The 461,373-nt window shown below is 71.0% G+C and carries 353 protein-coding genes, 6 tRNA genes, 3 rRNA genes, 1 other RNA gene and 87 pseudogenes (2 of these 450 cut by a window edge); 126 read left to right on the forward strand and 324 right to left on the reverse strand.

What is annotated here, in order from left to right:
- Positions 1-1,198, forward strand: the 3' portion of a protein-coding gene (locus tag JN350_RS12640) for an SDR family oxidoreductase (protein WP_205462434.1). The gene continues 335 nt to the left of window position 1, outside the view; 1,198 of the gene's 1,533 nt are visible here — the last part of the coding sequence; its start codon lies off the left edge, out of view; the stop codon is at positions 1,196-1,198.
- Positions 1,195-1,779, forward strand: a complete 585-nt coding sequence (locus JN350_RS12645) for a GDSL-type esterase/lipase family protein (protein ID WP_205462435.1) — start codon at positions 1,195-1,197, stop codon at positions 1,777-1,779. Before JN350_RS12640 ends, JN350_RS12645 begins: the two co-directional genes overlap by 4 nt.
- Here the strand turns inward: JN350_RS12645 and JN350_RS19565 are convergent.
- A complete protein-coding gene (locus JN350_RS19565; protein WP_240347308.1) occupies positions 1,745-2,008 on the reverse strand; it encodes a hypothetical protein in 264 nt (87 codons plus the stop codon). The genes JN350_RS12645 and JN350_RS19565 overlap by 35 nt on opposite strands.
- A 33-nt stretch (positions 2,009-2,041) precedes the next feature.
- Here JN350_RS19565 and JN350_RS19570 point away from each other — a divergent pair, with 33 nt between their 5' ends.
- Positions 2,042-2,212, forward strand: coding sequence for a hypothetical protein (locus JN350_RS19570; protein WP_240347309.1), 171 nt, complete (start codon positions 2,042-2,044; stop codon positions 2,210-2,212).
- Between the two features lie 96 nt (positions 2,213-2,308).
- The gene (locus JN350_RS12655) at positions 2,309-3,862 is read left to right on the forward strand and encodes a stealth conserved region 3 domain-containing protein (RefSeq protein ID WP_205462436.1); all 1,554 of its coding nucleotides are present in this window, start codon (positions 2,309-2,311) and stop codon (positions 3,860-3,862) included.
- Positions 3,863-4,442: 580 nt separating this feature from the next.
- Here JN350_RS12655 and JN350_RS12660 read toward each other — a convergent pair.
- The 5 genes and pseudogenes from JN350_RS12660 to ctaE all read right to left on the reverse strand — a co-directional run bounded on the left by JN350_RS12660 (position 4,443) and on the right by ctaE (position 9,818).
- Positions 4,443-5,401 (reverse strand): annotated as a pseudogene (locus tag JN350_RS12660) (phosphodiesterase).
- A gap of 163 nt (positions 5,402-5,564) precedes the next feature.
- Positions 5,565-7,253: a cytochrome bc1 complex cytochrome b subunit gene (gene qcrB / locus JN350_RS12665; protein WP_131880102.1), complete on the reverse strand. Its 1,689-nt coding sequence runs from the start codon at positions 7,251-7,253 to the stop codon at positions 5,565-5,567.
- Positions 7,253-8,241, reverse strand: a pseudogene (gene qcrA / locus JN350_RS12670) (cytochrome bc1 complex Rieske iron-sulfur subunit). Before qcrA ends, qcrB begins: the two are co-directional and overlap by 1 nt.
- Positions 8,242-8,348: 107 nt before the next feature.
- Positions 8,349-9,158, reverse strand: coding sequence for a cytochrome bc1 complex diheme cytochrome c subunit (gene qcrC, locus JN350_RS12675; protein WP_123294420.1), 810 nt, complete (start codon positions 9,156-9,158; stop codon positions 8,349-8,351).
- A gap of 21 nt (positions 9,159-9,179) precedes the next feature.
- Entirely contained in the window at positions 9,180-9,818 is a 639-nt protein-coding gene (gene ctaE / locus JN350_RS12680; protein ID WP_111084027.1) for an aa3-type cytochrome oxidase subunit III, read from the reverse strand.
- 70 nt (positions 9,819-9,888) lie between these two features.
- Here ctaE and trpD point away from each other — a divergent pair, with 70 nt between their 5' ends.
- Positions 9,889-10,944: an anthranilate phosphoribosyltransferase gene (gene trpD / locus JN350_RS12685; RefSeq protein WP_123339635.1), complete on the forward strand. Its 1,056-nt coding sequence runs from the start codon at positions 9,889-9,891 to the stop codon at positions 10,942-10,944.
- Positions 10,945-11,447: 503 nt separating this feature from the next.
- Here trpD and glpK read toward each other — a convergent pair.
- Both glpK and JN350_RS12695 read right to left on the reverse strand, forming a co-directional pair.
- Complete coding sequence (glpK, locus tag JN350_RS12690) at positions 11,448-12,959, reverse strand: glycerol kinase GlpK (RefSeq protein ID WP_205462437.1); 1,512 nt, start codon at positions 12,957-12,959, stop codon at positions 11,448-11,450.
- A gap of 74 nt (positions 12,960-13,033) precedes the next feature.
- Positions 13,034-13,758: pseudogene (locus tag JN350_RS12695) on the reverse strand (MIP/aquaporin family protein).
- Positions 13,759-14,076: 318 nt separating this feature from the next.
- On the opposite strand from JN350_RS12695, the pseudogene dhaK reads away from it, so the two are divergent.
- The 3 genes and pseudogenes from dhaK to dhaM all read left to right on the forward strand — a co-directional run bounded on the left by dhaK (position 14,077) and on the right by dhaM (position 16,513).
- Positions 14,077-15,077 (forward strand): annotated as a pseudogene (dhaK, locus tag JN350_RS12700) (dihydroxyacetone kinase subunit DhaK).
- A gap of 75 nt (positions 15,078-15,152) precedes the next feature.
- Positions 15,153-15,794, forward strand: coding sequence for a dihydroxyacetone kinase subunit DhaL (gene dhaL / locus JN350_RS12705; RefSeq protein ID WP_205462438.1), 642 nt, complete (start codon positions 15,153-15,155; stop codon positions 15,792-15,794).
- Entirely contained in the window at positions 15,791-16,513 is a 723-nt protein-coding gene (gene dhaM / locus JN350_RS12710) for a dihydroxyacetone kinase phosphoryl donor subunit DhaM (RefSeq protein WP_205462439.1), read from the forward strand. Before dhaL ends, dhaM begins: the two co-directional genes overlap by 4 nt.
- Before the next feature lie 24 nt (positions 16,514-16,537).
- Here dhaM and JN350_RS12715 read toward each other — a convergent pair whose 3' ends face one another.
- Complete coding sequence (locus tag JN350_RS12715) at positions 16,538-17,146, reverse strand: TetR/AcrR family transcriptional regulator C-terminal domain-containing protein (RefSeq protein ID WP_205462440.1); 609 nt, start codon at positions 17,144-17,146, stop codon at positions 16,538-16,540.
- A gap of 55 nt (positions 17,147-17,201) precedes the next feature.
- On the opposite strand from JN350_RS12715, the gene JN350_RS12720 reads away from it, so the two are divergent.
- A complete protein-coding gene (locus JN350_RS12720; RefSeq protein WP_205462441.1) occupies positions 17,202-18,422 on the forward strand; it encodes a beta-ketoacyl-[acyl-carrier-protein] synthase family protein in 1,221 nt (406 codons plus the stop codon).
- Between the two features lie 31 nt (positions 18,423-18,453).
- Positions 18,454-20,355 (forward strand): ABC transporter ATP-binding protein, encoded by a 1,902-nt coding sequence (locus tag JN350_RS12725; protein WP_205462442.1) that lies wholly within the window; start codon positions 18,454-18,456, stop codon positions 20,353-20,355.
- A gap of 9 nt (positions 20,356-20,364) precedes the next feature.
- Here JN350_RS12725 and JN350_RS19575 read toward each other — a convergent pair whose 3' ends face one another.
- The gene (locus JN350_RS19575; protein WP_240347310.1) at positions 20,365-20,892 is read right to left on the reverse strand and encodes an MmyB family transcriptional regulator; all 528 of its coding nucleotides are present in this window, start codon (positions 20,890-20,892) and stop codon (positions 20,365-20,367) included.
- Positions 20,796-21,209 carry a helix-turn-helix domain-containing protein gene (locus JN350_RS19580; RefSeq protein WP_461963005.1) on the reverse strand — a complete coding sequence of 138 codons (414 nt, stop codon included), beginning with the start codon at positions 21,207-21,209 and terminating at the stop codon, positions 20,796-20,798. The genes JN350_RS19575 and JN350_RS19580 overlap by 97 nt, the downstream gene beginning before the upstream one ends.
- A gap of 92 nt (positions 21,210-21,301) precedes the next feature.
- Between JN350_RS19580 and JN350_RS12735 the strand changes: the two are divergent.
- Positions 21,302-21,841, forward strand: a pseudogene (locus JN350_RS12735) (SDR family NAD(P)-dependent oxidoreductase); the annotation flags it as partial.
- Positions 21,842-22,015: 174 nt separating this feature from the next.
- Here the strand turns inward: JN350_RS12735 and JN350_RS12740 are convergent.
- Positions 22,016-22,465 carry a GNAT family N-acetyltransferase gene (locus tag JN350_RS12740; RefSeq protein WP_205464454.1) on the reverse strand — a complete coding sequence of 150 codons (450 nt, stop codon included), beginning with the start codon at positions 22,463-22,465 and terminating at the stop codon, positions 22,016-22,018.
- 91 nt (positions 22,466-22,556) lie between these two features.
- Here JN350_RS12740 and JN350_RS12745 point away from each other — a divergent pair, with 91 nt between their 5' ends.
- Positions 22,557-23,570 (forward strand): alcohol dehydrogenase catalytic domain-containing protein, encoded by a 1,014-nt coding sequence (locus JN350_RS12745; protein ID WP_461963007.1) that lies wholly within the window; start codon positions 22,557-22,559, stop codon positions 23,568-23,570.
- A gap of 13 nt (positions 23,571-23,583) precedes the next feature.
- On the opposite strand, the gene JN350_RS12750 is transcribed toward JN350_RS12745, so the two are convergent.
- The 3 genes from JN350_RS12750 to JN350_RS12760 form a co-directional block, all read right to left on the reverse strand.
- Positions 23,584-24,210, reverse strand: coding sequence for a hypothetical protein (locus tag JN350_RS12750; RefSeq protein ID WP_205462443.1), 627 nt, complete (start codon positions 24,208-24,210; stop codon positions 23,584-23,586).
- Positions 24,211-24,667: 457 nt separating this feature from the next.
- On the reverse strand, positions 24,668-25,264 hold the full coding sequence (locus JN350_RS12755) for a dihydrofolate reductase family protein (protein ID WP_205462444.1): 597 nt from the start codon (positions 25,262-25,264) through the stop codon (positions 24,668-24,670).
- A 142-nt stretch (positions 25,265-25,406) separates the two neighbouring features.
- Entirely contained in the window at positions 25,407-25,562 is a 156-nt protein-coding gene (locus JN350_RS12760) for a hypothetical protein (RefSeq protein WP_205462445.1), read from the reverse strand.
- A gap of 133 nt (positions 25,563-25,695) precedes the next feature.
- On the opposite strand from JN350_RS12760, the gene JN350_RS12765 reads away from it, so the two are divergent.
- On the forward strand, positions 25,696-25,821 hold the full coding sequence (locus tag JN350_RS12765) for a hypothetical protein (protein WP_205462446.1): 126 nt from the start codon (positions 25,696-25,698) through the stop codon (positions 25,819-25,821).
- A 112-nt stretch (positions 25,822-25,933) separates the two neighbouring features.
- Here JN350_RS12765 and JN350_RS20245 read toward each other — a convergent pair whose 3' ends face one another.
- The 4 genes and pseudogenes from JN350_RS20245 to JN350_RS12780 all read right to left on the reverse strand — a co-directional run bounded on the left by JN350_RS20245 (position 25,934) and on the right by JN350_RS12780 (position 29,983).
- The gene (locus tag JN350_RS20245) at positions 25,934-26,065 is read right to left on the reverse strand and encodes a hypothetical protein (protein ID WP_275897984.1); all 132 of its coding nucleotides are present in this window, start codon (positions 26,063-26,065) and stop codon (positions 25,934-25,936) included.
- A gap of 40 nt (positions 26,066-26,105) precedes the next feature.
- Positions 26,106-28,496, reverse strand: a pseudogene (locus tag JN350_RS12770) (ATP-binding cassette domain-containing protein).
- Positions 28,497-28,756: 260 nt separating this feature from the next.
- Positions 28,757-29,101, reverse strand: coding sequence for an NUDIX domain-containing protein (locus tag JN350_RS12775; protein WP_240347312.1), 345 nt, complete (start codon positions 29,099-29,101; stop codon positions 28,757-28,759).
- Between the two features lie 120 nt (positions 29,102-29,221).
- Positions 29,222-29,983, reverse strand: a complete 762-nt coding sequence (locus JN350_RS12780) for an SDR family oxidoreductase (RefSeq protein WP_205462447.1) — start codon at positions 29,981-29,983, stop codon at positions 29,222-29,224.
- 623 nt (positions 29,984-30,606) lie between these two features.
- Between JN350_RS12780 and JN350_RS12790 the strand changes: the two genes are divergently transcribed.
- The gene (locus tag JN350_RS12790; protein ID WP_205462448.1) at positions 30,607-31,833 is read left to right on the forward strand and encodes an SPFH domain-containing protein; all 1,227 of its coding nucleotides are present in this window, start codon (positions 30,607-30,609) and stop codon (positions 31,831-31,833) included.
- A 73-nt stretch (positions 31,834-31,906) separates the two neighbouring features.
- Here JN350_RS12790 and JN350_RS20950 read toward each other — a convergent pair whose 3' ends face one another.
- From JN350_RS20950 to JN350_RS12835, 15 genes and pseudogenes are all read right to left on the reverse strand, one after another.
- Positions 31,907-32,110: an RNA polymerase-binding protein RbpA gene (locus JN350_RS20950; protein WP_461963012.1), complete on the reverse strand. Its 204-nt coding sequence runs from the start codon at positions 32,108-32,110 to the stop codon at positions 31,907-31,909.
- A pseudogene (locus JN350_RS20955) lies at positions 32,101-32,256 on the reverse strand (RNA polymerase-binding protein RbpA); the annotation flags it as partial. The pseudogene JN350_RS20955 and the gene JN350_RS20950, both read right to left, overlap by 10 nt.
- Positions 32,257-32,379: 123 nt before the next feature.
- Positions 32,380-32,709, reverse strand: coding sequence for a carbon-nitrogen hydrolase family protein (locus tag JN350_RS19585; RefSeq protein WP_240347313.1), 330 nt, complete (start codon positions 32,707-32,709; stop codon positions 32,380-32,382).
- Complete coding sequence (gene lnt / locus JN350_RS12800) at positions 32,706-33,941, reverse strand: apolipoprotein N-acyltransferase (protein ID WP_240347314.1); 1,236 nt, start codon at positions 33,939-33,941, stop codon at positions 32,706-32,708. Before lnt ends, JN350_RS19585 begins: the two co-directional genes overlap by 4 nt.
- Before the next feature lie 41 nt (positions 33,942-33,982).
- Positions 33,983-36,426 (reverse strand): annotated as a pseudogene (locus JN350_RS12805) (DEAD/DEAH box helicase).
- A complete protein-coding gene (locus tag JN350_RS20250; protein WP_275898040.1) occupies positions 36,423-36,767 on the reverse strand; it encodes a twin-arginine translocase subunit TatC in 345 nt (114 codons plus the stop codon). The pseudogene JN350_RS12805 and the gene JN350_RS20250 overlap by 4 nt, the downstream one beginning before the upstream one ends.
- A 64-nt stretch (positions 36,768-36,831) precedes the next feature.
- Positions 36,832-36,999: pseudogene (locus JN350_RS20255) on the reverse strand (twin-arginine translocase subunit TatC); the annotation flags it as partial.
- Between the two features lie 13 nt (positions 37,000-37,012).
- Positions 37,013-37,246 carry a twin-arginine translocase subunit TatC gene (locus JN350_RS20260; protein WP_275897985.1) on the reverse strand — a complete coding sequence of 78 codons (234 nt, stop codon included), beginning with the start codon at positions 37,244-37,246 and terminating at the stop codon, positions 37,013-37,015.
- Between the two features lie 122 nt (positions 37,247-37,368).
- Entirely contained in the window at positions 37,369-38,340 is a 972-nt protein-coding gene (locus tag JN350_RS12815; RefSeq protein WP_205462449.1) for a helix-turn-helix transcriptional regulator, read from the reverse strand.
- Positions 38,333-38,569 (reverse strand): WCX domain-containing protein, encoded by a 237-nt coding sequence (locus JN350_RS20265; RefSeq protein ID WP_461963015.1) that lies wholly within the window; start codon positions 38,567-38,569, stop codon positions 38,333-38,335. The genes JN350_RS12815 and JN350_RS20265 overlap by 8 nt, the downstream gene beginning before the upstream one ends.
- Positions 38,566-39,363, reverse strand: coding sequence for a WYL domain-containing protein (locus JN350_RS20270; RefSeq protein WP_275897986.1), 798 nt, complete (start codon positions 39,361-39,363; stop codon positions 38,566-38,568). Before JN350_RS20270 ends, JN350_RS20265 begins: the two co-directional genes overlap by 4 nt.
- A gap of 71 nt (positions 39,364-39,434) precedes the next feature.
- Positions 39,435-40,238 carry an FKBP-type peptidyl-prolyl cis-trans isomerase gene (locus tag JN350_RS12825; protein WP_205462450.1) on the reverse strand — a complete coding sequence of 268 codons (804 nt, stop codon included), beginning with the start codon at positions 40,236-40,238 and terminating at the stop codon, positions 39,435-39,437.
- The gene (locus tag JN350_RS20275; protein ID WP_275897987.1) at positions 40,235-40,360 is read right to left on the reverse strand and encodes a hypothetical protein; all 126 of its coding nucleotides are present in this window, start codon (positions 40,358-40,360) and stop codon (positions 40,235-40,237) included. The genes JN350_RS12825 and JN350_RS20275 overlap by 4 nt, the downstream gene beginning before the upstream one ends.
- A gap of 43 nt (positions 40,361-40,403) precedes the next feature.
- The gene (locus JN350_RS12830; protein WP_240347315.1) at positions 40,404-41,510 is read right to left on the reverse strand and encodes a tRNA (adenine-N1)-methyltransferase; all 1,107 of its coding nucleotides are present in this window, start codon (positions 41,508-41,510) and stop codon (positions 40,404-40,406) included.
- Entirely contained in the window at positions 41,507-42,265 is a 759-nt protein-coding gene (locus tag JN350_RS12835) for an HAD family hydrolase (protein WP_240347316.1), read from the reverse strand. Before JN350_RS12835 ends, JN350_RS12830 begins: the two co-directional genes overlap by 4 nt.
- Before the next feature lie 182 nt (positions 42,266-42,447).
- On the opposite strand from JN350_RS12835, the gene JN350_RS12840 reads away from it, so the two are divergent.
- Positions 42,448-43,452, forward strand: coding sequence for a proteasome assembly chaperone family protein (locus JN350_RS12840; protein ID WP_461963019.1), 1,005 nt, complete (start codon positions 42,448-42,450; stop codon positions 43,450-43,452).
- A 246-nt stretch (positions 43,453-43,698) separates the two neighbouring features.
- On the opposite strand, the gene mshC is transcribed toward JN350_RS12840, so the two are convergent.
- The 3 genes and pseudogenes from mshC to JN350_RS12855 form a co-directional block, all read right to left on the reverse strand.
- Positions 43,699-44,943 carry a cysteine--1-D-myo-inosityl 2-amino-2-deoxy-alpha-D-glucopyranoside ligase gene (mshC, locus tag JN350_RS12845; RefSeq protein ID WP_205462451.1) on the reverse strand — a complete coding sequence of 415 codons (1,245 nt, stop codon included), beginning with the start codon at positions 44,941-44,943 and terminating at the stop codon, positions 43,699-43,701.
- Positions 44,940-45,771 (reverse strand): annotated as a pseudogene (locus JN350_RS12850) (undecaprenyl-diphosphate phosphatase). Before JN350_RS12850 ends, mshC begins: the two are co-directional and overlap by 4 nt.
- Positions 45,772-45,830: 59 nt before the next feature.
- Positions 45,831-47,146, reverse strand: a pseudogene (locus JN350_RS12855) (M20/M25/M40 family metallo-hydrolase).
- Between the two features lie 183 nt (positions 47,147-47,329).
- Here JN350_RS12855 and JN350_RS12860 point away from each other — a divergent pair.
- Positions 47,330-47,415: transfer RNA gene (locus JN350_RS12860), tRNA-Leu, on the forward strand.
- 377 nt (positions 47,416-47,792) lie between these two features.
- Here the strand turns inward: JN350_RS12860 and JN350_RS20280 are convergent.
- The 6 genes and pseudogenes from JN350_RS20280 to JN350_RS12885 all read right to left on the reverse strand — a co-directional run bounded on the left by JN350_RS20280 (position 47,793) and on the right by JN350_RS12885 (position 54,020).
- On the reverse strand, positions 47,793-48,512 hold the full coding sequence (locus JN350_RS20280; RefSeq protein WP_461964440.1) for an NAD(P)/FAD-dependent oxidoreductase: 720 nt from the start codon (positions 48,510-48,512) through the stop codon (positions 47,793-47,795).
- Positions 48,410-49,120, reverse strand: a complete 711-nt coding sequence (locus tag JN350_RS20285) for an FAD-dependent oxidoreductase (protein WP_275897988.1) — start codon at positions 49,118-49,120, stop codon at positions 48,410-48,412. The genes JN350_RS20280 and JN350_RS20285 overlap by 103 nt, the downstream gene beginning before the upstream one ends.
- 59 nt (positions 49,121-49,179) lie before the next feature.
- A complete protein-coding gene (locus tag JN350_RS12870) occupies positions 49,180-49,377 on the reverse strand; it encodes a hypothetical protein (protein WP_205462452.1) in 198 nt (65 codons plus the stop codon).
- Between the two features lie 25 nt (positions 49,378-49,402).
- Positions 49,403-51,195: pseudogene (locus JN350_RS12875) on the reverse strand (DEAD/DEAH box helicase).
- 161 nt (positions 51,196-51,356) lie between these two features.
- Positions 51,357-52,601: a DNA polymerase IV gene (gene dinB, locus JN350_RS12880; RefSeq protein WP_123671752.1), complete on the reverse strand. Its 1,245-nt coding sequence runs from the start codon at positions 52,599-52,601 to the stop codon at positions 51,357-51,359.
- A 237-nt stretch (positions 52,602-52,838) separates the two neighbouring features.
- Positions 52,839-54,020 (reverse strand): acyl-CoA dehydrogenase family protein, encoded by a 1,182-nt coding sequence (locus tag JN350_RS12885; protein WP_205462453.1) that lies wholly within the window; start codon positions 54,018-54,020, stop codon positions 52,839-52,841.
- Positions 54,021-54,031: 11 nt separating this feature from the next.
- Here JN350_RS12885 and JN350_RS12890 point away from each other — a divergent pair.
- Positions 54,032-54,837: pseudogene (locus JN350_RS12890) on the forward strand (SGNH/GDSL hydrolase family protein).
- Positions 54,838-54,994: 157 nt separating this feature from the next.
- On the opposite strand, the gene JN350_RS12895 reads toward JN350_RS12890, so the two are convergent.
- From JN350_RS12895 to JN350_RS20960, 3 genes and pseudogenes are all read right to left on the reverse strand, one after another.
- Positions 54,995-56,353, reverse strand: a complete 1,359-nt coding sequence (locus tag JN350_RS12895) for a serine hydrolase domain-containing protein (protein WP_205462454.1) — start codon at positions 56,351-56,353, stop codon at positions 54,995-54,997.
- Positions 56,354-56,403: 50 nt separating this feature from the next.
- A complete protein-coding gene (locus JN350_RS12900; RefSeq protein WP_205462455.1) occupies positions 56,404-56,601 on the reverse strand; it encodes a hypothetical protein in 198 nt (65 codons plus the stop codon).
- 227 nt (positions 56,602-56,828) lie between these two features.
- Positions 56,829-57,764, reverse strand: a pseudogene (locus JN350_RS20960) (D-alanyl-D-alanine carboxypeptidase family protein); the annotation flags it as partial.
- Positions 57,765-58,289: 525 nt separating this feature from the next.
- Between JN350_RS20960 and JN350_RS19600 the strand changes: the two are divergent.
- Positions 58,290-58,802, forward strand: coding sequence for an acetamidase/formamidase family protein (locus JN350_RS19600; RefSeq protein WP_240347319.1), 513 nt, complete (start codon positions 58,290-58,292; stop codon positions 58,800-58,802).
- Positions 58,799-60,364, forward strand: coding sequence for an AtzH-like domain-containing protein (locus tag JN350_RS12915; RefSeq protein ID WP_205462456.1), 1,566 nt, complete (start codon positions 58,799-58,801; stop codon positions 60,362-60,364). Before JN350_RS19600 ends, JN350_RS12915 begins: the two co-directional genes overlap by 4 nt.
- Before the next feature lie 35 nt (positions 60,365-60,399).
- On the opposite strand, the pseudogene JN350_RS12920 reads toward JN350_RS12915, so the two are convergent.
- Positions 60,400-61,217: pseudogene (locus tag JN350_RS12920) on the reverse strand (TrmH family RNA methyltransferase).
- A gap of 152 nt (positions 61,218-61,369) precedes the next feature.
- Here JN350_RS12920 and JN350_RS12925 point away from each other — a divergent pair.
- From JN350_RS12925 to JN350_RS12935, 3 genes are all read left to right on the forward strand, one after another.
- On the forward strand, positions 61,370-62,260 hold the full coding sequence (locus tag JN350_RS12925) for a Sir2 family NAD-dependent protein deacetylase (protein ID WP_205462457.1): 891 nt from the start codon (positions 61,370-61,372) through the stop codon (positions 62,258-62,260).
- A gap of 7 nt (positions 62,261-62,267) precedes the next feature.
- Entirely contained in the window at positions 62,268-62,906 is a 639-nt protein-coding gene (locus JN350_RS12930) for a histidine phosphatase family protein (RefSeq protein ID WP_205462458.1), read from the forward strand.
- 179 nt (positions 62,907-63,085) lie between these two features.
- Positions 63,086-63,826 (forward strand): hypothetical protein, encoded by a 741-nt coding sequence (locus tag JN350_RS12935; protein ID WP_205462459.1) that lies wholly within the window; start codon positions 63,086-63,088, stop codon positions 63,824-63,826.
- A gap of 111 nt (positions 63,827-63,937) precedes the next feature.
- Here JN350_RS12935 and JN350_RS12940 read toward each other — a convergent pair.
- Both JN350_RS12940 and JN350_RS12945 read right to left on the reverse strand, forming a co-directional pair.
- Positions 63,938-65,009: pseudogene (locus tag JN350_RS12940) on the reverse strand (glycosyltransferase family 4 protein).
- Positions 65,010-65,014: 5 nt separating this feature from the next.
- Positions 65,015-66,067: an alpha/beta fold hydrolase gene (locus JN350_RS12945; RefSeq protein ID WP_205462460.1), complete on the reverse strand. Its 1,053-nt coding sequence runs from the start codon at positions 66,065-66,067 to the stop codon at positions 65,015-65,017.
- A 113-nt stretch (positions 66,068-66,180) separates the two neighbouring features.
- On the opposite strand from JN350_RS12945, the gene treS reads away from it, so the two are divergent.
- Together treS and JN350_RS12955 are read left to right on the forward strand one after the other, a co-directional pair.
- The gene (treS, locus tag JN350_RS12950; protein ID WP_111084171.1) at positions 66,181-67,890 is read left to right on the forward strand and encodes a maltose alpha-D-glucosyltransferase; all 1,710 of its coding nucleotides are present in this window, start codon (positions 66,181-66,183) and stop codon (positions 67,888-67,890) included.
- Positions 67,891-67,948: 58 nt separating this feature from the next.
- Positions 67,949-68,691, forward strand: a pseudogene (locus JN350_RS12955) (exonuclease domain-containing protein).
- Positions 68,692-68,767: 76 nt separating this feature from the next.
- On the opposite strand, the gene JN350_RS12960 reads toward JN350_RS12955, so the two are convergent.
- The 3 genes from JN350_RS12960 to glgA all read right to left on the reverse strand — a co-directional run bounded on the left by JN350_RS12960 (position 68,768) and on the right by glgA (position 71,116).
- Positions 68,768-69,016, reverse strand: coding sequence for a type B 50S ribosomal protein L31 (locus tag JN350_RS12960; RefSeq protein WP_017887280.1), 249 nt, complete (start codon positions 69,014-69,016; stop codon positions 68,768-68,770).
- Positions 69,017-69,124: 108 nt separating this feature from the next.
- A complete protein-coding gene (locus JN350_RS12965; RefSeq protein ID WP_111083979.1) occupies positions 69,125-69,907 on the reverse strand; it encodes an ABC transporter ATP-binding protein in 783 nt (260 codons plus the stop codon).
- 9 nt (positions 69,908-69,916) lie between these two features.
- Entirely contained in the window at positions 69,917-71,116 is a 1,200-nt protein-coding gene (gene glgA / locus JN350_RS12970) for a glycogen synthase (protein WP_205462461.1), read from the reverse strand.
- 47 nt (positions 71,117-71,163) lie between these two features.
- Between glgA and glgC the strand changes: the two are divergent.
- Together glgC and serB are read left to right on the forward strand one after the other, a co-directional pair.
- Positions 71,164-72,403, forward strand: a pseudogene (gene glgC, locus JN350_RS12975) (glucose-1-phosphate adenylyltransferase).
- Positions 72,404-72,484: 81 nt separating this feature from the next.
- Complete coding sequence (gene serB, locus JN350_RS12980; protein WP_205462462.1) at positions 72,485-73,123, forward strand: phosphoserine phosphatase SerB; 639 nt, start codon at positions 72,485-72,487, stop codon at positions 73,121-73,123.
- A gap of 127 nt (positions 73,124-73,250) precedes the next feature.
- On the opposite strand, the gene fabG is transcribed toward serB, so the two are convergent.
- A complete protein-coding gene (fabG, locus tag JN350_RS12985; protein WP_240347735.1) occupies positions 73,251-73,943 on the reverse strand; it encodes a 3-oxoacyl-ACP reductase FabG in 693 nt (230 codons plus the stop codon).
- Between the two features lie 185 nt (positions 73,944-74,128).
- On the opposite strand from fabG, the gene JN350_RS12990 reads away from it, so the two are divergent.
- From JN350_RS12990 to JN350_RS13000, 3 genes and pseudogenes are all read left to right on the forward strand, one after another.
- Positions 74,129-74,551, forward strand: coding sequence for a DUF3099 domain-containing protein (locus JN350_RS12990; protein WP_205462463.1), 423 nt, complete (start codon positions 74,129-74,131; stop codon positions 74,549-74,551).
- Entirely contained in the window at positions 74,551-74,859 is a 309-nt protein-coding gene (locus JN350_RS12995) for a hypothetical protein (RefSeq protein WP_461963027.1), read from the forward strand. Before JN350_RS12990 ends, JN350_RS12995 begins: the two co-directional genes overlap by 1 nt.
- Before the next feature lie 215 nt (positions 74,860-75,074).
- Positions 75,075-75,835: pseudogene (locus JN350_RS13000) on the forward strand (SURF1 family cytochrome oxidase biogenesis protein).
- A 329-nt stretch (positions 75,836-76,164) separates the two neighbouring features.
- Here JN350_RS13000 and JN350_RS13005 read toward each other — a convergent pair.
- Positions 76,165-77,763, reverse strand: a pseudogene (locus JN350_RS13005) (ABC-F family ATP-binding cassette domain-containing protein).
- Between the two features lie 115 nt (positions 77,764-77,878).
- On the opposite strand from JN350_RS13005, the gene JN350_RS13010 reads away from it, so the two are divergent.
- Positions 77,879-78,478 (forward strand): biotin transporter BioY, encoded by a 600-nt coding sequence (locus tag JN350_RS13010; RefSeq protein WP_123294377.1) that lies wholly within the window; start codon positions 77,879-77,881, stop codon positions 78,476-78,478.
- 336 nt (positions 78,479-78,814) lie between these two features.
- Here JN350_RS13010 and JN350_RS13015 read toward each other — a convergent pair whose 3' ends face one another.
- The 5 genes and pseudogenes from JN350_RS13015 to sufB all read right to left on the reverse strand — a co-directional run bounded on the left by JN350_RS13015 (position 78,815) and on the right by sufB (position 83,005).
- Positions 78,815-79,144 carry a metal-sulfur cluster assembly factor gene (locus JN350_RS13015; protein ID WP_111083972.1) on the reverse strand — a complete coding sequence of 110 codons (330 nt, stop codon included), beginning with the start codon at positions 79,142-79,144 and terminating at the stop codon, positions 78,815-78,817.
- Positions 79,144-79,926 carry a Fe-S cluster assembly ATPase SufC gene (gene sufC / locus JN350_RS13020; RefSeq protein ID WP_111083971.1) on the reverse strand — a complete coding sequence of 261 codons (783 nt, stop codon included), beginning with the start codon at positions 79,924-79,926 and terminating at the stop codon, positions 79,144-79,146. Before sufC ends, JN350_RS13015 begins: the two co-directional genes overlap by 1 nt.
- Positions 79,927-79,996: 70 nt before the next feature.
- The gene (locus JN350_RS13025; RefSeq protein ID WP_111083970.1) at positions 79,997-80,323 is read right to left on the reverse strand and encodes a non-heme iron oxygenase ferredoxin subunit; all 327 of its coding nucleotides are present in this window, start codon (positions 80,321-80,323) and stop codon (positions 79,997-79,999) included.
- Positions 80,323-81,563 (reverse strand): annotated as a pseudogene (gene sufD, locus JN350_RS13030) (Fe-S cluster assembly protein SufD). The gene JN350_RS13025 and the pseudogene sufD overlap by 1 nt, the downstream one beginning before the upstream one ends.
- Positions 81,564-81,586: 23 nt before the next feature.
- The gene (sufB, locus tag JN350_RS13035; protein ID WP_111083968.1) at positions 81,587-83,005 is read right to left on the reverse strand and encodes a Fe-S cluster assembly protein SufB; all 1,419 of its coding nucleotides are present in this window, start codon (positions 83,003-83,005) and stop codon (positions 81,587-81,589) included.
- Between the two features lie 301 nt (positions 83,006-83,306).
- Between sufB and JN350_RS13040 the strand changes: the two genes are divergently transcribed.
- Positions 83,307-84,233, forward strand: a complete 927-nt coding sequence (locus tag JN350_RS13040) for a COX15/CtaA family protein (protein ID WP_240347320.1) — start codon at positions 83,307-83,309, stop codon at positions 84,231-84,233.
- Between the two features lie 285 nt (positions 84,234-84,518).
- On the opposite strand, the gene JN350_RS13045 is transcribed toward JN350_RS13040, so the two are convergent.
- Positions 84,519-85,445, reverse strand: a complete 927-nt coding sequence (locus tag JN350_RS13045; protein WP_111083966.1) for a heme o synthase — start codon at positions 85,443-85,445, stop codon at positions 84,519-84,521.
- Positions 85,446-85,891: 446 nt separating this feature from the next.
- Here JN350_RS13045 and tkt point away from each other — a divergent pair, with 446 nt between their 5' ends.
- From tkt to pgl, 6 genes and pseudogenes are all read left to right on the forward strand, one after another.
- The gene (gene tkt, locus JN350_RS13050; RefSeq protein WP_205462465.1) at positions 85,892-87,985 is read left to right on the forward strand and encodes a transketolase; all 2,094 of its coding nucleotides are present in this window, start codon (positions 85,892-85,894) and stop codon (positions 87,983-87,985) included.
- A gap of 126 nt (positions 87,986-88,111) precedes the next feature.
- Positions 88,112-89,224, forward strand: a complete 1,113-nt coding sequence (tal, locus tag JN350_RS13055) for a transaldolase (RefSeq protein ID WP_205462466.1) — start codon at positions 88,112-88,114, stop codon at positions 89,222-89,224.
- A pseudogene (locus JN350_RS13060) lies at positions 89,224-90,821 on the forward strand (glucose-6-phosphate isomerase). Before tal ends, JN350_RS13060 begins: the two are co-directional and overlap by 1 nt.
- A gap of 22 nt (positions 90,822-90,843) precedes the next feature.
- A pseudogene (zwf, locus tag JN350_RS13065) lies at positions 90,844-92,380 on the forward strand (glucose-6-phosphate dehydrogenase).
- Positions 92,377-93,321 carry a glucose-6-phosphate dehydrogenase assembly protein OpcA gene (locus JN350_RS13070; RefSeq protein ID WP_205462467.1) on the forward strand — a complete coding sequence of 315 codons (945 nt, stop codon included), beginning with the start codon at positions 92,377-92,379 and terminating at the stop codon, positions 93,319-93,321. Before zwf ends, JN350_RS13070 begins: the two are co-directional and overlap by 4 nt.
- Positions 93,322-93,443: 122 nt before the next feature.
- A pseudogene (gene pgl, locus JN350_RS13075) lies at positions 93,444-94,189 on the forward strand (6-phosphogluconolactonase).
- 786 nt (positions 94,190-94,975) lie between these two features.
- Here the strand turns inward: pgl and JN350_RS13080 are convergent.
- The 11 genes and pseudogenes from JN350_RS13080 to uvrB all read right to left on the reverse strand — a co-directional run bounded on the left by JN350_RS13080 (position 94,976) and on the right by uvrB (position 109,175).
- Complete coding sequence (locus JN350_RS13080) at positions 94,976-95,344, reverse strand: RNA polymerase-binding protein RbpA (RefSeq protein ID WP_027465686.1); 369 nt, start codon at positions 95,342-95,344, stop codon at positions 94,976-94,978.
- 3 nt (positions 95,345-95,347) lie between these two features.
- A complete protein-coding gene (gene secG, locus JN350_RS13085; RefSeq protein WP_017887256.1) occupies positions 95,348-95,599 on the reverse strand; it encodes a preprotein translocase subunit SecG in 252 nt (83 codons plus the stop codon).
- A 108-nt stretch (positions 95,600-95,707) separates the two neighbouring features.
- A complete protein-coding gene (tpiA, locus tag JN350_RS13090) occupies positions 95,708-96,487 on the reverse strand; it encodes a triose-phosphate isomerase (RefSeq protein ID WP_205462468.1) in 780 nt (259 codons plus the stop codon).
- Positions 96,484-97,701 carry a phosphoglycerate kinase gene (locus JN350_RS13095; RefSeq protein ID WP_205462469.1) on the reverse strand — a complete coding sequence of 406 codons (1,218 nt, stop codon included), beginning with the start codon at positions 97,699-97,701 and terminating at the stop codon, positions 96,484-96,486. The genes tpiA and JN350_RS13095 overlap by 4 nt, the downstream gene beginning before the upstream one ends.
- Positions 97,702-97,704: 3 nt before the next feature.
- Entirely contained in the window at positions 97,705-98,709 is a 1,005-nt protein-coding gene (gene gap, locus JN350_RS13100; RefSeq protein ID WP_111083958.1) for a type I glyceraldehyde-3-phosphate dehydrogenase, read from the reverse strand.
- Positions 98,710-98,989: 280 nt separating this feature from the next.
- Positions 98,990-99,969, reverse strand: a pseudogene (whiA, locus tag JN350_RS13105) (DNA-binding protein WhiA).
- Positions 99,970-100,044: 75 nt separating this feature from the next.
- Positions 100,045-100,944 carry an RNase adapter RapZ gene (gene rapZ / locus JN350_RS13110; protein ID WP_205462470.1) on the reverse strand — a complete coding sequence of 300 codons (900 nt, stop codon included), beginning with the start codon at positions 100,942-100,944 and terminating at the stop codon, positions 100,045-100,047.
- Between the two features lie 103 nt (positions 100,945-101,047).
- Positions 101,048-103,105 (reverse strand): excinuclease ABC subunit UvrC, encoded by a 2,058-nt coding sequence (gene uvrC, locus JN350_RS13115; RefSeq protein WP_205462471.1) that lies wholly within the window; start codon positions 103,103-103,105, stop codon positions 101,048-101,050.
- A gap of 17 nt (positions 103,106-103,122) precedes the next feature.
- A pseudogene (uvrA, locus tag JN350_RS13120) lies at positions 103,123-106,068 on the reverse strand (excinuclease ABC subunit UvrA).
- Complete coding sequence (locus tag JN350_RS13125; RefSeq protein WP_205462472.1) at positions 106,065-107,114, reverse strand: SDR family NAD(P)-dependent oxidoreductase; 1,050 nt, start codon at positions 107,112-107,114, stop codon at positions 106,065-106,067. The pseudogene uvrA and the gene JN350_RS13125 overlap by 4 nt, the downstream one beginning before the upstream one ends.
- Positions 107,104-109,175: pseudogene (uvrB, locus tag JN350_RS13130) on the reverse strand (excinuclease ABC subunit UvrB). Before uvrB ends, JN350_RS13125 begins: the two are co-directional and overlap by 11 nt.
- A 280-nt stretch (positions 109,176-109,455) precedes the next feature.
- Here uvrB and JN350_RS20965 point away from each other — a divergent pair.
- Positions 109,456-110,589: pseudogene (locus tag JN350_RS20965) on the forward strand (MFS transporter); the annotation flags it as partial.
- Positions 110,590-110,964: 375 nt separating this feature from the next.
- Here the strand turns inward: JN350_RS20965 and JN350_RS13140 are convergent.
- The 8 genes and pseudogenes from JN350_RS13140 to polA all read right to left on the reverse strand — a co-directional run bounded on the left by JN350_RS13140 (position 110,965) and on the right by polA (position 121,572).
- Positions 110,965-112,188 carry an acyltransferase gene (locus JN350_RS13140; protein ID WP_205462473.1) on the reverse strand — a complete coding sequence of 408 codons (1,224 nt, stop codon included), beginning with the start codon at positions 112,186-112,188 and terminating at the stop codon, positions 110,965-110,967.
- The gene (locus JN350_RS13145; RefSeq protein ID WP_240347324.1) at positions 112,185-112,709 is read right to left on the reverse strand and encodes an AMP-binding enzyme; all 525 of its coding nucleotides are present in this window, start codon (positions 112,707-112,709) and stop codon (positions 112,185-112,187) included. The genes JN350_RS13140 and JN350_RS13145 overlap by 4 nt, the downstream gene beginning before the upstream one ends.
- Positions 112,631-113,743 carry a class I adenylate-forming enzyme family protein gene (locus JN350_RS13150; protein ID WP_205462475.1) on the reverse strand — a complete coding sequence of 371 codons (1,113 nt, stop codon included), beginning with the start codon at positions 113,741-113,743 and terminating at the stop codon, positions 112,631-112,633. The genes JN350_RS13145 and JN350_RS13150 overlap by 79 nt, the downstream gene beginning before the upstream one ends.
- A gap of 32 nt (positions 113,744-113,775) precedes the next feature.
- Positions 113,776-114,600 (reverse strand): BPSS1187 family protein, encoded by an 825-nt coding sequence (locus JN350_RS13155; protein WP_205462476.1) that lies wholly within the window; start codon positions 114,598-114,600, stop codon positions 113,776-113,778.
- A gap of 202 nt (positions 114,601-114,802) precedes the next feature.
- A complete protein-coding gene (coaE, locus tag JN350_RS13160; RefSeq protein WP_205462477.1) occupies positions 114,803-115,405 on the reverse strand; it encodes a dephospho-CoA kinase in 603 nt (200 codons plus the stop codon).
- A gap of 90 nt (positions 115,406-115,495) precedes the next feature.
- Positions 115,496-116,973, reverse strand: a pseudogene (gene rpsA, locus JN350_RS13165) (30S ribosomal protein S1).
- Between the two features lie 160 nt (positions 116,974-117,133).
- Positions 117,134-118,812 (reverse strand): annotated as a pseudogene (locus tag JN350_RS13170) (DUF885 domain-containing protein).
- A 117-nt stretch (positions 118,813-118,929) separates the two neighbouring features.
- Positions 118,930-121,572 carry a DNA polymerase I gene (gene polA / locus JN350_RS13175; RefSeq protein ID WP_240347325.1) on the reverse strand — a complete coding sequence of 881 codons (2,643 nt, stop codon included), beginning with the start codon at positions 121,570-121,572 and terminating at the stop codon, positions 118,930-118,932.
- A gap of 127 nt (positions 121,573-121,699) precedes the next feature.
- Between polA and JN350_RS13180 the strand changes: the two genes are divergently transcribed.
- Entirely contained in the window at positions 121,700-122,068 is a 369-nt protein-coding gene (locus JN350_RS13180) for a PaaI family thioesterase (RefSeq protein WP_131846571.1), read from the forward strand.
- 29 nt (positions 122,069-122,097) lie between these two features.
- On the forward strand, positions 122,098-122,472 hold the full coding sequence (locus tag JN350_RS13185; RefSeq protein ID WP_205462479.1) for a VOC family protein: 375 nt from the start codon (positions 122,098-122,100) through the stop codon (positions 122,470-122,472).
- Between the two features lie 12 nt (positions 122,473-122,484).
- Here JN350_RS13185 and JN350_RS13190 read toward each other — a convergent pair whose 3' ends face one another.
- The 8 genes and pseudogenes from JN350_RS13190 to exaC all read right to left on the reverse strand — a co-directional run bounded on the left by JN350_RS13190 (position 122,485) and on the right by exaC (position 130,166).
- The gene (locus JN350_RS13190; RefSeq protein WP_205462480.1) at positions 122,485-122,955 is read right to left on the reverse strand and encodes a GNAT family N-acetyltransferase; all 471 of its coding nucleotides are present in this window, start codon (positions 122,953-122,955) and stop codon (positions 122,485-122,487) included.
- Positions 122,956-123,230: 275 nt separating this feature from the next.
- The gene (locus JN350_RS13195) at positions 123,231-123,836 is read right to left on the reverse strand and encodes an ANTAR domain-containing response regulator (protein WP_022905562.1); all 606 of its coding nucleotides are present in this window, start codon (positions 123,834-123,836) and stop codon (positions 123,231-123,233) included.
- Positions 123,837-124,004: 168 nt separating this feature from the next.
- Positions 124,005-124,086: transfer RNA gene (locus tag JN350_RS13200), tRNA-Leu, on the reverse strand.
- A 12-nt stretch (positions 124,087-124,098) separates the two neighbouring features.
- Entirely contained in the window at positions 124,099-125,607 is a 1,509-nt protein-coding gene (locus JN350_RS13205) for a HAMP domain-containing sensor histidine kinase (RefSeq protein WP_205462481.1), read from the reverse strand.
- Entirely contained in the window at positions 125,604-126,287 is a 684-nt protein-coding gene (locus JN350_RS13210) for a response regulator transcription factor (RefSeq protein WP_240347326.1), read from the reverse strand. Before JN350_RS13210 ends, JN350_RS13205 begins: the two co-directional genes overlap by 4 nt.
- A 631-nt stretch (positions 126,288-126,918) precedes the next feature.
- A complete protein-coding gene (locus JN350_RS13215) occupies positions 126,919-128,175 on the reverse strand; it encodes a helix-turn-helix domain-containing protein (protein ID WP_205462482.1) in 1,257 nt (418 codons plus the stop codon).
- A gap of 52 nt (positions 128,176-128,227) precedes the next feature.
- Positions 128,228-128,626, reverse strand: a complete 399-nt coding sequence (locus tag JN350_RS13220; protein WP_205462483.1) for a DUF779 domain-containing protein — start codon at positions 128,624-128,626, stop codon at positions 128,228-128,230.
- Positions 128,626-130,166 (reverse strand): annotated as a pseudogene (gene exaC / locus JN350_RS13225) (acetaldehyde dehydrogenase ExaC). The gene JN350_RS13220 and the pseudogene exaC overlap by 1 nt, the downstream one beginning before the upstream one ends.
- A 183-nt stretch (positions 130,167-130,349) precedes the next feature.
- Here exaC and JN350_RS13230 point away from each other — a divergent pair.
- Entirely contained in the window at positions 130,350-130,889 is a 540-nt protein-coding gene (locus tag JN350_RS13230) for an HdeD family acid-resistance protein (protein WP_205462484.1), read from the forward strand.
- A 3-nt stretch (positions 130,890-130,892) separates the two neighbouring features.
- Here JN350_RS13230 and JN350_RS13235 read toward each other — a convergent pair.
- From JN350_RS13235 to JN350_RS13320, 18 genes and pseudogenes are all read right to left on the reverse strand, one after another.
- Positions 130,893-131,986: pseudogene (locus tag JN350_RS13235) on the reverse strand (VIT1/CCC1 transporter family protein).
- A gap of 130 nt (positions 131,987-132,116) precedes the next feature.
- Positions 132,117-133,562, reverse strand: a complete 1,446-nt coding sequence (gene pyk / locus JN350_RS13240) for a pyruvate kinase (protein WP_111083936.1) — start codon at positions 133,560-133,562, stop codon at positions 132,117-132,119.
- 156 nt (positions 133,563-133,718) lie between these two features.
- Positions 133,719-135,176, reverse strand: a complete 1,458-nt coding sequence (locus tag JN350_RS13245) for a glutamate synthase subunit beta (RefSeq protein ID WP_205462485.1) — start codon at positions 135,174-135,176, stop codon at positions 133,719-133,721.
- A gap of 53 nt (positions 135,177-135,229) precedes the next feature.
- Positions 135,230-139,832 (reverse strand): annotated as a pseudogene (gene gltB, locus JN350_RS13250) (glutamate synthase large subunit).
- A gap of 115 nt (positions 139,833-139,947) precedes the next feature.
- Positions 139,948-140,946 (reverse strand): prolipoprotein diacylglyceryl transferase, encoded by a 999-nt coding sequence (gene lgt / locus JN350_RS13255; RefSeq protein WP_205462486.1) that lies wholly within the window; start codon positions 140,944-140,946, stop codon positions 139,948-139,950.
- Between the two features lie 98 nt (positions 140,947-141,044).
- Positions 141,045-141,839, reverse strand: a complete 795-nt coding sequence (gene trpA, locus JN350_RS13260) for a tryptophan synthase subunit alpha (protein WP_123339698.1) — start codon at positions 141,837-141,839, stop codon at positions 141,045-141,047.
- Positions 141,836-143,050, reverse strand: a complete 1,215-nt coding sequence (gene trpB, locus JN350_RS13265) for a tryptophan synthase subunit beta (protein WP_205462487.1) — start codon at positions 143,048-143,050, stop codon at positions 141,836-141,838. The genes trpA and trpB overlap by 4 nt, the downstream gene beginning before the upstream one ends.
- Before the next feature lie 64 nt (positions 143,051-143,114).
- Complete coding sequence (trpC, locus tag JN350_RS13270) at positions 143,115-143,900, reverse strand: indole-3-glycerol phosphate synthase TrpC (RefSeq protein ID WP_205464459.1); 786 nt, start codon at positions 143,898-143,900, stop codon at positions 143,115-143,117.
- A 16-nt stretch (positions 143,901-143,916) separates the two neighbouring features.
- A complete protein-coding gene (locus tag JN350_RS13275; RefSeq protein ID WP_205462488.1) occupies positions 143,917-144,156 on the reverse strand; it encodes an HGxxPAAW family protein in 240 nt (79 codons plus the stop codon).
- Positions 144,153-144,761, reverse strand: coding sequence for a Trp biosynthesis-associated membrane protein (locus tag JN350_RS13280; RefSeq protein ID WP_461964443.1), 609 nt, complete (start codon positions 144,759-144,761; stop codon positions 144,153-144,155). Before JN350_RS13280 ends, JN350_RS13275 begins: the two co-directional genes overlap by 4 nt.
- Before the next feature lie 53 nt (positions 144,762-144,814).
- Positions 144,815-146,358 (reverse strand): annotated as a pseudogene (locus tag JN350_RS13285) (anthranilate synthase component I).
- Positions 146,355-146,801, reverse strand: a complete 447-nt coding sequence (hisI, locus tag JN350_RS13290; RefSeq protein WP_205462490.1) for a phosphoribosyl-AMP cyclohydrolase — start codon at positions 146,799-146,801, stop codon at positions 146,355-146,357. Before hisI ends, JN350_RS13285 begins: the two are co-directional and overlap by 4 nt.
- 43 nt (positions 146,802-146,844) lie before the next feature.
- A complete protein-coding gene (hisF, locus tag JN350_RS13295; protein WP_240347327.1) occupies positions 146,845-147,630 on the reverse strand; it encodes an imidazole glycerol phosphate synthase subunit HisF in 786 nt (261 codons plus the stop codon).
- Complete coding sequence (hisG, locus tag JN350_RS13300) at positions 147,627-148,466, reverse strand: ATP phosphoribosyltransferase (protein ID WP_205462491.1); 840 nt, start codon at positions 148,464-148,466, stop codon at positions 147,627-147,629. The genes hisF and hisG overlap by 4 nt, the downstream gene beginning before the upstream one ends.
- A 69-nt stretch (positions 148,467-148,535) precedes the next feature.
- Positions 148,536-148,799, reverse strand: a complete 264-nt coding sequence (locus JN350_RS13305; protein WP_111084162.1) for a phosphoribosyl-ATP diphosphatase — start codon at positions 148,797-148,799, stop codon at positions 148,536-148,538.
- 59 nt (positions 148,800-148,858) lie between these two features.
- The gene (gene rpe / locus JN350_RS13310; RefSeq protein ID WP_111083925.1) at positions 148,859-149,518 is read right to left on the reverse strand and encodes a ribulose-phosphate 3-epimerase; all 660 of its coding nucleotides are present in this window, start codon (positions 149,516-149,518) and stop codon (positions 148,859-148,861) included.
- Between the two features lie 47 nt (positions 149,519-149,565).
- Complete coding sequence (locus JN350_RS13315) at positions 149,566-149,964, reverse strand: TetR-like C-terminal domain-containing protein (protein ID WP_205462492.1); 399 nt, start codon at positions 149,962-149,964, stop codon at positions 149,566-149,568.
- Positions 149,961-150,167 carry a TetR/AcrR family transcriptional regulator gene (locus JN350_RS13320; RefSeq protein WP_205462493.1) on the reverse strand — a complete coding sequence of 69 codons (207 nt, stop codon included), beginning with the start codon at positions 150,165-150,167 and terminating at the stop codon, positions 149,961-149,963. The genes JN350_RS13315 and JN350_RS13320 overlap by 4 nt, the downstream gene beginning before the upstream one ends.
- Before the next feature lie 62 nt (positions 150,168-150,229).
- Between JN350_RS13320 and JN350_RS13325 the strand changes: the two genes are divergently transcribed.
- Positions 150,230-150,883, forward strand: a complete 654-nt coding sequence (locus JN350_RS13325) for an NAD(P)-dependent oxidoreductase (protein WP_205462494.1) — start codon at positions 150,230-150,232, stop codon at positions 150,881-150,883.
- A gap of 16 nt (positions 150,884-150,899) precedes the next feature.
- Here the strand turns inward: JN350_RS13325 and JN350_RS13330 are convergent.
- Positions 150,900-152,479 (reverse strand): annotated as a pseudogene (locus JN350_RS13330) (RsmB/NOP family class I SAM-dependent RNA methyltransferase).
- Positions 152,476-153,411 carry a methionyl-tRNA formyltransferase gene (locus JN350_RS13335; RefSeq protein ID WP_205462495.1) on the reverse strand — a complete coding sequence of 312 codons (936 nt, stop codon included), beginning with the start codon at positions 153,409-153,411 and terminating at the stop codon, positions 152,476-152,478. Before JN350_RS13335 ends, JN350_RS13330 begins: the two are co-directional and overlap by 4 nt.
- A gap of 96 nt (positions 153,412-153,507) precedes the next feature.
- Here JN350_RS13335 and JN350_RS13340 point away from each other — a divergent pair, with 96 nt between their 5' ends.
- Entirely contained in the window at positions 153,508-153,963 is a 456-nt protein-coding gene (locus JN350_RS13340; protein ID WP_205462496.1) for a DUF4383 domain-containing protein, read from the forward strand.
- Between the two features lie 211 nt (positions 153,964-154,174).
- Here the strand turns inward: JN350_RS13340 and JN350_RS13345 are convergent, their stop codons facing one another.
- From JN350_RS13345 to JN350_RS19620, 14 genes and pseudogenes are all read right to left on the reverse strand, one after another.
- A complete protein-coding gene (locus JN350_RS13345; protein WP_205462497.1) occupies positions 154,175-156,193 on the reverse strand; it encodes a primosomal protein N' family DNA-binding protein in 2,019 nt (672 codons plus the stop codon).
- A gap of 8 nt (positions 156,194-156,201) precedes the next feature.
- Positions 156,202-157,412, reverse strand: a pseudogene (metK, locus tag JN350_RS13350) (methionine adenosyltransferase).
- 5 nt (positions 157,413-157,417) lie between these two features.
- A complete protein-coding gene (gene rpoZ / locus JN350_RS13355; RefSeq protein WP_114849971.1) occupies positions 157,418-157,681 on the reverse strand; it encodes a DNA-directed RNA polymerase subunit omega in 264 nt (87 codons plus the stop codon).
- A gap of 27 nt (positions 157,682-157,708) precedes the next feature.
- Complete coding sequence (gene gmk / locus JN350_RS13360; RefSeq protein WP_205462498.1) at positions 157,709-158,647, reverse strand: guanylate kinase; 939 nt, start codon at positions 158,645-158,647, stop codon at positions 157,709-157,711.
- Positions 158,644-159,528 carry an orotidine-5'-phosphate decarboxylase gene (pyrF, locus tag JN350_RS13365; protein WP_275897990.1) on the reverse strand — a complete coding sequence of 295 codons (885 nt, stop codon included), beginning with the start codon at positions 159,526-159,528 and terminating at the stop codon, positions 158,644-158,646. The genes gmk and pyrF overlap by 4 nt, the downstream gene beginning before the upstream one ends.
- Positions 159,525-162,818: pseudogene (gene carB, locus JN350_RS13370) on the reverse strand (carbamoyl-phosphate synthase large subunit). Before carB ends, pyrF begins: the two are co-directional and overlap by 4 nt.
- Positions 162,818-164,017, reverse strand: coding sequence for a glutamine-hydrolyzing carbamoyl-phosphate synthase small subunit (gene carA / locus JN350_RS13375; RefSeq protein WP_205462499.1), 1,200 nt, complete (start codon positions 164,015-164,017; stop codon positions 162,818-162,820). The pseudogene carB and the gene carA overlap by 1 nt, the downstream one beginning before the upstream one ends.
- Positions 164,014-164,577 (reverse strand): PH-like domain-containing protein, encoded by a 564-nt coding sequence (locus JN350_RS13380; protein WP_205462500.1) that lies wholly within the window; start codon positions 164,575-164,577, stop codon positions 164,014-164,016. Before JN350_RS13380 ends, carA begins: the two co-directional genes overlap by 4 nt.
- Positions 164,574-165,932 carry a dihydroorotase gene (locus JN350_RS13385; RefSeq protein ID WP_205464462.1) on the reverse strand — a complete coding sequence of 453 codons (1,359 nt, stop codon included), beginning with the start codon at positions 165,930-165,932 and terminating at the stop codon, positions 164,574-164,576. Before JN350_RS13385 ends, JN350_RS13380 begins: the two co-directional genes overlap by 4 nt.
- Complete coding sequence (locus JN350_RS13390) at positions 165,929-166,888, reverse strand: aspartate carbamoyltransferase catalytic subunit (RefSeq protein ID WP_205462501.1); 960 nt, start codon at positions 166,886-166,888, stop codon at positions 165,929-165,931. The genes JN350_RS13385 and JN350_RS13390 overlap by 4 nt, the downstream gene beginning before the upstream one ends.
- A gap of 70 nt (positions 166,889-166,958) precedes the next feature.
- A pseudogene (gene pyrR / locus JN350_RS20970) lies at positions 166,959-167,486 on the reverse strand (bifunctional pyr operon transcriptional regulator/uracil phosphoribosyltransferase PyrR); the annotation flags it as partial.
- Between the two features lie 24 nt (positions 167,487-167,510).
- Positions 167,511-167,963: a transcription antitermination factor NusB gene (gene nusB, locus JN350_RS13400; RefSeq protein ID WP_027465744.1), complete on the reverse strand. Its 453-nt coding sequence runs from the start codon at positions 167,961-167,963 to the stop codon at positions 167,511-167,513.
- Positions 167,964-167,974: 11 nt separating this feature from the next.
- Complete coding sequence (gene efp, locus JN350_RS19615; RefSeq protein WP_111083909.1) at positions 167,975-168,538, reverse strand: elongation factor P; 564 nt, start codon at positions 168,536-168,538, stop codon at positions 167,975-167,977.
- A gap of 756 nt (positions 168,539-169,294) precedes the next feature.
- A pseudogene (locus JN350_RS19620) lies at positions 169,295-170,086 on the reverse strand (ABC1 kinase family protein); the annotation flags it as partial.
- A gap of 421 nt (positions 170,087-170,507) precedes the next feature.
- Between JN350_RS19620 and JN350_RS13410 the strand changes: the two are divergent.
- A complete protein-coding gene (locus tag JN350_RS13410) occupies positions 170,508-170,687 on the forward strand; it encodes a hypothetical protein (RefSeq protein WP_205462503.1) in 180 nt (59 codons plus the stop codon).
- Positions 170,688-170,694: 7 nt separating this feature from the next.
- On the opposite strand, the gene JN350_RS13415 is transcribed toward JN350_RS13410, so the two are convergent.
- On the reverse strand, positions 170,695-171,309 hold the full coding sequence (locus tag JN350_RS13415; RefSeq protein ID WP_205462504.1) for a deaminase: 615 nt from the start codon (positions 171,307-171,309) through the stop codon (positions 170,695-170,697).
- A gap of 395 nt (positions 171,310-171,704) precedes the next feature.
- Between JN350_RS13415 and JN350_RS13420 the strand changes: the two genes are divergently transcribed.
- On the forward strand, positions 171,705-173,018 hold the full coding sequence (locus JN350_RS13420) for an LLM class flavin-dependent oxidoreductase (protein WP_205462505.1): 1,314 nt from the start codon (positions 171,705-171,707) through the stop codon (positions 173,016-173,018).
- On the opposite strand, the pseudogene aroB reads toward JN350_RS13420, so the two are convergent.
- The 10 genes and pseudogenes from aroB to JN350_RS13470 form a co-directional block, all read right to left on the reverse strand.
- Positions 173,015-174,111, reverse strand: a pseudogene (gene aroB / locus JN350_RS13425) (3-dehydroquinate synthase). The gene JN350_RS13420 and the pseudogene aroB sit on opposite strands and share 4 nt — an antisense overlap.
- The gene (locus JN350_RS13430) at positions 174,108-174,794 is read right to left on the reverse strand and encodes a shikimate kinase (RefSeq protein ID WP_461963045.1); all 687 of its coding nucleotides are present in this window, start codon (positions 174,792-174,794) and stop codon (positions 174,108-174,110) included. Before JN350_RS13430 ends, aroB begins: the two are co-directional and overlap by 4 nt.
- Positions 174,791-176,011 (reverse strand): chorismate synthase, encoded by a 1,221-nt coding sequence (gene aroC, locus JN350_RS13435; protein WP_123294309.1) that lies wholly within the window; start codon positions 176,009-176,011, stop codon positions 174,791-174,793. Before aroC ends, JN350_RS13430 begins: the two co-directional genes overlap by 4 nt.
- Before the next feature lie 43 nt (positions 176,012-176,054).
- Positions 176,055-177,086, reverse strand: a complete 1,032-nt coding sequence (mltG, locus tag JN350_RS13440; RefSeq protein ID WP_205462506.1) for an endolytic transglycosylase MltG — start codon at positions 177,084-177,086, stop codon at positions 176,055-176,057.
- Positions 177,083-177,616, reverse strand: a complete 534-nt coding sequence (locus tag JN350_RS13445; RefSeq protein ID WP_205462507.1) for a hypothetical protein — start codon at positions 177,614-177,616, stop codon at positions 177,083-177,085. Before JN350_RS13445 ends, mltG begins: the two co-directional genes overlap by 4 nt.
- A gap of 89 nt (positions 177,617-177,705) precedes the next feature.
- Positions 177,706-178,149 carry a Holliday junction resolvase RuvX gene (ruvX, locus tag JN350_RS13450; protein ID WP_205464464.1) on the reverse strand — a complete coding sequence of 148 codons (444 nt, stop codon included), beginning with the start codon at positions 178,147-178,149 and terminating at the stop codon, positions 177,706-177,708.
- 8 nt (positions 178,150-178,157) lie between these two features.
- Positions 178,158-180,814 (reverse strand): annotated as a pseudogene (gene alaS / locus JN350_RS13455) (alanine--tRNA ligase).
- Between the two features lie 80 nt (positions 180,815-180,894).
- Positions 180,895-181,077, reverse strand: a complete 183-nt coding sequence (locus JN350_RS13460) for a hypothetical protein (RefSeq protein WP_205462508.1) — start codon at positions 181,075-181,077, stop codon at positions 180,895-180,897.
- Between the two features lie 132 nt (positions 181,078-181,209).
- Positions 181,210-181,839: a 30S ribosomal protein S4 gene (rpsD, locus tag JN350_RS13465; RefSeq protein ID WP_111083900.1), complete on the reverse strand. Its 630-nt coding sequence runs from the start codon at positions 181,837-181,839 to the stop codon at positions 181,210-181,212.
- Positions 181,840-182,062: 223 nt separating this feature from the next.
- Positions 182,063-183,414, reverse strand: a pseudogene (locus tag JN350_RS13470) (replication-associated recombination protein A).
- Between the two features lie 129 nt (positions 183,415-183,543).
- Here JN350_RS13470 and JN350_RS13475 point away from each other — a divergent pair.
- Both JN350_RS13475 and JN350_RS13480 read left to right on the forward strand, forming a co-directional pair.
- Positions 183,544-184,356 (forward strand): peptidylprolyl isomerase, encoded by an 813-nt coding sequence (locus tag JN350_RS13475; RefSeq protein ID WP_205462509.1) that lies wholly within the window; start codon positions 183,544-183,546, stop codon positions 184,354-184,356.
- Between the two features lie 113 nt (positions 184,357-184,469).
- Positions 184,470-185,702: a DUF349 domain-containing protein gene (locus tag JN350_RS13480; RefSeq protein ID WP_205462510.1), complete on the forward strand. Its 1,233-nt coding sequence runs from the start codon at positions 184,470-184,472 to the stop codon at positions 185,700-185,702.
- Between the two features lie 101 nt (positions 185,703-185,803).
- Here JN350_RS13480 and JN350_RS20975 read toward each other — a convergent pair whose 3' ends face one another.
- The 6 genes and pseudogenes from JN350_RS20975 to JN350_RS13505 form a co-directional block, all read right to left on the reverse strand.
- Positions 185,804-186,136 carry a riboflavin kinase gene (locus JN350_RS20975; RefSeq protein WP_461964446.1) on the reverse strand — a complete coding sequence of 111 codons (333 nt, stop codon included), beginning with the start codon at positions 186,134-186,136 and terminating at the stop codon, positions 185,804-185,806.
- 216 nt (positions 186,137-186,352) lie between these two features.
- Positions 186,353-186,849, reverse strand: a pseudogene (locus JN350_RS20980) (hypothetical protein); the annotation flags it as partial.
- Entirely contained in the window at positions 186,774-187,220 is a 447-nt protein-coding gene (locus JN350_RS13490) for a hypothetical protein (protein WP_123339724.1), read from the reverse strand. The gene JN350_RS13490 and the pseudogene JN350_RS20980, both read right to left, overlap by 76 nt.
- 45 nt (positions 187,221-187,265) lie before the next feature.
- Entirely contained in the window at positions 187,266-187,631 is a 366-nt protein-coding gene (locus JN350_RS13495; RefSeq protein WP_111083896.1) for a hypothetical protein, read from the reverse strand.
- Positions 187,628-188,587 (reverse strand): tRNA pseudouridine(55) synthase TruB, encoded by a 960-nt coding sequence (gene truB, locus JN350_RS13500; protein ID WP_205462511.1) that lies wholly within the window; start codon positions 188,585-188,587, stop codon positions 187,628-187,630. The genes JN350_RS13495 and truB overlap by 4 nt, the downstream gene beginning before the upstream one ends.
- Positions 188,588-188,596: 9 nt before the next feature.
- Positions 188,597-189,055: a hypothetical protein gene (locus tag JN350_RS13505; protein WP_205462512.1), complete on the reverse strand. Its 459-nt coding sequence runs from the start codon at positions 189,053-189,055 to the stop codon at positions 188,597-188,599.
- 52 nt (positions 189,056-189,107) lie between these two features.
- On the opposite strand from JN350_RS13505, the pseudogene JN350_RS13510 reads away from it, so the two are divergent.
- Positions 189,108-189,997 (forward strand): annotated as a pseudogene (locus JN350_RS13510) (HhH-GPD family protein).
- A gap of 72 nt (positions 189,998-190,069) precedes the next feature.
- Here the strand turns inward: JN350_RS13510 and rbfA are convergent.
- The 12 genes and pseudogenes from rbfA to JN350_RS20985 form a co-directional block, all read right to left on the reverse strand.
- On the reverse strand, positions 190,070-190,534 hold the full coding sequence (rbfA, locus tag JN350_RS13515; RefSeq protein ID WP_205462513.1) for a 30S ribosome-binding factor RbfA: 465 nt from the start codon (positions 190,532-190,534) through the stop codon (positions 190,070-190,072).
- Between the two features lie 110 nt (positions 190,535-190,644).
- Positions 190,645-193,495 (reverse strand): annotated as a pseudogene (gene infB, locus JN350_RS13520) (translation initiation factor IF-2).
- A 73-nt stretch (positions 193,496-193,568) separates the two neighbouring features.
- Positions 193,569-193,880 (reverse strand): YlxR family protein, encoded by a 312-nt coding sequence (locus JN350_RS13525; protein ID WP_205462514.1) that lies wholly within the window; start codon positions 193,878-193,880, stop codon positions 193,569-193,571.
- A gap of 66 nt (positions 193,881-193,946) precedes the next feature.
- Positions 193,947-194,942 (reverse strand): transcription termination factor NusA, encoded by a 996-nt coding sequence (gene nusA / locus JN350_RS13530; RefSeq protein WP_111083890.1) that lies wholly within the window; start codon positions 194,940-194,942, stop codon positions 193,947-193,949.
- Positions 194,943-195,116: 174 nt separating this feature from the next.
- Positions 195,117-196,866: pseudogene (locus JN350_RS13535) on the reverse strand (proline--tRNA ligase).
- Between the two features lie 438 nt (positions 196,867-197,304).
- Positions 197,305-198,437: pseudogene (gene ispG / locus JN350_RS13540) on the reverse strand (flavodoxin-dependent (E)-4-hydroxy-3-methylbut-2-enyl-diphosphate synthase).
- 73 nt (positions 198,438-198,510) lie between these two features.
- Positions 198,511-198,924 carry a cysteine hydrolase family protein gene (locus JN350_RS13545; RefSeq protein ID WP_461963052.1) on the reverse strand — a complete coding sequence of 138 codons (414 nt, stop codon included), beginning with the start codon at positions 198,922-198,924 and terminating at the stop codon, positions 198,511-198,513.
- A 142-nt stretch (positions 198,925-199,066) separates the two neighbouring features.
- Entirely contained in the window at positions 199,067-200,539 is a 1,473-nt protein-coding gene (locus JN350_RS13550) for a purine-cytosine permease family protein (RefSeq protein WP_205462515.1), read from the reverse strand.
- 24 nt (positions 200,540-200,563) lie between these two features.
- Positions 200,564-201,898, reverse strand: a complete 1,335-nt coding sequence (locus JN350_RS13555) for a M50 family metallopeptidase (protein ID WP_205462516.1) — start codon at positions 201,896-201,898, stop codon at positions 200,564-200,566.
- A 174-nt stretch (positions 201,899-202,072) separates the two neighbouring features.
- A pseudogene (dxr, locus tag JN350_RS13560) lies at positions 202,073-203,154 on the reverse strand (1-deoxy-D-xylulose-5-phosphate reductoisomerase).
- A gap of 2 nt (positions 203,155-203,156) precedes the next feature.
- Complete coding sequence (locus JN350_RS13565) at positions 203,157-204,128, reverse strand: FKBP-type peptidyl-prolyl cis-trans isomerase (RefSeq protein WP_205462517.1); 972 nt, start codon at positions 204,126-204,128, stop codon at positions 203,157-203,159.
- 6 nt (positions 204,129-204,134) lie between these two features.
- Positions 204,135-204,413, reverse strand: a complete 279-nt coding sequence (locus JN350_RS20985) for an OsmC family protein (RefSeq protein WP_461963055.1) — start codon at positions 204,411-204,413, stop codon at positions 204,135-204,137.
- A 290-nt stretch (positions 204,414-204,703) separates the two neighbouring features.
- Between JN350_RS20985 and JN350_RS13575 the strand changes: the two genes are divergently transcribed.
- Positions 204,704-205,696 carry an asparaginase gene (locus JN350_RS13575; protein ID WP_205462518.1) on the forward strand — a complete coding sequence of 331 codons (993 nt, stop codon included), beginning with the start codon at positions 204,704-204,706 and terminating at the stop codon, positions 205,694-205,696.
- Between the two features lie 5 nt (positions 205,697-205,701).
- Here the strand turns inward: JN350_RS13575 and JN350_RS13580 are convergent, their stop codons facing one another.
- From JN350_RS13580 to JN350_RS21000, 29 genes and pseudogenes are all read right to left on the reverse strand, one after another.
- Positions 205,702-206,352 (reverse strand): hypothetical protein, encoded by a 651-nt coding sequence (locus JN350_RS13580; RefSeq protein ID WP_205462519.1) that lies wholly within the window; start codon positions 206,350-206,352, stop codon positions 205,702-205,704.
- Positions 206,353-206,422: 70 nt separating this feature from the next.
- Positions 206,423-206,611, reverse strand: a complete 189-nt coding sequence (locus JN350_RS13585; protein WP_205462520.1) for an FHA domain-containing protein — start codon at positions 206,609-206,611, stop codon at positions 206,423-206,425.
- A gap of 23 nt (positions 206,612-206,634) precedes the next feature.
- Entirely contained in the window at positions 206,635-207,417 is a 783-nt protein-coding gene (locus JN350_RS13590) for a zinc ribbon domain-containing protein (protein WP_205462521.1), read from the reverse strand.
- Positions 207,418-207,461: 44 nt separating this feature from the next.
- A complete protein-coding gene (locus JN350_RS13595; protein WP_205462522.1) occupies positions 207,462-208,172 on the reverse strand; it encodes a hypothetical protein in 711 nt (236 codons plus the stop codon).
- A 123-nt stretch (positions 208,173-208,295) separates the two neighbouring features.
- A pseudogene (locus JN350_RS20990) lies at positions 208,296-208,364 on the reverse strand (zinc-ribbon domain-containing protein); the annotation flags it as partial.
- Positions 208,361-210,805: a TgpA N-terminal domain-containing protein gene (locus JN350_RS13600; RefSeq protein ID WP_205462523.1), complete on the reverse strand. Its 2,445-nt coding sequence runs from the start codon at positions 210,803-210,805 to the stop codon at positions 208,361-208,363. The gene JN350_RS13600 and the pseudogene JN350_RS20990, both read right to left, overlap by 4 nt.
- An 11-nt stretch (positions 210,806-210,816) precedes the next feature.
- Positions 210,817-211,419, reverse strand: coding sequence for a DUF58 domain-containing protein (locus JN350_RS19625; protein WP_240347328.1), 603 nt, complete (start codon positions 211,417-211,419; stop codon positions 210,817-210,819).
- Entirely contained in the window at positions 211,359-212,228 is an 870-nt protein-coding gene (locus JN350_RS19630) for a DUF58 domain-containing protein (protein WP_240347329.1), read from the reverse strand. The genes JN350_RS19625 and JN350_RS19630 overlap by 61 nt, the downstream gene beginning before the upstream one ends.
- Positions 212,225-213,196: an AAA family ATPase gene (locus JN350_RS13610; protein WP_123294288.1), complete on the reverse strand. Its 972-nt coding sequence runs from the start codon at positions 213,194-213,196 to the stop codon at positions 212,225-212,227. Before JN350_RS13610 ends, JN350_RS19630 begins: the two co-directional genes overlap by 4 nt.
- Positions 213,197-213,267: 71 nt before the next feature.
- The gene (locus JN350_RS13615) at positions 213,268-216,522 is read right to left on the reverse strand and encodes an Ig-like domain-containing protein (RefSeq protein ID WP_205462524.1); all 3,255 of its coding nucleotides are present in this window, start codon (positions 216,520-216,522) and stop codon (positions 213,268-213,270) included.
- Positions 216,459-217,373 (reverse strand): Ig-like domain-containing protein, encoded by a 915-nt coding sequence (locus tag JN350_RS13620; protein WP_205462525.1) that lies wholly within the window; start codon positions 217,371-217,373, stop codon positions 216,459-216,461. Before JN350_RS13620 ends, JN350_RS13615 begins: the two co-directional genes overlap by 64 nt.
- Entirely contained in the window at positions 217,301-219,118 is a 1,818-nt protein-coding gene (locus JN350_RS13625) for an Ig-like domain-containing protein (protein ID WP_205462526.1), read from the reverse strand. The genes JN350_RS13620 and JN350_RS13625 overlap by 73 nt, the downstream gene beginning before the upstream one ends.
- The gene (locus tag JN350_RS13630) at positions 219,115-220,527 is read right to left on the reverse strand and encodes a serine/threonine-protein kinase (protein ID WP_205462527.1); all 1,413 of its coding nucleotides are present in this window, start codon (positions 220,525-220,527) and stop codon (positions 219,115-219,117) included. Before JN350_RS13630 ends, JN350_RS13625 begins: the two co-directional genes overlap by 4 nt.
- A gap of 138 nt (positions 220,528-220,665) precedes the next feature.
- The gene (locus JN350_RS13635; RefSeq protein ID WP_123294286.1) at positions 220,666-221,487 is read right to left on the reverse strand and encodes a PP2C family protein-serine/threonine phosphatase; all 822 of its coding nucleotides are present in this window, start codon (positions 221,485-221,487) and stop codon (positions 220,666-220,668) included.
- Positions 221,488-221,490: 3 nt separating this feature from the next.
- Complete coding sequence (locus JN350_RS13640; protein WP_205462528.1) at positions 221,491-222,228, reverse strand: FHA domain-containing protein; 738 nt, start codon at positions 222,226-222,228, stop codon at positions 221,491-221,493.
- Between the two features lie 52 nt (positions 222,229-222,280).
- Complete coding sequence (locus JN350_RS13645; RefSeq protein ID WP_205462529.1) at positions 222,281-222,859, reverse strand: hypothetical protein; 579 nt, start codon at positions 222,857-222,859, stop codon at positions 222,281-222,283.
- A 104-nt stretch (positions 222,860-222,963) separates the two neighbouring features.
- Complete coding sequence (locus tag JN350_RS19635; protein ID WP_240347330.1) at positions 222,964-223,176, reverse strand: catalase; 213 nt, start codon at positions 223,174-223,176, stop codon at positions 222,964-222,966.
- Positions 223,173-223,733, reverse strand: coding sequence for a YaaA family protein (locus JN350_RS13650; RefSeq protein ID WP_461964448.1), 561 nt, complete (start codon positions 223,731-223,733; stop codon positions 223,173-223,175). The genes JN350_RS19635 and JN350_RS13650 overlap by 4 nt, the downstream gene beginning before the upstream one ends.
- A complete protein-coding gene (locus JN350_RS13655; protein WP_027465776.1) occupies positions 223,730-223,993 on the reverse strand; it encodes a F0F1 ATP synthase subunit epsilon in 264 nt (87 codons plus the stop codon). Before JN350_RS13655 ends, JN350_RS13650 begins: the two co-directional genes overlap by 4 nt.
- Before the next feature lies 1 nt (position 223,994).
- Entirely contained in the window at positions 223,995-225,449 is a 1,455-nt protein-coding gene (gene atpD / locus JN350_RS13660; RefSeq protein WP_065959250.1) for a F0F1 ATP synthase subunit beta, read from the reverse strand.
- 47 nt (positions 225,450-225,496) lie between these two features.
- A complete protein-coding gene (locus JN350_RS13665; protein ID WP_205462530.1) occupies positions 225,497-226,399 on the reverse strand; it encodes a F0F1 ATP synthase subunit gamma in 903 nt (300 codons plus the stop codon).
- Positions 226,400-228,029 (reverse strand): annotated as a pseudogene (gene atpA / locus JN350_RS13670) (F0F1 ATP synthase subunit alpha).
- Positions 228,030-228,136: 107 nt separating this feature from the next.
- Complete coding sequence (locus JN350_RS13675; RefSeq protein WP_205462531.1) at positions 228,137-228,931, reverse strand: F0F1 ATP synthase subunit delta; 795 nt, start codon at positions 228,929-228,931, stop codon at positions 228,137-228,139.
- Between the two features lie 10 nt (positions 228,932-228,941).
- Positions 228,942-229,487: pseudogene (locus JN350_RS13680) on the reverse strand (F0F1 ATP synthase subunit B); the annotation flags it as partial.
- A 9-nt stretch (positions 229,488-229,496) separates the two neighbouring features.
- On the reverse strand, positions 229,497-229,733 hold the full coding sequence (gene atpE, locus JN350_RS13685) for an ATP synthase F0 subunit C (RefSeq protein ID WP_027465781.1): 237 nt from the start codon (positions 229,731-229,733) through the stop codon (positions 229,497-229,499).
- 61 nt (positions 229,734-229,794) lie between these two features.
- Complete coding sequence (gene atpB / locus JN350_RS13690) at positions 229,795-230,655, reverse strand: F0F1 ATP synthase subunit A (protein WP_333925860.1); 861 nt, start codon at positions 230,653-230,655, stop codon at positions 229,795-229,797.
- Position 230,656: 1 nt separating this feature from the next.
- Positions 230,657-231,151 (reverse strand): hypothetical protein, encoded by a 495-nt coding sequence (locus JN350_RS13695; protein ID WP_205462532.1) that lies wholly within the window; start codon positions 231,149-231,151, stop codon positions 230,657-230,659.
- Between the two features lie 97 nt (positions 231,152-231,248).
- Entirely contained in the window at positions 231,249-231,782 is a 534-nt protein-coding gene (locus JN350_RS20995) for a hypothetical protein (RefSeq protein WP_461964491.1), read from the reverse strand.
- 55 nt (positions 231,783-231,837) lie between these two features.
- Positions 231,838-232,320: pseudogene (locus tag JN350_RS21000) on the reverse strand (MraY family glycosyltransferase); the annotation flags it as partial.
- Here JN350_RS21000 and JN350_RS21005 point away from each other — a divergent pair.
- Positions 232,313-232,468, forward strand: a complete 156-nt coding sequence (locus JN350_RS21005) for a hypothetical protein (RefSeq protein ID WP_461964493.1) — start codon at positions 232,313-232,315, stop codon at positions 232,466-232,468. The pseudogene JN350_RS21000 and the gene JN350_RS21005 sit on opposite strands and share 8 nt — an antisense overlap.
- Positions 232,469-232,472: 4 nt before the next feature.
- Here JN350_RS21005 and JN350_RS13705 read toward each other — a convergent pair whose 3' ends face one another.
- Positions 232,473-233,147, reverse strand: a complete 675-nt coding sequence (locus JN350_RS13705) for an L-threonylcarbamoyladenylate synthase (protein WP_205462533.1) — start codon at positions 233,145-233,147, stop codon at positions 232,473-232,475.
- Between the two features lie 37 nt (positions 233,148-233,184).
- On the opposite strand from JN350_RS13705, the gene JN350_RS13710 reads away from it, so the two are divergent.
- On the forward strand, positions 233,185-233,874 hold the full coding sequence (locus JN350_RS13710) for an HAD family hydrolase (protein ID WP_205462534.1): 690 nt from the start codon (positions 233,185-233,187) through the stop codon (positions 233,872-233,874).
- Here the strand turns inward: JN350_RS13710 and prmC are convergent.
- The 9 genes and pseudogenes from prmC to argS form a co-directional block, all read right to left on the reverse strand.
- Positions 233,871-234,758 carry a peptide chain release factor N(5)-glutamine methyltransferase gene (gene prmC / locus JN350_RS13715; RefSeq protein ID WP_205464466.1) on the reverse strand — a complete coding sequence of 296 codons (888 nt, stop codon included), beginning with the start codon at positions 234,756-234,758 and terminating at the stop codon, positions 233,871-233,873. The genes JN350_RS13710 and prmC overlap by 4 nt on opposite strands.
- A 14-nt stretch (positions 234,759-234,772) precedes the next feature.
- The gene (gene prfA / locus JN350_RS13720) at positions 234,773-235,855 is read right to left on the reverse strand and encodes a peptide chain release factor 1 (RefSeq protein ID WP_111083862.1); all 1,083 of its coding nucleotides are present in this window, start codon (positions 235,853-235,855) and stop codon (positions 234,773-234,775) included.
- Positions 235,856-235,858: 3 nt separating this feature from the next.
- Positions 235,859-238,111, reverse strand: coding sequence for a transcription termination factor Rho (gene rho / locus JN350_RS13725; protein WP_205462535.1), 2,253 nt, complete (start codon positions 238,109-238,111; stop codon positions 235,859-235,861).
- Between the two features lie 193 nt (positions 238,112-238,304).
- Positions 238,305-239,243: a homoserine kinase gene (gene thrB, locus JN350_RS13730; protein ID WP_240347331.1), complete on the reverse strand. Its 939-nt coding sequence runs from the start codon at positions 239,241-239,243 to the stop codon at positions 238,305-238,307.
- A gap of 103 nt (positions 239,244-239,346) precedes the next feature.
- Positions 239,347-240,425, reverse strand: a pseudogene (gene thrC / locus JN350_RS13735) (threonine synthase).
- Positions 240,426-240,495: 70 nt separating this feature from the next.
- Positions 240,496-241,802 (reverse strand): annotated as a pseudogene (locus JN350_RS13740) (homoserine dehydrogenase).
- Positions 241,803-241,827: 25 nt separating this feature from the next.
- Positions 241,828-243,263: pseudogene (gene lysA / locus JN350_RS13745) on the reverse strand (diaminopimelate decarboxylase).
- A gap of 47 nt (positions 243,264-243,310) precedes the next feature.
- On the reverse strand, positions 243,311-244,054 hold the full coding sequence (locus tag JN350_RS13750) for an LmeA family phospholipid-binding protein (protein ID WP_205462537.1): 744 nt from the start codon (positions 244,052-244,054) through the stop codon (positions 243,311-243,313).
- Between the two features lie 191 nt (positions 244,055-244,245).
- Positions 244,246-245,917 (reverse strand): annotated as a pseudogene (argS, locus tag JN350_RS13755) (arginine--tRNA ligase).
- 59 nt (positions 245,918-245,976) lie between these two features.
- Between argS and JN350_RS13760 the strand changes: the two are divergent.
- From JN350_RS13760 to JN350_RS13785, 6 genes and pseudogenes are all read left to right on the forward strand, one after another.
- Entirely contained in the window at positions 245,977-246,327 is a 351-nt protein-coding gene (locus JN350_RS13760; RefSeq protein WP_205462538.1) for a hypothetical protein, read from the forward strand.
- Entirely contained in the window at positions 246,285-246,545 is a 261-nt protein-coding gene (locus tag JN350_RS13765) for a hypothetical protein (RefSeq protein ID WP_205462539.1), read from the forward strand. The genes JN350_RS13760 and JN350_RS13765 overlap by 43 nt, the downstream gene beginning before the upstream one ends.
- 404 nt (positions 246,546-246,949) lie before the next feature.
- Positions 246,950-247,024 (forward strand) — tRNA-Arg (locus JN350_RS13770).
- A gap of 283 nt (positions 247,025-247,307) precedes the next feature.
- Positions 247,308-248,165: a Gfo/Idh/MocA family protein gene (locus JN350_RS13775; RefSeq protein ID WP_240347332.1), complete on the forward strand. Its 858-nt coding sequence runs from the start codon at positions 247,308-247,310 to the stop codon at positions 248,163-248,165.
- Between the two features lie 45 nt (positions 248,166-248,210).
- Positions 248,211-252,093: pseudogene (locus JN350_RS13780) on the forward strand (Pls/PosA family non-ribosomal peptide synthetase).
- Positions 252,094-252,119: 26 nt separating this feature from the next.
- Complete coding sequence (locus tag JN350_RS13785; RefSeq protein WP_240347333.1) at positions 252,120-253,448, forward strand: M1 family metallopeptidase; 1,329 nt, start codon at positions 252,120-252,122, stop codon at positions 253,446-253,448.
- Here JN350_RS13785 and JN350_RS13790 read toward each other — a convergent pair.
- Entirely contained in the window at positions 253,445-253,717 is a 273-nt protein-coding gene (locus JN350_RS13790; protein WP_194647881.1) for a helix-turn-helix domain-containing protein, read from the reverse strand. The two genes, JN350_RS13785 and JN350_RS13790, sit on opposite strands and share 4 nt — an antisense overlap.
- A 32-nt stretch (positions 253,718-253,749) precedes the next feature.
- On the opposite strand from JN350_RS13790, the pseudogene map (JN350_RS13795) reads away from it, so the two are divergent.
- Positions 253,750-254,511 (forward strand): annotated as a pseudogene (gene map, locus JN350_RS13795) (type I methionyl aminopeptidase); the annotation flags it as partial.
- 177 nt (positions 254,512-254,688) lie between these two features.
- Here map (JN350_RS13795) and JN350_RS21010 read toward each other — a convergent pair.
- Positions 254,689-255,090: pseudogene (locus JN350_RS21010) on the reverse strand (4'-phosphopantetheinyl transferase family protein); the annotation flags it as partial.
- A 47-nt stretch (positions 255,091-255,137) separates the two neighbouring features.
- Positions 255,138-255,341: a hypothetical protein gene (locus tag JN350_RS13805; protein WP_071255966.1), complete on the reverse strand. Its 204-nt coding sequence runs from the start codon at positions 255,339-255,341 to the stop codon at positions 255,138-255,140.
- A 301-nt stretch (positions 255,342-255,642) separates the two neighbouring features.
- Between JN350_RS13805 and JN350_RS19645 the strand changes: the two are divergent.
- The 5 genes and pseudogenes from JN350_RS19645 to JN350_RS13825 all read left to right on the forward strand — a co-directional run.
- Positions 255,643-256,053, forward strand: a pseudogene (locus JN350_RS19645) (TPM domain-containing protein); the annotation flags it as partial.
- 1,590 nt (positions 256,054-257,643) lie between these two features.
- Entirely contained in the window at positions 257,644-258,369 is a 726-nt protein-coding gene (locus JN350_RS19650; RefSeq protein WP_123294264.1) for a PspA/IM30 family protein, read from the forward strand.
- A gap of 152 nt (positions 258,370-258,521) precedes the next feature.
- The gene (locus JN350_RS13815; RefSeq protein WP_240347334.1) at positions 258,522-259,232 is read left to right on the forward strand and encodes an arginase family protein; all 711 of its coding nucleotides are present in this window, start codon (positions 258,522-258,524) and stop codon (positions 259,230-259,232) included.
- 55 nt (positions 259,233-259,287) lie between these two features.
- Positions 259,288-260,691, forward strand: coding sequence for a dihydrolipoyl dehydrogenase family protein (locus tag JN350_RS13820; protein WP_205462541.1), 1,404 nt, complete (start codon positions 259,288-259,290; stop codon positions 260,689-260,691).
- Positions 260,692-260,731: 40 nt separating this feature from the next.
- The gene (locus JN350_RS13825) at positions 260,732-261,061 is read left to right on the forward strand and encodes a Fe-S oxidoreductase (RefSeq protein WP_205462542.1); all 330 of its coding nucleotides are present in this window, start codon (positions 260,732-260,734) and stop codon (positions 261,059-261,061) included.
- A gap of 458 nt (positions 261,062-261,519) precedes the next feature.
- Here the strand turns inward: JN350_RS13825 and JN350_RS13830 are convergent, their stop codons facing one another.
- A complete protein-coding gene (locus JN350_RS13830) occupies positions 261,520-262,287 on the reverse strand; it encodes an ABC transporter ATP-binding protein (protein ID WP_240347335.1) in 768 nt (255 codons plus the stop codon).
- 56 nt (positions 262,288-262,343) lie between these two features.
- Positions 262,344-263,240, reverse strand: a complete 897-nt coding sequence (locus JN350_RS13835) for a siderophore-interacting protein (RefSeq protein ID WP_240347336.1) — start codon at positions 263,238-263,240, stop codon at positions 262,344-262,346.
- Positions 263,241-263,305: 65 nt separating this feature from the next.
- Here JN350_RS13835 and JN350_RS13840 point away from each other — a divergent pair, with 65 nt between their 5' ends.
- The 6 genes from JN350_RS13840 to JN350_RS13865 are packed head-to-tail and all read left to right on the forward strand — an operon-like array spanning position 263,306 to position 269,325.
- On the forward strand, positions 263,306-264,271 hold the full coding sequence (locus JN350_RS13840) for an alpha/beta fold hydrolase (RefSeq protein WP_205462543.1): 966 nt from the start codon (positions 263,306-263,308) through the stop codon (positions 264,269-264,271).
- A 35-nt stretch (positions 264,272-264,306) separates the two neighbouring features.
- The gene (locus JN350_RS13845) at positions 264,307-265,860 is read left to right on the forward strand and encodes an ABC transporter substrate-binding protein (RefSeq protein WP_205462544.1); all 1,554 of its coding nucleotides are present in this window, start codon (positions 264,307-264,309) and stop codon (positions 265,858-265,860) included.
- A 28-nt stretch (positions 265,861-265,888) separates the two neighbouring features.
- Positions 265,889-266,842 (forward strand): ABC transporter permease, encoded by a 954-nt coding sequence (locus JN350_RS13850; RefSeq protein WP_205462545.1) that lies wholly within the window; start codon positions 265,889-265,891, stop codon positions 266,840-266,842.
- Complete coding sequence (locus tag JN350_RS13855; RefSeq protein ID WP_205462546.1) at positions 266,839-267,726, forward strand: ABC transporter permease; 888 nt, start codon at positions 266,839-266,841, stop codon at positions 267,724-267,726. Before JN350_RS13850 ends, JN350_RS13855 begins: the two co-directional genes overlap by 4 nt.
- Positions 267,723-268,547: an ABC transporter ATP-binding protein gene (locus JN350_RS13860; protein ID WP_205462547.1), complete on the forward strand. Its 825-nt coding sequence runs from the start codon at positions 267,723-267,725 to the stop codon at positions 268,545-268,547. The genes JN350_RS13855 and JN350_RS13860 overlap by 4 nt, the downstream gene beginning before the upstream one ends.
- Positions 268,519-269,325 (forward strand): ABC transporter ATP-binding protein, encoded by an 807-nt coding sequence (locus JN350_RS13865; protein WP_205462548.1) that lies wholly within the window; start codon positions 268,519-268,521, stop codon positions 269,323-269,325. Before JN350_RS13860 ends, JN350_RS13865 begins: the two co-directional genes overlap by 29 nt.
- 170 nt (positions 269,326-269,495) lie before the next feature.
- Here JN350_RS13865 and JN350_RS13870 read toward each other — a convergent pair whose 3' ends face one another.
- Together JN350_RS13870 and JN350_RS13875 are read right to left on the reverse strand one after the other, a co-directional pair.
- Positions 269,496-270,866, reverse strand: a complete 1,371-nt coding sequence (locus JN350_RS13870) for an amidase (RefSeq protein WP_205462549.1) — start codon at positions 270,864-270,866, stop codon at positions 269,496-269,498.
- Between the two features lie 111 nt (positions 270,867-270,977).
- Positions 270,978-271,844, reverse strand: coding sequence for a 3-hydroxyacyl-CoA dehydrogenase family protein (locus JN350_RS13875; RefSeq protein ID WP_205462550.1), 867 nt, complete (start codon positions 271,842-271,844; stop codon positions 270,978-270,980).
- Positions 271,845-271,924: 80 nt separating this feature from the next.
- On the opposite strand from JN350_RS13875, the gene JN350_RS13880 reads away from it, so the two are divergent.
- The 4 genes and pseudogenes from JN350_RS13880 to JN350_RS13895 all read left to right on the forward strand — a co-directional run bounded on the left by JN350_RS13880 (position 271,925) and on the right by JN350_RS13895 (position 274,265).
- A complete protein-coding gene (locus tag JN350_RS13880) occupies positions 271,925-272,689 on the forward strand; it encodes an acetoacetate decarboxylase (protein ID WP_205462551.1) in 765 nt (254 codons plus the stop codon).
- A gap of 9 nt (positions 272,690-272,698) precedes the next feature.
- Positions 272,699-272,854, forward strand: a pseudogene (locus JN350_RS13885) (TetR/AcrR family transcriptional regulator); the annotation flags it as partial.
- Positions 272,855-273,069: 215 nt separating this feature from the next.
- On the forward strand, positions 273,070-273,381 hold the full coding sequence (locus JN350_RS13890; protein ID WP_205462552.1) for a hypothetical protein: 312 nt from the start codon (positions 273,070-273,072) through the stop codon (positions 273,379-273,381).
- The gene (locus JN350_RS13895) at positions 273,378-274,265 is read left to right on the forward strand and encodes an alpha/beta hydrolase fold domain-containing protein (RefSeq protein WP_205462553.1); all 888 of its coding nucleotides are present in this window, start codon (positions 273,378-273,380) and stop codon (positions 274,263-274,265) included. Before JN350_RS13890 ends, JN350_RS13895 begins: the two co-directional genes overlap by 4 nt.
- 99 nt (positions 274,266-274,364) lie before the next feature.
- Here JN350_RS13895 and JN350_RS13900 read toward each other — a convergent pair whose 3' ends face one another.
- A complete protein-coding gene (locus JN350_RS13900; RefSeq protein ID WP_205462554.1) occupies positions 274,365-275,264 on the reverse strand; it encodes an NmrA family NAD(P)-binding protein in 900 nt (299 codons plus the stop codon).
- Between the two features lie 63 nt (positions 275,265-275,327).
- Here JN350_RS13900 and JN350_RS13905 point away from each other — a divergent pair, with 63 nt between their 5' ends.
- A complete protein-coding gene (locus JN350_RS13905) occupies positions 275,328-275,657 on the forward strand; it encodes a hypothetical protein (protein WP_205462555.1) in 330 nt (109 codons plus the stop codon).
- Positions 275,658-275,731: 74 nt separating this feature from the next.
- On the opposite strand, the gene JN350_RS13910 is transcribed toward JN350_RS13905, so the two are convergent.
- Positions 275,732-276,037, reverse strand: a complete 306-nt coding sequence (locus JN350_RS13910) for an EthD domain-containing protein (protein WP_123294430.1) — start codon at positions 276,035-276,037, stop codon at positions 275,732-275,734.
- 93 nt (positions 276,038-276,130) lie between these two features.
- Positions 276,131-276,547, reverse strand: coding sequence for an HIT family protein (locus JN350_RS13915; RefSeq protein ID WP_205462556.1), 417 nt, complete (start codon positions 276,545-276,547; stop codon positions 276,131-276,133).
- 81 nt (positions 276,548-276,628) lie between these two features.
- Between JN350_RS13915 and JN350_RS13920 the strand changes: the two are divergent.
- A pseudogene (locus JN350_RS13920) lies at positions 276,629-278,292 on the forward strand (ABC-F family ATP-binding cassette domain-containing protein).
- A 21-nt stretch (positions 278,293-278,313) separates the two neighbouring features.
- Complete coding sequence (locus JN350_RS13925) at positions 278,314-279,240, forward strand: L,D-transpeptidase (protein ID WP_205462557.1); 927 nt, start codon at positions 278,314-278,316, stop codon at positions 279,238-279,240.
- A 224-nt stretch (positions 279,241-279,464) separates the two neighbouring features.
- On the opposite strand, the gene JN350_RS13930 is transcribed toward JN350_RS13925, so the two are convergent.
- Both JN350_RS13930 and JN350_RS13935 read right to left on the reverse strand, forming a co-directional pair.
- A complete protein-coding gene (locus tag JN350_RS13930; RefSeq protein ID WP_205462558.1) occupies positions 279,465-279,992 on the reverse strand; it encodes a gluconokinase in 528 nt (175 codons plus the stop codon).
- The gene (locus tag JN350_RS13935) at positions 279,989-281,404 is read right to left on the reverse strand and encodes a GntP family permease (protein WP_461963074.1); all 1,416 of its coding nucleotides are present in this window, start codon (positions 281,402-281,404) and stop codon (positions 279,989-279,991) included. Before JN350_RS13935 ends, JN350_RS13930 begins: the two co-directional genes overlap by 4 nt.
- Positions 281,405-281,764: 360 nt before the next feature.
- Here JN350_RS13935 and JN350_RS13940 point away from each other — a divergent pair, with 360 nt between their 5' ends.
- Positions 281,765-282,463 carry a FadR/GntR family transcriptional regulator gene (locus tag JN350_RS13940; RefSeq protein ID WP_205462559.1) on the forward strand — a complete coding sequence of 233 codons (699 nt, stop codon included), beginning with the start codon at positions 281,765-281,767 and terminating at the stop codon, positions 282,461-282,463.
- Positions 282,464-282,675: 212 nt separating this feature from the next.
- On the opposite strand, the gene JN350_RS13945 is transcribed toward JN350_RS13940, so the two are convergent.
- The 5 genes and pseudogenes from JN350_RS13945 to JN350_RS13965 all read right to left on the reverse strand — a co-directional run bounded on the left by JN350_RS13945 (position 282,676) and on the right by JN350_RS13965 (position 286,068).
- Positions 282,676-283,278, reverse strand: coding sequence for a GNAT family N-acetyltransferase (locus JN350_RS13945; protein WP_111086403.1), 603 nt, complete (start codon positions 283,276-283,278; stop codon positions 282,676-282,678).
- A gap of 9 nt (positions 283,279-283,287) precedes the next feature.
- Entirely contained in the window at positions 283,288-283,971 is a 684-nt protein-coding gene (locus tag JN350_RS13950; protein WP_205464471.1) for a uracil-DNA glycosylase, read from the reverse strand.
- Between the two features lie 5 nt (positions 283,972-283,976).
- Entirely contained in the window at positions 283,977-284,696 is a 720-nt protein-coding gene (locus JN350_RS13955; RefSeq protein WP_205462560.1) for a Type 1 glutamine amidotransferase-like domain-containing protein, read from the reverse strand.
- Positions 284,693-285,226, reverse strand: coding sequence for a phosphoribosyltransferase (locus tag JN350_RS13960; RefSeq protein ID WP_173168683.1), 534 nt, complete (start codon positions 285,224-285,226; stop codon positions 284,693-284,695). The genes JN350_RS13955 and JN350_RS13960 overlap by 4 nt, the downstream gene beginning before the upstream one ends.
- 69 nt (positions 285,227-285,295) lie before the next feature.
- Positions 285,296-286,068, reverse strand: a pseudogene (locus JN350_RS13965) (SDR family oxidoreductase).
- A 123-nt stretch (positions 286,069-286,191) separates the two neighbouring features.
- Here JN350_RS13965 and JN350_RS13970 point away from each other — a divergent pair.
- From JN350_RS13970 to JN350_RS13985, 4 genes are all read left to right on the forward strand, one after another.
- A complete protein-coding gene (locus JN350_RS13970; RefSeq protein ID WP_205462561.1) occupies positions 286,192-287,280 on the forward strand; it encodes an acyltransferase family protein in 1,089 nt (362 codons plus the stop codon).
- Between the two features lie 208 nt (positions 287,281-287,488).
- A complete protein-coding gene (locus tag JN350_RS13975) occupies positions 287,489-288,820 on the forward strand; it encodes a bifunctional o-acetylhomoserine/o-acetylserine sulfhydrylase (protein ID WP_123312349.1) in 1,332 nt (443 codons plus the stop codon).
- Positions 288,821-289,087: 267 nt separating this feature from the next.
- Complete coding sequence (gene metX / locus JN350_RS13980) at positions 289,088-290,290, forward strand: homoserine O-acetyltransferase MetX (RefSeq protein ID WP_205462562.1); 1,203 nt, start codon at positions 289,088-289,090, stop codon at positions 290,288-290,290.
- 180 nt (positions 290,291-290,470) lie between these two features.
- The gene (locus tag JN350_RS13985) at positions 290,471-291,628 is read left to right on the forward strand and encodes a sensor histidine kinase (protein WP_205462563.1); all 1,158 of its coding nucleotides are present in this window, start codon (positions 290,471-290,473) and stop codon (positions 291,626-291,628) included.
- A gap of 357 nt (positions 291,629-291,985) precedes the next feature.
- Here JN350_RS13985 and JN350_RS13990 read toward each other — a convergent pair whose 3' ends face one another.
- Positions 291,986-292,252: a hypothetical protein gene (locus JN350_RS13990; protein WP_205462564.1), complete on the reverse strand. Its 267-nt coding sequence runs from the start codon at positions 292,250-292,252 to the stop codon at positions 291,986-291,988.
- A 353-nt stretch (positions 292,253-292,605) separates the two neighbouring features.
- On the opposite strand from JN350_RS13990, the gene JN350_RS13995 reads away from it, so the two are divergent.
- Positions 292,606-292,950 (forward strand): hypothetical protein, encoded by a 345-nt coding sequence (locus JN350_RS13995; RefSeq protein WP_131846439.1) that lies wholly within the window; start codon positions 292,606-292,608, stop codon positions 292,948-292,950.
- 86 nt (positions 292,951-293,036) lie between these two features.
- Positions 293,037-293,708, forward strand: coding sequence for a response regulator transcription factor (locus JN350_RS14000; RefSeq protein ID WP_111086410.1), 672 nt, complete (start codon positions 293,037-293,039; stop codon positions 293,706-293,708).
- Positions 293,709-294,041: 333 nt separating this feature from the next.
- Here the strand turns inward: JN350_RS14000 and JN350_RS14005 are convergent, their stop codons facing one another.
- Positions 294,042-295,307, reverse strand: coding sequence for an MFS transporter (locus JN350_RS14005; protein WP_205462565.1), 1,266 nt, complete (start codon positions 295,305-295,307; stop codon positions 294,042-294,044).
- 306 nt (positions 295,308-295,613) lie between these two features.
- Complete coding sequence (locus tag JN350_RS14010; RefSeq protein WP_205462566.1) at positions 295,614-295,799, reverse strand: hypothetical protein; 186 nt, start codon at positions 295,797-295,799, stop codon at positions 295,614-295,616.
- A gap of 123 nt (positions 295,800-295,922) precedes the next feature.
- Between JN350_RS14010 and JN350_RS14015 the strand changes: the two genes are divergently transcribed.
- Positions 295,923-296,117 carry a hypothetical protein gene (locus JN350_RS14015; RefSeq protein WP_205462567.1) on the forward strand — a complete coding sequence of 65 codons (195 nt, stop codon included), beginning with the start codon at positions 295,923-295,925 and terminating at the stop codon, positions 296,115-296,117.
- A 36-nt stretch (positions 296,118-296,153) separates the two neighbouring features.
- Here the strand turns inward: JN350_RS14015 and JN350_RS14020 are convergent.
- Both JN350_RS14020 and JN350_RS14025 read right to left on the reverse strand, forming a co-directional pair.
- Positions 296,154-296,461 (reverse strand): annotated as a pseudogene (locus JN350_RS14020) (thiamine-binding protein).
- Complete coding sequence (locus JN350_RS14025; RefSeq protein WP_205462568.1) at positions 296,458-297,645, reverse strand: glycosyltransferase 87 family protein; 1,188 nt, start codon at positions 297,643-297,645, stop codon at positions 296,458-296,460. The pseudogene JN350_RS14020 and the gene JN350_RS14025 overlap by 4 nt, the downstream one beginning before the upstream one ends.
- Positions 297,646-297,834: 189 nt before the next feature.
- Between JN350_RS14025 and JN350_RS14030 the strand changes: the two genes are divergently transcribed.
- Positions 297,835-298,545: a YceI family protein gene (locus JN350_RS14030; RefSeq protein ID WP_240347337.1), complete on the forward strand. Its 711-nt coding sequence runs from the start codon at positions 297,835-297,837 to the stop codon at positions 298,543-298,545.
- A 263-nt stretch (positions 298,546-298,808) separates the two neighbouring features.
- Here JN350_RS14030 and JN350_RS21015 read toward each other — a convergent pair.
- Positions 298,809-299,626 (reverse strand): annotated as a pseudogene (locus JN350_RS21015) (ADP-dependent NAD(P)H-hydrate dehydratase).
- Between the two features lie 65 nt (positions 299,627-299,691).
- Here JN350_RS21015 and JN350_RS14040 point away from each other — a divergent pair.
- The 4 genes and pseudogenes from JN350_RS14040 to JN350_RS14055 all read left to right on the forward strand — a co-directional run bounded on the left by JN350_RS14040 (position 299,692) and on the right by JN350_RS14055 (position 303,968).
- Entirely contained in the window at positions 299,692-300,324 is a 633-nt protein-coding gene (locus JN350_RS14040; protein ID WP_205462569.1) for an HAD family hydrolase, read from the forward strand.
- Positions 300,325-300,334: 10 nt separating this feature from the next.
- Positions 300,335-301,417, forward strand: a complete 1,083-nt coding sequence (locus tag JN350_RS14045) for an NADH:flavin oxidoreductase/NADH oxidase (RefSeq protein ID WP_205462570.1) — start codon at positions 300,335-300,337, stop codon at positions 301,415-301,417.
- 157 nt (positions 301,418-301,574) lie between these two features.
- On the forward strand, positions 301,575-302,933 hold the full coding sequence (locus JN350_RS14050) for a hemolysin family protein (protein WP_205462571.1): 1,359 nt from the start codon (positions 301,575-301,577) through the stop codon (positions 302,931-302,933).
- Positions 302,930-303,968, forward strand: a pseudogene (locus JN350_RS14055) (hemolysin family protein). The gene JN350_RS14050 and the pseudogene JN350_RS14055 overlap by 4 nt, the downstream one beginning before the upstream one ends.
- Before the next feature lie 152 nt (positions 303,969-304,120).
- On the opposite strand, the gene guaB1 reads toward JN350_RS14055, so the two are convergent.
- Positions 304,121-305,560, reverse strand: a complete 1,440-nt coding sequence (guaB1, locus tag JN350_RS14060; protein WP_205462572.1) for a GMP reductase — start codon at positions 305,558-305,560, stop codon at positions 304,121-304,123.
- A 166-nt stretch (positions 305,561-305,726) separates the two neighbouring features.
- Between guaB1 and JN350_RS14065 the strand changes: the two genes are divergently transcribed.
- A complete protein-coding gene (locus JN350_RS14065; RefSeq protein WP_205462573.1) occupies positions 305,727-309,464 on the forward strand; it encodes a multifunctional oxoglutarate decarboxylase/oxoglutarate dehydrogenase thiamine pyrophosphate-binding subunit/dihydrolipoyllysine-residue succinyltransferase subunit in 3,738 nt (1,245 codons plus the stop codon).
- Between the two features lie 21 nt (positions 309,465-309,485).
- Here JN350_RS14065 and JN350_RS14070 read toward each other — a convergent pair whose 3' ends face one another.
- Positions 309,486-309,926, reverse strand: coding sequence for a GNAT family N-acetyltransferase (locus JN350_RS14070; protein WP_205462574.1), 441 nt, complete (start codon positions 309,924-309,926; stop codon positions 309,486-309,488).
- 115 nt (positions 309,927-310,041) lie between these two features.
- Here JN350_RS14070 and JN350_RS14075 point away from each other — a divergent pair, with 115 nt between their 5' ends.
- Both JN350_RS14075 and JN350_RS14080 read left to right on the forward strand, forming a co-directional pair.
- Complete coding sequence (locus JN350_RS14075) at positions 310,042-310,623, forward strand: hypothetical protein (protein ID WP_205462575.1); 582 nt, start codon at positions 310,042-310,044, stop codon at positions 310,621-310,623.
- A gap of 65 nt (positions 310,624-310,688) precedes the next feature.
- Positions 310,689-312,098, forward strand: a complete 1,410-nt coding sequence (locus JN350_RS14080; protein WP_205462576.1) for a LamG-like jellyroll fold domain-containing protein — start codon at positions 310,689-310,691, stop codon at positions 312,096-312,098.
- 12 nt (positions 312,099-312,110) lie between these two features.
- On the opposite strand, the gene JN350_RS21020 is transcribed toward JN350_RS14080, so the two are convergent.
- Entirely contained in the window at positions 312,111-312,257 is a 147-nt protein-coding gene (locus tag JN350_RS21020; protein ID WP_333925806.1) for a hypothetical protein, read from the reverse strand.
- A 91-nt stretch (positions 312,258-312,348) separates the two neighbouring features.
- Positions 312,349-313,110 carry a sigma-70 family RNA polymerase sigma factor gene (locus JN350_RS14090; RefSeq protein WP_205462577.1) on the reverse strand — a complete coding sequence of 254 codons (762 nt, stop codon included), beginning with the start codon at positions 313,108-313,110 and terminating at the stop codon, positions 312,349-312,351.
- A 111-nt stretch (positions 313,111-313,221) separates the two neighbouring features.
- On the opposite strand from JN350_RS14090, the gene aroA (JN350_RS14095) reads away from it, so the two are divergent.
- From aroA (JN350_RS14095) to hisN, 4 genes are all read left to right on the forward strand, one after another.
- Positions 313,222-314,613, forward strand: a complete 1,392-nt coding sequence (gene aroA, locus JN350_RS14095) for a 3-phosphoshikimate 1-carboxyvinyltransferase (RefSeq protein WP_205462578.1) — start codon at positions 313,222-313,224, stop codon at positions 314,611-314,613.
- Between the two features lie 4 nt (positions 314,614-314,617).
- Entirely contained in the window at positions 314,618-315,691 is a 1,074-nt protein-coding gene (gene rsgA, locus JN350_RS14100; RefSeq protein ID WP_205462579.1) for a ribosome small subunit-dependent GTPase A, read from the forward strand.
- 269 nt (positions 315,692-315,960) lie between these two features.
- Entirely contained in the window at positions 315,961-317,133 is a 1,173-nt protein-coding gene (locus tag JN350_RS14105) for a hypothetical protein (RefSeq protein WP_205462580.1), read from the forward strand.
- 18 nt (positions 317,134-317,151) lie between these two features.
- Positions 317,152-317,934, forward strand: a complete 783-nt coding sequence (gene hisN / locus JN350_RS14110; protein ID WP_111086431.1) for a histidinol-phosphatase — start codon at positions 317,152-317,154, stop codon at positions 317,932-317,934.
- A 59-nt stretch (positions 317,935-317,993) separates the two neighbouring features.
- Here the strand turns inward: hisN and JN350_RS14115 are convergent, their stop codons facing one another.
- Positions 317,994-319,502 (reverse strand): MFS transporter, encoded by a 1,509-nt coding sequence (locus JN350_RS14115; protein WP_205462581.1) that lies wholly within the window; start codon positions 319,500-319,502, stop codon positions 317,994-317,996.
- A 463-nt stretch (positions 319,503-319,965) separates the two neighbouring features.
- Here JN350_RS14115 and JN350_RS14120 point away from each other — a divergent pair, with 463 nt between their 5' ends.
- From JN350_RS14120 to JN350_RS19665, 3 genes are all read left to right on the forward strand, one after another.
- On the forward strand, positions 319,966-322,662 hold the full coding sequence (locus tag JN350_RS14120) for a helix-turn-helix transcriptional regulator (RefSeq protein WP_205462582.1): 2,697 nt from the start codon (positions 319,966-319,968) through the stop codon (positions 322,660-322,662).
- A gap of 496 nt (positions 322,663-323,158) precedes the next feature.
- Positions 323,159-324,973 carry a glutamine--fructose-6-phosphate transaminase (isomerizing) gene (gene glmS, locus JN350_RS14125; protein WP_205462583.1) on the forward strand — a complete coding sequence of 605 codons (1,815 nt, stop codon included), beginning with the start codon at positions 323,159-323,161 and terminating at the stop codon, positions 324,971-324,973.
- The gene (locus JN350_RS19665) at positions 324,973-325,086 is read left to right on the forward strand and encodes a Rax2 family protein (protein ID WP_240347339.1); all 114 of its coding nucleotides are present in this window, start codon (positions 324,973-324,975) and stop codon (positions 325,084-325,086) included. The genes glmS and JN350_RS19665 overlap by 1 nt, the downstream gene beginning before the upstream one ends.
- Positions 325,087-325,099: 13 nt before the next feature.
- Here JN350_RS19665 and JN350_RS14130 read toward each other — a convergent pair whose 3' ends face one another.
- On the reverse strand, positions 325,100-325,813 hold the full coding sequence (locus tag JN350_RS14130) for a M50 family metallopeptidase (RefSeq protein WP_205462584.1): 714 nt from the start codon (positions 325,811-325,813) through the stop codon (positions 325,100-325,102).
- A gap of 50 nt (positions 325,814-325,863) precedes the next feature.
- Between JN350_RS14130 and JN350_RS14135 the strand changes: the two genes are divergently transcribed.
- The 4 genes from JN350_RS14135 to JN350_RS14145 all read left to right on the forward strand — a co-directional run bounded on the left by JN350_RS14135 (position 325,864) and on the right by JN350_RS14145 (position 329,275).
- Entirely contained in the window at positions 325,864-326,397 is a 534-nt protein-coding gene (locus JN350_RS14135) for an NUDIX hydrolase (protein WP_205462585.1), read from the forward strand.
- A 173-nt stretch (positions 326,398-326,570) separates the two neighbouring features.
- Entirely contained in the window at positions 326,571-327,425 is an 855-nt protein-coding gene (locus JN350_RS21025) for a PLP-dependent transferase (protein ID WP_461963086.1), read from the forward strand.
- An 11-nt stretch (positions 327,426-327,436) separates the two neighbouring features.
- Entirely contained in the window at positions 327,437-327,967 is a 531-nt protein-coding gene (locus JN350_RS21030) for a PLP-dependent transferase (protein ID WP_461964451.1), read from the forward strand.
- 3 nt (positions 327,968-327,970) lie between these two features.
- The gene (locus tag JN350_RS14145) at positions 327,971-329,275 is read left to right on the forward strand and encodes an LLM class flavin-dependent oxidoreductase (RefSeq protein WP_205462586.1); all 1,305 of its coding nucleotides are present in this window, start codon (positions 327,971-327,973) and stop codon (positions 329,273-329,275) included.
- Between the two features lie 36 nt (positions 329,276-329,311).
- On the opposite strand, the gene JN350_RS14150 is transcribed toward JN350_RS14145, so the two are convergent.
- The 8 genes and pseudogenes from JN350_RS14150 to JN350_RS14185 all read right to left on the reverse strand — a co-directional run bounded on the left by JN350_RS14150 (position 329,312) and on the right by JN350_RS14185 (position 337,144).
- Entirely contained in the window at positions 329,312-330,940 is a 1,629-nt protein-coding gene (locus JN350_RS14150) for an APC family permease (RefSeq protein WP_205462587.1), read from the reverse strand.
- A 129-nt stretch (positions 330,941-331,069) separates the two neighbouring features.
- Positions 331,070-331,864, reverse strand: a complete 795-nt coding sequence (locus JN350_RS14155) for a hypothetical protein (protein WP_205462588.1) — start codon at positions 331,862-331,864, stop codon at positions 331,070-331,072.
- Between the two features lie 160 nt (positions 331,865-332,024).
- Positions 332,025-332,400, reverse strand: a transfer-messenger RNA (tmRNA) gene (ssrA, locus tag JN350_RS14160).
- Between the two features lie 101 nt (positions 332,401-332,501).
- Positions 332,502-332,978 (reverse strand): SsrA-binding protein SmpB, encoded by a 477-nt coding sequence (gene smpB / locus JN350_RS14165; protein ID WP_205462589.1) that lies wholly within the window; start codon positions 332,976-332,978, stop codon positions 332,502-332,504.
- An 89-nt stretch (positions 332,979-333,067) separates the two neighbouring features.
- Positions 333,068-333,981: pseudogene (ftsX, locus tag JN350_RS14170) on the reverse strand (permease-like cell division protein FtsX).
- Positions 333,978-334,733 carry a cell division ATP-binding protein FtsE gene (gene ftsE / locus JN350_RS14175; protein WP_111086441.1) on the reverse strand — a complete coding sequence of 252 codons (756 nt, stop codon included), beginning with the start codon at positions 334,731-334,733 and terminating at the stop codon, positions 333,978-333,980. The pseudogene ftsX and the gene ftsE overlap by 4 nt, the downstream one beginning before the upstream one ends.
- 61 nt (positions 334,734-334,794) lie before the next feature.
- A protein-coding gene (gene prfB / locus JN350_RS14180; RefSeq protein WP_205462590.1) for a peptide chain release factor 2 occupies positions 334,795-335,903 on the reverse strand; the annotation gives its coding sequence in 2 pieces (ribosomal slippage) (positions 334,795-335,348 and positions 335,348-335,903; 1,110 coding nt in all).
- Positions 335,904-335,963: 60 nt separating this feature from the next.
- Positions 335,964-337,144 (reverse strand): annotated as a pseudogene (locus JN350_RS14185) (cysteine desulfurase family protein).
- 59 nt (positions 337,145-337,203) lie between these two features.
- On the opposite strand from JN350_RS14185, the gene JN350_RS14190 reads away from it, so the two are divergent.
- The 3 genes and pseudogenes from JN350_RS14190 to glgB all read left to right on the forward strand — a co-directional run bounded on the left by JN350_RS14190 (position 337,204) and on the right by glgB (position 344,126).
- On the forward strand, positions 337,204-339,312 hold the full coding sequence (locus JN350_RS14190; protein ID WP_205462591.1) for a glycogen debranching protein: 2,109 nt from the start codon (positions 337,204-337,206) through the stop codon (positions 339,310-339,312).
- A 297-nt stretch (positions 339,313-339,609) separates the two neighbouring features.
- A pseudogene (locus JN350_RS14195) lies at positions 339,610-341,574 on the forward strand (alpha-1,4-glucan--maltose-1-phosphate maltosyltransferase).
- Complete coding sequence (gene glgB, locus JN350_RS14200) at positions 341,571-344,126, forward strand: 1,4-alpha-glucan branching protein GlgB (RefSeq protein ID WP_205462592.1); 2,556 nt, start codon at positions 341,571-341,573, stop codon at positions 344,124-344,126. The pseudogene JN350_RS14195 and the gene glgB overlap by 4 nt, the downstream one beginning before the upstream one ends.
- Before the next feature lie 170 nt (positions 344,127-344,296).
- Here the strand turns inward: glgB and JN350_RS14205 are convergent, their stop codons facing one another.
- Together JN350_RS14205 and JN350_RS14210 are read right to left on the reverse strand one after the other, a co-directional pair.
- Entirely contained in the window at positions 344,297-345,313 is a 1,017-nt protein-coding gene (locus JN350_RS14205; RefSeq protein ID WP_205462593.1) for a tetratricopeptide repeat protein, read from the reverse strand.
- Positions 345,300-347,042 (reverse strand): hypothetical protein, encoded by a 1,743-nt coding sequence (locus JN350_RS14210; RefSeq protein WP_205462594.1) that lies wholly within the window; start codon positions 347,040-347,042, stop codon positions 345,300-345,302. The genes JN350_RS14205 and JN350_RS14210 overlap by 14 nt, the downstream gene beginning before the upstream one ends.
- Before the next feature lie 184 nt (positions 347,043-347,226).
- On the opposite strand from JN350_RS14210, the gene JN350_RS14215 reads away from it, so the two are divergent.
- Positions 347,227-349,053, forward strand: coding sequence for a coiled-coil domain-containing protein (locus tag JN350_RS14215; RefSeq protein WP_205462595.1), 1,827 nt, complete (start codon positions 347,227-347,229; stop codon positions 349,051-349,053).
- 42 nt (positions 349,054-349,095) lie between these two features.
- Here the strand turns inward: JN350_RS14215 and JN350_RS14220 are convergent, their stop codons facing one another.
- The 10 genes from JN350_RS14220 to JN350_RS14265 form a co-directional block, all read right to left on the reverse strand.
- Positions 349,096-349,881 (reverse strand): alpha/beta family hydrolase, encoded by a 786-nt coding sequence (locus tag JN350_RS14220; protein WP_240347340.1) that lies wholly within the window; start codon positions 349,879-349,881, stop codon positions 349,096-349,098.
- Complete coding sequence (locus JN350_RS14225) at positions 349,878-350,180, reverse strand: hypothetical protein (protein WP_240347341.1); 303 nt, start codon at positions 350,178-350,180, stop codon at positions 349,878-349,880. The genes JN350_RS14220 and JN350_RS14225 overlap by 4 nt, the downstream gene beginning before the upstream one ends.
- Positions 350,181-350,192: 12 nt before the next feature.
- The gene (locus tag JN350_RS19670) at positions 350,193-351,191 is read right to left on the reverse strand and encodes a lytic transglycosylase domain-containing protein (RefSeq protein ID WP_240347342.1); all 999 of its coding nucleotides are present in this window, start codon (positions 351,189-351,191) and stop codon (positions 350,193-350,195) included.
- Positions 351,192-351,251: 60 nt separating this feature from the next.
- Positions 351,252-351,800 carry a DivIVA domain-containing protein gene (locus tag JN350_RS14235; protein ID WP_205462596.1) on the reverse strand — a complete coding sequence of 183 codons (549 nt, stop codon included), beginning with the start codon at positions 351,798-351,800 and terminating at the stop codon, positions 351,252-351,254.
- 80 nt (positions 351,801-351,880) lie between these two features.
- Complete coding sequence (locus tag JN350_RS14240; protein ID WP_461964453.1) at positions 351,881-352,714, reverse strand: phosphatidate cytidylyltransferase; 834 nt, start codon at positions 352,712-352,714, stop codon at positions 351,881-351,883.
- Between the two features lie 175 nt (positions 352,715-352,889).
- Positions 352,890-353,444, reverse strand: a complete 555-nt coding sequence (gene frr, locus JN350_RS14245; protein ID WP_111086089.1) for a ribosome recycling factor — start codon at positions 353,442-353,444, stop codon at positions 352,890-352,892.
- A gap of 47 nt (positions 353,445-353,491) precedes the next feature.
- A complete protein-coding gene (gene pyrH / locus JN350_RS14250; protein WP_123339825.1) occupies positions 353,492-354,211 on the reverse strand; it encodes a UMP kinase in 720 nt (239 codons plus the stop codon).
- 126 nt (positions 354,212-354,337) lie between these two features.
- Complete coding sequence (tsf, locus tag JN350_RS14255) at positions 354,338-355,165, reverse strand: translation elongation factor Ts (RefSeq protein ID WP_205462597.1); 828 nt, start codon at positions 355,163-355,165, stop codon at positions 354,338-354,340.
- Between the two features lie 82 nt (positions 355,166-355,247).
- Positions 355,248-356,174: a 30S ribosomal protein S2 gene (gene rpsB / locus JN350_RS14260; RefSeq protein ID WP_205462598.1), complete on the reverse strand. Its 927-nt coding sequence runs from the start codon at positions 356,172-356,174 to the stop codon at positions 355,248-355,250.
- A gap of 356 nt (positions 356,175-356,530) precedes the next feature.
- Positions 356,531-357,973: a sugar porter family MFS transporter gene (locus JN350_RS14265; RefSeq protein ID WP_205462599.1), complete on the reverse strand. Its 1,443-nt coding sequence runs from the start codon at positions 357,971-357,973 to the stop codon at positions 356,531-356,533.
- Positions 357,974-358,621: 648 nt separating this feature from the next.
- Between JN350_RS14265 and JN350_RS14270 the strand changes: the two genes are divergently transcribed.
- The gene (locus JN350_RS14270; RefSeq protein ID WP_205462600.1) at positions 358,622-359,011 is read left to right on the forward strand and encodes a M23 family metallopeptidase; all 390 of its coding nucleotides are present in this window, start codon (positions 358,622-358,624) and stop codon (positions 359,009-359,011) included.
- Between the two features lie 22 nt (positions 359,012-359,033).
- On the opposite strand, the pseudogene JN350_RS14275 reads toward JN350_RS14270, so the two are convergent.
- From JN350_RS14275 to rplS, 10 genes and pseudogenes are all read right to left on the reverse strand, one after another.
- Positions 359,034-360,064 (reverse strand): annotated as a pseudogene (locus JN350_RS14275) (tyrosine recombinase XerC).
- Positions 359,997-360,230 carry a DprA-like winged helix domain-containing protein gene (locus JN350_RS21035; RefSeq protein WP_461964455.1) on the reverse strand — a complete coding sequence of 78 codons (234 nt, stop codon included), beginning with the start codon at positions 360,228-360,230 and terminating at the stop codon, positions 359,997-359,999. Before JN350_RS21035 ends, JN350_RS14275 begins: the two are co-directional and overlap by 68 nt.
- Positions 360,231-360,317: 87 nt before the next feature.
- A pseudogene (locus tag JN350_RS19680) lies at positions 360,318-361,090 on the reverse strand (DNA-processing protein DprA); the annotation flags it as partial.
- Positions 361,091-361,239: 149 nt separating this feature from the next.
- A pseudogene (locus tag JN350_RS14285) lies at positions 361,240-362,762 on the reverse strand (YifB family Mg chelatase-like AAA ATPase).
- Positions 362,759-363,148 carry a YraN family protein gene (locus JN350_RS14290; RefSeq protein ID WP_205462602.1) on the reverse strand — a complete coding sequence of 130 codons (390 nt, stop codon included), beginning with the start codon at positions 363,146-363,148 and terminating at the stop codon, positions 362,759-362,761. Before JN350_RS14290 ends, JN350_RS14285 begins: the two are co-directional and overlap by 4 nt.
- A gap of 152 nt (positions 363,149-363,300) precedes the next feature.
- The gene (locus JN350_RS14295) at positions 363,301-363,648 is read right to left on the reverse strand and encodes a histone-like nucleoid-structuring protein Lsr2 (RefSeq protein ID WP_205462603.1); all 348 of its coding nucleotides are present in this window, start codon (positions 363,646-363,648) and stop codon (positions 363,301-363,303) included.
- A gap of 105 nt (positions 363,649-363,753) precedes the next feature.
- Positions 363,754-364,077, reverse strand: a complete 324-nt coding sequence (locus JN350_RS14300; protein ID WP_111086072.1) for a DUF2469 family protein — start codon at positions 364,075-364,077, stop codon at positions 363,754-363,756.
- A gap of 280 nt (positions 364,078-364,357) precedes the next feature.
- Positions 364,358-365,056, reverse strand: coding sequence for a ribonuclease HII (locus JN350_RS14305; RefSeq protein ID WP_205462604.1), 699 nt, complete (start codon positions 365,054-365,056; stop codon positions 364,358-364,360).
- On the reverse strand, positions 365,053-365,796 hold the full coding sequence (gene lepB, locus JN350_RS14310) for a signal peptidase I (RefSeq protein ID WP_205462605.1): 744 nt from the start codon (positions 365,794-365,796) through the stop codon (positions 365,053-365,055). Before lepB ends, JN350_RS14305 begins: the two co-directional genes overlap by 4 nt.
- Before the next feature lie 130 nt (positions 365,797-365,926).
- A complete protein-coding gene (gene rplS / locus JN350_RS14315) occupies positions 365,927-366,283 on the reverse strand; it encodes a 50S ribosomal protein L19 (protein WP_123339832.1) in 357 nt (118 codons plus the stop codon).
- Positions 366,284-366,450: 167 nt separating this feature from the next.
- On the opposite strand from rplS, the gene map (JN350_RS14320) reads away from it, so the two are divergent.
- Complete coding sequence (map, locus tag JN350_RS14320) at positions 366,451-367,242, forward strand: type I methionyl aminopeptidase (RefSeq protein ID WP_205462606.1); 792 nt, start codon at positions 366,451-366,453, stop codon at positions 367,240-367,242.
- 139 nt (positions 367,243-367,381) lie between these two features.
- Here the strand turns inward: map (JN350_RS14320) and trmD are convergent, their stop codons facing one another.
- The 10 genes and pseudogenes from trmD to aroA (JN350_RS14370) form a co-directional block, all read right to left on the reverse strand.
- Complete coding sequence (trmD, locus tag JN350_RS14325; protein ID WP_205462607.1) at positions 367,382-368,074, reverse strand: tRNA (guanosine(37)-N1)-methyltransferase TrmD; 693 nt, start codon at positions 368,072-368,074, stop codon at positions 367,382-367,384.
- Between the two features lie 5 nt (positions 368,075-368,079).
- Positions 368,080-368,625, reverse strand: a complete 546-nt coding sequence (rimM, locus tag JN350_RS14330) for a ribosome maturation factor RimM (RefSeq protein WP_194651726.1) — start codon at positions 368,623-368,625, stop codon at positions 368,080-368,082.
- A gap of 19 nt (positions 368,626-368,644) precedes the next feature.
- Entirely contained in the window at positions 368,645-368,881 is a 237-nt protein-coding gene (locus tag JN350_RS14335) for an RNA-binding protein (protein ID WP_111086067.1), read from the reverse strand.
- A 3-nt stretch (positions 368,882-368,884) separates the two neighbouring features.
- Positions 368,885-369,298, reverse strand: a complete 414-nt coding sequence (gene rpsP, locus JN350_RS14340) for a 30S ribosomal protein S16 (protein WP_111086066.1) — start codon at positions 369,296-369,298, stop codon at positions 368,885-368,887.
- A 164-nt stretch (positions 369,299-369,462) separates the two neighbouring features.
- Positions 369,463-370,191, reverse strand: coding sequence for an FAD-dependent oxidoreductase (locus JN350_RS14345; RefSeq protein WP_205462608.1), 729 nt, complete (start codon positions 370,189-370,191; stop codon positions 369,463-369,465).
- 128 nt (positions 370,192-370,319) lie between these two features.
- Positions 370,320-370,514 (reverse strand): annotated as a pseudogene (locus tag JN350_RS21040) (hypothetical protein); the annotation flags it as partial.
- Positions 370,515-370,603: 89 nt separating this feature from the next.
- Positions 370,604-371,580, reverse strand: a pseudogene (locus tag JN350_RS21045) (oxidoreductase); the annotation flags it as partial.
- Between the two features lie 4 nt (positions 371,581-371,584).
- Complete coding sequence (locus JN350_RS14360; protein ID WP_205462609.1) at positions 371,585-372,409, reverse strand: SDR family oxidoreductase; 825 nt, start codon at positions 372,407-372,409, stop codon at positions 371,585-371,587.
- 83 nt (positions 372,410-372,492) lie between these two features.
- Positions 372,493-373,662, reverse strand: a complete 1,170-nt coding sequence (locus JN350_RS14365; RefSeq protein ID WP_205462610.1) for an acyl-CoA dehydrogenase family protein — start codon at positions 373,660-373,662, stop codon at positions 372,493-372,495.
- A 3-nt stretch (positions 373,663-373,665) separates the two neighbouring features.
- A complete protein-coding gene (gene aroA / locus JN350_RS14370) occupies positions 373,666-376,908 on the reverse strand; it encodes a 3-phosphoshikimate 1-carboxyvinyltransferase (RefSeq protein ID WP_205462611.1) in 3,243 nt (1,080 codons plus the stop codon).
- 119 nt (positions 376,909-377,027) lie between these two features.
- Here aroA (JN350_RS14370) and JN350_RS14375 point away from each other — a divergent pair, with 119 nt between their 5' ends.
- Complete coding sequence (locus JN350_RS14375; protein ID WP_205462612.1) at positions 377,028-378,167, forward strand: glutamate--cysteine ligase; 1,140 nt, start codon at positions 377,028-377,030, stop codon at positions 378,165-378,167.
- Between the two features lie 181 nt (positions 378,168-378,348).
- Here the strand turns inward: JN350_RS14375 and ffh are convergent, their stop codons facing one another.
- Both ffh and JN350_RS14385 read right to left on the reverse strand, forming a co-directional pair.
- Entirely contained in the window at positions 378,349-379,902 is a 1,554-nt protein-coding gene (gene ffh / locus JN350_RS14380; RefSeq protein ID WP_205462613.1) for a signal recognition particle protein, read from the reverse strand.
- Between the two features lie 43 nt (positions 379,903-379,945).
- Positions 379,946-380,617 carry a VOC family protein gene (locus tag JN350_RS14385; protein WP_205462614.1) on the reverse strand — a complete coding sequence of 224 codons (672 nt, stop codon included), beginning with the start codon at positions 380,615-380,617 and terminating at the stop codon, positions 379,946-379,948.
- Between the two features lie 223 nt (positions 380,618-380,840).
- On the opposite strand from JN350_RS14385, the gene lipB reads away from it, so the two are divergent.
- Positions 380,841-381,491, forward strand: coding sequence for a lipoyl(octanoyl) transferase LipB (gene lipB, locus JN350_RS14390; protein WP_461963100.1), 651 nt, complete (start codon positions 380,841-380,843; stop codon positions 381,489-381,491).
- Positions 381,488-382,470 (forward strand): annotated as a pseudogene (gene lipA, locus JN350_RS14395) (lipoyl synthase). The gene lipB and the pseudogene lipA overlap by 4 nt, the downstream one beginning before the upstream one ends.
- Before the next feature lie 189 nt (positions 382,471-382,659).
- Here lipA and JN350_RS14400 read toward each other — a convergent pair.
- Both JN350_RS14400 and ftsY read right to left on the reverse strand, forming a co-directional pair.
- On the reverse strand, positions 382,660-382,818 hold the full coding sequence (locus JN350_RS14400) for a DUF4175 domain-containing protein (protein WP_139199230.1): 159 nt from the start codon (positions 382,816-382,818) through the stop codon (positions 382,660-382,662).
- Between the two features lie 59 nt (positions 382,819-382,877).
- Entirely contained in the window at positions 382,878-383,747 is an 870-nt protein-coding gene (gene ftsY / locus JN350_RS14405) for a signal recognition particle-docking protein FtsY (RefSeq protein ID WP_111086057.1), read from the reverse strand.
- A gap of 233 nt (positions 383,748-383,980) precedes the next feature.
- Here ftsY and JN350_RS14410 point away from each other — a divergent pair, with 233 nt between their 5' ends.
- Entirely contained in the window at positions 383,981-385,009 is a 1,029-nt protein-coding gene (locus tag JN350_RS14410) for a TerC family protein (protein ID WP_123312276.1), read from the forward strand.
- Between the two features lie 215 nt (positions 385,010-385,224).
- Here the strand turns inward: JN350_RS14410 and JN350_RS21050 are convergent, their stop codons facing one another.
- The 9 genes and pseudogenes from JN350_RS21050 to JN350_RS14440 form a co-directional block, all read right to left on the reverse strand.
- Positions 385,225-387,303: an AAA family ATPase gene (locus JN350_RS21050; RefSeq protein ID WP_461964458.1), complete on the reverse strand. Its 2,079-nt coding sequence runs from the start codon at positions 387,301-387,303 to the stop codon at positions 385,225-385,227.
- A gap of 6 nt (positions 387,304-387,309) precedes the next feature.
- Positions 387,310-387,603 (reverse strand): annotated as a pseudogene (locus tag JN350_RS21055) (hypothetical protein); the annotation flags it as partial.
- A complete protein-coding gene (locus JN350_RS21060; protein ID WP_461963103.1) occupies positions 387,513-389,063 on the reverse strand; it encodes a chromosome segregation SMC family protein in 1,551 nt (516 codons plus the stop codon). The gene JN350_RS21060 and the pseudogene JN350_RS21055, both read right to left, overlap by 91 nt.
- Positions 389,064-389,131: 68 nt before the next feature.
- On the reverse strand, positions 389,132-390,103 hold the full coding sequence (mutM, locus tag JN350_RS14420) for a bifunctional DNA-formamidopyrimidine glycosylase/DNA-(apurinic or apyrimidinic site) lyase (protein WP_205462615.1): 972 nt from the start codon (positions 390,101-390,103) through the stop codon (positions 389,132-389,134).
- 4 nt (positions 390,104-390,107) lie between these two features.
- The gene (gene rnc / locus JN350_RS14425) at positions 390,108-390,833 is read right to left on the reverse strand and encodes a ribonuclease III (RefSeq protein ID WP_240347741.1); all 726 of its coding nucleotides are present in this window, start codon (positions 390,831-390,833) and stop codon (positions 390,108-390,110) included.
- A 96-nt stretch (positions 390,834-390,929) separates the two neighbouring features.
- Positions 390,930-391,049, reverse strand: a pseudogene (gene rpmF, locus JN350_RS20295) (50S ribosomal protein L32); the annotation flags it as partial.
- A gap of 55 nt (positions 391,050-391,104) precedes the next feature.
- Positions 391,105-391,686, reverse strand: coding sequence for a YceD family protein (locus JN350_RS14430; RefSeq protein ID WP_205464475.1), 582 nt, complete (start codon positions 391,684-391,686; stop codon positions 391,105-391,107).
- Positions 391,687-391,803: 117 nt separating this feature from the next.
- Positions 391,804-392,290, reverse strand: a pseudogene (gene coaD, locus JN350_RS14435) (pantetheine-phosphate adenylyltransferase).
- Positions 392,291-392,333: 43 nt separating this feature from the next.
- Positions 392,334-394,562: an ATP-dependent DNA helicase RecG gene (locus JN350_RS14440; RefSeq protein ID WP_205462617.1), complete on the reverse strand. Its 2,229-nt coding sequence runs from the start codon at positions 394,560-394,562 to the stop codon at positions 392,334-392,336.
- An 86-nt stretch (positions 394,563-394,648) separates the two neighbouring features.
- Here JN350_RS14440 and JN350_RS14445 point away from each other — a divergent pair, with 86 nt between their 5' ends.
- Positions 394,649-395,212 (forward strand): RsmD family RNA methyltransferase, encoded by a 564-nt coding sequence (locus JN350_RS14445; RefSeq protein WP_205462618.1) that lies wholly within the window; start codon positions 394,649-394,651, stop codon positions 395,210-395,212.
- Between the two features lie 249 nt (positions 395,213-395,461).
- On the opposite strand, the pseudogene thiL reads toward JN350_RS14445, so the two are convergent.
- A pseudogene (thiL, locus tag JN350_RS14450) lies at positions 395,462-396,456 on the reverse strand (thiamine-phosphate kinase).
- 24 nt (positions 396,457-396,480) lie between these two features.
- Here thiL and JN350_RS14455 point away from each other — a divergent pair.
- Positions 396,481-396,966, forward strand: a complete 486-nt coding sequence (locus JN350_RS14455) for a DUF3515 family protein (protein WP_205462619.1) — start codon at positions 396,481-396,483, stop codon at positions 396,964-396,966.
- 83 nt (positions 396,967-397,049) lie between these two features.
- On the opposite strand, the gene JN350_RS14460 is transcribed toward JN350_RS14455, so the two are convergent.
- From JN350_RS14460 to leuC, 6 genes and pseudogenes are all read right to left on the reverse strand, one after another.
- Positions 397,050-398,159, reverse strand: a complete 1,110-nt coding sequence (locus JN350_RS14460; protein ID WP_275897994.1) for a D-alanine--D-alanine ligase family protein — start codon at positions 398,157-398,159, stop codon at positions 397,050-397,052.
- Positions 398,160-398,191: 32 nt separating this feature from the next.
- The gene (locus JN350_RS14465; protein WP_111086095.1) at positions 398,192-399,205 is read right to left on the reverse strand and encodes an NAD(P)H-dependent glycerol-3-phosphate dehydrogenase; all 1,014 of its coding nucleotides are present in this window, start codon (positions 399,203-399,205) and stop codon (positions 398,192-398,194) included.
- 79 nt (positions 399,206-399,284) lie between these two features.
- Positions 399,285-400,058 carry a lysophospholipid acyltransferase family protein gene (locus JN350_RS14470; RefSeq protein WP_240347347.1) on the reverse strand — a complete coding sequence of 258 codons (774 nt, stop codon included), beginning with the start codon at positions 400,056-400,058 and terminating at the stop codon, positions 399,285-399,287.
- A 98-nt stretch (positions 400,059-400,156) separates the two neighbouring features.
- Positions 400,157-401,524, reverse strand: a complete 1,368-nt coding sequence (gene murA / locus JN350_RS14475) for a UDP-N-acetylglucosamine 1-carboxyvinyltransferase (RefSeq protein WP_123294811.1) — start codon at positions 401,522-401,524, stop codon at positions 400,157-400,159.
- Positions 401,524-402,120 carry a 3-isopropylmalate dehydratase small subunit gene (gene leuD / locus JN350_RS14480; protein WP_205462620.1) on the reverse strand — a complete coding sequence of 199 codons (597 nt, stop codon included), beginning with the start codon at positions 402,118-402,120 and terminating at the stop codon, positions 401,524-401,526. The genes murA and leuD overlap by 1 nt, the downstream gene beginning before the upstream one ends.
- Positions 402,120-403,558: pseudogene (gene leuC, locus JN350_RS14485) on the reverse strand (3-isopropylmalate dehydratase large subunit). The gene leuD and the pseudogene leuC overlap by 1 nt, the downstream one beginning before the upstream one ends.
- A 193-nt stretch (positions 403,559-403,751) precedes the next feature.
- On the opposite strand from leuC, the gene JN350_RS14490 reads away from it, so the two are divergent.
- Positions 403,752-404,819 carry an FUSC family protein gene (locus JN350_RS14490; protein WP_205462621.1) on the forward strand — a complete coding sequence of 356 codons (1,068 nt, stop codon included), beginning with the start codon at positions 403,752-403,754 and terminating at the stop codon, positions 404,817-404,819.
- 115 nt (positions 404,820-404,934) lie between these two features.
- Here the strand turns inward: JN350_RS14490 and JN350_RS14495 are convergent, their stop codons facing one another.
- From JN350_RS14495 to JN350_RS14550, 12 genes are all read right to left on the reverse strand, one after another.
- The gene (locus tag JN350_RS14495; RefSeq protein WP_205462622.1) at positions 404,935-405,540 is read right to left on the reverse strand and encodes a histidine phosphatase family protein; all 606 of its coding nucleotides are present in this window, start codon (positions 405,538-405,540) and stop codon (positions 404,935-404,937) included.
- Positions 405,537-405,926, reverse strand: coding sequence for a fluoride efflux transporter CrcB (gene crcB / locus JN350_RS14500; protein WP_205462623.1), 390 nt, complete (start codon positions 405,924-405,926; stop codon positions 405,537-405,539). Before crcB ends, JN350_RS14495 begins: the two co-directional genes overlap by 4 nt.
- On the reverse strand, positions 405,923-406,366 hold the full coding sequence (locus tag JN350_RS14505) for a fluoride efflux transporter FluC (protein ID WP_205462624.1): 444 nt from the start codon (positions 406,364-406,366) through the stop codon (positions 405,923-405,925). Before JN350_RS14505 ends, crcB begins: the two co-directional genes overlap by 4 nt.
- Positions 406,367-406,502: 136 nt before the next feature.
- Positions 406,503-406,910: a RidA family protein gene (locus JN350_RS14510; protein ID WP_205462625.1), complete on the reverse strand. Its 408-nt coding sequence runs from the start codon at positions 406,908-406,910 to the stop codon at positions 406,503-406,505.
- Between the two features lie 67 nt (positions 406,911-406,977).
- Positions 406,978-407,053: transfer RNA gene (locus tag JN350_RS14515), tRNA-Glu, on the reverse strand.
- A 33-nt stretch (positions 407,054-407,086) separates the two neighbouring features.
- Positions 407,087-407,162: transfer RNA gene (locus JN350_RS14520), tRNA-Glu, on the reverse strand.
- A gap of 371 nt (positions 407,163-407,533) precedes the next feature.
- Complete coding sequence (locus JN350_RS14525; RefSeq protein WP_205462626.1) at positions 407,534-408,169, reverse strand: MBL fold metallo-hydrolase; 636 nt, start codon at positions 408,167-408,169, stop codon at positions 407,534-407,536.
- 144 nt (positions 408,170-408,313) lie between these two features.
- Positions 408,314-409,363, reverse strand: coding sequence for a LacI family DNA-binding transcriptional regulator (locus JN350_RS14530; RefSeq protein WP_205462627.1), 1,050 nt, complete (start codon positions 409,361-409,363; stop codon positions 408,314-408,316).
- 21 nt (positions 409,364-409,384) lie between these two features.
- Positions 409,385-409,855 carry a hypothetical protein gene (locus JN350_RS14535; RefSeq protein WP_205462628.1) on the reverse strand — a complete coding sequence of 157 codons (471 nt, stop codon included), beginning with the start codon at positions 409,853-409,855 and terminating at the stop codon, positions 409,385-409,387.
- A gap of 5 nt (positions 409,856-409,860) precedes the next feature.
- The gene (locus tag JN350_RS14540; protein WP_240347742.1) at positions 409,861-410,673 is read right to left on the reverse strand and encodes a carbohydrate ABC transporter permease; all 813 of its coding nucleotides are present in this window, start codon (positions 410,671-410,673) and stop codon (positions 409,861-409,863) included.
- A gap of 95 nt (positions 410,674-410,768) precedes the next feature.
- A complete protein-coding gene (locus JN350_RS14545) occupies positions 410,769-411,794 on the reverse strand; it encodes a carbohydrate ABC transporter permease (RefSeq protein WP_205462630.1) in 1,026 nt (341 codons plus the stop codon).
- 108 nt (positions 411,795-411,902) lie between these two features.
- Complete coding sequence (locus JN350_RS14550; RefSeq protein WP_205462631.1) at positions 411,903-413,186, reverse strand: ABC transporter substrate-binding protein; 1,284 nt, start codon at positions 413,184-413,186, stop codon at positions 411,903-411,905.
- 405 nt (positions 413,187-413,591) lie between these two features.
- On the opposite strand from JN350_RS14550, the gene JN350_RS14555 reads away from it, so the two are divergent.
- Entirely contained in the window at positions 413,592-414,800 is a 1,209-nt protein-coding gene (locus JN350_RS14555) for a glycosyltransferase (RefSeq protein WP_205462632.1), read from the forward strand.
- A gap of 153 nt (positions 414,801-414,953) precedes the next feature.
- Here the strand turns inward: JN350_RS14555 and JN350_RS14560 are convergent, their stop codons facing one another.
- Complete coding sequence (locus JN350_RS14560) at positions 414,954-416,246, reverse strand: glycosyltransferase family 2 protein (RefSeq protein WP_205462633.1); 1,293 nt, start codon at positions 416,244-416,246, stop codon at positions 414,954-414,956.
- A 182-nt stretch (positions 416,247-416,428) separates the two neighbouring features.
- Here JN350_RS14560 and JN350_RS14565 point away from each other — a divergent pair, with 182 nt between their 5' ends.
- The 5 genes from JN350_RS14565 (at position 416,429) to JN350_RS14585 (ending at position 420,405) form a co-directional block, all read left to right on the forward strand.
- Positions 416,429-416,653: a hypothetical protein gene (locus JN350_RS14565; RefSeq protein ID WP_205462634.1), complete on the forward strand. Its 225-nt coding sequence runs from the start codon at positions 416,429-416,431 to the stop codon at positions 416,651-416,653.
- A gap of 117 nt (positions 416,654-416,770) precedes the next feature.
- A complete protein-coding gene (locus JN350_RS14570; protein WP_205462635.1) occupies positions 416,771-417,409 on the forward strand; it encodes a beta-1,6-N-acetylglucosaminyltransferase in 639 nt (212 codons plus the stop codon).
- Positions 417,325-417,684, forward strand: coding sequence for a hypothetical protein (locus JN350_RS14575; RefSeq protein ID WP_205462636.1), 360 nt, complete (start codon positions 417,325-417,327; stop codon positions 417,682-417,684). Before JN350_RS14570 ends, JN350_RS14575 begins: the two co-directional genes overlap by 85 nt.
- Complete coding sequence (locus JN350_RS14580; protein ID WP_205462637.1) at positions 417,681-419,228, forward strand: lipopolysaccharide biosynthesis protein; 1,548 nt, start codon at positions 417,681-417,683, stop codon at positions 419,226-419,228. Before JN350_RS14575 ends, JN350_RS14580 begins: the two co-directional genes overlap by 4 nt.
- Positions 419,229-419,280: 52 nt before the next feature.
- Complete coding sequence (locus JN350_RS14585; RefSeq protein WP_240347744.1) at positions 419,281-420,405, forward strand: glycosyltransferase family 4 protein; 1,125 nt, start codon at positions 419,281-419,283, stop codon at positions 420,403-420,405.
- Positions 420,406-420,453: 48 nt separating this feature from the next.
- Here the strand turns inward: JN350_RS14585 and JN350_RS14590 are convergent, their stop codons facing one another.
- The 29 genes and pseudogenes from JN350_RS14590 to otsA form a co-directional block, all read right to left on the reverse strand.
- Positions 420,454-421,473: a glycoside hydrolase family 16 protein gene (locus tag JN350_RS14590; RefSeq protein WP_205462639.1), complete on the reverse strand. Its 1,020-nt coding sequence runs from the start codon at positions 421,471-421,473 to the stop codon at positions 420,454-420,456.
- Positions 421,458-423,311, reverse strand: coding sequence for a DUF7402 domain-containing protein (locus JN350_RS14595; RefSeq protein WP_205462640.1), 1,854 nt, complete (start codon positions 423,309-423,311; stop codon positions 421,458-421,460). The genes JN350_RS14590 and JN350_RS14595 overlap by 16 nt, the downstream gene beginning before the upstream one ends.
- A 114-nt stretch (positions 423,312-423,425) precedes the next feature.
- Positions 423,426-425,465, reverse strand: coding sequence for a hypothetical protein (locus tag JN350_RS14600; RefSeq protein ID WP_205462641.1), 2,040 nt, complete (start codon positions 425,463-425,465; stop codon positions 423,426-423,428).
- 460 nt (positions 425,466-425,925) lie between these two features.
- Positions 425,926-426,975: a glycosyltransferase family A protein gene (locus JN350_RS14605; RefSeq protein ID WP_205462642.1), complete on the reverse strand. Its 1,050-nt coding sequence runs from the start codon at positions 426,973-426,975 to the stop codon at positions 425,926-425,928.
- Positions 426,972-427,934, reverse strand: a complete 963-nt coding sequence (locus JN350_RS14610; protein ID WP_111086028.1) for a glycosyltransferase family 2 protein — start codon at positions 427,932-427,934, stop codon at positions 426,972-426,974. The genes JN350_RS14605 and JN350_RS14610 overlap by 4 nt, the downstream gene beginning before the upstream one ends.
- Positions 427,931-428,860, reverse strand: coding sequence for a glycosyltransferase family 2 protein (locus JN350_RS14615; RefSeq protein ID WP_205462643.1), 930 nt, complete (start codon positions 428,858-428,860; stop codon positions 427,931-427,933). Before JN350_RS14615 ends, JN350_RS14610 begins: the two co-directional genes overlap by 4 nt.
- 193 nt (positions 428,861-429,053) lie before the next feature.
- Positions 429,054-430,598 carry an alpha/beta fold hydrolase gene (locus JN350_RS14620; RefSeq protein ID WP_205462644.1) on the reverse strand — a complete coding sequence of 515 codons (1,545 nt, stop codon included), beginning with the start codon at positions 430,596-430,598 and terminating at the stop codon, positions 429,054-429,056.
- Between the two features lie 256 nt (positions 430,599-430,854).
- Positions 430,855-432,072, reverse strand: a pseudogene (locus tag JN350_RS21065) (AMP-binding protein); the annotation flags it as partial.
- A 242-nt stretch (positions 432,073-432,314) separates the two neighbouring features.
- A tRNA-Gln gene (locus tag JN350_RS14630) sits at positions 432,315-432,386 on the reverse strand.
- A 45-nt stretch (positions 432,387-432,431) separates the two neighbouring features.
- On the reverse strand, positions 432,432-432,800 hold the full coding sequence (locus JN350_RS21070; RefSeq protein WP_461963115.1) for an FAD-dependent oxidoreductase: 369 nt from the start codon (positions 432,798-432,800) through the stop codon (positions 432,432-432,434).
- Positions 432,782-433,315 (reverse strand): NAD(P)/FAD-dependent oxidoreductase, encoded by a 534-nt coding sequence (locus JN350_RS21075; protein WP_461963117.1) that lies wholly within the window; start codon positions 433,313-433,315, stop codon positions 432,782-432,784. Before JN350_RS21075 ends, JN350_RS21070 begins: the two co-directional genes overlap by 19 nt.
- Before the next feature lie 123 nt (positions 433,316-433,438).
- Positions 433,439-434,925, reverse strand: a pseudogene (gltX, locus tag JN350_RS14640) (glutamate--tRNA ligase).
- A 100-nt stretch (positions 434,926-435,025) separates the two neighbouring features.
- Positions 435,026-435,142, reverse strand: a 5S ribosomal RNA gene (gene rrf, locus JN350_RS14645).
- Positions 435,143-435,290: 148 nt separating this feature from the next.
- Positions 435,291-438,417 (reverse strand): 23S ribosomal RNA (locus JN350_RS14650).
- Between the two features lie 428 nt (positions 438,418-438,845).
- Positions 438,846-440,367 (reverse strand): 16S ribosomal RNA (locus tag JN350_RS14655).
- Together the 16S, 23S and 5S rRNA genes form the textbook arrangement of a ribosomal RNA operon.
- A 456-nt stretch (positions 440,368-440,823) precedes the next feature.
- Positions 440,824-441,593, reverse strand: a pseudogene (locus JN350_RS14660) (fumarylacetoacetate hydrolase family protein).
- 30 nt (positions 441,594-441,623) lie between these two features.
- Positions 441,624-442,733 (reverse strand): branched-chain amino acid aminotransferase, encoded by a 1,110-nt coding sequence (locus JN350_RS14665; protein WP_205462645.1) that lies wholly within the window; start codon positions 442,731-442,733, stop codon positions 441,624-441,626.
- 15 nt (positions 442,734-442,748) lie between these two features.
- A complete protein-coding gene (locus JN350_RS14670; protein WP_205462646.1) occupies positions 442,749-443,819 on the reverse strand; it encodes a 3-isopropylmalate dehydrogenase in 1,071 nt (356 codons plus the stop codon).
- A pseudogene (gene serA, locus JN350_RS14675) lies at positions 443,819-445,407 on the reverse strand (phosphoglycerate dehydrogenase). Before serA ends, JN350_RS14670 begins: the two are co-directional and overlap by 1 nt.
- A 78-nt stretch (positions 445,408-445,485) precedes the next feature.
- The gene (locus JN350_RS14680; RefSeq protein WP_205462647.1) at positions 445,486-445,866 is read right to left on the reverse strand and encodes a hypothetical protein; all 381 of its coding nucleotides are present in this window, start codon (positions 445,864-445,866) and stop codon (positions 445,486-445,488) included.
- Complete coding sequence (locus JN350_RS14685; protein WP_205462648.1) at positions 445,863-446,021, reverse strand: hypothetical protein; 159 nt, start codon at positions 446,019-446,021, stop codon at positions 445,863-445,865. Before JN350_RS14685 ends, JN350_RS14680 begins: the two co-directional genes overlap by 4 nt.
- Before the next feature lie 56 nt (positions 446,022-446,077).
- Entirely contained in the window at positions 446,078-446,326 is a 249-nt protein-coding gene (locus JN350_RS14690) for a hypothetical protein (RefSeq protein WP_205462649.1), read from the reverse strand.
- A gap of 61 nt (positions 446,327-446,387) precedes the next feature.
- A complete protein-coding gene (locus JN350_RS14695) occupies positions 446,388-447,578 on the reverse strand; it encodes a mannitol-1-phosphate 5-dehydrogenase (RefSeq protein ID WP_205462650.1) in 1,191 nt (396 codons plus the stop codon).
- A 212-nt stretch (positions 447,579-447,790) separates the two neighbouring features.
- Positions 447,791-448,816, reverse strand: coding sequence for a ketol-acid reductoisomerase (ilvC, locus tag JN350_RS14700; protein ID WP_111085939.1), 1,026 nt, complete (start codon positions 448,814-448,816; stop codon positions 447,791-447,793).
- A 51-nt stretch (positions 448,817-448,867) separates the two neighbouring features.
- Positions 448,868-449,368 (reverse strand): acetolactate synthase small subunit, encoded by a 501-nt coding sequence (gene ilvN / locus JN350_RS14705; protein ID WP_022907763.1) that lies wholly within the window; start codon positions 449,366-449,368, stop codon positions 448,868-448,870.
- Between the two features lie 22 nt (positions 449,369-449,390).
- Positions 449,391-451,187: pseudogene (locus JN350_RS14710) on the reverse strand (acetolactate synthase large subunit); the annotation flags it as partial.
- A gap of 47 nt (positions 451,188-451,234) precedes the next feature.
- The gene (ilvD, locus tag JN350_RS14715) at positions 451,235-452,929 is read right to left on the reverse strand and encodes a dihydroxy-acid dehydratase (protein WP_123292267.1); all 1,695 of its coding nucleotides are present in this window, start codon (positions 452,927-452,929) and stop codon (positions 451,235-451,237) included.
- Between the two features lie 136 nt (positions 452,930-453,065).
- Positions 453,066-453,803 carry a trehalose-phosphatase gene (otsB, locus tag JN350_RS14720; protein ID WP_240347348.1) on the reverse strand — a complete coding sequence of 246 codons (738 nt, stop codon included), beginning with the start codon at positions 453,801-453,803 and terminating at the stop codon, positions 453,066-453,068.
- Positions 453,796-455,387, reverse strand: a pseudogene (gene otsA / locus JN350_RS14725) (alpha,alpha-trehalose-phosphate synthase (UDP-forming)). Before otsA ends, otsB begins: the two are co-directional and overlap by 8 nt.
- Positions 455,388-455,522: 135 nt before the next feature.
- On the opposite strand from otsA, the gene JN350_RS14730 reads away from it, so the two are divergent.
- The 3 genes from JN350_RS14730 (at position 455,523) to JN350_RS14740 (ending at position 459,051) form a co-directional block, all read left to right on the forward strand.
- A complete protein-coding gene (locus JN350_RS14730) occupies positions 455,523-457,184 on the forward strand; it encodes a hypothetical protein (RefSeq protein ID WP_205462651.1) in 1,662 nt (553 codons plus the stop codon).
- Entirely contained in the window at positions 457,079-458,011 is a 933-nt protein-coding gene (locus JN350_RS14735; RefSeq protein WP_205462652.1) for a hypothetical protein, read from the forward strand. The genes JN350_RS14730 and JN350_RS14735 overlap by 106 nt, the downstream gene beginning before the upstream one ends.
- 68 nt (positions 458,012-458,079) lie before the next feature.
- Complete coding sequence (locus JN350_RS14740; RefSeq protein WP_205462653.1) at positions 458,080-459,051, forward strand: magnesium transporter CorA family protein; 972 nt, start codon at positions 458,080-458,082, stop codon at positions 459,049-459,051.
- A 43-nt stretch (positions 459,052-459,094) separates the two neighbouring features.
- Here the strand turns inward: JN350_RS14740 and JN350_RS21080 are convergent, their stop codons facing one another.
- The gene (locus tag JN350_RS21080) at positions 459,095-459,319 is read right to left on the reverse strand and encodes an ArsB/NhaD family transporter (RefSeq protein ID WP_461963122.1); all 225 of its coding nucleotides are present in this window, start codon (positions 459,317-459,319) and stop codon (positions 459,095-459,097) included.
- Complete coding sequence (locus JN350_RS14745; protein ID WP_461964462.1) at positions 459,259-460,245, reverse strand: ArsB/NhaD family transporter; 987 nt, start codon at positions 460,243-460,245, stop codon at positions 459,259-459,261. The genes JN350_RS21080 and JN350_RS14745 overlap by 61 nt, the downstream gene beginning before the upstream one ends.
- 93 nt (positions 460,246-460,338) lie before the next feature.
- Between JN350_RS14745 and JN350_RS14750 the strand changes: the two genes are divergently transcribed.
- Positions 460,339-460,530, forward strand: a complete 192-nt coding sequence (locus tag JN350_RS14750) for a hypothetical protein (protein ID WP_111085947.1) — start codon at positions 460,339-460,341, stop codon at positions 460,528-460,530.
- 88 nt (positions 460,531-460,618) lie between these two features.
- Here JN350_RS14750 and JN350_RS21085 read toward each other — a convergent pair whose 3' ends face one another.
- Together JN350_RS21085 and JN350_RS21090 are read right to left on the reverse strand one after the other, a co-directional pair.
- The gene (locus tag JN350_RS21085) at positions 460,619-460,984 is read right to left on the reverse strand and encodes a hypothetical protein (RefSeq protein ID WP_461964495.1); all 366 of its coding nucleotides are present in this window, start codon (positions 460,982-460,984) and stop codon (positions 460,619-460,621) included.
- Positions 460,985-461,106: 122 nt separating this feature from the next.
- Positions 461,107-461,373 (reverse strand): annotated as a pseudogene (locus JN350_RS21090) (mechanosensitive ion channel domain-containing protein); its annotated part runs 408 nt beyond the window's last position; the annotation flags it as partial.

Genomic DNA, 461,373 nt, shown 5'->3' on the forward strand with positions numbered 1-461,373 from the left:
CCCCGACGGCGACCTGTCGAAGCACCTGCGCAGCCGGAAGGAGGTGGGGGAGATCCTGCTCGGCTCCGGCGTGGCGACGATCGCCTACCAGGCCGGCGTCGTCATCGGTTCCGGCAGCACCTCGTTCGAGATGATCCGGCACGTGACCGACGTCCTGCCGTGGATGCCGGCTCCGCGCTGGGTGCGCAACCGCATCCAGCCGATCGCCGTGCGCGACGTCCTGTACTACCTGGTCGCGGCGCTCGACGTCCCCGCCGACGTCAACCGCACCTTCGACATCGGCGGCCCGGACGTCCTGCGCTACGGGCAGATGCTCAACGGCTACGCGGTCGAGGCGAAGCTGCGGCAGCGCCCGATCACGGTCCTGCCGGTGCTCACCCCGCGCCTCGCCGCGCACTGGTTCAACGCCGTCACCCCGATCCCGCGCAAGCTCGCGACCCCGATCATCGAGTCGCTGCAGTTCGAGTGCGTCCAGCGCGAGCACGACATCGACGACGTCGTGCCGCAGCCCGAGGGTGGGCTCACGTCGTACCGCCGCGCCGTCCGGCTGGCCCTGAACAAGATGCGCTCCGGCGAGGTGACGACGAGCTGGCGGAGCGCCACCCTGTCGAGCGCCTCGGCCGACCCGATGCCGACCGACCCGGACTGGGCCGGTCACACCGTCTACGTCGACGACCGGAAGCGCCACTCGACCGCCTCGGCGGAGGACGTCTGGCGCGTCGTCGAGTCGATCGGCGGCGAGAACGGCTGGTACTCGTTCCCGCTGGCCTGGGTCGCGCGCGGCTGGATGGACAAGGTCGCCGGCGGCGTCGGGCTCAGCCGTGGCCGTCGCGACCAGGACCGACTCGAGCAGGGTGACGCCCTCGACTGGTGGCGCGTCGAACGCCTCGAGCGCGGTCACTACCTGCGGCTCCGCGCCGAGTTCAAGTCACCCGGGCGCGCCTGGCTCGAGATGACCGTGACCCCGAGCCCCGAGGGCGGCAGCGACTACCACCAGCGGGCGATCTACTTCCCGCAGGGCCTGCCCGGCCGGCTGTACTGGTACGGGATCCTGCCCTTCCACGGGATCATCTTCCCCGGCATGGTCGAGCGCATCACCGCGGCCGCCGAGCGCGAGTCGGACAACGCCGAGTCGACGCAGCGCAACCGGACCCAGCACAATGGGAGTCCGGAACCGGCGAACGAGGAGGCAGCATGACCGAGGAACGCAGTCCCGTCCTGTTCCTGGGGGACAGCATCACGGCCCAGGGGTCGTGGGACACCTGGCTCCCCGACGAGCAGACCCTGAACCAGGGCATCAGCGGCGACACGACGGACGGCGTGCTCGCGCGGCTCGACGCGGTCGTCGCCGAACAGCCCGAGGTGATCGTGCTGCTGATCGGCACGAACGACTTCGGCAACCACCGCGCGAGCGCCGAACACGTCGTCCGCAACGTCGAGACGATCCTCGTCACCCTGCGGCGCGAGCTGCCCGGTGTCCGCCTGCTGCTCGTCTCCGTCCTGCCCCGCCAGGCCGAGTACACGACGAAGATCGAGGAGGCGAACCGGCACCTGCGGCAGTTCGTCGCCACCTGCCACGCGCAGTACCTCGACGCCTGGCCCGCGCTGGCCGACGGCGACCACCTCGACGACCGCTTCACCGACGACGGCCTGCACCTCACCGACGAGGGCTACCGGGCCTACCTCGGCGAGCTGGTCCCCGCGCTCGAGCGTGTGCGCGGCCTCCCGCCGATGTCCCGGTCCTTCACGGCCATCGACGTCGACGAGGCCCCCGCCTGATGGCTGCCCGCAAGGGACGACCCCCGGTGGGGTCGTCGCAGAACGGTGTGCCCGCCGCACCGGTCCGACCGACCGCGGGGACGACGAACACCCGGGCCACGCCGGGGTTCACCCGGCCGGCACTCGCCCCGTCGCTCATCGCCGCGATCGTCCTGCTCGCCTGCGTGGCGATCATCGACTCGTCCGGGTTCGTCTTCGCCCGCTGGGGCATCACGGTGCTGTCCCTCATCGTGCTCGTCTTCGCGGTGCGCGGGAAGACGTGGTGGGCCGCCGTGCTGATGGCTGCCGTCGCCGTCTGCTGGAACCCCTGGTCACGGTGCCGATCCCCGGCCAGGTGTGGGCCGCGCTGCAGATCCTGGTTGCCGCCCTGTTCATCGTGGTGGGCATCGCCGTCAAGGTGCCGCGCGAGGCGGACGCACCCCGGGCCTCCTGACCGGCCCCCTGGCCGCCTGCGGAACCGACCGGGCGGGCGGACGGTAGGATCGCAGGGTCGGGTACAGGACCCGGCAGCACGACCCGAAGGGCATGGATGAACGACGAGACCGAGCCGGTGACCGAGAGTCCTCTGCTGAACCCTCGACCGTCCTCCGGCGGTCTCGACCGGCCCGACGTCGTCGTCCGCAAGGGCCGACTGACGCTGCTCAACGGCCACCTGACGCCGCAGCAGTCGATGATCGAGGACCTGTTGTTCCTGGACGACGCGCTGACCGAAGCCGACGTCGACCACCTGCTCATCCGCGGCAACGACGAGCGTCCGGTCATCGCGATCGACGAGCGTGACCGGCAGCGTGCGGAGAGCGCCGTCATGGCCGCCGCCGTCAACGAGCCGTTCTACGCGAAGCCGCCGGGCGAGCCGGCCGTGCTCGTGCAGGACGACGGCCTCGGGCCGGTCGACGAGCCGGTGTTGCGCGTCTTCCGCCCGCGTCTCGAGCCCCTCGGTCGTCTGCGCTACGGCGCCGAGACGAGCGTGCAACTCGAGTTCTGGCGGCTCACCGACACCGAGGTGCTCGCCCCCGTCGAGAACGCCCTGATGCGCCGCAGCCTGCCGGTCGACGAGTTCGTGCTCGTCGACATCGAGCGCTACGGCCGCACCTGGCGCACCGTCGAGCACATGTTCGACGACCACGTCTCCGACATCCGGTTCCCGATCGACATCGTCTTCTCGTGGGTCGACGGCAACGCCATCGAGTACCAGCGCGCCCGCCAGGCAGCGCAGGCGACGGCCGTCCTGGGCGAGGGCGACGACGCCCCCGCACGGTTCCGCCAGATCGACGAGCTCAAGTACGCACTCCGCTCGGTGCACACCTTCGCACCGTGGATCCGCCAGATCTACATCGCCACCGACTCACCCGCACCGCACTGGCTCGCCGACCACCCCAAGGTCCGCATCGTGCGCAGCGAGGAGTTCTTCGCCGACCCGTCCGTGCTGCCGACGCACAACTCCCAGGCCGTCGAATCGCAGCTGCATCACATCCCGGGCATCAGCGAGCACTTCATCTACTCGAACGACGACATGTTCTTCGGTCGCACCGTCGACCCGTCGATCTTCTTCAGCCCGGGGTCGGTGTCGAAGTTCATCCTCGCCACCACCCGCATCGGCCTCGGCGTGAACAACGCCGCGCGCAGTGGGTTCGAGAACTCCGCGCGGGTCAACCGTCGCCTGTTGCAGCAGCGGTTCGGTGCGGTCACCACCAGGCACCTCGAGCACGCGCCCACCCCGCTCCGGTCGTCGATCATGACGGAGATGGAGCACGAGTTCGCCGATGAGTTCCGTGCCACGGCGGCGTCGCGCTTCCGTGCTGCCGAGAACATCTCGGTGACCAACTCGCTCTACCACTACTACTCGTTGCTCACGGGTCGGGCGATCACGCAGGAGAACGCGGACGTCCGCTACATCGACACCACGATGCAGTCCGGGCTGCGGTCGCTCGACGAGCTGCTCAAGAAGCGGAACGCGGACTTCTTCTGCCTGAACGACGGCAGTTTCCCCGAGGTCAGCGACGAGGAGCGGACGCAGCGCGTGACCGACTTCCTCGAGCGCTACTTCCCCTTCCCCGCGCCGTGGGAGCGCGCCGGCGCTTAGGACACGCCAGCGTCCTGCCGGCGCGCTCCGGGCGAGCCCGCGAGCCCGGCGCCGAAGCCCGGCCACGCGCTCCGGGCGCACCGCACGCCGACCGGTCACGACTCCCCGCCACCTACACGCCGAGCGGTCACAGACCGTCGCTTGCGCCGCCCCGCAGTCGACGGATCGTGACCACGCGACGCGGCACCGGCGGTGTGTCGCGACCATCTCGCGCGCCGGGAGGCTCGTGGCCAGGCCGCCACGGGCCTCCCGTCCGGCAGGCGACCGCTCCACCGCCCCGGCAGGTCCAGGCAGGTCCAGGCAGGTCCAGGCAGGTCCAGGCAGGTCCCGGCAGGACCCGGCAGGACCCGGCAGGTCCAGGCAGGTGCAGGCAGGTGCCACGCTCGCGGTCGGTCACGACGCCCCGTCGGCAATGCGGCGAGTGGTTGCAATCCGTTGCCAGAAGCATCGCCGGGCGACGGAACGTGACCACTCGACCCCGGCGCGGCGGGGAGTCGTGACCACGCGCCCACACTTGCTGCGCAGAAGAGGTCGGGTTCCCACGACGGACCCGACCTCTCCTGCACTCGACGTGCGCGGCCTACCGGTGGACGGGGGAGACCGGCACCGAGTCGAGCGTGAAGACCGGGATGCTCGAGGTCACCGGAGCCGGCTCGACCGCGGGCGGGATCGTGACCCCGTGCGCTGCGAGTCGGGCTTCGGTCTCGACGGCCGACACCGGTTCGCCGACCGTGGAGTAGTGACCGATGGGGACGACCGAGTGCACGACGTTGTGGCCGTAGACGTGCACCAGGTTGAACGACTGCGCGCCGTCCCGCCCGCGCGTACCGCCCTGGAACTCGGTGAGGTCCTGCGTGTAGCAGGTGGCACTGGCGACCGACACGGGGATGCCCGCGAAGACCGCGCTCGTCGAGTAGTGCAGGTGACCGGCGATGATCGACAGGACGTCACTGCCCTCGACGACCTCGGCCAGGGCCTGCTGGTCGCGGAGCTCGACGAGGACGGTCAGGTCCTGGACGCTCGGCACAGGCGGGTGGTGCATGGCCAGGATCGTGCCGTGCGGCGCAGCCTCGGACAGGACCTCGGCCAGCCAGTCGAGCTGCTCGGGGAGACCTCGCCGTGGTGGTGGCCCGGGACGCTCGTGTCGAGGGTGATCACCCGGAGACCGTTGACGTCGTAGACGAAGTCGACCGGACGGTCGGTGGGGTGCAGCCCGAAGAGCTCCTGACGGAACGCGCCGCGCTCGTCGTGGTTGCCCATCGCCCAGATCACCTGGGCACCGATCCGGCGGGCAGCCGGCTCGACGATCTCGCGGACGCGGGCGTAGGCGCCCGGTTCGCCCTTGTCGGCCACGTCGCCGGTGACGACGATCGCTTCGGGCCGTGTGCCTGATGCTTCGATGTCCGCGACGATCTCGGTGAGCCGGGCGGCGGAGTCGACCCCGCCGTAGAGATCGCCGTCGCCGGAGACGAGGTGGGTGTCGCTGAGGTGGAGGAGGAAGTGGTTCGGCCTGGGGTGTTCGGCCGTCCGGCTGTCCATCGGGGTCTCATTCCGTTGGCGGATGCGTGGTGCAACACGTTGCCACACCGTCCTGGACGAGTCCAGCACGTGTCGGTGAACCAGCCGTGAACTGGGGGCGGCGTTTCGCCCATCGCACGAAGAAACCCCCGCCACGTGGTGGCGGGGGTTCCTGTCGTCGTGCTTAGTGCTTTTCCTCGACCTGCGGGGCCTGGTGGCTGCCCTCGAGGTCCGGGCCGTGGTGGGCGGCGTGCGCTGCCTCGAGCTCGGCCTTCGAGACCGGCTCGATGCGGTCTTCGAAGAAGAAGCGGGAGACGCTCGCACGGGCCTTCTGGACCACGGTGATCTGCCCCTTGGCGTTCGGGCGGATCATGAGCGGCTTGTACTCGTTGAACTGCAGCAGCTTCCAACGCTCGTACTCGTCGAGCTGCTCGTGCACCTCGATGTACTCACCGTGGGGGAGTCGGACGATGCGACCGGACTCGTAGCCGTGCAGGACGATCTCGCGGTCCTTCTTCTGGAGTGCGAGGCAGACACGCTTCGTGATCCAGAAGGCGACGAACGGACCGAGGACCGTCGTGGCCTGGATCACGTGGATCACGTGTTCGATCGACACCAGGAAGTGGGTCGCGATGATGTCCGACGACGCCGCAGCCCAGAGGCTGGCGTAGAGCGTGATGCCGGCGGCACCGATAGCCGTGCGGGTCGGGGCGTTGCGCGGGCGGTCCAGGATGTGGTGCTCGCGCTTGTCGCCGGTGATCCACGACTCGAGGAACGGGTACAGCAGGATCGCGAGGATGAGCAGCACCAGGACCGCGATGGGCGCCAGGATGTTGAACGACACCGTGTAGCCGAACCACACGACCTCCCAGTGCGGCGGCACCAGACGCAGTGCGCCGTCGGCGAAGCCGATGTACCAGTCGGGCTGGGTACCGGCCGAGACCGGCGAGGGGTCGTACGGGCCGTAGTTCCAGATCGGGTTGATCGTGAACATCGACGCGATGAGGGCGATGATGCCCGCGACGATGAAGAAGAACCCACCGGCCTTGGCAGCGAACGCCGGGAGGATCGGGACACCGACGACGTTGTCGTTGGTCTTGCCCGGGCCGGCGAACTGGGTGTGCTTGTTGATCACGACGAGCACGAGGTGGACACCGAGCACCGCGACGAGGATTGCCGGCAGCAGCAGGATGTGCAGCGTGTAGAGGCGGCCGACGATGTCGGTGCCCGGGAACTCGCCACCGAAGAGCAGGTAGGCGATCCAGACGCCGATCACCGGGACGCCCTCGATCATGCCGACGATGATCCGCAGACCGTTTCCGGAGAGCAGGTCGTCGGGGAGCGAGTAGCCGGTGAAGCCCTCACCCATGGCGAGCACCCAGAGCAGGAAGCCGAAGACCCAGTTGAGCTCACGCGGCTTGCGGAAGGCACCGGTGAAGAACACGCGGGCCATGTGCAGCATGATCGACGCCACGAACAGCAGGGCTGCCCAGTGGTGGACCTGGCGGACGAAGAGCCCGCCGCGGATGTCGAACGAGATGTCCAGCGTGGACTGCAGCGCCGTCGACATCTCGACGCCCTTGAGCGGGACGTACGAGCCGTTGTAGACGACCTCGGCCATGGAGGCCTGGAAGAAGAACGTCAGGAACGTGCCGGAGAGCAGGACGACGACGAAGCTGTACAGCGCCACCTCGCCGAGCATGAAGCTCCAGTGGTCCGGGAAGATCTTCCGGCCGACTTCCTTGACGAGCCCCGAGATGCTGGTGCGCTCGTCGATGTAGTTGGCGACCCCGCCGATGATGCGGGATCCGCGCTCCGGAGCCGGCTTGTTCGCCGTGCTGCTCGGTGCCGTGGTGGTGGGGGTGCTGGTCATCAGCGTTCACGCTCCCAGAAGGACGGTCCGACCGGCTCGTGGAAGTCGCTCTGGGCAACCAGGTAGCCGTCGTCGTCGATCGCGATAGGAAGTTGGGGAGGGGGCGTGCGGCCGGACCGAAGATGACCTCGCAGTTGTTCGAGACATCGAAGGTGGACTGGTGGCACGGGCACAGCAGGTGGTGCGTCTGCTGCTCGTAGAGCGCGACCGGGCATCCGACGTGGGTGCAGATCTTGGAGTACGCGACGATGCCGTCGTAGCCCCAGTTCTCGTGGCCCTTGGACGGGTTGAGGTCCTTCGGGTCGAGACGCATGAGGAGGACGGAGGCCTTGGCCTTCTCCTCCAGCATGTGCTCGGAGTCGAGCATGCCGTCCGGGATGACGTGGAACACCGAACCGATGGTCACGTCCGAGGCCTTGATCGGCAGACCCGTCGGGTCCTTCGTCAGGCGCAGGCCCTGCTTCCAGAAGGTGTGGCGCAGGAGCTCGTTCGGGTCCTCGGCCGGAGCGAGGTCGCGGACCAGGACGATGCCCGGCAGCGGGAACGCGGCCAGCGCACCGATCATCGAGTTGCGGATCAGCTTGCGACGGCTGAATCCCGACTCCTTGTCGGCCAGCTGGAAGGCCTCGACGGCCTTCGCGCGCGTCGCGTCTGTGCCGCGGGTGCCGTGGCGGAGCTCGGTGATCTCGCGATCGACGACGAGCGACTTCGACCAGTAGACCGCACCGAGACCCAGCGCGATGAGCGCGAGGGCGATCGAGAGGCCGAGGAAGAGGTTCGCGGTGCGGACCGTCCCGAAGTCGTCCGAGTCGATCGGGAACGCGACGTAGGCCGCGATCGAGAGGACGCTGCCGACGATCGAGAGGTAGAAGAAGGTCGCGACCTGACGCTCGGCCAGGCGCTGCTTCTTCGGGTCGACGTCGGTGCGGCGCGCGCGGTGCGGCGGCTCACCCGGGTTCTCGAACGGGTCGGTGGGCAGCACCGCGATCCCGGGGAGGTGGTCGTGCCGTGCTTCTCGACAGCCGAGGACGAGTTCAGCGTCTCGTCGTCGTGCTCTGCCATGGTGTTCCCTTCAGTGTCGTTCGACACGGACGATCAGTTGGACTTCGCGGTCAGCCAGACGGTCATCGCGACGACCGCGCCGAGTCCGAAGATCCAGATGAACAGGCCCTCGGCCACCGGGCCCAGGGAGCCGAGTGCGAACCCGCCGGGCGACTTGTTGTCCTGCACGTACTTGAGGTACGTGATGATGTCGGCCTTCTGCTCCGGCGTGAGGTTCAGGTCGTTGAAGACGGGCATGTTCTGCGGGCCGGTCTGCATCGCCTCGTAGATGTGCTTGCCGGAGACCGTCGACAGGTTCGGGGCGTACTTGCCCTCGGTCAGGGCACCGCCGGCACCCGCCACGTTGTGGCACATGGCGCAGTTGATGCGGAAGAGCTCGGCACCCTCGGCCGCGTCGCCGTCCTCACCGTTGGTGAGTTCGGTGGACGGGACGGCCGGGCCGGGGCCCAGCGAAGCGACGTACTCGGCGAGGGCGTCGACCTGCTCGTCGGTGAACTGCGCGGGCTTCTCTTCGGCCTGCGGACCCTGGGCCGCCATCGGCATGCGGCCGGTGCCGACCTGGAAGTCCACCGAGGCGGCGCCGACACCGATGAGGGACGGACCCTCGCTCGTGCCCTGGGCGGAGAGGCCGTGGCAGGTCGCGCAGTTCGAGGCGAAGAGCTTCTGGCCCTCGTTCACCTTCGACTGGCTGGTCGCCGCGACGGTGCTCGTGCTGTCGTCGGCGTTGGCCGTGGAGCTGAAGAGCGCGTACGCACCGCCGGTGGTCATGAGGCCCACGACGATGAGCGAGACGGTCGCCATCGGTGAACGGCGGCCCTTCTTGGTCTTGGTTCTGTTGAACATGTGCTCGGGGGTGTCCAGTTCCTACTTGAGAAGGTAGATGACGGCGAAGAGGAAGATCCACACGACGTCGACGAAGTGCCAGTAGTACGACACGACGATGGCGGTGGTCGCTTCCTTGTGACCGAAGTTCTTCGCGGCGAAGCCGCGGCCGAGCGTCAGCAGGAAGGCGATGAGGCCGCCCGTGACGTGGAGGCCGTGGAACCCGGTCGTCATGTAGAAGGCCGAGCCGTAGGCGCTGGAGGAGAGCGTGACGCCCTCGTGCCAGAGGTTGGCGTACTCGAAGATCTGGCCGCAGACGAAGATCGCGCCCATCGCGTAGGTGACGAAGAACCACTCCGTCATGCCCCAGTGGCGCGGGTTCCAGCTCGTGCGGTGCACCTGGAAACGCTCTGCAGCGAACACGGCGAACTGGCACGCGAAGCTGGACAGCACCAGGATGATCGTGTTCACCGAGGCGAACGGCACCTCGAGCTTGGAGGTTTCGGCCGCCCACAGCTCGGGGGACGTGCTGCGCAGCGTGAAGTAGATCGCGAACAGGCCGGCGAAGAACATGACCTCGCTGCCCAGCCACACGATCGTCCCCACGGCAACGGCGTTCGGCCTGTTCAGGGCCGGACCGCTGGCGGATCTGGAGAGAGGGGTGCTAGTCACGTCCTCCATTATGGCCGAAACCCCAGACAGTGTTTTCGCAGGAGACTGGCGGGTCTCTCGAATTCACTACGATCGAGCCATGCCTGACGCACTCTCTTGGCCTGCAGTGATCAGCGCGCTCATGGCGCGCGAGGACCTGACGATCAGGCAATCCACATGGGCCATGGAGGAGATCGTGCACGGGCGCGCCACCCAGGCACAGATCGCCGCGTTCGCCGTGACGCTCCGCGCGAAGGGCGAGACCGTGGACGAGGTGGTCGGGTTCCGCGACGCGATCCTCGACGCCGCCGTTCCGCTGGACGTCGACCCGATGGCGTTGGACATCGTCGGGACGGGTGGGGACGTCGTCGGCACCGTGAACGTCTCGACCATGGCGGCGATCGTCATCGCCGCCGCCGGGGTGCCCGTCGTGAAGCACGGCAACAAGGCGAGCTCGTCGAAGTCCGGTTCGAGCGACGTGCTCGCCGCACTCGGCCTCGATCTCACGATGGACGCCGCGCGTGTCGCGGACACCTTCCGGCGTGTCGGACTGACCTTCGCGTTCGCCAACGCCTTCCACCCGGGCTTCGCGCACGCCGGGCCGGTCCGCCGCGAGATCGGTGTGCCCACGGTGTTCAACTTCCTCGGGCCGCTCGTCAACCCCGCACGGTGCGAAGCGAACGCCGTCGGTGTCGCGCAGCTCGAACTCGTGCCGATCATCACGGGCGTGTTCCAGACCCGCGGTGCGACCGCCCTGGTGTTCCGCGGGGACGACGGCCTCGACGAGCTCACCACCACCGGCCACAGCCACATCTGGGAGGTCACCGGCGGGCGCATCATCGAGCACGACCTCGACCCGCGCGACCTCGGCATCGCACGCGCACGCACCGAGGACCTCCTCGGCGGCGACCCCGAGCACAACGCCGGCGTCGTGCACCGCGTGCTGTCGGGGGAGACCGGCCCGGTACGCGACATCGTGCTGCTCAACGCCGCAGCGGGCCTGGTCTCGTTCCGTCTGGCGCAGGACCCGGCCGAGTCCGACCGGCCGATCCTGCAGCGCTTCCGCGAGCAGCTCGCGGTCGCGGCCGAGGCGATCGACTCCGGCGCGGGCACCCGCAAGCTGGCTGATTGGGTCGGCGAAGCTCCCGCCGCGTAGTCCGCGCCGCCCCGCGCACCGTGCGCGGTGCGTCACCCGGTGCGAGCCTGACGGCTCGGTGCTGCGCCCCAAGCGCGCACCGGGCGGTCACCACTGCACCCGGCGAACAAACCCGCACCGTGCACTGCCGGCAACCCCGTGCCGGACGGGAGGCCCGCTGCGGGTCCGCCCCGCGCCTCCAGGCCGCACCGTGCGCGGTCCGCAGTCCCGCGCCGCTTCCGCGCGAGCCGCACCGTGCGCGGTGCGTCACCCGGTGCGAGCCTGACGGCTCGGTGCTGCGCTCCAAGCGCGCACCCGGCGGTCACCGCTGCGCCCGGCGAACAAACCCGCACCGTGCAGTGCCGGCCACAACCCCACCACCGCACCACCTCCACCCGCCGACCGGACCCCGCGACCGACGCGCAGGAGACGCAAGGACGCCAGGCCCGGTGCCGGTTCGAGGAACCGGCACCGGGCCTGGCGTCGGTGCGTTCAGTGCACGCGGTCAGCGTGCGCGTGCGTCGCTACTGGACGTCTTCGTCGACCCAGTCGAAGGTCTTCGTGACGGCCTTCTTCCAGAGACGGAGCGTGCGCTCGCGCTCCGCGGCGTCGAGCTGCGGCTCCCAGCGCTTGTCCTCCTGCCAGTTGGCACGGAGCTCGTCGAGGTTGGCCCAGAAGCCCACCGCGAGACCGGCCGCGTAGGCCGCGCCGAGCGCCGTCGTCTCGGCGACGACCGGGCGCACCACCGGCACGTTGAGGATGTCGGCCTGGAACTGCATGAGCTCGTTGTTGGCGGTCATGCCGCCGTCGACCTTGAGCTCGGTCAGGTCCACTCCCGAGTCGGCGTTCACCGCGTCCAGGACCTCGCGGGTCTGCAGCGCCGTCGCCTCCAGGGCCGCACGTGCGATGTGCCCCTTGTTGACGTAGCGGGTCAGGCCGACGATGGCACCGCGGGCATCCGGACGCCAGTACGGCGCGAAGAGCCCGGAGAACGCCGGCACGAAGTACACGCCGCCGTTGTCCTCGACGGTCTTGGCCAGTGCCTCGACCTCCGGGGCACTACCGATGAGGCCGAGGTTGTCGCGGAGCCACTGGATGAGCGAACCCGTGACGGCGATCGAGCCCTCGAGTGCGTAGTGCGTCTCCTGGTCGCCGAGCTTGTAGCCGACGGTGGTGAGCAGGCCGTTCTCGGAGCGGACGATCTCGGTACCGGTGTTGAAGATGAGGAAGTTGCCGGTGCCGTAGGTGTTCTTCGACTCGCCCTGATCGAACGCCGCCTGACCGAAGGTCGCGGCCTGCTGGTCGCCGAGGATGCCCGCGATCGGGACCTCGCGGAGCAGGTTGGACGACTCGACGTGGCCGTAGACCTCGGAGGAGCTGACGATCTCGGGGAGCATCGACTTCGGCACACCGAAGTCGGCGAGGATGTCGTCGCGCCACTGGAGCGTCTCGAGGTCCATGAACAGCGTGCGGGACGCGTTCGTGACGTCGGTCTTGTGGACGCCGCCGTCGACGCCACCGGTCAGGTTCCAGAGGACCCAGGTGTCGGTGGTGCCGAAGAGCAGGTCCCCGGCCTCGGCCTTCTCACGCGCACCCTCGACGTTCTCGAGGATCCACAAGATCTTGGTGCCGGCGAAGTAGGTCGCGAGCGGCAGGCCGACGATGGCCTTGTAGCGGTCGGTGTCACCGTCGGCGAGCTTGTCGACGATCGACTGCGTGCGGGTGTCCTGCCAGACGATCGCGTTGTAGATCGGCTTGCCGGTGGTCTTGTCCCAGACGACGGCGGTCTCGCGCTGGTTCGTGATGCCCACGGCAGCGACGTCGTGACGCGTGATGTCGGCACGCGACAGTGCCTGACCGATCACCTCGCGGGTGTTGTCCCAGATCTCGGCGGGGTCGTGCTCGACCCACCCGGCGCGCGGGAAGATCTGCTCGTGTTCCTTCTGCCCGGTCGAGATGATCGAGCCGGAGTGATCGAAGACGATCGCTCGGGTGGAGGTCGTGCCCTGGTCGATGGCGACGATGTAGTCGGCCATTGGTGCTCCTTACGGGTGTTCGGTGCGGTGAGCGGCACGCGATCGCGGGCCGCTCACCCCGGGGTTGGGGTGGTTCAGCTGACGACGGGCAGCAGGGCGTAGGACAGCCCGGCGGCGAGGGCGCCACCGACCAGCGGTCCGACGACGGGCACCCAGGCGTACGACCAGTCGCTCGACCCCTTGCCCTTGATGGGCAGGAAGGCGTGCGCGAGGCGCGGGCCGAGGTCACGGGCGGGGTTGATGGCGTAGCCGGTCGGGCCACCGAGGCTGACACCGATGGCGATCACGAGGAAGGCGACCGGGATCGCGCCGAGCTGCGCCGGGGTCTGGCCGTTGGTGAAGGCGATGACGACGAACACCAGCACGAAGGTGCCGATGATCTCGGTCACGAGGTTCCAGCCGTACGACCGGATCGCCGGTCCGGTGGAGAAGACGCCGAGCTTGGCGGCGGGGTCGGGCTCCTCGTCGAAGTGCTGCTTGTAGGCGAGCCAGACGATGACGGCCCCGATGACCGCACCGATGAGCTGGGCGAGCCAGAACAGGAGCATGGCGCCGACGGTGATGTTGCCGAGGATGGCCTGGGCGAGGCTGACGGCCGGGTTCAGCTGGCCGCCCGACTTATACGACACGGTGACACCGGCGAAGACCGCGAAGCCCCAACCGATCGTGACCATGAGGAAGCCGGCTCCGAAGCCCTTCGACTTCGAGAGGAGACGGCGGCGACGACACCGCCACCCAGGATGATGAGCATCGCTGTCCCGACGAGCTCGGACAGGAACTTGACGCCGATGTCGTCCATCGGTGACCTCCAGTGCGTGAGGTGGGGGTCCGGTGGTGCTGCGCCGCACTCCCCGTTGAGTGATTGAGGCCGAGCATAGTGACGCGGAGAACGACGGGGCGATGAATTCCTGAGGGAAGTCCGGGATCGTGCACGAACGTGCAAGCGCCGTGCGCTGTGGGGGATCGTGAGCCGGTGACGCGTCCCCGTCTCGCTGCACGAACGTGCAGACAGGACGAACGAGCGCCCGGGTGTCGGATGTAGATTGGGCGCACTCCGGTCGACGACGGCGGTGTGCAGTTCGCCTCGGCTCGGCCCCGTACCCGTGGAGGCACGCGCATGAAGAAGCTCATCAACGACCCGCAGGCCGTGGTCGACGAGACCGTCCGGGGATTCGCCCGGGCACACGCCGGACACGTCGTCCTGGTCGAGGACCCGATCCACCTGCACCGGGCCGACGCCCCCGTCGCCGGCAAGGTCGGCATCGTCAGCGGAGGCGGCAGCGGACACGAGCCGCTGCACGCGGGCTTCGTCGGGTACGGCATGCTCGACGCCGCCGTGCCGGGCCCGGTGTTCACGAGCCCGACGCCCGACCCGATCGTCGCGGCCACCAAGGCCGTCGACGGCGGTGCCGGCGTCCTGCACATCGTGAAGAACTACACCGGCGACGTGCTGAACTTCGAGACCGCCGCTGAGCTCGCCGAGCTGGACGACATCCGCGTCGAGGCCGTCGTGGTCGACGACGACGTCGCCGTGCAGGACTCGCTCTACACGGCCGGTCGCCGCGGCGTGGCCGGCACCGTGGTCGTCGAGAAGTGCGCCGGCGCTGCTGCCGAACGGGGCGACGACCTCGACGCCGTCGCCGCGGTCGCCCGCCACGTCAACGACGTCACGCGGTCGATGGGCCTGGCCCTGGCGTCCGGCACCGTGCCGCACGCGGGGGAGCCGTCCTTCACGCTCGCCGACGACGAGGTCGAACTCGGCATCGGCATCCACGGGGAGCCGGGTCGCGAGCGCATCCCGATGGCACCGGCCGACCAGCTCGTCGACCGGGTGCTCGAACCGATCCTGACCGACCTCGACGCTCCGGCCGGCTCGAAGCTGCTCCTGCTCGTCAACGGCATGGGGGCACTCCGCTGTCCGAGCTCTACATCGCCTACCGCCGTGCCGCCGAGGTGCTGACGGACCGCGGGTACGACGTCACGCGTAGCTTGGTGGGCGACTACGTCACGTCCCTCGAGATGCAGGGGTTCTCGCTCACCGTCACGGTGCTCGACGAGGAACTCACGGCACTCTGGGACGCCCCGGTGGAGACCCCGGCACTGCGCTGGGGTCGCTGAGCGGCCGCCATCGGCCGCTCGACCACCGACCACGACACCGAGCCATCCCAGGCCGGACACACGAAGGGAACCGCATTGGCGCTCGACACCGCATGGGCCATCGACTGGGTCCGTCGCACGGCTGCGACGATCGACGAACACCGGGCAGAGCTCGTCACGCTCGACCGCGAGATCGGTGACGGGGACCACGGCGAGAACCTCGACCGCGGGTTCCGCGCCGTGCTCGAGGCCGTCGACGGCGGGTCCTTCGACACGCCCGGCGCCGTGCTGAAGACGGTCGCGACGAAGCTCATCTCGACCGTCGGCGGCGCCGCTGGTCCGCTGTTCGGCACCGCGTACCTGAAGGCAGCCCAGGCCGCGGGCGACGCATCCGAGCTCGACGCCGACGCGCTCGTCGCCGTGCTCGCTGCAGCGCGCGACGGCGTGGTCTCGCGCGGCAAGGCCGCCGTCGGCGACAAGACGATGGTGGACGCCTGGACCCCCGCGGTCGACGCCGCCACCGCAGCCGCCGCAGCCGGTGACGAGCCGGCAGCGGTGCTCGCCGCCGCGGCCGACGCCGCCACCTCGGGCGCCGAGGCCACCGAACCGCTCGTCGCCCACAAGGGGCGCGCGAGCTACCTCGGCGAACGCGCCGTCGGGCACCGCGACCCGGGCGCGCAGTCGACCGCGTACATCCTGCGCGCCGCGGTGGACGCGACGACGGGCGCCGCCGCGTGACCGTCGGCATCCTGATCGTCTCGCACAGCGCCGCCATCGCCTCCGGCACCGTCGAGCTCGCCCGCCAGATGGCGGCCGACGTGCCGCTCGTCGCGGCCGGCGGGACCGACGACGGTGGCATCGGCACGTCGTTCGAGGCGATCACCGCCGGCATCGAGGAGCTCGCCGACGCCGACGCCGTCGTGGTGCTGTGCGACCTCGGTTCGGCCTACCTGACCACCGACACGGCGCTCGACTTCCTCGACGATGACGTCCGCGCACGTGTGCACGTCTCGCAGGCACCCCTCGTCGAGGGCGCGGTCGCCGCGGCGGTCGCGGCCCAGACGGGTGGTGACGCCGAGGCAGTGCTCGCTGCTGCGGCGTCCGCCGCAGGGTCCGCGGACGACGCGAGCACCGCCTCCCGTCCGTCCGGTGACCAGCCGGGAGGCCCGGGGCCGGGTGACGGGGCGGCCAGCGTCGACGACGTGGCCGCGTCCGCGAGCGTCGAACTCGTGAACGAGACCGGCCTGCACGCCCGCCCCGCGGCGGAGTTCGTGAAGACGGCAGCCAAGTACGACGCAGCGGTGCGCGTGAACGGCGTGGACGCGAAGAGCCTGCTGGCGATCATGGCGCTGGCGCTGCCGAAGGGTGCCACCGTGTCGATCGAGGCGAGCGGGACCGATGCGCAGGTCGCGGTCGACGCACTGGTGGAGCTGGTGCGGAGCGGTTTCGGCGAGTAGGCGTCGCCGCTCGCCGTCCCGCGCTCAGCGGATGGACACCGTGCCGGCCAGGTCGAGGTCCGACGGCCCACCGGTGACGCCCGCATCGGCGAGGAGCGTCGCGCCGAACACCGCGCTCCAGAACGTCCGGGAATCACGGCCGACACCGCTCGGACTCGTCCAGCCGTGCTCCGCGACGACGCGATCGAGGTAGCGCTCCGACTGCCGGAACAGGACCGCGAGCAGGAGTCGCACGCGCTCGCGCTGGGCGTCGTCGTCACCGGCGGCGGCCAGCGCGCGCACGACGAGCAGTGTCGACGGCATGGCGAGTGCCGTGCGTGCGAGCACCTGACGGAACGCGTCGGCGGACCCGGCGCGCCGACCGGCTGCCTGCAAGCGCGTCGTGTCGCGGAGGAAGAGCGCGAAGGCGGCGTCGAGGACGAGGCGGTCCTTCGAGCCGTAGTGGTGCGTGATCTGGTTCGGGTAGACCCCGGCCGCCCGGGCGATCTCGCTGACGGTGACGACGTGGCGTGCGGTGCTGGCTCCGGCCGCGTCGCCGGCCGCCCCTGCGCTGAGGAGTCCGGCGGTCGCGGCGAGGATCCTCGCCCGGGTCGCTGCGCCGCGGGTCGTCCCGGTGCCGTCGGTGGTTGCCATCTCTGAATTGTACGTGGTACAACTCCACTTGTTCAACGTACAAGAAGGAGCACTCGTGGACATCTCCATCACCGGCTACGGCGCCGTCTCACCGTTCGGCCACGGCGTCGCGCCGCTGTGGGAGGCCCTGGTCGCCGGACGCTCCGGCGTGCACGAGCTGCACCGCGACGGGCAGCTCTGGGAGCGGGTGCCGATCACGGTCGGCGCCGACGCGGCACTCGACGCCGAGTCCGCGCTCGGTCGCGTCCGGGCGAACCGGCTCGACCGCAGCCAGCAGCTCGCGCTGGTCGCCGCCGGCGAGGCCTGGTCCGACGCCGGCGCGCCCGCCGTCGCGGGCGACCGCCTGGCCGTCGTCGTCGGGACCGGCATCGGGGGAGTGGAGACGCTGCTCGACGCGCACGACGTGCTCGGGACCTCGGGTGCTCGTCGGGTGTCGCCCCGGACCGTCCCGATGCTCATGGCCAACGGGGCCGCGGCGCAGATCAGCATCGAGTACGGCGCCCGCGCCGGTGCGTACACGACCGTCTCGGCGTGCGCGTCCGGTGCCGAGGCGATCGCGACCGCCGCGCGGCTCATCGTCACGGGGGAGGCCGACGTCGTCATCGCGGGCGGTACCGAAGCAGCGGTCACCCCGGTCACCATGGCCTCGTTCGCGCAGTCCCAGGCCCTCGCGAAGCCCGACGGTGACGACCCCACCACGTTGTCACGACCGTTCGACGCCGACCGCCGCGGGTTCGTCCTCGGCGAGGGTGCCGGGTTCGTCGTCCTGGAACGGGCCGCGCACGCCGCCGCCCGCGCACAGCGGTCGCACGGCACGCTCGCCGGGTGGGGGATCACGTCGGACGCCTTCCACATCACCGCCCCGCTCGGGGACGGCAGCGAACAGGAGCGCGCGATGACGGCGGCGATCCGGATGGCCGGGCTCACCGGTGCGGACATCGACCACGTCAACGCGCACGCGACCGGGACCCCGGTCGGGGACGTCGGCGAGGCAGCGGCGATCGGTCGAGCGGTCGGGACCGGCGCGCTCGTCACCGCGCCGAAGAGCGCCATCGGGCACATGTTCGGTGCGGCGGGAGCGGTCGAGGCGATCCTGACGGTCCGGACGCTCGAGACCGGGGTCGTGCCGCCGACCCTGAACCTGCAGCACCAGGACCCGGCGATCGACCTGGACGTGGTGGCGGGGACCGCTCGGACCGCGACCATGCGTGCGGCGCTGGGCAACTCGTTCGGGTTCGGCGGGCAGAACGCCTCGTTGGTGTTCACCGCGGTCTGAGGGGCGCGGGGGCCGACGTATCCTGACTGCCATGAGCATGGAAGGCGTGGCCTGGAGCTCGCTCTACAAGATCTCCACCGCCAAGGACGGCAAGCACGGCATCTCCCGTGAGTCGGTCCGGCGGATCATGACGTTCGCAGTGCCCTACCGGGCCAAGCTGGTGGTCTTCATCGTCCTCTCCGTCGTGGGCGCCGTCCTGGCGGTCGCGACACCCGTGCTCGCCGGCCGGGTGGTCGACGTCATCGTCGCCCGTGGCGCGCTCGGCACGATCACCTGGCTCGCGGTCGTCATCGCCCTGGTCGCCGTGGGCGACGCAGGGGTGTCGCTCGCGACGCGCTGGTTCTCGGCACGCATCGGCGAGGGCGTGATCCTGGACCTCCGGACCGCCGTGTTCAACCACGTGCAGAAGATGCCGATCGCCTTCTTCACCCGCACACGCACGGGTGCCCTCGTCAGTCGCCTCAACAACGACGTGATCGGCGCACAGCAGGCCTTCAGCGGCACGCTGTCCGGCGTGGTCACGAACACCGTGGCGCTGATCCTCACCCTGACCGTCATGCTCAGCACGTCCTGGCTCGTGACCGTCCTGGCGATCGTCATGCTCCCGGTCTTCCTGGTCCCCGCGCGCCGCATGGGCAGCCGCCTCGCCGCGCTGCGTCGCGAGGCCGCCGACCACAACGCCGCCATGAGCACGCAGATGACCGAGCGCTTCTCCGCGCCCGGCGCCACCCTCGTGAAGCTGTTCGGCCGTCCCGACGAGGAAGCGGAGGAGTTCCGGGTGCGCGCCGCCCGCGTCCGCGACATCGGCGTGCGGAGTGCCCTGCTGCAGTTCGTCTTCGTCACCGCCCTCACCCTGGTCTCCGCCCTCGCCCTCGCGCTCGTCTACGGGGTCGGCGGCGCCCTCGCGCTCGGTGGCCAGCTGAACACGGGCGACGTGGTGACGCTGGCCCTCCTGCTCACCCGCCTCTACGCACCGCTGACCAGCCTCGCGAACGCCCGGGTGGAGATCATGAGCGCGGTGGTCAGCTTCGAGCGCGTCTTCGAGGTCCTCGACCTCGAACCGCTCATCCAGGAGAAGCCCGACGCCGGCACCGTCCCCGACGGCCCGGTGGCGGTCGAGTTCGACGACGTCCGTTTCGCCTACCCCGCTGCGGACAAGGTGTCCCTCGCCTCGCTCGAGGAGGTCTCCACGCTGGACACCCGCGGCGGTGACGAAGTGTTGCACGGCGTCTCGTTCCGGATCGAACCGGGGCAGACCGTCGCGCTCGTCGGCACCTCCGGGGCCGGCAAGTCCACGATCGCGCAGCTGCTCTCCCGCCTGTACGACGTCGACAGTGGCGCCGTCCGGCTGGCCGGGTCGGACGTCCGCGACGTCACGTTCGCCTCCATGCGGCACACCATGGGGATGGTGACGCAGGACGGCCACCTCTTCCACGAGACGATCCGCTCCAACCTGCGCCTCGCGCGGCCCGAGGCGACCGAGGACGAGGTGTGGGACGCCGTCCGGCGCGCGCGGCTCGAACCACTCATCCGCTCCCTGCCAGACCAGCTCGACACCATGGTCGGGGAGCGTGGCTACCGGTTGTCCGGCGGCGAGCGCCAGCGGATGACCATCGCCAGGCTCCTGCTCGCCCAGCCGCGCGTCGTCATCCTCGACGAGGCCACCGCGGCGCTGGACTCGACGTCCGAGGCCGCCGTGCAGGCTGCGCTCAGCGAGGCGCTCGAGGGGCGGACGGCGATGGTGATCGCCCACCGGCTGTCGACCATCCGCAGCGCGGACCTGATCCTCGTGGTCGAGGACGGGTCGATCGTCGAGCGTGGGACCCACGAGGAGCTGCTGGCCGTGGGCGGACGGTACGAGGAGTTGCACCGGACCCAGTTCGCCGTGCAGAAGGACGTCGCGGCCGATGAGGAAGCGCTACGCCCGAGCTAGGTCCTCAGGTCACGGCGCCGTGCTGAACTGCTGCAGTCCGGTGACCCGAAGCAGGTCGAGCTTCGCGGCGTCCTCGGTGCCGGGGACCGCGGTGTAGACGACGATCCGCAGGTCGCCGCCCGGCACCGTCAGCACGTCGCAGTCGATCTCGATGGGGCCGACGGGCGTGTGCACCTGCTTGCGGCTCGCCCGGTGCTCGGCGATGCGACCGGTGTCCCAGCGGCGTTCGAACTCCGGCGACTCCCGGCGCAGCCGCGCGACGAGCTCGGCCAGGTCGCGGTCGGCGGGGTAGCGACCGGACGCCTGCCGGAGGTCCGCAGCGAGGTCGCTCGAAAACTCTTCCTGGTGCTCGTCGTCCCACTCGACGCCGTCGTGGGCGTGCATGAAGTGCCGCCAGACGAAGTTGCGCTCGATCCCGACGGCCTGCGAGGGGTCACCGTTCAGCGCAGCCCACAGGTCGTTCCACAGCACGATGTCGTGCGTCGCCGTGAACACCGCGATCGGGACGTCGCCGAGCCGGTCGACGAGACGCTGCACCCCGGGTGTGATGTGCCGCGGGACGACCTGGAGCGACGGGGAGCGACGCCGGCGACCCTGCACAGGTGGTCGCGCTCGGCCGCGGTGAGCCGGAGCGCCGTGGCGAGGGCGCCGAGCAGCTGGGGTGAGGGGTTCAGCGCGCGGCCCTGCTCGAGCCGGACGACGTAGTCGACGCTCACCCCCGCGAGCGCTGCGAGTTCCTCGCGTCGGAGACCCGGGGTCCGTCGGCCGGGCCCGGCCGGCAGGCCGACCTCTTCGGGACGGACGCGGTCGCGCCAGGAACGCAATACACTCGCGAACTCGCTCATGTCCACCATCCTCGCCCCGCGCCTCCTGTCATTCCTGGTACTGGTGGTCCCACCGTCGCACGGTGCCTGGGGAGTCAGCCGCTCGGGCGGAGAGTGGGGGCATGACAACGACACTCATCACCGGAGCCAACCGCAGCCTCGGACTCGAGACCGTCCGCCGCCTGGTCGACGCGGGCCACACCGTGTACGCCGGCATGCGCGACCCCGCCACGGGCGACGAAGCACGCGCCCTCGGCGCCCAGGTGGTCCAGCTCGACGTGACCGACCAGGACAGCATCGACGCCGCGATCGCGACCATCCCAGCCCTCGACGTGCTCGTGAACAACGCCGGCATCCTCGGGACGTCGTTCGGCGTCGACGACCTCGACGCCGCCGCGATGTCCGCCGTGCTCGACACCAACGTCACCGGCATCGTCCGGGTCACGCAGGCGGTGCTCCCGCTCCTGCGGGCATCCGACCACCCCGTGATCGTGAACGTCGCCTCGGGCGTCGGGTTCGCCCGGTGGTTGACGACCCCGGGCCACGACGAGTACCCGGTGCCGGCTGTGCCCTACGCCGCGTCGAAGGCCGCGGTGATCGCGTTGACCGTGCAGTACGCGAAGAACCTGCCGGGGTTCCGCGTCAACGTCAGCGACCCCGGGTACACGGCCACCGAGTTCAACGGTTTCGGTGGACACCAGACGATCACCGAGGGCACCGACGCGACCGTCGCGCTCGCCACGGTCGGGCCGGACGGGCCGACGGGGAGTTCCACAACCGGGACGGCCGCATCGAGTACTGACGGTCGCTGGGCGCGGACGGTCGCGGTATCCGCTTCAGTCGTGCACATCGGCACCGAACCCCGCCCCAGGGCGCATCATCCAGCCCTCCGGGTCGGGGAGCGGACGGAACCCGAACCGCTCGTACAGGCCCTGCGCGTCGGCGGTGAACAGGGCGAACCGCTTCAACCCGAGTGGCTCGATCGCCTCGGTCACGCCCTGCACGAGGGCGACGCCGACGCCACGGCCACGAGCGTCCGGATCGACGAACACGTCGGCCAACCAGCCGAACGTCACCCCGTCGGTGATCACCCGGGCGTACCCGAGCTGCGCGCCCGTCGCCGTGTCGTAGACGCCGAAGTTACGGGACCCGGCGATGACCGCGTCCTGGGTGGCACGACTGCGACCCCGCGCCCAGTACGACTGCTCGCTGAGCCAGCGGTGCACGCGGTCGACGTCGAGGTCGGCGGGGTCGGCGGAGAAGTGCAGTGCGGTCGGTTCGTCCATGGGACCAGTGAACCGGCCGTCGCCGTCGGCGTGCAACGGCCGATCCGTCGTCTGTGGACAACACGACAGCACCGTCTGGGACGATGGCGGGATGCGCGCAGTCCAGTACGACCAGTTCGGATCCGCCCCGTCGATCGTCGACCTGCCCGATCCGGTGGCACCGGACCACGGGGCCGTCGTCCGGGTCGCGGCCACCGGGGTGTGCCGCAGTGACTGGCACGCCTGGAAGGGACACGACGACTCCGTCTCGCTGCCGCACGTCCCCGGGCACGAGTTCGCCGGTGTCGTCACGTCCGTCGGGGACGCGGTGACCCGGGTGTCGGTCGGGGACCGGGTGACCGCGCCCTTCGTGTTCGCCTGCGGGACGTGCCCGGAGTGCGTCGACGGCGCCACCCAGGTGTGCACGCGCCAGCAGCAACCCGGGTTCACGCTGCCCGGTTCCTACGCCGAGTCCGTCGTCATCCCGCACGCCGACGTCAACGTGGTCGCGCTCCCGGGGGCCGTGGGCTTCGCCGAGGCCGCGGCACTCGGGTGCCGGTTCGGGACGGCCTACCACGCCCTGCATGCCCGAGGTCGGGTCGCAGCAGGGGAGTGGGTGGCCGTGTTCGGCTGCGGCGGAGTCGGCCTGTCGACGATCATCGTCGCGGTCGCGGCGGGTGCGCAGGTGATCGCGGTCGACGTCTCGTCTGCGGCACTCGAACGTGCCGCAGCACTCGACGCCGTCACCCTGCCGATGGACGAAGCGGCAGTCGCCGCGGTCCGTGCTCGGACCGACGGCGGCGTGCACGTCTCGATCGACGCCTTCGGCAGCCGGGCGACCTCCGTCGCAGCGGTCGCATCCCTGCGCCCTCGGGGACGTCACGTGCAGGTCGGCCTGCTGCTCGACGACGAGGCCGAGCCGGTCATCCCGATGGGTCGCGTCATCGCCGATGAGCTCGAACTGCTCGGCAGCCACGGCATCTCGGTGGGGAGTACGCGGCGATGCTCGCCGACGTCGTCACCGGGCGACTGCGCCCGGACGACTCGATCGGCCGGACCATCGGCTTCGACGACCTGCCCGGCGCGATCGTGGCCATGGACCGTCCCGCCACGTCGACCGGGATGACCGTCGCCGTCTTCTAGCCGTCCGCGCTGACGCGGAGCAGCTGCACGGTGGCGTACCGGACGGCGTCCGATGCCTCGCGCAGGTCGTGGTCGAGCTGCATCGCGATCTGCTCGTCGGTCCACACCGCACCGGCCTCGATGGTGTCGAGGGGGTGCACGGGCCGCTCCGGTCGGTTCGCCCAGTCCGCCAGGTGCGTCGTGCGGTCGTCGCTCAGGGGGACACCCAGTGCGGCGTCGGGGTCGCGGTGAGCGCGGTGCGCCTCCGCCACGACCGTGTCGATGTCGATCGGGGGAGTCAGCCCGGAGATCCGGTAGCGGTCGGCGACCTCCTGCCACCACTCGGTCGCCCGTCGCACGTGCCCCTCGGCTCGACGGACCATCTGATCGGTGATGTCGGCCTCGTGCTCGGCGTCGGTCTCGGCCGTCAGGAAGCCGTCCGAGTACCCGAGGATCCCCACGAGGTCGTCGGCTTCGGACCGGAGCAGTGGACGTGCGCCGTCCTCGACCGACTCGACGGTCGCGGCGTCCCAGTGCCAGCCGCGCAGCCGCATCCGGAGGGCCAGGTCGTCAGGATCGGAACCGGCCAGTCGTTCGCGGACGCCCCGGAGGTTCCGGCCGATCTGAGCATCGGTGAGTGTCATGGCGACGACGCTCCGCATGCGACGCCGTCGGCGTCTCGGCGGTCACCGCGACGCCGAACGGTACACCAGCCCGAGCGCACCGCCGGCGAACGTCTCGGAACTGACCAGGTGCAGGTCGAGCTCGTCCGGCAGCCCCCTCGGCTCGACGGACCATCTGATCGGTGATGTCGGCCTCGTGCTCGGCGTCGGTCTCGGCCGTCAGGAAGCCGTCCGAGTACCCGAGGATCCCCACGAGGTCGTCGGCTTCGGACCGGAGCAGTGGACGTGCGCCGTCCTCGACCGACTCGACGGTCGCGGCGTCCCAGTGCCAGCCGCGCAGCCGCATCCGGAGGGCCAGGTCGTCAGGATCGGAACCGGCCAGTCGTTCGCGGACGCCCCGGAGGTTCCGGCCGATCTGAGCATCGGTGAGTGTCATGGCGACGACGCTCCGCATGCGACGCCGTCGGCGTCTCGGCGGTCACCGCGACGCCGAACGGTACACCAGCCCGAGCGCACCGCCGGCGAACGTCTCGGAACTGACCAGGTGCAGGTCGAGCTCGTCCGGCAGCCCCGCGAACACGCCGTCGCCGGAGCCGAGCACCACCGGAAGCACGGCAAGCCGGTACTCGTCGACCAGGCCGGCGCGGACGAGGCTGCGACCGAACTCCGTTCCGCCCTGGGCGAGGACGTACCCGTCCGACTCCTGCTTGAGCGCTGCCACTTCGGCCTCGAGCAGTCCGGATGCGACCCGCGCACCGGTCCAGGTCGCCGCCGCAGGGGAGCCACGGTCGGGGACTGCCACTGTTCGCGGATCGAAGTCACGCTGCGTGGTGAAGACGACCTTGGGGATCCGGTTCATCGGTTCGGCGATCGGCCCGGGTGCCGCCGGCCAGAACGCTGAGACAGTCTCGAATGTCTTGCGGCCGAAGGCGTGCAGGTCGGCACCCGCCACGGTGTCGAGCACCCAGGCCATCGAGTCCGGGCTCCCGCCGCGGAACATCCAGTCGGAGTCGGCGCGACGACCAGCCACGAAACCGTCCAGCGACATCGACATCTTCAGGACGAGTTCACGCACGGGGAACCCCTGTCCGGACCTGAGTTGACATAATATGCATTATCGGCGCACGCTCGGAAGTGACGCCGAACGGGCTTGGTGAGCAGAAAAGTCGAGTCCACACGTGGGACTCGACCTTTTCTGCTCACTCGATGGCGGAACGTCAGTCGACTGGCTTCGTCGGGACGTCGTCGGCGTCGATCTCGAGCGCCGCTGGTTCGGCGCCCTGTTCCTCCAGGTTCTCCTGGTCGGTGTCCGGCTGCTCCGGCGTCTCGCTCTGGGTGGTCTCTTCGGCTGGGTCTGGCTGGCTGTAGCTCATGCGCCGGACGGTACGCCGAACGGGCTGAGGACGCATCGGGCTCCATTCAGAGCGCGTCACTGTCGGATGGCCGGTCGACGCCGCGGGAGGAACGATACGTGCGGCCGGACGCCGGGTGGTCGACGGTGGCTGGATGGCCGTCGAACAAGCGGTCGCGAGCCTCAGACACATCACCGGCCTCGAGCCCGACCTCGACCGTGTGCGCGCTGCCTTCACCGGGTTCCTCGCCGAAGGGCGAACCGCCGGTGACCGGACCTGACGCGAAGCCGTCGAGTGAGCAGAAGAGGTCGAGTCCAGATGACGGACTCGACCTCTTCTGCTCACGATGCACGCCCGCGGACGTCACGCGTACGCCCTCGGACGGGCCTCCATCACGACTGGGTGAGGATGACCGCCGTCAGGATGTAACCGACGATGCCGATGACGATCGCGACGGCCGACAGGATGATGCCGGCGAGGACGGTGCCGCGGCTCCCCGCGCTTGCGCGCCACCCGAATCGCACCGGCAACGTTCAGGTTTCGTGTACGAACCTGTCCCCTGCTTCAGGCGCCGACGTAGGCCGCCAGGTGCTGGCCGGTCAGGGTCGAGCGGGCGGCGACGAGGTCGGCGGGCGTGCCCTCGAACACGATCCGTCCGCCGTCGTGCCCTGCGCCCGGCCCGAGGTCGATGATCCAGTCGGCATGCGCCATCACGGCCTGGTGGTGCTCGATCACCACGACGGTCTTGCCCGAGTCCACCAAGCGGTCGAGCAGCCCGAGCAGCTGTGCGACGTCCGCCAGGTGCAGTCCGGTGGTCGGTTCGTCGAGCACGACGGTGCCGCCACGCTCACCGAGGTGGGTCGCCAGCTTGAGCCGCTGCCGTTCTCCGCCGGACAGCGTCGTGAGTGGCTGCCCGATGGTCAGGTACCCGAGTCCGACGTCGGCCAGGCGCGCAAGGATCGTGTGCGCAGCAGGCAGCACGGCCGGACCGTCGGCGAAGAACGCCACAGCCTCGGCGACGGACATGCCGAGGACCTGGCTGATGTCCTTGCCACCGAGCTGGTAGCCGAGCACCGACTGGTCGAACCGCTTGCCGTCGCACTCCACGCACGGGGTGGCGATGCCGGCCATCATCCCGAGGTCGGTGTACACGACACCGGCGCCGTTGCACGCGGGGCAGGCGCCCTCGGAGTTCGCGCTGAACAGCGCGGGCTTCACGCCGTTGGCCTTCGCGAACGCCTTGCGGATGGGCTCGAGCAGTCCGGTGTACGTCGCCGGGTTGCTGCGTCGGGAGCCGCGGATCCCGCTCTGGTCGATGGCCACGACACCCTCGCGATGCGCGAGCGACCCGTGGATCAGCGTGCTCTTGCCGGACCCGGCGACGCCCGTCACGACGGTGAGCACCCCGGTGGGGACGTCCACGTCGACGTCGTGCAGATTGTGCGCCGACGCACCGCGGATCGCGATCACCCCGTCGGACCGGCGGACGGCGGTCTTCACCGAGACGCGGTCGTCGAGGTGCTGACCGGTGATGGTCCCGCTCCCCCGCAGCCCCTGCACCGGGCCCTGGTAGCAGAGCGTCCCGCCGCCGGAGCCGGCGCCCGGGCCGAGATCGACGACGTGGTCGGCGATCGCGATGACCTCGGGCTTGTGCTCGACCACGAGCACGGTGTTCCCCTTGTCGCGCAGCCGCAGCAGCAGGCCGTTCATCCGCTCGATGTCGTGCGGGTGCAAGCCCGTGCTCGGCTCGTCGAAGACGTACGTGACGTCGCTGAGGGACGACCCGAGGTGCTTCACCATCTTGACCCGCTGCCCCTCTCCCCGGACAGCGTGCCGGTCGGGCGGTCGAGCGAGAGGTAGCCGAGACCGATCTCGACGAACGACTCGAGCAGGTCGCGGAGGCCGTCGAGCAGCGGCGCGACGCCGGGGTCGTCGATGGCCCGCAGCCACGGCACGACGTCGGTGATCTGCATCGAACAGACGTCGGCGATGCTCTTCCCGCTGATCCTCGACGAGCGGGCTATGTCGTTCAGCCGGGTGCCGCCGCACGCCGGGCACGTCGTGAAGGTGACCGCGCGGTCGACGAAGGCACGGATGTGCGGCTGCATCGCCTCGCGGTCCTTCTGCAGCATCGAACGGCGCACCCGGGGACGAGCCCCTCGTACGTCATGTTGATGCCGGCGATCTTCTGCTTCGTGGGCTCGCGGTAGAGGAAGTCGGCGCGCTCCTGCTCGGTGAAGTCGCGGATCGGGGTGTCCTTGTCGAAGTACCCGGACTCCGCGTACATCCGGACGTTCCACCCGTCGGTGCCGTAGCCGGGGATCGTGATCGCCCCGTCGCCGAGCGCCTTCGAGTCGTCGAACAGCTGCGTCAGGTCGATGTCGTTGACGAGCCCGCGCCCCTCGCAGTCTGCGCACATGCCACCGAGCCGGGTGAACGAGACCTTCTCGGCCTTGGCGTCCTTGCCCTTCTGCACCGTGATCGCTCCCCGGCGGTGACCGTCGCCAGGTTGAACGAGAACGCGTTCGGACCGCCGACGTGCGGGTCGCCCAGACGACTGAAGAGCACGCGCAGCATCGCGTTCGCATCGGTGGCGGTGCCGACGGTCGACCGCGGGTCGGCGCCGATGCGCTCCTGGTCGACGACGATCGCGGTGGTCAGTCCGTCGAGCAGGTCGACGTCGGGTCGCGCGAGCGACGGCATGAAGCCCTGCACGAAGGCGCTGTACGTCTCGTTGATCATCCGCTGCGACTCGGCGGCGACGGTGCCGAACACGAGCGAGCTCTTGCCGGACCCGGACACACCGGTGAACACCGTGAGTCGACGCTTCGGCAGGTCGACGTCGATCCCCTGCAGGTTGTTGGCGCGGGCACCGCGCACGCGGATGCGATCGTGGCCATCGGCGGCGTGCACGCTCCGGCTCTGAACGGCGTCGTCTCCGGAACTGGTATGCATGTCGATCAGCGTACCGGCGGGTACCGACACCGACAATGCAATCCCGCACCGTGCGTTGGACGCACCCCACCACCGGACAGGAGGCACGGGTCAGGCCCGCACCGCGCCTCCCGTCAGCACCGTGCGCGCCTTCTCACCCCGTGCGCGCTTCCGCGCACCGTGCAGCGCCACAAGCGCGCACCACGCCACCGACCCCGCACCGACCGACGGACCCGGCACCGTGCGTTGGACGCGACCCACCACCGGACAGGAGGCACGGGTCAGGCGGCGGCGAACCGACGCACCAGCTCCGGCAGCTCCGCCGGTTCGAACGGTTCATCGGTGTCGTCGAGCTCGTCGGCGGTCCACCAGCGCGACGCGAGGATGTCGACCCGCTCGTCGTCCGTCCACTCGGCGTCCGACAGCTCGAAGCCCGGTGTGCGCACGACGTAGAACTCGCTGTGGCCCCGGTCGTGGTCGGCGAGGTCCCACTCGACGGTGAAGTCCCAGGACCAGACCGGCTCGCCCGGGTCGTCGATGACGATCCCGGTCTCCTCGCGCAGTTCGCGGATCGCCGCGTCGCGGTGGGACTCCCCGCGTCGACTCCGCCGCCGGGCGTGATCCACCGGTGGGCACCGTCCGACGACGGCGAGTTCGTGTCCATCAGGAACACGCGCCCCTCGGGGTCGAGCAGGATGATGCGGGAGGTTCGGCGCAGGCCGGGCTTGGCAGTCACCCGCCCGACGCTAGCCGACGAAGCCGCTGACGTCGCCGACGAGCTTGGTGTGGTCGGCGGGGATCGGCTCGATCGCGGCGAGGGCGATCTCGGCGGCGAACTCCGACACGCTGTAGAGCTTGCCGACCTCTTGCCGGCGGCCCTCGATCGCGCCGGGGTTCAGGCGGTTCAGCAGGGTCGCGGTGATCGTGCCCTCGATCATGTCGCCGGAGACGACGACGAACTCGATGCCCGCGGCCTCGAGCTGCGGGATGAGCTCACGGAGGGCGAGCTCGCCGGCGCGCTTGCTCTTGGCGACCGGGACGTACTCGTCCATCGTCTCGGCGGTCTCGACGAAGTGGGCCTGGTGGCTCGTCACGAACACGACGCGCGACCCGGCGGGCATGTGCGGCACGGCGGTCTGGAGCATGTCGACCTGCGCGTCGCGGTTCAGGCGGAGTGCGTAGTCCTCGCCGAGGCCGGACTCCATGCCACCCGAGGCGTTCAGGACGAGCAGGTCGATGCCGCCCCACTCCTGCACGACGGTGTCGACGAGCGCCTGCACCGATTCGTGGTCGGTCAGGTCGGCGCCGATCGCCAGGGCGGAGCCGCCGGCCGCGACGACCTTCTCGGCGATCTGCTCGGCGCGCTTGGCCTTGTTGCGGTAGTTCACGACGACCTTGGCGCCGGCGCCGGCCAGGTACCCGACGGTGTCGGCGCCGATGCCGCGCGACGAGCCGGTGACGACGGCGCGCGTGTCGGTGAGGGATCCGGGGGCGAGGGGGTTGCTCACAGTCGTGTTCTCCAGGTCGTGTTCCGGCCGGTCGGCCGCACCGAGCCTACCAATCGCCTGCACGGCCGACCGACCCTCCTGATATGTTGAACGGAGTTGTACCGGCCGTCGCGACGCTGCGAGCCACGGCGCGCGACCGAGGGAGGGAGATCGCGTGAACGGAATCGATTGGATCCAGACCATCGTCTGGATCGGACTCGTGTTGCTGCTGGGAGTGGTCGAGATCTTCACCCTCGACTTCATCTTCATCATGCTCGCGGCCGGAGCCGCCGGTGGGTTGATCGCCGCTCTGCTCGGCGCCCCGTGGTGGCTGTCCGCCATCGTCTCCGCCGTGCTCGCGCTCGTGCTGCTGTCGCTCGTGCGACCGCGCCTGCTGCTCATGCTCGGCCGAGGCGCCGACCCGCACCGCACGAACATCGAGGGGCTCATCGGGCTCCCCGGCACCGTCGCCGTTGCCTTCACATCCTCTGCTCCCGGCCAGGTCCGCCTGGCCAACGGCGAGACCTGGAGCGCACGGTTCGCCGTGGGCGCCATCGACCGCACACCGCCACTCGGCACCCCCGTGGTCGTCGAGTCGATCGAGGGTCGACCGCGGTCGTGCGCCTCGCAGAAAGGGCCACCTCGTGACCATCTCACCCGGGACGATCGCACTGCTCGTCCTGATCCTCGTCGTCGTCATCTTCGTGATCGTCGTCCTGGCCAAGGCGATCCGCATCGTCCCGCAGGCCACCGCGGGCATCGTGGAACGCCTCGGCAAGTACCACAAGACGCTCTCGCCGGGCCTGAACCTGCTCGTGCCGTTCATCGACCGCCTGCGCCCCCTGCTCGACATGCGCGAGCAGGTCGTGTCGTTCCCGCCGCAGCCGGTGATCACCGAGGACAACCTCGTGGTCTCCATCGACACCGTCGTCTACTTCCAGGTCACCGACGCCCGCGCGGCGACCTACGAGATCGCGAACTACCTCGGTGCCGTCGAGCAGCTCACCACCACCACGCTCCGCAACGTCGTCGGTGGCCTCAACCTCGAAGAGGCCCTGACCAGCCGCGACAACATCAACGGTCAGCTCCGCGTCGTGCTCGACGAAGCGACCGGCAAGTGGGGCATCCGCGTCGGCCGTGTCGAGCTCAAGGCGATCGAGCCGCCCGTGTCGATCCAGGACGCCATGGAGCAGCAGCTGCGTGCCGAGCGGAGCCGTCGTGCCGCGATCCTGCAGGCCGAGGGCACCAAGCAGTCCCAGATCCTCGAGGCCGAGGGGCAGCGGCAGGCCGCCATCCTCGCAGCCGAGGGTGACGCCAAGGCCCAGGTGCTCCGCGCCGAGGGTGAAGCCTCTGCCATCGCCACGGTCTTCGAGGCCATCCACACCGGTGACCCCGACGACAAGCTGCTCTCCTACCAGTACCTGCAGATGCTCCCGAAGATCGCCGAGGGCACCGCGAACAAGCTCTGGATGATCCCGAGCGAGTTCACCGAAGCACTGTCCGGCATCGCGAAGGGCTTCTCCGGCGGACGGAGCGGCAGCGGCCCGGTCGCCGGCGCCGGCACCGGCGGGGACTTCCTCTCCCGCATCTCCAAGCTCGCGAACGAGAGCCTGGCGAACACCGCCGCTGCCGGGTCGGCCGACACGACCATGCCGCGTGCGGATGCCACCGCCGCGGACATCGTCCCCGAGTCCGACCTCGACGCACGACTGGCCGAGTCGAACCGGAGCGTCGACGCGCACCTCGCAGCCGCCGATGACGCGACCGCCGAGAAGGTCGACGACGCACCGGCCCCGCAGGCCGACGCTGCGCAGCACCCGAACGACGAAGCGTCCGGGCACCGCACCAGCGACGGCTCCGGCCGACGCTGACCCGCACCACCACGAACGACGATGCCCGCCCCGGGGAACCGGGGCGGGCATCGTCGTTCGTCAGGTGGTGGTGTCAGGCACCGCGTCGTGCACGGAGGACCTGCAGGCGCTCTTGGAGGAGCTCCTCGAGTTCCTCACGCGAGCGACGCTCGAGCAGCATGTCCCAGTGGGTACGGGGCGCCTTGACGTCCTCTGCTGCGACCTCGACGGGGATGCCGTCGTCACCGAGCAGGCGTCCTTCGCGGCCGGAGCGTGGCTCCGACCAGGTCTGGGGCACGTCTGCATCAGCGGAGAAGACGATGTCGAAGGTCTCCCCGAATCGGTCTGGTAGACCGCGCGCTTGCGGTCCGAGAGCTCGACGCCCTCTTCGCTCTGGAGACTCTGACTCCCGAGCCGCATGCCGCGGAGACTCCGATCAGCCATGTGTGTGCTCCTCTCGCTCGTCTGCCCTCCACAACACTGTCCCACGCGCCGTCGTTCCCGACTGGGCGCATTCACAGTCCGTTCCCAGTGCGTGGTCCGGGCGCTCAGGTGCGCGGCCGTGGATCAGGAGCGCGTACGGCGTCCCCACGGCGCGCAGGCGAGCAGCACGAGGAGCCCGCCGAGCGACAGGAACAACGCGATCGACCCGGACGCGAGCGACGCCGGGGTCGTCGAGGTGCCGAGCGGCACGTCGGTCACCATCGAGGTCGCGGTGTACTCGGGGACCCGGTCGATGGTGCGTCCGGACGGGTCGATGACCTGCGAGGCGCCGACGGTCGAGATGTTGACGAGGGAACGACCGGTCTCGATCGCCCGCATCCGTGCGATCTCGAGCTGCTGCAGGTTCTCGTCGGTGCCGGAGAAGTCGGCGTTGTTCGTCTGCGCGAGGATCACCTGCGCTCCCCGCGCACCATGTCGCGGGACAGCCCGTCGTCGACGATGTCGAAGCAGATCGCGATGCCCGCCTTGATCCCCGCCACCGGCAGCACGTTGGGTTTCGTGCCCGGCGTGTAGTCGCGCTGCAGCAGGCCGATGAGGGACGGCGCGAGCTTCGAGAAGAACCACCGGTCCGGCACGTACTCGCCGAACGGCACCGGGCGCTTCTTGTCGTAGGACGACTGCCACCCGTCGGCGGTCCACACGAACGACGTGTTGTGCAGCACCCCGGACGGGGTCTGCGTGATGGCGCCGGCGACCAGCGGCGCCCCGACCGAGTCGACGACGGCGTCGAGCGACGACGCGATCACGGGCTGCTGGCGCGGGTCGAACTCGGCGGAGGCCTCGGGCCAGACGACGAGGTCGACGCCCTTCGCCTCGACGTCGGTCGCCGCGACCTGCGCCGCCAGGACCTCACCCGGCGCAGCACGGTCGAAGTACCCGGCCGGCCCGTTGCCCTGCACCGACTCGATCCGGACGGTGCCGGACGTCGCGGTCGGCCAGGCCGGCACCGCCAGGACGGCGGCGACGAGCAGGCCGGCGGTCGCGAGCCGGACCGGCAGCCGCAGGGTCGCGCCCGGCGCCCGCGGGGAGACGAGGGCGAGCGACACGACGACCGCGACGCAGTAGACGACCACGAACGTCACCCCGAGGACGCCGACGTACGCCGCGAGGTGGGTGAACGGCCCCTGCGACTGCGACAGGCCGACGCGCCCCCAGGCGAAACCGCCGTACGGCCAGCTCCCCGAGAACCACTCGCGTCCGGTCCACAGTGCGGCGACCACGGCCGGGAGGCCCCACACGCGTCCGGCGGTCGAGGGCACCGCGCGCGCGACCCAGCGGTACGCGAGGGCGATCGCGACGCTGCCGAGGGCGAAGAACGCCGCCTCCAACAACGCCAGTGCGAACCACGGGACGGGGCCCAGGTAGCGACCGGCCCACGAGATGGCCGGGATCCAGAACGCGGCACCCGCCACGTAGCCAAGCCACGCGGCTCTGCGGGCGCGTTGCCCCATCGCCGCGAGGAGCATGCAGGCCAGCGCCGGGAAGGCCAGGAACCACCAACCGGGCGACGGGAACGCGAGCGCGAAGAGCAGCCCGCCGATGACGGCGAGGGGCAGCGCGGTGCCCAGCGGGAGCGCCGCGAACGGGCCGTCCGCGTCCGCACCGCGGCCCACACGCGCGGGCACCCCACGCACACCGGTCTCCGGAACCCGCACCGTGCCTCCTGTCAGACCGCGGCGTAGGCGACGATGCCGCGGCGCACCGCGTCGGTCGCACGTCTGGCGGTCTGGGCGAGGTCGTCGTCACCGGCGTTCCGGATCTGGTCGAGCAGGTCGATGACCTGCTTCGACCAGCGGACGAAGTCGCCGGCGGGCAGGTCGAGGGTGCGCAGGACGTCGTCGAGTGCCGAACCGGAGGCCCAGCGGAACATGCCGACCGCCATCGCCGGGGTGGGCGGCACCGAACCGGCCAGACGAGCGTCACGTTCGATGTCGTCGAGGCGCGACCAGATCGTCAGGGTCTCGTCGAGGGCCGGTCGGAACGCGCCGCGCGGCAGTGCGTGCTCGGTGCCGGGGGCGTCGTCGCGACGGGGCTGGTAGATGATCGTGGCGGCCATCGCGGCGAGCTGCGCCGGCGTGAGGTCCTTCCAGACGCCCGCCTCGAGGCACTCGGCGACGAGCAGGTCCCGGTCACCGTAGATGCGCTGCAGTCGGCGGCCCCCGGCGGCCACGGTGGCCTCGCCGTTGCCGGCGTCCACGAGGTAGCCGAGCTGCAGGAGCACGTCGGTGACCCGGTCGAACGTGGTCGCCACGGCACCGGTGCGGGACCGGATCTGCTGGAGCAGCTTGTCGTTGACGCGCTTGAGCTTCCACCAGCGCTCCGCCCAGCGGGCGTGCGCCTCGCGATCGGGGCAGGCGTGGCAGGGGTGGCGCTGCATCTGGCGACGGACCGCCGTGATCGCGGCCTGCCGCTCCTGCCGCGCGCCGTGCGAGGCCTCGCGCCCACCGGGCACGTTCGTGCGCTCGAGGTCGGACAGCTCGCGGCGGAGCGTCGAGTACTCGGTGAAGTCGCCGAGGTGGCACTGCATGGCCTCGCGGTAGCCCTCGAGGGATTCCTGCTGCGAACGGACCTTGCGGGCCAGGTCGACCACGGAACGGTCCGCCTGGAACTGCGCGAACGAGGTCTCGAGGACCTCGCGCGTGCGCTGCCGCCCGAACTGGTCGATCAGGTTGACGGCCATGTTGTACGTCGGCTTGAACGACGAGTTCAGCGGGTAGGTGCGTCGGCTGGCGAGCGAGGCGACGGCCTGGGGGTCGAGGCCGTCGGTCCACTGGATGACCGAGTGCCCCTCGACGTCGATGCCACGGCGTCCGGCACGCCCGGTGAGCTGGGTGTACTCCCCGGGGTGATCGGCACTCGGGCCTCGCCGTTGAACTTCTCGAGCTTCTCGAGCACCACCGTGCGCGCGGGCATGTTCACACCGAGCGCCAGGGTCTCGGTGGCGAACACGACCTTGAGCAGCTTGCGCTGGAAGAGGTTCTCGACCACTTCCTTGAACGCGGGGAGCATGCCGGCGTGGTGCGCGGCGACACCGCGCTCGAGCCCCTCGAGGAACTCCCAGTAACCGAGGACGGCGAGGTCCTCGTCCGGCAGGGTGCGGCAGTGGTACTCCGCGGTCTCGCGGATCTCGTTGCGCTCCGGGACCGTGGTGAGCGACAGGCCGGAGCGCAGCACGTTCCGGACGCCCTGGTCGCACCCGGCGCGGCTGAACACGAAGAAGATCGCGGGCAGCAGCATCCGCTCGTCGAGCATGTGCGCGATGCGTTCGCGGTGCAGCTTCTCGGTGCGCGGCCCACGGCGGTCGTGGTATCCCCCGCGCCCTCGTCCGCCACGGTGGCCGCCGCCGTGCCGTTCGCTGCGCGAGGCACCGCCGACCATGCGGAGCAGTTCGGGGTTGACGCGGTTCGTCGCCGCCGCACCGCTGGAGTCGAACAGGTCGACCATCTTCGAACCGACCAGGACGTGCTGCTCGAGCGGGACCGGGCGGTCTTCCGACACGATGACGTCGGTGTCGCCGCGGACGGCCTGCAGCCAGTCGCCGAACTCTTCCGCGTTCGAGACCGTGGCACTGAGCGAGACCAGCCGGACCTCGGTCGGCAGGTGCAGGATCACTTCTTCCCACACGGCGCCGCGGAACCGGTCGGCCAGGTAGTGGACCTCGTCGAGGACGACCCAGGCCAGGTCGTCGAGCAGGTCGGAGTCCGCGTAGATCATGTTCCGCAGGACCTCGGTCGTCATCACGACGACCCGCGCCCGTGGGTTGACGTTGGTGTCACCGGTGAGCAGGCCCACCTCGGACTCGCCGTAGACCTCGACCAGCTCGGCGTACTTCTGGTTGCTCAGGGCCTTCATCGGCGTCGTGTAGAACACCTTCGCCGTCGGCTGCCGCATCGCCAGCCAGATCGCGAACTCGGCCACGATCGTCTTGCCGGCACCGGTCGGCGCGGCCACGAGGACGCTGCGGCCCTGGTCGAGCGCGTCGCACGCGGCGAACTGGAACGGGTCGAGGTCGAAGCGCAGGTCGGCGCGGAACAGCTCCAGGTTGCGGGAGCGATTCCGGACCTTGGCGGCGGCGAAGCGCTCGGCCGCGCTGAGGTCCGCGCCCGTCACAGGCCGTACTCTTCGTCGAGCTTGGCCTGCTTCTTCGCCATCCGCCTGTCGTGGAACCAGGCCACGACGCAGGCGGCGATGTAGAGCACGACCATCGGGACGGCCAGCAGGAACATCGAGATGACGTCGGCGCTCGGCGTGACGATCGCGCAGAAGACCAGGATGCACAGGATCGCGATGCGCCAGGACTTGATGATCGCGGCGGCCGACAGGACCCCGACGAAGTTCAGCAGCACGATGAAGACCGGCAGCACGAACGCGATGCCGACAGCGACGATGAGCTTGATGACGAAGTCGTAGTAGGCCTTCGCGTCGACGATCGAGGTGTCCTGGCTCGACACAGAAGCTGCCGAGGATGCCGACCACGTGCGGCAGGATGTACCACCCGAAGTAGCACCCGGCGAAGAAGAGCGGGATCGCGGTGCCGAGGAAGCCCCACACGTACTGCTTCTCGCGCCGCACGAGGGCCGGCACGATGAACGCCCAGATCTGGTAGAGCCAGACCGGGCTGGCGATGACGATGCCGATCGTGATCGCGATCTGCAGCTTGAGGTCGAACGCACCCGTGATCATCGGGAAGTTCAGCTCAGCCGTGTGCCCACCGACCTTGGCGAGGCTCGGCCACCGGTGCCCGCAGCGAGTCCAGCACGAACGGGGTCAGGAACCACCCACCGACCGCGGCGATGACCACGGCGATCACTGCGCGGAACAGGCGGTTGCGCAGCTCGATGAGGTGCTGCCCGAGCGACATGCGGCCTTCGGCGTCGGTGTTCCGGCGCCCTTGCCGCCTCGCTCGCCCGCGCGCGGTCGTCGAAGCCATGGGTCGATCCTACGGGGTGGGGACCGACAGTTCGGCGCGCTCCGTGCGAACGCACATGCAGGAGCGGTCGACGGGGGCGGTCAGTCGTGTCGGTCGGCCGCGTCGGTCGGCGAGCGGCGTCGTCAGCCGGCGGCGAGGGCGGAGGCGGCGAAGTCGCGCACCGCGTCCCGCGCTGCGGGCGGGTCGAGCACCACGGCACGGCCGGGCAGACCCGCGACGAGCCGGACCACGCCGTCGAAGCCGTTCGACGCCGCGAGCCGGATGCGCACGCGCGCCTCGGCGTCGGGAGCGTCCGCGGTGTCGGCGAGGAAGTCGGCCACGAGCGGCAGCGACGACGAGTCGAGCTCGACGGTGACGATGACGTCCTCTGCCGACTGCTGGAACAGCGTGTCCGGGATCACCACCTGGTCGGCCGACTTCTCCACCGCACGGTCGTCGACGCGTGCACCGGACATCCGGTCGAGGCGGAAGGTCCGGAGCGCCTGCCGGTCGAGGTCCCAGGCGCGGAGGTACCAGTCGGTGTCGATCGACTCGACGCGCAGCGGGTCGACCCGGCGGGTGCCGCCCTGGGTGCGCGGACCGGCGTACTCGAAGGACAGCCCGCGGCCGTCGGCCATCGCACGACGGATCGTCGCGAGGGCGACGTCGTGCAGGTCCTGACCGACGGCGACCGTCGAGGCTGCACCGCCGGCACCGCGCGACAGCTTCGCCATCAGTGCGCGGATGGCGTCGCGGTCAGCGGCCTCGGGCAGCGCGGAGAGGTACTGCAGCCCGGCGATGAGCGCAGAGGCTTCTCGAGCGGACAGTCGGGGCGAGTCGTCGATGGCGACGAGGTTCGTCAGGACGATCATCTCGTTCTGGTCGAAGTCGTCCCACGCGATGTCGAACAGGTCGCCGTGCTGGTACTGCATCGTCTCACCGGGGACCCCCGACACCGCGATGAGCTCCACGGCTCGGCGGATGCGGGCCTCGGGGACACCGAAGTGGCGAGCGGCCTCGGCCACCGAGACGCGCTCGCGGTCGATCAGGTACGGCACCAGAGCGAGCAGGAAGGCGAGCTTGTCTTGCGCCTGCAGGGGTTGGGCGTCAGCCACGGGCGGGGTCCTCTTCGTCGCTGTGGTCGCGCACGAGCGCGCGGAGCCGCTCGACGACGCGCAGCCGCAGGTCCTCCGGCTCGAGCACCCGGACCTCGGGTCCGAACGCCGCGAGTTCCTCGGCCAGGATCTGCGGGTCGACGTGGTGCAGCACGAGTGCGCCGTCGGCGTCGGTCTCGGTGTCACGACGGCGCGCGAGCCGCCGCTCGGCGTCGGATCCGGGGGTCACCGCGATGCGCGCCGTGCGGGCGGACCAGATCCGTTCGAGCTCGGCGAGCGTGCGCTCCCCGCGCCCACCGGGGCGGTGTGCTGCCCGACGTCGTACTGCGTGACGGGTCCGACGATGCGTGAGAGCAGGTAGTTCTTGTCCGAGTCCGTGGCGAACTCGTGGGCGGCGAGCATCCAGCGGCCGCCGTGCTGCACGAGGGCGAGCGGGGCGACCTCGCGACGACGGGCCTCGTGCTGGCCCGGGGTGATGTAGTCGAACCGGACGGCGGCACCGCGGTCGAGGGCGGAGCGGAGCGGCTCGAACGCCGCGTCGCGTGCCCGGAGCCGCGGGGCGTACGCGTCGACGCCGAGCTGGAGTGCGCCGTCGTCGTCCTCGGAACCCGCGGACCGGACCTTCAGCAGCCCGCGACGGGAGTCGGCGGACAAGGCGCCTTCACGCCAGGCCATGGCGGCCAGCGACAGCAGCGCGGACTCGTCCGGCGTGAAGCGGACGTCCACGGGCAGGTCGTACTCGCCCTTCGGGATCCGGTAGCGCAGCGTCTGGTTGTTGCCGGCGGCACCCGGTGTCTCGATGGTCTCGAGCGGGATGCCGAGCTCGCGGACGTCGTCCTTGTCACGCTCGAACTGGCGCTCGAGCGAAGCGTTGTCCCCACCCGGCGTGAACCGCTGGCGGTAGCCCTGCACGTTGGTCAGGATCTCCGCCTTGGTCAGCCCGGACTCCGTCGAGAGCAGCGCGAGCACGAGGCTGAACAGCCGCTCCTCTGCGGGCACACGGGGCACACGGGTCGCTGGCACGAGGCGATCCTACGGCAGCGCGGGTGCACCGGAGTGCACCCGCGCCGCGGTCGGTGGACGGTGTGGGAGCGTCAGCTCGACATCGCTCCGAGCACGTCGATGACGTACGCGTAGGCGGTGCCCTGCTGGTTCACGACGGCCAGGACCTGGTCGCCGACGTGGTGCCCGACGATGGCGCCCCGCACGCCCTCGTCGACCTGGCCCTTGGTGAGCGGCACGGTCTGCGCACCCGAGCCGTCGGTCCAGCTGGAGCCGGCCACGGACGGGTCAGTGCCCCACGTCACGGCGGTGTACTTGATGACCGCGGTGTCCTTCGCGGTGAGCACGCGACCGGACCCCTTGCGGAGCAGGTGCGTCTCGTTCGACTTCGGCGCGTTCCACGACGGGATCGTGATGCCGGGGGCGCCAGACGGTGCGAGCACGACGGCGGGCATCTTGTCTCCGGCGAGCTGCGGGGTGCCGGTCGCGCGGGCGTCGAAGGCCCGCTTGACGTCGATGACGGCGATGACGGCGTCCTCGGTCTTCGTCGACGAGCCGCTGTCGGTGGTCGCGCTGGTGTCCGAGCTGCTGAGGGCGCTCTTCGGCAGCGCGACGGCCAGGCGGTCGCCGACCTGCGCGCACTCGAGCGATTCGCCGAGGGCGCCGTAGTTGCTCGCCCCGGCGGTGATCGGGGCCGTCTGCCCGGAGTACCCGCTGGTCTGCGCGACCTCGCCGGTGGCGCCGTCGACGAGCGTGTACTCGATCAGGACGGGCGTGCCGTCGTCGATGGTGCGGCCGTTGCCCTGCTTCAGGACGGAGACCTGCGTGCCCTTCGTGGTGAGTCCGCTCGGGATCGACACCTTCGGCTCCTTGCCGAACGCGCCGGTGGCGGTCACCGCTTCGGACGCCGCACCGGGTGCGGCGCAGCTCGAGGGGTGGTGCCGGCGCCGTTCGAGGCGCACGCCGTGAGCGACGCCACGAGACCGATGGTGACCAGGAGTGCGGGGATGGTGCGCACGGACCCTCTTTCCGTTCGATGCAGGACGGGCACGTCCGTCAGCCTACCGTTCGCCGTCGGTCGGCTCGGACGCGTCGCTGACGGGCTCGGACCCCTCGGCAGCGGCGGCTGCGGACCCGGCCTCGGCAGCGGCGACCTTGCGGGCCTGCGCCGCCGACTGCCGTGCGACCTTGCGGAGCTTCTTGTCGCTCGTCGCGCGCTCGCCCACGGCGCCGGGGGTCCAGGCCTCGATGTCCTCGTCGGAGAACTCGACCTTGCCCGCGCGGCGCTTCAGGTTCGGCAGGACGGTTCCGTCGGCGAGACGGCGGGCTGTGATGAGGAACCCGGTGTGCCCGACCATGCGGTGGTCCGGTCGGACGGCGAGCCCTTCGACGTGCCAGGTGCGGACCAGGGTCTCGCTCGGCATCGGGTCGGTGAAGCGGCCGGTGTCGCGCAGGGCCTCGGCCGTGCGGGACAGCTGGGTGACGGTCGCGACGTAGCAGACGATGAGCCCGCCGGGCACGAGGGCGTCGGCGGCGGCGTCGACGCACTCCCACGGCGCGAGCATGTCGAGGACCACGCGGTCGACGCTCTGCTCGTCGACGGCGCCGAGGAGCTCCTCGACCAGGTCGCCGACGGTCACCGACCAGTTGTCCGGGACGGCGCCGAGGAACGTGCCGACGTTGCCCTGCGCGATCGCGGCGAACTCCTCGCGACGCTCGAACGACTGCAGCTGCCCCGTGGGACCGATCGCCCGCAGCAGGAACAGGGAGAGGGCACCCGATCCGACGCCCGCCTCGACCACCCGGGCGCCCGGGAAGACGTCCGCGAACGCCACGATCTGGGCGGCGTCCTTCGGGTAGACGATGGCGGCGCCACGCGGCATCGACATCACGTAGTCGTTGAGCAGCGGGCGGAGGGCCAGGTACTCGTCGCCCGTGCTGGCACGGATCACCGAGCCGTCGGGCTGGCCGATGACGTCGTCGTGCCGGAGGACGCCGCGGTGCGTGTGGTACTCGCCGGCGGTCTCGAGGGACAGCGTCGTGAGCTTGCCCTTCGGACCGGTCAGCTGCACGCGGTCGCCGGCCCGGAACGGGCCACGCGGCGGCGTGTGGGGTGCGCCACCGGCGGTGTGCGGCAGGGCCGCTGTCGGGTCGTCGGTGTGGCTCATCGGGTGACTCCCTCGGTGTCCGCAGCGTGCGCCGGGTCAGGAGCCGGGCCTCCCGTCACGGCAGCGCGTGCGGCCAGCGCCGGCCCCGTCAACTCGACCAGGCGGTCGACGTCGACACCCGACAGGGTGGTCAGGTGCACGTCACCGCCGGCGATCTCGGACAGCGGGACGATGTGCTCCACGGCGACCGTGACGGCGCCGGAGGCGACGGCCGAGGCGACGCCGGTGGCGGAGTCCTCGATCGCGACGCACGCGGTCGGCTCGACGCCGAGCTGGGCGGCGGCGGCGAGGTAGGCGTCCGGGAACGGCTTCGGACGGTCCACGTCGTCCCCGGCCACGACGACGCGGAACCCGCGCTCGCCCAGTGCCTCGGCGGCGACGAGTGCCATCTTGCGGCGGGACATCGTCACCAGCGCGGTGGGGATGCCGCGGGCGTGGAGCTCCTCGACGAGTTCGCGGGCACCCGGGCGCCACGGCAGCTCACCTGCGCGCAGGTGCTCCATCACGTAGTCGGTCATCCACTGGATGATCTCTTCGACCTCCATGTCGACGCCCTTGGCGCGCAGGAGCTCGCCGGAGCGCTCGAGGCCGGAACCGACCAGGGACAGGCCGTCCTCGTGGGTCCACTCGGCGCCGTAGCGGTTCGTCAGGTCGACCTGGGAACGCTGCCAGATCGGCTCGGTGTCGATGATCGTGCCGTCCATGTCCCACAGCACGGCTGCGGGCGGGACGAGGGCAGGAGGATGCGCGGTCACGGGCGACGAGTCTACCGGGGCCGTTCCGCTGGGCGCGGACGCGCATGCCCGCGGGCGTCCCCGGGGCCTACAGTGGATGCCTGCATCGTGTCCGGCCGGGTGCCTCGTCGCGCCCGCCCCGCTCCGCTCCACCACCAGGAGGTCCGCTCCGTGCCACAGCACTCCCCTTCAGCGACGGCCGGTTGCTCGTCGTCGCCTTCGAGGGCTGGAACGACGCCGGCGAAGCCGCGAGCGGACTCGCCCGACGCATCGTCGAGTCCCTCGAGCTCGACGAGCTGCGCGAGCTCGACGGCGAGCGGTACGTCGACTACCAGTTCAACCGCCCGACCATGGGGTCCGACGAGACCGGCGCACGCGGGGTGCAGTGGCCCCGCATCGTGCTGCACGGCCCCGGAGCCGAGGGCCGTCCGGTCATCGGCGCCACCGGCTCCCCGACCGACCGCGACGTGTTCGTCCTCGTCGGTCCGGAGCCCTCGCGCACCTGGCGCGGCTTCTGCGCCGAGATCATCGACCTCGCCGACGTGTACTCGATCGACGCCGTCGTCTTCGTCGGCGCGATGCTGGCCGATGTCCCGCACACCCGCCCGATCTCGGTCTTCGTGTCGAGCGAGAACGCCGGCGTCCGCACCGCGTTCGACGTCGACAAGTCCTCGTACGAGGGCCCGACCGGCATCCTCGGCGTCCTGGCCGACGCCATGGACAAGGCCGGGCTGACCACGCTGTCGCTCTGGGCCTCGGTCCCGCACTACGTGCACAACTCGCCGTCGCCCAAGGCGACCCTCTCGCTGCTCGACAAGATCGAGGAGCTCACCGACGTCACGGTGCCGCGCGGCACCCTGCTCGACGACGCCACCGAGTGGGAGGACGGCATCGACGCCCTCGCCGCCGACGACGAGGACATGGCCTCGTACATCGGGCAGCTCGAGCAGGCCCGCGACACCGTCGACTCCCCGAGGCCTCGGGCGACGCGATCGCGCAGGAGTTCGAGCAGTACCTGCGGCGGCGCGAGCACAAGGACGGCAAGGACGGCGGTACCGCCGGTGGCGAGGGGCCCTGGCGGCCCCCGCAGCCGCCCCAGCAGTAGGGCGCGCGCGGGGCGTGCGGGGCGTGTGGTCACGACACCCCGCTCACTTCCGTCGAGTGGTCGCGAACTGTCGGTTTCCGCCCGCCTGGCCGACAGTTCCTGACCTGTCGGCGGCACCCACACGACGTGTTGCGACCGCACGGCGGACGGGAGGCACGGGACGGGGCCGCCACGGGCCTCCTGTCCAGGGGTCGCGAGTGGTCACGGCACCCCGCTCACCTCCGCAGGCTGGTCGCGAATTGTCGGTTGCCGCCCACCCAGGCGACAGTTCCTGACCGACCGGCGAGCGGCACACGACGTGTCGTCACCTGACGACGCAGACCGACAGCCAGCCCGACTCGGCTCGGGCTCAGGCCAGGCGGATGCCGAGCAGCGCGTCGATCAGGTCGGCGAGCTCGGGCGAGCAGGCCGTGCCCCCGGCGATCGCGGTGTCGACCGCGGCGACCGCACCCGGCGTGTCGAGGTCGTCGGAGACCCGAGCCCGGATCCGCGAGGCGGCGTCGGCCGCGTCGTCGACGTGCCCGGCAGAAGCCCCCGATGCCCACGCGTCCCAGGTCGCGAGGCGCGTCGTGGCACTCGTGAGCTCGGCGTCGAACCACTCCCAGTCGTCGGAGTACTTGTGCGACAGCAGCGCGAGCCGGATCGCCCGGGGGTCCGCGCCGTCGTCGAGCAGCCCTCGCACCGTGACGAGGTTTCCGAGCGACTTGGAGATCTTCGTGCCCTGGTAGGCGATCATCCCGGTGTGCACGAACGCGTGCGCCAGGGGCTGGTGCGCCAGGGCCGCTGCGTGTCCCGCGCTCATCTCGTGGTGTGGGAAGACGAGGTCGCTGCCGCCGCCCTGCACGCTGATCGGCAGGCCGAGACGGTCGCCGGCGATGACACTGCACTCGATGTGCCAGCCGGGCCGGCCGGGGCCGATCTCGGAGTCCCAGCTCGGCTCACCGTCGCGGGCCGCACGCCAGAGCAGCGGGTCGAGCGGATCACGCTTGCCGGGGCGCTCCGGGTCGCCGCCGCGCTCGGCAGCGAGCGTGAGCATGGTCTCGCGGTCCAGGCCACTCTCGTCGCCGAGCGACCACGCGTCGGTGGGGTGGTTCACGTCGAAGTACAGGTCGTCGCCCTCGGCGTCCGGGGTGGGGACCTCGTAGGCGGAGCCGGTCTCCTGCAGGAACGCGACGGCCTCGGCGACGCGGTCGACCTCGTCGGTGACGGCGACGAAGTCGTCGGGCGGCAGGATCCGGAGCGATTCCATGTCGCGGCGGAAGAGGTCGATCTGCGACGCGGCGAGCTCGCGCCAGTCGACGCCGTCGCGGGTGGCGCGCTCGAGCAGCGGGTCGTCGACGTCGGTGACGTTCTGTGCGTACTCGACGTCGAGGCCGGCGTCGCGCCACGCACGGCCGAGCGTGTCGAACGCCAGGTAGGTCGCCGCGTGCCCGAGGTGGGTGGCGTCGTACGGGGTGATCCCGCAGACGTACAGCGCAGCGCGCTCGTCGCCCTGCGTCGGGTCGACCGGCTTGCCGGTGGCGGTGTCGTGCACGACGGGCCGCGGCGCTGCGCCGGGGACGTCGGGAACGGACGGGGCCTGCCAGGCCCTCACGGCTGGATCACTCCGAGCGACAACAACACGATGAGAACGATACCGAGTGCGATGCGGTAGACGACGAACGGCATGGAAGCTGCGCTTGCTGATGTAGTTCATGAACGCCGCGATCACCACGAAGCCGACGACGAACGCCACCACCGTCGCGATGAGCGTGTCGGCGAGTCCGAACGGCGCTCCGTGGTCACCGAGACTCGTCGCGGCCTCGTACAGCCCGGACAGGAACACCGCGGGGACGGCCAGCAGGAACGCGAACCGCGCCGCTGCCGGTCGCGTGTAGCCGAGTGCGAGCCCCATCGACACGGTCGCTCCGGAGCGCGAGACCCCGGGGACGAGTGCCAGCACCTGCGCCAGACCGATCAGGATGCCGCCACCGAAGGTCATGTGTTCGATCCGACGTTCCTTGCGGCCGACGACGTCGAGCACACCGAGCACGATGCCGAAGACGATGAGCACGATCGCGACGATCCAGAGCGAGCGGAACGTGGTCTCGATGGAGTCCTTCAGCAGGAGCCCCGCGATGCCGATCGGGATCGTGCCGAGGATCACGAGCCACCCGAGACGCACGTCGGGGTCGCCCTTCGGGACGTCGCGCCGGAACACGGAACGGAACCACCGCCCGATGATCCGGGTGATGTCCTTCCAGAAGTAGATGAGCACCGCGGTCTCGGTGCCGAGCTGGGTCACCGCGGTGAAGGCCGCGCCCGGGTCCTTCGCATCGGGCAGGAACAGCCCGACGATGCGCAGGTGCGCGCTGGAGGACACCGGCAGGAACTCGGTGAGCCCCTGGACGAAGCCGAGGAAGATCGCCTCGAGGATGTGCACGCACGGGCCTTTCGGGGAGGTCGGTCAGGACACCGCCACGCAGGCGACCATGAACAATATCAGTACGTGGCCAGGAGGTCCCCGAGAACACGCCGACCGAAGGCCAGCGAGTCGAGCGGCACCCGCTCGTCGACGCCGTGGAACATCGCCGGGAAGTCCACGCCGGCGGGCAGCTGCAGCGGCACGAAGCCGTACCCGGCGATCCCGAGTGTCGACAGCGCCTTGTTGTCCGTGCCGCCGGACAGCAGGTAGGGAAGCACCGGTGCGCCCGGGTCGTGGCGGCCGAGGACGTCACGGACGGCGTCGACGAGCGGTCCGCCGAAGTCCTGCTCGAGGCCGATGTCGCGGAAGGACATCACGACCTCGACCTCGTCGCCGGCGAGCTCCCGCACGCGCGCCAGCACCGACTCCTCGTCGCCGGGCAGGCAGCGGATGTCGACGAGCGCCTCGGCCGTGTCCGGGATCACGTTGTGCTTGTACCCCGCGGTCAGGACCGTCGGGTTCGTCGTGGTGTGCAGGGCGGCGTGGATGAACCGCGAGGCCGACCCGGTCGCGAGCGCGACCTCGTCCGGGCCCGTCACGGTCGGGTCGACGCCCAGGAACCGAGCGACCTCGGCGACCATCGCGTCCGTCGTGGCGGACAGACGCACCGGCCACTCCTCGCTGCCGATCCGGGCGACGGCCGCGGCGAGCTTCGTCACGGCGTTGTCACGGATGACGTGCGAACCGTGCGCAGCGGTGCCACGGGCGACGAGCTTGATCCACATCAGCGCCTTCTCGCCCGTCTGCAGCAGGTAGGCGCGACGGTCGCCGAGGGTGATCGAGTACCCGCCCACCTCGCTGATGGCGGCACTGGCCCCGGCGAAGACCTCTGGGTGGTGCTCGACGACGTGGTGCGAGCCGAGCACTCCCCGGCTTCCTCGTCGGCGAAGTACGCGATCACCAGGTCGCGCTCGGGTGCCCCCTGCGCCGCGATGACGTCCGACAGCGACGTGAGCATCATGGCGTCCATGTTCTTCATGTCGACGGCGCCCCGCCCCCACAGCGAGCCGTCCTTCACGACGCCGCCGAAGGGGTCCACCGACCAGTTCGCCGGATCGGCCGGCACGACGTCGAGGTGCCCGTGCACCACGAGGGCCGGCTTGTCGCGATCGCGACCGGGAACCCGCGCGACGACACTGACGCGATCCGGCTCGGACTCGAACAACTGCGGCTCGAGGCCCAGCCCACGCAGCTTGTCCTCGACGTAGTGCGCCGCCTCGGTCTCGCCGCGCGACTTCCCCTCGCCCCAGTTCGTGGTGTCGATGCGGATCAGGTCGCGCGCGATCGCCGCAGTGGCTTCGAGCTCGGTCGCGGTCGACTCCGGGTTCGTCATGCCTCCACGGTATCGGTCCCCACCGACGAGCCCCGGCCCGGTGACTCCGCAGGACGCGCCGGGAACCCAGCCCAACGGACGCGCCCGGGATGCGCGGCCGTGTTCATCGGGCGTTCAGACCCGTGCTAGTGTTTTCTCTCGGCAGGGACGCCGGGGAAACCCGGGGAAATCGCCACACATCCAGTCCGGATGGCGGAATTGGTAGACGCGCTAGCTTGAGGTGCTAGTGCCCGTATTAGGGCGTGGGGGTTCAAGTCCCCCTTCGGACACAGAAACATCCGGTGCCCCCTGACCTTTCGGTCCGGGGGCATTTTCTGTTGTGCCTCCCGGCGAGTGCCGCCATCGCTGCGCTCAGGGCGTCACCGCCTCGGGGATGGCCAGTTCGCTGCGCTCACGGCCGGGGGTGGGGGCGCGGCCATGGATGGGGCGACAGCCAGATCGCTACGGTCGCGGCCGAGCGACGAGATCGACGTCGTACGACCTCGATGGTGTCGTTGCGGGACGGGTCGGGGCGCGGGTTGCAGCGCACGCACCAACGGACAGGAGGCGCGGTGCCAGCTGGCACCGCGCCTCCTGTCCGTCAGGTGGTCGCGTCTCGGACTTCGACCCCTCGACGGAGTTGCGGCCTGATGCCGCGTTCGGTCTCCTAGCTCTTCGACGCCTCGACGAAGTTGCGGCGCGGGTCGGTCTCCTTGATGAGCGAGGTCGCGTCGCGGCCCGAGACGGCACCGGTGACCCAGCCGATGACGATGCGCGCCTTGCGGTTCAGCGTCGGCATCGCGTACACGTGGTACGCACGGTGGGCGAGCCAGGCCAGCAGGTTCGTCATCTTGATGCCCTTGATGTTCGCGGCACCCTTGGCGACACCGTACGAGGCGACCGTGCCGATCGAGGGGTGGCGGTACTCCTCGAGGGGCTTGCCGGTGATCGTCGCGACGACGTTGTCCGCCGCGACGACGGCCTGGCGGACGGCGTTCTGCGCGTTCGGCGGGTAGAACGCCGGCTGCTTGTCGGCGGTCAGGTCGGGCACCTGTGCGACGTCGCCGAGACCCCAGACACCGGGGACGACCTCGTGCGTGTCCTCGGCCTCGACCTGGAGCTTCGCGTTGGCGGCGAGGTGCCCCTTCGGTCCGCGGGGCAGGTCGGAGGCGTCGAGCAGCGGGTTCGGCTTGACGCCCGCAGTCCAGACGAGCAGCCCGGTCGGGATCTCGTCGCCGTCGGAGAGCTTGACGATGCCGCCCTCGGCGCTCGGCATGGTGGTCTTCAGGCGCACGTCGATGCCGCGGGCGCGGAGCGACTCGAGCGTCCACTTGGACAGCTCCGGGCCGACCTCGGGCGCGACGCGGTCGAGCGCGTCGATGAGGATCCAGCGGGGCTGCTCCCCGCGAGCGACGGGTAGGTCTTGATCGCGGCCTGCGAGACGTCGAACAGTTCGCCGATCGCCTCGACGCCGGTGTAGCCACCGCCGACGAAGACGCTGGTCAGCAGACGACGACGCTCGTCCTCGTCACGGGTGGCAGCGGCCTTGGCGATGTTGTCGAGGAGCTTGGCGCGCACGTAGGCGGCCTCTTCGACGCTCTTGAAGCCGACGCCGTACTCCTCGAGCCCGGGGGTCGGGAAGGTGCGGGTGACCGAACCGAGCGCGACGACGAGCTGGTCGTAGCCGAGCGTGCGGTCGTCGCCACCGGCGGTCGCGATCGAGACGGTCTTCTCCTTCGACGAGATGCCGGTGACCTTGCCCTGGATGACGCGGGTCTTGCGGAGCGCACGGCGCAGCTCGACGGTCACGTCCTTCGGGGCGATGTGGCCGCCGGCGACCTCGGGCAGGAACGGCAGGTACGTGTAGTAGGTGTTCTGGTCCACGAGCGTGATGCGCATGGGCACGGTCGCGGCGTGCTTCTGCAGCTGCTTGACGGTGCTGTAGCCAGCGGAGCCGCCGCCGAGGACGAGGACGTGAGGGATCGAGTCTGCCATTCCTCCGGTCTACCGGATACGGGCCGTCAACGTCATGAACGCCGCACTTCCTGAGCGAATCAGCGCTCTCGGAGTCGCCACCAGGCCGTCTCGGCGAGGTCGAGGCCCATGTAGACCCCGTGCGCGGTGCGTCGGGACTCGGTCAACGAGAACCGTCGCAAGCGGTAGCCACCACCGAACCGGTCGATGATCGCCTCTGGGGAGGACTCCGCGTCGCGCTTGACGTACCAGGTGCTCTCGTCGACGGACTCGATCACGGGCGGACCGCCCGGACCGGACCCGTCACCGGCGCCCGCCGATGCGGGAGCGCAGGACGTCGATGCGCTTCTGGATCTGCTCGATGCTCGCCTGTGCCACGGCCGGCCCACCGCTGATGCGCCGGAGCTCGGCGTGGATGGAGCCGTGCGGCTCGTTGGAGTGCCGAGACCAGATCGACACGAGGCGCGCGAGCTCGGTCCGCTGCTCCTTGATGGTCATGTACATCGGGCGGTTCTCCGGCTCGGCGGCCTTCGGTTGGCCGTCCTTGACCGCCCGGCCCTTGGAGCGCTTCGCCTGGGTCGCCTGGCGCGCCCGGAGCAGGTCGCGCACCTGGTCGGGTTCGAGGAGCCCGGGGATGCCGATGAAGTCGAGTTCCTCGAGCGACCCGACCTCGCCACCGGTGCCGAACTCTCCGCCGTCGTAGAGGACGCGGTCGAACGACGCCTGCGAGTCGAGCGCCTCGAACGGCTGGACCTCGAGCAGGCTCTCGGACGCGCGGTCTTCCTTGTTGGCCTCCGCCACCATCGCGTCTTCGGGGTTGTACATGCCGTCGTCGGCGTCCTTCGGACGGTCGAGGGCGTGGTCGCGTTCGAGCTCGAGCGTCGCCGCCAGTGCCATCAGTCCGGGCACGCTCGGCAGGAAGACGCTCGCCGTCTCACCGCGGCGTCGGGCACGCACGAAGCGGCCGATCACCTGGGCGAAGAACAGCGGGGTGCTCGCGCTCGTGGCGTACACGCCGACGCAGAGCCGCGGGACGTCGACGCCTTCGGACACCATGCGCACGGCGACCATCCACCGCGAGGTGTCATCGGCAAACGCGCTGATGCGGCTGGACCCGGCGGCCTCGTCGGACAGCACGACGGTCGGCCGCTCCCCCGTGATCTGCTGCAGGATGCGAGCGTAGGCGCGGGCCGTGGTGGTGTCCGTCGCGATGACCAGACCACCGGCGTCCGGCACACCACGACGCACCTCGGTCAGGCGCTTGTCGGCGGCGGACAGCACGGCCGGCATCCACTCACCCTCGGGCGACAGCGCCGTGCGCCAGGCCTGTGCGGTGATGTCCTTCGTGACCTGTTCGCCGAGGGAGGCCGACATCTCGTCGCCCATCCGGGTCTTCCAGCGCATCTGGCCGGCGTAGGCCATGAACAGCACCGGTCGGACGACGCCGTCCTTGAGCGCGCGGCCGTAGCCGTAGTTGTAGTCGGAGATCGAGGTGCGGATGCCCTGCTCGTCGGGGGCGTACTGGACGAACGGGATCGGCGCGGTGTCGGACCGGAACGGTGTGCCGGACAGCGAGAGCCGTCGGGTGGCGCCGGAGAAGGCTTCCCGGATGCCGTCGCCCCAGGTGAGCGCGTCGCCGCCGTGGTGGACCTCGTCGAGGACGACGAGGGTGCGCCCGCCCTCGGTGATCTTCTTGTGCACCTCGGGGTTCATGCCGACCTGGGCGTACGTGATCGCGACGCCCTGGTAGTGCCGGCCGAACATGCCGTCGCCGTTCTTGAACATCGGGTCGATGCGGATGCCCACGCGGTCGGCGGAGTCCGCCCACTGCCGCTTCAGGTGCTCGGTGGGGGCGACGACCACGATGCGGTCGACGGTGCCGCGCGCCAGCAGCTCGGTGGCCAGGCGGAGCGCGAACGTCGTCTTGCCGGCGCCGGGCGTCGCGGCCGTGAGGAAGTCACGCGGCTCGGACTCGAAGTACTTGGTGAGGGCTTCGACCTGCCACGCGCGGAGCTTGGAGGCGGTCCCCACGCGGCGCGGTCCGGGAACGCGGGCGACAGGTGCTGGACGGCCGAGTTGCCGGCCGCTTCGGCCAGGGCGGCCGCGTCGGCTTCGTCCCGCGCCACCGCATCGGCATGTGCGGAGGACGAAGGATCCGTCGACGACGTGTGGTCGTCCCCCGACTCGGCCCACAGCGTGGCGGGCTGCTGCTGTTCGTACTCCGCTGCGCTCACTGGACCTGATTCTACCGCCACCGTCAGTCCTGCCTGGCGTGCGGCACGTGGCCGTCGGGGGTACGGCGGACCAGGGATGCCGGTCGCAGCACGCCTGCGCCGAAGCGCGCGGCGACCGCGTCGACCGTGGTCTCGGTCTCGCGCCACGGCGCGTCGTCGTCCCACAGCGCGTTGCTCGCGGCGGCCGGCACGAGGTTCTCGCCGCGGACCCCGATGAGCCGGATCCGGTTGCCCGGTCGGTGCAGCACGTCGTACAGCTCGACGGCTTCGCGGTGCAGCCGCTTGGCGACATCGGTGGGCTCGGCGAGGGTGCGCGACCGGGTCAACGTGGTGAAGTCGGTGTAGCGGACCTTGAGCGCCACGGTGCGGGCCTGCACGTCGGCGTGGCGCAGGCGGACGGCGACCTTGTCGGCGAGGCGCAGGAGCTCGCGCGCGACGTCGTCCCGCTCGGTCAGGTCGTGGCCGAACGTGACCTCGTGCCCGATGGACTTCTCGCCCACCCCGGTGTCGACGACGCGTGGGTCGCGCCCCCAGGACAGGTCGTGCAGGCGCTGGCCACCGGCTGGCCCGAGCGCGGACACGAGTGACCCGAGGGGCGTGTTCGCCAGGTCGCCGACGGTGCGGATGCCGCGGCGCTCGAGGGTCTCCTGCGTCTTGCCGCCCACGCCCCACAGCGCCGAGACCGGCTGCGGGTGCAGGAACGCGATGGTGTCGGCTGCGGGCACGACGAGCAGCCCGTCCGGCTTGGACCGGCTCGATGCGAGCTTCGCCACGAACTTGGTCGACGCGGCGCCGACCGAGCAGTGCAGGCCCGTCTCGGCGTGGACCGTGCGCCGGATGGCCCGGCCGATCTCCCACGGCGTGCCGTACAGCCGGAGCGCGCCGGCGACGTCGAGGAACGCTTCGTCGATGCCGAGCCGTTCGACCCGCGGCGTGAACCGGTCGAAGATCGCCATCACCGCGGCGGACTGGTCGCGGTACTTCTCGAAGTGCGGCTCGACGATGATCGCGTTCGGGCAGCGGCGCTTCGCGATGGCCATCGGCATGGCGGAGTTCACGCCGTACCGACGGGCTTCGTAGGTGGCAGCGGTGACCACGGAGCGGTCGGAGTCGTGGCCGACGATGACCGGCAGACCCACCAGGTCGGGTCGGTCGAGTAGTTCGACGGACGCGAAGAAGGCGTCCATGTCGACGTGCAGCACGGTCGCCGAGACGTCGTCCACCGGTGCGTCGGAGACGAGCCGGTTGCTTCCGTCCTGCTTGCTCACACGGAGATGATGCCAGGGACCACCGACATCGCCGGGCTCACCGTGCGCCGGTGGCCGCCGAACGCGTGGCGGTCTCAGTCGCACCGTGGGACCTTCGCCGATCCGTGCCGGCTTGATCGCTCGGTGCGGCGCTACAAGGCCGCACCGAGCGAGCAACCTCGCACCAGCTCACAAGTCCCGCACCGTGCTCGCGCGGCCGGGCACGCGGCCGGGCACGCGGCCGGGCACGGGACCGCGTCAGCCGAGCGGGCCGAGCACGGACGCCGCGAGCGTTCGCGCCGCCGAGTCCCGCGACGACGGGTGGTACTGGCCGGCCCGGACGTCACGCGCCAGGCGGGCCAGTTCGCTCGAGGACCGGAACGCCGAGCCCCCGACGACCCGCATCGCCTCGTCCACGACGTGCTGCGCCGTGTCGACCGCCCGCGCCTTGGTCCCCACGAGCAGCGGGAACCACCGCGCACCGAGGTCGTCCAGCTCGTCGACCGACCGCGCGAGCGAGGACACCTGCAGCTCGATCGCGTCGACCGACCCGCGCATGTCCGCGATCGCCCGGCGCACGTCCGGGTCCTGCGACCGTGGCGTCCCGTCGAGCGATGCACGCGACTGCACCGCGGAGACCGCCAGCGACACCGCACGCGAGGCGATCCCGACGTACACCGAGGCGATGAGCAGCTCGAACGCCGCGAAGACCCCGAACACGAGCGGGTCCTGGTTCGGCCCGACCGGCAGCGACCGCACGATGCGGTCAGCGGGGACGTGCACGCCGTGCAGCCTCGTCGTGCGGCTCTGCGTGGCCCGCATGCCGAGGGTGTCCCAGTCGTCCAGGTGCTCGACGTCGCCGTCGGACCGGAGCACGAAGCCGTGCACCAGCCGCGGTTCCGGCCCGGAGGTGTCCTTGCCGAACACGCTCAGGACGTCCCACGCCGGTGCGAGCGAGGTGAAGACCTTGGTGCCGGTGAAGCGGTACCCGCCGTCGCCGTCCGGCTCCGCCGTCGTCGACGAGTCGAACAGGACGGCGTCGTTGCCGGGTTCGCTCACCCCGAAGGCGAGCAGGTGGCCGTCCGACGCGTGGTCGGTGACGGACTGGAGGAACGACGCACCCCGCGCAGTGACGGCGCGCGCCGCCTGCACCCACACCTGGTGCATCCCGAGGCCGAGCGCCGTCGCCGGCGCGGCCTGGGCGAGGGCCTGCTGGACGGCGGTCGTGGCGCGGAGGCCGAGACCGGAGCCACCCTGCGCCACCGGCACCCCGATGCGCAGGTAGCCCGCGGCGCGGAGTTCCTCCAGGTCCTCGGCGCAGAACGCGTTCGTGGCGTCGTACCCGGGGGCGCGTTCGGCGATGCGGGCGAGCAGGTCGTCCGGCACGGTCCAGGCGGCTGCGTCCGTGCCGCGGTCCGCGCCCGTGTTGGCCTTCGTCATGGCACGAGACTATGGTCCGGAGCGTGTCAGATCGTCATCCGTGGTCCAGGTACGTCGCGATCGGTGACTCGTTCACCGAGGGGATCGGCGACCCCGACCCCACCGTCCCCGGGGGCAACCGGGGCTGGGCGGACCGGGTCGCCGAGGTGCTCGCCCACGGGTCCGACGACTTCGCGTACGCCAACCTGGCGATCCGCGGGCGGCTGCTGCAGCAGATCATCGACGAGCAGGTGGAACCGGCGCTCGTGCTTCGTCCGGACCTGGTCACGGTGTCCGCCGGGGGCAACGACATCATCCGGCCGGGCTCCGATCCGGACGAACTCGCCGAGCGGGTGGACGCGATGGTGTCGCGGCTGCGGAGCGACGGCGCGACCGTGGTGCTGTTCACCGGGCCCGACGTCGGCATGACGCCGGTGCTCGGCATGGTGCGCGGCAAGACGGCGATCTACAACGAGAACCTGCACGCCATCGCCCTGAAGCACGGCGCACTCGTGGCGGACATGTGGGCGCTCCGGGTGCTCCGCGACCCGCGCATGTGGGCACCGGACCGACTGCACCACTCCCCACGGGGCACGCGACGATCGCCGCCGCGGTGCTCGACGCCCTCGGCGTGCCGCACGGCCTGGAGCCGTTCAACCCCGAACCGCTCGAGGCCCGGCCGTGGCGTGAAGCCCGCGCCGAGGACCTGGGCTGGGCGAAGGAGTACCTGGTGCCGTGGGTCGTCCGGCGCATCAAGCACACGTCGTCGGGCGACGGAGTCTCCGCCAAGCGCCCCGAGCTGCAGGACGTCGTCGAACACAAGTCCGACACCCCGTAGCGGAACGAAGGCCATCCGGTTCCGCACGCCTCCCCGGCCGCGCCCCACCACGGTCATCGCGCCCCGACTCCCCGGGGCGCGATGACGACACAGGGGCGCGAACCGCGACGTGCGCACCCTGTGGTCGGCACAGGTCAGTCGGCCGGGCGCCGCAACGTCAGCGGGCCGTCGTGCAGCGGCTCGGTCTTCCACTTCGTCCCGACCGTGCCCGCGTCGAGGTCGACGCGCAGGTGCAGCAGGTGCGGCGTCTCCACGAAGCGGAGCGCGACGAGCACGGTGCCGTCCGACTGGGTCGCTGCGCTCGCTGCGAGGGCGCCCTCGACGGCCCACTCCCCTCGCCGACCGGCACGGAGTCAGACCGACCGTCGTCGGTGATGGTCACGCGGACCCCGTCCGCGTCACGCGTGAACGTGACGGCGTCGAGGATCGCGTCTGGACGCGACCGGAGCTCGACGTCGGCGAGGCGCTCGGGAAGTCGACCGCCCGGTACCGGAGGCAGCCCCAGGGAGGCGAGCCGTGCCTCCAGGGCGGTGTCCGCACCCGTGTCGGACGTCCGGTCGACGGCGGGCAGCAGGTGCTGCCAGGCCGCGTCGAGGACCGCCTGCATGTCGAGGCTCTGTCCGGTGATCGCGAGGACCACGTCCTGCTCCGGCAGGACGACGCAGAACTGACCGTAGGCGCCGTCGCCGCGGAAGCCGTGGCGGGCCATCCAGAACTGGAAGCCGTAGCCCTGCGACCAGTCCGGGTTGTCCTCGTCGAGGTTGTCGATCTGCTTGCTGGTGGCGGCCGCGACCCAGTCCTCGTCGAGGATCCGCTCGCCCTCCCACACGCCGCGCTGCAGGTACAGCTGCCCGAGCGCGGCGACCGCCGACGTCGTGGTGTAGCAGCCGCTGAAGCCGAGCTCGCCGCCGGACGCGTCGCGGCGCCAGGCGAGGTCGTCGATGCCGAGCGGGTCGAGCAGCCGGGGGCGCAGGTAGTCCACGAGCGATCCGCCACTGACCCGCCGGACGATCGCGGCGAGCGTGTACGTGCACGGCTGGTTGTAGGTGAAGAGCGAGCCGGGTTCCTCGTCCGGCGGCAGGAGCAGGAAGCCACGCACGACGTCCGTGCGGTCGAGCTCACGAGCCCGGTCGATGGCGTCCTCGCGGTGCCCGCTCGCCATCGCGAGCAGGTGCCGGACCCGGATGCGGCGGCTGCGCTCGTCCGTGATCTCGACGTCGAGTTCGGGGAAGTACGACAGCGCGGTCGCGTCGAGGTCGATGAGCCCCTCGCGCACGGCGATGCCGACGGCCGCGGCGGTGAAGCTCTTGCTGAGCGAGTAGAGCAGGTGCACCCGGTCGGCCGCGTACGGCTGCCACCACCCCTCGGCAGCGACCTGGCCGTGCCGGAGCAGCATCAGGCTGTGCGGCTCGACGCCGGGGGTCGACTCGAGGGCGTCGACGAACGCGCGCACACCTCCGGCGTCGATGTCGAGGGCGGATGGGGTGGTCCGGAGGAACGTCTTCGTCGTCGTCACCCGTCCGACAGTACGGACTCCGGGTGGTGCGCGTCAGAGCGCGAGCACCGTCAGCCCTGGAAGGGGTTCGTCCAGCGCCACCAGACGCCGGGGTCGTCGATCGTCCGCTCGAGCACGAGCGGCACCGTGACCGGGTCGTGGTTCGTGACCGTGAAGCGGACCTTCCCGACCCGCTCGCCCTTCGTCCCGAGGGTGACCTCGTCGAGGTGCGCCTTCGCCCGGACCTTCGTCTTGCCCCAGACCAGCACCTCGGCCGCCTTCGCGGTGACCGCGTCGGCCTCGTCCTGCCAGGGGTGGAGAACGTGCCGAAGGTCTGCCCGGCGTGGGTCAGGGTGACGACCTGGAAGTTGTCGGCCACGGAGCGCAGCAACCGCTGGACATCGACGTCGAGCGAGTCGTGGTCGGCGCCGCCGAGCATGACGCCGATGACCGTCACGTCACGGCCGCCACGCTCGTACGTCGCGGCGAACAGCAGGCAGGCGCCGGCCTCGTCGAGGGTGCCGGTCTTGATGCCCTCGATGCCGTCCATACCGAGCAGCTTGTTCGAGTTCGTGATCTCGCCCGCTCCCGGCACCGTGAGGTGCTCGGTGCCGACGATCTCCTTGACGACGGGGTTCGCCAGGGCCAGCTGCCCGAGGTCGACGAGGTCCGTCGCCGTCGACCGGTTGCGGGCGTCGAGTCCCGTCGGCTCGTGGATGGTCGTGTCGTCGAGGTGGTGCTCGTCGAGCCAGGTCGCGGCAGCCTTCTGGTAGGCATCCATTGATCCGAAGGCCCACAGCGCCAACGAGCCGGCGTAGTTGTTCGCCGACTTCATCAGCATGACCTGCATGGTCTGGTACTCGGAGAGCTTCAGGCCGGACGGCATCGGCGCGACCTCGCCGTTCACCGCGAGGTACTTCGCGTACAGCCCCTGCATCTCGGCGTTGAACGCGACCGACGGTCCGGACTCCCCGACACGCAGCGGCTTGTGGTCGAGCACCACCAGGGCCGTCACGATCTTGGTGATGCTCGCGATCGACCGGGGCTTCGTGTCACCGCTGGTACGCAGGCTCTCCGGGAAGTCGGTGGCCTCGACCGCGGTGGCGCCGTACCCGGGGAAGTCCAGCGCCGGGACGCTCGACGTCGGGGCCGAGTACGTGGTGGTCGAGGCGCTCGCCGGACCGAACGGCACCACGGCGGCGGCCACGAGGTACCCGGCGACGAGCACCAGGACCGCGACGACGGAGATCGTCACGGGCCTCCGGACGGCGGAGCGTGGGCGACGGACGACTCGTGACACGGGAACCGAGCGTACCGGTGACGAGTCCCGCGTGGCTGCGAGCGGGCCGCGGTGTCGCGTGTGCAAAAGTGGCTGCGTGAGCACCCCCGCGATCCCGACCCTGCAGCCCGGCGCCGGCCCGATCCGGTCCACCCGCTACCTTCCCGTCGACCCGGACACGGTCCTGTGGGGTCGGCTGCCGAACGCCGACGACCGCCCGGTCGTCACGATCGCGTCCGGTGACGACGTCACGATCGACACCGTCAGCCACGAGGGGATCCTGCCCGACCAGGGCAGCGACCCCCGCGGGTACTTCGCGTCGCACGGCGTCGCCGCGGAGCACGTCCTCGACGACGCCGTCGCGATCGCCAGGAGCGGCCACCGGGACCCTGCCACCGACGGCCCGCACGTCGTCTCCGGTCCGATCGCGATCGCGAGCGCCGAACCGGGCGACGTCCTGACCATGACGGTGCTCGAGACGCTGCCGCGGGTGCACTACGGCGTCGTGTCGAACCGGCACGGCCGCGGTGCCCTGCACAGTGAGTACCCGGTCGACGGCACCACGGTCAGCGTCTTCGCCGACGTGGTCGAGACGGCCGACGGTCAGCGGGGCCGCATCCCCTGACCGGCGCCCGCGACCGCTTCGCGCACTTCCCGCTCGCCCCCTTCCTCGGGATCATGGGCGTCGCCACACCCGGAGAACGGCTGCACTCGGTGCCGCCGGGCCGGCACGGCGGGAACGTCGACGTCAACCTGCTGCAGGTCGGCGCGCAGCTGCACCTGCCGGTCCTGGTCCCCGGGGCGCTCGCGTACGTCGGTGACCCGCACTTCGCGCAGGGCGACGGCGAGGTCGCGCTCACCGCGATGGAGGCGTCGCTCCGCGCGACCGTCCGGTTCGACGTGACACCCGCCGCCGACGCCGCACAGCAGTTCGGCGACCTGGCCTGGCCGCTCGTGGAGACCCACGAGTTCCTCGTGCCGACGGGCATGGACCCGGACCTCGACGAGGCCGTCCGCGCCTGTGTCCGGCACGCCGTCGCGATCCTCGGCGCCCGCTGGGGCATGGAGCCGCACCTGGCGTACGCCTACCTGTCGGCGGCGACGGACTTCAACATCTCGCAGGTGGTCGACCTGGTCACCGGCGCGCACGCCCGCATCCGCAAGGCCGACTTCGAGGTGCCCGCACGATGAGCACGCACGAGACGAGCGCCGCGGTACCGGAGGGCCTGCTCGACGCCCTCGACGCGTACGAGGCCGCCCTCGCCGCGAACGACCTCGACGCCCTCGACGCCGCGTTCGTCGACGCCCCCGGCACGATGCGCGGTGACGACCGCGGCCTGCTCGTCGGGCACGACGCGATCAGCGCGTTCCGCGGGGCACGGGGTGGGGTCTTGGCCCGGTCGCTGTCGCGCGTCGAGGTCCGCACCCTGACCGAGGGACTGGCCCTCGTCGTGTCGGTGTCCGAGTTCGCGGCGGGCGGGCAGGGCCTCCAGACCCAGCTGTGGCGACGCGACAGCGACAGCACCCACGGCGACGCGGATCCGCGCTGGCGCATCGCGGCGGCCCACGTCACCGGCCGCCCGAAGGCCTTCGACACCACCGTCTGGCGCGCCGTCGGCGACCCGCTCGTCGCCCCCACCGCGTCCGGACCGCTCGACGGGCTCACCGTCGCGGTGAAGGACCTCTACGCCGTCCCCGGCCAGCCCGTCGGCGCCGGCAACCCGACGTACCTGCGCGAGTCCCCCGTCCAGGCGGTGCCCGCCGCGGCCGTCGCAGCCCTCCTCGACGCCGGCGCCGCCATCCGCGGCATCGCGCGCACCGACGAGTTCGCCTACAACCTGACGGGCCGCAACGAACACCACGGCACCCCGCCGAACGGGGCGGTCCCGACCCGACTGCCAGGAGGCTCGTCCAGCGGATCCGCATCGGCTGTCCGTCTCGGCGCGGCCGAGATCGGGATCGGCACGGACACCGCGGGATCGGTGCGGGTCCCCGCTTCGTACCAGGGGCTCTGGGGCCTCCGGACGACCCACGGCGCGGTCTCCCGCGAGGGCCTGCTCCCCCTCGCGCCGTCGTTCGACACCGTGGGGTGGCTCACCCGGAGCGCCGACGTCCTGCTCGCGGCGCTCGACGCCACGGTGCCGTCGGATCCGGAAGCTCCGGCGGAACCGGAGCTCCTCGTGCCCGCCGAGCTCCTGGAGCTCGTCGAGCCGGCCGTCGCCGAGGCCTTCACCGCCTTCGTCGCCGAACAGGGTCACCAGATCGGCACCGTGCGGCTCGCCGACCTCGGGATCCCGCCGCTCGACGACCTGCGCGAGCTGCTGCGCCTCGTGCAGGCCGCCGAGGCCGTCGCCGCCCACGGTGCCTGGATCGACGCCCACCCCGGTGCCCTGAGCGTCGTCGTCGGCGACCGGTTCGCCGCCGCCCGGGCGAACGACCCCGCAGCCACCGCCGACGCCGTCGCGCGGCTCGACGACGTCCGGGCGACGATCCGCACGGCGCTCGCCGACCGGACCCTGCTGTTCCCGACGGTCCCCGGGCCGGCACCGCTGATCGCTGCCGACACGGCGGCGCTCGAACGCACCCGGACCGCGACGACGGCGATGACGAGCCTCGCGAGCGTCGGTGGCGTCCCGGCGGTCAGCGCACCGGCGCTCACCGTCGACGGAGCCCCCGTCGGCGTCTGCCTGGTCGGCGGACCGGGCGCCGACCGTGCCCTGGTGATCCGCGCCGGACGGATGCTGCAGCGCTGAGGCGAGCCGCGCCTCCCGGTCCGCCCGTGGCGTGGCTAGGAAGCGAGCCGCTGGGCCTGGGTGACCGCCCACAGTCCGACGGCGCTGGCCGCGGCGATGTTGAGCGAGTCGACACCGTGCGCCATCGGGATCCGCACCGTGGTGTCGGCCGACGCGATCGCGGCGGGCGTCAGCCCCTGCCCCTCGGTGCCCATGACGAGCGCGACCTTGCCGGGGACGTCCCGCGCGAACTCGGCGAGGTCGACCGACTCGTCGGTGAGCGCCATCGCGGCGAGGTGGAAGCCCTGCGCGCGCAGTTCCTCGCCAGCTGCTGGCCACTCGCCGATCCGGGTCCACGGGATCTGCAGGACCGTGCCCATGCTCACCCGGACGCTCCGGCGGTACAGCGGGTCGGCGCAGCGCGGGCTGACGAGGACTGCGTCCGCGCCCAGGCCGGCGACGCTGCGGAAGACGGCACCGACGTTCGTGTGGTCGACGATGTCCTCGAGCACGACGACGAGCTTCGCGTCCCGCACCACGTCGGCGACCGTCGGCAGCTCGGGGCGCTGTACGGCGGCGATCGCGCCACGGTGCATGCGGAAGCCGGTGAGCTCCTCGAGCAGGGCGTCCGGGCCGACGAAGACCGGACCGTCGTGGTCGGCGACCAGGGGCAGCACGCTGTCGAGCCACTTCTCCTGCACCAGGATGCTCCGAGGGTGTGCCCGGCACGGACCGCGCGCTCGATGACCGTGTTCGACTCGGCGATGTACAGGCCGCCCTCCGGTTCGCTCACCCGGCGGAGCGCCACGTCGGTCAGACGGGCGAAGTCGTCGAGGCGAGGGTCGTCGAGGGAGTCGATGCGGACGGGGTGCACGGGGCTCGTTTCGGTGTCGTTCGTGGGCGCCGGTCGGTGTCGTGGCTGGCGTGCCGGCCGGTGTCGCTGCTGGCGTGCCGGCCGGTGTCGCTGCTGGCGTGCCGGCCGGGAAGCGACCGGGACGGTCGGCTGTTGAGGGTACCGTGAACAGGGTGCTGGATGATGCTGCGTCGACGAGCGGACCGACCACCGGGACTCCGACCGGTCTGCCGACGGCAGCGGACCTCGACCGCGTGCTCAAGGTGCTCGCCGGCAAGCGCGTCGCCGTGCTCTCCGGCGCCGGTCTGAGCACCGATTCCGGCATCCCCGACTACCGCGGCGCCGGGCGGATCGTGCGCAAGCCGATGACCTTCCAGGAGTTCCGTGCCGACGCAGCCAAACGGCAGCGGTACTGGGCGGGCTCGCACCTCGGCTGGCGGAGCTTCGCCGCCGCCCGACCGAACGAGGGGCACCGGGCGCTCGCCGCCCTCGAGCACGCCGGTGTCGTCACGGGCGTCATCACGCAGAACGTCGACGGCCTGCACCTGCGCGCCGGGTCCCGCCGCGTGGTCGAGATCCACGGGTCGATGGACCGCGCCCTCTGCCTGACGTGCGGGCAGGTGTTCTCCCGTGCCGACCTCGCCACGACCATCGACCGTGCCAACCCGTGGATCGACGAACCCGGCTCGGTGCAGCTGCAGCCCGACGGCGACGTCGAGATCACCGACGTCGAGCGCTTCGTGGTGCCGGACTGCTCGGTGTGCGGCGGGATGCTCAAGCCCGACGTCGTCTTCTTCGGCGAGTTCGTGCCCACCGAGAAGTTCCACGAGGCGGTGTCGATCGTCGCCGACGCCGAGGCGCTGCTCGTGGTGGGGTCCTCGCTCACGGTGAACTCCGGCGTGCGGCTCGTCGACCACGCTGCCCGCCGCAAGAACCCGGTGGTCATCGTGAACCGCGGCGCGACCCGCAGCGACCGCCGCGCCGCCGTGAAGCTCGACGGCGGGACGACCGAGACGCTGGTGCACCTGGCCGAGCGGCTCGGCGGGCCTCGCCTTCTGGGATGATCGACGGGTGACGACGCTCCTGTACCTGGTCCGGCACGGTGAGACCGACTGGAACGCGCAGCGCCGCATCCAGGGTTCCACCGACATCCCGCTCAACGACACCGGGCGGCGACAGGCCGCCGAGGCCGCCGAACTCCTCACCCGCCGACAGTTCGACGCGGTCGTCGCCTCGCCGCTGTCCCGCGCCGCCGAGACCGGGGCGATCATCGCCGACCGGCTCGGGCTCGCGGCGCCGGTGCCGTACGCCGGGCTGGCCGAACGCTCCTACGGCGAAGCCGAGGGGCTCACCGACACCGAGGTCACCACGAAGTACCCGCACGACGACATCCCGGGCCGCGAGTCCCGGTCCGCGCTGCTCGCTCGCATCACCGAGACGCTCGGTGAGATCGCGGTGCGCTTCGACGGCGGGGTCGTGGTCGTCGCCACCCACGGCGCGGTGATCCGGAGCGTGGTGAACGAGGCGGCACCCGGCACCGCCGACCGGCACGCCACCCCGATCCGCAACGGCTCGATCCACTCGTTCCGCTGGGACCCCGAAGGCTTCCACGCGGAGCTCGTCCGGTTCGACGACCCGATCGACGACGTCTCGGACGGGCCCGGGCGGTACGCGTTCGACTACCAGAACCCCCTGGAACGCCGGGGCTGACGAGCGCCCTGCGCGGACGGGCGCCGAGCGGCTCCCGCACCACGCTGCGGGGACGGGGCACCGAGCGGCTCCCGCACCACGATGCTCGGACGGCGCGCCGAGCGGCTCCCGCACCACGGTGCGCGGACGGCGCGGCCGTCCTGCGACTAGGCTCCGACGCACCCGAACCAGGGGGCGACATGGTGACCGACGGAACCGACCCGGGTGGCTGGCAAGCCACTGACCGGCAGGACGACGACCTCGACCGTGCCTTCGGCCCCGAGACCGCCAGCGTGCAGACCCGTACGATGGGGCAGCGGGCCCGCACCTGGCTCCTCATCGGCGGCGGTACCGTCGTCGTCGCCGCTGTGATCGCCCTCGTGCTCGGCACCATCATCGGCAGCGTGCAGACCGGCATCGGCGGCGTGTTCCCCCGGCCGGACCTGGCGCTCGACCGCCTCGACGACCGGCTCGCCGACGTGCCGGGTGTCACCGAGGTCCGCCACCACCCGGCAGAGAAGACCGGCTTCGCGAGCTACGACGCCATCGCGACGATCACGGCCGACCCGTCCCTCGACGCCGCCGCGCGCACCGACCTGGTCGAGACGCTGAGCCGCGCGACCGAATCGGCGGGCGGCAACGGCGTCCGGGTCGTCGCGATCGCCGACCTCGGCGCCATCGAGGTGGGCGTGTCCGACTCACGGTCGGTGACCGCGAAGCGCCTGGTGCTGGCGGACACCCTCGACCGCATCGGTGGGGTCACGGCCGTCCGCTGCTCGTGGGAGCGCGGTGGCACGCCCTCGGACCGCGCCGCCGACCAGGCCATCGTCGTCCGCACCCCTGGGCGTGGGGCCGCCGTCCCGCCGATCGTGGCGCGGGTGACCGAGGAGACGCACAAGGTGTTCCCCGGGGCGAGCGTCGAGGTCATCGCGCCGAAGTAGCGGTCGGCTGGTCAAATGCCCGACGCTGAACGACGAATCCGATGTCGTACGACGTCGACGACGTCGTATCGCATCGACCGACGCGCCGCCGCGCCGCCGCGCCGCTCCCCGCTACCGCGCGCGCCGGTCGGCCACGGCCCGCTCGACCGCCCGCACGACCTGCTCCGCCGAGTCCTGCCACCGGAACCGCGCGGCCCGCTCGACCGACTGCGCTGAGGCCTCGTCCCACCGCTCCTCGACCCGCCGCACCGCAGCCGCGACCGCCGACGGAGACGCCGGGTCGAAGTACTCGGCTGCATCGCCACCGATCTCGCGGAAGATCGGGATGTCGCTCACCACGACCGGGGTCCCGACGCCCATCGCCTCGACCAGCGGGATGCCGAAGCCCTCGTCGTACGACGCCGTCGCCAGGGCCGTGGCGGATCGGAGGACCGACAGGTACTCCTCGTCGGTCGCACCGTCGTGGAACACGATCGAGCCGGCCGGCGCGAGCCCTCGATCCGTGCGCGGTCGGCGTCGGACACGCGTGACATGCAGTGCAGGGTCCAGTCCGCCCCGAGCAGCGGCAGCGCGGCCGCCAGCGTCTCGACGTTCTTGTACGGCATGAACGACCCCATGTAGACGAGCGAGCGCTCCCGTGGCGCACCGGCCACGCGCGGCGACGCCGGGTCGGCAGCGTTGTACGCCACTGTCACCGGACGCTTCGTCAGCCGGTGCTCGGCGATGAGTCCCGCGGTGGTCTCGGACACCGTGACCACCCCGTCGGCTCCGTTCAGCAGGACACGCTGCGGCACCCACGACAGGTGGAACGCGCGCCACCCGAGCCGGAGCGGCCACGAGAACTCGCGCGGGGGTGTCCGGTTCCGGTAGTAGATCAGGTCGTGCAGGGTGAGCACGAGCGCGTAGTCGCGCCCCCGCGATCCCATGGTCTGCATCGGTGAGAACACTGCGTCGAGTCCGAGCCGGTTGACCCGGCGCGCGACGAGCGGCTCCCCGCGTCGGTCGGCGCCGGCAGCAGTTCCCACGGCAGGTCGCGCGGCAGGGACTCGAGCTGGCGCTCGTCGTGGACGAGCAGCACGACGTCGTGCCGGTCGGGCAGGTTCCAGGCGATCCCGGCGGTGAACCGGCTGATGCCGTCGTGGCGGCCGATCCGGACGTAGCGGCAGTCGATGCCGATGCGCAGGCGGGTCACGCGTCGGTCTCCTTCGCGTCGCTCGCCATCGAGTCGTCCGACTTCGGCGCGGTCGCCTTCGTCGCGGTCGCGGTCGCGTTCGCCGCGGTCGTCCGGGAGGCCCGTCCCGCCCCCGACGGTCGGCTCGCCTTGGTGCCGCGGCCCCGTCCAGAGCGCGCGGCGGTGTCCGCCATCCGGCGCAGCACCGCGGCGGCGGCCGGTGCCGGTGTCTCGTAGTGCACCAGGTGCCCGACCCCGGGGATGACCACGAGTTCGGCATCGCGCAGGCGGGCTGCCAGGGCGCGCTGCTCGGGGACGGCCGTGATGTCGTCGTGCTCGGCGGCGATCATCAGCACCGGCACGTCGATGCGGTCCGCGTACTCGGACACGTCGTGGGTGACCGAGGTCCGGAACGCCTCGAGCACGCTCGTGCGGTTCGCGAAGGCCGAGAAGTACCGGTCGTGCTGGTCGTGCACCCACCGGCGCATCCCGCGGTCGTGCGACTTGAGCATCGCGATGCTCATCACCCGCACGATGGCGGCGTTCCGCAGGATCCCGAGCCCGATCGGTCTCGGCAGCACCGCGCCGGCCTTGTAGTAGCCGATCGCGATCCCGGTGCCCACCGCGCGGGGCCCCTGCAGCGCAGGGGCGGCGATCGGGTTCACGAGGACGAGCAGCCGGGTGTCGAGCCCGGCGGCGACGGTGGCGGACACCACGATCGACCCGAACGAGTGGCCGAGGACGACGGCATCGCGGCGGAGCCCGAGCGCCTCGTGGAACGCACGCAGCCAGCCGACGTACGACTCGATGTCCGACACCGGCAACGGATCGGACACGCCGAAGCCGGGCAGGTCGGGGACGATCACGCGGACGTCCTGCAGGTGCGCGGCGATCGTCTCGAGGCCGTGGTGGTCCCCGCGGAAGCCGTGCACCGCCAGGACGGTCTGCGTCGCGTCGGACGGCCCGTACTCCCAGTAGTGCGTGGTGCGGCCGTCGACCTGCACGGACCGGTGGACCACCGGTGTGGCGGCCATGAGCGACTGGTACGGGGAGAGCACGGGCGGTTGCATCGGCGCCAGTCTACGAAGACAACCGCCCGAAACCCCGGACACCCGCAGCATCGCGCGCCTATCGTGTCCGGGGCGGGCCGTCGACCGGCCCGTCGATGACGACGAGGAGCACGGTGACCTTCACAGCCCCGATCCAGCTGCCCGGCCTGACGCTCGACCCGCAGTGGTACAAGCGCTCGGTCTTCTACGAGTGCATGATCCGCTCGTTCGTCGATTCGAACGGCGACGGGATCGGTGACCTGCAGGGTGTGATCGGCAAGCTCGACTACCTGCAGTGGCTCGGCGTCGACGCCCTGTGGCTGCCACCGTTCTTCCAGTCGCCGATGCGCGACGGCGGGTACGACATCGCCGACTACAAGGCGATCCTGCCGGAGTTCGGTACGCTCGACGACTTCCGCGAGCTCGTCACGAAGTCGCACGAGCGCAACATGCGCATCGTCATCGACATGGTGATCAACCACACCAGCGACCAGCACGAGTGGTTCCAGCAGTCCCGCGAGGACCCCGACGGCCCCTTCGGTGACTTCTACGTCTGGCGGGACACCGACGAGGAGTACCCGAACATCCGGGTCATCTTCGTCGACACCGAGGAGTCGAACTGGACGTTCGACCCGGTCCGTCGGCAGTTCTTCTTCCACCGGTTCTTCTCGCACCAGCCCGACCTGAACTTCGAGAACCCCGCGGTGGTCGAGGCCGTGTACGACGTCGTGCGGCACTGGCTCGACCTCGGTGTCGACGGACTGCGGCTCGACGCGATCCCGTACCTGTTCGAGTCGGAAGAGGGCAACGGCGAGGGCGAGCCGGAGACCCACGAGTTCATCAAGAAGATGCGCGCGATGGTGGACGACGAGTACCCCGGCCGTGTCCTGCTCGCCGAGGCGAACCAGTGGCCGCGCGAGACAGCCGCCTTCTTCGGCACCGACGAGGAGCCCGAGTGCCACATGGCGTTCGACTTCCCGGTGATGCCCCGCATCTTCTACTCGCTCCGTGCCCAGCACGCCAAGGAGCTGTCCGCGATCCTGTCGGAGACGCTCGACGTGCCGTCCGCGGCAGCCTGGGGCGTGTTCCTCCGGAACCACGACGAGCTCACGCTCGAGATGGTCAGCGAGGAGTACCGGCAGGCCATGTACGGCTGGTACGGCTACGACCCCCGGATGCGCTCGAACATCGGCATCCGCCGCCGCCTCGCTCCCCTGCTCGACAACTCACGTGCCGAACTCGAACTCATCCACGCACTGCTGTTCTCGCTGCCGGGCTCGCCGTTCCTGTACTACGGCGACGAGATCGGCATGGGCGACAACATCTGGCTCCCCGACCGCGACTCGTCCCGCACGCCGATGCAGTGGACCCCCGACCGCAACGCCGGGTTCTCCACGGCAGACCCGGGCAAGCTGTACCTGCCCGTGGTGCAGTCACTCGTGTACAACTACGCGCAGGTCAACGTCGAGGCGCAGCTCGCCCAGTCCCGCTCCCTGCTGCACTGGGTGCGCAACGTCATCCACGTGCGGAAGGCCCACCCGGTGTTCGGGCTCGGGACCCTGCACGTGCAGGAGACCTCGAACGAGTCGGTGCTCGCGTTCGTGCGCTCGTGGGAGGGCTCCGGGCAGCAGTTCGGGCCGTCGGCGGAGGACGTCCTGTGCGTGTTCTCGTTCGCCACGAACCCGACGTCGGTCACGGTGTCGGCTCCCGAGTTCGCCGGTCGGCCGCTCTACGACCTGTTCGGCGGCGGTTCGTTCCCCGCGTTCGACGAGGACGGCACCGTCACGCTGACCCTCGGGACGCAGTCGTTCTACTGGCTGCACGTCGGCGCGCCGGTCGGGTAGCACCGGTCGTGTCGGTGCGTCCCGTTAGCCTGACCGCGTGACGTTCCCCACAGCACAGCTGGATCCGACAGCACAGCTCGACACGCCCTCCCCGGCGCAGGACCTCTCCGGACGCCCCTGGTGGCACGCCCTCGGCGTCTTCGACCTCGAGACCACCGGTGTCGACGTCGAGACGGCACGGATCGTCACGGCGCACGTCGGCCTCATCGACATGACGGGTGCCTCCATCGCCGGGGGTGCGTGGATCGCCGACCCGGGCATCGCGATCCCCGAGGGCGCCGCGGCCGTGCACGGCTACACCACCGAGCGCGCCCAGGCCGAGGGGCGTCCCGCGGCCGAGGTCGTCGCCGAGATCATCGCCGCGATCGAGGCGGTGTTCGCCCGCGGGATCCCGCTGGTGATCTACAACGCCCCGTACGACCTGACGGTCCTCGACCGCGAGGCGAAGCGGCACGGCTTCGCCTCCCTGTCATCGGCAACGTCGTCGACCCGCTCGTGATCGACAAGGCCCTCGACACCTTCCGCAAGGGCAAGCGCACGCTCGAGGCGGCGTCCGAGCTGTACGGCGTCACCCTCGACGACGCGCACGACGCCGGTGCCGACGCCATCGCGGCCGGTCGGGTCGCCCAGGCCATTGCCGGCAAGTACCAGGACGAGCTCGGCATCTCGGCAGAGGAACTCCACCGCAAGCAGGTCGGGTGGTGCGCCGAGCAGGCGACCTCGTTCCAGGAGTACATGCGCAAGAAGCGCGACCCGTCCTTCACCGCCGACGGTCGCTGGCCGCACCGCAACGGCGCCTGACCCGCGCACCGCTCGCACGACGCAGAACGGGCGGTCCTCCCGAAGGAGGACCGCCCGTTCTGCTGTTGCCGAAGGACTACTTGGAGAAGCCCTTGAAGCGCTGGTTGAACTTCTCGACGCGACCGGCCGAGTCGAGGATGCGCTGCTTGCCCGTGTAGAACGGGTGCGAAGCGGACGAGATCTCGACGTCGATCACCGGGTAGGTGGCACCGTCGAGCTCGATCGTCTTGTCGCTGTTCGCGGTCGAACGCGTCAGGAAGGTCTCACCGGAGGCCAGGTCACGGAAGACGATGGCGCGGTACTCGGGGTGGGTGTCGGTCTTCATGGAGTTTCCTCGATAGCGGTAGCGGTGGTGGGATTGCGCGAGATGCGCGGGAAGTCATCGGCTTGCGCCAGCCGTCAACGTTACCAGACGGACGGCGCGATCGCAGCGCTAAGACGCGCGCGCCGTGTACCGACCGGCGTCCTTCGTGACGGACAGCGCGATGCCGAACGCCTCGGTCAGGGTCTGGTCGGTCAGGACCTCGTCGATGGGCCCGGCGGCCTGCACGTGGCCGTCGGCGAGCACCAGCGCGTGGGTGAACCCGGCGGGGATCTCCTCGACGTGGTGGGTGACGATCACGATGGCCGGCGAGTCGGCGCTCTGGGCGTAGCCGCCGAGGGTGCGGACGAGGCTCTCACGGGCACCGAGGTCGAGCGAGGCGGCCGGTTCGTCCAGGAACAGGATCTCCGGGTCGGTCATGACGGCACGGGCGATCTGGACGCGCTTCTGCTCGCCGTCGCTCAGCTCGCCGAAGGTGCGGTCGGTGAACGACCCCAGGCCCCACTCCTCGAGCACGCGCTGGGCACGGCGGACGTCGAGCTCCTCGTACTCCTCGTTCCAGCGACCCGTGACCGAGTACGCGGCCGTCAGAACGACGTCGATGACCTTCTCGGTCACCGGGATGCGACGGGCCAGGGCGGTCGACGCGAAGCCGATGCGCGGGCGGAGCTCGAACAGGTCGGCGCCGCCCAGCTCGGTGCCGAGCACCTCGACGTCACCCGAGGTCGGGAACGTCTGGGCACCGGCGACCTGCAGCAGCGTGGTCTTGCCGGCGCCGTTCGCGCCGAGCACGACCCAGCGTTCGTCGTCCTGCACCCCCCACGAGATCGAGTCGAGGATGGTGGCCCCGTTGCGGACCACGGAGACGTCTGACAAGCGCACGACCGAGGGCATGCGACCAGCCTACGGGGTCCGGCCGAGCACCTCGTCGTAGACCTGCCGTGTCCTCGTCGCGATCGCGTCCCAGGTGAACTCGGACTCGACGCGCAGGCGTCCGGCGCGGCCCATGAGCTTCGCGAGCCCCTCGTCGGCGAGCACCTCGCCCAGGGTCGCGGCCAGGTCCGCCACGTACTTCTCGGGGTCGGTCGGGGTGCCGGTGCCGTCCTGCGCCTGGTCGATCGGCACGATGCGACCGGTGAAGCCGTCCGCGACGACCTCGGGGATGCCCCCGGTGCCGGTCCCGACGACGGGGATGCCGCACGCCATGGCCTCGAGGTTCACGATGCCGAGCGGTTCGTAGATCGACGGACACACGAACACGGTGCCCGAGGACAGCACGTTCACGATCTCCTCGTGCGCGAGCATCCGGTCGATCCACACGACGCCCGCGCGCTGCTCGCGCAGGCCCTCGACCAGCCCGGTGACCTCGGCGAGGATCTCCGGGGTGTCCGGGGCACCGGCGCACAGCACGATCTGGACGTCCTCGGGGAGCGACGCCACGGCGCGGAGCAGGTAGGGCAGGCCCTTCTGCCGGGTGATGCGACCGACGAAGACGACGCTGGGGCGCGACGGGTCGATGCCGAGGGCGCGGACGGCGTCCTCGTCGACCTGCGGCTTCCAGGCGTCGATGTCGATGCCGTTGTAGACGACGTGCACCTTCGCCGGGTCGATCGACGGGTAGGAGCGCAGGATGTCGGCGCGCATGGCCTTCGACACCGCGATGACACCGTCGGCGTTCTCGAACGCCTCGCGTTCCATCCAGCTCGACAGGCGGTAGCCACCGCCGAGCTGCTCGGCCTTCCACGGGCGGAGCGGCTCGAGGCTGTGCGCCGTGACGACGTGGGGGATCCCGTAGGTCAACTGCGCGATCCGGCCCGCCGAGTTCGCGTACCAGGTGTGCGAGTGCACGAGGTCGGCGCCCTCGACGTCGGCGGCGATGGCCACGTCGGTGCCGAGCGCCTGCAGTGCACCGTTCGCCTGCTCGAGGCCGGCCGGCGTGCGGTACCCCCAGACGTCGGCTTCGTCGCGGAAGGCCCCGAAGGCCCGGACCCGGACGTCGGTGTCCGTCCCCGACCGCAACGCAGCAGTCAGTTCGGCCACGTGGACACCCGCACCGCCGTAGACCTCCGGCGGATACTCCCTGGTCAGTAGATCGACTCGCACGGGTTCAACGTAACCGGTTCCCAGTGCTGACGCCTACTGTGAGCGGCATGGCACCAAAGAAGGTCTTCGGCATCGTGCTCGCTGGCGGCGAGGGAAGCGGCTCATGCCGCTCACGGCCGACCGGGCGAAGCCCGCAGTCCCGTTCGGCGGGAACTTCCGTCTCATCGACTTCGCGCTGTCGAACCTGGTGAACTCCGGTCTGCAGAAGATCGTCGTCCTCACCCAGTACAAGTCGCACAGTCTCGACCGGCACGTCGCCGAGACCTGGCGCATGGAGGGCCTGCTCGGGTCCTACGTGGCGTCGGTCCCCGCGCAGCAGCGACTCGGCAAGCGCTGGTTCGCCGGGTCGGCCGACGCGATCCTGCAGTCGCTCAACCTGCTCCGCGACGAGCGCCCCGACATCGTCGTCGTCGTGGGCGCCGACCACGTGTACCGGATGGACTTCCACCAGATGGTCGAGGCGCACATCGCCTCGGGTCGCAGCGCCACCGTCGCGGCGATCCGTCAGCCCATCGAGCTCGCCGACCAGTTCGGCGTCATCCAGGTGGACGCCGACGACCCGACGAAGATCGATGCCTTCCTCGAGAAGCCGAAGGACCCGGTCGGGCTCGCCGACTCCCCGGCGAGGTCCTGGCCTCGATGGGCAACTACGTGTTCAACGCGGACGCCCTCGTCGACGCGGTGCTCCGCGACGGCCAGGTCGAGTCGTCCGCGCACGACATGGGCGGCGACATCGTCCCCGACTTCGTGGACCGCGGCGACGCCGGGGTCTACGACCTGCAGCGCAACGAGGTCCCCGGGTCCACCGACCGCGACAAGTACTACTGGCGCGACGTGGGGACGATCGACTCGTTCTTCGACGCGCACATGGACCTCATCGCCCCGGTGCCGGTGTTCAACCTGTACAACCAGGACTGGCCGATCTTCAACCAGCAGACCAACCTGCCCCCGGCGAAGTTCGTGCGGGACGCCAACGGCAACACCGGCTCGACGGTCGACTCGCTCGTGTCGCTCGGCTGCCTGGTGTCGGGCGCGCAGGTCGAACGCAGCATGATCGGCCCGTGGTGCGGGATCGACTCCGGCGCGAAGGTCCTCGACTCGATCGTCTTCGAGCGGGCGACGATCGGCGCCGGTTCGGTCGTGAACCGGGCGATCCTGGACAAGGACGTCGTCATCGCGCCGGGTGCGCAGGTCGGCATCGACCGTGAGGCCGACGAGGCCCGCGGCTTCACCGTGACCGAGTCGGGCATCACCGTGGTCGGCAAGGGCGTCCGCGTCGACGCGTAGGACGACCCAGGAAACCGGTCAGGAGGCACGGCTCGCGTCACGGACGCGAGCCGTGCCTCCGTCTGTCGGTACCGTTGGTCCGTGCCCCGCTTCCTCGTCGTCCTCGATGCCGATTCCACCCTCCTCGAGGACGAGGTGATCGAGCTCCTCGCCGACACCGCCGGCACCCGGCCACAGGTCGCGGCGATCACGGAGCGCGCCATGCGCGGGGAGATCGACTTCGCCGAGAGCCTCCGGGAGCGTGTCGCGACCCTGGCGGGCCTCCCGGTCGACGTCTTCCGACGCACACAGCAGGCGGTCCGCGTGACGCGGGGCGCCGACCAACTCGTCCGCGGCGTGCACGCCGCCGGTGGGACCGTCGGTGTCGTGTCCGGCGGGTTCCACGAGGTCCTCGACCCGTTCGCCGAGCAGCTCGGTCTCGACCACTGCCGGGCGAACCGGCTCGAGGTGGCCGACGGCGTGCTGACCGGGCGTGTGCTCGGCGACGTCGTGGACGCGCACGCCAAGGCCGTCGCCCTGCGGGAGTGGGCCGAGGCCGACGGCGTGGACGCGGTCCGCACCGTCGCGATCGGTGACGGGGCGAACGACCTCGAGATGATGCTCGTCGCCGCCCTGTCGGTGGCGTTCGACGCGAAGCCGCGCGTGCGGGAGCAGGCGGACGTCGCCGTCGTGGACCGCGACCTGTCCGCCGTGCTCGCGACGCTCGGACTGCGCGGCTGAGCTCGCCACGCTCCCCGGGACTCGCACGCAGCGACCGATCTCGGGCTGACGGGCACGAGGAACGTCGCTCAGTCCGAGACTCGGGCCGGCCAACCGGCCAGCCGGCCAGCCGGGCCGGGCCGGCTGGCTAGTGGCCCATCCCGAGGCCACCGTCGACCGGGATGATCGCGCCGGAGACGTAGCCGGCCCCGTCGCTCGCCAGGAACAGCGTGGCGTCGGCGACGTCGTCGACGGTCCCGTAGCGGGCCGCCGGGATCGCCTTCTTGAACTCGGCCTGCAGTTCGTCGGACAGCGCGGCCGTCATGTCGGTCTGGATGAACCCGGGCGCGACGACGTTGGCGGTGATGCCGCGCGAGCCGAGCTCACGGGTGATCGAGCGGGCCATGCCGACCAGGGCGGCCTTCGAGGACGCGTAGTTGACCTGGCCGATCTGGCCGTAGGCGCCGACGACGCTCGACATGAGCACGATGCGGCCGAACTTCGCCTTCATCATGCCCTTGGTGGCACGCTTCACGACCCGGAACGTGCCGGTCAGGTTGGTGTCGACGACGCTCGTGAAGTCGTCCTCGGACATGCGGAGCAGCAGCTGGTCGTTCGTGATGCCGGCGTTCGCCACGAGCACCTCGATCGGACCGAGCTCGGCTTCGACCTGCGTGAAGGCCGCGTCCACCGAGGCCGTGTCGGTGATGTCGGCCTGCACGGTGAGGGCCCCTTCGGGTCCGCCCTGTCCGCTGCGCGACGTGACCGCGACGCGGTGCCCGGCGGCGACGAAACGCTCGGCGAGGGCGTGGCCGATGCCGCGGTTGCCGCCGGTGATCAGGACGGTACGGGGGTGCTCATGGTCGCTCCGTTCGGTGGTGGTGTGCGGTCGTGTGGTGCCGACGGGTCGGCGGACACGCCCGGACGAGCGTAGCGGAGCCAGCACCGCAGCCCGTTCGCGCGCGGCGCACCCACGATCGGCCCCGGAGGCTTAGGCTGGACCACGGGTAGACGGAGACCATCTGTATGAAGAGCACGCACACCAGCATCACCACGCTCCCGGATTCGCCGGAGCTGGACCGGGCGCACCGCCTGTCCCGCTACGTGTGGCAGATGGCGATCCGCGTCGTGCTCTTCGTCGTGGCCGTGCTCGTCTACTCCATCTGGCACTCCTGGATCGCCGTCGTGCCGATCGTCCTCGCCGCCGTGATCCCCTGGGTCGCCGTCATCGTCGCGAACGCCGGCAGCCGGACCGAGAGCGACATGATCTCGCCCGCCGGTGCCATGCAGCTCTACGACGCAGTCGACCCGGGCCTCCGCGAGCAGCAGGAAGAGGACCGGGCCCAGGCCTACCGCGACGAGCAGGACCGCCTCCGGCAGCAGGCCCAGCAGGCGCAGGACGAGTGGCAGCGGAGCGGCGACCGCTCGAAGATGTGGGGACACCGCTGATGGGCGCGACCTTCGACCTGCACACCGAGCCGGGCTCGACCCCCGTCTGCTCCCGGGCCGGCTGCTCCAACACGGCAGCCTGGCGGGTGAACTGGCGCAACCCGCGGATCCACTCCGCCGACCGCGTGAAGATCTGGGCCGCGTGCGAGGAACACCGCGACTTCCTCGCCGACTACCTGCGGTCCCGCACCTTCCCGGTGCGCGTCACCGGCATGCACGAGGACGTCGACCGGCTCGACGACGAACGCGATCCGGCCGCGTCGCCGAAGAACGACGTCGGGGTGCGCTCCACCGGCACCGGTCGATGACCGACGACTTCGACCCGCACTCCCGGTACGGCCGGAAGCACGCAGCCAAGCTGCAGCGCGCCGCCGACCACGCACGGCGATCCGCACCGGACGACGAACGTCCCACCCAGGACCCGGACGAGCCCTTCGTCGGCTGGCACTTCGTCCGCAGTCGCCGCTGGCTCGGGTACTTCGCGATCGCCGTGGCCTTCGCCATCGTCTGCGCCCTGTTCGGCATGTGGCAGTGGGACCGCCGCAACGAAGCCGTGCGCCAGAACGAGCAGGTCGCCCAGAACTACGACCACACCCCGGTCCCCCTCGACCAGGCGCTGCCGACGGCATCGAGCTGGCAGGACGAGCAGGAGTGGCTCCGCGTCGCCGTGACCGGGCGCTACGACGTCGACGCACAGCTCCTGGTCCGCAACCGCGTGCACAACGGCCAGCCCGGTTTCGAGGTCCTCACCCCCTGGTCACCGACGACGGCCGCGCGTTCATCGTCGACCGCGGCTGGGTCCCCACCGGCAACGCGCAGGACGCCCCCGACCACGTGCCCGCTCCCCCGTCGGGCGAGGTCACGGCGATCGTCCGGCTGCAGCAGAGCGAGCCCCGGATCCCCGGCCGCACCGACCCCGCGCACACCGACCAGGTGCAGTCGGTCACGCTCGCGGACGTCGCGAAGAAGGTCGACACCCCCATCTGGACCGGCGCGTACGGCGAGCTCGCCTCCGAGTCCCCCGCCCCGACCGAGGCGCGCCCGCTCGGCTGGGAGCGCCCCACTGCCGACACGGGCCTGCACCTGAGCTACTTCATCCAGTGGTTCCTGTTCGCGGCCGGCGGCTTCGGGTTCCTGGCGTACGTGATGGTGCAGGAGTACCGGAACCTCAACCAGGACGACCCGGAGGAACGCGAGCGCGCCCAGGAGCGGCAGCGCCGCAAGGACGCCAAGCCGAAGACCGACGCGGAGATCGAGGACGACCTGATCGCGTCGCGCCGCTGACGCGCTGCGCCGGGCCGCTCGCCGCGGGCGCGCCGCCGAGCGGTCAGGAACCGTCGCCCGTCGACGCCGGTGACGACACGTGGTGACCACTCGGCGGACGCGAGCGGGTTGCCTTGACCGACAGGGCAGCGGACGGGAGGCCCGTGGCGGCGTCGCCACGGGCCTCCCGTCCGTCCTCCGGTCACGTCGACCACCGCACGCCGCCCGGCCGCTGGTCACGACGCGCTCGCACGCGTGCCGCCGAGCGGTCACGAACCGTCGCCCGTCGACGCCGGTGACGACACATGGTGACCACTCGGCGAAGCTGAGCGGGGTGTCGTGACCGCCCGCTAGGCGAGCTCGATGAGCTCCGCGTAGTCCTTGTTCCAGTGGTCCTCGGTGCCGTCCGGCAACAGCAGCACGCGCTCCGGGTTGAGGGCCTCGACTGCGCCGGCGTCGTGCGACACCAGGACGACCGCACCCTCGAACCCGGCCAGGGCGTTCAGGATCTCCTCGCGCGACGCCGGGTCGAGGTTGTTCGTCGGCTCGTCGAGCAGCAGCACGTTCGCGCCCGAGACGACGATCATCGCGAGCGACAGACGCGTCTTCTCACCACCGGACAGGACCCCGGCCTTCTTGTAGCCGTCGTCCCCGGTGAACAGGAACGACCCGAGCACGCGACGGGCCTCGGTCTCGTTGAGGTCGGTCGACGCCGACACCATGTTCTCGATCACGGTGCGGTTGACGTCGATGTTCTCGTGCTCCTGCGCGTAGTACCCGATGCGCAGACCGTGGCCGGGCTGGATCTCACCGGTGTCGGGCAGGTCGGCACCCGCGAGGATGCGGAGCAGGGTCGTCTTGCCGGCGCCGTTGAACCCGAGGATGACGACGCGCGAACCGCGGTCGATCGCCAGGTCGACGCCCGCGAAGATCTCGAGCGACCCGTAGGACTTCGACAGCCCCTCGGCCATGAGCGGCGTCCGGCCGCACGGGGCCGGCGTGGGAAGCGGATCTTGGCGACCCGGTCGGCGACGCGCTCGTCCTCGAGGCCCGCGAGCAGCTTGTCGGCACGCGCGACCATCTGGTGCGCTGCGGCGGCCTTCGAGGCCTTCGCACCGAACCGAGCGGCCTGGTCCTTCAACGTCGCGGCCTTCTTCTCGGCGCCCGCCCGCTCCTTGCGGCGGCGCTCTTCGTCCGCGACACGCTGCCGCTGGTACAGCTTCCAGCCCATGTTGTAGATGTCGATGGTCTGGCGATTGGCGTCGAGGTAGAACACGCGGTTGACGACCTCGTCCACGAGTTCGACGTCGTGGGAGATGATGATGACGCCACCGGGGTAGGTCTTCAGGTGCTCGCGCAGCCACACGACCGAGTCGGCGTCGAGGTGGTTCGTGGGCTCGTCGAGGATCATCGTCTCGGCGTCCGAGAACAGGATCCGCGCGAGGCTCGATGCGACGACGCTGCCCGCCGGAGAGCGTCTTGAGCTGCTGGTCGAGGATGCGGTCCGGCAGCTTCAGGTTCGACGCGATCGAGGCAGCCTCGGCCTCGGCCGCGTAGCCGCCGAGCGCGTTGAACTGGTCGTCGAGTCGGCTGTACCGGCGCATCGCCTTCTCGGCGACGGCCGCGTCCTCACTCGCCATGTCGAGCGTGGCGAGGCGGATGCCCTCCACGAGCTCACCGAGACCGCGGGCGTCGAGGATTCGCTTGCGCGCGGTCTCCTCCGGATCGCCGGAACGCGGGTCCTGCGGCAGGTAGCCGATCTCACCACCGCGCTCGATCTTGCCGCCGGTGGGCTGCGTCTCACCCGCGAGGGCCTTGGTCATCGTCGTCTTCCCCGCGCCGTTGCGGCCGACGAGTCCGATCTTGTCACCCTTCTCGACACGGAAGGACACGTCTTCCATGAGGAGACGAGCTCCGACGCGGATCTCGAGTTCGTGCACGGCAAGCACAGTGGACGTCCAATCAGTTGGTGGGTTTGCACAACGACGTGTGCGTGAGGTGCACCGCTACGCTGACGGGACCGATGGTTCCGAACGGGACCAGCAGTCCATTCTAGGAGAATCCATGACGAACGCCACCGGGTTCGCTCCCCGCGCAGTCCTCGCCGACCGTCTGCGGACGCACGGGCTGGCCACGAACGCCGCCCTCGTCGCCGGCGGAGCCCTGTTCACCGCCGCGATGGCACAGCTCGAGGTCCCGATGTGGCCGGTCCCGATCACCGGGCAGACGCTCGCCGTCGTACTCGTCGGCGCGACCCTGGGTGCCCGCCGCGGCATGCTCTCGCTGCTCGTCTACGCCGTCGCCGGCCTCGCGGGTGCACCGTTCTTCGCCGACATGACCGGCGGCCTGCAGGCCCTGGCCGTGCCGAGCTTCGGATACGTCATCGGGTTCATCCCCGCCGCGGGCGTCGTCGGCTGGCTCGCCCGCCGCAACTGGGACCGTCACTTCGGGCGCGCCGCGGTGGCGATGCTGCTCGCGAGCGCCATCCCGTTCGTGACCGGCCTGCCGTACCTGGCGGTCGTGCTCGGGCAGCTCGGCGCACCCAACGACCTGCAGTCGGTGCTCGCCGCCGGCCTGTACCCGTTCATCGTCGGTGGGATCGCGAAGGCGCTCATCGCCGCGGGCATCGTGCCGCTCGCGTGGAAGGCGCTCGGCCGCCGCTGACCCGTCGCACGACAACGGCCCCGCACCGATCGGTGCGGGGCCGTTCTGCGTCCGATGCGCGGCGGGGCTGCCGGTGCGGTCCGTGCGGCTCGCCGAGTCGCAGGACACGCCGCCTGCGGGAGGCGTCGTTCGGTCACGACTCCCCGTCGCCCCGAGACCGAGTGGTCGCGATCAGCCGCCTGGAGCGCGGTCGGCCGACAGAACGTGACCAGTCGGCGGACGCAAGCGGGCGGTCGCGACCGCTCGGCGGCGCGCCCCGCGCGTGGCGCCACCACGGACAGACGGGAGGCCCGGTGCCAGCTGGCACCGGGCCTCCCGTCTGCGGTGTGGTCGCGACTAGATCGCGAACCCGAGCGCGCGCATCATCTCGCGCCCGTCGTCGGTGATCCGCTCCGGACCCCACGGCGGCATCCAGACCCAGTTGATGCGGAAGGCGTCCACGATGCCGTCGAGGGCGTTCGCGGTGTCGCCCTCGATGACGTCGGTGAGCGGGCAGCCGGCACTGGTCAGCGTCATGCTGATCACGAGCGCCGAGGCCTCGTCGTCCCAGGCCAGGTCGTAGATCAGGCCGAGGTCGACGATGTTGACGCCGAGCTCCGGGTCCTGGACCTCTTTCAGACCCTCGACGACCTCGTCGAACTTCTCCGGGGCGAGTGCCGCGATCATCAGGCCTGCGCCTCAGCGGCGGACGCGGCCGCAGCCTGCACGTAGCGGTCGTAGCCCTCGTTCTCGAGGCGGTCGGCGAGCTCCGGGCCGCCCTGCTCGGCGACCTTGCCCGCGACGAACACGTGCACGAAGTCCGGCTTGATGTAGCGCAGGATGCGCGTGTAGTGCGTGATGAGCAGCACGCCCAGGCCGGTCGCGGCCTTGGCGCGGTTCACGCCCTCGGACACGATCTTCAGCGCGTCGACGTCGAGGCCGGAGTCGGTCTCGTCGAGCACGGCGAAGCGGGGCTTGAGGAGCTCGAGCTGCATGATCTCGTGGCGCTTCTTCTCGCCACCGGAGAAGCCCTCGTTGACGTTGCGCTCGGCGAACGACGAGTCCATCTTGAGGTCGGCCATCGACTGGCGGAGCTCCTTGATCCAACCGCGCAGGGCCGGGGCCTCGCCGTCGATCGCCGTCTTGGCGGTGCGGAGGAAGTTCGACACCGTCACGCCGGGGATCTCGACCGGGTACTGCATCGCCAGGAACATGCCGGCACGGGCGCGCTCGTCGACGCTCATCGCGAGGACGTCCTCGCCGTCGAGGGTGATCGACCCACCGACGACGTTGTACCGGGGGTGACCGGCGATCGTGTACGCCAGCGTGGACTTGCCGGAGCCGTTCGGCCCCATGATCGCGTGGATCTCGCCCTCGTTGATCGTGAGGTCGACACCCTTGAGGATCTCCTTGGTGCCCTGATCGGTGTCGATCGAGACCTGGAGGTCGCGGATTTCCAGAGTGGACATTGCGTGGGTTCCTTCGGTTTTCTGTCGTGTCGCGGACGGGCCGCGGAAAGTGTGGGGCCGGGCGGCGGTGTCAGTCGACGGGGACGGGGTCGTGCACGTCGACGTAGACGTCGCCCTCGCGCACCTCGACCCGGAACACCGGGACGGGTTCGTACGCCGGGAAGTTCTGCGGCTTCCCCGTGGCGAGCGAGAAGCGGGAGCCGTGGGCCCAGCACTCGAGCGTGTCCCCCTCGATGAACCCCTCGGCCAGCGAGATGTCCCCGTGGGTGCAGGTGTCGCCGATGGCGTGCACGGTGCCGGACGAGTCCTTCACGATGGCCACCGCGGTGCCGTCGACGACGGCGCGCATGGGGCTGTCCACCGCGATCTCGGACTCCGCGCAGACCTTCGTGGGCATCAGGCGTCGGCCTCCGCCGGCGCGACGATCACCGAGCGGCCCTCGGCGAGCTCCTGCTCGACCGCGGCGATGAGTCGTTCCTCGAGCTCGGGCGCACCGATCTTCTGGATGACCTCGACCAGGAAGCCGAGCACGACGAGCCGACGCGCTTCTTCCTCGGGGATGCCGCGGGCCTGCAGGTAGAACAGCTGCTCGTCGTCGAAGCGACCGGTCGCACTCGCGTGGCCGGCGCCCTCGATGTTGCCCGTCTCGATCTCGAGGTTCGGGATGCTGTCGGCACGGGTGCCGTCGGTCAGCACGAGGTTGCGGTTCTGCTCGTACGAGTCGGTGCCGTCACCGGCGCGACCGATGAGCACGTCACCGATCCACACGGTGTGCGCGCCCTTGCCCTGCAGCGCACCCTTGTAGTTGACCCGACCGCGCGTGTTCGGCGCGTCGTGGTTCACGTAGACCTGCTGCTCGATGTACTGACCGGCGTCGGCGAAGTACACGCCGTACATCTCGGTGTCGGCGCCCTGCGCACCGAGGTGCGTCGAGGGTTGACCCGGATGACGTCGCCGCCGAGCGAGACCACGACGTGCTTCAGGAAGGCGTCGCGGCCGACCTCGGCGAAGTGCGTCGAGACGTGCACCGCGTCGTCGTCCCAGTCCTGCAGGCTGACGACGGTCAGGCGCGCACCGTCCTGCACGACGATCTCGATGTTCTCGCTGAGCAGTGCGCTGCCGCGGTTGTCGAGCACGACGATGCCCTGGGCGTGCGGCTCGGCCGTGATGACCGTGTGCGCCGCGCGGGGCTGCGTGCCGAAGTCGGAACGCGTGATGGTGATGAACTCGTGCGCCTCGGTCGCCGTGACGGTGACGGCGAGGACGGCGTCGCGCGCCGTCCACGCAGCGGCCGCTGCACGGTCCTCGGGCAGACCGGCGGTCCCGACGCGGGGGTCGTCGCTGCGACCCCACTCGACGTCGGCACCGTCGGACTGGCGGGCGAAGAAGCGGTAGGCGGATCCGTCGAGACCGCCGTCGAGGAGCGGCTGGAGCTTCGCCAGGGGCGCGAACTTCCAGTTGACCTCTCGGCCGGTGACGGTCGGGAACGCCTCGAGGTCGCCGGACTGGAACCGCTCGGAGCGGGTCTGGACCGGGATCTTCTTGTCGGGGGCGTCCCAGCCGCCGTCGGAGTGCGCTCCGGCGCCGTGCTGTTCGGCACCCTGGGCGGGTGCCGCGGGCTCGATCGGCTGGTCGATGTGGGGAGGGTGGTGCTGGACATCTAGCCGACGGATCCTTCCATGCTCATCTCGATGAGCTTGTTGAGTTCGAGCGCGTACTCCATCGGGAGCTCGCGGGCGATCGGCTCGATGAAGCCACGGACGATCATCGCCATCGCTTCGTCCTCGGCCATGCCGCGGGACATCAGGTAGAACAGCTGCTCCTCGCTCACGCGCGAGACCGTGGCCTCGTGCCCGAGCTGGACGTCGTCGACGCGGATGTCGATCGCCGGGTACGTGTCGCTCCGGCTGATCGTGTCGACGAGCAACGCGTCACACCGCACGGTGTTCGCTGCGTGGTGCGCCGCCGGGTCGACCCGGACCTCGCCGCGGTAGCCCGCACGACCGCCGCCACGGGCGATCGACTTCGAGACGATCGACGACGTCGTGTACGGCGCCATGTGGATCATCTTCGCGCCGGCGTCCTGGTGCTGGCCGGGGCCGGCGAACGCGACGGACAGGGTCTCGCCCTTGGCGTGCTCACCGGCGAGGTAGATCGACGGGTACTTCATCGTCACCTTGGAGCCGATGTTGCCGTCGATCCACTCCATCGTGGCGCCCTCGTGCGCGATCGCACGCTTGGTCACGAGGTTGTAGACGTTGTTCGACCAGTTCTGGATCGTCGTGTAGCGAACGCGGGCGTTCTTCTTCACGATGATCTCGACGACGGCCGAGTGCAGCGAGTCCGACTTGTAGATCGGGGCGGTGCAGCCCTCGATGTAGTGGACGTAGGAGTCCTCGTCCGCGATGATCAGCGTCCGCTCGAACTGACCCATGTTCTCGGTGTTGATCCGGAAGTAGGCCTGGAGCGGGATCTCGACGTGGACGCCCTTGGGGACGTAGACGAACGAGCCGCCCGACCACACGGCCGTGTTCAGCGCGGCGAACTTGTTGTCGCCGGCCGGGATCACGGTGCCGAAGTACTCCTGGAAGAGCTCGGGGTGCTCGCGGAGCGCGGTGTCGGTGTCCATGAAGATGACACCCTGCTGCTCCAGGTCCTCGCGGATCTGGTGGTACACGACCTCGGACTCGTACTGCGCGGCGACACCGGCGACGAGTCGCTGGCGCTCGGCCTCGGGGATGCCGAGCTTCTCGTAGGTCGCGCGGATGTCCTCGGGGAGGTCCTCCCACGACTGCGCCTGCTTCTCGGTCGAGCGCACGAAGTACTTGATGTTGTCGAAGTCGATGCCCGTCAGGTCGGCACCCCACGTCGGCATCGGCTTGCGGCCGAAGAGCTGCAGGCCCTTGAGCCGGTTCTTGAGCATCCACTCGGGCTCGTGCTTGAGGTTCGAGATGTCGGTGACGACCTCGTCCGAGACCCCACGGCGGGCCGAGGCCCCGGCCGAGTCGGAGTCGGACCAGCCGAACTCGTATTGCCCGAGCCCTTCGAGCTCGGGACGGTCGATGAGCACGTCGGACATGGTCTCCTCGTTTCCTTCTCGCGGGGCAGCGTCTTCAGGTGTGAACCCGTGGCGTCTGGACGCCATTCCACCGCAGACCGCCGACAGGCGGACACGGTGCTGCTCCCTCGCAACGACAATGGTTCCACGCAGTCCCTGGATCGATCGGCGATCTCGGCCCATTCGGAGCCGGCGCCTGCCTAGACTTGACTGCTGCTGAACCCTCGAATCCTACAGGTTCACTGCACGGAACAACAGGAAGGCACCACCCTCGTGACTCGCGTCGGACCCCCGTCGACCAGGATCTCCGGACCGCACGGTGGTGGTCGCTCCCCGGGTCGTCGACCGCCGGGTCATCGCGCTGGCGTGGGCCTCGTTCGTGGTCGAGGTGGTGTTGATCGGCACCGGCGGCCTCGTCCGCCTGACCGCGTCGGGCCTCGGATGCCCCACCTGGCCCAAGTGCACGGCCGATTCACTGGTCTCGACACCCGAGATGGGCATCCACGGGATCATCGAGTTCGGCAACCGACTGCTCACCTTCGTGCTCGTCATCGTGGCGATCGCCATGTTCCTGGCGGTCGTCCGGATGCTCCGCACGCGCCCCGAACTCTTCTGGCTCGCGTTCGCTCAGGGCGTCGCGATCCCGGTCCAGGCCGTCATCGGTGGGCTCAGCGTGCTCACGAACCTCAACCCGTTCGTCGTCGGGCTGCACTTCGTCGTGTCCGCCGCCCTGACATCGGTCACCGCGGCCCTGGTCTACCGGACGATGCACGGGCCCCGCACCAGCCACCGCCTCGTGCCCGGCTGGTACACCGGCGTCGTCCGCGGCACCGTCGCCGCCGTCGTGGTCACCGTGCTCGTCGGCATCCTGACGACCGGCAGCGGCCCGCACGCCGGCGCCGACGAAGCGGTCGACGGCGGGATGCTGCACCGCACGGGCTTCGACCCCGCGGTCATGGAACACGTGCACGCCTGGCCCGCGTACGCCCTGTTCGCGCTGACCCTCGTGCTCGTCGTCGGCGCAGTCCGGCTCCCGATCTCGAGCAAGTGGGCGCTGTTGCTGCTCGTCGTCGAGTCCCTGCAGATCGCCGTCGGCCTGACCCAGGCCCGCACCGGTCTGCCCGTCGGGCTGGTGGGCACGCACATGGTGCTCGCCGGACTGCTCGTCGGGGCCACCACGGCGGTCGTGCTCGCCACGCGCGCCAGCGCCTGTCGCGAAGCCGTGCGCGAACCACTCGACGCAGCCTGACGCCCGGGCGCGTCGCGCGCGCGACACCGGTTCTACGACACCCCACGAGTCGATCGACTCGTGGGGTGTCGTTCGTTGCGCGTGCACCGGGTGCGTGCGTCCGCCCCGCGGCCAGGGCTCGCACGCTGCGGACGGGAGGCCCGTGGCGGCCCCGCCCCGCGCCTCCCGTCCGCCCGCGCGCACGTCCACAGCCGCGCCCGGTCGTGCGCCGACCCGGAACGACGAAGGCGACGTCGCACGACACCGAGGACGTCGTACGGCGTCGCCCGGCGCGGCGCGCAGCGCCTAGAAGGTGAAGACCTGCGGCAGCAGCGGGTCGATGCCCACGGCGATGAACAGCAGCGTCAGGTAGGTGATCGAGCTGTGGAACACCCGCATCGGCTGCACGTGCTCGACGTGCTGGATCGCCCGCGAGTACAGCCGGTGCGACTCGACGACGAACCAGATGCCACCGGCCAGTGCGACCACGGTGTACAGCGGGCCCATGTGCGCAACGGGGATGAGCAGGAGCGAGCAGACGAGCGTCGCCCAGGCGTAGAGCACGACCTGCAGGCCGACCACGGTGCGACCGCGGACCACGGCGAGCATCGGGACGTCGGCGGCGTCGTAGTCGTCGCGGTACTTCATCGACAGCGGCCAGTAGTGCGGCGGCGTCCAGAGGAAGATCACCATGAACAGGATGACCGGGGCCCAGGTGAGCGACCCGGTGACGCCCGCCCAGCCGATGAGCACGGGCATGCAGCCGGCCGAGCCGCCCCACACGATGTTCTGCGGGGTGCGGCGCTTGAGCCACAGCGTGTAGACGAACACGTAGATGAGGATCGCGATGACGCTCAGGGCCGCGGCGAGCCAGTTCACCAGGAACCCGAGCACCGCCGTCGACAGGACACCGAGGATCCACGAGAACACGAGGGCTTCGCGGTCCGAGAGCTCACCGGTCACCAGCGGGCGGGTGCTCGTCCGCTTCATCAGGCGGTCGATGTCACGGTCGATGTAGCAGTTGAAGGCCGACGCCGAACCGGCGGACATCGCGCCGCCGAGCATCGTCCAGAACACGAGCCAGAGGTCCGGCACACCACGCTCGGCCAGGAACATGGTCGGCGCGGTGGTCACGAGCAGCAGCTCCATGACCCGCGGTTTGGTCAACGAGACGTACGCACGGACCTTGCGGGACAGCGTCGATCGGGGTCGATCGGTGTCGGGCCTGGTCACGGTGGCAGTCGGCAAGGGAACCTCAGTCTGTTCGCATCAGCTCGCACACTCGGTGGACGACTGCGGCGGCGTCCGGGCATGCGCTGACCCGGAATGTCCACGGGTCGTCGACAGTTTACGTGATGGAAGCGCCGCGATGATGCCCCGCTCGCCCATCCCGGTCACGGCGACGGACCACGGACGCCCGACTGCGGAGCACGACACGCCCGGCGGACAGGCGCCCGGGTGACCCGACTGGTGAACATCGGGCGTCACCTGAACCCCTTCTGAGTGGCTGGTCACTATGCTGGACCTGCCCTCCCGCAGTGCGCGCCCCGATGACGTCGGCCGCGATGAGCCGGTCGGCCGCCGCTAGACGGCGACACGACTCGGCCCCGGGATGGCCACATGTCCGTGCGATGGCACGAGCCCTCGCACATGTCGCATCAAGAAGGGTCAACATCCAAGTGGCTGAATTCACCTGGGACGCCATCGACCGGAAGGCCGTCGACACGGCCCGCGTTCTCGCCGCCGACTCGGTCGAGGCCGCCGGCAACGGTCACCCCGGCACCGCGATGAGCCTCGCGCCGCTCGCACACCTGCTCTTCCAGAAGGTGATGCGTCGCGACCCGAGCGACTCCACCTGGATCGGCCGCGACCGCTTCATCCTCTCCGCCGGTCACGCCTCGATCCTGCAGTACGTGCAGTTCTACCTGCACGGCTACGGCCTCGAGCTCGAAGACCTCCAGCACCTGCGCAAGTGGGGCTCGAAGACCCCGGGTCACCCGGAGTACGGCCACACCGACGGTGTCGAGATCACCACCGGCCCGCTCGGCCAGGGCCTCGCGTCCTCGGTCGGCTTCGCCTACGCCCAGCGCTTCGAGCGCGGCCTGTTCGACCCGGAGACCCCGGCCGGCCAGTCGCCGTTCGACCACTTCACCTACGTGATCGCCGGTGACGGCGACATGCAGGAGGGCGTCACGAACGAGGCGGGCTCGCTCGCTGGCCGTCAGCAGCTCGGCAACCTGATCGCGTTCTACGACTCGAACCAGATCTCGATCGAGGACAACACCGACATCGCGTTCTCGGAGAGCGTCCCCGAGCGCTACGAGGCGCTCGGCTGGCACGTCCAGATCGTCGACTGGAAGAAGACCGGCGAGTACTCCGAGGACGCCGTGGCGCTCCACGCCGCGATCGAGGCCGCTCAGCAGGTCACCGACAAGCCGTCGCTCATCGTCCTCAAGACGATCATCGGCTGGCCGTCGCCGACCAAGCAGAACTCCGGCAAGATCCACGGTTCGGCGCTCGGCGCCGACGAGATCAAGGGCCTCAAGGAGGTCCTCGGCTTCGACACCGCGAAGACCTTCGAGGTCGCTCCCGAGGTCCTCGAGTACACCCGCGGCGCCGTGGCCAAGGGCCAGGCGCAGCACGCCGAGTGGCAGAAGACCTTCGACGCGTGGGCTGCCGCCAACGCCGACAAGAAGGCGCTGTTCGACCGCGTCAACGCCAAGGAGCTCCCCGCGGACCTCGAGGCAGCACTGCCGGTCTTCCCGACCGACAAGGCCGTCTCGACCCGTGCCGCCTCCGGCAAGGTCATCAACGCCATCGCGCCGCTGATGCCCGAGTTCTGGGGTGGCTCGGCCGACCTCGCCGAGTCGAACCTCACCACGATCGAGGGCGCCAAGTCCTTCGGTCCGGCCGAGGCCTCGACGTCGACGTGGAGCACCGACCCGTACGGCCGCGTGCTGCACTTCGGCATCCGCGAGCACGCCATGGGCTCGATCCTCAACGGCATCGTCCTGCACGGGAACACCCGCCCCTTCGGTGGCACGTTCCTGATCTTCAGCGACTACATGCGTCCGGCAGTCCGTCTCGCCGCGCTCATGGGCGCCCCGGCGATCTACGTCTGGACCCACGACTCCGTCGCACTCGGTGAGGACGGCCCGACGCACCAGCCGATCGAGCAGGTCTCGTCGCTCCGTGCGATCCCGGGTCTCGACGTGGTCCGCCCCGCCGACGCCAACGAGGTCGCGTACGCCTGGCTCGAGATGCTCAAGCACACCGACCGCCCGGCCGGCATCGCGCTGAGCCGTCAGAACCTGCCGGTGTTCGAGCGTGGCGAGGGCGACGCCTCCGGTGAGGTCTTCGCCTCGGCGAAGAACGTCGCCAAGGGTGCGTACATCCTGGCCGAGGCGCCGAACGGCACTCCGGACGTGATCCTCATCGCGACCGGTTCCGAGGTCCAGATCGCCGTCGAGGCCCGTGAGCAGCTCAAGGCCGAGGGCATCAACGCCCGCGTCGTGAGCGCACCGTCCATCGAGTGGTTCCGCGCCCAGTCCGAGAACTACCAGGACCAGGTGCTCCCGAAGGACGTCACCGCTCGCGTGTCGGTCGAGGCCGGCATCGCCATGAGCTGGCGCGACATCGTCGGCGACAAGGGCCGCAGCGTCTCGATCGAGCACTTCGGTGCCTCGGCCGACTACCAGACGCTCTTCAAGGAGTTCGGCTTCACGACGGAACACGTCGTGGCCGCCGCGAAGGAATCCATCGCGGCTTCCTGACCCGCAGGGGCCGGGTCCGGTTCGCCGGATCCGGCCCTTCTGCCGGGAGGCGCGGCTCGGCTCCGCCACGCGCCCCCGGTCCCCAGACCCCGGCCATCAGGCCGATGAAGGAAAGAAGAGAAACACATGGCTGAGAACACCCCCACTGCCGCCCTCTCCGCGGTCGGCGTGAGCATCTGGCTCGACGACCTGTCCCGCGAACTCCTCGAGACCGGTGCGCTCACCGACCTCATCGCGCAGAAGAACGTCGTCGGCGTCACCACGAACCCGACGATCTTCGCGTCGGCCCTCGCCAAGGGCGAGCGCTACGACGCCCAGGTCAAGGAGCTGGCTGCTGCCGGCACCGACGTGACCGCGGCGATCTTCGAGATCACGACGCAGGACGTCGCCAACGCGTCCGACGTCTTCAAGCCCATCTACGACGAGACCAAGGGCTTCGACGGCCGCGTCTCGATCGAGGTCGAGCCGGGCCTCGCGCACGAGACCGCCAAGACCATCGAGCAGGCCAAGTTCCTGTTCGAGAAGGTCGGCCGCGAGAACGTCCTCATCAAGATCCCGGCAACTGTCGAGGGCCTCGAGGCCATCACCGAGGTCATCGGCGCGGGTATCTCGGTGAACGTCACCCTGATCTTCTCGCTCGAGCGCTACCGCGCCGTCATCGACGCCTACCTCGGTGGACTCGAGAAGGCCAAGGCCGCCGGCCACGACCTGTCGAAGATCCACTCGGTCGCCTCGTTCTTCGTGTCGCGCGTCGACTCCGAGATCGACAAGCGCCTGGACGCCGTCGGCACCGACGAGGCCAAGGCCCTGAAGTCGAAGGCCGGCATCGCCAACGCGCAGCTCGCCTACCAGGTCTGGACCGAGGCGTTCGCCTCCGAGCGCGCCCTCGGCCTGCTCGAGGCCGGTGCGAACACGCAGCGTCCGCTCTGGGCCTCGACCGGCGTCAAGGACCCGTCGCTGCCCGACACGCTCTACGTGACCGAGCTCGCAGCACCGAACACCGTGAACACGATGCCGGGCAAGACGCTCGACGCCACGTTCGACCACGGTGAGATCCACGGCGACGCGATCGCCGGCACCTTCGACGCCGCGCAGCAGGTCCTCGACCAGCTCGCCGCGCAGGGCATCGACTACGACGACGTCGTGGCGCTGCTCGAGAAGGAGGGCGTGGACAAGTTCAACGTCTCGTGGGGCGAGCTCGTCGACACCGTGAAGGCTGCGCTCGAGGGCGCCAAGTAGTGACGGTTTCCATCGCTGCCAGCGGCGATGCCGCGCGGGCCATCGACTCGGTGGTCCCGCGGCTCGTCGCTGACCTGGTGGCCTCGGGCATCACCGCCCAGGACCCCGAGCTGTGGGGACCGGACGCCGAGGCCGAGGCGTCCAAGCGCCTCGGCTGGGTGGAGGCCGTCTCGGTCTCCCGCCCGCTCGTCGCCCAGATCACCGCGCTGCGCGAGTCGCTCCGTGCCGAAGGGGTCGACCACGTCGTCCTCGCCGGCATGGGCGGCTCGTCGCTCGCGCCAGAGGTGATCACGCGCACCGCCGGCGTCCCGCTGACGGTGCTCGACTCCACCGACCCCGCGCAGGTCCGCGCCGCCGTCACGACGGACCTCGAGCGCACCGTGCTCGTCGTCTCGTCGAAGTCCGGCTCCACGCTCGAGACCAACTCCCAGCGCCGTGTCTACGAGCAGGCGTTCCGCGACGCCGGCATCGACCCCACCGGCCGCATCGTCGTCGTCACCGACCCGGGCTCCGCGCTCGAGGCCGCCGCGATCGACGCCGGGTACCGGGTCTTCACCGCTGACCCGACCGTCGGCGGCCGCTACTCGGCGCTCACTGCGTTCGGGCTGGTGCCCTCCGGTCTCGCCGGAGCGGACATCGCCGAACTGCTGGACGAGGCAGACGCGATCTCCGCGCTGCTGTCGGTCGACCTCGACGAGAACCCCGGGCTCGTCCTCGGTGCGGTCCTCGCCGGCACCGACCCGCTGCGCGACAAGATCGCCATCGTCCCGGACGGCACCCACATCGTCGGGTTCGGCGACTGGGTGGAACAGCTGATCGCCGAGTCGACCGGCAAGAGCGGACGTGGCCTGCTGCCCGTCGTGCTGCACCCCGACTCCCCGAGGTCTCCGCAGTCCTGCCGGACGTCCAGGTCATCCGCCTGGTCGGTTCGCGCGAGGACGAGCGCCACGTCGCCGAGGGCGAGGTCGAGATCACCGGGACGCTCGGTGGCCAGATCCTCGTCTGGGAGTACGCCGTCGCGGTCGCCGGGCGCCTGCTCGGCATCGACCCGTTCGACCAGCCCGATGTCGAGGCCGCCAAGGTCGCGACCCGTGCGCTCCTCGACGACCGTCCCGCGCCTGCGGAACCTGCATTCACCGAGGACGGCATCGCCGTCTCCGCGACGCCCGGACTGCCGGTCGGGACGACGCTCGCAGAAGCCGTGACGGGCCTCCTGTCCGAACTGGACGCCACCGGCTACGTGGCGGTGCAGGCGTACGTCGACCGCACCACGAACCGTGACCTCGAGACGCTCCGCGACGCCCTGGCGGCGCGCACGCGTCGGCCGGTCACCTTCGGGTACGGCCCGCGGTTCCTGCACTCGACCGGGCAGTACCACAAGGGCGGCCCCGCCACGGGAGTGTTCCTGCAGATCGTGGCGGACGAACCGGACGACCTGGCGATCCCGGGTCGGCCGTTCACGTTCGGCCAGCTCCTCCAGGCCCAGGCAGCCGGTGACGCGAGTGTCCTCGCGCAGCACGGCCGCCCGGTCCTCACCCTCACGACGTCGGACGTGCGTGCCGCCACCGCGGCCATCGCCTCCGCCGTCTCCCACTGACTCGTAAGGAGTTCACCGACTCATGTCACCGGTGGCAATCACCCCGGAGCACAACCCGCTCCGGCTGCCGACGGATCGTCGACTGAACCGGATCGCGGGACCGAGCACGCTCATCATCTTCGGCGTGACGGGCGACCTGTCACGCAAGAAACTGATGCCGGCGGTCTACGACCTGGCCAACCGGGGGCTCCTGCCCCGGGGTTCGCGCTCGTCGGCTTCGCCCGTCGCGACTGGGAGGACCAAGACTTCTCCCAGCTCGTGCACGACGCCGTCAAGGAGCACTCCCGCACCCCGTTCGACGAGGACGTCTGGCGTCAGCTCGAGCAGGGCATCCGCTTCGTCCAGGGCTCGTTCGACGACCCCGAGGCGTTCCTGCAGCTCAAGCAGACCGTCGACGACCTGGACGCCGAGCGCGGGACGCTGGGCAACCACGCGTTCTACCTGTCCATCCCGCCGAAGATGTTCCCGGTGGTGACCGAGCAGCTGAAACTGTCCGGCCTCACCGCGAAGCGCGAGGGTTCGTGGAGCCGCGTCGTCGTCGAGAAGCCGTTCGGCTCCGACCTCCGCACCGCGCGCGAGCTGAACGCGATCGTCGAGAGCGTCTTCGCGCCCGACGACGTGTTCCGCATCGACCACTACCTCGGCAAGGAGACCGTCCAGAACCTGCTGACGCTCCGGTTCGCGAACCAGATGTACGAACCCATCTGGAACTCGAACTACGTCGACCACGTCCAGATCACGATGGCCGAGGACATCGGCGTCGCCGGACGTGCCGCGTACTACGACGGCATCGGCGCGGCGCGCGACGTCATCCAGAACCACCTGCTGCAGCTCCTCGCGCTCACCGCGATGGAGGAGCCCGTCTCGTTCAAGGCCGCCGACCTGCGCGCCGAGAAGGAAAAGGTGCTGTCCGCTGTGCGGCTGCCCGAGGACCTGTCGACCGCCACGGCGCGTGGACAGTACGCCGGCGGCTGGCAGGGCGGCGAGAAGGTGCTCGGCTTCCTCGACGAGGCCGGGATGAACCCCGAGTCCGGCACCGAGACGTACGCGGCGATCAAGCTCGACATCGCGACCCGTCGCTGGCAGGGCGTCCCGTTCTACCTGCGTGCCGGCAAGCGGCTCGGCCGTCGTGTGACCGAGATCGCGATCGTCTTCAAGCGCGTCCCCGAGGACGTCTACGGCAACTCGCAGTCCCCCTCGGTCAGAACGCGCTCGTCATCCGCGTGCAGCCGGACGAGGGCGTCACGCTCCGGTTCGGCTCGAAGGTCCCCGGCGTCGGCACCCAGGTGCGCGACGTGACGATGGACTTCGGGTACGGCCACGCCTTCACCGAGGCGTCCCCCGAGGCGTACGAGCGACTCATCCTCGACGTGCTCCTCGGTGACCCGCCGCTGTTCCCGCGGCACCAGGAGGTCGAGCTGTCCTGGAAGATCCTCGACCCGATCGAGGAGTTCTGGGCCACGCAGGGCCAGCCCGAGCAGTACCGTCCCGGCACGTGGGGTCCGGCGTCCGCCGACGCCCTGCTCGCCCGCGACGGCCGGACCTGGAGGCGTCCATGAAGATCGACCTGCCGAACACCACGGTCTCGAAGATCCAGAAGAAGCTCGTGCACATCCGCGAGGAGGGCGGCGCCGTCGCCCTCGGTCGTGTCCTGACGCTGATCATCTCGACGGCCCTCGGCCACGAGGAAGAAGCGATCGAGGCCGCGAACGAGGCGTCCCGCGAGCACCCGATGCGCGTGATCATCGTCTCGAAGAACGACGGTGACACGAAGTCGCCCGGCCGTCTCGATGCGCAGATCCGCGTGGGCAGCGACGCGGGCGCCAGCGAGGTCATCGTCCTCCGCGCCTACGGCGAGACCGCGACCGACGAGGAGAGCCTGGTCACGGGCCTGCTCCTGCCGGACGCCCCGGTCGTGGCCTGGTGGCCGCAGACCGCGCCGTCGCAGCCGTCGGCCTCGGCACTGGGCCGCATCGCCCAGCGTCGGATCACCGACGCCGCCGCGCAGAAGGACCCGAACGGCGCGATCGAGGCCCTCGGTGCCTCGTACGTGCCGGGCGACACCGACTTCGCGTGGACCCGACTGACCCTGTGGCGGAACCAGCTCGCCGCGGCGCTCGACCAGCCGCCGTACGAGCCGATCACCGGCGTCGAGGTCACGGGCGCTTCGGACAGCCCGTCGACGATCCTGCTCGCCGCGTGGTTGCAGCTCCAGCTCGAGGTGCCGGTGACGGTCACCACGTCGCCGCGTGCGACCGGCTCGAGCGGCATCCACGGCGTCAAGCTCGTGCGCGAGTCGGGCACCATCGACCTCGAGCGTTCCCTGGTGGACGTCGCGACGCTCTCGATGCCCGGTCAGCCCACGCACGACCTGTCGCTGCCACGCCGCAACCTGCGTGACTGCCTGGCCGAGGAACTCCGTAGACTCGACCCGGACGTCCTCTTCGGAGACGTCGTCAAGCACGGGGTGACCCAGCTGCGCGAGACCATCGCCCGCTGAGCACCCCACAACGGTCGGGTCGTCTGTCTGGTGCAGGCGGCCCGACCGGACCGAAGGCGGTCGTACGACCGGTCGGCCGCCACGAACACGGGAGTCACGTGACCAACGAACGGCGGGTGCTCGTGCACCCGGACAAGCAGGCCCTCGGCGCTTCGGTCGCCGCACGCTTCATCACCAAGATCATCGACGTGCTCGACGAGCAGGAGCGTGCCGACATCGCGATCAGCGGTGGCTCGGTGTCGTCCCTCGTCCTCGCCGCGATCGGTCAGTCGCCAGCGCGCGAGAGCGTCGACTGGTCGAAGGTCCACGTCTGGTGGGTCGACGAGCGCTGGGTGCCGGCCGGTGACGCCGACCGCAACACCACGGGGACGCAGACCGACTTCTTCGACCACGTCGACATCCCGGAGTCGAACATCCACCCGATGCCCGCGTCCGACGCCGGCATCGACATCGAAGCGGCCGCGCTGCAGTACGAGCGCGAACTCCAGGACGCCGCGTACGAGGGTGCCGTTGCTCCGCGGTTCGACATCACGCTGCTCGGTGTCGGCCCCGACGGGCACACCGCGTCGCTCTTCCCCGAGTTCCCGCAGCTCACGGTCACCGACCGCGCCGTCGTGTCGGTCGACGACTCCCCAAGCCGCCGCCGCAGCGCCTGACGGTCACCTACCCGGTGATCAACGCCTCGCAGCGCGTCTGGGTCATCCTGTCCGGTGCCGAGAAGGCGTCGGTCCTCGGGCTCGCCCTGGCGGGCGCTTCCGTCGAGGACGTCCCCGTGGGCGGCGTCCAGGGTCGCAAGCGCACCGTGTTCTTCGTGGACCAGGACGCCGCGCGCGACGTCCCCGAGAACCTCATCGCGTCGACGTACTAGACGCGCGTCCTGCCTGACGGGAGGCCCGGTGCCAGCTGGCACCGGGCCTCCCGTCCGTCGTCCGGTCGCCCCTACCGCCGCCGGCCCCCGTCCCCGTCGTCCCCGCGCACTGGCCGTCGGCCGCACCCGCGCGCCGATGCCGAGCGGTCAAGAAGTGTCGCCTGGACGCGCCCCAGGCGACAGAACGCGCCGCCGCAGCGAACCGCACGCGGCGTGTCGTGACCACTCGGCGAGACGGCTCTCCGCGCGGCGCCCGGCACCCGGCACCCGGCACCCGGCACCTGCACCTGCACCTGCATCTGCACCTGCACCTGCGCCTGCATCTGCATCTGCATCTGCATCTGCATCTGCATCCGCACGATCGCGACACCCCGCCGTCACCACGCCGAGCGGTCAGGAAGTGTCGCCTGAACGCGCCCCAGGCGACAGAACGCGCCGCCACAGCGAATTATAAGCGGCGTGTCGTGACCACTCGGCGAGACGGCTCTCCGCGCGGCACCCGCACCCCGCACCCCGTACCCCGTACCCCGTACCCCGCACCCCGCACCTGCACCTGCATCCGCATCCGCACGATCGCGACACCCCGCCGACACCACGCCGAGCGGTCAGGAAGTGTCGCCTGAACGCGCCCCAGGCGACAGAACGCGCAGCCGCAGCGAACCGCACGCGGCGTGTCGTGACCACTCGGCGAGACGGCTCTCCGCGCGCCGAGCACCGCCGGCGCCTTCAGACGCACGAAGGCCCCCACACCAGCACGGTGCGGGGGCCTTCGTCAGTGGGTGAGCGCTACGCCTTCTTCGCCGCGGTACCGCGACGCTCGCGAAGCTGCTGGAGCGCGTCCTCGAGGAGCTGCGCTGCCTCTTCCTCGGTGCGACGCTCCTTCACGTACGCCAGGTGCGTCTTGTAGGGCTCCGTCTTGGAGACCACGGGAGGGTTCTCCTTGTCCCGCCCGGCGGGGAGACCGCTCGACGGCGAATCGACCGTCTCGGGGATCTCTTCGTCCGGGAGGTTCGCGGCGAAGTACCGCACGACCTCGTTGCCGAGGGCGTCCCAGTACGAGATCGCCACACGCTCGGCCTGGACCCCACGGTCCTGCTCGCCCATCGGTCCTGCGCCCACGCGGGACCCTCGGATTGCACTGCCTCCGCTAGCCATGGATCAGACCCCCGCCGTGAACTTGTTGATGAGACCGAGCACGATGATGGAGACGATCCAGACCAGACCGAGGATCACCGTGATGCGGTTGAGGTTGCGCTCGGCGACGCCGGACGCCCCGAGGTTGCTCGTCACGCCGCCACCGAACATGTCGGAGAGACCGCCACCGCGGCCCTTGTGCAGGAGGATGAGGAGCGTGAGCAGGAGACTCGTGATTGCGAGCAGGACCTGCAGCACGACGGAGAGTATCGCCACGACGTACCTTTCGTGTCAGTCAGCCGTACCAGTGTACCGGCCGCGCGGGGCACGGCCGGTACATGGACGGGAGTGGTGCGGACTACAGCCCGACGCCAGCAGGTGTTGCTACAGCCCGACGTGCTGGCGGAACCGGGCGATCGCCGCGAACTCCTGCACGTCGAGGGATGCGCCGCCGACGAGGGCGCCGTCGATGTCGGGCTCACGGAGGAACCCGGCGATGTTGCCGGACTTGACCGAACCGCCGTACAGGACACGGGTGTCGGCGGCGGCCTGGTCGCCCCAGCCAGCAGCGATGCCACGACGGATCGCTGCGCACTCGTCCTGCGCCTGCTCGGCCGTGGCCGCCTGGCCGGAACCGATCGCCCAGACGGGCTCGTAGGCGACGACGATGTCGGACGGCTGCACGGCGTCGAGCACGACGCGGAGCTGCTCGACCGGCACGACGCCGGCGCCGCGCTGTTCGCGCTGCTCACCGGTCTCGCCGATGCAGACGACCGGCACGAGGCCGTGCTTGACGGCCGCGGCGGTCTTCGCCGCGACGACCTCGTCGGTCTCACCGTGCAGCGTGCGCCGCTCGGAGTGTCCGACGATGACGTACTGCGCGTCGAGCGCCGACAGGAACGCGCCGGAGACGTCGCCGGTGTACGCACCGGAATCGTACTGCGACAGGTCCTGCGCACCGAAGTGGATCGGCAGCTTGTCGGCCGAGATCAGCGTCTGCACACTCCGCAGGTCGGTGAAGGGCGGGAACACCGCGACCTCGACGTCGTCGAAGTCGTGGCGGGCGTCCTTCAGGGTCCACGCGAGCTTCTGGACCGTGGCGATGGCCTGGAGGTGGTCCAGGTTCATTTTCCAGTTACCCGCAATGAGCGGCGTACGGGTCATGCGGACCACCCCAGTGCTTCGAGACCGGGAAGCGACTTGCCCTCGAGGAACTCGAGGCTCGCACCGCCACCGGTCGAGATGTGCCCGAACTGGTCGTCCGAGAAGCCGAGCGAGCGGACCGCAGCGGCGGAGTCGCCACCGCCGACCACACCGAGGCCGTCGACCTCGGTCAGGGCCTTGGCGACGGTCTGCGTGCCGGCGGCGAAGGCCGGGAACTCGAACACGCCCATCGGACCGTTCCAGAACACCGTCTTCGAACCGGACACCGCCGACGCGAACCGCGCCGCCGTCTCCGGACCGATGTCGAGGCCGATGCCGTCGGTACCGAACGACGACGACTCGATCGCGTCGGCCGCCACCGTCTCGTGTGCCGCGTCGGCGGAGAACCCGGAGGCCACCACGACGTCGGTCGGCAGGTCGATCGTCACGCCGAGCTCCTTCGCCCGCGAGAGGTACTCGCGCACGACGTCGAGCTGGTCGGCTTCGAGCAGGGACTTCGCCACCCCGTGGCCCTGGGCCGCGAGGAAGGTGAAGAGCATGCCGCCGCCGATGCACAGCGTGTCGACCTTCGGCAGGATGTGGTCGATGACGCCGAGCTTGTCGCTGACCTTCGAGCCGCCGAGCACCACCGTGTAGGGGCGCTCGGGGTTCTTCGTCAGGCGCTCGAGCACCCGCAGCTCGGTCTCGATGAGCGAACCGGCTGCGCTGGGCAGCGCGGACGCGAGCTCGTAGACCGATGCCTGCTTGCGGTGCACGACACCGAAGCCGTCCGAGACGAACGCGTCACCGAGTGCCGCGATGCGGTCTGCGAACGCGGAGCGCGAGGCAGCGTCCTTCGCGGTCTCCTCCGGGTTGAAGCGAAGGTTCTCGAGCAGCAGGACGTCACCGTCCTCGAGGGCCTCGGCGGCTGCGGTCGCCTCGTCGCCGACGGTCTCGCCGACGAACGTGACCTCTTTGCCGAGCAGCTCGGAGAGCCGCTGGCCGACCGGCGCGAGCGAGAACTCCGGCTTGGGTTCCCCGTCGGGGCGGCCCAGGTGGGAGATCACGATGACGCGAGCGCCGGCGGTGATGAGGGTGTTGAGGGTCGTCAGCGACGCCCGCACGCGGCCGTCGTCCGTGATGGTGCCGTCCTTGAGCGGGACGTTCAGGTCACAACGGACGACGACGCGCTTGCCGGCGAGGTCGCCGAGGTCCTCGAGGGTGCGGAGGGCCATGTGTTACAGACGCTCGCCGACGTACTCGGTCAGGTCGACGAGTCGGTTCGAGTAGCCCCACTCGTTGTCGTACCACGAGGTGATCTTCACGAGACCGCCGATGACCTTGGTCAGGCCGGAGTCGTAGATCGAGGAGTGCGGGTCCGTCGTGATGTCGGTCGACACCAGCGGGTCCTCGCTGTAGAGCAGGATGCCCTTGAGCGGGCCCTCTGCGGCCTCCTTGTACGCGGCGTTGATCTCGTCGACGGTGACCTCGGACTTGGTCTCGAGGGTGAGGTCGGTGATCGAGCCGGTCGGGACCGGGACGCGGAGCGCGAAGCCGTCGAGCTTGCCGGCGAGCTCCGGCATGACCTGGCCGATGGCCTTGGCGGCACCGGTCGAGGTCGGGACGATGTTCAGCGCGGCCGCACGGGCACGGCGGGGGTCCTTGTGCGGGCCGTCCTGCAGGTTCTGATCGGCGGTGTAGGCGTGGATCGTGGTCATGAGGCCACGCTCGATGCCGAACTTGTCGTTGAACACCTTGGCGAGCGGCGCGAGGCTGTTCGTGGTGCAGGACGCGTTCGAGATGATGTTGTGGTTCGCCGGGTCGTACTGGTCCTCGTTCACGCCGAGGACGATGGTGACGTCGTCACCGGTGGCCGGGGCGGAGATGATGACCTTCTTGGCGCCCGCGTCGATGTGCTTCTGCGCATCGGCGGCCTTGGTGAAGAAACCGGTCGACTCGATGACGATGTCGACGCCCAGCTCGCCCCAGGGGAGGTTGGCGGGGTCGCGCTCCGCGAGGACCTTGATGGCCTTGCCGTCGACGACGATGTTGTCGCCGTCGAGCTCGACGGAGACGCCGAGACGACCCGTGATGGAGTCGAACTTCAGCAGGTTCGCCAGAGCGGCGTTGTCGGTGAGGTCGTTCACCGCCACGATCTCGAGGTCGGAGCCCTTCGCGAGGGCGGCCCGGAAGAAGTTGCGGCCGATACGGCCGAAGCCGTTGATACCGATCTTGACGGTCAATGGATCTCCTGGTGGGTGTGGAGCGCCCGAGGGGCGCTGCTTTCGGAGGGCGCTGGCCCTGTCGGGCCCGCGTGTGGTGGACGATACGCCCCGTAACGTCGCCGTAACGACCCTAGCAGTCGGACCCTGCCAGGCCGTGCCGGATGACGGTCCGTCCGGACGGTCCCGCACGGTGTCCTGACGGGCGTCGATGCGGCCCGCGAAGTCGGCCACAGAACGGACGGGAGGCGCGGTGCCAGCTGGCACCGCGCCTCCCGTCATGCAGGTCGGACGACCCGTCTCAGACGCCCTCGAGCTCCTCGGGGACGCTCGCTTCCGTCCCGGGGATGCCGAGGTCGGACGCGCGCTTGTCGGCCATGGCGAGCAGTCGGCGGATGCGACCGGCGATGGCGTCCTTCGTCATGGGCGGGTCGGCGTGCTGGCCGAGCTCGTCGAGCGACGCGTCGCGGTGCTGCAGGCGCAGCGCGCCGGCGTACTGCAGGTGGTCGGGGACCTCGTCGCCGAGGATCTCGAGCGCGCGCTCGACGCGGGCGCAGGCGGCGACGGCGGCCTGCGCCGAACGGCGGAGGTTGGCGTCGTCGAAGTTGACGAGGCGGTTCGCGGTCGCACGGACCTCGCGCCGCTGCCGCATCTCCTCCCAGTCGGCGGTGGTGCGGGCCGCACCCATCACCGTGAGCATCTGGCCGATGGCCTCGCCGTCGCGGATGACGACGCGGTGCACGCCCCGGACCTCGCGGCCCTTCGCGGCGACGCCGAGACGCGACGCGGCACCGACGAGGGCCATGGCGGCCTCGTTGCCGGGGCACGTGACCTCGAGCGCTGCGGCCCGGCCCGGGTCGGTCAGCGTGCCGGAGGCGAGGAACGCACCGCGCCAGATCGCGGCGAGGTCCTCTCGGTTGCCCGTGGTGAGCCGGTTCGGCAGCCCGCGGACAGGGCGGCGACGGGCGTCCATCAGACCGGTCTGGCGTGCGAGGGTCTCCCCGCCTCGAGCACGCGGACCAGGTAGCGGGTGCCACGACGGGACGACGCGGACGAGCCGACCGACGCCTCGCTGCGGACGCCGTACAGCTCGGCGAGGTCCTTGCGGACCCGGTGCACGATGATCCGGGTGTCGAGCTCCACCTCGACCGCGATGCGGCCCGAGATGACGTGCAGGCCACCCGCGAACCGGAGGATCGTGGCCAGTTCGGCGGCGCGGACCGTGTTGCGGTTCACGGCGACCCTGGCCAGTTCGTCCTTGACCTCGGCAGTCAACGGCACAGCATCATTCCTAACGTTCATCTGGTGGTCCCGCGATCCCGGCGGCACGTGCGTGGGGAGCGGCCGGAGGGACGGTCACTCCCGGCCGAGATCTCGGTTCTTCACACGCACGGCGACGCCAGGCATCCCGCGGAGGAGGTTCGCCAACTCGGCGACGATGGCGACCGAGCGGTGCTTCCCGCCGGTACAGCCGATGGCGATCGTAGCGTGTCTTTTGTTCTCGCGCTGGTACCCCTCGAGCACCGGCTCGAGCACGGAGACGTACCGATCGACGAACGGACGGGCTCCGGCCTGGGCCAGGACGTAGTCCGAAACGGGCTGGTCGAGGCCCGTGTGGGCCCGGAGTTCCGGGACCCAGTAGGGGTTCGGCAGGAACCGGACGTCGGCCACCATGTCGGCGTCGGCGGGCAGTCCGTACTTGAACCCGAAGCTCATGAGCGTCACCTGAACACCCACGAAGTGATCGTCGGCGAACTGCTCGGTGACGGTGTTCGCGAGCTGGTGGATGTTGAGGTCCGAGGTGTCGATCACCATGTCGGACGCCTCGCGCAGACCGGCCAACCGGGTCCGCTCGCGCGCGATGCCGTCGAGCAGGGTGTCCTCGCCCTGGAGCGGGTGGGGTCGTCGGACCTGCTCGAAGCGCCGCACCAGGACGGCGTCGGTGGCTTCCAAGAACAGCACCCGGACCCGTGCGGACGTGGTCGACCGCACCTGCTCGACCGCGTGCTCCGGATCCGTGAAGAACCGCCCGCCGCGGACGTCGACGACGGTGGCGATCTTCGGGATCTTCTCGCCGGCGCGGTCCGCCAGCTCGGTGAGCGGTGCCAGCATCTGCGTCGGCAGGTTGTCGACGACGTACCAGCCGAGGTCCTCGAGGGCCTTGCCGACCGTCGAACGCCCGGCGCCGGACATGCCGGTGACGATGAGGATGTCGTGCTGCGACGCGTGCGCGTTCGCTGTGGCGCTGTCGGTCATCTGGGAGTGGGCTCCGTCGTGGCGGCCCGGGCGCGTCGCCCGGGGAAGTCTCGGCTGCGGGACCAGGGTATCGCCCGACAGGTGTCGGGAGGCACGGGATGCGTCACGTGGGCAGCTGCGGACCGTCGTGGGTCACGTCGGGGACCCGCACCGGGCCCCCGGGGAGCGGCGCAGCGTCCGCGGGGTCCGTCGTGTCCGGCTGGTCCGTCTCGGCTTCCGGTGCGCTCGTCGGGCTCGCCGTACTGGTGGCCGGCGCGCTCGTCGGGGTCTGCTGCAGCTTCGTGACGACCGCCGCAGCGGTCGCCGGACCGACACCGTTGACCTCGCTGATCTCGTCGGCCGTGGCCTCGCGCAGCCGCGCCACCGAACCGAAGTGCTTCAGCAGTGCGTTGACGCGGGTCGGACCGAGCCCGGGGATCTCGGACAGCCGGGACCGCACGTCGCGCTTGCGCCGGGTGCGCTGGTGGGTGATCGCGAACCGGTGCGCCTCGTCACGGATGCGCTGGATGAGGAAGAGCGCCTCGGAGTTGCGCGGCATGATCACCGGGAAGTCGTCGTCGGGCAGCCAGAGCTCCTCGAGACGCTTCGCGATGCCGACCAACGCGATGTCGTGCACCCCGGCTTCGTCCAGCGCACGCTTGGCGGCCTGCACCTGGGGTTGCCCACCGTCGACGATGAGCAGTTGCGGGCGGTAGGCGAACCGCTTCGAGGGCTTGGAGCCCTCGACCACCTCGGCGCTCGTCACGTCGGGGACGTCCGGCAGGTCGGCGTCCTCGTCGAGGCGCGCCAGACGCCGGGTGAGCACCTGGTACATGCTGTCGGTGTCGTCGGTGGTCTCGGCGATCGTGTAGCGGCGGTACTGGTCCTTGCGGGGCAGGCCGTCCTCGAACACCACCATCGAGGCCACGACGTTCGTGCCCTGCAGGTGCGAGATGTCGTAGCACTCCATGCGGAGCGGGGCCTCGGTCATGCCGAGGGCGTCCTGGATGTCGGCGAGGGCCGCGGAGCGCGTCGTGTAGTCGGCGGACCGCTTCGTCTTGTAGAGCATCAGCGCCTGGGCGGCGTTCTGGGCGGCCGTGCGGGCCAGGCCGGCACGGTCACCGCGCTGCGCCGTGCTGAGCTTCGTGCCGCGGCCACCCCGTCGTTCGCTGAGCCACTGCTGCAGTGCGTCGGCGTCCTCGGGCAGGGTCGGCACCACGACCTCGCGCGGGGGTTCCTCGGCGACGGCGGCCGGCGTGAGCTCGTTGTCGGCGTAGACGCCCTGCACGATCTGCTCGACCAGGTCACCGGTCGAGATGTCGAGTTCCTTGTCGACGACCCATCCGCGGACACCACGGATGCGCCCGCCACGGACCGAGAACAGCTGGACGGCGGCGGCGAGTTCGTCCTCCGCGATGCCGAACAGGTCGAGGTCCACCGAGTCGCGGAGCACCACGGCCGACTTCTCGAGCACGGCCTCGAGCGCTTCGACCTGGTCGCGGAACTTCGCGGCCTGTTCGTACTGCATGGCGTCGGCCGAGGCCCCCATGCGCTGGCGCAGCTCGGTGATCACCCGGCGGTCGTAGTTGTTCATGAACCGCACGAACTCCTCGACGAGCGCACGGTGCTCCTCGATGGTGACGCGCTGCGAGCAGGGACCGCCGCACTTGCCGATCTGCCCGGGGAAGCAGGGCTTGCCCGTCTGCATCGCGCGTTTGTACGACGAGTCCGAGCAGGTGCGGATCGGGAACACCTTGATCATCAGGTCGATGGTGTCGTGCACCGCCCAGATCTTCGGGTACGGCCCGAAGTACTTCGCGCCCTTGATCTTCCGGTTCCGCGTGACCATCACCCGTGGGGCCTCGTCCGCCATGGTGATCGCCATGTACGGGTACGACTTGTCGTCACGGAACTTGACGTTGAACGGCGGGTCGAACTCCTTGATCCAGGTGTACTCGAGCTGCAGTGCCTCGATCTCGGAGCCGACCGTGGTCCACTCGACGCTGCGGGCCGTCAGCACCATCCGCCGGGTGCGTTCGTGCAGCGTCGGCAGCGGCGCGAAGTAGTTGCTCAGCCGGGCGCGGAGGTTCTTCGCCTTGCCGACGTAGAGCACCCGGCCGGCTTCGTCACGCCATCGGTAGACGCCCGGGTCGGTCGGGATCTCCCCGCCTTCGGGCGCCACGGGACGGTGTCCGCCACCTACCGTGCACCCGCCTTCTGCTTGGTCGACTTGCCCGGTCGGCTCGCCGAGCGGGCTTCGACCGCCTGCTGCTTGCCGACCTGGGCGTCCTGCGCGTCGAAGATCTCGCGCAGGAAGACGCCCGTGAAGCTCTCCGGCACGTCCGCGACGTGCTCCGGGGTACCGGTCGCGAGCACGGTGCCGCCGCCGGCACCGCCCTCTGGGCCCATGTCGATGACCCAGTCGGCCGACTTGATCACGTCGAGGTTGTGCTCGATCGTGATGACGGTGTTGCCCTTGTCGACCAGGCTCTGCAGCACCAGGAGCAGCTTGCGGACATCCTCGAAGTGCAGACCCGTCGTCGGCTCGTCGAGCACGTAGACGGTCCGGCCGTTCGAACGGCGCTGCAGCTCGGTGGCGAGCTTGACGCGCTGCGCCTCACCGCCGGAGAGCGTGGTCGCGCTCTGGCCGAGACGGACGTACCCGAGGCCCACGTCGACGAGCGTCGCCATGTACCGGTGGATCGCAGAGATCGGCTCGAAGAACTCGGCCGCCTCGCTGATCGGCATGTCCAGGACCTCGGAGATGCTCTTGCCCTTGTAGTGGACCTGGAGCGTCTCGCGGTTGTAGCGCGCACCGCCGCAGACCTCGCACGCGACGTAGACGTCGGGCAGGAAGTTCATCTCGATCTTGATCGTGCCGTCGCCGGAGCAGTTTTCGCACCGGCCACCCTTCACGTTGAAGCTGAACCGACCGGGCTGGTAGCCGCGGGTCTTCGCCTCGGGTGTCTCGGCGAACAGCTGACGGATCCGGTCGAACACGCCCGTGTAGGTGGCCGGGTTCGACCGCGGCGTGCGGCCGATCGGGGCCTGGTCGACGTGCACGACCTTGTCCAGCTGGTCGAGGCCCTTGACGCGGGTGTGCTTGCCGGCGATGTGCCGCGCACCGTTGAGCTGGTTCGCGAGCACCTTGTACAGGATGTCGTTGACCAGGGTGGACTTGCCCGACCCGCTCACGCCGGTGACGGCGGTGAACACCCCGAGCGGGAAGTCGGCGTCGATCGTCTTCAGGTTGTTCGCCCGTGCACCCTGCACGCTGATCGTGCGCTTCAGGTTGACCTTGCGACGCTCGGCGGGGACCTCGATCGCACGACGGCCGGCGAGGTAGTCCCCGTCACCGACTCGCGGTTCGCGATGATGCCCTCGTACGAGCCCGAGTGCACGACGTTGCCGCCGTTAACGCCGGCCCCGGGGCCGATGTCGACGACCCAGTCGGCGGTGCGGATGGTGTCCTCGTCGTGCTCGACGACGATCAGCGTGTTGCCGAGGTCCTTGAGCTTGACCAGGGTGTCGATGAGGCGGCGGTTGTCCCGCTGGTGCAGCCCGATGCTCGGCTCGTCGAGCACGTACAGCACGCCGGTCAGGCCGGAGCCGATCTGGGTCGCGAGACGGATGCGCTGTGCTTCGCCACCGGACAGCCCGCCGGCGCCGCGCGCCAGGGTCAGGTAGTTCAGGCCGACCTCGAGCAGGAACTCGAGGCGCGCCCGGATCTCGCGCAGGACCGCCGCGGCGATGTGCGCTTCGCGGTCGGTGAGCGTCAGGGTGTCCATGAACGCGTACGCGTTGTCGAGGGACATGTCGGTGACGTCGGCGATGCTGCGGCCGTCGACCGTGACCGCCAGGACCTCGGGCTTGAGGCGCGTGCCGTCGCACACCGGGCACGGGACCTCGCGCAGGTAGCCCTGGAAGCGCTGGCGCTGCGAGTCCGACTCGGCCTCGGCGAACTTGCGCTCGATGTAGGGCATGACGCCCTCGAACCCGCTGGTGTAGCGCATCTCGCGGCCGAACCGGTTGCGCCAGGACACCGACACCTGGAAGTCCTTGCCCGTCAGGATCGCGGCCTGCACCGAGGCGTCGAGCTGGCTCCACGGGGTGTCGAGCGTGAACCCGAGGTCCTTGCCGAGGCCGGCGAGGAGCTTCTCGAAGTACGAGTACAGCCCGCTCGCTCCGGTCCAGGGCAGCAGGACGCCGTCGCGCAGCGAGGCATCGGGGTCGCCGAGCACCAGGTCCGGGTCGACCGACATACGCGTGCCGAGCCCGGAGCACTCCGGGCAGGCGCCGAACGGCGCGTTGAACGAGAACGTGCGGGGCTCGATCTCGGTCAGCGCGAGCGGGTGGTTGTTCGGGCACGACAGGTTCTCGGAGTAGGTGCGCACCGCACCGGGGCCGTCGTGGTCGACCAGGTCGATGCCGACGGTGCCACCGGTCAGGCGCAGTGCCGTCTCGAGCGAGTCGGTGAGCCGACCGAGGATGTCGTCGTTCGACACCAGACGGTCGACGATCACCGAGATGTCGTGCTTGACCTGCTTCTTGAGCTTCTGGCGGGTCGCTGAGCTGGATGCGCTCACCGTCGACGATCGCGCGGGCGTAGCCGGACGCCGCGAGCTCCTGGAAGAGGTCGACGAACTCGCCCTTCTTCTTGGAGATGACCGGGGCGAGCACCTGGAAGCGCGTGCCGGACTCGAACTCCATGAGCTGGTCGGCGATCTGCTGCACGGTCTGCTTGCTGATGACCTCGCCGCACGTCGGGCAGTGGGGCACCCCGATGCGCGCCCAGAGCAGACGCATGTAGTCGTAGACCTCGGTGATCGTGCCCACCGTCGACCGCGGGTTGCGGTTCGTCGACTTCTGGTCGATCGACACCGCGGGCGACAGCCCTTCGATGAAGTCGACGTCGGGCCGGTCGACCTGGCCGAGGAACTGCCGCGCGTAGGCGGACAGGGACTCGACGTAGCGTCGTTGCCCCTCGGCGAAGATCGTGTCGAAGGCCAGCGACGACTTGCCGGATCCGGACAGGCCGGTGAAGACCACGAGGGAGTCACGGGGGATCTCGAGGTCGACGTTGCGGAGGTTGTGCACCCGGGCCCCGCGGACGCTGAGCGTCGAGGAGCCGGTCGGGACGGTCACGCCGGGGAGGTGGGGTCGGTCGGCTCGCCGAAGGCGTTCCGGCCCGAGGTCGCGGTGCCGCGGTCAGAGGTGATTGTCATCGCCGTCGATTGTACGAAAGGGGTCCGACATCCGCCCGCGAGTCGGTGGTCAGACGAGTGCGTCGAGAGCGAACGCGGCTCCGGAACGACGTTCGCTGGCCGTCCAGAGACGCGCGGCAGCGGTCCGGTCGTGTGCACGCGGCTCGGCACGGACCACGGCTGCGGGTCCGCGTAGCTGCATCCACCCGGCCGGGCCCCAGTACTCCCCGAGCGGACGTCCGCGGCGACCGCAGCGTGCACGAGGGGCTCGGCACCGGCGTCCTTGCCCTGGGCGTACAGCCGCTGCGCCGGCCGGGTCCACGCGGGTTCCGGGCGGGACGGCGCGACGTCCGGGCGCTCCGGCGAGAGCGCGTCGAGCGACAACCCGGGGTGCGCGACCACGCTGGCGACGGACGAGCCCGCATCCGCCAACCGCTGGGCGAGTTCGAAGCCGAACAGCATCACCGCGAGCTTGCTGCGGCCGTACTGCCGGTAGCTGGAGTAGTGGCCGACACGGAACGGGTCGCCCGTGTCGAGGCTGGCCCACCGGTGTGCGATCGACCCGAGGTGCACGACGCGACCGCCACGCTGTTCGAGCAGCGGCAGCGTCAGCGCCGTCCAGGCGAAGTGGCCCAGGTGGTTCGTGCCGATCTGCAGCTCGGTGCCCTGCGCGGTGGTGCTCGGGGTCGAGGCCCCGACGACGCCGGCGTTGTTCACGATCGCGTCGACGCCGTCCGGTTCGAGGGCCGCGAGCTCGTCGGCGGCGGCACGGACGGAGTCGAGGTCGGCGAGGTCGAGGTGCACGTGCGCCAACGACGCCCCGTCCACGTGCCGGCGGATGCTCTGCTCCGCCGCAGCGGCGCGACCGCGGTCGCGGGTGGCGAGCACGACCCGGTGCCCCGACGCGGCGAGCTGCTCGGCCGCGTGGTACCCGAGGCCCGCGCTCGCCCCGGTGACGACGACCGTGCGGCGACCGTCAGCTGACATGCCCGGCCGACTCCATCTGCCGCAGTGCCTTCTTCAGGTCCTGCACCTCGTCACGGAGCCGCGCGGCGAGTTCGAACTTCAGCTCCGCCGCGGCCTGCAGCATCTGGTCGTTGAGGTCGCCGATCGTCGCCTCGAGCTGGGTCGCGCCCTCGCCCGCGATGCCGCCGCGCTTCAGGTTCGGCGTCGGCGAGCGGCGGCCGTCGGCGCCGGGACGACCCTGCAGCAGCGCCTTGGTGTCGTCGTTCTCGCGCTGCAGCACCTCGGTGATGTCGGCGATCTTCTTGCGGAGCGGCTGCGGGTCGATGCCGCGCTCCAGGTTGTACGCGACCTGCTTCTCGCGACGACGATCGGTCTCCTCGATCGCGGTCTTCATCGAGTCGGTCATCTTGTCGGCGTACATGAGCACCTGGCCCGACACGTTGCGGGCCGCGCGACCGATCGTCTGGATGAGCGACGTCGACGACCGCAGGAAGCCTTCCTTGTCGGCGTCGAGGATGGCCACCAGGGACACCTCGGGCAGGTCGAGGCCTTCTCGCAGCAGGTTGATGCCGACGAGCACGTCGTAGACGCCCTGTCGCAGTTCGGTCAGGAGCTCGACGCGCTTGAGCGTGTCGACGTCGGAGTGCAGGTACCGCACCCGCACACCCGCGTTGCCGAGGAAGTCGGTCAGTTCTTCCGCCATGCGCTTCGTCAGGGTCGTGACGAGCACGCGCTCGTCCTTGTCGACGCGCTGCTTGATCTCCTCGAGCAGGTCGTCGATCTGGCCGTCGCTCGGCTTCACCACGATCTCGGGGTCGACCAGGCCGGTCGGGCGGATGATCTGCTCGACCACGCTGTCCGTGATGCCGAGCTCGTACCGACCGGGGTCGCCGACAGGAAGACCTTCTGCCCGACGCGGTCGAGGAACTCCTCGAACCGCAGCGGACGGTTGTCGAGTGCGCTCGGCAGCCGGAACCCGTGGTCGACCAGGGTGCGCTTGCGCGAGGCGTCGCCTTCGTACATCGCGCCGATCTGCGGCACGGTGACGTGCGACTCGTCGATGACGATGAGGAAGTCGTCGGGGAAGTAGTCGATGAGGCAGTGCGGCGCCTCGCCCGCGACGCGGCCGTCCATGTGTCGCGAGTAGTTCTCGATGCCCGAGCAGAAGCCGATCTGCTCCATCATCTCGATGTCGAACGTGGTGCGCATGCGGAGCCGTTGGGCCTCGAGCAGCTTGCCCTGTCCCTCGAGCTCGGCCAGGCGCTCGGCGAGCTCGACCTTGATGTCGGCGATCGCGCGGTGCATGACGTCGGTGTCGGCGACGTAGTGCGACGCCGGGAAGATCGACACGGCAGGCAGGTCGTCGATCACGTTGCCGGTCAGGGGGTGCAGCGAGGAGAGCGCTTCGATCTCGTCCCCGAACATCTCGATCCGGATGGCGTGCTCTTCGTACATCGGGATGATCTCGATGGTGTCGCCGCGCACGCGGAAGGTACCGCGGGCGAAGTCGACGTCGTTGCGCTGGTACTGCATCGAGACGAACTTGCGCACGAGCTGGTCGCGCGAGATCGTCTGCCCGACGTGCAGTGCCACCGAGGCGTTCATGTACTGCTCGGGTGTGCCGAGGCCGTAGATGCAGGACACGGTCGACACCACGACGACGTCGCGCCGGCTGAGCAGCGAGTTGGTCGTCGAGTGCCGGAGCCGCTCGACCTCGGCGTTGACCGAGGAGTCCTTCTCGATGAAGGTGTCCGTCTGCGGGACGTACGCCTCGGGCTGGTAGTAGTCGTAGTAGGACACGAAGTACTCGACCGCGTTGTTCGGCATCAGACTGCGGAACTCGTTCGCCAACTGGGCGGCGAGGGTCTTGTTGTGCGCGAGCACGAGCGTCGGCCGCTGCACCTGCTCGATGAGCCACGCGGTCGTCGCCGACTTGCCCGTACCGGTCGCACCGAGCAGCACGACGTCGGTCTCACCGGCGTTGATGCGCCCGGCGAGCTCGGCGATGGCCGCTGGCTGGTCGCCACTCGGCGTGTACTCGCTGATGACCTCGAACGGACGTACCGCTCGGGTCGGTTCGATCGCAACACCCATGCCGTCAACGGTAGTCGGCACCCCTGACACCGGCGCCCCTGCTCGCCCTGGGCGTATCGTCCTCGCCAAGCAGCCTCCAAGTCCGCTGATAACCAGCGGGCATAGCGTCCGGTCCGTTCAGCAACCCGATCGCTCCGCACGTCCCCGACGAGCCAGCACGAGCCACACCCGAAGAGGCCCCATGACGACGGCGACCCCCGCCGCACCGACGACGGGCACCCCGTTCCGCGGTCGCATCCGCGGACGAGTGCTCATCCTGCTCTGTTTCATGTACGCGATCTCGTACATCGACCGGACGAACATCTCGACGGCGCTGCCGCACATCACCGAGGAGTTCGGCTTCAACGAGGCCACCGCGGGCCTGATCGTGTCCGCGTTCTCGCTGCCGTACGCGCTGCTGCAGGTCTTCGGCGGCACGATCAGCGAGAAGTTCGGACCGCGCAAGGCCCTCTTCGTCATCACCGTGGTGTGGGGCGTCGCGACACTGTGGACCGGCTTCGCCGTCGGCTTCTGGACCCTGTTCGCGGCCCGGGCGCTCCTCGGGCTCAGCGAGGCCGCGGCGTTCCCGACCGCGACCCAGGCCATGACCCGTTGGATCCCCCGCGACCGCAACGGCTTCGCGCAGGGCGTCGTGCACTCCGCGGCCCGGCTCGGCAACGCGCTGGCTCCGCTGCTCGTCGCCTGGGTGATCGGTTCGACGGGCAGCTGGCGGTGGGCGTTCTTCGCCACGGCTGTCCTGTCCTTCGCCTGGGGCATCGTCTGGTTCGTCTGGTTCCGCGACAAGCCCGAGTCCACGAAGGGCATCACGCAGGTCGAGATCGACGAGCTCCCGCCCGTCGAGACGCGTGCGACCCGTCCGCCGGTGCCGTGGCGGCAGATGGCGCGGCAGATCCTGCCGGTGACCTTCGTCGACTTCGGCTACGGCTGGACCCTCTGGGTGTTCCTCACGTGGCTGCCGACGTTCCTCAGCTCGACGTACGGACTCGAGATCGGCGACTTCGCCCTGTTCACCACGCTCATCCTGCTCGCCGGCGTCGTCGGGGACACGGTCGGCGGCATGCTCAGCGACCGGATCATCCACCGCGGCGGCAACACCCGGAACGCCCGCCGGACCGTCCTGGTGATCGGACTCGGTGGCTCGCTCGTCTGCCTCGTCCCGCTCGTCATCGGGCAGGGCCTGCTCGTCGCGACGATCTCGCTGGCGCTGTCGTTCTTCTTCCTGGAGCTCTGCAACGCGAACCTCTGGGCGATCCCGATGGACGTCGCCCCGCAGTGGTCCGGCACCGCGTCCGGCTTCATGAACACCGGCTTCGGCATCGCCGGCGTGGTCTCCCCGATCGTCTTCGGGCTGCTCATCGACGCGTCCGGCTGGCAGCTGCCGTTCGCCCTGTCGTGCGTGCTGCTCGGCGCCGCGGCGGTCGTGGCGTGGTTCATGAAGCCACAGCGGCTCACGTCGACGAACGGCGTCCTCGAGGTCGGCACCCCCGCCGCCGAGCAGCGCGCCCCTGACCCGCGACGCGCTGTCAGCGGCACGCCCTGCCGAATCGGCGTACCTGGTCGAGAGGAACGACCAGGTGCGCCCGATTCCGCTGTCCGCAACGGGACGCACCGGACGTGCGCGGAGCCCTGGTGGTCCCCGGCCGGCGGACGGGAGGCCCGGGTCCGGCCCGACCCGCGCCTCCCGTCCGCCGCGCAGCGCATCCGCCGCCGCGCACAGCAAGCAGGAACGGGCGTCCCTGGTCGGGAGAACCGACCAGGGACGCCCGGGGTGCGCGGGTCAGCGCTGCGGGCCGCGCGCCCGACGCTGGGCGCGGGACGCGAGCGACGGCCGGCCGGTGAGCGGCACGCTCAGCGGCGTCCACCGGAACGCCTCGGTGACCGCCACGGACAGCACCACCACGAGCAGGTACGTGACGAGCGTCAGCCACGGCCGCGGCACCACGGCCTCGAGCCAGCTGTCGCCGTACAGCAGGATCCAGATGAGGAACGGGTGACTCAGGAAGATCCCGAACGACCGGTCCGAGGCGTAGTCCACGAAGCGCGCGGCCGGGCTGCCGGGACGCCGACGGTCCGCCCAGCGCGCACCGATCGCCAGGAAGCCGACGAACACCGCGGTGCTCCACACGGCCTCGATCGGCTGCAGCGGGGTCCCGGCGGCGTAGAGCGACTGGCCGAGGGCGACCTGGAGCGCCCAGACGCCGAGCGTCAGCGCGCCGACGCCGGCGAAGGCCCAGAGCACGGCCCGGCGGTGCACCCGGATGAACCGGAGGAACGCGTCGGCGTGGTCGGCAGCGATCGCCCCGGAGACGATGAAGAACACGTACGAGAAGAAGAACTGCTTCTGGTAGCCGTGCAACCAGGCATCGCTCGCCGGGAAGTACTTGTACCCGGCGAACACGACGAGCTGCACCACCAGCGTCACGACGAGCGTCGTCACGTGGTACCCGCGGGTCTTCCGGACCAGCCACACGATGACCGGCAGCAGCAGGTACACCTGCATGGTCACGAGCAGGAAGTACAGGTGGTACCAGGACGAGCCGGTGACGATGCCCTCGGCGAAGGTGCGCACCAGGTCGGGCACGTCGCCCCGACGCGTGCTGCTGACGAGCCAGCTCGAGCCGACGTACACGAACGACCACGCCAGGTACGGCACCCCGACGAGCAGGAACCGCTTCGGCCAGAACTGCGCCATCGGCCGCGGTCGCAGCGTGTAGCTGTAGACGAGCACGAACGCCGTCAGCGAGAAGAAGACGAGCCGGGTGAAGTGCAGCAGGGCGAGCAGCGCGTTCAGGCCGACGTCGTCGGACGCGGCGGTGTGGCTGGTGGTGTGCACGCCGATGACGCAGGCGAAGGTCAGGATCCGGAGGACGTCGACCTCGTACAGATGGCGTGGCTTGCCCGCCGCGGTGCGGGTCGGGGTCTGGACCTGCGGCCGCGGCTGGGCCTGTGGCTGCGGCTGGGACTGCGCCTGGGCCTGCGGCTGCGGCTGGGCGCCGGTCACGACGGCTGCGCCATCGTCCGCACCTTCGCCCGCTGCACCTTGCCGGTGGGCGCGCGCGGCAGGTCCGGGACGACGATGATCTCGACGGGGCGGCGGAAGCGGGTCAGGTGGGCCTCGGCGCGCGCGGTCAGGTCGGCAACGAGCCCAGCGGCGTCGACCGGGGCCGCAGCAGCGGCGACCGCGCTGGCTTCGTCCGCTGCCTCGGCTGCGTCGGCTTCGTCCGCTGCGTCCTGCTCCACGATCACGTACGCCACCGGGACGGCCCCGAGCACGTCGTCCGGCCGCCCGACCACCACGGCCTCGAGCACCCGGGGGTCGCCGAGCAGGACGTCCTCGACCTCGGAGGGGTAGACCTTCTCGCCGCCACGGTTGATGACGTCGTCGGAGCGTCCGGCGAGCGAGACCCAGCCGTCCGCAGCGACGGAGCCCACGTCGCCGGTGCTCAGCCAGCCGTCGGCGTCGAAGCGGTCGGATGCGCGCCCGAACAGGTAGCGCCCGACGATCCCGGGCCGCGCACCCACAGCGCACCGACCTCGTCGGCGGGCAGGGCTGCGCCGTCCTCGTCGCGTGCCTGCACCTCGGACCCGACGGGCACACCGACGGCCCCGGGGCGAGCGGGCGCGTCCAGCGGCGTCGCGGTGATCTGCGACGCGCCTTCGGTCAGCCCCCAGCTCACGACGAGCGGGACGTCCCCGAGTGCAGTGCGCACCGGGTCCGGCAGCGGTGCCGAAGCGCTCCGGACGAACCGGAGGCCCTCCGGGAAGTCCAGCGGCCCGGTCTTCGCGAGCACGGCGAGGATCGCCGGCACCGCGTTCAGCCAGGTGATGCGCCGCTCGGCGAGCAGCTCGCAGAACCCGGTCCGCCGGAAGCGCACGTCGAGCACGAGCGTCGCCCCGGCGACGAGCGTCGCCAGCAGGCCGACGACCTCGGCGTTGACGTGGAACAGCGGCAGCGAGTTGAACCCGCGGTCGCGGCCCGTCAACCCGTTGTGCCGCGCGATCGCCCGCGCGACGAACAGCAGTTGCGACTCCGGCAGCTCGACGCCCTTCGGAGCGCCGGTCGACCCCGAGGTGAAGAGCACCACGGACCCCTCGCCCGGTGCGTCCGGACTCTGCGTGGGCACGTCACCGTCACGGACGGCGGCCGGGAGGAACGTGGCTGCGTCGATCCCGCTGGCGGGCACCCCGGGGACGGTCCCGTCCACGGCGCGGTCCGACACCACGATCGAGGCCCCGCCGATCAGGTCGGCGAGACGGGCCGGCTCGGTCGCCGGCTGTCCGGTGTCGACCGGGACGGCACGGCGCCCGGTCGCCACGGCGGTCAGGTGCACCACGGCGAACGCGAGGGGGTCGCCGACGTCGACGAGGACGGCTCCGGAGGCGGGCACGCCGATCGCGTCGAACGTCGCGGACCAGGCCGTCACCGCGTCCTCGAGCGCTCGGTAGGTCAGGACGCGCGCAGAACGGGCGTCCTCCAGGTAGGGACGCTCGGGACTCTCCGCCGCGCGGTCGCGGATGAGCGAGCGCAGGTCGGGTTCTCCGTCGACGGGCTGCACCAGCAGAGGCTATTGCGCGAGCCTATGAGCCGTCAGAGGGGAACCGGTGCAGCATCCACTGCCAGAGCGCGGTCATCCGGGGTCCCCGTCCGGTCCGAGCGGCGTGGAGTCCTTGATGATGAACGAGTGCGCCTTCCCCGGCCCCGGACGTCGGTCAGGATCGCGTGCGGGTCCGCGTCGGCGGGCGGTGGATCGGTGTCCGTCCGGAAGGGGCCGTCGACGCCGTCGAGCCCGAGCACTCGCCACGACCCGGTGATCCGCGGACCGAAGGCGTCGCGGACGTCGTCGACGGCGTACATCCGGGCGACGGGGGTCTTGCCGGGACGGTTCATCCACGCCGCGTGCGACGGACCCCGTGACTCGACGGGCGACGAGAACATCAGTGCGCCGCGGACGGACCGGATGTGCGCGATGTACGCCGCCTCGCCGCCGCCCTGCGAGTGTCCGGCCACGACGATGTCCCGCCAGGCGATGTCGTCGTCGCCCTGCACGAAGCGGCCCCACCCGCCGTCGGGGTCGTGGTCGTCGAGGTAGGCCACCGCGTCACGGAAGCGCGACACGATCGACCCGGCGGGCGTCACCGAGCTGAACTCGGACTGGCGGGTGCCGTCGAACCGGTTGCGCTGCACCATGCCGTAGCAGCCGGCGTCGGCCTCGCACGTGCCGGAGAGGGTGCGACCGAGGTTCCAGTAGTCCAGCCCGAGCACGTGGTACCCGTCGGCGAGGGCCTGCCCGAGGAACCGCTGGTACTCCGCCGGGCGGGACCTCGTGGCGGGCAGGAACAGCAGCAGGGGGCCGCCTGCCGAGGTGCGGGCGGCGAAGTCGTCGCGGTTCGGCGTGAGCCGTTCGCCGCCCACGGTGCCGAGCCGGAAGCGGTGGAACTCCCCTCGGGTCCGCGCCCATCGCCCGATGGCGGCGCGGCGGCGTGCGAGCGGTCGATCGTCGGGACGCGTCCCTCGTCCTCGATGCGCTGCGCACCGAGGAGGTTCGCCGCGACCAGCGCGCCGCCGCCGATCGCGACGAGCACGATCGCGGCGAGCACGAGCAGCAACCGGTGCTTCACGAGGTGATCCGCAACCACACCTCGTCGGCGGATCGGATCGTCTGGTCGAGTGTGCCCGTCGCGTCGACGACGTGGTCGGCGAGGGCGAGTCGGTCGGCGTCACTCGCCTGAGCGGCCACCCGGCGCTCGGCCTCGTCGCGTTCCATGGCACGGTGCTCCACCAGCCGCTCGATGCGCTGCGCAGCGGGGGCGTCGACGACCACGACCGCATCGAACCGCAGCGGGCGGGATCCTCGGGCCTCGGCGAGCAGGGGCACGTCGTACACGACGACGGTGTCCGGGTCGGCGGCCTCAGCCGCGTCGAAGGCACGCTGGGCGAGCCGCCAGACCTCGGGGTGGGTGATCGCCTCGAGGTCCTTGCGTGCCGCGGGGTCGGAGAACACGATCGCTCCGAGCGCGGGACGGTCGAGCGAACCGTCGGCCGCGATCACCGAGGAGCCGAACCGCTCGGCGACCTGCGCGAGCCCGGGGCTGCCGGGTGCGACGGCGTCCCGCGCCAGCCGGTCGGCGTCGACGACGACGCCGCCGTGCTCCGCCCAACGCCTGGAGACCGTCGACTTGCCCGCGGCGATGCCGCCCGTGAGACCGATGATGCGCACTGCGACAGGCTAACGACCCGCAGCGTCGAAACGCCGGAAGCCCGGCACCCCTCGGGGATGCCGGGCTTCCGGTCAGTGCGACTCGCTCGATCAGTTGGTCGAGCTGAGCTTCTCGCGGAGCGCCGCCAGCGAAGCGTCGTCGGCGAGGGGCTTGCGCCACCGGTCTCGCTCGAGAACGACGACGAAGAGGAAGCGGACGACGTCGATGCGCCGGCCGGGAGGTCGAAGCCACCCTTTTCCTCGTCGGCGATGGTCTTCGCGACCTGCGCCTTGTGGGCTTCCCAACGACCCTGGGCGGCCGCGTACTGGCCCTCCCACTCGGTGCGCTGGGTGTCGTAGCCCTCGAGCCACTCGTTCGTCTCCGGGTCGAAGCCGTCCGGGTACTTGTAGTCACCCTTGTCGTCGTACTCGGTCGGCATGCCGTAGAGCGCCGGGTCGAACTCGGTGCCCTCGGGGTCCACGCCCTCGTTCGCCTGCTTGAGGCTGAGCGAGATGCGGCGACGGTCGAGGTCGATGTCGATGATCTTGACGAAGACCTCGTCGTTGACCGAGACGACCTGCTCGGCGAGCTCGACGTGCTTGTTCGAGAGCTCGGAGATGTGCACCAGGCCCTCGATGCCGTCGGCCACGCGGACGAAGGCACCGAACGGGACGAGCTTCGTGACCTTGCCCGGTGCGATCTGACCGATCGCGTGGGTGCGGGCGAAGACCTGCCACGGGTCCTCCTGCGTCGCCTTGAGCGAGAGCGACACGCGCTCACGGTCCAGGTCGACCTCGAGGATCTCGACGGTGACTTCCTGACCGACCTCGACGACCTCGCTGGCGTGCTCGATGTGCTTCCAGCTGAGCTCGGAGACGTGGACGAGACCGTCGACGCCGCCGAGGTCCACGAACGCACCGAAGTTGACGATCGAGGACACGATGCCCTTGCGGACCTGGCCCTTGTGCAGGTTGTTGAGGAACGTGGTCCGGGACTCGGACTGCGTCTGCTCGAGGAGCGCACGGCGCGACAGGACCACGTTGTTGCGGTTCTTGTCGAGTTCGAGGATCTTCGCCTCGATCTCCTGGCCGAGGTACGGCGTGAGGTCGCGGACGCGACGGAGCTCGATGAGCGAGGCGGGGAGGAAGCCGCGGAGACCGATGTCGACGATCAGGCCGCCCTTGACGACCTCGATGACCGTGCCGGTCACGACGCCGTCGGACTCCTTGATCTTCTCGACGTCGCCCCATGCGCGCTCGTACTGCGCACGCTTCTTGGACAGGATGAGGCGGCCTTCCTTGTCCTCCTTCTGGAGGACCAGGGCCTCGACCTCGTCGCCGACCTTGACGACCTCGTTGGGGTCGACGTCGTGCTTGATCGAGAGCTCGCGCGAGGGGATGACGCCCTCGGTCTTGTAACCGACGTCGAGGAGGACCTCGTCGCGGTCGATCTTCACGACGGTGCCGGAGATGAGATCACCGTCGTTGAAGAACTTCAGGGTCTTCTCGACCTCGGCCAGGAAGTCATCAGCCGAACCGATGTCGTTGATGGCGACCTGCTTAGGAGCCTTGGTCGTAGTGGTTGTCATGTAGAGATTGCTCCGAACGGACATGAGTCGGGCCGTGGCGGGCGAGGAGTCGAGACCCCCGTGGTGCACCGCCGTGGCGATTGATTGTGTGACGCGGATTGCGCCGCACAAGTCTAACCGCACCGGCGGAGCCCCCACAACCGGGCGTGTCGCCCGCGCGTCAGCCGAGCAGCGCGCTCCGCAGCGTGTCGAGACCGATGCTGCCGAGGGCGAGCGCACGACGGTGGAACGACTTCAGGTCGAAGTCGGCGCCTTCGCGGGCAGCGACCTCGTCGCGGATCGACTCCCACACGCGCTGGCCCACCTTGTACGACGGCGCCTGTCCGGGCCACCCGAAGTACCGCGCGACCTCGAACTGCACGAACGCGTCGTCCATGTTCACGTTCTCGCGCATGAAGTCGAGGGCGTACTCCCACGTCCAGCCGCCGCCGTCCGGGTTGGTCTTCTGCAGGTGCACGCCGATGTCGAGCACCACGCGGGCGGCACGCATGCGCTGGCCGTCGAGCATGCCCAGCCGGTCGCCGTCGTCGTCGAGGAACCCGAGCTGCTCCATCAGGCGCTCGGCGTAGAGCGCCCAGCCCTCGACGTGTCCGGACGAGCCGGACAGCTGGCGGCGCCACGTGTTGAGCTCACCGCGGTTGTAGACGCCCTGGCTGATCTGCAGGTGGTGACCGGGGACGCCCTCGTGGTAGACGGTCGTCTTCTCGCGCCAGGTGCCGAACTCGGTCACGCCCTCGGGCACCGACCACCACATCCGGCCAGCGCGCGAGAAGTCGTCGGACGGCCCGCTGTAGTAGATGCCGCCCTCCTGCGTCGGGGCGATGCGGCACTCCAGCCGGCGGATCGGGTCCGGGATGTCGAAGTACGTGCCGGCCATCGCCGCGACGGAGGCGTCGCTCGTCTCCTGCATCCAGCGCTGCAGGGCGTCCGTGCCGTGCAGGATCCGCGACGGGTCGGTGTCCAGCACCTCGATCGCCCGGGCGACGCTCGCACCCGGCTCGATCCGGTCCGCGATCCGCTCCTGCTCGTCACGCATGCGGGCGAGTTCCTCGAGACCCCACTCGTACGTCTCGTCGAGGTCGACGACGGCGCCGAGGAACCGGCGGGAGTGCAGTTCGTAGGCCTCGCGCCCGACGGCGTCGACCGGGGTGGCGAGCGGCAGCAGCTCGTGCTCGAGGAACTGCCCGAGGCTCCGGTACGCGGCCGACGCGACCTCGGCCCCGCGGGTCAGCTCGGCACGGAGCGAGTCCGACATGGGAGAGCCGTCGTCGAACGCCGCACCCTCGGCGAGCCGGCGGAAGAAGCCGTCCTCGGCACCGTTGCGGGCGGCCTGCTCCGCGACCAGGGCGACCTGCCGCTTCGCCGGGGTGACGTCCTCGCGCGTGCCCTCGAGCAGGGTCTCGCGGATGCCCTCGAGCGCGTCCGGCAGCGCATGCAGTCGGCTGGCGACGTCGTGCCAGTCCGACTCGGTCGCCGTCGGCATCAGGTCGATGATCTCGCGGACGGACTGGGCCGGGCTCGCGATCACGTTGAGGTCACGGAGGTGCAGCTTCCGCGCGTACGACTCCTGCACCAGGTCGAGTTCGGCGCCCAGGTCCGCCTTCGTGACCTCGTCGACGGGGTCCGCCGCCGCAGCGGCGTCGAGCGCGTGCTTCGTGGCCCGCGCCGCGTCGGCCAGGGCGGCCGCGCCGGCGGGCGAGGTGTCGCCGTACTCCCCGTGCGACCCGGCACACCGATGTACGTGGCCGTCGTCGGGTCGAGGTCGACGAGGGTGGCGACCCATCCCTCGGCCACGTGGTCGACGGCGGTCTGCTGGCGGACGGGGCGCTCTTCGCTCATGCTCCGACCCTACCCACGTCGGCAGGCGCCGTCGGCCGGGCCCGCATCGGACGGGAGGCCCGGTGCCAGCTGGCACCGGGCCTCCCGTCCGTCCTGTGGTCGCGTCGCGACCCGCGGTCAGTGCGCCGCGCTCTCCCAGTTCGCACCGAGACCGACCGAGACGTCGAGCGGCACGGTGAGTTCGGCGGCGTTGCCCATCCGGGTGCGCAGGATCTCCTCGACGCGGTCCTGCTCGCCGGGCGCGACCTCGAGGATGAGCTCGTCGTGCACCTGGAGCAGCAGGTGCGACTCGAGTCCGCCGTCGCGCAGGTCCTGGTCGACGCCGAGCATCGCGATCTTCATGATGTCGGCCGCCGACCCCTGGATCGGCGCGTTCAGCGCAGCGCGCTCGGCGTTCTCGCGCAGCACGCGGTTCGGGCTCTTCAGGTCCGGGAACGGCCGGCGACGACCGAAGATCGTCTCGGTGTAGCCGTCCTCGCGCGCCTGCTCGACGACGTTGCGCAGGTAGTCGCGCACGGCGCCGAACCGGGCGAAGTACTCGGTCATGAGCGTCCGGGCCTCGGACTGCTCGATGCGGAGCTGCTTCGACAGCCCGAACGCGCTCAGCCCGTAGGCAAGGCCGTACGACATCGCCTTGACCTTGGTGCGCATCTCGGCGGAGACCTCGGCCGGCTCGACGCCGAACACCCGGGCGCCGACGAAGCGGTGCAGGTCCTCGCCCTCGTTGAAGGCCTGGATGAGACCGGGGTCGCCGGACAGGTGCGCCATGATGCGCATCTCGATCTGCGAGTAGTCGGCCGTGATGAGCGTCGTGTACGGCTCGGCGACGGCGAACGCCGACCGGACCCGGCGCCCGACCGCGGTCTTCACCGGGATGTTCTGCAGGTTCGGGTCGGTCGACGAGATGCGGCCGGTGCTGCTGCCCGTCTGCTCGTACCGGGTGTGGATGCGCCCGTCGACGATCGCCGCGTCGAGCGTGTCGACGATCTGGCGGAGCTTCGTGGCGTCGCGGTGCTGCAGCAGCAGGCCGAGGAACGGGTGCGGGTGCTGCTCCTGCAGGTCGGCCAGGCTCGCGGCGTCGGTCGAGAACCCGGTCTTCGTCTTGCGGGTCTTCGGCATCGCGAGCTCGGTGAACAGCACTTCCTGCAGCTGCTTCGGGGACCCGAGGTTCACCTCGTGCCCGATCTCGGCGAACGCCTGCTGTGCCAGGTCGGCGGCTCGCTCCCCCAGTTCCTTCGACAGCCCCGTGAGCACCGGGCGGTCGATGCCGACACCGATCGTCTCCATGCTCGCGAGCACCGACACCAGCGGGAGCTCGATGTCGTCGAGGACCTTGAGCGACGACTCGTCGATCCGGGCACGGAGCGCCGTGGTGACCCGCAGGACGAACCACGCGTGCACGCCGACGTTGACCGGGTCGGTCTCCGGCACGAGCTGGTTCGGGTCGGCGGTGGGGAGCTCTTCGCCGAGCTCCTGGTAGACGAGATCGGCCAGCGGCTGCCCCTGCTTGCCGGGCTGGGCGAGCCACCCCGTGATGCGCGCGTCGCCGGCGATGCCGTTCACGACGAAGCCAGCGGTCGCGAGCACCTTGATCGCGGTCTTGGCGTCGTGGAAGTGCTTCGGGGCGTCGGAGGCGAACCACGCCGCCAGCTGCTCGTAGTCCTTCGCGCCGCTGCCACCGGGCACCTGGACGGCGTCGTCGTGCGTGGCGATGCCGATGGTGCTGAGTCGGCCGTCGATGACCTCGACCGCGACGCCGTAGCCGTTCGCCGCCTCGGACGCGTTGCGGCGCTCGAGCCAGTACCCGAGTTCTTCGTCGATCAGCGTCTTCACCGACGGCGGGGTCGCGGCGCCGTCCGTCACCCCACCCTCGGCTGGCTGCTCGGACGGTTCGCCGGAGCCGGCGACCTTGAAGACGCGGTCGAGCAGTGTGCGGAACTGCAGCTTGGCGAACAGCTCGCGCACTGCGGTCTCGTCGAGGGGACGGAGCGCGACGTCGGCCGGACCGACGGGCAGCTCGACGTCGGTGACCAGGCGGTTGAGTCTGCGGTTCCGGACCGCACGGTCCTGCTGCTCGCGCAGGTTGTTGCCGACGACGCCCTTGATCTCGTCGGCGTGCTCGAGGACCCCCTCGAGCGAGCCGTACTGCGTGACCCACTTCACCGCGGTCTTCTCGCCGACCTTGTCGATGCCGATCAGGTTGTCGCTGGTCTCGCCGACGAGCGCGGCGATGTCCGGGTACTGGTGCGGCTCGATGCCGTAGCGCTCGTACACCTTGTCGCGGTCGTACCGGGTGAGCTCGGAGACGCCACGGACCGACGGGTAGAGCAGCGTCACGTCGTCGTTGACGAGCTGGATCGCGTCGCGGTCGCCGGAGACGACGTACACCTGGTAGCCCTGCGCAGCACCCTGGGACGACAGGGTCGCGAGGATGTCGTCGGCCTCGTAGTCCTCCTTCGTCACGGTGGTGATGCCCATCGCCTCGAGCGCCTGCTGCAGCAGCGGGATCTGCCCCTTGAACTCGGCCGGGGTCTCGGAGCGGGTGCCCTTGTACGCCTCGTACTCACGGGTGCGGAACGAGAACCGGGAGATGTCGAACGCCACCGCCAGGTGCGTCGGCTTCTCGCGCTGCAGGAGCATGAGCAGCATCGAGATGAAGCCGTGGATGGCGTTCGTGTGCTGCCCGTCGCGGTTCACGAAACTGTCGACCGGCAGCGCGTAGAAGGCCCGGAAGGCGAGCGAGTGGCCGTCGATGACCATGAGGGTAGGCTTTGCGGAGTCCGACACCCGGACAGCCTACCGACGCCATCCGACACGGGAGTTCGAGCGCGTGACCGACGAAGCCACCATCACCGGGAACGTCGACGAGCGCCTCGCGGCCCGCGGGATGGGCGAGCTGGCCACCAAGATGGGCATGGTCATCACCGAGATGTCGGCCGACCGCGCCGTCGGCAGCATCCCGGTCGAGGGCAACCGCCAGCCCGTCGGCCTGCTGCACGGGGGCGCATACGTCGTCCTGGCCGAGAGCCTCGGTTCGATGGCCGCCAACGTGCACGCCGGCGAGGGCCGCTACGCCGTCGGCATCGAGCTCAACGCATCGCACACCCGGAGCGCCACGTCCGGCACCGTCACCGGTGTCTGCACCGCGATCCACCTCGGCAACACGCTCACCACGCACGAGATCGTGCTCACCGACGACCAGGGGCGCCGATGCTCCACCGTCCGCATCACCAACCTCATCCGCGAGGCACGCTGACCCCCTCGCACCGACGCAGGGAGTCCGTCATGGACTGGAAGATCGAACTCGTCATGGTCCCCGTCAGCGACGTCGACCGGGCCCGCGAGTTCTACGAACGCATCGGCTTCACGATCGACCGCGATCAGCGTGTGTCCGACGACGTGCGGTTCGTGCAGGCCACCCCACCCGGATCCGCGTGCTCGATCGCGTTCGGCGAGGGCGTCGTGTCCCCCGACGTCCAGCCCGGGTCGCTGAAGTCCGTCCAGGTCGTGGTCCCCGACGCCGACGAGGCCCTCGCCCACCTGCAGGGGCTCGGCGTGGACGCGATCGGTGTCGACGAAATGGCCTGGGGTCGCTTCGTCTTCTTCACCGACCCGGACGGCAACGCCTGGACACTGCAACAGCTCCCCGCGCGCGGCTGAGGCGCCGAGCGCTCAGTCCTCGGGCGGACGCTGCAGTAGCAGCCGTGCGTCGCCGAAGCCGAGCCGCCGGTAGAGCCGCTCCCCGTCCACGCTCGAGTGCACCGAGGCCCGCTCGACGCCGAGGTCGTCCGCGATGTCGAGCAGTGCGGTGACGAGTCGTCCGGCGACGCCGAGCCCGCGCAGTTCGGGGTGCACGTAGACGGTCTGCACGTCGGCGGTCAGGCGTCGGCCCGGCCGGTCCGGGGTCGGCGGCCGGGCGACGAGTCCGAGCCACGCCATCCCGAGCACCGCACCGTCGCGCTCCGCGACCACGCAGCGGTGCGTGTCCGGGTGCTCGAGGGCGAAGGCCGTCATCACCGCGCGGTAGTCGTCCGGCGACGCGGCCGGCTCGGCGCCGCCCTCGCCGACGCTCCACCGCCACCGCAGGTCGGCCACCGCCGGCATGTCGTCAGGCCGGGAGGCCCGGATCACCACGTCGTCCACGGCTCCAGCCTGCCAGGTGGTCGCCACCACCGCCCCGACCGCCGTCCCCACGAGCGCATGCGTCCGCACACTTCGACAGAGCACGCGTCGATCAACCGGTGGCTTGTCGCAACATGCACACGCAGAGGATGCGTCTGCACACTGCGACAGGACACGCGTCGATCGACCGGTGCCGTGTCGCAACATGCACACGCACCGAGTGCCCCACGCGCCCGGGAACGCAGCAGCGCCGCCGGACCGGGGTCCGACGGCGCTGGTGTGAGCGACGAGTGGTGCTACTTCTTGGCGCTGAGCTGCTCGATGATCGCCTTGGCGACGTCGTGCATGGTCAGGCGGCGGTCCATCGAGGCCTTCTGGATCCAGCGGAACGCCTCGGGCTCGGTGAGGCCCATCTTCTCGTTGAGCAGGCCCTTGGCGCGGTCGACGAGCTTGCGGGTCTCGAAGCGCTCGACCAGGTCGGCGACCTCGGCCTCGAGCGTGATGATCTGCTGGTGCCGCGAGAGGGCGATCTCGATCGCGGGGAGCAGGTCGTTCGGGGTGAACGGCTTGACCACGTAGGCCAGCGCGCCGGCCTCGGTGGCACGCTCGACGAGGTCCTTCTGGCTGAACGCCGTGAGGAGGACCACCGGAGCGATGTGGTTCTTGGACAGCTTCTCGGCTGCGGAGATGCCGTCGAGCTGGGGCATCTTGACGTCCATCACGACGAGGTCGGGACGGAGGTCGGTGGCGAGCTGCACGGCGGTCTCGCCGTCGCCGGCCTCGCCGACCACGTCGAACCCGTTGTCGCGGAGGATCTCGACGATGTCGAGGCGGATGAGCGACTCGTCCTCGGCGACGACGACGCGACGGGGTGCTGTTGCAGTTGCTTCTGTGTCACTCACAGCCGCAAGCCTACTAGACGTCAGAAGAGCTTCATGTCAGCACACGGCTCAGGCTGCCAGAAAGCGTTGTACGAGTGGCGGGACGCGGTACCGGAACAGCCCCGCACGCCGTGAGCCTGTCTTGTACGAGTGGCGGGACTTGAACCCGCACGCCGTGAGCCTGCCTTGTACGAGTGGCGGGACTTGAACCCGCACGCCGTGAGGCAGAGCATTTTGAGTGCCCCGTGTCTGCCGATTCCACCACACTCGCGAGGCCTCCAGGCTAGCAGGACCCCCGCCCCTCGACCGCCGCCGGCAGCCGCAGCTCGAACACCGCACCGCCGAGCGCGCCGACCTCGTGGCCTTCGCCGTCGTCGGCGTGCTGCAGGGACCCGCCGTGCGCCTCGGCGATGCCCCGTGCGATCGGCAGGCCCAGTCCGGCCCCGCCGGAACGGGCGTCGCGAGCGGCCTCGAGCCGGACGAGTCGGTCGAACACCCGCGCGCGGTCCTGGGCTGGGATGCCCGGACCGTCGTCCGCCACCCGGAGCACGGGGCCCGCTCCCGGGTCGTCGAGGGAGACGACGATCCGGCCCGCGGGTCCGGCAGCGCGGGCGGCGTTGTCGACGAGGTTGCCGACGACCTGGGCGAGCCGCTCGGCGTCGACGTCGGCGCGCACGGGTCGCTCGGGCACCACGACCTCGAGCGCGACGGACGGCAGCCGCAGCCGCAGCCGGTCGCCCTCCGCGACGAGGAAGGCGCCGAGGTCCACCGGTCGTCGGTCGAGTTCGATCCCGCGGTCGAGCCGGGCCATCGTGAGCATGTCCTCGATGAGCCACGCGGCTCGGTCGGCCTGGCGGACGACGTGCACGGCGAGCACCTCACGAGTGGCGACGTCGCCGCCACCGTCGCGCACGAGGGTGTCGGCCGCTGCCCGGACCCCGGCCACCGGCGTCCGCAGCTCGTGCGCTGCGTCGGAGAGGAACGAGCGGACCCGTGCCTCCGCGGCGACGGCCTCGCGCTCCGCGCCCTCGACGGCATCGAGCATCTCGTCCAGGGCGACGGCGACGCGGCCGATCTCGGTGTCCTGCCGCGAGGGCCGGAGTCGCCGTCCGCGGTCACCGCCCGCGATCGACCGCGCGGTCGTCGCCATCTCGTCGAGCGGCCGCAGGGATCGCCGGACGACGAGCACCACCCCGAGGACGGCGACACCGAGGAACGCCGCGGAGGCACCGCCCATCACCCAGCCGAGCTGCACCAGGGTGTCCTGCACGTCGCGGGTCCCGGCGGTCAGGGTGATGCGCGTGCCGTCGTCGAGTCGGCTCACGAGGGTGAGCACCCCGTCGTCCTCGCGCGCGGACGACGACGTGACCGTGGCGCCGTCCTCGGTGGTCGTGGGCGTCGCCGCGGCCGTGGGCGTCGTCCCGCCGACGAGCCCGCTGCCGCGCGGCACCGTCGCCGGCAGCCCGCCCGGTTCCGGTGGCCCCGTCCGGAGCTGGTCCGGTGTCGGACCGGCCTCGACGGCCCCGCCGTCCGGCTGGACGATGCGCACCGACAGGCCCTGCGCGGAGAGCCGGTCGGCGAGGTCCTCGGCGTCGACGGTCCCGACGAGTGCGGCGGCGGCCGACGCCCGGTCGCGGAGCCGGTCCTCGGCCTGGGCGCGTAATCGGATGCCGAGCAGCACCTCGACGGCGACCGCCAGCCCGGCGAGCAGCACGGCGAGCAGGACCACGATCGCGACGACGGTGCGGAGCCGCAACGAGGTCGTGCGGAGCGGGCCGCTGTCGGCCGTCACGCTGCAGTCCGCTCGTCGCTCAGCCGGTACCCGATGCCGCGGACGGTGTGCACGAGCCGCGGCCCGTGTGCCTCCATCTTCCGTCGGAGGGCGCTGAGGTGGACCTCGACGACGTTCGCCGCGACGTCGTCGTAGCCCCACACCTGCGTCGTGATCTGCCCCTTCGACACGGTGCGGCCCCGGCTCTCGGCGAGGAACCGCAGCAGGCGGAACTCGGTCGCGGTGAGGTCGAGCAGGACCCCGGCACGCCGAGCGGTGGCGGCTTCCGGGTCGAGGACGAGGTCGCCGACCTCGACGACCGACGGGATCCGCCCCCGCCGCCGGAGCACCGCCGTCACGCGCGCCACCAGCTCGGCCATCGCGAACGGCTTCACCACGTAGTCGTCGGCGCCCTCGGCGAACCCGCGCAACCGCTCGTCGAGCTCGTCCCGCGCGGTCATCATCACGACGGCGGCGTCCGAGGTGGAGCGCACCCGGCCGGCGAGCACGATGCCGCTCGGCCCGGGCAGCATCCAGTCCAGCAGGACGAGGTCGGGCGCGGCGCGGCGGAGGTCCTCGACGAGGTCGCGTCCGTCGGACGCCTCGGCGACGGTGAAGCCCTCGGCACGCAGGGTCGTCGCGACGGAGGTCCGGATGGAGTCGTCGTCGTCGACGACCAGGATTCGAGCGGGAACAGGCACGGCGGACACGGTAGGGCGCTCCGGCGGCCACCGAGCATGGAGGACGCTGGAGAACCCCTGTGCTTCAGGCATGCTTCAGATTCGGACTCGAGCGTCGTCTCCAGCGGCGGATCACCCGGATCCGCCCGGACACGGAACGGATTCCCCATGCTCGACGAACGAGACGACTCGACCACCACGGCCACCCCGCGACGCGGTGCCCTCCTGCGACGGGTCGGCATCGGCACGGCCGCGGCCGCGGTCCTGGTGCTCGGGTTCGGCATCGCCACGGCGGACGCCGCGACGACCACCCCGGCGCCGAGCACGCCGACGGGCGCGCCGAGCGGAGCACCGACCGGCGCAACCACACCGGCCCCTGTTCCGTCGGACGGCGACACCGCGACGGTGCCCGCACCGCCCGAGGGTGGCCCCGCGACGGCGCCCGGCTGCACGGCGCTGCCGAAGGCCGGCGGTCCCGCGACGATCCCCGCGCCGCCGAAGGGCGACGAGGGAAGGCACCCACCCCGCCGAAGGACGGCACGAAGCCCACCGCACCCACCCCGCCGAAGGACGGTGCGGGGGCACGGGCACGACGTCCACCCCGCCGGTGCCCGACGCGACCACCACGCCGGCGCCGACCTCCGGTTCCTGATCACCAGGCCGGGAGGCGCGCGCCGTCGGCGGTCCCGACCGCGCGGGGCGTGCCTCCAGGCCGGGTCGTCCCGACCGACTCAGGGACCCTCGAGCGCCTCGATCGCCGCCACGAGACCAGCCCGTCGCGGCGACCGCCGCGGCAGGACCGCGAGCAGCGCGCGGAGCACGCGCGCGTCCGCCGCCCCGTCCGGCGTCCGCGCCCACGCAAGCAGCGCCTCGACGCTGCCGTCGGCGACGACCGACTCGCGGAACCGACCGCGCACCAGGTCGCGCACGGCGTCCACCCCGGCGCAGCCGACCCCGGCAGGACGGGTCCGGTGTAGCGGTCGACGGCCTGGAGGCGCGCCCCGCGGTCGAGCGCGGACAGCACGGTGTCGACGTCGGTCGCCATCCCGGTCACCCGGTACGGTCGCGACGTCACGGTCACGCCCGACGCGTGCTCCGCGAGGACCCGTCGGAGCCGCACCACCTCGGCGCGCAGCGTCACGACGGCGCCGGCGTCGTCGTACACGGCGTGCGCGAGGTCGGCGGCCGCCAACCCGTCGGGGTGGGCGGCGAGGACGACCAGGAGCTCGGAGTGGCGCGCGGACAGGTGGACCCGGCGGTCGTGGACGCGCAGGACGGCGGTGTCGGTGCCGAGGATCGACAGCTCTGCGACGAGCGCGCGCGGCGTCGACGCGGCGGACCCCGGCACCCGGCTCGCGGCCAGGGCGAGCTGCGCTTCGGCAGCGGCGACCGTGGCCGCGAGCAGTGAGAGGGTGTGCCGTTCGACGGCCCGGTCGTCACCCGTCAGGTCGAGCACACCGACGGTGGTCCCGTGGGCATCGTGCACGGGCACGGCGGTGCACGACCACGGCTTGACGGCGTTGGCGTAGTGCTCGTCCGAGCGGATCTGCACCGGCCGGTCGAGCCGCAGGGCGGTACCGGGCGCGCTCGTGCCGACGCGGTCCTCGGCCCAGTCGGCCCCGGGGACGAAGCCCATGTCCTCGGCAGCACGTCGGGCCGTCCGCGCGCCGTCGACCCACACCAACCGACCGGAGGCGTCGCCGACGGCCAGGACGCATCCGGCGGACCGGGTGTCGTCGAGCAGCAGGTGCCGGACGACGGGCAGCAGGGTGGCGAGGGGGCCGTCCCGGCGAGCGGCGTCGAGCTCGTCGTCTCCGAGCGCCAGCGCGGGGAGCCCGTCCGGGTCGACCGCCGCAGACCGCCGCCAGGACGCGGCGACGAGCGGGCGGAGCCGGTCGGGTGCGCGCATGCGTCCTCCGATCGACCCCACCCGCCGCACCGTCGCGACGAGTACGGCCAGCCTACGTCCGGTGCGCGACCGGGACCAGGCCGAGATCGGCCAGCTCGGCGTCGTCGAACATCCGCGACCGGGTCAGGAACCGCTTGCCCTCGGGGCTCTCGACCGAGAACCCGCCACCGCGACCGTTGACGACGTCGATCGTGAGGTGCGTGTACTTCCAGTACTCGAACTGCGACACCGACATGTACACCTCGACGGGGTCGATGCCGTCGACCTCGAGTGCCCCGAGCAGGACGTCGCCGGAGCCGGTCCGGAACATGCCGACGGGGTAGCACATCGGGCTCGAGCCGTCGCAGCAGCCGCCCGACTGGTGGAACATCAGCGGGCCGTGCCGGGCGGCGAGGGTGCGCAGCAGCTCCCCTGCCGCCGGCGTGACCGCCACGCGTGCGGTGTCGGGCATCAGAAGAAGCCCATCGGACCGTCGGCGTAGGACACGAGCAGGTTCTTCGTCTGCTGGTAGTGGTCGAGCATCATCTTGTGGTTCTCGCGCCCGATGCCGGACTGCTTGTACCCACCGAACGCCGCACCGGCCGGGTACTGGTGGTACGTGTTCGACCACACGCGTCCGGCCTGGATGTCACGGCCGGCGCGGTACAGCGTCGTGGCCTCGCGACTCCACACACCGGCACCGAGTCCGTAGAGGGTGTCGTTGGCCGTGGCGATCGCGTCGTCGTAGCCGCTGAAGGACGTCAGCGCGAGGACGGGACCGAAGATCTCCTCCTGGAAGATCCGCATCGAGTTGACGCCCTCGAACACCGTCGGCGTGACGTAGTACCCGCCGGAGAGCTCCCCGCCGAGGTCCGCGCGCTCCCCGCCGGTGAGCAGCTTCGCGCCCTCCTGCTTGCCGATGTCGATGTAGCTCAGGATCTTCTCGAGCTGGTCGTTCGACGCCTGGGCGCCGATCATCGTGGACAGGTCGAGCGGGTGGCCCTGCTTGACGGCACGCACCCGGTCGAGGCCGTCGGCGACGAACCCGTCGTAGATCTCCTTCGCCACGAGCGCCCGGGACGGACACGTGCACACCTCGCCCTGGTTGAGGTTGAAGAAGGTGAAGCCCTCGAGCGCCTTGTCGTAGAACGAGTCCTTCTCTGCGGCGACGTCGGGGAAGAACACGTTCGGGCTCTTGCCGCCGAGCTCGAGCGTCACCGGGATGAGGCTCTGCGAGGCGTACTGCATGATCAGCCGACCGGTGGTGGTCTCGCCGGTGAACGCGATCTTCCGGATGTCCGGGTGCTGCGCAAGGGTGCGCCGACCTCGATGCCGAAGCCGTTGACGACGTTGAGCACGCCGGCGGGCAGGAGGTCGCGAATGAGCTCGACGAGCACGTGGATGGACGCCGGGGTCTGCTCGGCGGGCTTCAGCACGACGCAGTTTCCCGCGGCCAGGGCCGGCGCCAGCTTCCACACGGCCATCAGGATCGGGAAGTTCCAGGGGATGATCTGTCCGACCACGCCGAGCGGTTCGTGGAAGTGGTACGCCACGGTGTCGTGGTCGATCTCGCCGGCCGAGCCCTCCTGCGCGCGGATCGCTCCGGCGAAGTAGCGGAAGTGGTCGATCGCGAGCGGGATGTCGGCGCCGAGGGTCTCGCGGATCGGCTTGCCGTTCTCCCACGTCTCGGCGACCGCGAGCATCTCGAGGTGCTCCTCCATGCGGTCGGCGATCCTGTTGAGGATGACCGCGCGCTCGGCGGCGCTCGTCCGCCCCCACGTCGGGAACGCCTTCCAGCCCGCCGCCACCGCACGGTCGACGTCGGTGGAGTCACCGCGTGCGACCTCGGTGAAGACCTTGCCGGTGACTGGGGTGGGGTTCTCGAAGTACTGCCCGCTCGCCGACGGGACGTACTCGCCGCCGATGAAGTGGTCGTACCGCGATCGGTACTGCACGAGGGAGCCCGGTTCGCCGGGTGCGGCGTAGCTGGTGGGCGATGGTGCGATGGTCATGGTGGTGGCCTTTCGACGACGCTGTCGGGGCACGCACGGTTCGCGTGCTGCTCGCACCGTACGACCGCGGGGGTTGCATCCGGTTGCACGGGCTCACGCCCGCTCGGGTCCGAGGACCGCACGGACTCGCCGTCGGCCGGGTAGCGTTCGGGACTCCAGCGGGTCCGATCAGGAGGAGTGTCCGTGGATTCTCGTGCCGTCCGCACGTTCCGGGTGTTCGTCGTCGTCACGGCGGTCGTCGCGATCGCCCTGGGGATCGTCGCCATCGTGTGGCCCCGGCCGTCGCTCGTCCTCGTGGCGCTGCTGTTCGGCGTGTACCTCGTCGTCGCCGGCGCCCTGCGGGTCGTGGCTGCGGCGCGCGGGCACGGGACGCCGACGGTGTGGCGGTGGACCTCCGGGATCGTCGGCGGGCTCGTCGTGGTCGCCGGACTCGTCGCGCTGCTCGACCCGGCAATCCCCCTGGTCGTCTACGCCGTGCTCGCCGGGGTCGGCTTCGTGATCGAGGGCATCGTGTCGATCGTCGGCGGCTTCGTCGGCCACCCCGGGTCGTCCCGGGTGCCGACCCTGGTGAGCGGCGTCCTGTCGATCCTCGGCGGCGTCGTCGTGCTCGTCGCACCCGGCCTCGCGCTCACGGTGTTCATGGTCTTCGCCGGCATCGCCCTCATCGTCGTCGGCGCCGCGGCCCTGCTGCTCCTGCCGCCACGAGCCGCCGTCCGACGGTAGGCGTCAGGCGGCCCCGGTGCCGAACAGCAGCCCGAGCGCGTAGGTCACGACCGCTGCGCCGAAGCCGATCGCCAGCTGCCGGAACGCCCGCTTGCCCGGCGACGCCCCGCTCAGCACGCCGACGACCGCACCGGTGCCGAGCAGGGCGAGGCCGACGAGCGTGCCGGCGACCGCGATCGCTGGCCACCCCTGCATACCGAACAGGAACGGCACGACGGGGATGATCGCGCCCGACGCGAAGAACAGGAAGCTCGACACCGCGGCACTCAGGCCGTTTCCCACCGCCTCGTGGTCGTCGGTGACGGTGACGGGACCGGTCGACGGGTGTCGCTCACCGATGCCCGACAGCACCTGCGCCGCGTGCTCGGTCGCCTCGGCCTCGGACATCCCGCGGGCGCGGTACACCAGGGCCAGCTCGTTCGCGTCGACGTCGAGGTCCGCCACCGCGCGTCCGGCCTCGGGGTGCGGTGCGGAGGCCTCGAGCAGTTCGCGCTGCGACCGGACCGACACGTACTCCCCGCGCCCATCGACAGGGCGCCGGCGAGCAGGCCCGCGATGCCGCTCAGCAGCACGAAGTGCCGGTCGGCACCCGACGCGCTGATGCCGATGATGAGGGCCAGGTTCGACACGAGTCCGTCGTTGGCGCCGAAGACCGCCGCGCGGAACGTGCCGGACAAGCGCATCCGACCACGGTTCGCGAGCCCGCGCACCACCTCGCCGTGGATGCGCTCGTCGGCCGCCATGCTCGCCGTCGCATCGTCGTCGTCGGCGTACGGCGAGCGGTCCTCGGCCCGCTGCATCAACGCGAGGACGAACACCGACCCGAAGCGCTTCGCCAGCGTCGCGAGGACCCGCGTGCGCAGGCTGCCCCGCTGCGGACGCCCGACGGCGTCACCGAGCAGGTCGAGCCAGTGCTGCTCGTGCCGCCCCTCGGCCTCGGCCAGCGCGGCCAGGATCTCGCGTTCCTCACCGGACCGCCGAGCGGCCAGGTTGCGGTACACCGCGCCCTCGGCGCGTTCGTCGGCCAGGTAACGGCGCCAGCGGCGGACGTCGGCGCGCGGCGCCGGGTGTTCGGTCTGGAGGCTCACAGCAGCCATCCTGCCGCCTGCGGCCGGCCGGTGGTCGCCACCAGGGCCGTGGAGACACGGCAGGGCACGGACCGGAGGCGACGCGTGTTCGTGCGCCGTGCCTCCCGTCCGCGCCCTGTCGGCGTCGGGATCCTGCGGATCAGTCCCGCACGTACGCCGGAGCGGCCTCGGCGTGGGCATCGCCCACCCGGTGCACGCGCAGGTCGTTCGTCGAGCCCTCGATCCCGGGAGGCGAGCCTGCCGTCACGATGACGCGGTCGCCGGGGGCGGCCAGACCGTTCTCGAGCAGGACGTCGTCCACCTGCGAGAAGAGCTCGTCGGTGTGGGTCTTGCGCTCGACCAGGAACGAGCGGACGCCCCAGGTGAGCGCCATGCGGCGACGCGTGGCCTCGTTCGGGGTGAAGGCGATGATCGGCAGGCCGTGGCGCAGCCGCGACATGCGGCGCGCCGAGTCGCCGGACTCGGTGAACACGCAGAGGTACGACGCCTCGGTGAACTCCGCGATCTCGACCGCGGCGAGCGTGATCGCACCGCCGAGGGTGCGCGGCTTGGTGCCGAGCGGCGCGATGCGCTCGAGGCCGTGGTCCTCGGTCGACTCGACGATGCGGGCCATCGTGCGGACGGTCTGCACCGGGTACTCGCCGACGCTGGTCTCGCCCGAGAGCATGACCGCATCCGCACCGTCGAGGACGGCGTTCGCGACGTCGGAGGTCTCGGCGCGGGTCGGGATCGGTGACGAGATCATCGACTCGAGCATCTGCGTCGCGACGATGACCGGCTTCGCCATGCGGCGGGACAGCTCGACGGCGCGCTTCTGCACGATCGGGACGGCCTCGAGCGGCAGCTCGACGCCCAGGTCACCACGGGCGACCATGATGCTGTCGAACGCGTCGATGATCTCCTCGAGCGCGTCGACGGCCTGCGGCTTCTCGACCTTGGCGATGACGGGCAGGCGCTTGCCCTCCTCGTCCATGATCTCGTGGGCGCGGTCGACGTCGGCGGCGTTGCGCACGAACGACAGCGCGATGAGGTCGGCGCCCTGACGGATCGCCCAGCGGAGGTCCGCCTCGTCCTTCTCGCTCAGCGCGGGGACGTTGACGGCGACGCCGGGCAGGTTGATGCCCTTGTTGTTCGACACCGTGCCGCCGACGACGACCTCGGTGCGCACGCGGACGCCGTCGGTGTCGAGCACGCGCAGGCGGACCCGACCGTCGTCGATGAGCAGCGGGTCGCCGGGCTTGACGTCCTGGGGCAGGCCCTTGAACGTCGTGCCGCAGATCTCCTTGGAGCCGGGGACGTCCTCGGTCGTGATCGTGAAGACGTCGCCGACCGCCAGGTCGTGCGGGCCGTCGGCGAACTTGGCCAGACGGATCTTCGGACCCTGCAGGTCGACGAGGATCGCGACCGGCTTGCCGAGCTCCTCGGCAGCGCGACGGACGTTCACGTAGTTGGCCTCGTGGACGCTGTAGTCACCGTGGCTGAGGTTGAGTCGGGCGACGTCGACGCCCGCTTCGATGATCTCCTTGACGGTCTCGTAGTCCGACGTTGCCGGTCCGAGCGTCGAAACGATCTTTGCGCGTCTCAATGGATTCCTTCGTGGTGGTGGGTGATGCTCTGGTTTCCGCGCTGTGGGGCCGCGCGGAACGAAGCGAGGCCACCAGCACCTTATCGAGTGCTGGTGGCCCCTCGCTCACCGGGGGTGAGCATCTGGTGGTGGCTGGTCATGCGGTGATCGGTCGTCTCAGACCGAGATCGCGCGGTCGGTCGCCTTCACCGGCGCCGGCAGGATCGTCGAGCCCTCGAGGTACTCGTCGACCTTCGCCGCCGCGGCACGGCCCTCGGCGATCGCCCAGACGATCAGCGACTGCCCGCGGCCGGCGTCACCGGCGACGAACACGCCCGCCTCGTTCGTCGTGTAGTCGGCGCGGCGGTCGAACGCACCGGACACCGTCGTCGGCAGACCGAGCTGGGGCTCGATCGTGTCGGCTTCGGGACCGGTGAAGCCCATCGCGACGAGGACGAGGTCTGCGGGGATCTCACGCTCGGAGCCGGCCTTCGGCACGCGACGGCCATCGAGGTACTCGGTCTCGGCGACGCGGAGCGCACGGACCTCGCCGGCCTCGTTCGCCAGGAACTCGACGGTCGAGGCGAGGAAGTGCCGCTCGCCGCCCTCTTCGTGGGCGCTCGTGACCTCGAAGACGGTCGGGAACATCGGCCACGGCTGCTCGGACGGACGCTCCAGCGGCGGCTGCTTGCCGATCGCCAGGTTCGTCACGCTCAGGGCGCCCTGCCGGTGCGCGGTGCCGATGCAGTCCGCACCGGTGTCACCGCCGCCGATCACGACGACGTGCTTGCCCTCGGCGGTCAGCTGGTTGTCGACCCGGGTGCCGGCGTTCGCCTTGTTCTGCTGCACCAGGTAGTCCATCGCGAAGTGCACGCCCTCGAGGTCGCGCCCCGGGATCGGCAGGTCGCGCGGCACCGTGGCTCCGGTGGCGACGACGACCGCGTCGTAGCGCGACTTCAGGTCGTCCCAGGTGATGTCGCGGCCGATCTCGACGCCCGCACGGAAGCGGGTGCCCTCGGCCTGCATCTGGGACAGGCGCGCGTCGATCTGGCGCTTCTCCATCTTGAAGTCCGGGATCCCGTAGCGGAGTAGCCCACCGATGCGGTCGTCACGCTCGTAGACGGCCACGGTGTGCCCGGCGCGCGTGAGCTGCTGCGCGGCGGCCAGCCCGGCGGGGCCGGAACCCACGACGGCGACGGTCTTGCCCGTCAGGCGCTCCGGCGGGTGCGGGGTGACCCAGCCGTTCTGGAACGCGTCGTCGATGATCGAGACCTCGACCTGCTTGATCGTCACCGGCGGCTGGTTGATGCCGAGCACGCACGAGGACTCGCACGGAGCGGGGCACAGCCGGCCTGTGAACTCCGGGAAGTTGTTCGTCGCGTGCAGTCGCTCGATCGCCTGGCGGCCCTCGCCGCGCCACGTCAGGTCGTTCCACTCCGGGATCAGGTTGCCGAGGGGGCAGCCCTGGTGGCAGAACGGCACGCCGCAGTCCATGCAGCGGCCGGCCTGGCGCTTGAGGGCGCCGGACTCCTGCTGCTCGTAGACCTCTTTCCAGTCCATGAGCCGGACGGGCACGGGGCGCCGTGCCGGCAGTTCGCGTTCCTGGACCTTGAGGAATCCCTTGGGGTCAGCCACCGGTCACCTCCGTGGTCGTGTTGGGCGCTGCCGGTTCCACACGTGCGTGACGCTCAGCCACCGGTCACCTCCATGATTCGATTCCAGACGACGTCGCCGTCGGGGTCGAGCCCCTCGTCGACGGCGCGCTGACGGGTCTCGAGCACCGCCGCGTAGTCACGCGGCAGCACCTTGACGAAGTCGCTCAGGTCGCCGGCCTCGAGCAGGTCGGACGCGAGCGTCGACCCGGTCTCCTCGGCGTGCCGGGTGAGCAGGTCGGTGACGATCGCGACGTCGGCGCTGTCGAGCGCCTCGAGTCGGAGTTCACCGGTTGCGAGGGCGTCGGTGTTGACGTGCTCCTCGCGCAGACCACGGACGTACGCGGTGCCGCCGGACATGCCGGCCCCGAGGTTCCGACCGGTCTCGCCCAGGATGAGCGCGAGGCCGCCGGTCATGTACTCGAGCGCGTGGTCGCCCACACCCTCGACCACCGCGGTCGCCCCCGAGTTGCGCACCAGGAAGCGCTCGCCCACGATCCCGCGGATGAACATGCTGCCCTGGGTCGCGCCGTAGCCGATCACGTTGCCGGCGATGACGTTCTCCGCCGGGTCGAAGCCCGAGCCGGCGTCCGGCCGGACGATGATCTCGCCACCGGACAGGCCCTTGCCGACGTAGTCGTTGCTGTCGCCGATGAGGCGCAGGGTGATGCCGGCGGGCATGAACGCGCCGAGCGACTGCCCGGCGGAACCGCGCAGCGTGACGTCGATCGAGCCGCTGGGCAGCCCGTGCTCGCCGTGCCGCTTCGTGACCTCGTGCCCGAGCATCGTGCCGACCGCGCGTTCGGTGTTCCGGATGGGCAGGTCGAGCGCGATCGAGCCGCCGTGGTCGAGCACGTCGGCGGTCTGCTGGATCAGCCCGACGTCGAAGTGCTGCTCGAGCTCGTGGTCCTGCTCGCGCTGGTGGCGACGCGGCTCGGCGTCCTCGAAGTGCGGACCCGCGAGGACCGGTGCGAGGTCGAGCCCCGATGCCTTCCAGTGTTCGAGGGCACGGTCGACGTCGAGGGCGTCGGACCGGCCGATCGCCTCGTCGAGGGTGCGGAAGCCGAGCTCGGCGAGGAGCTCGCGCACTTCCTGCGCGATGAACTCGAAGAAGTTCACGACGAACTCGGGCTTGCCGGAGAAGCGCTTGCGGAGCTCGGGGTTCTGCGTCGCGACCCCCACCGGACACGTGTCGAGGTGGCACACGCGCATCAGGATGCAGCCCTCGACGACGAGCGGAGCGGTGGCGAAGCCGTACTCCTCGGCGCCGAGCAGGGCTGCCACGACGACGTCGCGTCCGGTCTTCATCTGCCCGTCGACCTGCACGACGACGCGGTCGCGCATGCCGTTCAGCATGAGCGTCTGCTGCGTCTCGGCGAGGCCGATCTCCCACGGGGTGCCGGCGTGCTTGAGCGAGTTGAGCGGGGACGCACCCGTGCCACCGTCGTGCCCGGAAACGAGCACGACGTCGGCCAGGGCCTTCGTCACGCCGGCCGCGACCGCGCCGATGCCGGACTGGCTCACGAGCTTCACGTGGACGCGGGCGGCCGGGTTGGCGCGCTTCACGTCGAAGATCAGCTGCTTGAGGTCCTCGATCGAGTAGATGTCGTGGTGAGGCGGCGGCGAGATGAGGCCGACCCCGGCGGTGGCGTGCCGGGTGCGTGCGACCCACGGGTACACCTTCTGCGGGGGCAGCTGGCCGCCCTCGCCGGGCTTCGCACCCTGCGCCATCTTCAGCTGGATGTCGGTGGCGTGGGTGAGGTACATGCTCGTCACGCCGAACCGCCCGGAGGCGACCTGCTTGATCGCGCTGCGGCGCTCCGGGTCGAGCAGCCGGTCGACGTCCTCGCCGCCCTCACCCGTGTTCGAGCGGCCACCGAGGCGGTTCATCGCGATCGCGAGCGTCTCGTGGGCTTCCTTCGAGATGGAGCCGTACGACATCGCGCCGGTGTTGAAGCGCTTGACGATCGACTCGATCGACTCGACCTCGTCGAGCGCGACGGGCTTCCGGACCCCGTGCTTGAAGCGGAACAGCCCGCGCAGCGTCACGAGCTCCTCGGACTGGTCGTCCACGGCGCTCGAGTACTCACGGAAGATGTCGTAGCGGCGGGCACGGGTGGCGTGCTGCAGCCGGAAGACGGTGTCCGGGTTGAACAGGTGCGGGGGCCTTCGCGACGCCACTGGTACTCGCCGCCGGTCTGCAGCCGCTCGTGGGACAGGACCGCGCCGTCCTGCGGGTACGCCTGGGCGTGCCGCTCGGCGTTCTCCTTCGCGATGACGTCGATGTCGACCCCACCGAGGATCGACGACGTGCCGGTGAAGTACTTGTCGACGAACTCCTGGCTGAGCCCCACGGCTTCGAACGCCTGGGCGCCGGCGTAGCTCGACACCGTCGAGATGCCCATCTTCGACATGATCTTCAGGACGCCCTTGCCGAGCGCCTTGATCACGTTCTTGACGGCCTGCTCCGGGGTGATCCCGGTGATCATGCCGGCACGGACCAGGTTCTCGCAGGTCTCCATCGCGAGGTACGGGTTGATCGCCGACGCGCCGTACCCGATGAGGGACGCCACGTGGTGGACCTCGCGCACGTCGCCGGCCTCGACGATCAGGCCGACCTTCATGCGCTGCTCGGTGCGGATCAGGTGGTGGTGCACGGCGGCGAGCAGCAACAGGCTCGGCACGGGCACCTGCTCGGCGTTGCCGTCGCGGTCCGACAGCACGATGAACTGCTTGCCCGACTCGATGGCGGCGTCGACCTCGTCGCAGACGGCGGCGATGCGCTTCTGCATCGCCTTCTTGCCGGCGTCGACGCGGTACAGGCCCTTGATCGTGACGGTCAGGTGCCGTCCTGACTCCGTCTCGAAGTGCTGCACCTTGGCGAGCTGGTCGTTGTCGATCACCGGGAAGTCGAGCGTGATCTGCTTCGCGTGCTCGGGACCGGCCGACAGCAGGTTGCGCTCCGGACCGAGGCCCATCCCCATCGAGGTGATGACCTGCTCGCGGATCGAGTCGAGCGGCGGGTTCGTCACCTGGGCGAACTGCTGCGTGAAGTAGTCGAACAGCAGCCGGGGGCGCTGCGAGAGCACCGCGATCGGGGTGTCGGACCCCATCGCACCGAGGGGCTCCGCGCCCACCTGCGCCATCGGGCGGAGCAGGATGCGGACTTCTTCCTCGGTGTAGCCGAAGGCACGCTGGCGGCGGGTGACCGACGCCGGGGTGTGCACGATGTGCTCGCGGTCGGGCAGGTCGTTCAGGTTGATGCGGCCCTCGTCGAGCCACGCACCCCACGGGCCGGAGGACGCCAGGCCCTGCTTGACCTCGTCGTCCTCGATGATGCGGCCGGCCTCGGTGTCCACCAGGAACATCCGGCCGGGGCGCAGGCGGCCCTTGCGGACGACCTTCGCGGCGGGCACGTCGATGACACCGGTCTCGGACCCCATGACGATGAGCCCGTCGTCGGTGACGAGGAAGCGCCCGGGACGCAGCCCGTTGCGGTCGAGGGTCGCGCCGACGAGCGAACCGTCGGTGAAGGTGATGGCGGCCGGACCGTCCCACGGCTCCATGAGCATCGAGTGGTACTCGTAGAACGCCCGCAGCTCCGGGTCCATCCCGACCTGGTTCTCCCAGGCCTCCGGCACCATCATCGACACCGCGTGCGGCAGCGTCCGGCCGGTCAGGGTCAGGAGCTCGAGCACCTCGTCGAACGACGCCGAGTCGCTCGCACCGGGGCTGACGATCGGCAGCAGCGGCGCCACGTCGCCGAGCAGTTCGCTCTCGAGCTGCGACTGCCGTGCACGCATCCAGTTGCGGTTGCCGCGCACCGTGTTGATCTCACCGTTGTGCGCGATCGTCCGGAAGGGCTGGGCGAGCGGCCACGACGGGAACGTGTTGGTCGAGTAGCGCGAGTGCACGATCGCGAGCTTCGACGCGAAGCGCTCGTCGCTGAGGTCCGGGTAGAACGGCTCGAGCTGCAGCGTCGTGACCATGCCCTTGTAGACCATGGTGCGGCTCGACAGCGACATGAAGTACAGGTCGTTCGCGTGCTCGGCGCGCTTGCGCAGCCGGTAGGTCTGGCGGTCCAGGGCGATGCCGCTCCACGAGGCGCCGTGCACGTCGTGGCGCACCGAGGCGACGAACAGTTGCTCGAACGCGGGCATGGCCGCACGCGCTAGGGTGCCGAGCACCTCGGGACGCACCGGGACCTCGCGCCAGCCGAGGACCTTCAGGCCCTCTTCGCGCGCCAGTCGTTCGACGGCGCCCTTGACGGCGTGCCGGTCGCCCTCGTCGGTCGGCAGGTAGGCCGTGCCGACCGCGTACTCCCCGCCGCCGGCAGGTCGAACGGCACCACGGCGCGCAGGAACTCGTCCGGCACCTGGCACAGGATGCCCGCGCCGTCGCCCGTGCCGGCGTCCGAACCGACGGCACCGCGGTGCTCGAGGTTGCGGAGGGCGCCGAGTGCAGCGTCGACGATGTCGTGGCCGGGCGTCCCGCGCAGCGTCGCGACCATCGCGAGACCGCAGGCGTCCTTCTCGTTCGCCGGGTCGTACATGCCGGTGGCGTCGGGGACCGCCGAGAACCGCCGGTGCGGCGGCACGAGGGACTTCGGTGCCGAGGGCTGGAGTGGCTGGAGCGCCATGGGGGAACCGTCCTCACGAGGAAGTGGAACAGGGACAGCGGTGGCCCGGTGGTGCGTTCCGCCCAGACGGGCGGGACTGGTGCCCGTGCCCCGCTTGTGGCGGGGAGGAGTGCTCCTAGGCGCGGTCAGTGGGAGTCGTGACCGCTCCGGAGCCCTGGGCGACGAGGCGTTCGTCGTCGTCCTCGTGCTCCGAGAAGGTGTTCTCGGAGTCTACATCGGACTTCGGACGGGGCTCGCGACCGGGCAGGTACGGGCTCGGCTCCTTGCCGGTGTGCCGACGGGTCTGCACGATGAAGATGATGATGCCGAGCAGGATCGCTGCGAACGACATCCACACGTTCGTCCGGATACCGAAGAAGGTCTCGCTCGTGTCGACGCGGATGGACTCGAGCACCGAGCGGCCGATGCCGTACCAGATCAGGTAGAGCGACAGGACCTTGCCCCACTGCAGCCGGAACTTCTTGTCGAGCAGCAGGATGACGACGACGCCGACGACGTTCCAGATGATCTCGTAGAGGAACGTCGGGTGGAACAGCGTGCCCTCGGGCAGGCCCTTCGGGAACGCGGCGTTCGTCGACTCGATCTGCAGGCCCCACGGCAGGCTGGTCGGCATGCCGAAGAGCTCGTGGTTGAAGTAGTTGCCGAGCCGGCCGAACGCCTGCGCGAGCAGCACCCCGGGCACGACGGCGTCGATGAACGACGTGAACCGCAGGCCGACCTGGCGGCAACCGATCCAGGCGCCCACCGACCCGAGGATCAGGGCACCGAAGATGGCGAGCCCGCCCTCCCAGATGTACAGGAAGGACAGCGGGTCGATGCCGGGGCCGAAGTAGTCGGACACGTGCGTGAACACGTGGAAGAGCCGGCCGCCGATGATGCCGGCGGGCACCGCCCAGATCGCGATGTCGATGATGATCCAGCGCTCGACGCCGCGCGCGTTGAGGCGGCGGTTCGCGAGCAGGACCGCGGCGACGATCCCGAGCAGGATGCAGATCGCGTACGCGTGGATGCGGAAGTCGAGCGGCAGCGACCAACCGAACACGTCGCGCAGCCAGGCGGTCAGGTCGAAGTACTGCCAGGCGGTGCTCGGGCTCGGGATGCTCAGGAGGGGCATGGAGGAACGATCGCCTTTCGGTACTGACGGGTCGCGGTGTCGACGTGTCGTCGGCCCCGCTCACTGTAGCGCGGACCGTGGGCCCGCCAGGAACTGGACTAGGAGCGGCGGGCGCCGGTGGTGAGGTCGGCCGCGCGGTCGGCGACCCCCTGCACACCGAGGTCGGCCAGTGCACGGACGAACGCCGAGCCGACGATCGCGCCGTCGGCGTACTCCAGGACCTCGGCGACCTGCTCGGCCGTCGAGATGCCGAGACCGACGCACGTCCGCGCGACGCCGGCGTCGCGGAGCCGGGACACCACGGTGCGCGCAGCGACGTCGACGCCGGCCCGTGCTCCGGTGACGCCCATCGTCGAGACGGCGTAGACGAACCCGCGGCTCGCCTGCACCGCCTGCTGCATGCGGGCGTCGGACGAGGACGGTGCCGCGAGGAACACGCGGTCCAGGCCCGTGCGCTCCGACGAGGCCATCCACTCGGCGGCTTCGTCCGGGATCAGGTCGGGCGTGATGAGGCCGGCGGCACCGGCGGCGACGAGGTCGTCGGCGAAGCGGTCCACTCCGTAGCGGAGCACCGGGTTCCAGTACGTCATCACGAGCACCGGCACGTCGGCGCGCTCGGTGATCTGGTGCACGGCGTCGAAGACCTGCGCGACCCGGAAGCCGTTCGCCAGGCTCTCCTCGGCCGCACGCTGGATGACCGGGCCGTCCATGACGGGGTCGGAGTACGGCAGGCCGAGCTCGATGACGTCCACGCCGTTCTCTGCGAGGGCGACGGCAGCGTCGACACTGGTCTGCACGTCGGGGTACCCGGCGGGCAGGTAGCCGACGACGGCCCCGGCACGCTCGGCGTTGGCGGTGTCGATCGTCGTGGCGACGGTCTGGTTCGTGGTCACAGCTGCACCGCGTTCTCGTCGAGGATGCCGAAGTAGCGGCTGGCGGACGCGACGTCCTTGTCGCCACGGCCGGACAGGTTCACGAGCACGACGCCCTCGGGGCCGAGCTCCTTGCCGAGCTTGATCGCACCGGCCAGCGCGTGCGACGACTCGATCGCCGGGATGATGCCCTCGGTCTGGCTGAGCAGCCGGAACGCCTCCATCGCCTCGGTGTCGGTGATCGGCGCGTACTGCGCGCGGCCGATCGACGCCAGGTAGGCGTGCTCCGGCCCTACGCTCGGGTAGTCGAGCCCGGCCGAGATGCTGTGGCTCTCGATGGTCTGGCCGTCCTCGTCCTGCATGAGGTAGGACTTCGCGCCCTGCAGGACGCCTTCGCGACCGAGCGTGATGCTCGCGGCGTGCCGACCGGTCTCGACGCCGTCGCCACCGGCCTCGAAGCCGTGCAGCGCGACGGACTCGTCGTCGAGGAACGCCTCGAAGATCCCCATCGCGTTCGAGCCGCCGCCGACGCACGCGGCGACGGCGTCCGGGAGACGCCCGACGCGGTCGAGGACCTGCTGGCGGGCTTCTTCGCCGATCACCTTGTGGAACTCGCGCACCATCTCGGGGAACGGGTGCGGGCCGGCGACCGTGCCGAGCAGGTAGTGGGTCGAGTCGACGTTCGCCACCCAGTCGCGGAGTGCCTCGTTGATGGCGTCCTTCAGCGTGCGCGATCCGGTCTCGACCGGGATCACCTCGGCGCCGAGCAGGCGCATCCGGGCGACGTTGAGCGCCTGCCGCTCGGTGTCGACGGCACCCATGTACACGACACAGTCCATGCCGAACAGCGCCGCGGCGGTCGCCGTGGCCACGCCGTGCTGGCCGGCACCGGTCTCCGCGATGAGGCGGGTCTTGCCGAGCCGACGGGCCACGAGCGCCTGACCGAGCACGTTGTTGATCTTGTGCGAGCCGGTGTGGTTCAGGTCCTCGCGCTTCAGGATCACGCGGGCACCACCGGCGTGCTTCGCGAACCGCGGCACCTCGGTGATGATCGACGGACGACCGGTGTAGTCGCGCTGGAGCCCGTCGAGCTCGGCACGGAAGGCCGGGTCCGCCCAGGCCGTGCGGAAGGCTGCCTCGAGTTCGTCGAGTGCGAGGACGAGCGACTCGGGGACGAAGCGTCCGCCGAAGTCACCGAAGTACGGGCCGTGCAGGTCGCGGAGTGAGGTCACGATGGGTCTTCCCGGGACGTGTCCGACGCGACCGGCGGTGCCGGTGGTCGGACGGGTGGAACGTTCAGCCGCGGTCGGCGGCCTCGATGAACGACGCGAGGGTGGTGGCGGGGTCTGAACCCGTGACGAGGGCTTCCCCGACCAGGACGACGTCGGCACCCGCTGCACGGTAGTGGGCGACGTCGGCGGGACCGGCCACGGCGGACTCGGCGACGCGCACGACCCCGTCGGGGATGCGGTCGGCGAGGGACCCGAACAGGTCGCGGTCGAGCGAGAAGTCGGTGAGGTCGCGCGCGTTGACGCCGAGGATCCGTGCACCGGCGTCGAGGCCACGGGAGACCTCGTCGGCGGAGTGCGCCTCGACCAGCACGCGCATGCCGAGTTCTTCGGCCAGCGTGTGGAGCTCGACGAGCTGCTGCTGCTCGAGCGCGGCCACGATGAGCAGCACGACGTCGGCTCCGGCGGCCCGGGCCTCGACGACCTGGTACGGATCGGCGATGAAGTCCTTGCGCAGCACGGGGATGCCCACGCGCACCTTGACGGCTTCGAGGTCGGCGAGGCTACCGAGGAACTTGCGTCCCTCGGTCAGGACGCTGATCGTCGATGCGCCGCCGCGCTCGTAGTCGGCCGCGAGGGCGGCCGGGTCCTCGATGGGGGCCATCGAGCCACGGGACGGGCTGGCGCGCTTGACCTCGGCGAGGATCTTCACACGGTCGCCCGGGGCGAGGAACGCGAGGGCGTCGAGCGGCGACGCCACCCGGTCGAGGTCGCGTTCGACGTCCGAGTACGGGCGGTCGACGCGACGGGCGGCGGCGTCCTCGAGCGCGCCCGCGACGAGGGTCTCGAGCACGTTCGGCATGCGAGTCCTACTCGGCGTGGTGCTTGGCGACGTACTTCGGGCCGTTCACGCCGTAGCCGACCTTGGCCATGACCGCGCCGATGACGAGGCCGATGACGACGACGGCAGCGGAGACCCAGACGCCCCACGGCTGGTCGAACCAGAAGAACAGCGTGCCTGCCGCGAATCCGATCAGCATGATCACGACGGCGGTCCAGGCGGCCGGCGAGTGGCCTTCGCCGAGTTCTGCGGGCTCAGTGTTGCTCACGGTGCTCCTCGTTCTGCTCCAGCGTCGTCGGTCGACCGACGCCCATCCGATCCTACCGTGCCGTCGGTCGGGTCGACCCCAGCACTGAGGTCGTCCCAGTCCACGACGGCGTCGCGCTCGACGGGGGCTGCGGCGCGGGCGTCGGCGGCGGCTCCGGCGGTCGCCGCGCCGTACTTCCGGCTCGGACCGGGCCACGCACGCTGCACGACGATGACGACGACACCGAGCAGGACGGCGAGGACGCCACCGGTGATGCCCACGGCCGGCCAGAGCGACACGTCGACGCCGGACACGACACGGCGTACCGCGGTCAGGTCGCTGACACCGGCCACCGCGCCGACGGCACCCTTCGCCGCGGCGACCGGGTCGCCGAGTGCGGTGATGCCGCTCACCACGACGCCGAGTCCGAGCAGGATCTCGACACACGCGAGCACGATGCGCAACACCCGGCCGGCGATGGTCATCGCGAGGAAGAGGGCCAGGCTCGCGATCGCCAGGGCGGTGTACTGCGGGACGACCGCGGCACCGTCGGCGTCGACCGTCGAGGTGACGGCGGCACCGGCGTGCAGGTCCACGGTGAACCAGGTCTGCGTCCACGCGAGCATGATGATGCCCGCCACGAGCAGTCCGGCGACGACGACGATCGGGCGTGAGCGCTTCACGAGCGCACCTCGCGCATCCGGTTCGCCGTGGCGACGGCCCGCAGGGTGCCGCAGCCTTGTTGATGGTCTCCTCGTGCTCGGTGGCGGGGTCGGAGTCCGCCACCAGGCCGGCACCGGCCTGCACCCGTGCAACGCCGTCCTTGATCAGGGCCGTCCGGATCGCGATCGCGATGTCCGCGTCACCGGCGAAGTCGAAGTAGCCGACGACCCCCGCGTAGGCACCGCGCTTCGCCGGTTCGAGCTCGTCGATGATCTCCAGCGCGCGGGGCTTCGGCGCACCGGACAGGGTGCCCGCCGGGAACGTCGCCCGGAACACGTCGATGGCGGACATCCCCGGGCGCACCGCACCCTCGACGCTCGACACCAGGTGCATGATGTGACTGAAGCGCTCGACCGTCATGAACTCGGTGACCGCGACGGTGCCGGGCTCGCAGACCTTCTGCAGGTCGTTGCGGGCCAGGTCGACGAGCATCAGGTGCTCGGCACGTTCCTTCGGGTCGTCGAGCAGGTCGTCACCGAAGCGGACGTCCTCTTCCGGGGTCGCACCACGCGGACGGGACCCGGCGATCGGGTGCGTGATGGCGCGGCCGGACTGCACCTTCACCAGGGCCTCGGGCGAGGCGCCGACGATCCAGTACCGCTCGTCGGCGGTGTCCGCCAGCGCCAGGAAGTACATGTAGGGACTCGGGTTCAGCGTGCGGAGGACCCGGTACACGTCGAGCGGGTCGGCGGTCACCTCGTGGTCGAAGCGCTGCGAGACCACGACCTGGAACACGTCGCCGTCGCGGATGAACTCCTTCGAGCGCTCGACCGCGGCCATGTACTCGTCCGGCGTGGAACGGTGCGTCGGCGTCGGCTCGGCGATCTCGAACGCCTCGGCGACGGTCGCGACGCTCGGCTGGACGAGGTCGGCCTGCAGGCGGTCCAGGCGGCGCTGCGCGTCGGACCAGAGCGTGTCCGCGTCGTCGGTGCCGTCGTTCAGCACACTCGCGACGAGCAGGACGAGCCCGGTGCGGTGGTCGAGCGCGACGAGCTCGGAGACGAAGGACAGCGCCTGTCCGGGCACGTCGAAGTCCGCCGGCGGCACGTTCGGCAGGTGCTCGAGCTGGCGCACGGCCTCCCACCCGATGAACCCGACCGTCCCGCCGACGAGCGGCGGGGAGCCGGGCACCCGCGGGGTGGCCCAGCGCTCGTGCAGGCGTGCCAGGACCTCGAGCGGTTCGCCGTCGAGCGAGCCGACCGCCCGTTCGGCGTCGATGCCGGTGTCGATCCAGGCGGCACGGTCGCCCTCCTGCGTGAGGACGCCGGAGCTGCGCACACCGACGAAGGACCAGCGCGACCAGAGGCCGCCCTGGCCCGCGGACTCGAGCAGGAACGACCCGGGCCGGCCGTCGGCGAGCTTCCGGTAGACACCCACCGGCGTCTCGCTGTCGGCGTACAGCGCGCGCACCACCGGCACGACGCGGTGGTCGGTCAGCAGGGCGTCGAACTCCGGCCGGGAGGTCGTGTGCGGCGCATCGGAGATCGTCGCGGTCGTCATCGGGTCGCCTCCACTGCCGTGTCGGCCGGGGCAGACGCGGTCGCGTTCGTCGGCGCCGGCGTCGCTGTGCCGGTCGGGGCGGACGCCGTCGTGGGCGCGAGCGGATCGACGTCGAAGCAGCGGTGCGCTCCGGTGTGGCACGCGGCCCCGACCTGCTGCACGGTGACGAGCAGGGTGTCGGCGTCGCAGTCGAACGCCGCGTCGCGCACGTACTGCGCGTGCCCCGACGTGTCGCCCTTCCGCCAGTACTCGCTCCGCGATCGGGACCAGAAGGTCACGCGCCCCTCGGTGAGGGTGCGGCGGAGCGCTTCCCGGTCCATGTACCCGAGCATGAGGACGTCCTTCGACGACTCCTCTTGCACGATGGCGGGGAGCAGCCCGTCCGCACCGAAACGTGCGCGGTCGAGGACCGCGTCGGTGTCGGTGCTGGTGCTGTCGGTCATGAGACTCCTAGCCTACGGCGGCGGATCAGCGGGCGGCGGCGGTTCAGCGGACGGCGTGGCCGGTCGCGCGCAGCGCGGCCTTGACGTCGCCCACCGTCATCTCGCCACGGTGGAAGACGGACGCGGCGAGGAGGGCATCCGCACCCGCGTCGACGGCGGGGGCGAAGTGGTCGACCCGACCCGCGCCTCCCGAGGCGATGACCGGGACCCGCGCGACCGACCGCACCGCGGCGACGAGTTCGAGGTCGAACCCGTTCTTCGTGCCGTCCGCGTCGATGGAGTTGACGAGCAGCTCCCCCGCACCGCGCTCGACGGCGTCGCGCGCCCAGGCGATCGCGTCGATGTCGGTCTCGGTGCGGCCGCCGTGCGTGGTGACCACGAAGCCGGACGCGGTCCGGTCGGAGCGCTTGACGTCGAGCGACAGCACGACGGCCTGGGCGCCGAACCGGTCGGCGATCTCGCCGACGAGGTCGGGTCGGGCGATCGCAGCGCTGTTCACGCCGATCTTGTCCGCGCCGCACTGCTGCAGGCGGGACACGTCGTCGACGGAGCGGACGCCGCCACCCACCGTGAGCGGGATGAACACCTGCTCGGCGGTGCGGGTGACCGTGTCGTACATCGTGGCGCGGTTCTCCACCGTCGCACCGACGTCGAGGAACGTCAGCTCGTCGGCACCCTGCTCGTAGTAGCGCGCGGCGAGCTCGACCGGGTCACCGGCGTCCTGCAGGTCGAGGAAGTTGACGCCCTTGACGACCCGGCCGCCCTGGACGTCGAGGCACGGGATGACCCGGACGGCCACGCCGCTCGGCGCCGTGGCTGCCGCGGTCACAACCGTGCCGCGTGGATCGGGCTGACGAGGATGGCGCGGGCCCCGAGGTCGTACAGGGCGTCCATGATGAGGTTCGCGTCGTCGCGCGGGATCATCACGCGCACCGCCGACCAGTCGCGGCCGTGCAGCGGCGACACCGTCGGGGACTCGATGCCGGACGCGACGGCCGTCGCCTGCTCGAGCAGCTCGGTGGGGATGTCGTAGTCGAGCATGACGTAGCCGCGCGCGACGAGCACACCCTGCAGTCGACGGCGGAGCACGTCGATGCCCGGGATCGTCTCGTCGGTCGAGACGAGGAGGGCGGTCGACTCGAGGATGACCGGACCGAAGATCTCGAGACCGGCCTGCCGGAGCGTGCTGCCCGTCGACACCACGTCGGCCACGGCGTCGGCGACACCGAGACGCACGGCGCTCTCGACGGCCCCGTCGAGCTTGACGAGCGTCGCCGTCACCCCGTGGCGGGCGAGGAAGTCGCCGACCAGGCCCGGATAGCTCGTCGCGACCCGGACGCCGTCGAGGTCCTGCAGGGTGCTGTACCTGCCCGGCGTGCCGGCGAACCGGAAGGTGGAGTCGGCGAAGCCGAGCGCGTCGACCTCGTGCGCCTCGGAACCGGAGTCGAGCAGCAGGTCGCGACCGGTGATGCCGACGTCGAGTGCGCCGGAGCCGACGTAGGTCGCGATGTCCCGCGGGCGGAGGAAGAAGAACTCGACGCCGTTGCGCTCGTCGAGCAGGTGCAGCGCCTTCGGGTCGCGGCGACCGGCGTACCCGGCCTCGCGCAGCATGTCGGACGCGGTCTCGGACAGGGAGCCCTTGTTGGGCACGGCGATGCGGAGCATCAGGGGTCTGCTTTCTGATCGGGGTCGTGGCGGATCGAGGTCGGTGCACGGGCGGTGCCCGAGCGCGTCCTACAGATGTCGCCAGATGTCCGCCGGGGACAGCCCCTTCGCGACCATGAGGACCTGCAGGTGGTACACGAGCTGCGAGATCTCCTCCGAGGTGCGCTCGTCGCCCTCGTACTCGGCCGCCATCCAGACCTCGGCCGCTTCTTCCACGATCTTCTTGCCGATCTGGTGCACGCCGGCGTCCAGTTCGGCGACGGTGCCGGAGCCCTCGGGGCGCGTGCGCGCCTTCTCGGTGAGCTCCTGGAACAGGTCGTCGAACGTCTTCACGCGGTCCAGGCTACCGGTCTCCGCTGACGCCTCCGACGTACCGTCCGGACGGGTCGCGCTCATGCCCGCGCCCGCGCGGCCGCTTCGCGCAGGTCCGTGATCCGCGCGGCGGGCTCACCGCCGTAGACGGCCGACCCGGCGACGAGCGTGTCGGCGCCGCTGCGCACGGCCTCGGGCACGGTGTCCACCGAGATGCCACCGTCGACCTCGAGCCACACGTCGAGCCCCGAGGCGTCGACCGCCGCACGGGCGTCGGCGAGCTTCGGCATCACGGACGGCATGAACGACTGGCCGCCGAAGCCGGGCTCGACGGTCATGAGCAGGATCATGTCGTAGGCATCGAGGTGGTGCAGCACCTGGGTGATCGGGGTGCCGGGCTTCACCGCGACGGCGGCACGGGCCCCGTTCGAGCGGATCGCGGCAGCCGTGGCCACGGGGTCGTCCGCGGCCTCGAAGTGGAACGTCACGCTCGACGCACCGGTCTCGGCGTACTTCGGCGCGTTGACGTCGGCGTCGGTGATCATGAGGTGGACGTCGAGCGGCACCGGGGAGACCTGCTGCAGGCGCTCGACGATCGGCAGCCCGAGCGTCAGGTTCGGCACGAAGTGGTTGTCCATCACGTCGACGTGCACCAGGTCGGCGCTCTCGATGCGGTGGAGTTCACGCTCGAGGTTCGCGAAGTCGGCGGACAGGATGCTCGGCGAGATGCGGATCGTCACCGGGCAAGCCTACCGGCGCGTGTGCGTCGGGCCGCTCCGCGGCGACGTCAGCGCCCGCCGACCACCCGGGTGCCGAGCTCCGAGCCGAGCATCGTCTCGAGCGCGGCGTCGACGAGCCGTTCGCCCTGCGCCCGGTCGATCCGGTGCGAGACGACCAGGGTGGCGATCCCCTGCATGGTCGCCGCGAACAGGAGCTTGAAGAGGAGTCGGGCATCCGCACCGTCGTCCCCCGTCGTCGCGGTTCCCACGGCACCCTCGAGCACCGCGAACAGCGACTCCGCGGCAGCCTGCACGGGGCCCGTCCGGCCGGTCGTCTTCGCCTGGAACATGAGGTCCATCAGCGCCGCGTCGTCGATCGCGAAGTCCACGTACGCCAGGGCGACCCGGCGGAACCGGTCCTCCAGCCCGTCGGCACCCGACAGTGCCCGGCGCACGGCAGCGGTCAACCGGTCGAAGCCGAGTTCGGCGAGGGCGTCGAGGAGCGCCTGCCGATCGACGAAGTGGCTCCGGGGGCGCCGTGACTGACCCCGGCGCGGCGGGCGAGGTCGCGGAGCGAGAGTCCGTCGACCCCGGACTCCCGCAGCACCGCGACGGCCTCGTCGAGGAGCACCGCCCGCAGGTTCCCGTGGTGGAAGGGCCGCTCGGTCATGAGGACATCCTAGTCCCGAACTAGGCATTGACTATTTTCTAGGCAACGCCTAGTTTGACGACATGCCTTCGGAACAGACCCTCCTCGTGTTCGGCGCGACCGGCCAGACCGGCCAGCACTTCACCCGGCTCGCGCTCGACGCCGGGCACCGCGTCCGCGCCGTCGTCCGGACGCCGTCGAAGCTGGCCGTCCAGCACGATGACCTGCAGGTCGTGCAGGGCTCGATCACCGACGACCTCGACCTCGACGCACTGCTCGACGGCGTGACGGGCGTGGTCGTGATGCTCGGGGACGTCGCCGCGCAACGCGAGCGACCTGTCAACACCCAGTTCGTCCGCGCCCTCGTGCCGGCCATGCGCCGGAACGGCACCCGGCGCCTGCTGTACCAGGCCGGCGGGCTGAGCGCCCCGCCCGGCAAGCGGCTCGCCCCGGTGCTCCGCGTCGTCCGGTCGACGCTCGCGCGGGACTACCGCGGCCAGCACGCGGACAACGAGGCGGTCATGCGCTACCTCGACGCCGACGCGCAGGACATCGCCTGGACCGTCCACCGGGCCGGCATCGGCTCGGACGGTCCCACGAAGGGCGAGCTCCGCCGGTCGGCGCGGTGGATCAGCATCGGCACGTTCCGGGACTGCGCCGCGTACAACCTGCGGGCGCTGTTCGACGACACGGCCGTGCACACGTGCGACGGCAGCGCCTACCGGCGCGCGGCTTGAACGCCGGGCGACCCGCTCAGCCGACGCGACGGAACAACGCGATGAACATCGCGTCGGTGCCGACCCGGTGGGGCCAGAGCTGCGCCGTGTTCCCGTCCGCGATCTCCGGGTCACGAGCGGCGACGCCGCGCACGATCGTCGCGGTGTCGAGCTGCTCGAGGACTCCCCGTGCCGCCCCATCAGCCCGTCCACCTGCCCGCGCGTCTCGGCCAGGTGCGGTGAGCACGTCACGTACGCGAGCGTCCCGCCCGGTGCGAGCACCCGGACCGCGGCGTCGAGCAGCTCGGCCTGCAGGGCCGCGAGCTCCTGGACGTCCTCGGGGGTCTTGCGCCATCGCGCTTCCGGACGCCGACGCAGGGCGCCGAGGCCGGTGCACGGCGCGTCGAGCAGGATGCGGTCGAAGGTCATCCCGGTGCCGTCGCGGCCGTAGCGCCGGGCGTCGCCCTCGACGACGCGGACGTGGTCGCCGAACACCCCGAGGGCGTTCCGCACGAGTCCGGCACGTGCCGGCACGAGCTCGTTCGCGACGAGGGTCGCGCCGCCCTGCTGCGCCTCGGCGGCGAGCAGCGCGGCCTTGCCACCGGGGCCGGCGCACATGTCGAGCCAGCGCTCGCCCGAGCGGACCGCGGACGACCGGCTCAGCGCGAGGGCGGCGAGCTGCGAGCCCTCGTCCTGCACGCGCAGGCGCCCGGCAGCGACGCCCGGCACGCGCGCGGGGTCACCGGAGATGCCGCGGATCCCGACGGGCGAGACCGGCAGGGCGTCGGCGGCCGGCACGGGGTCGGCGGTCCGGACGGGAGGCACGGTGCCGGTCGCGCCGTCGGCCTCCGGTTCGTCGTCGGCGGGCACCAGGGCCGCCGGCACGTCCGCCGCGCCGGTCGCGTCGGCGAACGCGGCATCGGCGTCGTGGTCTTCGCCTTCGCCCGGCACCGTGCGCGCGGTCGCGGTGGCGATGTCCTCGTCGGTGGCGAGCCCGGGCAGCACCGCGAGCTGCACCCGGGGCGCGGCGTTGTCGGCTGCGAGCAGGGCGGCGAGCTCGTCGCGGGAGCGTTCGGCGGCGAGGGCGTCGCGCAAAGCCGAGACGACCCAGACCGGGTGCGACCACCGCGTGGCGAGCAGGGCGTCGCCGCCACGGCCCTCGGTGATCTGGGCGTCCCACTCGTCGTCGGTGCGCGCGGCGATCTTGCGCATCACGGCGTTCACGAAGCCGGTGGCACGGCGGGCTCCGACCTCGCGCGCGAGCTCGACCGTCGCGTCGACCGCGGCGTGCGTCGGGGTGCGCATGGCGAGCAGCTGGTGGGCGCCGAGCCGCATCACGTCGAGGACGTCGGCCTCGATGTTCTCCGGCCGACGACCCGACGCCAGCGCGATGATGACGTCGTAGCGACCGAGCATCCGGATCGAGCCGTAGGTGAGCTCGGTGGCGAACGCGGCGTCGCGCGCGGTGAGGCCGGCACGACGGATGCGTGTCGGCAGCAGCAGGTTCGCGTACGCGTCGTCGACCTGCACGGCACGGAGCACGTCGAACGCGACACGACGGGCGTTCGCGGGGCGGGGACCGCGGCGGGCGCCCCGGGTGTTCGTCGGCTGGCTCATGCGAGGACCTTCCCGTCCAGTTCGCCCAGGCCACGGGCCCAGGCTGCGGCGTCCATCGCCTTCTTGCCGGCCGGCTGCACCTCGAGCAGCGCCAGCGGAGTGTCACCGGTCCCGACCAGCAGCCGACCGCCGTGGAGTGCCAGCGCACCGGGCGCGAGGTGCGGGGCGGGGTCCGCGGGGCCTCCTGCCAGGCGGTTGCTGCGGAGCAGCTTCACGCGGGTCTCGCCGAGGTGGGCGTACGCGCCGGGCTCGGGGGTGACCCCGCGCAGACGGGCGTGCACGACCGCCGCCGGATCGTCGAAGTCGATGCGCCCGTCGTCGATGGTCAGCTTCGGTGCGAGCGTCGGCTCACCGGTCTGCTCGGTCGCGACGGCCGTGCCGGCGGCGATGGCGTCGACCACCCGGGCGACGGTCTCGGCACCCGACTCGGCCATGGCGGCGAGGACCTCGCCGGCGGTGGCCTCCGGGTCGATCTCGAACGGGTCCGCCGCGAACACCGGGCCGGCGTCGAGCGCCTCGACGAGCTGGAAGACCGACGCGGCGGTGCGGGTGTCCCCCGCCATCACGGCCCGCTGGACCGGCGCGGCACCCCGGTACGCCGGCAGGTCGGAGAAGTGCAGGTTGACCCAGCCGAGGCGCGGGGCATCGAGCGCAGGGCGGCGGAGCAGCGCCCCGTAGGCGACGATGACACCGAGGTCGACGTCGAGCGCGGCGATGCGCGCGGTGACGTCGTCGTCGACGCGGCTCGCCTCGATGACGGGCAGCCCGAGCTCCGCGGCGACCTGCGCGACCGGCGTCGGCGTCAGGATGCGCTTCCGGCCCTGCGGTGTCGGCGGACGCGTGAGGACCGCAGCGATCTCGTGGTCGGACGCCGCCAGGCGGCGGAGGGTGGGGACGGCCGCAGCGGGGCTGCCGGCGACGACGAGACGCATGGGTTCGATCCTCCCACGAGCGCGCTCGCCGGACTGACCCGAACCGGGCGTTCTGTGGATGGGTACGTTCTGCGGCACGGAACGAGAGGGGCTCCCATGTCCGACGTCACCACGTCCACCGACCGCTTCGCAGGGTCCAGCATCCAGAAGGTCGCGCTGCTCGTCGGCGTCGTGTTCCTGCTCGTCGGGATCGCCGGGTTCGTGCCCGGGCTGACATCCGGCTCGCTCGCGGGTGCCGGCCACGGGTCGATGGCGATGCTGCTCGGGGTCTTCCAGGTGTCGGTGCTGCACAACATCGTGCACCTGCTGTTCGGGGTCGTCGGGGTGCTCGCGGCGGGGTACGCCACCGGGTCGCGGATGTACCTGGTGCTCGGCGGGGTCGTCTACTTCGTGCTCTGGGTCTACGGGCTGTTCACCGCGGGGCACTCGTTCGGTGCGAACTTCGTGCCGCTGAACTGGGCGGACAACTGGCTGCACCTCGTGCTCGCGGTCGGGATGGTCGCGCTCGGCGTGGTGTTCCCGCGCGTCGGTGGACGGGCCGTGCGCGCCTGACGGGCGGGCCCTGGCGCGGGCGGGTTTTCCGACGAACCACTCGTTGATCGACGCGTGGTTCGTCGGAAGGTGCACACGCATCGGGTGCGTGCGCATCGGCCGACAGAACACGAGGTGATCGACGCGTGGAACGTCGCAAGATGCGAACGCATGCGGCCCGGGAGGCCCGGCGCAGCTCCGCCGCGGAGGTCTCGTCCGGCGGCCGTGCGGCTCAGACCTCGCTGAAGGGTTCGGCGTCGTCCAGCCGGACCCGCAGCGTCGGTGCCGCACGACGCCGATTGCCGCCCTTGAGCACTCGCCGGGTCGACGACCGCCGGATGACCTCGGCCTTCAGGGTCGCCGCGACCTCGGCACCGTGGGCGTACGGGAACCGCACGATCGCCCGGACCGTGCCCGGCAGTGCGTCGTCCTCGACGGGTACCGGGCCGAGCACCGGTCCGGCGGTCGCGCCCTCGAGGGCCTCGACCGCAGCGGTGACGGCCTCGTCGGTGCCGGTCATCGTCGCGACGCGGACCGCCGGCGGGAAGTGCAGCTCGCGCCGGTCGGTGAGTTCGTCGTGCGCGGGACCGTCGAGCCGCCAGAGCGCCATCGCCGTCGCGAGCTTGCCGCCGATGCCGACCAGGTACGCCTCCGCCCCGGGAGCACCCTTGGCGGCGGCGTTCGTCCAGAACCGGAGCACGTCCTCCTGCACGCGCAGTCCTTCGCGCGCGAGCATCTTCTCGCCGTCGAGCAGCAGGACGCACGCGTACCCGCCGGGCACGCTCGGCTCGGCGCCACGGGTCGCGACGACGACGGAGGGCCTCGCAGGGACCTCGTCGAGCGGGCGCGAGCCGTCCGCCACCACGATCCGGGTGCCGGGGAACGCCCGCCCGAGTTCGTCGGCGGTGCGTTGGGCACCCTGTCCCACGGGCTTCACGGTGCCGTTGCCGCACGTCGGGCAACGGAACCCCACGGCGAGGGCACCGCAGAAACGGCACTGCGGCGTGGCCCCGCGGTGCGGACTGCCGAGCGGACCGCCGCAGATCCGGCAGTGCGCCCGCTCACCGCACTCCGCGCAGACGAGTCCGGTGCCGAACCCGGGGCTCGCGACCTGCACGAGCACCGGGCCGTGCTGGCTGGCCTCGCGCGCGGCACGCCAGGCGGAGCTCGGGATGCGCGCCTGCGCGGCGTAGCCCTCGGCCGAGGTCTGCTGCACGGTGGGGATGACCTTCGGGGTCTTCACCCGGAACGGCGTGACGTCCTGCAGCCAGTGCAGTTCGACGAGCCGCTGCACGTCGGTGCTGCGGGCGTGCGAGACGAACAGCAGTGCGGCGCCCGACTGCGCAGCCCGCACGAGGGCGACGTCACGCGTGTGCACGTACGGCGCGCGCTGCTCGATGAACGAGGCGTCGCCGTCGTCCCACATCGCGATGAGCCCGAGGTCGGTCGCCGGTGCGTACACCGCCGTACGGTTGCCGATCGCGACGACGGGGTGCGTCCGCGCCTGCAGCAGTGCCTTGGCGCGCTGCCCGTTCGTCTGCTTGGCGTCGAAGCGCACGACCCGTTCCGGCGGCAGCACCGCGAGCAGCGCGCGCTCGAGGTCGATCACGTCGCGGAAGTCGGGGACGGCGATGACGGCGGACTGCTCGGCCGCGAGGGTGTGCGCCGCCGCCTGGGCGAGCGTCGCCGCCCATCCGGGGACCCAGACGGGGTCGGCGTCGCGGTCGTCGTCCGCGTCGCAGTCGGCACCGGAGCGCCCGGCCAGCGCCACGGGGTGGGGTACCGCGGCGACCGCAGCACGATCGTGCTCGGCGATCACGCCTTCGAGCATGCCCGGGGTGTAGCCGGTCACCGGCGGCGCGGACACCGGGGGCGGGGACCACGAGGTGTCCCGCGCGAGCCAGGCCTTCTCGGCGCGGACCTGGCGGGTCGGCACGGCCAGGCGCAGGACGTCGGACGCCACACCGGCGGCGCGGTCGGCCACGGCGCGGGCGAGCTTCCAGATCTCCGGCGCCAGGACCGGGACGGGTGACACCAAGGTCTCGATCGCGCTGAGTTCACCCGGGTAATCGCCTTCGTCGACGATCTCGACGACGTAGCCGTCGGACATCCTGGCCCCGGTGCGGAGCGGGACCTTCACGCGGACCCCCGGCACGCAGTCGTCCTCGAGCTCGGCCGGCACCCGGTAGTCGAACAGACGGTCCAACTGCGGGAGCGGCGAGTCGAGGACGACGCGCGCGACGGTGGTCACGCGGTGCCTCAGACGGCGGCGGTGACGAGCCCTGCGGCGGCGCGGAGTTCCTCGACACGGTCGAGCTGCTCCCAGGTGAACCCGGGAGCTCGCGGCCGAAGTGTCCGTACGTCGCGGTCTGCGCGTAGACCGGACGGAGCAGGTCGAGGTCGCGGATGATCGCGGCCGGACGCAGGTCGAACACCTGGCGGATCGCGGCTTCGATCGTGGCGTCGTCGACGTGTCCGGTGCCGAAGGTCTCGACGTAGAGCCCGACGGGCTTCGCGCGGCCGATCGCGTAGGCGACCTGCACCTCGAGCCGGTCGGCGAGGCCCGCGGCGACCGCGTTCTTCGCGACCCAGCGCAGCGCGTACGCCGCCGAGCGGTCGACCTTCGACGGGTCCTTGCCGCTGAACGCGCCACCGCCGTGACGGGAGGCCCCGCCGTAGGTGTCGACGATGACCTTGCGGCCGGTGAGTCCGGCGTCGCCCTGGGGGCCACCGATCTCGAAGCGACCCGTCGGGTTGACGATGACGTCGACGTGCGAGGAGTCGAGGTCGACGAGGTCGAGTACCGGACGGATCACGTGCTCGGTGATCTCGGCGGTGAGCTGCTCCAGCGTGACGCTCGGCGAGTGCTGCGTCGACAGGACGACGGTCTCGACGGTCTTCGGCACGACGCCGTCGTAGCCGACGGTGACCTGCGTCTTGCCGTCCGGGCGCAGGAACGCCAGCTCGCCGGACTTGCGCACGGCGGCCAGACGCTCGGCCAGGCGGTGCGCCAGCCAGATCGCGACCGGCATGTACTCGGGGGTCTCGTTCGTCGCGAAGCCGAACATGATGCCCTGGTCGCCGGCACCCTGGCGGTCGAGCGGGTCGACCGCGCCGGTGCGGGAGTCGAGCGACTCGTCGACGCCCTGCGCGATGTCCGGCGACTGCGCACCGATCGACACCTCGACGCCGCACGTGGCGCCGTCGAAGGAGACGTCCGACGAGTTGTAGCCGATGCCCGTGATGACGTCACGGACGAGCTTGGGGATCTCGACGTAGCCCGAGGTCGTGACCTCGCCGGCGACGTGCACGAGGCCCGTCGTGACCATCGTCTCGACGGCGACCCGAGCGTGCGGGTCCACCGTGAGCAGTGCGTCGAGGATGCTGTCCGAGATCTGGTCGCAGATCTTGTCGGGGTGCCCCTCGGTCACCGACTCGGACGTGAAGAGGCGCAGAGCAGCTGCAGTCACCGGGATCAGTCGGAGGGCTGCTGCTGCTTGGTGACGGTGAGCTTGTCCTCGTTGATCTCGTGGAGAGCCACGGACAGCGGCTTGTCGTCGATCGTCGAGTCGACGAGCGGGCCGACGTTGTCGAAGAGCGAGCCCTCGTGCAGGTCGGCGTAGTAGTCGTTGATCTGACGCGCGCGCTTGGAAGCGAAGATGACGAGCGCGTACTTCGACTCGACCTTGCTGAGCAGGTCGTCGATGGGCGGGTCGATGATGCCCTGGGGGTTGGCCATGGAGTCTCCTCGTCGTCGGTGCACCCGTCAGGGCGCAGAGAACAAGTCTACGACCTGTCGTGCCGCGGTGCCGACATCGGAGTTCACGATCCGCACGTCGAACTCGTCCTGGGCGGCGAGTTCGACCTTCGCGGTGTCGAGTCGACGCGCCTGTTCCTCGGGCGACTCGGTGCCGCGGCCGATGAGTCGACGCACCAGCTCTTCCCACGTCGGGGGCAGGAGGAACACGAGCACGGCCTCGGGCATGGCGTCACGGACCTGGCGAGCACCCTGCAGGTCGATCTCGAGCATGACCCGCTCGCCGGCGTCGAGCGCTCGGTCGATCGGCGGCCGCGGGGTGCCGTACCGGTACGAGTTGTGCACCGTGGCCCACTCCAGCAGTTCGCGCTCGCGGATCATCCGGTCGAACTCGGCGTCGTCGACGAAGTAGTAGTGCACGCCGTCGACCTCGCCGGGGCGGGGCTTGCGCGTGGTGGCGGAGACGCTGAGGTTCACGTCCGGGTACTGCTCGCGGATGTACGCGCTCACCGTGCCCTTGCCGACCGCCGTCGGCCCGGCGAGGACGACGAGCTTCGAGGCACCGCGCTTGCGACCGCGGGCGGCGAGCCAGTCGGCCAGTGCCGTGCGCTGCCGGGTGCCGAGGCCCCCGAGGCGCTTCGACGGCGCGATGCGCAGCGTGCCCATGATCGACTCGGCACGCGCCGGACCGATGCCGGACAGGCTGACGAGCAGGTCGCGCACCCGGAGCGAGCGCTCCGCCGAGGTCGTGTCGACGAGGGCGTCGTCCCATGCCGAGCGAGCGACCTCGAGTGCCGAGCGCTCCCCCGACGCGATCGCGGCCTTGACCGCGGCCCGGGCGCGTCGCGCGGCGACCGCGGCCTGGGCCGCCGCGACGCGGTCGACCTCTGGTGGCGTGCGGTGGGCCGGCAGGTCGGTGCCGTCGGTGCGGTCGCCGTCGGCGGTCATGCTGCGGCCCCGAGGGCGGCGCGGATCCGGTCGGCGCGGTCGGACACGAGTGCCGCGACCCCGTCCGGACCGTCGGTCAGCAGACCGCGCGACTCGCTCACGAGCACCTGCTCGGCGCGTGCACCGTACAGCGCACGGAGGTCCTCGATCCGGGCACCCTGGGCACCGAAGCCCGGGGCCAGGACCGGCGCGGTGCCGATGGCGTCCGCGTCGATGCCGAAGTCGTCGAGGTGAAGGGTCGCGCCGAGCACGAGCCCGACGTCGCCGAGGGCCTGGTCGCCCGCGGCCTGGTTGTCGTCTGCCACGTCCAAGACGATACCGGCAGCCACGGACCGCCCGGCACGCGGGCCCTCCGCCAGGACCGCGGTCTGCAGCACCCGCGCCTCCGGGTTGCTCGTCGCGGCGAGCACGAAGACGCCGGCACCGTTCCGCCGGGCGACGTCGACCGTGCCGCTGAGCGAGCCGTAGCCCAGGTACGGCGACACCGTCATCGCGTCGGCCGCGAACGGCCCGTCACGGTCGAGCCACGCGAGTGCGTAGTCGTCACCGGTCGACCCGATGTCGCCCCGCTTCACGTCGGCGACGACCAGGAGGCCCGCATCACGTGCCCGACGGATCGTCGCATCGAGCGCGCGGTAGCCCGCTACCCCCGCCGCCTCGAAGAAGGCGATCTGCGGCTTCACGATCGCCGCGCGGCCGGCGGCCGCGTCGACCAGGGCCGCACCGAAGGCGGTCAGGCCCCGCTCGTCGCGGCCGAGCCCCCACGCCGCCAGGGTGGTGGCGTGGGGGTCGATGCCGACGCAGACCGGTGAACGCTCGCGCATCGCGGACGCGAGCCGATCGCCGAAGGAGGCCGGGCCTCCCGATCGTCCGTCGCTCACCAGGTGGCGCGCTCCCGCGCGTAGTCCTGCAGGCTCCGGACGTTGAGCGGCGTGCCGATCGTCTCGATCGCCGCGACCGCGGCACCGATCTGCGCGATCGTCGTGAACAGCGGCTTGTCCGCTGCGACCGTGGCCGCACGGATCTCGTACCCGTCCGCACGACCGGCGGCACCCGACGGCGTGTTGATGACGATGTCGACCTCGTTGCGCGTCAGCAGGTCGACGACGCTCTCGCCGCCCTGGCTGTACTTGCCGACGATGCCGACCTCGATGCCGTTGCGGCGGAGGATCTCCGCCGTGCCCTCGGTCGCGATGATCGTGAAGCCGAGCTGCTGCAGGCGGTGCACCGGCAGCACGATGGCGCGCTTGTCGGTGTCCGCGACGCTCACGAAGACCGTGCCGCTGGTCGGCAGTCCGCCGTACGCGGCGTCCTGCGACTTGAGGAACGCCCGCGGGAAGTCGCGGTCGATGCCCATGACCTCGCCGGTGGAGCGCATCTCGGGGCTGAGGACCGAGTCGACGACCTGGCCCTCGCGGGTGCGGAAGCGGCGGAAGGGCAGGACGGCCTCCTTGACGGCGACCGGGGCCTCCATCGGGACGAACGCCCCGTCGCTGGCCGGCAGCATGCCCTCGGCGACGAGCTCGTCGACGCTGGTGCCGGTCATGATGCGGGACGCGGCCTTGGCCAGCGGGATGCCGAGCGCCTTCGAGACGAACGGGACCGTGCGGCTGGCTCGTGGGTTCGCCTCGAGGACGTAGAGCACACCGGCGCCGATGGCGAACTGGACGTTGAGCAGCCCCTGCACGCCGATGCCGCGGGCGATCTTCTCGGTCGCGTCGACGACGCCCTGGATCTCGGCACGGCCGAGGCCGACCGGGGGCAGGGTGCAGGCGGAGTCGCCGGAGTGGATGCCGGCCTCTTCCAGGTGCTCCATGATGCCGCCGATGTAGAGCCGCTCACCGTCGAAGAGCGCGTCGACGTCGATCTCCACCGCGTCGTCCAGGAACCGGTCGACGAGCAGCGGGAGCTCCGGGCCGATGATCGCCTGGTCGGCCATCCGGTCGAAGTAGTCGGCGAGCGACGGGGAGTCGTACAGGATCTCCATGCCGCGGCCGCCGAGCACGAAGGACGGGCGGACGAGCACCGGGTAGCCGATCTCCTCGGCCACGGCGGTCGCGCTCGCCAGGTCGTGGGCGGTGCCGTTGCGCGGCGCGAGCAGCCCCGCGGCGTCGAGGATGGCGGAGAACTGGCCGCGCTCCTCGGCGGAGTCGATCGCCGTCGGGCTCGTGCCGAGGATCGGGATCCCCGCCGCCTCGAGCGGCTTCGCCAGGCCCAGGGCGGTCTGCCCCCGAGCTGCACGACGACGCCGACCAGTTCGCCCGATGCCGCCTCGGCCTCGATGACCTCGAGGACGTCCTCGGCCGTGAGCGGCTCGAAGTACAGGCGGTCCGAGGTGTCGTAGTCGGTGGAGACCGTTTCGGGGTTGCAGTTGATCATGATCGTCTCGAACCCGGCGTCGCTCAGCGCGAAGGACGCGTGCACGCAGGAGTAGTCGAACTCGACGCCCTGGCCGATGCGGTTCGGGCCGGAGCCCAGGATGACGACCTTCTTGCGGTCGCTCGCGACCACCTCGGTCTCGGCGTCGTACGACGAGTAGTGGTACGGCGTCAGGGCCGGGAACTCGCCGGCGCAGGTGTCGACGGTCTTGAAGACGGGGCGGATGCCGAGGGCGTGCCGGTCGTCGCGGACCTGCTGCTCGCTGACCGGGTGCACCGGGGTGCTGCGCAGCGCCGCGATCTGGGTGTCGCTGAAGCCGTGCTCCTTGGCCCACCGGATGGTGTCCGCGTCGAGCTCGTCGGCGGCCGCGACCTCGGCGGCGACCTCGTTGATGAGCACGATCTGGTCGATGAACCACGGGTCGATCTTCGTCGCCTCGAAGACCTCGTCGGCGGTGGCGCCGGCGACCAGGGCCTGCTGCACCGTGACGATCCGGCCGTCGGTGGGGATGGACGACTTCGCGAGCAGGGCGTCCTTGTCGAGCGCCGCCGCCGGGGTGTCCCAGTGGGAAGCTCGAGCCGCGCTTCTCGAGCGAGCGCAGTGACTTCTGCAGCGCCGTCGCGTAGTTGCGGCCGATCGCCATCGCCTCGCCGACGCTCTTCATCGTCGTGGTGAGCGTGGCGTCCGCAGCGGGGAACTTCTCGAACGCGAACCGCGGGGTCTTCACGACCACGTAGTCGAGCGTCGGCTCGAAGCTGGCCGGGGTGACCTTCGTGATGTCGTTCTGGATCTCGTCCAGGCGGTACCCGATGGCGAGCTTCGCGGCGATCTTCGCGATCGGGAAGCCGGTGGCCTTCGATGCCAGGGCCGACGAGCGGGAGACGCGCGGGTTCATCTCGATGACGATCAGGCGGCCGTTCGACGGGTCGACGGCGAACTGGATGTTGCAACCACCGGTGTCGACACCGACGCGGCGGATGATGTCGATGCCGATGTTGCGCATGTTCTGGTACTCGCGGTCGGTGAGCGTGAGCGCCGGGGCGACGGTGATCGAGTCGCCGGTGTGCACGCCGACCGGGTCGACGTTCTCGATGGAGCAGATGACGACGGTGTTGTCGTAGTTGTCGCGCATCAGCTCGAGCTCGTACTCCTTCCAGCCGAGGATGGACTCCTCGAGCAGGACCTCGGTGGTCGGGCTGGACTGCAGCCCGTCGCCGACGAAGCGGACGAGTTCGGCTTCGTCGTACGCGAAGCCCGAACCGAGACCGCCCATGGTGAAGGACGGGCGGACGACGAGCGGGTAGCCGAGGTCCTTCGCGAACTCCTTCGCCTCTTCCAGCGTGTGGGCGATGTGGCTCCGGGCCACGTCGGCGCCGGACTCGAGCACGAGCTCCTTGAAGAGCTGGCGGTCCTCTCCGCGCTGGATGGCGTCCACCTTGGCGCCGATGAGCTCGACACCGTGCTTGGCGAGGATGCCGGCCTCGTCGAGCGCGATCGCCGCGTTCAGCGCGGTCTGGCCGCCCAGCGTCGGCAGGACGGCGTCCGGCTTCTCGATGCGGATGATCTCCTCGAGGCACGCGTTCGTGATCGGCTCGATGTAGGTCGCGTCGGCGAAGTCGGGGTCGGTCATGATCGTCGCGGGGTTCGGGTTGACGAGGATGACCCGGACGCCCTCGGCCCGGAGGACGCGGCACGCCTGGGTGCCGGAGTAGTCGAACTCGGCGGCCTGACCGATGACGATCGGGCCGGAACCGATGACGAGGACGGAGTTGATGTCTGCGCGCTTGGGCATCAGTTCGCTTCCTTGGTGATGTCTGCTGCGGGAGTGGTCGCGTCGGCGGTGGCCGCGTCGAGCGGCTCCCCGTCACGTCGCGCGCGCACCAGGTCCGCGAACCGGTCGAAGAGGTACATGCTGTCGTGCGGACCAGCGGCGGCCTCGGGGTGGTACTGCACGCTGAACGCGGGCACGTCGAGCGCCCGCAGGCCCTCGACCACGTCGTCGTTCAGCGAGTAGTGCGAGACCTCGACGCGGCCGAACCCGGCCGGCGACTCGAGGACCTGCCCCAGGGGAGCATCGACCGCGAAACCGTGGTTCTGGCTCGTGATCTCGACCTTGCCCGTGGTGGTGTCGAGCACCGGCTGGTTGATGCCGCGGTGGCCGAAGGGCAGCTTGTAGGTGCCGAAGCCGAGCGCGCGGCCGAGCAGCTGGTTGCCGAAGCAGATGCCGAAGAACGGACGTCCGGTCCGCAGGCTGCCCTGCAGCAGTTCGACCTGGGCGTCCGACGCAGCGGGGTCCCCGGGGCCGTTCGAGTAGAACAGGGCGTCCGGTGCGAGCTCCTCGAGCGCCGCAGCGGAGATGTCCTGCGGCACGACGTGCACCTCGAACCCGCGCTGGGCGAGGTAGCGGGTGGTCGAGGCCTTCACACCCAGGTCGAGCACGGCCAGCCGGCCGATCTGCTCACCTTCGGCCGGCACCACGTAGGTCTCCGGGGTGGACACGATCGCCGAGAAGCTCGCGCCGGCCATGGTGGCCTGCGACCGGACGGCGTCCAGCTGCTCCGACTCCGACAGCGTCGAGTCGGCACCGCTGAACACGCCGCCCTTCATGGCACCGGCGTCGCGGATGCGGCGCGTGAGCGCACGGGTGTCGATCCCGGAGATGCCGACGATGCCGTCGCGCACCAGGTGGTCGTCGAGCGACGCGTTCGCGCGGTGGTTCGAGACCACGCGGCTGGGGTCGCGCACCACGTACCCGGCGACCCAGATGCGACGGGACTCGGGGTCCTCGTCGTTGACACCGGTGTTTCCGATGTGCGGCGCGGTCTGCACCACGATCTGGCCGGCGTAGGACGGATCGGTCAGCGTCTCCTGGTAGCCGGTCATGCCGGTCGCGAAGACCACCTCGCCGAGCGTGCGCCCGCGGGCGCCGTAGGCCCAGCCGTCGTACCGGGTGCCGTCTTCGAGGACCAGGACGGCCCGTTCGCGTGTCATGCTTTCTTCCCTTCGCCCGCGGTTCGCGGGGCATCGGCCGCAGTCGCCTGCGGCCCGGTCTCGGTCAGTCCCTGCAGGGCGAGCAGCGCGGCTGCGTCGCCCTCCGGGAACCGGAAGTACGTGTCGAGGTCCGTCGCACCTGCGGCGCCGGTCGCCGTCCATCGCAGACGGACCAGTCCCCCGGGCTCGACCACCCGGTCGATCGCCCACGTCGATCGGTCGGCCCCGCGGACCGCGGCACGTTCGATCCAGCGGTCGTCCGCGCCGGCGAGTCGCAGGACCACACCGGTCGCGTGGACGTCCACGCCGCCGCGACCCCGGAACCCGAGTCCGCCGGCGGTGATGCGTTCCAGCGGCTGGTCCGCACGGGTCGTCGCGACGGAGAAACCGTCCCAGGACCCGGCCGCCGGTCCGACCGTGGTCGGGACGGGGACGGGAGGCACGGATTCCGCCTGCTTCCTGCTCCGCGTCCGCCAGGTGCGCGCCATGGCGACGAAGAGCGCCGCCACCGCGAGCAGGATCACCCCGCCGAGCAGCCAGCGTGCGGCGTCGCCGCTCATGCGCGCGCCCCCGTCCGGAGGGCCGCGGCGTGCGCGGCGACGGTGTCGGCGTCGACGAGACGGCCGTCGAGCACCGTCGGCGCGCCCAGGTGGAACGTGGCGACGACCCGGCCGGGCAGGGTCATGCCGAGGTACGGCGAGTTCTGCGACTGGCCGGCGAGGTCGGCGACCGCGAACTCACGGCTGGCCGTCGGGTCGTAGAGCGTGATCTCGGCGGGTGCGCCCTCGGCGATGCGCTGGCCGTGGCCCTCGACCTGGCCGATGCGTGCCGGCGCCTCGGACAGGACCCGGGCGACGTCGGCCCAGTCGAGCTGCCCCGACGCGACGACGGCGGACTGCACGACGCTGAGGGCCGACTCGAGGCCGACCATGCCGTTCGCCGCCGCCGGCCACTCGCAGCACTTCGCCTCGGCCGTGTGCGGCGCGTGGTCGGTCGCGACGATGTCGATCGTTCCGTCGGCCAGGGCGGCGCGCAGGGCGTCGACGTCCTCCTGGGCACGGAGCGGCGGGTTCACCTTGTAGCGGGCGTCGTACCCGGGGGCGCCGTCGTGCCCGGCGATGAGGTCCTCGGTGAGCACGAGGTGGTGCGGGGTGACCTCGGCGGTGACGTCGATGCCGCGGGACTTGGCCCAGCGGATCACCTCGACGCTGCCGGCGGTCGACACGTGGCAGACGTGCAGCCGCGCGCCCACGTGGTCGGCGAGCAGGACGTCGCGGGCGATGATCGCCTCCTCCGCCACGGCCGGCCAGCCGGCCAGTCCGAGCTCCGACGACAGGCGGCCCTCGTTCATCTGCGCGCCGATGGTCAGTCGGGGTTCCTGCGCGTGCTGCGCGAGCACGCCGCCGAAGCCCTTGATGTACTCGAGCGCACGGCGCATGAGCAGCGGGTCGGCGACGCAGGAGCCGTCGTCCGAGAAGACCCGGACCTTGGCCCTGCTCGTCGCCATGGCGCCGATCTCGGACAGGTGCGTGCCCTGCAGCCCCTGTGACACCGCACCGATCGGGCGGACGGTGACGTAGCCGGCGTCGTCTCCGAGTGCCTGCACCTGCTCGACGACCCCGGCGGTGTCGGCGACCGGGCTCGAGTTGGCCATCGCGTTGACGGCGGTGAAGCCTCCGGCCGCCGCGGCGCGGGAGCCGGTGAGGACCGTCTCGGATTCCTCGTGCCCGGGCTCGCGCAGGTGGGTGTGCAGGTCGACGAGGCCCGACAGGGCGATGAGCCCGTCGGCGTCGACGACCGTGGCGCCGCCCGCGTCCACACCGGACCCGATCGCCGTGATGCGGCCGTCCTGCAGTCGGATGTCGGCGCGCGAGCCGTCGACCAGCTGCGCGCCGCGGATCAGGTGAGCGGTCATGCTGCGGACTCCTTCGGTTCGGTGCCGGTCAGGGCCAGGTAGAGGACCGCCATGCGGACCGAGACACCGTTCTCGACCTGTTCGACCACGGTGGATCGGGGGTCGTCGGCTGCGACGCCGGCGATCTCCAGACCGCGGTTCATCGGACCGGGGTGCATGATCAGCGTGCGCTCGGACAGCCGCGCGAACCGCGCTGCCGTCAGGCCCCAGTGCCGCGTGTACTCTCGCGGGTTCGGGAAGAACGCGTCGTCCATCCGCTCCTGCTGGATCCGGAGCGTCATGACGACGTCCGGGTCCTCGGCCAGGGCGGCGTCGAGGTCGTGGTGCACCGCTGCGCCGAACGGGGTCGTGGTGACGGGCAACAGCGTCGGCGGTGCGGCGAAGGTGACGCTCGCACCGAGGGTCCGGAGCAGCCACGCGTTCGAGCGGGCGACACGGCTGTGCAGCACGTCTCCGACGATCAGGACCCGGACGCCGTCGAGGCCCTGTCCGCGCGACCCGGCACCGTGCAGACGACGACGCATGGTGAAGGCGTCGAGCAGCGCCTGCGTCGGGTGCTCGTGCGTGCCGTCGCCGGCGTTCACCACGGGGACGTCGATCCAGTCGGCGTCGGCCAGCACGCGTGGCGCACCGGACGCGCCGTGCCGCATGACGATGCCGTCGATGCCCATCGCGCCGAGGGTCTGCACGGTGTCCTTGAGGGACTCGCCCTTCGAGACACTCGAGCCCTTGGCCGCGAAGTTGATGACGTCGGCCGACAGGCGCTTCGCCGCGGCCTCGAACGAGATGCGCGTGCGCGTCGAGTCCTCGAAGAACAGGTTCACGACCGTCTTGCCGCGCAGGGCCGGGAGCTTCCGGACCTCGCGCGTGTTGACCTCGGCCATCTCCTCGGCGACGTCGAGGATGTGCACGGCCTGGTCGCGCGACAGGTCGGCGGTGGAGAGCAGGTGCCGCATCACGCCACCCCTGCTCGATGAACACGGTGTCGTCGCCGTCGGTCTCGGACAGGTGCAGGGTGACCCGCTCGTCCGAGGCGGTCGGCAGGTTCTTGCCGACGTGGTCCGCCCGGATCGGCAACTCGCGGTGGCCGCGGTCGACGAGCACGGCGAGCCGGACGGCGCGCGGCCGGCCGATCCCCTGCAGGGCGTCGAGCGCTGCCCGGACCGTGCGGCCCGAGTACAGGACGTCGTCGACGAGCACGACGACCTTGCCGTCGATGCCACCGGCGGGGATGACCGTGCGGTGCGGGGCACGACCGATGCCGTGCCCGAGGTCGTCCCGGTGCATGGTCACGTCGAGCGTGCCGACCCGTTCGGATCCGATGCCCGCCCGCGCGGACTGCCACTCGGGCTCGATGTCCGCCAGGACGCGGCCCAGCCGTTCGGCGAGCACGGCGCCCCGGGTCGGGATGCCCAGGAGGACGAGGTCCGAGCCGCCGTGGTTGGCCTCGAGGATCTCGTGTGCGATGCGCGTCAGAGCACGCGTGATGTCGGGTTGCTGCAGGACCGTTCTGGTACCCACGTCGACCCCCTTCCCCGCCTCACTGGACGGCATTAAAGGATGCTGACGTGCACAAGCCTAGCGGGACTCCTGGTCCCCTGCGACCGTCCGACCGGACGGTGCACGACCGCCGGCGACGGCTCCGAGGACACCGTTCACGAAGCCCGCGGAGTCCTCCGTCGAGAGCGACTGGGCGAGCTCGACGGCCTCGGCGATCGCGACGGCGTCGGGCACCTCCGGGTTGAACCGGAGCTCCCAGACGGCCATCCGCAGGATGCAGCGGTCGAGGACCGGCATCCGGGCGATCGACCACCCCTGGGCGTGGTCGACGATGACGGAGTCGATCTCGTGACGGGCGTCGTCGACGCCCGTCACGATCTGCCGTGCGTAGTCCCAGCTCGAGGCACGCTCGGGCTGGTCCAGGTGACGGACGGTCTCGGTGGCCAGGACGTCCGCGATCGGGAGCTCACGCACCTCGGCCACGTACAGCATGTCGAGGGCGCGCTTGCGGGCCTTCGAACGAGCACTCATACGGACGTCGCCTAGGAGTTGACGCGGCCGAGGAAGCTGCCGTCGCGCGTGTCGATCTTCACCGTGGTGCCGCTCTCGAGGTAGAGCGGGACCTGGATGCGGTGACCGGTCGCGATGATGGTCGCGTCCTTGGTGCCGCCGGAGGAGCGGTCGCCCTGCAGGCCCGGCTCGGTCTCGACCTCGGTCACGATCGACGTCGGGAGCTCGACGTAGAGCGGGTTGCCCTCGTTCATCGCGATGGTGACCATCGCGGACTCGAGCAGGTAGTTCTTCGCGTCGCCGACGACCGTCGCCGAGACCGGGATCTGGTCGTAGGTGTCGGTGTCCATGAACACGTACGAGTCGCCGTCCTCGTAGAGGAACTGGTAGTCGCGGCGGTCGACCACGGCGGTGTCGATCTTCGCACCGGCGTTGAAGGTGCGGTCGACGACCTTGCCGGAGACGACGTTCTTCAGCTTGGTGCGGACGAACGCGCCACCCTTGCCGGGCTTGACGTGCTGGAACTCCACGACCGACCACAGCTGGCCGTCGATGATGAGAACGGCGCCGTTCTTGATGTCAGTGGTACTGGCCATGAGTCTTCGGTGTCCCGTTCGGTCGTGTTGTGAAAGGTCTTCGGGCCGCGCTGGGCCCCGGACGAGTGTAGCGGACGCCCGCCCGTCGCCATCAGCGCCGTCGCCGGGCGCGCCAGGAGTCGATCGCCGCCCAGCCGAGCAGCACCACGGCCGCTCCCCGAGCAGTGCCCCGGCCACCGCGGTCGAGATCGCCGCGTCCGGTCGGGCGGGCAGCGCCAGGTAGACGATCGCCAGGATGCCGGCACCCGCGCCGAGCAGCACGAGCAGGATGCGCCGGATCATGCCGGACACGAGCTCGCGGTCGCGGCGGTCCGCGAACAGCCGGATGTTGACGGTGAACTTGCCCGTCTCGATCGCCTCGCCGATCCGGTCGACCCGGCGCGGCAGTCGTCGGGCCGCGGAGACGACCCCGATCAGCTCCTTCGCCGCCAGGTCGCGCAGCTTGCCGGGGCGCAGCTGGTCGGTGATCTGCTCACGGGCGAGCCCGCGGGACTCCTCGAGCAGGTCGAACGAGGGCGCGAGCGTGCGGAGCGTGCCCTCGAAGATCGCCAACGCCCGCGCGGCCGCGACGAAGTCCGGCGGCGCCTTGAGCCGGTACCGCCCGAACACCTCGACCGCGTCGTCGACCGTCTCGACGCCGATCCGTGCGCCCGGTCCGAGCTCGTCCGCGACGAAGCGCGCGATGTCCCGACGGAAGTCGGGCTCGTCGTGCGCGTCGCGCACCGGTGCCATCCGCAGGACCGCGTCGGCGATCCGCGAGGTGTCGTCCTGCAGGTAGGCGACCAGCAGGTCCTGGACCGTGTCCCGGAGGGTCGGGTCGAGCCTCCCGACCGATCCGAAGTCGATCAACGCGGGCCGCCCGTCCGGCAGCACCAGGACGTTCCCGGGGTGCAGGTCGGCGTGGTACAGACCGTCGAAGACGACCTGGCGCAGGAACGCCCGCAGGATCGCGCGCATCGGGCCGTCGAGGTCGCGGTCCGCACGCTCGGCGCGGATCGCGCTGAGCGTGTCGCCCTCCAGGAACTCCATCACGAGCACGCGGCGCCCGGACAGGTCCGGGTAGGGGTCCGGGAACCGGACCTCGTCCGGACGGGCGCTGCGGGCCTGTGCGGCACGCAGGGCGGTGAGGTTCCGCAGCTCGGACACGAAGTCGACCTGGCGGACCAGGTCGTCGGCGTACTGCGCGGCCACGTCCTGCACGCCGACCTGCCGGGCCTCGGTCGACCAGCGCGCCATGAAGCGGACGACCCGGAGCGCGATGTCGACGTCACGGCGGACGGCGTCGTCGATGCCAGGACGCTGCACCTTGACCGCGACCGCGGTGCCGTCGGGCAGGCGGGCGCGGTGGACCTGGGCGATCGAGGCCGCGGCGACGGGCACCGGGTCGAAGGACGCGAAGACCTGGTCGACCGGTGCGCCGAGTTCCTGTTCGAGCAGGGCGAGCACCTGGTCGGCGGGGGCCGCGGTGACGTTGCGCTGCAGGTGCGCGAGTCCCTCGGTCCACTCTTCGGGGAGCAGGTCGTCACGCGTGGAGAGCAGCTGCCCCATCTTGACGAACCCGCCGCCCGCTTCCTCGAGCGCACGGCGCAGGTGCTCGGCCTGGCTGCGGCGCAGGTCGGCGGTGGCCGGGTCGTGCGAGAAGTCGAGGCGACGGAACGGGACGAGGCGGTGGCGCCTCGCGATCGACAGCAGTTCGGTGAACCGGCGGCCGCGGGACCGGAGGGTGCCGGTGCCGGCCTCCTGCGAGCCGGACAGGTCGCTCAGTCGGGGTGGGTTGGGCACGTCGTCAGTCTGCTCCCCGCTGCTGGGTCCGCCGCGTGTGCCTGCCCTCCTGCACAGGCCGGGAGGCTCGGCCCGCCGTCCACAGACCGGCTCGCGTGACGCGTCGGGTCGCGCCCACTGCCGCAGGCTTGCCCCATGGAGACAGCACTGGTCGCGGCGTGCACCCTGAGGAAGAGGAGCCCACCTGATGCCGATCCTGCGACCCTTGCCGGATGCGCCCGACGTGAACGCGGACGACGACGTGCTCTTCGCGTGGGACAACGGCGCCACGGTCGCGGAGTTCCGGGAATGGCAGCGGACCGGCGTCCTCACCGTGTCCATGCGGGTCAAGTGGTGGTGGCGACGGACGCGGCGGGTGTTGCGCTGACGCCCGGTCAGGCACCGCTGCCGTTGTAGCGCGCAGTGGCGCCGGACTCGACCAGGTCGCGGTAGCGCTCGAGCGCCGTCTCGGCACCGGTGCCGTGCTCCTGGTGCACGTCGATGCCCCGAGCAACGAGCTGCTCGCGCCAGTCCCCCGGCACCGGGCCCTCGTCGAAGCCCGTGATCCGCTCGACCGTGGCCCCGTCAGCGGCGAACTCCAGCGCGGAGACCCCCGACCACAGCAGAGCACCGAGGCACATCACGCACGGTTGGGCGTTCACGACGAGCACGCGCCGGTGCCCGACGTCACGGCCGAGGTTCCAGGCACCCGTCCGAGTCTGCGCGAGTCCGAGGGTGACGACCTCGGCGTGCATCGACGACAGGTTGGCGTGCAGCACCAGGTTCACCCCGAGGGCGACGACGGCGCCCGTGTCCTCGTCGACGACGGCCGCTCCGAACGGGCCGCCGGTGCCCTCCTCGACGTTCCGTTCGGCGAGGGCGTTCACGAGCGCGAACCGCTCCGCACGGGTGCCGAGGTGTTCCGGAGCAGCGGCCTGCGCGTCGCGGAGCCAGTCGGGGACGCCGACCCGGAGCTCGGTCGGGAACGGGGCGAGGGCTGCTGCAGACATGCGGCGACGCTAACGGCGCATCGTTTCGACGGTGTTTCCCGATCGAAACGATGCCGAAACACCGCGCCCGTAGCCTCGACCACCACCGGCTCGAGCCGGCAGGAGCGCGTGCGCATCGACGTCACGCGAGCATCCACGACAGGGGGCGACGATGACGGCACACCACGCGACCGCCGCGTCCCGCTGCTGGCCCCGCGGCGCCATCGCGCACGGACACTGACGACCGTCCGCCCGTTCGTCCGACCGTCGCGCGCCGATCCGCCGGGCGGTCCACGTGCTCTGGAGCGCGCCGTCTCGCCGAGCCGCGCCGATCCGCGCACCCTGCTCCGTGCCTCCCGGCCGTCCGCCGGACGCACCCGCCCACCTGCTCCACCGTCCCCTCCGAGAGGACCCCCGTGACCACGATCCACCTCGCCGTGTTCCTGTTCCCCGGCTACCACCTCGGCGCCTGGCGACTGCCGGACGCCGTCCCCGAGCTCGACCTCGGCATCGACCACTACGTCCGCGCCGCCGAACTCGCCGAGGCGGCGAAGCTCGACGCACTGTTCTTCGAGGACCAGGCCGCCGTCCGGCGCAGCAACGACATCCTGGCCGGCGACACCTACGGTGCCGCGAACCCCCGCTCGATCCACTTCGACCCGACGATGCTCCTGCCCGCCCTGGCGATGCGGACCACGCACCTGGGTCTCGCAGCGACGTCGACCACGACCTTCAACGACCCCTACAACCTCGCGCGGCGGTTCTCGACCCTCGACCACATCAGCAAGGGCCGCGCGGGGTGGAACCTCGTGACGTCCTTCAACGAGGACGAGGCGCAGAACTTCGGACTCGACGCCCACGTGCAGCACGCCGCGCGGTACGAGCGTGCGAGCGAGTTCGTCGACGTCGTCACCGGGCTCTGGGACTCGTGGGACCCGGACGCGATCGTGCGCGACAAGGAGTCCGGCACCTACTTCGACATCGACAAGATGCGGTTCCTGCAGCACGACGGCGAGCACTTCCGCGTGCGAGGGCCGCTGACGACGGGTCGGAGCCCGCAGGGACGGCCCGTCGTGTTCCAGGCGGGCGCGTCGGAGCCGGGCCGCGCACTCGCGGCGCGCACCGCAGACGTCGTGTTCACCCTGCAGTCCGACCCGGACGAGAGCCGCGCGTTCCGCGACGACATCCGAGCCCGCGCCGAACGGTTCGGCCGCGACCCCGACCACGTCAAGGTGCTCGTCGGGATGACCCCGATCGTCGGCGACACCGACCAGGACGCACGCGACCTCGCCGACCGGATGATGGCGTTGATCCCGGACGACCTGGCACTGAGCAACCTGAAGCCCCTCGCCGGTGGCGTCGACTTCCGGCAGTTCGACCTGGACGCGCCCGTCCCGGAGCTGCCCGAGTCGAACGCCGGCAAGTCGCACCGGGCGGCGATCATGGCGGTGTCACGGCAACGGGGACTGTCGGTCATCGAGACCGCCCGGTACTTCGCCGAGGGCAGCTACCGGAAGATGATCGGGTCGCCGTCGACGATCGCCGACACCATGCAGGCATGGTCGGAGGCCGGGGCGTGCGACGGGTTCCTGGCGGTGCCGACGCACTTCCCGGCCGGGGTCGAGGACTTCACCCAGAAGGTCGTGCCGGAGCTGCAGCGCCGCGGACTGCACCGGACCGAGTACACCGGACCGCACCTGCGCGACCACCTGGGGGTGCAGAAGTACTAGACGCCGACCTCTTGGTAGGCGGTGAACAGCAGGTGGTCCTCGGGGCCCTCGAGGACCACCGGCTTGCCGACGGCGTCGAGGATGATGAACCGGAGCATTCCGGCACGGGCCTTCTTGTCGCGACGCATCGCGGCGAGGAGGCCCTGCCACCGGCCGATGCCGTAGGTCGTCGGCAGGTCCAGGGAGTCCAGGATCACCCGGTGCCGGTCCACGGTCGCGTCGTCGAGGTGCCCCGTCAGGCGTGCGAGCTCGGCGGCGAACACCATGCCGACCGACACCGCGGCACCGTGGCGCCACTGGTACCGCTCCGCGTGCTCGATGGCGTGCCCGAGCGTGTGGCCGTAGTTCAGGATCTCGCGTCGTCCCTGCTCGGTGAAGTCGTCGGACACGACCTCGGCCTTCAGGGCGATGGCGAGTTCGACCACGCGGCGGAACTCCGGCGACGTCGAGTCGGTGACGCGGGCGACGTCGGCCTCGATGATGTCCAGGATCTCCGGTACGGCGATGAACCCGGCCTTCACGATCTCGGCGAAGCCGGTGAGGATCTCGTTGCGCGGCAGGGTGCGGACGAGGTCGAGGTCGGCGACCACCGCGCGGGGGCGGAGAAGGAACCGACGAGGTTCTTGCCCTCGTTCGTGTTGATGCCCGTCTTCCCGCCCACGCTGGCGTCCACCATGCCGAGCACGCTCGTCGGCACCGACACGTACGGCACCCCGCGCAGCCACGTCGCCGCGACGAAGCCCGCCAGGTCGGTGACGGCACCGCCACCGAGGCCGATGACCGCGTCGGTGCGGGTGAAGTCGGACTGGCCCATGATCTGCCAGCAGAACGACGCGACCTCGATGCGCTTGGCGGCCTCGGCATCCGGCACCTCGGCGATGAGGGCTTCGAGGCCGGCGTCGACGAGCAGGTCGCGCAGGTCGTTCGCCCGCGCACCGAGGGTCGGGGCGTGCACGATGAGGACCTTCGCGACGCGGGGGCCGAGGATCGCGGGCAGCGAGCCGAACAGGCCCGAGCCGACCGCCACCACGTAGCCGTCGTCACCGCCGACGTGGATCTCGGTGGTGCCTGCGGGCAGGATCGGGTCGGTCACGGTGCTCCTTCGGTGGTGGTGCTGGTGTCGTCGCGGCGGTTGACGCTGCCGTCGCTGCCGTCGCTGCCGTCGTTCCGCAGCCACGTCACGACCTCGTCGACCACCCGCGACATCGGACGGCGCGAGGTGTCGACGACGACGTGCGCGAGCTCGGCGTAGGTCGCGGCACGCTCGTCCATGATCGTCTGCCAGGCGTCGATGCCGCCGTTCGCGAGCAGGGGCCGGTCCGAGCCGGCGATCCGCTCGGCGACGGCCTCGGGCGAGACGGTGAGCAGGACGATACGGGCACCGGACAGTGCCTCGCGGGTGGCGGCGTGCGTCACCGCTCCGCCGCCGACGGCGATGACGCCCCCGGTACCGAGGGCGGTCCGGACGGCGTCGGCTTCGAGGGCACGGAAGGCCGGCTCACCGCGGTCGGAGAAGATGCCGGGGATCGGGCCGTGCTCGCGGACGATGACCCGGTCGGTGTCGGTGAACGGCACGCCCAGCGCCTTCGCGACGCGCTTGCCGACGCTGGACTTGCCGGCGCCCATCGGGCCGATCACGACGACGGGCGCAGCCGGACCCCGCGCAGCGCCGCCGGACGGGACGTCACCGGACGCGGCGCCGGACGGGACGTCACCGGACGGGACGTCGCCGGACGGGACGTCACCGGACGCGGCGCCGCCGCCGTTCGTGCTCACGACGCGTCGGCCGGTGCCGCCGGCTCCGTCCGACGCGTGCGGAGCGTCTCCGGGATCGACGCGAGGTAGGCGTCGAGGTTGCGCTTGGTCTCGACGACGTTGTCGCCGCCGAACTTCTCGAGCACGGCGTCGGCGAGCACGAGTGCCACCATCGCCTCGGCCACGACGCCGGCGGCCGGGACCGCGCAGACGTCGGAGCGCTGGTGGTGCGCCGAGGCGTCCTCGCCCGAGACGACGTCGACGGTGTGCAGCGCGTGCGGCACGGTCGCGATCGGCTTCATGCCGGCACGGACGCGCAGGACGGTGCCCGTGGACATGCCGCCCTCGGTGCCGCCGGCGCGGTCGCTGGTGCGGTAGATCTCGCCGTCCTCGCGGTAGAGCTCGTCGTGGGCCGCGGAGCCGCGCCGACCGGCGGTCGCGAAGCCGTCGCCGACCTCGACGCCCTTGATCGCCTGGATGCCCATGATCGCCGCAGCCAGCCGGGCGTCGAGTCGACGGTCCCACTGCACGTGCGAACCGAGCCCCGGCGGGACGCCGTAGAACAGCACCTCGACGACGCCGCCCAGGGTGTCGCCGTCCTTCTTCGCGGCCTCGACCTCGGTCACCATGCGCGCCGAGGTGTCGGCGTCGAAGCAGCGCAACTGGTCGTCGTCGAGACGGTCGACGTCGTCGGGCAGGGGCAGGTCGGTGCCGTCCGGCACACGGACCGTGCCGACCTGCAGGGTGTGCGCGACCGACCGCATGCCGAGTTCGGCGAGGAAGGACTTCGCGACGGCGCCGAGCGCGACGCGGGCCGCGGTCTCACGGGCGCTCGCGCGCTCGAGGATCGGGCGGGCCTCGTCGAAGCCGTACTTCTGCATGCCGACCAGGTCGGCGTGGCCCGGACGGGGGCGGGTCAGCGGGGCGCTGCGGCCACGCGACATCTCGGTGGACTCGACCGGCTCGGGGTTCATGACCTCGACCCACTTCGGCCACTCGGTGTTGCCGATCCGGATCGCGATCGGGCTGCCGAGCGAGAACCCGTGCCGGACACCGCCGGACACGTGCAGCTCGTCCTGTTCGAACTTCATGCGCGAGCCACGACCGTAGCCGAGCTTGCGGCGCGCGAGATCGGTACGAATGGACTCGAACGACACCGGGACACCCGCGGGCAGGCCCTCGAGCATCGCGATCAGTTCGGGTCCGTGGGACTCACCAGCAGTCAACCAACGAAGCATGGAGCAATCCTCCCACAGCGCACCGCCGTGCGACGTCGCCGCCCTACTGGTAGTCGGGGTGTGCCCGGAGCCACGCCTGGAACTGCTTCACCGCGACGAGGTGCTCGTCGTAGGTGTTCGAGAACACCGTCTCGCCGGTCTCCAGGTTCACCGTCACGAAGTACAGCCACTTGCCCGGGGTCTCGTTCGTCACGGCCTTGATCGCGATGTCCCCGGGGTTCGAGATCGGTGCCGGCGGCAGCTCCTCGTGCACGTAGGTGTTGTACGCGTTCGACTCGTCGGCCCGTTCGGCGTCGGTCGTCGTCACGGTGTGGGTGTTGCCCGTTCCGTAGGCGACGGTGGCGTCGGACTGCAGGCGCATGCCCTGGTCGAGCCGGTTCTGGAACACCCGTGCGACCTTCGGGTAGTCGGCGGCGAGGCCGGCTTCCTTCTGCACGAGCGACGCGAAGACGATGACGTGCTCCTGGTCGGCCTCCTTGACGCCAGCGGCGGCCAGGTGCTCCTTCATCGTGTCGACCATCGACCCGAAGTACTGCTCCGCCGTCCACCCCGGGTTGATCGGGTACGTCGCGGGGAACAGCCAGCCCTCGAGCGTGGTGACGCCGGACGGCAGGCCGTACGCGGACAGGTCCTTCGCGGCCTTGGCGACCTCGGTCTTGGTGAGCCCGGCCTTCGAGACCATCCCGGCCTCGATGTCCGCCAGCGCGGTGCCCTCGGGGATCACGATCGAGGCCTGCACGCGGTTCTTCTCGTCCTGCAGCGCGGCCAGCGCCGACTTCGAGCTCATCTGCTTCTTCAGCGAGTACGAACCCGGCTGGAACTGCACGTCGGGCGACGCCAGCAGCAGCTTGTAGAAGACCTTCGAGTCCTTCACGACGCCGCTGCGCTGCAGCGTCGCGGCGACGTTCTCGCCGATGTCGCCCTGCTTGATGGTGATGGTGACCTTGGCCTTGCCGCTGCCCGTGTAGTCGTCCGGCTCCTGCGAGCCGCTGACCGCGGCGACGATCTGCTGGATCTTCGGGGCGGCGAACGCGTACGCGCTCACCCCGCCGGCCAGGACCACGGCGACGATCACGATGCCGGCGATGAGCGGCCCGCGACGGCGCTTCGGGCGCGGTTCGCGCGGCGGCCGGGAGGCTCCCCGCGTCCGCCACGGCCACCACGACCACCGCCTCCCGCGGCTCCACCGCCGCCGGTGCGCCCGGCGTCGTCGGTACCGTCGGGCCCGTCGGACCCGGCTCCGCCGGCGGCGCGCGCCGAGGGCACCTCGCCGGTCAGCAGCGCGGCGACCTCGGGGTGGAGTTCGGGGGCCGCCTGCGGCTGCGCGGGCTCCGGTACCGGCTGCTCACGCGGAGCGGTCGAACCGGGGTCTGGGGCGGGGTCGGTCGCGGCGTCGGCGTCGGCGTCGGCGTCGGCGTCGCGACGAGCGCGTTCCGCTTCGAGCGCCCGAGCCTCGCGACGGGACATCGGACGGTCCGGCTGCGGGGTCACCCGCGCGGAGTCGTCACGGTCATCGGTACCTGCTGCGCGGTCGGAAGTCGTCTTCCGCCGCTCGGCTTCGTTGCCGGGCGCGATGATCGCGTTCCAGTCCAGATCGTCTGCCAACGGTTCTCGGTCTCTCGGTCGGGAACTCCGCCTGGGCACCGTCGTCCTCGGGTGACGGAAGGGCAGCCGGGTCGCGGTGGGTTGCCCTGTCAGGGAAGCGTGGTGCCCGGAGGGGCACCGGCACTGCGTTCGTGGTCGAGCGCGTGTTGCAGAATGATAACAGCGGCCGCTTGGTCGATCACGGAGCGCGACTTCTTCGTGTTCTTGCCGGCCTGGTGCAGTCCCCGTTGCGCGGTCACCGTGGACAGCCGTTCGTCGACCAGTCGGACCGGGCGGTGCTCGGCGATCCGGGCCGCGAACGCCCGGGCGTCGTCCGTCGACGGGGTGTCGCCGCCGGACATCGACAGGGGCAGTCCGACGACGAGCTCGAGCACGTCGTACTCGTCCGCGATCTCGAGGATCCGACGCAGGTCGGACGAGTCGTCGCGACGCACGGTCTCGACCGGCGTCGCCAGCAACCCGTCGCGGTCGCACACGGCGATCCCGATCCGGGCGCGGCCGACGTCCACGCCGAGCCGCCGCCCGGACCGGATCGCCACGGTCAGCCCGCGATCCGGGCGGTCACGGCACGGAGCGCAGCCGGGAGCGCCGCCGGGTCGGTGCCGCCGCCCTGGGCCAGGTCCGGCTTGCCGCCGCCGCCACCACCGAGCACACCGGCGGCCTCCTTGGCGAGCGGACCCGCCTGGACGCCCGCGGAGCGCGCCGCGTCGTTCGTGGCGACGATCACGATCGGCTTCCCGCTCACCACGGCACCGAGCACGACGACGGCAGCGCCGTCACCGAGCTGTGCGCGGACCCCGGTCGCCAGCGAGCGCAGGTCGTCGCCGGACTGCAGGCCGTCGACGGTCTCGGCCACGACGGTGGTCGTCCCGACGGTCGTCGCGGTCCGTGCGATCGACGGGACCCGCTGCTGGAGGTTCGCCGACTCGTACTCGGCGATCCGCTTCTGCGCGGTGCGGAGGTCCTCCATGAGCGACTGCACGCGCGTGGGCAGGTCGGCTCGGGGGCCTTCAGCGCGCTGGAGAGCTGCGAGACGATGGTCCGCTCGACCGCGAGGTCACGGAAGCCCTCGAGCCCGACGAGCGCTTCGACACGACGGTTGGTCGACCCGACGCTCGACTCCCCCACCAGGTTGACGAGTCCGATCTGGGCACTGGACGCGACGTGCGTCCCACCGCAGAGCTCGCGCGACCACGGACCGCCGATGTCGACCATGCGGACCTCGGCACCGTACTTCTCACCGAAGAGCGCCTGCGCACCGAGCGCCTTGGCCTCGTCGATCGGCATGATGCGGGTCGAGACCTCGAGGTCGGTGCGGATCGCGGTGTTGACGACCTCCTCGATCTCGGAGCGGGTCGCGAGCGAGATCGGCTGCGACCACGAGAAGTCGAGGCGCATGTAGCCGGACTTGTTGTACGAACCCGCCTGCAGCGCCTCGGGGCCGAGGATGTCGCGGAGCGCTGCGTTCACCAGGTGCGTCGCGGAGTGCGCCTGCGTGGCGCCGCGGCGGTACTCGGCATCGACCACGGTGTTCGCCGCGTCGCCCACGCCGACCTCGCCGGAGCGGACCTGGACGGTGTGGCTCCAGAGGCCGGCGACGGGACGCTGGACGTCGAGTACCTCGAGGTCGAAGCCGTTGCCGACGATCGATCCCTGGTCGGCGTCCTGGCCACCCGACTCGGCGTACAGCGACGTCTCACCGAGGATGACCTCGGCGATGTCGCCCGCCACTGCCCGGTCGACGCTGACGCCGCCGACGATGATGCCGAGCACGTTCGTCTCGGCCTCGAGCGCGTCGTAGCCGAGGAAGACCGTCTCGCCCTTCGCCCGGAACGCGCTGTACACGCTCAGGTCGGCGATCGCGGTCTTCTTGCTCTTCGCGTCGGCCTTCGCCCGGGCGCGCTGCTCGGACATCAGGGTCTCGAACGCGGTCCGGTCGACGTGGACCCCGGCCTCTTCGGCCATCTCCATCGTCAGGTCGATCGGGAACCCGAAGGTGTCGTGCAGCAGGAACGCGGTGTCCCCGCCGATGGACGGCGCACCGTCCTGCTTCGCGCGCTCGACGGCGACGTCGAGGATCGTCGTGCCCTGCGCGAGCGTGCGGAGGAACGTCTCCTCTTCCGCGTAGGCGATCCGCGCGATGCGGTCGTAGTCGGAAGCGACCTCGGGGTAGGCGTCGCGCATCGCGTCGCGGGACGCCGGGAACAGCTCCGGGAACGTCGCGGTCTCGACCCCGAGCAGGCGCATCGCACGGACCGTGCGGCGCAGCAGACGACGCAGGATGTACCCGCGGCCCTCGTTCGACGGGCTCACGCCGTCGGCGATGAGCATGAGCGCGGAGCGCACGTGGTCCGCGATGACCCGCATGCGGACGTCGTCCTCGTGCACGGCGCCGTAGCGGCGGCCGGAGATCTCGGACGCGCGGTCGAGGACCGGGCGGACCTGGTCGATCTCGTACATGTTGTCGACGCCCTGCTTGATGAAGGCGACGCGCTCGAGCCCCATGCCGGTGTCGATGTTCTTGTTCGGCAGCTCGCCGGTGATCTCGAAGTCGTACTTCGAGCGGACGTCGGCGATCTGGTACTGCATGAACACGAGGTTCCAGATCTCGACGTACCGGTCGTCGTCGGTGGCCGGGCCGCCGTCGATGCCGTACTCGGGCCCGCGGTCGAAGAAGATCTCGGAGCAGGGACCCGCGGGTCCGGGCTGGCCGGTGGACCAGTAGTTCGTGTCCTTGCCGAGGCGCTGGATGCGCTCCTCGGGCAGTGAGGAGTGCTGCTTCCAGAACGCGATCGCCTCGTCGTCGTCCTCGTAGACCGTCACCCAGAGGTCGTCGGGCGAGAAGCCGAGCCCGCCGTCCGACTCCGGGTTCGTCAGGAACTCCCAGGCGAACTGGATCGCCTGCTCCTTGAAGTAGTCGCCGAACGAGAAGTTGCCGTTCATCTGGAAGAACGTGCCGTGGCGAGGGGTCTTGCCGACCTCTTCGATGTCGTTCGTGCGGATGCACTTCTGCACGCTCGTGGCACGGGGGTACGGCGCGGGGACGAGCCCCGTCAGGTACGGGATGAACGGCACCATGCCGGCGACCGTGAAGAGGAGCGACGGGTCGTCGGAGACGAGGGATGCGGACGGGACGACGGTGTGGCCGCGGTCACCGAAGTACTGGAGCCAACGGCGGCGGATCTCTGCGGTCTGCATGGTGCTTCCTGGGTTCAGGTCGGGGGTGGGAGGTGGAGGCGGGACGACGGTGCGGCCGGGCCGCGGTGGAGCTCGACGACTCAGACGTCGGTGCGGAGCTCGGCCCCTCGGGACCGGTACCCTTCGGCGACCGCGCCGGTGAAGGCCTTCGTGCTCGCGTCGACGACGGCGAAGAGCCGTGCGCCTCCGGGGGTCCTGGCGACCTGGTGCGCCACGGCGAACCCGATGACGACGCCGACCGCGACGAAGAACAACTGCTTCACGGTGCCTCTCCCTCTGTGCACCCTGGCGGTGCATGCCCGGACAAGCTTAGCCGCCGGGCACTTCGGGGCCGGAACGCCGAACGGCGGGCCGTCCTCGAGAGGACGACCCGCCGTTCGGGTGTGATCAGTGGATCAGCGAGCTGCGTAGTACTCGACGACGAGCTGCACTTCACAGGTCACGGGGACCTCGGCGCGCTTCGGGCGACGCACGAGGCGGGCCTGGAGCTTGTCGATCTCGACCTCGAGGTAACCCGGGACCTTCGGCAGGACTTCCTGGTGCCCACCGGCAGCGGCGACCTGGAAGGGCTCCATCGACTCGGACTTCGGCTTGACGTGGATCAGCTGGCCCTCCTTGACGCGGAAGGAGGGGCGGTCCACGAGCTTGCCGTCGACCAGCAGGTGACGGTGCACGATCAGCTGACGGGCCTGCGCGGTGGTGCGGGCGAAGCCGGCACGGACCACGAGGGCGTCGAGGCGCTGCTCGAGGAGCTCGACCAGGTTCTCACCGGTCAGGCCCTTCGTCTTGCGGGCCTCTTCGAAGACGATGCGGAGCTGCTTCTCGCGGATGCCGTACTGGGCGCGCAGACGCTGCTTCTCACGGAGGCGGACGGCGTAGTCGCTGTCCGCACGACGGCGCGTACGGCCGTGCTCACCGGGGCCGTAGGGGCGCTTCTCGAGGTAACGGGCCGCCTTCGGCGTCAGCGGGATGCCGAGTGCGCGCGACAGGCGGGTCTTGCTGCGGGTACGTGACTTGGTAGACACAGGGTCCTTTTCTCTGTTCGAACTGAATACTCACCGGAGGCCGGGCACACGAGTGCCCGTGGCCCCGACGACGGGATCCAGAGGGATGAGCCTGTGGGATCGGACGGCTACAGTCCGAACCTCTGCCCCCGTACCACCGGAGTGGCACTCTGTCCTCAACGCAGCCGTGCTCGAGGACCAGGACGTAGGCCCGGCAATGCTAGCAGGAACTCGACGTGCCGTTCTACTGCCCGCGGGTGATCTTCCGGAGTCGTTCGAGCCGCGGACCGACCTCGCGCTCGTAGCCGTTCGCCGTCGGGGTGTAGTACTCGGTGCCCTCGAGCGCATCGGGCAGGTACTGCTGCTCGGCGACCCCGTGCTCGGCGTCGTGCGAGTAGACGTAGCCCTTGCCGTGGCCGAGACGCTTCGCCCCGGCGTAGTGCGCGTCGCGCAGGTGCATCGGCACGGTGCCCATCCGGCCGGCCTTGACGTCCGCCATCGCCGCGTTCACACCGTTGTAGGCGGCGTTCGACTTCGGTGCGGTCGCCAGGTACACGACGGCCTCGGCCAGGGGGATGCGGCCCTCGGGCATGCCGATGAGCTGCACGGCCTGGGCCGCCGCGACGGCGATGGGCAGCGCCTGCGGGTCCGCCATGCCGATGTCCTCGGACGCCGAGATGATGATCCGGCGCGCGATGAACCGGGAGTCCTCGCCCGCCTCGATCATCCGCGCGAGGTAGTGCAGCGCGGCGTCGACGTCGCTCCCCCGCACCGACTTGATGAAGGCGCTGATGACGTCGTAGTGCTCGTCGCCCTGCCGGTCGTACCGCAGCAGTGCACGGTCGACGGCCGCGGCGACGGTGTCCGCGTCGACCACCGGCACAGTGTCGTCGTCGTCGTCCTGGGCCGCGGCGGCCGAGGCAGCAGCAGCCTCGAGCGCCGTGAGGGCGCGTCGGGCGTCACCCGAGGCCAACCGGACGATGGCCCCACGTGCCTCGTCACCGAGGACGACCGCGCCGCCGAGGCCGCGGGGTCCTCCACCGCACGGTCGACGAGCATGCCGAGGTCGGCGTCGGTGAGCGGCTTGAGCGTCAGGAGCAGGGACCGGGACAGCAGCGGGGAGATGACCGAGAACGACGGGTTCTCGGTCGTGGCCGCGATGAGGATCACCCACCCGTTCTCGACACCGGGCAGCAGGGCGTCCTGCTGGGCCTTGCTGAACCGGTGGATCTCGTCGAGGAACAGCACCGTCGTGGACCCGTACAGGTCGCGGTGGGTGAGGGCCTTCTCCATGACCTCGCGCACGTCCTTGACGCCGGCGGTCACCGCGGAGAGCTCGACGAACTCGCGCCCGGACTGCCGCGCGATGGCCTGCGCCAACGTGGTCTTGCCGGTGCCGGGAGGACCCCAGAGGATGACCGACACACCGCCCGGGTTGTCGCGCGTGCCGGTGGCGAGCTGCACGAGCGGTGACCCGCGGCCGAGCAGGTGCTGTTGGCCGGCGACCTCGTCGAGGCTGGTCGGGCGCATCCGCACCGCGAGCGGGACGGAGCCCTGCGCGAGACCGGCGCGACCGCCCGTCGTGGGCGCACGCATGCTCGAACGGTCCGCTGCCATGCACCAATCGTAGGCCGACCCACTGACAGCCCCGCGCCTCCCAGGCCGTTGATGGTGACGACTCGGATACGCTCGTTCCACACTGCGACGAGAGGGCAGAACAGCACCGTGGCACCGAAGAACCCAGCGCGCGACAACCGCGAGGCGCGCGAGCGCCTCCGTCTCTACCAGGCCCGCCAGGGACTCCACGACCGGCAGCGTCGCCGGCGGGTGCGCGACAACCTGGTCGGCGCCGGTGCCCTCGTGCTGGTCGCCGCCCTGGCCACCGGGTCGCAGCTCGCCTTCGCGGGCTCGCAGGGGAACGGGTCGGCAGACGCCAGCGCGAGCGCCACCGCCACACCGACGCCCTCGGCCAGCGCCACGGCGGCAAACACGGGCGACGTGCCGAGCAAGGAGATCGCCAAGGGCGCGACCTGGACGGGCTCGCTGACGCTCAACAAGTCGATCGACCTCGGCATCGAGCTGGACGGCGCGAAGGCCCCGCAGGCCGCGAGCGTCGAGATCTCGTTGATCAAGGAGCAGTTCTACAACGGCACCACCTGCCACCGGCTGGCCGACAGCGACGGGCTGAAGTTCCTGCAGTGCGGTTCGGCGAACGGCGACGGCACGGGCGACGCCGGGTTCGAGTACGGCCCGCTCGAGAACGTCCCGAGCGACGGCGTCTACGACGAGGGCACCATCGCGATCGCGCGATCGACGTCGCCGTACTCGCAGTCGACCCAGTTCTTCATCGTCTACGGCGACACCACGCTCGACGGCTCCACGGGCGGCTACACGGTCGTCGGGAAGGTCACGAGCGGCCTGTCCGAACTCGAGTCGAAGATCGCCGCGAAGGGCATCTCGTCGCCCGGCCAGGACGGCACCGGTGAGCCGAAGGTGGCGACGACGATCACCTCCGCGACCATCGCCCAGGAGAAGTAGTCCACAAGCCGTTGCGCGCGGCGGGCCGCGGAGCCCGTCCGTGCAATAGGCTGACGACCTGACCGTGCCGACGGTGACGTCGGCGATGCACGACCACGATCGAGGCGAGACCTGTGGGATCTGACGAAGCAACGACCTGGGGGCGGGTCGACGAGAACGGGACCGTGTACGTCCGGTACGAAGAGACCGAACGTGCTGTCGGTGAGTACCCGGACGCCACCCCCGAAGAAGCCCTCGCCTACTTCGCGCGGAAGTACGCCGACCTCGAGGGGCAGGTGAAGATCGCCGAGCAGCGCGTCCAGCGTGGTGCGTCGGCGAACGACGTCGCCCGGACGGTCGAGCACCTGACGACCCTGGTGGCCGAAGCCCGCGTGGTCGGTGACATCAAGTCACTCGAGACCCGGGTGGGCGCGCTCACCGAGCAGCTCGGCTCGCTCACCAAGGAGCAGGCGGAACAGGCACAGCAGGCGCTGAACGACGCCCTCGCGCACCGTGCGGCCCTGGTCGAAGAGGCAGAGGCACTCGCGGCGGTCGACCCGGCACGCGCGCAGTGGAAGCAGATCACGGCGCAGCTCGACGACGTGTTCGCCCGGTGGCAGCAGCACCAGCACGACGGCCCGCGCATCCCCAAGAACGAGGCGAACGAGCTCTGGAAGCGGTTCCGCGCAGCGCGCTCCACCGTCGACCAGCACCGTCGCGCGTTCTACTCCGAGCTGGACGCGCAGCACCGCGACGCCCGCACCCGCAAGCAGGAACTCGTGTCGCAGGCCGAGGCACTCGCGTCACGCGGGTCCGACGCGATCCCGGACTACCGCCAGCTCCTCGACGACTGGAAGAACGCCGGGCGTGCCGGCAAGCGCCACGACGACGCCCTCTGGGCGCGGTTCAAGGCCGCCGGCGACGTGCTCTTCGAGCAGCGCCACGCCGAGAGCGCGGCCGAGGACGAAGAGTTCTCCGGCAACCTCGAGGCGAAGCAGGCCCTGCTCACCGAGGCCGAGCCGCTGCTCAAGGCGACCGACCGGGTGGCGGCGCGCAAGACCCTGACCGGCATCCAGCGCCGCTGGGACGAGGTCGGCAAGGTCCCCCGCGGGGACGTCCGCCGCATCGAGGACCGCCTGCGTGCGATCGAGGACCACGTGCGTGGGCTCGAGGACGCGCACTGGAAGGAGTCCAACCCGGAGCGCAAGGCCCGGCAGACCGGACTCGCGAGCCAGCTCGAGGACGCCATCGGCAAGCTCGAGTCCGAGCTCGCCGACGCGCAGGCCTCCGGCGACGTCCGGAAGATCAAGGACGCCCAGGAAGCACTCGACGCCCGCAAGATCTGGCTCGACGCCCTCGGCAGCTAGTCACCGCACACGACGACGCCCCCGTGACCCATCGGTCACGGGGGCGTCGTCGTGAGGCGTCGTGTGGCGCCGTCTGCTGGCGTCCGGTGTGGCGCCGCCGTTCAGACCGGCGTGGGCAGGCCCAGCAGCAACCGGATGTCGAGGTCGTCCTGCCGCATCTGCGCGGCGAGCTCGTCGATCGAGTCGAACTTCACCATGCCGCGCACGTAGGACACGAACAGCACCGAGATGCGATCGCCGTACAGGTCGAGGTCGACGTCGAGCAGGTGCGCCTCGATCTGCTTGGCGGGCACACCCTCGAACGTCGGGTTGTTGCCGACCGAGACTGCCGCCGGGTACACCGTGCCGTCGTGCAGCACCCGAGCGGCGTAGACGCCGTCGGCCGGCGCGAACCCCTCGAACGCCGGGTCGAGGTTCGCCGTCGGGTACCCCATGGCGCGCCCGCGCTGGTTGCCGTGCACGACCGTGCTGCGGACCGCGTGCTCACGCCCGAGCAACCGAGCAGCCTCGGCCACCCGCCCGTCGCCGAGGAGTTCACGGATCCAGGTCGACGAGACGCGTCGCTCGCCGTCGGGGCGGACGTCGTCCACCAGGTCGACGTCGTCGATGAGCTCGACCGTGAAGCCGTGCTGCTCCCCCAGGGTGCGGAGCAGGGCGACGTCACCGGCACCCTTCGCCCCGAAGCGGAAGTCGCTGCCGACGAAGACGAGCCGGGCGTGCAGGGTGTCGACGAGGATCTCGGACACGAACGCCTCGGGCGACTTCGACTGCAGTTCCTCGTCGAAGCGGAGCAGCAGGGTGGCGTCGACCCCGGCTTCGTCGAGGAGCTCGCGCCGCTGCGCCGTGCTCGTGAGCGCCGGCGGGACGTGCTGCGGGTCGATGACGTTGAGGGGTGCCGGTCGAACGTCACCACGGTGGCGACCAGGCCCTGTTCGTGGGCGGCGCGCTCCAGGTGCGCGATCACCGCGCGGTGTCCGACGTGCACGCCGTCGAACTTGCCGATCGTGACGGCGCTCGGACCGAAGCCCTCGGCCACGTCGGCGATGTCGTCGTAGAACTGCACGGCTGCTCCTACTCGCCCACGGGGGCGGTGGTCGATGCGGGCACCGGTTCGACCGTCGCGGTGCGGTGGTGCTTGCGGAGCCACCAGAGTCCGGCGATCGGCAGCACCAGCGGCGCGAAGGCGTAGCCCATGCCGTAGTACGACCAGATCGTGTCGTCGGGGAAGAGCTGCCGGTCGAACAGCGAGAGCGTGCCGATGACGAGCACACCGGTCATCTCGAACACGATCGTGACGCACGCGACGCGGTACCAGAAGCGTCCGGGCACGATCAGGGCGATCATCGCCACGATGTACACAACGGCGGCGATGGCACTCACCGTGTACGCGAACGGTGCGAACGAGAACTTCTCGATGATCTGGACGACGCTCCGGCCCGTCGCCGCCAGGGCGAGGATGCCGTACACGGCGATGAGGACGCGGCCGATGCCGGTCGCGAGTGAGGATCTGGTCGCCATTGCACCGATTCTACCGACGTGCGCGGACCACCATGACGCTCGGCGTCAGTTCAGGGCGAACCAGATCTGGTACATCCGGTAGATCATGACCGCGACGGTGAACGCGCCGGCACCGAGGACCACCGTGCTCCACTTCGTGCGGTCCACGAGCGCCCAGACGATGGCCGCCGGCGGCACCAGGAGCACCGACACGGCGTAGACCCCGAACTCGAGGGCGTTGCCGTCCGGCGGGCTGCCCGTCGCTGGCAGCACGATCGAGATGACGCCCTGCACCAGGAGCAGGACCTCGATGAGCGCGAGCGACCCCACGGTGTAGTCGTTGGGCTTCCAGCCGATGAACCCGACCACGACGGCGAACAGCCCGGCCAGGACCGCGACGACGAGCTGGACCCACATGAACCACTCGATCACGCGTGCGCCCCGTTCTGCGACGCCGGAGCAGCCGGCGCCGGGAAGTTCGTGATGACCCGGAGCAGTCCGCGCCGGACCGAGACCAGGCCGACGAGACGGTCATCGTCGACGGCGACCGCGGCCACCGGGTCGTCCGAGTCCGGGTGGTCGGCTGCGACGCGCTTGCCGTCGGTCAGGTCCTTCGCCGCGGCCGCGTCGAGCGACACCGACGAGAACAACCTGCGTGCCACGTCGGCCGGACGGGCGAGCGCCGCGCGGACGTCGACGGCGTCGTCCTCGAGGTCGATCGCGTCGGCCACGTCGAAGGGACCGACCTGGGTGCGGCGGAGCGCGGTGAGGTGCGCGCCGGTGCCGAGAGTGGCGCCGACGTCGCGAGCGAGGGCCCGGACGTACGTGCCCGACGAGCAGGTCACGACGACGTCGAGGTCGACGACCGCCACCTCGGCACCGTCGACCGTGACGGTGCGGTCGTTCCGGCCGGTGACGTCGAACCGTGAGACGGTGACCGTGCGGGACTTCAGCTCGACGGTCTCGCCCTTGCGCGCCAAGTCGTACGCGCGGCGCCCGTCGACCTTGATCGCGCTGACGGTGGACGGGACCTGGTCGATCCGACCGCGCTGCAGGGCGACGGCACGTTCGACGGACTCGTCCGAGACGTCGGCTTCGGCGATGCCGGTCGCGGCGGTCGGGGTGCCGTCGGCGTCGTCGGAGTCCGTGGACACGCCGAGCCGGATCGTGGCGGTGTAGGTCTTGCCGAGGCCGACCAGGTGGGTGAGCAGCCGGGTGGAGTGCCCGATCCCCAGGAGCAGCAGCCCGGTGGCCATCGGGTCGAGGGTCCCCGCGTGCCCGACCTTCTTCAGGCCGAGGCGACGGCGAGCGATCGACACGACGCGGTGGCTGGAGATCCCCTGCGGTTTGTCGACGAGGAGGATGCCGTCCGGCACGGTTTCGAGCACCAGAGGAGATTACCAGCGCCGGTCAGCAGGCGTCGTTCCACTCGCGACGAGGGTGCTCGGGATCGGTGACGTCGAGGACGGCGGAGGCGGCGATCTTGACGTCCGCCCGGCGTTCCAGCCGACCGGCTTCCTGCTCCACCCACAGCGACCAGCGCCAGAGCCCGCGGCCCCCGGGGCCAGTAGGCCGTGCCCGTGCACGACCAGCACGCCGTCACCGGCGCCGGTGGTGCGGAACGGGGTGACCACCTCGGCACGCAGCGTGTCGGGGTCGGTGGACGGCGCAGCAGCGGCCATCGCGGACACGCCGTGCTGCTCGAAGCCGGCCACCAGCGTGGCGGCGACGTGTTCGAGATCGGTGCCGTCCTGTCCGTCGACGCCGATCACGGTTCGGTTCGTGCCGACCTGCGCGATCACCTCAGCAGCGATCGCGGCCATCGTGTCGGTCTCTTCGGGTGCCCAGCGTGCCATGCGTCCACCGTAGGCTGTCGTGGTGAACGCGAGCAGGGCCTCCCGACCAAACGTGGAGAACGCGGGCGTCCCCGACATCGCGACCCCGTTGACCACCTGGTTCCGACAGGAAGCCCGCGACCTGCCGTGGCGTCGCCCCGGCTTCCCCGCGTGGGGCACCCTGGTCAGCGAGATCATGCTGCAGCAGACGCAGGTCGCGCGCGTGATCCCCCGACTGGAGGCGTGGCTCACCCGGTGGCCGACGCCTGCGGACCTCGCGGCATCACCCCCGGCGGACGCGGTGCGTGCCTGGGATCGACTCGGGTACCCGAGACGCGCGCTCGCGCTGCACGCGGCGGCCACGGCGATCGCGACCGAACACGGCAACGTCGTCCCACGGGACGTCGAGACGCTGCTCGCGCTGCCGGGTATCGGCGACTACACCGCACGGGCCGTCGCGGTGTTCGCGTACGGCGACCGCCACCCCGTCGTCGACGTCAACGTGCGGCGGGTCCTGAAGCGTGCGCTCCTGGGCCAGGGGGAGCCCGGGCCGGCGAAGGCCAAGGACGACCTGCCGCTGATGGAGTCCGTGCTGCCGGCCGACCGCGACGACGCCGCTGCGACGAACGCGGCGGTGATGGAGCTCGGAGCACTCGTCTGCGTCGCCCGCTCCCCGCGTGCGACGCGTGCCCGATCGCGGACCGCTGCGCCTGGCGTGCGGCCGGGTACCCCGAACACGACGGGCCACGCGCCCCGAAGCAGGCGAAGTTCGCCGGCAGCGACCGGCAGGTGCGCGGGCTGATCATGGCCGAGCTGCGCGCGAGCGACGTGCCGGTCGCCCGGTCGGAGATCGAACCGGTCTGGCCGGACGCCGAGCAGCGGGACCGAGCGCTCGCGTCGCTGCTGCGCGACGGGCTGGCGGTCGGCGACGACACCACCGGGTACCGCCTGCCGGACGCCTGACGCTCCGCTGGGCACGACGCACGAACGCCCCGCTGCGCACGGGGCGCAGCGGGGCGTTCGGACGGGCGGTGACTACGCCCGCGCGGTGTCCTGCTCGTCGTCGGACTCGTCGTCCTCGTCCTCGTCGTGCTTGTACGGGTCGGCGTCGCCGGCGAACGTCGCACCGACCGACGCGGCTCGGACCTGCTGGTCGCGCACCTGGGCCTGCACGAGCAGGTCCTCCATGTGCGCCGAGGTCTCCGGCAGTGCGTCGGCGATGAACTCGAGCGACGGGGTGAGCCGCGCCGTGATGTTCTTGCCGACCTCGGAGCGGAGCATGCCGGTCGCGGCCTTGAGTGCCGCGGCGGAGTCGGCGCGCTCCTCGTCGGTGCCGTACACGGTGTAGAAGACCGATGCGTGCTGCAGGTCTCCGGTCACGCGGACGTCGGTGATCGTCACGAAACCGAGACGCGGGTCGCGCAGACCCTTGTCGAGACGGCGTGCGACGACTTCCTTGATGCGGTCCGCCATCTTGCGTGCGCGCTGCGGATCGGCCATGGGTGCCTCCTGAGGCAGTGGCGGGACGTTTCCCGCCGGTGGTTCTGCGTGGAAGGGGTCGGGCCCCGACCTCCCGCGACGGGAGGCCGGGGCCCAGGGTAGTCACACGATCAGTCGCGCGGCTTCTCGACGAGCTCGGTCGTCTCGATCTCGTCACCGATCTGGAGATCGTTGAACTTGCCCAGGCCGATACCGGCCTCGAAGTCCGTGCGGACCTCGGTGACGTCGTCCTTGAAGCGGCGGAGCGACTCGATCGCCAGTCCGTCGGCCAGGACCACACCGTCACGGATGACGCGCGCCTTGGCGTTGCGCGTGATCGTGCCGGAGCGGACGATGACACCCGCGATGTTGCCGAACTTCGAGGAGCTGAAGACCTCGCGGATCTCGGCGACACCGGACTGGACCTCTTCGTACTCGGGCTTGAGCATGCCCTTGAGGGACTGCTCGATGTCGTCGAGTGCGTTGTAGATGACCGAGTAGAAGCGCACGTCGATGCCTTCGCGCGCCGCACGCTCACGGGCCTTGACGTCCGGACGGACGTTGAAGCCGACCACGATGGCGTTGTCGATCGTGGCGAGGTCGATGTCCGACTCCGTGATCGCACCGACACCGCGGTGGAGGATGCGGAGCTGGACGCTGTCGTCGACCTCGATGTCCAGGAGCGACTGCTCGAGTGCCTCGACGGCACCGGAGACGTCACCCTTGATGATGAGGTTGAGCGAGTCGACCTTGCCCTCTTCGAGTGCACGGGTGAAGTCCTCGAGCGAGATGCGCTTGCGGGCCTTGGCCAGCTGGGCGTTGCGCTCGGCGGCTTCACGCTTCTCGGCGATCTGACGTGCCGTGCGGTCCTCTTCGGTGACGAGGAACGTGTCACCGGCGCGGGGCACCGAGGACAGGCCCTGCACCTGGACCGGGCGGCTCGGCGTGGCGGCCTTGACCGCGACACCGTTCTCGTCGGTCATCGCACGGACGCGGCCGTAGGCCGTGCCCGCCACGATGGCGTCGCCGACGTGCAGCGTTCCGGACTGGATGAGGACGGTCGCCACCGCACCGCGGCCCTTGTCGAGCCGTGCTTCGATCGCGACGCCGCGGGCGTCCTTGTCGGGGTTCGCACGCAGGTCGAGCCCGGCGTCAGCGGTCAGCAGCACGGCGTCCAGGAGCTCCTGGATGCCGATGTTCTGCCGAGCCGAGACGTCGACGAACATGACGTCTCCGCCGTACTCCTCCGCCACCAGGTTGTACTCGGTGAGCTGCTGGCGGACCTTGGCCGGGTTCGCGCCTTCCTTGTCGATCTTGTTCACCGCGACCACGATCGGCACGTTGGCCGACTGCGCGTGGTTCAGCGCCTCGATCGTCTGGGGCATGATGCCGTCGTCCGCCGCGACCACGAGGATCGCGATGTCGGTGACCTGCGCACCACGAGCACGCATGGCCGTGAAGGCCTCGTGACCCGGGGTGTCGATGAACGTGATCGGACGCTCGATGCCCTCGTGCTCGGTGACGATCTGGTACGCACCGATGTGCTGGGTGATGCCACCGGCTTCACCCTCGACGACCTTCGAGTTCCGGATCGCGTCGAGCAGTCGCGTCTTACCGTGGTCGACGTGACCCATGACGGTCACGACGGGGGACGGACCTGCAGGACGGAGTCGTCCTCGTCGGCGTACTCGGCATCGATGTCGATGTCGAAGCCCTCGAGGAGCTCCTTGTCCTCGTCCTCGGGCGAGACGATCTGGATCTTGTAGCCCAGCTCGTCACCGAGGACCTCGAACGTGGCCTCGTCCAGCGACTCGGTCGCGGTCGCCATCTCACCGAGGTGGAACAGCACCGTGACCAGGTTGCCGGGCATGGCGTCGATCTTGTCCGCGAAGTCCGAGATGCTCGCACCGCGACGGAGTCGGACGACCGTGTTGCCGTCGCCACGAGGGACCTGCACACCGCCGAGCGACGGGGCCTGACGCATCTCGTACTCGGCGCGCTTCGTCCGCTTCGACTTGCGGGCACGGCTCTTGCCGCCACCGCGACCGAACGCACCGGCGGTACCACCACCGGGGCCACGACCACGGCCACCGCCACCGGCGGGACGCGGGCCGCTGAAGGCCGGACGCGGGAAGCCGCCACCGGCACCGCCGCCGGCACCCGGACGGGCGCCACCGGGGCCGCCACGACCGCCACCCTGGCCCGGGCGCTGCCCGAAGCCGTTGGGACGGTTCGCCTGACCGGGTCCACCCGGACGCGGTGCACCCGGACGCGGGACGCCGGGACGCGGGGGCTGCGGACGCGGGATGCCCGCTCCACCGGCACCAGCGGCGGGGCGCTGGCCCATGCCCTGGTTCGAGGCGAAGGGGTTGTTGCCGGGGCGCGGCGGGCGCGAGCCCATGCCCTGGTTCGACGCGTAGGGGTTGTTGCCCGGACGTGCGCCGGGCTTCGGGCCACCGGGCTTCGGGCCGGCAGCGGCGGGCTTGGCGCTGGAGCCGGGCTTCACCGCGTCGGTCTTCGGCTCGTCACCGGTCGAGTCGGCCGGCTGCGTGGCAGCCTGCTGCTCGGCGGCGGCCTTCTCGGCACGGGCCTTCTGTGCGGCCTCGGCCTCGGCCTGTCGCTGGGCGACGGACTTCGGTGCTGCCGGGGTCGGGACGTCCTCGGCAGCAGGAGCTGCCTGGACCTCGGGCTCCGGTGCGGGTGCCGGACGGACCGGGCCGGGGCGCGGGCCGCCGGGCTTCGGCGCGCCAGAGGCGGGCGTGCTGCTCTTCGCCGGCGTGCTCGGCGCGGGGGCTGAGGCTGCGGGCTTGGATGCCGGGACACCGTCCGCCTGCAGGGCGGCACGGAGCTTCCGGGCAACGGGGGCTCGATGCTCGAGCTGGCACCCCGGACGAACTCTCCGAGCTCCTTGAGCTTCTCGAGTGCGGTCTTGCTGTCGACGCCGAGTTCGCTTGCGATCTCGTGTACGCGTGGTTTAGCCACTGTTCTCCTTCACGGGTCCCACCCCGTAAAGGGCAGGACTCAATGGATGACGGGTCTCATTTCGAGCCGCTCATCAGTTGTCCATAAGCCGTTCAGCCTGTTCTGTCATGTCCGGGCGCTCGGTCGACGCTCGTGAGAGGCCGACGATGTGGTCGAGCACCGCGGACGTGTCGGGATCGCGATCCAACCGGAGCGCACGGCGGAAAGCCCTGCGCTTGACGGCCAGATCGTAGGCATCGACGGTCGGTGTGAGCCATGCTCCCCGGCCCGGCATGACTGCCTTCGGATCCGCCACGACGCGGCCATCGCCCAGGGCGACGACTCGGAGGAGTGAGGATCGGGAAGCGCGACGACGACTGCCGATGCACGTTCTGACGGGAACCACTCTACTCCTTGCCTCGGACGTCCGCGATCCGGCGCGCCCTTCTGGGCACGCCGGCGGTGAAATCGCCTAGTCGTCGCCGTCCAGGATGGAGTCCGGCTGGATGTCGATCCGGGCCCCGGTGAGCTTGGCGGCCAGGCGGGCGTTCTGCCCCTCCTTGCCGATCGCGAGCGACAGCTGGTAGTCCGGCACGAGTGCGCGGACGGCCTTGGTCGACGCGTCGAGCACGAAGGCGCTGGTCACCTTGGCCGGCGACAGGGCGCTCGCGACGAACGCCGACAGGTCCGGGGACCAGTCCACGATGTCGACCTTCTCGGCGCCCAGCTCGTTGGTGACGGCACGCACGCGCGCACCGAGCTCGCCGATGCAGGCACCCTTGGCGTTGACGCCGGGCTCGTTCGCCTTGACCGCGATCTTCGTGCGGTGGCCGGCTTCGCGCGCGAGCGAGGTGATCTCCACGACGCCCGAGGCGATCTCCGGCACCTCGAGGGCGAAGAGCTTCCGGACCAGGCCCGGGTGCGTGCGCGACACGGTGATCTGCGGACCCTTGTTGCCGCGGGCGACGCTCGTCACGTACACACGGATGCGTGAACCGTGCGCGTAGGACTCGCCCGGCACCTGCTCTTCGGGCGGCAGGATCGCCTCGACCGTGCCGAGGTCGACCATCACCATGCGCGGGTTCGGGCCCTGCTGGACCACACCGGCGACGATGTCGCCTTCCTTGCCGCGGAACTCGCCGAGGATCTTGTCGTCACCGATGTCGCGCAGGCGCTGGTTGATGACCTGCTTCGCCGCGAAGGCCGCGATGCGACCGAAATCGCTCGGCTGGTCGACGGCTTCACCGATGACGGTGCCCTCGTCGTCGAGCTCGGGGACGTAGACACTGACCTCGCCGGACTTGCGGTCGAGCTCGACACGCGACTGCGCGTGGGCCGGCTCGCCGTTCTCTTCGGCGTGCTTCTGGTAGGCGGTCAGGATGGCAGATTCGATGATCTGGACCAGTTCGTCGAACGGGATCTCCCGCTCGCGCTCCATGAGTCGCAGGACTGCGAGATCGATCTTCACCGAGGTGCCTCCGTATTCAGATGAGTCGCTCCTGCGGATGGAACCGTCGCAGAAGTCGGCCACAAGCGTACCGCACTGCGGCTCGCGGACCCGAGCCGAGACGGACGGGAGGCCCGTGGCGGCGTCGCCACGGGCCTCCCGTCCGTCAGGTGGTCGCGTCCGGGACGCGACCCGCTAGATCGCGCGGACCGCGTCGAGCAGCTCGGCGACCGGCACGTCGCGGCGTTCGCCGCTGGCCCGGTTCCACAGCTCGACGACACCGTCGGCGGCGCCGCGGCCGGCGACGACCACGATCGGCATGCCGAGCAGCTCGGCGTCGCGGAGCTTGACGCCGGGCGACACCTTGGGACGGTCGTCGTAGAGCACGTCGAACCGCTCGCCCTCGAGCTCGGTCACGATCGACGTCGCCAGGTCGTAGGCGACCTGGTCACGGCCGGTGGCGACGATGTGCACGTCGAACGGCGCGACGTTCTTCGGCCACGCAAGGCCCTTGTCGTCGTTGTGTGCCTCGGCCAGGATCGCCAGGATGCGCGTCACGCCGATGCCGTACGAGCCCATCGTGACGGTCGCGAGCTTGCCGTTCTCGTCCTGCACCTTGAGGCCCAGGGCCTCGGCGTACTTGCGGCCGAGCTGGAAGACGTGCCCGATCTCCATGCCGCGGGCGGTCTCGAGCGGACCCGAGCCGTCCGGCGACGGGTCCCCCGCGCGAACGTCGGACACCTCGGCGACGCCGTCGGCCACGAAGTCACGGCCGGCGACGAGGCCCGAGACGTGCACGCCGCGCTCGTTGGCGCCGGTGACCCAGGCGGTGCCGTCGACCACACGCGGGTCGACGAAGTACCGGATGCCCGTGGCACTGTCGGCGCCGAGGACCTGCGGGCCGATGTAGCCCTTGACCAGGCCCTTGTGCTTCTTGAAGTCGTCGTCGCCTGCGGCTTCGACCTCGGCCGGCGCGAACGCCACCTCGGCGCGCTTGAGGTCGACGTCGCGGTCACCGGGGAGTCCGACGACCACGACCTCGCGGGTGCCGTCGAGGTGGGTGAGCGCGAGCACGACGTTCTTGAGCGTGTCCGCCGCGGTCCACGGCGCGCCGTCCGCGGCGCGACCTGGTTGGCGTGGGCGACGAGCGTGTCGATCGTCGGGGTGTCGGACGACGGCAGGAGCACCGCGTCGGGCTGGCCCTCGATCGGCAGGGACACGGGCACGGGCGTGACGTACGCCTCGACGTTCGCCGCGTAGCCGTCGGCGCTGCGGACGAAGGTGTCCTCGCCCACGGCGATCGGGTGCAGGAACTCCTCCGACTTGGAGCCGCCCATCGCACCGGCGTCCGCCTTGACGATGACGTACTCGAGGCCGAGGCGCGCGAAGATCCTCTCGTACGCGTCGCGCATGACCTGGTAGCTGCGCTCGAGGCCCTCGTCGGTGAGGTCGAACGAGTACGCGTCCTTCATGGTGAACTCGCGACCGCGCAGCAGACCCGCGCGCGGACGTGCTTCGTCGCGGTACTTGTCCTGGATCTGGAACAGCGTGACGGGGAGGTCCTTGTACGACGAGTACAGGTCCTTCACCAGCAGCGCGAACATCTCTTCGTGCGTGGGGGCGAGCAGGTAGTCGGACCCCTTGCGGTCCTGCAGGCGGAACATGCCGTCGCCGTACTCGGTCCAGCGGTTCGTCGCTTCGTACGGCTCGCGCGGCAGCAGCGCCGGCAGGAGCACTTCCTGCGCACCGGCAGCGACCATCTCGTCGCGGATGATCCCCTCGATCTTGGCGCGCACCCGGAGACCGAGCGGCAACCAGGCGAAGATCCCCGGGGACTGGCGACGGACGTACCCGGCGCGGACGAGCAGCTTGTGGCTCGTCACCTCGGCGTCGGAGGGTCGTCGCGGAGCGTACGGAGGAACAGATGCGAAAGCCGTGTGACCACGGGGCCAGCCTAGCGGCGTGCGCCGACGGCGCGGCACGGGAGGGGCGCACCGTGCGAGGTTCGCCGCACGGCGCGAGGTCCGGGCGGGCGCGCACCGTGCGAGGTTCGCCGCACGGTGCGAGGTCCGGGCGGGCGCGCACCGTGCGAGGTTCGCCGCACGGTGCGGCGCAAGCCGCATCGTGCGGTGTCACAAGCGCGCACCGGACTGCTGTCCCGTCACGGGTTCGCGAAGTCCGCACGGTGCGAACGGGACGCCCGGTGCCAGGCCTCCGCGGGCCTCCCGTCCGGGCCGCTCGCGACGCTCGTCGCGGCCGGACGCGCACCGTGCGAGCTTCACCGATCGGTGCGGCCTCAGACGCACCGTGCCGCCCGCTGACCCCGCGCCGAGCCGTCAACCCGGCACATGGTGGCGGAATCCGCACCGTGCCGGAGCGCGACCTACGGGGTGGTGATGACCTCGGGGCTGCCGAGCGCGGCCTCCGGCCCCATCTCGTCGGCGATGCGGTTCGCCTCGGCGATGAGGGTCTGCACGATCTCGTGCTCCGGAACCGTCTTGACGACCTTGCCCTTGACGAAGATCTGGCCCTTGCCGTTGCCCGACGCCACGCCGAGGTCGGCCTCGCGTGCCTCGCCCGGGCCGTTCACGACGCAGCCCATGACGGCGACGCGCAGGGGGACCGACATGCCCTCGAGCCCCTTGGTGACGTCGTTCGCCAGCTGGTAGACGTCGACCTGGGCCCGGCCGCAGCTCGGGCACGAGACGATCTCGAGCTTGCGCTCGCGCAGGTTGAGCGACTGCAGGATCTGCAGGCCGACCTTCACCTCTTGCGCGGGCGGCGCGGACAGGGACACGCGGATGGTGTCGCCGATGCCCTCGCCCAGCAGGATGCCGAACGCGGTGGCGCTCTTGATGGTGCCCTGGAACTCGGGGCCGGCCTCTGTCACACCGAGGTGCAACGGCCAGTCACCGGCGGCGGCGAGCTGTCGGTAGGCCTTGACCATGACGATCGGGTCGTTGTGCTTGACCGAGATCTTGAAGTCGTGGAAGTCGTGCTCCTCGAACAGGCTGGCTTCCCACACGGCGGACTCGACGAGCGCCTCGGGTGTGGCCTTGCCGTACTTCTGCAGCAGGCTCGGTTCGAGTGACCCGGCGTTGACGCCGATGCGGAGCGACACGCCTGCAGCCTTCGCCGCGGCGGCGATCGCACCGACCTGGTCGTCGAACTTGCGGATGTTGCCCGGGTTCACGCGGACAGCGGCGCAGCCGGCGTCGATCGCCTGGAACACGTACTTGGGCTGGAAGTGGATGTCGGCGATGACCGGGATCTGCGACTTCTTCGCGATGATCGGCAGCGCGTCGGCGTCTTCCTGCGTCGGCACGGCCACCCGGACGATGTCGCAGCCCGAGGCCGTGAGCTCGGCGATCTGCTGCAACGTCGCGTTGATGTTCGTCGTCGGGGTCGTGGTCATCGACTGGACGGACACCGGAGCGTCGCCACCCACGAGTACCTTGCCGACCCGGATCTGGCGCGACTTGCGTCGGGGGCGAGGGTTTCGGGCGACTTGGGCATACCGAGGTTCACAGCGGGCACGTGAGCACTCTACGCGCTCGCCCCGACCGTCCGGCCCGGTCACACCGGACGTTCAGAGCCGCGCGGCGCTGTCCACCACGGTGATGAGCGGCGCGTACAGCCGCATCGCGTCGAGCGCGCGCTCGTGGTCCGCGTCGCTCGCCCCGGCGCAGGCGTCCGCGACGACCGTCACGGTCGCTCCGGCGTCCGCCGCCGCCAGGGCGGTCGACAGGACGCAGCAGTCGGTCGACACGCCCGTGAGCACCAGGTGCGGGTGGTCGCCGACGACGGCCTGGAGGCCCGTGCCCCACTTGCCGAACGTCGGCTCGGTCACGACGGGGTCGTTCCGGTCCCCTGCCGCACTCGCGAAGGGCTCGGTCAACGCGTACAGCGGGTCGGCGTCCGGCACGAGGGCGAAGGGCCACTCGCGGTAGTACGGCATCCAGGCGCCCTGCGGGCGCGGGGGCGCGACGAACCGGGTGAACACCGTGCGTCCGGTGAACCGGGGCAGCAGGCGCTCGATGCCGACTCCGGCGTGGTCGTACCGCGGCGCGGCCCACGGGGACTCCCCGTGAAGACCTGCTGCATGTCGATGACGACGAGCCAGGCGTCGTCGGGGACGCCCGTGCTCACCGCTGTGCTTCCTGGCGCCGGACGGAGCCCCGGGCGAACAGCACGGTGCCGAGGAACCCGACGACGAGCGCGACCAGCACGCCGAGGTTCGCGTAGGCCCAGGCGCCGTCGCGTCCGCCGAGGCCGAACGGCCCGAGCAGGTAGCCCTGCCACGACAGCCACGCCGGCGACGCCAGCGTGACGAGGCCCCACCCGAGCGCCGTGCCGACCGCGACCAGGGCGATCGCGCCCCACCGGACGTCGCCGTAGCGGCCGCGACGGTCGTCGAGCTCGGATTCCGCGTACGCCGTGCGCCGCAGCAGGACGTCGGCGACGAAGATGCCGGCCCACGCGGCGATCGGCACGCCGAGGGTGATCAGGAAGGCCTGGAACGGGCCGACGAAGTCCGTTGCGAAGAAGGCGATGTAGATCGCACCCGCCACCATGAACACGCCGTCGACCCCGGCGGCGACCGGCCGCGGGATCTTCACGCCGACGCTCAGCAGCGCCAGGCCCGACGAGTAGATGTCGAGGACAGCACCGCCCACCAGCCCGAGGATCGCCACGAGGGCGAACGGGATGAGGAACCACACCGGCAGGATCGACGTGAGGGCCCCGATCGGGTCGGCACCGATCGCGGCGTTCAGGTCCGGCGACGAACCGGCGAGCAGGACACCGAAGACCACCAGGACTGCCGGTGCGAGCGCCCCGCCGAAGGTCGTCCACCCGACGACTCCCCCGGTGGACGACGACCGCGGCAGGTAGCGCGAGTAGTCGGCAGCGGCGTTCACCCAGCCGAGGCCGAACCCGGTCATCACCAGGACGAGTGCACCGATGAACTGCTGGCTGCTGCCCGTCGGCAGCGCGGCGATCGCGCCGAAGTCGATGGACGGCACCGCGAGCACCACGTAGACGACCGTCAGGACCGCGGTGATCACCGTGATCCAGGTCTGCAGGCGCATGATCACGTCGAAGCCCGCGACGCCGGCACCGACCACGAGCGCGGCGACCACGACGAGGGCGACGACCTTCGTCAGCACCCCGCCGTCCCAGCCGAGCTCGGTGAAGACCGTCGAGGTCGCGAGGACCGCCAGCGCGGCGAGGGCGGTCTCCCACCCGACGGTGAGGATCCAGCTGAGGAACGAGGGCACCCGGTTGCCGCGGACCCCGAAGGCCGCGCGGCTCAGCACCATCGTCGGCGCCGACCCCCGCTTGCCGGCAATCGCGACGATGCCGCACAGCAGGAACGAGAACACCACCCCGACGACCGAGACGACGGTCGCCTGCCAGAAGGAGATCCCGAACCCGACGACGAACGATCCGTAGGCGATGCCGAGGACGGAGATGTTCGCCGCGAACCACGGCCAGAACAGTCCCCGCGGGGTGCCCTTGCGGTCGGACTCGGCGATGACGTCGAGGCCCTGCCGTTCGACGGTGCGGACCTCGGGCGCGGCGATGGTGGGCCCGGAGTTCGTGGGCGCTGTGCTCATCCGCTGAGCGTAGCGCCGCAGCGACTACCCGAACAGGTTCACGGGCCGCACGATGTCGGCGTAGATCAGCAGCGCGCTCATCCCCGCCAGCAGCACCACGACGACCATCGTGAGCGGCATCGTCTTCGCCAGGTCGATGGGGCCCGGGTCCGCCTTGCCGACGAGTGTGAAGGACCGTCGCTTGATCGCCTCCCAGAGGGCGCCGGCGATGTGCCCGCCGTCGAGCGGCAGCAGCGGCACCATGTTCAGCACGAACAGGCCGATGTTCAACGAGGCCAGCAGCCCGAGGATCGTGTACGCCTTGTCGACCACCGGCACGCCGCTCATCGACGAGACCTCACCGATCGCTCGGCCGACACCGACGACCGACACGGGGCTGTCCTGCGACCGCTCCTGCGCGCCGAACGCCGCGTTCCAGACGGCGACCAGCCGCTGCGGCAGGTCGATGATCAGGTGCGCCGACGCGGCGATCTGCGCACCCGTCGCGGGCAGCACCTCGGCCGGCGACTGCCGCACGAGCGACTGCCCGATGCTGACGCCGACCACACCGACCCGCTGGGTCTTCGTCGTGCCGTCGTCGTTCGTGACGACCTTGCCCTCGGCGTCGTAGACGTCGCGGGTGGCGGTCGTCGGGGTGATCTCGAGCGTCTTCCGGGCACCGTCACGCTCGACGACGACCGTCACCTGCTCGCCGGCCGACTCCTGGAAGACCTCGGAGACGCGCGCGATGGTCGGGTCCTGCTCACCGTTGACCGAGAGCACGACGTCGCCGGACGCGATGCCGGCCTGCTTCGCCGGCGACTCCGCATCGCCCGAGGTGCACTCGGTCGTCTGGCTGGTCGGCAGGACGCAGTCGACGCTCGACGTGAACGTCGTGGTGGGCGACCCGAAGCCGCACAGCAACACGCCGAACAGCACGATCCCGATCACCAGGTTCATCGCGGGGCCAGCGACCATCACGATGATGCGCTTCCAGGGGGTCAGTCGGTAGAAGGCGCGGGAGTCGTCGCCGCCGGAGTCCGCGATCTGCTCGGCGCTGGCCTGGCGGGCGTCCTGCACGAACGCGCCGTACATGCCGGTGTTCGTGATCGCACTCGGGCGGCCGGAGGCGCGCGGCTTGAGCATGCCGACCATCGAGATGTAGCCACCGAGCAGGATCGGTCGGATGCCGTACTCGGTCTCACCCCGCTTGAACGACCACATGGCCTTGCCGAACCCGAGCGAGTACTGCGTCACCTTGACGTTGAACAGCTTCGCGAAGGACAGGTGCCCCAGCTCGTGGAGTCCGATCGAGACCAGCAGGCCGATGATGAAGACGACCACGCCGAGGACGAAGAGCAGGACGGATTCGACGGTCACCGGGAAAGGGTACGGGACGCTCGCCATGACGGAGCCGAGCGCCGTCTGAGAGGTGGGACGGGCCTCTCCCCACCGGCACGGCCGTCCCGCCGCTGGCGCGTCGCGCCGGAACCGGCGGTGTGGGCCCAGTCCGTCACGTGGTGACCATGCGACCGACGGGAGGCGCGGATCGCGTCAGCGGGTCAGCGCGCGGTCCGCCGCGGCGCGGGCCCAGTGCTCCGCCGCCAGCACGCCGTCGAGTGACCGCTCCCCGCCACGTGCTCGTCGACGACGCGCTCGACCGTGTCGACGATGTCCAGGAACCCGATGGCGCCCGCGTGGAACGCGGCAACGGCCTGCTCGTTCGCCGCGTTGAAGACGGCCGGGTAGGTCCCGCCGAGTTCGCCGACGCGCTTCGCGAGCGCGACGGCACCGAACGCGTCGGCGTCGAGCGGCTCGAAGGTCCAGGTGCTTGCCGTGGTCCAGTCGAGCGGCACGCCGACGCCGGGCACCCGGTCCGGCCAGGCCAGGCCGAGCGCGATCGGCAGGCGCATGTCCGGCGGCGAGGCCTGCGCGATGGTGGAGCCGTCGACGAACTCGACCATCGAGTGCACGATCGACTGCGCGTGCACCGTGACGTCGATGCGGTCGTACGGCACTCCGAAGAGCAGGTGCGCCTCGATGACCTCGAGCCCCTTGTTGACGAGCGTGGCGGAGTTCGTCGTGACGACGAGTCCCATGTCCCACGTGGGGTGCGCCAGCGCCTGCGCCGGGGTGACGTCGCGGAGCTGCTCGCGGGTGCGGCCGCGGAACGGACCGCCGCTCGCCGTCAGGACGAGCCGCTGCACCTCGGTGTCGGCACCGGAGCGGAGCGCCTGCGCGATCGCCGAGTGCTCGCTGTCCACCGGGACGATCTGGCCCGGCGCCGCAGCCTGCTGCACCAGGGAGCCGCCCACGATGAGGCTCTCCTTGTTGGCGAGCGCGAGGGTGGCGCCGGTCTCGAGCACCGCGAGCGTCGGCCCGAGGCCGACCGACCCCGTGATGCCGTTCAGGACGACGTCGGCCTCGACGCTGCGGACGAGCCGCTCGGAGTCCTGCGCGCCGAACGCCGTGTCGCGCACGCCGAACCGGGCGGCCTGTTCGGCGACGAGGTCACGGTTGCTGCCGGCGGTCAGACCGACGACCTCGAACCGGTCCGGGTTGCGGGCGACGACGTCGAGCGCCTGCGTGCCGATCGAGCCGGTGCTGCCGAGGACGACGATGCGACGCCGGGCCACGGTCAGCCCTTCGCGAGGATGTCGACCACGAAGACGAGCGTGGCGTTCTTCGGGATGCCCGAGCCCTCCTGCGGGTTCGCGCCGTAGGCGTCCTCCGGCGTCGCGACGATCAGCACCTGGGAGCCGACCTTCTGGCCGACGAGCCCGGTGACGAAGCCCTTGATGAGTGCGCTCTCGGAGACCGTGAAGGTCGTCGGGGCGCCCTTCGACCACGAGGAGTCGAACTCCTTGCCGGTGCTGTAGACGACGCCCTTGTACTGCACGAGGGCGGTGTCGCCGTCGGCGATCGCGGCGCCGTTTCCCTGCTTGAGGACCTCGACCGTCGTCTTCGTCGGGGCCTTCACGCCGTCGGGGATCGTGATCTCCGGCTCGCCGCTCGACTTGTCCGTGACCGTCGGGAGCGCCGGGTCCTGGTCCTTCGGGGTGCCGTTGGCCTTGGTGGGGGTCTGTGCGACGACGTCGGCGACGACGACGATCTCGCCGCCGGTGTTGAAACCGAGAGCCGACGACTGGCCCACGGCGGCCACACGGTCGCCGACCTTCGAGCAGGCGAGCAGGGCTCCGAAGCCCGAGCCGCCGACGGACAGCACCTGCGGGTTGCCCTCGTCGAAGCCGACGGTGCCGAGCTTCTTGGCGTCCTTGGCCTCGTAGACCGTGTAGGACACCTGGGCGTAGTCGCCCTCGTCGAGCGACGCGCCCTTGCCCGTCACGAGCTTGGTCGCCTGCGGGGTCTTCGCCGAGAGGCCGGCCGTGAACTTCACCGTCGGGGCCTTCGTGCCGCCGAACGAGCCGGTCGCGCGGATCGCGTCGGAGGACTTGCCGGGGTCCGGGCAGGACGTGATCGCCGAGGCGGTCGCGCTGGCGGTCGGGGTCGGCGAGGCCGTGGACCCGTCCGAGCCGGAACCGGAGCATGCGGCGAGTCCCAGCACGACGGCGGGGACGAGGGCGATCGGGAGCAGGCGCAGACGCTTCACGGGAACCTAGTCTGCCCCACCCGCTGAAGAGTCCCCTGCCAATGTCGCAGCACGGACGACGGTCTCGGCCTCGTGGTGCACCGGGAACGACACCGACCGGGCGATGAAGCAGAGCTGGTTGGCCGTGGCGTGGGCGGCCTCGGCGTCGGCGACCCGGTCCGCCTCGAGGATCGTCACGACCGGGTGCAGCGTCGCCCCGGTGAGCTCGCCCGAGCCGTCGCGGTTCAGGTTCAGCGACGCCGTGGCCGTGTCGCGGTAGTCGACGACGGTGAAGCCCTGGGTCACCGCGACGTGCAGGATAGCTGAGCATGTGGCACTGGGCCAGCGCGGCGACGACGAGTTCCTCCGGGTTCCAGCGGTCGCGGTCACCGCGGAACGTGGGGTCGGCCGAGCCGGCCACGTCGGGCTTGCCGACCGCCGAGACCACGTGCTCGCGCCCGTAGTCGCGGTAGCCGGAGGTACCGGTGCCGCGGTCTCCCGTCCAGCTGACGGAGACCTCGTAGGTGTGGTCCTGCACGGGTACTGCCCCTTCGTCGGCGTCACTGGCGGTCGTCCGCCCTGGCTAGCATGGCGGCATGACGGTGAGCCACGAAGTCCGCACTGATCGCCATCCTCTCACCGCCGACGGGTCGGTCGAACTCGCGGTCCTCGACCGGTCGGGGTTCGACGAGAGCCGGCACATCGGCGCCGGGGTCGTGGTCGACTCCGCGGGTGCCGTGGTCGACTCGGTCGGCGACGTCGCCGCCAGCATCTACCCGCGCTCGACGATGAAGCCGTTCCAGGCCCTGGCCGTCCGCCGAGCCGGTGCACTGTTCTCCGACGAGGAACTCGTCCTCACCACCGCGAGCCACGCCGGTACCGCCGCGCACCAGGCCCTCGCGCTGCACATGCTCGAGTCGTTCGACCACGTCGAAGCCGACCTCGGGTGCCCGCCGGACATGCCCTTCGACCGCGCGACCGGACGGACGATGGACGGCCCCCGGCGCCTGGCGATGAACTGCTCGGGCAAGCACGCCGGCATGCTCGCCGCCTGCCGCGTCAACGGGTGGGACGAAGCGACGTACCTGGACATCGAGCACCCGATGCAGCAGCGCGTCCGCTCGGTGGTCGAGGAGTACACGAACGAGACGGTCGACCTGGTCGGCACCGACGGCTGCGGTGCCCCCGTGTTCCCGCTCACGCTGTCCGGACTGGCACGCGGGTTCGCCGGCGTCGTCGCTCGGGCGGACGACGACTCCGCGGCGCTGACCGACGCAGTCCTGGCGCACCCGTGGGCGATCGACGGAGTCGGGCGGGCCAACACCGTCACGATCGAGCGGCTGCAGGTCCTGGCGAAGCTCGGTGCCGAGGGCGTCATGGTGATGGGGCTGCCCGGTGGGGCCGCGGTCGCGGTGAAGGTGCTGGACGGGTCGCAGCGTGCGGGCACCCTCGCAGCGCTCACCCTGCTGCAGCGGAACGGGCTGGTGGGTGCCGACGGCGTGGCCGGTGTCCTGACGGCGACGAGTGAGCAGGTGCTCGGCGGTGGCGTGCCGGTCGGCGTGGTCCGGGTCGGCTCCGGCTTGCGCTGAGTCCGTCACCCGACGAGTTCAGGGAGCACCGGGAGCACCGGTCTGACCGTGACACCGCGTCGGTCGGGTGGGCGACGCACGGTGCAGCCGTAGCGGGTGACCTCGACCGCTGCGTCCCACAGCCGTGGCATCGCGCCGAGACCCGGGACGAGCACAACCGTGCCGCTCGGACGTCCGGAGCGGTCGAGGCGAGCGAGCACCGCCGTACCGTCGGGTAGCGCCGCACCGTCGCCAGCGAGGGTTCCGATCCTGCCGGCTGCGCGGAGGTCGTCCCACGGGTCGGCGGTGGCGCGGAGCTGTTCGGCGATCGCCCGGAACACCGCGGCGGCGAGTGCCCCGGTGCCGACGACCACGACGTGACCGGCCACGTCGGTCTCCCACGGGACACCGTCCGGGCCGTGGCCGAGCAGGAGCCGTCCGGGTGCGCTCGGACCGAGGGGCTCGATCGGCGCTGCGGCGTCGTCACCGGACAGCGACTCCGGTTCGCGGGGCCCGCCTGCGCCGGACCGGTGCAGCAGGACGTCGAGCACCGCGCAGCACCCGGCGGCTGCGAACACCACCGCACGGGAGGCGCCGTCGAGGGGCACGAACACCCCGGCGAGGACGAGCACGACGGCCGTCCCGACCAGGACGCACCGAGCTGCGAACAGGGTCATGCCTCCATCGCAACAGGACGGCGGCGCCGCCGGGACGCCGACGACCGATCTGTGGAGAAGTCCGGCAGCGCTACTGCACGAGGAAGAACTGCTCGCCGATGTCCACCCGGGCACCGCGCTCCACGCGGTACCGACGGCCGGGCTCGCAGCGACGGATCGAACCGTCGATGTGCCGGACGACGGTGCCGTTGCCGGAGAACCGGTCGGACACCCACAGGTCGTCACCGTCGCGGCCGAGCTCGAGGTGGGTCTTCGACACCGACTTGCCCGGGTCGTGGACGGTCAGCAGGTCGTCGTAGCGCTCCCCGGCTGCGGACGGGGCAGACGACCGAGCAGTCCGGTGCCGTGGACGCCGAACCGCTCGCCGGTGCTGAAGTGCAGCAGGAACGGCGCGCGCGTCGGGGTCTTCGAGACGATGCGGGTCTCGTCGACGTCCTCGTCGAGCTCGTCGGCGTCCGCACTGGCCCGAGGACGATCCGACGGCGGGAGCGGGAGCTCAGGTGCCGTCGCGCCGGGGACCGGTGGCAGCGGCGCGGCGAGCGGGGCCTGCGGGGCATGCGGGGCCTGCGCCGGCGGAGCCCAGGACGGTTCGGCATCCTGCGGTGCTCCGTGCGGTGCCGCGTACTCGGGCCCGGACGGCTCGGACGGCTCGGTCACCGGCGCTGCGTGGGCGCCGCGAGGACGCCCACCCGGGCGCGAGGCCTCGCTGTCCGGCAGGGCCGACTCGTCGTCGGCGGCGGTCTCGTCGGCCACGGCCTCGACGGACCCGTTCTCGACGGACCCGTTCTCGTCGGAACCGGTCTCGTCGCTCGTGGTCTGGTCGTCCGCGGTCGCCTCGACCGGGATCTCGTCGTCCGGCACGTCGGTCGACGACGACCCGCCGGCGCCGGCCGACTCCACGTCGGAGTGCTCGGTCGCCCAGTCCGGACGCGCCATCGGCAGCGGCACGACCGGTCCGGTGAACGCGGCGGTCACGGCGGGACGGACTGCTCCGCACTCGCCGCAGAAGATGTCGTCGGGCTCGAGGCGGTTGCCGCAGACGTGGCAGATGGTCGTGGCGTGCATGCCCGGCGTGACGAGCGGCGCGGGCCGAGGCGGTCGGCGGTCGATCAGGGGCTCGACGACGGCGGTGTCCCCGGCTGCGGCGGCGACACGACGGGCGCGGCGGCGGTCGGTTGGTCGAGCGCACCCTCCTGGACGGGCTCGCCGGAGCGGGTGGACGACGTGTCGTGGGCGCCGTCGGTCTCGACGTGCACGGGCGCGTCGTCCGTCGCGCGCGGGGACGCCTCGGTGTCGTCGAGCGTGTCGTGAGGCGTGTCTTCAGCGGCGGCCGGTGCACTCGGGACCGGCGGGACGACGGGAGCGGACTCGGCTCCGGACGCGGGCTGCGCAGCCTCGGTGGTGGCACCGCGGCCGACCCACCAGGACGGGCCGGCCGGCGCTGCGGGCGGGGCCGGAGCGACCGGCGGCGCCCACACGGGTGCCGGCGCCTCGTCAGCAGGCGGCGGGGTCGCGGAACGGTCGTCGACGGGGGCCAACCGGGTCCGCTCGGGGTCGTCGGCGAGGACGTCTGCGGACTCGGAGCGGTAGGCGTCCGGGTCCAGTGGCGGTTCGTCCTGGGCTGGTGCTGCGCCGGGCTGCGCGGCCGCGTTCGGCCAGTCCCCGAGGCCGGAGCCCGCACCGTGCACGTGCGACGGAGCCTCGCGCGGGGCGAGGTCGTCGGGGCGTTGGACGGGCACCGCGGCCGGTGGCTCGGTGCTGCGGCGGTCGGCACCGGTCAGCCACGCACGGGTGGCTGGGTCGAGGGTCGACTCGGGCAACCATGCATCGGCCGCGGGATCGGAGCGACGGCCGTGGGAATCGGGCTGCTGCAGGGGCGGCGGCGGCGCCTGCTCGACGGGGGTCGCAGCGACCGGCCGACGGCTCGCTCCGGCGGTCACCGCACGTCCGCACTCACCGCAGAAGATCGCCCCCTCCGGGAGCATCGATCCACAGTGTTCGCATCTGATCACGGTCTGCCTCTGTCCTCACTCGGCCGTCCACGACGCTCGTCAGGCCTCCAACCATCGTAGTCACCGCGTCTCGCCGAGCCCTGACCGGTGGTCGTGCGCGGCCGATCGGTTCCGCGCAGGGACCTGAGCGACACGGCGGTGCGGAAGCGTTCACGGCGCGTCCGACCGGTGCGCAGCGTGCCCACCGCATCGTCCGTCGCCGACCACATCCGGTCGGCGGCGGCTTGGTCGACGTCGCTCGGGCCGAACACCGCCCGGTCGGCGAGGGCAGCCAGTCCGGTCCCGCCCTCACCGGGAGCACCGGCCACCGTCTCGCGTCGTGTGGCCGATCCGGCCACGTCGTGGCCACGGTCGAGGAGCGCATCGCGGTACTCGTCCCAGGCCCCGACGATGCGACCGCGCGGCGTCGGAGCACGCCGGCGCCGTCGGCGGCGGACCCGCTTCAGCAGGACGATCACCCCGAACGGCAGGAGCACGAGGGCGATCAGCCCCAGTGCACCGAGCACCCAGGGCAGCACTGCGAGCAGGATCTGCAACCACAGCGGCTGCACGGGCGGCGTGTTCCGGTCGCTCTGCGGCGGCGCCTGCTGGTCCTGGTCCTGCTGGTCGACGGGAGGCGGCGGCACGACGGTCTCCGGACGGGTCACCGGCTGCGGCGTCTGCTGCTGCTCGTTCGGGATCTCACGGACACTCGGGTTCGGGTTGAGCATCACCCACCCCCACTGCGCGGTGTCGACCTCGATGCGCGCGGTGACGTCCGAGCCGCGGAACGTCGTCGTGCCCCCGCTCGCCGACGCCCCGCCGGACCCCGAGTCGCCGCCGGCTGTGAAGCCCATGACCACCCGTGCCGGGAACCCGAGCTCGTCGGCCATCAGCGCAGCGGCGGCGGCGTACTGCTCTTGGTCGCCGATCATCAGCGGCGACGTCAGGAGCTCCTGGATGCGGTCGGCGCCGTGCCCCGAACGGCTCATCCGATCGTCACCGACGCCGTGGCTGACGTACCCGTTGCGCTTGAGTGCCTGGATCACCGCGACGAGCTTCGCACCCGACGTCGCATCGGCGTCGGTCGTCGCCTCGACCGTCTCGCGGACGGCGTCCGGCACGTCGCGCGCCGTCGGGACCGCGGCGCTGCCCGGGCGGGCCGCTGCGAGCTGCTCGTCCGTCGGCTGGTCGGGGACCACGGCGGTCAGATCGTAGGAAGTGCCTTCGCGGACACCGCCGACCACGGCCCCCGTCTGCGTCGAGCCGTTGAAGAAGAAGGACCCGCGTTCGTCGTCGGCGTCGGTCCCGGTGAAGTCGACGCGCTCCAGGTCCCCGACCGTCGGCAGCCAGACGCCGCTGTAGCCGTCGACGGTCACCCCGACGCGCACCCTGGTGCCGTCCACGCCACGGACGTCGACCGACGTCGGCACCCGCTCGAACGTCCCCGACGACGAGGAGCCGTCCGACCCGCCGACGCGGTAGACCACACCGTCGTAGCTGTCGAGCGTCGCGATGCGCACGAACCCGTTCTCCGGTAGTCCGGTGACCCGGAGCTGTGCGGTGTCCGCCGCGCTCTGCTCTTCGTACGCCCGGAAGCCGCTCAGCGGGCTGACGTAGTCGCGGGGGTCGAACGGCTTCACGACGTCCGTGCGGGCCACGGTGCGCTCGTTGGTCGGCGGCGCGACGAGCCCGAGCCCCGTCGCGACGACGGCCGCCGCGACGATCGTCCCCGTGCCGACGAGCGCCGGGCGAACGACGGACCGTGCGATCGGCACCGACGAACCGATCGTGGTCGCCACGGCGACCGCGCGACGTGCGTGCCGCACTGTCAGCGCCCAGACGAGCGCGATGGCGACGAGCACGACTGCCGTCACGATCGACGTGTCCAGCCGGCTCGGCCCGACGACCACCCCGATCGCGAACAGCACCAGTGCCGGGATGCTCGCGAGTTCCTGCCTGGAGGCCCGGGTCGCCACGCTCACGGCCGTCACCGTGGCGACGAGGAGCGTCACGAAGTACGGCACGAGGAGCGCCTCGTACGAACCGACCGGCAGGCTGATGGTCACCAGCTGCTTCCACCCGAGCGCGACACCGGCGAACAGCGCGAGCAGGCCCGGGCCCGTGGGCAGGACCCCGTTCGCCTGACCGGGCACGGCTGCCGGCACACCGGCGAGCGTGAACGCCGCCACCGTCGCGATCGCCACGACGACCAGCGGCAGTCGCAGGACCGCGCCGACGAGGGCGACGAGGGTGCCGAACACGATCGCGGTCACCGCCGCGACGATCATCGAGTCGTCACGGTAGACCGGCCACCACGACACGCTCGCGACCGCGAGCAGCAGCCACACGACGAGGGTCCCGCCGGCCAGACGGAACGGCACGAGCCGCCGGGCGTCGCGGCGATCGGAACGCCGGGTCGACCGACGGGCACGCTCCGCGGGCGGCGTCGGGGTGCTCACCGGAACGGCGCTCACGCGGCGGCCGATCGGTGCAGGGCGTGCCGGAGGTCGTCCAGGTAGCCGATGGTCATAACGGTCAGCCCCGCGACCCGCAGGAACCGTGGCTGCGCTTCAGGCTCGCAGATCACCGCGACGACCTCGACCCCCACGGGGAAGCGCGTCGCCGCGAGCCGGAGCGCCGGCAGCCCAATCGTCGAACCGACGACCAGGAACGCCACCGAGATGCCCTCGGTGTCGCTGCCGACGATCCGGGAGACCTCGGCGATGGGCAGGCACGCATCGGCGAGTCCGACCGAGGCGAAGTCGTCGAGCAGTCGCGTCGGGGTGACCGTCGGCAGCGTCCGCACCGCGTAGACGGCACGCTTCGCGAACTCCGGGGTGCGTTCCGACACCACGACCGAGACCTCCCGGCCGTCGCGGATCGCACGGGCACCGAGCGACGCCGCAGCGCTCACCGCGAGCTCGAACTCCTCGTCGTCCCCGAACTCGGACCGGGCGATGCCGAGCGCCACGACGAGGTGCGAGCGGCGCGTGTCCTCGAACTGGCGCACCATCAGCGCGCCCGACTTCGCCGTCGACTTCCAGTGGATGGTGCGGGGGTCGTCACCGGGCATGTACTCGCGGATGGCGTGGAACGCGATGTCGGCCGGCGACAGGTCGGTGGTCGCCTGCCCTCGAGGTCGCGCACCAGCCCGGTGCTCGTCGACGGGATCGCGATCGTGCGCGGGTGCACGATGACCTGTTCGCGAGCGGTCCAGACGACTTCGCGCCGGACGAGCCCGACCGGGTCGGCGCGGACACCGGTGACCGGACCCACGTCGAGCACGCCGCGGCGCACGGTCGGCACCGGCACCAGCTGCTCGAACGTGCCGTGCGCGCCGATCGCCGGGATCGCGACGTCGACGAGGCCCGGGCCGACCGGCACCTCGACCGTCGTCGGCACCGAGGGCAGACGCGTGGGGTTCTCCGCCGTGACGACCACGCCGGCCTCGTCGCCGACCGCCACTCGGTGCTGCGGCAGGCGCATCCGGATCACCAGCCGCGTGCGGCCGATGAGCGCGATGGCCGCGACGACGACGAGCACCGCTCCTGCGAACCCGACGACGACGATCTCCCGCAGGCCGAACCGGTAGCCGGCAACGAACGCGACGAGCGTGAGGGCCGCGACCGTCCACCCGAGCCCGGTGACGACGGACGAGACCTCGCCCCAGGAACGCTTGACGAGCCTCCAGGCCGTTGCCCAGACCCGGACGATCCCGACGACCGCATCCGCGGCGACGCCTTCGCGGTCACCGACGATCCGTGAGCGGACGTTGGTCAGGCCGGCGACCGTCCCCGTGCGCTCGTACGCCGTCGTCCCGCGACGCGACCGCGTCGAGGACGGACGGCGTGAGCGCGTGGAGACGGGCCGGCGGTCCGTCACGTCGTGACTCGGTCGGCCGGCGGCGGCGTCTCCACCAGCAGCTGTGCGATGACGCTGGGCGCGCTGACACCGTCGAACTCCGCCTCGGCGTCGAGCACCAGGCGGTGCGCGAGCACCGGGACGGCGAGGGCCTTGACGTCGTCCGGCGTGACGTAGTGGCGGCCGCTCAGCGCGGCGAGCACGCGTGCCGAACGGATGAGGCCCATCGCGCCGCGGACACTGACGCCCAGGCGGACTTCACTGGCCGAACGCGTCGCGTCGACCAACCGTGCGACGTAGTCGGCGATGACGGCGTCGACGTGCACCGTACGGGCCAGCGCAGCCATCTCGGTGATCGTCGCCGCGGGCACGACGCTCGCGAGCGGAACCGATGCCGACGGAGCCGACGAGGTCTCGAGGATCTTCACGGTGGCGGCGTGGTCGGGGTAGCCGATCGAGGTCTTCATGAGGAACCGGTCGAGCTGCGCCTCGGGCAGACGGTACGTGCCGGCCTGCTCGATGGGGTTCTGCGTCGCGATGACCATGAAGGGGGCCGCCAGGCGGTGGTTCACGCCGTCGACCGTGATCGCCGACTCCTCCATCGCCTCGAGCAGGGCAGACTGCGTCTTCGGGCTCGCACGGTTGATCTCGTCGGCGAGGACGATGTTCGCGAAGACCGGGCCGCGGTGGAAGTCGAACTCCTGCGTGCGCTGGTCGTAGACGCTGATGCCGGTGATGTCGCCGGGCAGCAGGTCGGGGGTGAACTGGATGCGGTTCGTCGTCCCCTGCACGCTCTGCGCCATCGCCCGCGCCAGGCTCGTCTTGCCCGTGCCGGGGACGTCCTCGAGGAGCAGGTGGCCCTCGCTGAGCATCGCGGTCACCGCGAGGCGGATCACGAACGTCTTCCCGAGGAGCACCTGCTCGACGTTGGTCACGATGCGGCCTGCGACGTCGGCGAACCAGGTGGCCTGCTCCGGGGTCATGCTCATGCGGGGTGGTCCTCGTCGTCTCGGGGGATGGCGGTGGGTGCAGCGTACGGCGGAAGGGCGGCTGGGCGGGGTCAGCCCGGGGCGGGTTCCGGATCGGGTTGTTGGGGCTCGGGGGCTGCCGCGATGGGGAACGCCTCCGTGTTGTCGCCGGTCTGCGTCGAGCTGGAACCGTCCGTCGCTGTCACGAGCGCTCGGACACGCACTGACTTCGCGAGGGCCGGTGGTGTCGGTGCGGGGCTACCCGCATCCCAGCTCGCGGTGGTGGAGATGCCGGTGCCGTCGTCCGTCAGGTACCAGCTCGCGGTGAACCGCACCGATACGCCAGCCCCGGTCGGCCCGGCGACCGTGAGCGGTTGCTCCTGCTGAGCGGCGACCACGGACATGTTCGCATCGAGAGCGGTCGCGCTGCCGGTCCAGGACTGGTCGTCGGTCGTGCAGAACGAGCTGCCGGGGCCGCCACAAGCGCGCAGCACCATCTGCGCCGAGACGTTCCGGGCACCCGATCCCGGAACACCCGTCCAGGTCTGCCCGGGCTGCAGGGAGATGGGCTGACCGCCCGTCTCCAGCTGGTAGTGGTGAGCACTCCGCGAGGGTGCGGTGATGCTGACGTTCCAGAGGTTCTTACCGACCGGGGTCACGTCGATCGACGGACGCCCGGTTCCGGTCGGGCGCTCGTAGGTCACGGCGTCGGTGTACTCGACATTGCAGAAGTACCCGTTGGAGACGGTCACGGCGTAGCGCGTCGAGCCGCCGCCGACGCCCGAGTCGCGTGTCGGACTGGACGTTCCGAGGGAACCAGAGGGATTGGCAGAGCAGTCGACGTTGCCCGACCGGAAGACGCCGTAGCGAAGTCCGGATCCGCCAGCGGCATCCGGAGCACCCCAGGTGACGGTCACGGTCGACCGACCTGACGAGTCCGCTTGGTCTGCAGCCACAGCTTGCACGTTCGTCGGTTTGCCGGGGGTGCCGACCGCGCTGCCGCTCGCCGACGCCGAGTTCCACTGCACCACCGTGCCGTTGCGATCTGCTCCGTTCCGCGCCGAGATCTTCACGGTGTACGGACTGCCGCTCTGGGCTCCGGAGAACGAGGTGTTCGTCGCGGTGCCGGTGTTGCGGGTGTCGGACAGCCCCGGACCCTCGATCGTCACGACGTAGTTGTCGACCGCGCTGCCCCGGTTCGGAGCGGCGACGGCGCTCCACTTGACGTCGAGCTGGTTGGGCGTCGACGCGTTCGGCGTGACGGTGATGCCCTTCGGCGGCGCCGGCACGAAGTCCGCACTGATCGGGGCGGAGCTGCCCGACGGCTTCGAGTCGCCGATCGCGTTGGTGGCGACGACCTGGAAACGGTAGGACGCCTTCGGGTCGAGCCCGGTCAGCGTGCAGACGGTCGCGGTGCCGCAGTTCTTCGAGACGCCGTTCGTGCCCGTCACGCGGTACCCGGTGATCGGCGAGTTGTTCCCCTGCGGCGTCGACCACGTGAGCGTGGCCTGGCCGCCGTCGTACGAGCCGGTGCGGGTCGGTGTGCCCGGGGCGTCGGGGACGTCCTGCACGGAGACTGTGACGTCGCCCCACACGTACCGGTCCGGGTCGTTCGTGGCGTCCGCGACCTGGTACTGCAGGTGGGCGTCGACGGGCTTCGCGTTGTCGGAGACCCGGACCTGCAGGCGGGAGCGGTCGGCGCTCGGCGTCACCGAGACACCGCTCGGCAGCCCGCCGGAGAGCCCGCGGATGTTCACGACGCGCAGCCGCTCACCGGGGAACGGGTTGGTCGGTTGGTCGTTCGTCAGGACGTCGATGGTCGTGGTCGCACCACGCTTGGTGATCGACCTGTCGGCGCCGGGTTGCACGAGCGGTCGGGTGGACGCCACCACGCCGACGGTCACGGTGCCGGCACGTCCGGCGTTGGCGTCGTCCTGCACGCCGATGCCGATCGACGCCGTCGTGTTCTTCTTCGCGGTGTCCGGCACGGCGATGGTCAGCTGCTGGCCGGAGATCGTCGCGGTGGCACCGCTGGTCGGCCTGCTCACCACGGAGTAGCGCAGCTCCGGCAGGTCCTTCGGGTACGGGTAGTCGGTGAGCTTGGTCAGGTCGACGGTCCGGGTCTCGCCCGGCTGCATCTCGACCGCCGAACCGGTGAACGCCGGCGGCTGGTTCGACCGCGGTGTCACGGTGACCGGCAGCACGAGGGTCGCGACGCGGCCCTTGCCCCCGTTCGCCGCGGAGCCGTCGGTGACCTCGAACGAGATGGACGCGTTGCCGTAGTAGAGCTTCGACGAGGTGAACTGCAGCGTCGACGAGTCCACGACCAGGCTCTGGCCGTTCGCGTGCGTCGCCTTCACCGTGCCGCGGTCCGTGATCTTCGCCGTCTGGCCGTTCGCGGTCACCACGTAGTCCTCGAGCGGGATGCGGACCGTGGCCTCGCTCTTCACGGTGACGGCACCGGCCGAGCGGTTGATCTGCGGCAGGGCGTCGTCGAACCCGGGGACGTTGATGAAGCCGTAGGACACGATGTCGGGGTGGTCGACCCGTGCGACCGAGAACGGGATGACCTGGGACTCGTCGGTGAGCCGGACCGTGATCCGTCCGTCGTCGGTGAGCCGCGCGGTGTCGCCGTAGCCGTCCACGATCCCGACGCGCAGGTCGGCAGCGGTGCCCTCGGCGAAGAAGACGTTCTCGAGCACGTCGACGGTCACGCTCTCGCGCCGCAGGATGTCCTGCAGGTCCAGGGTGGTGTCGTCGACCTCGGGGCGGAGGGGCTGCGCGTCCGGGTCGACCGTGACGGTGAGGAACGCGGTGCTCGATCCCCCGCTCGCGTTCGCGACGGTGTAGAGCACGGCGTAGTCGCCCGACTTCGCGGTCTTCGGGGGTGTGACCCGGATCTGCTGCTTCCGCAGGATCTTCGCCGACACGTCGTCGGCGGTGGGCTCGGCCGCCGACACGGTGAGCTGGCCGCCCTCGGGGTCGGAGTCGTTCTGCAGCACCCGGACGGTCACCGACCCGCCGGGGCGGATGGTCACGTGGTCGGCCTCGGCGACGGGGTTCGACGCCTGTTCGGCCCGGGGCGCGATGCCCACGCGGACGGTGCCGGTGGCACGCGCGCCCAGGGCGTCGACCACGGTGTAGGTGAACTCGTCGGTGCCGGCCGAGTAGTCGCCCGCCTCGTAGGTCAGGGCGTCGGACGCGACGTCGGTGACGGAGCCCTTGTCCGGGTTCGACCCGACGCCGACGAGTTGCACGGAGTCGCCATCCGGGTCGATGCCGTTCAGCGGCACCGAGATCCGCACCGACGAACCGGCCACGACGCGGGCGGTGACGGTCTGCGGCACCGGGGGTTGTTCGTCGCGGCGTCCCGCTCGCGCACCGAGATCGAGACGGCGGCGTCGGCGTACTGGCCGTCCGGGCCTGCTACCCGGTAGACGGCGGTGTAGTTGCCGGGGGTCTTCGGCGCGAGGTAGCGCAGGTGGTCACCCGAGGCGAACAGCAGGCCGCCGTCGCCGGGCACGTTCTGCACGAGCTCGGGCTCGAGCGTCAGGGGTTCACCCTCGGGCTGGGTGTCGTTGTCGAGGACGTCGATGTTCGCGACGTCGCCGACCCGGACGGTCGCGCTGTCGGGCTGGGCGACGGGCGGCTGGATCCGGTCCGGCTTGGGGATCTCGACGACGGTGATCGTGCCGGTGGACGACGCGAGTCCGTTCGTCTCGGTGTAGCCGAAGGACACCGGCCCGTCGAGCGGTGCGGTCAGCGTGACGCGCACGGTGTGCTGGTCGAGGATGCTCGCCTGGACGCCGCTGCCCCGCTCCGGTCCGTCGAGGGCGGTGACGAGCAACACTCCGCCCGCGGGGTCGATGTCGGTCGCGGTGACGTCGGTGTCCTTGCTCGACAGGGTGTTGACGAAGACCGTCTTCGGGGTCGTGATGGGCGCGGTCGAGGCGTCCGGCGGGGCGAGGATCGTGACGCGCACGATGCCGCTCGACGTCTTCACACCGTCGGTGACGGTGTACTCGAGCTGGTGGTCGCCGGCACTCGCACCCTGCACCCGGAAGGTACCGGCGTCGTAGCTCGGGGTGACCGTCAGCCCGGCCGACGACGACACGCTCGTGAGGGTCACGGTGCCGTTGCCGCCCCGGACGTGGTCGAGCGGCTCGACCGTGAGGGCCTTGCCTGCGTAGCCCTGCACCGGGAACGGGTCGGCACGCAGCGGCACACTCCCTGCTTCGCCACGCGCACGGTCACCGAGCCGCGGCCGTCGGCGCGTCCGTCGCTCACGACGAGCTGCACGGCACGGTCGCCCGTCCGGCCGCTGTCCGCGCGGAAGTCGAGCAGGCCGTCCGGGGTGGTCGACACCCGGTCGCCGTCCGAGGCGGTCGCGGACTTCAGGTACACCGGGTCGCCGTCCGGGTCGACCCAGTCGCCGAGCACGCTGCTGACGACGTGGCCGTTCTGCACCACGTCCGCGGAGGTGTCGCGCACCTGCCGCGGGGCCTCGTTCTGCGATTCCGGCCGCACCGTGACACGGACGGTCCCGGTGTCCGACCCGCCGTTGCCGTCGGTGATCGTGTACGGGAAGGTCACGGTACCGGTCGCGCGCGACGACAGCGTCACCTGCAGCCGTTGGCCGTCGGCGACGATGGCGACCCGGCCGGCGGACTCAGAGATGGACCCGACCTCGCTCACGATGATCGGGTCACCGTTCGGGTCGTAGTCGTTGAGCAGGACCGGGAGGCTCGTGGTGCGTCCCGGACGAGCGCCCAGGTCGTCGTCCACCGCCACCGGCGGCTTCTGGTCCTTGTCCACCTCGGGGTCGTCGTCGGAGACCTGCTCCTGCTGCTGCTCGTCGTCCTGCTTGATGAGGTCGGCCCAGTTGTCGATGAGCTGGCCACTGCGGTCGATCGCCCACGAACGACCGCTCGAGGGGTCGTTGGCGACGACGGTCTGCCCGTTGTGCAGGATCTGCATCGTGCTCGTCCCACCGGTGCTCGCGAGCCGCTGGAGCGCGGTGCCGTCGCAGGTGTCGATCGCCTGACCACCGGCCCATGCCGCGTAGGTGCAGGACCCGTCGACGTAGGGGCGCGCCGCGCGCCCGGAGACCTGGAGCGCGGTGGCGTCGACGGATCCCGAGGCACTGACCCGGACGAGTCCGGCGGTGCCCGCGACGGTGACGTCGGACGAGGTGTCCGACGATCGCTGGAGCGCGGGTGACGCGCCGACCCGGTCCCCCAGCTCCACGGTGCGGCCGTCGATCGACAGGGCGCCGCTGGTGCGGTCGAGCACGGCCAGGTGGCCGTCGAAGGTAGCGACCTGGAAGTCGTCGGTGCGGTCCATGTCGACCTTCCACCGTTGGTCGACGGACAGCGTCGACCCGACGTCGACGAGCGATGCCGTGCCGGTCTTCGCCGAGTACACCGCGACGTGTCCGTCCGACGCGTCGAAGACGGTGTCCGCCCCGAGCGTCAGGTCGGCCTTGGTCGAGGCGTCGAACTCGGCGAGGTCGGCCGCAGGCGTCGCCCACAGCTCACCGGTGTCCTGGTTGCCGATCACCGCGGTGTCCCCCGCGAAGAAGACCTGCGGTGTCCCCGCGGGCAGGGTCACGGCATCGCCGACGGTGGCGTCGGCGACGTCGACCTTGGCCACGGTCCCCTTGGTCTGGTCGACGCTGTAGACCATGGACCCGCGCTGCAGCACGGACAGGTCGTCGCTCGCGGTCTCGACGGCGGTGTTCAGCTGGAGGACGCCGGTGTTGGCCCGTCCGACCGCTCCGTACTCGGCGGAGGGCACCCACACGGTGCCGTCCCCGAGGTCGACGCGCTGCGTGTGGTACCCGGTCGAGACGATCGCGGTCGTCGCGACGACCGCGGCGACCAGGACGGAGACCCCGGTGGTGACGGCGGCGGATCGGTGCTTCGCGACGAGCGCGCGGATCACCCGGTGCTCCCGACGGTCGCGCACTTCTGCGCGCTCGCTGCACCGGTCTTGCCGTCGCGGTTGACCGCGACGGAGATGCACTCCTCGTCGCCGCGCTGCCCGGAGACGACGAACGTGGTGCCGGTCTGCTGGCTGGACGCGCCGTTCGACGAGATGACGTAGGTGTCACCGCTCTGCAGACCCGGGTCCGCCCACGAGAACGACACCGCCTGCGCTGAGGGCTGTGCGCGGACGTCCGCCACCACGGGGATCGCCCCGGCGCCGAGCCGCCCGACGACGACCACGGTCGCGATCGCGAGGGCGGCGACCACGACGACGGCGAGGGACGTCGCCCAGACGAGCGTCGACCGGGTGCGTCGTCGCGCACGGGTGACCGATCCGGTGCGGTGGACGGTGCCGACGCTCTGCGAACCACCGGCGACGACGCCGCCCTGGACCGCGCGACGGGTGCGGCGGCGGGCGCCGACCCGCGACGGCGGCTGGAGCTCACGGATCATGGTCCGGTCGCCCTCCGGGGTCGGGGTCGCGATGGCCCACGCCTCGACCGCGACGTCGGCCGCGGTCTGCGGGATCCCGAGCTCGGCCTCGACCTGCTGGAACCCGCGCACGAGTTCGAGCACGGTCGTCGGGCGCGACGGCACCTTGCGGGACAGCGCGGTGGCGAGCAGGCGCTCGAGCGACGGTGGGACGTCGGTCCGACCGGTGGGCTTGACGCCGCCCTTGTCGATCCGGCTCATCAGGTCGCTCGCACCGTTCTTGCCGCCCCGGACCTCGAACGGGCTGCGGCCGGCGAGCAGGGAGTACACGGTGGCGGCGAGGGAGTACACCTCGGACTGGATCGTGCCCCGGGACTCGTCGATCAGGACCTCGGGCGCCGACCACGGGATCGACATGCCGATGGGCTCGTCCGGGTCGGTCCCGCCGATGGTCGCCGCGATGCCGAAGTCGGACAGCACGGGGTTGCCGTAGGCCGTGAGCAGGATGTTCGACGGCTTGATGTCACGGTGGAGCACGCCTTCGCGGTGCGCGGTCTCGAGGGCGGACCCGATCCGGACACCGATCGAGAGCACCTCGGACACCGGGATCGGCTCACGCCGGTACCGCTCGCTGAGCGACGACGAGCACAGCTCCATCACGAGGTACGGACGGCCGTCGGCCGCGACGCTCGCCTGGAACACCGTCAGGATCGACGGGTGGGTGCTGAGCCGGGCCATCAGGTTGGCCTCGGCCTGGAACATCTGGCGGACGCGGTCGTCGACGACCTCGTCGAGCAGGACCTTCACCGCGACCTGACGCCGCGGCATGTCCTGTTCGTAGAGGAAGACGTCAGCGAAGCCACCGGAACCGAGGACGTGCACGGGGCTGAACCCGCCGATCACGGGCGGGTTGGACGGCAGGCGACGCGCCATCGCCATCTCCTCCCCGGCCGAGCGGCCAACTCTCTCGTCGTGGCACAGTCATTGTACGAAGCGCCGGTGACCGTCGATCCGCACACCGATCACCTGTGGACGGGCGCACTCCCCAGTTCGGGGGTCGTGCGCCAGCGGTCAGTGCCGCGGCAGGGTGTCCTCGAGGTCGCCGTCGTCCGGGGCGGCGTCGACCTGGAGCACCACGACGGTGACGTTGTCGCGTCCCCCGGCGACGACCGCGTCGCCGACGAGGCGTTCGGCGAGCCCCTGCGCACCGGCTTCCCGCGCCGCGATGCGCGCGATGCCGGCGTCGCCGAGCTCCTTCGTCAGGCCGTCGGAGCAGACGATGTACCGGTCGCCCGCGCGGAGCGGCAGGGTCCACCAGTCGGGCGCCGGCGGTTCGCCGAAGCCGACCGCGCGGGTGATGACGTTGCTGTCCGGGTGCTGTTCGGCGTCCTCGGCCCGCAGCAACCCGGCGTCGACCATCTCCTGCACCACGGAGTGGTCCACGGTGACGCGGCGCAGCACGCCGTCCTCGATCCGGTAGGTCCGGGAGTCGCCGACGTTGAAGACGAGCGCCGCCGGCTGCCCGAGCGACGCGACCAGGGCGATGCCGGTGACGGTCGTGCCCGCTCCGATCGCGTTGCCGCCGGCTGCACGCTCGATGTCGGCCGTGGCGAGCAGCAGCGCGCGCTGGATGCCCTGCCGCGTGGTGAAGGGCTCCTGCGTCACCTGCTCGAGTCGACGCACGACGGCGTCGCTCGCGCGGTCGCCGGCGAGGTGTCCGCCCATGCCGTCGGCGACGACGAAGAACGGCGCCCCGACGATGTAGCTGTCCTCGTTGTGGTCACGGCGACGACCGACGTCGGTCGCGGCTCCCCACGAGAGCGTCAGGGTGGCGCCGTCGGCACCGGGGACGTCGATGGCGTGCGCAGTGGCTGCTCGGCCGAGTTCGGTCACGTTTCAGGATCGCTCTCTGGGGGTTCGGGGCGTGCCGTGTGCTGTCTGGTCGGTGGGCCACGGGGGAACCGGTGGGAACCCGTCCGCCGTCGGTGCGACCCGGAGGTACGGCGAGAGGACCTCGATGGCGTTGCCGTCACCGACCTCGACTACCGTACCCGTCAGCGCGACGATCGACGCACCCGATGCCATGCGGTACACCGGCGCGCCGGCCGGTCGGACGACGGTGCCGTTCGTGGACCGCAGGTCCTGCACCACCACGGCTTCGCCCTCGGCGTGGATGCGGACGTGCGAGGACGACACCTGCCCGTTGGCGGACCGCACCGTCACGAGTTCCGGTTCGGGGCCGCTGGTGATCCGCGGCAGCGACGGACGCCGTCCGATGACGACCGGGTGGTCCAGACGGAAGGTGCGGTCGCCGATGCGGATCGACGGCACGCGCGCCGCGGGCGCGGCAGGGACGGACGGGAGGCCCGTGGCGGCGCCGGCGGGCACGCTCGGTCCGACGGCGCTCCGGACACGGGCGCGGACGACTGTGTCCTCCGGGTCGGCTCCGTCGTCGGCAGGCTCGTCGGCACGGTCGCCGACCGGTTCGGACGGCTCTGTGGGCGGTCGGATGACGGTGTCGCCGAGCACGTCGTCGAAGCGATCGCCGCCGTCCGACCCGCGGGGTCGCCGGATGACGGTGTCCTCGATGTCGTCGTCGCGCAACCGGAGCCCTTCGGATGTGGTGTCCTCCACCGTAGACGATCCGGTCGACCCGTCACACCGCGCCGACGGCCGTCCGCACCGGTCACGATCGGTGCCGGTCACGACGGGGCCCGCCCCACGTCGGCGCGCTGCCGGCCAGGACCGAGCGCAGGACCAACCCGGCGAGCGGGTCGTCGGCACGGGTCTCGAGGGCGTAGCGCGCCCGAGTCTCGGCGCGGGCCGACGACCCGAGCGCCCACGCGCACCAGGCTCCGAGTGCGAGCGCACCGGCGGCTCCGGCCGTACTGTCCACCTGACGACCCTCGGCGCACCAGACCCGCCAGGCCTCGGCACAACGGTCGCCGGCCGTGCGCAGACGAGCGCGGTCCGGTTCCGGTCCGATGCCGTGCAACGCCGGCGGCGTCGGGTCGTCGAACGGGTCGAACCCCCGGATGGCCCGCGGATCCGGCTGGTCTCGGGTGGCGAGGAACGGGATGAGCGCCATGCGGGTGGACAGCGCACCGCAGGCGGTGACGATCGCGATCGCGCCGACGCGGGAGCCCGCGCCGACGCCGGACGTGACCAGCGCTGCGGCCGCTGCCGGGAGCGTGACCGCCGCCGCGATCTCGCGAGGGAACCGGACTGCGGTGTGGTCGGGGGTGTGTGCCGTCAAGGGGATCATGCACGCCATCGAAGCCTGATCCGGGCCTCCAGCCAGGCACGAGCCGACCACCTGTGGACAGCAGCGCCCCGGCCCATCCTGTGGAGGACGGACCGGGGCGATGGTCAGGCGGTGACGGGTTCCAGGCTCTCGGCGACCAGGTCCCAGCCGGAGTCGCTGCGTTCGACCACGACGCCGTGCGCGGCGGCCCAGTCGACCAGGTCGTCCATGGTCGCGACGACCGCTCCGGTGCGCGCGAGCAGCGCGACCAGTCGGCCCTTGGCGGTCTTGTTCCAGTGGTTCAACGCCCGCCGCCGACCGGAGCCGTCGATGCTCACGACCCGCGGGGCGACCGCCTGCGGGAGGGGACCGAGCTGACGGTACCCTCGGACCGGAGATCGAGCACCAGGCCGTCCGCCCGTTCGATCAGGACCCGGGACGAGGCCGTGGGCCAGTGCGACGCCAGCCGGACCGTCCCGAGCCGGGAGTCGTGCGACAAGCGGTACGCCGGGATCGGGTCACCAGCGCCGATCGGACCGAACATGGCCGACTGCACGACGACGTGGTCGTGCCACCACGCCCGCGTCGACGCGTCGGCGGTCTGCGCGCCGAGCGGGTCATAGAGCACCCCTGTGTACCGCTCGATCGCCGGCATCGTGCCCGACGTGTCGAGCTCGAGGTTGCGGAACCGTTCGGCGATCGACTTCGGGCCGAGCTTCAGAGCCGTCCGGGCCGAGGACTCCTCGGAACTGACGGAGCGGGCCGCGGTGATCACCGCGGCCCGCTCTTCGGCCAGTTCCGGGAACGAGAGTGCACGCAGATCGAGCGTGCGGCTCGTGTCCCCGCCCTCCCGCTTCGTCTCCGAAGGCGGGAGGAGGACGGTCAGTCCGGTCAGGACGCCAGCGCGGCCTGCCGCGCGACGATCGTCACCGTGTCGTGCTCCACCGACAGGAAGCCGTCTTCGGCGTCGACCGCGACGGTCGACCCGTCGGCCCGCGTGATGCGCACCTGACCCTGCGCGAGGATCGCGAGCATCGGCTCGTGTCCCGCGAGGATGCCAATCTGACCCTCTGTCGTGCGTGCGACGACCATGGTGGTGTCGCCCGACCAGACCTCACGGTCGGCCGAGACGACGCTCACGCTGAGACCCGCCATGTCAGCGGTTCTCCTTCTGGATCTGTGCCCACTTCTCTTCCACGTCGTTGATGCCACCGACGTTGAAGAACGCCTGCGTCGCAACGTGGTCGAACTCGCCGTCGGCGATGGCGCGGAAGGACTCGATGGTGTCCTTGAGCGGCACCGTGGAGCCCTCGACGCCCGTGAACTTCTTCGCCATGTACGTGTTCTGCGAGAGGAACTGCTGGATACGACGAGCACGCTCGACCGTGATCTTGTCCTCTTCGGAGAGCTCGTCGACACCGAGGATGGCGATGATCTCCTGCAGTTCCTTGTTCTTCTGGAGGATCTGCTTGACGCGCGTGGCCGTCTCGTAGTGGTCGGCGCCCAGGTACCGCGGGTCCATGATCCGCGACGTCGAGGTCAGCGGGTCGATCGCGGGGTACAGACCCTGCGACGCGATCTCACGCGAGAGCTCGGTGGTCGCGTCGAGGTGCGCGAACGTGGTGGCCGGAGCCGGGTCGGTGTAGTCGTCAGCCGGCACGTAGATCGCCTGCAGCGAGGTGATCGAGTGACCACGCGTCGAGGTGATGCGCTCCTGGAGCACACCCATCTCGTCGGCGAGGTTGGGCTGGTAGCCCACGGCGGACGGCATGCGACCGAGCAGCGTCGAGACCTCGGAGCCGGCCTGCGTGAAGCGGAAGATGTTGTCGATGAAGAGGAGCACGTCCTGCTTCTGGACATCGCGGAAGTACTCCGCCATCGTCAGCGCCGACAGGGCCACGCGGAGACGCGTTCCCGGCGGCTCGTCCATCTGGCCGAACACGAGGGCCGTCTTGTCGAAGACCCCCGCCTCTTCCATCTCACCGATGAGGTCGTTGCCCTCACGGGTGCGCTCACCGACACCGGCGAACACCGACACACCGCCGTGGTCCTGCGCAACGCGCTGGATCATCTCCTGGATGAGGACCGTCTTGCCGACGCCCGCACCACCGAAGAGGCCGATCTTGCCACCCTGCACGTACGGGGTGAGGAGGTCGATGGACTTGATGCCGGTCTCGAACATCGAGGTCTTCGACTCGAGCTGGTCGAAGGCCGGGGCCTTGCGGTGGATCGGCCAGCGCTCGGTGATCTCGAGCTTCTCGTCCGTGTTGAGCACGTTCCCGAGGACGTCGAAGACCTTGCCCTTGGTGACGTCGCCGACGGGGACCGAGATCGGAGCGCCCGAGTCTCGGACCTCCTGGCCACGGACCAGGCCGTCGGTCGGCTTCAGGGAGATGGCACGGACCAGGTCGTCGCCCAGGTGCTGGGCGACCTCGAGGCCGATCTCCTGCGACGAGTCACCGATGGTGATGGTCGTGAACAGGAGGTTGTACATCTCCGGGATTGCGTCGTGGGGGAACTCGATGTCGACGACGGGACCCGTGACACGGGCGATCCGGCCGACACCGGGCGCCGACGACGTCTCGACCGCGGTGGTTGCGGTGTCGGTCATGGCTGGTGCCTTCCTGAGGGTGGGTATCTGTCCGCGAACGACGCGGACTACTTCTTCTTCGACGAGAGGGCGTCGGCGCCGCCGACGATCTCGGAGATCTGCTGCGTGATCTCCGCCTGACGCGCGTTGTTCGCGAGTCGGGTGAAGTCACGGATCAGCGAGTCCGCGTTGTCGCTGGCCGCCTTCATCGCCTTCTGACGGGCGGCGTGCTCGGAAGCAGCCGACTGCAGCATGGCGTTGAAGATGCGGCTCTCGATGTAGACCGGGAGCAGCGAGTCGAGCACCGCATCGGCGTCCGGCTCGAACTCGTAGAGCGGCAGGGGCTCGTTGCCCTCGGGCTCCTTGACCCCTTCGACGACCTCGAGGGGCAGCAGGCGAACAACCTGCGGCTCCTGCGTCGCCAGGCTCAGGAACCGGTTGAACACGATGTGGATCTCGTCCACGCCGCCCTCTGCGGTGTCCTGGAGGAACTTCGCCACGACGGCGTCGCCGATCTCCTTGGCCGTCGAGAACTCGGGCTGGTCGGTGTTGCCGACCCACTGCTGCTCCGACGCGCGCTCACGGAACGCGAAGTACCCGACGGACTTGCGGCCGACCAGGTAGTAGACGACGTCCTTGCCCTCGCTGCGGAGCAGGGAGGCGAGCTCCTCGCCCTGCTTGAGGACGTTCGTGCTGAACGCGCCGTTCAGGCCGCGGTCCGAGGTGAAGAGCACCACGGCCGCACGGGTCGAGGACTCCGGCTCGGTGGTCAGCACGTGGTCGACGTTCGAGAACGTCGCCACGGCCGACACCGCACGCGTCACGGCTCGCGAGTACGGGCCGGACGCAGCCATGCGGGCCTGCGCCTTCTGGATCCGCGACGCCGAGATCAGTTCCATCGCGCGAGTGACCTTCTTCGTGGTCTTCGCGGACTTGATTCGCTGTCGGTAGACCCGGACCTGCGCTGCCATCTAGCGACGACCCTTGACGATCTGCTCCTGGTCGACGTCCTCGGCGTCTGCCGCGTCGAACTGCTCGGAGCCAAGGGTCTTGCCGTCGCTCGTCTGGAAGCTCTTCGAGAACTCGTCGATCTGCTTCGACATCTCGGCGACGGTCTCGTCGCTGAGCTGGTTCGTCTCCCGCAGGGTCGTGAGGACCTCGGAGTTGCGACGCAGGTGGTCGAGCAGTTCGGACTCGAAGCGCAGCACGTCCGGCACCGGGACGGTGTCGAGCTTGCCGTTCGTGCCGGCCCAGATCGAGACGACCTGCTCCTCGACCGGGTACGGCGAGTACTGCGGCTGCTTGAGGAGCTCGGTCAAACGGGCACCACGGTCCAGCTGACGACGCGACGCCTGGTCGAGGTCGGACGCGAACATCGCGAACGCCTCCAGGGAGCGGTACTGCGCCAGCTCGAGCTTCCAGCGTGCCGGAGACCTTCTTGATCGACTTCACCTGGGCGTCACCACCGACGCGGGACACCGAGATGCCCACGTCGACAGCCGGACGCTGGTTCGCGTTGAAGAGGTCCGACTGCAGGAAGATCTGGCCGTCGGTGATGGAGATGACGTTGGTCGGGATGTACGCCGAGACGTCGTTCGCCTTGGTCTCGATGATCGGGAGACCCGTCATCGAACCGGCGCCGAGCTCGTCGGACAGCTTCGCGCAACGCTCCAGCAGACGGGAGTGCAGGTAGAAGACGTCACCCGGGTACGCCTCGCGCCCCGGCGGACGACGCAGGAGGAGCGACACGGCGCGGTAGGCCTCAGCCTGCTTCGACAGGTCGTCGAAGATGATGAGGACGTGCTTGCCGGAGTACATCCAGTGCTGGCCGATGGCCGAACCGGTGTACGGGGCGAGGTACTTGAAGCCGGCCGGGTCGGACGCGGGGGCGGCGACGATGGTGGTGTACTCCATCGCACCGGCGTCCTCGAGCGCGCCCTTGACGGAGGCGATCGTGGAGCCCTTCTGACCGATCGCGACGTAGATGCAGCGGACCTGCTTGTCCTCGTCGCCGGACTCCCAGTTGGCCTTCTGGTTGATGATCGTGTCGATCGCGATGGCCGTCTTGCCGGTCTGGCGGTCGCCGATGATCAGCTGACGCTGACCGCGGCCGACGGGGATCATCGCGTCGATGGCCTTGATGCCGGTCTGCAGCGGCTCGTGCACCGACTTGCGGGACATGACGCCGGGAGCCTGGAGCTCGAGGGCACGACGCCCTTCGGCTGCGATCTCGCCGAGGCCGTCGATCGGGGCGCCGAGCGGGTCGACGACGCGACCGAGGAAGCCGTCACCGACGGGGGCCGAGAGGACCTCACCGGTACGCGTGACTTCCATGCCTTCTTCGATGCCGGCGAACTCGCCGAGCACGATCGCGCCGATCTCGTCTTCGTCGAGGTTCTGCGCGAGGCCGAGCGTGCCGTCCGCGAAGCGGATGAGCTCGTTGGCCATGACGCCGGGGAGGCCCTCGACGTGCGCGATGCCGTCACCGGCGTCGGTGACGTGCCCGACCTCGGCCGTGGAGGCCTTCGTCGGCTCGTAGTTCGAGACGAAGTCCTTCAGGGCATCACGGATCTCATCGGGGCTGATGGTGATGTCTGCCATGGGATTTTCCTTGTGGTTTTCCGGGGCCCTTCGGCTCCGAGAGGGTGACGCTGCCGGACTCGGCAGTTCCCGTTGTGGACTTGGGAGGAGCGGCTTCGACCGTACGCCTAGCCGGCGAGCTGGAGCCGGAGCTCCGAGAGCCGCGTGGACACGGTGCCGTCGATGACGTCGCCGCCGATCTGCACCCGGACCCCGCCGACGACCGTGGGGTCGACGACCTGGTTGATGCTGATGTCCTTGCCGTAGCGCTCGGCCAGACCGCGTGCGACGCGTGCCGACTGGGCGGTCGTGAGTGCCGTGGCGGTGACCACGGTCGCGACGAGCTTGCCGTCCTGCTCGGCCACGATGCGCGAGGCATCACGGACGAGTTCACCGATGCGGCGGCCGCGAGGCTGCTGCACGAGCGCGGAGACGATCGTCACGGTCTGCTGCGACGCCTTGGCACCGAGGAGCCGCTCGACGAGCGCGCCCTTCTGCGCCGGGCTGCCGAGCTTCGTGCCGAGCGCCAGCTCGAGGCCGGCGTCCGAACGGACGGCCGTCTCGAAGGCGAACAGCTCGGACTCGATCGGCGAGCCGCTACCCGCGGTGGCGGCGACGGCGCGGATGCCCGCGTCCTCGATGCCGGCGAGCAGGTCCTGCTGCGATGACCAGCGTGAGCCGGCCACTGCCGTCAGGACCGCACGAGTCGCGTGCGACTGGCCGGCGAAGACGCGGTCGATGAGGACCTTCTTGCCGGCCGGGTCGGCCGTCGGGTCGGACAGCAGCCCGAGCAGCTGCGGCGCACCGGCGATCGCACGCCCGGAGGCGAGGATCTCGGCACCCGCGGCCAGGTCGGCGCTCGAACCGAGGTCCGAGAGCACCGCCCTGGTGGACGCGAGTGCTTCTCTGGTAGCGCTGCGCATGCTCAGTGCTCCCCGTCTTCGTGGCCTGCGAGGCCTCGAGGTCGGCGAGGAAGCGATCGACGACTGCCGACGACTTGGCGTCGTCCTTGAGCGATTCGCCGATCACACCGGACGCGAGGTCGAGGGCAAGGGTGCCCACCTCGGACCGGAGGGACTGGACGGCGCTCTGACGCTCGGCTTCGATCTGCGCCTGGGCGTTGGCCGTGATGCGTGCTGCATCGGCCGCTGCCTGCTCGCGGACCTCGTTGCCGATCGCCGTGGCGTCCGCGCGGGCCTGCTCACGGATGCGGGACGCCTCGGAGCGGGCGTCGGCGAGCTGCTTGTTGTACTCGTCGAGCGCAGCAGCGGCCTGCTCCTGAGCAGCCTCTGCCTTCTTGATGCCACCCTCGATGGCCTCGGTGCGCTCATCGAGCATCTTCGTGATGCGCGGCGTGACGACACGCCACATCACCAAGAAGATGATGACGAAGGCAACCAACGACCACACGATGTCGTACACCGGCGGAATGAGGGGGTTGTGCGTCTCCTCCGCCGCGATGATGAGTGCGTTGTGCATCGAGGAACCTTAGTTGGTGAAGATGAAGTACGTGGCGATGCCGATGAAGGCCAGGGCCTCGGTGAAGGCGATACCGATGTACATGAGGGTCGTCAGGCGGCCCTGGAGCTCGGGCTGGCGGGCGACGGACTCGATCGTCTTGCCGACGACGATGCCGACACCGATGGCCGGGCCGATCGCAGCGAGGCCGTAGCCAACCGTCGCGATGTTGCCGTTGATCTCCGCGAGAACGGTCGTTGCGTCCACGTGTTTTCCTTTCGAGGTGCGGGTCCGACGGTTGCCGGTCCCGTAGGGGGTCAGTGAGGAATCAGTGCTCGTCGGCCAGCGCCAGCTGGATGTAGACGGCGGTGAGGAGCATGAAGACGTAGGCCTGCAGCAGCGCGACGAGGATCTCGAAGAAGCTGAACGCGATGCCGAACGCGAGGGTCCCGACGCCGAAGGCCTTGAAGCCGAGCGATGCGTCGAAGAAGAAGAACTGCGTGGCCGAGAAGAACAGGACGAGCAGCAGGTGCCCGACGACCATGTTCATCAGGAGTCGCAGGGTGAGCGTCACCGGACGGAGCACGAAGGTCGAGACGAGCTCGATCGGCGTCACGATGATGTAGAGGAACCACGGCACCCCGGGCGGGAAGAGCGAGTTCCGGAGGAACGTGCCCGGGTGCTTGCGCAGGCCGGCGTAGATGAACGCGACGTAGGCGACGATCGCGAGGATCATCGGCATCGCGATGCGACTGGTGCCGGCGAGGTTCATGCCCGGGATCAGACCGGTCAGGTTCATGAACAGCACGCCGAAGAAGATCGTCGCCAGGAGCGGCAGGAATCGCTTGCCGTCCTTCTCTCCGAGGTTGTCGAAGGTGTTGCGACGAACGACGTCGAACGCGTACTCGATGAACGCCTGACCGCGGTTCGGGACGAGCTTCAGCGCGCGGGTTCCCACGAAGGCGAACACCAGGAGCACGGCGACGGCGAAGAAGCGGATGAGGACGACCCGATCGATCTCGAACGGCGTCCCTGCGAAGAAGATCGCATCCGGGAAGAACTCGTTGATCGACGGACCATGGAACTCGGCGGCCTTGCTGCTCCCCGCCGCAACGGTGTCAACCGCAGCAGAGAGGGACAGGGGAAGAGCGTGGGATAGCAGCGCTGTCTCCTGTGTCGGCGCGCGCACATCATGGCACGCGATGGTGGACGTTGTGGAGGCTTGCCCGCTCCGAGCGAAAGGCTCCGGTGGCGGACTCCGAGAAGCCTATCAGGTGCGAGAGGCTTCCCGGCTTCTCAGTTGCGGGGGTCGGGTTCTCAGCGTGCGCGGAGCCACCGGACCCGTCGCCGGGCAGCTGCACGCCGATCGGGATACGGGCCTTCGCCACCGCGACGACGTCGATGACCAGGGACCCGACGACCCCCGCGATGATCACGATCGCGAGTACCGGGAAGTCCACCCAGGTGCGGTCCTTCAGGGCCACGAGCAGCACGATGAACACGATGAACTTGAGCAGCCAGGTGCCCATCACGATGCCGAAGAAGGCGCCGGAGATCATCTGCCCCTTGGACACCCGCAGCGCGACGAGGACACTGACCGCGGTGAGGCCGAGGAACACGACGCTGAGCACGGCTCCGAGCAGGCCGCCGACGAGCCCGGGTGTGTCGGCGACGAGCAGTCCCACGACTCCCCGACGATCGCCAGGGCGACCGCGAGCACGGCGCCCCACGTGATGATGCGGCGGAACACCGGCCGGACGTGGTCGAGCGCGTTCGGTGCGGTCACGTGATGTCTCCTGGGATCGTGCGGTCGTTGGCGGCCCGGTCGAGCGGGTCGAGGCTGGCGTCCACCGCGGCGGCGGAACGGTTGGCGGTCTGGGCGGCGATCTCGGTGCGCTTCCGGCCGAGCGGCGCGAACGTGGCGACGGCGCACACGGTGAAGCCGACCGCGACGAAGGCGACCACCCAGTACCAGTCCACGAACAGGAACAGCAGGCACCCGACCGCGACGGTGGCGGTCCACGCGTAGAAGATCAGCACGGCGTGGAAGTGCGAGTGCCCCATGTCGAGCAGGCGGTGGTGCAGGTGCTTGCGGTCGGCCGAGAACGGTGACTTGCCGGCGCTGAGCCGCCGGGTGACGGCGAGGCCGAAGTCCAGGATCGGCACGATCAGGATCGCGAAGGGCAGCAGGATCGGGATGAACGCCGGCAGCAGCGCCTGGCGTGTCTGCACCGCGGCGGGGTCGATGTTGCCCGTGACCGACACCGCACTCGTGGCCATCAGGAAGCCGACGAGCAGCGCTCCGGCGTCGCCCATGAAGAGCTTCTGCGGGGTGCCAGTTCAGGATGAGGAACCCGAAGCAGGACCCGACGAGCACCGCCGTCAGCAGTGACGGCAGGTTGAAGAAGAACTCGGTCTGCACGACCACGCGGTTGATGAAGAACGTGTAGAGGAAGAACACCCCGCCGGCGATGATCGCGACCCCGGCGACCAGGCCGTCGAGTCCGTCGATGAAGTTCACCGCGTTCATCACGAGCACCACCGCCAGCACCGTGAAGATCAGGCTCATGTACGACGAGCCGACCCCCAGCGTGTTGCCGATCGGCAGCGACACGATGGCCACGCCCTGCCAGGCGAGGATGCCCGCGGCGATGATCTGCCCCGCGAGCTTCGTCATCCAGTCGAGGTCCCAGATGTCGTCCGCGACGCCGAGGACCACGATGATCGTCGCTCCCCCGAGCACCGCCAGCACGCGCCCGGGTTCGGAGAACACCAGCCGGAAGTAGTCGGTCCCCGCGATCGACGGGAACAGGAACCACGCCGCCAGCAGCGACACGATGACGCCGATGTACATCGCGATCCCGCCGAGGCGCGGCGTGGGCGTGCGGTGCACGTCGCGTTCGCGGACCTGGGGGTACCACTTGTACTTCAGCCCGAGCTTCCACACCAGCACGCTGACCAGGAAGCTCACGACCGCGGCGATCGCCCCCGCCAGCAGGTAGTACTTCATCCGACGAGGTCGGCTCCGACGACCCGGGTGATCTCGTCGTCGGAGATCACCCCGTGCCGGACGATGCGGAGCTTCCCGCCGTCCGACAGCCCCGTCGCGTCGACGATCGTCGACCCGGTGGAGGCCTCGAAGCCGTCGTGCTCCCCGATCGCGCCGCCGTCCAGGTACACGGCGACGCTGTCCCCGAGCATCCGCTCGGCGGCGTCGACGTCCATCGCGGCCGGATCGCCGGTCGAGTTCGCGGACGAGACCGCGAGCGGACCGACCTCTTGCAGGAGCTCGAGCGCGATCCGCGAGTCCGGCATCCGCAGGGCGACCGTGCCCCGCGTCTCGCCGAGGTCCCAGTCGAGCGACGGCTGCGCGCGCAGGATCACGGTCAGGCCGCCGGGCCAGAACTCGGCGACGAGGTCGCGCACCTGCTGCGGCACGTCGCTCGCGAGCGCGTCCAGCGTCGGCGGGCCGGGGATCAACACCGGCGGCGGCGACTGCCGCGTCCGGCCCTTCGCGTCGAGCAGCCGCTGGACGGCGGCCGCGTTGAAGGCGTCCGCGGCGAGGCCGTAGACGGTGTCGGTGGGGACGACGACGAGGTCTCCGCGCCCGAGGGCGGCACGTGCGAGCCGCATCCCGGTCAGGAGCCCGTCGGAGTCGGTGCAGTCGTATCGGGATGCCATGACTCGACGATGATAGTGCGACACAATGGAGGACATCGTGAACGAGTCCCCTGCGCCCCGCCTCCTGTTCCTCTTCGACATGGACGACGTCCTCGTCCGCTACGACTGGCAGGTGCGGATGGCCGCACTCTCCGAGTTCACCGGACACGAGTTCGAGGAGCTCCGACGCCGCTGGTGGGACTGCGGCCACGAGATGCGTGCCGAGGCCGGCGACTTCGCCGACGGCGACGAGTACCTCGCCGCGTTCGAACGGGCCATGGAGTGCGACGTCCCCGAGGCCGAGTGGGCGCGCATCCGCGGATCCGCGATGACCGAGCTGCCGGAACGCATCGAGGCCGTCCGGATCGCGAGCGAGCACGGGCGTGTCGGCCTGCTCACCAACAACGGGCCGCTCGCGGGGCGGTGGATCCACCAGTGGGCGCCGTCGCTGCCGGGGCTGTTCGGCGAGCACCTGGACACGTCGAGCAACTTCGGCGCCCGCAAGCCCGAGCCCGAGGTCTTCCGCCGCGCGATCGAGCACCACGGCGTGCCCGCCGAGCGCACGTTCTTCGCCGACGACATGCCGGAGAACATCGCGGGTGCCCGGAGCGTCGGCATCCACGCGGTCCTGGTCGAGCGCGACACCGACCTGGGCGAGCACGTCCGCGCCTTCGTCGCGCAGCAGCGCGAGGCCTCCCCGTCGCCTGACCGACACACCGACCGGGAGGCCCGGGGTGCGTCCGCCTAGCGCGTCGCGGTGGTCGTGCGGTCGCGACCCGTCAGGTCGACGTGCGTCTCCGGGGTCCGGAACCCCCGGCGCGCGAGGACCTCGCGCACGCCAGCGCCCTGCTGCTCGGCGTGCTCGATGACGAGCACCCCGCCGGGCACCAGCAACCGCCACGCGGTCTCGGCCAGGGCGCGCACGGCGTCGAGGCCGTCCGGTCCGCCGTACAGCGCCATCGCGGGGTCGTGGTCGCGGACCTCGGGGTCGATCGGGATCGCGTCGTCCGGTACGTAGGGCGGGTTCGACACGACGACCGAGACGGTGCCGTCGAGTTCGGGCAGCGCATCGGCGAGGTCGCCCTCGACGAGTCGCACCGTGCCGCCGTGGGCGTCGATGTTCCGGCGGGTCCAGGGCAGGGCCTCGGGCGACCGCTCGACGGCGTACACGACGGCGTTCGGCACCTCGGTGTCCATCGCGATGGCGATCGCACCGCTGCCGGACCCGAGGTCGACCGCGATCGGCTCCGGGACGGCCACGGCCCGCAGCGCGTCGATGCCGAACTGCACGACGCCCTCGGTCTCGGGACGGGGCACGAACACGCCGGGTCCGACCGCCAGGTTCAGTGCACGGAAGTACGCCTGCCCGGTGATGTGCTGCAGCGGCTCGCGGGTGCTCCGCCGCGCGATCGCGTGCCGGAAGCGCTCGACGTGCTCCGGAGCGATCGCGCCGCCGGTCATCGCGCGGGCCTGCACGGCACCGCGCGAGGTGTCGGTCGCCCACGCGAGCAGCAGCTCGGCGTCGACCTGGGGCGTCGGGACGCCGGACGCGACGAGCGCCGCGGCCGCCTGCTCGAGCAGGCGATCCGCGGCGAACGTGCGGGATCCGTCAGAGCCGCCACGGGCCTCCAGTCCGGTCACGCCGATCAGGCGTCCTGGTCGCCGATGGCGGCCAGACGTGCCTCTTCGTCCGCCTGGATGGCGGACTGGACGACGGGCTCGAGCGCACCGTTCATGACGCGGTCCAGGTCGTACGCCTTGTAGCCGGTGCGGTGGTCCGCGATCCGGTTCTCCGGGAAGTTGTACGTGCGGATGCGCTCCGAACGGTCCATCCCGCGGATCTGCGACTTGCGCGCGTCCGAGGCGATCGCGTCGAGCTCCTCCTGCTGCCGCGCGAGGATGCGTGCGCGGAGCACGCGCATGCCGGCCTCACGGTTCTGCAGCTGCGACTTCTCGTTCTGCATCGCCACCGTGATGCCCGTGGGCAGGTGGGTGATGCGGACCGCGGAGTCCGTCGTGTTGACGGACTGCCCGCCGGGGCCGGAGGACCGGTACACGTCGATCTTCAGGTCGTTCTGGTTGATCGCGACCTCTTCGGGCTCGTCGACCTCGGGGAACACCAGCACGCCGGTCGTCGAGGTGTGGATGCGCCCCTGCGACTCGGTCTGCGGCACGCGCTGCACACGGTGCACGCCGCCCTCGTACTTCAGGTGCGCCCAGACGCCCTGCGACGGGTCGGTCGTGTTCGACTTGATCGCGACCTGGACGTCCTTGTAGCCACCCAGGTCGGACTCGGTGCGCTCGAGGAGCTCGACCTTCCAGCCCTTGGTCTCGGCGTAGTGCGAGTACATGCGCAGGAGGTCGGCCGCGAACAGCGCCGATTCCTCGCCGCCCTCGCCGCCCTTGATCTCCATGATCACGTCGCGTCCGTCGTCGGGGTCGCGCGGGATGAGCAGCCGGCGGAGACGTTCCTGGCGCTCCGCCAACTGCTCCTCGAGCCCGGGGACCTCGTCCGCGAACGCCGAGTCCTCACGCGCGAGCTCCTGGGCGGCGGCGAGATCGTCCCCCGCCGCCTGCCAGGACTCGTACGCGGACTTGATCTGGTTGAGCTCGGCGTAGCGCCGGTTCACCTTCTTCGCCCGGGCCGCATCGGCGTGGAGCGCGGGGTCCGACAGCTGCTGCGTCAGGTCCTCGTGTTCCGCCAGCAGCCCTGCCACCGACTCGAACACGCGTTACTCCTGGTGACCGTTGTGGTGAGCGCCGCCGGTCGTCGGGACCGACTTCTGCACCTGCACCAGGAACTCGACGTTCGACTGCGTCTCCTTGAGGTTCCGCAGCACGATCTCGAGGGCCTGCTGCGGGTCGAGCCCGGCGAGGGCTCGGCGCAGACGCCAGGTGATCTTGACCTCGTCGGCGGAGAGCAGCTGCTCCTCGCGACGGGTACCGGAGGCGTTGACGTCGACGGCCGGGAAGATCCGCTTGTCCGCCAGGTGACGGTTCAGGCGGAGCTCCATGTTGCCGGTGCCCTTGAACTCCTCGAAGATGACCTCGTCCATCTTGGAACCGGTCTCGACGAGCGCGGTGGCGAGGATGGTCAGCGAGCCGCCGTCCTCGATGTTGCGCGCCGCACCGAAGAAGCGCTTCGGCGGGTAGAGCGCCGCCGAGTCGACGCCACCGGAGAGCACGCGGCCCGACGCCGGGGTGGACAGGTTGTAGGCACGGCCCAGACGGGTGATCGAGTCGAGCAGGAGCACGACGTCGTGGCCCAGTTCCACCAGGCGCTTCGCACGCTCGATGGCGAGCTCGGCGACCGTGGTGTGGTCCTCGGCCGGACGGTCGAAGGTCGAGGCGATGACCTCGCCCTTCACCGTGCGCTGCATGTCGGTGACCTCTTCGGGCCGCTCGTCGACGAGGACGACCATGAGGTGCGCCTCGGGGTTGTTCTTCGCGACGGCGCCCGCGATGGCCTGCAGCACGACGGTCTTACCGGCCTTGGGCGGCGAGACGATGAGGCCGCGCTGGCCCTTGCCGATCGGCGACACGAGGTCGATGATGCGGGTGCTCAGCTTGCCCGGCTCCGTCTCGAGGCGCAGGCGCTCGTTCGGGTACAGCGGGGTGAGGTCCGAGAACTCGACACGGGCCGCTGCTTCTTCGGCGGTCTGGCCGTTGACCGAGTCGACGGTCACGAGCGCGTTGTACTTCTGACGGCTCTGCTGCTCGTTGTCACGGGGCTGCTTGATCGAACCGACGACGGCGTCGCCCTTGCGCAGGTGGTACTTCTTCACCTGGCCGAGCGAGACGTAGACGTCGTTCGGTCCGGGCAGGTAGCCGGTGGTGCGGACGAACGCGTAGTTGTCGAGGACGTCGAGGATGCCCGCGATCGGGATCAGCACGTCGTCTTCGGTGACCTCGGGCTCGAAGTCGTCGTTCTGGCCGCCACGGCCGCGCTTGCGGTCACGCTGGCGACGGCTGCGGCCACCCTCGGTGTCGTCGGCGTTCTGCTGGGCCTGCTGGCCCTGCTTCTGCTGACCGTTCTGCTTCTGCTGGTTCGCCGCCTGCTGCTTCTGCTCGGCGCGGTCGTCCTGCTTCGCGTCGCGCTGCTTGGCGTCGCCCTGCTTCGGGTCGCCCTGCTTGGCGTCGCCCTGCTTCTGCTGGTCGCCGCCGTTCTGCTTCTGCTGGCCGCCCTGCTGGTGCTGCTGGCCGCCCTGCTGGTGCTGCTGGCCGTCCTGCTGCTCGCCGTTCTGCTCGCCGTTCTCGGCGTTCTGCCCACGGCCACGACCGCGACCACGGCTGCGACGGCCGCGACGCGAACCGCCCTCACCGTTCTGGTCGCCGGAGTCGGCGGCACCGGACTGGTCCTGCGACTCGCCCTCGGTGCTCTGCTGCTCGGTGCGGGCCGGCTGCTCGGTCTGGGCAGGTGCCGAGGTCGGCGTCTGCTGCTCGGCCGACTCGTTCGGCTGCTGGGCCTGCTGGTCGGCACCGCGCTGGCTGCGGCCGCGACGCTGCCCACCGGTCTGCGACTGGGCGGCTTCCTGGGCGTCCTTCTCGGCACGCACCTGGTCGAGGCCCGCGAGCAGGTCCTCGGTGCCGGTGTGGCCGGCGTTGGTGTGCTCGGCGGCCGAGGTCGGGCCGGCGTTCACGGTGCCACCGGAGGACGCACGGCGCGAACGGCGGGCACGCGACGGCGCGGCCGGCTCGGTCTCGACGGCGGGGTCCTCGGGGTCGGCGACCGGAGCGGTCGGCGCCTCGGCTGCGGGCTCCGGCAGCGTCGGCTGCTCGGTCACCGGCGCCGTGGCGGGCGCTGCCGCGGCGGGGACGTCGTCCGTGACGGGGCGCTTGTCCTCGATCGAGGCGATGAGGTCGCCCTTGCGGAGCTTCGAGAGCCCGGTGATGCCGAGCGAGGAGGCGATGCGCTGGAGTTCCGGCAGGCGGAGGGCGCGCAGGTCGCTGGGGATCTCCACCGGGGTGGAGTTGTTGTCGGTCAAGGTCGGTGTTTCCTTTCGAACCGCAGAACGCGGAGAGTTTCCACCGTCCCGGATGCACGGGTATGCATCGACCGCCGTTCAGACGACGGACCGGGATTCGGTGATCAGAAAGAGAGTGCCCCCGCGCACCGGACCCTGCGCTGCGTCGGAGCTGGCCACGGGATGGGACCCATGGCACGAGCAGTCCGGGCGACTACGCGGGTTCGGCTTCGAGCGCCGAGTGCGCCACCACTGTAGCACCACCGAGATCGACGGCCAGCATGAGCGCGCGCCAGTCGGATTCCCCGTGTCGGTCGACGAGATCCGCGGCCGTGAGCCGTTGTGCCGGGTCACTGCCGAGCACGAGCAGGCTCGGTCCGGCCCCCGACACGACGGCCGCGAGGCCGTGCTGCCGGAGCAGTCCGATCAGTGCGTCGGTCTCGGGCATCGCGCTGGCCCGGTACGCCTGGTGCAGGCGGTCCTCGGTCGCGGCGAGCAGGAGCTCGGGGCTCTGGATGAGCGCGGCGACGAGCAGCGCGGAGCGGGAGACGTTGAACGCGGCGTCGGCGTGCGGGACGTTCTCGGGCTGCAGGGAGCGGGCGAGCTTCGTCGACAGCGTGGACGTCGGCACGAACACGACCGGTGCGACGCCGCGGTGCACCAGCAGCCGCTTGTACGCGGGTCCCTCGGCCGTCATCCACGCGATGGTGAGCCCACCGAACAGTGCCGGGGCGACGTTGTCCGGGTGCCCCTCCATCTCGGTGGCCAGGCTCAGCAGGGTCGAGGCGTCCAGGTCGACGATGCCCTCGAGCAGCCCGCGAGCCGCCATCAGGCCGGCGACGATGGCGGCCGCCGAGGAACCGAGCCCGCGGCCGTGCGGGATCGCGTTCGTGGCGTGCAGCTCGAGGCCGGGCTGGTCGACGCCGGCGTGCTCGAGGCCGCGGCGGACGGCACGCACGACCAGGTTCGTGTCGTCGTTGGCGACCTCGCCGGCACCGACGCCCTGCACCGTGACGATGGCACCGGGTTCCGGGCGGACCCGGACGACGACCTCGTCGTACAGCGAGAGCGCGAGACCGAGCGAGTCGAACCCCGGCCCGAGGTTGGCGGACGTCGCCGGCACGCGGACGCGCACGGCCCGTCCGGCGGGCACAGCGTGGACCGCCCGTCCGGCGGGCACAGCGTGGACCGCCCGTCCGGCCGGTACAGCACTGTGGGCGGTGACGCCCTCCCCGGTCCGGACGAGCGGTCGAGGCTCACTGCGCCGCGACCAGTCCGAGCACGTCGGCGATCGACTTGGTGTCGACCGGCACGCTCGTCGGGGTGACCTCGCTGCCGTCCTCGGTGCGCAGGGCCCACTGCGGGTCCTTCAGGCCGTGGCCGGTGACGGTGATGACGACCTTCGCGCCCTTCGGCACGACGCCGGCATCGGCACGCTCGAGCAGCCCGGCGACACCGATGGCCGACGCGGGCTCGACGAAGACGCCGACCTCGGCCGACAGGATGTGGTGCGCGGCGAGGATCGCCTCGTCCGAGATCGCGCCGAAGTAGCCGTCGGTCTCGTCACGGGCCTCGAGGGCGAACTGCCACGAGGCCGGGTTGCCGATGCGGATCGCGGAGGCGATGGTGTCGGGGTTCTTGACGACCTCGCCACGGACGATCGGTGCGGAACCGGCGGCCTGGAACCCGAACATCCGCGGGAGCTTCGTCGTGCGACCGGCGGCCACGTCCTCGCGGTAGCCGCGGGAGTACGCGGTGTAGTTGCCCGCGTTGCCGACCGGCAGGAAGTGGAAGTCCGGGGCGTCGCCGAGGACGTCGACGACCTCGAACGCGGCGGTCTTCTGGCCCTCGATGCGGTCGTTGTTGACCGAGTTGACGAGGTGCACCGGGTAGTTCGCCGCCAGGTCGCGGGCGATGTCGAGGCAGTCGTCGAAGTTGCCCTGGACCTGCAGCAGCTGGGCGTCGTGGGCGACGGCCTGGCTGAGCTTGCCCATGGCGATCTTGCCCTCGGGCACGAGCACCGCGGCGGTGATGCCGGCGTGCGTGGCGTACGCGGCGGCCGAGGCGCTGGTGTTGCCGGTCGACGCGCAGATGACGGCCTTCGCGCCGTGCTCGACGGCCTTCGAGATCGCCATCGTCATGCCGCGGTCCTTGAAGGACCCGGTCGGGTTCATGCCCTCGAACTTGACGTAGACCTCGGCGCCGGTGCGCTCGGAGAGCCGGCGAGCCGGGATGAGGGCGTGCCGCCCTCACCGAGCGTGACGATCGGCGTCGCCTCGGTCACGTCGAGTCGGTCGGCGTACTCGCGCAGGACTCCCTGCCACTGGTGGGCCATCAGGCTTCTCTCTCTGTCCGGTGGGTCGGTCTGGTTTCGGTTCTGGGTCGGCCTGGAGGCCCGTGGTGCGTCAGGCGCCGACGAAGCGCAGGACGCTGGTCACGTCCAGGACCACGTCTTCGCCGCGGAGCGTGCGGACGGTGTCCGCCAGGTCGGCTTCGCGCGCCAGGTGCGTGCCGATGACGAGCGCTGCCGTCCCCTCGGAGGCACCCGTGGTGGTCTGTTCGACGGTCTCGACGCTCACGCCGTGCTTCGCGAGCACGCCGGCGACCGTCGACAGCACGCCGGGGGCGTCCGTGACGTGCAGCGTGATCTGGTAGCGCGTGCGGACGGTGCCGATCGGGAAGACGGGCAGGTCCGACTGGGTCGACTCCGCGACACCCGGGCCGCCGATGACGTGCCGACGTGCGGCGGACACCAGGTCGCCGAGGACGGCAGAGGCGGTCTCGACACCACCGGCACCGGCGCCGTAGAACATGAGGTCGCCAGCGGCCTCGGCCTCGACGAACACGGCGTTCTTCGCGCCGTGCACGCTCGCCAGGGGTGCGACTCCGGCACGAGGGCCGGGTACACGCGGGCGCTGACGCCCTCGCGGCCGTCCTCGTCGGTGAGCCGCTCGGCGGTCGCCAGGATCTTCACGACGTAGCCGGCCTTGCGCGCGGCGCGGACCTGCTCGATGGTGACCGAGGTGATGCCCTCGCGGTGCACGGCGGCGAGCGGCACCGAGGTGTGGAACGCGAGCGAGGCCAGGATCGCGGCCTTCTGCGCGGCGTCGTAGCCCTCGATGTCGGCGGTCGGGTCGGCCTCGGCGTACCCGAGCTCGGTCGCCGTGGCCAGGGCGTCCTCGAACGTGGCGCCCTCGCGGTCCATCAGGTCGAGGATGAAGTTCGTGGTGCCGTTGACGATGCCCATGATCCGCTCGATGCGGTCACCCGCGAGCGAGTCGTGCAGTGGGCGGATGATCGGGATGGCACCGGCGACGGCGGCCTCGTAGTACAGCTGCGCGCCGACCTGCTCGGCCACCGCGAAGAGCTCCGGACCGTGGGTCGCGAGGAGCGCCTTGTTGCCGGTCACGACGTCCGCCCCGGACTGCAGCGCCTGCAGCACGAGCGTGCGCGCCGGCTCGATGCCGCCGATCAGCTCGACGACGATGTCGGCACCGAGGATGAGCGACTCTGCGTCGGTCGTGTAGAGGTCCTTCGGCAGGTCGACGTCACGCGCGGCGTCGACGTCGCGCACGGCGATCCCGACGAGTTCGAGGCCGGCACCGGCGCGCGAGGCGAGTTCGTCGGCGTGCTCGAGCAGGAGCCGCGCGACCTGGGACCCGACCGAGCCGGCCCCGAGCAGCGCGACGCGGACGTTGCGGTATTCGATCATCTGGAGTTGGTTCCTGTTCGTCGGGTCAGCGGCCGGTGCCGGCGTGGGGCACGGTGCGGACGCCGGTGTCGCGGGCGAGGAGGTCGTCGATCGACTCGCCCCGCACGAGGATACGGGCTGCGCCGTCCGCCACGGCGACGACCGGCGGGCGGCCCACGTGGTTGTAGTTGCTCGACAGCGCCCAGCAGTACGCCCCGGTGGCCGCGACGGCGAGCAGGTCCCCGCGCTGGACGTCACCCGGCAGGTACTCGTCGTTCACCACGATGTCCCCGCTCTCGCAGTGCTTCCCGACGACGCGGGTGAGCACGGCGGGCGCCTCGGACGTCCGGGCGAGGCGAGCGGTGTAGTCGGCGCCGTACAGGGCAGGTCGGGCGTTGTCGCTCATCCCGCCGTCGACGGAGACGTAGGTGCGGGTGGCGTGGCCGGTGTCCGCGTCGCCGGTCTCGAGCGCGACGGGCTTGATCGTGCCGACGCGGTAGAGCGTGATGCCCGCCGGCCCGACGATGTAGCGGCCGGGCTCGACCGCGACCTCGGGCACCGGGATGTCCCGTTCGGCGCAGGCCTCGGCGATGATCGCGGCGAGGGCGTCCGCGACGTCCTCGGGCGCGAACGCGGAGTCGGCCTCGGTGTAGTCGATGCCCCAGCCGCCGCCGAGGTTCAGCTCGGGCACCGGACCGGTCTCGACGAGGGTGGCGTGCACGTCCATCAGGCGTCGAGCGGCCTCGCGGAACCCGGACTCGTCGAAGATCTGCGAACCGATGTGCGAGTGCAGCCCGACGAACACGAGCGACGACTCGGCGCGCACGGCCTCGGCCGCGGTGACGGCCTCGGTGAGCGGGATGCCGAACTTCTGGTCCTCGCGCGCGGTCGCCAGGTACTCGTGGGTGGACGCGTGGACCCCGCTGTTGATGCGGATCCGGACGCGCTGCACCACCCCGGCGTCGGCAGCAGCACGGGCGACGCGCTGGACCTCTTCGTGGCTGTCGAGCACGATCGTGCCGACGCCGACCTCGACCGCGCGGGCGATCTCGGCGTCGGACTTGTCGTTGCCGTGGAAGCCGAGCATCGCCGGGTCGATGCCGGCGGCCAGGGCGACCGCGAGCTCCCGCCGGTGCAGACGTCCACGCGCAGGTCGGCCTCGGCCATCCACGCCACGACCTGCGTCGTCAGGAACGCCTTGCCGGCGTAGTAGACGTGCGCACGGGTGCCGATGCCCTCGAACGCCTCGGTGAACGCGTTCCGCACCCGGACCGCGCGGGACTGCACGTCCCGCTCGTCGACGACGTACAGCGGGGTGCCGTACTGCCGGACGAGGTCCGTGGCGCTGACACCGCCGACCGCCAGGTCGCCGTCGTCGGTCCGCGTCGCGGACGCGGGCCAGATCCGGTCCACCAGCTCGGAGGCGTCCGTCGGCAACCGCAGTCGCGGCGGTGCAAGGGGTTCTCGCTCACGGGACCCGATCCTACCGACGCGAGCCGCGCCTCCCGGCCGCGTTACGCACCACGGGGTCAGCCGCAGCTGCCGACCGTCTGCAGGCCCCGCTCGTTGAGCGGCAGCGCGTCCGCGGTGATGCGCACCGTCGCGTCGGCCTTCGAGACGTCGAGCGAGCGCACGCGGAGCGCCTCGGGCAGGAACTGCGCCGTGCAGACCTGCACCGGCACGTTCGTCACGCCGGGGATCGAGTCGACCTTGAGACCGAGGTCGGAATTGGTGATCCGCACGCTCTTCGGGGTGATCGTGATGCCGCGACCGTCGTCCTGCGCGACCACGTCGCCCTTCGCCGCGTAGGTGATGTCGTAGCCGAGCACCGCCGTGGAACCGGACAGCTCGACGCCGCCGTCCACCAGGGTCAGCCGGTCGAACAGCGGGCTGTACTTCGACAGGTCCTCCACGCTCGACGACGCCAGGGTGACGGTGCCGTCGACGTCGTGCACGTCGCCCTTGCCGTCCACCGGGACGTCCTTCGCGGTGACGTCGGCAGCGAGCGGGATGCCGTCCACGGTGAGCTTCTCGGACGTGATCTCGACCTGGTCGAGGGTGCCGCTGATCAGCTGCGGGATGACGATGCCGTCGGCGTGCGCCTCGACCTGGCCCGTGGTGCCGTCGGGCAGCGACTGCTCGACCTGCTGGGCGATGATGCGGTCGACGACCCCGCGGAGCACGAACTCGGCGATCACGACGAGGGCGGCGAGCACGACGACGACCACGATCAGGACGACGGGCCAGCGGCGGCGGGTGGTGGCGGTGGACATGCCTCCCAGCCTTCCACGTGGTCCCGTCAGCCTGCCTGGAGGCGCGGTGCGCGGGGCGGGGCGCGGTGCGCCGGGGGCCCGCTCGATCGCGCCCCGCCACGGTCATCGCGCCCCCGCACACCGGGGCGCGATGACCGTCAGGGGGCGCGTCACGACAACGGCTCGGCCGTCTGCTCGTGACGCCGCTGCCGCTACATGCGGGACGGAGCGCTCACGCCGAGCAGGCCGAGGCCGTTGCGGACGACCTGGCCGGTGGCGTCGTTCAGCCACAGGCGCGTGCGGTGCAGGTCGGTGACCGGTTCGTCGCCGAGCGGGGTCACGCGGCAGGCGTCGTACCAGCGGTGGTACAGGCCCGCGAGGCTGCTCGATGTACCGGGCAATGCGGTGCGGCTCGCGGAGCTCCGCGGCGTGGCGCACCACGCGCGGGTACTCGGCGAGGGCGCCGAGCAGCGCACCCTCGGAGTCGTGCGACAACAGCGAGGCGTCGAACACCGAGCGATCGACCCCGGCGGCCTCGGCGTTGCGGGCCACCGACTGGGTGCGTGCGTGGGCGTACTGCACGTAGAACACCGGGTTGTCGTTGGTGCGCTTGACGAGCAGGTCGAGGTCGATGTCGATCGCGGTGTCGCTGGCGAACCGGACGAGCGAGTAGCGGCCGGCGTCGACGCCCACGGCGTCGACGAGGTCCTCCATCGTGACGATGGTGCCGTTGCGCTTCGACATGCGCATCGGCTCGCCGTCCTTGAGCAGGTTGACCATCTGCCCGATCAGGATCTCGAGGTTCGTGCCCGGCTCGTCGCCGAACGCGGCGCACATCGCCATCATCCGACCGACGTAGCCGTGGTGGTCCGCGCCGAGCATGATGAGGTTGCGCTCGAAGCCGCGCTCGCGCTTGTCGAGGTAGTACGCCAGGTCGCCGGCGATGTACGCGGGCTCGCCGTCGGACTTGATGACCACGCGGTCGCGGTCGTCGCCGAAGTCGGTCGTGCGGAGCCACTCGGCGCCCTCGGCCTCGTACATCACACCCGACGACCGCAGCCGTGCGATGGCACGCTCGACGGCCTTCGACTCGTGCAGGGCGTTCTCGTGGAAGTAGACGTCGAAGTCGACGCCGAAGTCGTGCAGCGACGACTTGATGTCGGCGAACATGAAGTCGACGCCCTCGCGCCGGAAGACCTCCTGCGCCTCGTCGCGCGGCAGGTCCTTCACGTCGACCGAGGGGTCGAGCGTCGCGATGACGCGCGCTGCGATCTCGGCGATGTACGCGCCGCCGTAGCCGTCCTCCGGCGTGGGCTCACCGAGCGCCGACGCCACGAGCGAGCGGGCGAAGCGGTCGATCTGCGCGCCGTGGTCGTTGAAGTAGTACTCGCGGGTGACGAGGCCGCCCTGCGCCTGGAACACGCGGGCCAGACTGTCGCCGACCGCCGCCCAGCGCACGCCGCCCATGTGGATCGGGCCGGTCGGGTTCGCCGACACGAACTCCAGGTTGATCCGGACGCCGTCGTACAGGTCGCCGTGTCCGAAGGCGTCGCCGCCCTCGACGATGGTGCGGGCGATCTCACCGGCCGCTGCGGCCTCGAGCGTGATGTTGATGAACCCCGGGCCGGCGACGTCGACCGAGGCCACGCCGTCGAGCTCGGTCAGCTCGCCGGCGATCTCCGTCGCGAGCTCGCGCGGGTTCGTGCCGATGCGCTTCGCGAGCTGCATCGCGGCGTTCGATGCCCAGTCGCCGTGCGCGCGGTTCTTCGGACGCTCGAGCACCACGTGGGAGTCCCCGATCGTCACGGTCTCGGACGCGCCTCGTCGCTCGACGATCCCGGTCAGGATCGACAGGTACGCGGCGGAGAGTTCGGCAGGAGTCACGGCGGACGAGTCTACCGGGACACCCAGGTGCACGCCGGACGATGGGCCATCATGTCGGGATGACCACCCGAAGCCGTGCCCGGGCGTGCTCCGTCGCCGTCGTCACCGCCGCAGCAGCACTCGCCCTGTCGGCCTGTTCGGGCGGCGGGGACAGCGACCCGACGCCCAGCGCGACCCCGGTGGGCAAGACGGTGTCGCAGACCTGCGCCGAGCTCCTGCCGACCGAGGCCCTGTCCGTGTACGGGACGACCTTCGCGCTCGACGACTCCTTCACCCCGGCGAAGGGCTCCCCGCCGCGACGATCGCGAAGCAGCGGGGTCGCGTCTGCCAGTTCGTCGCCACCGACGACGACACCGAGACGATCACCTTGGCGGTCGCCGACCTGCCTGAGAAGTCGCTCACGAACCTGAAGGACGCGCTGTACGACCGGGGCGGCTCGGTCCCCACCTACCGCGTCGAGGGCTACTTCGCGTTGAACGACGCCGTCGGCCGCGCGGACGCCTTCGCCGACCCGTACTGGATCACCACGCAGTCGACGCTGTTCACCGAGCCCGGCGGCGCACAGCCGGTCGTCGACGCGGTGCGCGCAGCGCTGCAGCCGTCGGCGTCGGCGACGCCCGCGGGCTGACGCGCCCGCGCCGGCACGGTGCCGGGTCCGCCGCCCGGTGCGAGGTTGCACGCCTGGTGCGCCCTTGCAGCGCCGCACGAAGCGCGCAACCCCGCACCGGCCCGCAACGCGCGCACCGTGCGGACGGGAGGCCCGTGGCGGGCCCGCACCGCGCCTCCCGTCCAGCGGCGACCACGCACGGCGCCGGGTCCACCATCCGGTGCGAGGTTGCACGCGCGGTGCGCGCCTGCAGCGCCGCACGGAACACGGAACCTCACACCGGCCCGCAACGCGCGCACCGTGCAGACGGGAGGCCCGTGGCGGGCCCGCACCGCGCCTCCCGTCCGCCCTGCAGTCGCGTCCCCTGCGCGACACGCGCTGTCCGGGACCGCGCGCCGGACCTGCTACGGTTGTTGCACCCCTTGGCCCCCATAGCTCAGGGGATAGAGCACTGCCCTCCGGAGGCAGGGGCGGAGGTTCGAATCCTCCTGGGGGCACCAGAACAACACCGCAGGGCCGCGCGGGTCGGATCCGGGCGCCACGCCGCGCGACGACGGTCGGGTCCGCCCGGTAGCGTGCCGGCATGACGATGACGTTCCCCGAGCCCGAGGTCCACGCGCTCCGAGGCGGGCCGACGCTCGGGTGGGGCGTGATCGGCCCCGGGCAGATCGCGAACGACTTCACCGCCACGATGCACGCGAACTCCGACCAGCGCGTCGTCGCCGTGGGGTCCCGCTCCCCGAGCGTGCCGCCGCCTTCGCCGCCCGCCACGGCGTCCCTGGGGTGCACGGCTCGTACGAGGCCCTCGTCGCGGACCCCACCGTCGACGTCGTCTACGTCGCCTCCCCGCACCCGCAGCACCTCGGGCACGCGCTGCTCGCGATCGCCGCCGGCAAGCACGTCCTCGTCGAGAAGCCGATGACGACCTCGGCCGCGGACACCCGCACCCTCGCCGACGCCGCACGGGCCGAGGGCGTCCTGGCGATGGAGGCGATGTGGACCCGGTACCTGCCCGGCTCCACGGTGATCGCCCGTCTGCTCGCAGAGGGCGCCCTCGGCGACGTCCGGCTCGCGACCGTGGACGTCGGGTGGCCGCACGACCCGGACCCGGCCGACCGCATGTTCGACCCCGCCGCCGGCGACGGCGCACTCCTCGATGCCGGTGTCTACGGGCACTGGTTCGCACGGTTCGCCACCGGCGCCCCGGTGACCAGCAGCACGACGGGAGCGGTCTCGGACCGCGGGGTCGACCTCCAGTCCGTCACCGTGTCGACGGCGGACGGTGGCGCACAGGCCGTGGTGGCCACGTCGATGACGGCGTGGACGCCGGGGCTGGCGGCCATCGCGGGCAGCCGGGCCACCGTGCGGTACACCGACCACTTCGTGTTCCCGGCGTCGTTCGCGGTGCACCACCGGGGTGGGGAGGACCGTTGGTCGGAGCCGACCGGGCTGCGGGGTCGGCAGGGGCTCGTCTGGCAGGCGGCGGCGCTCGCCCGGTACGTGGCGGACGGCCGGACGGAGTCGCCGGTGCACTCGCTCGACGACTCGATCGGGATCGCGCGGGCGCTCGACGCGGCGCGTGCGGACCTCGGCACCGGGGCCGTGGCGTCTGTTTCCGAGCGCGACACCTCGACCCCCTAGGATCACGGGCCGGTCGTCCTGCACGCGACCGGGAAGAGGGAACCGATGACCACCGGCACCGGGAACGCGCAGCTCGAACTCGCCCGCGGCGGGCACGCCCCCGCACCACGGACCCTGTTCGACGTCCTCGCGGCCACCGCGGCCACCCACCCGACCGCCACCGCGCTCGAGGACCCCGCCGGCACCGTCGACTACGCCGCCCTGCTCGACCTCGTGCGCGCGCAGGCCGACGACCTCGCCCGTCGCGGTGTTCGCCGGGGTGACCGGGTCGGGGTGCGGATCCCTCCGGCGGGCGTGACCTGTACCTGTCGATCCTCGCGGTCCTCGCCGCCGGAGCCGCCTACGTTCCCGTCGACGCCGACGACCCCGAGGAACGCGCGACCCTGGTGTTCGGCGAGGCCGGCGTCGTCGGCGTCATCGGGGCCGGCGGCGTCCTGCGCGACCGCGACGGCGGCGAGCTGCCCGTGACGGACCCCGCGGCGAGCGCCGAGCTCCCCGGCCTGGACGACGACGCGTGGATCATCTTCACGTCGGGGTCGACCGGGGTGCCGAAGGGCGTGGCCGTGACGCACCGTTCTGCGGCTGCGTTCGTCGACGCCGAGGCGCGGATGTTCCTGCAGGCGGCGCCGATCGGTCCCGCTGACCGGGTGCTGGCGGGGCTGAGTGTCGCGTTCGATGCGTCGTGCGAGGAGATGTGGCTGGCGTGGGGGCACGGTGCCGCGTTGGTGCCGGCGCCGCGGTCGTTGGTGCGGACGGGGGTGGACCTCGGACCGTGGTTGATCGCGCACACGATCACGGTGGTGTCGACGGTGCCGACGCTCGCGGCGCTGTGGCCGGACGATGCGTTGGAGCAGGTGCGGCTGGTCATCTTCGGCGGTGAGGCCTGCCCGCCGGAGCTGGCGGCGCGGATCGCGAGTCGCGATCGTGAGGTGTGGAACACGTACGGTCCGACGGAGGCGACGGTGGTGGCGTGCGGGTCGCTGCTCGACGGCGGGCAGCCGATCCGGATCGGGCTGCCGCTGGACGGGTGGGACCTGGCGGTCGTGGACGGTGCCGGGCAGCGGGTGGAGCCGGGCGGGGTCGGTGAGCTCGTGATCGGTGGTGTCGGGTTGGGGCGGTACCTGGACCCGGCGAAGGACGCGGAGAAGTACGCGCCGTTCCCGGAGCTCGGGTGGGAGCGGGCGTACCGGAGTGGTGACCTGGTGCGGTACGACCCCGAGGGGCTCGTGTTCCAGGGGCGTGCGGACGACCAGGTGAAGCTCGGTGGCCGGCGCATCGAGCTCGGCGAGATCGACGCGGCCCTGCAGGCGCTCGACGACGTGGCCGGTGGTGCGGCCGTGGTGCAGCGCACCCCGGCGGGCAACCAGGTGCTGGTGGGGTACGTGGCGCCGGTGGCGGGTGCCACGGTGGACGTCACGGCTGCGAACGCCCGGTTGCGGCAGGAGCTGCCCGCTGCGCTCGTCCCGCTCCTCGCGGTGGTGGACTCGTTGCCGACGCGGACGTCGGGCAAGGTCGACCGTGCCGCCCTGCCGTGGCCGTTGCCCGGGGCGACCGACGCCGCGATGCTGCCGGACACGGTGGCGTGGATCGCGGAGCGCTGGGCGGCGATCCTGGGGGTGCCGGTGTCGAGCGTCGACGACGACTTCTTCGCGCACGGTGGCGGGTCGCTGACGGCGGCGCAACTGGTGTCGGCGATCCGCGAGCGGTTCCCGTCGACGACCGTCGCCGACGTCTACGACCACCCGCGCATCGGCGCGCTGGCGGCCGCGTTGGACGAGTCCGGTCCGGTGGCGGCCGCATCGCGCGACGTGACGCCGGTCCCGCCGACGATGGGGCTCGCGATGACGCTGCTCGGCTTGCCGGTGCAGGTGCTGCGCGGGTTGCGGGTCCTGACGTGGACGGCCATGGTCGCGGCGGTGCTGCACGCGACGACGCTGCCGTTCCTGCCGGTGCTCCCCTGGCCGGCGCTCGTCGTCGCGCTGCTGGTGTTCGTGACGCCGATCGGCAAGATGGCGCTCACGGTCGTGCTGGCCCGGCTGCTGCTGGTCGGGGTCCGGCCGGGGTCGTACCCCGGGGTGGCTCGGTGCACCTGCGGGTCTGGCTGGCGGAGCGGATCGCCGAGGCGGTCGACGGTCCCTCGACCGCCGGGGCCCCGTGGATCAGCTACTACGCCCGGGCGCTCGGGGCGCGGATCGGTACGGACGTCGACCTGCACACGCTGCCGCCGGTCACCGGGATGCTCACGATCGGCAAGCGTGCGTCGATCGAGCCCGAGGTGGACCTCGCGGGGCACTGGGTGGACGGTGACGTGTTCCGGCTCGGCCGGGTCCGCGTGGACGACGACGCCGTCGTGCACAGCCGCACCACGCTGCTGCCCGGTGCGCACGTGGGCGCGGGTGCCGAGGTCGAGGCCGGCTCGGCGGTCGCCGGCCGGGTGCCCGCCGGTGAGCGCTGGGCGGGTTCGCCTGCCGAACGTGTCGGGTCGGCCAGGCACGGCCGGGAGGCCCGTCCCCCGTCGCGTCGACGCTGGCTGCTGGCGTACGGGGCCGGCTCCGTGGCCGTGGCTGGGTTGCCGGTGATCGGTGTCGCGGTCGGGCTGCTGGTCGCCGTCGCCCTGGTCGGGCGTGCGTCGACGCTCGGCGACGCGGTGCTGCGCGCGCTCGCGACCGTGCCGCTCGCGACTGTCGTCGCCGGGGCCGTGTACGCGCTGCTCGTGGTGGGGTCGGTGCGGCTGCTCGGCATCGGGCTGCACGAGGGTCGCCACCCCGTGCGGTCGCGGATCGGGTGGCAGGCGTGGTCGACGGAGCGGGTGCTGGACGCGGCGCGCACGCTGCTGTTCCCGCTGTACGCCTCGCTCGTGACGCCCGTGTGGTTGCGGCTGCTCGGGGCGAAGGTCGGCCGGAACACGGAGATCTCCACGGTTCTGCTCATCCCCGCGCTGACGCAGATCGCGTCCGGTGCCTTCCTGGCCGACGACACCATGGTCGCGACGTACGAGCTCGGTGGTGGCCGGGTGCGGATCGGCCGGTCGAAGGTGGGGCGCCGGGCGTTCCTCGGCAACAGCGGGATGACGGGCGCCGGACGCTCCGTCCCGCGCGAGGCGCTGGTGGCGGTGCTGTCCGCCGTGCCGAAGAAGGCCAAGCGCGGGTCGTCGTGGCTCGGCTCGCCCCCGGTGCGCCTGCGCCGTGCGGCGACGCAGTTCGACGAGGAGCGCACCTTCCACCCGCCCGTCCGGCTCAAGGTCGCCCGCGGTTGCTGGGAGCTGCTGCGGCTCGTGGCCCCGATGGTGTCCGCTGCGATCGCCCTCGGGGTGGCGGGCACCCTGCTCGCCCTGTGGTCGGCGGTCGGCGTCGGGTGGACGGTGCTGCTCGCCGGACCGGTGCTCATCGTCGCCGGGGCCGTCGCCGCCGTGGTGTCGACGATCGCGAAGTGGGCGTTCGTCGGCCGGATCACCGCCCGGGAGCACCCGCTGTGGTCGTCGTTCGTGTGGCGCAACGAGGTACAGGACACCTTCGTCGAGACGGTCGCCCGGCCCTGGTTCGCCGAGCAGGCCACCGGCACCCCGGCCCTGGCGGCGTGGCTGCGGAGCCTCGGCGCGACGATCGGCCGCGGCACCTGGCTCGAGACCTACTGGCTGCCCGAGGCCGACCTCGTCACGATCGGGGCCGGCGCATCGGTGGCGCGTGGGACCGTCGTGCAGACCCACCTGTTCCACGACCGGGTGATGCAGCTCGACACCGTGCGGCTCGACGCCGGTGCGACCCTCGGGCCGCACAGCGTCGTCCTGCCCGCCGCCGGCATCGGCACGGGCGCCACGGTCGGGCCCGCCTCGCTCGTGATGCGCGGTGAGCAGGTGCCCACCGGGTCCCGCTGGTCCGGCAACCCCATCGCTCCGTGGACAGCCGAACCGGCCACCGTGGCGGACTGACCGGCGCCATGGGGTTGACTGGGACCGTGCCGAACACCCCCGCTGCCGACCCGTACACCCCGCACAGCGGCGACCGACGCTGGAGCGCCGAGCACTACGACCTCCGTCTCGACTACCGCGTCGCCACGAACCGCCTCGACGGCACGGCGACGATCACCGCTCGTGCCCACGAACCCCTCGACCGGATCGTCATCGACCTGCACGGCCTGAGCGTCGAGCGTGCCGACGTCGACGGCACCCGCGCGAAGAAGGTGTCGAAGGCGGTGCACAAGGTCACCGTGACCCCGGCGTCGCCGATCGCGGCCGACACCACGTTCACCGTGCACCTGCGGTACCGCGGCAACCCTCGACCCGTCCGCAGCGCCTGGGGCCAGGTCGGGTGGGAGGAGCTCACCGACGGCGTCATCGTCGCGGCCCAGCCGACGGGGGCACCCTCGTGGTTCCCGTGCAACGACCGACCGGACGACAAGGCGACCTACCGGTTCGAGATCGCCGCCGAGGCCGCGTACGACGTCCTGGCGAACGGAGAACTGCTCGGCAAGGAACGGGACCGCATCGGCACCCGCTGGACCTACGCCACCACCGAGCCGATGGCGACGTACCTGGCGACGGTGCAGATCGGGCGGTACCGCACGACGAGGCTCCGCGGCGCCGTCGTGCCCGTGACCCTGCACCACCCCGCCGACCTGGCGGCCGCCGCGAAGACCGACTTCGGGCAGGTGCCGGAGATGCTCGCTCTGTTCTCGGACCGCTTCGGCCCGTACCCGTTCGCGGCGTACGGCGTCGTGGTCACCGACGACGAGCTCGAGATCCCGCTCGAGGCCCACGGGCTGGCGGTGTTCGGCCGGAACCACGTCGACGGCGAGCACGGCACCGACCGGCTCATCGCGCACGAGCTCGCGCACCAGTGGTTCGGCAACTCGGTGACGGTCACCCGCTGGCAGGACATCTGGCTGCACGAGGGGTTCGCCTGCTACGCCGAGTGGCTGTGGTCCGAGCACCACGGCGGCGACACCGCCGACGTGCTCGCGGCGCAGTACCGGCAGGGGCTCCTCGACCAGCCCGAGGACCTCGTCGTCGGCGACCCCGGCGCGAAGGACATGTTCGACGACCGGGTCTACAAGCGCGGCGCCCTCGCCCTGCACGCCGTCCGCCGCACGTTCGGCGACGACGCGTTCTCCGCCGGGCTGCGCAGCATCACCGAACGGCACCGGCACGGTTCGGTGACGGTGCCCGACGTGCTCGAGGCCTTCGCGGACGCCGCCGGCCGTGACGTCGAGGCCGTCAGGGCGGTCACCGGCCCGTGGATCGACGAGGCGTCGGTGCCGGCACTGCCCGCGCCGCTCGTCGACTAGCCAGCCAGTTCGCCGTCGTCCGCCGGGTCGCAGCTGACCTCGGACCAGACCGCGTCGAGCGACAGTCCGACCACGCCGGCGACGGAGGCGATGGTCGAGAACGCCGGCGTCGCGATCCGCCCGGTCTCGATCTTCCGGAGGGTCTCGGGCGAGATCCCGGCGGCGAGGGCGGTGTCGACGATCGACCGTGGGCCACGTGCGCGGCGGAGCAGGGCACCGAGACGGCGGCCGCGCGCGACCTCGTCGGGGCGGAGCGGGAGACGGACCATCCCCACATAGTAATACCGGTATGATCATCCGCGTGATCGAGATCCTGACGCCCGCCGAGGTCGACAAGGCCCGTGCCACCGGTGCCCTCGTCGGCACCATCCTGCAGACCCTGCGCGACCGGACCCGCGTGGGCACGAACCTGCTCGAGATCGACCGGTGGGCGAAGCGGATGATCGAGGACGCCGGCGCGGACTCCTGCTACGTCGACTACGCACCGTCGTTCGGCCGCGGTCCGTTCGGCCACCACATCTGCACCGCCGTGAACGACGCCGTGCTGCACGGGCTGCCGCACGACCGGGCCCTGGCGGACGGCGACCTGCTCACCCTCGACCTCGCGGTGTCGCTGGACGGCATCGCCGCCGACGCCGCCGTGAGCTTCGTCGTCGGCATCCCGCGCGACGAGGACCTCGCCCTCGTCGACGCGACCGAGCGCGCGCTGGCCGCCGGGATCGCCGCCGCCGGACCCGGGGCCCGGATCGGCGACCTGTCGCACGCCATCGGGACCGTGCTCGAGGGTGCGGGCTACCCCGTCAACGTCGAGTTCGGCGGCCACGGCATCGGCTCGACCATGCACCAGGACCCGCACGTGTCGAACACGGGCCGCGCGGGCCGCGGCTACACGCTCCGGCCCGGCCTCCTGCTCGCGCTCGAGCCGTGGGTGATGGCGGACACCGACGTGCTCGTCACCGATGCCGACGGCTGGACGCTCCGCAGTGCCACGGGAGCCCGGACGGCCCACACCGAGCACACCATCGCGATCACCGAGGACGGCGCCGAGGTGCTCACACTCCCCGCTGAGCGGCCCCTCGACCACGACGGGCAGCCCGCCGGCCGCGACGACGAGCACCAGGTCGGGGTCCGGCCGGACGACCGACACCGGGTGGTCTCGCTCCTCGAACCGCGCGGTGCCGGCAGCGACGTCCACGTCGACCGACAGCGGGTCGACGCGCAACCCCCGACCGTCGCGCTTCAGCACGGCCTCCTTCGCCGCCCAGCAGGCCGCGAGCAAGCCGGCATCGCCGGCCGAGCGCTCGCGCTCGCCGGGTGTGAAGGCGTCGAGGGGCGCTGCGCCGACGCGGGACACCCGCTCGAGGTCGACGCCGACCAGGCCGGGCGCGACCGCGACCGCGACCGCGAGCACACCGGTCGTGCGCGACAGGCTGACGCCGAAGGCGGTGCCGTGCACCGTGGCCCAGGGGCGACCGTGGTCGGTCCCCGCGCAGTGCGGGCAGACACGCCCCGCGCGCACGGCGGCCGTCTCGACCGCCGCAGCCGAGGCGACGGCGGCGACCAGGGCCTCCCGGTCGACAGCGCGGTCCGCACCCGTCGCGCACAGCGTCACCACGACGGCCTGGAGGCCCGACTCACCCACGCACGCAGCCTACGGGTGTGCGGGTGGCCGGCCCAGGGCCGTGGTCGCTACGCGTGGGTCAGTGCGATCAGTGCGACGTTCATCGTGCTGTAGAGACCCTCGGACCGGGTCGCTTGGCGGACGCGTCCGCGCAGCACTTCGTAGCGGCCGTCGTGCTCGCGCACGAAGCCGATCACGCCGGTCGCCGGCGTCGAGACGCGGTGGTAGCCGTCCTCGAGCGGGACGACCTCGGTACTCGTGGTTCGCTCCATTGCTGTTCCCTTCCGTTCGTCGTCGAACAGTGCCGCCAGCCTACCCCGCTCCGGGGGACAAGACACCCATGGATCGGCTTGTCCACAGTGTTCGCCGAGAGTCCGTCCGACGCCCCCACGCCGTGGATAGACTCCGGGCGACGGCGCTCTCAGGCGCGGTTCGGGACGGCGTCGACGGCGCCGACCGGTGACGGACGGAGGACGGATGCGAACGGTCCAGCGCGGATCGGGCACAGGCGGGTCGAGGACGGAACGGGGGACAGCGCGACTCTGGGGTCGCGTCACGGCAGCGGTCGTGGCGATGCTGATCGTCCTGGCTCCGGCGGCGACCGCGCAGGCCACGGCACCGGTCGACCTGGGCGGGGCGTACGTCCTCGACGAAGCCGACGCCCTGAGCTCCTCGCAGCAGGCGCAGGTCGAACAGGCGGTGCAGGACCTGTACGCCGAGACCCAGACGCAGCTGTACGTCGTGTTCGTGCCGACGTTCACCGATCCGACGGACCACACCGCGTGGGGATCCGCGGTCAGGGAGCAGAACCAGATCGACACCGACGGCATCCTGCTGTCGGTCGCGGTCGACGACCGCAACTACGACGTGCAGCAGACGAACGAGACCGCCATCTCCGAGTCCGACGTGCAGAGCGCCGTGAACGACTCCCTGCTCCCCGCGCTGAAGCAGGACGACTGGTCCGGTGCAGCCGTGGCGTTCGCGAACGGCCTGACGGACACCCAGGCACCGCCGAACCTGACCTGGCTCTGGATCCTGTTGCTCGTCATCGTCGTCGGCCTGATCGTCGTCGTGCTCGTCATCCGCACCCGGAACAAGCGGAAGACCGCCGCGGCCACGAAGGCGCAGCAGGAGTCCCTCGCCGACCTCGAGCGCACCGCCGGCGGCGCGCTCGTGACGATCGACGACGAGCTCCGCACCGCCGAGCAAGAGGTCGGGTTCGCTACGGCCCAGTTCGGTCCCGACGCCGCGAAGCCCTTCGCCGACGCCGTCGCCGCCGCGCAGCAGGCCGTGCGCAAGGCCTTCACGTTCCGGCAGCAGCTCGACGACGAGATCCCGGACTCCCCGCAGCAGCGTGCCGACTGGGCGAACCAGATCATCGCGATCTGCCAGCAGGCGCACGCCTCGATCGAGGAACAGACCGAGTCGTTCGACAAGCTCCGTTCGCTCGAGGACGGCGTCGAGGAAGCAGCCGCCGCGCTGGCGCAGGCGGTCGCGGAGGCCCCGGCGTCGGTCGGCGCAGCAGCGGCCTCGCTCGACCGCGTCCGAGCGAGCTACACCGGACGCACCCTCGCGACCGTGGCCGACAACGTCGACCAGGCCCACCAGGTCCTCGCCTACGCCACCGAACGCTCGAACGCGGCCACCGCGGCGATCGCGGCCGGCGACAAGGGGGAAGCGGTGATCGCCGTGCGCGACGCCCAGCACGCCCTGGCGCAAGTGCAGCAGCTCACGAACAGCGCGATCGCGGCCGAGGGCACCTTCACCGAGGCCACCGCGCGCGCCGAGGCCATGCGCATCGACATCGAGGGCGACGTCGCCGCGGCCCGGACCCTCACCGTGGGCGGTCCCGACCTCGCCGCGGCCGTGACCCGGGCACAGACCGTCCTGCGGCAGGGGTTCGACCCGAAGGACCCGATCACCGCGGTCGACGCCCTCACGAAGGCGAACACCGAGATCGACCAGGCCATCGCGGCCGCCCGGGGTGCCGAAGAGCAGCAGCGCCGGGCGTCCCGCGCCCTCGACGACGCCCTGCGCGACGCCCGCAACCGGATCAGCCAGGCGCGCGAGTACATCTCGCTGCACCGTGGCGGCATCGGACCGACTGCCCGCACCCGCCTGTCCGAGGCCGAACGCGCCCTCGACGACGCCGTGCAGCTCGCCACCACCGACCCCGGACAGGCACTGCAGGCAGCACGCGCGGCCGAGCAGTACGCCGCCGCGGCGATGGACTCGGCGAACGACGACATGGGCGGCTGGGGCGGCGGGGGCGGCGGCTTCGGTGGGGGCGGCGGCAACGGCGCACAACTCGGCGGCCTCGTCACCGGCATCGTGCTCGGCGGCCTGCTCGGCGGTCGCGGTGGCAGCTTCTGGCGGCGGCTCCTTCGGCGGCGGGGGCGGCGGCTTCGGTGGCGGGGGCGGTTTCGGCGGGGGCGGCGGCGGGGGCGGCGGCGGGTTCTCCGGCGGCGGCCGCTTCTGAGCCCGTTCCACCCCACGGCCGGACCACGAACCCCACAGACCAGTACCCGACAGACCAGACACACCACGTCAGACCTTCCAGGAAAGGGAACAGCAATGGCAAAGCAGACGATCTTCGGCCGCATCTCCACCCTCGTGCGAGCGAACATCAACCAGCTCATCGACAACGCCGAGGACCCGCAGAAGATGCTGGACCAGCTCGTGCGCGACTACACGAACAACATCGCCGACGCGAAGACGGCGATCGCTCAGACGATCGGCAACGTGCGCCTGCTCGAGCAGGACCACGAAGAGGACAAGCGCGCCTCGTCCGAGTGGGGCCAGAAGGCCGCCAACGCCTCCACCGCCGCGGACAAGTACCGCGCCGAGGGCAAGACGGCCGAGGCGGACAAGTTCGACAACCTCGCCAAGATCGCGATCGGCAAGCAGATCGCCGCCGAGCAGGAGGTCAAGGACGCCGAGCCGAACCTCGCCTCGCAGAACGAAGCGGTCGAGAAGCTCAAGACCGGCCTCGCCGGCATGGAGCAGAAGCTCGAGGAGCTCCGTGCGAAGCGCGACAACCTCGTCGCGCGCTCGAAGACGGCCGAGGCGCAGTCCAAGGTCAACGACGCCCTCGGCAACATCGACGTGCTCGACCCGACGAGCGACCTCGGTCGCTTCGAGGAGAAGGTCCGTCGCGAAGAGGCCAAGGTCCTCGGGCAGCAGGAACTGCAGTCGTCGAGCCTCGATGCGCAGTTCGAGAGCCTCGAGGACGTGGGCAAGGACGCCGAGGTCGAAGCGCGACTCGCCGCGCTGAAGTCCGGCGGCTCGTCGAGCCTCTGACCCTCCCGGACGGCGCCGGACCCCAGCTGACAGACTGAGACGATGCAGTTCCTCGTGGTCGGTCAGTGGCAGGGTTCGGCGTCGTCGCGCGCGATGCGCCTCGGGGACGGAGCGACCGCGATCGCGGCCGACCTCCCCGTGCGTCCACCACCGTGGTCGACGTCCCCGCCGGCGCTGGCGACCGGCTCGAGACGGCCGTCGCCCGCTACACCTCCGTGCTCGCCGTCGCCGACCGCGTGGCCGAGGAGACCGGCGTCGCGAGCGAACCCGTCCTCGTCGTCGGCGGCGACGGCGCGAGCGTCCTCGGCGCGACCGTCGGCCTCGGCCCGGACACCGCGTTCGTGCGCATCGCCGGGTCCAGCGGGTACCGCACACTCAACCGCGCCCAGCCCGTCGCCGCCGAGACCGCAGCCCTCCGGATTCTGGTCGACCGCGCCGACGAGCTGTTCCCCGCGCTGCCGGTCCTCCCCGCCTCGTCGGTCGTGGTCGCGGGCGTCCGCGGGCTCGACGACGCCGAGGACGCCGCGCTCGACCGTGCCGGGATCACCCGGCTCGACGTCGACGCCGCCACCCCGGACGCCCTCGCCGCTGCCGTCAACGCCACCGGCGCCACGTCGGTGTTCGTGCACGTCGACCTCGACGTCCTCGACCCGTCCGAGGTCGATGGTCTGCTCGAGCCGGTGCCGTTCGGACTCGACGGTGCGGGACTGGTCGAGCGGATCCAGGCCGCGACCCGCGGCCGCCGCCTGGCCGGCGCCGCGCTCACCGGCTTCGCTCCCGTCGACCCGGACCGTGCAGTGGACGACCTCGGCGTGATCCTGCGCGTCGTCGGGGCGTTGACCAGCGCCTCCCGGGTGGCCTGAGAACCGACCCGGCGCGCCGGGCGCACCCCATGCCGGTCCGCGTACGCTCGGCCTCATGACGGACTACGACCTCATCGTGATCGGCGCCGGCGCAGTCGGCGAGAACGTGGCGGACTACGCCCACAAGCGCGGCCTGGCGGTCGCCATCGTGGAGTCCGAACTGGTCGGCGGCGAGTGCTCCTACTGGGCGTGCATGCCGTCGAAGGCACTGCTGCGCAGCGGCCACGCCCTGGCAGCGGCGAAGCGGCTCGACGGTGCGAAGCAGGCCGTCACCGGCGAACTCGACGCCGCCCACGTGCTCGCGCGCCGCAACTCGTTCACCTCGGACTGGAAGGACGACGGTCAGGTGTCCTGGCTCGAGTCCGCCGACATCGCCCTGATCCGCGGCCACGCCCGCATCACCGGCGAGAAGACCATCGAGGTCGGCGGCGAGACGCACACCGCCCGTGCCGCCGTCGCCGTCGTGACCGGGTCGCTGCACGCGCTGCCGAACGTGCCGGGTCTCGCCGAGGCGAAGCCATGGGGCACCCGCGAGGGCACCAGCGCCCAGCAGGTGCCGGAGAGCCTGCTCGTGATCGGCGGCGGTGTCGCGGGCTCCGAGCTCGCCACCGCCTGGGCATCGCTCGGCGCGAAGGTCACCCTCGTCGCCCGGCACGGGCTGCTCGGCGGCATGGAACCGTTCGCCGGCGAACTCGTCACCGATGCCCTCCGCGAGCTCGGCGTCGACGTCCGCACCGGCGTGAGCCCCGTGCGGGTCGACCGCGACGAGCACGGGCTCGTCACCACCACGCTCGACGACGACACGACCGTCATCACGAGCGAGGTGCTCGCCGCCACCGGCCGTACCCCGCACACCGCCGACCTCGGGCTCGAGTCCGTCGGGCTCACCGCCGGCGACTGGCTCGAGGTCGACGACACGATGCTCGTGCACGGCACCGACTGGCTGTACGCCGTCGGCGACGCCAACCACCGCGCCCTCCTCACCCACCAGGGCAAGTACCAGGCCCGCGCGGCCGGCGAGGCGATCGCCGCCCGGCACCAGGGCACGCCGCTGCACACCGAGCCGTGGGGCGCCCACGTCGCGACCGCCGACCACGCCGCGGTCCCCCAGGTCACGTTCACCGACCCCGAGGTCGCGAGCGTCGGCCTGACCGAGAAGGCTGCGCGCGAGCAGGGGCTGAACGTCCGTGCCGTGGAGTACGACCTCGGCGGCGTCGCGGGTTCCGCGCTGCAGGCCGACGGCTACACCGGCCGCGCCAAGATGGTCGTCGACGAGGACCGCGGGGTCGTCGTGGGCGTCACGTTCGTCGGCCAGGACGTCGCCGAGATGCTGCACGCGGCGACGATCGCCGTCGTCGGCGAGGTTCCGGTCGACCGCCTCTGGCACGCGGTGCCGGCCTACCCGACGATGAACGAGATCTGGCTCCGTCTGCTCGAGACCTACGGCCGCCCGGCCTGAGCGTGCGCGGACTGGCGCGCCGGGCGCTGCTCGACTCCCCGTGTCGCGGGTGGGCTGGCTGTTCGCCACGGCGGTGGGTCTGGCGATGGGCGTACCGCTGTCGACCGGCCGCGTCCGTGTGGTCGACGGGCTCGTTGTCTGCTCGGGGTTGCCACGGTGGGTGTTCCGTCGTGGCGGCACCTGCGTGGGGTCGGTGTACCTGACCCGGGACAACGACGGGGCCCGGGTGCTGCGGCACGAGCGGGTGCACGTCGAGCAGTGGCGGCGGTACGGCATGCTCATGCCGGTGCTGTACGCCGTCGCCGGCCGTGATCCGCTCCGCAACCGCTTCGAGGTCGAGGCGGGGCTGGAGGACGGCGGCTACCGCTGACGGGTAGCCGTGCGCGGCGCCCACCTCTCTCCCCCTTGCCGTGTGCCGATCGGTCATGACACCCCGTCGGGCCGGCGCCGAGTGGTCGCAGACCGTCGGCGGCTCCGGCCGCTTTCGACGGTCCGTGACCACTCGGCGCAGCACACGCGGTGCGCCGTGACCTTCGGTGAGGGCCGGCCAGGCGACGAGACGTGACCGAACGGCGGACGGGAGGCACGGATCACGGCCGCCACGGGCTTCCCGTCCGCCGTGGGTCCGGCCTCCTGCCCGGCTGAGGAACGGTGGTCGGTCGCGACACCCCGTCGGCGCGTCCCGTCGCGGTCGGTCAGACGCCCTCCACCCCTGCCGCCGAGCTTCCACGACATGCCGCTTGCGTGGCGCCGAGGTTCCGCGGACGGCCCGGGTGCGGCGCGAGATGCCGAGATCTCGGAACCTCGGGGTGCGGGCGCGGCCGCGGATCAGGCGGCGGGACGACGGGGGACGATGAGGGGCGTGCCGGTCTCGGGGTCGGGGACGACCACGCACGGCAGGCCGAAGACGTCCTCGACGAGGTCGGCCGTCAGCACCGCGGCCGGGGGTCCGGCAGCGACGATCGACCCCTGGCGCATCGCGATGACGTGGGTGGCGTAGCGCGCCGCCTGGTTCAGGTCGTGCAGCACCGCGACGACCGTCCGACCCGCGGCGTGCAGTGCCGAGGCCAGCTCGAGCACGTCGTACTGGTGGGCGATGTCGAGGAACGTCGTCGGCTCGTCGAGCAGCACGATGTCGGTCTCCTGCGCCAGGACCATCGCGATCCACACCCGCTGCCGCTGCCCGCCGGAGAGCTCGTCGACGCTCCGGTCCGCCAGCTCCACCGTCGACGTCTGCTCGAGGGCGGCCTGCACGGCACGCCGGTCGGACCCGGACGACGGGTGCAGCAGGTCCTGGTGCGGGAACCGCCCGCGGGACACCAGGTCGCGCACGGTGATGCCGTCCGGGGCGATCGGCGTCTGGGGCAGCATGCCGACCCGCCGGGCCACGGCCTTCGGACGGTAGGAGTCGATCGGCGCTCCGTCGAGGTACACGGTGCCGGTTCGGGGCTTGAGGGTGCGTGCGAGCGACTTCAGCAGCGTCGACTTGCCGCACGCGTTCGGGCCGACGATGACGGTCAGTTCACCGTCAGGGACGTCCACGTCGAGCGCGTCCACCACGATGCGGTCGTCGTACGCGAGCGTCAGCCCACGCACGCCGAGCGCGGTCGTCGGGACTCCGGCCTCGCTGGTCGGCAGTCCGGCTGCGGCGTTCAGTTCTCGGCCTTGCCGTGCCGCCAGTACCCCATGAACGCGACCTGCTTCCGGTCGATGCCGACGCCGCGCACCAGGTGCCGCCGAAGCTCCTTGACGCAGCCGGCCTCGCCCGCGATCCAGGCGTAGACGGGGCGTGACTCCTCGGTGGCCGGCACGTCCCAGAGCACCTGCTCGTCGACGTCGACGTCCGCCAGCTCGACGGCGTCCCCACAAGCGGGACCGGCGGCGACCGTCGACGCCCAGGCGTGCACCTGGTCGGTCATGCGCACGCCGTGGGTCGCACCGTTCCGGGCGATCCAGCGGACCTCGACCCCGGCGGGGGCGGTCACGGGCAGCCGGTCGGCGTCGGTCGGCACCTCGATGAAGACGTGGCCGACGGTCGAGACGTCGAGCGCCTCGAGGATGGCGCAGATGGCCGGGGCGGCGGTCTCGTCCCCGGCGAGCAGGATGCGGTTCGCGTGCCCGGGTGCGAACTCGGCGGCACCGGTCGGCAGGTCCTCGGGCGACTCCGGCACGCGGGGTCCGACGATCCGGAGTTCGTCGCCGACCCGGCAGGACGACACCCACCGCGATGCGGGTCCGGCGTCACCGTGCGCGACGAAGTCGATGTCGAGCTCGCGGGCGTCGGGCCGGAACGAGCGGACGGTGTAGGTGCGCAGCGGGTTCCGTTCCGCGTCCGGCAGGGCACGCCAGGCGGCGTACCAGTCCTCGTCCTCGGGCAGTTCGGAGAAACCCACGCCGTCGAGCGGCAGGACGACCTTGATCCGCTGGTCGAGCCCGACCGAGGAGAAGTCCGCCAGGGCGTCGCCAGTCAGCGTCACCCGGACGAAGTGCGGGGTGAGCGACGTGACCGCTGCCACACGGACGGGGAAGACGCGGTACCGGGTTGCCACGGATCCGAGTATGGCATGCCTTACCTAACGCCTCCAGACCCCGCGGACGGTGCGAAGATCGCTTCGTGTCCGATGCCCCCGACGAAGAATTCGCAGACCTGGCCGCGCTCGCCCGAGCGAGCGGCGTGACGAAGCCGCTCCGCGCCTCCAGGCAGGTGGTCCGCACCGACGACGGGCAGGAGACGTCCGCCATCCGGTGGGGCGACCGGGAGGCCCGGATCACCTACCTGCACGGGCTCGGCATCGACGCCCACAGCTTCGACCAGACCGCGCTCGCCGTCGGCGAGCCGGCGGTCGCCCTCGACCTGCCCGGCCACGGCCGGTCGTCGTGGCGGGACGACGCGGACTACGGGGCGTCCGTGACGGCGCCGACCGTGCTCGCGGCGCTCGACGCCCTGGGGGTGCCGCCGGGGATCGTCGTCGGGCACTCCCTCGGCGCGATCCTGTCGGCACGGCTCGCGGCCACGGCACCGGAGCGGGTCACCGGCCTCGTGCTCGTCGACATGTCGCCGGACTTCGCGCAGCGGGCGGTCGACCGGATCGCCCGGGCGCTCGAGGCCGAGGAACCGTTCGCCACCCTGGACCAGGTCGTCGACCGGGCGATCGAAGCACGTGTCGGTGACGATCGGCACGTGCTGCTGCGCGAGGCGCGCCACACCACGCGGCTCGGTGACGACGGCGCGCTCGTGCGGCGTCACCACTTCCCGCACCTGCCCGCCGGCCGCACGTCGTCGGTGGGGCGCTTCGCCGACGCGTGGCCCGACCTCGAGGCCCTGCGCGTGCCGATCCTGCTCGTCCGCGGCGACCGCGGGTACGTCTCGCCAGAAGCTGCACGCCGCGTTCGCCGAGCGGCTGCCGGACGCCGAGATCGTGACGGTCACCGCCCGGCACGCGGTGCAGAACCAGGCGCCGCTCGAACTCGCTGCGGCGATCCGGGCATGGGCGGAACGTCACGGTTTGTTGCACCGGATCGAAGAACCGACCGCGGACGACACCGGCCGCCGGTAACCTCGTGCGAGCGCGAGCACTGATCATCGCCCTCGCGCCCGGAAGGAACCCACACCCCATGAGTCCACTCCTGCCCCGCCGTACCGCTCGGGCTGCGCGCACCACGCGCATCGGACGCGCTGCCCTCGCCGCCACCGCGGTCGCCGTCGTCTCCGCCCTCGCGCTGACCGCCTGCTCCGGCTCATCGAACGAGGACGGCGGCGCCGACGCCACCGTGCGCGTCGGCCTGGTGCTCGAACCGACCAGCCTCGACATCCGCACGCAGTCCGGTGCAGCGCTCGACCAGGTGCTCATCGACAACGTGTACCAGGGGCTCGTCGGCCGGACCGCCGACGGCGACGTCCGCGACGTGCTGGCCTCCGAGCACGAGGTCTCCGACGACGGCCTGACCTACACGTTCACGCTGCGCGACGGCATCACCTTCCAGGACGGCAAGGACGTCACCGCGGCAGACGTGGTCTGGTCGCTCGAGCAGGTCAAGTCGAACGAGACCTACGTCGACTCCGCCAAGCTCGCGGGCGTCACCTCGATCACGTCCCCGTCGACCGGTGTGGTCGAGCTCAAGCTGGCGAAGCCCGACTCGGACCTGCTGTGGAACCTGACCGGCCGCGCCGGCCTGGTGCTCGAGAAGGCCGCGACGAACGACCTGTCGGACACCGCGAACGGCACCGGCCCGTACGAGGTCGCGAGCTGGAAGCAGGGTGACTCGCTCACCTTCGACCGCAACGACGACTACTGGGGCACGAAGGCGAAGGTCGCGAAGATCGTCTTCCGGTACATCACCGACCCGTCGACGGCCGTCAACGCCATGGCGAACGGCGACCTCGACGTCCTCAACCCGGTCGACGGCACGCTGAAGAGCCAGCTCGACGGCAACTCGGACATCGCGCTGCACTCCGGCAAGACGACCGACAAGTACACGCTCGCGTTCAACGACCGGAAGGCGCCGTTCACCGACAAGCGCGTGCGCCAGGCGATCCGGCAGGCGATCGACCCGAAGGCCCTCATCAAGGCCATCGGTGGCACGGGTGTCGAGCAGGGCGGGCCGATCCCCGAACTCGACCCCGGGTACGAGGACCTCACCGACATCGACGCGTACGACCCCGACAACGCCAAGCAGCTCCTCGCCGCCGCCGGGCAAGAGAACCTGAAGCTCACGCTGACGTACGCGAACATCTACCCGGCGACCATCGGCGACGTGCTCAAGTCGCAGCTCGCCGACGTCGGGATCACCCTGACCGTCAAGCGCGTCGACTTCGCCACCTGGCTGTCGTCGGTGTTCCAGGCGCCGAAGTCGGGTGAGCGCGACTTCGACCTGTCGATGGTGGACCACGTCGAGGCCCGCGACTTCGGCAACTGGGCGAACCCCGACTACTACTTCGGCTACGACAACGCCGAGGTGCAGTCGCTGTACGCCCAGTCGATCGCGGCCACCGACGAGGACGCCAAGGTCGACGCCCTGCGGAAGGCCGCGAAGATCGTGAGCGAGGACGCCGCGGGCGAGTGGCTCTACACGGCCACCGAGATCACCGCGGTGCGCGCCGGCGTCACGGGCTTCCCCGTGGACGGCGGTAACTCGCGACTCGACCTGTCGAAGCTCGCCGTCAAGTGAGACGACCCGCGCCCGGAGCTCCGAGCACGTGACCCGGTTCCTGGTCGGCAGGCTGCTGCTGTTCGTCGTCGGGCTGCTCGTCGCGAGCGTCATCATCTTCGCGACCCTTCGGGTGCTGCCCGGCGACGTCGCACAGGTCGTCGCCGGCACCCAGTCGACCCCGGCGCAGGTCGAGCAGCTCCGGCAGCAGCTCGGCCTCGACCGACCCGTCCTGGTGCAGTACCTCGACTGGATCGGCGGGGTGTTCCGCGGCGACCTCGGCCGGTCCCTGGTGACCAACGGGCAGGTCGCGCCGGAGGTCGCGCAGAAGCTGGCGATCACGCTGCCCCTCGCGGGCATGTCGCTCGTCACCGCGCTCGTGATCGGCGTCCCCCTCGGAGTCGTCGCCGCGGTGCTCCGCCGTCGACCGGGTGGCTCCGTCATCGGGTTCGTGGCGCAGGCCGTCGCCGCGATCCCGGTCGTCTGGGCCGGCATGCTGCTCGTCGCGCTGTTCGCCGTCACGCTGCACTGGCTGCCGACGCAGGGTTTCCCGCTCGACGGCTGGTCCGAGCCGGGGCGGGCGTTGGCGTCACTCGTGCTGCCTGCCCTGACCATCGGCGCCGTCGAGGGTGCCGTCATCCTGCGCTTCACCCGGTCCGCGACGCTGTCGGTGCTCGACGCCGACCACGTCCGCACCGCGGCCGCGATCGGGCTGACGCGCACGCAGGCCCTGCTCCGGCACGGGTTGCCGTCGGTGGCCCTCACCGTTCTCGCCGTGCTCGGGGTGCAGATCGCCGGGCTGCTGGTCGGGGCCGTCGTCGTCGAGCAGCTGTTCTCGCTGCCCGGGGTCGGACGCATGCTCGTGACCGACGTCGGGCGCCGCGATGTCACCAAGGTGCAGTCCGAGCTGCTCGTGCTCACCGGGCTCGTGCTGCTGGTCGGCTTCGCCGTCGACGTCGTGCACCGCGCCCTCGACCCACGCCAACGCGAGGTGTCCGGATGATCCGCCGCCTGCTCTCCCGCCCCACCGGGGTCTTCGCCGTCGTCGTGCTCGGCCTGCTCGTGGTGCTCGCCGCGGTGTCGCTCGTGTGGACGCCGCAGGACCCGTTCCGCGCCGATCCGTTCCACCAGTGGGAGGCCCCGAGCGCCGCGCACTGGTTCGGCACGGACGCCGCCGGCCGCGACATCGCGAGCTACCTGCTCGCCGGCACCCGCACCACGGTGCTCGTCGCCGTCGGTGCCGGGGTGATCGCGAGCGTCGTCGGCATCGTCCTGACCGCGATCGGGTCGCTCACCGCCCGCTGGGTGCGCGAGGGCACGGCCGTCCTGCTCGACATCCTGGTGGCGTTCCCGACCCTGCTGACCGCGATGCTCCTGACCGCGGTGTTCGGCGGCTCGCTCGGGGTCGTCATCGTGAGCGTCGGACTGTCCTTCGGCGTCACGATCGCCCGGGTCGCCCGCGGCGAGATCCGCCGGATCGCCCGCAGCGACTACGTCACCGCCGCGCGGGCCTCTGGTGTCGGTGGTGGCGGGGTGCTGTTCCGCCACCTGGTGCCGAACGCCGCGCCGCTGTTCACCGTGCAGCTCTCGCTCGCGATGGCCACCGCGGTCCTCGCCGAGGCCGGTCTGTCGTACCTGGGCTACGGCGCCGGGTCGGACACGGCGTCGTGGGGCAACCTGCTCTCCGACCTGCAGACCTACATCGGCGTGCACCCGTGGAGCGCCACCTGGCCGGGGGCCGCGATCGCGCTCGTCGTCGCCGCGCTCTCCCTGCTCGGTGACGCGATCCGCGACGCCACCGACCCACGGCTGACGACGAACGACCGCGCAGCGGGCGGCGACCGCCGCAGCGACCCGGCCACGACCACCCCGGGGGTGACCGCATGACCGAACGCAGCCACGGCCGCAGCGACACCGCAGCCGGCGGGCTCGAGGTGGTGGGGCTCTCCGTCCGCATCGCGGGGCGGACGATCCTGGACCACGTGACGTTCACCGTGCCTCCCGGCGAACGCGTGGGCGTGATCGGCGCATCCGGATCCGGCAAGTCCATGACCTCGCTCGCCCTGATGGGTCTGGAGCCCGCCGGCGCGACCGTCACCGGCAGCATCCGCCTGGACGGCACGGAACTCGTCGGCCTGGCCGACCGGGAGCGAGCGAAGCACCGTGGATCGGGCATCGGCATGGTCTTCCAGGAGCCCGGCACCGCCCTCGACCCGCTGCGCCGCGTCGGCGCGCAGGTCGCGGAGCCGCTGCGGCTGCACCGCGGACTCGACCGGCGGGCGGCGCGTGCCGCGGCGACCGCCCTGGCGGCGGACGTCGGACTGCCGGACCCCGATTCGCTGCTGCGGCAGTACCCGCACCAGCTGTCCGGCGGGCAGCGGCAACGGATCTGCATCGCGATGGCGATGGCCGGGCAGCCCGCGTACCTCGTCGCCGACGAGCCGACCACGGCGCTCGACGTCACGACCGAGGCGCGGATCCTCGACCTCTTCGAAGCGCTGCCGGCCGGCATGGTCTTCGTCACGCACGACCTCGCCGTGCTCGCGCGGATCGCCGACACCGCCGTCGTGCTCGACGGCGGACGGGTCGTCGAGCAGGGTTCGGTCGCCTCCCTGCTCGCCGCGCCGCAGCACCCCGCGACCGTCGCGCTCGTCGAGGCCGCGCGCGCCACCGCCCGTCGTGTCCGTCCGTCCGGAGGCCCCGCATGACCGCCATCCTCGACGGGGTCGGGCTGCACCGCACCTACCGGCTCCCCGCCGCGGGCCCTTCGAACCGGGCCCCGTCCGCACCGCCGTCGACGGCGTCGACCTGGCGGTCGCCCCCGGCCAGCGGCTCGGGATCGTCGGCGAATCGGGATCCGGCAAGTCCACCCTGGTGCGGCTGCTCGCCGGCCTGGAGGCACCTTCCGCGGGTTCCGTGACCGCCTCCGGTCGTCGGGTGGTGGCGTCCGGATCCGCGGCCGCGATGCGCTGGTTCCGTCGCGAGACCGGGGTGGTGTTCCAGGACCCGTACGCGTCGCTCGACCCCCGGATGCGCGTCGGCGCGATCGTCGGCGAACCGCTGCGGGCACTGCGGATCGACGGGGATCACCGGGCGCTGGTGCGCGACGTGCTGGAGCGGGTCGACCTGCCGGCGGACGTCGTCGACCGGTACCCGCACGAGTTCTCCGGCGGGCAGCGGCAGCGCATCGCGATCGCGCGGGCCGTGGTGCACGGGCCGCGGATCCTGTTCGGCGACGAGCCGATGAGCGCCCTCGACGTGGTGGTGCGGGCACGGGTCATCGAGCTGTTCCGCTCGCTCGCCGACGACCTCGGGCTGACCCTGGTGCTGGTGTCGCACGACATCGGTGTGGTCCAGCGGCTGTGCGACACCGTGGCCGTGATGTCGGCCGGGCGCATCGTGGAGCACGGGCCGGTGTCGTTGCTCGATGCGCCGGTGCACCCGGTGACGCGAGCGCTGGTGGAGGCTGCGCCGACGCTGCCGTAGGGGCGGGGCGGCGGGCGGGCGGACGGCACGCGATTCGCGACATCCCACGAGTCGATCGACGCGTGGCCTGTCGGACCATGCGCACGCACCGGATGCACGTGCATGGTGCGACGATCCACGAGGTGATCGACGCGTGCTTTGTCGGAACATGCACATGCACCGACCCGAGGTCAGGCGGTCCAGGCCGCCGGGTGCCGCCGCTGCCACCGCAGCCGCCGCTCGAGCTGGGCCCCGATCGCGAGCAGCACCCGCTCGCCCCCTGGACGCCCGATCAACTGGACGCCCATCGGCAGACCGCCGCCGTCCGGGTGGTCGTCAGCGGTGACCCCGACGGGCAGGGTGATCGCCGGCAACCCGGCCACGTTCGCCATCGAGGTCCACGGCGAGTACGCGCACTGGCGGCGGAAGTCCTCGTCCGGATCGTCGCCGTACCAGCCGAGCGGCCGCGGGGTCAGCGCGAGCGTCGGGGACAGCACGGCGTCGAACCGGTCGAACGCACCGATCAGCGTCGCCGAGAACGTGTCGAGCGCCGTCATCGCGTCGAGCACCTGCGTGCCGGTGAGCCGCCGTCCCCGCTCCACGAGCCACGCCACCAGCGGCGTGAGCGCCGTCAAGTCGATGCCGGGGACCATCGGCAGCCGCGCCGCGGAGCTCTCCCACGCCACCCGGAACGCGTCGGCGTACGGCGCCCGCGGCATCTGCACGTCCTCGACGCCGTGCCCCAGTTCGCCGAGCACCCGCACCGCGGCCGAGGCTGCGGCGCGCGCCGCGGGGTCGACCACGACCTCGACGGTGTCGTCCCACGGTGAGCCGTCGAGCAGCCCGACGACGAAGCGTCCCTCACCGCGGACGGCCGCAGCGGTGAACGGGCCGTCACCGCGCGACGGCGTGACCAGGGCGTACGGCGACGGCTCCGGCAGCCCGGTCGGCGCCACGAGGGCGTCGAGCAGCATCCCCGCGTCCGCGACGGAACGGGTCAGTGGCCCGGCGACGGAGAGTCCGCCGACGCCTGCGCGTCCGGGCATCGACGGCACCCGCCCGCGGCTCGGCTTCAGGCCGACGAGTCCGGTCGCGGCGGCCGGGATCCGGACCGATCCCCCGCCGTCGGACCCGACGGCCGCGGGCAGGAGCCCGGCCGCCACGGCGACCGCCGCGCCGCTCGACGACCCACCGGGTGCGCGGGTCGTGTCGTACGGGTTCCGCGTCACGCCGAACCGGGTCTCCGACGACGAGGACATCCCGAACTCCGGTGACGCCGTCTTGCCGAGGCTCACCGTGCCGGCGGCGTCGAGCGCCGCGACGAGCGGGTGGTCAGCCCCGGCAGGGCGCTCCGGCAGGCTCGCGGTGCCGCTGCGCGTGGGGACCCCGGCGCGGTCGTACAGGTCCTTGTCGGCGGACGGGAGGCCCCACAACGGTCTCGACGTCGGCACCAGGTCCCCGAGACGGTCGGCTCTCGTGCGCGCGGCGTCCGCCGTGACCGTCACGAACGCGCCGAGGGCCGGGTCGATGCGCTCGATGCGGGCGAGGTAGTGCTCCGTCACCTCGAGCGCGGTCGCCTCCCCGGCGGATCCAGTCCCAGAGTTCCTGCGCGGCGAGGTGGTGGAGTTCGAACACGGTTCCCGAGCCTAGGCGGCGACGGTGCTGGTCGTACTTCAGTGCTGGTCGTACGCGTAGAAGCCGCGGCCGGTCTTCACGCCCAGGTGACCTGCGTCGACGTACTGCCGGAGCAGCTGCCGCGGACCCTCTGGCAGGTGCGGGTCCTCGGCCGCGTAGTGCTCCTCGATGTCCAGGACGACGTCGAGTCCGACCTGGTCCATCATCCGGAACGGCCCCGCGGGCGAACCGGTGTTCACCGCGAACATGGCGTCGACGTCCTCGGGCGTGGAGACCCCGTCGGCGACGACGGCCAGGGACTCGCGCTTGATGGCCGCCCAGATGCGGTTGAAGATGAACCCGGTCGACTCCTTGCGCGCGACGAACGGGCGGACGCCGTAGGTCGGCAGGACCTCGAGCAGCAGGTCGATGACCGCGGGGTCGGTCTCCCCGTCGCTCATGAGGTCGACGGCGTTCTGCGTCGGCGGCATGTAGAAGTGCATGTTCAGCACGCGCTCGGGGTGCTCGACCTCGTCGATCACGAGTCGGCTCGCGTACGACGAGGAGTTGCTCGCCAGGATCGTGTCCGGCCCGACGGCGCGGTCGAGCTGCCCGAACACCGTCGTCTTGAGGTCGAGGCGCTCCGGGATCGCCTCGACGACGAGCCAAGCACCGGCGACGGCCTCGTCCAGGTCGTCGAACGCACGGACGGTGCCGACCGCGCCCCCGTCCCGCGCCGCGGCGAGCGCCGGGAGCTCGCGCTCGACGTACTCGACGGCAGCCGTGCGGACCGGCTCGGCGAGGTCGTACACGCGGGACTCGCCACCGGCGCTGGCGAACACCAGGGCGATGCGGCGACCGAGGGTCCCACCGCCGATCACGGTGACGGGTCGGTTGCGGATGTCGGTCGGCAGGGAGAAGCCCATGGTGTCCTTCGTTCTCGGGTGTAGGTTCGATACACAACGTACTCAGTACGGAACGTATCGCAACTCGACAAGGAGTTCCCATGCAGGCCTCGGACGTCCTCCGCCACGCCACCACGCCCCTCACCGCACCGGTCTACCCGCTGCGCCCGACGCGCTTCACCGATCGCGAGTACTTCAACGTCGTGTACCGGACCGACCCCGACGCCCTCCGCGCCGTCGTGCCGGAGCCGCTGCGGGTCGACGCGCCGCTGGTCCGGTTCGAGGTCATGAAGATGGGCGACGTCGACGGCTACGGCCCCTACGTCGAGTCCGGTCAGGCGATCCAGGTGACCCACGACGGCGAGGTCGGCGAGTACCTGCACGCCATGTACCTCGACAACTCCGCGGCGACGCTCGCCGGTCGCGAACTGAGCGCCTACCCGAAAGTGCTCGGCACCCCGGGGTTGCGTGTCGACCAGGGCGCCCTCGTCGGCACGCTGGACCGCGGGTCCGAGCGGGTGGCGACGGCGACCATGGCGTACCAGTGGGAGCCGATGGACCCGGTGGAAGCCGCGGCGCAGATCACGGTGCCGACCTGGATGGTGAAGCTCGTCCCCGACGTGACCACGTCGGGGCTGCGGGCCGCCGACCTCGTGCGGACCGAGATCACCGACATCGTCGTGAAGGGGGCCTGGACCGGGCCCGCCCGCCTGCAGCTGTTCGAGCACGCCCTCGCGCCGATGGCCGACCTGCCGGTGCTCGAGGTCATCAGCGCCTCGCACGTCCTGACCGACCTGACGCTCGCGCCGGTGCGGTCCGTGCACGACTACCTGGCCGACCCCCGCCGGTCGGACGACGCCTCCTAGGATGAGCCGATGTCCCCACGAGTGAGCGACGACACCGCCACACCCGCCCGACCCACCCGGCGGCGCAGCAGCACCCGCGCGGAACTCGTCCGCGCCGCCGAGGCGCTGTTCGACGAGACCGGTTCGGCCTCGGCCAGCGTCGAGGCGATCGTCGCGCGTGCGGGGTTCACGCGCGGGGCCTTCTACTCGAACTTCGCGACGACCGACGAGCTCTTCTTCGCGGTGTACGAAGCGCAGGAGGCCGTGGTCGTCGAGCGGCTCGAGGACGGCTTCCGGGCCGCACTCGGCACGACCTACCCGCAGTCCGTCGACGCGATCGTCTCCGGGGTCCTCGGCGGCCTTCCCCCGAGGGCAAGTGGTACGCGATCCGCTCGGTCCTCTTGTCCCGGGCGCGACACGAACCCGAGCTCCGGGCGCTGCTCCGAGCGCACACCGACGCCTTCCACGCGGCACTCGAACCGCTGCTCGTCGAGTCGGTCACGGCGCAGGGCCGACGCCTCACCGTCGCACCGGACGTCTTCACCCGTGCGGTCGTCGCCGCGCACGTCGGCGCGGTCAGCCAGACGGTGCTGTACGACGACGCCGCGACGATCCGCGTCGCCGCGGTGCGGGGTGCACTCCTCGGGCTCAGCGAGCCGGTGCGCGAGCCCGACGAGCCCGACGACGCCGCCGACGAGGGAGGCGCAGCGTGATCGTCCCCGAAGCAGCGGTCCCGCTGTTCCTGCGGGCCACGCACGCGAACGCTCCGTTCGTCACCGAGGCGGGAGCGCACCGGGCCGTCCGCCGACAGGCCCTCCGCCCCGAGCCGTTCGGACCGCCGAAGCGCCTCCGGCCCAACGTGCGCGTCGACGTCCACCGTCAGGACGGTTCCCCCGTGTACACGGTGACCCCGAGCCGCCAGCCACCGCTCCGCGACCTCGTGTACGTGCACGGCGGCGGGTGGGTCCACGAGATCGCCCCGCAGCACTGGGCGCTCATCGCCCAGCTCGCCGCCGAGGCGCGCGCCACCGTGACCGTCCCGATCTACCGACTCCTGCCGGACGGCAACGCCCGGCAGGCGCACGACCTGGTCCTCGACGTCGCACGCCGCATCATCGACCAGCGCGGGCGGGTGCAGCTCGCCGGCGACTCCGCCGGTGGGCAGATCGCGCTCTCCGTCGCCGAGACCCTGCGCGACCAGGGCGTCCGGTCGCTCCGGACCGTCCTGGTGTCACCGGCGCTCGACCTCGGCTTCTCGAACCCGCGCATCCCCCAGGTGCAACCGAGCGACCCGCGGCTCGGTCGCGACGGGGGTCGTGTCCTCGGGCACCTGTGGGCCGACGGCCTGTCGATCGACGACCCGGTCGTCAGTCCCCTGTCGGGCGCGTTCCACGGGCTCGGCCCGATGCTCGTCCACACCGGGACCCACGACGTGCTCAACCCCGACGCGCACCTGCTCGTCGAGGCCGCCCGGTCCGCGGGCGTGGACGTCACGCTGCGCGAGCGACCCGGCGCCCTGCACGTGTTCCCCCTGCTGCCGACGCGCAGCGGACGAGCGGCACGGCAGGAGATCGTCAGGGCCGTCCGCGGCGCCTGACCGTCAGCGCAGGACCCGGCCGGCGCGTGCCCGTGACGGCCACGGCGGCGGACCGCCGGCCGTCCTGCGTGACGCGGGGCGGGCCTCCCGGTCGGACCGTCAGACGCCCAGGTGGGCGGCGAGCACGTCGCGGACGCTCGTCCACCCGTGCGGTCCGGAGCGCTCGTCGTCGACGTGGTGGAGCTCCGCCTCGCCGCTGAACATGCTCACGAAGTACTGCATGCCCTGCCAGGCCGGGAACGGTTCGGCGTCGTCCTTCGACAGTCGTCGGCCGATCCGTGCCATCGCCGACAGCGTGCCGGTGGTGCCCGCCCACTGCAGTCGGAACGGGGTGCCGGTCAGTCGGGACAGCGTGTCGGCGATCGACCGTGCCGTGACGCGGTCACCGGCGACCTCGACCACACGGGGCGCGTTCGCGTCGAGTGCGACGAGCGCCGTCACGCGCGCGACGTCGTCCTTCGTGGTGAAGTCGAGCACCTGGTCCGCCGACGACCAGTAGAGCACCCGCTGGCGGTCGAACAGGATCAGCGGTGCCTGACCGGTGAGCATGTCCGTGAACGCCCCGTTCAGCACCGAGGTCGCACGGATCGGCGCAGCGTCGAGGGTGGCGGCGAACTCGCGGCGCAACTCGAAGTTGCGGTTCGAGCCGGGCGTGATCGAGCGGTAGTCGGCGGCGTAGTCCGAGGGGATGAACCGCGGGACGCCGGCGTGGACCGCGGCGTCGAGCAGTGCCCGCTGGGCGTCCACGATCACGGCGCGGGTGCCGCTCACCGCGGAGACGACGACGTCGACCCCGGCGAGCGCCGCGACCAGAGCGGGTGCGTCCGTGTAGGCCGCGGTGACGACGTCGATGCGGTCGTCGTCGGCGAACTGCCGCTGAGCGCCGGTACTGGACGGGCGGGTGAGGACGCGGACGCGGGTGTCGTGCTGCAGGAGCTCGCGGACGATGCGTCCGCCGAGGTCTCCGGTGGCGCCGGCGACGAGGACGGTGGTGGTCATGGCTGCCACGCTACGGGTGCGCGGGTGCGGCGGGCACAGGTGCCCTGGCCCTATCCTGCGGAGGTGGACACGACTCTCCCCTCCGGCACGACGAAGCGCCGGATCGAGCTCCGGCTCGCTCGCCCCCTGCTCACCTGGTTCGCCCGCCCGACCGTCACGATCGACGGGGTCGGCCACCCGGCGCAGTGGGGCACCGGTACGTGGGCGGTCGCGGACGACGGCCGGACCGTGATCGGGGTGTACCTGTTCAACCGGGCATGGCGCTTCGGCACGGCGACGGCGACCGTCGGCGATGCCGAGACGCTCGAGTACCGCGCGGGCGCGCTGCCCGTCGGCGCGGGCCGGTTGGCGCCCGTGCCGGTGCGTGGTCTGCCAGGCCGAGACTCGCGCTGAGCGACACTCCACGCGGCGCGGGGCCCGAGGAGTGTCGCTCAGCCCGAGACCCGGGCCCGGGCACAGCGACGGTGCTACTCGTGCTCGATGTCGGAGAACAAGCCGGTGAACGTGGCGCCGGTCCCGCCGAGCTGCTGGAAGAACGCGCCGGCCTCGGCGGTCGCCACCGCGTCGGAGGCGTCCCCGTACGAGGCGAAGTACAGGTCGAGGGTGCGGTGCGCCGGTGTGGGCGTGCCGTCCTCCTTCGGCCAGACCTTCGCCGCCTCGAGCCGCTGCAGGCCGGGCAGCTTCGCGGCGAGCGCCTCGAGCTCCACGTAGGACTGCTCGAACGCCGACGGGTCGGCCGGGTTGTCGATGATCAGGGTGATCTTCGTGGTCATGGTGTGCTCCTGGGGGTGTCGGTGGGACGGCGTGACCGTGCTGCGCCCACTCCACTCCGTTCCGCGCACCGCTGCCCGGGTGTGCTCCCGGAGCTACTCGAACATCTCGGCGAGGAGTGCGTGCGGGTCACCGTCGACGACGTGTGCCGAGGGCGGCTCCGGCCAGTGCGTCGTGCCGTCGTCCGGCCAGCACGGCACGACGTGGAAGTGCAGGTGCCGCACGCTCTGCCCGGCATCGGCGCCGGAGGCCTGCAGCACGACGGTGCCGGTGGCGCCGAGCGCGCCCCGCATCGCTCGTGCGACCCGTTGCGCGAGCGCGACGGTCGCGGCCAGCGCCACCGGGGCGGCGCCGAGCAGGTCGTCGGCGTGCTCGATCGGTACGACGAGGGTGTGCCCGGGTGCGAGCGCGGACCCGGGCAGCGGCGCGAACGCCACGGCGTGGTCCTCGCGCTCGACCCAGACGGCCGGTTCGTCGCCGGCGATGATCGCGCAGAAGACGCAGGATGCCATCCGTCCAGTGTGCTGCACCCGGAGCCCCGGGCGCTCCGACGGCGGTGCCGTGCACGCGCCGCCGCGTGGGACGATTGGCGCATGACCGCCACGCTCGTCGCCAAGGGCCTGTCCGGCGGGTACGCCGCTCGCACGCTGTTCGACTCCCTCGACCTCACGGTCGCGCCGGGCGACGTGATCGGCGTCGTCGGGGTGAACGGCGCAGGCAAGTCCACGCTGCTCCGGCTGCTGGCGGGTGTCGACGAGCCCCTGGCGGGAACGGTGTCGCTCGCACCGACCGACGCGTTCGTCGGCTGGCTCCCCCAGGAGCACGAGCGGATCGCGGGCGAGACCGTCGCCGCGTACATCGCCCGACGGACCGGCTCGGCCGAGGCGACCGAGGTCATGGACGCCGCGGCCGCCGCGCTCGGCGACCCGGACGCCGGCGACGCCGCCGCGGACCGCTACTCGACGGCGCTCGACCGCTGGCTCGCCGCGGGCGCCGCCGACCTCGACGACCGCATCCCCGCCGTCCTGGCCGACCTCGGCCTGGAGACCGGAGCCGATGACGACGGCGTGGGACCGGAGTCGCTCATGACCGCTCTGTCCGGTGGGCAGGCCGCTCGGGTCGGGCTGGCGGCGCTGCTGCTGTCGCGGTTCGACATCGTCCTGCTCGACGAGCCCACCAACGACCTCGACCTCGACGGGCTGGACCGGCTCGAGGGGTTCGTCCAGGGCCTGCGCGGTGGGGTCGTGCTCGTCAGCCACGACCGGGAGTTCCTGGCGCGGTCGGTGACGAGCGTGCTCGAGCTCGACCTGGCGCAGTCGTCCAACCGGCTGTTCGGCGGCGGCTACGACTCGTTCCTCGAGGAGCGCGAGATCGCCCGGCAGCACAAGCGCGACGCGTACGAGGACTACGCCGCCACCAAGGCCGACCTGGTCTCCCGCGCCCGCACACAGCGCGAGTGGTCGAGCCAGGGCGTGCGCAACGCCATGAAGAAGGCCCCGGACAACGACAAGATCCGGCGCAAGGCCGCCTCGGAGTCGAGCGAGAAGCAGGCGCAGAAGGTCCGCCAGATGGAGTCCCGCATCGCGCGGCTCGACGAGGTCGAGGAGCCCCGCAAGGAGTGGCAGCTCGAGTTCACGATCGGCAGCGCTCCCCGGTCCTCGGCCGTCGTGGCCACCCTGTCCGACGCCACCTTCACGCAGGGCGACTTCACGCTCGGCCCGGTGTCGCTGCAGGTCGACGGCGGGGACCGCATCGGCATCACCGGACCGAACGGCGCCGGCAAGTCCACGCTGCTCCGGGCACTGCTCGGCAAGCAGGCGCCGACGACCGGCATCGCCTCCCTCGGGTCGAGCGTCGCCGTCGGCGAGGTCGACCAGGCCCGTGCGGCCTTCACCGGCGACCAGTCCCTCGCCGCGGCGTTCGAGGCGATCGTGCCCGAGTACACCACCGCCGACGTCCGGACGCTGCTCGCGAAGTTCGGGCTGAAGGCCGACCACGTCGGGCGGCCCGCGTCGGCGCTCTCCCCGGCGAACGGACCCGCGCCGGACTCGCGCTGCTGCAGGCCCGCGGGGTGAACGTGCTCGTGCTCGACGAGCCGACGAACCACCTCGACCTGGTGGCCATCGAGCAGCTCGAGCAGGCACTGGAGTCGTACGACGGCACCCTGCTGCTCGTCACGCACGACCGGCGCATGCTGGAGACCGTCCGCCTCGACCGGCAGTGGCACGTCGACGCCGGCCGGGTCACCGAACGCTGACGACACCAGGAGCACAGGGGGATGCCGATGCGACGCAGGGGCTGGATCGCCGTGGTCGGGGGTGCGGCTGCGCTCGCCGTCGCGGCCGCCGTCGTCGTGGGAGTGACCGCCGACCGTCCGGGCGCCGACCCGACCGGCGCCGCACGGGCAACACCGACCGCGACACCGACACCGACACCGACACCGACACCCACGCTCGCGGCCGTCCCCCGAGCGCCTTCGGCCGCCACCCTCGCCGCCCTGCCGCTGGCGTTCCACGACGGCGTCGTCCCCGAACTCCTCGACGGCGGGGACGTCCGCCCCGCGGACACCTGGCAGATCGCCACCCCACGGCACGACCTCGTGGCCCTGTACGCCAGCCCGTCGAGCCGCGCCCGCCCCGTGGCCACGCTGTCGCACCTGGTGTCGACGATCGACCTGCCCGCCGCCACGGCTGTGTGGGGCCGGTCGCCCGGAGTCGACGGCGGCATGCTCCTCGTCTCGACCCCGGCCCGGAACCGCACCCCGGGCGACCGCGGACACCCGGACGCGCCGAGCGCCACGTTCGCCTGGGCACGGGCCGCCGACTTCACGGTCACCGACACCGACCGGATGATCCGCGTCGACGTCGCCCGGAGCACGGTGTCCGTCGTCACCCGGAGCGGCCAGGTCACCGCGACCGAGGTGGCCCGGCTCGGCACCCCCGAGGACCCCACGCCGTCCGACACCGCCACCTACGTCGAGGCGGCGTACGTGGACACCCGCGTGACGTACACGCAGGGCAACCCGATCATCCTGACCGGGGCGCACTCGTCGCGGATCCCGTCGTACGGCGGCAACGCGGCACTGACGGCGCTGCACTACTACCCCGACCCGACCGGCAGTTCGCACGGGTGCGTGCGGATCTCGGCGGAGATGACCCGCACCCTCGCCGCCCTGCCCGTCGGCACCCCGATCCGGTTCAGCTGAGGAGCGACGACGTGCCCGCGCTCGTGCGCCGGCACGATCGCGCGACGAGCGGGGTGCACGCACCCCGACATCGGACGGGAGGCCCGTGGCGGCGCTGCCACGACCCTCCCGTCCGATGGGAGGCGCGGCAGACCGCCCATGGTGAACAGAAGAGGTCGGGTCCTGTCACAGGACCCGACCACTTCTGCTCACGATGCGAACGCGGCGAACGCGGCGGCAGCGAGCTAGCGGCCGCCGCCGAGCCCGAGCCGCTCGACGACCTCGGCGCTCTCCTCGTCCGGGGTCCGGTCGGCCGCGATCGTCAGGTGCGCCTCGTCGTCCTGCGGCGGCTCGAGCGTCGCGAGCTGGGACTGCAGGAGCGACGTCGGCATGAAGTGCCCAGACCGCTGCGACATGCGCTGTTCGATCAGCGCGCCGTCACCGGCCACGTGGACGAACACCACGCCCGGAGCCCGCAGCACGTCGCGGTACGACCGCTTCAGGGCCGAGCAGGTCACGACGCCGTGCGTGCCGGCGTCGAGGTGCCCGCGGATCCAGCCGGCGACGACGTCGAGCCACGGCCAGCGGTCCTCGTCGGTGAGCGGTGTACCGGCGTGCATCTTGTCGACGTTGGCCTGCGGGTGCATGGCGTCGCCCTCGGCGAAGTCCCACCCGAGCCGCTCGGCGACCATCGCGGCGACGGTCGACTTGCCAGAACCGGAGACCCCCATGACCACCAGGACACGCGCATCCAGAGCGGAGTCGCCGCTCATCGGATGAACACCCCGGCCAGCAGCACCCCGAGCAGACCGAGCACCGAGATGAGGCACTCGAGCACCGTCCACGTCTTGAATGTCTGCCCCACGGTGGTGTTGAGGTAGCCCTTGACGAGCCAGAACCCGGCGTCGTTGACGTGCGACAGGAACACCGAGCCCGCGCCGATCGCAAGCACGAGCAGCGAGGTCATCGGCGAGGACAGGTCAGCGGCGATCGGCGCCATGATGCCCGCGGCGGTGACGGTGGCGACCGTGGCCGACCCCGTCGCGACGCGCACCAGTGCCGACACGACCCAGGCGACGAGCAGCACCGAGATGCCGGAGTCCTTCACGGCGTCGGCGATCACCCCGCCGATGCCCGTGTCGATGAGCACCTGCTTGAAGCCACCGCCGGCGCCGACGATGAGCAGCACCCCGGCGACCGGGGGCAGCGCGCTCTCGAGCGACTTCGCCACGGCGGACCGGTCCATGCCGCCGCCGATCGCGAAGAAGACCATCGCGTAGATCGCGGCGATGCCGATCGCGATCATCGGCGACCCGAGGAAGTCGAGCAGGCTCACCCACGAGCCGGCGGCGTCGGGCATGGTCGCCTCGCGGACGGCCTGGGCGAGCATGAGGACGACGGGCAGCAGGATCCCGATGAGCGCGACGGTGAACGACGGACTGCGCGGCTCGCTGATGACGCGCGTGAAGTCGCTCTTGCCGTTCGGCAGGGATGCGGTGTCCTGCGTGGCGGGGCCACGCCGGGCCTCCCGTCCGCCCGAGGCGGGGTCCTGCGGACCGGACGCCGACCCGGAGTCCGACCCACGCGACCCGAACATGTCGGGCGCGGGGATGTCGACCCAGCGGGCCGCGAACTGGGCGAACACCGGTCCGGCCAGGATGATGACCGGGATCGCCAGCACGATGCCGAAGGCGAGCGTGGTGCCGAGGTTCGCGCCGACGGTCGAGATCGCGACGAGCGGGCCGGGGTGCGGCGGGACGAACGCGTGCATCGTCGACAGGCCGACCAGGGCGGGCACGGCGATCTTCATGATCGGCACGGAGCTGCGCTTCGCGACGAGCACGATGATCGGGATGAGGAGCACGAGGCCGACCTCGAAGAACATCGGCAGGCCGATCAGCGCACCGATCAGGGCCATCGTCCAGGGCAGTGCGGCCTTCGACGACTTGCGCACCAGGGTGTCGACCACGCGGTCGGCGGCGCCGGAGTCGACGAGCATCTTGCCGAACATCGACCCGAGGCCGACCAGGATGCCGACGCTCGTCATCGTCGCGCCGAAGCCGTTGCCGAAGCTCGTGACCGCCTTGTCCGGCGCGAGCCCCGCACCGATGCCGACGCCCAGGGCACCGACCACCAGGGCGATGAACGGGTGCACCTTGAGCCAGGTGATGAGCGCGATGATCACGACGATGCCGACGAGGGCAGCGATGATCAGCTGTGGGATCGGCCCGGACGGGTCGACCGTCTCGGTACCGCCGCCCTCGGCGGCCAGGACCGTGCCGAGGGGTGGGCGAGCGTGCCGACGGGGTGGGCGAGCGCGTCGAGTGGAGCGTGAGGCATCGGTGCCCCTTCCTGGAGCCGCTGCCGCGCGGCTCCGTCGCCTTCGTGTCGAGAGTGGCTGGCGCTGCAGGTGCCGACCCTCAATAATCTGATTAATCAGACTATACGACGATCTGCCGCGCGCCATCCGCCCTCGGACGCAGTCTGCCGTTTCGATGGGACCGACGTCACGTCGACCGCGCCACCCGTACTGCATGGAGGAACGATGCCCCCGGCCCGAGGACTCCACGCCCACGTGCTCGACGCCCTCGGGCAGCGGATCGTCGACGGCGCGCTCGAGCCCGGCACGGTCGTGCGGCCCGAACTGGTCGCGGACGAGTTCGGCGTGTCCCGGTCGGTCGTGCGCGAGGCGCTCCGCGTCCTGCAGTCGCTCGGGCTCGTCGAACCCCGACAGCGCGTCGGCACGCAGGTGCTCGGCATCGGGTCGTGGGAACTGCTCGCTCCGACGGTCATCCGGTGGCGGGGCGCCTCGCCCGCCTACTTCGTGCAGCAGCGGGAACTGCTCGAACTGCGGCTCGGCGTCGAACCCGTCGCGGCGTCGCTCACCGCCGGCGGCTCCGGGGCGGCCGCCGTCCTCGACGCCGCGCAGGACATGCTCGCCGCCTGCGCGCGCGAGGACAGCCGCGCGTACCTCGAGGCCGACGTCCGCTTCCACCGCGCCCTGCTCACCGGCTCCGGCAACGCCGTCTTCGCGCACTTCGCCGGCACCGTCGAGGCGCTGCTGCGCACCCGCACGTCGGAGTCGCGCGACACCATCACGCGCTGGACGCGCGAGGCAGCACTCCGCCACGAGGCCGTCGGGCGCGCGCTCGTCGCGGGCGACGGGGCCGCCGCGGCGGCCGCGACGACGGCGCTCGTCGGCGTCACGCGCGACGAGTTCATCGCCGAGGCCCCGCGCGGTTGACCGCGGCTGGGCCGCGGTGCGGGGCGGGTCGGGGTCCCGGTGCCGAAGGTCGCCGGGGTCCCGGTCCTGCCGATCGCCGGGGTTCCACGACATGCCGCGCGCTGATCGCCGAGGTTCCGCAGGACGCGCGATCGCGCGCCGAGATGCGCGGATTCCGGAACCTCGGCGCAGGCCGCCGGACGCGCCGGGCGCGCCGGGCGCGCCGCCCGGCGTTACCTGCGCGCGAAGAGGCGGGGACCGCGCAACCGCAGGCGCATCGTCACCGTGCCGAGCCACCGGTCGTACTTGTAGCCGACCTTGCCCATCCGGCCGACCTCCTCGAAGCCGAGCCGCTCGTGCAGGCGGATCGAGGCCTCGGCCTGCCGGTCGGCGATCACGGCGACGACCTCGCGGACCCCGGCGGACCGGCACTCGTCGAGCAGGGCCTCCATGAGCGCACGGCCGAGACCCTTGCCGCCCGAGGCCGCTCCGAGGTAGATCGAGTCCTCGACCACCCGGTTCGACCGGTCGCGCGGGTTCCAGGCGTCCACGAGCGCGTAGCCGAGGATCTGTCCGGCCGGGTTCTCGGCCACCAGGAACGGCAGCTTGCGCTTCCGGATGTCGTCGTAGCGCTGCTTCCAGCGGGCGAAGGTGAACGCCGACGGGTCGAAGGTCACCGACGAGTTGCGGACGTAGTGCGTGTGGATCTCGCGCACGTCGGGCAGGTCGCTCGCCTCGGCAGCACGGATCCGGTACTCGAAGGCGGTCTCGCTCGCCGGCCGGGCACGCAGGTGTCGCGGCAGGACCCGCCGTCGCTGGTATTCCTCCTCGAGCACGTGCCGAGCCTACTGAGCGGGCAGCGACCAGTCGACCGGTGCCGCGCCCTGTTCCTGCAGCAGCGCGTTGACCTGCGAGAACGGCCGGCTGCCGAAGAAGCCCCGCGAGGCGCTCAACGGGCTCGGGTGCGCCGACGCCACCACCGGGGTGTCGCCGAGCAGCGGCCGGACGGACGCGGCCTGCGCGCCCCACAGCACGGCGACGAGCGGGGTCCCCCGGGCGACGAGTGCGCGGACCGCCTGGTCGGTGACGGCTTCCCAGCCCTTGCCGCGGTGACTGCCGGCGTCGCCCGCACGGACCGTGAGCACACGGTTGAGCAGCAGCACGCCCTGGTCCGACCACGCACGCAGGTCACCGTGCGCCGGCGGGGTCACGCCGACGTCGGCGCTGAGCTCCTTGTAGATGTTCGCCAGGCTGCGCGGCACCGGACGAACTGCCGGGTCGACGGCGAACGACAGCCCGATCGGGTGGCCCGGCGTGGGGTAGGGGTCCTGCCCCACCACCAGCACCTTCACGGCGTCGAAGGGCGTGGTGAAGGCCCGGAGGACATCGGCGCCGGCCGGCAGGTAGGTGCGGCCGGCCGCTGTCTCGTCACGCAGCCAGGCACCCATGCGGTGCACATCGGCCTCGACCGGAGCGAGCGCCGACGCCCAGCCCGGGTCGACCAGGTCGGCGAGCGGTCGTGGTTCCACCACGGCTACGCGCCCATCGTGGCGACGGCCACCGACTCCTCGCCGGCCATGACCCGCCAGACACTGCCGGTGCCCCGGACCTCGAGCGCGCCCTCGCCGACGACGAGGGCGGTGTCCTCGTCGATGGCCAGGCCGGCGGTGACGAACTCGGCTTCGGCGCTCGCGATCAGGCGGGCGAGCGTGCCGGCCTGCACCGCGTGGACGTCGATGGTCAGGTCGACCAGGCCGAGACCTTCGCGGAGTTCGACCTCGTCGAGGCCCTCGGAGGCCTCCTCGGGGCAGATCTCGACGCCGCCGATGCGCCAGCCGCCCACGAGCGCGCGGTCGGCGGCGATCATCGCGCCGGCCGAGTAGCCGAGGTAGGGCAAGCCGTCGGCGACGAGTAACCGGAGCTGGTCGACGAGCGGGGCGATCGCGCCCAGGTAGTCGGGGGTGACGCCGCCACCGACGACGAGCGCGTCGACGTCGCTCAGCACGGTCGTGTCGAACACCTGGCCGGCCGCGACCTCGGTGACGACGACCTCGGCCGCGCGGGCACCACCGAGCACCTCGGCGATGTCGGCGGTCGACGACGGACTGCCGCCGTCCGGACCGGCGACGGAGAGCAGGGCGATGCGCGGGACCGTCCGGCCGACGGCTGCCGACCGTGCGGTGGCCTCGGCGAGGAAGGGCGCTGCGGCGTCCGAGGCGGCGAAGAGTCCGCCGCCGACGAGGTGGATGCTCACGACTCGGCCGTCACCGGTGCGAGGGCGCTCCACGGGAACGTGATCCAGCCGTCGACCCGGCGCCACACGTGGTCGGGCTCGAGGACGGTGCCGGGCTTCGAGTACAGGCAGGCGCTGCGGACGTCGGCACCGGCGTTCCGGATGATGTCGACCACCAGGCGCAGGGTCCGACCGGAGTCCGACACGTCGTCGACGACGAGCACGCGCTTGCCTGCCAGGCTCGGGGCGTCGAGGGCGGGTGCGAGCACGACGGGCTCGTCCAAGCGCTGCTCGACGTCGGTGTAGAACTCGACGTTGATCGAGCCGCACTCCTTGGTGCCGAGCGCGTAGGCCACGGCACCGGCGATGATCAGCCCGCCGCGGGCGACGGCGACGACGACCTCGGGCTCGAAGCCGGAGGACAGCACGTCCTTCGCGAGCAGGCGTGCGGCGTCACCGAACTCCAGCCATCCGAGCACCTCGGGCCCGCTCGTCACGGTCACGGTCGACTGAGCCGGGGCCGTGGGCTCGGGTTCGCTGCTGATCGGCATCCGACCACGGTACCGGCAGGGACCCCGCGCCCGCGACCCGTGGCCACCGCCCGGGCGCTGCGCAGACGGTCAGCGCGGTGTGAGTGTCCCGCGCGCGAGCTTGTGCTGCGCCGACTGCGCGACCGGCCGGATCGTGACCAGGTCGAGGTTCACGTGCGGCGGCAGTTCCACCGCGTGCACGATCGCCTCGGCGACGTCGTCGGCCACGAGCGGGTCCGGCACGTCGTCGTAGACCGCCGCGGCCTTCTGCTCGTCACCGCGGAAGCGGGTGAGCGCGAACTCGTCGGTCTTCACCAGACCGGGGGCGATCTCGACGACGCGGAGCGGCTCGCCGTTCAGCTCGAGCCGTAGTGCGCCGACCAGGGCGTGCTCGGCGAACTTCGCGGCGTTGTAGCCACCGCCGTTCTCGTACGCCACGAAGCCGGCCGTGCTCGTCACCGTGACGATGTCCGCTCCCCGGTGTCGCGCGCACGGTCCCGCAGGTGTGGCAGCAGCGCGGCGACGACGCGCTTCGTGCCGATCACGTTCACCTCGAACATGGCCCGCCAGTCGTCGACGTCGGACTCCTCGACGCTGGCCGAGCCGAACGCGCCGCCGGCGTTGTTCACGAGGACGTCGGCGCCGCCGAGCTCGGCGACGCGGGCGGCGAGCGCCTCGACGTCGGCAGCGCTCGTGATGTCCGCCACCAGGACGTCGGCCCCGGTCTCCGCGGCGAGCGCCTCGAGCTTCGACGCCCGGCGTGCGACGGCGAGCACGTCCCAGCCCCGCGAGCGGAACAGCCGGACGGTGGCCGCCCCGATGCCCGAGCTCGCTCCGGTGACGACTGCGCGCCGTGCTGCCATGTGATCTGCCTCCTGCGTCGGTGACCAGGACGTGTGGTGGCCTGGTCCGACCACCGTACCGAGCGGGACCGTTCCCGCACCGCGCCGGGCCGTCCAGGTCACGATCCGGTAACGTGACCGACGATGACGACGGATGCCGCCCCTCCCGCACCCTCGGCCCCGGCGACGCAGCTCGAACCCGGCCGGGCGCCGCGCCGTATCCCGATGTGGGACACCGCGCGGTTCGTCGCGGTGACCCTCGTGGTGATCGGCCACGCGATCCAGCGCCAGACGACGGCGAGCGACCACGCCCTGGCGCTCTACACGTTCATCTACGCGTTCCACATGCCCGCGTTCGGTGTGATCAGCGGCTACTTCTCGTCGGCCGACACCCCGACTGCGAAGCGCATGCGCCGGACGATCACCGACATCGTCGTGCCGTACATCATCATGCAGACGATCTGGACGGTGGTGCAGGGCATCGTCGAGGGCGGCAAGGACTTCAACCCGACGCAGCCGACCTGGACCCTGTGGTTCCTGCTCGCCCTCGGCATCTTCAAGCTGATCCTGCCGTACCTGGCGCAGCTGCGGTGGCCGCTGTTCTGGGCCGTCGTGTTCAGCATCGGCGTCGGCTACTTCGACAACGTGGACTCGACGCTGTCCCTCTCGCGGGCGATCAGCCTGCTGCCGTTCTTCCTGCTCGGGTGGCAGGTCAAGCAGTGGGGGCTCTTCGACCGCTGGTACGAGGCCTCGCGTCACACCGTCGTCCGGGTGCGCGTCGCCGCCGGAGTGGTGTTCGCCGCGTGGGCCGTGTCGTGCGCGGTGTGGATCCCGCAGTTCAAGGAGTTCGACCTGCACCACTGGTTCTTCTACGACGACTCGTACTCGGGTCTCGGCGAGGACGCCTGGTGGGCCGGTGCCGTGCGCTTCGGCCTGATGCTGCTCGCGACGCTGCTGACCGCGTCGTTCCTGGTGCTCATCCCCCGCCGGAACATCTGGCTCACCCAGTTCGGTGCGGCGACGATGTACGTCTACCTGCTGCACACGTTCGTGCTCTACCCGATCCGCGAGTCCGGCGTGCTCGCCGGCCCGCACTCCGCGTGGCCGTTCGTGCTCCTGATGGTCGCGATCGCCTGCGCGGTCAGCCTCTTCCTGGCGCAGCCCTTCGTGCGCCGCGGGATGCGCTGGCTGCTGGAACCGAACGTCGGCTGGCTGTTCCGTCGCGATCGGTGACGCACCGTGGTCGCCGCCGTCAGGCGAGCGCGCGGGCACGACCTGGAGGCCCGTGACGCGTCGGGCGTGCGCGTTACGTCCCGAGGCGGGTGCGCTGGTACCAGCGCGACCACCTGCGTACCGTGACACCCGACGCAAAGCGGCGCCGCGCCTCCAGGCCGAGCGCAAGGCGACCCGACGACCAGCCGCACCGGACAGGAGCACCAAGATGACCGAGCACGACGCCGCGCAGTGGCGGTTCGAGACCACGCAGGTCCACGCCGGGGCACAGCCGGACCCGACCACGGGCGCCCGCGCCACCCCGATCTACAAGACGACCTCGTACGTGTTCGCGAACTCGGACGAGGCCCGCGACCTGTTCGCCCTCGCCAAGCCGGGCAACATCTACTCGCGCATCATGAACCCGACGAACGACGTCGTGGAGCAGCGCATCGCGGCACTCGAGGGCGGCAGCGGCGCACTCCTCGTGGCGTCCGGTCAGGCGGCGGAGACGTACGCCGTGCTGAACATCGCCGGTGCGGGCGACCACATCGTGTCGTCGTCGTCGATCTACGGCGGCACGTACAACCTGTTCAAGTACACGCTGGCGAAGCTCGGCATCGAGACCACGTTCGTCGAGGACCAGGACGACCTCGAGGAGTGGCGCCGCGCCGTCCGCCCGAACACGAAGCTCTTCTTCGCCGAGACCATCGGCAACCCGAAGATCAACGTCCTCGACATCACCGGCGTCAGCGACGTCGCACACGAGTCCGGCGTCCCGCTGATCGTCGACAACACGATCGCGACGCCGTACCTCATCCGTCCGTTCGAGCACGGGGCCGACATCGTCGTGCACTCGGCGACGAAGTTCCTCGGCGGCCACGGCACCGTCATCGGCGGCATCATCGTCGACGGCGGGAAGTTCGCCTGGTCGCAGCACCCGGACAAGTTCCCGGAGTTCAACACGCCCGACCCGTCGTACCACGGCGCGGTCTTCGCCGAGGCCGTCGGCAACGAGCTCGCCTACATCGTGAAGGCGCGCGTGCAGCTGCTCCGCGACCTCGGGGCGTCGAACTCGGCGGACACCGCGTTCGCGCTGCTGCAGGGCATCGAGACCCTGTCGCTCCGCATCGAGCGCCACGTGTCGAACGCGCAGGAGATCGCGGAGTGGCTCGACCGGCACCCGGACGTCGCGACCGTCGCCTACGCCGGACTGCCGACGTCGCCGTGGTACGCCGCGGCGAACCGGTACGCGCCGAAGGGCGTCGGCGCCGTGCTGTCGTTCGAGCTCAAGGGCGGGGTGCCCGCGGGCAAGGCGTTCGTCGACAACCTGCAGCTGTTCTCGCACCTGGCGAACATCGGCGACGTGCGCTCGCTCGTGATCCACCCGGCGTCGACCACGCACTCGCAGCTCACGCCCGAGCAGCAGCTCACCACCGGGGTCACGCCGGGCCTGGTGCGCCTGTCCGTCGGCATCGAGAACATCGAGGACCTGAAGGCCGACCTCGAGGCCGGCCTCGCCGCGGCCCGTGCCGTGTCGCAGGAGGGGCAGCGCGCCTAGCGTTCGCTCGAGCAGCGAGGCACGACGCGCTCGATGCCTGTGCATGTTGCGACGTCCCACGAGTCGATCAACTCGTGGGACGTCGCTCGTTGCGCACGCATCCGGTGCGTGCGCATGGTGCGACGATCCACGAGTCGAACAACGCGCACGATGTCGGAACATGCGCACGCACGCAAACGGCGAGCACGGCCCGACGACCCGGCCACGGGGCGGACGTGACGTAACACGGCGGCGGTGACCCGCGCCTCCCGGCAGACTGGACGGACCATGGACTGGCAGACGACCCCCGAGGACTCCGTGCCGTCCACCCTGGTGCCCGGTGCCGAACTCGGCACCCTCGGCAAGCCGCCGGTCACCGGCGCCTGGCGCCCCGGCGACCACCCGGGTGCGCGCCACTTCGCATCGCTCGGCGAGCAGTGGGTGCGCGGCGGGCGGCTGCCGGCCGTGCGCGTGGCGTACGAGTCGTGGGGCACGCTCAACGCGGCGCGCGACAACGCCGTCCTGCTGTTCCACGCACTGACCGGCGACTCGCACGTCGCGGGCGCACCCGGTCCGGGGCACCGCACCGCCGGCTGGTGGGGCGACGTCGTCGGCCCCGGCCTGGCGATCGACACCGACCGCTGGTTCGTGATCGCGCCCAACATGCTCGGCGGCTGCCAGGGCACGACCGGGCCGTCGTCCGTGGCACCCACCGGGGTCGAGTGGGGCTCGCGGTTCCCGTTCGTCACCGTGCGCGACCAGGTCGAAGTGCAGCGCCAGCTCGCCGACCGACTCGGCATCGACGTGTTCGCGGCCGTCGTCGGCGGGTCGATGGGCGGGATGCACGCCCTCGAGTTCGCGGTGTCGCACCCCGCACGCGTCCAGCGTCTGGCGGTGCTGGCCTCGACGGCGCAGACCACGGCGGACCAGATCGCGGCGAACTCCCTGCAGCGCTCGGCGATCCAGATGGACCCGGCGTTCGCGGGCGGCGACTACTACGAGGCCGACGCCGGCGAGGGCCCGCACCGCGGGCTGGCGCTCGCGCGGCGGATGGCGTTGATGACCTACCGGGCGTCGGACGAGCTGAACGGCCGGTTCGCCCGGTCGTGGCAGAGCGACGTGTCGCCGCTCGGCGACGACGGGCGGTTCTCGGTCGAGAGCTACCTCGACTTCCACGGCAACAAGTTCACCCGGCGCTTCGACGCGTCGTCGTACATCACCCTCACGCACGCGATGGACTCCCACGACGTCGGGGCCGGTCGGGGCGGTGTCGGGGCGGCACTCGAACTCGTGACTGCCCGCACGCTCGTGGTGGGGATCTCGAGCGACCGACTGTTCCCGATCGAGGACCAGCACCGGATCGCCGCAGGGGTCCCGGACACGCTCGACGGCGACACGGCCGCGGTGATCGAGAGCGAGTTCGGGCACGACGGGTTCCTCATCGAGCACGAGCAGGTCGGCGCGCACCTGCGGCGGTTGCTCGACGACTGAGCGCGACACGGCGTGCACGGCGCGGCGCGCGCGGCGCGACGTGCACGGCACGGCGCGCCGAACACCCCCAACGGGTGTCGCCCGTGGTTGGATGGCTGCGAGCCCGGACTGAACGAGGCTCGGTTTCCCCGCACGACCCGTACGACCCGTCACACCAGCTCGTCACCAACCAGGACATCGATGGAATTCATCGCACAGGAACGCGACCGCTTGCTGCGGGCGACGACCCGTGTCGTGGGCATCGTCTGCGCGCTCATCAGCGTCGTCGGCGTGGTCTCCGCCGCCGCGGTCCCTGCCCTGCCGCTCGTGGGCGCCCTGCTGTGCATCGCCGCGATGGTCGCCTCGTTCGTGTTCTTCGGCCGCAGCGGCACCGTGTGGTGGACCGCTGCGATCCTCGTCACGGGGCTCGCCTCGCTCGCGCTGCTGTTCTCCGGCGTGGACGAGTCGGTCCGCCCGCTCGTCGCCAGCGCCGTCATGACGCTCGCGGGCGGTTCCCTCTCCGCACCGTTGATGGCGCAGCGCGGGCACCCCGTTGGCCTCGGACTCACCATCGCCGCCGGTGGCGTCGTCGTGGTCGTGATGGTCTGGGCAACCGGCACGGTCCTGTCGACGCCCGTCAGCGGCGCCCTGCTCGGCTGGGTGCTCATCGCGGTCGTGGCCGTCTGGATCTCGCGCAGCATCCCCCGCGTCGCCCGACGGATCTACAGCATCGGCACCGCACACCGCGCCGAACGCCAGGCCAGCGAGACCGAGGCACAGCGGCGGCAGGGTGCGCGGCTGCTGCACGACACGGTCCTCGCGACGCTCACGCTCCTCGCCCACTCCGGTGTCGGGGTCTCCGAGCAGGCCATGCGCGAGCAGGCCGCCGAGGACGCCCGACTCCTCCGCCACCTGCGACTCGGCGCGACCCCGCAGCCGTCGCAGTCGGGCGACTACTCGCTGACCCGCGAAGAGGAGTCGCCGCTCGGCCAGACCCTCGAGTCGGTGAAGCAGCGCTTCGGGCGGATGGGCCTCGAGGTCAGCTGGCACGGCACCGGTCAGGTGCTGCTGCCGTCGCACGTGCTCGACGCCTTCCTGCTCGCGCTCGGCGAGTGCCTCGAGAACGTCCGCCGGCACGCCGGTGTGGGCGAGGCGCACGTCACGATCGTCCACGACAACGACATGGTGCGGGCCATGGTCACGGACTCCGGCGTCGGGTTCGACCTGACCACCGTCAGCGCCGAACGACTCGGCTTCAAGGAGAGCGTCGTGAGCCGCCTTCGCGAGGTCGGCGGCGACGCCAAGCTCTTCTCCGCGCCGGGTTCCGGCACCACCGTCGTCCTGGAGGCACCGCGATGACCCGGGTCCCCGAGGACACCATCAGCCGGGGCCTGCCGGGCGAGTCGACCGGCCAGCAACCGCCCCGCACCCGCCGCGAGGCGCGCGAGCGCTACCGCACCAGCGAGCGTCGGCAGGCCCGCGGGCTCCCTCGACCTCGACCGGCGCACGGTCGCTCCGCCAGGCGGCCAAGCCCGGCGCCTCGCTCGGAGCCGGTTACCTCGGCCTCGGCGCCGCGGTGCTCACCGCGATCGAGGCCGTCTCCGGCATCGTGTACTTCCTCGTCCGCTGGTCCGACTTCTCCGACCCGTGGTTGCCCGCAGCCGCCTGGATGCTCTACATCGTCGCCGCGGTCGGTGTCGGCCTGAGCGTGCTGACCTACGGCGAGCGGCTGACCGGGCTGGCCTTCGTGCTGATCTGCGTGGTGCTCGCGTGTGTCGTGACCCTCGACTTCATCGGGATCTGGCCCGAGCACGACATCGCCCACACCGCGTCGGCGTCGATCGCCGCGGGCTTCGCACTGTTGCCGATCGCGACGCTCCGGCCGGCCCGCGAGGTCGCCGCCGCCATCGCGGTGCTCGGTCTGGCGTTCATCGGCATGAGCGTCGCCTCGACCCCGATCACCAACGACACGCTGCCGGGCATCGTGTCCCTGCTGGCCTTGGTCGTCGTGCCGCCGTCGATCGCCCTGTACGTCGTGCAGCGGTTCCGGCAGCTCGTGCAGCGGGAACTCGACCGGGTGCTCGTGCAGAGCAACGTGCAGGCGCCGCAGTTCGCCGTCGGCATGCTCGCCTCTGACGAGGCTCGCCCGACTCGACCTGGCCGCCGAGAAGCTGCTCGACGCCGTCGCGAACGGCACCGATCCCCTGCCGCTGTCAGACGCCTCGAGTTCCGTCGCCGCCTCGCTCGCGACCGAGCTCCGCCTGCACCTCATCGAGGGCCGACGCGAGACCTGGCTGTACCACGCGATCACGGAGTCCGACCACCTCGGGCGTTCGGTGAGCGTCGCCGATCCGGGTGCCCTCGCCGGACACCTCACCCCTGCCCAGCGCGACGGACTGCTGCAGGCCCTGTGGCAGATGGTCGGCGACGGCCGCACCGCCACCCCCGGTCTGCCGGTCGTCTCGGTCACGCTCGGACCGGTCGGGTCCGACGGCCACCCCGTCACCGACGAGCGGATGGACGTGCCGGTCGTGATCGAGTCCCGCGGCGTGCAGCGCCGACGCCTCGGTCCCACCGCCTGGAGTGCCCTGCAGCGCATCGGTCCGTACACCGAAACCGTCCGCGACGGCGCGCTCCACATCGTCGCCCACTGCGTCGTGGACCGACATCCGTCGATGTAGCTGCCGGACACCCGGACAGCCTGCCCGTGCCACGTGCCCCTCCCTCCTAGGATCGGGCACGAACTGCCCCGAGAAAGGACGCCCGCATGGCGACTCCAGAGGAACCCATCCGACTCGCACTCGTCGACGACCACAGGATGCTCCTCGGCGCGCTCACGGAGTGGATCCGGAGCGCCGCCGACGACATCACGCTCGTGGCCGCCGTCACGACCTGGCCCGAGCTCCTGACGAGCCCGGCGTTCCCGGTGGACGTGGTGCTGCTCGACCTGGACCTCAAGGACTCCATCCCGGTGTCGCTGAAGATCTCGACGCTCAAGACCGCCGGTGTGAAGACCGTCGTGATGAGCACCTACTCGGAGCCGAACGTCGTGCGCGAGGCCCTGGCGGCCGGTGCCCTCGGCTACCTGGTGAAGAGCGAGGACGCGGACATGATCGTCGAGGCGATCCGTTCCGCCCAGCGCGGTGAGCAGTACGTCTCCGCCGAGCTCGACCTGGCCATCAACAGCGGCGACGTCGGCGGCGTCCCGAAGCTCAGCGCCCAGGAGCGCCGCGTCATGGCGCTCTACGGCGGTGGCGAGCCCGTGAAGAGCGTCGCGTACCAGCTGGGCATCTCCGAGGAGACCGCGAAGAGCTACCTCAAGCGCATCCGCGAGAAGTACCGCGTCGCGGGCTTCGACGTGGGCACGAAGGTGGCGCTCCGGAAGCGGGCGATCACCGACGGCATCATCGTGCAGGACGGCGGCCCACTGGGTCTGTAGCGCGCGGCGCACGCGCGGCGCATGCCCGCTTCGTGAGCAGGAATGGTCGGGTCCCATCACGGAACCCGACCATTGCTGCTCACCATGGGCGGTCTGCCGCACACCACATCGGACGGGAGGCCCGTGGCGGCGTCGCCACGGGCCTCCCGTCCGATGTGTGGGCACGCCCACCGCGCGGGGTCAGGCGATCGGGACCGGCCTGCGGTCTGTGCCGCTGCAGCGACACTGTGCCGCCGATGCCGGCGGTCCCTTCCGCCGAAGCGACAGTCTGCCGCGAACAGTTCGCGGCAGACTGTCGCTTTCGCGAACCGCGCTGCCGGCGCCCGCGCGCGATCAGTGGATGGGGACGGGCGCGGTGATCGGGCCGGTGCTCGGCGACGGGGAGCGCAGGGCGGCGCGCCTGGTGGTGCGACGCTCGACCGAGTAGCTGACCATCGTGACGAGGACGCCGAGCAGCGCGAGGACGATGCCGAGCCAGCCCGGTGCGACGAACCCGAAGCCGGCCGCGATGACCGCACCGCCGAGTGCTGCGCCGAGCGAGTTGCCGATGTTGAACGCCGAGTGGTTGAGCGCCGCGGCGATCGTCCGGGCGTCGCCGGCGACGTCCATCAGCCTCGACTGCACCGCCGGCGGGATCGCCGACGAGGTGGCCCCGAGCAGGAACGCGCCGAGGAGCATGCCCCAGAGCCACTGCGCGGTCAGCACCGTGATCAGGAGCGCACCGATGAGCGAGAACATGCCGAAGTAGATCGTGCGCTTCACACTGTGGTCGGCGAGGTGTCCGCCCAGGATGCCGCCGACGACCATGCCGATGCCCACGACCACCAGGACGATCGGCACGAACGACTCGGGCATGCCGGTGACGTGCTGCACGAGCGGCGAGATGTACGAGTAGACGGCGAAGAACCCACCGAACCCGACGGCGCCGAGGCCCATCACGATCCAGACCTGCGGCACGCGGAAGGCGCGGAGCTCCCGGCCGATCGTCGCGTGCTCGTCACGGGCGCTCTTCGGCACGAAGGCCGCGACGGCGAGGAACGTGAGCGCGAACAGTGCGGCGACGACGCCGTAGGCAATCCGCCAGCCGGCGAGCTGCCCGACCCAGGTGATCGCGGGGACACCGACGACGTTCGCGACCGACAGTCCGAGCAGCACCATCGCGATGCCCTTGCCGCGCTTGCCCGGGCCCATCATGTCGCCGGCGACGATCGAGGCGATGCCGAAGTACGCGCCGTGCGGCAGGCCGGCGACGAAGCGGGCCACGAGCACCAGGCCGAACGACGGCAGCAGGGCGCTCGCGACCGTCGCGAGGACGAACCCGACGAGCAGCACGAGGATCAGGCCCTTGCGCGGGAACCTCGCCGACATCGCCGCGATGGTGGGGGCACCGACGACGACCCCGAGGGCGTAGGCACTGACGAGCCAGCCCGCGTGCGCGATGCCGGCGTCCGGGTCGAGGCCGTACTGCTGCGGCAGCAGCGCCTGCGCGATGTTCGGCAGCAGGCCCATCGCGACGAACTCGGTCGACCCGATGGCGAAGCCGCCGAGGGCGAGCGAGATGAGCGCGGCGGTGCGACGCGCAGGCGTGAGCTGTGACATGGGGCCTGTTCTCGGACGACGTCCTGCACGGGCGGCGTCGGATCGGGGTGTCGGCTGGACGGTGTCGCCTGGGCGACGGTGGTGACGGAGGCGTCCCGCGGTCGTCGCAGCGCACGTGCCGATCGGCAGCGCGGCCACGCCCGATCGGGGTGCCGGTCCGGGTTCAGCAGCGAACGGGACGGTCCGGGTGGCGACGACCATCCGGTCCGAGCAGTGTAGACCGCTCCAAAGGCCGAACGGAAGCCCGGCGACCCGAGCCAGCTCGGTCCGCCGGAACGGACGCCGTCATGACCGAAGGGGACGGCCTCAGGCTGCCTGACGCTCCGTGTGGGCAGGACGCGTCGATGCGGGCGCGAGTTCGGGGAGCTCGTCACGGTGCGTCCAGCCGACGCCGCACTCGGCGCACGTGGCCCAGGCGTTCTCGCCCTGTTCGTCCGTGTCGATGACGACCGTTCGCAGGTCGCAGTCAGGGCACCAGCCGTCGTGGATCATCACGCGCTCCTCGTCGTCTCGGGGCCACCGGACGTGGCTCGATACGGGCCATGAGACACCCGACCACCGACATCCGCGGGAGGGCGTCGGCGTGTCGCGCGGGCCTCGATGTTCAATGAGCACGTGACGCTCACCGCCACCGTGCTCGCTTCGTGCCGCGCCGGTGCGCCCGCGAACTGCGAGGACGCCACCGACCCGATGGGCATGGTCATCGTGCTCATCGCCGTGCTCGCCGGCATCGCGCTGCTCACCGTGTTCGTGGTGCTCGGACCGGACCCCCGCCGTCGAACCCGGGCACGGCGGCGCGACAAGCGCTGAGCGCGGCCGCCGAGCGCTGAGCGCGGGCGCCGATCGCTACTCGCCCAGTGCCGCTTCGAGCCGCTCGAGCTTGCCGTCGATCTCGCCGGTGTGCCCCGGTCGGATGTCGGCCTTGAGCACGAGCGACACCCGCGTGCCGTAGGCACCGACGGCCTCGGTGGCGCGCTTGACGACCTCCATGACCTCGTCCCACTCCCCTCGAGCTCGGTGAACATCGACGACGTGCGGTTCGGCAGGCCGCTCTCGCGGACCACCCGCACGGCCGCGGCGACGGCATCGTGCACGGAGCCGTCCGCCTGTTCGGAGGGACCACCGGACGGAGCAACGGAGAAGGCGACGATCATGCGTCCATCCTGCCCGCGCCCCGGCCCATCCGCACCAGCTCGACCACGGTCCACGCCAGGATCGCCACCTCGAGCACGTTCCGCAGCGTCAGCACCACGAGCATCCACGGCTGCAGCGTGAGCACCTGGTCGTAGTACGCCGGGTAGATCAGTTGTGTCAGCACAGCGGTGGGCAGCGCGGCGATCGCGATCGGCACGAACCGGCGCACACTCGGCGTCCCGGCGGCCAGCCCCCACACGATCGGCACGGCGAGCCACCCGATGTACTGCGGCGACCCGACCTTGTTGGTGGCGATGAGCGCGGCGACGAACAGCAGCGCGAGCACGGGCGCGAGCTCGGCCCGACGAGCGCCACGGCGGGCTGCCCACAGCGCGAGCACGACACCGGCGACGACCACGAGGGCCATCAGCGGCGTCGAGACCGCGGCAGCGGCGTGCGTGCCGGCTCCGGAGACCTCGAACGTCAGGATCTGCTGGTTGTAGAACACGGCAGCACCAGGAGCCCCGAACGCCGCCGCCCACATGAACGGCGTCGCGAGCGGCGACTCGATCTGCAACGCGCGCCCGGTCTGCTCCCCGATGAACGACAGCAGGTACGGTGCACCACCCCAGAGCACGTCGACGAGCACGATGAGCGCACTGAGCACGAGCGCCCCCGACAGCACGCCGCGGCGGTGCCCCCTGCGCAGGAGCAGCAGCACGGCGACGAGCGCAGCCGGCCAGACCTTCGTCCAGGCGCCGGCCGTGAACAGCGCCGAGGCGACCGCCGGCCGCGAGGCGACGAAGGCCACGCCGACCAACGCGAACACCGTCGCCACCGTGTCGATGCGGCCGAGCGCGATCGGCCCGAGTGCGAGCAGGAAGGCGAGCCACCACCACACGACCCGCACGCCACGCGACGACGAGCCGTCCGCTCGCGAGCCGAACGCGCCACGCGCCCGGAACCGCCACAGGAACGCGCACGCCACGGCGTCGAGCAGCACCATCAACAGCAGCCACCCGGAGCCGATCGACGCGATCCCGCCGAGTGCTGCGGCGGCCATCGGCACGATCGCCAGGATCGGGTAGACCCACTCGCCGTCGATCCCGACCCAGAAGTCCGCGCTCCGCCCGGTCTCGATCCACCGGCTGTAGGTGATGGTGACGTCGCCGAGGGGAGGTTCGCCGAGACCGCGGTCAGCCACCACAGCGCCGCGTGCACGGCGGCGAACGCCAGGACGAACCCGACGCGTTCGATCCACGGGTTCCCGGTCCTCAACACCGGACGAGCGTACCGGCAGCGGGCGTACCGGCAGCGAGCACACCGCAGCGAGCACACCCGAACCGGCTGAGAATCCCAGGCTCCCCAACCATGACGTGTCACCGTCTTGCTCGTGACCACCGAAACCCCGCGCGGGCGCCGCAAGGCCGTCATCTGGATCTCCGTCATCGCCGCCGTCGTCGTGCTCGGCGTCGTCGGGGCGATCGTCGCGACCAACGTCTACACGAGCAACGAGAACGCGAAGGCGTCAGCGGCACCGTCCGTGGCCGCCAGCCGCGAGGCCTCCACCCTCGACGACTCCGACCTGTCCGGCGAGTGGACGGTCGGCGGCGACTCCGAGGCCGGCTACCGCCTGCACGAGGTCCTGAACGGCTCCGACGTGACCGTCACCGGCCGCACCGACAGCGTCTCCGGCAGCGCCACCGTCGACGGCACGAGCATCACGAAGGCGACCATCACCGTGCAGGTCGCCGACATCGCCACCGACTCCGACCAGCGCGACTCCTACTTCCGCGACTCCGCGATGGACACGTCGGCCTTCCCCGAGGCCACGTTCGAACTCACCGAGCCGATCGCCGACGCGGTCCCGAGCGGCTCGGACACGACGACGGTCACCGCGACCGGCAAGCTCACGCTGCACGGCGTCACGAAGGACGTCACCGCCGACCTGCAGGTCGGCCTGAACGGCGACGGCGTCGACATCTCCGGCTCGATCCCGGTCACGTTCTCGGACTACGGCGTGCAGGCGCCGAGCCTCGGCTTCGTGAAGGTCGACGACTCCGGCACGGTCGAGTTCCTGGTGCACGCGACCCCCGCGAGCTGACGTCCGCGACGCGCGTCACGCCCGTGACGTGCGCGACAGGCGGACGGGAGGCCCGGTGACAGCTGGCACCGGGCCTCCCGTCTGTCCCCGCTCGCGTCCCAGGCCGCGCCCCTCGCACATGCGTGCGCATGTTGCGACCTTCCACCTGTCGAACCCGCGGTGTTTCGTCGGAACATGCGCACGTACCCACTGCGTGCGCATCTTCCGACAGGACACGCGTCGATCACCTCGTGGATCGTCGGAAGGTGCATGCGCACCGACCGCTACCCGCGCGCGTCGCCGTCCACGACCAGGTCCCGCACGACCCCGGGCAGCTCGGCGATGAGCCCCGTCATCGGGAACGGACCGCCGCCGGACGCCCGCCGCGCCGCGAGCCCGTGCACCACCGCGGCCGACGCAGCCAGGTGCGCGAGGTCCGACGGCGTCAGCGACGACCCCGCAGCCTCGACGGAACCCTGCCGCGACGCCACGAGCGCGCCGAGCACCCCGCCGAGCACGTCCCCGGCACCGGCCGCCGCGAGCCACGGCGTCGCCGACGACGCCACGAGCCGCACCGATCCGTCCGGCGTGACCACGTGCGTGCGCTCGCCCTTGAGCAGGACGACGCTGCCGGTCTGCTCGGCGGCACGGAGCGCCGCGGCGGCGGGATCCTGCTCGATCGACTCGCGGGCGACGCCGAGCAACGACGCGAGCTCCCCGCGTGCGGGGTCAGGACGGCGAGCGGCCCGAGGTCGACGAGCGGGATCGCGCCCGCGTCGACCACGACCGGGACGCCGGCGTCCGAAGCGTGTGTGAAGCCCGAGGCGGTCGTGTCGTCCAGGTCGCCGAGCGACGACGCCGAGATGCCCGAGCCGACGAGCCAGGCCTGCACCCGACCGACGCCGGCGACGGACTCGGGGCGACGCGCCAGGACGTGGTCCGACGCCCGCGACGGCCCGACGTACCGGACCATGCCGACACCGGTGTGGACCGCGGCGTCGACCCCGAGCACCGCGGCACCCGGGTACTGGTCGGAGCCGGTCGCGATGCCGAGCACCCCACGGCGGTACTTGGTGGACTCCCCGTCGGCGCGGTGACCCACGCGGCGGCATCGGACGGCTGGACGGGCACGAAGTCGTTCACCGGCCCCACGTTACGGTGGAGCGCATGAGCCTGTTCCTGCCTGGTCGCGTGGTGGTCTTCGACTACGGCGAGGTGATCAGCCGGACGCCGCACGCGTCGCGCGATGCCCTCGTCGAGCTGACCGGGGTGCCCGCCGACGAACTGTTCCCCGTCTACCAGGAGCTCCGCCACGACCTGGACCGCGGCGACCTGTCCGTCGTGGCGTACTGGCGGGCCATCGGCGAGCGCGTCGGGCGCACCTGGAGCATCACGGACATCCACCGGTTCTGGGCCGTCGACTTCACCGGGTGGTTCGAGGTCGAACCGGAGACGCTCGAGATCGTCGAGGAGCTGCACGACGCCGGCACCCGGGTGGCACTGCTGTCGAACGCCGGCTTCGACTTCGGTGACCCGTACCGACGCTCCCCGATGGGCTCGCTGTTCGAGTCCGTCGTGGTGAGCGCCGAGGAGCACGTCCTGAAGCCCGACGCATCCATCTACCGCGACACCTGCGCGCGTCTGGGAATCGAGCCGCAGCAGATGGTGTTCGTGGACAACAGGGCCGAGAACGCCACCGGTGCGGAAGCGATCGGAGCGGTCGGCCACCACTACACGTCGTCGGCGTCACTGCGGTCGTTCCTGACGGAACTCGCGGCCGAGCCGGCGCCCGTCCCCTGAGGAGTCCCGCGTGACGCACGCCCTGTTCGAGCCGATCACCATCCGCGACCTGACGGTCCGCAACCGCATCTGGGTCTCCCCGATGTGCCAGTACTCGGCCGAGGAGCAGGACGGCCTGCCGACCGCGTGGCACCTCGTCCACCTGGGCGGCTTCGCCAAGGGCGGCGCCGGTCTGGTCGTCGTCGAGGCCACCGGCGTGGTGCCGGAGGGCCGGATCAGCCCGCAGGACCTCGGGCTCTGGAACGACCAGCAGCGCGACGCCTTCAAGCCGATCGTCGATTTCCTGCACGCACAGGGTGCTGCCGCCGGTGTCCAGCTCGCCCACGCCGGCCGCAAGGCGTCGACGTTCCGTCCGTGGGAGTCCGAGCACGGCTCGGTCCCCGCCGACCAGGGCGGCTGGTCGACCGTCGCCCCGTCCGCTGTGGCCTTCGACGGCTACGCGGCCCCGCGCGAGCTGGAGACCGAGGACATCCGGGTCGTCGCACTGGCGTTCGCGCAGTCCGCTCGGCGCGCCGTCGAGGCCGGGTTCGACCTGGTCGAGATCCATGCCGCCCACGGGTACCTGCTGCACCAGTTCCTCTCGCCGCTGAGCAACCACCGCACCGACCAGTACGGCGGATCGCTCGAGAACCGTGCCCGGGCGCTGCTCGAGGTCCTCGACGCCGTCCGTGCCGAGGTCGGCGAGGGCTTCCCGATCGTCGTGCGGTTCTCGGCGACCGACTGGGTGGACGGCGGGCTCACGCTCGACGAGACCACGCAGGTCGCCCGGTGGGCTGCGGAGCACGGCGCGGACCTGGCCGACGTCTCGACCGGCGGCAACGTCGCGAGCGCGCCGATCCCGGTCGGCCCCGGCTACCAGGTGCCGCACGCCGCGGCGATCAAGCGCGATGCCGGCATCGGCACCATCGCCGTCGGCATGATCTCCGAGGGCTTCCAGGCCGAGCAGATCGTCGCGACCGGACAGGCCGACGTGGTGATGGTGGGCCGCGAGTTCCTGCGCGACCCGGGGTTCCCGTTGCGCGTGGCCGTCGAGCTCGGCGTGACCGTCGACTACGAGCCGCAGCAGTACCACCGCGCGCGGGTCACGGCGTAGAGGCGCAGCCTTCCTGAACGGATTCTCGGTCGGCCCCTCGGGCAGGCAGTACGATTGGCAGCACTGTGGACGATCCCCCGAATAGTTCTTCGCCTCACTCATCCGCCGCTCACTCGGTGAGCTGCACGTCATCCCCGCGCGCGGACGGGGGTGAATCATGAGTCCGATCGACATCGTCATGCTCGTCGGCGGCATCCTGCTGACTCTCGGCACCGGCGTCTTCGTCGCGTCCGAGTTCGCGCTGGTCAACCTCGACCGCGCCGACGTCGAAGCGCGTCGCAACCGCGGTGAGCCGGGCCTGGCACCCGTCATCGGGGCGTTGAAGGTCACCTCGACGCACCTGTCCAGTGCGCAGCTCGGCATCACGCTGACCACGCTGCTCACCGGCTACCTGCTCGAGCCGTCCATCGCGAAGTTGCTCGAGGCGCCGTTCCTGGCGATGAACCTGCCCGAGGGCATCGTCGAGACCGTCGGATCGATCATCGCGCTCGTCATCGCGACCCTGCTGTCGATGATCCTCGGCGAACTCGTGCCGAAGAACTTCGCGCTCGCGCTGCCACTGCAGACCGCGAAGCTCGTCGTGCCGTTGCAGATCGCTTTCACGACCGTGTTCAAGCCGGCGGTCGCGGTGCTCAACGGCACCGCCAACGCCGTGCTGCGGTCGATCGGCATCGAGCCGCAAGAGGAACTGTCCGGTGCTCGCAGCGCCGAGGAGCTCACCTCGCTGCTCCGCCGTTCGGCGTCCGAGGGGTCGCTCGAGCAGGACACCGCGACGCTCCTCCAGCGGACGATCTCGTTCTCGGAGCTCAGCGCCAGCGACGTCATGACGCCACGCCCGCGGCTCTCCACCATCCGGGTGTCCGAGTCCGCGCAGGACGTCATCGCCCTCGCCCGCAAGACCGGCTTCAGCCGCTTCCCCGTCATCGAGGAGGACGCGGACGACGTCGTCGGCATCGTGCACGTCAAGCAGGCCGTCGCCGTCCCCCGCGAGAAGCGCCCGGAGGTCCCCGTCGGGGCACTCATGACCGACGCCGAACGCGTGCCCGAGACGATGCCGGGCGACACCTTGCTCGCCGAGGTCCGTGGCCGCGGCTACCAGATGGTCATCGTGGTCGACGAGTACGGCGGCACCGCCGGGGTCGTCACGCTCGAGGACCTCATCGAGGAGATCGTCGGCGAGGTCTCCGACGAGCACGACCGCGCGCGCATCGACGTGGTCCGCTCCCGCGACTGGCTGACCTTCCCGGGTCTCCTGCGCCCCGACGAGCTCGAGGACCGCGCGGGCGTGAAGGTGCCGGAGGACGGCCCGTACGAGACCGTCGGCGGCTTCCTCATGTCGACGCTCGGCCGTCTGCCCGTCGTCGGCGACGAGGTCCCGCTCGACGGCGGCGTCTTCCGGGTCGAGCGCCTGGACGGCCGCCGGATCGACCGCATCCGCTGGACCCCGACGCCCCCGCCGACGGACACCGCGGCGACCGCCATCATCATCCCCGCCACGAAGGGCAGTACCCGATGAGCTCCGACTGGTGGGGTATCTTCTGGCTCTTCGTGCTGCTGCTCGGCAACGCGTACTTCGTCGCCGCCGAGTTCGCCGTCATCTCCGCCCGCCGCTCCCAGATCGAACCGCGCGCAGAAGAAGGCTCGAAGGCCGCGCAGATGACCCTGTGGGCGATGGAGCACGCCACCCGCATGCTCGCGACCACGCAGCTCGGCATCACGGTCTGCTCGCTGCTCATCCTGAACGTCTCCGAGCCGGCGATCCACCACCTGCTCGAGGTCCCGCTGCACCTGACGGGCTGGAGCGTCGAGGTCATCGGCACCGTGGCGTTCGTGATCACGCTGCTGCTCGTCTCGTTCCTGCACGTCGTGTTCGGCGAGATGGTCCCGAAGAACATCTCGTTCTCGATGCCGGACCGCGCAGCGCTGCTGCTCGTGCCGACGCTCTGGTACATCGGCCACGGCCTGCACTGGGTCATCGTCGGCCTGAACGAGGTCGCGAACGCCGTGCTGCGCCTGTTCCGCGTCGAACCCAAGGACGAAGCCGTCAGCGCCTTCACGGTGGAAGAGGTGCAGACCATCGTGGAGCAGTCCCGCCGCGAGGGCACCCTGACCGACGACGGCAAGCTCGCCCTGGCGTTCGAGTTCACCGAGAAGAAGGTCCGCGACGTCGCCGTGCCGATGGCCGAGGCTCGTCACCCTGCCCGAGGACGCCACCCCGGCGGACGTCGAGCGTGCGGTGGCGCAGCGCGGGTTCTCGCGGTACGTGCTCGTCGGCGAGGACGGCTCGCCCACGGGCTACGTGCACGTGAAGGACGTCATCGACCTGCGGCCGGACGAGTTCGACGACCCGGTGCCGCCGAAGCGCATCCGCCAGCTCATCTCGCTCTACACGGAGATGGACCTCGAGGACGCCCTGGCCACCATGCGGGCTGCGGGCCGCCACGTCGCGCGGGCGTTCGACGCCGATGGCCGGACCCTCGGCGTGCTCTTCCTCGAGGACATCCTCGAGGAGCTCGTCGGCGAGGTCGAGGACGCGACCCGACGCCGGTAGCCGCACCGTCAGCTCCGCCGAAGCGACAGATTCCCGCGAACGTTCCGCAGGGATCTGTCGCTTTCGCGATGACGAACGGGAGGCCCGTGGCAGCGCCGCCACGGGCCTCCCGTCCCTTCGCGGGCGCGACCAGGGCCGCGCCCACCGGCGCGCTACCAGCTGACGGGGAGCGGCTTGCCCTCTTCGTAGCCGGCGGCGGACTGGATGCCGACCAGGGCGCGCTCGGAGAACTCGGCCAGCGACGCGGCGCCCGCGTAGGTGGCGGAGCTCCGGACGCCCGTGGTGATCATGTCGAGCAGGTCCTCGACGCTCGGGCGCTCCGGGTCGAGGTAGATCGTCGACGACGAGATCCCCTCGGCGAAGAGCTCCTTGCGGGCCCGCTCGTACGGGTCGAGCCGCTCGAAGCGCTCGCGGACGGCCTTGGCGGACGCCATCCCCCAGCTCTCCTTGTAGGCCTTGCCGGAGGCGTCGCGACGGAGCACGCCCGGCGCTTCGAGGGTGCCGGCGAACCACGAGCCGATCATCACGGCCGAGGCGCCGGCCGCCAGTGCCAGGGCGACGTCGCGCGGGTAGCGGACCCCGCCGTCGGCCCACACGTGCGCGCCGAGGGACCGCGCCGCCGCCGCGGTCTCGAGGACGGCGGAGAACTGCGGCCGACCGACGGCGGTCATCATGCGCGTGGTGCACATGGCGCCGGGTCCGACACCGACCTTGATGATGCCCGCGCCCGCGTCGACGAGGTGGGCCACGGCGTCGGCGGTGACGACGTTGCCGGCGACGAGCGGGATGCCGAGCCGGAGCCCCGCGACGGTGCGGAGCGCGCGGAGCATGCCCTCCTGGTGTCCGTGCGCCGTGTCGAGCACGAGCACGTCGACCCCGGCGGCGGCGAGGGCCTGCGCCTTGGCAGCGACGTCGCCGTTGATGCCGATCGCGGCCGCGACGCGCAGACGACCCGACGCGTCGACGGCCGGAGTGTAGATGTCCGAGCGGATGGCACTGGTCCGGCTCGTGGTGCCGACGACCTTGCCGTGCCGCACGACGGGCGCGAAGTCGACCTCGGCGCCGCTCAGCACGTCGTAGACGTGGCGGGGTGTGCCGGCGTCCTCGGCGTCGATCGCGGTCGAGGCGCCGTGCAGCAGGTCGCCGAGCGTCGCGTCTGGGCCGGCGTCGCCGAGCCGGCTGGCGGGGACACACCCGAGGTACTCCCCGGCGGCGTCGCGGACCACCACGCCCCGACCGGCGACGGGCAGCAGTTGCTCGAGCGCCTCGGCGACGGTGGTGGACGAGCCCATGTCGTAGGCGGTGTCGTAGTCGACCGGCTGGTCCTTCACCCAGCGGATCGCGGCGTCGAGGTCCTGCAGATGCATGTCCTGCGGCAGGACGCCGAGGCCCCCGCGCCGGGCCAGGGTCGCGGCGAGACGCGGACCCGTGACCGAGTTCATGTTGGCGCTCACGATCGGGATCGTCGCACCGCTGCCGTCGTTCGACGCGAGGTCGACGTCGAAGCGGCTTGTCACGCCGGAACGGCTCGGGACGAGGAAGACGTCGGAGTAGGTCAGGTCGTGCGTCGGCCGCGTCTCGTAGAACCTCATGCGCCCCACTGTACGGCTCCGCCCGGAGGCCGGACCGGGCCCCGACTCGCGCCGCGGCTGACACCGAACGGACATGTGCGAGCGGCTAGGCTTGGCACCTGTGCGGGGCAGGGTTGCACCGCACGACACACACGAGCATCTATCGACGGAGAGTGGGCGATCGGCTGTGTCGAGCCATCTGACCGGAACGGACGAGACCGCGGGCGAATTCGGGGCGAACGAGTGGCTCGTCGACGAGCTCTACGAGCAGTTCGTCGCGGACAAGGAGTCGGTCGACAAGTCCTGGTGGCCGGTCCTCGAGAGCTACCACCGCACGCAGGTCGGCGGCGCTCCGGCAGCTGACACCACCGCCCCTGACACCGCCGCTGCTGCGCCCGCTGCCGCGGCGGGAACGCCCGCTCCGGCCGAGGGCGCGTCCGCTCCGGCCGGCGGTCCGATCCAGGCGAAGACCACGTCGCGTCAGCCGTCGCCGCAGCCGATCCCGGCCGAGGCCAACGACGCCGCCGACGACCACGAGGAGACCCACGAGGACGTGGCGACCCCACTTCGGGGCATGGCGAAGACCCTGGCGTCGAACATGGACGCCTCGCTCACGGTCCCCACGGCCACGAGCGTCCGGACGATCCCGGCGAAGCTGATGATCGACAACCGGATCGTCATCAACAACCACCTGCGCCGTGCCCGCGGCGGCAAGATCTCCTTCACGCACCTCATCGGGTGGGCGATGGTGCAGGCGCTCAAGGACTTCCCGAGCCAGAACGTGTTCTACGAGGAGCGCGACGGCAAGCCGTTCGTCGTCGCCCCGGCGCACGTGAACCTCGGCATCGCGATCGACGTCCCGAAGAAGGACGGCACCCGGTCGCTCCTCGTGCCGAGCATCAAGCGTGCGGAGACCCTGACCTTCGGCCAGTTCCTGTCCGCCTACGAGGACCTGGTCAAGCGGGCCCGCGACAACAAGCTGACGCCGGCCGACTTCCAGGGCACCACGATCTCGCTCACGAACCCGGGCGGCATCGGCACCGTGCACTCGGTCCCCCGCCTGACGAAGGGGCAGGGCTCCATCATCGGCGCGGGCGCCCTCGAGTACCCGGCGCAGTTCCAGGGCTCGGCGTCGAAGACCCTCGTCGAGCTCGGCATCGGCAAGACGATCACCCTGACCAGCACCTACGACCACCGGGTCATCCAGGGCGCCGGTTCGGGCGAGTACCTCAAGCACGTCCACGAACGCCTCATCGGCGAGCACGGCTTCTACGACGGCATCTTCGCGGCGCTCCGGATCCCGTACAAGCCGATCCAGTGGGCGAACGACATCAACGTCGACCTGGCGCACCGGGTCAACAAGACCGCTCGCGTGCAGGAGCTCATCAACAGCTACCGCGTCCGCGGGCACCTGATGGCCGACATCGACCCGCTCGAGTACCGCCAGCGCACGCACCCCGACCTCGAGATCGAGAGCCACGGGCTGACGTTCTGGGACCTCGACCGCGAGTTCGTCACCGGCGGGCTGGCCGGCACGACGAGTGCTCCGCTGCGCGACGTCCTCGGGATCCTGCGCGACGCCTACTGCCGCACCGTCGGCATCGAGTACATGCACATCCAGGACCCCGAGCAGCGCCGCTGGGTGCAGGAACGCATCGAGGTGCCCTACTCGAAGCCGTCGAAGGACGAGCAGCTGCGCGTCCTCGGGAAGCTCAACGAGGCCGAGGCGTTTGAGACCTTCCTGCAGACCAAGTACGTCGGGCAGAAGCGCTTCTCGCTCGAGGGCGGGGAGTCGACCATCGCCTTCCTCGACACGCTCATCCAGCACGCCGCCGGTGTCGGCCTCGCCGAGGTCGCGATCGGCATGGCCCACCGCGGTCGTCTGAACGTCCTGACGAACATCGCCGGCAAGACCTACGGCCAGATCTTCCGTGAGTTCGAGGGCTCGTCCCTGCCGGGCTCGGTGTCCGGTCAGGGTTCCGGCGACGTGAAGTACCACGTCGGCACCGAGGGACTGTTCCGCACCTCGGACGGCTCGAGCATCCCCGTGACGATCGCGGCGAACCCGTCCCACCTCGAGGCCGTCGACGGCGTGCTCGAGGGCATCGTCCGCGCCAAGCAGGACAAGCAGGGCCCCGGCTCGACCAACGTCCTGCCGGTGCTCGTGCACGGTGACGCGGCGATGGCCGGTCAGGGCGTGGTCGTCGAGACGCTGCAGATGTCGCAGCTCCGCGGCTACCGCACGGGCGGCACCGTGCACCTGGTCATCAACAACCAGGTCGGGTTCACCACCCCGCCCGAGTCGGCCCGCAGCTCGGTGTACTCCACGGACGTCGCCAAGACGATCCAGGCGCCGATCTTCCACGTGAACGGCGACGACCCCGAGGCCGTCGCACGCGTCGCCGACCTGGCGTTCGCGTACCGCGAGGCGTTCCACCGTGACGTCGTCATCGACCTCATCTGCTACCGCCGCCGCGGGCACAACGAGGGCGACGACCCCTCGATGACCCAGCCGCTCATGTACAACCTGATCGAGGCGAAGCGGTCCGTCCGCACGCTCTACACCGAGGCCCTCGTCGGCCGCGGTGACATCACGCAGGAAGAGTACGACGAGGCGCACCGCGACTTCCAGGACCGCCTGGAGCGTGCCTTCGCCGAGACGCACGAGGCGCAGACCGGCACCATCCCGGTGATCCAGGTCGACGACGACGGTGCCGTGCAGGGGCTCGAACGCCCGGCAGCGCAGCAGGACGACTCCGAGGTCGAGGTCCGCGAGACCGCAGTGTCCGAAGAGCTCGTCCGGTCCATCGGGGACGCACACAGCAACCCGCCCGCCGGCTTCTCGATCCACCCGAAGCTGCAGCAGCTGCTGTCGAAGCGCACCGACATGACGCGCAACGGCGGCGTGGACTGGGCGATGGCCGAGCTCATGGCGATCGGTTCGCTGCTGGTCGAGGGCAAGCCGGTCCGGTTCGCCGGCCAGGATGCCCGCCGCGGCACCTTCGTCCAGCGCCAGGCGGTGTTCCACGACCGGTCGAACGGCCAGGAGTGGCTGCCGCTGTCGAACCTCACCGAGGACCAGGCCCGGTTCACCATCTACGACTCGCTGCTCAGCGAGTACGCGGCGATGGCGTTCGAGTACGGCTACTCGGTCGAGCGGCCCGAGGCACTCGTGCTGTGGGAGGCGCAGTTCGGCGACTTCGCGAACGGCGCCCAGACCGTCATCGACGAGTTCATCTCGTCCGCCGAACAGAAGTGGGGGCAGCGCTCCGGCCTCGTCCTGCTGCTGCCGCACGGCTACGAGGGCCAGGGACCGGACCACTCGTCCGCCCGCATCGAGCGCTACCTGCAGCTGTGCGCCGAGGACAACATGGTCGTCGCCCGCCCGTCGACCCCGGCGTCGTACTTCCACCTGCTGCGTCGTCAGGCGTGGGAGCGTCCGCAGAAGCCGCTGATCGTGTTCTCCCCGAAGGCCATGCTCCGCCTGCGCCAGGCGACGAGCGCGGTCGAGGCCTTCACGAACGGCACGTTCGAGGAAGTGATCGACGACGACCGGGTGGCCGACAAGGCGACGGTCCGCCGCGTGGTGCTGCACTCCGGCAAGGTCCACCACGACCTGCGCGCCGAGGTGGACAAGCGCGGGGTCACCGACGTCGCGCTCGTCCGACTCGAGCAGCTCGCGCCGCTCCCCCTCGAGCGCATCCTCGAGGTCCTCGCTGGCTACCCGGACGCCGACGTCGTGTGGGCGCAGGAAGAGCCGGAGAACCAGGGCGCCTGGCCGTTCGTCTGCATGAACCTGTCGCCGCACCTCGACGGTCGGCCGCTGTCGGTCGCCGCCCGTGCCGCGAGTGCCGCGCCGGCCACCGGGTCGTCGAAGCGCTCCGCACAGGAAGCTACCGAGGTCATCGAGAAGGCCCTCGGTTAGAACCCCTGACGCGGGTGTGCGCTACGCGATCTTCGTGTAGCGCACACCCGCGTCGTGGTACCCGCGCTTCTGGTAGAACCGGTGCGCGCTGTCCGTCGCGGCCGCACTGACGGCACTGAGCCGACGCGCGCCCTGCTCGACGGCCCATGCCTCGAAGGTGCCGATGAGCGCCGAACCGGTGCCGAGCCTCCTGGCCGTGTCGTCGACCACCAGGAGCAGGAGCTGCGCCGTCGGCTCGTCGCTCGCGTACGCCCACGTGACCTGCGCGCCGGCGACGGCGACGGGCCGCCCGTCGTCGCCACGCACCACCCAGGTGCGGTGTCCGGCCTCGGGCGTGAGCCGTTCGAGGCGTGCACGCATCGCCGCCTCGTCGACCTCGTGGCCGAGCAGGCGAACGAGGGCAGCGACGTCGGAGACGTCCGTGTCGGACCAGGTGGTGATCGACTCGACGAGGAGGGTCATGCTGGCGACCCTACCCGGGCACTGCGACGTGTTGCGACGGGGTTTTCGAGCAACTGATATTCATATATGCTGCTGTCATATCACCCGCCGGGTGATTCCGACCGACAGGACAGCCATGCACATCACCTCCCGCCACGGCCGCACCGCCGCCTGGATCGCCTTCCCCCTCGCCGTCGTCGCGAGCGGCGCTCTCATCGCCACCGCTTCGTACGCGGCCTTCTCCGACACCACCGACAACGCCGGCAACGCCTGGCGCACGGGCGCCGTGACGCTCACCGACGACGACCAGAGCGAGGCCATGTTCGACACCGACGCCCTCGTCCCCGGCGAGGGCGGGTCGAACTGCATCACCGTCACCGCCGAGACGACGAACCCGACGACCGTCAAGCTCTACACGGACGAGCAGTCCGACGTCGACGCGCTCGCGCAGCACCTCGACATGAAGGTGGAACGCGGCGCACTCGGAACGGCCGGTGACTGCAGCACGTTCACCGCAGCCTCGACCGTGCACGACGGCACCCTCGCCGGGCTGATGGCGCTCGACTCCTTCGGCACGGGCGTCGACGACTGGAAGCCAGCGGTCGGCACGGCGAGCACCACGTACCGGTTCACCTACGACCTCGACACGGAGACCCCGAACACCGCGCAGCAGTCCGAAGCCGGCACCACGTTCGTCTGGGAAGCCCAGACCGACTGACGCGCTTCCGTCCGAGACCGACCAACGCGGCCGAACCCGGCCGCACACGACCCGAGGAGCAGCCGTTGCCGAACCGCACCGAGACCCGACCCTGCGTCGGGGACGCCCCGCGGCTGCTCCTCGCGGTCGCCGCGCGGACCGTGCTCTGGTCCGTGCTGTCGGTCGCCGTCTGGGCTGCCCTGCCCGCGGCCTTCGGGTGGCACGTCACCACCGTCGTGTCCGACTCGATGGCACCCGGTGTCCGGGCCGGCGACGTCGTGGCGGCGATGCCCGTCGATGCCGAGGCCGTCACGCCCGGACGGGTCCTGCTGGTCGACGACCCCGACCACGACGACCGACTCCGGCTGCACCGCCTCGAACGCATCGAGCAGGACGGGGCGCTCCGGCTCCGCGGCGATGCGAACGCGCAGGCGGACCGGAGCACGGTGGCCCCGACGGCCGTCCACGGCGTCGGGGTGCTCCGCTTCCCCGGCATCGGACTGCTCACCGTGTGGATCCGATCCGGAGCCTGGACGTCGGTCGCCCTCACGGTCGCCGTCGCCGCCGTCCTCGCTGCACTGGCACGGGCCGACCGGGACATCGTGGCCGGTCAGCCGTGCCGACGGTGCGGGACGCCACGGTGGGACCTGCACACACGAGTGTTGACACCGGCCGGTGTGGTGCGGCCGACGCAGCCCGCGTTGCCGATCGTCGCCGCGCTGGCTGCCACGACGATCGTCCTCGGCACCATGGCGTCGGCGGGGTTCAGCGGCACCACGAACTCCGCCTCGTCGCTCCGGAGCCAGACGTTCGGGTGCTTCCACGACCCCGCTCCCGGCGCAGTGCTCGCGTGGGACTTCGCCGACAAGGACGACCGGCTCGTCACCGACTCGAGTGGGACCGGTGCCGGCGGGCAGTTCATCGGCGACGGGACCCGGACGATCGGCAGTTGCGCGGACAACCCCCACGCGACCTTCGGGACCACGGGCAGTGCCGAGACCTGGGCCGTCACCGACTCCGCCGTGAGCGCCCCGAACGCCTTCACGATCGAGGTGTGGTTCCGGACCACGGACGCGGACGGCGGTCGCCTGTTCGGGTTCGGATCCGACCGGAACGCGGCGTCGACGCACCGTGACCGGCACCTCTACCTCGACGCCGGAGGACGCCTCCGGTTCGGCGTCGAGGGTTCGGGCAACCAGTTCAAGTTCACCGTGGGCTCGTCCGCCGTGGTCACCGACGGCGAGTGGCACCACGCGGTCGCGACGTTCCAGCCGCGGTCGATGACGCTCTGGCTCGACGGGGTGCAGCAGGACGCCCGGACCGACGCCGTGTCACTCCGACAGTACGACGGGCACTGGCGAGCGGGCCGGCAGACGTTGGCCGGGTGGCCGAACGCCGGTGGGTACGCGTTCACCGGGGACGTCGACACGGTCCGCGTGTACGCCGACGTGCTGGACGCCCCGACGATCGCAGCGCACCACGCCGCCGGACGGTGAGCCGCGGTCCGGTCAGTGGGTCGACTGCTCCAGCCTGATGCGCGCGAGGATCTCGCCACGCAGTTCTTCCGGAGCGGTCTCCTTGCACGCGCGGCGCACGGTCTCGATCAGGACGACGCCGACGCGGTGTTCGGTCGTGCAGTCCTCGCAGTCGTCCATGTGCTCACGGATGTCCGCCGCGTCCTCGCGGCAGAGCTCCCGTGCAGGAACTCCTCGAGCTCGGCCTTCGCCTTGGAGCAGTCGCAGCCGCTCATCGTGCTTCCTTCCCATCGACGCGACCCTGGGTCGCGGCAGTCTTCCGGCCTCGTCCGCGCATCGTCGCCGTCGACGCTGCGTCCGGGACGATGCCGGTCTCACGGGCGTGGTCCGCCAGGAGCCCTCGGAGGAGCCGGCGGCCACGGTGCAGACGGCTCATGACCGTCCCCACGGGGGTCTTCATGATGTCGGCGATCTCCTGGTACGAGAAGCCCTCGACATCGGCGAAGTACACGGCCATCCGGAAGTCCTCGGGGATGGCCTGCAGGGCGTCCTTGACCGCGGACGACGGCAGGTGGTCGATCGCGTCGGCCTCGGCCGAGCGTGCGGAGATCGACTGGGTGACGCTCTCGGCGCCGCCGAGCTGCCAGTCCTCGAGCTCGTCGATGGTGCCCTGGTACGGGTTCCGTTGGTTCTTGCGGTACGTGTTGATGAACGTGTTCGTCAGGATCCGGTACAGCCAGGCCTTCAGGTTCGTGCCCTGCTTGAACTGACGGAACGCGGCGAACGCCTTGACGAAGGTCTCCTGCACGAGGTCCGAGGCGTCGGCCGGGTTGCGGGTCATCCGCATCGCCGCGCCGTACAGCTGGTCCATGAAGGGCAGCGCCTGGGTCTCGAAGAGGGCGCGGAGCTCGTCGGCCGGCACGGTCTTCGCGTCGACGAACGACGCCTCTTCTTCCGCCTCGACCGCGTCGAGCTGCTCCTCGGTCTCCTCGACCAGGTCGTGCGGTGCTGCCTGCGGCTCGTCGGTCGTCATCGCGGGCCAGTCTAGAGCGAGCGACGTGGACACGCCGGGCAGGCGCGTCCGCGAGGGTGCGAGTGCTGTGGCCAAGGGTCCTCCCGATCGTTTCAGTAGTCTTGTGAACCGATGGCAGACACGACGCATTCCCAGAGCGGCGCACCGGCCGCCGCGGACCCGGCCCCCTGGATCGCCCCGCTCGCGCGCGGTCCCCTGCGCGGCGACGTCGCGCTGCCCGGCTCGAAGTCGCTGACGAACCGCGAGCTCGTGCTCGCCGCCCTCGCGGACGGCCCCTCCGTCATCCGCCTGCCGCTGCACTCGCGCGACTCGGCGCTCATGATCACGGCGCTCCGGCAGCTCGGCGTCGGGATCGACGAGGTCGAGCCGGCACCTGGTGCGCAGCCGAACCCCTACGGCCCGGACCTCCAGATCACCCCGGCACCGATGCACGGCGACGTCCGCGTCGACTGCGGCCTCGCCGGCACCGTGATGCGGTTCCTGCCGCCGCTGGCCGCCCTGGCGGTCGGCCCGGTCGTCATCGACGGCGACCCCTACGCCCGCAAGCGTCCGATGCACGCGATCATCGGGGCGCTCGTCGACCTGGGTGTCGACGTCACCGACGACGGCGACGGCTCGATGCCGTTTGCCTTCACCGGAACCGGTTCGGTGCGCGGCGGCGACCTGTCGATCGATGCGTCGGCCTCGTCGCAGTTCGTGTCGGGCCTGCTGCTCTCCGCGCCGCGCTTCGACGAGGGCCTGCACCTCACCCACGTCGGGGAGCGCCTGCCGAGCCTGCCGCACATCGAGATGACCGTCGCTGCGCTCCGTGCCCGAGGCGTGACCGTCGACGAACCCGCGGTCGGCGAGTGGGTCGTCCACCCCGGTTCGATCGCCGCGCGCGACGTCACGATCGAGCCCGACCTGTCGAACGCCGCGCCGTTCGCGGTCGCCGCGCTCGTCGCGGGTGGCACCGTCCGCATCCGCACCTGGCCGCGCGAGACCACGCAGGTCGGCGCCGACCTCGAGACGCTCCTGCCCCTGTGGGGCGCGACCGTGGCCCGCGACGGCGACGACCTGCTCGTCGACGGCGGCGTCGGGATCCGGGGTGGGGCCTCCTTGCCGGGTCTCGACCTGGACCTCAGCCGCGGCGGCGAACTCGCACCGGCGCTCGTCGCGCTGGCCGCTCTGGCCGGCGGGCCGACCGAGATCACCGGGATCGGCCACCTGCGTGGGCACGAGACGGATCGTCTCGCCGCGCTCGCGGCGGACGTGAACCGGTCGGGAGGCTCAGCGCGCGAACTCGACGACGGCCTGCGCATCGAGCCTGCCGTGCTCCACGGCGGCGACTGGGCCGCGTACGACGACCACCGGATGGCGACGGCCGGCGCCGTCGTGGGCCTCGTCGTCGACGGCGTCGCCGTCGACGACATCGGGTGCACGGCGAAGACGCTGCCGCAGTTCCCCGAGCTGTGGGCCGACCTGGTCGCGACCGCCTCCGGCACACCGGCTACGGAGCGCTGATCCGATGAGCTGGTGGGACGACGTCGACGGTGACGACTCCGACGCGGACGAGCCGTACGGACAGTACGACGAGTCGAGCGTGCGGGTGCGTCCGAACCCGAAGGGCAACCGGCCCCGCACGAAGACCCGGCCGACGTACGACGACGCGCCCGTGGGGTGGGTGACGAACGTCGACCGTGGGCGGTTCGGCGTGCTGGTGGCGACGGGGTCCGACTCCGATTCCGGATCCGAGCACGTCATCACAGCGACGAAGGCCCGCGAGCTCGGCAAGAAGTCGGTCGTCACCGGCGACCACGTGTCGCTCGTCGGCGACGTCTCCGGCGACCCCGGGTCGCTGGCGCGCATCGTGAAGGTCGCCGAGCGCACCACGCTGCTCCGCCGCAGCGCCGACGACTCCGACGAGGTCGAGCGCGTCATCGTGGCGAACGCCGACCAGATGCTCATCGTCGTGGCGGCCGCCGACCCCGAGCCCCGCACCCGGCTCATCGACCGCTACCTGGTCGCCGCGTTCGACGCAGGGCTCGACCCGATCCTCTGCATCACGAAGACGGACCTCGCCGACCCGGCGCCGTTCCTGGCCCACTTCGCGTGCCTCGACCTGCGGATCGTGACGAGCCGGTCCGACGACGTCCCGTTCGAGGCCCTGCACGACCTGCTCGACGACAAGGTCACCGTGACCGTGGGGCACTCCGGCGTCGGCAAGTCGACGCTCGTGAACGCCCTGACCGGGTCCACCCGGGCGATCGGCGTCGTGAACTCGGTGACCGGGCGCGGGCGGCACACCTCGTCGTCGTCGATCGCGCTGCGGGTCCGTGACGGCGGCTGGATCATCGACACCCCCGGCGTGCGGTCGTTCGGCCTCGGCCACGTCGACCCCGCGAACGTCTTCCGCGCGTTCGCCGCGCACGCGATCCCGGTGCGGCCCGCGCGGGACGACATCCCGTTGGCGCAGGCGCACGACTGGGAGATCGTCGACCGGGTGCAGGACGGCGAGCTCGGCGTCACCGGTGTCGAACGGCTCGACTCGTTCCGCGCGCTCCTGACGGGCATGGGCGCCTCCGACCCCGGCCTCGAGTAGCCCGGCGCGGTCGCCCGGCGCGCCGTGCCGCGGCGTGCCGTGCCGTGCCCTGCCGTGCCATGCCATGCCATGCCGTCGAGGTTCCGAAATCTGCACATCTCGGCGGCGACCCGGGCCGTTCGTGGAACCTCGGGGAACCGCATGCGGCATGTCGTGGAACCCCGGCGGTGGGCGCTCGGGCATGGCGCTTCGCCCCACCGCGCTCGGGCCTCGACCCACCGGCCAGCACGCGTCGACACGTGTGCAGCGGTGTTGTACAGTGAACCCTCGTGTCTGAAGTTGCAAAGTACAACTTTGCGCCGACCCCCGCCGTCGACGCCCCGTCCTCGAGCACGACAACGACGTCGCACGCGCACCACTCCCCCACCCACAAGTCCTCACGAGCACCGCGACCGCAGCGCACCGACAGCGTCCTGCGCCCGGACGGCCTCGGACGGGTGCTCCTGACATTCGCCACGCACATCCTCGTGCCGCTGTTCCTCGCCGCCGGGATGGGCCTCGCCTACCTCGGCGCCTTCCACGCCCCCGCACCGAAGGAGCTGCCGGTCGGCATCGTCGGGCAGGCCGCCGCCACCCAGGTGTTCGCGCAGACCGTCACCGACGAGTCCGACGGCGCCCTCGTCGCCCACGTCGTCGCGTCGACCAAGGACGCCGAGCGGCAGATCCGCGACCGCGACCTGGCCGCCGTGTACGCCCCGACCGCCACGGGCGCGACGCTCTACGTCTCGACGGCAGCGTCGGAGACGACCGCGAGCGCCGCACAGAAGGTCTTCCTGCCGATCGCGTACGAGCAGCACGTGCCGTTCCGGATCGTCGACGTCGTCCCCACGGGTGAGCAGGACAGCACCGGACAGGGGCTGTTCTTCCTGCTCGTCGCGCTGAGCGTCGGCGGCTACGCATCGGCCATCGCCGTGGCGTCCGTCGCGACGAAGCTCCGCGCGGTGTGGACCGCGGTCGTCGGCCTCGCCACCGCCGGGGTCGTCGCCGGCATCGGGGTCATCGTCGCCGGACCGATCTACGGCGTCATCACGACCCACCACTGGCAGGTGTTCCTGTTCGCCTGGCTGTACGACGCGATCATCGTCGCGATCGGCGTCGGCCTGCACCCGGTCCTCGGGCGGTGGACCACGCCCGTGCTCACGATGCTGTTCGTGATGCTCAACTTCACGTCGTCGGGCGGCATCTTCCAGGCGTCGTTCGTGCCCGGGTTCTTCGCCGCGCTCCACTCCTTCTGGAGCGGCGCAGCCTGGCTGCAGGCGGCCCAGGACCTGCAGTACTTCCCCGACGCCTCGCTCGGCCGGTCGTCCCTGGTGCTCGCGCTGTGGCTCGCCGCCGCCATCCTGCTCTGCGTGGTCGTGCACGGCCTCGTGGCCCGACGAACCCGCATCGCCCGCGAGCGTGAGGTCACCCGGCTCGAAGAGGAAGAGGTCGTCGCCGCGTAGCCCCGCTACGCTCGACCCGTGGACCTCAGCGCCGACCTGGACTTCGCCCGCTCGCTCGCCGACATCGCCGACACGATCAGCCTCGAGCGGTTCCGCGCCGCCGACCTGCACGTGTCGAAGAAGGCCGACAGCACGCACGTGACCGACGCCGACCAGGCCGTCGAACACGCCCTGCGCGAGCGGATCGCGACCGAGCGCCCCGACGACGCGTTCCTCGGCGAGGAGACCACGGCAGACACCGGTGCCGAGGCGACCAGCGAGGGGCACCGTCAGTGGGTCGTCGACCCGATCGACGGCACCGCGAACTACCTGCGCGGCGTGCCGGTGTGGGCGACGCTCATCGCCCTGGCGGTCGACGGACGCCCGGTGCTCGGCGTCGTGAGCGCCCCCGCGCTCGGCAAGCGCTGGTGGGCGGCCGAGGGGCTCGGCGCGCACTCGTTCGACGGCGAGCTGCGCGTCTCCGGCGTCGCGGACCTGTCCGACGCGAGCCTGAGCTACAACAGCATCCAGCAGTGGGACGACGACGACCGGCTCGAGTCCCTCGTCGACCTGTCCCGCAAGGTCTGGCGGACGCGCGCCTACGGCGACATGTGGTCGTACATGCTGGTCGCCGAGGGGGTCATCGACATCGCGGGCGAACCCGACCTGAAGCCGTGGGACATCGCGGCCCTCGTGCCCATCGTGGAAGAGGCCGGCGGGCGCTTCAGTTCGCTCGACGGCGACCCCGGGGCCTGGCACGGCAGTGCACTCGCGACGAACGGCCTGGTGCACGACGCCGTCGTCGAGGTCATCCGCCGCTAGCACGACCCCGAACGACACTCTCGACGTCGGACGACGTCGCGGGTGTCGTTCCGAGTCGATCAGGCAGCCGCAGCCGCCGCCTCACGCCGGGCAGCGCGCCGCCGCACCACCAGGTCCCCGACCGCCAGCACGAGCGCGAGCGCCATCAGCGACACCGTGAACGTCGTGCCGCTCCGGAACGCGTCGTGGTACGCGTCGAGCCGACTCCCGCCGGCGAAGCCGCCGGAACCGTCCGAACCGGCGGCGGCACCCCGCACGATCCCGTAGAAGATGCTCGTCGCCACCGCGGTTCCGATCGCGGTCCCGACGCGCTGCCCGAGCTGCTGCATGGACCCGGCGACCCCGGACTGCTCCACGGGGATCTCGGCCAGGGTGAGCGTCTGGTTCGGCGACACCACGAACCCGCCGCCGAGCCCGCCGACCAGGAACGCCCCGGCCATCGCCCACGGCGTGACCTCCGGCGGGGTCAGCACCGCGGCGAGCATGAGGAGCACGAAGCCGACGACGACCATGAACAGCCCGAAGACCACCAGGGCCCGTCCGACCCGGTCGACGATCCGTCCGCCGATGTACGACCCGACGGCGCTCGTGGCCGCGAACGGGATGCTCACCATGCCGGCGAACAGCGGTGACAGCCCGAGCCCCTCCTGCAGGAACAGCGTCACCATCAGGAAGGACGCCGGGATCGCCGCGAAGTAGACGGCCACGATCGACAGCCCGTTGCGGTACGACGACAACCGGAACAGCTCGAAGTGCACCACCGGCGACTTGCCCTGCTGCTTGTACCGGACCTCCCAGAGCACGAACAGGCCGAGGAACACGACGAAGGCGACCAGCCAGAGCCACCGGGCACCGGAGTCGCCGGCACCCGTGGTGAGCACGAACGGCAGCATCAACGTGACGATGGCGGCGCCGAGCAGCAGGATGCCGACGATGTCCAGCTCGCGGTCCTTCGCCTGCCCCTGTGCACCCTTGGGCAGCAGCCGCATCGCGAAGAACAGCGCGACGAGTCCGAGTGGCACGTTCATCCAGAACAGCAGCCGCCACCCGTTCTCCTCGCCGCCGATCGCGATGAGGCCACCGCCGATCGTCGGGCCGAGTGCCGTCGAGATGCCGATCATGGCGCCGAACAGCCCGAAGGCCCGTCCGCGCTCCGGGCCCCGGATCAACTGCTGCACGAGCCCGATCACCTGCGGCATCTGGGTGCCGGCGGCGAAGCCCTGCAGGATCCGCGTGACCATGAGCACCTCGATGGTCGGCGCCACGGCACAGAGCAGGCTCGACACGGTGAACGCCACGAGTCCGATGATGAAGAGGGCACGGCGGCTCTTCAGGTCGCCGAGCCGACCGGCGGGCACGAGGGCGAGGCCGAACGCCAGCGCGTACCCCGCCACGATGAGCTGCAGGGATGAACTGGTGGCGTCGAGGGACTTCTCGATCGACGGCAGCCCGACGTTGACCTTCGACAGGTCGAGGATCGTCAGGGCGGCCACCGCGACGCACACGGCGAAGGCCCTCCAACGCGTGCGGTCGTCGAGGCGGGCGTCGGTCGGGTCAGGGCTGGACATCACCATCGTTCGTACACCGACCGTCCCCCAGCCGGGTGACACCCCTCGTCGTGGCCCCCGGACTGGGGGCACCGTTGCCGGATACGCGGTGCGCGGGGCGGCTCAGATGGCCAGGACCTGAGTTATCGTGCTCCTACGGAAGGTCACGCAAGCACCTGGATTCCCTAGATCCGAGTGCTCGTGCGCAGCCGACCGTGTTCGTCCGAAGACCCTAACCCGAGGGGTGATACAGACGATGACATCATCGTTCCCGAGCGGAACCGAGTGCACCCTCACTCGTCGACCGCATTCAATCCACGACAGCTCCGGCGCGCGCGCAGTCGCCGCCATCCGTCCGCACTCCGACACGGCCACCCACCGTGCAGCAGTCCGGTCCGCCTCACGGCGCCCCGTCGCAGCGTTCACCGCGCTCGCCGACGACCTCTCCGCAGGATCCGCTTCCGGGCCCGGAGGCCGGTGAGTCATGGCACTCACCGGTCGACGTCTCGAGGTCGACCGGATCGCGACCCTCGCTGTACTCCCTCGGGAGTCCGCGATGGTCGTGGTCGGCGACCCTGGTTCCGGACGCAGCAGCGTCCTCGACGCGGTCTCGAACCGCGTTTCCCTCCCCGTCGTGCGGGTCGGTGTCAACGGGAGCGAATCCCGTTGGCCGCTGGCCGGCGTGACCTCCTTGTTCACCGCGCTCGACGACCCCCGTGCGACGGCCCACATCGCCCATCTCCTGCAGACGGGTGAGACGGCGGTCCCCGTGACCGCCGGACTGGCGGCGGCGCACGACTTCCTCGACGCCGTGCACGCCCTCACCCTGCCGCCGACGCTCGTGCTGATCGACGACCTCGACCGCATGGACGTCGAGAGCCAGGAGCTCATCGCGTTCCTCGCCGGCCGACTCGCAGGCACCGCCCTGCGCGTCGTGGCGACGGTCCGTTCGGTGCCGTCGGACGGTCCGCTCGCGGCCCTGCCGACGCTCCGCATCGAGCCGCTGCCGTCCGACGAGGCACTGATCCTCGCCCGGACCATGGCACCGGAAGAAGCGAACGACGGCGTCCTCGCCGTCCTCGCCGCGGAGACCGGTGGCAACCCCGGCGCACTCCGCGAACAACTCGCGGTGCTCAGCCGCGAGCAGCTCACCGGCGCGGAGCCGATCGTGCTCCCGCTCCGACCCACTCCGACGACCGAGGCCCTCGCAGCCCTCGCACTCGGGTCCGCCGCGGGACGAGATCTGGACGTCCTCGCGAAACTCGCCCTGGTGCCGGTCGCGAAGACCACGGCCTGGGACCGCGACGAGTTGGACGACCTGGTCGGAGCAGGCCTCGCCACCGTGCGGGGCCAGAGCGTGACGGTCCGTGACCCCCTGGTCCGGTCCGCGCTGTACTGGCGGATGCCCGCCCGTGACCGCCGCGCGGCGCACGCCGCGCTGGCCACGGCGAGCACCGAGTCCGACCCGCGGGCAGCCGCGTGGCACCGGAGCTTCGTCGACGACGTCCCCGACGTGGTCGCGTTGCTCGGCGCCGCACGGTCCTACGTGGTGGACGGCAACGTGCACGCCGCGATCGCCCTCACCGAGCGTGCCCTGCACGTCGGTGGCGGCACCGAGGACGAGCTCGTCGCGCTGCTCGGGGTCGCCGAGGCCCTGCTCGGCAACCGGCTGCTCGGCTTCGCCGCACGCTACCTCGCCGCGCTCCGTCCGTTCCGGACGACGGCGCACGAGGTCCGCCGGCTGCGCCTGCAGTACTCGGCGCAGTACCTCAGCGGCGACGCCGTGCACGCGGACGAACTCCTCGTGTCGGTGGACGCGACCGAACCGGCCGACGTGGACGCGGTCGCCGGGCTGATGGCCATGGTGGCGTGCTTCCGTGCCGAGGCGTGGGAGCTCGACCAGGCGCGGGACCTGCTGCACCGCGTCGAGCCCCTCGAGGCGTCGGTATCTCCGCACACGTTGGAGATCACGGCGACCGCGCGGGAGCTCATCGCGGCGATCGACGGCACCCTGCCGTCGGACACCGACCTGCACGACGGACTCGCGACGTCGGTGCTGCTGGCGATGTCCGACCCGGCCCTGCTGCTCCTCGCCCACGCGCTGAGCATCGCCGAGCGGTACCGGAGCGCGCGTCGGGTGTTCGCACTCGTCCTCGCCCGTGGCCCGCAGACGGCGCCGGTGTGGACCGAGGCAGCCCGCTACCTGACCGCCGAGAACGAGGTGCGCTCCGGGAACTTCCGGCAGGCGCTCCGCGCGATCGACGTCTGGGAGGCCGGTTCCTCGGTGGTCGAGCGGCTCCGTGAGCCGTCGCGGGCCATCGCCATCGCCTGGCGGCACTTCGCCGAGGGGCGCTCCGCCGATGCCCTGGCGGTCGTGGACCGGTGCCTCGAGCACCGTTCGACGAGCCGCCTGTGGGGTGCGACGGCGAAGCTGCACGCGCTCCGCGGTCGGGTCCTGCTGCTCGACGGACGGCTCGAGGAGGCAGCCGCCGCACTCGAAGCGGCGGACGCAATCGGCCGGTCCCTGCGGAACCCCGCGGTGCTCCGGCACCTCGGCGACCTGGTCGAGGCGTACGCACGCCTCGGACGGATCGACGACGCCCGCACCATCACCGCGCGGCTCGCTGCGGACCACCACGCCCGACCGGGTCGCTGGGGTGCGCTCGTGCTGGCGAGGAGCCTCGCGCTCGTCGCCGACGACACCACCCGGGACACCGCCCGTCGCCGTGCGTTGGAGCTGTTCCAGCCGCACGACTCGCAGTTCGAGCGGGCACGGACGTTCGCGGCCCTCGCGACGGTCGGCAACCCCGCCGAGCGTCCGCGTCTCGGAGCGGCAGCAGCGGCGGCGTACGAGGCGGCCGGCATGCGCCGTCCCCTCGTCACCCCCGCACCGGCGGCGGCCATGCCGCCGTTCGGCACGGGGCCGTCGCTCCGGTCCGCCCCGGTGCTGTCCGCGTCGATGCCGGGGACGCCCCGGAGCGCTCCGGACGCCTCCGCGGTGCTCACCTCGCTCACGGCCGAGGAGCGTGCCGTGGTGCAGAAGGTGACGGAGGGCTACCGCAACCGCGAGATCGCGTCGTCGCTGTTCATGTCGCAGCGCACGGTGGAGCTGCGGCTCACGCAGATCTACCGCAAGGTGGGCGCGCGGTCGCGCTCCCACCTGGTCGCGCTGCTCACGTAGTCGAAGAGCGCACAGGTCGACGCGACCACAAGGCGGACGGGAGGCCCGGTACCAGCTGGTACCGGGCCTCCCGGCCGTCTTTTCCCGGTCTTCATGCAACCGACCTCGCAGGCTCGGTCGGCGCTGGCGCCGCGCGCCGCTGGCGCGTCGCTTCACGCGGAGCGCGCGCGCACGTTGCGGGAGTCCGCACGCGACCGCACCGCGGCGTCCCCCGCACGCGGGGAACCGCAAGAGCAGTCGACGACTGTTGCCGTGGCGGCGTCGCCGGGTGAGGCTTCTCATGCACCGACCGCCGTGCCCCTCCCCAGGGGCCAGACCGCGGTACCCCGTCCGGTACCCGAACCTCGTGGCCCACCCACTCCGTCGTCCGTCCTCGCCTGATCCGAGGACGGGCGCCGGTCAGGACCGCGAGGACCCGGACGCGCGGCAGACCCGACGGCGGTCGGTGCCGAACCCCCGCTCCACTCCCCACCCCGTTCCCCCGAAGGGACAGCCGATGTGCGGCATCATCGCGGCCCGCGTGTCTGACGACGCGACGCCCTACCTGCTCGACGGACTCGAACGACTCGAGTACCGCGGCTACGACTCCGCCGGCATCGCCGTCCGGACCGCCACCGGACGCACCGAGACGATCCGCTCGGTCTCCCGCGTCGGGGACCTGCGCACGCTCGTCGCCGCCCGGTCCGGCGACGCCCTGACGGGCGTCGGCATCGGCCACACCCGCTGGGCCACGCACGGTGCCGTGCGCGAGGCGAACGCTCACCCGCACGCCGACTGCTCGCGCCGGATCAGCATCGTGCACAACGGCATCATCGAGAACGCCGAGCGCCTGCGCGACATGCTCACGGCGCAGGGCCACCGGTTCCGCTCCGAGGTCGACTCCGAGGTCATCGCGCACCTCGTCGAGCGTGCCCTGGCCGTCGACCCGGACCTGATGCTCGCCGTGCAGATCGCGACCGCGCAGCTCGAGGGGTCGTGGGCGATCGTCGTCCTCGACGCCCGCGACGGCCGGATGGTCGTGGCCGCGGACCGTTCCCCGCTCGTCGTCGCCCGGTCCGCCCGCGGCGACTTCGTGGCGAGCGACATCGGTGCGATCGCCGAGTGGTGCGAGACCTTCGTGGCGCTCCGCGACGGTGACGTCGTCGAGCTCGGCGAGGCCTGGACCTGGTCGTCGAACGGGATCACCGTGCCCGTGCCGTTCCCCACCCCGTCGCCGTTCGCCGCCACCGCGCTGGACCTCGGCGACCACCCCGACCACATGGCGAAGGAGATCGGCGAGCAGGCCGACGTCGTCAGCACCATCCTGGACCGCATCGCCCGCCGCACCGCGGACGGCAGCATGTGGGTCGGCCTCGGGCTGCCCGCATTCCAGCGCCTGGCGATCGTCGCGTGCGGCACCTCGCTCAACGCCGGCCAGGTCATCGCCACCGCGCTGCGCGGCATCGGCGGCGTCCCGACCGACATCGTCGTCGCCAGCGAGGCCGACCAGGCCGTGCTCGGCCCCGACACCCTGGTCGTCGCGATCAGCCAGTCCGGCGAGACCGCCGACGTGCTCCGCGCGCTCGACCGCTTCGAGGACCGCCACCCGGTGCTCGCGCTGACGAACAACATGCACTCCTCGCTGGCCCGTCGCGCCGACGCCGTGCTCGACTGCCACGCGGGTCCGGAGATCGGCGTCGCCGCGACGAAGACGTTCACCGCGCAGGTCGTCGTCGGCGTCGCCGCCGTGATCTCCGCGCTCGTGGCGTCCGGCCGCATCGAGATCGCACGTGCCCACGCGCTCGTCGACGAACTGCTCGACCTGCCGTCGCGCATCGAGCACGCCACGCAGGTGTCCGCCGACCGGATGCCACTCCTGGTGTCGAGCGTGAAGGAGGCCACCGGCTTCCTGTTCCTCGGCCGCGGTGCCGGCCTGCCGTACGCCGCCGAGGGCGCACTCAAGCTCAAGGAGCTCAGCTACCGCTGGGCCGAGGCGTACCCCGCGGGCGAGCTGAAGCACGGTCCACTCGCACTCGTCGACGAGGGCACCCCCGTCGTCGTGATCGACCACGGCGAGCCGAAGATCCAGTCGGCGATCGCCGAGGTCCGGGCCCGCGGCGGGTTCGTCATCACCATCGGTGGCGAAGGGTCGGACATCCCGGCGCTCGGCAACCGCGGCACCGGCGGACTCACCTGGGGCGCCATGGCGGCGCCGTGGGGTCCGCTCGAGGCCGTCGTGCCGCTGCAGATGCTCGCCCGCGAACTCGCGCTGCAGCTCGGCTGCGACGTCGACAAGCCGCGCAACCTGGCGAAGTCGGTGACGGTCGAGTGATGCGCGGTCGGATGAACCACCTGACGACGTTCCTGGTCGTGCTCACGGCCTTCGCGATCGCCATGACGACGGTGCTCGTCGTCGTGGTGGCCGGGCCGACCGTCCTGGGCTGACCCCGGCGCGCGGTCAGACCAGCGCGCGCACGCCCGCCACGACGGTGTCCCAGACCTCGAGCAGCGGGACCCGTGCGAGCCACACCGCGATGCCGTTCACCAGCACGAACAGCACGAACCAGACCCCGGCCGGCACCCGCATCTCGGCCGCGGCGATGTGGAAGTCCGTCTGCACGCGGGCACCGGTGAGCAGCCACCGCGCGACCTGCACGACCGACCGCAGTCCGTCGACGACGAAGAACGCCCCGACGGTGGCGACCACGAGCACCGTGGTCTCGGACGGACGCAGTGCCACCCACAGCGCCAGGACGTCGAACCCGAGCACGACGAGCAGCCCGAACCAGTTCCGCACGAACACCAGCGCCACGAGCCCGATCACACCGAGCACGGCGACGGGCAGCCACCGCGAACCGTGCAGCACCCCGGTGACCAGCAGCACCCCGGCCCAGAGCGGTGCGCTGTACCCGGCGTAGAGGTTGAGGATCCGGACGAGCCAGCGGATGCCGCCGGGGACCCGACCGAGCTGGACCCAGGCCTCGCCGGAGCCGTCCGGGTGCAGGTCGATGCGCTGGATGCGGCCACCGAACGGGACGACGACGATGCAGTGCCCGACCTCGTGGGCGATGGTCGCGGCGATCCGGGCGACACGTCCGACGAGCGGCAGGAACGGCAGGAGCGCGCCGACGACGAGCGCGACGAACACGAGGGGCGGGGCTGCGGTGGTCAAGGGACCAGCATCGCAGCCCTGCCCGTCATCACACCTGGGAGGATGGTGCGGTGCTGCTCGACATCGTCACCACCGCCCTCGCCACCGCTGACGATCGGCACCGCGATGCGTTCGCCGCGTTCGTCGCCGCCGGAGGGGATGCCTCCCTGTGGCGTGACGGCGGCCCGGAGCACCTCACCGCGTCGTGCTTCGTGTTCTCGCCCGACCTGGCCCGGGTGCTGCTCTGCCTGCACCGCAAGGGCGGCTTCTGGGTGCAGTTCGGCGGGCACCTCGAGCCGTCGGATGCCTCGTTGGCCGACGCCGCTCGTCGCGAGGCCCGCGAGGAGTCCGGCATCACCGACCTCGAACTCCTCGACGGCCGCATCGCGGACCTGGACCGGCACGAGCTCGGCGGTGGGTTCACCTTCGCGGCGCACTGGGACGTCGGCTTCGTCGCCCTCGCCGACCCGTCGGTGGTGACGGCCGTCAGCGATGAGAGTGACGACGTGCGCTGGTTCGCGCTCGACGCCCTGCCGGCCGGGATCCCGCCGGGGCTGCCCGGCCGACTGTCGGCGGCCGTCGCATCGGTCGGGTACCGCGGCTGACGGTTCGCGCGTCGTGCTCGTACGACGTCCGCGACGATCCACGCGGTGATCGACTCGTGGAGTGTCGAAAAGAAGGTGCGCAGCCCCGGTTCCGCGTAACGGAACGCCGCAATCGCCTCGTCCGCGCAGCGAAGGCTGCGAGGCTACCGCCAGACGACTCCCGGAGGTGTCCCATGGCGAACGACGATCACGGTTTCTCGACCGAACAGGTGCACGGCGGCTTCGTGCCCGACGCAGGGCACGGCGCACGGATCCCCGCCATCCACATGTCCTCCGGCTTCCTGTTCGACGACTTCGACCAGGCGCGCGACCGCTTCGCCGGCACCGAGGACGGCTACACCTACACCCGCCTCGGCAACCCGACGAACGCCGACGTCGAGCGCCGCGTCGCCCTGCTCGAGCGGGGCGTCGAGGCGATCCTCGTCGGCAGCGGCCAGGCGGCGGCCACCATCGCGTTCCTCGGCCTCCTGCAGGCCGGCGACCACGTCGTCGCCGCCCGCAGCATCTACGAGGGCACCAAGGGGCTGCTCGTGCAGAACCTCGGCCGCCTCGGCATCGAGGTCGACTTCGTCGCCGACCAGCGCGACCTCGACGAGTGGGCACGGCTCGTCCGCCCGAACACGAAGGCGTTCTTCGCCGAGACGATCCCGAACCCGAAGAACGACGTCCTCGACATCACCGGCGTCGCCGACACCGCGCACCGTGCCGGCGTCCCCCTGATCGTGGACAACACGCTGGCGACGCCGTACTTGGTCCGTCCGGTCGAGCACGGCGCCGACATCGTCATCCACTCGGCCTCGAAGTTCCTGTCCGGCCACGGCGCGGGCCTCGGCGGTGTGGTCGTCGACGGCGGCACGTTCGACTGGTCCGCCTCCCCGAGCGCTGGCAGCACCTCACCAGCCCGGAGCGGTCGCTCGGCGGCGACAGCTACGTCGAGCGCTACGGCAACCGGGCGTTCGTCGTCTTCGCCCGTGACGTCGTCGCCTCGCGCATCGGCCCCACCCCGTCGCCGTTCAACGCGTTCCTGATCCGCCAGGGCATCGAGACGCTGAGCCTGCGCGTCGAACGCCACAGCGCGAACGCGCTGGCGGTGGCGCAGTGGTTGGAAGCACAGCCGGAGGTGACGAGCGTCGACCACGCGGGCCTGGCCTCCAGTCCGTTCCACGACCTCGCCCAGCGCTACCTGCCGCGCGGAGCCGGCTCCGTCTTCGCGTTCACGCTGGCGGGCGGCGAAGCCGCCGCGCACACCTTCATCGACAGCGTCCAGCTGTTCAGCCGGATGACCCACCTGGGTGACGTCCGCTCGCTGATCCTGCACCCCGCGACGACGACCCACGCCGGCAAGACCGCCGCAGAGCGCGCCGACCAAGGCATCGACGACGGGCTCATCCGACTGTCGGTCGGCATCGAGGACGCCGCGGACCTGCTCCGCGACCTGGAGCGCGGGTTCGCCGCGTTGCGTTCCGGGATCGACGGGGAGAGCCTGGAGGCCCGTGGCACGTCCGACGCGGAGCGCGCGTCCCTGGAACACTCGGTCCCAGGCACGCACGTGATCTCGGAGGAGCTCTAGACGATGGCACGACCGCAACACTTCGGGTACTTCTTCTCGCGCGGGTTCGGCCCGCAGGCGTGGGGGCGCTCGGACTGGGACTGGGGCCACGACTGGACCAAGCCCGACCTGTACCAGCAGTCCGTCCGCACGCTCGAGCAGGCCGGCATGGACCTGGTCATCGCCGAGGACGCCATCTCGCTCGGCAACCCGTCGACGCTCGACCTGCGCATCCGCCAGGCGTACGGCGGCCCGAAGCACGACCCGCTGCTGCTCGCGCCGTACCTGTTCGCGGCGACCTCGCACATCGGCATCGCGCCGACCGTGAACGCCGGCTTCACGCCGCCGTACCTGGCTGCACGACAGTTCGCCACGCTGGCGCACCTGTCGTCGGAGCGCCTCGGCATCAACGTCGTGACCGACGTCGGCAGTGCCCGGCACGCCGGTCTGCCACCGCTGCCGCACGACCAGGCGTACGGCCGTGCCGAGGAGTGGATCACGCTGCTCCGCCGGCTCTGGGGTTCCTGGGGATCCGGGTTCATCGGGAACCGATCGGACTGGAGTTTCGCTGACGGCGACGCGCTCGACGCCTTCCACCACGAGGGCGAGTACTTCACCGCCGACGGTCCGCTCAACGCACTGCCGCTCGACTCGGACCCGGTGGTCGTCTCCCCTGGTGGTTCCGGTCGGGGCCTCGCGTTCGCCGGGACCCACTCGGACGTGCAACTCGCGCTCGCGCCGCTGTCGGCCGCCGCGGTGGCGGACTACCGCGGTCGCGTGATCGCCGCAGCGCGGAACGCCGGACGCAAGGCCGCCGACCTGCGCATCCTGTTCGTCCTCAAGCCCGAGATCGTCTCGTCGTCCGACGAGGCCGACCGCATCGTCGAAGCGTCCCGGCACCCGTCCGACGACGACCTGCGGACCGCGGCGATCGCGTGGTCGAGCGACTCCGAGACGGACCTGCTCGCGCTCGACCTCGATGCTCCCGTGCCGGACGGCACCTTCGGCGACCACGTCTCCGCCGGCACGATCCGCGGGCTGCTCGGCGACACCCCGGACGCCCCGCTGCGCACGCTCCTGGAACGCAAGGCCCGCAAGGGGCGGGTGTCCTCGCACGAGGGCTTCGTCGGAACCGCCGACGAGTTCGCCGACTTCATCGAGGAACTCGGGTCGGACGCCGACAACGACGGCATCATCTTCTCGGGCGACCTGCACCCGGCGCAGATCCACCGGATGTTCGGCGACCTCGTGCCGGTGCTCCGGCGCCGTGGGCTCCTGCGGCGGGAGTACGGCGCCGGGGGCATCCGGGCGAACCTGTTCGACTTCTAGTGGTGGACCGGCTCGACCACGCCTGATTCCTCGACGTCACGCACGTCGTCGGCCGTTCGGAGGATCTCCGCACGGTCCGACGCGGAGTTGATCGCCCAGTAGTAGACCACCAGCGAGAACACCGCGACGACGACGATGTCGATCCACAGCGGGAACACCGGGTGCGTCAGCGGACCGAAGTCGCTGAGGAACACGATGAGCCCCATGCCGATCAGGTACGGCAGCAGCCACTGTGCCGCCTTCCAGTCCCATCGCGGCCGGACGCTGGACCGGCCACGGAACACGTTGTTCAGGACGATCACCACGGCACCGATGAGGATCGCGACGCCGAGCTTCCCAGTCGGTGTCCCACCCGGTCCACAGGATGATGAGGTTCGCGACGATGAACGCGATCGGCGACAGGACTGCAGCGGCGGGCATCCGGTAGGGGCGCTCGATCTCCGGGATCCGCTTCCGGAACGCACCGAGCGCCAACGGGGCACCGGCGTACATCAGGACCGACGCGCTCGTGATGAGGCTCACCAGCCCCTGCCACGACGGGAACGGAGCGAAGCACGCGCAACCGACGACGAACGCCGTGACGAGCCCGACCCAGGGCACGCCCTGCTTCGTCGTCCACTCGAACGCCTTCGGGAAGTACCCGTTGCGACTGAGCCCGTAGGAGATGCGGCTCGTCGCCGTCACGTAGATCAGCCCGGTCCCCGCGGGCGAGATGATCGCGTCGATGAAGATGACCACCGCCAGCCAGGTGATGCCGGCGGCCATCGCGATGTCGGCGAACGGGCCCGTGTACTTCGTGAAGTCAGCGGTGGCCCAGGACCCCTGGATCGCATCCGACCGGAGCACCCCGAGGAACACGACCTGCAGCAGCAGGTAGATCACCAGCCCGATGAGCACCGAGCCGATGACGGCACGCGGGATGTCCCGTCGCGGGTTCTTCGCCTCACCCGCGAGCTGGTCGGCCTGCTCGAACCCGAGGAAGGCGAAGATGATGCCGGAGGTGGACACGGCCGCCAGGACCCCCTTGGCACCCTCGGGCATGAAGCCGTCGGCCGCCGTGAAGTTCGAGCCGTGGAACCCGCTGAACGCCAGCACGACGATGACCAGCAGCGGGATGGCGACCTTCCACCACGTCGCCGCCGAGTTCGTGTTCGCGAGGATCCGGACGCTGAACAGGTTGATCACCGTGACCACCGCCATGAGCAGGACGGCGACCGCGATGCCCGCGCCGGTGAGCAGCTGCTGCGTCTCCCCGTCCACCGTCGTGGTGTGCAGCCACGGGTGCGCGAACTGCCAGTGCTGCGCGTACTTGATCATCGCCTCGACCTCGATCGGGGCGACGGTCACGGACTGCAACCAGGAGAACCAGCCGAACGACGCACCGGCGACGCCCCCGAACGCGATGTGCGGGAACCGCGCCGTCCCGCCCGCGATCGGGAACATGCCGCCGAGTTCGGCGTGCACGAGGGCGAGGACGAGGATCGCCACACCACCGATGAGCCACGAGATGATCGCGGCCGGGCCGGCGGTCTTCAGGGCCTCCTGCGACCCGAAGAGCCAACCGGAGCCGATGATCGACCCCGTCGAGGCCCAGATGAGCCCGATGAAGCCCACGTTCCGCTTGAGGCCGGAGTCCGGCAACGCCGGCGTCGTCGTTGTAGCCACTGCTGCTCCCGTCGAGTGAGCGGGCCCCACGAACGGGGGTCGCGCTCATCGACTCTGGCACCGTGGCCGCGGCTTGGCCGGATTTTGTAACACGCCGGAAACAATTGTGCTGTATAAGCACTCAGGCTGCTACATCTTGGACTTCTTCTTCTTGCCGTCGTCCTTCTTGCCCGACTTCTTCTTGTCGGACTTCTTCTTGTCGGACTTCTTCTCGTCCGACTTCTTCTTGCCGTCGTCCTTCTTCTTGGACGGCTTCTTCTCCGACTTCTCCTGCTTCGCTTGCGCCGAGGGCAACGGCAGGACCGTCGCCTGCTCCGGCGACTCGACCCCGTCGATCGGCTCGACGACCACGGCGGAACCCGTGTCCAGCGCGACGTCGACCGCGTGCTCCTCGAGTACGGGCGCGAGCGCATCGGTGACCCGCTCGACGGTGAGCACCGCGTCGTCCTCGGCGAGACGCAACAGCGCCTGCGCGGTCCGCACGCGGGTCGTGGTCTTGCGTGCCAGGACGTCGGCGCGCGCACCCTCGAGGAACGTGCGGAGCGTCCGCTCGACGACCGACCGCCCACGCGGCGCAGCGCGGTCCAGGCGGTCCAGCTCACCGGCGACCCCGGCCACGTCGTCGGCGACGTGCTCGTACCGCACCGACTCGATCAGCGCCGCGATCGCTGCGGCACCCCGCTCGACGGCAGCCGAGCGCTGGTCGAGCACGACGAGCATCTCGACGACCGAACCGTAGGTGACGGTCTCGAGGCGCACGGGCTCGGCACCCCGGCCGCGGACGACCAGGCGAGCGTCGGGCGTGGGCAGCCAGGCGGCGAGGGCTGCGACCGTCGCGACGGACCCGACGATCCGCTCGTAGTCGGCGAGCACCACTCGCTCCTGCTCGCGCAGACGGACTCGGATCGCGATCTCCTGCACCACGTGGGGGCCTTCCGTTCGGGATCGACGCGGGCGTTTCCCTGCGCCTCCTCCGGAGCGTAGTCCCCTGACGTGGCGAGACAGCGAACGCCCCGGCATCGTCCAGGGACGGTGACGGGGCGTTCGTGCAACACGTGGTGACAGCGGCTCGACGACCGGCGAATGGTGGAGATGGGGGAATCGAACCCCCGTCCATCGCTGCAATTCGACGTCTTCTACGGGCGTATCCGGATAGTTCGTTCTGCTCGGCCCCGTCCTTTGCTACCGGCTTCTAGGACGACGGGCCCAGTCTCAGTGCAAGTCCCGCACGGCCCTGAGGCGCAACCGTGCAGCAAGTCCTCTGGATGACGCCGGGATCAGGTTAGGGGACGGTCACCTGGCCGACGGACTTCATGTGCTGGGCTGCTTACGCAGCGAGAGCGAAGTCAGTGCGCTTGGAATCGGCACTTGTTGTTTTCCACGGATCGTTCACGAGATAACCGTGGGTCCTCGGCCCGCTTCCCGTCGGCACACAGGCAATGTCGAAACCGATCATCCCCATGCGGGCCGGACGTGCGAGCCGCTGTCACGCTGTTGAGTTGTGTTGCCGCTGCTCCGATCGGAGCAGTCCCCCAGCCTAGCTGACCAAGGCGCGAGGGCGCTACTCGCCGACGCGGTTCTTCGTGCGCATTGCCCGCTCGGCCTCACGCTTGTCGGTCTTCTCCCGCAGGGCCTGCCGCTTGTCGAACTCGCGCTTGCCCTTGGCGACCGCGATCTCGATCTTGGCCCGACCGTCGTGGAAGTAGATCTGCAGCGGCACGAGGGTGTAGCCGCCCTGTGACGTCTTGTGCGAGATCTTCACGATCTGCTGCTTGTGGAGGAGCAGCTTCCGCTTGCGCCGCGGTGCGTGGTTGTTCCACGTTCCCTCGGTGTACTCGGGGATGTGCACCGCATCGATCCAGGCCTCGCCCCGGTCGATGTAGGCGTACCCGTCGACCAGCGAGGCGCGTCCCATGCGCAGCGACTTCACCTCGGTGCCGGACAGGACCATGCCGGCCTCGTACGTGTCCTCGATGAGGTAGTCGTGTCGGGCGCGACGGTTCGTCGCGACGATCTTCTCACCGCGTTCCTTCGCCATGACGACTCCTCTCGTTCCGGGCACTGCACTGCGCAGCCCTACAGACTACCCAACAGCAGGGACCCCACGCACCTTCCCGGCGCGGCGGATCAGACCTTGAGGTAGCGGCGGATGGCGATCGACGCCGACACCGCGGCGAGCAACACCCCGATGACGATCACCGACGGCACCACGATGGCCGCGTCGCCCATGCCGATGAACGCCGTGCCGGTGAAGCGCTCGGCCAGGAAGTTCCGGACGAAGAACCACACGACCGCGGTGATGGCACCACCCGCCAGGACGGCTCCGATGGCGGCGGCGATCACCCCTCGAGCACGAACGGCGTCTGGATGAACCGGTTCGACGCACCGACCAGCCGCATGATGCCGAGCTCTCGCCGGCGACTGAACGCGGACAACCGGATCGTGGTCGCGATGAGGAGCACGGCGGCGACGAGCATGAGCGCCGCGATGCCGATCGCCGTGTACGACGACGCGTTCAGGAGGTTGAAGATCGGTTGCAGGTAGCCGCGTTGGTCGACGACGCTCTGCACACCGGCGACCTTCGACAGGCTCTCGACGAGGACGTCGGCCTGCGACGGGTTCTTCAGGTTCACCCAGAAGGTCTCGTTGAGGTACTCGGGCTTGACGAACTCGGTCGCCGCGGAGTCCTTGAACTGCTCCTTGAAGCGGGTGAACGCCTGGTCCTGGTCCTCGTAGTACGTCTTCTCGATGTACGGCTTGAGGGTGGACGACTCGAGCTGGGCCTGGACCTGCTTCCGCTGGTCCTCGGTGGCCTTGGCACCCGTGCAGTTGCCGGTGGTGTCGGTGTCGGTGCACAGGTAGACGGCGACCTGCGCCCGGTCGTACCAGTACCCCTTCATCTGGTTGATCTGCATCTGGAGCAGGATCGCGGTCCCGACGAAGGTGAGCGAGATGAAGGTCACGAGGACGACGGAGACGACCATCGACGCGTTGCGCCGAAGGCCCGAGCCGACCTCGGACATGACGAGCCCGAGCCTCATCGGATGAGCCCCGGGATGGTCTGGATGCCGGTGGTGTTCGACACGGTGCCGCGCTGGATCGGGACCGCCTGGGTCTGGTAGCCGCCGGATTGCTCGTCACGGAGGACCGTGCCGTTCGACAGCTCGATGACCCGACGCTGCATCTGGTTGACGATGCTGGCGTCGTGGGTCGCCATGAGCACGGTGGTGCCTCCCTGGTTGATGCGTTCGAGGAGCGCCATGATGCCGGCGGACGTGGTGGGGTCCAGGTTGCCGGTGGGCTCGTCGGCCAGCAGGATCGCCGGCTTGTTGACGACGGCGCGGGCGATCGCCACGCGCTGCTGCTCACCACCGGAGAGCTCGTGCGGCATGCGGGTCGCCTTGCCGGCGAGCCCGACGAGCTTCAGCACGTCGGTCACGGCCTCGCTGATGAAGCCCTTGCTCTTGCCGATCACCTGCAGCGAGAACGCGACGTTGTCGAAGACGTTCTTGTTCGGCAGGAGTCGGAAGTCTTGGAACACGACGCCGAGGTTGCGCCGGAAGTACGGGACCTTCCGCGACGCCAGGGAGCCGAGGCGTTGCCCGAGCACGTGGATCTGGCCGCGTGAGGGCTTCTCCTCCTTGAGCACGAGTCGCAGGAAGCTGGACTTGCCGGAACCCGAGGCGCCCACGAGGAACACGAACTCGCCCTTGAGGATCTCGAGGGTGAGGTTGTCGAGCGCCGGACTCGGGTTGCCCGAGTAGACCTTGGTGACCTGGTCGAATTTGATCATGACCGGATCAGGGTAGGTCGCCCCGCTCGGAAAGCAAGCGAGGCGCGCGGCTCACGAACCCCTACGCGTCGACGGATTGCTTGCGCCAGCGGATGCCGGCGTTGATGAAGCCGTCCAGGTCGCCGTCGAACACGGCTGAGGGGTTGTTCACCTCGTGCTCGCTCCGCAGGTCCTTGACCATCTGGTACGGCGCCAGCACGTAGGACCGGATCTGGTCGCCCCAGCTCGCCGTGATGTTGCCGGCGAGCTCCTTCTTCTTCGCGTTCTCCTCTTCCTTCTTCAGGAGGAGCAGGCGCGACTGCAGCACGCGCATGGCGGCCGCACGGTTCTGGATCTGCGACTTCTCGTTCTGCATCGAGACGACGGTGCCGGTCGGGATGTGCGTCAGGCGGACCGCGGAGTCCGTCGTGTTGACGGACTGCCCGCCGGGGCCCGACGAGCGGAAGACATCGACGCGGATGTCGTTCTCAGGGATGTCGATGACCATCGTCTCCGGCATGAGCGGGATGACCTCGACCGCGGCGAACGAGGTCTGCCGCTTGCCCGCTGCGCCGAACGGCGACATGCGGACGAGGCGATGGGTGCCGGCCTCGATCGACAGGGTGCCGAAGGCGTGGGGGCGTCGACCTCGAACGTGGCGGACTTGATGCCCGCTTCCTCGGCGTAGGACGTCTCCATCACGGTGGTCTTGAAGCCGTGCTGCTCGGCGTACCGCAGGTACATGCGCATGAGCATCTCGGCGAAGTCCGCGGCGTCGACGCCGCCGGCCCCGGCCCGGATGGTGATCACGGCGGGGCGGTCGTCGTACTCGCCGTCGAGGAGCGTCTGCACCTCGAGGTCGCCCATGGTCTTCTGGATCGCCTTGAGCTCGGCGACGGCTTCGTCGGCGGAGTCTTGGTCGTCACCCTCGTTCGCCATCTCGACCAACACTTCGAGGTCGTCGATGCGTCGCTCGGTGTCGGTGATCTTCTTGAGCTCCGACTGCCGGTGCGAGAGCGCGCTCGTCACCTGCTGCGCGTGCTCGACGTCGTCCCAGAGGTCCTGGGCGCCCGCCTGCTCGCTGAGGTCGGCGATCTCGCGCTGCAGGCGGTCGACGTCGACCACCGAGCGGATGTTGCCGAAGGTCTCTCGGAGGGCGGAGAGCTGCTCGGTGAAGTCCAGTTCGACCATGGTCACCGATCCTACCGGCGCGGCAGGCCGGTCGGCGTCGCACCCCCGCCGGAGGGCGCTCTACCGCCCCAGCAGCGGCTCCCGCGACGCCATGCCCGCAGCCCCGGCCCGTGCGACCGCGTCCGGCAGCGCCGCCAGGAAGGCGTCGACGTCCGCGTCGGTCGAGGTGTGTCCGAGCGTGATCCGGAGCGCGCCGCGGGCGTCCTGCTCCGACAGTCCCATCGCGAGCAGCACGTGCGATGCCTCGGGCACGCCGGCCTGGCACGCCGAACCGGTCGACACCGCCACCCCGGCCGCGTCGAGCAGGAACAGCAGCGAGTCGCCCTCGCAGCCCGGGAACGTGAAGTGCGCGTTGCCGGGCAGCCGGTCGTCGGGGTCGCCCATCAGCACGGCGGACGGCACGGCCGCGCGGACACCGGCGACGAGCCGGTCGCGCAGGGCCACGAGCGACGGATGCGGCATCGGCTCGGCGGCGACCGTCGCGGCCGCGACGCCGAACGACGCCGCAGCGGGGCGTCCTGGGTGCCGCTCCGCACCTGCCGCTGCTGCCCGCCGCCGTGGATGAGGGGCTCGACGGTGGCCTTCCGCCCGAGCACCAGTGCACCGATGCCGACCGGCCCACCGACCTTGTGGGCGGAGACGCTCAGGGCGTCGAGGCCGGACGCGGCGAACGACACCGGCACCTGGCCGTAGGCGGCGACGGCGTCGCTGTGCACGGGCACGCCGGCGGCGTGCGCCAGCTCCACGATGCGTGACACGGGCTGGATGGTGCCCACCTCGTTGTTCGCCCACAGGAACGTGACCAGGGCGACGTCGTCGGCGGAGGCGAGTCGTGCCTCCAGTCCGACGAGGTCGACGCGACCCTGCGCGTCCAACGGGACCACGTCGATGACGGCACCCTCGTGCGTCTCCAACCAGGTCAGGGTGTCGACGGTGGCGTGGTGCTCGCCGCCCGGGACGACGATGCGGGGGCGGGCACGGTCGCGTTGACGCGCCCAGAACAGGCCCTTCACGGCGAGGTTGATGCTCTCGGTGCCGCCGGAGGTGAACACGACCTCGACGGTGTCGGCGTCGAGCGACCGGGCGACCGCGGCGCGGCCGTCCTCGAGCAGCATCTTGGCGCGCTGCCCGGCGCTGTGGATCGACGACGGGTTGCCGACGGTTCCGAGCGCGTCGGTGAACGCGGCGAGCGCCTCCGGCAGGATCGGCGTCGTCGCGGCGTGGTCGAGGTAGACCGGCATCTGCACCCCCTGGAACGAGCGGTGTCCAGGATACGCGTCGGTCCTCGTACCCTTGTCGGGTGCACGAGACAGCGATCGACCACACCCCGGGGTTCGACCTCGGGGCCGACGTCCCGCGGTTCTCCCTGCGGTCCGCCACCGCCACGGCCGTCGTCGTGGTCGTCGAGCGAGCGGACGGGCAGTCGGTCCGGTACCCGCTCGAGCGGCTGCCGGCGACCGACCTGTGGACGGCCGAGACCCCCGGCATCGCCCCGGGTGACCGCTACCACCTGCTCGTCGACGGGCCCGTCGGACCGCGCAACGAGTTCGACCCGACGCGGCCCCTGCTCGACCCGTACGCGCGCGGCATCGTCCCGACCGGCGCGGACGAGGCCGGAACCGACACCGGGACCGGAACCGACACCGGGACCCGCGCGCCCCGCTGGACGAGCGTCGTCGTGGACGACGCCTTCGACTGGGGCGGCATCGTGAAGCCCACGGTCCCGCTCGACCGCGCCGTGGTCTACGAGGCGAACGTCCGCACCCTGACCGCCGCGAACCCGCACCTGCCGGAGCACCTGCGCGGCACGTACGCCGGGGTGGCGCACGAGAGCACCATCGCGCACCTGCACCGGATCGGCGTCACGACGCTCGAGCTCCTGCCGGTGCACGCGTTCGACACCGAGAACTGGTTGCGGGACGCCGGCCGCGAGAACGCCTGGGGCTACAACACGCTCGGGTTCTTCGCGCCGCACGCCGCGCACGCCTCGGCACCCGCACGGGCGGAGGGCGCGTCCGCGGTCCTGCGCGAGTTCAAGGGCATGGTCCGACTGCTGCACGAGGCCGGCATCCAGGTGGTGCTCGACGTCGTCTACAACCACACGGCGGAAGAGGGCCTCGGCGGACCCACCACCAGCCTGCGCGGCATCGACGGCGCGGACCGGTACCGGTGGACCCAGGCGCACCCGCCGTTCCGGGACACCTACTACGACACCACCGGCTGCGGGAACACCCTGGACACCTCCGTGGAGTCCACGGCGGACCTGATCGTCGACAGCCTGGTCTACTGGGCGCGCGAGGTGCAGGTCGACGGCTTCCGCTTCGACCTGATGGCCGCCCTGGCCCGGAACGCCGACCACGTCTTCGACCCGTCGCACCCGCTGCTCGAGCGGATCCGGAACCACCCCGACCTGCAGGACACCCTGGTCATCGCCGAGCCGTGGGACGTCGGACCCGACGGTTGGAAGACCGGCTCGTTCGGGGCGGCCGGCGACCGCACCAGTGAGTGGAACGACGGCTTCCGCAACACGGTCCGCCAGTTCTGGCTCACCGACATCGCCGAGGAACGCCGCAACGGCATGCCCCACACCGGCATCGGCGCGCTGGCCGGCGCGTTGACCGGCTCCCGCCATCTGTTCGGCGCCGAGCGCGGCCCGCTCGCGAGCGTCAACTTCGTCACCGCCCACGACGGCTTCACGCTGCTCGACCTGGTGTCGTACGACGGCAAGCACAACGCGGCGAACGGCGAGGAGAACCGCGACGGCTCGAACGACAACCGCTCGTTCAACCACGGCGTCGAGGGCGACACCGCCGACCGCGGCGTCCGGGCAGCGCGCGGCCGGTCGATGCGGAACCTCGCGGCGACGCTGCTGCTCTCCGCCGGGGTGCCGATGCTCACCGCGGGCGACGAGCGGAGCCGCACGCAGCACGGCAACAACAACGCGTACGTCGTCTCCGACGACCTCACCCCGGTGGACTGGTCCGACGACGAGGACGCCGAGTCGATGACCGAGGCCGTCGCCGCGCTCGCCCGGTTCCGGCAGGCGCACCCCGCACTCCGGCCGACGCGCTTCGGCGTCGAGGGGCAGGAGACCCCGGGCGCCTCGCGGATGTCCTGGTACGGACCGGACGGGCACCCGATGACCATCGAGGGCTGGGACCAGCCGGTGCACCGCGTCCTGCAGTACTTCGCCGAGTCGACGCCCGAACACGAGCCGTACGACCGCGTGCTGGTCGTCGTGCACGGCAGCGGGCGCACACGGGACCTGACGCTGCCGGTGCGCGAGGACGTGCTCGGCTACCGCCTCGCGTGGTCGAGCGAGAAGCACCGTGACCACGAGCGGCTCCGCCCCGCCGGTCAGGTGTTCACCGCCTACGGCCCCGGCATCCACCTGTTCGAGCCGGCGTAGCGCCGGGCGTTCGGGCGCTCGGGCGTTCGGGCGTTCGGGCGCTCGCGCGCTGCGCCCCGTCAACGTCATCGCGCCCCGGAGAGTCGGGGCGCGATGACCACGGCGGGGCGCAACGTGGTCCCAATCGACGGTCGGACGGGAGGCCCGTGGCGGCCCCGTCCCGCGCCTCCCGTCCGTCCCTCCACCGGCACGAGCGACCGACGAGCTGTCCACACGACACGCGTTCCGGGGAACGTCCGGGCGGCTTCCGGGTAGGTTCGGCACGTGGCCACCGCAGACCGACCCCGCCGACCGAAGATCGGGCGCATCCCGATCACCGAGCTCGCCCCGAGGACGCCGAACGGGTTCCCCGGCAAGGCGTTCGACGGCGAGGTGATCACGTTCGGTGCGACCGTCTTCCGAGAAGGACACGGCATCATCGGCGCCGACCTCGTCCTCGAACGCCCGGACGGGGGCACCAGGACCGTCCCCCTGGCCCTCGGCGCGCCCGGGACCGACCGGTACGGGGCGACCGTCCAGGTCGACCACGTCGGCGTCTGGACCTGGCACGTCGAGTCCTACTCCGACGACTGGGCCACGTGGCTGCACGCCGCACGGCTGAAGATCGCGGCCGGGGTGGACACCGAGGCGACGCTCCTCGACGGCGCCCTGCTGCTCGACCGCCTCGCCGACGAGACCGACTCCCCGCCGCCACCCGTGCGGCAGCCAAGGTGCGTGACACCGACCTCGACCCGGCCGAGCGCCTGGCCGCCGTCGACGACCCGCGCATCGTGGCCGAGGTCGAGGAAGCACCGCTCACCTCGCTCCGCACGCACTCCCCGACGCAGCTGCTCGACGTCGAGCGCACCCGGGCCGGTGTCGGTGCCTGGTACGAGTTCTTCCCGCGCAGCGAGGGCGCGAAGAAGAACGCGGACGGGTCTTGGAAGAGCGGCGACTTCCGCACCGCTGCCCGTCGTCTGCCCGCCGTCGCCCGGATGGGCTTCGACGTCGTCTACCTGCCGCCGATCCACCCGATCGGCACGACCGCACGCAAGGGCCCGAACAACACGCTCACCCCGGGGCCGCACGACCCCGGCAGCCCCTGGGCGATCGGCTCCCCGAGGGCGGTCACGACGCGATCCACCCCGACCTCGGGTCGGAGGACGACTTCCGCGACTTCGTCGAGACCGCGAAGAACACCGGCATGGAAGTGGCGCTCGACTTCGCGTTGCAGTGCTCCCCGACCACCCCTGGGTCACCGAGCACCCGAACTGGTTCACGCAGCGCGCCGACGGATCGATCGCCACGGCCGAGAACCCGCCGAAGCGCTACCAGGACATCTACCCGATCCAGTTCGACTCCGACCCCGAGGGCCTGGTCGCCGAGGTCCTGCGCGTCCTGCGGCACTGGATCGACTTCGGCATCCGGATCTTCCGGGTCGACAACCCGCACACCAAGCCGCTCTGGTTCTGGGAGCGCGTGATCCGCGAAGTCCGCGACGAGCACCCGGACACCGTGTTCCTGGCCGAGGCGTTCACCCGTCCGGCGATGATGCGCGCACTGGCAGAGGTCGGGTTCCAGCAGTCGTACTCGTACTTCACGTGGCGGAACACGAAGGAAGAGGTCGAGTCCTACTTCGAGGAGTTGTCGCACGAGACGAGCGACTACCTGCGTCCGAACCTGTTCGTGAACACGCCGGACATCCTCACCGAGTACCTGCAGTTCGGCGGTCGCGCCGGGTACAAGGTGCGTGCCGCGCTCGCCGCGACGGGGGCCCCGACGTGGGGCATGTACTCCGGGTACGAGCTGTTCGAGGACGTCGCCCGACCCGGCTCGGAAGAGAACATCGACAACGAGAAGTACGAGTACAAGCCGCGTGACTTCGCCCTGGCCGAGGCCGAGGGCGCGTCGCTCGCCCCGTACGTGACGATGCTCAACCGGCTCCGTGCCGCGCACCCCGCCCTCCGCCAGCTGCGGAACCTGCACGTGCACGCGGCGGACGACCCCGCGACCGTCGTGTACTCGAAGCACCTGTCCGGCGAGTTCATCCGCTCCGGGCACGCCGACACCGTGATCGTCGTGGCGAACGTCGACCCGCACTCGGCGCGTGAGACCACCGTGCACCTGGACCTCGCTGCGCTCGGCCTGCCGGCCGACAGCCGGTTCGACGTCCGTGACGTCGTGACGGGGCAGCGCTGGGTCTGGGGCGCGTCGAACTACGTCCGCCTGGACGCGTTCCAGGAACCCGTGCACCTGCTCGTCGTGGAAGGACTGCACCGATGACGAACGACCCGACCGCACCCCAGCCGACCCCGCCGTCGCGCCGCGGCCCCGCCGTACCGCCGGTACCGCCTCCGCCGCCGCCCGTGCCCGCGCGGACACCGTCCGACGCCGCGCCGGAACCGCGCTACGAGCCGCGGGTCTCCGCCCCCGACGAGGACCTGCCCGGTGCTCCCGCTGCACCGCGCGAGGCGCCCGACCGCGGGGTCGCCGAGTCCGCCACGCTGGCGGGGCACCCCGCCGACGCGACGCACCCGCGGGGACCGTCCGTCGACGCCGTCGCGTCCTCGGGCACTCCGACCGGAGGCCCGTCCACCGTTGCGCCGTCGACCGCCCTCCCGACGCCGCCGGATCCCGAGCCCGCCACCGCCGACAGCACGAGCCCGCGCCCGGCTCCGGTCGAGCAGTGGCTGCGCCAACAGGTCGCCGAGGGCCGCTGGTCCCAGCCCCACGACGTCCTCGGCCCGCACGCCGTCGACGGCGGCACGAGCGTCCGCGTGGTGCGTCACCTGGCGCAGGCGGTCCGGCTCGTCCGGCTCGACGGCGACGACGTCGAGTTGACCCACGAGGGCGACGGTCTCTGGGCCGGTGCCACCGCCGAGGAGCTCGGGCGCTACCGGGTCGAGGCCGACTACGACTTCGACGAGTCCTCGGAAGACGACGACGCCACCTGGACGACCGACGACGCGTACCGGTTCGCCCCGACGCTCGGCGAACTCGACCTGCACCTGTTCGGTGAGGGCCGCGACGAGCAGCTCTGGCACCACCTCGGCGCGCACGTCCGCACGATCGACGGCGTCGACGGCGTCGCGTTCGCCGTGTGGGCACCCCGAGCCACCGCCGTCCGCGTGATCGGCGACTTCGAGGGCTGGGAGGGCCGCACCACGGCGATGCGCCGTCTGAGCGACCTCGGCGTCTGGGAGCTGTTCTGGCCCGGGGCCGTCGCGGGGCAGCGGTACAAGTTCCAGATCCTCACCGACTCCGGCTGGGTCGAGCGCGCGGACCCGTTCGCCCGCGAGGCCGGGATCGCCCCGGCCACCGCCTCGGTCATCACCGAGTCGAGCTACACGTGGTCCGACGGCGACCGCGCCTGGATGGAACGCCGCGCGGAGACGACCACGCACGACCAGCCGATGAGCGTCTACGAGGTCCACCTCGGCTCGTGGCGCCCCGGGCTGTCGTACCGCGAGGTCGCCGACCAGCTCATCGGGCACGTCCAGTACACGGGCTTCACGCACGTGGAGTTCCTGCCGCTCGCCGAGCACCCGTTCGGCGGCTCGTGGGGCTACCAGGTCACCGGGTACTACGCACCGACCGCACGCTACGGCTCCCCCGACGACCTGCGGTACCTGATCGACCGCCTGCACTCCGCCGGCATCGGCGTGATCATCGACTGGGTCCCCGGACACTTCCCGAAGGACGAGTGGGCACTCGGACGCTTCGACGGCCACGCGCTGTTCGAGCACCCGGATCCCCGCCGCGGCGAGCAGCTCGACTGGGGCACCTACGTGTTCGACTTCGGGCAGCCGCAGGTCCGGAACTTCCTGGTCGCCAACGCCCTGTACTGGCTCGAGGAGTTCCACATCGACGGCCTGCGCGTCGACGCCGTCGCCTCGATCCTGTACCTCGACTACTCCCGCACCGACTGGCTGCCGAACATCCACGGCGGCCGCGAGAACCTCGACGCCGTCGCGTTCCTGCAGGAGACGAACGCCACCGCGTACAAGCGCTACCCGGGCATCGTGATGATCGCCGAGGAGAGCACCTCGTGGCCCGGCGTGACCCAGCCGACCAGCGCCGGTGGGCTCGGGTTCGGCCAGAAGTGGAACATGGGCTGGATGCACGACTCGCTCGAGTACGTGCAGCGCGACCCCGCGTACCGCAGCTACCACCACGACGAGATCACGTTCTCGTTCGTCTACGCCTTCAGTGAGCAGTTCACCCTGCCGATCAGCCACGACGAGGTCGTGCACGGCAAGGGCTCGCTCTACGGCAAGATGCCCGGCGACGAGTGGCAGAAGCTCGCGAACGTCCGGGCCTACCTGGCGTTCATGTGGGCCCACCCCGGCAAGCAGCTGCTCTTCATGGGGCAGGAGTTCGCCCAGCCCGCAGAGTGGTCCGAGGCGAAGGGGCTCGACTGGTGGCTCCTCGATCAGCCCGGGCACCGCGGTGTGCAGGACCTCGTCGCTGCCCTGAACCGGGTCTACAAGGACACGCCCGCGCTCTGGACGTACGACAGCACGGCCGACGGCTTCGAGTGGATCGAGGGCGGCGACGCACCCCACTCGACACTCGGGTTCCTGCGCAAGGCCGGCGACGACCGGCTGGCGGTGTTCGTGAACTTCTCGGGCGTGCCCGTCGAGCGCCGGTTCGGCCTGCCGAGCGCCGGTGAGTGGCACGAGGTGCTCAACACCGACGCCGCAGAGTACGGCGGCTCCGGTGTCGGCAACCTCGGGGTCGTCACGGCCGAGGACACCCCGTGGGCCGGCCGCCCGGCGTCGGCGCACCTCGTGGTGCCGCCGCTCGGCGCCGTCTGGCTCGAGCTCGCGCAGTAGGACGTTCCGCGCGTACGAAGCCGTTTCGCGCGTAGGAGGCCGGACATCCCGGCCTCCCACGCGCGATTCGTCATCTCATGGCCTGCGCAAGGGGTCGGAACGCCCGCACGAACGGACGGGAGGCCCGTGGCGGATCCGCCACGGGCCTCCCGTCCGTTCGTCGCGCGCGTCTAGTACAGGGCGCTCGCCAGGCGACGGCGGGCCGCGACCACGCGCGGGTCGTCGGTCCCGATGAGCTCGAAGTACTCGACGAGGCGGACACGCAGGGCTTCACGGTCCTCGCCGAACACCGTCGGCACCAGGTCGAGCAGGCGCCCGAAGGCGTCCTCGACGTGGCCACCGGAGATGTCGAGGTCGGCGACCGCGAGCTGCGCCGGGACGTCCTTCGGACCCGCGCCGGCGGCGGCACGGATGTCGTCGGCGGTGTGGCCGTTCAGCCGGTCCAGCAGCGACACCTGCGCGAGCCCCGCGACGGCCATCTGGTCGTGCGGGTCCTGCAGGATCGCGGTCTTGTACTCGGTGATCGCCGTGGCGTAGTCGCCCTGCTCGATCGCGTCGTACGCGGCCTGGTGGTGCGGCGGCAGCGCCTCCGGCTCCGGCTCGCCCTGCTCGGCGGTGTCGTCGGTCGCGGCGGCACCGTCCACGGTGACGCGACCGGAGACGCCGTTCTGCTCGGCTGCCTGGAGGACCTGCTCGTAGACGTCGCGGACCTGCGCCTCGGGCAGCGCGCCGACGAAGAGCCCGAGCGGGCGTCCGCCGATCAGCGCGGCCACGGTCGGGATCGACTGCGCCTGGAACGCCTGGACGAGCTGCGGGTTCGTGTCGGCGTCCACCTTGGCGAGCAGCACGCGCCCGCCGTACTCGGCGGTCAGCTGCTCGAGGATCGGCGAGAGCTGCTTGCACGGCCCGCACCACTCGGCCCAGATGTCGACGATGACCGGCACCACGGACGACAGCTCCAGGACGTCCTGGAACGCGTCGTCGGTGACGTCGAGGACGAGCGACGGGACGGTCAGGTCGCCGCCGGTCTCGGTGCCCGGCACCGCAGCTCCGGTCGGGCTTCCTGCCTGCGCCGGAGCACCGGCGGGCGGCTGGGGCGGCCGCTGTGCGCGGTCGACGAGGGACGACAGGTCCACGGCTCCGCGGAGCCCGGACGGGGTCGGGGGATGTTGCTCATTGCACCTCACTCGCTGCGGTCAGGCCCTGCGTGAACCCGAGCAGGACCACTTTGTCATCCGAGGCGACCGGTGGCACGTAGAAGAGCAGCTGGACGCCGTACGTGGCGCTGATGCCCTTCTTGCTCGTGTCGACCCCGGACAGTGCCTTGACGGCACCCTCGGTGTTGACCTCGGCGCCGGAGGCGGTCGGGGTCACCTTCTCGATCTCGTTGAGGTCGGCGGAGACGAGCGCGCCGGCGTCGTCGGTCGCGATCGCGACGGCGGAGTCCTCCGGGGCCTCGGACGAGTACTCGATCTTCGCCGTGTCCGGCAGGGACTCCGCCTTCTTGTCCTTGTACGCCTTGCCGATGGTGGTGCGGAGGCCGTCACCCTCGGTGGCGAACAGGTCGGCGTACTCGCTCTTCGAGTCCTTGGACAGGATGTCGCCGTAGGCGGTCGCGACCTGGTCCGGGGCGATCGCGAGGAGCTTCGACTGCGGGGCCAGGAGCGCCGCGCCGATCGACGTCGGCGCGAGGCTCGGGATCTTGGCGTCGGCCTCGAGCGAGACGTCGTAGGCGACCTTGTACGGGTCGCGCGCGGTGTCCTGCACGAGCGTCAGGGCCTGCGGTGCCGACTTGGCGTCGCAGTCCTCGGCGACGATCACGAAGACCGTGCGCGGCCACGTGTCGGTCTGCTGTGGCAACGCGACGCACACCTGACCGGCTGAGATCGCCGGCGGGGCCTTGACCTCGGAGTCCTTGCCGCGGATGGCGTAGTTCGCCGTCCGCAGGTCGAGCGCGGCACCGGTGAACCGGGTCGTCGCGAGGTCGGTGTCGCGGGCTCCGTCGGCCTTCTCGGCGACCGCTGCGATCCGCTCGACCACGCGGGTGATCTGCTGCTTGGTCGCCGCCGTGGGCTCGGTGGTCTCCGCCGCGCCGGTCGCGCTGGCCGTGGGCGTCGGGGTCGCGAGCGAGGGATCCCCACCCTGCGGCCAGTAGTCGGACGAGCAGCCGGCCAGTGCGAGCGTGCCGACCAGCACCACGGGGACCGCGATGAACGCGCGCGAACCGCGGCGACCCCGGGTCGGGACCTGGGCACCGGCGGCGGCGGCGCGGCGCGACGCCCGCACGCGCGGCGGTCGGGTGCCACCGCTCCGACGACGCGGCCCACGACCGCGGCGCTGGTGCAGGAACGCCAGGACCAGCAGCACGATGCCACCGAGTGCGAAGACGCCACCGGCGACCAGCAATGGCCCGACGGACGGCGTCGCGGTGTCCTTCGGCCAGGTGACCGAGACGTCGCTCGGGGCGGCGGCGGTGCCGTCGCTGACGATGAGGACCGAGACGTCCTGTGGCAGACGGACCGTGAACTGCCCGGAGCCGTCGTACTCCTGGTACCAGAGGTCGCTGCCCTTCGGCGACGGGACGGACGCCTCGGAGCCGGTGGTCTTGCCCACCAGCTTCGCGCTCTCGGCGTCGAACCGGAGCGTGGTGTGCTCGGCGTCGCCGACCCACGCGTCGACGTCGGCCGTCTTGCCGTACGCCGCGAAGACCTTGCCGGAGCCGGACACGTTGATGCGCTGGTAGCCGGGGTTCGCGTTGAGCGTCGACCCGGGGATCACGGTGACCGGAGCGGAGCTGGTGGTCGAGCTGTCCGCGACGAGCGAGGACGGCGGAGCGAACACGGTCCGCTGTCCGACCGCCAACGCGACGAGCAGCAGGCCGATGACGAAACTGACGATCGCCAGGACGAATCGCACGAACACTCTCCCTACCGCGCCGGGGTGGGGATGTCGGCGCGCGAATCAGCGACTCAGGATAGCGAGCATGGCTGAGCAGCGCATCCATCCGGGCTGTCGCCGGACTCAGACGACCCCGTCGGGCCACCACTACAATCGACCGCGGGCCGGATCGGGCCCTCCGCCGAGCACCCAGGAGCGACACGTGGCGAACGACGAGGCAGAGTTCGGGACCGAGCTGCGCGGGTACCGCCGCGACGACGTCGACCGCTCACTGAACGACCTGCGCCGTGAGCTCATCAAGTCGAACACCGACCGTGCCGACGCCGCGAAGGAGATCCGTCTCCTGCAGTCCCGCGTCTCCGAGCTCCAGGGCGAGCTCGACGAAGCCGGCACCCCCACCTACAGCGGCCTGGGCACACGACTCGAGTCCACCCTGCGCGTGGCGGAGGAGCAGTCCACTCGTCTCATCAGTCAGGCGGACATCGACGCGCAGCGTCTGCGGGCGTCGAGCCGGGCCGAGGCCGACCGCACCGTGCGCGAGGCGCAGGAGGAAGCCCGCGACACCCTCGAGGACGCGCGCACCCGCTCGACCAACGAACTCACCCGTGCTCGGGCCGAGGCCGCCGACACCGTCGAGCGTGCCCGCGCCGAAGCCGGCCTCCTGACACAGGACGCCCGCAACGAGGCCGCCGCCATCCGGGGTGCCGCGGTGACCGAGGCCGCCGAGGTCCGCTCCGTCGCCATCCGTGAGACGAACGCCCTGCGCGCCCAGGTCGAGCACGAGGTCGCCGAGCTGCGCGAGATCGCCCAGCGCGAGTCGGCCGACTCGCGCACCGCCGCGGCCGACCTCGACCGCGAGACCGAGCACCGCCGCTCCGTGTTCGAGGCCGACCACGCCCGCCGGGTCGAGGACCTCGACCACGAGGAGTCCACCCGCCGTCAGGCTCTCGAGCGCGAGGTCGCCGAGGGGCGTGCTGCGTGGCACCGGGAGCGCGACGAGCAGCAGCAGGCGCACGCCCTGGCGATCGAGACCGGCCGCGCCGAGCTGCAGGCCGAGGTCGACCGCCGCCGCGCCGAGATCGACGGCGAGTTCGCCGACCGCCGCCGTGTCGTGGACGAGGAACTCGCCGCGGCCCGTGCCGAGTGGGACCGGGAACTCGCCTCGGCGCGTGCCGCCCTGGCGCAGGAGGCCGAGGCATCGCGTGCGCAGTTGCGCGTCGACGAGGAACAGACGCGCGTCGAGAACGAGCGGCTCGTGCAGGAGACCGCCGATCGCATCGCACGCGAGCTCGAGGAGCACGACACCCGAATCGAGCGGGAGCGCGCCGAAGCCGATGCTGCCGCCGAACGCGCGGACCGCGAGCACGAGAACGCGCTCGCCGCCCGCCGCGAACGCGAGCACGCCGAGGTGGACACCGAGATCGCCGACCGCCGCTCGGCAGAGCTCGACACGCTCGAGTCCGAGCGCACCGCCCTCCGTCAGGAGATCGACACGGCCCGCGCCGACCTGGCGAAGGAACGTGACGAGGCCCGCGCCGAGGTCGCCCGCGAGCGCGACGAGGCCCGCACGACGCTCGAGTCCGAGCTCGCCGCACGCCGGGACGACGCCGAGCAGGACTACCTGCAGAAGCACCACGAGACCGTCACCGAGACGCAGAAGTACCTCGACGAGGCGAACCTGCAGCTCGCCGAGGCCACGCGCCGTGCCACCGAGGCCCGTGAGCGCGCCGAACGGCTCCAGCAGGAAGCCGACGACCTCGAGCGCACCAGCACCGCCGAGGCGCAGGAGCACGCCCGCACCATCGTCGCCGACGCCCAGGACCGCGTGCACCGGATGGTCTCCGATGCCGAGGAGCGGACGGCTGCCATCACCGCCGAGGCCGAGGACCGACTGTCGGCGATCCGCACCGAGCGCGAGGCCGTGGCGGGCTACCTGGAGAACCTGCGCGGCGTGCTCACGCACGCGACCGGCCTGCTGGGGACCGCCCCCGGAGCAGCCGACGACGCAGTGGACGCGACCGAACGCTGACGCGAGCCGACCGGGAGGCGCGGGTCGCGCCTCCCGGTCCGCTCACCGCGCCGAGGTCGGCACGCACCGTGCGTCGGACCGGTGAATGCCGTCAGACCGGCCAGTGCGTCGGCAGCGGTGCGCTGCCCGGCACGACGAGGTCGGCGACGGCGTCGAGGACGATCCGGACGTACCGCTCCCCACCCACAGGTGCTTCGCACCCTCGATCGGGACGACCTGGACGTTCGGGGCGACGGCGAACCGGGCGATCGCTTCGTCGGGCTGCAGGAAGTCGTCGTGCTCGGGCACCAGGGCCACCACCGGGACGTCCACGGCCGCCCAGCGCGCGAGCTCGTCCTCCGTGGTGCGGTGCAACGGCGGTGAGAGCAGGACCACGCCCGCCACGGTGCCGGCCTCGACGTGCTCGAGTGCGTGCTTGAGGATCACCTCGGTGCCGAAGGACCACCCGACCAACCACGGCGTCGGAAGACCACGGTCGACCACCTCGGCAACGGCGGCGCATAGGTCGAAGCCCTCGGAGATGCCCTCGCCGAACACGCCCTCGGACGTGCCGCGCGGCGACGTCACCGATCGGAAGTTGAAGCGCAGGACCGCGATTCCCGCCAGAGCCGGCAGACGCGCGGCGGCCTTCTTGAGCACGTGCGAGTCCATGAAGCCGTGCGCGGTCGGCAGTGGGTGCAGCGTCACGACGGTGCCCCGTGCCGGGCCCCACGCCGGTTCGGCGAGTTCCCCGACCAGCGTGAGGTGGTCGTCGGTGACGAGATCGACGTCGGTGCGGCGGGCAGGCAGCTGCGTGGCAGAGCGGATCTCGCCGTCGTCGTCGGTCATGCGATGCTCCAGCAGTGGTTGTGCCAGTGTCGGCGTGATGCCAGGTCAGCAGCGTCGCCGAGGACCCCGTCGGATCGCCAGACCACCACGTGAGCGGTTCCGGGCAGGACGGTTCCGCCGCACCCGGGGCAGACGTACTCCTTCAGCGCCGACGCCGCGGAGACGGGCTGGACGAGGTACTCGCGCCCGCGACGCACCTCGGTGCGCTTCCACGAACTCATCAGCCGGTCGAGGCCGGTGTCCTCGTCAGGCTCGACGTCGCGACCACGGGGACGCCGCGGCCGGTTGCTGCGCGGCACCCCAACTGCCGATCAGTACCAGTTGTTCGCCTGGCTGTGGCCCCAGGCGCCGCAGGGCGTGCCGTAGACACCGGCGATGTAGTTGAGCCCCCAGGTGATCTGCGTTGCGGGGTTCGTCTGCCAGTCGGCACCGGCGGTCGCCATCTTGCTGCCCGGGAGCGCCTGCGGGATGCCGTACGCACCGCTGGGGTTGTAGGCGTTCACCCGCCAGCCGGACTCCTTGTTCCACAGCGAGACGAGGCAGTTGTACTGGTCGGTTCCCCAGCCCCGGGCCGTGACGAGCTGCAGGGCGATGGCCTGTGCGCTGCCCGCGTCGGGCGTCGCGGCCACGGCGGCCAGCGTGTTCGCGGCGGAGACGCTCTCGGTCTCGGTCGCGGCGGTGTCGGTCGTCTCGTCGGTGGTGGCGTCGTCGGCTTCTTCTTCGACGACGGGCTTGACGACCTTGGGTGCCGGCACGGTGACGCCGTAGCCATCACGGTCGGCAGCGGCGTCGCCGTAGGTGCCGTGCGCGGTGTACTGCTGCGGGGCCTGCGGCGTCTTGACGAGCACCGGGGTGTCGACCGCGGCCTGCGCGACGTCGGCCTGGAGCGGGTTGAAGAGCGACGCCCCGACGAAGAGGAAGACCCCGACGAACGAGAACGCGGGAACCGAGGAACGCTTCCGTGCGAAGGCGTTGACCGCAGCGGCTGCGCCACGGTTCGGCTGCTGCGCCGTCGCGGTGCGCTGGATCGCCGTCGCGTTCTGCTGCTTCACGGCACGCGGGTCCACCCGGGACGCGGGGGCCTCGTGCGCGAACGCGGCGATGCGTTCGTCGGACACGCGGTTCGCCGCGACCGACTTCGGCGTCGCGACGGGACCGGTCTCCGGCAGGACCTGCGGGTTCGCCCGGAGCACCGACGTGTCCGCCGTACGGGTTCGGTTCAGTGCCGCGCGGCGTTCACCCGAAGCCTGGAGGCTCAGGTGCTCGCGGAGATCGCGGTCGGAGCTGTGGTCTGCCGTGTGCCTGCCCATGAGTAGGACCAGGGTAACGGAACGATCACGGAAAGCGAAGCACCTGGGTGCAGCGCGTCGTCAGCGGACGGCGAGCATGACCTCGACGACGGCGTCGAGCAGCGCGTCGACCTGGGCTTCGCGGTAGCCGCCGTGCTTCGGGCGGAACACGATCGACCGCACCTCGGTGAGGCTCAGCGGCTTGCCCTCGCGGAAGTAGCCGCCGAGGCGGGCCGCGAACGCGTCGACGTCCTTCGGGTGGTAACCGGTGCCGAGCACGCTCACCCGGCTGAACCGCTGTCCGTCGGGCCGCTCGAGGCGAGCCACGACGTCGGAGGCCTTCGTGCGGGCTTCGGCGTACCAGGCCTTCTGCCCGGCATCGCCGATCTCCCGCTCGCGCTCCCGGGCCGCGAAGGCGTCCTCGAGACGCTCCAGCGCTGCGTCGACGTGCGAGGTCGAGTAGCCGCCCTTGCGCATCGAGAAAGCGGTGGCACGGATCTTCGCCGCCTCGATGCCAGGGGCGCTGTCGTCGGCGGAGTACGCACGACGGGCGTCCTCGAGGAAACGCTCGACCTCGTCGACGTCGTATCCGAGGGCGGAGCGGGCTGCGGTCGGGAAGGTGGTGGCCACGGCGTCATTCTGCCAGTCCCGACCCGTGGCACAACCTGGACGCGCTGAGGGCAACGCTCAGGGTGGGCCGACGAGGTCGGTCAGTGGTTGACGATCAGGTACAGCACGTAGGCGACGGCAGCCGACGGCAGGATGCTGTCGATGCGGTCGAGCAGACCGCCGTGCCCGGGCAGGAAGGACGAGATGTCCTTGATGCCGAGGTCGCGCTTGATCATCGACTCGGTGAGGTCACCCAGGGTCGCCGACCCGGAGATCAGCACGCCGAGGACGACGCCGGTCCACCACGGCAGGCCGAGCATGAGCCAGGCGACCAGGATGCCGACGATGATGCTCGCTGCGACCGAGCCGGCGAAGCCCTCCCACGTCTTCTTCGGGCTGATCCGCGGCGCCATCGGGTGCTTGCCGAGGTTCAACCCGGTGGCGTAGGCACCGGTGTCGACAGCGACGACGACGAGGATGAAGCCGATCACCCAGAGGTTGCCCTGCGACTGCGCGGAGAGCAGGACGACACAGGCGCCGAGCAACGAGATGTACGCCTGCACGAACAGGCCGTTCGTGACGTCGCGGAACACGTCGCCTGCCGACGGCTTCTGCCGCGAGAGCGCGACCTCGACCAGACGCCAGAGGCTGATCAGGACGATGCCACCGAGCAGCGTGAAGAGTGCCGCGACCTGCCCGAGCAGGAACGCCGCCGGCACGATCGCGATCGCGACGGCGACGCTCGGGATCCGCGGGACGTCCCGGCCCGCGAAGCGCATGGCGCTCGTGAGCTCGTAGACGCCCACGCCGAGCAGGAACGCGGCCACGACCATGAACGACGGCGGCCAGATGAGGAGCGTGCCGAGCATGACCACGGCGAACGCGAGCGCGATGCCGATCGCCGCCGGCAGGTTGCGCCCGGTCCGCGCCGTCAGGGCCTCGTTGCGCGCACCGAAGTCGGCCTTGCGCTGCCGGAGCTGCGCCTCGAAGTCGGTGCGGGCCGCTCGGGCACGCGCATCGAAGTCCTGGCGGAGCCCTTCTTCACGGGCCCGGTCTGGTCGGGTCCGTGCTCTGCTGTGGGGCGTTCACCGCCCTGGTCCGGGCGGCGCATCAGACCTCGAGGAGTTCGGCTTCCTTCTTCTTCAGCGACTCGTCGATCTGGTCGACGTGCTTCTTCGTCAGGGCCTCGAGGTCCTTGTCGCCGCGCGAGATCTCGTCGTCCGAGATCTCGCCCTTGAGTGCGTCGAGGTCGTCCTTGGCCTTGCGGCGGATGTTCCGGATGACGACCTTGTGGTCCTCGCCCTTCGTCCGCACGAGCTTGACGAACTCCTTGCGGCGGTCCTTGGTGAGCTCCGGGATCGTCACGCGGACGATGTCGCCGTCGTTCGTCGGGCTGGCGCCGAGGTTCGGGAACGTCGCGATCGCGCGCTCGATCTCCTTGAGCGCCGTCTTGTCGTACGGCGTCACGATGAGCGTGCGGGCCTCGGGCGTCTGCAGCGACGCGAGCTGCGCGAGCGGCGTCGGCGTGCCGTAGTACTCAACCGGGATCTTCTGGAAGAGCGCCGCGTTGATGCGGCCGGTGCGGACGGTCGAGAAGTCGTCCTTGGCGACCTCGACAGCCTTCGCCATCTTCTCGGTGGCTTCGGTCAGGACATCACTGATCACGGTGTTACTCCTTCGGTACTGGCGTCGAGTCTAGTCAGCGGTGCGGGTCAGTTGCTGACCACCGTGCCGATGCGCTCGCCACGGATGGCGGCCTGGACGTTGCCCTCGCCCTCCATGCCGAAGACGTGCATCGGCATGCCGTTGTCCATGCAGAGCGAGAACGCGGTGGCGTCGACGACCTTCAGGCCCTTCAGGAGCGCGTCCTGGTAGGTCACGTGGTGCAGCTTCTCGGCCGTGGCGTCCTTCTTCGGGTCCGCCGTGTACACGCCGTCGACACCGTTCTTGGCCACGAGGACCTCGTCGGCCTTGATCTCGAGTGCTCGCTGCGCGGCCACCGTGTCGGTCGAGAAGTACGGCAGACCGGCGCCGGCGCCGAAGATGACGACGCGACCCTTCTCGAGGTGCCGCTCGGCGCGCCGCGGGATGTAGGGCTCGGCGACCTGGGTCATCGCGATGGCCGACTGTACGCGTGTCGCGGCCCCGGCCTGCTCGAGGAAGTCCTGCAGTGCGAGCGCGTTCATCACGGTGCCGAGCATGCCCATGTAGTCGGCGCGGCCGCGGTCCATGCCGCGCTGCGAGAGCTCGGCGCCGCGGAAGAAGTTGCCCCCGCCGACGACGATCGCGATCTCGACCTCGCGCGCAGCGACGGCGATCTCCTTGGCGATGGCCCCGATCACGTCGGGGTTCACGCCGAGCGATCCGGCCCCGAAGGCCTCACCCGACAGCTTCAGCAGTACGCGGCGTCGTCCGGTCTTCTCGTCGGTCATCTGATCGCACCCTTCGTCGTGGTCTCGTGGAAATGTACTCGCGGATGTGTCGCGTGTGTGTCGCGCCCGGAGGCGCGAAAAACGGGGCCAGGAACCTGGTTGGTTCCTGACCCCGTCACGGGTTCGTTACGCGCCGACCTTGACGCGGGCGAAGCCCTGGATCGTGATGCCGGCGTTCTCGGCGGCCTTCGCGACGGAGATCTTGTTGTCCTTCGCGTAGTCCTGGTCGAGGAGCGACACCTGCTTGATGTAGGCGTTCACCCGACCCTCGACGATCTTCGGGAGCGCAGCCTCGGGCTTGCCCTCCTCGCGCGTGATCGCCTCGACGGTCGCACGCTCCTTGGCGATCTCGTCCGCCGGGACCTCGTCGCGGGTCAGGTACGTCGGGTTCGCGAACGCGACGTGCTGGGCGATCGAGCGGGCCTCGGCAGCGTTGTCACCCTCGTACGCGATGACGACGGCGATCTGCGGCGGCAGGTCCTGGCTGGTCTTGTGCAGGTAGATCTCGAAGGCCGAGCCCTCGACACGGCGAACCGTGCGGACCTCGAGCTTCTCGCCCAGTGCGGCGGCCGACTCGTTGACGACCTCGAGGACGGTCTTGCCGTCGACGGGGGCGGCGTTCGCGGCGGCGACGTCAGCAGCACCGGCGGCCGCGACGGCCCCGAGCACCTTGTCGGCCAGCGTCGTGAACTTCTCGTTCTTCGCGACGAAGTCGGTCTCGCTCGCGAGCTCGACGACCGTGGCGGCGCCGTTCTCGGCGGAAGCGACGACGACGCCCTCGGAGGTGGCACGGTCGTCGCGCTTGGCGACGGCCTTCGCACCCTTGATGCGGAGCAGCTCGACGGCCTTGTCGTAGTCGCCGTCGGCCTCGACGAGCGCGTTCTTCGCGTCCATCATGCCGGCGCCGAGGTCCTCGCGGAGCTTCTTCACGTCAGCAGCGGTGAAGTTTGCCATTGACTGTCCTTTCTGGACGGTACGTGTGTGGAGAGTGGTGACGCAGGCGCCGGACCCGATCGGGTCCGGCGCCTGCGACAGGTCACTCGGCGGGGGTGGTCTCCGCGGCTGCCTCGGCCTCGGCCGTCGGCTCCGCGTTCTTCGCGACGTCGGCGATCGGCTCGCCGATCTCCTTCGCGGCGACCTGCGCGTCAGCGTTGTTCTCCTCGACGGTCGCGCCCTCGGGAGCGGCGTCGGCGGACGGCGTCGCGGCGTCGCCACCGAGGAGCTCCTGCTCCCACTCGGCGAGGGGCTCTGCGGCCTCTTCGTCGTCGCCACCGTTGTGGCGGGTCTTCAGGCCCTCGGCCGCGGCGTCGGCGACGATACGGGTCAGGAGACCGACGGAGCGGATCGCGTCGTCGTTGCCCGGGATCGGGTACGTGATCTCGTCGGGGTCGCAGTTGGTGTCGAGGATGCCGATGATCGGGATACCGAGCTTCTGCGCCTCGTCGACGGCGAGGTGCTCCTTCTTGGTGTCGACGATCCAGAGCGCGCTCGGGGTCCGCGTGAGGTTGCGGATACCACCGAGGGTCTTGTGGAGCTTGTCCAGCTCGCGCTTCTTGATGAGGAGCTCCTTCTTGGTGAAGCCCTTCGTCGTGTCGTCGAAGTCGATCTCCTCGAGCTCCTTCATGCGCGCGAGGCGCTTGGAGACCGTCTGGAAGTTCGTGAGCAGACCGCCGAGCCAACGCTGGTTGACGTACGGCTGGCCGACGCGGGTCGCCTGCTCGGCGATGGAGCCCTGCGCCTGCTTCTTGGTGCCCACGAAGAGGATCGTGCCACCGTGCGCGACCGTCTCCTTGACGAAGTCGTACGCGCGGTCGATGAAGGCCAGCGACTGCTGCAGGTCGATGATGTGGATGCCCGAGCGCTCGGCGAGGATGAAGCGCTTCACCTTCGGGTTCCACCGACGGGTCTGGTGTCCGAAGTGGACGCCGCTGTCGAGCAGCTGGCGGATGGTGACGACGGCCATGTGCCGTCCTCCTTCTGTGTTCTCGGCGCACAGCTGCGCTGTGCCCCTGTTGCGGTTGTGTCGAGCACGACCGGAGGTCGTGATCCCTGGTGTCCTGGCACGCGACCGCCCGCTCGTGAGAGCAGGACCGGTGGTCGGGTACCGAGCCGAAAGCGGCTTGGTGGACACGCGAAGTCAGCGCGCATCAGCGCACTGCTGGAGAAATGCTAGCAGACGGGAGGCCCGGATCACGCGCGCCGACCGGCTGACGTGATCCGGGCCTCCCCACCGGCACGGCCGGCCCGTCGCTGGCGCGACGGGCCGGAACCGGCGGCGTGGGCCCCGTCCGGTGTTCGGGGTGTGTCAGGCGCGTCTCATCACGCCTTCGCGTTCACCGTGTCGCCCTCGGCGGAGATGCCCATCTCCTCGAGCGAGCGACCCTTGGTCTCGGGGATCTTCGCGATGACGAAGAAGAACGAGATCAGCGCGAACAGCGCGTAGATGCCGTACGTGACCGTCAGGTTGAAGCCGGACAGCACCGGGAAGGTGATCGTGACGATGAAGTTCGCGACCCAGTTGGCGGCCGAGCCGATGCCGAGCGCCGTGGCACGGATGCGGTTCGGGAACATCTCGCCGAGCAGCACCCACATGAGCGGACCCCACGTCGCACCGAACGACACGACGAACAGGTTCGCGAAGACGAGGGCGATGACGCCCCACGAGCCGGGCAGGCTCGGGTTGCCGTCCACGATCGTCGACTGCGAGAACGCGATCGCGACCATCGCCAGCGACACGAACATGCCGGCGGAACCGGTGACGAGCAGCGGCTTCCGACCGACCTTGTCGACCAGGAAGATCGCGATGAACGTGACCGCGACGTTGACCACCGACGTGATCGTCGAGATGAGGAACGAGTCGCTCTCCTTGAACCCGACCGCCTGCCAGAGCGTCGTCGAGTAGTAGAAGATCACGTTGATGCCGACGAACTGCTGCAGCACCGCCAGGATGATCCCGACCCAGACGATGGGCTGCAGGCCGAAGCGGTTGCCCCGGATGGAGCCCTTCTTCTCGTTGGCTTCCTTCTTGATGCCGTCCTGGATCTCCTCCAGGCTCGTGTTCACCGTGTCGCGCGGGACGATCTTCGTCATGACCGCACGGGCGTCCTCCGTCCGTCCCTTGGCGAGCAGGTACCGCGGCGACTCCGGCAGCGTGATCGCCAGGATGCCGTAGACCACCGACGGGATCACGCCGACCAGGAACATCCAGCGCCATGCCGGCAGGCCGAGGACGATCTCGGAGGCGCCACCAGCGGTGACGGCGAAGAACTGGTCGGAGAGCAGCGCGGCGAAGATACCGAGCGTGATGGCGAGCTGCTGGAACGAGGCCAGGCGCCCGCGGATCGCCTTCGGCGAGACCTCGGAGATGTACGCCGGCGCGATCACCGAGGCCGTACCGATGCCGAGGCCGCCGACGAGACGCCACAGGACGAAGTCCCACGTGGCGAACGCGAAGCCGGAGCCGATCGAGCTCACCAGGAACAGCACGGCGGCCCAGAACATCACCCGGGTGCGACCCCAGCGGTCAGCGAGTCGACCGGCGAAGTAGGCGCCGAACGCACAGCCGATGAGTGCGGACGCGACCGCGAAACCGCTCGCCGCCTCGGACAGGCCGAACTCGCCCTTGATGGCCTCGACGGCGCCGTTGATGACCGACGAGTCGAAACCGAAGAGGAAACCGCCCACCGCTGCTGCGATGGCGAACGCGGTGACCTTCCCCTTGAACGCACGGTCCTCGCCGTGCCCGGTGGCTGTGTTGGACACGATGCTCCTGGGTTCTGCCGACCGTGCTGCTGTGGGCACGGTGCCCCGGCGGTCGGCTCGTTCGCCGTCCGTGCGGCGTTGCGTGGTCCGGAGCGGCCCCGACTGTACTCCTCGTGGCGGATGTGGTCATAACCGGGTGCGCCCGGGCGCGGGGCGGTCGGGTCGGGGGCTGGGCCTGCGCACGACCTCTCCGACAGTCCACGCGTCGATCGCCTCGTGCTTCGTCGCGAGACGCGTCCGCATGCTCGTTCGTTGCGGTCGCGTCGTCCCTCCACAGGCCGGGAGGCCCGCCCCACCCTCCACGGACCGCCTCACCTCGGTCGTGTGGCCGGTCCCGGGCGGACAGAGTGGCGGCATGTTCCTGTTCCCCGGCTCCGGCACTCGGCTCCCCCGGTCGTCGCGGTGGTGGTGGTCGGGATGTTGGGGGCGTCCGGGATGGCCACCGCGTCGTTGCTCGCGCCTGGGCCCGCACCTGGGCCCGCGCCTGGGCCCGCGCCTGGGCCCGCGCCTGGGCCCGCACCCGGGCTCGCACCTGGGCTCGCACCTGGGCCCGCACCTGGGCCCGCGCCGCAGGACCTCCGCGGCCATCGGGACCGCACGGCGGCCGCCCGTGCTGCCGAGCCGTGGGTCTGGCCGACCGGCTCGCGGGTGGTCGAGCGCGGGTGGGAACCGCCGTCCGACGACTACGCCGCCGGTCACCGCGGGATCGACGTCCCGGCGCCGCTCGGCACGACCGCGGCGGCGGTCGACGACGGCACGGTGGCGTTCGCCGGACCGGTGGGCGGCAGGAGCGTCGTGACGATCGACCACGGCGGAGGGCTCGTCAGCACCCTCGACTCGGTGCAGCCACTCGTCGCCGCCGGGGACGACGTCCGCCAGGGTGATCCGGTCGGCCGGGTGTCCGTGGGGCACTGCCCGGCCTCGGCACCGTGTCTGCACCTCGGCGCGCGGGTCGACGGCCGCTACGTGGACCCGACGGCGTACCTTCCCCCGGCCGAGTGGCCCGTGTTGTTGCCGGAGTCCGCTTGGCCGGGGTGAGCGTCAGGCGCGCGGGTGAGCGTCAGGCGCGCGGGTGAGCGGTCCGGTAGACCTCGCGCAGCCGTGCCGAGGACACGTGCGTGTAGATCTGCGTCGTCCCGAGGCTCGCGTGCCCGAGCAGTTCCTGGACCGCCCGCAGGTCCGCTCCCCCGTCGAGCAGGTGCGTCGCCGCGGTGTGCCGGAAGGTGTGCGGTCCGCTCGGCCCTTCGCCGGGGAGGTCCCCGAGCAGGCGAGCCACCACGCGGTACGCGCTGCGCACCCCGAGCCGGCCGCCCTGGTCGCCGAGGAACAGTGCCCCGCTCGGTACGTCGGCCCGCGCCGCGAGGGTCGGACGCCCCCGCGACGTCCACGCCTCGAGTGCGTCACGGGCCGGGACGCCGAACGGAACGACCCGTTCCTTCCCCCTTTCCCGAGCACGCGGACCGTGAGCCGCCCGCGATCGATGTCGGCGACGTCGATGCCGACGAGCTCGCTCACCCGGATGGCCGCGGCGTACAGCAGCTCCACGAGCGCCAGGTCCCGCAGCGCCCCGGGATCGTCGGTCGCTGCACGGGCCGCGAGGCCGTCGAGCAGCCCACGAACCTGATCGGCTGACACCACCCGCGGCAGGTGCGAACCGCCCTTCGGCGCACGGAGCCGCACACCGGCGTCCGTCGCGGTCACCCCGGTCTCGCTCGCCCACCGGGTGAACGCCCGCACCGACGACGAACGGCGGGCGATCGTCGACCGTGCGAGCCCCCGCTGGTCGGCTTCCCACAACCAGTCACGGAGGAGTTCGAGGTCGACCCCGTCGATGCCGACGACGCCGCGTCGGGCGGCGAACCCGACGAACTGGTCGAGGTCGTTCGCGTACGCGCGGAGCGTCTGCTCGCTGAGCCCCCTGGCGTGTCGAGCGTGCCCGAGGAACGAGTCGACCGCTGCCACGAGTCGCGCTTCCTTCTGCTCTGCTCGGTCCGCCACGTCGTCAGCGTACGGCTGGCCGACGTCATGCGCGGCCCCACCCGCCGCTGCTGTGCGCCACGAGCCCCTGCAGTTGCGCGAGCGCGAGGGCATCCGCCACGTCGGCTCCGGACAGCCCGGACCGTCGAGCGATCTCGGCCTCCGGCAGGGCACGACGGCCGAGCGCGTCGAGTACCCGGACGACCTCGGGATCGCGCTGGACCGACACGAGGGGTTCGTCCGCCACCGCGGACGCACCGGCTGCGGCCACGGGACGCATCGCGGCGACCGGGTCCCCCGGGTGCACGACGAGCTGCGCCCGGCCCTGTGCCACGAGCCGGTGGCACCCGACCGACGCCGAGGACGCGAACGCCCCCGGGACGGCGAACACCGGGCGACCGAGCTGCCCGGCGTGGTGCGCGGTGTTGAGCGCACCGGACCGCGCGCCGGCCTCGACGACGACAGCGGCATCGGCGAGGGCGGCGATCAACCGGTTCCGGGCCAGGAATCGCCACCGGGTCGGACGGGTCCCCGGTGCCGACTCCGCCACCAGGGCGCCCTGCCGAGCGACGTTGTGGAGCAGCTGGACGTTGCCGGCGGGGTAGAGCTGGTCGATCCCCCGGCCAGGACCGCGACCGTCGTGGCCCCCGCGGCGATCGCCACCCGGTGTGCGACCGCGTCGATCCCGTAGGCGCCGCCGCTGACGATCGTGCAGCCGGCGTCCGCGGCGGCCGAGGTGATCTCGGCGGCTGCTTCGGCACCGGCGACGGTGTTCGCCCGTGATCCGACCACGGCCAGGGCAGGGGGCCCGTCGCTGACACCCGCCGTGGCGCTGCGAGTCCAGAGGACGAGCGGTGCGTGGGGGCCGAGGTCGTCGATCGCCGTCGGCCACCCAGCGGACCCGGGCACGAGCAGTCGTGCCCCGACGGCGTCGGCCGAGGCGACGACGTCGGCCACGTCGGACCGGACCAAGCGCGGTCGCCACCGGTCGATGGCCGTGTGCAGCACACCGGCGAGCGCATCGGGGTCCTCCGCACCGGGCACACCCGCTTCCCCGCAGCGCTCGAGCAGCTCGTCGAACGCACCGTCGGCCGCGAGCAGGACCGACCCCAGGGCGCGCTCGGGCCCGAGGGCCGACATGAGTTCACCGGCGACGGAGTCCCCCGGCTCCACGATCACGGACCACGCCACGCGGGCAGCGGTCTGGACCGGATCCGACGCTTCGTCCGTCCCGAGGAGCCGCCGGATCGCGGCGAGCAGTTCGCTGCCGTGGCCGGGCCCGACGCCGCTCACAGCGCGCTCCGCAGGGCGAGGGCGCCCCGGACGTGCGCTCTGCTCGGACGGTCGACCGCTTCGAGGTCGGCGAGGGTCCACGCGAGCCGCATCACCCGGTCCCACCCGCGCATGGTCAGGGTGCCGAGGTCGAGCGCCCGGTCGAGCTCGGTGGTCGAACCCGGTTCGATCCGACCGTCCGCACGCAACCAGGCCCCGGTGACCTCGGCGTTCTTCGTCCACCCGGTGCCCCGGAGGCGTTCGGCCATCCGAGCGCGGGCCGCGGCGACACCGTCGCGGGCCTCGGCCGTCGTCGGGGTGCTCCCGTCGGCACCGCGCATCTTCCCGGTCGTCACCCGGGGCACGAGCACCCGGATGTCCATCCGGTCGAGCAGCGGTCCGGACATCCGCCCGAGGTACCGCCGGACCGCACTCGGCGGACACTCACACGGCTGCCCGTGCGCTCCGCCGGCGTTGCCGCACGGGCAGGGGTTGGCAGCGAGCACGACCTGGCACCGCGCCGGGAACTCGGCGGCGCCCGCAGCCCGGTGGATGGTGATCCGACCGGACTCGAGCGGTTGGCGGAGCGCGTCGAGCACCGCTCGGGGAACTCCGGTGCTTCGTCGAGGAACAGGATGCCGCCGGTCGCCCGCGACACTGCTCCGGGTCGCAGCACACCGGAGCCGCCGCCGATCAGCGATATCGCCGACGCGGAGTGGTGCGGGGCCTCCCACGGGGGCTTCGTGCTCCACGACGCCGGCCCGAGTCCGGCGACGGACCGGACGGCGGCGACCTCGAGCGCGGTCGCGTCGTCGAGGTCAGGCAGGAGTCCGGGGAGTCGCTCGGCGAGCATCGTCTTGCCGGCACCGGGCGGACCGAGCAGGAGAGCGTGGTGCCCTCCTGCCGCCGCCGCGACGACGGCGCGCACCCCGATCGGGTTCCCGACGACGTCCGACAGTTCGGCCACCGGCCGCTGGACCGAGGGCACCGGCACCGGTAGTACGGCGTCGACCTCGACGGGCGGTAGCAGCGCGCCGGCGTCGATCGCGGCGGCCCGGAGCGAGTCGACCCCGGTGCTGCGCACGCCGTCGACCACGCGGGCCTCGGGCAGGTTGCCGATCGGCAGCACGACCCGGTCGGCCCCGGCGTCGCGGGCGGCGAGCAGCATCGGGATGACGCCGGCGACCGGTCGGACCCGACCATCCAGACCGAGCTCCCCGATGTAGACGATCCGCTCATTGACCTCGGGTGCGAGTCCGGCGCCGGCGAGCACGGCCATCGCGATCGCCAGGTCGAACCCGGAACCCCGTTTCGGGATCGCCGCCGGCGTCAGGTTCACCGTGATCCGGCGAGCCGGCAACGGACACCCGGCGTTCGCAGCGGCGGCACGGACCCGCTCGCGCGCCTCGCCGAGCGAGGTGTCCGGCAGTCCGATGATGCTGAAGGCGGGCAGCTGGCTGGTCAGGTGGGCCTCGACCTCGATCCGGCGCCCGGTCACGCCGAGCAGGGCGACAGCCGCAGCGCGCCCGATGCCCGTCACAGCACACCCGCCACGTGTTGCACGACCGCCCGGGGGCCGTCGAGGTGGACCGCGACGACGTCGATGCGGATCGCGCGTGCCGACACCTCCGGATGGGCGTCGAACCACTCGGCCACGAGTCGTCGCATCCGGGTGCGCTTCGTCGCCGTGATCGCCTCGAACGGATGCCCCGTCGTCGTACCGGATCGCGTCTTCACCTCGATGAACGCGAGTGTGCAGGAATCCCACGCGACGATGTCGATCTCGCCCCGGGCACACCGCCAATTCCGCTCGAGGAGCCGGAAACCCCGTTCCTGCAACCACTTCACGGCCTGGTCTTCGCCGAACCGCCCCAGGCGGCCGTTCCGGAGTGTTCGTCCGGGGCGATCGTGCAGCTTCTGTTCCATGTCATTGCCTCCACGGCAACGATCGCGGGAACGGCAGCGTGGACGGGCGCCGTCGACGGTTCTGTGGATTCAGACGACGACGATCGCCCTTGGGGAGGAATGACGAAGGACCCGGGTGATCGCGATCACCCGGGTCCTTCGTCGACAGCGGCTCAGTGTGCGGCTGCGTACGCTTCCTGCACCTGGGTCGAGATGCGACCACGGGTCGAGACCTCGTAGCCGTTCTCCTTCGCCCACTCGCGGATCTTGCCGAGCTCTTCGGAGTTGCCGCGCTTCGGGGTCGACTTCGGCGCCGTGCTGCCGGTGCGACGACCGGAGACCTTGCGCGCTGCGGCGATGTAGTCGGAGATCGCTTCGCGGAACTTGTCGACGTTGTCGTTCGTCAGGTCGATCTCGTACGACGAGCCGTCGAAACCGAATTCGACCGTGCGACCTTCACCGGTGGTGATGGGGGAATCGTCGAGGTCGTCGACGAGCTGGACGGTGACCTTCTGTGCCATGCGCGGCTCCTGTTCATTGGACGGGAAATCCCGACCAGAATAGCGCGTGGAATTCCGGCACGTCACCGATCACCGGCGATTCACCGAATGCACCGGAATTGACGATCACTCGTCGAGTGCGAGTTCCTTCGGCAGTTCGAGTTCTCGCGATGTCAGTTCTTCGACATTCACGTCCTTGAACGTGAGGACGCGGACGCCCTTCACGAACCGGTCGGAACGGTAGACGTCCCACACCCAGACGTCGTTCATCGTCAGTTCGAAGTAGAAATCGTGTTCGGTGTCCCGGCGCACGAGTTCGACCTCGTTCGCCAGGTAGAAACGCCGCTCGGTCTCGACCACGTAGCGGAACTGCGACACGACGTCGCGGTACTCGCGGTACAGGGCCAGCTCGACCTCGCGGTCGTAGTCGTCGAATTCGTCTTCATCCATTGCGCCCACAGTCTACGGCGGCAGCCGCACCAGTGCGCGACCACCCCGCAGCCATGTGCCCCAGCGCCGCGAACGTGAAGGTCGAACGCACCGAGGCCGGTCGCTCGCCAACGAGCTCGCCGAGGTTCCACAACACGCCGCGTGCGCTCTGCCGAGGTTCCGCAGCGGCACCGGGCGTGCGCCGAGATGCCGGTATTTCGGAACCTCACGGGCCGCCGCACGGACCGCCGCCGGGGCAGGACCGCTGAGGCCACCGCGGGGCACGCGCGACCGCAGCGCCTCAGCTGACGAGCGCGTCGAAGCCCTCGAGCGACACGCTCGACGCCTGGTGCAACCACGACTTCCGGTGCAGTGCGTGCGCCCCGACCGCGCGGATGGCGTCGTAGTGCGCGGTCGAGCCGTAGCCCTTGTTCGACGCCCAGGCGTAGTGCGGTGCCTCGTCGTGCGCCGCGATCATCAGCGCGTCCCGCGCGACCTTCGCCACGATCGACGCCGCGGCGACCGATGCGCAGTCCCGGTCGGCCTTGACCTGCACGACGACCTCGAGCGGGTCCGTCGTCGGACGGAGCGAGGTGGGGACGGCACGGGTCAGCCAGTCGAAGGATCCGTCCAGCACGACCACTGCGCCGTCGAGCGACAGCCCGTCGGCGACCAGCGACTCGAGCGCCTGCGCCCCCGCGGCTCCGAGCGCCGGGACGATCCCCTCCCGGTCGACGTACTCGGCGGACGCCATGCCGACGGCCGTGCGTGCCCACCGGGTGACGACGGGGACCAGGTCCGTCCGGCGGGTGGCGGACAGCAGCTTCGAGTCGGCCAGACCCTGCGGCACCCGGCCGACGTCGATCGTCACGGCCGCGACGCCCACGCCGACGGGACCGGCGATCGCACCGCGTCCGACCTCGTCCATCCCGATGACCGTGACACGGCCGTCGGCCAGCAGCCGCTTCTCGACGCGGAGGGAGGGGCGGACGGGGGTCACTGGTCGCGCTCCTCCACCCCGGCGAACACCTCGGGGTGGTCGTCGAGCCACGTCCAGCGGCTCGTCGGCCAGGAGATCACGAACGCACGGCCGGTCACGTCGGACAACGGCACGAACCCCTTCGACGGTGTGTCCCCGTTGTACCGGGAGTCCTTGGAGTCGTTGCGGTTGTCGCCCATCACCCAGATGGTGCCCTTCGGCACGGTGACGGAGAAGTCGGTCGCCGAGGCGGGAGCGCCGGCTGGCAGCTTGAGGTACGGCTCCTTGATCGGGACGCCGTTCACGGACATCTGCCCGAGGTCGTTGCAGCAGGAGACCTTGTCCCCCGGCAGACCGATCACACGCTTGATGAGGTGGTCGTCGCTGTCACCGGTCCCGAGGCCGATCTGCGTCAGGACCCAGTCGATCGCCTTCGCGGGCTGGGTGTCCGGCGTGACGCTCGGCACCTCGGACCCGGCGAGCCATCCACCCGGGTCCTTGAACACGACGACGTCGCCGCGTTTCAGCGCCACGACACCCGGGACGAGTTCGTTGACGATCACGCGGTCGTTGATCTGCAGCGTGTTCTCCATCGACGCCGACGGGATGTAGAACGAGCGGATCAGGAACGTCTTGACCAAGAACGACACGAGCAGCGCCGCGATGAAGATGATGACGAGGTCGCGGAGGAATGTGAGGACCCCGTTGCGCTGCTTCTCGGGCCGGGGTCTGCGCCCGGATTCCTCAGTCGTGTCCGTCATTTCCGCTCTCGTTCACACGTGCCCGCCCGGGTTCAGCGGGCGCAAGGGAAAGCCCCCGTCGATGCACAACCGTACATCGGCGAGGGGCCAGCAGCGGCGTCCGGCTCGCGGACGCTCACTGTGAAGGCGATCAGGCGTCGCGCTTCTCCTTGATCTTGCGGCGGGCCGCCTTGCCGCGCAGTTCGCGCAGGTAGTAGAGCTTCGCGCGACGGACGTCACCCTTGGTGACGATCTCGATGTGGTCGATGATCGGCGAGTGCACCGGGAACCAGCGCTCGACGCCGACCTGGAAGCTCACCTTGCGGACCTTGAAGGTCTCGCCGATGCCGTGGCCCTGGCGGCCGATGACGACACCCTGGAAGACCTGGATACGCGAGCGCGTGCCTTCCACGATGTTCACGTGCACCTTGATGGTGTCACCGGCGCGGAAGTCCGGGACGTCGGTCCGCAGCGATGCTGCGTCGACGTTGTCGAGGAGCTGGCTCATGGCTGTTCTACTCTCTGCGGACGCACACGGGTCGCCGCGGATCGATGTCTGATGAAGTGGTGGTGCGTGCCCGGTGTCGGCGACTCCCCCGTGGCAGAGTCCAGCCAGGGCACAGCGATCCATACTGCCACACGGAACGCCGGGGGCAAAACAGCGAGGATGGACCCATGATCGAACTGCGCACCCCCACGGAACTCGACGGCCTCCGCGCCGCCGGTCGGTTCGTGGCCGACGTCCTCGACGAACTGCTCGACACGGTCGACGTCGGCGTGAACCTGCTCGAGCTCGACCGCGTCGCCGCCCGGATGATCGCCGACCGGGGTGCCGAGAGCTGCTACGTCGACTACCACCCCTCGTTCGGCAAGTCGCCGTTCGGCAAGAACCTGTGCACCTCGGTGAACGACGCCGCGCTGCACGGCCTGCCGTTCGACCACGTGCTGCAGGACGGCGACCTCGTCAGCCTCGACTTCGCCGCGAGCGTCGACGGCTGGGTGGCGGACTCGGCCGTGTCGGTGCAGGTCGGAACGCCCCGCGACGAGGACCAGACGCTCATCGACACCGTCGAGCGCGCCCTGGCCGCTGGCATCGCGCAGGCTGCGCCCGGCAACAAGCTCGGCGACGTGTCGCACGCGATCGGGCACGTGGCGAAGCAGGCGGGCTACGGCGTCAACCTGCAGTTCGGCGGGCACGGAGTCGGTCGCACGATGCACGGGGACCCGCACGTGCCGAACGACGGACGTCCCGGTCGCGGTCTGAAGCTCCGGCCGGGCCTGGTGGTCGCGATCGAGCCGTGGCTCATGCAGGGCACCGACGAGCTGTACCAGGACGACGACGGCTGGACGCTGCGGAGCGTCGACGGCTCGCGCGCAGCGCACGTCGAGCACACGGTGGCGGTCACCGAGGCCGGACCCGAGGTCCTGACCCTGCGTCGCGCCCAGCGCGCCGACCCGACCGCCTGACGGACTGGAGGCGCGGTGCGGGCCCGCCCCGCGCCTCCAGTCCGAAACGGCGGAGCCGAGTCTCATGCCCAGCGACAGTTCTCGCGATCGCGACCGCGAGAACTGTCGCGCGGCCCGAGTCTCGGGGGGCAGGGAGGCGCTACGAGTCGGGCAGCAGGTCCGGCCGGACGCGCCGCGTCCGCTCCACCTGCTGCTCGTGCCGCCACGCGGCGACCCTGCCGTGGTGGCCGCTGAGCAGCACCTCGGGCACGTCGTGGTCGCGCCAGGACGCGGGCTTCGTGTACGAGGGGTACTCGAGCAGGCCGTCCTCGTGGGACTCCTCGACCAGGGACTCGGGGTTACCGACGACGCCGGGGACGAGTCGCCCGACGGCCTCGATCATGGCCATCGCCGCGACCTCGCCGCCGTTCAGCACGTAGTCGCCGAGCGAGAGCTCGACGACCGAGCAGCGTGACGCAGCCCACTCGAAGACGCGGGCGTCGATGCCCTCGTACCGCCCGCAGGCGAACACGAGGTGGTCGGAGGTCGAGGCGAGCGAGCGGGCGATGGACTGCGTGAACGGTGTGCCGGCGGGTGTCGGGACCACGAGGGTCGACGAGCCGTCCGGCCGGAGCAGGGCCTCGAGCGCCTGCGCCCACGGCTCCGGCTTCATCACCATGCCGGCGCCGCCGCCGTACGGGGTGTCGTCGACGGTGCGGTGCCGGTCGGTCGTCCAGGACCGCAGGTCGTGCACGTGCAGGTCGAGCAGCCCACCGGAGCGGGCCTTGCCGAGCAGGGACACGTCGAGCACGGAGAAGAACTCCGGGAAGATCGTGACGATGTCGATCCGCACGGCAGCTAGTCCGTGACCGTCTCGGGCCGGGACGTGTCCTCGGGGTCCTCGAACAGGCCCTGCGGCGGCGTGACCGTGACGGTGCCGGCAGCGATGTCGACCGCGGGCACGATCGCCGCGACGAACGGCACGAGGACCTCGCCGCGAGACGGGGTGTCGATCGCGAGCAGGTCCTGCGCCGGCATGTGGTCCACGCGGGCGACGGTGCCGACCTCGACGCCGTCGCGCAGCACCTTCAGCCCGACCAGCTGGTGGTCGTACCAGGCGTCGTCCTCGCCGGTCTCGGCGTCGGCGTCCTGTTCGACCCAGAGGATGATCCGGGCGAGCGACTCGGCGCCGGTGCGGTCGTCGATCCCGGCGAAGAACGCGACGGGGTGACCGTTGTACCAGCGGAGCTCGTCCAGCTCGAGGGTCTTGCCCGACCACGGTGAGTCGTCGGGGACCTGGAGCGTGAACGTGGCACCGGGGGTGAACCGACGATCCGGGTCGTCGGTGTAGAGCTCGAGCTTGATGCCGCCCTTGAGCCCGTGTGCCTTCGTGATTCGACCCACCCGGAGCTGGGTCGTCTCCCTAGGAATCGGTGTCGACCACGTCGACCCGCACCCGCTTGCCGTCGGCCAGGGCCGAGACGAGGGTGCGGAGTGCCTTGGCGGTCCGCCCGGCACGACCGATCACGCGGCCGAGGTCCTCGGGGTGCACGCGCACCTCGAGGACCTCGCCCCGCGGGGAGGTGGAGCTGGCGACGCGCACGTCGTCAGGGTGATCGACGATCCCCTTGACGAGGTGCGTCAGCGCGGATTCGAGCAAGGACTACGCCTCGGTCGTCTCGTCGGCGGTCTCGGCGTCGTCGGTCTTGGCGGCGGGAGCCGTCTTCTCCGACTTCGGCTTGAGGACGGCCTTCTTCGAGGAGTCGACCTGGAAGGCCTGCTTCGGCTCGGCGACCTTGACCTTGGACGCGGTGTCCTTCTCGCCCTTGAACTTGGCCCAGTCGCCGGTCAGCTTGAGGAGGGCCGCGACCTGCTCGGTCGGCTGCGCGCCGACGCCGAGCCAGTAGAGCGCACGCTCGGACTCGATCTTGATGACCGAGGGCTCCTCGGTCGGGTGGTACTGACCGATCTCCTCGAGGACACGACCATCGCGCTTGGTGCGCGAGTCGGCGACGACGATGCGGTAGTAGGGCGCACGGATCTTACCGAGACGCTTCAGACGGATCTTGACAGCCACAATTGCTCCTGTTTGCTTACGTTGTGGTTGAACTGGAACCGCGGGCGTGGGGGCACACACGGTGAAAGCTCGAGAGAGATCGCTCACAGCTGGATAGAGGGTCGAGCTGCGGCGATTCGACCGTTCATTCTTACAGATTCCGGGCCGCGATGCGAGCCGACGCGCTACGGCGCGAGTCGCCGGACCGCTTCGAGGGCCTCGGACGTCGCGCGGACCGCGTCCACGCTCCGTGCGTCGCGTGCGCCGCCGACGACGGCGAACGGCACACCGGCGGCCTGGAGGCCCGTCACGAGTCCGTCAGGCACGTCACCCTCGGTGTCGATCGCGCGTTCCTGCCCGGCGCAGACCACGACGTTGTCCGCCGGGATCGCACGCTGCTCGCCGTCCTCGTCGCGGATCCAGAGGACACCGGGCTCGATGCGCAGGTACTCCTGCACGCCACCGACCATGCGCACCCCGGCGTCACGGAGGCGACCGATGGCGACCCAGCGCGAGGTGATCCCGACGCCCTGCCCGAACTTGCCCGATCGGCGCAGCACGGTGACGTCGGAGCCCGGCCGGATCGTGCGCGACGCGGCGGGCAGCCGCTGGGGCACGTCACCGACGAGCTCCTCGGAGACGTCGAGGTCCCAGCGCGCCGCGAACTCGGTGGCGCGGACCGACTCGTCCGGCGACTCGGTCAGGAACGCCGCGGTGTCGACGCCGATGCCGCCGCCACCGATGATCGCGACGGTGCCGGCCGGCACGCCATCGCGCAGCGCCTGCTCGTACGACAGGACGTGCGGCAGGTGTGCACCGGGGATGTCGACGTCGCGCGGGACCACCCCGGCGGCGAGCACCACGGCGTCGCTGTCCGCCAGGTCCGCGGGCGTCGCCGGGCGGCCGAGGTGCACCGTGGCCCCCGCTCGTCGAGTTCGGCGCGGGCAGCCCGCACGGTGGCGGCGTAGTCCTCTTTCCCGGGGACGAGCGCGGCGAGGCCGAACTGGCCACCGAGCCGGTCGGCGGCCTCCCACACGGTGACGTGGTGGCCCCGTCGGGCGGCGTCGACGGCTGCGGCGAGTCCGGCCGGTCCCCGCCGACGACGTCGACGCGCTTGGGGTCGATGGTCGGACGCGCGGGGAACGCGACCTCGCGGGCGGCGCGCGGGTTCACCAGGCAGGACACCGGCGCGCCGACGATCGAGCGGTCGAGGCAGGCCTGGTTGCAGCCGATGCAGGTGTTCACCAGGGCGAACCGGCCCGCCAGCGACCGGTTCACGAGTGCGGGGTCGGCGAGGAACGGTCGGGCCAGGGCGACGGCGTCGATGCTCCCGTCGGCGAGGACGGTCTCACCGTCGCGCAGGTCGGTCATCCGGTTCGACGCGATCACCCGGACGTCTGGGTACGACGAGGCGCGCACGACCCCGGCGATGCGCGCGGCGTAGGCGAGCCAGGCACCGTGCGGCACGGCGGCCTGCACGGTCGGCGTGCGGGACTCGTGCCAGCCGATCCCCACCGAGATGCCGTCGAGCCCGAGCGGCAGCAGGTCGTGCACCAGGGCGTCGACGTCGTCCTCGGTCGACGAACCGGGCATCAGGTCGGCGCCGGAGAGCCGGATCGTCACGGCGAGGTCCGGCACCGCGGCACGCACGGCCGACACCACCGCGATCGTGAAGCGGCGTCGGCGTTCGGGAGAACCGCCCCACTCGTCGTCACGCAGGTTCGTCAGCGGCGACTGGAACTGGTTGATGAGGTACCCTCGGACGCCATGATCTCGACGCCGTCGAACCCGATGTCGCGCGCGGACCGGGCCGCGGCGGCGAAGTCCTCGATGGTGCGCTCGATCTCGGCCGGCGTCAGCTCGGTCGGCACCACGCCACGGGCGGCCGCCCAGGGCAGGGCCGACGGTGCCACCACGCGCTGGGGGTCCCCGTGCCGGTCGACCATCCCCGCGGCGAGCGCGTACCGCCCGGCGTGGAACAGCTGCGCGAGGATCGTGGAGCCCTCGTCGTGCACGGCGTCGACCGCGGCGCGGAACCGCTCGTCCGCTCCCCCGACACCGAACACGGCGAAGTCGGGGCCGCCCCGGGCCTCGTCGTTCACCGCGATGCCGCCGGTGATGATGCAGGCGGCGCCGCCGGCGGCACGTTCGCGGTAGAACGCCGCCATGCCGGCCCCACCGTCGTCGTGCACCTCGAGTCCGGTGTGCATCGACCCCATGACGACCCGGTTGGGCAGGGTCAGGGGGCCGAGGGTCCACGGCGAGGAGACGACGGCGAGCTCGGGCATGGCGACGGTGCTCATGCCCCTACTCTGCCGGAGGGAGCACCGCGTCGCGCAGCGGCGACGTCGTGTCCGCCCAGAACGGCGGGGCGATCACGGTCAGGCCGCCGTCGACCGACAATACCTGGCCGGTGATGTAGCCGGCCTTGTCGGACAGCAGGAAGTCCACCGCGTCCGCCATGTCGTCGGCGGTGCCGGGGCGCTGCAGCGGGAGCTTCTCGAACACCGAGTCGATCGGCGCCTGGCCCGGGACCTTCGTGTAGAAGTACTCGAGCGAGTCGGTGTCGATCAGACCACCGTTGACCGCGTTCACCGTGATCTGGCGCGGACCGAACTCGACCGCCATGTACTTCATGTACGACTCGCTCATGGCCTTCGCGGCGCCGAGCGCGGCGTAGGTCGGGAACGCGCGGAGCGATCCGTACGAGGTCACGACGACGATGCGCCCACCGCGGTCCATCAGCTCGGCGGCACGCTGCGCCCCGAGCACGAACGAGCGGGCGTTGGTGGCGTAGCTGCGGTCGAGGTGGTGCAGCTTCAGTTCCTTGACCGGCTTGAACGCGCTGGCAGCGGCGTTCGCGACGAAGTGGTCGAGGCGACCGTAGGTGTCCCGCACCAGGTCGAACAGGGCGTCGATCGACTCCGGCTGCTCGATGTCGACCTGCGCGGTGATGCCGTCGCCGCCGGCGGCCTTGACGTCGGCCAGCGACTCCTCGGCCAGGTCGGCGTTGCCCTTGTACGTGACCACGACGGTCACGCCGCGCTGGCCGAGCTTCTGCGCGAGCAGGCGGCCGATGCCGCGCGAAGCGCCCGTGATCAGTGCGATGGGTGCGTTGGTGTTGTCGGTCACTGCGGTCCTCTACGTGCGTGGGGAGGGACGGGAGGCGCGGGGCGGACCCGCCACGGGCCTCCAGTCCGGTGGGTGGTTGCTGTCTAGAACCCGGCCTTGCCGGTGACGACGGCGCGGCCGACGACCAGCTTCTGGATCTCGTTGGTGCCCTCTTCGAAGCGCTGCGCGCGCGCGTCGCGGTAGACGCGCTCGATCGCGTTGCGCTTCCAGTAGCCCTGGCCGCCGTGCACCTGCAGGGCCTTGTCGGTGACGCGGGCGAGCATGTCGACCGCGACCATCTTCGAGGCGCTGGACAGCGTGCCGGCGTCCGGGCGGTCCTCTTCGTAGGCGCGGGCGGCTTCGAGCACCAGGGCGCGGGCGGCGGCGATGTCGGCGTAGTTCTCGGCCAGGTAGAACTGGATCGCCTGGCGGCTGGAGAGCTGCTTGCCGAAGGTCTCCCGCTTGTTCGCGTACTCGACGGCGAGCTCGTTCGCGCGCTCGGCGAGGCCGACGGCGCTCATCGCGACGGACACGCGACTCGGCAGCAGGAAGCCGCCGAGCGCGACCTCGAGCCCCTGGCCCTCGGCGCCGAGCAGCGCACTGGCCGGTACCGGCACGTCGGTGAAGCGCAGGATCGCGTGGTCGGTACCGCGGATGCCCATGGTGTCGGAGTCGTCGATCACCTCGGCACCCGGCAGACCGGAGTTCGGCATGAGGAACGCGACCGTGCCGTCCTGGCCGGTGGTGCCCTCGAGCCGGGCCGCGATGAGCCAGTAGTCGGCCTTGACGCCGAACGTGATGAGGTGCTTCTCGCCGTTCATCACGTAGGTGTCGCCCTCGCGGCGGACGGTGGTGCGGATGTCCGCGCCGGTGCCGGCCGTGGCCTCGGTCAGGGTGAACGCGACGAGCTTGTCGCCCGCGACGCTCGGCTTCACGACCTGTTCGATCTGCTCGGGCGTCGCGTACGGCGCCATGGCGCGCCACGTGCCGTTGATGACGTGGACGAGCATGCGGATCGACGCGTGCGAGCGGGAGACGATCTCCATGATCTCGAGGTAGCGCGAGAACGGGATGCCCCGTCCGCCGAGCTCGGTCGGCGCCGCGAGGCTGAGCCACCCGTTGTCCTTGAGCTCCTGGAAGAGCTCCGGGGCGACCTGGCCGGTGCGCTCGATCTCGTCGGCCCACTCCTCACCACGGCCGCGGACCCACTCGGTGACCTCGGCCTTGAGCTGCTGGAAGGCCGTCTCGGTGTCCGGCTCCGTGACCATCGTCATCTCTCAGTTCTCCTTCGTCGCGACGAGCGCGGCCGCCTGCTCGCGCAGGACGTTCTTCTGGACCTTGCCGACGGCGTTGCGCGGCAGTTCGTCGATGTACTCGAGCCGCTCCGGCCAGTAGTACTTGCTCACGCCCGCCTTGTCGAGCGCCTGCTGCATCGCCGCGAAGTCGAGCCGCTCGGCACCGGCGGCCGGCACGACGAACGCGCAGGCACGCTCACCGAGTCGGGCATCCGGCATCGCGACGATCGCCACGTCGGTCACCAGGGGGTGCTGGTAGAGCAGGTTCTCGATCTCGACGACCGGGATCTTCTCGCCGCCACGGTTGATGACGTCCTTGATCCGACCGGTGATCGACAGGAAGCCGTTCGCGTCGACCTTCGCCAGGTCGCCGGTCTTGTACCAGCCGTCCTCGGTGAAGACGTCGTCGGTCAGGTCCTGGCGGTCGAGGTAGCCGTCGAACATCGTCGGCGAGTGCAGCTCGAAGTTGCCCTCGGTGTCGGCGGCGAGCTCGTGGCCCTCGTCGTCGACGATCCGGATCCGGATGCCCGGCAGCGCACGACCGTCGTGCCCGTACGCTGCCGCCGGGTCGTCGCTCGGGCTGGACAGGGCGCCGAGGCAGGTCTCGCTCGTGCCGAACGCGCCGAGGATGGCCGTGCCGAGCACCGTCGCGGCCCGCTGGGCGAGGGCCCGCGGCACGGCGGCACCGGTCGGCACGAAGATCCGCAGCGACTCGGGCTGGGCGGCACCGGCTTCGACCAGGTCCACGAGGTCGGTCAGGAACGGGGTCGCGCACTGCACGAACGACGCCTTCGCGACGCCGAACGCCTGCTCGAGCGCGACGGTGCCGTCCCACACCGGCTGGATGACCTGCGGCGCACCGAGCCGGAACGCCAGCAGCATGCCGTACAGGAACCCGGTCTGGTGCGCGAGCGGCGACGGGATGTAGATCCGGTCCGAGCTCGTCAAGCCCGACTGCGCGACGTGCATGGCGGTCGCCAGCCCGAGGGTGCGGTGCGGGTGCTGCACGCCCTTCGGCTCCCCCGTCGTGCCGCTCGTGAACAGCAACTGGCAGACGTCGTCGGGGCCCGGCGCACGCGCGGTGATCTCGTCGACGTCCACGTGCACGGCGTCGAGGGCGTTGTCGAAGTAGCGCCAGTGCCAGTCGCTCGCGGCCACCCGGTCCAGGGCATCGGCCGGCAGCGGCGGCTGGTTGGTCGGGGCGTCGACCTGACCGCGCGCCTCGGACCGGAGCACGACGACGTGCTCGACCGACAGCCGGCGCTGCTGGGCCTTCGCCTCGTCGATGACGTCGAGGAGCTCGAGCGCGGGCCGACGCTTGCGGAACACGTTCGGCAGGAACACCACGCGGGCGCGGGACCGGGCGAGCGTCATCGTCGTCTCACGCGGACCGAACACCGGCATGATCGGCGTCGCGACCGCCCCGATCTGGATCGCCCCGAGGGTGATGGAGACGAACTCGCGCCAGTTCGGCAGCTGCATGGCGACCGACTCGCCCGTGCGGACCCCCAGCTCGAGCAGGAGCGCGGAGACCTTGTCGGCCTCGTCCTGCAGTTCCCGCCACGTGGTGTTCACCGGTGCTGCGCCGCCGACCTCGATGACCGCGAGGCCGTCGGGATCGGTCGTCGCCAGGGTACGGACCTTCTCGCTCAGCACGAGGGGGTCGGCGTCGACTCCGGCGAGCGCGAGCTGCTCCGGGTTCGTGGGCGCGAGCGGCTGCTGCTCGCCGTCGGTGCGCTCACCGTCGGCCCGCTCACCGTCGGTGCGCTCCCCGTCGGCGCGCTCACCGTCGGTGCGCTCGCCGAGGTCGGTGCGCGCGTCGGCGATCTCGGCGGCCTCGGCCGCGTCGGCCCGGTCGTCGCGGGCGATCTGCGCGGCGAGGGCGTCGCCGACCTCCATGTCGAGGCCGACGGAGTTCATCGCCTCGAGGAACGTCGGGTACGAGATCCGGTAGGCCCGTGGGTAGGTCAGCCCCGAGGTGCCGCGCGCCTTCGAGGCGGCGACGGCGAGCGACATGAGCACGCGGTGGTCGTTGAACGACGACATCTGCGCGCCGTGGAGTCCCTCGGCCCCGACACCGGTGACGCGGAGTTCGTCGGCACCCTGCTCGGCACGGCCGCCCATGCGGTTGAGCTGCAGCATCGCCGCGACGCGGTCCGACTCCTTCAGCCGGATGTGCGCGACGTTCCAGAGCCGGGTGGTGCCCTCGGCGAACGTCGCCATCGTCGACAGGACCGGCAGCAGGTCGGGGATCGGCTGGCAGTCGATGTCGAGCGGTCGCAGCGGAGAACCGTCGTGCTCGATGCGCACGAACCCGGTCTCCTCGTCGATCCGCATCGGGACGCCCATCGCCGACGCGAGGTCGAGGAACTCGCTCTCCGGGTGGTCGGTCTCGGCGGTGGTGAAGGCCGTCATGCCGCGCAGGAGCAGGTTCGACTCGCGGATGCCGGCCGCGGCGATGCCGAACGCGGCGGAGCCGATGTCCGGCGGGATGACGTAGTCGTGCGGGGTGGCCTGCTGGTTCGCCGGGATCCGGTACTCGAGCCAGTCGTCGGAGACCTCGACCGTCAGGCCGAACTGTCGCATCATCCGGACGGTCAGTTCGACGTAGGGCTGCTCGTTGAGTCGGTCGCCGGTGATGTGGATCCGGGTCTCCTGCTCGGCGAACGGGGCCACGAGGAGCAGGCCGGAGACCCACTGCGACAGGGTGCCGGCGATCGTGACGTCGCCGCCGCGAGGGCGCTTCGGCTGGACGGTCACGGGCGGGCAGTCGTTCGTCGCCTCGAGCTCGACGCCCATCTGGGTCAGCGAGGTGAGCAGCGCCTTGATGGGGCGGCGCTGGAAGTACTTCATGCCGGCGAGCGTCATCGGCTTGTCGGCGAGGGACGCCAGACCCGTCATGAAGTAGAGCGTGGTGCCCGAGGACCCCATGTTCAGGATGCCGTCGGCGCCACGGGACCCGTGGTCGACGACGTCGGTGGCCTCGTACCGGCCGCCGAGCCCGGTGACGTGGTACTCGTCCCCGCGACGCTTCACGTCGACGCCGAGGGCGCGGAGCGTTCCGACGGTCCACTCGACCTGGCGGGTGGCGCTGATGCCGGAGACGATGCTCGTCCCCTTCGCCAGCGACGCGAGCACCAGCGCGCGGTGCGCGTGGTACTTCGAGACCGGGACGTCGAGTTCACCGACGAGTGGTGCGGACGTGCCGCGCACGACCAACTGCATGCGTACCTCTTCCTGCTCTGTACATATCAACGGTACGCCCGGTGTGGAACTACTGTGAATCGGATCCGCACGACCAGAAGGCGCCGTCGTTGTGCGTGTCCGACAACCTTCCGGGCAGGATGTACAGCATGGACATCCGCTTCACCGAGTCCCCTCCGTCGACCATCGGCGTCGAGTGGGAACTCCCGCTGGTCGATCTGTCGACCGGCGACCTCACGCCCCGTGCCCCTGCCGTCATCGCGGCCGTGCACGAACGGATCGGCGACCGCGAGCGGGTGACCGAGGAACTCCTGACGAACACCGTCGAGGTCGTCTCCAGCGTGCACGCACGGGTCGGCGACGCCACGAGCGAGCTGTCGGGCATCATCGGCGAGGTCATCGACGCTGCCGAACCGCTCGACGCCCAGGTCATGTGCTCCGGCACGCATCCGTTCGCGGTGTGGGACCAGCAGGAGATCACCCCGGACAGTGAGCACTACACGACCCTGATCGACCGGACGCGCTGGTGGGGCCGTCAGATGCTCATCTGGGGTGTGCACGTGCACGTCGGCATCGACGACCGCGACAAGGCCCTGCCGATCCTCGGCGCGATGCTCGCGTACGTCCCGCACCTGCAGGCCTTCACCGCGTCGAGCCCGTTCTGGGCCGGCATCGACACCGGCTACGCCTCGAACCGCGCGCTGATGTTCCAGCAGCTCCCCACCGGTGGCCTGCCGCCCGCCCTCGGGGCCTGGGCGAACTTCGAAGAGGTGGTGAGCGACCTCACGCACACCGGCGTCATCGACAGCGTGAAGGACCTGCGCTGGGACATCCGCCCGTCGCCGAAGTGGGGCACGCTCGAGAACCGGGTGTCGGACGGCATCTCGACCCTGCACGAGCTCGGTGCCGTCACCGCGCTCGTGCAGTGCCTGGTCACCACGATGTCCGACCGGCTCGACGCCGGCGAGACCCTGCCGACGATGCAGCCGTGGTTCGTCCGTGAGAACAAGTGGCGCGCCGCCCGCTACGGCATGGAGGCCGAGGTCATCACGAACGCCGCCGGCGACGAGCGACTCGTGACCGACGAGGTGCACGACCTGGTGCAGCGGCTCGACCCGGTGGCCGAGCGACTCGGCTGCCAGCAGGAGTTGCACCACCTCGACACGATGATCGCGAACGGGGCGTCCTACCAGCGGCAGCTGCGGGTCGCGCAGGAGCACGGCGGTGACCTACGCGAGGTCGTCCGCCATCTGGTCTCGGAATTCCGCGAGTCGCTGTAACCCCGGGCCGCTCCGCGTAGCTGGTCGAATCGGGCGTACCGGGTCGTTACTTCCGACCAGGTACGCCCGATTCCGCTTCCCATCGCGCCCGTTCTGGGAAGGAACGTCGCGACGTGCGCGCAGACGGACGGGAGGCCCGGTGCCAGCTGGCACCGGGCCTCCCGTCCGTCAGGGGTCGCGACTATCGCCCCAGGAACTTCTGCAGGCTCGCGAGCTCTTCCTCGGTCGGCGCCTTGCCGCCCTTGGCGGCACCGCCGAGGCCGAGGCCGGAGCCCTTCGGCGCCTGCTGCGGAGCGGCAGCGGTACCGGCGGCGATCGCCGCACGCTTGGCCGGGTTGCCGACCTTCGACTTCTTCTTGCCGCCCTGCTGCTGCTTCTTGCCGCCGTGCATGCCCGGCATCGGACCCATGCCCGGCATCTGCGGCACGCCACCACGGGCGACGGTCTTCATCATCTTCGCGGCCTGCTCGAACCGGTTCACGAGGGCGTTGACCTCGGTGACCGTGGAGCCGGCACCCTTGGCGATGCGGAGTCGACGCGAACCGTTGAGGAGCTTCGGGAGTTCGCGCTCCTTCGGCGTCATCGACTGGATGATCGCCTCGGTGCGCACGATCTCGCGCTCGTCGAAGTTGTCCAGCGCCTCGCGCATGCCCTTGGCGCCCGGGAGCATGCCGAGCATGCCCTTGATCGAGCCGGCCTTGCGGAGCTGCTGCATCTGCTGCAGGAAGTCGTTCAGCGTGAACGAGTCGGACGCGATCTTCTCGGCGACCGCGCGGGCTTCGTCCTCGTCGAAGGCCGACTGGGCCTGCTCGATGAGCGACATGATGTCGCCGAGGTCGAGGATGCGGCTCGCCATGCGGTCCGGGTGGAACGGCTCGAAGTCGTCGAGGCCCTCACCCGTGGAGGCGAACATGATCGGGCGGCCGGTGACGCTGGCCACCGACAGGGCCGCACCACCGCGGGCGTCGCCGTCGAGCTTCGACAGCACGACACCGGTGAAGTCGACGCCTTCCTGGAACGCGCGGGCCGTGACGACGGCGTCCTGACCGATCATCGCGTCGATGACGAACAGGACCTCGTCGGGGTCGACGGCCTTGCGGATGTTCGCGGCCTGCTTCATCAGCTCGGCATCGACACCGAGACGACCGGCGGTGTCCACGATGACGGTGTCGTACTGCTGGTCGACCGCGGCCTTGATGGCGTTCTTGGCGACCTTGACCGGGTCACCGACGCCGTTGCCGGGCTCCGGCGCGAAGACGTGGACGCCGGCCTGCTCGCCGACGACCTGCAGCTGCTGCACGGCGTTCGGACGCTGGAGGTCCGCCGCGACGAGCATCGGGGTGTGGCCGTCCTTCTTGAGCCACTTGCCGAGCTTGCCGGCGAGGGTGGTCTTACCGGCACCCTGCAGACCAGCGAGCATGATGACCGTCGGCGGCTTCTTCGCGAACTCGAGGCGACGCTGCTGCCCGCCCAGGATGCCGACGAGTTCCTCGTTGACGATCTGGACGACCTGCTGCGCCGGGTTCAGCGCGCGGTTGACCTCGTCGGAGAGGGCACGCTCGCGCACGGAAGCGGTGAACGCCTTGACGACCTCGAGCGCGACGTCGGCGTCGAGGAGCGCCCGCCGGATCTCGCGGACGGTGCCGTCGACGTCGGACGGAGTCAGCCGACCCTTGCTCCGCAGATTGCGGAAGGTCTCGGTCAGCCGATCGGAGAGTGAACCGAATTGCGCCATGATCCGTCGATTCTACAAGGCTCGGAGCGCGGGTCCTGGTCGGTCAGCGCAGCAGCACGCCGGGCGTGAGCTCGACCGGGCTGTCCAGCCCGACGTCGAGGACCACCGGCGCGGTCGACGGCAGGCGGTCACCGGTCGGGAACCAGCGCCGGTCCGACGACACCAGGCTGACGAGACCGTCGACGTCGCCGACCGCGGCGAAGCCCTCGCCTGCCGGGTTGGCGTAGGGCTCGAGTCCGGCGCGGCGCAGTGTCCCGACGGCACCGAGGACGTCGGGCACCGCGATGCCGACCTCGCTGACGGAGACGAGCGGCAGCGGCCCGGTGGACACACCAGCACGGGTCGCACCTGCCCCAGCGGCGAGGTCCCGCCGTTCGATGAGCTCGAGCAGCTGCTGGTCCGGTCCCTCGAAGTACACCGATCGCGAGTTCCAGTTCGGCGGGCCCTCGAACTCGTCACGCCCGTCCGCGTCGACCAGCACCGTCGCGATCCCGGCGATCCACTCGGCAGCCACGTCGAACGTGCCCGCCGGGATCGTGATCGCGAGGTGCAGCGCACCGGTCATCGACGGCAGTTCCCGGAACAGGAGGCGCGTGGACCCCACCGCGACCTCGACCACTCCGTCGGCGCGGTCGACCGGGCAGCCGAGCCGTTCCCAAAACCGGGCGGTGTCGTCGAGCGAGCGGGTGGCGAGCTGTGCCTGGCGGACGTCCATGCCTGCCATCCGAAGCCCTCAACCACGGTTCAGGTCAAGGTCGTCCGCGTTGTTGTACTCCGTCCAGAAACCGTCGTAGGCTCGCTCGCATGCCGGAACTCGAGATCCTGCGGCCTGGCGGGCTGCTCGACTACGCCGAGGGGCTCGCGCTGCAGCGGGACCTCCACGCCGACGTCGTCGCCGGCCGCTCCCCGGCGCCCTCGTGCTGTGCGAGCACCCGTCCGTGTACACCGCCGGCCGACGCACCGAGCCGGCCGACCTGCCGACGAACGGCGCCCCGGTCGTCGACGTCGACCGGGGCGGACGCATCACCTGGCACGGCCCGGGGCAGCTCGTCGCCTACCCGATCGTCCGACTGGCCGTTCCGATCGACGTCGTGGCCTGGGTGCGCGACCTCGAGCAGGTCATCATCGACGCGGCGGCGACCGTCGGGGTCGACGCACGGCGCATCGACGGCCGGAGCGGCGCGTGGACGTCGTCGCCGACGACCGGGGCCGTCCCGACGACCGGGTCCCCGCCGACGACGGGCGCTTCGCCCGCCAAGGTCGGCGCCATCGGGCTGCACGTCGCCGAGGGCGTGACGACCCACGGCATCGCGATCAACTGCGACAACGCGCTCGACGCCTACGCCGCGATCGTGCCGTGCGGCATCGCCGACGCCGGGGTGACGACGCTGAGCGCCGCCGCCGGGCACCCCGTCACGGTGTCCGACCTCGCCGACGTCGTGGTCGACCGCATCCGTGCCGCCGAGCACGGCATGCGCAGCGGCGACCGGATCAGCCGCGCGGCACGCAGCGCCGCGAGCATCAGCACCGCAGCCACCAGCACCGCAGCCACCAGCACTGCGCCCGCTCGACAGGAGACCCTCGTATGACCCTCGCCCCCGAAGGCCGCCGGATGCTCCGCGTCGAGGCCCGCAACGCCGAAACACCGATCGAGACGAAGCCCGGGTGGATCAAGACCCGTGCCACCCAGGGCCCGGAGTTCCGCGAGCTGTCCGCCCTGGTCAAGGACAAGCAGCTGCACACCGTTTGCCAGGAGGCCGGCTGCCCGAACATCTTCGAGTGCTGGGAGGACCGCGAGGCCACCTTCCTGATCGGCGGCTCGCAGTGCACCCGCCGGTGCGACTTCTGCCAGATCGACACCGGCAAGCCCGAGCCGCTCGACCGCGACGAGCCCCGCCGGGTCGCCGACTCGGTCGTGTCGATGGGCCTGAAGTACGCCACCGTGACCGGAGTCGCCCGCGACGACCTGGCCGACGGCGGGTCCTGGCTCTACGCCGAGACCATCCGCCAGATCCACGAGCACTCCCCGGCACCGGCGTCGAGATCCTGGTACCGGACTTCAACGGCCGCCCGGACCAGCTCGGCCAGGTGTTCGACGCCCGACCCGAGGTCTTCGCCCACAACGTCGAAACCGTGCCGCGGATCTTCAAGCGGATCCGACCGGCGTTCACGTTCGAGCGCTCCCTCGACGTCATCACGCAGGGTCGCGAAGCGGGACTCGTCACGAAGTCGAACCTGATCCTCGGCATGGGCGAGGAGCGCATCGAGATCGAGGACGCCCTGCAACGACTGTTCGACGCCGGCACGGACATCATCACGTTGACGCAGTACCTCCGCCCGTCGCCGCGGCACCTGCCGGTGGCGCGCTGGGTCAAGCCGGAAGAGTTCGTCGCGCTGCGCGAGGTCGCCGAGGAGATGGGCTTCGCCGGGGTGCTCGCCGGCCCGCTCGTCCGGTCGTCGTACCGCGCCGGACGCCTGTGGGCGCGCGCCACGGTCGCGCGCGGCGGCTCTGTTCCCGAGCACCTGTCCCACCTGCTCGACGCAGCGCCCGGTCGCCAGGCGGTCTGAGTCTCGCGCGGTGCTGCGCGAGTTTCGCGCTCAGCGACACTTCTCGCGCTCCGGAGCGCGAGAAGTGTCGCCCAGGCCGAGACTCGGCGCGCGCGGCCCGAGACTCGGGCACGGACAGACGGGAGGCACGGTGCCAGCTGGCACCGTGCCTCCTGTTCGTCCATCCGCCCGTTCAGGGCGACGCGAGCGCTATGCGCGACCGCGGATGCTCCTGAGGAGCCAGCCGATGACGGCCAGGATGATGAGGACGATCCCGACCCACAGCAGGAACTTCAGCGCACCGACGAAGATGCCGCTGAAGAGCAGGACGAGGCCGACGATGATCGCGATGATCAGGAGAGCGGGCATTGAGGGGCTCCTTCCGGTGTACCTGGACGATCCCTGTACTGCGGAGACAGTACCCGGAATCAGCCGACGAGGTTCTGCACGAACACGTGCGGGGTGAAACCGGTCAGGTCGTTGATGCCCTCGCCCTGGCCGATCAACTTGATCGGGATGCCCGTCTTCTCCTGCACGCTGAGCACGAACCCCGCCTTCGCGGAGCCGTCGAGCTTGGTGATGACGAGGCCGGTGACCCCGGCACCCTCGATGAACGCCTGCGCCTGGGCCAGACCGTTCTGCCCGGTCGTGGCGTCGAGGACGAGCAGCACTTCGCTGATCTCGGTCTGCTTCTCGACGACGCGCTTGATCTTCGTCAGCTCGTCCATCAGGCCGGCCTTGGTGTGCAGGCGGCCGGCGGTGTCGATGACGACGATCTCGGTGTTGTCGCGGATCGCCTTCTCGACGGTCTGGTACGCCACCGAGGCCGGGTCCTGCCCGGGCTGCGACGGCCGGACGACGTCGACGCCGGCGCGCTCGGCCCAGGTCGCGACCTGCTCGACCGCGGCAGCACGGAAGGTGTCGGCCGCACCGACGAGGACCGTGCGGTCGTAGGTCTTCAGGAACTTGGCGAACTTGCCGATCGTCGTGGTCTTGCCGACACCGTTCACCCCGACGACGAGCACGACGGCGGGCCGCGCGCTGAGCTTGAGCGTGGTGTCGAGCTTCGACAGCCGTTCCTCGAGCACCTCGCGCAGCATGCGCTGCAGGTCGGCCGGGTCGGTCGTGCCGTACCGGTCGACGCGCGCGTGCAGGTCCTCGATGATCGCCTCGGAGATGTCCGGACCGAAGTCGGCACCGATCAGCGCGGTCTCGAGGTCCTCCCACGTGGTCTCGTCGATCGTCTTGCGCTGGAAGAGGCCGCGCAGCCGTGAGGACAGTGACCAGGAACTCGCCATGCTCCCAGCTTAGAGCGCGGCGCATGTCCGCTGTGCCCGGTATGCTCGGTCTCACGAAGGGGAGTATTCCCTCTCGGTGACCCCGTCAGTACGGCCCGGAACGATCCGGTCCCGGGGCGCCGGTCGTGCAGCACCGGATCCGGTGCGATACGGCGGAAGAGACCTTCAGGCCTCGGCGTACCCACGTGTCGTCCCACGACACGCACTCGTACGTCGCCTACCTGAAGGAAACCGTGGACGTCCCACTCTTCGTCTGGCTCCTCACCATCGCAGGCATCCTCGCCCTGCTGGTGTTCGACTTCTACTCGCACGTGCGCACCCCGCACGTGCCGCACATCCGCGAATCCGCGTTCTGGTCCGTGTTCTACATCGGACTCGCGATCCTGTTCGGCTTCGGCATCCTGGTCTTCGGCGGCGGACAGGCCGGCGGTGAGTACTTCGCCGGGTGGCTCACCGAGAAGGCGTTGTCGGTCGACAACCTGTTCGTCTTCCTCATCATCATGACGAGCTTCGCCGTGCCGAAGGAGTTCCAGCAGAAGGTCCTGCTGGTCGGCGTCGCGATCGCCCTCGTCGCCCGAGGCATCTTCATCGCCCTCGGCGTCACGATCATCGAGAACTTCTCGTGGGTGTTCTACCTGTTCGGTGCGCTGCTGTTCTGGCTCGCGTGGTCGCAGGCCCGCAGCGGCAACGACCACGGTGGCGACGAGGGCGACTCCCGCCTGATCCGCATCCTGAAGCGCATCATCCCGACGTCGGACCACTACGACGGCGACCGCCTGACCACCAAGGTCGACGGCAAGCGCCTGTTCACCCCGATGCTGCTCGTCATGGTGGCGATCGGTCTGACCGACGTGCTGTTCGCACTCGACTCGATCCCCGCGATCTTCGGGCTCACCCAGGACGCCTTCATCGTGTTCACCGCGAACGCGTTCTCGCTGCTCGGCCTGCGGCAGCTGTACTTCCTGATCGCCGGGCTGCTCGAGCGTCTGATCTACCTCGGTCAGGGCCTCGCGGTCATCCTCGGCTTCATCGGTGTGAAGCTCGTCTTCCACGCCATGCACGTCAACGAACTGCCGTTCATCAACGGCGGCGAGCACATCGAGTGGGCGCCCGAGATCCCGATCTGGTTCTCGCTGGGCTTCATCATGCTGACCATCGCGGTCGCGACGACCGCCTCGCTCGTCGTCTCGAAGAAGCGTCAGGAGCGCGGGCTCACCCCCACGGGCGAGCCGAAGGAGTCGGTCGCGGCCGACGCGGAGTAGTCGCGACGCCCTGGACGGGCGGCAACGCGGACGGGAGGCACGGTGCCAGCTGGCACCGTGCCTCCCGTCCGTCCGTGGTCGCGACCAGAGCCGCGAAAGCGACAGATCTCGTCGCAGCCCCACGATTCTCTCCGCGAAAGCGACAGAGTGCCGCGAACTGTTGGCGGAGATCTGTCGCTTTCGCGGCACCGGGAGGCGGCCGGCCAGCCAGACGGCTACGCGACCGCGTCGGCGGGCTCGCGCCGCTGCACCCGCTGCCCGACGACGGCGGACACGCCGTCCTGCCGCATCGACACCCCGTACAGGGCGTCGGCGATCTCCATCGTCCGCTTCTGGTGGGTGATGACGATGAGCTGCGAGGACTCGCGGAGCCGCTCGAACACCGTCAGCAGGCGACCGAGGTTGGCGTCGTCGAGGGCGGCCTCGACCTCGTCCATGATGTAGAACGGCGACGGTCTGGCGGTGAAGATCGCGACCAGCAGCGCCACTGCGGCCAGGGACCGCTCGCCACCGGACAGCAGCGTCAGGCGGTCGATCTTCTTGCCGGCGGGCTTCACCTGCACGTCGATCCCGGTGCCGAGCAGGTCGGTGGGATCGGTGAGGGTGATCGAGCCGGAGCCGCCCGGGAACAGGATCGGGAAGATGACGTCGAAGGCGTCCTTGGTGTCGTTGAACGCCGACTCGAAGATCGTCTGCATCTTCGTGTCGAGCTCGTCGATGATCGTCATCAGGTCGGTGCGGGTCTTCTGCAGGTCCTCGAGCTGCTCGGCGAGGAACGCGTGCCGCTGCTCGAGCGCCTGGAACTCCTCGAGCGCGAGCGGGTTCACCTTGCCGAGGCGCCCGAGGTCGCGTTCGGCGGCCTGCAGGCGGCGCTCCTGCTCGGCGCGGACGTACGGCACGGTCTCGACGTCGTCGGGGTCGACCTCGTCGGTGACGTCGAACTCGGGCAGGGCGGGGCCGCCGGGCAACGTCGATTCGGCGTCGACGAGCGCCACCGTGTCGTCGCCGGGGCTGGTGTCGAGGTCCGCCGTGCCGTCGTCGGGGGCGATGTCGGTGTCGGTCTCCGCCTCGTCGACCGGCGCCGTGGCACCGTCCGCCGGCCCGTCGAGGCCCGCCGCGGCAGCCGCCGCGGCAGCCGCCGCACGCTCGGCGTCGCGGTGCTTCCGTGCGAGCACCCGCGGGTCCACCAGCACGTCGACCGGCACCGGCACGGTCGGCCCGTACTCGGTGACGAGCACGGCCTCGGTCAGCCCGAGGTCGCTCAGCGCCCGGTCGAGCACGCCCGACACGTGCAGCTTCTTCTCGTAGATCTCCATCTCGAGTGAGTGCACGCCGTCGGTGATCGTCTGCAGCCGGTCGCGGAGCTCGCGCTCCTCGTTCCGGATCGCCTGCAGTTCGGTGTTCCGCTTCGACCGTTCGGACTCCTCGGTCGCGAGCTGCACGCGTGCCTCGGCCAGCGACCGGTCGACGGCGCCCAGCACACCCGGCAGGTCGGCGAGGACGGCTTCGGCGGTCTCGATCTGCCCGCGGCGGATCACCGCACGACGCGCTGCTTCCTCCGCCGCCGCGCGCTCCGCCTCGAGCTGGCGTTCGAGCTGGTCGGCACGGTGCCGTTCGGCGCGGACGCGCTCGCGCACGGTCTGCACCTGGATGCGCTGCTCGACCTCGGCGGCGCGTGCGGCCTCGAGTGCGTCCTGCAGGCCCGGACGCTCGGAGGCGTCGACGACGGGACGCTCCTGCTCGGCGAACGCGTGGAGCGCCGTCTCGGCCTCCGTCAGGGCGGCCTCGACGACCTCGACGGCGCCGTCGGTCTCGGCGAGGGCAGCGCGCAGGCGCTCCACCTCGGCCGCTGCGTTCTCGGCCTTCGCCCGCGACGAGGCGCTGGCCCGGTCGTACTCGGCCGTCGCCTTGGCGTGCGCGCGGGACGCAGCGTCGGCCTCGTCCGCGCGGCGGCGTGCGTCCTCGACGGCGGTGCGTGCTGCCTGGAGGCCCGTGGCTGCGTCTTCGGCGTCCGCCCTGATCGCGTCGCGTCGCGTCACGGCGTCGTCGCGCTCCGCGACGAGCTCGATCCGCGAGGTCACGCGCTCCCCGCCGCCGGTCACGCGGACGGCGCGCACGAGGTCGCCGGCACGGGTGACGACCGTCGCCTGCGGGGCGGCGGCGAGCACGGCCTCCAGGTCGAGCGTGTCCGGGTGTCCGTCCTCGTGCTCGTCCTCGTGCTCGTCCTCGCGCGCCGGGATGTCCGCGATCAGGGTGTTCCGCAGGATCGCGGCGATCGCCGGCGGGCCCTGCACCAGGTCGAGTGCACGGCGGACGCCGGCCGGCAGCGTGTCCGGCAGGTCCGTGGGGACGACCTCGGCGTCTGCGACGACGACGTCGATGCGACCGATGTCCGCGGAGCGGGCGTGGTCGACGGCGTCGAGCGCGACCGACCGGTCGTCGGCGAGGACGGCGTCGGCGAGCCCGTCGAGCGCGACGGCGACGGCGCCCTCGAACCCGGGCCTCACCGTGAGCGCCTCGGCCAGGCGCCCGACGATGCCCGCGTGTCCGGCGTCGATGAGCGCCTGCGAACCGTCGCGGACGTCGATCGACATGCCGAGCGCCGCGACCCGCGCGTCGAGGGCATCTCGCTCGCGCTCGAGGGCGTGCAGCCGGTCGCGCTGCTCGTCGCGGGCGGCCTGAGCAGTCTCCAACTGCGCACGAGCCGCCTGGAGCGTGGTGGCGAGGGCATCGTCGTCGACGCCCTCGGACGGATCGGTGCCGAGTTCGGCGAGGGCCGCCGTCGCACGCTCGGCGCGCTCGCCCGCCTCGGCGAGGGCGCGCTCGCGACGTTCACGGTCCGCGACCGTGGACCCGCGCTTCGACCGGGCCACGTCGACGGCGTTCGCGAGCCGTTGCGCCTCGAGGTCGTGCTGCGAGACCCGGGCGGCCTGCGCGGCGATGCGTTCGTCGAGGGCGTCGAGCGCGTCACGGGCGGCCTGCACCGCACGGGCGGTCTCGGCGGATCCGCCCTGCATCTCGTCGGCGCGGGCGGCGAGACGATCGGCCTCGGCACGCACACCCGCCACCCGCTCCGGGGTGATTGAGGGCCCTGCTGCGGGGCGTCGGCCTGCTGCGCCAGGAACATCAGCCGCTGGTTCGCCAGGCTGGACAGCCCGCGCAGGCGCTCCTGCACGCTCTCCAGACGGTGCACCACTGTCCGGGCGCGGTCGACGTCGTCCCCGACCATGCTCTGCTCGACGTGCTGCTGGCGGACCCGGGTCTGGTCGAGTCGTTCGGTCAGGACGATGCGCTCGGACTTGCGACCAGCCTCGACCTCTTGGTGGTCGTGCAGTTCCCGGCGCAGTCGGACGACGTCGTCGGCGAGGATGCGGGCCTTGGCGTCCCGCGCGACGGCGGCGACGGACTGGGCCTTGCGGGCGACCTCGGCCTGGCGTCCGAGCGGCTTCAGCTGGCGCCGGATCTCGCCCGCGAGGTCGGACAGGCGGGTCAGGTTCGTCTGCATCGCGTCGAGCTTGCGGAGGGTCTTCTCCTTGCGGCGACGGTGCTTCAGGATGCCGGCGGCTTCCTCGATGAAGCCGCGGCGGTCCTCGGGGGTGGCGTGCAGGACCTTGTCGAGCTGCCCCTGCCCGACGATGACGTGCATCTCGCGGCCGAGCCCGGTGTCGCTCAGGAGCTCCTGCACGTCGAGCAGTCGACAGTTCTCGCCGTTGATGGCGTACTCGCTGCCGCCGTTGCGGAACAGCGTGCGCGCGATCGTCACCTCGGAGTAGTCGATCGGCAGCAGCCCGTCGGTGTTGTCGATCGTCAGCAGCACCTGGGCACGGCCGAGCGGCCCGCGGGTCGAGGTGCCCGCGAAGATGACGTCCTCCATCTTGCCGCCGCGGAGGGTCTTCGCCCCCTGCTCCCCCATCACCCAGGCCAGGGCGTCGACGACGTTGGACTTGCCCGACCCGTTCGGGCCGACGATGCAGGTGACCCCCGGCTCGAACGCGAACGTCGTCGGCTGCGCGAAGGACTTGAACCCCTTGATGGTCAGGCTCTTCAAGTACATGCGGTCTCCGGGTGTGCTCACGCGTGCTGCGGCGGGGCCGCTGCTGGGCTGTGCTGCTGGGCGCCAGGCTAACGCGTACGGGCGCGGGGACGCGGTTGGCACACGGGACAGATGTGGCTCGACCGGTTCATGAAGGCCTCGCGCACGATCGTCGTGCCGCAGCGGGGGCAGGGCTTCCCCTGCTGTCCGTACACGTTCAGCCGCTGCGAGAAGTACCCCGACTGCCCGTTGACGTTGACGTACTGGGCGTCGAAGCTCGTCCCGCCGTCCTCGAGCGCCCGCCGGAGGACGCTGCGCACCTCGTGCAGCAGGCGTGCGAGGTCGGCACGGGTCAGCCGTTCGGCCGGTCGGTCGTAGTGCAGCTTCGCAGCCCAGAGGGACTCGTCGGCGTAGATGTTGCCGATGCCGCCCACGACGCCCTGGTCGAGCAGGATCCGCTTGATGCCGCTCGAACGCTTCCGGGCGATGGCGATGAAGCGGTCGTCGTCGAACGCGGGGTCGAGCGGGTCTCGGGCGATGTGCGACACCTGCTGCGGCACACTCCGGCGCCACACGGCACCGGGGTCCGATGCGTCGACGTGCCCGGCGAACCCCGCGGGGGCGCCGTCCACCGTCGGCACCATCGCGTCGATCGCCATCGAGCCGAAGGTGCGCTGGTCGACGAACTCGAGCTCGACCGCGGGTTCGGTGGTGCCGTCGCGGTCGGTGCCGACGGGTTGCACGTCGATGAGGATGCGGCGGTGCTTCGCCGCCGGTCGACCGCGGCCGAGCAGGATCTGGCCGCTCATCCCGAGGTGGGCGACGAGCGCTTCGGGCCGGTCGCCCTCGTGCTCCGGCTGCAACGGCATCCAGAGGAACTTGCCCCGACGGACCGCTGCGGCGATGGTGCGACCGGTCAGGCGGTCGGCGAAGTCCTCGGCCGGTCCGTCGTGCCGGGTGAGCGCTCGGTCGTCCACGACGTCGACGTGCAGCACCCGAGCGCCGCTGACCGCGGGTTCGAGGCCGGCGCGGACGACCTCGACCTCGGGGAGTTCGGGCACGCGGTCAGGCCGCTCGGCCGGACAGCCGGGTCCAGGCGTCGAGCGCCGCGGACATCTCGGCGGCCTTCTTGCTCGAGCCGGTGCCGACCGCGATGTCCTCGCCCTGCAGGACGACGGTCGCGCTGAAGGTCTTGTCGTGGTCCGGGCCGGTCTCGGTGACGCGGTAGGCCGGGTTGCCGAGCGAGAGGCTCGCCGCGAGCTCCTGCAGGCTCGTCTTCGGGTCCATCGCGGCGCCGAACCGGTCGGGGTCGATCATCAGCGGCTCGACCAGGCGGAGCACGAGGTCGGTCGCCGGGTCGGGGCCCGCGGACAGGTAGGTGGCGCCGATGACGGCCTCGACGGTGTCAGCGAGGATCGACGACTTGTCGCGGCCGCCGGTCTGTTCCTCGCCCTTGCCGAGGCGCAGGTACTGGCCGAGCCCGATCATCCGGGCGATCTCGGCCAAGGCGACCGTCGACACCAGGCTGGCTCGACGCTTCGCGAGGTCACCCTCGTCGAGGTCGGGGAAGGACCGGTAGAGCTTCACGGTCACGGCCTGGCCGAGGATCGAGTCGCCGAGGAACTCGAGGCGCTCGTTGTGCTTGATGCCCCCGTGCTCGTAGGCGTAGGAGCGGTGCGTCAGGGCAAGCTGGAGCAGCTCGAGGTCGATGTCGACCCCGAGCTGGCTCTGCAGACGAACGACGTCCGGCCCAACGGGGCGGGACCCCGTTGCGCCGGACGTCGTCGTCATGCGTTCGGTCCGATCAGACGTCGGCGACCTTGCGGCCCTTGTACTCCATGTACAGGGGGTGCCGGCCGAGTCCTCGACGACCTTCGCGCGGTGCGGGAGGCTGTAGGTGACCTGACCGTTCTCGATCGTCTTGACGAGCTGGATCGGCGTGGCCTTCCACTGCGAACGACGGGCGTGCGTGTTCGCACGGGACTGCTTGCGCTTGGGAACGGCCATGGTGAATCTCTTTCGGTTGGTCGGTGGTCGGTACGGGGGCTGGCGGTGTCGGGGCCTACTCGGCCTCGGCCCGCTCCTCGCCCTCGGTGGTCTTCGTGTCGGTGGTGTCGCCGCGGGCGGCACGCTCGGCTGCTTCGAGCTGGATGCCGGTGAGGGCTGCCCAGCGCGGGTCCAGGGTCTCGTGAACGGGCTGCTCATCGAGGTCGGCCAGTCGCTCGCCCGTCACCGGGTCGAGGCCTGGGCAGTCCGGTCGGCAGACCGGCTGGAACGGCAGCGCCAGCACCACCGCATCTCGAACGACCTGTTCGCAGTCCACGTGGTCATCGCGAACGAAGAAGTCGAAATCCTCCGAGGCATCATACGCGAACAGCTCGGCGAAATCGACCTCGACGGGTTCGCTGATGTCGATGAGGCAGCGCGAGCACTCCCCCGTCGCGTCGGCCGAGGCGTGACCGGACACGAGGACACCCTCGTGCAGGCCCTCGAGCCGCAGGTCGATGCGCAGCGGAGCACCTTCGCGCACCGCGATCACACCGGCTCCCAGCGCGTCCGGCACCACGATGTCGAGCGAGTGCTCGCGCATCTCGCCCGGACGGTGCGCCAGGTCGCGCACGCGCAGGGCGTAGGGGCTGTTCACGTGGGAAGACACGATCGTCAACTCTAGCGTGAACGCAGCCGAGAGTCGAGGCAGGCGGGGTGTGTCCGCGCGTCGGGCGGCCGGGCCTGCGGCTCGGCGTGCGGCTCGGCGCGCGGCTCAGCGCGCGGCGAGGGCCGCCGCCACGGCCTTCGGCACGTAGGGCGTGACGTCACCGCCGAGCGTCGACACCTGGCGGATGAGCGAGGCTCGACACGTGGGAGCGCGAGGCGTCGGGCAGCAAGAACACGGTCTCGACGTCGGCGAGGTGCCGGTTCATGATCGCCATCGGGGTCTCGTACGCGACGTCCTCGCCGGACCGCACGCCCTTGACGAGCACCTTCGCCCCGACCTGCCGGCAGTAGTCGACCAGGAGCCCGGAGGTCCACTCCCCGACCCGGACCGTTCCGGGCGTCCCGACCTCGGCCAGGGACTCCTCGATGAGCCGGACGCGGTCGACCGCCTCGAACATCGCGGGCTTCTTGTCCGGGTTGTGCACCACGAGCACGTGCACCTCGTCGAACAGCCCGGCAGCTCGACCGATGACGTCGAGGTGCCCGAGCGTGACGGGGTCGAAGGAACCGGGGACCACCGCGATCTGCGCCATGGCAGCGACGATACCGGTCCGGGCCGGGGCGTCCGGGCAGGGGTCAGTTCTTGCCGAGGAACGCCGCGTCGGACTCGTCGAGGCGGCGCGCCAGTGCCTCGCGCAGGGCCGGGGACCCGTCGAGCTCGGGATCGGGTTCGAGGACCCGTTCGGCTTCGCCACGTGCGTCCATGATGAGGTCGGCGTGCTCGACCACGCGCAGCAGGTTGAGCGACGACCGGCCGCCCGACTGCCGCTCGCCGAGCACGTCGCCCTCGCGCCGGAGCTCGAGGTCGACCCGGGCGAGCTCGAAGCCGTCGTCCGAGGCGGACACCGCGTCGACGCGCTCCCGCGAGGTGGTCTCGAGCTCGGCGGTGGTGACGAGCAGGCAGACGCCCGCCCACTGCCCGCGCCCGATGCGGCCGCGCAGCTGGTGCAGCTGGGAGACACCGAAGCGATCGGCGTCGAGCACGGCCATCATCGCGGCGTTCGGCACGTCGACACCGACCTCGATCACGGTCGTCGCGACGAGGACGTCCAGGTCGCCGGCGGCGAAGGACGTCATCACGCGGTCCTTCTCCTCCGCCGTCATCCGGCCGTGCAGCACCGCGATCCGCCGGCCGTCGAGCACGGGCATCGTGCGCATCCGCTCGGCGGTGGCGAGCACGGTCGCCGGCGCGCGCTTGGGGGCGTCGTCCTCGGACTCGGCGGGCGTGGGTTCGCCGTCGTCCTCGGCGTGGGCGTCGTCGATCGCGGGGCAGACCACGAAGGCCTGACGTCCCTTGTCGAGCTCCTCCGCCATCCGGGACCAGATGCGGGACTCCCACCCGGGGTGCTCCGCCAGCGGGACCGTGAAGGTCTCGACGCCGGCACGACCGGAGGGCAGCCCGGTGATCGTCGAGACGTCGAGGTCGCCGAACACCGTCATCGCGACGGTGCGCGGGATCGGCGTGGCGGTGAGCACCAGGACGTGCGGTGGGGTGGCGCCCTTGGTCCGGAGCGCTTCACGCTGCTCGACGCCGAAGCGGTGTTGCTCGTCGACGACCACGAGCCCGAGCTCGGCGAAGTCGACGCGGTCGCCGAGCAGCGCGTGGGTGCCCACCACCAGCCTCGAGCTGCCCGACGCCGCGGCGAGCAGGGCCCGTCGGCGTTCGTCGGTGGACTGTGACCCGGTCAGGATCACCGGACGGAGCTCGGCCGCCAGGTCCGGTCCGAGGAACTTCACGATGGACCGCAGGTGCTGTGCGGCCAGCACCTCGGTCGGGGCGATGAGGGCGGACTGCCCACCGGACTCGGCCACCGTGAGCATGGCGCGGATGGCCACGAGGGTCTTGCCGGAGCCGACCTCGCCCTGCACCAGCCGGTGCATCGGCCAGGTGCGGGCGATGTCGGTGTCGATCTCGGCGCCGACGGCACGCTGGTCGTCGGTCAGGGTGAACGGCAGGGTGGCGTCGAAGCGCTCGAGGATGCCACCGGGAACGGCCACCCGCGGGGTCGCCGCGGTGCGTCGGGCGCGGATCCGGCGCTGCACCAGGGCGGTCTGCAGCACGAACGCCTCGCGGTAGCGCAGGGCGTCCTGCGCGCGCTTGAAGTCCGCGACCTTCTCGGGGCGGTGGAGCAGCTCGAGCGCCCGGCGGAACGGGACGAGGTCGAGCCGGCTGCGCGCCGAGGCCGGCACCGGGTCGGGCAGGTCCGGCAGGGTGTCGAGCACGATGCCCATCGACTTCGCGATCTGCCACGAGGTGAGCGAGGCCGTCGCCGGGTAGATCGGGATCGGCTGCCGCGACCACCGGATCGCTTCGTCCGATCCGGGGTCGGCCGTGGCACGGGGGTCGTCGGGGTCGAAGAGCTCGTAGTCCGGGTGGGCGAGCTGGCGGGCACCGCGGTAGTCGCTGACCTTGCCGGAGAAGATGCCGCGGGCACCGGGCACCAGGTCCTTGGTGCGCCATCCCTGGTTGAAGAACGTCAGGGTGAGCAGCCCCTTGCCGTCGCCGATCTTGGCTTCGAGGATCGATCCGCGGCGGGCACGCATCGTGCGCTCGCGGACGTCGACCACCTCGGCCACGATGGTGACCGGCTCGCCGATCGCCAGGGAGTCGAGCGCCGTCAGCGCGCCGCGCTCGGCGTAGCGCCGCGGTGCGTGCTCGAGGAACTCCCCCACCGTGCGGTGGCCGAACGCCTTCTCGATCGCGGACGCGGTCCGACCACCGAGCACGTTCGCGAGCCGCGCGTCGAGGGGCGCCGGACCGAGGTCGGGCGCGGCCGGCGCAGCGGGGGTTCCGGTGGTGACCACGGACACCACGGTACCGGGCACGACCGACGTGCCACGTGCCTCCCGTCCGGCCTGTGGACGACGCCGCCGGCCGATACGGTGGCTGCATGACCCGCATCATCGCCGGCGCCGCCGGCAACACGACGCTCCGTGTGCCGAAGTCCGGCACCCGGCCGACGAGCGACCGGGTGCGCGAGGCACTCTTCTCGTCGTTGGAGGCCCGTGGGCTCGTCGACGACACGTCCGTCGCGGACCTCTACGCCGGCACCGGTGCCCTCGGGCTCGAAGCGGCGTCGCGCGGTGCGGTCGAGGTCGTGCTGGTCGACCGCGCGTCGGCCGCGGCGCAGGCGTGCCGGGCGAACGCGAAGGCCGTGCAGCAGCGGATCCCCGGGGTGCGGATCGACGTGCAGCCGCAGCCGGTGCTCGGGTACCTGCGCGGGACGGTGCGCACGTTCGACCTGGTGTTCATCGACCCGCCGTACGACGTGACCGAGCACGAGATCGCCGAGGTGCTCGAGACGCTCGTGCCGCGGTTGACCGCAGGTGCCGTCGTGGTGGTCGAGCGGAGCAAGCGTTCGCCCGAACCGACGTGGCCCGCTGGGCTCGACCCGTTCAGCAAGCGCAGCTACGGCGAGACCGTGGCGTGGGAGGCCGTCGCCGCCGCCGGCTGAGCCGCGCGGGCGTGGGTGGGTGGGTGGGTGTCGCTGGGTGGGCGTCGCTGGGTGGGCGCGTTTCGCGACGATCCACGAGTCGATCGACGCGTGCCGTGCCGCAAGATGCGCATGCATCGGATGCGTGCGCATCTTCCGACAGGACACCAGGTGATCGACGCGTGTTCCGTCGACAGATGCGCGCGCACTGACCGGGAGGCCCGGCTCGGCTCCGCCACGTCGCCTCCGTCCGCCGTCTGGCCGGGTGGGTCAGCCGGCGGCACCGTCCCAGTCGGCGTACGGGTCCCAGCCGGTCGTCGGCACGGGAGACCCGGCGCGCAGCAGGTCCGCGTCGCCGCGGTCGCGCACGACACCGATGCGGCGGAAGCCCCCGGCAGCACAGCCCCCGCGGGGAAGGTCGCGAGCAGGCCGTGGTCCTCGCCGCCGTGCAGAGCGACCTCGTCGAGCGGCGCATCGGCATCGAGTTCGAGCGTCACCCGGCTCGCACGGGCGAGCCGCCCGGCGTCGATCGCCAGGCCGTCGGACAGGTCGAGCATCGCCGACGCTCCGGCCGCCGCGGCGCGGGGCCCGTCGCCGATCGGAGGCACGGGTCGGCGCTGGCGGTCGACGCCGGGATCGGCGTCCGCACCGCTCGCCACCGTCGCTGCACGGTCCGGCTCGCCCTGCGCGTCCACGCCGTCACGGAAGAGCCGTGCGAGCCCGCGGGCAGCGCGACCGAGTTCGCCGGACACCGCCACGACGTCGCCCACACGAGCTCCTGACCGGAGCACCGGGGCGCGACCACCGAGGTCGCCGAACGCCGTCACCGCCACCGTGAAGGTCGCCGAGGTGGAGAGGTCGCCGCCGACCACACCGCATCCGGGTGCGAGGGCGTCGACAGCGAGGCGGAAGCCGTCCGCGATGCCCTCGAGCACCGCCACAGGGGTGTCCTGCGGTGCGGCGAGGGCGATGACGAGGCCGCTCGGCACCGCGCCCATCGCCGCGACGTCGGAGAGGTTCGTCGCGGCGGCCTTCCACCCGACGTCCTCGGGTGAGGACCACGCCCACCGGAAGTCCGGGCCGTGCACCATCATGTCCGTCGTCACGACGAACCGGCCGTCGGGAGCGGCGACCACGGCGCAGTCGTCCCCGGGGCCCACGAGCGGCGAGCCCGTCGGCAGGCGGCTCGTGATCCGGTCGAGGACGACCAGCTCGCCGAGCGCCCCCACGGTCGGTCCGGCCCAGGCGTCGTACGTCGCGTCCACACGAGAACGGTAGCCTGGACCGCGATGGACACCGCGCGCCGCACCCCTCGCACCCTCGCGATCGCGGGGGTCGTGATCGCCCTCGCTGCGGGACTGACCGGGTGCACCAACGCCGTCAGCATGAGCGCGGCACCCTCCGCGAACGCAGCGGCGTGCGCGGCGGCACAGGTGCGGTTGCCGGCGACCGTGGACTCGACGTACGACCTGCGGAACACCAACGCGCAGTCCACCGCGGCCTGGGGCGACCCCGAGGCCGCGCTGTACCACTGCGGCGTGGCCGTGCCGACCGTGTCCGACCTGCCGTGCGTCACGCTCGGGTCGGTCGACTGGATCCGCGACGACCGCGGGAAGCAGATCGTCTACACGACGTTCGGACGGTCCCCCGCGGTGCAGGTCGTCGTCGACACGTCGAAGACCGGCAGCTCGGTGCTGCAGGACCTCGCGACGGCGGTGTCGACGCTGCCGAAGGACGGCCACAAGTGCCTGGACCCGTCCGACGTGCAGGGCTGAGCCTACGGACGGTACAGCACCAACCAACCCTGTGCCCGGACCCGTCCGACGTGCAGGGCTGACACGCCCCGACCCGCCGAGCGTCAGCGGACGGCGGCGCGCCCCAGCTCGATGAGCTCGGTGACCAGCTCGCCGTAGGACACACCCGACGCCGCCCAGCAGCGCGGGTACATCGACAGCGGGGTGAACCCGGGCATCGTGTTGACCTCGTTCACGACGAAGCCGTCGTCGGTCAGGAAGCAGTCGACGCGGGCCAGCCCGGAGCCACCGATGGCCTCGAACGCACGGGCACCGATCGACCGGATCTCGTCGGTCTGCGCCTCGGTGAGCGGCGCCGGGCACAGCAGCGACTCGTCGCCACCGAGGTACTTCGACGCGAAGTCGTAGAAGCCGTCCTCGGCCACGACGATCTCGCCGGGCAGGCTCGTGCGCGGCGCACCGTCACGGCCCTCGAGCACGGCGACCTCGACCTCGCGGCCGACGACCCGGGGTTCGACGATCACCTTGGAGTCGTGCTCGAACGCCAGGTCCATCGCGGCACCGAGCTCGTCGGGCCCGTCGACGCGCGAGACGCCCATGCTCGACCCGGCGCGCGCCGGCTTCACGAACAGGGGCCAGCCGTGCGCCGCGATCGTCTCGGCGACGTCGACCGGGGCGGCTGCCCACTCGCGGCGGAGCACGGTCGTCCAGGGAGCGACCCGCAGACCGGCGTGCTCGAGGACGGCCTTCGCGACGTGCTTGTCCATCGCCAGGGCACTCGCGAGCACGCCGTCACCGACGTACGGCAGACCCGCGATCTCGAGCAGGCCCTGGATCGTGCCGTCCTCGCCGAACGGACCGTGCAGGATCGGGAACACCACGTCGACGGCGACGGTCGTGACCGAGCCGTCCGGGTGCGAGACGACGAGTTCGTTGGTCGCCGGCGAGGTCGGGAACGCCACACGCGTGCCGTTGTCGGGCACGGTCGGCAGGGAGCCGTCGCGGATCGCCCACTGCGAGGGGTCGTCGGACTGCAGCGTGAACGCGCCGTCCTTCGTGATGCCGATCGGGACGATCTCGTACTCGGTGCGGTCGACGACGTCCATGATGCCGCCGGCGGTCACGCAGCTGATCTCGTGCTCGCTCGAGCGCCCGCCGAACAGGACGGCGACGGTGGTCGTGGGAACGTCGGTTCCCTCGGGGATCGTGGGCACGGGAGTCCCTTCGTGACTCGGTGCGGGACCGGTCACTCGCCCTGGGGCTCGTCGGTCTCGGTGAGGTGCGGCGCGATGTTGCGCGGATCGAGCCTACCGGCGAGGACCTCGCCGACCTGGCTGACGATGGGCATGTCGACGCCGTTCGCGGCGGCGAGCTCGAGGATCGGTGCGACGGACGCCAGACCCTCGGCGGTCTGGTTCATCTGCCGCACGACCTCGTCGAACCGGTACCCCTGACCGAGCAGGCGCCCGGCGGTGTTGTTCCGGGACAGCGGCGACTGGCAGGTGGCGATGAGGTCACCGAGGCCCGCGAGGCCCGACAAGGTCGACGGCTGCGCGCCGAGCGACACCGCGAACTCGGTCATCTCGGCGAGGCCGCGGGTGATGATCGACGCCTTGGTGTTCTCGCCGTAACCGACGCCGTCGACGATGCCGATCGCCACGGCGATGAGGTTCTTCAGCACGCCGCCGAACTCGGTGCCGATGACGTCGGTGTTGATGAACGACCGGAAGTACGGGTTCGTCGCGACGGCGGCGACAGCGGTCGCGGTCTCCACGCTCGACGACGACACCACGGCGGCGGTCGGCTGCCGGCGGGCGATCTCGAGCGCCAGGTTCGGTCCGCTCGCGACGGCGATGCGGTCCTGGTCGATGCCGAGCCCCTGGAGCAGGACCTCGCTCATCCGCAGGCCGGTGCTCTTCTCGACGCCCTTCATCAGGCTGACGACGGGAACACCGGCGGGGAGGAGCTCACGGATCGCGTCGAGGTTCGAGCGCAGGGTCTGCGACGGCACCGACACGTACACCTGGGTGGCGCCGTCGAGCACCTGCTCGAGCGACGTCGACGCCGTGAGGGTGCGGGGCAGGTTGATGCCGGGCAGGTAGTCGGAGTTCCGCTTCGTCTCGGTGATCTCGCGGGCGACCTCGGGACGACGGGCCCACACCACCGTGGAGGCACCGCCCTCGGCGAGCACCTTCGCGAACGTGGTGCCCCAGCTGCCGGCACCGATGACCGCGACACGGGGCTTGTCGGTCGACTGCATCACCACCCGGATCGCGGCGGTGTCGAAGGCACCCGGCGCTGCGGCGACGGGGTCGGGACGATCGTCGTGCGGGCGGAGGTCACTCAAACCGGCCGGTCTCCTTCTGGTTGTTCGCCGCCGGGTCCCAGCGGGTCTTCGGGGCCTGCTCGCCACGGAGCTGCTCGAGCAGCTCCGTGATGCGCTGCATGAGCAGCTCGGTGGCCTCGATCAGCATCTGCTGGTCGATCGGCCGGCCACGGTAGGCGGACAGGTCGACGGGGTCGCCGACGATGACGTCCACGCGCGACCGCGGGAAGAGGCGGAGCTTGTTCGAGTAGCGCGCCATGATGCCCTGCGTGCCCCAGTGGGCCATCGGGATCAGCGGCACGTCGTTCTCGAGCGCGATGCGGACCGCGCCGGTCTTGCCGCGCATCGGCCACAGGTCGGGGTCGCGGGTGAGCGTGCCCTCGGGGTAGACGATGATCGCTCCACCCTGCTCGATGAGCGACCGGCCACCGCCGAGCGGGTCGCTCAACCGGGTGCGGCCGGAGCGCTCGACCGGGATCTGGCCCATGCCGGACATGAGCTTGCCGAAGACGGGCACCTTGAACAGCGACGCCTTGGCCAGGAAGCGCGGGGCCCGCCGACTGATGTAGACGGCGGTGCCGACGACCAGCGGGTCGATGTTCGTGAAGTGGTTCGGCGCGAGCACGAAGGCACCGTCCGCCGGCAGGCGGTTCGGGCCGTACCAGTGGTAGTTCGACGAGAACCGGAACGTCGGGATGACGACCGACGCCACGATGCGGAACGCGGGGTTGAGCTCCCCACGCTTCCAACGCCGTCCACGCACCGGCAGGCCGGTCGCGACCTGCACGGCGGACGCGTCACGGGCCTCCCGGCCATCGCCCTGGCGCGACGGGCCGTCACCCGGACGCGACGGACCGTCACCCGGCTGCGGAACCGACACCGCGACTAACCCGCGAAGTCGAAGTCGGCGCCCAGCTTCCGCAGCTTCGGGATGAAGTGCTCGTAGCCGCGGCTGATGATGCCGACGTTGGTGATGTGGGACTCGCCGTCGGCGGTCAGCGCCGCGATGAGGTGGCTGAAGCCACCGCGCAGGTCGGGGACCCGGACGTTCGCCGCGTGCAGCGTCGTCGGACCGGTGATGACCGCGGCCTGCTCGAACGGACGGCGGGCGACACGGCGGTCGTGCCCGGGGAGGCCTTCCTTGTGGACGACGATGTCGGCGCCCATCTCGTTCAGCGCGTCGGTGAAGCCGAAGCGGTTCTCGTACACGGTCTCGTGCACGATGCTCTGGCCCTCGGCCTGGGTCAGCGCCACGACGAGCGGCTGCTGCCAGTCGGTCATGAAGCCGGGGTGCACGTCGGTCTCGATGACGACGGGCTTGAGGGTGTCGCGCTCGCGGTAGAACCGGATGCCGTCCTCTTGCACGTCGAAGCCGCCGCCGACCTTGCGGAAGACGTTGAGGAACGTCATGAGCTCCTGCTGGTTCGCCCCCTCGACGAAGATGTCGCCGTCGGTGGCGAGCGCGGCGGAGGCCCAGCTGGCTGCCTCGTTGCGGTCGTTGATCGCACGGTGGGTGTAGCCGCGCAGCGACTCGACGCCCTCGATGAAGATCACGCGGTTCGGCTCGACGGACACGATCGCGCCCATCTTCTGCAGGATCGCGATGAGGTCCATGATCTCGGGCTCGATCGCCGCGTTCCGCAGCTCCGTGACGCCGGTCGCCAGGACGGACGACAGCAGGACCTGCTCGGTCGCACCGACGCTCGGGTACGGCAGCTCGATCGACGCGCCCTTCAGCCCGTTCGGAGCCGTCAGGTGGATGCCGTTGACCTGCTTGTCGACGACGGCACCCATGGCGCGGAGCGCGTCGAGGTGGAAGTCGATCGGGCGGTCGCCGATGCGGCAGCCACCGAGGTCGGGGATGAACGCCTCGCCCAGCTTGTGCAGCAGCGGGCCGCAGAACAGGATCGGGATGCGGCTCGAGCCGGCGTGGGCGTCGATCTCGGCGAAGTGCGCCGACTCGACGTTGGCCGGGTCGAGGATGAGCTCGCCTCGTGCAGGATCGGTGATGCGCACGCCGTGCACCTCGAGCAGCCCGCGGACGACCTTGACGTCGGAGATGTCCGGGACGTCCTTGAGGATCGACGGGGTGTCACCGAGCAGCGACGCCACCATGGCCTTGGTCGCGAGGTTCTTCGCCCCGCGGACCTCGATGCGCCCCACGAGCGGCTTGCCCCCGCGGATGACGATCTCGTCCGACTTGAGGCCCACGCGCGCCCCTGCGGCCGCTGCGTCCTGTACGAGAGAGTTCACTACTTCACCGGCAATGTCTTCGGCCGCCAACTGGAGCGGCGGGATTCGAACTCCGTGATCGAGGTCTCGTCACGGAGGGTGAGCCCGATGTCGTCGAGCCCTTCCATCAACCGCCAACGAGTGTAAGCGTCGATCTCGAAGGGGACGTCCACATCCCCGAGCGACACGCGCTGCGCCACCAGGTCCACGGTCGCCGACACCCCCGGGTTCCGCTCGATCTCGGCCCAGAGCCGCTCGACTTCCGATTCGGTCACGATCGCGGTGACCAGGCCCTGCTTGCCCGCGTTGCCCTTGAAGATGTCGGCGAACCGGGGCGAGATCACGACCGCGAAGCCGAAGTCGCGGAGCGCCCACACCGCGTGCTCGCGCGACGAACCGGTACCGAAGTCGGGACCGGCGACGAGCACCTTCGCGCCCTGGTACTCGGGCTGGTTCAGCACGAACGCGGGGTCCTGCCGCCAGCCGGAGAACAGGGCGTCCTCGAAGCCGGTCTTCGTGACGCGCTTGAGGTAGACCGCGGGGATGATCTGGTCGGTGTCGACGTTCGACCGCTTGAGCGGGGCAGCGATGCCGGTGACGGTGGTGATCTTGTCCATCAGACTGCCCCTTCCAGGACGGTGTTCGCTTCGGAGTTCTCCAGGTCCCACGGGCTGGACAGCGTGCCGCGGATCGCGGTGGCGGCGGCGACGAGCGGCGACACCAGGTGGGTGCGCCCACCCTTGCCCTGGCGCCCCTCGAAGTTGCGGTTCGAGGTACTCGCGCAGCGCTCCCCGGGGCGAGCTGGTCGGGGTTCATGCCGAGGCACATCGAGCACCCGGCGAACCGCCACTCGGCGCCGAACTCCTTGATCACGACGTCGAGCCCCTCGGCCTCGGCCTCGAGCCGCACCCGGGCGGACCCCGGCACGACCATGACCCGGACGCCGTCGGCCTTCTTGCGGCCCTGGATGATCGACGCGAAGGCCCGCAGGTCCTCGATGCGCGAGTTCGTGCACGAGCCCATGAAGACCGCGTCGACGGCGATGTCCTTCATCGGGGTGCCGGCGGCGATGTCCATGTACTCGAGGGCCCGCTGCGCGGCGGCCTGGTCGTTCGGGTCGCTGTAGCTGGCGGGGTCGGGGACGCTCTCGGACAGCGAGACGCCCTGGCCGGGGTTGGTGCCCCAGGTGACGAAGGGCTCGAGCTCGTCGGCGTCGATGAAGACCTCGGCGTCGAACACGGCGTCGTCGTCGGTCGCCAGGGTGTCCCAGTACGCGACGGCGTCGTCCCAGTCGGCACCGGTCGGGGCGTGGTCGCGGCCCTGGACGTAGTCGTAGGTGATCTGGTCGGGGGCGACCATGCCGGCGCGGGCTCCGGCCTCGATCGACATGTTGCAGATGGTCATCCGGCCCTCCATCGAGAGCGCGCGGATCGCGGAGCCGCGGTACTCGAGCACGTAGCCCTGTCCGCCGCCGGTGCCGATCTTGGCGATGACCGCCAGGATGATGTCCTTCGCGGTCACACCCGGACGCAGCGTGCCCTCGACCGTGATCGCCATCGTCTTGAAGGGCTTCAGCGGCAGGGTCTGCGTCGCCAGCACGTGCTCGACCTCGGAGGTGCCGATGCCGAACGCCATCGCACCGAACGCCCCGTGGGTGCTGGTGTGCGAGTCGCCGCAGACCACGGTGATGCCGGGCATCGTCAGGCCGAGCTGCGGGCCGACGACGTGCACGATCCCCTGCTCCTTGTCGCCGAGCGAGTGCAGGCGGACGCCGAACTCCTCGCAGTTGCGGCGCAGGGTCTCGATCTGGATCCGGCTCGTCGGGTCCGCGATGGGGCGGTCGATGGCGAGCGTCGGGGTGTTGTGGTCCTCGGTCGCGATCGTCAGGTCCAACCGGCGCACCGGGCGGCCGGCCTGGCGCAGGCCGTCGAACGCCTGCGGGCTCGTGACCTCGTGCACGAGGTGGAGGTCGATGTAGAGGAGGTCCGGGTTCCCGTCCTCGCCCTTGACCACGACGTGGTCGTCCCACACCTTCTCGGCGAGCGTCCTACCCATGAGCTCGACTCCCTCGTTCTCGTCGTCCGGCGCCGCTGGTGCGGCGCTGCCGTCACCGCTGACGCGGCGCGATCCGCCGACTCTACCAGGTTGGTATACCAACGCGGGTCACGGGCGCCGCGTGGTGCGACGGTCGACCGGGAGGCCCGTGGCGACTCCGCGACACCCGTCGCGGTGGGAAGATGGTCGGGACATGACGACACCTGCGCACTCGACCCGGACGATCAACCTCGAGGGCGCGGCACGCGCAGCGATCGCGGGCGGTGCACCACTGGCGCTGCTCATCGCCCTCGGGATGCCGGGGTACGCCGCATTCGCCATGTTCGCCGGCTTCACCGCGATCTTCGGGGCGACCGAGCCGTACCGGCAGCGCGCCGTCACCACGGGCGTCGCGGGTGCGCTGCAGACCCTGTGCATGTTCGCGGGCATCGGTGTCGCCCTGCTCGGTTCCCCGCTCTGGTTGCAGGCGGCCGGGCTCGTCGTGGTGCTCGTCATCGCGGTCTGCACCCTGTCGACCCTGCGGACGATCCCCGCGCAGCCGATCTTCCCCGTGTTCGCGTTCGTGGTCTCCGCCCTCGTGCCGCTCAGGCCCGCAGACGTCCCGCTCGTCGCGACGATCATCGTCTGCTCGGTCGTCTGGGCGTGGCTCGTCGCGATGTCCGGGTTCGTCATCCGGCACGTGTGGCACCCGCGCGTCCCGCACCGGTTCCGGCCGCTGGCGCCGCTCAAGGAGCGCGGCTTCGGCATCCTCCGCACGGCCGCACTGTGGGAGACCGTGGCGCTCAACGTCGTGGGGTCCCTCGTCGCCGGCGCGGTGGCGTCGACCATCCCCTGGCTCGGGCACCCGTACTGGGCTGTCATCGCGGTGGTGTCGACCCTGCCGGCCCTCCGCCAGCGGCACACCGTGATCCGGGCGTTCCAGCGCTTCATCGGCACGATCGGCGGCACCGTGATCGCCATCGGGATCCTGCTGCTCGAGCCGTCGGCGTGGTGGATCGTCGTCATCGCCGTGGTGGGGCAGTTCTTCGCGGAGATCTTCGTCGCCCGGAACTACGCCGTCTGCCTGCTGTTCCTGACGCCGCTCGCCCTCGCCGTGTCGTGGCTGAGCCTGCCCGAGGCCCCGGAGCTCCTCGCGCTCGACCGGGTCGCGCAGACCACCCTCGGTGCGCTCGTCAGCGTCGGGCTGCTGTTCGCGGGGCGCGCGATCGAGCGGCGGCGCGGCCGTGCCCTCGGCGCCACGAGCGCGATCCGTACCGTCTGAGTACCTGGAGACCCGTGCCGTACCTAGTCGTTCCGGGCGTACCTGACCATTTCTTCTGACCAGGTACGCCCGATTCCACCGACCATCGCGCGCGTTCGGGGAAAGAACGGGCGCGTCAGTCGCGGGGCTGGATGTTCCAGGCGTCGATGACCGGGCGGCCGTGCTCGTAACCGAGGACGCTGATCGATGCGGTGCCGAGCTTCAGCACGGCACCGTCCTGCGGCGCGAGTCGGATCCACGCGGCGCCGAGGGCACGCAGCACGTGGCCGTGCGCGATGAACACGGCGTCCTGCCCCTCGGCGAGCACCGGACGAGCGCGGTCCAGGATGCGCTCGACGCGGACCCGGACCTCCGCGGCGTTCTCACCGGGGGTGTCACCGGCAGGCACTCCGTCGGTCCAGAGGTCCCACGGCCCGTGGCGCAGCACCTTGATCTGCGGGGTGGTGAGCCCCTCGTACGCGCCGTAGTCCCACTCGTACAGGTCCTCGTCGAGCTCGGGGTCGACGCCGATCAGGTGCGCGGTGTCGCGCGCACGCTGCAGCGGACTCGACAGGGCCAACGCGAACGAGCGGTCGGCCAGGTACCGGCCGGCGCGCTTCGCCTGCTCGACACCGTTGTCCGTCAGCGGGATGTCGGTGCGGCCGGTGTGCTGCCCGCTCTTCGACCACTCCGTCTCTCCGTGACGGACGAGGACGAGTTCGCCGGGGCGTTCCGAGGTCATGAGTTCCTTCCGATCCAGAGGCCGAGCGCGGCTGCGCCGACCGAGACGACGAGCATCCCGAGGCCGTGCAGGACGGCGAGCCGGGGCTTGCCGGATCGGAGGAGCTGGACGGTCTCGACGCTCGCCGTCGAGAACGTCGTGTACCCACCCATCATGCCCGTCCCGAGCACCGCGACCGCCGGGAGCGGGATCGTGCCGGCCTGCCCGAGGCCGGTGAGCAGCCCGAGCACGAACGATCCGGACACGTTGATGAGCACGGTCCCGAGCGGGAACCCGGCAGTCCGCGAGCGTGACGTGCGGGTCCTGACGAGTCCGTCGAGCAGGAACCGGAGCGCGGCTCCGACTCCGCCGCCGACGGCGACGAGCAGCAGGTCGAGCGCGTTCACGACGCGCCTCCGTCCGGGCCGGTCGACGCCGGTCGGAACCGCCCGGCGAGCCAGATCCCGAGGGCGACGGCGCCGAGCCCGAGGACCACGGACAGCAGTGCGTACCCGCTGCCCGCACCCCACCGGCCGACGTCGAGCAGCTGCGCGGTGTCGTCGGCGAGCGTGCTGTACGTCGTGAAGCCGCCGAGCACGCCGGTGCCGACGAACAGCCGGAGCGTGCGACGGCCTCCGACGTCGGGGCCACGCCGCGCGAGCGCCTCGAGCAGGAGCCCGAGACAGAAGGCCCCGATGACGTTGATCGCGAGGATCACCCAGCTGATGCCGTGGTGTGCGGGGAACGCTTCGGCGAGCAGTGCCCGGATGGCGGTCCCGATGGCGCCGCCGAGCGCGACGAGGGCGAGGAAGCGCCAGCGGAGGTGCGGCGGTCGCGCATCGGTCATCGGTACTCCTATCGCCGAGCACGCCGGATCGATCCCGCGCGTGCGGTGTTCTCGGGATAGGGACCGTTGGCGCCTCGTGCGCGGTTGGGTCCGGCAGGCCCCACTGCCGGGTCTGACGACCCGTCCAGCGTACTGCTCAGTCGGCGACGGCGGCGATCGCCTCGACCTCGACGAGCTGGTCGTCGTAGCCGAGGACGGTCACGCCGAGCAGTGTGCTCGGCACGTCGTGGTCCCCCATCGCGGCGCGGACGACGTCCCAGGCAGCGACGAGGTCCTGCAGCTCGGTCGTCGCGACGAGCACCCGCGTCTGGACGAGGTCGTCGACACCCGCGCCGGCGGCTGCGAGCGCCGTCCGCAGGTTCGCGATGCACTGCGCGGCCTGCCCGGCCACGTCACCGACGGCGACCGTCGCGCCGTGCTCGTCGAGCGGACACGCCCCCGCGAGGAACACGAGCCGTGTCCCGGCCGGCACGGTGGACGCGTAGGCGTACTCCGCGACGTCGCTGAGCGCTGCGGACCGGATGAGCTGGACGGCACTGGACACGGAAGCAGCCTGACACACGACGACGAAACCCCCGGCGAGCCGGAGCTCGTCGGGGGTTTCGTGGTGCTGGTGACCCCAGCGGGATTCGAACCCGCGTTACCGCCGTGAGAGGGCAGCGTACTAGGCCGCTATACGATGGGGCCGCGGCTGTTGTCGGACTCGGAGCACGTCACCTGTGGTGACCCCAGCGGGATTCGAACCCGCGTTACCGCCGTGAGAGGGCAGCGTACTAGGCCGCTATACGATGGGGCCGTTCCGACAACTCGACAAGTATTGCACAAGCCGCGCATCGCGCCAAAACGAGGCGTGTCGCCCGGGTGTGCCGCCATGCCGCGCCCGGCATACGGCGCTGGTTGCATGTGCAGATTCCGACGGAACACCGGTTGAACGACGCGCGTTCTGTCGCAACATGCACACGCATCCGTTGCGTGCGCATCGAGCGTCGAAACACCCGTTGAACGACGAGCGTGCTATCGCAACATGCGCACGCATCGGTCGCGCGGCCGTGGACGCGACCGCCCAGCGGACGGGAGGCGCGGGGCGGGCCCGCCAGGGGCCTCCCGTCCGACCGCACGCACGTCCGGGCCGCGCCGCGTGGGCAGGAACGGTCGCGTCCCGCGCGGTCAGATCGTGAGCGATTCCCCCGGCCGCAGGATCTCGAGGACGCCGCTCGGCGCGAGCGCCTCGCGGAGCCGACCGGTGTGCATGCCGTAGCCGATGTCGGAGAGCGTGGCCTCGTGGATCGGGTAGGCACGGGCCGGGGCGAGCGCGGCGACGTAGTCCATCATCTCGGCGACCTTGAGCCACGGGGCTCCGATCGGTGCAGCGAGGACCTCGACAGGGACGCCCGGGTCGGTGTACGAGTCGCCGGGGTGGAAGAGCGTGCGGTTCACGAGCACGCCGGTGTTGTCGACGATCGGCACCGAGGAGTGGATGAGCTGGTGCCGCGTGCCGTGGAAGTCGAGTCCGAACGGGCCGACGGTGCGGTGGTCCCCGTCGGTGACGACCTCGACCGCGATGCCGGAATCGGCGAGCGCCGCGCGCACACCCTCGGGGCCGAACACGACGGCGTCGGGGTTGGCGGCGAGGATCCGGTGCAGCTGCTCGGGCGTGACGTGGTCGGGGTGCTCGTGGGTGACGACGACCGCGACGACCCCGGTCACGTCGACGGGGCGGGTGAAGTTCCCCGGGTCGAGCACCAGGCGGGTGTCGCCGTCCGACAGGATCTGGCAGGCGTGTTCGAGCTTCGTGACCTCCATGCGGGCGACGCTACCCGCGGCGGGCTTGGGCCGACTCGGCCGGCGCCGACTCGGCCGGCGCCGACTCGGAACGACGTTCCCGTTGTCGTACGACATCGGGAACGACGTTCCGAGACGATCCCGCCCACGCACCACCACACACCCTCACCCCGGCGGCGGTCCCGTCGTCCCCCGAACCACCAGGTGCGCCGGCGCCGCGACGATCGCTCCGGCAGCGCCGCCGTCGACCTCGGCCAGCACTGCTCGCGCCGCTGCCCGCCCCTGCGCCTCCGGGTCCTGTGCCACGGTCGTCAGGCCCACGGTGGCGCCGTACTCGTGGCCGTCGATCCCGATCACGGAGACGTCCCCCGGCACCGACAGCCCGGCCTGCCCGGCGGCGAGGAGCACCCCGAGCGCCATCTCGTCCGATGCGCACAACACCGCGGTCGGACGATCGAGCCCGACGCCCGCCACACCCGCCACACCCGCCACACCCGCCACCGTGCTCCCGCCGAACAGCGCCGCACCCGCCGCCAGCCCTCCGGCGAACGAGAACCGTCCGTCGAGCAGCCACCGATCAGGCACCGCGTGTCCGGCGGTCCGCATCGCGTCGACGAACCCGTCCCGCCGCAGGTGCGGCACCGCCACGTTCATGCCGGCCTCGTCCTGCCCGCCGACGTAGGCAACCCGTCGGTGCCCAAGTCCGCACAGGTGGTCGACCGCGATCCGGGTGACGGCTCGGTCGTCGACCCCGATGTTCCGCAGGCCCGGCGCGGGTCCGCCGATGACGATCATCGGGTGCCGGGTGAGTTCGAGCTCGGCACGCTCGGTCGCGTCGAGCACCAGGGACAGCAAGACGAGGGCGTCGACCCGGTGCCGCAGCATCGAGCGTCGGAACGCCCGGTCGCGGTCGCCGCCCGGCCCGCCGAGGTTGTAGAGCACGAGGTCGTACCCGGCCCGACGGAGTTCCGCATCGACGCCGCCGAGCGCCTTGACGTAGAACCACCGGTCGATCACCGGGACGACGACGCCCACGGCGCGCTGCCGCCCGGTGGCGAGGCCGGCCGCCGCCGAGCTCGGGACGTACCCGAGCTCGTCGGCGACCCGACGCACCTCGTCGATCGTGGTCTCCGCCACGTTCTCCATGCCGCGCAACGCTCGCGACACCGTGGACTTCGACAGTCCCGTGACGGTCGCGATCTCCTGGATCCCCATCGATGCGACCCGGGAGGCCCGTCAGCCGTCCGTACGGTGCGTCACGCCCGCCGGACGGTCTGCAGCAGTGCCGGGGACGGTGTGCGCGACGGCCGCTGCGGTCCGGCGCGCCCGGTGCGGTGCACGACGACCCGCTGGTGCGAGCTCGTCCCACCCGCTGTGCTGGTGCACCCGCCCGTCCGCCGAGGGCCGTGGCTGACGACGGGTGTCGTCGCCGCGAGCGGTGCGGACGGGGGCGGCGGCAGGAGCGGCACCGATGCCGTCGGTGACCCCGTCGACGGCCGCGTGGCGGCGGAGGACCGCGACCCGCCAGCGGTCGAGCGCCACGACCTCGAGCACGCACACCAGCAGGGTGAGCGCCCACCCGAGTGCCGGGCGACCGGTGACCTCGCAGAACACCGTGGCACCGAGGAACAGGATGCCGAACATGCCGACGAAGCCGATCGCCTCTTCGATCCGGGCCGTGGGCCGGGTGGGTCCGCGCTGTGCCATGGTCGTCACCCCTTCACGCCACCGGCTGTGAGGCCGGCCACGATGCGTCGCTGGAAGACGAGGACCAGGATGACGAGCGGGATCGTGACGATCGTGCCCGCGGCCATGACCGCCGTGTACGGCTCCTGGTGCGGCTGCGACCCGGCGAACGAGGCGATCGCCACGGTCACCGGCTGCGTCGCGTCGCTCGAGAGCTGCGAGGAGATCAGGTACTCGTTCCAGCTGGAGATGAACGCCAGGATCGCCGTCGTGAACACCGCGGGGGCGGCGAGCGGCAGGATGATCCGCCGGAACGCCTGCACCCGGGTGCAGCCGTCGATGCGCGCTGCTTCCTCGAGGTCCCACGGCATCTCGCGGAAGAACGACGCGAGCGTGTAGACCGTCAGCGGCAGCACGAACGAGATGCTCGGCAGGATGAGCGCCTGGTACGTGCCCATCCACCCGATGTCCGTGAAGAGCTGGAACAGCGGGGAGATGAGCGCTACGCCCGGGAACATCGACGCCGCCAGGATCGCGCCGGCGATCAGGGACTTCCCGCCGAACTCGAGTCGGGCCAGCGCGTACGCCGCCGTCGTGCCGACGAGCAGGGCGATGATCGTCACGACGCCGCCGATGAGCAGGCTGTTGGCGAGCGCCCGCCCGAGGTGGTTGCCGAGCGACGTGGAGAACGCGGTCGCGTAGTTGTCGAGCGTGACGTGCGTCGGCCACGGGGTTGCGTCGAACGTGAACCCGACGTCGCGGAAGCTCGTCACCACCATCCAGTAGAACGGCAGGAGGCACCACACGGCGATGACGATCGCCTGCACGGCCGTGCGGATGCGGGGGCCGGTGTCGCGGCGGACCCGGACGTCGGCGCGTGCGCCAGCACGTTCGCCGGGGACTGGCACCGACCGGGGGCGGTCTGCTGCGAGGGTCACTTGAGTTCACCCTTCTGCTGGGCGGCCTGCGTCTGCACGACGTTGGCGCCGAGGAACCGGACGAAGACGAACGCCACGATGAAGATCACCAGGAAGGTGATGGTCGACAAGGCCGACGCGGAGTTGAAGCCCTGCCGGATCTGTTCGACGACCAGGATCGACAGGGTCGTGGTGGCGTTGCCGGAACCACCGCCACCGCCGGTGAGGATCGCGGGCAGGTCGTACATGCGCAGCGCGTCGAGCACGCGGAACAGGATCGCGACCATCAGCGCGGGCTTGATGAGCGGCAGGGTGATGAGCACGAAGCGCTGGAACGTCGACGCGCCGTCCATCTTGCCGGCCTCGTAGACCTCCTCCGGGATCAGCTGGAGCCCCGCCAGGATGAGCAGTGCCATGAACGGCGTGGTCTTCCAGGTGTCGGCGATGATGACCGCCCACCGGGACGCCCACTCGCCGCTCGTCCACAGGATCTGCTGCCCGAGGACGTGGTTCAGGACGCCGTTCGCGTCGAAGATGAAGTACCAGAGCTTCGCGGTGACGGCGGTCGGGATCGCCCACGGCACCAGGATCGCGGCGCGGACGAGGGCGCGGCCCGTGAAGTTGCGGTTCATGATGATCGCCATCCACACGCCGATGGCCGTCTCGAACGCCACGGTGACGACCGTGAAGAAGAACGTGTTGCCCATCGACACCCAGAACTGGGAGCCGAGGCTGCCGGGCGGGCAGGTGACGTTGCCGCACTGCTGGCCGAGCCAGTGCGCGTAGTTCGTGATGCCGGCGAACCCGCCCTGCACGAACAGGCCGGTGGCCTTGTCGAGGCCCTGGTCGAGCTGGAACGACTGGATGATCGCACTGACGACCGGGTAGCCGATGACGATCGCGAGGAGCAGGATCGTCGGGCCGATGAGGTACACGGCCCACCGGCCGTGCTCGGCGTTGAGTCCGCCCTTGCGCCGTTGGCGCTTCGGTTCCGTGCCCGTCGGGTTCGGGATGGCTGCGGGGATCTCGGTTGCTGCTGACACGTGTCGGCCTCCTTGCCGGGGGTGTCGGAACGCAAGTAGGGGCGGACTGGAGGCACGCGCCGGGATGGCACCGTGCCTCCAGTCCGATGCGGCGTGCGCCGCGCGTTGCTAGCTGCTGGTCGCCGACTTGAGGGCGTCCTGCATGTCCTTCATGGCTTCGTCGACCGACTTCGATCCCTTGAGCGCCGCGTAGGTGTTGTCCTGGATCGCCTTCGTCACCGCCGGGTAGAACGGCGTGACCGGCCGCGGCTCCGCCGACTCGATCGACTTGAGCAGCGTCGGCAGGTAGGGCAGCTTCGCCGTAAGCTCGGAGTCGGTGTAGAGGTCACCGACGACCGGGGCGAGCGACCCCTGCGTCGCGAAGAACTTCTGCGTGTCGTTCGAGATGAGGAACTCGAGGAAGTCGTGCGCCGTCGCCTTGTGCTTCGAGTACACGCTGATCGCGGCGTTGTGGCCGCCGAGCGTCGAGGCGCCGGTGCCGTCCGCACCCGGGATGGGCGCGATGCCGAACGTGTCCTTGACCTTGCTCGAACCGTCGGTCTTCGCCAGGTTGTAGACGTACGGCCAGTTGCGCAGGAACAGCAGCTTGCCGGCTTCGAACGCCGTGCGGCCCTGCTCCTCCTGGTACGTGATCGCCTCGGCCGGGATGTTCCCGTCCTTGAACGCGTCGACCAGGTTCTGCAGGCCGGCCTTGGCGTCCGCGGTGTCGACGTCCGGGTCCCCGCTCTTGCTGAGCACCGAACCACCGGAGCCGTTGATCGCTTCAGAGGCGTTCACCGTCAGGCCCTCGTACTTCGCGAACTGCCCGGCGTAGCAGCCGATGCCCTTGTCCTTCGCGATCTGGCAGTCGGCCATCATCTCCTTCCACGTGGTCGGAGGCGTCTTGACGAGGTCCTTGCGGTAGTAGAGCAGTGCGCCGTCCGAGGTCTGCGGGGCGGCGTACAGGGTGTCGTTGTAGGTCGCGGTCTTCACCGTGGCCGGCAGCAGCTTCGAGGTGTCGATCTCCATGTCACCGGTCAGCGGCGTCAGCCAGCTCTTCGCGGCGAACTCGGCGGTCCACACGACGTCGACGTCGACGACGTCGTAGTTGGCGTCCTTGGCCTGGAAGTGCTGCACGAGGTCGTCGTGCTGCTGGTCGGCCTGGTCGGACTGCTCCTTGAAGGTGACCCTCTCGTCGGAGTGGGCCTTGTTCCACTTCGCGATCAGCGGGCGGACGACGTTGGAGTTGTCCTTGCCCTGCACGTAGGTGATGGGCCCGCGGCTGTCCTGGCCGCTCTTGGCGTCGTCCGAGCCGGCGCCGGAGCTCCCGCTCGAGCAGCCGGTGAGCACGAGGCCGATGACGGCGACCCCGGCAATGGATGCGAACCGCACCCTGGAGCGTGTTGTCTTCACAGCGTTGTCTCCTCGTTGAGATCACCAGGGGGCATCGACCGGGTTCGACGACACTGCCCTGGAGCAGGCGCCGCTGCCTGCTGGTGGAGGAAGCTACGCCCGCCGCAGGGGTTCCGCAACCGGTTGCATCGGTTCCGTGACCTGAGCGTGACCTTGGAAGTCCCGGAGACTTCCTGGGTGAGCGCTCACCCTCGTTCGAGGGACCCCTGCGCGCCACTGCGGAACTCCGCATGAACCCCGCCACCGATGTCCCGCACCGTTGTCCGCACCCACGGCCCCACGTAGCGTCCACGACATGGCCACCCTCCACACCGCCGACACCGTGCCCGCACCGCGCCGTGTCATCGGCGTCGACCTCGACGCCCCGCTCCCCGTCTCGTCGCCGACGAGACCGGCGAGTCCGCCATGGTGATCGGCTATCGCGGCGGCCACCCCACCGGCACCCTCGACGTACGGCTCACCGACGACCCCGCCGACGCGGCCCGCGCCCTCGAGGCGCTGCAGGAGACCGTCCTGGCCGACGTCCCCGCGGTGTCCGACGACGACCTGCCGACCATCTCGGTCGTCGTGTCCACCGTCGTCGACCGCGTCGAGGACCTCGGCAAGCTGCTCGACGTCCTCGAGCACCTCGACTACCCGCGGCACGAGGTCATCCTCGTCGACAACCGCGTCCGCGTCCCCGCCGGCGACGCCCTGCCCGCGATGCTCGCCGGGCGGAACGTCCGCTTGGTCGAGGAACGCCGCCCCGGTCTGTCCGCCGGACGGAACGCCGGTGTCGCCGCTGCGACCGGCGACGTCATCGCCTTCACCGACGACGACGTCCGCGTCGACCCGCAGTGGCTGCGCGCCATCGGGTCCCGGTTCGTCAGCGAGCCCGGCCTGGACGCCGTCACCGGCGTGATCCTGCCGAGCGAGCTCACCACCCCCGCGCAGATCTGGTACGAGGCGTACTACGGCGGCTTCAGCGCCGAGCGCACCTTCTCGCCCGTGACGATCGTCCCGGACGACGTCCAGGGCACCATGCGGCACGCCCGAGTCTCGGCGGTCACCCCGTCCGGCGAGGTCCTCAAGCACTTCGCCGTCTACGGCATCGGCGCGTACGGCGCCGGCGCGAACATGGCGTACCGACGCACCCTGATCGAGGCCGTCGGCGGCTTCGACCACACCCTCGGCGCCGGCTCCCCGGCCCGTGGTGGCGAGGACCTGGCGATGTTCATCGAGACGCTGTGGCGCGGTGGGAAGATCGGCTTCGAGCCCCGCGCGGTCGTGCACCACCGGCACCGCCAGACCATCGAGGACCTGCACAAGCAGCTGCACGGCAACGGCGTCGGCTTCACCGCGCTGATGTTCGCGCTCGCCGCGAAGGACAAGCGGCACGTCGCCGTCCTCGCCCGCCTGATGCCGCTCGCCGCGAAGGTCAAGTCGAAGCAGATGTTCTCCCGCCTGGCCGGTCGCCGGGACGCCGCGACCGAGGTCACCAACGACGCCTCGACCACGCGCATCCCGAAGACCCTGGCCTACCACGAGCTGCGCGGGTTCCCCGCCGGCCCGGCAGCCTGGTTCCGCAGCCGACGCCGCTGGCGCGACGTCGAGGCCGGCCGCTTCCGGCCGTAGTCGCGGAGCGTGACGGACGGGAGGCCCGTGGCAGTGTCGCCACGGGCCTCCCGTCCGTTCTGCCGCGCACGCGGAACGCGACAGAGCACGCGTCGATCGACGCGTGCTCTGTCGCAAAGCCGGTGCCGGCGTGCCGGGGTCGGTGCTCGCGCCTCAGCGCGCGCTCAGCCGCCCGGCCACGTACCGCCACGGCCCGCCCAGCGCGGCCGTCAGCTCGGCGCGCTTGAGCCCGCGCGTCGCCTCGGTGAACTCGGCGTCGACGGGCCAGCCGCCGCTCGCGTCGACGGGGCGCTCGTCGGCACCCTGCCCGAGCGCGCCGAGCCGCCGGAGCGCACCGGCCGCACGCCGCAGCACCGCGAAGGCCGTGGAGGGCCGCAGCACGAGCTTCGTCACCCAGGCACCGAGCCCGGTGCCGTAGCCGATCGCCTGCGAGCGCAACGCGGCACGGTCCTTCCGGTGCTCGTGCCAGACGACGGCCGAGGGTTCCACGGCGAGCGCCCCACCGGCGAGCAGGACGCGGGTGAACAGGTCCGGGTCCTCACCGGCTCGGGCGCGGGTGCCGGGCCCGAGGGCGACGTCGAAGCCGCCGAGCTGCCGGACGGCGTCGCGGCGCACGGACATGTTCGCGCCGGTGCCGAACGCGCCGACGGTGAAGGGGAACAGGGGCTCGTCGACGGGCGGGGCGGACGTGCGGTACACCCGGCGCTCGAGGTTCCGCGCCCAGGTCACCCGCTCGTCGAAGAAGCGCTGCGTGGGGGTGCGGAGCTCGCCGCTGGGGACCAGCCCGGTGACGCACCAGACGTCGGCGTCGCGCTCGTAGGCGGCGGCGATGGCGGCCATCCAGTGGCGGTCGACGACGACGTCGTCGTCGATGAACGCGACGACGCCGCCGGTGGCGCGGGCGAGTCCGGCGTTGCGGGCCCGGGAGACGCCGGCACGTGCCTCGAGGACGTAGTGCACGCGCGGGTCGTCGATGGCGGCCACGACGTCGCGGGTGCCGCTGGTGACGGGGGCGTTGTCGACGACGAACAGCTCGAAGTCGTCGTACGCGGAGTCGAGGACGGAGCGCACGGCGCGCGCGAGCGCCACGGGGCGCTCGCGGGTGCCGATGACGACGGAGACGCGTGCGCCGTCCGCGCGGGCGTCGACCGGGAGGCCCGGGGCCGGCAACCGACGCAGGGCCGGTCCCAGCTCGGCCGGGTCCACCGCCCCGCGTTCGTCGACGCGCACGTCGACGAACCCCGCGACGTCGCGGCCGTCGCGCACCATGAGGCGGGCGCGACGGAAGCCACTGGCGCCGGCGAGGTGCACGGTGTCGGCGGCGAGCGCCGCGGACCGGTCGACGGCGCCGACCCAGGCAGCGCCGACCCAGGTGGGGGCGTCGGGCGAGGGCATCGCGGGGTCGAGCGTGAGGGCTCGTTCCGCGGTGGTGGTGTGGTCGGTCATGTTCGTCCCGTCGGGCCGGTCTGGTCGGGTGGACGTGGCAATGCTCCGCGCGCGTCGACAGGGGGTCAACCGCGATGCTCGGAGGATGCGGAGAGGCTGCGGTTTGCCGCCACTAGACTCGCGGGAGACGCCGGTCGACCCGCCGGTGCGACCCCGGTCCCCGCCGGACACGAGGAGGACGCATGCCGCTGGCCCGAACGATGGACCGGCTCGGCCTGACCAGGCGTCCGCGCCCGACGTTGCACCTGGTTCCGGACCCCGACGCCTCCGACCTCGTCGTGGTGCGCCTCGATGCCGACGACGCCGCGTGCGGCACGTGCGGGCACGCCCAGGCGGCGCACGAGCACTACCGTCCGGGCACGGACTGCGCGCTCTGCGACTGCCCGAGGTTCCGCCGCGCCCGCTGACGCGGTCCTCCCCGCGATCCCCCTCGATCGGGGGTCGCCTGCGGGAAACCGCCGTTCCCCCGCAGGTGGTCCCGACCTCCCTTGTCGGTGCTGCCGGGCCCGCTTAGCGTCGCGGACATGGCCATCACTCCCACGCCACTCGCGTGCATCGTCCTCGCCCACGAGGACCCGACGCACGTCCGTCGGCTCGTGGCGGCGCTCGACCCGTTCCCGGTGTTCCTGCACTGCGACGCGAGCACCGACGACGCCGTCTTCGAGGCGATGACCGCCGGCCTGCCCGAACGGGTGCACGTGCTGCCGCGGATGCGCACCGGATGGGCGAAGTGGGAGAACGTCGCGGCCGAGGTCGCCGGCTACCGTGCTGCCCTGGCGCAGACCGACGCCACGCACGTGGCGCTGCTGACCGGCAGCGACTACCCGCTCGCCGACGCCGACGAGATCTCGGCGCTCCTGACGGCGAACCCCGGGCAGTCGTTCGTCGAGGCGAAGCCGCTCCCGCACCCCGCGTGGGGTCGCGACGGCGGTCGGTCGCGCGTGCGGTTCCGGCACTGGGCGTGGCGGAAGCACATGCTGCGCCTACCGGTCCCCGTCGGGTGCCGCGCGACGTCGTGTTCGGCGGCGGCTCGCAGCTCAAGGTCCTGGCCCGGCACCACGCGCAGGGGGTCGTCGACGTGTTCGACGGGCGCCCCGACCTGGTGGCGTTCTGGGAGCGGGTGTGGATCGGCGACGAGACCTTCGTGCCGTCGGTCCTGCTGACCCCGGCCTTCACCCCGGACTTCGCGGACGCCCACGCGGCGCAGCCGCTCTGGTGGATCGGGTGGGACGGCACGAAGCAGAAGAGCCCGCCGTGGCTCGGGATCGAGGACGCCGGCCGGGTGCTGGAACGTCGCACGGCGGCTGACCAGTCGACCCCGTACGTGTTCGCCCGGAAGTTCTCGACGTCCCGGAGCACCGACCTGCTCGACGTGGTCGACGCGACCTTCGGGCTCCGCACGTCCGCCGACGACCAGCCGGTGGTGGTGGCGCAGTGACCGTCCCCCAGACCCGACGCGAGGCGCGTGCGGCCGAGGCGGCTGCGCTGGCGGCAGAGCAGCCCGACGACGACGAGCTCGAGGCGTCCGTGCAGCCCGCAGCCCCCGGCGCGCTGTCCACCGACACGGACTCGATCGCCGTCGCACGCGGCTCGTCCGTCCTGTTCGGCCGCGGTCTGCTCTACGTGGTCGTCTGGTCGATGCAGCTCGTCGTGAGCTCGCTGATCTCCCCCGTGCTCGCGCACCTGATGCCACCGGCCGAGTTCGGCGTGCTGGCCTCGGCGATCGCGCTGTACCAGGCCCTGGTGGTCGTGGCCGTCTGCGGCATCGACCAGGCGTCGGTGCTGCAGCGCGCCGAGGACGGCGACGACCGGCGTGCCCGCGGCCTTATGTTCGTCGGCATGGTCACCGCGGTCACCGTCACCGTGTTCGCCCTGGTGTCGATCCCGCTCTGGGGCGACGCCGCGGGCTTCGTCGACCAGCACCCCCTGCTGCTGGTCGCCGTGCTCTGGACCGGACCCGCCGCGATCGTGCAGCTGTCCCTCGCGCTGCTCGTCGCCCAGGACCGCATCCGCGTGTTCGCCGTGACGAGCCTGCTGTCGTCCGTCGGCGGTTCGATCATCGGCCTCGGGCTCCTCGCCGCCGTGCACGCCGACGCGACCACGTACGCCTGGGGTGGGGTCGTGGCGCAGGGCGCCGCGATGGTCATCGGCATCATCGCCACGAAGCCGCGCCTCCGCGGTCTGTTCGACCACCGCACCACGATCCGGGCCTTCAAGCTCGGTGTCCCGATCGCGCTCGGCAGCCTGTCGTACTTCGTCCTGAACGCCGGTGACCGGCTCGTCGTGCAGCGCCTGCTCGGTGCCGACGAGGTCGCCCGCTACCAGATCGCCTACGTCGTCGGCTCCGCGGTCATCCTGCTGCTGACCTTCACGAACCAGGCCTGGGCGCCGCACTTCGCCGCCCTTCGCGACGCCGTGGCCCGCCGCCGGCTCGCCATGCACGCCCGGGACGAGCTCTACATGCTGCTCGCCCCCGTGCTCGTCGCCGTGACGCTCGTGTCGCCGGTGGCGCTGCCGATCCTGGCGCCGGCGTCGTACCGGGTCGAGTCCCTCACCGTCGTCGTCTTCGTGGTCGCCCTGACCGCGTTCCCGGTGGTCGCGAGCGGTGCGACCGGTCGGCTCCTGCTGGTCGAGCGCCGCGGGGTGACGGTCGGCGTCATCGGCGCGGTCGCCGGCGTCGTCAACATCGCGGCGAACCTGGTGCTGGTGCCCCTGACCGGCATCGTCGGGGCGGGCATCGCCACGGTCATCGCCTACGGCATCCTCGCCGCGCTGCAGCAGGCCTCCCTGCCGGACCGCCGCGAGTGGCGCGGCCCCCGCCGCCGTGTGCTGCTCGCCATCGCGATCGCGATCGTCGTCGCCGCGGCCTCGCTCCTCCCGCCGCAGGACCTCGCCTGGAACATCGTGCGCATCGTCGGCGTCGCAGCGTGCCTGCCCTGGTTCTTCCGCCGCCTGAAACTCGCTCGCGGAGGATCCGCATGACCCGTCCCGCCCCCGTCCGCTGCGTGTCGTCGTCGCCACCAACGGACTCGCCATCACCGGCGGTGTCGAACGCTGCGTCGTCGAGGACGTCGGCGAGCTCGTCGCGGCCGGCCACGACGTCGAGGTGTGGCACCGCGCCGGCCCGGACGGCGACCCGGACGAGGGCCGCGCGGTGTTCGACCGGCTCGGTGTCCGACTGCGCCATGCCCGCGACTACCGTTTCGGCATCCGGACCGTCCCGACGGACGTGTTCCGCTTCGTCCGTGAGGGCCTGCGCCTCCGCCGCTCGCGCCCGGACGTCCTGTGGCTGAACCGTCCGGAGTTCCTGCCGTGGGGCCGCGTCGTGTCCTTCGTGTCCGGCGTCCCCCTGGCCGTGCACCTGCACCACGCCCCGAACTACCGTCGGCTCGGCCCGTTCGCCGGCGGCCGGACCCGGTACCTCGCGGTCTCGGCGGCGATGGCACGTGCCTGGACCGCCGTCGGTTCCCCGCCGGACCGCGTCGACGTGGTCCCGAACGGCGTCGACACCGCGGCGTTCCCCGCCGCCACGCCGGCCAGCACGCGCCGAGCACGCGCTGCGCTCGGCCTCGACCAGGACCGCCCCGTGGTGCTCTACTACGGACGGCTCACGCGGTCGAAGGGCGTCCTGGCCCTCCTGGAGGCGTGGGGTCGCGTCCACGCGTCGGCCCGCGTCCTCGTGGGGCCCGGCACACCGCCCGCCCCGCCTCCGGTGCTCGTCCTGGCGGGTGCGCTGTACCCGCAGGACGCCCCCGCCGTGCAGCGCGCGATCGCCAGGCTGCCCGAGGGGTCGGTGGTCGTGGTGCCCGAGCGCGACGACGTCGTCCCCCTGCTGCACGCAGCCGACGTCGTGGTGGCCCCCTCCATCGAGCCCGAGGGGTTCGGCCGCGTGGTCGTCGAGGCGATGTCCACCGGACGACCCGTCGTCTCGGCGGCGTCGGGCGGCACCGCCGAGATCCTCAGCGGTGAGTGGGCGCGGTTCACCGTCGACCCCACCGAGACCGGCGCGCTGGCCGACAAGGTGCTCGAGGCGCTGCACGCGGCCGAGACGGAACCCGGACTGGCGGACCGGTGCCGCGCCTGGGTGCGGGACCGGTACGGCCGGGAGCGGCACGTCGCGGCGCTGCTCCGGTCGCTCGAGGTGCACGCGAAGCACTGACGGACGACGACGACCTGAAGCGGCGCCGACGACGAGGTCGGCGCCGCTTCAGTCGTTCGGGACCGTCGTCGCGGTGTCGTCCGGCAGCGACGCGCTCGGCTCGGCACCGTCCGCCGGCACGTCGATCGTCATCCAGTCGATGAGGAGCGACCCGGCGGCGTCCGCAGGCGGGTTCCCGGCGTTCGACCCGGCCTGCACCACCAGGTGCATCCGAGCGGTCGGGATGTTCTCCGTCGTGGTGCCGACGACCTCGTCGTCGACCAGGAACGACATCCGGTCGGCGGTCCACTCGATCGTGTAGGTGTGCCAGTCCTTCAGCGACGCCTCGGTCTGCTGGTGGATGCACTTCTCGGCGGGGTCGGCCAGGCAGTGCACGTTGAGCCACGCGGGCGCGCCGAGCGCTCCCTCGGGGAAGTCGATCTCACCGTCCGACCACAGGTTCTCGTCGCTCCAGAGCAGCACGGCGACGCCGTAGCCGTCGACCTCGTCGCTGCGCATCCGGATGCTGTACCGGCCGGCGGTCTGCCCGCCCCACTCGCCGTCGACGAGCGGCACGACACCTCCCGCAAGCGGCACCCCGGCGCGCGTGGTGCGCAGACGCACGTCGAGCACGCCGTCGTGCGTCGACAGGGTCGACGCCTGGTAGCGCCCCGTCCCCGCGGTGTCGGCGAACCCGTGGTAGGCGACGAACCGGTCCGAGTACCGGGACTCGAACGTGCGGTTCGTGGCGGCGTCGGCGAAGTCCTCACCGAACACCCGGGTCCACCCCTCGGGCTCGGAGCTCGGCATCGAGACGCCGCTCGGGTCGTCGAGGGTCACGTCGTCACCGTTCGCCGTGGTGGTCGCGGTCGTGGTGCCGGCGACGATGCCGGCAGCCACGAGCAGGGCGCCGGCCGCGAGCGCGGTCCGGCGGGTGTGGGGGCGCCGCGGCGGTCGGTGCCGGGACAGGCCGCGACCGTGTGCCGGTGGTGCGCCGTGGGCGGATGCCGCGTCGTCGGCGACGTGTTCCGACCACGTGGGGCGGGCCTCCTGGCCGTCACCCTGCTCGTCGGTCACCCGGTCGTCCACGCGCGGATCTCGGAGAGTCCCACGTTGCCCGTGCTGTTCGAGACGCCCGTCACCGTGAACCGCACCCAGGTGACGTCACGCGGGGTGAAGTCGACCGTCAGGGCGTCGCCGCCGTTCGGCAGCGTGCCGACCGCGACCTGGCTGCCGTCCGAGAACGTCAGGGTGCCGCTGGTGACCTGGTCCGAGCTGTTCGGGCGGTCGTGCAGGACGATCCGACCGAGGTGCTGCGAGGCGGCCCAGTCCAGCTGGATCCACACCCCGGTCCGGCCCCACGGGGCGACCCACTCGGCCGTCGGGTTGTCGGGGTAGCCCGACACGACGCCGTCGACGGCCTTCGCGACGGTCTGCCCGGTGGACTGGTCGTCCCACGCGGCGGTCGGTGTGGCCGAACCGGTGACGTCCGACAGCGTCGGCGTCGGGGTGGGGGTCGGCGTCGGCGTGGGCGTCGGCGTCGGCGTCGGCGTCGGCGTCGGCGTGGTGTCCGCCGGCCGGAACGCCCGGATCTCGGCGAGGCCGACGTTCCGGGTCGTGCCGCTCACGGAACCGACCGTGAACCGCACCCAGGTGACCTGTCGGGCGCTGAACGCGACGCGCTGCACGGCTCCCCCGTTGTCGAGCGACGGGACGGCGACGCTGGTGCCGTCGGAGAACGTCAGCGTGCCGCCGGTCACCTGGTCGTCGCCGTTCGGCCGGTCGGCCAGGTCGATCTCGTGCAGGGTCGTGCCGGCGGACCAGTTCAGCTGGATCCACGTGCCCGCCCGGCCACCGGGCGCCGCCCACTCGGCCGTCGGGGCGTCCGGGTAGCCGCTCACGACGCCGTCGACGGCCTTCACGGCGGTCTGGCCGTCGGCCGGGTTCTCGGCGCTCGCGGTGACGGTCGCGCCGGCGGTGACGTCGGTGCCCTGCGAGGTCGGCGGGTCCGTCGGGGGCTGGGCCGACGAGCCGACGGCGTACTGCCGGCTCAGCCAGGAGCCCTCCGGGCGCGACGCGCAGGCGGAGGTGGAACCGCAGGTCTCACCGTCGTACGCGGCGTACGCGAAGAACGCGGCGGCCTTCGCGGCCGTCTGCGCCGAGCTCAGGTTCGACGGGCGGTCCGCGATCGGGTACCCGAGGTAGCCCGTGAACGTGTGCGTCGCCGTGTACGCGGACTGCGCCTGGTCGGCGAGGTACGCGACGGTGTGGTGGTCGCTGTGGTCGCCGTCGCCGTACGTGCCGCCGTGGTCGAGCGTGTGGATCTCGGTCGGCGCGTACCCGGTGACGAGCCCGGAGAACGTCGCGCGGAGGTCGGTCAGCGAGAAGGAGGTCGGTTGGGCTGCCCCGGCGACGGTGTGGATCGTGCTGATCTGGCCGTCGTAGAGCTTCTCCAGGCTCTCGCCGCCCGTGGCCGCGAAGCCGGAGCCGTCGATGTTGCCGTCCGGCAGCTCGAGGAACACCAGGCTGAGCCGCGGGGCCGTCGCCAGGGTCGCCGTGCGGAGCGTGTGGCCGGCGACCGACAGCTGCCCGGCGGTCCAGTTCGAGGAGACGCCGGCGATCGACGCGTACGACGCCATCAACCCGTCCTCGCGGGCCTGCCAGTACCAGGCGGGCTTGCCGGCGTCACCTGCGGTGACGACGACCGAACGGACGCACTTGCCGGCGTCGATGTCGGCGCGGAGCTCGGTTCCGGAGAACAGCAGGTCGTCGTCGGCGTGCGCCACCATCGTGAGGACCCGGCCAGCGCTGCAGTCGGCGTTCGCGGAGGGCGTGCCACTCGTCGGTGTGCTGCTCGGCGTGGGCGTCGACGTGCTGGTCGGGGTGCTCGGCGGCGGTGTCTTCCGGCCTCGTGCGTCGGCGGACATCGCACCGCCGGGTCCGGCGATGACGGCGACGACGACCGCCAGGACCCCCAGGACCGCCGCGGCGGACGCGGCGCGCGTGCGCCACGTCCGCCGGGGGCCCGGGTCGTGCGGTGTTCAGTTCGTGGCATGTGCGAGTCCTGCCGGGGTCAGTTCGTAGACGGCGGTGGTGCCCGAGCCGAAGACGCGCTTCCAGTAGGGCGAGTCGGCCATGGCGGCCGCGAGCTCCTGGTAGTCGGCGTCGGTCTGGTACCCGTACCGCTCGTCGTAGGCGCCGAAGGGCTCGGCGACCAGTGCGTAGTACTTCGTCGCCGGCCAGTCCAGGACGAGCTGGCGGGTCATCGTGGACACGTCGGCCTCGGCGTCGTAGCCCTCCGGCTCCGGGTACGCCCCGAGGACCTCGCGGGACAGCGCCCCGACGTCGAAGTAGCGTGCACCGGTGTTGCTCGGGACGGCGTTCGCCGAACCGGTCAGCAGCATCATGGAGCCCTTCGGCGCGTTCGCGTCGTAGAACTGCGTCGCCGCCGACTGACTGCGCGTCGGGACGCGGTTCCAGTCGAGGGCGGTCTGACCGAACGCGCCGATCCCGACCATCGCGGCGACCGCGCCCGCAGCGACGACGACCTTGACCGCCGTGGGCCGCACCGCACGGGTGACGAGTCGACCGACGGGAGCCAGCCGGCCGCTGGGCATCGGGAGCCCAGCCGCCAGGATCGCGATCCACGGTGTCGCGAACAGCACGACACGGAAGATGCCCTCCTGGCCGTAGTTCGTCGCCACGAGCAGCGAGATCGGGCTCGCCGCCGTGGCCAGCAGTCCCCAGTGCACGCGGTCGCGGCGCATGAGCACGGTGATCACGGCGACGAGGCCGAGGACCACGAGGGCTGCCGCGGGGATGTCGAACGCGAGCCGTGTGACGAGCGGCTTCGGCAGGACCGTCATGTCGTGCGTCGGCGGCTGCACGTTGTCGAGCACCTTGCCGACGGCGCCCAGGGACAGGAACTTGCCGAGGATGTCGTCGTTCAGCAGCGCGAAGCCGACGGCCGGCACGAGCACCACGACGGGCAGCCACCAGGGGCGGAGCAGCCGGAACACGATGAGCGTCACGAGTGCGGCGACCGTCAGGTACGGCGAGATCTGGTGGGTGACGACCAGCACGATGCCGATCACGGTGATCGCGATGATCCGCGACAGGCCGACGCGGCGTGCCCGCAGGATCGTCGAGCGGACGCCGTCGGCTGCGGTCACCGCGGTGCGTCGCAGCGGGCCGACGGCCAGCACGAGGATCACCAGGGACATCAGGATGCCCACCGACTGCGGCGAGAAGTACGTCGTGTTGAGCGAGCCGGTCATCGCGGTCAGGAACGCGGCGATCCAGGGGCGACGGTTGCCGGACAGCCAGTTGGCGGCCAGGACCCCGACGGCGATCGTCGTGCTGAAGGCCAGCAGGACGGGGACCCACGCGGCGATGGTCATCGCGTTGTCGATCCCGCCGACGTCCGCGACCCAGGCGCCGCCGGCGAACAGGCCGGACCACGTCTGGAAGATGTCGGCGGCCGGGTTCGTGGAGCCCCAGCGGCGGATGTACTCGAGCACGCCGATGTGGCGGGCGGCCGCCATCACGGTGGGCATGCCGTAGGTGATGGCCTGCGCGAGCTGGATCGACCCGCCGAGCACGACGACCGGGATCGCGAGTCCGCGACCGCGCACCAGGGCGACGACGGCAGCGGCGACGACGATCGCCAGTCCGATGACCAGGCCCGGCCCGAGCGACCCGAACAGCCCGTCCGGCACCGGGTCGCCGATGTGCGTGAGCGCGGCGACGACGATGACGAGCAGGCCGACGACCGAGCCGGCGGTGACGGTGTCGGTCGTGGTCCAGCGACGGGCCGTGGTGCCGTCGGCGGCCGGCTCGAGGCGGGCGCGCTGCAGTTCGGCGACGTCACGCGGCACGGCGATCGCGAGGGCGACGGCGGTGAGCACGACGACCCCGACGAACGGCACCGTGGGGTTCCAGAGCTGGAACGTCGCCATCGTGTAGCCGATGCCGATCGTGCCGACGAGCGACGCCGTGACCGCGAAGACGCTGAAGCGTGCCAGCGGCATCGGGCGGACGAGCAGGAGGGGCGCGACGCCGAGCAGCGCGAACAGGTACACGCCGATCGCGCTCCCCGCAGCACCGGGAGTCCGGCGATCGCGGCGACCCCGGCGACGAGGAGCGTCAGGACGACGATCGCCGCTGCGGTGAGTCGAGCGATCGGGCTCATCGCGTCCACCGCGAGCGGGCGGGCGGGACCGGCCGAGGCCAGGCCGTGCCGGAGCTCGTGGCGACCACGGGCGTTCCGGTCGATCGTGCCGCCGCCACGCAGGCGTTCGACGAGCGCCAGGAACGGCGCCGTCAGGACCGAGCGCTGCTCGACCCCGCGCAGCCGCCGCTGGGTGGCGGCGAACTCGGCGTCGACCGCGTCGGGCACGCGGTCCGCGTCACCGGGCTGGTCGCCGGCGATGTCCGTCGCACGGTCGCCCTGCTCGAGGCCGAGTCGTGCGAAGGCGCTGAGCGCCTCGGGCGCTGCGTCCACCGATGCGGTGAGCGACTCGCGGTCGATGGCGTTCTTGGTCATCCAGGCTCCGAGTCCGTGGCCGTGCGCGGCTGCAGCGGCGCGGAGCGACGCGACGTCGTCCGCCGATCGCTGCCACGCGATGGCGGCCGGTTCGACGGCGATCGCGGATCCGGCGAACAGCAGTCGTGTGAAGAGGTCGAGGTCGTCGCCGGCACCGACGCGGGTGCCCGGTCCGAAGGCGGTGTCGAAGCCGCCGATCCGGAGCGCGGTCGCGCGGTGCACGGCGAGGTTGTCACCGGTGCCGTAGGCAGCGGCGGCGAAGGGGTGGTGCGGGGGCGCGTCGTCGGTGTCGTCGAGGCGGAACACCCGACGGCGGACGGTGCGGCCGGCCGCGGTGCGGTCGTCGTGCCAGCGCTGCGCGGGGTGCGCAGTTCGGCGCTGGGGACGAGACCGGTGACGCAGGCGACGTCGGGGTCCGCGGCGAACGCGGCTGCCAACGCGGCGACCCAGTCACCGTCCACGACGGCGCCCTCGGCGACGAACGCGACGACCTCGCCGCTCGCGGCGAGGAGTCCGGCGTTGCGGGCGGCCGCGAGGCCACCGGTCGGCGCGGCGATCGTGGTGACGTGCCGACCGCCGATCTCGACCGTCGCGGCGCCGCCGTCGTCGGCGCCGTGCGAGACGACGACGACGTCGAAGTCGGGGTACTCGTTGGCGAGCACCGACCGCATGGTGGTACCAGCGGCCCCGTCCGTGCAGAGCACCACGGTGACGGACGGCAGCACCAGACCTGCTGCCGGCCGACGCTCGGGTGCCGGCATCGGCCGGATCGCGCGCTGGAGGGCGCGGACGTCGATCGTCCCGCCGATGCGGCGACGCTCGGTGATGTCCGCCTCGACGAAGCCGAGCGGCTCACCGTGGTCGCGGACGAGCAGTCGAGCGCGCCGGTAGCCCGCGGCGCCCTCGAGTGCGACCACGTCGCGGTGGCTGGACGCGTGCACGTCGGCGCGGTCCACCTCGCCGACCCACAGGGCGCCGTCCCACGTCGGGGACAGCGCCCCGGTCACGATCGGCGAGATGACCATCGCCAGGGTCGCGCGGGTCACCGCGTACCCACCGGTTGTGCGACCGGGACGGGGGCCGGGGTGCGGACGACGACGCCACCGAGGACACGCCCGACGGCGTAGCCCGTGACGGTCGACGCGACGGAGAGCACGATCGCGAAGGCACGCAGGGCACCGCCACGACCGATGTGGCGCAGTTCGCGCAGCACCGCTCCGGGGATGACCTTCGTCAGGTACGTCGACTCGCTGGCGAGCGAGTCACCCGTGCCGACGCGTCGGCTCAGGACGGCCTTCGAGATGCCCTCGTAGTAGCTGCGCCGGCGCAGGTAGCGCATCGTCACGCGGTCCGGGGAGACCCGGTGCGAGACGTTCGAGCGCGGTTCGTGGCGGATGCGTGCACCCGGACGGGCCTGTGCGATGCGGATGCAGAGTTCGGTCTCCTCGCAGCCGAGCGGCTGGTTGCCGACGCGGCCGATCCCGGAGCGGAACCCGCCGGCGAGCATGATCGCGTCACGGCGGAACGCCATGCTCGAGCCGATGACGTTGCGCACGTCGCCGGGGGTCTCGGGCAGGCCGCGGTAGGAGCAGCCGACGATCCAGAGGAGCTCGTCCGCGTACGGGCCGGCACCGGTGGCGGTGGGCCAGGACGGTGTGGCCCGGCCGCCGACGCCGACGACGTCCGGGTCCTCGAGGGCGGTGAGCATGTGGCCGAGCCAGTCCGGGTCGGCCGTCGCGTCGTCGTCCAGGAACGCGACGACGTCGGCGTCGGTGAGGGCGACGCCCGTGTTGCGGGCGCCGGACAGGCCGCGGTCCTCGGTGTTCGGGACGACGCGGAGCTCGGGCCAGCGCGCCGCGGCGCGGGCGAGGAGCTCGGGTTCGTGGTCGATCACGACGACGACCTCGGGGGCCTCGGGCTGGCGCTTGGCGGACTCGACGCTGTCCTGCAGGTCGCCCCAGCGCTGCTGGGTGTAGGCGCAGATGACGACCGCGACGGTCGTCACGCGACTTCCTCCTCGAGGCTGGCCACGGCGGCGACGGGAGCGGCGTGCGGGGCGTGCCCGGCCGCGTGGACCGAGGCGTGCGCTCCGGCCGACGCGGCGTGGGGTGCGGCGGCGTGCGGTGCGGCGGCCAGCTGCTCGGCCGGCGGCACGACGCTCATCGCCGCGCGACGGACCTCGGAGCGGCCGATCGCTGCGCGACGACGCTCGTGCATGATCGACTTCAGCACGCGGATGCCGTCGGTCACGGCGTTCAGGTTGCTCGAGCCGTGCACGCGGAGCTTCTCGTGGCTGGGGACTTCGGTGATCGCGAGCTCGGCGGCCGACCAACGGCAGGTGAGCACGGTCTCGATCTCGAACCCGTCGCCCCAGAGCATCGAGCCGTCGGACGGCTTCGGCAGCTCGGAGGACAGCAGGCCGATCTCCGGCAGGACGTCGGCCCAGAAGGCGTTGTAGCCGTAGCAGAGGTCGCTGTAGCGGGTGCCGAGGATGATGTTGCAGAGCATGTTCAGGCCACGGTTGCCCATGTTGCGGACGATCGTGATGTCGTCGCTACCGCCGCCGAGCGAGTAGCGGGTGCCCTTCGCGACGTCGGCACCCTCGACGAGCGCCTGCACGAAGCGCGGGATCTCGTCCGGGTCGGCGGAGCAGTCGGCGTCGAACATGACGACGACGTCGCCGGTGACGGCCTCGAACCCGCAGGCGAGGGCGTTGCCCTTGCCCTTGCGGGTCTGGTGCACGACGCGGATGTCGGGCATCACGCGCTGCGCGGTGGCGATGGTGTCGTCGACGGAGTTGCCGTCGACCAGGATCACCTCGTACACCGGCGGGAGCTTCGGCAGGATGATCTCGAGGTTTCGGGCCTCGTTCCGCGCCGGGATGACGACGGAGACCCTCGGGTCTGCAGGGCGAACGGTACGTGCGGGCATGGGCGCGGTCCTGTCGGGTCAGGGTTGCTGTCGGGTTGTGGCTCGTGTGACGAGCGGCGCGTCCTCGGATGACGCATCGACGACGGTGACCGTCGTCGGTCGAGCAGCGGGACGCGGGTACGACGCCGCCGGCTTCGCAGGTGAGTGGGTACTCTCCCCGCGTGTCCAACCATCGTCGCGGGCTGGCAGGCGGTCAATGCGCGGTGCGGTCCATTGCGGACACTCGGCTGCGGATACGGAAACCCGCAACACCGCGCGCCGGCCACGTGCCGTGGACGCTCCGACAGGCGGACGGGAGGCGCGGTGCCAGCTGGCACCGCGCCTCCCGTCCGTCACCCGGCTCAGTTCCGGGCCGCGCCCTCCGTCGCGAACTCCGCACGCAGCGCCGTCGCGAGGTCGGCCACGTGCGGTTCCCGCAGCAGCGAGCTGTGCTCGGCCGCGATCCGCACGGTCTCGGTCCGCCCGCGCAGCAGCGCGGACCAGCCGGTCGCGTCCGGGTTCGCATCGGCGAGCACGTACGTCGCCCGTCCGTGGAACGGCGTCGGGTGGTGCCGCCGGGTGACGAGCTCGGCCTGGTCGAAGAAGGCGTCGAAGTCCTTCTGCCCACCGTGCCGCAGCACGCCCGCGCTGTAGGCCCGCGCGCGCTTCGCGACGTGCTCGCCCCACGACATGCCGGACGGCATGACCCGCCGGACGGCCCCGGCGAGGCGCTGGCTGACGACACGGACGGCGGGGTTGCGGTGCTCGCGGGGCTCGAGCCGTCCGAACTGCTGTCGGACCCCTCGGCCCCGGTCCGCGGCAGGTAGGTGTCCAGCAACGCGACGTGCTCGACCTGCTCGCCGCTCTCGGTGAGCAGCCGGGCGATCTCGAGCGCGATCAGCCCGCCGAGCGAGTGGCCGACCAGCAGGTACGGTCCGCGCGGCTGCACGATGCGCATCAGGGCGACGTACCGGCGGGCGCTGGCCCGGATGCTCCAGTCCGGCACGCCCCGACGCTCGAGGCCGTGCTGCTGGAACGCGTACACATCGTGCTCGGGCAGGTAGCGGGACAACGGCAGGAACGTCAGGGCGAGCGCTCCACCGCCGGCGAAGCAGAACACCGGCGGACGGCCGGACTCGCGCGCGCCGGACACCTTGACGACGTCGGGGTGGCTCGGCAGCGCCGTCGTGCCGCTCCGCACCCGACGGGCGAACGCCCGGAGCGTGGGGTGCTGCAGGACGTCCGACGAGCGCAGGTCGATGCCGAGACGGCTCTGCACGAGCGCGAGCATCTCCTCCGCCGACAACGAGTCGCCGCCGAGGGCCGAGAAGTCCTCGTCGAGGTGGACGCCGCGCAGGCCCAGCACCTCGGCCCAGATCTGCCCGACCACGAGCTCCCACTGGTCGTACTCGCCCTCGACCATCTCGGTCTCGATGCTCGGTGCTCCCGGCAGCTCGGCACGGTCGACCTTGCCGCGTTCGTTCCGCGGCAGCTCGGTCATGGGCACGATCGACGCCGGCACCATGTACTCCGGCAGGCGGTCGCGCAGGGCCAGGCGCAGGGCCGCGGGCGCGGGCGTGCGCTGGCCCGGACGGCCGACGACGTACGCGACGAGGCGCGTGACGGCGGGCGGGTCGACCTGCGCGGTGACGACGGCGTCGTGCACCTCGGGGATCGCGCGGAGCGCCGCCTCGACCTCGCTCGGTTCCACGAGGTACCCGCGCACCTTGACGGCGTCGTCGGAGCGTCCGAGCAGCACGAGCCGCCCGTCCGGCTCGATCCGGGCCAGGTCCCCCTGACGCCAGGTCGGCGTGCCGTCGTCGGTGCGTCCGGCGCGCTCGGCGGTCTTCTCCGGGGCGCCCCAGTACCCGGCGGTCAGGCCCTGGGAGACGATGACGAGTTCGCCGGTCTCCCCGGGTCGGCGGGGCTGCCGTCCTCGCGCAGCACGAGCACCTGCTTACCGGGCAGTGGCCACCCCGCGGGCACGACCCCTCGGGCACCGGGGCACCGGGCTCCACGGGGCAGTACGCCACGCAGCCGGTCTCGCTCGACCCGAAGGCGTTCAACAGCAGCGTCGTCGGGTCGAGGTGCGGTCGGGCGGCGGCGATGTCGGCACCGGTCACCGCCTCGCCGGTGGTCATCAGGAAGCGGAGGCCGCCGAGCGCGGGGCCCGCCCCGGACGCCTGCGCCCCGGGAGCCGTCTGCGAGCCGACGATCGAGCGCAGCAGGTGCGGGGTGCAGACGAGGACGTTCACACCGTCGTCGGCGAACCGTGCGAGCAGGCGTTCGACCCCGAGCTCGCGGGGTTCGAGGAGCACCACGCTGCCGCCGCTCAGCAGCGTGTCGAACGAGAACAGCAGGCCGGCGGCGAACGACAGCGGCAGGACCACGCCGAGGCGGTCGCCGGGTCCGGTGCCGAGGGCGACGGCGTCCTGCTCGGCGTTCGCGAGCTGCTGCCGGTGCGTCAGGACGACGCCCTTCGGCATGCCCGTCGAGCCGGAGGTGAACACGATCGCGAACGCGTCGTGACCGCCCGGGCGGGTGCCGGCACGGCTGTCGGCCGCTGTGGTGCCGTTCGCGTCGGCCGGAGAGCTCGTCTCCGTTCCGTTGCCCGCGGTCTCGCCGCGTCGTTCGATCAGCTCGTCGAGCGCGTGCACCCGGCCGTCACGGTCGGCGACGACGGTCGCCGCCAGGTCGGCGCGTGCGGCGTCCGCCACGACCTCGTCGACCCCGGCGAGCTGTGCGACGTGCCCGAGGCGGACCGCCGGCAGGTGCTCGTCGAGCACCACCACGGTGCGCCCCGCGCGGACGAGCGCCAGGATCGCGACGACGGCCTCGGTGGTCTGGCCGGCCATCACCCCGACCGGCTTCGACGCGCCACCGGCCACGGCGCCGACGCCGGCACCACTGTGGTCGTCGGGTCGGAGCTCGGCCCCGAGCACCGAGGCGAGGTCGCGCGCCGCCCGGTCCGCCTCGGTGAACGTGTAGGGACGGCCGTCCCCGGCAAGAGCAGCGGCGTCGCCGTGGAGCGCGACCACACGGTCCCAGCGGTCCAGGACGGAGTGGTCGTCGGCCAGCGGGATCGCGGCGCGGTGGGTCCAGTGTTCGGTCGTCGTCAGCGGGTCGGCGGAGGTCACGATGACACCTCGGATGCTCGTCGGCGGGCCGCCGCGGGTCCCGCGCCGGTCCTGCGACGGTACGTCCGACGCGGTACGGCCCACGAGCCGTGTCACGCGGGGTGCGGGGTCACGCAACCCGACCGGGAGGCCCGGCGCACCTCCGCCAGCGTGCTCGGCCCGCGAACGGGGACGGTTCAGGGCCGGGGCCGGCCCGGGTGGGCGCGGAGCATCGTGCGGTTCCGCGCAACCTCGGGATGCGCAGTCCGGAGCCTGTGGATCTCCGATGGAGGCTTGGAGACGCAGGAGTCCGGAGACGAGAACAGCCCCCGGGGATCCCGGGGGCTGTTCTTCGAGTGCTGGGGTACCTGGACTCGAACCAAGAACGACGGTACCAGAAACCGCTGTGTTGCCAATTACACCATACCCCAAAAGGCCTTCTGGCCTTCTGTCCCCGTTGTCCGGGGCACGATCAACTACTGTACAGCATCCCGGAGGTCGACGAGACCACCCACGAGGTCTCGGTGCACTGCCGCGGCCGTCGTGGCACCGTGTCCGGCGGCGACGATGAGCTGCTCCGGCCCGGGAGGGGTCACGTCCCCCACGGCGTACAGCCCGGGAACCGTGGTCCGGCCGACCCGGTCGACGACGAGGAGTCCCTGGGCATCTCGCTCAGGAGCGGTCGGCGCGCCGGGCGTGTCGGTGCGGAGCCAGTCGAGGTCGGCGTGCCAGGTCGGCCGGACGAACCCGCCCGTCCGTGGCTCCACGTGGCCGTCGACGAGCCGGACACCGGTCATGCCGGTCCGGTCGCCCTCGAGGTCCTCGATCACCCGCTCGTCGACCACGACACCGGCACGTGCCAGCCGCGCCCGCCCCGCGTCGTCGAGCGGAGCGACACCGTTCGTGTAGACGATGAGGTCGTCGGCCCACGCCGCGATGAGCAGTGCCCGGTCCACGACGTCGTCGGTCTCGCAGATGAACGCGAGCGGCTCCCCGCCTTCTCGTACGCGTCGCACTCGACGCAGCTGTGCACCGCGGTGCCGTAGAACGCACGGAGCATCGGCAGTGCCGGGAACTCCTCGCGCAGCCCCGTGGCGACGACGACGGTCCGCGCCCGCGCATCCACCTCGGTGCCGCGCCAGGTCCCGTGCAGCCGCCAGCCGTCGGCGTCGGGGGCCACCAGGTCGACCACGGCCTGCACGATCGTCGCCTCGGGGTACTCCTCGACCTCGGCACGACCGAGCTTCCGGAGCTCGAGCGGGGAGATCCCGTCGCGCGTCAGGAAGCCGTGCGACCGCAGGGTCGCTGCGTTGCGCGGCCGGTTGGCGTCGACGAGGAGCACCGTGCGCTTCGCCCGCACCAGGTTGAGCGCAGCGCTCAGGCCGGCCGGTCCGGCGCCGATGACCGCGACGTCGTGGACGACCGGGGGCTCGGCGCGTCCGTGGGCCCTGCAGCGCTTTCCGCGGTGCTCATCGTTCGCCGCTCAGCGGGCCGCGAGGGCGCGGAGCCGCGTCAGGGTGGACTCCTTGCCGAGGATCTCCATCGACTCGAAGAGCGGCGGGCTGATCCGGCGCCCGGAGACCCCCACGCGCAGCGGACCGAAGGCAACCCGGGGCTTCAGCCCGAGGTCGTCGATGAGCGCCGTCCGGAGGGCCCCTCGATCGCCTCGGTGCGCCAGTCGTCGAGCTGCTCGAGCGCTGCGATGCCGGCCGTGAGCACGGCGCCGGTGTCGCCCTTGAGCGATGCCAGTGCGTCGTCCTCGACCACCAAGTCGGCGTCAGCGGTGAACAGGAAGCCGAGCATCGCCGGGGCCTCGCCGAGCAGCTGCATGCGCTCCTGGACGAGGGGCGCCGCCTTCGTCAGGACCTCGGTCTGCTCCGCGGTCGGCGGGTCGGCAACGAGGTCGGTCAGGTACGGCAGGAGCCGGGAGCGGAAGTCCGACGCCTCGAGCAGCCGGATGTGGTCGCCGTTGATCGCCTCGGCTTTCTTGTGGTCGAAGCGCGCCGGGTTCGGGTTGACGTCGGTGACGTCGAACGCCGCCACCATCTCGTCGATCGAGAAGACGTCGCGGTCGGCACCGATCGACCACCCGAGCAGCGCCAGGTAGTTGACGAGCCCCTCGGGGATCATGCCGGCGTCGCGGTGGTGGAACAGGTTCGCCTCGGGGTCGCGCTTCGAGAGCTTCTTGTTGCCCTCGCCCATGACGTACGGCAGGTGACCGAACACCGGGATAGCCGGTGCGAGCCCGATCTCGTACAACGCCTCGTACAGGGCGATCTGTCGCGGGGTCGACGACAGCAGGTCCTCGCCGCGGAGGACGTGCGTGATGCCCATCAGGGCGTCGTCCACCGGGTTCGTGAACGTGTACAGCGGCTTGCCGTTCGGCCGGACGACCACGAAGTCCGGGAACGTCCCCTGCTTGAAGGTGATCTCGCCACGGACGAGGTCGTCGAAGCTCAGGTCACGGTCCGGGACCCGGAGTCGCAGCGCCGGCTCGCGGCCCTGGTCGCAGAACGCCTGGCGCTCGTCGTCGGACAGGTCCCGCTCGTGGTTGTCGTAGCCCTGCTTCGGATCGCGGCCAGCAGCCTTGTTGCGGGCCTCCATCTCCTCGGGGGTGACGAAGGACTCGTAGATGTGCCCGGACGCCTTGAGCTTCGCGATGACGTCGTCGTAGATCGCGGTGCGCTCCGACTGCCGGTACGGTCCGTGCTCGCCGCCGGCGTCGACGCCCTCGTCCCAGTCCAGCCGGAGCCAGCGCAGGCCGTCGAGGATCTGCGCGTAGGACTCTTCACTGTCCCGCGCGGCGTCGGTGTCCTCAATGCGGAACACGAGCTTGCCGCCGGTGTGGCGTGCGTACGCCCAGTTGAAGAGCGCCGTGCGGATGAGCCCCACGTGCGGGGTCCCCGTCGGGCTCGGGCAGAAACGGACGCGGATCTCGGACCCGGAAGCAGAGGTGAATGGCGCAGTCATGACCCGCCAATGCTACCGTCACGCCCTGCTCGAGCGACCCGTGAACGCAGAAAACCCCTGACCAGTGCTGGTCAGGGGTTCCCTGGTGTTGCAACGGTAAGTCCGGCGGCGTCCTACTCTCCCACAAGGTCCCCCTTGCAGTACCATCGGCGCTGAGAGGCTTAGCTTCCGGGTTCGGAATGTGACCGGGCGTTTCCCTCTCGCTATGACCACCGGAACACTATCGACCATGATCTGGTCTCAAACATGTTCTGGCTGCTGCCCACGAGTGGGCAGAGCGGTGTATTCAGTTTGATTCCCGATCGTCTGTCGGGAACCACAAAGTGGACGCGAGGCCCGCACGCAAAGGTGCGGGAAATCAGTGTGTTATCAAGTCTTCGGCTTATTAGTACCGGTCAGCTCCACGGGTCGTTAGTCCCCGCTTCCACATCCGGCCTATCAACCCAGTAGTCTGCTGGGAGCCTCTCACACTCAAGGTGCATGGAAATCTCATCTCGAAGACGGCTTCCCGCTTAGATGCTTTCAGCGGTTATCCGGTCCGAACATAGCTAATCAGCGGTGCCCTTGGCAGAACAACTGACACACCAGAGGTTCGTCCATCCCGGTCCTCTCGTACTAGGGATAGATCTTCTCAAATTTCCAACGCGCGCAGCGGATAGGGACCGAACTGTCTCACGACGTTCTAAACCCAGCTCGCGTACCGCTTTAATGGGCGAACAGCCCAACCCTTGGGACCTACTCCAGCCCCAGGATGCGACGAGCCGACATCGAGGTGCCAAACCATGCCGTCGATATGGACTCTTGGGCAAGATCAGCCTGTTATCCCCGAGGTACCTTTTATCCGTTGAGCGACAGCGCTTCCACAAGCCACTGCCGGATCACTAGTCCCGACTTTCGTCCCTGCTCGACCTGTCAGTCTCACAGTCAAGCTCCCTTGTGCACTTACACTCGCCACCTGATTGCCAACCAGGTTGAGGGAACCTTTGGGCGCCTCCGTTACTCTTTGGGAGGCAACCGCCCCAGTTAAACTACCCATCAGGCACTGTCCATGAACCCGATCAGGGTCCTACGTTAGACATCCAGAGTGACCAGAGTGGTATTTCAACAATGACTCCACGAACACTAGCGTGCCCGCTTCACAGTCTCCCACCTATCCTACACAAGCCACACCGAACACCAATACCAAACTGTAGTAAAGGTCACGGGGTCTTTCCGTCCTGCTGCGCGTAACGAGCATCTTTACTCGTAGTGCAATTTCGCCGAGTTCGCGGTTGAGACAGCTGGGAAGTCGTTACGCCATTCGTGCAGGTCGGAACTTACCCGACAAGGAATTTCGCTACCTTAGGATGGTTATAGTTACCACCGCCGTTTACTGGGGCTTAAATTCAGAGCTTCGCCCAAAGGCTAACCCTTCCTCTTAACCTTCCAGCACCGGGCAGGCGTCAGTCCGTATACATCGTCTTGCGACTTCGCACGGACCTGTGTTTTTAGTAAACAGTCGCTTCCCACTGGTCTCTGCGGCCTTCAACGCTCACGGAGTAAATCCGGTCACGTGTCCGGCCCCCCTTCTCCCGAAGTTACGGGGGCATTTTGCCGAGTTCCTTAACCACGATTCTCTCGATCTCCTTGGTATTCTCTACCTGACCACCTGAGTCGGTTTCGGGTACGGGCGGCTACAACCTCGCGTCGATGCTTTTCTCGGCAGCATAGGATCACTGATTTCCCCTTACGGGTACGCGTCGGATCTCAGGCACACAGACGACGGATTTGCCTATCGTCAGCCCTACATCCTTACACCAGGTTCACCTTACGGATACCATCGCCTGGCTCAGCTACCTTCCTGCGTCACACCTGTTCATACGCTAACCGCACCAGCATGGGGTCGAGCGTTAGACCGGCCACCATCACCCCGAAGGGATCCGGTCGTCCGGGTTAGGACTCTTAGCACCACTGGATTAGCTTGGGCGGTTGTTCGCCGGTACGGGAATATCAACCCGTTGTCCATCGACTACGCCTGTCGGCCTCGCCTTAGGTCCCGACTTACCCAGGGCGGATTAACCTGGCCCTGGAACCCTTGGTCTTTCGGAGGACGGGTTTCTCACCCGTCTTTCGCTACTCATGCCTGCATTCTCACTCGTGTAGCGTCCACGGCTGGATCACTCCGCCGCTTCACTCGCCACACGACGCTCTCCTACCACTCCGCACGACTGAACCACGAAGGCTTGTCAATGTGCGAAATCTACAACTTCGGTGGTGTGCTTGAGCCCCGTTACATTGTCGGCGCGGAATCACTTGACCAGTGAGCTATTACGCACTCTTTCAAGGGTGGCTGCTTCTAAGCCAACCTCCTGGTTGTCTATGCAACTCCACATCCTTTCCCACTTAGCACACGCTTAGGGACCTTAGTTGGTAGTCTGGGTTGTTTCCCTCTCGACGATGAAGCTTATCCCCCACCGTCTCACTGCTGCGCTCTCACTCACCGGCATTCGGAGTTTGGCTGACGTCAGTAACCTGTTGAGGCCCATCGGCCATCCAGTAGCTCTACCTCCGGCGAGAAACACGCAACGCTGCACCTAAATGCATTTCGGAGAGAACCAGCTATCACGAAGTTTGATTGGCCTTTCACCCCTATCCACAGCTCATCCCCTCCATTTTCAACTGAAGTGGGTTCGGTCCTCCACGACGTCTTACCGTCGCTTCAACCTGGCCATGGATAGATCACTTCGCTTCGGGTCTAGAACATGCGACTCAAACGCCCTATTCAGACTCGCTTTCGCTACGGCTGCCCCACACGGGTTAACCTCGCCACATATCACTAACTCGCAGGCTCATTCTTCAAAAGGCACGCCGTCACCCCTACTAAGGAGGCTCCGACGGTTTGTAAGCAAACGGTTTCAGGTACTATTTCACTCCCCTCCCGGGGTACTTTTCACCTTTCCCTCACGGTACTTGTCCGCTATCGGTCATCTGGGAGTATTTAGGCTTATCAGGTGGTCCTGACAGATTCACACGGGATTTCTCGGGCCCCGTGCTACTTGGGATACACATCCGGCCATAACACCATTTCGTCTACGGGGCTGGCACCCACTACGGCCCGGCTTTCAAACCGGTTCGACTATGATGCGCTGTAACCGCCCCAGTCCGGCAGAACTGAGTGACGTGTCCCACAACCCCGACCATGCAACGCCCGCCGGCTATCACACATGATCGGTTTAGCCTCATCCGCTTTCGCTCGCCACTACTCACGGAATCACATGTTGTTTTCTCTTCCTGTGGGTACTGAGATGTTTCACTTCCCCACGTTCCCTCTACCCGCCCTATATATTCAGGCGGGAGTCACCAGGTCACAAAAGCGCCCAGCGGGGTTTCCCCATTCGGAAATCCTCGGATCAGGGCTCGATTATCAGCTCCCCGAGGCTTATCGCAGATTTCTACGTCCTTCTTCGGCTCCAGATGCCAAGGCATCCACCGTTTGCTCTTAGAAACTTGACCACAAAGATTAAAATTGCGATCCGTCATCACCCACAACCATCAGTCCGAAGACCCCGGTCGATTGGATGACGCGAATCAAAGATGCTCGCGTCCACTGTGTAGTTCTCAACATACGATCGGCACCACACTCCCCACCATCCAACGACGATGCTTCATGCAGCCCAACGAAGGACCCGCAGGCCCAACCCCCACCAGACACTCTCATGTCAGCAGGAAGCCTGGTCCCTCAGGACCCAACAACGTGCACCAGCAGGCAGCTCCACCCCGACCCGTCCCAACCCTGCAAGCAGAGCGTACTGAGGTCGGAAGCATCACTCCCAACTGCACTGTCAATGTTCCACCCATGAGCTACCGGCAACCACGTTCGGGTTACTCGGCGCCTGGACCACGCCCGCCCCGAAGGGCACACGAGGCCAGATGCTCCTTAGAAAGGAGGTGATCCAGCCGCACCTTCCGGTACGGCTACCTTGTTACGACTTAGTCCTAATCACCGATCCCACCTTCGACGGCTCCTTCCACAAGGGTTAGGCCACCGGCTTCGGGTGTTACCGACTTTCATGACTTGACGGGCGGTGTGTACAAGGCCCGGGAACGTATTCACCGCAGCGTTGCTGATCTGCGATTACTAGCGACTCCGACTTCATGAGGTCGAGTTGCAGACCTCAATCCGAACTGAGACCGGCTTTTTGGGATTCGCTCCACCTTACGGTATCGCAGCCCTTTGTACCGGCCATTGTAGCATGCGTGAAGCCCAAGACATAAGGGGCATGATGATTTGACGTCATCCCCACCTTCCTCCGAGTTGACCCCGGCAGTCTCCTATGAGTCCCCGGCACAACCCGCTGGCAACATAGAACGAGGGTTGCGCTCGTTGCGGGACTTAACCCAACATCTCACGACACGAGCTGACGACAACCATGCACCACCTGTACACCGACCACAAGGGGGCGACCATCTCTGGCCGTTTCCGGTGTATGTCAAGCCTTGGTAAGGTTCTTCGCGTTGCATCGAATTAATCCGCATGCTCCGCCGCTTGTGCGGGCCCCCGTCAATTCCTTTGAGTTTTAGCCTTGCGGCCGTACTCCCCAGGCGGGGCGCTTAATGCGTTAGCTATGACACAGAAACCGTGGAAAGGTCCCTACATCTAGCGCCCAACGTTTACGGCATGGACTACCAGGGTATCTAATCCTGTTCGCTCCCCATGCTTTCGCTCCTCAGCGTCAGTTACGGCCCAGAGATCTGCCTTCGCCATCGGTGTTCCTCCTGATATCTGCGCATTCCACCGCTACACCAGGAATTCCAATCTCCCCTACCGCACTCTAGTCTGCCCGTACCCACTGCAAGCCCGAGGTTGAGCCTCGGGATTTCACAGCAGACGCGACAAACCGCCTACGAGCTCTTTACGCCCAATAATTCCGGACAACGCTTGCACCCTACGTATTACCGCGGCTGCTGGCACGTAGTTAGCCGGTGCTTTTTCTGCAGGTACCGTCACTTTCGCTTCTTCCCTACTAAAAGAGGTTTACAACCCGAAGGCCGTCATCCCTCACGCGGCGTTGCTGCATCAGGCTTTCGCCCATTGTGCAATATTCCCCACTGCTGCCTCCCGTAGGAGTCTGGGCCGTGTCTCAGTCCCAGTGTGGCCGGTCACCCTCTCAGGCCGGCTACCCGTCGTCGCCTTGGTGAGCCATTACCTCACCAACAAGCTGATAGGCCGCGAGTCCATCCCCAACCAAAAAATCTTTCCACCACCAGACCATGCGGCCAGTGATCATATCCAGTATTAGACGTCGTTTCCAACGCTTATCCCAGAGTCAGGGGCAGGTTACTCACGTGTTACTCACCCGTTCGCCACTAATCCACCCAGCAAGCTGGGCATCATCGTTCGACTTGCATGTGTTAAGCACGCCGCCAGCGTTCGTCCTGAGCCAGGATCAAACTCTCCGTAAAAAAATACAGACCCAACACCCGAAGGCATCAGACCGAGTTGATTCTGACTGTTGACTGTCAACTGACAATCTTCAATCCAAAAGGAATTGCATCATGACCCAGTCAGCAAGCCGACCAGGCACGAGGTCAATCAATAAATTGGCATTGACAATGTGCACGCTGTTGAGTTCTCAAGGACCAGACGCACTCCCCGCTCGACACCCGAAGATGCTCCGCCAGAGAGGCTGGTGAATCCGCTGCCCGGGGAAGAACCCTGGCGGACAAGATCCCCAAGTAAACCCAGTGACCGTCTCAGCCGTTCCGTTCTCCGCCGCCGTGGCAACGAGTGATTACTCTACGCAGGGACGAACGGCTGCGCCAAGCCAGGCTGCATCCCGGGCGTGTCGCCCGGAACGGCCCTGAACGCGGAACGGCCCGCTCCCCCGAGGGGAACGGGCCGTGGGGTGACGAGCCGGGTCAGTGGCGCGCGATCACCGGGTTCTTGAGTGTGCCGATGCCCGAGATCGTGACCTCGACGACCTCGCCGTCGCGGATCTGACCGACCCCGGCAGGGGTGCCGGTCAGGATGACGTCGCCGGGCAGCAGGGTCCAGATCGACGACACGAACTCGACCAGCGAGGGGATGTCGTGGACCATCTCGTTCGTCGAGCCCGCCTGGCGCAGGTCGCCGTCGACGCGTGTCTCGATGCGGATGTCCGACGGGTCGATCTCGGTCTCGATCACGGGGCCGAGCGGGCAGAAGGTGTCGAACCCCTTGGAGCGGGTCCACTGGCCGTCGCGGGCCTGCAGGTCACGGGCGGTCACGTCGTTGGCGATGGTGTACCCGAGCACGACGCTCGCGAAGTCCTCACGCCGGACGTTCTTGGCGAGCGATCCGATCACGATGGCGAGTTCGCCCTCGTGGTCGACGCGTCCGATGTCCGCCGGCAGACGGATGGGTTCGTCGGGTCCGATCACCGAGGTGTTCGGCTTGAGGAACACCACCGGGTCGTCGCCGGCGCGCTCGTCCATCTCCGAGGCGTGCTCGAGGTAGTTCAGCCCCACCCCGATGACCTTCGACCGCGGGATGACGGGGGCGAGGAGCTTGGCGTCGGCGAGTGCGACGCGCTCCCCGTGGTCTCGAACCCCTGGTACATCGGGTCTCCGGCGAGCACCACCAGGTGCCGCTCGTCGAGGATGCCGTACCGGGGGTCTTCACCCTTGCTGCTGAACCGTGCGATCTTCACCGTTCGACCCTACCCACGCCCGGACGTCGATCAGGACGCGTCGGTCAGCTTCGTCATCCACCCGTGCGGGTCGGGACGACGGCCGTACTGGATGTCGGTGAGCTCGTCGCGCAGGGACATCGTGAGTTCCCCGGCGCCCTCGGTCGGCGAACCGATCGTGAAGCCCTCGCCGCGGAGCTCCGCGATCGGGGTCACGACGGCGGCCGTCCCGCAGGCGAACGCCTCGGTGATGGAACCGTCGGCCACACCGTCACGCCACTCGTCGAGGGTCACCCGGCGCTTCTCGACCGTGAGCCCGCGGTCCTCTGCCAACTGCAGGATCGAATCGCGCGTGATGCCCTCGAGGATGGAGTCGGAGTCCGGCGTGACGAGGGTGCCGTCGGACTTCACGAGCACGACGTTCATGCCACCGAGTTCTTCGAGGTACTTGCCCTCGACCGAGTCGAGGAACATGACCTGCTGGCACCCGTGCTCGTAGGCCTCCTGCTGGGGCAGCAACGACGACGCGTAGTTGCCACCGGTCTTGGCGGCACCGGTCCCGCCCTTGCCGGCGCGGGCGTACTGGGTCGACAGCCAGATCGAGACCGGCTTCGGGCCCGAAGTGAAGTACGCCCCGGCCGGGCTCGCGATGCAGTGGTACGCCACCGCCTGCGCCGCACGCACCCCCAGGAACGACTCGGTCGCGATCATGAACGGCCGGAGGTACAGGCTCGTCTCGGGTGCGGACGGCACCCAGTCGACGTCGGCCTGCACGAGCTGCCGGATCGACTCGACGAAGGCCTCGACCGGCAGTTCCGGCAGCGCCAGGCGACGGGCCGACCGCTGGAACCGACGAGCGTTGGCGTCCGGGCGGAAGGACCACACCGACCCGTCCGCGTGCCGGTACGCCTTGAGCCCCTCGAAGATCTCCTGCGCGTAGTGCAGCACGCTGGCGCTCGGGTCGAGCGAGAGCGGGCCGTACGGGTGGACCGAGGCACCGTGCCACCCGTCGTCGAGCGTCCACTCGACGGTGGCCATGTGGTCCGTGAAGTGCTTGCCGAAACCCGGGTCGGCGAGGATCTCCTCGCGCTCGGCGGCGGCGCGACGGTCCGCGGACGGGGTGGTGGCGAACTCGAGTCCGAAAGCGGTGTCGGTGCTCATGGGGAGGGCTCCTTCTCAGGCGGTGGTGGTGCGTGCCGTGGCCGCGGCGGCGATGGCGTCGCCGATCTCGGCCGTGCGACGCTGCGTGGTGCCCCGGTCTGCCAGGTCCGCCTCGACGGCCCGCGTCACCGCCGTCGCGAGGTCACTGCGACCGATGTGGTCGAGCAGCAGTGCGACGGAGAGGATGGCGGCCGTCGGATCGGCCTTCTGCTGACCCGCGATGTCCGGCGCGGAGCCGTGGACCGGCTCGAACATGCTGGGGAAGGTGCCGTCCGGGTTGATGTTGCCCGAGGCCGCCAGACCGATTCCGCCGCTGATCGCGCCGGCCAGGTCGGTGATGATGTCGCCGAAGAGGTTGTCGGTGACGATGACGTCGAACCTAGCAGGTTCCCGCACCATGTGGATGGTGACCGCATCGACGTGCTGGTAGTCCACCGTGACGTCCGGGAACTCCGCCCCGACGGCCGCGACCGTGCGCTGCCACAGGGCCCCGGCGTGCACCAGGACGTTGCTCTTGTGCACGAGCGTGAGGTGCTTCCGGGCCCGACGGTCGGCCAGGGCGAAGGCGTAGCGGACGACCCGCTCGACACCGAACGCGGTGTTCAGCGACACCTCGGTCGCGATCTCCTGCGGCGTACCCGAGCGGATCGCTCCGCCGTTGCCGACGTACGGCCCCTCGGTGCCCTCGCGCACGACGACGAAGTCCACCGCTCCCGGGTCGGCGAGCGGCGTCGCGACGGCGTCGTGGACCTTGGTCGGTCGCAGGTTGACGTAGTGGTCGAACGCGAAGCGCAGCTTCAGCAGGAGCCCACGTTCGATGATCCCGCCGGCGAGCCGGGGGTCACGGGGGTTCCCGCCGACCGCGCCGAGCAGGATCGCGTCGTGCGACGCGATGGCGGACATGTCGTCCTCGGTGAGGATGTCGCCGGTCTCGAGGTAGCGCGTCGCTCCGAGGGAGAACGGGGTCTCCTCGATGACGAGGTCGTCCGGGGTCACGGCGTGCAGGACCTTGAGGGCCTCGTCGACGACCTCTGGTCCGATGCCGTCCCCGCGGATCACCGCGAGCTGGAGCGTCCGGACGGCCATCAGAGCGTGATGTCGATCTCGCGGAGCGAGGAGGCGTCGATCGCCCGGCCGACGTGCTCGAGGAGCTCGGCGGGCACCGGCGAGTCGACGGTGAGGACGCTGAGCGCCTGTCCGCCGGCGGCTTCGCGCGAGATCTGCATCGCCGCGATGTTGATGCCGGCCTCGCCGAACTCCTTGCCGTAGACCGCGACGATGCCCGGGCGGTCGACGTACTCCATGACGACGTGGTGCCGGTCGAGCGGGACCTCGACGTCGTGGCCGTTGATCTCGACGAGCTTCTCGACCTGCTTGGGGCCTGTGAGCGTGCCGGACACACTGATCGCGGGGCCGTCGGACTGGGCGCCGCGGATCGTGAGCACGTTGCGGTACTCGGGGCTGTCGGTCTCGGTGATGAGCCGCACGGTGACTCCGCGCTGCTCCGCGATGAGCGGGGCGTTGACGTAGGAGACCTGGTCGCTGACGACGTCGGTGAAGACGCCCTTGAGCGCCGCGAGCTTGAGCACGCTGACGTCGTACTCGGCGAGCTCACCGTGGACCTCGACGTCGATGCTCGTGACGGGCGACGTGGCGAGGGCCGTGAAGACCTGGCCGAGCTTCTCGACGAGCGGGATGCCCGGGCGGACGTACGGGTCGATGACGCCGCCGGCGACGTTGACCGCGTCCGGCACGAGCTCCCGCCGAGGGCGAGACGCACCGACTTGGCGACCGAGACGCCGGCCTTCTCCTGCGCTTCGTCCGTCGAGGCACCCAGGTGCGGCGTGACGACGACGTTGGGCAGCGCGACGAGCGGGGAGTCCTTCGGGGGCTCCGACACGAAGACGTCGAGGCCGGCACCCGCGATGGTGTTCGCGGTCAGTGCGCGGTGCAGGGCGTCCTCGTCGATCAGGCCGCCGCGGGCGACGTTCACGACGAACGCCGTCGGCTTCATGAGCGCGAACTGGTCGTCCGAGATCATGCCGAGGGTCTCGGGCGTGCGCGGCATGTGGATCGTGACGAAGTCGGCGCGCTGCAGCAGGTCGTCGAGCGAGACGAGCTCGACTCCGAGCTGCTGGGCACGGGCCGTCGTGACGTAGGGGTCGTACGCGATCACCTGGACGCCGAAGGCCTGCAGGCGCTGCGTGATGAGCGCGCCGATGCGGCCGAGACCGATGATGCCGACGGTCTTCTCGTAGAGCTCGACGCCGGTGTACGACGAGCGCTTCCACGCCCCGGCGGCCAGCGACGCGTGCGCGGCCGGGATGTGTCGGGCGAGCGACAGGATGTGCCCGACGGTGAGCTCGGCGGCGGAGATGATGTTCGACGTCGGCGCGTTCACCACCATGACACCGGCGGTGGTCGCCGCCTTGATGTCGACGTTGTCCAGGCCGACACCGGCACGGGCGACGACCTTGAGGTTCGGGGCCGCGGCGATCGCTTCGGCATCGACCTTGGTGGCGGAACGCACCAGCACGGCATCCGCGTCGGCGAGGGCCGACAGGAGCGCGGGGCGGTCGGTGCCGTCCACGTTCCGGATCTCGAAGTCGGGCCCGAGGGCGTCGACCGTGGCGGGCGAAAGTTCTTCGGCGATCAGGACGACCGGCTTCGACACAGCTGCTGTTTCCTCACGAGAGACGGTTGGTATCCCACCATGCTATCGACGTGCGCGGCCCGTTACGACCGCGGGCGCCTAGAACTGCAGCAGGCTCGGCACGAACAGCTGCAGGTCGAGCCAGAGGGCGCCCGCCGCCGCGAAGGCGAGGACGAACACGGCGAGGGTGACCGCGAGCCGCGCACGACGCGTGATCACCAGGGCGACCACGAAGGCGATCGGGGCGATCAGGATGTCCAGGACCAACCACAGCCAGGGCGTGCTCGCCTGCAGCGACTCGCCACCGGAGGTGGTCGCGAGGAACGCGTTGAACTCGTCCACCCGCTGCGAGATCTGCGTGAGGTTCCCCACTGCCTGCACCGTCATGTAGGCGAACAGCACGGCGAACACGAGCCAGACCGCGATGCGGCCGACGACCGGACCGCGCGACCGGCGGCCGACCGGCGTCGCGGCGGTCACCCGAAGCTCCGCGTCAGCAGGAACGGCCACGGGAACAGCACCACGGCTCCGAGCAGCATCCAGAGCAGTCGTGTCCGGGTCCGGCTGCCGCGGGCGGCCCAGAGCACCACCGTGAACCACAGCGCCGGCGCGAGGATGGCGAGGAACCGGAGCACCTCGACGAAGACCGTCAGGACGGTGTCGACACCCGAGACGTACGAGGTCGACGCCGTCAGCAGCCAGGCGACGGTGTAGAGCAGGTAGAGCCCCCGAACACGCCGAACCCGACGAGGGCGCCGGAGGTCTCCGGTGCCTCGGGGTCGCGGTCGCCACGGTCCTTGACGGCGACCGGGTTGTGCGCGGCGTCGACGTGGGTGGCGTCGTCGGCGTCACCCCAGCTGAGCGCCTCGTCGTCGTGGTCGACGGCGTTCGTCACGTCCGGGTCGACCGACCCGTCGGGTGGGGATGCTGCCGTGTTCATGCCTCGATCCTACGAGGGACCAGCGCACAGGGAGACCACGGGTTCCCGGCGGGACGCGCGCTCAGGCGTCGGCGGGCTGCGCCTGGAGCACCTCGGCGACGACCTCGCGCACGGCGGGGAAGAGCGGGTGGCTCTCCATGAGGCCGGTGAGGATCTCGGTGAGCGCGTGCGCCGTCGCGCCGGAACGGAGCAGCGCGTGCAGCTCGATCGACTCCGGGTCGTTCTCGTCGTCGAAGGCGAGTGCGACGCGGACGGCGCCGAGCAGGTGCTCGACCGGCAACCCGCGTTCGGCGAGCTGCGCGGCGGGACCGACGAAGCGCTCGCGTCGGCCGAGCTTGCGGAGCGGGTTCCGTCCGACGCGCACGGTGGTGTCGGGCAGGTGCGGGTTCGCGATGCGCGACAGGTTCGCCGCGACGTACCGTGCGTGCTCCTCCGGGTCGAAGCCGTGCTTCGCGACGAGCAGCGCGGTGGTCTCGGCGAGCACGCCGTCGACCTCGGCGCGGACGGCGTCGTCCTCGAGTGCCTCGCGGATGAGCCGGATGCCGCGGACGTAGCCGTGGTAGGCGGCCGTCGCGTGCGCGGTGTTCACCGTGTAGAGCTTGCGCTCGACGAAGGGCTGGAGGTCATCGACCCAGGTGACGCCCTCGATCGTCGGGGGTTCGACGTCGGATCCGAGGAACGGCGTGCGCTCGATGACCCACTCGTAGAAGGGCTCGAGCACGACGTCGAGGCCGCCGGACTGCCCGAGCACGCCGGACTGGTCGGGGACGATGCGGTCGATGGCGCAGTTCGCGAAGACCGCCGCGATGTCGCGGTCCTCGAGCACGGGAGCACGCCGGATGCTCGCGTGCAGGGAGTCGGTGGCGTTGAACGCGTTCTCGCACGCCACGATCGTCACGTCGCCGCGCTCGAGCGGACGCGCCGCGAGTCCCTCGGCGATGAGCGGTGCGACGAGCGGGAGCGTCCGGGCACCGACCGCGGTCGTCACGACGTCCGCCTCGGCGATCGCCTGGATCACGCGGTCGCGGTCGGTCTTGCTGCTGAGCGCCCGGAAGCCGTAGACGAGGTGCTCGACCGGCATCTCGCCGACCTCGTGCACCACGAAGCGCCCGGCTTCGTTCAACGCGGAGACCACACGGTCGTCGACGTCGACGAAGGTGAGCTCGTAGCCGCTCGCCACGAGGAACTGGCCCACGAACCCACGCCCGATCTTGCCGGCGCCGATGTGGACCGCTCGTTTCGTCACCGCCATCCGATGATCATCCCATGCTGGTCGGTCCGCCCCTGACCGCTCGTGCGGACCGCGGACGACGGCTGTCGCGTATCGTCCGGGCGCACGCCGACGGGACGCCGGTCCACGGCGTCGGGGCTGGAGAAGAGCTGCTGCATAACGTTCGGGTCACGTCGCGAGGCGGCGGTGCAAGGGCTGCACCGCCGCCTCGTCATCGAGTGTTCCTCGGAAGACTACCGCGCTGCCGAGCCGTCCACGTAGTCGCCGTCGTTCTGCTTCCAGGCGAAGAGCGCGCGGAGCTCGCGGCCGGTCGCCTCGATCGGGTGGCCCTCGCCCTTGGCGCGGAGCGCCTTGAACTCGGGTGCGCCGGCGTCCTGGTCGTCGATGAAGCGCTTCGCGAAGGCACCGTTCTGGATGTCCGCGAGCACCGCCTTCATGTTCTCCTTGACGTCGGGCGAGATCACGCGCGGGCCGGAGACGTAGTCACCGAACTCGGCGGTGTCGGAGATAGACCAGCGCTGCTTGGTGAGGCCGCCCTCCCAGATCAGGTCGACGATCAGCTTGAGCTCGTGCAGGACCTCGAAGTACGCGATCTGCGGCTGGTAGCCCGCCTCGACCAGGGTCTCGAAGCCGTACTGGATGAGCTGCGAGGTGCCACCGCACAGGACGGCCTGCTCGCCGAACAGGTCGGTCTCGGTCTCCTCGGTGAAGGTCGTCTTGATGCCGCCGGAGCGCAGACCACCGATGGCCTTCGAGTACGACCACGCGAGGTCCCATGCGGAACCCGACGCGTCGACCTCGACGGCGACGATCACGGGGACGCCACGGCCGGCCTCGTACTCGCGGCGGACGGTGTGACCCGGTCCCTTCGGAGCGACGAGCGACACGTCGACGCCCTCGGGTGCCTCGATGTAGCCGAAGCGGATGTTGAAGCCGTGGCCGAAGACGAGCGTGGCGCCCGGCTTGAGGTTCGGACGGATGTCATCGGCGTAGACGATGCGCTGGACCTGGTCCGGCGCGAGGATGACGACGACGTCGGCCCAGGCGGTGACGTCGGCCGGAGTGAGGACCTCGAAGCCGGCCTCTTCGGCCTTCTGGCGGCTCTTCGAGCCCTCCTTGAGGCCGATCTTGACCTCGACACCCGAGTCACGGAGGTTGAGGGCGTGGGCGTGGCCCTGCGAGCCGTACCCGATGACGGCGACCTTCTTGCCCTGGATGAGCGTCAGGTCGGCGTCGGCGTCGTACACGATGTCAGTCACGAGGGTGTGTCTCCTTGGTTCTGGTGGATTGTGGGGGTGGCGGACCGCTGGTCAGCGCACCCGGTCGGTGATGCTCTTCGGTCCGCGGCCCATGCCGAGGAGTCCCGCACGGGCGAGCTCCTTGATGCCGTAGGGCTCGAGGACGCGGAGGATCGCCTGGATCTTGCCGGGGTCTCCGGTCACCTCGACGATGAGCGAGTCGTTCGCGACGTCGACGACCTGCGCGCGGAACAGGTTCACTGCCTCGAGCACGGCCGACCGCGTCTGGTTGTCGACGCGGACCTTCACGAGCATGTGCTCGCGCTGGACGGACTGCGAGAAGTCCAGTTCGACGATCTTGATGACGTTGACGAGCTTGTTGAGCTGCTTCGTCACCTGCTCGAGCGGGAGGTCCTCGACGTCGACGACGACGGTGATCCGGCTGAGGCCGTCGACCTCGGTGTTGCCGACGGCGAGCGACTCGATGTTGAACCCGCGGCGGGCGAACAGGCCCGCGACGCGGGTCAGCAGACCGGGCTTGTCCTCGACGAGGAGGGACAGGACGTGGCTCATGCGGTTTCCCCGTCATGTCGGCGTCCTCGTCGTCCCAGGTGGGTGCGAGGGCCTGGGCGTACTCGATGGACGAGTTGCTGACTCCCTGCGGGACCATCGGCCAGACCATCGAGTCACGGCTCACGACGAAGTCGATCACCACGGGGCGGTCGTTCGTCTCGAGGGCGAGCTGGATGGCGGCGTCGACCTCGTCGGCCTTCTCGACACGGATGCCGAGGGCGCCGTACGCGTCCGCCAGCTTCACGAAGTCGGGCACGCGGCGCGAGTCGTGACCGGTCTCGAGGTCGGTGAACGAGTGGCGGCCGTCGTAGAACAGCGTCTGCCACTGCCGCACCATGCCGAGCGACGAGTTGTTGATGATCGCGACCTTGATCGGGATGTCGTTGATGACGCAGGTCGCGAGTTCCTGGTTCGTCATCTGGAAGCAGCCGTCGCCGTCGATCGCCCAGACCACGCGGTCCGGCTGGGCGACCTTCGCGCCCATCGCCGCGGGGACGGAGTAGCCCATCGTGCCCGCGCCGCCGGAGTTCAACCAGGCGTTCGGGCGCTCGTACTTGATGAACTGCGCCGACCACATCTGGTGCTGCCCGACACCCGAAGCGTAGACGGCCTCGGGACCGGAGAGCTCGCCGATGCGCTTGATGATGGCCTGCGGGGCGAGCAGGCCGTCGGTCGGCTCGGCGTACCCGAGCGGGAAGTCGACCTTGAGCTGGCGGAGCTTCGTCCACCAGTCGGCCGTCGAGGCGCGGTCGTCGACGGCGATGCCGCCCCACGCGTCGAGCAGGTCGACCAAGACCTCACGGGCGTCGCCCACGATCGGGACGTCGGCGAAGCGGATCTTCGAGATCTCGGCCGGGTCGATGTCGACGTGCACGACCTTGGCGTTCGGCGCGAACTCGTCGGCCTTGCCCGTCACGCGGTCGTCGAAGCGGGCACCGAGCGCGATGATCAGGTCGCTGTCCTGCAGACCGAGCACCGCCGGGACGGTGCCGTGCATGCCGGGCATGCCGAGGTGCTGCGGGTGCGAGTCCGGGAAGGCACCGCGCGCCATCAGCGTCGTCACGACGGGCGCACCCGTCGCCTCGGCGAAGCGGAGCAGCTCGGCGGTCGCGCGGGAGCGGATCACGCCACCGCCGACGTAGAGCACCGGACGCTCGGCCTCGGCCAGGAGCTGCGCGGCCGCGGTGATCTGCTTGCCGTGCGCCTTGGTGACCGGTCGGTAACCGGGCAGGTCGATCTTGGGCGGCCAGACGTAGGGCGCCGACTTCTGCTGGGCGTCCTTCGTGATGTCCACCAGCACGGGGCCGGGCCGACCGGTCGTCGCGATGAGGTGCGCCGCGGCCAGGGTCGCCGGCACGTCGGCCGGGTCCGTGACCAGGAACGAGTGCTTCGTGATCGGCATCGTGATGCCGACGATGTCGGCTTCCTGGAACGCGTCGGTCCCCATCAGCGTCGAGAACACCTGGCCGGTGATCGCGATGAAGGGCACCGAGTCCATGTAGGCGTCGGCGATGGCCGTGACGAGGTTCGTCGCACCGGGGCCGGACGTCGCGATGGCGACGCCGACCTTGCCGGACGCCGAGGCGTAGCCCTCGGCGGCGTGGCCGGCGCCCTGCTCGTGGCGGACGAGGATGTGGCGGATCGTCTTCGACGCCATGAGCTCGTCGTAGAACGGGATGATGGCACCGCCCGGCAGGCCGAAGACGTCGGTGATCCCGAGGTGCTCGAGCGTCCGGAGGACGGCTCCCGAGCCGGTCAGGATCTCCGGCGACCGGCGTGCACCGGCGGCCGCGGACAGCGGAGTTGCTTCCGTGGGCATGAGGTGGTCCTTGCCTGGAGAGGTGGCGATGGTGCGTGTGTCGAACGCTAGCCCGTGACCGCGCCCTGGGCGGCGGACTTCACGAGCTTGGCGTACTTCGCGAGGACTCCGCGGGTGTAGCGCGGGGGCAGCGGGGCCCAGCCGTCACGGCGGGCCTCCAGCTCGGTCGGGTCGACCAGTAGGTCGAGCGAGCGAGCCGCGATGTCGACACGGATGCGGTCGCCATCGCGCACGAAGGCAACTGGACCTGCGTCCACTGCCTCGGGTGCGATGTGGCCGATGCACAGGCCGGTTGTGCCGCCTGAGAATCGTCCGTCGGTCAAGAGTAGTACATCCTTGCCGAGGCCCGCGCCCTTGATGGCTGCGGTGATGGCGAGCATCTCGCGCATGCCCGGACCGCCCTTGGGGCCCTCGTAGCGGATGACGACGACGTCGCCCTTCTGGATCTTCCCCTCGGTGAGGGCGTCCATCGCGGCACGCTCGCGGTCGAACACCCGCGCGGGGCCCTCGAACACCTCGGCGTCGAAGCCCGCGGTCTTCACCACGGCGCCCTCGGGGGCGAAGGTGCCCTGCAGGACGGTCAGGCCGCCGGTCTCGTGGATCGGGTTGTCGAGCGTGCGGAAGACCTCGCCGTCGAGCGCCGGCGGGTCGATCTCGGCCAGGTTCTCGGCGACGGTCTTGCCCGTGACGGTGAGGCAGTCGCCGTGCAGCAGGCCGGCGTCGAGCAGCGCCTTCATGATCACCGGGATGCCGCCGTTGCGGTCCACGTCGACCATGACGTACTTGCCGAAGGGCTTCATGTCCGCCAGGTGCGGGACCTTCGAGCCGATGCGGTTGAAGTCGTCCAGCGACAGCTCGACCTCGGCCTCGTAGGCGATGGCGAGCAGGTGCAGGATGACGTTGGTGGAGCCGCCGAGGGCCATCGCCACGGCGATCGCGTTCTCGAAGGCTTCCTTCGTCAGGATCTGGCGGGCGGTGATGCCGTGCTCGAGCATGTTCACCACGGCCTCGCCGGAGCGGTGCGCGTAGTAGTCACGGCGGCGGTCGGCGCTCGGCGGGGCGGCGGAGCCCGGCAGCGACATGCCGAGGGCCTCGGCCACGCTCGCCATGGTGTTGGCCGTGTACATGCCACCGCAGGCGCCCTCGCCCGGGACGATGGCGCACTCGATCTTCTTGAGCTCTTCTTCCGACATGGTGCCGGCCTTGCAGGCACCGACGCCCTCGAAGGAGTCGATGATCGTGACTTCCTTCATCGTGCCGTCGGCCTGCTTCACGTAGCCCGGCATGACCGAGCCCGCGTACAGGAACACGCTGGCCAGGTCGAGGCGCGCGGCGGCCATGAGCATGCCCGGCAGCGACTTGTCGCAGCCGGCGAGCAGGACGGTGCCGTCCAGGCGCTCGGCGTTGACGACGGTCTCGACGCTGTCGGCGATGACCTCGCGCGAGACGAGCGAGAAGTGCATGCCCTCGTGGCCCATCGAGATGCCGTCCGAGACGGAGATGGTGCCGAACTGCAGCGGGTAGCCGCCACCGGAGTGGACGCCTTCCTTGGCGCCCTGTGCGAGGCGGTCGAGCGACAGGTTGCAGGGCGTGATCTCGTTCCACGAGGACGCGATGCCGATCTGCGGCTTGCTCCAGTCCTCGTCTCCCATACCGACGGCCCGCAGCATGCCACGCGAGGTGGTTGCTTCGATCCCGTCGGTGACGACCCGGCTGCGCGGCTTGACGTCGATATCAGGCATGGAGCGAGTCTAGGACGCTTTGGGATACCAGTTGGACAACAACATGCGTTCGCATGTTCAGGAGCCCGACCGGGAGGCCCGGATCACCCTGGTCAGCGCGTCGCACGGATCCTGGCGAGCTGCTTCAGGACAGCCGTCAGGGCCGCCGGGTCCGCGATGCGGTACCCGGCACGGGTCTCCCCGGGCCCACCTTCACGCCGACGTCGCCGTCCCCGAGCACGCGGAAGCCGTCCTCGTCGGTGACGTCGTCACCGGCGAAGAACACCGCGTCGGCACCGTGGAGCTCGCGCAACCGGGCGATCGCGTCGCCCTTCGTGACGTGCCGGACGGCGAACTCGACGATGTCCTTGCCGCCGCGCTCGAGCACGTCGGCGTCGGCCTCGTGCGCCGCGCGGCTCGCGTCGGCGTTCGCCTGCGCGGCGACCTCGGCGCTCACCCGACGGGTGTGCACGCCGTGGCCGGCGGGCTTGTGCTCGATGACGACGCCCGGGTACCGCGCGCCGACCTCGTCGAGCGCCGCACCGATCCGTGCGACCCGGGCGACCTCGTCGTCGGTCAGGGCGGCCTCGTCGTGGCCGTCCACGCGCCACTCGACGCCGTGCGACCCGACCAGCGCCATGTCCTGCGGCGCGTGCGACACGGCAGCGAGGCTGCCGAGCGGGCGACCGGAGACGAGCACGACCTCGGTGTCCTTCGCGCGGTGCAGGGTCAGGACCGCTGCCCACGAGCCCGGCAGGGCGCCGACCTGCGACGGCTCGTCGGCGAACGGCGCGAGCGTGCCGTCGAAGTCGAGGGCGACGATGAGTCGTGGCGCAGCCGCGAGCGTCTCGAGTGCCGTGTCGATGGCGGTCTGGTCGGTGGTGGTCTCAGTCATCACGTGCCTCCCGGGTGTCCTCGGCAGCCCTGGCGGACTGGGCGTCCTGGTCGAAGATCGACATGTTGTCGGTCTGCGCCTCACGGTGTCGGTCCGCCGGGTCGGTGGCGGACGGGTCGAGCTGGGCGTTCCGCGGCGCGTGCCGGTCGAGCGCCTCGAGGAACGAGCGCGACCAGCGCGCCACGTCGTTGTCGCGCACGCGCTTGCGGAGCGCACGCATGCGCGTCGAGCGCTCGCGGCGCGGCATCTCGATCGCGCGCTCGATGCTGTCCTTCAGCGCGCCGATGTCGTGCGGGTTGACGATGACGGCCTGCTTCAGCTCGTCGGCGGCACCGGCGAACTCGGACAGGATGAGCACCCCGTCGCTGTCGAAGCGAGCCGCGACGTACTCCTTCGCGACGAGGTTCATGCCGTCGCGCAGTGCCGTGACGAGCATGATGTCGGCGGCCAGGTAGAGCGCCACCATCTCCTCGCGCGGGTAGCCGTGGTGCAGGTAGGAGATCGGCTGGTGGCCGATGACCCCGAGGTCGCCGTTGATGCGCCCGACGCTCAGCTCGATCTCGTCGCGGAGCGTGGCGTACGTGTCGACGCGTTCACGGCTCGGGCTCGCGACCTGGATGAGAGCGGCGTCCTCGACCTTGATGCGGCCGTCCTCGACGAGTTCGCCGAAGGCCTTGATGCGGTGCCGGATGCCCTTGGTGTAGTCGAGGCGGTCGACCCCGAGCAGCACCGTCTTCGGGTTGCCGAGGCTCTCGCGGATCTCACGGGCTCGCTCCTGCACCTCGGGACGACGCGCGATGTCCTCGAAGGCCTCGGCGTCGATCGAGATCGGGAAGTGCCGGGCCTCGACGTGGCGGACCGTGATCCCCTTGCGGCTGCGCGGCGCGTCCGGGTCGTCGACGGGGACGTCGATCGTCTGGCCCTTCGTCGTGTAGCCCTTGATGTGACGGACCGCTCGGAGGAAGTCGCTCGCGTCGTCGTGACGCTGGAAGCCGATGACGTCGGCGCCGAGCAGGCCGTCCAGGATCTGCGCGCGCCAGGGCAGCTGGGCGTAGATGCCCACCGGCGGGAACGGGATGTGGTTGAAGAAGCCGATCGTCAGGTCGGGACGCTTGGCCCGGAGCAGTGCCGGCACGAGCTGCAGCTGGTAGTCCTGCACCCAGACGATGCCGTCCTGCTCGGTGATCTCGGCGATCTGGGCCGCGAAGCGCTCGTTGACGCGCTTGTAGGCGTTCCACCAGTCGCGGTGGTAGCTCGGGTGCTCGATGACGTCGTGGTACAGCGGCCAGAGGGTGTCGTTGCTGAAGCCCTCGTAGTACTCCTCGACGTCGTCGTCGGACAACGGGACCGGCACGATGTGGATGCCCTCGTTGTCGAACGGCTCGACCTCGACCTCGGGCTGGCCGACCCAGCCGACCCAGGCGCCGTCGTTCGCGCGCATCACGGGCTCGAGGGCGGTGACGAGGCCACCGGGCGAGTGCCGCCACCCTCGTTGCCGTCCTGGTCGACGACCCGGTCCACCGGCAGGCGGTTCGAGGCGACGACGAAGGCGTACTTGGTGGAGGAACGAGAAGGCGCAGACACGGTGGGAACCTACCAGCGCCCGGACAGCGGATTCACGGCGGATCGGCGGGTTCCGGTACGCTTCGGGTGCGTGTCGGGGGGACACGGGTGCTGGCGTGCGGCATCGGCCTCCCGGTCGGAGAGGACCCACCAGCCATGAGCGAGAACCCGCCGAACCCGCCCGTCCCGCCCGTTCCGCCGGGGCAGCCCGGCCCGCGGTCGTCGGACGCGTTCGGCCGCCTGCTGCGGTCCGTGTCCGGCCGTGACTGGCTGGCCGCCGTGCTCGCCGCCGTCGGCGGCTGGGTCGCCGCCTACGTGGTCGCCGCGATCTCGCTGCTCCTCACCGTCGCCGTGCTGGCAGCGGGCGGATCGGGATCCGGTTCCGTCGGGTCGGGGTCGACCGGCACCGGGACCGACCTCGGCGCCGGGAGCACCCCCGACGTCCAGTCGCTGCTGTCCGGGGTCAGTGTCCTGCTCGGTACCCCGGCCCAGCTCGTCGCCCTCGCCGACCTCGGCCGCCTGCACCTGTCCGGCTCGATCGGCTTCCTCGGGTCGGGGTCCGGCGCGCTCGCGGTCGTCCCGGCGGTCGTGCTCGCCGCACAGGTCGTGCTGGCCGTCGTGCTCACCCGTCGCATCCGCACCCGCGGCCTCGGGCGCGCAGCGATCCTGCTGACCGCCGTCCTGTCCGGGCTGGTGACCACGGTGCTGACCAACGCCGCCGCGGGCATCCTCGCCATCCGGTTCCCCGCCGTCTCCGGCGCCGTCATCGACCCCGTGCACGCGGTCGGCCTCGGCAGCATCCTCGGCGCCTTCGTGATCGGCGCACTCGCCGCGGTGCTCGCACGGCCCTCGGCCCTCCTCGGCCGGAACGTGTTCGCCGGTCGCGTCCTCGGCACAGTGCGCGTCGCGGCGTCGCAGCTCACGGTGCTCGTCGTGCTGGTGACGGTCGTGGTCATCGTCGTCGCCCTGGTCGCACAGCCCTCGTGGGGCGCGGCGCTGCCGGTGCTCGTCGGCAACGTCGCGGTCGGCCTCACCGCCCTCGGGTTCCTCGGCGGCGTCGGACTGTCCGGCTTCGGCTCGGCGGGGAGCACGGCATCGGTCTTCGGCGGCGCCGGTGGCTGGACCTGGCTCGTCGTCCTGCTCGTCGTCGTGACCTCGGTCGTCGCGGGCCTCGCACTGGCAGTCCGCCGCAACGACCGGTTCCGCACCACGCTGGACTGGGTCGTGACCCCGGTCGTCTGGTTCGCCCTCGGACTCCTGCTGTTCGTGCTCGGCACCGGCCTGGTGTCCTACCAGGCGACGGGCATCAGCGCCGTCAGCGGGACCGGTTCGATCGGGATCGCGCCGTGGACGCCGCTCGTGTTCGCGCTGTGGGGCGGCGCGATCGAGGCCGTGGCACGGTACCTCGCGCCCGTGCTGCTCCCCGCCTCGGCGGTGGCGTGGTGCTGCGGACCTCGCGCCTCGTCGGAGCGGACCCGCGCCCCGCGGCCGCACCGACCTTCCCGGCAGCGACTCCGGCGTTCTCGCCGGCCGACCCGGCGTTCCCGCCGGCCGACCCGGCGTTCCCGCCGGCGGCGCCCGCGGGCGACCCGGCAGCAGCAGCGTGGGCGGCGACGCCCGGCGTCGGCCACCCCGGTCAGCCGGAACAGCCCTTCGTCGGCGGTGGCGCTCCCGCACCCGCTCCGATGTCGCCGCGCGCCAAGAAGGTCCTGGTGCGCTCGCTCATCGCCGGTGGCGCCGTGGTCGTCGTCGTCATCGCGGGTGCCGTCACCACCGGCGTGCTCCGGGCCGACGTGTGGGGTCCGGCGCCGACCGTGAAGTCCTACGTGCAGGCCATCGCGAGCGGCGACGCCGACACCGCCGCCCGACTCAGCGAGGTGCCGTCCGACGCCGCGATGCTCGACTCCGCGGTGCTGAAGAGCGCGAAGGACCGCCCGTCGGACATCCGCGTGGGCCGTGTCTCGACGAGCGGTGACAACGCCCTGGCCACCGTCAGCTACACCCAGGACGGCAAGAACCGCTCCGGTCAGGTCAGCCTCCGGCGCACCGGCACCTCGTTCCTCGTGAAGGACGAGTGGCGCGTCACCGAACCGCTCGCCCAGACCGTCACCCTGACCGCGTCCGAGGTGCTCGAGGGCGCGCCGGTCACGGTCGGCGGCAAGGAGATCGGCGAGATCAGCGACGGCCGGTTCACCTCGCTCGCCTACCCCGGCACCTACGAGGTGCAGGTCGGTGGGACGAAGTACTTCACGGGTGGCACCGAGCAGGTGTCGGTCAGCGCGACGTCCTCCGGGTACGTCGACTTCACCCCCACCGCCACGAAGGCGCTGCAGCGAGACGCCGAGCGGTACGTGACCGACCTGATCGACGGCTGCGCCGAGAAGACCGACCTCAGCGCGCTGAGCGGTTGCCCCTGGTACGGCCCGTACGACGCCGACGGCGCGGTGCGTTACGACGTCACGACCATGCCGGAGATCGAGGTCGAGGCCTCCGGTTCGGGCACGGTCATGGTGCAGAGCACGAAGGACGGTGTCGTCGAGTACGACTACACCTCGTACTTCGGGGACGCGGAGCACGGCGAAGACAGCTTCGACGTGAACCAGTACCTGAAGGTCGAGGACGGGAAGCTCGTCTCCGCCTACTGACGCACCACCGCACGCGACGACGGCCGGCCTGGGATCTGCAGGCCGGCCGTCTCGCTAGGCTGACGCGCATGGTCAGGACACGGGCGTGGCGGAACGGCGACGCGGCGGAACGGGACTTCCCCGTCGACCGGATCTCGGACCTCGTCGCCGACGCCGACACGTTCGTCTGGGTCGACTACACCGACCCGGTGCACGACGACCTCGTGCAGGTCGAACAAGAGCTCGGCATCCACGCCCTCGCCGTCGAGGACGCCGTCGAGCACGGCCAGCGCCCGAAGCTCGACCGGTACCGCGACAGCCTGTTCCTCGTGGTCTACGACGTCGGCGGTCTCGGCGAGGACGGTGAGCTCGTCACCCACGAGGTGAAGGCGTTCGTCACCGAGCACGCCCTCGTCACCATCCACGGGGCCGACGTCGACACCGCCGCGATGGAGCACCGGCTCGACGCGAACGCCGACGTGGCCGACCACGGAGTGCCGTGGCTCGTCTGGGCGTTGCTCGACGCCGTCGTCGACCACGCCACCGAGACCGTGGAGGACATCGAGCGACGGATCGACGCGCTCGAGGACGACCTGTTCGAACGGGGGAACCCGCGCGAGCAGCAGATCCAGCGGCGGTCGTTCCGCCTCCGCAAGGCGCTCGGGGTGATGCGCCGCCTCGTCGTGCCGACCCGGGACAGCGTCGGGTCGCTGCTGCACGGCGACGCGGAGACGATCTCGGACGGCATCCGACCGTACTTCCGCGACGTCGAGGACCACCTGGTGTCGATCTCGGACTCCGTCGAGCAGCTGCGCGACGCCGTCTCGAGCGTCCTCGACACGAACCTCAACCTGTCGTCGAACCGGCAGAACACCGTGATGAAGAAGGTGACGAGCTGGGCCGCGATCATCGCGATCCCCACCGCCATCACCGGCTTCTTCGGGCAGAACGTGACGTTCCCGGGCGAGGGTGCGTGGAGCGGGTTGTACGTCTCGCTCGCGCTCATCGTCGCGTCGTCGCTCGTGCTCTACCGCGTCTTCAAGGCCCGCGACTGGCTCTGACCGCCGCCGCGGGTCAGAGCGCGAGCACCCCGGCGATCCCCCGTCAGAGCGCCAGCGCGAGCACCCCGGCGACCACGGTGAGCGGAGCCGCGACGCACCCGAGCAGCATGTACTTCCCCCACGACAGGTGCACGCCCTCGGCCGACAGCCGTGCGTGCCACAGCAGCGTGGCGAGCGAGGCCCACGGCGTCACCAGGCACCCGGCGTTCACGCCGATGAGGAGCGCCGCGTACCGCACGGCCTCGTGACCGGCGGCGGGCTCGAGCACCAGGTACGCGGGCAGGTTGTCGATGGCGTTCGCCGCCACCGCTCCCCGGCGCCGAGCAGCAGGAGCGGTCCGGTTCCGGTGCCGTCGCCGAGCGCCCGCACGATCGGATCGGTGAGCCCGGTGCTGTGCAGGGTCTCGACCACGACGAAGAGCCCGGCGGCGAAGAGCAGCGTCGACCACGGCACGCGCGACGGTCGGAGCTCGGCGGGCGACCGGAACGCCGCGACGACGACGAGCACGAGGGCACCGGCCACGGCGGCGATCCAGACCGTCACCCCGGCGGTCAGCGCCACGACGAGCGCGACGAGCACTCCGGACGCCGCCCAGAACGACACCGGGTCGGACGGACGCCGTACCGACACCGGTGTGTAGCGCCCGAAGAGCTTGCCGCGGAACACCACGAGCAGGACGGCGCACGGCACGACCACCCCGGCGACGGCCGGCCAGGCCATCAGGCCGGCGAAGGGCAGCGGGCCGCCGAGGCCCATCCGATCGACGGCGAGCAGGTTCGTCAGGTTCGACACCGGCAGCAGCAGGGAGGCGGTGTTCGCGAGCCAGACGGTGGTGAGCGCGAACGGCATCGGCGGCAGCCCGACCCGGCGCGCCAGCGAGATCACGATCGGGGTGAGCAGCACCGCGGTGGTGTCGATCGACAGGAACACGGTGCAGAGCACGGCGAGGACGACGACGGCGCCCCAGAGTCCGATCGTGCGTCCGCCGCCGACACGCGCCGCGACGTCGGCGAGTCGGTCGAACACCCCGGCGTCCGCAGCGAGCTCGGCGACGATCGTCAGCCCGAGGACGAACCCGAGGACGGGCAGGACCCGCTCGGCCAGGACGCCGAGGTCGTCGAGCGGCAGCAGGCCGAGCGCGACGCACACCGCGCCGATGACGAGCAGCACTGCTCCGATGACGGCCTGACGCACGGGCGCTCCTCCACGAGTGCGCCGGGCAGGGTGTCCGGCGGCGCTCCAATGTACTGACCGGTAGCGTTGGCAGCACGACGACAGGAGGCCTCTGTGCGCAAGTTCATGTTCAACGGTGCGGTGTGGAGTTCGCTCATCAGCGGCTACAGCGTGCTCCAGACCACCCGCCAGGGACCCCGCGACTGGCGGCTCGCCCTGACGTGGGTCGCGTGGATCGCGACCACGATCGTGGCGATCGGCACGGTGGTCGAGGACGACCGCGCCGTCAAGGCGCGCCAGCCGTAGGTCGCGATCGCGACCACACGACGGACGGGAGGCCCGGTGCCAGCTGGCACCGGGCCTCCCGTCGGTCCCGTGTCCGGTCCGGAGCCCGTCAGCGCTCCGACGGCGGGATGTCGGACGTCTGGATCGGGCCGGTGAAGAGCGCCGCGCGGTCCTCCTGCCCCGGCGCGAACAGCGCCGAGTCGGCGGCGGTCGACGCCGTGCGCCGCCGCGGTGCCGTCTCGTCGACCATGAGCACGCGCTGGACCGGCAGGGCGTCGGGGTGGGTGCGCTGGATCCACTCGACGAGTTCCTCGCGGATGTAGCACCGCAGGTCGAACAGCGACGGCGCGTCGTGTGACGTCGCGAGGACCCGCACCCGCACGTACCCCTGCACGGCGTCGGTGACCTGCAGCACCTTGACGCGGCGGTCCCACAGCTCGGTGCGGTCGAGGATCCGGTCGAGCTCCTCGCGCATCTCCCCGGACGGACCCGCCAGTCCAGGTCCATCTCGACGGCGCCGAGCAGTTCGCTGTTCGTGCGCGTCCAGTTCTCGAACGGGGTGCTCGTGAAGTACGTCGACGGCAGCACGAAGCGCCGGTCGTCCCACAGGTGCACGACCACGTAGGTCAGGGTGATCTCCTCGATCCGCCCCCACTGCTGCTCGACCACGACGACGTCGTCGACGCGGATCGACCCGGAGAACGCGAGCTGCATGCCCGCGAAGACGTTGCCGAGCGTCGACTGCGCCGCCAGACCCGCGACGACCGAGATGAGTCCGGCGCTCGCGAGCACGCTCGCGCCCGCGGCCTCGACCCCGTCGAAGGTGAGCAGGATCGCGCCGACGGCGATGATGACGAGCACGGC

The organism is Curtobacterium sp. 24E2 (assembly GCF_016925595.1).
Lineage (GTDB): Bacteria > Actinomycetota > Actinomycetes > Actinomycetales > Microbacteriaceae > Curtobacterium.

Excerpts from the sequence above, each read along its gene's own strand:
- JN350_RS12645 (WP_205462435.1), top strand. The coding sequence starts at position 1,195 with ATGACCGAGGAACGCAGTCCCGTCCTGTTCCTGGGGGACAGCATCACG.
- JN350_RS19565 (WP_240347308.1), bottom strand. The coding sequence starts at position 2,008 with ATGAGGGACAGCACCGTGATGCCCCAGCGGGCGAAGACGAACCCGGAC.
- JN350_RS12655 (WP_205462436.1), top strand. The coding sequence starts at position 2,309 with ATGAACGACGAGACCGAGCCGGTGACCGAGAGTCCTCTGCTGAACCCT.
- qcrB (WP_131880102.1), bottom strand. The coding sequence starts at position 7,253 with ATGACCAGCACCCCCACCACCACGGCACCGAGCAGCACGGCGAACAAG.
- qcrC (WP_123294420.1), bottom strand. The coding sequence starts at position 9,158 with ATGTTCAACAGAACCAAGACCAAGAAGGGCCGCCGTTCACCGATGGCG.
- ctaE (WP_111084027.1), bottom strand. The coding sequence starts at position 9,818 with ATGGAGGACGTGACTAGCACCCCTCTCTCCAGATCCGCCAGCGGTCCG.
- trpD (WP_123339635.1), top strand. The coding sequence starts at position 9,889 with ATGCCTGACGCACTCTCTTGGCCTGCAGTGATCAGCGCGCTCATGGCG.
- glpK (WP_205462437.1), bottom strand. The coding sequence starts at position 12,959 with ATGGCCGACTACATCGTCGCCATCGACCAGGGCACGACCTCCACCCGA.
- JN350_RS12715 (WP_205462440.1), bottom strand. The coding sequence starts at position 17,146 with ATGGCAACCACCGACGGCACCGGGACGACCCGCGGCGCAGCGACCCGG.
- JN350_RS12725 (WP_205462442.1), top strand. The coding sequence starts at position 18,454 with ATGAGCATGGAAGGCGTGGCCTGGAGCTCGCTCTACAAGATCTCCACC.
- JN350_RS19580 (WP_461963005.1), bottom strand. The coding sequence starts at position 21,209 with ATGGTGGACATGAGCGAGTTCGCGAGTGTATTGCGTTCCTGGCGCGAC.
- JN350_RS12740 (WP_205464454.1), bottom strand. The coding sequence starts at position 22,465 with ATGGACGAACCGACCGCACTGCACTTCTCCGCCGACCCCGCCGACCTC.
- JN350_RS12745 (WP_461963007.1), top strand. The coding sequence starts at position 22,557 with ATGCGCGCAGTCCAGTACGACCAGTTCGGATCCGCCCCGTCGATCGTC.
- JN350_RS12750 (WP_205462443.1), bottom strand. The coding sequence starts at position 24,210 with ATGACACTCACCGATGCTCAGATCGGCCGGAACCTCCGGGGCGTCCGC.
- JN350_RS12760 (WP_205462445.1), bottom strand. The coding sequence starts at position 25,562 with ATGAGCTACAGCCAGCCAGACCCAGCCGAAGAGACCACCCAGAGCGAG.
- JN350_RS12765 (WP_205462446.1), top strand. The coding sequence starts at position 25,696 with ATGGCCGTCGAACAAGCGGTCGCGAGCCTCAGACACATCACCGGCCTC.
- JN350_RS20260 (WP_275897985.1), bottom strand. The coding sequence starts at position 37,246 with ATGGCTTCGACGACCGCGCGCGGGCGAGCGAGGCGGCAAGGGCGCCGG.
- JN350_RS12830 (WP_240347315.1), bottom strand. The coding sequence starts at position 41,510 with ATGAGCCACACCGACGACCCGACAGCGGCCCTGCCGCACACCGCCGGT.
- JN350_RS20285 (WP_275897988.1), bottom strand. The coding sequence starts at position 49,120 with ATGGCAGACTCGATCCCTCACGTCCTCGTCCTCGGCGGCGGCTCCGCT.
- JN350_RS12885 (WP_205462453.1), bottom strand. The coding sequence starts at position 54,020 with ATGACGAAGGCCAACACGGGCGCGGACCGCGGCACGGACGCAGCCGCC.
- JN350_RS19600 (WP_240347319.1), top strand. The coding sequence starts at position 58,290 with ATGGGCGTCGCCACACCCGGAGAACGGCTGCACTCGGTGCCGCCGGGC.
- JN350_RS12915 (WP_205462456.1), top strand. The coding sequence starts at position 58,799 with ATGAGCACGCACGAGACGAGCGCCGCGGTACCGGAGGGCCTGCTCGAC.
- JN350_RS12935 (WP_205462459.1), top strand. The coding sequence starts at position 63,086 with ATGGTGACCGACGGAACCGACCCGGGTGGCTGGCAAGCCACTGACCGG.
- JN350_RS12945 (WP_205462460.1), bottom strand. The coding sequence starts at position 66,067 with ATGCAACCGCCCGTGCTCTCCCCGTACCAGTCGCTCATGGCCGCCACA.
- JN350_RS12960 (WP_017887280.1), bottom strand. The coding sequence starts at position 69,016 with ATGAAGACCGACACCCACCCCGAGTACCGCGCCATCGTCTTCCGTGAC.
- JN350_RS12965 (WP_111083979.1), bottom strand. The coding sequence starts at position 69,907 with ATGCCCTCGGTCGTGCGCTTGTCAGACGTCTCCGTGGTCCGCAACGGG.
- JN350_RS12990 (WP_205462463.1), top strand. The coding sequence starts at position 74,129 with ATGAAGAGCACGCACACCAGCATCACCACGCTCCCGGATTCGCCGGAG.
- JN350_RS12995 (WP_461963027.1), top strand. The coding sequence starts at position 74,551 with ATGGGCGCGACCTTCGACCTGCACACCGAGCCGGGCTCGACCCCCGTC.
- JN350_RS13010 (WP_123294377.1), top strand. The coding sequence starts at position 77,879 with ATGACGAACGCCACCGGGTTCGCTCCCCGCGCAGTCCTCGCCGACCGT.
- JN350_RS13015 (WP_111083972.1), bottom strand. The coding sequence starts at position 79,144 with ATGATCGCGGCACTCGCCCCGGAGAAGTTCGACGAGGTCGTCGAGGGT.
- sufC (WP_111083971.1), bottom strand. The coding sequence starts at position 79,926 with ATGTCCACTCTGGAAATCCGCGACCTCCAGGTCTCGATCGACACCGAT.
- JN350_RS13025 (WP_111083970.1), bottom strand. The coding sequence starts at position 80,323 with ATGCCCACGAAGGTCTGCGCGGAGTCCGAGATCGCGGTGGACAGCCCC.
- sufB (WP_111083968.1), bottom strand. The coding sequence starts at position 83,005 with ATGTCCGACGTGCTCATCGACCGTCCCGAGCTCGAAGGGCTCGGGCAA.
- tal (WP_205462466.1), top strand. The coding sequence starts at position 88,112 with ATGGCTGAGAACACCCCCACTGCCGCCCTCTCCGCGGTCGGCGTGAGC.
- JN350_RS13070 (WP_205462467.1), top strand. The coding sequence starts at position 92,377 with ATGAAGATCGACCTGCCGAACACCACGGTCTCGAAGATCCAGAAGAAG.
- JN350_RS13080 (WP_027465686.1), bottom strand. The coding sequence starts at position 95,344 with ATGGCTAGCGGAGGCAGTGCAATCCGAGGGTCCCGCGTGGGCGCAGGA.
- tpiA (WP_205462468.1), bottom strand. The coding sequence starts at position 96,487 with ATGACCCGTACGCCGCTCATTGCGGGTAACTGGAAAATGAACCTGGAC.
- JN350_RS13095 (WP_205462469.1), bottom strand. The coding sequence starts at position 97,701 with ATGGCCCTCCGCACCCTCGAGGACCTCGGCGACCTCGCCGGCAAGCGC.
- rapZ (WP_205462470.1), bottom strand. The coding sequence starts at position 100,944 with ATGACCGACAGCGCCACAGCGAACGCGCACGCGTCGCAGCACGACATC.
- JN350_RS13125 (WP_205462472.1), bottom strand. The coding sequence starts at position 107,114 with ATGTCAGCTGACGGTCGCCGCACGGTCGTCGTCACCGGGGCGAGCGCG.
- polA (WP_240347325.1), bottom strand. The coding sequence starts at position 121,572 with ATGGTCATCGACGGCCACTCGCTCGCCTTCCGGGCCTTCTACGCGCTG.
- JN350_RS13180 (WP_131846571.1), top strand. The coding sequence starts at position 121,700 with ATGGGCGAGCTGGCCACCAAGATGGGCATGGTCATCACCGAGATGTCG.
- JN350_RS13185 (WP_205462479.1), top strand. The coding sequence starts at position 122,098 with ATGGACTGGAAGATCGAACTCGTCATGGTCCCCGTCAGCGACGTCGAC.
- JN350_RS13215 (WP_205462482.1), bottom strand. The coding sequence starts at position 128,175 with ATGCGCGCACCCGACCGGCTCCGCCCGCTCGTCGCCGCGTCCTGGCGG.
- JN350_RS13220 (WP_205462483.1), bottom strand. The coding sequence starts at position 128,626 with ATGCCCGACACCGCACGCGTGGCGGTCACGCCGGCGGCAGGGGAGCTG.
- lgt (WP_205462486.1), bottom strand. The coding sequence starts at position 140,946 with ATGCCCCTCCTGAGCATCCCGAGCCCGAGCACCGCCTGGCAGTACTTC.
- JN350_RS13280 (WP_461964443.1), bottom strand. The coding sequence starts at position 144,761 with ATGCTCGCGTGGACGCAGACCTGGTTCACCGTGGACCTGCACGCCGGT.
- hisI (WP_205462490.1), bottom strand. The coding sequence starts at position 146,801 with ATGACCGACAGCACCAGCACCGACACCGACGCGGTCCTCGACCGCGCA.
- hisG (WP_205462491.1), bottom strand. The coding sequence starts at position 148,466 with ATGCTCCGCATCGCCGTGCCCAACAAGGGCTCCCTGTCCGAGACCGCG.
- JN350_RS13320 (WP_205462493.1), bottom strand. The coding sequence starts at position 150,167 with ATGACCGAGCGGCCCTTCCACCACGGGAACCTGCGGGCGGTGCTCCTC.
- JN350_RS13325 (WP_205462494.1), top strand. The coding sequence starts at position 150,230 with ATGCCTTCGGAACAGACCCTCCTCGTGTTCGGCGCGACCGGCCAGACC.
- JN350_RS13335 (WP_205462495.1), bottom strand. The coding sequence starts at position 153,411 with ATGCGTCTCGTCGTCGCCGGCAGCCCCGCTGCGGCCGTCCCCACCCTC.
- JN350_RS13340 (WP_205462496.1), top strand. The coding sequence starts at position 153,508 with ATGTCCGACGTCACCACGTCCACCGACCGCTTCGCAGGGTCCAGCATC.
- rpoZ (WP_114849971.1), bottom strand. The coding sequence starts at position 157,681 with ATGGCCAACCCCCAGGGCATCATCGACCCGCCCATCGACGACCTGCTC.
- gmk (WP_205462498.1), bottom strand. The coding sequence starts at position 158,647 with ATGACCGCCGACGGCGACCGCACCGACGGCACCGACCTGCCGGCCCAC.
- carA (WP_205462499.1), bottom strand. The coding sequence starts at position 164,017 with ATGACACGCGAACGGGCCGTCCTGGTCCTCGAAGACGGCACCCGGTAC.
- JN350_RS13380 (WP_205462500.1), bottom strand. The coding sequence starts at position 164,577 with ATGAGCGGCGACGCCGCACGCTGGCTGCTCGGCGGGGTGATCCTGCTC.
- JN350_RS13385 (WP_205464462.1), bottom strand. The coding sequence starts at position 165,932 with ATGACCGCTCACCTGATCCGCGGCGCGCAGCTGGTCGACGGCTCGCGC.
- JN350_RS13390 (WP_205462501.1), bottom strand. The coding sequence starts at position 166,888 with ATGCGGCACCTGCTCTCCACCGCCGACCTGTCGCGCGACCAGGCCGTG.
- nusB (WP_027465744.1), bottom strand. The coding sequence starts at position 167,963 with ATGAGTGCTCGTTCGAAGGCCCGCAAGCGCGCCCTCGACATGCTGTAC.
- efp (WP_111083909.1), bottom strand. The coding sequence starts at position 168,538 with ATGGCCAGTACCACTGACATCAAGAACGGCGCCGTTCTCATCATCGAC.
- JN350_RS13410 (WP_205462503.1), top strand. The coding sequence starts at position 170,508 with ATGCCGATCCTGCGACCCTTGCCGGATGCGCCCGACGTGAACGCGGAC.
- JN350_RS13415 (WP_205462504.1), bottom strand. The coding sequence starts at position 171,309 with ATGTCTGCAGCAGCCCTCGCCCCGTTCCCGACCGAGCTCCGGGTCGGC.
- aroC (WP_123294309.1), bottom strand. The coding sequence starts at position 176,011 with ATGCTTCGTTGGTTGACTGCTGGTGAGTCCCACGGACCCGAACTGATC.
- JN350_RS20975 (WP_461964446.1), bottom strand. The coding sequence starts at position 186,136 with ATGGGGTACCCGACGGCGAACCTCGACCCGGCGTTCGAGGGGTTCGCG.
- JN350_RS13490 (WP_123339724.1), bottom strand. The coding sequence starts at position 187,220 with ATGGCGACCAGATCCTCACTCGCGACCGGCATCGGCCGCGTCCTCATC.
- JN350_RS13505 (WP_205462512.1), bottom strand. The coding sequence starts at position 189,055 with ATGGCACGCTGGGCACCCGAAGAGACCGACACGATGGCCGCGATCGCT.
- rbfA (WP_205462513.1), bottom strand. The coding sequence starts at position 190,534 with ATGGCCGATCCGCAGCGCGCACGCAAGATGGCGGACCGCATCAAGGAA.
- JN350_RS13550 (WP_205462515.1), bottom strand. The coding sequence starts at position 200,539 with ATGAGCACAGCGCCCACGAACTCCGGGCCCACCATCGCCGCGCCCGAG.
- JN350_RS13575 (WP_205462518.1), top strand. The coding sequence starts at position 204,704 with ATGACGGTGAGCCACGAAGTCCGCACTGATCGCCATCCTCTCACCGCC.
- JN350_RS13580 (WP_205462519.1), bottom strand. The coding sequence starts at position 206,352 with ATGACCCTGTTCGCAGCTCGGTGCGTCCTGGTCGGGACGGCCGTCGTG.
- JN350_RS13590 (WP_205462521.1), bottom strand. The coding sequence starts at position 207,417 with ATGCACGCCACGACCATCTGCCACGTCTGCGGCAACCGCCTCGAGCCC.
- JN350_RS19625 (WP_240347328.1), bottom strand. The coding sequence starts at position 211,419 with ATGCCCGGTGACGACCCCCGCACCATCCACTGGAAGTCGACGGCGAAG.
- JN350_RS13610 (WP_123294288.1), bottom strand. The coding sequence starts at position 213,196 with ATGAGCATGACCCCGGAGCAGGCCACCTGGTTCGCCGACGTCGCAGGC.
- JN350_RS13630 (WP_205462527.1), bottom strand. The coding sequence starts at position 220,527 with ATGGCGCGTCGCCTGCCGTCCAACCCGCCCGTGATCGGCGGGTTCAGC.
- JN350_RS13645 (WP_205462529.1), bottom strand. The coding sequence starts at position 222,859 with ATGATCCCCTTGACGGCACACACCCCCGACCACACCGCAGTCCGGTTC.
- JN350_RS13655 (WP_027465776.1), bottom strand. The coding sequence starts at position 223,993 with ATGGCGGGTCTCAGCGTGAGCGTCGTCTCGGCCGACCGTGAGGTCTGG.
- atpD (WP_065959250.1), bottom strand. The coding sequence starts at position 225,449 with ATGACCGACACCGCAACCACCGCGGTCGAGACGTCGTCGGCGCCCGGT.
- JN350_RS13665 (WP_205462530.1), bottom strand. The coding sequence starts at position 226,399 with ATGGCAGCGCAGGTCCGGGTCTACCGACAGCGAATCAAGTCCGCGAAG.
- JN350_RS13675 (WP_205462531.1), bottom strand. The coding sequence starts at position 228,931 with ATGCGCAGCGCTACCAGAGAAGCACTCGCGTCCACCAGGGCGGTGCTC.
- JN350_RS20995 (WP_461964491.1), bottom strand. The coding sequence starts at position 231,782 with ATGGGCGACGCCGGAGCGCTGCTCGTCGGCTTCCTGATGGCCACGAGT.
- JN350_RS21005 (WP_461964493.1), top strand. The coding sequence starts at position 232,313 with ATGTACATCGCGATCCCGCCGAGGCGCGGCGTGGGCGTGCGGTGCACG.
- JN350_RS13705 (WP_205462533.1), bottom strand. The coding sequence starts at position 233,147 with ATGGCATCCCGATACGACTGCACCGACTCCGACGGGCTCCTGACCGGG.
- JN350_RS13750 (WP_205462537.1), bottom strand. The coding sequence starts at position 244,054 with ATGTCCACCGCCACCACCCGCCGCCGCTGGCCCGTCGTCCTGATCGTG.
- JN350_RS13760 (WP_205462538.1), top strand. The coding sequence starts at position 245,977 with ATGACCACCCGAAGCCGTGCCCGGGCGTGCTCCGTCGCCGTCGTCACC.
- JN350_RS13790 (WP_194647881.1), bottom strand. The coding sequence starts at position 253,717 with ATGGTCCGTCTCCCGCTCCGCCCCGACGAGGTCGCGCGCGGCCGCCGT.
- JN350_RS13805 (WP_071255966.1), bottom strand. The coding sequence starts at position 255,341 with ATGGAGCGAACCACGAGTACCGAGGTCGTCCCGCTCGAGGACGGCTAC.
- JN350_RS19650 (WP_123294264.1), top strand. The coding sequence starts at position 257,644 with ATGGCAAAGCAGACGATCTTCGGCCGCATCTCCACCCTCGTGCGAGCG.
- JN350_RS13820 (WP_205462541.1), top strand. The coding sequence starts at position 259,288 with ATGACGGACTACGACCTCATCGTGATCGGCGCCGGCGCAGTCGGCGAG.
- JN350_RS13845 (WP_205462544.1), top strand. The coding sequence starts at position 264,307 with ATGAGTCCACTCCTGCCCCGCCGTACCGCTCGGGCTGCGCGCACCACG.
- JN350_RS13855 (WP_205462546.1), top strand. The coding sequence starts at position 266,839 with ATGATCCGCCGCCTGCTCTCCCGCCCCACCGGGGTCTTCGCCGTCGTC.
- JN350_RS13860 (WP_205462547.1), top strand. The coding sequence starts at position 267,723 with ATGACCGAACGCAGCCACGGCCGCAGCGACACCGCAGCCGGCGGGCTC.
- JN350_RS13875 (WP_205462550.1), bottom strand. The coding sequence starts at position 271,844 with ATGGGCTTCTCCCTGCCGACCGACATCCGCAACCGACCCGTCACCGTG.
- JN350_RS13880 (WP_205462551.1), top strand. The coding sequence starts at position 271,925 with ATGCAGGCCTCGGACGTCCTCCGCCACGCCACCACGCCCCTCACCGCA.
- JN350_RS13900 (WP_205462554.1), bottom strand. The coding sequence starts at position 275,264 with ATGACCACCACCGTCCTCGTCGCCGGCGCCACCGGAGACCTCGGCGGA.
- JN350_RS13910 (WP_123294430.1), bottom strand. The coding sequence starts at position 276,037 with ATGACCACGAAGATCACCCTGATCATCGACAACCCGGCCGACCCGTCG.
- JN350_RS13915 (WP_205462556.1), bottom strand. The coding sequence starts at position 276,547 with ATGGCATCCTGCGTCTTCTGCGCGATCATCGCCGGCGACGAACCGGCC.
- JN350_RS13925 (WP_205462557.1), top strand. The coding sequence starts at position 278,314 with ATGCCGATGCGACGCAGGGGCTGGATCGCCGTGGTCGGGGGTGCGGCT.
- JN350_RS13930 (WP_205462558.1), bottom strand. The coding sequence starts at position 279,992 with ATGAGCGGCGACTCCGCTCTGGATGCGCGTGTCCTGGTGGTCATGGGG.
- JN350_RS13940 (WP_205462559.1), top strand. The coding sequence starts at position 281,765 with ATGCCCCCGGCCCGAGGACTCCACGCCCACGTGCTCGACGCCCTCGGG.
- JN350_RS13960 (WP_173168683.1), bottom strand. The coding sequence starts at position 285,226 with ATGCCGATCAGCAGCGAACCCGAGCCCACGGCCCCGGCTCAGTCGACC.
- JN350_RS13970 (WP_205462561.1), top strand. The coding sequence starts at position 286,192 with ATGACGACGGATGCCGCCCCTCCCGCACCCTCGGCCCCGGCGACGCAG.
- JN350_RS13975 (WP_123312349.1), top strand. The coding sequence starts at position 287,489 with ATGACCGAGCACGACGCCGCGCAGTGGCGGTTCGAGACCACGCAGGTC.
- metX (WP_205462562.1), top strand. The coding sequence starts at position 289,088 with ATGGACTGGCAGACGACCCCCGAGGACTCCGTGCCGTCCACCCTGGTG.
- JN350_RS13985 (WP_205462563.1), top strand. The coding sequence starts at position 290,471 with ATGGAATTCATCGCACAGGAACGCGACCGCTTGCTGCGGGCGACGACC.
- JN350_RS13990 (WP_205462564.1), bottom strand. The coding sequence starts at position 292,252 with ATGCCCGGCAGCGTGTCGTTGGTGATCGGGGTCGAGGCGACGCTCATG.
- JN350_RS14000 (WP_111086410.1), top strand. The coding sequence starts at position 293,037 with ATGGCGACTCCAGAGGAACCCATCCGACTCGCACTCGTCGACGACCAC.
- JN350_RS14005 (WP_205462565.1), bottom strand. The coding sequence starts at position 295,307 with ATGTCACAGCTCACGCCTGCGCGTCGCACCGCCGCGCTCATCTCGCTC.
- JN350_RS14010 (WP_205462566.1), bottom strand. The coding sequence starts at position 295,799 with ATGATCCACGACGGCTGGTGCCCTGACTGCGACCTGCGAACGGTCGTC.
- JN350_RS14040 (WP_205462569.1), top strand. The coding sequence starts at position 299,692 with ATGAGCCTGTTCCTGCCTGGTCGCGTGGTGGTCTTCGACTACGGCGAG.
- JN350_RS14050 (WP_205462571.1), top strand. The coding sequence starts at position 301,575 with ATGAGTCCGATCGACATCGTCATGCTCGTCGGCGGCATCCTGCTGACT.
- guaB1 (WP_205462572.1), bottom strand. The coding sequence starts at position 305,560 with ATGAGGTTCTACGAGACGCGGCCGACGCACGACCTGACCTACTCCGAC.
- JN350_RS14070 (WP_205462574.1), bottom strand. The coding sequence starts at position 309,926 with ATGACCCTCCTCGTCGAGTCGATCACCACCTGGTCCGACACGGACGTC.
- JN350_RS14075 (WP_205462575.1), top strand. The coding sequence starts at position 310,042 with ATGCACATCACCTCCCGCCACGGCCGCACCGCCGCCTGGATCGCCTTC.
- JN350_RS21020 (WP_333925806.1), bottom strand. The coding sequence starts at position 312,257 with ATGGACGACTGCGAGGACTGCACGACCGAACACCGCGTCGGCGTCGTC.
- JN350_RS14090 (WP_205462577.1), bottom strand. The coding sequence starts at position 313,110 with ATGACGACCGACGAGCCGCAGGCAGCACCGCACGACCTGGTCGAGGAG.
- aroA (WP_205462578.1), top strand. The coding sequence starts at position 313,222 with ATGGCAGACACGACGCATTCCCAGAGCGGCGCACCGGCCGCCGCGGAC.
- rsgA (WP_205462579.1), top strand. The coding sequence starts at position 314,618 with ATGAGCTGGTGGGACGACGTCGACGGTGACGACTCCGACGCGGACGAG.
- JN350_RS14115 (WP_205462581.1), bottom strand. The coding sequence starts at position 319,502 with ATGTCCAGCCCTGACCCGACCGACGCCCGCCTCGACGACCGCACGCGT.
- JN350_RS14120 (WP_205462582.1), top strand. The coding sequence starts at position 319,966 with ATGGCACTCACCGGTCGACGTCTCGAGGTCGACCGGATCGCGACCCTC.
- glmS (WP_205462583.1), top strand. The coding sequence starts at position 323,159 with ATGTGCGGCATCATCGCGGCCCGCGTGTCTGACGACGCGACGCCCTAC.
- JN350_RS19665 (WP_240347339.1), top strand. The coding sequence starts at position 324,973 with ATGCGCGGTCGGATGAACCACCTGACGACGTTCCTGGTCGTGCTCACG.
- JN350_RS21025 (WP_461963086.1), top strand. The coding sequence starts at position 326,571 with ATGGCGAACGACGATCACGGTTTCTCGACCGAACAGGTGCACGGCGGC.
- JN350_RS14145 (WP_205462586.1), top strand. The coding sequence starts at position 327,971 with ATGGCACGACCGCAACACTTCGGGTACTTCTTCTCGCGCGGGTTCGGC.
- smpB (WP_205462589.1), bottom strand. The coding sequence starts at position 332,978 with ATGGCGAAGGAACGCGGTGAGAAGATCGTCGCGACGAACCGTCGCGCC.
- ftsE (WP_111086441.1), bottom strand. The coding sequence starts at position 334,733 with ATGATCAAATTCGACCAGGTCACCAAGGTCTACTCGGGCAACCCGAGT.
- glgB (WP_205462592.1), top strand. The coding sequence starts at position 341,571 with ATGACGAACGACCCGACCGCACCCCAGCCGACCCCGCCGTCGCGCCGC.
- JN350_RS14220 (WP_240347340.1), bottom strand. The coding sequence starts at position 349,881 with ATGACCGACGACGACGGCGAGATCCGCTCTGCCACGCAGCTGCCTGCC.
- JN350_RS19670 (WP_240347342.1), bottom strand. The coding sequence starts at position 351,191 with ATGGGCAGGCACACGGCAGACCACAGCTCCGACCGCGATCTCCGCGAG.
- pyrH (WP_123339825.1), bottom strand. The coding sequence starts at position 354,211 with ATGACCGACGAGAAGACCGGACGACGCCGCGTACTGCTGAAGCTGTCG.
- tsf (WP_205462597.1), bottom strand. The coding sequence starts at position 355,165 with ATGGCAAACTTCACCGCTGCTGACGTGAAGAAGCTCCGCGAGGACCTC.
- rpsB (WP_205462598.1), bottom strand. The coding sequence starts at position 356,174 with ATGGCCGTCGTCACCATCCGCCAGCTGCTCGACAGCGGCGTCCACTTC.
- JN350_RS21035 (WP_461964455.1), bottom strand. The coding sequence starts at position 360,230 with ATGCGTCCCGTGGCCGCAGCCGGTGCGTCCGCGGTGGCGGACGAACCC.
- JN350_RS14290 (WP_205462602.1), bottom strand. The coding sequence starts at position 363,148 with ATGGAACAGAAGCTGCACGATCGCCCCGGACGAACACTCCGGAACGGC.
- JN350_RS14295 (WP_205462603.1), bottom strand. The coding sequence starts at position 363,648 with ATGGCACAGAAGGTCACCGTCCAGCTCGTCGACGACCTCGACGATTCC.
- JN350_RS14300 (WP_111086072.1), bottom strand. The coding sequence starts at position 364,077 with ATGGATGAAGACGAATTCGACGACTACGACCGCGAGGTCGAGCTGGCC.
- lepB (WP_205462605.1), bottom strand. The coding sequence starts at position 365,796 with ATGACGGACACGACTGAGGAATCCGGGCGCAGACCCCGGCCCGAGAAG.
- rplS (WP_123339832.1), bottom strand. The coding sequence starts at position 366,283 with ATGAGCCAGCTCCTCGACAACGTCGACGCAGCATCGCTGCGGACCGAC.
- map (WP_205462606.1), top strand. The coding sequence starts at position 366,451 with ATGATCGAACTGCGCACCCCCACGGAACTCGACGGCCTCCGCGCCGCC.
- JN350_RS14365 (WP_205462610.1), bottom strand. The coding sequence starts at position 373,662 with ATGACGATGGTCACGGAGCCGGACACCGAGACGGCCTTCCAGCAGCTC.
- aroA (WP_205462611.1), bottom strand. The coding sequence starts at position 376,908 with ATGCAGTTGGTCGTGCGCGGCACGTCCGCACCACTCGTCGGTGAACTC.
- JN350_RS14375 (WP_205462612.1), top strand. The coding sequence starts at position 377,028 with ATGTACAGCATGGACATCCGCTTCACCGAGTCCCCTCCGTCGACCATC.
- ffh (WP_205462613.1), bottom strand. The coding sequence starts at position 379,902 with ATGGCGCAATTCGGTTCACTCTCCGATCGGCTGACCGAGACCTTCCGC.
- JN350_RS14385 (WP_205462614.1), bottom strand. The coding sequence starts at position 380,617 with ATGGACGTCCGCCAGGCACAGCTCGCCACCCGCTCGCTCGACGACACC.
- JN350_RS14400 (WP_139199230.1), bottom strand. The coding sequence starts at position 382,818 with ATGCCCGCTCTCCTGATCATCGCGATCATCGTCGGCCTCGTCCTGCTC.
- ftsY (WP_111086057.1), bottom strand. The coding sequence starts at position 383,747 with ATGGCGAGTTCCTGGTCACTGTCCTCACGGCTGCGCGGCCTCTTCCAG.
- JN350_RS21060 (WP_461963103.1), bottom strand. The coding sequence starts at position 389,063 with ATGTACTTGAAGAGCCTGACCATCAAGGGGTTCAAGTCCTTCGCGCAG.
- rnc (WP_240347741.1), bottom strand. The coding sequence starts at position 390,833 with ATGACGACGACGTCCGGCGCAACGGGGTCCCGCCCCGTTGGGCCGGAC.
- JN350_RS14445 (WP_205462618.1), top strand. The coding sequence starts at position 394,649 with ATGACCCGCATCATCGCCGGCGCCGCCGGCAACACGACGCTCCGTGTG.
- JN350_RS14455 (WP_205462619.1), top strand. The coding sequence starts at position 396,481 with ATGGACACCGCGCGCCGCACCCCTCGCACCCTCGCGATCGCGGGGGTC.
- JN350_RS14465 (WP_111086095.1), bottom strand. The coding sequence starts at position 399,205 with ATGCAGTCGACCGACAAGCCCCGTGTCGCGGTCATCGGTGCCGGCAGC.
- leuD (WP_205462620.1), bottom strand. The coding sequence starts at position 402,120 with ATGGACAAGATCACCACCGTCACCGGCATCGCTGCCCCGCTCAAGCGG.
- JN350_RS14490 (WP_205462621.1), top strand. The coding sequence starts at position 403,752 with ATGACGACACCTGCGCACTCGACCCGGACGATCAACCTCGAGGGCGCG.
- JN350_RS14495 (WP_205462622.1), bottom strand. The coding sequence starts at position 405,540 with ATGACCTCGGAACGCCCCGGCGAACTCGTCCTCGTCCGTCACGGAGAG.
- JN350_RS14505 (WP_205462624.1), bottom strand. The coding sequence starts at position 406,366 with ATGACCGATGCGCGACCGCCGCACCTCCGCTGGCGCTTCCTCGCCCTC.
- JN350_RS14525 (WP_205462626.1), bottom strand. The coding sequence starts at position 408,169 with ATGGAGGTCACGAAGCTCGAACACGCCTGCCAGATCCTGTCGGACGGC.
- JN350_RS14530 (WP_205462627.1), bottom strand. The coding sequence starts at position 409,363 with ATGGGGATCCAGGAGATCGCGACCGTCACGGGACTGTCGAAGTCCACG.
- JN350_RS14535 (WP_205462628.1), bottom strand. The coding sequence starts at position 409,855 with ATGGCACAGCGCGGACCCACCCGGCCCACGGCCCGGATCGAAGAGGCG.
- JN350_RS14555 (WP_205462632.1), top strand. The coding sequence starts at position 413,592 with ATGGTGATCGGCTATCGCGGCGGCCACCCCACCGGCACCCTCGACGTA.
- JN350_RS14560 (WP_205462633.1), bottom strand. The coding sequence starts at position 416,246 with ATGACCGACCACACCACCACCGCGGAACGAGCCCTCACGCTCGACCCC.
- JN350_RS14565 (WP_205462634.1), top strand. The coding sequence starts at position 416,429 with ATGCCGCTGGCCCGAACGATGGACCGGCTCGGCCTGACCAGGCGTCCG.
- JN350_RS14570 (WP_205462635.1), top strand. The coding sequence starts at position 416,771 with ATGGCCATCACTCCCACGCCACTCGCGTGCATCGTCCTCGCCCACGAG.
- JN350_RS14595 (WP_205462640.1), bottom strand. The coding sequence starts at position 423,311 with ATGTCCGCCGACGCACGAGGCCGGAAGACACCGCCGCCGAGCACCCCG.
- JN350_RS14615 (WP_205462643.1), bottom strand. The coding sequence starts at position 428,860 with ATGCCCGCACGTACCGTTCGCCCTGCAGACCCGAGGGTCTCCGTCGTC.
- JN350_RS14665 (WP_205462645.1), bottom strand. The coding sequence starts at position 442,733 with ATGAGCACCGACACCGCTTTCGGACTCGAGTTCGCCACCACCCCGTCC.
- JN350_RS14670 (WP_205462646.1), bottom strand. The coding sequence starts at position 443,819 with ATGGCCGTCCGGACGCTCCAGCTCGCGGTGATCCGCGGGGACGGCATC.
- JN350_RS14690 (WP_205462649.1), bottom strand. The coding sequence starts at position 446,326 with ATGAACACGGCAGCATCCCCACCCGACGGGTCGGTCGACCCGGACGTG.
- JN350_RS14695 (WP_205462650.1), bottom strand. The coding sequence starts at position 447,578 with ATGGCGGTGACGAAACGAGCGGTCCACATCGGCGCCGGCAAGATCGGG.
- ilvN (WP_022907763.1), bottom strand. The coding sequence starts at position 449,368 with ATGAGCCACGTCCTGTCCCTCCTCGTCGAGGACAAGCCCGGTCTGCTG.
- ilvD (WP_123292267.1), bottom strand. The coding sequence starts at position 452,929 with ATGCCTGATATCGACGTCAAGCCGCGCAGCCGGGTCGTCACCGACGGG.
- otsB (WP_240347348.1), bottom strand. The coding sequence starts at position 453,803 with ATGACTGAGACCACCACCGACCAGACCGCCATCGACACGGCACTCGAG.
- JN350_RS14730 (WP_205462651.1), top strand. The coding sequence starts at position 455,523 with ATGAGCGAGAACCCGCCGAACCCGCCCGTCCCGCCCGTTCCGCCGGGG.
- JN350_RS14740 (WP_205462653.1), top strand. The coding sequence starts at position 458,080 with ATGGTCAGGACACGGGCGTGGCGGAACGGCGACGCGGCGGAACGGGAC.
- JN350_RS21085 (WP_461964495.1), bottom strand. The coding sequence starts at position 460,984 with ATGCGCGAGGAGCTCGACCGGATCCTCGACCGCACCGAGCTGTGGGAC.